This window comes from Chryseobacterium sp. MHB01, assembly GCF_034651565.1.
GTDB lineage: Bacteria > Bacteroidota > Bacteroidia > Flavobacteriales > Weeksellaceae > Chryseobacterium > Chryseobacterium nepalense.
Map to the genome: position 1 here is coordinate 1 of NZ_JAYEDA010000001.1, position 461,373 is coordinate 461,373.

Genomic DNA, 461,373 nt, shown 5'->3' on the forward strand with positions numbered 1-461,373 from the left:
TACAGTGACTGTTACTGATGCTAATGCATGTACATTAACCAGAACATTCACTATTACACAATCAGCTCCGGTAGCGGCTCCGACGGGAACTTCGCCTCAGAATTTTGCTCCTGGAAGTACTCTGAGTGCTTTGGTAGTAACTGGTCAGAATATCAAGTGGTATGCTTCATCTTCAGACGCACAGAACCATGTAAACAGTCTGCCGCTTAGCACAGCTTTGGTGCACAATACTACTTATTATGCTACACAGACTGTAGGATCATGTGAGTCTATAGCTTCTTTAGCAGTAGTGGCAATTAATACTACTCTTGGTGTTGCTGATAATACAAAAACAAAATCTCAGCTTCAGATTTATCCTAATCCGGTAAGAGATATTTTGAATTTCAGCGGACAGGAAGTGATCACCAAAGCAGTAATTTTTGCTGCAGATGGAAGAAGAGTAACTGAAAAGAAACTACAATCAGGGGAAAGAAGCATTGATGTTCACGCTTTACCTCAGGGAGTATATCTGATTCAGGTATTTACAGATAATGGTATGCAAACCTTTAAATTCATTAAGAAATAGTTTCATACATTTAATCAATTATAATAAAGGGACTGTCTAATTTTAGGCAGTCCTTTTTATTAATCTTAGATATTATTATGAAATATTTGGTAAACCTGTATAATGGTTCCGTAAATTCTGGAGTGGCGAGGTAATTTTCACTCATAATTCATAATTTTTTTAATAGTTTTCTAAAATAATATGATTTATTCATAAAGTGAAATAATGTCAGTACTTAAAAGAAGAACTCTTAACTTTAGTAATCTATTCATATGCTATGACTTACAATATACCTGAAAACTTAAAAGGACTTACAGAAGCCGAAGTTGAACTTTCCAGAAAAAAATACGGATACAACACTTTGGGAGAAGTTCAGAAAGAAACATGGATGAATGTTCTTGTCAGCATTCTGAAGGAACCGATGCTTATTTTACTGATTTGTGTTTCATTTATTTATATTCTGATAGGAGATTACGGGGAAGCGCTATTTATGTTTGCTGCCATACTTGCCGTTACGGCAATCTCTTTTTACCAGGATAATCGAAGTAAAAAAGCGCTGAAAGAACTGGAAAAGCTTAATGAACCTTTAAGCAAAGTAATCCGGAATTCAAAAATCATAGAAATTCCAACTTTTGAAATTGTGGTGGGGGATTTATGTATTACTGAAGAAGGGAATCTGATTAATGCAGACGGAAGAATTGTACACAGTAATGATTTCTCAGTCAATGAATCTTCTCTTACCGGAGAAAGTTATTCTGTATTTAAAGACAGCGAATCTGAAGATAATGAGATATTCAGCGGAACAGTAACCGTTTCCGGTCTTGCAGTATATAGGGTAGACCGTATTGGCAGAGAAACGAGAGTAGGAAAAATAGGACAGTTTATTATCAATATCAAAGAAGAAGAATCGCCGCTGCAGATCCAGATCCGGAAGTTTGTAAAAGGAATGGCGATCATCGGAATCATTATTTTTCTGGGAGTCTGTACTTTCAGTTTCATCAAAACGGGAAATTTTCTTGGCAGTCTTTTGAACGGTCTTACGCTGGCTATGTCCGTGCTTCCTGAGGAAATTCCTGTGGCTTTTACAACTTTTATGGCATTGGGAGCCTGGAAGCTGATGCGAAACGGTATTATCATCAAGCGGAGCAGTATTGTGGAAACTTTGGGAAGTGTAACGGTAATCTGCACCGATAAAACAGGAACAATCACTGAAAATGTTATGCAGCTTAAATATCTTTATGATTACCGCTCAGATATGGTGTACGGACAGGAAGAATTTAATTCGGAAAAACTAAATCGGCTGATTGATTATGCTATGTGGAGCAGTGAGCCTGTTCCTTTTGATCCTATGGAAATTACGCTTCACAAAACCTATGAGCAGAACCGTCCTGATGATGAAAGAAAAAGCTATAAACTTTTTCATGAATATCCGTTGGAAGGTAAGCCTCCGATGATGACCCATCTGTTTGAAAATGAACAGAAAGAAAGAATTGTTGCTGCGAAAGGAGCACCGGAAGCTATCATTAATGTTTCCAGGCTTTCAGAAGAAGAAAAAATTAAAATACGTGGAGTAGTAAAAAAATTCGGAGAACAGGGATACCGGGTTTTGGGAGTGGCGATGTCAGGCTTTGAAGGAAATGATTTCCCGGAAAAACAACAGGATTTCAGTTTTGACTTCCTTGGATTAACCGTATTTTATGATCCTCCTAAAAAAGAAATTAAAAAAGTATTGGAACAGATCTATAATGCGGGGATAAAAATAAAAGTAATTACAGGAGATAATAGCGATACAACACAGGCTATCGCCCTGCAGGCGGGAATTAAAAACAGTACGGCCGCGGTGAACGGTAATGATGTTGCATCGGCTTCAGAAGAGGGATTGATGAAAATTGCCGAAGAGAAAACCTTATTTACCAGAATGTTTCCTGAAGCAAAACTTAAAATAATCACGGCCTTAAAAAAGCAGGGTATGGTAGTAGCCATGCTTGGAGACGGTGTAAATGACGGACCGGCCTTAAAAGCAGCACATATTGGTGTGGCAATGGGAAATAAGGGAACTGAAATTGCCAAATCGGCAGCAGCAATGGTGCTTATGAATGATGATCTGGAAAAATTGGTTGTTGGGATTGCTGCGGGGCGGAGAATTTATGCCAATATTAAAAAAGCGGTTCAGTATATTATTTCTATTCACATTCCCATTATACTTACCGTTTCCTTGCCTCTGTTTTTAGGTTGGGTATTTCCCGGTATTTTTACTCCGGTACATGTTATATTTTTAGAGCTGGTTATGGGACCTACCTGCTCTATTGTCTACGAAAATGAACCTATGGAGAAAAATACCATGAATAATCCGCCAAGAAAGCTTACGGATACTTTCCTCAACTGGAAAGAACTTACCATAAGTATTATTCAGGGATTGGTAATAACGGCCGGAATATTAGGTATCTATCAATATTCCGTCTATCTTGGAAATGATGAAATCAAAACCAGGGCGCTCGTTTTCAGTACTCTGATTTTTGCCAATATATTGCTCAGTCTTGTAAACAGGTCTTTTTATTACAGCTTTATAGAAAGTTTTAAAAACCGTAATTCGCTGCTTGCGGGGATTACGGTATTGGTATTGGTACTGCTTTTTGTTATTCTGTATATAGATCCTGTTTCAAGGTTCTTTAATGTAACATCTCTGGATATCAATGAGCTATTGCTGGTAGTGGCTACAGCTGCTGTTTCGGTACTATGGTTTGAACTTTATAAATTTGCTAAAAGAGTTTCAGTTTGATATCGACAATATTATCATTACATTATGGATTATATTAAAACTTCGGGCGAAACCTTTGGTTCCGCCCGAAGTTTATTGTAAATACTTTATTTACCGAAAAATAGTTTGTCTTGTTTTCGTTGCTCATCATAAATTTCCTGGAAGCTTGCCGGCATATATTGATAAAGAAGTTTCCAATGCTGAATTTTAGCATGTTTTTTAAAACTTTCAAAAGATCTTACAAAGAGATTTTCAATAATATCTTTTATATAAGAATTCCCGTTTCGATAGATCAGATGCATCAGTTTCATATGATGGGAAATGATATTTATCTTTGCTTCCAACAGGAGACTTTTCAAATAATTGATAGTGGCCTGAATGATACCTGCAAAATTATTCTGTACGGAAAGTTGGGAGATTTCGGTGCGCAACGGCGGGTAAAAAAACTTTAAATATTCAACAGCTATTTTTTGATCAATAGTTTGCATTGGTGCATTCATCATAATTAATTTCAAGTACTTTATTTAAACGAAAACCGTACCAAAGTTTATAAATTCCGTGGAAACAGTCTGAAAATAAAATATAATCAGATACTGTGGCTGTAAATCTGTCGGGCATACACTTTTTGAAGGTCAGGTGAAAGACGACTGAAAATCAGATCACGGTATTCTTTAGCACAGAAAGCGGTACAGCTGTCCAGTGAATACACAAAAGAATTTTCAATTGCACTTTTTACCATCTTATCTCCTTTGTTGTACAATTCATTCATTTTTCCAAGGCATTTAAATAAACAGCTGGTGTTGTTCTGCCGGATCATGTTTTTTACTTTATCGGTTAAAAAACCAATAATATGATACGAATTCTCTATTTTTTTTTCATTAAGATCATTGCAGATTTCCGGAATTGCAACGGTTATTTCCTGAGTGGCTTGTAAATAGTTCATATATTTTGTGGTTGGTTAAAAAAATATTATCAATAGATTTAATAATAGTTGAAAGGCTATCAGAAGGATATTCACAATCATAATGCCAAATTTCAGGTTGGTGTGGGGTATTCAAATGTATTGTTTTGATAGTCAGGTTATTATTTATAAATAGCTAATCCGGTCACCAGACCGGCCACTCCCAAATTGACAAGGTTTTTTTATCAAAATGAAATGGTGCTGATTCTCTGATATTATTAATATCTTTGCAGTCCAAAAATATTCAGGAGATGTTTTCAAAAATCGTAATGCACAGAGTAGGAAATAAAATCAACGGAGAATCGTTAATGCTTTCTCAGGAAGAACTTCAGCTTGATGAGGGAATGGCAGAGCTGCTGGAGAATTATTTTCTTGGATCTTTCAAATCAGAAGAAACGTTTCATTTTTACAGCGATTCTTATCTGGTGAATAATCCGGTCTACAGTTCCGTATCTGAAATTTTTGATGACAAGGCCAAATTTCTCTGGGAAGCGGAAAATATTGCCAAACATCTTTTTGAAGCAGCCGAAAATCCAAGAGTTCAGGGAGGAGAATTATTTATCATTTATTTTGAAGATGAAAGAGAAGGCACTGAAAAAGTTGACAAAATCGGGATCTTTAAAATGGAAAAAAGAGAATCTTTCCTTAAAATTTCTCCTCAGGAAGACAGTTTCGTGATAGAAAAAGATCAGGGTATCGGTCTTTCCAAAATAGATAAGGCGGCTCTTATTTATAATAATGATAAAGAAACGGGGTACGTACTTTCTGTAGTGGACAACAATAAAAACGGGGATATGTATTACTGGTTTGAAGATTTTCTGAAGGTAAAACAGCGTGATGACGAATATTTCCACACCCAGGAAGCATTGATGGTATATAAAGATTATATCACCAAGCAGCTTCCGCAGGAATTTGAAGTTTCCAGGGCAGATCAGGCAGATTTTCTAAACAAATCCATCAATTTCTTTAAAGAAAAAGAAGAATTTAATCTGGATGATTTTAATAAAGAAGTACTTCAGGATGAGCATGTTATTGAAAGCTTCGTAAATTTTAAAACCGATTACGAGCAGGATATGCAGATCAATATCGCAGAAGAATTCCCGATCAATGAAACGGCCGTAAAGAAAACCCAGAGGCATTTTAAAAGCATCATTAAACTGGATAAGAACTTTCATATTTATATCCATGGCGACCGCCAGAAATTGGCGCAGGGAGAAGATGAAAAAGGGAAATATTATATGCTGTACTTCGAAAAAGAAGTGTAATGTTTAACGGTTGTGTATTTTGCAAAATAGTTAGCGAACAAGCTGCTACGGCAAAAATTGTTGCTATTTAAAATAAACCTAAATTAAAAGGGCTATTGAGCTGTATAAATTATTCCATTAAAATAGAAAGCAGAATAACTTTTTTGAATTTTTTTAATCGATTATCACAGTTTAGGGTAATATTTTTTGTGTGGTATCTCTTTCATTTAAAAAAATACCACAGCTTTAAAATTTTTTTTATATTTGATTGATCAAAGTATTATATGAATTTTGTAGAGTGTCATGAAGAGCCTATCCATATTCCGGGCTACGTACAAAGTTTTGGCTATCTGATTGGCATTGACGCAGAATCTCATTCCATCACTTTTTTCAGCAAGAATATTGAGGATATTTTTAAAATCGAAAGTTCTGAAGAGCTTTTCGGTAAAAAACTTACGGATTTTCCGGAAGCTTTCGGCAGTATTATTAGCTCCGATATATTTAAATCCCTACCTAATTTCACGCGGAGAGATAATGAAACGTTCTTTGATAAAGTATTTATCGGAGACAATCAGTATCACTTATCGGCATTCAGAAGTAAAGGGAATATTTTTCTTGAATTTGAAAAGGTTCTTGTAAATCCCAATAAGCAGATTACCAACAAATATGATAATTTTTATATTGTTGAAAATGAACAGGAAATTTGGGATCAGCTGCTTAATATATTATCTAAAATTGTGAATTATGACCGTATGATGGTCTACAAATTCATGATGGACGGTTCCGGGAAAGTTGTGGCAGAAAAAACAAACGATAACCTCGAAAGCTATCTTGGCCTTCACTATCCGGAATCTGATATTCCCATCCAGGCGAGAGAATTGTATCTTAAAAAAAGAAAAAGAATATTCAGCAATGTGCATGAGGAACCGGTACCGCTGCTAAGCAGAACGAAGGAAAGTATAGACCTTACTTATTCAACTTCACGGGCCATGTCTCCCATCCACGGACAGTATATTAAAAATTCGGGTGCGTCTTCAAGTTTCAGTGTTTCCATTATCATTGATGATTATCTCTGGGGTCTTGTTACCTGCCAGAATTCGGAACCAAAGCATATTGATCTGGAAGACCGTGTGCAGGCCGGGATTTTCACGGCACTGGCATCCAATGCGTTTTCATCTTTCAAATCGAAAAATGAACTGAATTACCGCCTCCAGCTTAATGAGGATGTTTTACGTCTAAAAGCGGAATTTTTAAAACACGATACTTTACTTGAATCCTTAACGGAAAATAAGGCGGAACTAAGAAAACTTCTTGATGCAGACGGTCTTGCAGTGGTTGCTGATGAAAATACCATTACAGAAGGAATCACACCCGAACCATCTGTCATTGAAAAAATCACCAAATGGGCCCATGAAAATATTGAAGACACTATTTACCTGAGCCGAAGTTTCCTTAAAGACTACGGTCAGCAACTTGGGCTTGATGAAAGGGCCGCGGGTGTTATTATTTATTTCATGGAACGGAATAAAAACAATGTCCTGATCTGGTTCCGTAAAGAGTTTGATGAACACATCAACTGGGCTGGGAATCCGGAGAAAAAAGTTGAGGTGGTGAATAACAACGGAGAAGAAAAAATGATGGTTTCCCCGAGGACCTCTTTCAAAATATTTACAGAAGATATTAAAGGAAGTTCTAAAAGATGGAGTTCCAGGAATATTCTGGCGCTTCAGGGAGTGCGGGACCTTATTTTAGAAGCATTACACAAAGACTATAATACCATTAAAAGGCTCAACGACGAGCTTAAAAAAGTAAATGAAGAACTCGACAGTTTTTCATACACTATTTCTCATGACTTGGGAACACCGCTTACGGTGATGAAGCTGAATGCACAGATGCTTCTTAAAACTTTGATAGACGAATCTGAGAAAAGCCGTAATAAAATTAATTCTATCATCGAAGAGATAGACAATATGGCGGAAATGATGCATGATGTTTTACAGCTCAGCCGTGCTAAACATAGTGAAATCCAGCTTGAAAAACTTGAAACGGTGCAAACCATCGAAAAGATTTGTGAAAATGCCAAAATTACTTTCGGAACTCCGAAAAGTGAAGTTATCATTAAGGCATGTCCGGAAGTTCTTGCTGATAAAACAATGCTCCATCAGGTGTTTTTAAATATCATCAACAACGCGATAAAATACTCTTCCCAACAGGAAAAACCGGTGGTGGAGATTAAAGGGACCGAACAGGGCGAGATGGTGATCTACAGAATTTCAGACAACGGAATCGGTATTCCTGAAGAAAATAAACACAAAATGTTTAAAATTTTCAACAGGATGGATAATGCCAAAAAATTCAAAGGAAATGGAGTCGGGCTATCAATTGTCCACAGAATTATGAAACGGATCGGTGGTAATGTAGAATACGAAAGTTCTCCGGAAGGCACTTCATTTATCCTAACATTTAAAAAACCTTAATGATTATTTAGGGAATATCAAAATCCTTATGACTGTATCAGAATATTTAAAACAAAATACGGCATCATACCACGATGCTGCCGAAAAGCTTTTCAACTCAAAAAAAATTTTCAGTAAAACATTTACTGTTGAAGATTATAAAAAAATTATTCACAGCAATTATTTGATGCTTTTGCATTCTGAAGATAAGATCTTTAAGAAACTTGACAAATATTCGGAAAAGCTGCAGCTCAGCGACAGAATGAAGCTGCCTTTAATTGAGAAAGATCTTAAAAGCCTTTTACTGAAAAAAGCTGTTGCCGACAGTGAACTGGAATTGACCAGTCAGCATGAAGCACTTGGAGCCATGTATGTGATAGAAGGTTCAACTTTGGGTGGAAATGTCATTGCTAAGCAACTTTCCAAAACCGACGGCTTTGATGGAATTACCTTCAACTTTTTCGGCTGTTACCACGAAAACACCGGTGCTATGTGGAAAAGCTTCAAAGAAACCCTTGATGCCGAAGTCCATGAAAATAATTATGATGAGGTATTATCCGGTGCCAAAAAGCTTTATTCATTCCTGCTGAACGTCAGCTAAACAGATTTTATATTCTAAATAACGTTTTTAAGATAATTAAATTCCTGAAAGATTGCTCAATTTTTCAGGAATTGTTAAATTTGGGAGCTTTCAATTTTAAGCTAAATAAATAATTCTAATAAATAATTTAAAAGTTATATTATGAAACGGTAAAGTTCATAATACCTTTAAAAACAATAAATAAATATAAATATATTATGAAAGTAACTGTAGTAGGTGCAGGCGCTGTAGGAGCAAGCTGTGCAGAATACATCGCTATGAAAAACTTCTGTTCGGAAGTGGTTTTGGTAGATATTAAAGAAGGATTTGCTGAAGGTAAGGCAATGGATCTGATGCAGACGGCATCTCTTAACGGATTCGATACGAAAATTACCGGTACAACAGGAGATTACAGCAAAACTGCAGGTTCTCATGTAGCTGTTATTACATCTGGTATTCCAAGAAAACCGGGGATGACGAGAGAAGAACTGATCGGTATCAATGCAGGAATTGTAAAAGAAGTTACTGAAAATTTAGTAAAACATTCTCCGGAGGTAATCATCATTGTTGTTTCCAATCCAATGGATACAATGGCTTACCTTGTACACAAAACTTCCGGTCTTCCTAAGCACAAAATCATCGGAATGGGTGGAGCGCTGGATTCTGCAAGATTCAAATACAGATTGGCTGAAGCATTAGAAGCTCCGATTTCGGATGTAGACGGAATGGTAATCGCTGCTCACAGTGATACGGGAATGCTTCCTCTATTGAGCAAAGCTACAAGAAACGGGGTTCCTGTAACTGAATTCCTTGATGCCGAACAACAAAAATATGTAATCGAAGAAACAAAAGTAGGAGGTGCAACGCTTACCAAATTATTGGGAACTTCTGCATGGTATGCTCCCGGAGCTGCTGTTTCCGTAATGGTTCAGGCAATCGCTTGCGATCAGAAAAAAATGATCCCTTGTTCATTAATGCTTGAAGGAGAATACGGACAAAATGATATCTGTCTTGGTGTTCCTGCCATCATCGGAGCAAACGGTGTTGAAAAAATCGTAAACGTAACCCTTACTGCTGAAGAGCAATTGAAATTCGCTGAAGCAGCCAATGCAGTAAGAGAAGTGAACGGAGATCTTAAGTTTTAATAGATAAACTTTTTACCTTATATATGAACTCCGCGCCCGAAGGGCGCGGAGTTTTATTGAATACATTCATAATTCTTATACAATGCTTTCACATAAATCTTTTAATTAAAAATTACAGGGGCGTAAGAGCAGTATTTGCAGAAACTTTAATCATATTCTCCTGAGAAGTATACCAACCTACAAATCTTTCATATTCTTCCTTATGTGAACTTAGCCATGTAGTAAAAGCCTCCTTATCCCCCATTTGAAAAATATAAAAATTGTAAGCATCGAATACTTTATTATCTTCCATTTTTTTGAAATAATCAAATAAAACATTTGGATAATCTTTTTTTAATTTATCATTGTAAAGAATAAGGAATTTATTTCGGATTTCAGCAAAACTATTGAGACTGAATTCTTTTTGATCTATTGCAGCCAAAGCGAGATTAGCTTCAAACAACAAACAAAAAGGCATTTTTAATTTTTTCTCAGGATAAAGCTTAATCGACTTACATATCGATATTTCTAAAGACTTACTATTTTTAAAATTTATCGAAGCTTTATAAGTGTCATAAAGCTTTTTGCTCATTTCCTGTGACCTTTTAGTCGTTCTTTCAAGGTTTAAAAATATTTCGCCATAAATGAGTCCGGATAATTTATTATCAGAATTTAAGAAAATATTTGCAGCCCTATAATAATTTGAAGAATACATTGGTTCGGCTTTCATTCCTTGCTCATACAATTCTATTGCAGTATTATAATCTTGATCCGATTCAAAAATTACTCCCTTTTCAAGATATAATCTTCCTGAATTCGGAAACTTTTTCAGGCCTTCGTCATAAATAGCTATTGCCTTTTTAGGATTGTTATCATAATCATATGTATTTCCTAAAAGTTGATAATAATCTGATTTTATGTCTTGGTAATTCTTAATTTTTTCGAGTTTTGAGATAGCACTTTTATATTCTTTTTTACCTATTAAAGCGTAAGCAATTTCGTAGGGATAGGTATAATCACTGGAATCAACTTTTTCACATTCTTCAAGAATAGCAATGGCTTCATCAAATTCTGACTGATCAATGAGCTTAACTGCATCATATACTTTCTCACATTTGAAAGTTTTTTTCTGGGCATTGCAAAAATGGAAAGAAGTAATTATTATTACAATTAAAGTAGTTTTCATGAAATTAGCTTTGCCCAAAACTACACAAATTTAAATAATCGTAGTGCTTTTGATTGAAAATATTTTCAATCTACTGTTAACCTCAACCCCGCAGCTCCGAGGGCGAAATACCAAATTCTTTTTTAAAGACATAAGAAAAATGGGAAAGATCCTCGAAACCCAGGTCAATATAAATATCCGAAGGTTTCCGATGCTCCTTATCCAGAAGAAAGTATGCTTCCTGAAGGCGTTTTTTAATGAGCCATTTGCCCGGAGCCATATTGAAGGCCGCTTTGAAATCCCTTTTAAAGGTAGATAAACTTCTGCCAGTCATAAATGCAAAGCGCTCTAAACTGATATTGAATTTATAATTCTCATTCATGAAATGCTCCAGGTTTATTTTATGCGGAATACTGAAATTGAAAAAAATATTCTTAAGTTCCGGATTGTTCTTCAGCAGAATCATCATGAGCTCTTCCCGTTTGATGTCTACAAAATAATCATCAAGCTGTTCCGTACCATCATAGTAAGGTTCCAGAGAACGGACAAAATTTTTAACCAAATGATCTTCTTTAATGAAGATAAATGAATCGTCGTTATCTGCTGTTTCAGCAGTGTAGGAATGGCGCTCCAGAAATTTTTTAAGGAAAGCCTCATCGAAAGTTATAATTACTTTTTCAAACTGACCTTCGTCTTTATATTTGGTGTACCGCACCAGATGATTTTTCCGGGCAATACAATAATCACCGGGCTGTATCTGGTAATGTTTGTTTCCGTCATAGGCGATCATCGAACCTTTCAGCAGAAACAAAAAGAAATGCTCCGGAATGAACTGTTCCGGAGAAATTTCAGGTCCTAAATGGCAAGACTGCAGATTGTTGAATTTCATATTGTATTAAAGATACGATAAATCTATCAATGATTCATAAGACTATCAGCGCTTGCCAGTAATGCCTCCTCTCTGCTTCTGGGGTTCCAGTGGAGTATTGTTGTTGCTTTTTTGTTGGATATCTGTTTATAGAATTCATCACCAATCGGTTCCAGTTTTTTAATATGGGAAGTATATTGTGGCCTTTGTTTTTTAAACAGTTCGGCAACATCGTAAAAACTCATTACACCTTCTGCGGTTGCAATAAAACGCTCTCCCGCAGCTTCAGGATTTAGCATAGCTTTTATATGAATATCTGCAACATCTCTCACATCTACAATACCCATGGTAAAAGTAGGAGTATATTCCAGATTACCTTCCAAAATGCCGGAAACGGCAATATCCAGTGAAGCAGAGGTAATTCCGCCAAGTGCAGGACCGAATATTCCTACAGGATTAATAACGGATAATTCCAGTCCATTTCCTTCTTTTTCAATAAATTCCCAGGCTGCTTTTTCTGCCACGGTTTTCGATTTGATGTAAGCCGGAAGCTCTGTATTGATATCCGTCCAGTCATTTTCTGTAAAAACATGATTTTCAGTATTAATGCTGTAACCGACTGCCGCAAAAGATGAGGTTAAAACCACTCTTTTAACACCGGCGTTTCTTGCTGCTTTCAATACACGCAAAGCACCGTCTCTTGCGGGAATGATCAGTTCATTTTCATCTTTCGGGTCCTGAGCCGGGAAAGGGGAGGCCACATGAAGAACATAGTCACAGCCTTTTACAGCTTCATCCCAATTGTTGTCACTGGTGAGATCCGCTTCAAAGAAAGTGAGGTTTGAAAAATCTGAAATTCCGCCTTCTTCCAACGCTTTAATGATGCTGTCCTTTTTTGAAAGTGAACGAAGTGTCGTTCTCACATCATATCCTTGCTGTAATAATTGTAATACAGTATGAACTCCAAGAAATCCTGTTCCTCCCGTCACCAAAACTGTTGTCTTTGTATTTTCCATTATTTTAAATTTTACAATACAAAGTTGGGTAATATCCGGAGTTAAGAATTTGTTGTACGGTTCAAATTTTGTTTGTTGTGGAGTTCAGATTAATACAAAATCTCCTACGGGAAAATCCGCAGGAGAAAAATATATGAAATCTAACTTCGATCAGTTTTGTTTAATTCTTATTAAAAGTGACAAAAGCATCTTCGGCAGCGGCAAAAAAGTTATCGTATAACACTCCTGTATTTCCAACACGAATTTCATAAATATCTTCCTGAAGGGCTTTCACCAGATCGTTCGCAACATCCGAAGCCGGAATTCCGTTTTCCCGACCACCGATTTCTACGGAAAAATCTGTATTTACCAAAGGCGGCATCAGTTCAAAAACTTTTACTTGCGTGTCTTTTGCCAGTTCATGTCTCAACGATTGGGTATGAGAGTGCAGCGCTGCTTTGGAATCTGAATATGTTGGAAGATAAACACCGGGAACAAAAGCCACAATAGATGAAACATTTACAATAGCCGCTTCGCTTTGCTGTTTTAGTAGCGGAAGAAATTTTTCAGATAATCTGATGGGCGCAAAATAATTGGTGGTGAACTCCGTAACCGCTTTACTGTAAGCGTCCCCGTCTTTTGCAACATTGTATACATAGGCGCTGCCGGCGTTGTTAATTAAGATATTCAGCCCGCCAAAATTTATTTTCACTTCTTCCACCAGACGGTCTATATCTTTTTCGTTGGTTATATCAGCCTGGATCGTGTGAACATTGTGCAGGTCTCTCGCTGCGGCTTCTAATTTTTCTTTTGTTCTGCCGACGATAATAATGGTATTGTCCGGACTCAATGCTTTGGCAATTGCTAATCCGATCCCGGAACCTCCTCCGGTAATTAAAATGGTGTTGTTTGTAAGGTTCATAATAATTTGTTTTGTTTAAAGTTATCTGATTTATAAATTGTACTATTCGGTACAAAATTGATTAAAGTTTATTAATATTTAAGAGTTGTAAGTATAGGATGGTATTAAATTATATTTAAAATTAGGGTATCTTTATTCGAGGATTCTCAAATTCATTTCAATCATCGATCTGAGTGTTTCGTGGGAGGCTTCCATGCGTCTTGTTACATGAATTCCGTTCCAGAGATTGGTAAGATGCCATGCCAGAACTTCAGGATCATCACTGTTTTCAAGCGTTCCGTTTTCTTGGGCTTTACGAATGACTGTTGCAAAAATTTTCTGGAGGTTTTTTAATAATCCTGCAGTGATTTTTTTAATATCCTCGTCTTTCTCAGAAAGCTGAACCAGTGCATTTCCAAGATAGCAGCCTCTGTCTATATCACAGTTTTCAGCATCGGCCAGAACCAAAAAAAAACGTCTGATAAACTGGATCTGATCATCCGAATGTTCAATTGCAGAAATAATTTTTTTACTAAATTCTTCAGCGAATTGCTTTAATGAGCGAATATAAAGTTCCTGCTTTCCCCCTTTGAACGCAAGGTAAAAACTGCCTTTACCGATTCCCATGGCATTTAGCAGCTCATCTGCGGAAGCAGTATCGTAGCCTTTATTTCTAAAGACTTCTGTTGCTTTATCTATCGCTTCTTTTTCGTCGAATATTTTCGGTCTTCCTGCCATTTTTGTATTTTGTTGAGACGAAGGTATTAAATTGTACTGTTTAGTACAAAATTAATTTTCAAATATCTTTTATAGTTTTTGTCGATAATTATTGAAGTGAATTTAAAACCCTTTCGAACTCAAGGTCACGGTTATCGAGAATATCCTGATCCGTATATTTGATTAATTCATTGATTCTGATTCCTTTTTGCTGAGTCTGCGAATTATCAGGATAAAAGATTCCATTTCCAGTAAATTCCAGAATGTAATCACCGGGAAGATTGATTTTAACCACATCTCCATCTGCACCTGAAGTTTGCTGCCCGATTGTTATCGATTGTGGGAAAATTTTCTGCAGGCTCATAGAATACCATTCACTTGCACTGCGTGTATCGGGATTTACAAGTATAAAGACTTTTCCGGAATAGGAATGCGTTGTTTTATTTTCAATTTCCGGATAATTATATTTTGGATCCCGGAGATTAAAGGTGCCTAAATTTTTCAAATTAGGTTCATAATATTTATAAAAATAATTTTCGACAGGCGAGAAGTATTTATAAACATAATGAAAAATGAAGCCACCCCAATCCGGATAACCCCTCATATCAAAAACAATGGCCTTTTTACGCGAGGCATTTTCCAGGATGCTGTCCATTTTAGCATCTAATTTATCATCGTCAACATTCTCCATGAAATGCATCGTTGCATCGGTTTTAAAATAGGCAATATCCTTGTTGTCTAAATGGCGGTTTTCTATTGTCCTGTTTTTATGGTTGATATAATTAACAAGAGCAGAAACTTGTGATTTATCAGTTGCATTGATTAATTCAATTTCTGTAGAGAATTTTTTGGAACCGGAGCGTACCGCTAAAGTTTTCTTGGGTAAATTATCGGGCCATATCAAATTGTACTCGTAGGTTGAAAGAACGTATAGTAATTTCTGATGATTGGAAACCGAAAGTAATCTCGCTTTTTCCTTAATAATTTCAGAGACTTTCTTTCCATTGATTTCGGTTATCTTATCACCGGTTTTTATACCGGCTTTATTGCATATTTCATGGAAAATGAGATGTGTAACCAACAGATGATCTCCCACAATCTGAAAATCAAATGGTGAATAATATGAAACATTGAATAATATCCCGTCTTTGTAATTGAGCTGACGGTAAAAAGAAAAAGCGTGACTATCCTGAAATTGTGAAACGGCTTTTGCTAAGACCCTCTCAAAATCTTTCCGTGTTGATGATTGTACAGCTTCATCCAGTAAAATATTAAAGTAAGAATCGAAATTTTTATCCATTAAATATTTGTGTGGAAAAAGATAATCAACAGTACCCTGTATTTTTGCCATGGTCAATAGCCTGTACTTCAGCGGTAGATTTTCTTCTTTGGGGAAGGTGTATTCTTTCTCATCACTTACTGATTTTCCTTTTGGTAAAAGTCCGTAATCAAAGCGGTTTTTGTAGATGTTGTTCAAAAGGTTTTTATTTTCTACCGTAATCTTTTTATTTTTTTGAAACCAGTCGAAATTTTGATTTACAAAAAGGATATCCTTATTGTTATCAATAATAGGTGGCGAAGAAAATTGGGTATTTAAATTCTGTGTTATTAAAGTAATGATTTCGTTGAAATTCTGTTTCGGCCTAACTTTTTCGATATTGACTAAAAACAAACTATCGGCATCGATTTTTCCACTGGCAAGATCGGGATGATAATATTTCACGAAATTCCATGTCTTAATGAAATCTGCATATTGATTTTTCTGGGCGAAAATAAATTGCTGAATTGTAATAATTAGTGTAAAAATGGTGATTTTTTTCATGATAATAAGTAGTTTATAAATATAGTATATATATTTTAATAAAAATTATTTATTACCATAATGGGCTGAGTGTTCTTATGTTAATAGATCAAAACTCATAAAAATTGCCGTTTCAGTAGAATCATTGTATAGTTTTGTGTTGATACCGGTTATTGAAAATCCGGCTTTCTGAAAGAATTTAATCGCATGGTAATTGGTGTTTTGCGTTTCAACTTCTACCATCCGACATTGTAAATACCTTGCTTCACGATTAATTGCTTTAATGAGCAGCTTTCCGATATTCTGTCCTCTGAAGTCTTCACTTACCAAAAGGGTTTCAATAAAAAGACTATTGTTCCATGCTCTGAAATCACAAACCGTCCAGGCTATCAGCTCACCGTTATGAAACGCTCCGAAAGAATGTCCCCGGCTGATAATGGAGTTGAGCCGTTCAAAATTCTCCTCATGATTCCAGATTTTACTGTAATACTGTTTTTTTTCTCTTAAACTGAATTCAAAAGTATTTCCTGCTTCAATAGCAGATACTACATATATTTTATCGGTAGTATAGCCGTCTAAGCTCCAATCCAGTATGGGACTTCCGGGAAAGCTTTCAAGTTTTCGTATTTCCATCGATGAAATGAGGATGTTGATTGATTCTATTTGAAACCATTTCTAGCGCGTAGTTTTGGTACTGAACATATTGCTGCCGGTTACATAAAGCAAAACCTGTAAAATAATAAGAACCGAAATTACAGCTACCCTGATCATCGCGTTTTCGGCAAACCGGTTTCTGATGGTTTCCATATAGTTGATCTTCTCGATCGCAAATTCCTTAAGGCGGGCAATGTCCGTAAATTCATTTACTTTTTTGATCTCCGAATTGATTTCAGCTTCGTTGAGTGTGGTGGCCACATTGATCAGGTTGATATTGCTTATAAAAAGCCATGCAAATAAAATGATGGAAACTGATAAAAGAAAAGGTCGGAGAAGTTTCATTTTTCTGTGTATTAATAAGGATTTGATATTTCTCAAATTTAACTAATTTGAAACAAACTCCATACAAATAATATACCTTAAACTTTTTTAAGACAATTATTTACCATTTTAAAAGGAAAAATTACCGAATAATACATCTTATAAACAGCAGGAAACTGAAATTTAAACAAAATTTCATATACCAAAAATTCAAAACCCGTAAATTTGCTCACAATAAAATGTAATTCAATGCTTAGGAAAATTTCGATTGCAACAGCAGTTATTGTATCTGTAACGGCAATCAACGCGCAGAAGATTAAAAATTCCAGACTGGAAAGGCCGAAGTTGGTGGTAGGACTGGTGGTAGACCAGATGAGATGGGATTATTTATACCGTTATTATAACAAATACGGCAATGATGGTTTTAAAAGATTACTGAATACGGGCTATTCTCTGAATAACGTTCATATCCCTTATATACCCACTGTTACGGCATTGGGACACACCTGCATCTATACGGGATCAGTTCCGGCCATTCACGGTATTGCGGGAAATGACTGGACAGATAAGGAAACCGGCAAAAATGTGTACTGTACCACAGACGAGTCGGTAACACCGGTTGGGACTACCAATACAAAAGTAGGAAGCCACTCTCCGAAGAATTTATGGTCAACCACTATCAGTGACGAACTGAGAATGGCTACTAATTTTCAGGGTAAAGTAATTGGTGTTTCTCTTAAAGACAGGGCTTCTATTTTACCGGCAGGTCATACCCCGAACGGTGCTTTCTGGTTTGATGATTCTACGGGAGATTTTATTACGAGCAGCTGGTATATGAATGATCTTCCGCAGTGGGTAAAAGCTTTCAATGCGCAGAAAATGCCGGAAAAATTGGTTGCTAATGGATGGAGTACCCTTCTTCCTATTGATCAGTATACTGAAAGTTCACCGGATAATTCTACGTGGGAAGGATTATTAGGAAGTGCAAAAACACCTGTTTTTCCTTACAGCAATCTGGCTTCGGATTATAAAGATAAAAAAGATAATATCCGGTATACGCCATTCGGGAATACACTGACCCTGAAACTTGCCGAAGCGGCAGTAGAAGGAGAAAAGCTGGGAAGTGATGATGTGGTGGATATGTTGGCCGTAAACCTTGCTTCCACAGATTACGCAGGACATAAATTCGGACCCAACTCTATTGAGGTTGAAGATGTATATTTAAGGCTGGATCAGGATCTTGCACAGTTTTTTAATTATCTTGACTCTAAAGTAGGAAAAGGGCAGTACACTGTTTTTCTTTCCGCAGATCATGGCGGTGCACATTCTGTAGGCTTTCTGCAGGAACATAAAATTACTACCGGATTTTTTGGCGACGGAATGGAAAAAAATATGAATGATAAGCTGAAAGAAAAATTCGGAGTTGATAAACTTATTAATGCCATTGATAATTATCAGATCTATTTCGACAGGAAACTTCTTAAAGAACATAAACTTGATCTGGATGTGGTAAGAGATTTCACCGTTGAGGAAATTGAAAATGATCCGAATGACCTTTACGCCGTTTCGGTGACAAAGGTACAGCAATCTACGATTCCGGAACCGATTAAACAAAGAATTATCAACGGGATCAACAGACAGCGAAGCGGAGATATTCAGCTGATCTCACACGATTCAATGCTTCCGCCTTATTCTAAAACAGGAACAACGCATAGTGTATGGAATTCTTATGATTCACATATTCCTTTGATTTTTATGGGCTGGGGAATTCAACATGGCGAAAGCAATAAAGCATATTTCATGACGGATATTGCTCCTACGGTTTCTTCTTTACTGAAAATACAGTTTCCAAGCGGGAACATAGGAAATCCCATAACGGAAGTAATCGGGAAATAATTTTTTTGAAAAACTGTCTAAGCTTTTTACCTCAAAAAGTACAAAGAATAATATAGTTTTAAAGCTTATCATTGCGTGATTAAAAGAATCTCAAAGTTTTAAAAATCTTTGATTTTTATTTTTTTGAAAGCTTTATTAACGAAGATTTGCAATAACTTTTGTCTCTTTTGCGGTTAAAAATATATTAGCATAAAAAATCCTTAACAAATTTGTTAAGGATTTTTTTATTCAGACGAATATTTTAGTGCCGTCTATTTTCAGCATATTCTGTTTCTCCATCTTTTTAATGGCCCGGATCACCGTTTCTATCCGCATTCCGGTAAGTGATGCAAGCTGCTGCCTGGTATACGGAATATGAAATGAAAATTTGTCATTAAACCCGAAATGGTTTTTCACATGGTTCAAAATAAGATTGAGCTTCGTTACGGGATCCTGAAAAGAAAACGGTGCAGAGGTAATGTGCTTATAACGCATACGGTCTGCCGTATAAGAGTACATGCTGAAGATCAGCTGAGGCTTTTTCAGAAGGAGTTCAATTAGTCTGTTCTTTTCAAGTTTTATAATTTCGCAGTAAGTAACGGCAATTGCATTAACCGCATATTTTTTATCATGAAAAAGATAGGTTTCGGCCAGACAATGACCATCGAAAGGTATCCCGTGGATAAACTCTTTACCGTCTTCCAGGAAGCTGCTTATTTTTACAGTACCGGTTTTTATTTGCAAATAATACTTCGGAGTGCTCTCTTCTTCAAAGATATATTCACCGGAATTATAATTTTGTTGCTCGGCACCATGTGAAAACAAGAGGTTTTCGCATATGATCATATTCTAACTGTTATTTGTTTGAGATAAAATTAACAAATAAACATGTTGATTAAAAATTTATTAATACCACATACATGCCTTATACAGGGAGATACAGAGAATAACTCTAAAAATTGAAATACCTATTATGAACGGTATGATAACAACCATTTTTTGTATATTATTGATTAGTTCATACCAAACGGATAAAATTAAATGGCAGTACACAATCTGTATACCGCCATTTAGATTTTATAGAATTATAAAAAATTAATCTTCATCATCTTCAGGTTCGTCTTCATCATCGTATTGCTCCAGAAAATACGTAAAAGTAAATTCTTCCATCTGATCTTCCGCATCTTCCAGTACGGTAAGAAGATCTTCAAAAATTTCGAGCTGATCCACCGTCATATTAACGAATTCAATATGAATCGGCATTTCAAGTCCGCCGGTAATAATATCCGATAGCGCATCCAAATTATCTCCGAAATATTCCGGAAGCGGAAGCTTTGTTTTTAATTGTGCATAGAAGTCTTCATAATCTCCTATGTCTGTAAAATCAATATATATTGTTTTCATATTCAACTGAATTTCCAGTTTTTATTCATTAAAATTTGTTTGCATTTTTTACAAAATTCCTTTTCTTCATCAGTAGGGTTTTTACCTTCTGCATTCCTCATAAAACATTTTTTTTCAGGACAATGCTGCAGTCCCTGTGTATGGCCAAGCTCATGTATTGCAACTTTAAAAAACTGCTCGTTCCGGTTCTTTTTATTAAGCCTGAAACTTGATGCAACGCAGGCAGTTCCCGGTCTGAAACCTAATCCCATAATCCCGAAATCTTTTATATTTCCTTTGGCCGCACTAATGTCTTTTGATGTTAAACCAATCGTTACAAAATTGTGGTTTGTATTTTTGCTTAAAAAAGAAATGATTGAATCTGCACGGTAACGATTTCGGGGTTTATAATAGCAATTTTTCGGCAAATCGATCGGATCGAGTATTTTTACTTTTGGATACATTTTTTTAATTTCTTTTACCAAAAATTCTACATCTCCGGAATTCATATCTTTAAAAGGCTGTACTAAAATCGTAACAACTTCAATATCTTTTATTGCTTTTTCCCTTTGTTCTGAACATGAGCATAAAGCATATAAATACAATAGATAAACTAAAATAGTCCTGAATCTTAAAATCTTTTTAGTCTTCATTACTGCTTTTCAAAGCTTTTGTAATGATTTTTTGTGAGATACACATCACCGTTTTTTGTAAAAATAATACGGTCTGCATTTCTGTTTCCGCAATGATAATTAACATCGGCCTCAAAATAGATTTGTCCTTCAGGTAAAGCTTTTTCCCGGTTCCCGAATGGATCTCCGCCAATCGCTTTTCCAGGCAATACTTCGCAAAGATTTCCTTCAGAAGGCTTCCATCCCATTTTTCTGGCTTCACTTTTAGTAATGTAATAGTCCGGAAGCTTATGATTTTGCTTAACAAACCGGATAACCGTATTTTGTTCCGTAAGCTGATCTACAGATTGCTGCTGTTCTGAAGAATTATCTGGTGCTGAAGACCCGGCACTGCTGTATTCTACAACGGGTTTTGCATGATCTTTTTGATCTTCAATGAAATTCCGGTAAATATACATCGCCGACATCCCGAAAAGAAGTCCGAGGCAGATGAAAAACAGAGATCTTGTTTTACTGTTCATAGTTTTTAATTTAAAAAAAATATAACAATCTAAGAATCTAACAATGTAAAAATTAAAAGATGTAATAATATTTAATAAAATAACTAAAGATCCTCAGAGTTTGAAAACTCACTTTATTACATTGTTACACTATCAAATTGTTCCATTAAATTATCCTCTCCATTCTTCCGGAATATCACAGATCGGAATAGGAACCATTTTATGTTTTGCCGCTTTATGCATTCTGTCGAAGATCATGAATACTTCCTTATCGCGGCCTTCATAATCTTCCACCGCTTTTATGCCGTATTCTTTCTGAATTTTTTCAAGCTCGGGATAAGTTGCTCCAATCTGGTCTTCATCAGTTCTGTCTGCATCCCAAAGTCCGTCGGTAGGAATCGCATTCTGAATACTTTCTATAAGGTTGAGAGATCTTGCCAGCTCGTACACCTCGGTTTTATAAAGATCGGCGATAGGCGAAACATCTACACCGCCGTCTCCGTATTTTGTGTAAAATCCTATTCCGAAATCTTCCACTTTATTTCCCGTTCCGCAAACCAGAAGTCCGTGAAGTTGCCCGAAATAATAAAGCGTAAGCATTCTGAAACGCGATCTTGTATTGGCCAGAGCCAGATTATTGCTCCATCTTCCTTCCACATGATCATGAACAATTCCTTCAAAACTTTCGAAAACTGGAGTCAGGTTAATGGTTTTTCCCTGCACATTAGGAAATTTTTTCTTTAGATCTTCAATATGATCCTGTGCGCGGTTTACCTGGTCTTCTTTCTGACGGATAGGCATTTCCAACAGTAAAACCTCAAGTCCTGTCATTGCGCAAAGGGTAGAGACCACTCCGGAATCCACACCTCCCGAAACCCCGATTACATATCCTTTTGCATTAGCTTTTACCGCATAATCTTTCAGCCAGTTGACAATATGGTCTATTACTTTTTGTGTCTGCATTGTTATATTTTTTTAATCTGTTTATAAGAATTTCAAAATTAAATGTTTTGAAAATAGTATTAAAAATAATTTTTATGATTCAGCTCGTACCAGAAACAAATACCGTCCGGTTCTGTAAAATCTCCGGTTTTTATGAAACCCAGTTTTTTCAGAACATGATGGGAAGCATGGTTTTCAGAATGAGCATGGGCGTAAATAACATCAATTTTTAAACCATTAAAGCCAAAATCAAGCGAAGCCCTTGCAGATTCTGAGGCATATCCTTTTCCCCAATATTCAGGCATGAAACGATAGCCGAGATCATAAACATTTTTATAGCCGTTCACTTCCCGGGCCAGAAATTTAAGCCCGCTCCATCCGATCAACAGTCCGCTTTGTTTTTCTATAACGGCAAGTCTTCCCACTCCATAATCATTATATTGCTGCCGGATCATGGTAATAATGTTTTCAGTTTCACGGATATGGGTGAGAGGCGGCATTCCGATGTATTTCATGACTTCAGGACGGGAATCCACCAGAAACATACGCTCTGCGTCTGTTTCTTCAAATTTTCTCATGATCAGTCTTTCGGTTTCCAGTTGCATTTTTATTGTTGGTGAAATCCAAAAATGGTCACATCTTTGGCTCCTTTTTTAATATCATCTTCCCGGATGGGATTTTGTTTTATATTCAGAGTTTCTAAATTCAGATTTTGAGAAATGTCCAGTTTTCGGATAAAATTATGTTCCAGATTTATATTTTTAAGATTTCTAAGGCCGCTGATATCAATGGCTTTAATTTTATTTAAAGATACAGTTAATTGGGTAATTGCAGGAGTTGATTTCAATAAAATATTTTGAATCATATTATCATCAAGATACAGCGAGGTAAGGTTTTTAAGGTTTTCTGCACTGAAGGAAGAAATCTTACACCGGGTACAGGAAAACAGCCTGAGGCTGCCCATGCTTTTTACAGAAATTACGGAAATCTTATTATCGTCCAATACAATCATTTTTGCATTCTTAAAATACGGGAGGTCTTCCGTTGAGGTAATGCCTTTTCCTACCAGAAAAATATTTTCAACGTGATCGGCTTCAGACTGAACAATATTTCCGTCTTTATTAAGATCAAAGTTTTCGATAATGGCTTTTTCAAAGTTTTTATCTTTAAATATAATTTTCTGAGCATTGAAAAAAGGGAATAACGAAATCAAAAGCCAGAAGGATATTATTTTATTTTTCATTATCATTTTATGTTTAAATCACTATTTTTGTAGACTTAATTTCATGTAAAAATATGAAGATTTTCAGAATTGTTGCACTTTCACTAGTATTCGTTTTGGGATTAAATTCCTGTAAAAAAGAACCTGAAAATAAATGGAAAGTTGAAGTAAAAAATCCTGCTGAAAAAGTAGAAATTATCGATATTTCCAAAAACTTTTATGATCAGAATTTTCCTTTAACACAATTTAAATCAGAATTTCCGTGGTTCCAGGGAACAGTAAATGATGCGGATTTTGTTAAACGCAGAGCGGATCAGGAAGAAATAAAAATTTACAAGGAAGCTATTGCTAAAATAGATGAGAAAAAACTTCAGACAGACCTTCAGGATCTCTTTTCCCATATAAAATATTATTTCCCGGCATTCAAAAGTCCGAAAGTATATCTCTTTTCGTCTGCCTTGCAGATGGTTCAGGATCCTATTTTTTACGATCCGAAAGGAAATCTGCTGTTTGTTGATGTCACAGGTTTTATGGGAGAGGGAAATCCTAATTATAAAGGGCTTGAGATGTATTTCCAGAAATCGATGAACCCCAATAATATCGTACCGAAAGTTGCCCAGATTTTTGCAGAAGGTTTTGTGAAAGAATCTCCCGACCATCAGAAATTTATAGACATGATCATTCTTAATGGTAAGATCATGATTCTGAAAGATGCATTTCTGCCGACTTATCCGGATTATCTGAAAATGAACTATACCCAGAAGCAATATGAATGGGCGGTAGCCAATGAAGCCAATATCTGGAATTATTTTGTAGAAAATAATATCATTTTTGGAGATGATCACCGATTGGAAGACCGTTTTATTGCTCCCGGACCGTTCTCAAAATTTTATACGGAAATTGATAATGAATCTTCACCACAGGTGGGAATTTTCACGGGATGGCAGATTTGCAAAGCGTATCTTAATCAAAAACCGGATATTAAACTTCAGGATTTCCTGAATACGGATGCTACGGTTATTTTTAATCAGTCTGGGTACAAACCGAAATTATAAGAAATAAGCTGTAAAATATACGGCTGATAAATATAGAAATTTAGAAAATAGAATGTTATGAGAAAAACTCAGATTACCATAGATGTAGAATTGGATGAAAATCATATCCCCGAAAATATCACCTGGAATGCTCAGGACGGAGGAATTGAAAAAGAACCTACAAAAGCAACCATGATTTCAGTGTGGGACGACAAAGCCATGGAGGCTTTGAGAATTGATCTTTGGACCAAAGAAATGCCGGTAGACCAAATGAAAATGTTTATCCATCAGATTTTGGTTTCTCTCGGAAACACTTATCAGAGAGCAACCGGTGAAGAAGATGTAGCACAGTGGATGGAAGAAATAGCAGAAGAGTTTGCCGTAAAATCGGCGATAAAAATGTAAGAATTAATATAACAATGTATCAGTCTAGCAATGTAACAAATATTGGTAAACTGGTACATTGATACATTGTTAAATTATTAAGATTATGAATTTCAATACAAAAGTAATACACGGTGGCCAACACCACGAATCGGCAACAGGATCTGTAAATGTTCCTGTATTTTTAACATCAACATTCGCCCAGAAAAGTCCGGGTGTACATTCCGGATACGAATATTCAAGAGCGGCAAATCCTACAAGACAGGCTTTGGAAGATTCTCTGGCAAGCATTGAAAACGGCGCGAGAGGTTTGGCCTTCGGGTCTGGCTTAGCGGCTATTGATTGTGTTTTAAAATTATTAAACCCAGGAGATGAGGTTATTGCAGTGGATGATTTGTACGGCGGAACCTACAGAATGTTTACCAGGCTTTTCGAAAAATATCAGCTCAAATTTACCTTTGTGAGTTTTGATGATGCTTCAAAAATTGCCGATGTCATTACCGATAAAACAAAATTAATCTGGGTTGAAACACCAACCAATCCTTTAATGAAGCTGGTTGATATCAAAGCGGTAGTTGAAGTGGCAAAGGGTAAAGATATCCTGGTTGCGGTTGACAATACCTTTGCGACTCCTTATCTCCAGAGACCGATTGACCTGGGCGCTGATATCGTAATGCACTCTGCAACCAAATATCTGGGTGGGCACTCCGATGTTATCGCAGGAGCTTTAGTAGCGAAAGATGCTGAATTAGGTGAAAAACTTCACTTTATCCAGTTTGCGAGCGGTGGTATTTTGGGGCCTCATGATTCATACCTTGTACTAAGAGGAATCAAAACATTGGCATTAAGAGTTCAGAGACATTCAGAAAACGGAATGGCTGTTGCCCAATATCTTGAATCTCATCCTGCTGTGGATAAGGTGATTTATCCCGGTTTGGAATCTCATCCTCAATACGAATTGGCCAAATCCCAAATGAAAGATTTTGGCGGAATGGTTTCTTTTACTTTTAAATCAGGAAAAAAAGAAGATGCGATTAAATTTTTAGAAAAAGTAAAAGTATTCACATTGGCTGAATCATTGGGTGGAGTAGAGTCTCTGGCTAATCATCCTGCTTTAATGACCCACGCTTCCATCCCGGCGGTAAAACGTGCAGAATTGGGAATTACCGATGATCTGGTACGTTTAAGTGTTGGAATCGAAGATGCGGAAGACCTTATCGCAGATCTTGAAAGAGCTTTTTCGTAACATCACTTTTTAAAAGCATTTTGATTTGTATCGAAAAGCAGTATTGATTTTATTTGAAGCTTTTTGACTCCGTCGAATTGTATTTGCAAATTTTTTAAGGAGCAATTTCCCGCTTTCGCTACTCGCTTTTTCTGTTTTTGGCTCGGCGGCTTTGCCGCCGAGCCAAAAACAGAAAAGAGCTCAGACATGCCGCTCAACCGGGGCTAGGGTGGAGGTCTTTGTTTAAACATTTGAAAACCGTACAAAGTTTTTAGATATTGATTTAATAAAAAATAAGCTTTATGGTCTTTGTTAAGTAAAAAGGCTTTGAAACCTTAAAAACATTTAGTAGTCAATAATTTTAGCGGCTTTGCATTTAAAATAAATTATTAATAAAATATTATGAGAAAGATTCAGATTGTATTGTTACTGATTGTAAGTCAGATCATGTTTTCTCAGGTAAAGAATACCGATGAGCTCTATAAAACGGCAAAAAAATTAGACAGTCTGATATTCGATATCGGATTTAATGCATGCGATCTTTCTCATTATGATTCAATCGTCAGCGACGATCTTGAATTTTACCACGATAAAGGCGGGATTACCTCCGGAAAAGCAGCATTCATTGCATCCATTAAAAGCAATATCTGCGGCGGGCCCAACAAAGTAAGGCGTGAACTGGTTCCCGGCAGCATGAAAATCTATCCTTTGTACAATAATAATGTTCTGTATGCTTTCATTCAGGAAGGAGAACATGATTTTGCTGAATTTTATAAAGGAAAATGGAATAAAGGAAGCCGCGCAAAATTTACTATTCTCTGGATCCTGGAAGATAAAAACTGGAAAATGAAAAGGGTTTTAAGTTACGATCACCATCTATAAATTACTTTGTCAAACATATATTTTCATAGCTTTATCTTTGACAATATTTTCAAATTCAATAAAAATGACAAGAAAAGCAACGGCCGCAGATTTGCAGCAATTGGCTGAACTGTTTGATCAATATAGAATATTTTACCATAAAGAATCTGATATTCAGGCAGCAGAAAAATTTTTAGCAGAAAGGATCGGAAATAAAGATTCTGAAATTTTTGTCGCTGAATATAACGGCAGGCTGGTAGGTTTCGTACAGCTTTATCCGCTGTTTTCTTCTACAAGAATGAAGCGTTACTGGCTGCTGAATGATTTGTATGTCAATGAAAATTATCGTGGAAAAGGGTATTCAAAGGCTCTTATCGAAGAAGCTAAGAAAATGGCGAAATCTTCTGATGCATGCGGAATTCTTCTTGAAACCGGGAAATCCAACGATATCGGAAATCAATTATACCCCGCCTGCGGATTTGAAATCTATGATGAAGTGAATTTTTACGAATGGACAAATGAATAAATTAATGCACCAATGAAATAAATGTAACAGTCTGGCAATAATTAAGCTCTATATTATTAAACTGATACATTGTTACACTGTTAAACTGCTACATTATTAAATCATAAACAATGACTGATTTTCAAAAATATATACAAAGATATTTAGACTTAATCCCATCCGAAAACTGGTTGGAAGAATTAAAAAAAACCGGAGAACAAACGATTGAACTCTATGCTCAGCTTTCGGAAGAACAGTCTTCGTTTGCTTATGCAGAAGGAAAATGGACCCTGAAGGAGCTATTGTTGCATTTATCAGATACCGAAAGAGTATTTCAATACAGAATTCTGGCGTTCTTAAGAAGTGATCAAAATGAGTTGCCCGGCTTCGATGAAGAACTATATGCGAACCAGTCTTTTGCCAATGAAAGAACCGTAAGCTCACTGTTGGAAGAATATCAGCTGATCAGAAAATCTTCTCAGGTTTTATTGGAAACCGCTCATTTATCGGCATTAAAAAATGTTGGCACAGCAAATGGAAACCAGATTTCCGCAGAAACAATCGGGAAATTGATTGTGGGACACAATGTGCATCACCTGAATATTATTAAAGAAAGATATTTGGTAGAATTGTGAAGTTTTTTAATTTTATTGTCATTGCGAGAAGCGAAGCGACGAAGCAATCTAATAATTTAAAATTTAACACAAATGAAGCCAGGCTTTGTATACATCATGACAAATAAAAATAATACGGTTTTATATACTGGTGTAACATCTAATTTACCTAAAAGAGTTAATGAACACAAAAAACATTTTTTTGAATTAAGTTTTACTTCAAAATATAATATAGATAAACTTATTTATTGGGAATCTTTTCAGGAAATAGGTGATGCAATTTATAGAGAAAAACAGATTAAAGCAGGTTCAAGACAGAAAAAAATAGATCTGATAAATTCAATCAATTCAGAATGGAGAGATTTGACTGAAGATATTAAGGATATCATGAATCCTTTTTGAGATTGCTTCGTCGCTTCGCTCCTCGCAATAACAAATAATTATGGAAAACATTATACAAATACTAAAATCAGGCGGTACTATTTTATATCCTACCGATACTATTTGGGGAATCGGTTGTGATGCCACCAATATAGAAGCGGTCAATAAAATTTTTGAAATCAAAAAACGGGAAAAGAATAAATCCATGATTATTCTCGTAGAGTCTGAGAAAAGGTTGCAGGATTTGGTGGACGTTCCTGAAATGGCTTGGGAAATCATTGATTTGAGCGAAAAACCCGTTACCATCGTCTATGAAAATCCGAGAGGTCTGCCAAAAGAACTGTTGGCGGAAGACGGAAGCATCGGGATTCGTCTGGTAAAAAATGATTTTTGTAAGAAACTCATTACCAAACTTAATAAACCATTGGTTTCCACCTCTGCAAATTTCAGTGGTGAAAAAAGTCCTTTGAAGTTTTCGGACATTTCACGGGAGATTATTGATCTGGTAGATTATGCAGTGGAAGAAGACAGGGAAAAAGTGTCTCAGTATTCAGGCTCTTCGGTTATCAAAATCTGGAGTGATAACAGAATAAAAGTACTTCGCGAATAAGAAAAAAGATTTAATTATCTTTGCAAAATCATTCAGCCATTAAGAAGTCGGAAACTTAGTTTTTACACTAAAATCTGATTTCTTAGTGGTTTTAAGTTAAATAATAGTTGAGCTTTAATCTATTGTTTATCAGTATCATCTAACATCTAAAAAAATGTTCATCAATCTTAATCAAAATAGAAACCTTAAACTTTTTAAAATAATTTCTGAAGTCGCGGAAAAAAATGGCCAGTCGGTGTACATCGTTGGCGGTTATGTTCGTGATTTGCTGATGAAAAGAAAAGCTTCTACGGATATTGATTTTGTAACTGAACAGAGCGGCATCGAGTTGGCCCAAAATGTGGGAAAAGAAATTGATCCAAAGATGAAAGTTTCCGTCTTTAAAACGTATGGTACGGCAATGATAAGGTACAAAGAGCTTGAGCTTGAATTTGTAGGTGCCAGAAAAGAAAGTTATACGGAAGACAGCCGGAAGCCGGAAGTGGAAGGCGGTACCATAGAAGACGATCAGAAGAGACGGGATTTTACGATCAATGCAATGGCAATTTCTCTGAATAAAGATAATTTCGGTGAATTAATTGATCCGTTTAACGGAGTGGAAGATCTCGAAAAAGGAATTCTCAGAACACCGTTGGAACCTGCCCAAACCTATTCTGATGATCCGTTGCGAATGATGAGAGCCATTCGTTTTGCTTCCACATTACAGTTTCGGATTGAAGAAAAATCGCTGGAAGCCATTAAACAGGAAGCGGAAAGAATAAAAATCGTTTCAATGGAAAGAATTATGGTGGAATTTAACAAAATCATGCTTTCCCCAAAACCTTCTGTCGGACTCAGGCTGATGGAAGAAACCGGTTTGATGAAATTGATTATTCCTGAACTCATTAATCTGAAAGGAATAGAAGAAGTGGAAGGGCAGACCCATAAAGACAATTTTTACCACACCTTGGAAGTCGTAGATAATATTTCACAAAATACCGACAATCTTTGGCTGCGTTGGGCGGCATTGCTTCACGATATCGGAAAAGCACCGACGAAAAAGTTTGTGGAAGGAACGGGCTGGACATTCCACGGACACGAGTTTTTAGGTTCAAAGATGGTGAAAACTTTGTTTCAGCGACTGAAATTACCTTTAGGATCGGATATGAAATATGTTCAGAAAATGGTAAAGCTTTCTTCACGTCCGATTGCTCTTATTACTGATGATGCTTCAGATTCTGCACTGAGGAGGCTTTTATTTGATTCCGGGGAAGATCTGGAAGATCTTTTTACACTTTGTAAAGCAGATATCACTACGAAAAATTCTAAAAAGCAGGAAAAATTTAAAAAGAATTTTGAATATGTAGCGGTAAAAATCAAAGAAGTGGAAGAGAAAGATCAGGTAAGAAATTTTCAGCCGCCGATTTCCGGAGAGGAGATTATGGCACTGTTTAACCTGAAGCCGGGCCGTGAAATCGGAATTTTAAAAGAAAAAGTAAAAGAGGCCATCCTGGAGGGAGAAATTGAAAATGACAGCGAAAAGGCAAAACAATTCGTTATTGCAGAAGGAGAAAAACTGGGGCTAACACTTGTTTAAAATGTTTTTTGGACCATTTGATTATATCATACTGATAATCATTGTAATTTTCAACATTATAGTTTGGAAATATGAAATCATAAAGAAACGCAATTGGGTATTTTACCTGATTGCGTTTTTGCTTTTCAGCTTTATTATTCCTGTTTTTTCTATTTATTTCGAAGTTCAGAGAGCGATAAAAGGCCAGCCGTTTGTAGATAATTTTACATTGTTATATACGTATTTCAGATTTCCCATTTGGTGGATGATAGGTGTGCTTGAGGTAATTTGGTTAAAATATTATCTTAAAATAAAAATCCGGGCGGTTTCGAAGAAACCGCCCGGAAAAAAACACAAATGATGAAAAAATAAATTGTATTTATTGGTAAATACAAATGTTCTTAGTTCCAGTATGCGCCGTTGGTACCTTTACCCGCTGTAAAAGTTTTCAGAAGAGAACCGTTCGTAGAATACACGCTGACTTTACTGTCCTCAGTAAATCCATTGGCATCAGAAACAAAAATTCTGTCGTTTACAACGCTGAATCCATATAGATTAGAGTACGGATCAACACTGTTGTTTACTGTAAACAGTGGAGTAGTAGGCGCCGTAGAAGCAGTTAAATCCATCGCGTATACTTTTAGCCCTGAAGTAAAGTAAAATTTGCCCTTTTCAATTTCAAGATTCGTAGCATCGCTAATTCCTGTTAAAGTAAATGTTTTGGTAATGCTCCCCGTATTTGAAATCTGGTAGATATAAGAATCTGCAGTTCCTGAGGCGATAGCATATACCGTTCCGTTGCTGGCAATCATTTTATTGATGTTTCCGTTCGGTATCGTGATCGTAGACTGTATTTCGTTATTAGATGTCGTAATATAGGTAATCTTATTTCCGAAACCGAAAGAAGCATTCTGCACGAAAATATTATTTCCGGCTTCAACGATTCTTTCAACACTGTCGGTGAAGTTTATTTTCTTAACAAAAGATAAATCGGATGTTTTATAAATGCTTACATATTTGTCACCTCCGTATTTGTCATTGGTTACATAAATATTATTGTTGGCAAAAGCCATGAATCGTGGAGAGTTCAGCTGAGCGGTAATTTCGCCTATTCTCTTAAAGTTCGATCTGTTGACGATCTGAATTTTGTTTGAATTATTCAGCAACAGGTATGCATGGTCTCCATTAAAGCTGATCATCTGCAAAACATCACCAAGGTTAGAGCCTCCGTTATTGGCAGAGAAAATATTATCCTGTTTCATGTTCAGGTCAGAAGTAATATACGTTACATCTGCATTTGGTTTTCCGAAATTTCCCTCGTTGCTTAGTAAAAATCCGTTTCCGTAGTACGTTTCATCGCTTATAGTATCATCACTGCTACACGAAATATTGAACAGTAATGCAAAAGCAAAAACAAGGGTCAGAAGTTTAGTTATTTTCATAATATGTTAAATGTTAAAAATTAATATTGATATAAACACTGTAATTTCTTTTGGGCAAAGGATAATAAGAAACGGTCTGATAAACAACGTCTGTAATATTATTTACCTTAAATCCTAAAGTGTAATGGTTTAAAAATTTTGTGGAAATTCCGATGTTCAAAACGAAATAAGGATCAATGGCGTCCGCTCTTTTTTCGTCGGTAGTGGTATAAGTAAGCCCATTGAAAAGCCCCTGCACATAAACACTCAGGAAGCGGTAGCGGTAATCGATGTTTCCGGTAGCCTTATGAAGCGGAACATACATCATCTGCATTCCTGTAAGCTTATTGGTAGATCTGGAATACGTGTATCCGCCGTTAAACGTAAAATGATGATTTCCAAAATCTTTCTGATAAGTGATCCGCGAGTCAAGCCCGTAAATTTCTACGCTGTAGGTATTGAATGCAGCCCAGTAACCTGCAGCTGTCGGAAGCCAGTTGATATAGTTTTTAATATCCATATAATACGGACTCACCGTCAGTTTCAAATCTCCGAATGTCAATTCATGATCCATATCCAGGTTTGTAGATGTTTCCGGAACCAAATCAGGATTTCCTCCCTGTTGCCAGTACAGATCATTGAAAGTAGGAAACTTAAAATTTCTTGAGAAGCTTGCGCCTGCCTGATACCATTTTACAGGCTGCCATTTTCCTGAAAAAGAATAGAGGACAGGAGAAGATATATTTTCTACAAAATCTTTTTTAATACCTGCTTCAAAACGAAGATCAGAAGTAACGAAATATCGGATAAGACCTGCTGCAGAACCAACATTTCTGCTGATATCTCCAATGCCCGATTGATAACCCGACCCTTTATTTACCTGAAATTCCCCAATGGCATTGACATTGATTTTCGGAGTGATGAAATAATTAAAATCATTTCTGAAAATATAATTTTTACCTTCCGCACCACCTTCCTTCGGTTTGTCAATATCTCCGAAATACTGGAAATTATCCTCCGTGTAAGCCACTTTCAGGCTGTTGGAAAAATTATTTCTTGTAACATCCCAGGAAAGAAGACTGCGCAATGTCTGGGCTTTATATTTTGTTTTGTTACCGTTCTCTGTGAAAATAGGATAATGTTGGGATCCGTCAAATAGCTGGTTTTGCCACGAAATCGTTTGATGCGGTGCAATTTTATACGAAGCTCCGATGTTGATCGACGAATTGTAAAACCTGCCGTTTCTGTTGATGTACTCCTTCTCCGGAACTTCATAATCGTTCTGGCTGATGACATAATTTCCCGAAACCTTCATACTGAACTTTTCATTGCTGAAGGAAGACCTCAGGAAATTATTAAAGGTCCCGAAGGATGCTGCTTCCGAATAAAGAAAAGCATGGGCACCCTTGTTAAACTCCAGGTTATTATTAAGATGAATACTCCCTCCGATGGCAGAACTTCCATATTGTACACTTCCGCCGCCGGCTTTTACTTCAAGCTCATCATACCCGAAAAGCGGCATATTATTCACATCACCTTGTCCGAGAAAGGCTGAGTTGATGTTGATGCCGTTCCACACAAAAGCTGTGTGCCCTGCACTGGTTCCCCTGAAGGATGGCGATGAAACTGCACCCCGTCCGTTTTCTTTAATATAAAGCTGAGACTGGAACCGCAAAAGTTCGGAAAGATTGGTGGTGTTTTTTTCGAAATCTTTCGGACGGATCGTATTGACACTATGAAAAAGCTTTACTTTATTCATTTGGTTATCAAAGATATATACCGTATCAATGGCTTTCTCCTGTGCAGAAAGAAAGCAGCCGTAAGCCGAAAAAATCAGTACTAAAGATTTTTTTATATCCATTCTATTTTACTTTTCCTCCGAAAGCAATGTATTTAGTTACAATTCTGGCAGGTCTCCTGACTTTCGCGTTTCTACACCTTCCCGTTTGCACAGTGGTTTGTCGTAGAAACTTTTCTTGCGATCTACAGTTGCGGGGACAGTCCGGGATTTACACCCGATTCCCTTTTCATTCCAAATGATTGGAAACCAAAATTTTTTGCAAAGATAAACTTATTCGTCAAAAAAGCAAAAACAGAGAAATAATTAAAGTATGATGACGATTTTGTAAAGGTTGTTTTATTTTTCAGGAGCCGGGAACCTGCTTTCCACTGCAATTCCTCATTACGCGGCTCCACCCGGCCTGGCTTGGGCCTACGACAGGCTCGCCGCTCCACTCCGGGATTTTCGTTGCAATCAGGGCTAGGATTTCTGTGACGGCTGAGGTTTTTCGGAGCCACCACAGAAATCTCAGTTTTCTAAATGGTAAGAATTCTCCTCACTTGGTGGGGTGGATTAATTTTCAGAGAAATTAGATGATTTAAAAAGGCTAATCCAAAGTCAATTGTGAACTGTCAATTTGCTACGTTTGTCAATTTGTCAATTTTCTTAAATTCACCATTTACTTGCAAAGCAGAATTCATCATTCACCAAAAATCGCTACAAAAACGTCCCGTCAAAATAAAACGGCAGCAGATCCTTAATCGAATGTACCTTCACCACCTCCTCATTCATGCTTGAGAAATAAAGATCAATGTTTTCATTTTGCTTGGTCTCAAATTCAATCAAACTTTGCCTGCAGGCTCCGCAGGGTGGAATAGGAGGATTTTTCTCAGGAAATTCCCTATGGCCTCCCACAATGAAAATCTTTTTAATTTTCACAGCCGGAAAATTGGCAGCTACCCAGAATAAGGTTGTTCTTTCGGCACAAAGTCCCGATGGAAATGCCGCGTTCTCCTGGTTGTTCCCGGAATACATTTCGCCATTTTCAAGCAGCACAGAACATCCTACCAGAAAGTTGGAGTAAGGAGCGTATGCATTCTCGCGCGCGTCCTTTGCCTTTTGAAATAATTCTTTTTCTATATCGTTCAGCTCGCTGCTATTCTTAAAATATTCGTAACTGATCTGAGTTTCTTTTTTCATATATTGTGGATTAAAAAAAGGGGGATAAAATTACTTCTTTTTCACGAGGTAGGCAATAAAGGCCTGCTCTTTGCAATTCTCAATTTTTAAAAATAAAAATGAACATGTTATATACTCCAGTTACTTTCAGAAATGTTGAATTAAAAAACCGTTGGGTAATGTCGCCAATGTGTATGTATTCCAGTGAAGATGGACTTCCCAATGACTTCCATTTTGTTCACTATGGAAGCCGCGCTCAGGGTGGAGCTGGGCTTCTTATCGTAGAAGCAACCGGTGTGGAGCCCCGCGGAAGAATTACCAATCACTGTATGGGAATATGGAACGATGAGCAGGCAAAGCAGCTTCAGAGAATTGTAGAGTTTGTTCATAAAAATTCAGAAAGCAAAATAGGAATTCAGCTTTCGCATTCCGGAAGAAAAGGATCTACATGGAATACCAAACAAATTTCCGTTGAAGAAGGATGGGAAACCATCGCGCCAAGTCCGATTCCGTATCATCCGACAGAAAGAATTCCGCATGTTTTAACCCAGGAAGAAATTAAGGAACAGGTTCGGAATTTTAGAGAAGCTGCCAGAAGAGCAGTAGAGGCAGGTTTTGATGTCATTGAAATTCATGCGGCTCATGGCTATCTTATTCATCAGTTTTTATCGCCGCTTTCAAACATCAGGACTGATGAATACGGTGGAAGCTTTGAAAACAGAATCCGTTTTTTAGTTGAAATTGTAGATGCTGTAAACGAAGAATTGAATGACAATGTTGCTTTGTTTGTAAGAATTTCAGGAACAGAATATGCAGAAAACGGCTGGGAGATTACCGACAGTGTTGAATTGTCAAAAGTCTTGAAGAATCACTCTGTGGATCTCATTGATGTTTCCAGTGGCGGAAATATTCACGGCGTAAAGATTCCTCTTTTCGATGGCTATCAGGTTCCATTAGCTTCACAGGTAAGAAATGAAGCCGATGTAAAAACAGGAGCTGTAGGACTGATTAAAAAAGTTTCCCATGCGGAAGAGATTCTTCAGAAAGGAGATGCCGATCTCATTTTTATTGCCAGGGAAATGTTGAGAAACCCTTATCTTGCAGTTCAGGGATCATTTGAAATGAATGAAGAATGCTTTTTCCCACATCAATATCTGAGAGCGAAAATATAATCTTAATTTTTATATATTTGATCAACAAAAAATCAGAATATGAAAGCAGAAGATTTTATGCTGCCCTGTCCTATCAAAAAATTCTTTGGGGTAGAATGCTTCGGATGCGGCACTCAGAGAGCGATTGTAATGGTTTTTGAAGGCAGATTTGCTGAAGCTTTTCATATGTTTCCTGCAGTGTATACTGTATTGCTGTTTTTTGTGGCAGTCATCTTAAACTTTGTGGATAGAAAAAGGAATTACAGTAATATCTTAGTTTTTTTAGCAATAACAAACGCTATTATTATGGTAATTTCATACTTTTATAAACATTTATTTCTAAACATAACTTAAACTAAATTATAAACTATGGATCAACAAAAATTACCCAACGCAACCGCAGTATTAATTCTTGGAATTGTATCAATTGTAGGTTGCTGCTGCTATGGCCTTCCGGGGCTTATATCTGGAATTATTGCTCTTGTTCTCGCCAAGAAAGATGGTCAATTGTATAAACAAAATCCAACAATGTACTCAAATTATAGCCAGCTGAATGCCGGTAAAATTATGGCGATTATTGGGATTTCATTAAGTGTATTGTACTTTATTTATGTGATTGTACTGTTATCGACAGTTGGTTGGGAAGCAATGAAAGACCCTCAACTGATGCAGGAGAAAATGAGAGATTTGCTTGGACAATAATCTAAATGATAGTTAATAATAAAAGCCTTCGTCATCTATGATGAAGGCTTTTATTTTAAAGTTAAGATATATTTATTTAACAATAAACTTCATTACCGAACCATCTACTTTCAGAATATAGACTCCTGAAGGAAGATTTTTTATTCTGATAGAATTTCTGTTGTTCCTGAATGGCTGTTCAAAAGACTGCATTATTTTTCCCTGGAGATTATAAATTTCAGCTTTCGTAATGTTCCGTGTTTCACCTTTTACAAAAATTTCATTATTCACAATCGGATTTGGGGAGATCTGCATCTGGTTTTGAGGTAAGATCGTTTCTGCATAAACACTCTGAATGTTTCTTGATGTTCCGGAATAACAGGTCCAGCTTAGGTTGTCTATGGCTACTCTGTTGCTGGTTGAGTTGTTTTCCAGCTCTACAACTACATTTCCTGAAATGTTGATATTATTAATCGTAGTAGTTGTTGAATTAGTGCTGTAAGGTACGGTTCCTACGGCTGTTCCGTTTACTTTTACAGTAAATGTTCCGTTCGATCCTGTAAATTTCAATTGTGTGGTTACCGTTAATGACCCGATGCCGTTACCCGAACTTCCTGATGTTAAAGCACCGTCTCTTATGGTAATGGCTTTTGTAGAAATAGTCTGGTCGGTTCTGGCATCTGTGGCAGTCCATGAAATTCCGCCGTTGCTCCAGGTTCTTGTTAAATAAGAAGCAGAACTTGCTGTTGGAATGGTTTCGAAAGTTTCGTTCGCACAACCGGTCGTTGTGGGAGGAGTTGTAGTTCCGCCGCCTCCTGTAGATCCGGATCCCCAAATTAAATTCACATAATTCGGATTGTCAATAAAAGGATTTCTGTTTCCCTGAAAAGCATAAGAAGCATTATTTCTGTTGATTTCAGCCAGCGATACAGGATCCTGATTGTGCCATGCGAGCAAAACATTCAGTTCCCAGGTCTGTAATCCTGGAAAGGTGGAATTGCCCAGCATATTTCCTGAAGCGAAAGTGGAAAGTTTGCCTTGATAGCGTGTTACAAAATAGAAGATCATTCTCGCGACATCCCCTTTAAATTCATCAATCGGCTCAAAAACGGTTCCCGAATATCCGGAAGAAACCGAGTTTCCAAGTTTGGATCCGTTTTTAGAGGTGAATGTTGCGGTACCAACCTTTCCGAAAGGATAATTGGATCGCATCCCGTTTACTTTTCCATCGGTTGCCCTGATAAAATGTATATCGGAAACCATTGGTGAAGATTCATTAAATAAACTCTGGGGAACAATATGTTCTCTGTTGTAACAATTTCCTTCTACGGAATAGGTCCCGCACTGATTTGTTCCGGGAGTGTATTTATAAGGATCTGTACCTGCCGGCTTTTCTGAATAAATATCCAGAATAGAACCGTCATTTTCGTAATTTTTGTCAATGTCAGTTGTCTTATAGCCGGTCCAAAGTCCATTATAGCCTTTGTCCTGGTGTCCGTTGGTGATAATTGTACTTAAGGCTGTTTTCAGTGAAGCTCCGGACAACCCGTTGGCCGAGTTGTAATATCCTGAAGGAGCCTGCGCATTTGTCAGAAAAGAGACAAACACCAAAATGATTAGTGATTTTTTCATGTCAATATTTTAGGTGGTAAGATTAATATAAAATTACGGATAAGAAATTACGGAATTGTTAATTTTCTAAATAATATTGATATCATGATAAATTATTAATATTAATAATTATTTATTACATGTGTTTTAATTTTTAATTACTTGAGAAAAATCATAAAAATATAAATCAATAATATGAGAGAAAAGAATTACTTTCGTTGTTATTATTTTTATTTAGAATGGTTAAAAATTTATATTTTAAAATGAGTATGCCTGTATTAGGGCTTATAGGCGGAGTTTTCTTTGCCGGTGCACAGTGTAATCCGGTAAGCAGTTTATCTGAAAATTTTGATGCATATTCCTGTTGCAGCATGGGAGTCGTGCCTACATGCTGGGATAGTGTGATTTTGGGCGGGGCAAGCCAGATTATTTCAAGTACACAGCCTGCCTCCGGAACAAGTCAGATTTATCAGACCGGCTATGGCACAGGCAAAATATCCATCGTTATTTTGCCGACAATGACAAATCTTTCAGACGGTACGCATCGGCTTCGTGTGAAGATGAAAGCAAACGGAGCGGGTTATCTGGAATTAGGCTACATAAAAGATGCAATTCCCGAAACTTTTGTAGTTCTTCAGCCTATTACCATCACCAATACTTCCTATGACAGCACATCGGAAAGGATTTTTACGATACCAACTACGATTCCCGCAGGAATGAGGCTGGCCATACGCAATCCCGGAACTTCTTTTGCCGGACATTACTGGGACGATGTAGTCTGGGAACCTATACCGAATCTGGCAACCGGCGAAACGGAAAATCTGCCTAAGATAGGTCTTTATCCGAATCCTGTTCACGATGAACTGCATATTTCTAATGTGAAAAATGTAGAAACACTTATAATAACGGAAACGTCAGGAAGGGTCTTAAAAGTCATTAATAAACCTTCTGATATCATATTATTAACTGATCTTGAAAAAGGAGTGTATTTTATTTTACTGCATTTCAAAAGCGGAGAAGAGACATCATACAAAATAATCAAGGACTAATTGGTCTACCCGATAAGGTTTTATTAAATAAAAAAGCCAATACAAAATGTATTGGCTTTCTATATATCTGATTGTGTTACTCTTATTTTCTTTGTGGAGGGTAATTCTTCATGATTTCACCCACAATTTCAGGAATTTGTTTTTGCTTGGCTTTCGGGCGGTCTACGGAAATTCCGCTTCCGATCCCCTGCCAAACCAGTTTATTTGATCTTGCATCTACCATATCTACAATAATGGCTCCTTCATTATAATTGCTGGTCCATGTTCTGTTCATCCCGATTCCCCATCCGAAAGGTCCGCCCCATCCCCATGCTCCATAAGGAGAACTGGTAGTTATATCCGTAATTTTTTTATGATTGGCTTTCACGTTGATGATCAAATCCGGGCTGTCTCCCGACTGAAGACCTTTCATCTGAAGCTGTTTTGATAATTCGTTCAAAACTCTGTCTTTGTCTATGTCATTCAGTTTCAGATCATCAATTCTTAGCTTATAGGTTCTGTAATTCGTAAAGTTTGCGGTTTCCGCATAATCAGAACGTACATTAAAAGGACTGCAGGATGTTAAACCCAAAGTAGCCGCGGCTAACAAAATAAAAATATATTTCTTCATTTTACTTATTTTTTTTATCGTTTTTAATAAATGTGTCCGTTTTTTTATCGTATCCGTAAGGACAATGTCTACAGCCACTTTTACAGCAATGTCCTCTCTTCAGATGAAATTTTTCTGTAAAAACCTTATACCCCTGCTCATTGTAGTAAAAATCTTCACCTTCTTTGATGTCAAAAAGTGCCATAAGTTAAATCGCTAAGTCAAAAAACTTTATATTTGTTATTATGATAATTGTATGCCAAAAACTTTTGAAATTCCTAAAAATCAGCGGCATCGCTCTTTTTCCTTTTATCTTAATAAGGAATTCCGAAGATAAGAAAAATAAAATATTGATCAACCACGAAAAGATTCATTTAAGACAGCAAATCGAAATGCTGGTCATATTTTTCTATTTATTTTATCTCATTGAATATTATTACTGGCTTTTTAAACTGAAAAATGAATTTCACGCTTACCAGAGAATTTCTTTTGAAAGAGAAGCATATGCCAACGAACATGATCTGAATTACATTAAAAAAAGGAAATTCTGGAGCTTCAGAAAATATCTTTAATAAAATTTTTATCATACATTAAAAATTCCCCTCCTCTGGAGGGGTGGTTTAAATTCACAAAAAATTAAATTTTTATTAAAACGACAACGTTAAATCCATAGAAAAGTTTAAAAAAACAAAAAATACTATTTTTGTACAATACATTCAGGATACAATGATATTACAGCTTCCGGCACAAAAAATTCCGATCCAGGAAATCCCGATTGATAAAAAGGTTAAACTTTTCATCAAAAGAGAAGACCTTATTCATCCTGATATTTCAGGAAACAAATACTGGAAGCTATTTTTTAATATCAATAATTATTTGACCCAAAACCCGGAAAAGCCTTATATCATTACTTTTGGAGGTGCATTTTCCAATCATATTGCGGCAGTTTCTGCAGTAGGAAATCTCACCGGAATTCCTACTTTAGGTATGATCAGGGGAGAAGAACTTAAAGACAAATGGCGTGAAAATCCAACCTTAGTTTTTGCCAGAAAAAACGGAATGAACCTTCAGTTTGTAAGCCGTGAAGAATACAGGCACAAGGAAAAACTTACCGAATTTTTAAAATCCGAATTTCCGGACGCGCTTGTCGTTCCCGAAGGTGGCACCAACGAAGAGGCGGTAAAAGGCATAAAAATGATGCTCAATGACGAAACAAAAGATTTTGATTATCTTTGCACCGCAGTTGGAACGGGAGGAACCATTTCAGGAATCTCAGAATTTTGTGAAGAGAATCAGAAAGTTATGGGATTTCAGGCGGTGATGGATCGTAGTTTGGAAGAAACGATTGCTAAATTAACTTCAAAGCGGAATTTCAGTCTAATAAATTCTTCCTTTGGGGGTTATGGTAAAATAAATGATGAGAATATCCGTTTTATCAATGATTTTAAGAGAGATTACGGAATTCCGCTGGAACCGATCTATACAGGAAAAATGATGCAGAAGGTTTTAGAAATGATTGAAGAAGGATATTTTCCCGAGAATAGTAAAATTTTGTGCTTCCACACCGGTGGATTACAGGGAATTGAAGGCGCAAATTTATTGTTGGAAAAACAGAACAGAAATTTAATTATATAAGTAAAATTGAAAATAGGAAACACTAAGTGTTCCATCTTTCAGTTTAAAACAATAAAAATTATAAGATGAAAAGACTTTTCTTACTCGTAAGCCTTTTAGTTTTATCAAAATTTTCGGCTCAGACCTGGGCAACTGAAGATCAATACATCCAGAAATTTGCCAAATATGCTGTAGAAGAAATGGAAAAGTATAAAATTCCTGCTTCTATTACCCTTGCACAGGGACTTCTGGAGACAGGTGGCGGACAAAGCCGGCTGGCGCTGGAAGGCAAGAACCATTTCGGAATCAAATGCAAAGATGACTGGACCGGAAAAACGATGAAGCACACCGATGACGCTCCCAATGAGTGTTTCCGGGTATATGACGATCCGCGTCAGTCGTATGAAGATCATTCCATATTTTTGTCGACAAGAAAATACTACGCCAATCTTTTCAACCTGGATATGAAGGATTACAGAGCGTGGGCAACTGGACTTAAAAAAGCAGGATACGCAACCAATCCGAGATATGCTTCCATACTAATCGGTAAAATAGAAAAATACAGGTTATACGAATTTGATAATACCAGCTCAAAAGAAGTGCTGTATGCGGTGCTAAAAATGTATCCGAATCTTAAGGATGACAGAACCTTTATGGCACAGCTGGAAACGGAAAAATATACCAAAAAAGCAAAAGACCCCGTAATCGTTGAAGTGCCCTATAAACAGACTTCTTATGCGCAACAGCAGAAAAGGGTGGAAAGAATCAGAACAAAATCGGAAGTTCTTAATTCTATTCTCATTAAAACCCACCCGAACGACGGTCTGAAATACATTGTAATTCCTGAAGATACCAATCTGGAATTTATCGCGAAAAAATTTAAAATAAGCGAAAGCAAACTTATAAAATGGAACGAGCTGGAAGGTGATGTTCTATACAAAAATGATATTGTATTCCTGGAATCTAAAAATTCTGATGGAAATACAGCAACCTATAAAGCCGAAGCAGGGGAAGATATGCATGATATCGCCCAGAAATTCGGGATCAAATTGAATAAACTGTACGCTAAAAACAGGATGGATGCAGGGCAGAAGCCTTCTGCCGGACAATTGATTTATTTAATTGATAAAAAACCAAGAAATTAATTCGTTGATGGTCATTGTTGTTGGTTGATAAACTGACAATAATCAGCCATTAACCAACAACTATATATGAAATACCAAAGAAGTTCAGCTTTATTTGATGAAGCGTACCAATACATTCCGGGAGGAGTAAATTCCCCGGTCCGGGCATTCAAATCCGTAGGAGGAGTTCCGGTTTTTATGAAATCTGCAAAAGGAGCTTATCTTACCGACGCCGATGACAACACGTATATTGATTATATTAATTCCTGGGGACCTGCTATTTTAGGACATACCCATCCCGAAGTTTTAGAAGAATTGAAAATTCAGGCAGAGAAAGGTTTTTCTTTCGGAGCTCCTACAGAACTGGAAACTGAAATTGCAAAATTCATCGTGGAAAATGTCCCGAATATAGACCAGATCAGAATGGTTTCTTCGGGAACGGAAGCATGCATGAGTGCAGTGCGTCTGGCGAGAGGTTTTACAGGAAGAGATAAAATCGTAAAATTCGAAGGCTGTTATCACGGGCATTCAGATTCATTCCTGATAAAGGCGGGGAGTGGTGCTGCTACCTTCGGAAATCCGAATTCTCCGGGAGTAACGGCAGGAACGGCAAAAGATACGTTACTGGCAAGATATAACGATTTTGAGCAGGTAGAAGATCTTTTTAGGCATAATCAGGGTGAAATTGCAGCAGTCATTATTGAACCTGTAGCCGGAAATATGGGCTGTGTTCTTCCTGAAAACGAATTTCTTCAGAAATTGAGAACCATCTGTGATGAAAACGGAGCTTTATTAATCTTCGATGAGGTAATGACTGGTTTCAGGCTTGCTTTCGGAGGTGCTCAGGAGCTTTTTAATGTAAAAGCTGATTTGGTAACCTACGGAAAAGTAATCGGTGGCGGACTTCCGGTAGGAGCTTTTGCAGGAAGAAATGAGATTATGGATCATCTTGCTCCAAAAGGAGGTGTTTATCAGGCAGGAACACTCAGCGGAAATCCTCTGGCCATGAGAGCCGGATTAAAAACGCTTCAGCTCATTAAAAATGATCCTGAATTTTTCAATCGCCTGGCAAAAACAACCGAAACACTGGATTTTGAAATCGGAAAAATTTTAAATGAAAAAGGAATTCCTCATAAAATCAACCGAAAAGGGTCAATGATGTCTGTATTTTTCAATATTAACAGGGTTTCTAATTTTGATGAAGCGCAGGAAGCCAATCATGCGTTGTTTAATAATTTCTTCCATCAGATGCTGACGAACGGAATTTATCTTCCGCCAAGCGGCTATGAAACGTACTTTATCAGTGATGCCATCAGGGATAAAGAAATCGATAGGACCCTGGAAGCCGTACGAAAATTTGAATATTCTTAAATAATAAAAGGACCTCTTTCAAACTTTTGAAAGAGGTTTTATTTAAATTATGCACACTGAATACCGCACTCGAGTGAGCAGAGTAAAACGCCTGTTGAAGTAGGCTTGTCATAACATCCGTTAGTTCGATGACACTTGGTTACACATTGAGTAGGTGTTTCACTAACGGTTTCTAAAGCTTTATCCGGACCGGATAAAAGGCTTTTAAGATTTTTTATTGTTGAATCTGAAATTTTTTTATCTCCATCATTTGCATAATATGTCGCAATTGGTTTTTCATTTTTATCCAACACAACTTTAAAGTAAAAACCTTCGCCGTGAGAATTTTCTTTGTAGATAACATAATAAGAATCACCTAAGGCTTCGGAGTTTTTAGTAAGAACAATGAATTTCTTATTTTCAGGTTGTTCATTTTTCTTAAACGAGCTGAAATACTCTTTGTCGTTTCTAACTATGTCATTAGTATTCGCTTTAATTGTAGTAAGTGTGCATAGTAAAAGTAAGAATGCAATTAAAAAATTATTTTTCATAATAGTTGTTTTTAAAGTTCAATTTTGTTTTCATTTTTATATTCTTTAATCATTTTTCTTTGAGTTTCGCCAAGTACTTTCCTTATATCAATGATGTTACCATTTGCATCTTTTTTTTCATAAATCTGGTTACTATTCATCATCTCAAACATTCTCTTTAACGGAGCTTCAGTATGGTTTTTTCTCATTTCAATAAATTTTTCTTTTGAAGTTTCAATATATTTTCTTTTTATAATATGATCATCAATAGAAATTTTCTTTTCTTTTGAAATACCAATTGCCAAAAAATGATGGTCGTTTTTTTCATCAAATATTTCGAGAATTAAACCAGGTAATCCACAAAACTTATAAGGTCCATCCTGAATAGGTAGTTCTGTTGTAAAATATGCATAATATTTTCTTCCTGCATATTTTGTGGAAGCAGCATATGCTTTAAAACCTAAAATTTCTTTGCTTTCTTTAGCTATTTCCCATTTAAAACTAGGATTTTCCTCATAATTATATTCATGCTCATCAAACTCATCAGAATAGTAAATGATTTTTTTAGATGGTATATCCTTTTTAATATAACACCCAAGCAAATCTCCAGGTAATGCTTTAAAATTTATTTTTCTACCGGCTTTTTGATCTGATGCTATTATTGAATCAGATAAATATGGTGCTTCACTAAAAAAAGTAGAAGTATTTTCTTTAATGTTTAAAAAGGTATTTTGTGAAGTGATTTTAATGCTATCCTTCATTATTCGCTTTGAATAAACATATTGTACCACTAATGATTGTGCATCCACAAAACATGAGGAATAGAGGAAAAAAAGAAATATTATAATGCTACTTTTCATTAGGCACCACTACATTCTAATGCACAATCTAAAGCACATAATGCCGTACCTGTTTCAGTGGGCTTATCATAGCAATGCCATGTAGCTGTGCACCTTGATACACAATTTCCAACAGTAGATACTGGACCAGCAGCAAGTGTTCTCACTGTATTCAAATTTGAAATAATGTTTTTAATATTTTGATTGATTTTTTCTCGGTTAGCTAGTAAAGCTTTTTCCAAAGATTTATCATTTCCCAAAACCTCAATTGATAAAGAAGATAATTTTCCTAAAAAACTTTCTCCTACAGTAACTCTTAAATCATAAACTTTATTATTGTATTCTTTTTGCACAATAACAATGTTAGTTTTAATTTCCTTTAAATCATTTTTGTAAAATAGGTTATTGTCATTGCAGTAATAAAAACTGAAAGCCAGTAAGGCGATAAATAGGAAAAATTGTTTTTTCATCGTAATATAGAATTTTTAATTAATAAATTGTTTGCTTATACTGAATTACGTACTTCAAAAAGCTTTTAATGTTATCAATATTGATTTATCAAATATCTAAAAAAGATTAGTAACACATATGAGATATATTTGCGATTTTTTTGCAATTATTTTGTACAATTTGCGCAAATTTTCAGATATTTGTAAAAAACATTATGATGGTGTATGAAAAACTAAGGAATATTAGAAAACAAAAAGGTATATCCCAGAAGAATATGGCAAAAATATTATCGACAGATACGTCAAATTATTCTCGTAAAGAAAGAGGTGAGACAAAAATTTTCAATGATGAATGGGAGAAAATAGCAGCAGCTCTGGAAGTTCCTGTAGAAGAAATTCAAGAAAATTCAAGAAATTTGATCAGAAACGAAAATTCAACTTTCAATGATAACTCGGGAAATTATAACAAGTATTACTCATTTTCTGAACATGTAAATGATTATATAACTTTGTTGAAAGAACAGAATGAAATGTTAAAAGAGGAAAATTTAAGATTAAAAAAGGAACTTGAAACTTTAAAGAAATAATTAATAATAAAAGGATGAGGTTAAACTTCATCCTTTTTTATTTAATGCTGCATATACCTGATGTTGTTTCAATTGTCATTTTACAAGTATTTTTAGGGGTTACGATAAGTTATTCAACGTGTATTTTGATATTCGAAACCTCGTGGATGACGTTCGTGAAAACCGGCAATGAAGTATTATACATCTCGGCAGGGATACATTATAATTTCGGATCTATTTTTAAAAGGGCTGGCAATGTTTATTACATATCTGTGGCGTTTTTTACAGGTTCTGAAAGATTATTCAAAGCAGCGGCACCGGATCTTCCGGTGCCGCTGCCATTATTATTTAAACAAATTTATTGTAGGGTAGACCATCCAATTGCCCAGGCCGGGCTCGCCAGCTTGTTTCCTGCACCGGTAGCATCAGATTTTTCGGTGTACGTTGATGGCAGAATGGTTACCGTGGAACCATCGGTTGCTTTCGCTGTCATTTTGTTGGTAACATTGGTATCAAAAAATACATTCTGGATTTTGCTCTGCCCATTGATATAGGTTACCGTGGAATTATTTTCAAGGCTGAAACCGTCTGTCCAGTTAGAAAGAACTACATTGTCAAAATTGGCATACGTTCCTGAATACAGTCTTATTGCCTGCGATTCTCCTGATGTCCCGCCAAGAATGGTAACATTTTTAATAATCGGATTAGATCGTGGAGAGGCATCTGCGTTTGTTGCATTATTGAGTCCTTTGATCCCGGTATTTCCTGTACCGCTGGTTCTTCTTTTGGTATAGAGATTGGTTGCAGTTCCTATCCATCCGTCTGTCCAGACAAAGGCATCGTCTGCATTGCTGATGGAAACAATATTGGAAATATTTACTGTTCCGCCATACATTTGGATCCCGTCTTCAGCGCCATTTACAACGGCTATATTTTCTACTTTCGTATCGCTTCCTACACCATACAGTGACAGGCCATTGAAGTTTTTATCGGTAGCATAGCTGATTCCTGCGTTTTCAATTCTCACATACGTTAATGATCCCGAATTGTCTGTAGCAGCTGTTCCGCCATACGAAGCATTTCCAACTTCGGAAGTAGCTGTTGCGCCGGTATTGATGGGTGCTCTGCCACATATCATGACGCCTCCCCATGTTCCTGCAGCCGCTGCCGAGGAATTGAATGTTACGGGAGATGCCGGGGTTCCATTAGCAAAGATCTGTCCGCCCTGTTCTATTACAACATAGGATTCTGCTCCTGCTGTAGCCACGATTCTTGTTCCTGCCGGAATCACAAGTTTACCACCGGATTTCACCCGTACTGCTCCATTGAGTACATACACTTTTGTCGCATCAAGAGTAACAACCTGGCCATCGGTAACCTCACCTTTGAAATTTGCCGGATCCTGTGCAATTCCCACCACTTCAATGGTGGCTGTGTCTTCATCTTCCGAACATGAGTGGATGATGGATGAAAAGCTTATAACGGCAGCTGCAATGAAGAGCTTCAGATAGTTTTTTCTCATAATATTGTAAGGTTATTATGCTTAATGGAGTTTTTAAATGCTGTTTTATTTCAGAAGACCAAATTACCATTTTTCTCTGTATTTCCATAATCCGGATCAGCAGAAATACAGATTTATTCAATAAACACAAAACGGCACCGGAAAAATTCCGATGCCGTTTTTTTTAATTTGATATGATAAAACTAATTACTAATTCATAGCATCTGTTACGTCGAAGCTGGAAAGGCCAGTCCACCCTTTAGCCCAATCTGGTAAAGCTGTTCCGCTACCTGCACCTGTTGCAGATGTATTTTCAGTGTATACAGAACTGATATCTACGGCTGTACCGGCAGTATTTTTAGCTTTAGATTTTGTAGCAACATTTACAAATCTCAGGTTTTTGATGTAAGAACCACCCTGGAACCATGTTAACGTTCTGTCTGTTTCGAAATCAAGACCTGTTGAATAGTTTGCCAAAACGATGTTGTCAAACTGACCGTTAGATCCTGCTCTTACTTTCATGCCCTGAGATTCAGATCCTCCCGTGTTTCCTAAGAATGTTGCATTGTTGATGACAGGATTAGAAGCACCGTTTCCGAAAGTAGTGTTCGGGTTGGTATCCTGAGTATCTGCTTCAATACCTCTGTTTCCTGGTTCTGCAGCGGTTTGATATGCTTTCATTCTGGCAGCGTAAATGTAATTTACAGTACCTCTGTATCCTTCAGTCCAGTCGAAAGAATCATCACCCACACCTGTTACAACAATGTGATCAAGGTTTGCGTTTCCTCCGAAACATTCAATACCATCATCAGCACCTACAGTTACATATACATAAGAAATTGTAGTTCCGCTGCCCACTCCGAAAAGAGAAAGTCCGTTAAATTCTTTTTCAGGATTATATTTGAATCCGCTGTCTTTAATAATAAGATATTTAATAATACCTGAATTATCAGCTGTGTTTGTTCCTCCGTACGTTAAATCACCCAATTCTGAAGTTGATGTTCCGGATGAAGTTCTGTTACTAGGAGCATTTCCTAAGATAACAATACCTCCCCAGTGTCCTTGTTTGTGTGCAGTACCCTCAAAAACAACCGGGTTTGAAGCAGTACCGTTTACAAAGATTTTACCACCTCTGTCCACGATTAAATAATTGGCACCTTCTGCTACAGTAATTCTTGTTCCTGCAGGGATGATAAGGCTTGCACCGTTCTCAACCATTAATTTACCGGTGATGGTATATACTTTTGAAGGGTCTAATGTTACGGTAGTTCCCGCAGCAATATTTCCTTTAAAGTTGCTTGGATCGATGGTAGAAATTGTTTCTGTAGAGTCGTCGTCATCAGAATTGCTACAAGAAACGGCTACTGATGAAAATGCTCCAACTAATGAAAAGAAAAGAGCTGCTTTTAAGATTGTTTTTTTCATAACTTTTATAGATTTTTATTTTTATTAAAATTTATACGACAGGTTTAATCCTAACTGACGACCTTTTGTATAGTCTTTGTGGATGAAGGTCTGGGTGGTATTTTCCTGCTCAATTTTGAAGTGAGGATTCAGTAAATTTTTTGCAGAAATCCCGATACCGATTTTGTTTAATGTGAAACTTAAATTCATATCAAGAATCTCTCTGGGCACTTCATAAAAATTTCCGATAAATCCTGTTCCCACGGAATAAAGACTTCTTCCGATATGTGAATAAGAAACTACAAAATCTAAACTGTTTACATTATTCCATTTGTAGTTGTATCCTAAGTTTACGTTGGCAATAAGATCTGCAACTCCCTGGATTTTATCTTTTTCAGTATTGAATACAATGGTTTTGCCTCCGTTTTCTTTTGCAATTTCGTTCTCAGATTTAAATTCCTGTTCAGAATGCATGTAAGTAGCATTAAGGAATGTATAAATTTTAGAGTTATTCCAGGAATAAAGATCTTTTCTGAATTCGGCTTCCGCTCCTACAATATACCCCCAATCTGAAATGTTGAAATATGTCATGTCACTTGGAGCCGAACTAGCATAGCTTGTTCTTGCAATGGCATTCTGGATGTATTTTCCAAAAGCTGTAACTGAAATAACCTCACCGGATCTTGGGAATAATTCCCACTTAAGGTCTGCATTGTAATTGTCAGACGGATTAAGGAACTGGTTACCGTAGGTATTCGTTGTTACATCATAGTAAGCAATAGGAATAATTTCTTTTGCCTGAGGTAATGTATATGATTTGGAGAAGGCAAATCTCAAATTCTGCTTGTCGTTGATGCTGTATTTCGCGTTCAAGGCAGGTAAGAATTTGTTGTACTGCTTGTTCTTTTTACCATCCTGTGCAATGGGATCCAGCCATTTCATCTGCATGTCGATATAATCAAAACGGCCACCAACCTGGATGATAAATTTATCTGAAAGGGTAATATCCACATTGGCTAAACCGGACTGGATATTCTGCTTTGCAGTATAATAAAAAGGATTGAATAATTTATCAGTTGGCTGGAAAGTGATATAAGAGAATAATGAATTGTTTCCTGCATTGATATATCCGTCGATATTATTAGGATCTACCGGTACTACATTGCTGAAGTTCATTCCAATGGTAGTATTTTCAAATTTTCTGTCCTTATACTGTCCGTCATATCCTACGGTTACTTTGAATTTTTCAAACGTTTTGGTAAGATAAGCGTGTCCTAATACTGTATTGTCTTTCAGTTCATCAAAATACCTGTGGTTGTTGATGGCGCTTCCTGCAATGAGCTGAGAGTTTGTGGCATCAATGGTATTTTGAAGACGGTCCGGCCTTTTACTGTTCAGCATATTGTAACCTAAAGCCCAGTCTGCAGACCATGTGTCTCCCAATTTATGGGTTCCTAATAACTGGTTTACCCATGTGGTTGTGATCTTGTTATCACCACGGTTGATAATCACATTTCTGTCTACATCATAGGAATATCCTTTATAAATTTTCGCTGACTGGTCAGACGAGTGGATATAGTTTGAGGTAAAGCTTATTTTATGGTTGGCATTAATTTTATATCCTAAGTTTACTAGAGCTGTAGTATTGGTTTTATAATTAAAACGCTGTACGTCTGTGTAGTTCTTACTCGGCGTATTGTCAAAGAAGTAGTACCCTTCCTGTCCCTGGCTGTATTCATAAGAGTTTTCAAATCCGGCATAAGCAAATAAGGAAAGCTTTCCGAAAGTAGCACCCCCTTCAATATTCATATCTGTGTTGAAAGGATTTTGTGCATTTTTAAAATTCCATGTCGTCTGGAAAGGATATTTCTGATAAGGATTTCCTTTGGTAAAAGTGGTTTCCTTATATCCGAAGAATCCCGGAGCACCGTCCTGCACTTTGAAATCTTTTTTGTCAAATGTCTGAAGGTTAATACTGCTTCCCAAACCTATTTTGAAATAAGGCTTTCCTGAATGCTCTCTGGAAACGATATTTACATTCGCTCCACCAAAGTCTCCAAGCATTTTCGGGTTGTACACTTTATCTAACGAAATATATTCAATCATTGACGTCTTAAAGATCTCAAGATTGATGTTTTTGTATTCCGGATCGTCGGAAGGAATTGGCAATCCGTTTAATGTAGTACTGTTATATCTGTCACCAAGACCTCTTACGAAAATTTGTCCGCTTCCTTCTTGTTTAGTGGTTCCGGTAGCTTTGGTTACAGCTGTTGCTGCATCACCGACCCCTTGTTTTGCAAGCTGTACAGAACCTACACGTTCAATTACTTCTACAGATTTTTTTTGCAAATTGATAAGATTGGCTTCAGTTCCTTTTTTAGTAGATCCTTTAATGACTACACCTTCGATTTTTTTCTCTTTCTTTAGGGTGTCGTTCGTGGTCTCTTGAGCGTAAAGTACAGTTCCCGATGTTGTTAAAAACAAAACTGCGATACTCAGTTTTCTAAAATTCATTTCTTTTTTACTATATAACTTTCGGTGCAAAGGAAGAAAGAATCTGTGGGGTAAATGGTTTAGGGAAATTTAATTTTTTCTTAACTAAACATTAAGAAAAAGATATTATTGTTAACTTTATGTGAACGATGTTCCTTTTATTAAACTGTGATTAAAATATTATTAACTTTGACGCGTAAAAATTAGAAATGAACCAAAAGAAAATCCTCTTAATAGACGATGAATTGGATATTTTAGAGATTCTGTCTTACAATCTGGAAAAGGAAGGCTATGATATCTATACGGCCACAAATGGTAACGAAGGTATCGATAAAGCCAAAGAAATTGTTCCCGATCTTATACTATTGGATGTCATGATGCCGGAGAAAGACGGTATTGAAACATGTCAGGAACTTCGTAAGATTAAGGAACTTCAGAAAACACTGATCGTTTTTCTTTCAGCAAGAAGCGAAGAATTCTCTCAGCTGGCAGGTTTTCAGGCAGGAGCAAACGATTATATCGTAAAGCTTATCAAACCGAAAATCCTTATTTCTAAAGTAAATGCTTTATTACAGCTTACTTCTCAGGTTTCGGACAATTCCAAGCTTATTGAGATCGGTGATCTGATCATTGATAAAGACAATTTCAGAGTATCGAAAAGCGGGCAGCAGTTTCTGCTTCCGAAAAAGGAGTTTGATCTTCTTTACTTACTTGCTTCCAATACGGAGAAAGTATTCAAAAGAGAAGAAATCCTGGAAAAGGTGTGGGGAAATGACGTGATCGTGGGAGAGAGAACGATTGACGTACATATCAGAAGATTAAGAGAAAAATTAGGAATCAACACGATTCAGACTTTAAAAGGGATTGGGTATAAACTTATTGTTTAATACTCAATTTCATTTTCTTACCTTTACATCAACCCATAAAAATTGTAAAATTGAAATTTTACAGACTTACCCTTGTAGCCTCTTGTCTTCTGACATTGGTGATGTTTCTTTTAGTAATCATTTTCGATTCGCTAAAAGATATGTATTACAGTACACCTTTCTTCAAGATTGGTCTTTTCATTTGCCTTATTTTTATCTTTATCATTAATTATATTGTTTTGGAGCTGCTGTTCAATTACTATGGTAAAAAACAGGTCCGCGGACTTTCGCTGCTGTTACCTCAGGAAATTGTTCACGATGATGCCGAAAACATTACCATCAAAGAACTTGGAGAAAGATTTTCAGATTTAAATCAGAAAAAGGTTACTGAGCTGGACATGATGAAGGAAATGGAAAGCTATCGTAAGGAATATATAGGAAACGTTTCTCATGAGCTTAAAACGCCTTTATTTTCCATCCAGGGGTATGTGGAAACCCTGCGGGATGGCGGAGTAGACAACCTTACCATCCGCGACAAATACCTGGAGAGAATTGATAAGTCGGTAGAAAGGCTTATTGCCATCGTTACCGATCTTGATATGATTAACCGTCTGGAGGCAGGAGAAATAAATCTTAACGTTTCAAAATTTGACGTCAACCTTCTTATCAGGGAAATTTTTGACCTCCTTGATCTTGAAGCTGAAAAGCACAATGCTACCATGCAGATTCAGACCCTCCATCCGCAGATTTTTGTAGAGGCGGATAAACAGAAGATTTCGCAGGTTTTTATCAACCTTATTTCCAATGCCATCCATTATGCCAACAGGCAGGAAGCAAAAGTAGTGGTAAAAACGAACATTCTGAAAAATAAAGTCCTGATTGAAGTTATCGACAATGGAATGGGGATCAAAGCAGAAAGTCTTCCAAGGATTTTTGAAAGATTTTACCGTGTGGAAACCAGCCGCAGCAGGAGAGAAGGTGGTTCAGGATTAGGATTGGCCATCGTAAAGCATATTCTGGAAGCTCATAATGAAAATATCACGGTTGAAAGCGTATACCTTGAAGGAACGAAATTCAGTTTTATGCTTGAAAAAAGTAAATAATTTTTGCAAAATGTAAGGAAAAAAAATATTTTAAAAAATCCTGAAATATTTTTTTGTCACATCTCATTTATTTTATATTTGCAACAGAGATTTATCATAATAACAAAGGCAAAAAAGTAATTTTAAACTGATGGTTTACAAAATCCGCGTAATATTAGATGCGAAAGAAGATATTTTCCGGGATATCGAAGTTAAAGGAAAACAGACGCTATGGAACTTACATTTAGGAATTAAAAGTGCGTTCAGCTTGCAGGGAGACGAGCTTTCAGCTTTTAATTTACTGGAAGAAGACGGAACGATCGTAAAAAGTGTTCCGTTGGAAGATATGAGTGACGATGGCGATGGAGAGATTATGTCGGATGTTTACATCGATGAAGCTTTCGAAAATAAAGGTGATAAAGCTCAGTTTCAGTACGGACTTCTCGATCTTTGGGAATTTTTCTGCGAATTGATCGAAATTATAGATGAAACAAAAGGCGTAAATTACCCGATTACCGTATACCGATTCGGAAACGTGCCTTTAAAAGCACCAAGCAAAAGCGGAACGGGAGGGTCTAAAAAGAAATCTGCCATGCCGTTGCTGGATGATGATTTCAGCTTCGAAGATGATTTTGCCGTTAGTGGTAATTTTGAAGATGAAGACGACGATAATTTCGATGATGAGGAAGAAGAAGATTACAATGACGATGTTTTTGATGATGAAGACAACGATGACGAAAGATAAAAAATAAATATATAGCCCTGAAATTCAGGGCTTTTTTATTGCCAAAATTTTCGGAATCTTATTGATATTTCCAGTCTGGTCTTTACTTTAAGGATAATTTAATATTGAGATCTTTTATTTGAAGCTTTTTGACTTCGTCGAATTGTATTATTGATATTTTTTAAAGGAGCTATTTGATTACATCGAAAAGCAATATATATTTTATTGGAAGCTATTTCCTGCTCTCCGCACTCGCTATTTTTAATTTTTCGGCGGCGCGGCGAAGCCGCGCCGCCGAAAAATTAAAAATGAGCTCAGACAAAGCTGCGATCAGGGCTAGGGCAGTCGACATGAAAAAATTAACACTGTTAAAAAATCAATGAAGCGGGATTTTAATGGTCTGAACTGAAAGTGAAATGTTCTGCATTCTAAAATTAGACATCCACAATTCTCTTATTCCAATCACAATTGTTATTTTTGTTAAAAGAGAAATAATGAAAAAATTAATTCTATTAACGATAATGGGCTTGGGAATCGTTTCCTGTGCCACTCAAAATACAACAAGAAAAATGACGGAACAGCCTAAAGAATGGAAGCACACCACCAATATTTATGAAGTTAATGTAAGACAATATACAAAAGAAGGAACATTCAAAGCCTTTGAAAAGGAAATGCCGAGACTAAAAGCGATGGGTGTGAAAACCTTTTGGTTTATGCCGGTTACTCCCATTGCACAGCAAAACAAAAAAGGAAGCCTGGGAAGTCAGTATGCCGCGGCAGATTACACATCTATCAATCCCGAGTTCGGAACAATGGATGATTTTAAGCATATGGTAAACGAAGCTCATCGTTTGGGATTTAAAGTCATCATCGACTGGGTAGCGAATCATACAGGATGGGATCACGTCTGGACAAAAACACATCCCGAATTTTATCTGAAAGATCCTGATGGAAGTTTTCACCGTGCATCAGGAATGGATGATATCATAGAACTGGATTATAAAAATCAGGAAATGAGGCTCGCAATGATTGATGCCATGAAATTCTGGATCCGTGAAACCGATATTGACGGTTTCCGTTGTGATCTTGCTTCTTGGGTTGAAGTAGATTTCTGGCAGCAGGCACGTCCTGAAGTTGAAAAAATAAAGCCGCTCTTCTGGATTGGGGAATATGATGAACTCGAAAACCCGGAATATGGAAAAGTCTTTGATGCAAGCTATTCATGGAAGTGGATGCACAAATCAGAAGACTATTATAAGAAAAGTCTCCCCATACAGGAACTGAAAGATCTTCTTATGCAATACTCCAATATCGGAGATGGTTCTATGAGAGCCTGGTTTACCTCCAATCACGACGAAAACTCATGGAATGGCACCGAATATGAAAAATATGGTGTGATCACTAAGCCAATGGCAGTCTTTTCTGCAACATGGAACGGAATTCCTTTGCTCTACTCCGGACAGGAACTTCCCAATATGAAAAGACTTGAATTCTTTGAAAAAGATCCTATAGAATGGACTAATAATTACCAGATGGCAGAGTTTTATAAGACTTTATTAAACCTTAAATCATCAAATCCTGCTTTAAGAGGCGGAGACCCTAATGTCGGAACCTATCTTCTGAATACAACTGCTAATGATAAAGTATTTGCATACCTAAGAAAAAACAGTAATCATGAAGTCTTGGTTGTTTTAAATATGTCAAAAGATCCTGTTGACTTCAATATTGAAGACGAGCATCTGTCCGGATCATTGAAAAATGTTTTCACCAAGATGAACAGAGATTTTCAGGAAGGGAAGCACTTTAATTTCCAACCCGGCGATTATGCTGTTTTTGAAAAGTAATTCATATAAAAATCTCCGCCTGGACAGGCGGAGATTTTTTTGTAGAGAATGATTGGTTATCTATAGAGCAACCAGCTGTACATTATCAATAGTCCAAAGTTCAGAAGAAGCATTATTTCTTAAGCCAATTCTTATACGGAGTTGGCTCGAGTTTGGAATTCCCGTCACCGATAGCTTTGTTATTGCCTGGGTTCCGGTAAACGTAATCCCTGAAGAAGTTGAGGTGTTAGAAGAGCTAACATTAAGATTTGATGAAGAGTAACTGTTGGTGCCCGTGCCTGTGCCTGTAAATGCCCATCTTACATTTGAGCCGCTTGAAGAATTTCCTCCAAGTAGCGTAAGTTTGGTTGCATACGTTGCTCCGCCGTCAGTACTTATTTCTACCGACACAAGATCACTGCTTTCCATTCCGTTGGTAGTACTTGCTATGGAAAATGCTGCCACATCAAAACTGAAAGTAATATTATTGGTATAGCTTGACGCATCTACGGTGTTAAATTCAACATAGGTACTTGTCACTGTACCGGTCGTTGGATTAGAGTATCCATAACCTCTTGACCCTGTTGAAAATAAAGGGGACGAAGCCGGTGCATCTCCGCTTGCTGCTGTTGTCCCTGAAGTAAAGTTTAAACCTCCTGTAAAAAATCCTGAGGTTGTATAATTTACTGTATCACCTGTCTCAAATCCTTGTGAAAAAATAGTACCGGTTATCAGATTTATTACAGGCCCTTTAAATGCAGAACCTGCTTCTGCACCCGTTGTTGTACCTGATATTGCAATAGGAGTGACGTAGAATTTAATATATTTTCCAACATCACCGGGTCCTACAGTGTATGTAATTCCATTTGCTCCTGCTATGGTTGTTTCGTTAGCTCCTGATGCATCATCAGAACGTGTCCATCTGAAAGTGGAAGTTCCCTGTGCATTTCCTTCGGCATCATTGTAAGTATAGTTTCCGGTAAGAGTTTGGCCCTGTATTGCATTTCCTGAAATTGTTACACCAGTAGCAACAGGAGCCTGGTTTGCGCCAACAGGCCCGCCCCACGCAGAACATTTTTGTATGCCAGGTGAAGCCCCAACTAATGAACCTGGAGTTACACAGACCTGAATGAATTTATTAAGGTCCGAAGCGCCCGTGGTATAATTTTGAGAGGTAGCAGAACCAATCGTAGCAATATTACTACCTGTTGCATCATCTGCTCTTCTCCATACGAAAGTCGTTGCATTGTCAGGATTACTTTCCGCATCAGAGAATGTATAATTCCCTGTAAGTACAGAACCTATAGTATAATTTCCACCGATGGTTACATTGGTCGCAGAAGGAACGGTATTAATTTCTTCATAACCCAGGTTTTGCCATTTTGTTCCGTCCCATCCAATAAAAGCCTTTTTATCTTTATCAAAAACAACAAGACCCTCACTTGCCGTACTGGAGAGGTTGTTGGCCGCAGCAGTAGTAATTCTTGGTAAAAGAAGTCCTTTTGTATCTGAATTAAGATCCAATAGCGAAGATGGATGTGGTGTTTGTGTATTTATCCCTACCTGAGCTAAAGCCATGCACGAATAAATAGCTGATATTACAATAATTAATTTTTTTTTCATAGTGTTCTTATTAAAATTAACAGGTTTTATAAATGATTGTCTTTTTTTGAATTGATTATTTTATTAAAAATGATAAACATTAGTCAAATTTAGAAAATTTTCAAATAGTAGTGATAAAAATATTTTTATGTTAAATGTCTGTATTTCAAAGACCACAAAATGTACTGTGCTGAATAAGTCTACCGGAAAAAGCGGCATTAAATTTTTAAAATTAATTATTAATACATTTGGGTAATTATGTGAAATGAATTCAGTTATGGATAAATCAAAATTATTAGATATCATAAAAAATAAACTTATAGATAAAATTCAGAAATTTGAACAGCTGATCGAAGATACCCGTGCTTCAAACAATGATACTAAAAGTTCAATGGGCGACAAATATGAAACCGGCAGAGAAATGCTCCAGCAGGAAATTAATAATCTGCAGAGACAGTTGAATGAAACGCTGAATCAGCAGGCCTTGCTACAAAAAATAAGCCCCGAATCTTGCTCAAAAGTACAAAGCGGGGCGTTGGTAGAGACTGAAAAAGGTTTGTTTTATATTGTTGCTTCCATAGGAGAAGTAATTTGTGATAACCGTAAAGTAATGACCGTTTCAGGAGAGTCCCCATTAGCTAAATCAATGGCAGGATTAAGTAACGGACAAAGTTTTTCTCTGAACAGCATTACTCAGACTATTAAGCAGATTTGGTAAACGCCGGATAAGTGTTTTCTTGTTTAAATAATATTTAACCATAATTTAAGAAAATTTTATTGCTTACTTTAGAAGCAATACCGGTATTTTGTCGTAAATTGTGGTATCAATTATCACCAATTAATAAAATCAATATGGGAATTTTAGACAACAAAGTAGCACTTGTTACAGGAGCAGGATCCGGAATCGGATTAGCTGTTGCTCATTCGTATGCGAGAGAAGGAGCCAAAGTTATTGTATCCGATATTAATGAAGATCACGGTAACAAAGCAGTCGGAGACATCAAAGCACAAGGCGGGGAAGCGTCTTTTGTAAAAGCAGATACTTCAAACCCTGAAGAAGTGGAAGCTTTAGTAAAAAGAACAGTAGAAATCTACGGAAGACTTGATATTGCATGTAATAATGCGGGAATCGGTGGCGAACAGGCGCTGGCAGGCGATTACGGTCTCGACAGCTGGCGAAAAGTATTAAGCATAAATCTTGATGGCGTATTCTACGGGTGCAAATATGAGTTAGAACAAATGGAAAAAAATGGGGGCGGAGTTATTGTGAATATGGCCTCTATTCATGGTACTGTTGCTGCACCGCTTTCCTCAGCCTACACTTCTGCAAAGCACGCAGTGGTAGGGCTTACTAAAAATATAGGAGCAGAATACGGACAGAAAAATATCCGTTGCAATGCGGTGGGGCCTGCATATATTGAAACCCCGCTGTTGGAAAGTCTGACAAAGGAAATGAAGGAAGCACTGATCTCAAAACATCCGATGGGAAGACTGGGAAAACCTGAAGAAGTAGCAGAACTGGTGTTATTCCTGAGTTCAGAAAAATCATCTTTTATGACGGGAGGCTATTATCTTGTAGATGGTGGCTATACGGCAGTTTAATACAATTTGATTTTCAGCAATAGAAAGCGTCCATCAAAATGGATGCTTTTTTCATATAATTTCGGAATACTTTCTTTAAATTTGAACCTTAAAATTCTTTTTCAGATGCAGAACTATTTAGATCTTTTACAGTATATTTTAGATAACGGAACTGATAAAACCGACAGGACGGGAACCGGCACAAGAAGCGTCTTCGGATATCAGCTGAGATATGACCTTTCTAAAGGCTTTCCTTTGGTAACGACGAAAAAAGTACATCTGAAATCTATAATTTATGAATTGCTCTGGTTTCTGAAAGGCGATACCAATGTTAAATATCTTAAAAATAACGGAGTATCCATCTGGGATGAATGGGCCGATGAAAACGGAAATCTCGGACCTGTTTACGGAGCACAGTGGAGAAGCTGGAACGGCGCGGACGGTAAAGTGATCGACCAGATTACGGACGTGGTTGATCAGATCAAAAAAAATCCGGATTCCAGAAGATTAATTGTTTCTGCATGGAACGTTGCAGAAATCCCGAATATGGCTCTGGCTCCGTGTCATGCTCTATTCCAGTTTTATGTAGCGGATGGAAAATTATCTTTACAGCTTTATCAGAGAAGCGCTGATGTCTTTTTGGGAGTTCCTTTTAATATTGCAAGCTATGCGTTATTGCTGATGATGGTAGCACAGGTTTGTGATCTCGAAGTAGGAGATTATGTGCATACTTTTGGAGATGTTCATATTTATAACAATCATTTTGAACAGGTTCATAAACAGCTTTCCAGAGAGCCGCGAGCGCTTCCAACAATGAAGCTTAATCCGCAAATTAAAGACTTATTTGATTTTGATTTTGAAGATTTTACGCTGGAAAATTATGATCCGCATCCGGGAATAAAGGCTCCCGTAGCAATTTAATTTAATGAAGATTTTAATCTTAGCAGTCCTTTACTACAAGAATAGAAAAAACCAGGAGCTTACAGATGGGCTCTTATATCAAATTTCAATGCAATAAAAAATAAACCAAGTGAAGTGTAAAACTTCACTTTTTTTGTAACATCTCCTGAAAATTTTCAACTTATCCGGTAAATCTCAAGATATGTTTAAAAAGCTACTTTTTCTTTCAGCAATGGGTATTTCAGGTATGGTTTTCTCCCAGAATACGGTGAAAGATAAAATGTCCAATTATCTGGATTCTCTGTTTGTACACCATAAAATAATGGGAAGTTTTGCACTGGCAGAAGATAATCGGCCTACCTTTATAAAAGTAGTCGGATTTGCAGATGCAGAAAAAAATCAGAAGGCCAACGTAAATACGCAATATCGTATAGGCTCAATCAGTAAAACTTTTACCGCAGTTCTGATCATGAAAGCGGTTGAAGATAAAAAGATCTCTTTAGACAAAAAGCTTTCGGATTTTTATCCGGAAATTGGTAATGCAGATAAAATTACCATCGAACATTTACTGCAGCACAGAACAGGAATTCATAATTTAACGGATGAAGCCGAATTTTTACAATATTATACTCAGCCTCACACAGGAAATGATCTGGTAAATATCATTAAAAAATATAAAAGTGACTTTGAGCCGGGTTCAAAATATGAATACAGCAATTCAAACTTTATTTTACTGGGATTAATTCTTGAAAAAATCTATAAAAAAACGTACGCAGAATTAATTAAAGATAAAATTGCAAAACCATTAAAACTGACTTTAACAAGCGTTGGAGGAAAGATTGATACTTCAAAAAATCAGGCGAAATCCTATCAGTATTCTGGCGGAAGTTATATCGCAGCACCTGAAACGGATATGAGCATTCCGATTGGAGCAGGAAATATCATTTCGACTCCAAGAGAACTTTTAATCTTTATTCTAGGTCTGGAACAGGGAAAACTCATTAAAAAAGAAAACGTTGATAAAATGAAACATTTTATTAATGATTACGGATATGGCCTTGTGAAATTCCCATTTGAAAAGTATACAGGATTTGGACATAACGGCGCCATTGACGGTTTCAGATCAGAGCTGGTATACTTTCCTGAATTGAAAACAGCGGTTAGTTTTACAGTCAATCAACAGGATATGGATTCCGATGAAATTTTTTCAAGAATGATGGCCGTTGCAACCGGAAAAGATTTTGAGATCCCCAATTTTAAGACGATAACCATTCCGGAAAACATACTTCAGAAATACGCCGGAACATACGCTTCTGTTGGAGTACCTGTGAAAATTGCTATCTTTATTCAGGATAAAAAACTGATGGCGCAGGCAACCGGACAAAGCGCATTTCCTCTCGAAGCAACTTCTGTCACAAACTTTAAATGTGATATGTACGGAATAGAAATCAATTTTTATCCCGAAAAAAATCAGTTCATCATCATGCAGGGAGAATCCAAAAACACATTCACAAAAGAATAAAACAATGAAATATTTAAAAATAAATATTGAAAAAAATGCAGACATCGAAGTCCTGAAAACGGTTATCCTTCAATTAAAAGGTGTAGATTCAGCAGAAATTATCGACGACGAAAATCCCGAAAGTGAACTTAAAAAAGCCTTTGCGAAAACAAAAGAACAGTTCAAAAAAGGAGATTACGAAACGTTAGTTAATGATATTTTTGATATTTTAACCAAGAAATAATTTTTAATCATAATGAAAAAAGCCATTTTATCGATCGCTCTTTTAGGAATTTTCTTTTCCACCAATGTAGCGGCACAAACCGAAACTTCAGGAAGAGAAAAAGTCTACCGGGCTACTCATACCAAAGTAACTGAACTTAAACATACCAAACTTAAAGTAAATTTTGATTACCAGAAAGAGCAGATGAACGGTGAAGAATGGCTCACCGCATCACCGTTTTTTTATCCTTCCAACGAACTCACGCTCGATGCCAAAGGAATGCTGATTCATGAAGTAGCATTAGAATCGAATGGTAAAAAATCTCCGTTAAAATATGATTATAAGGACGATATTCTTAAAATCACTTTAGATAAAACCTACCAGAAAAACCAGGATTACACGGTTTATATTAAATATACTTCCCGTCCAAACGAAGTGAAGCAGGAAGGAAGCGCTGCTATCAATGATGCAAAAGGATTGTACTTTATCAATGCACAAGGCAAAGATCCAGATATGCCTACCCAGATATGGACGCAGGGCGAAACAGAATCTTCTTCAGCATGGTTTCCTACCATTGATAAACCCAATCAGAAGACTACTCAGGAAATCTACATGACGGTTCCTGACAAATATGTTACGCTTTCAAACGGTATCCTGAAAGATTCTCAAAAAGAATCAAACGGCCTGAGAACGGATCATTGGGTGATGGATAAAAGACATTCTACCTACCTGTTTTTCATGGGTGTGGGAGAATATGCTGTTGTAAAAGATAAATGGAGAAACATTCCTGTAGATTATTATATTGAAAAAGAATATGAACCGTATGCAAAGCAGATCTACGGAAATACGCCGGAAATGATCGAGTTTTTCTCTAAAAAACTGGGTTACGATTATCCTTGGGCCAAATATGCACAGATTTCCGGGAGAAACTACGTCAGCGGCGCAATGGAAAATACAACGGCCACTCTTCACGGAAGTGATATCCTGCAGAAACCCGGACAATTAATTGATGAAAACACTTGGGAAGATACTATTGCCCATGAATTGTTTCACCATTGGTTTGGTGATCTTGTCACAGCGGAAAGCTGGAGCAATCTTACGGTTAACGAATCTTTTGCCAACTATTCGGAGTATCTGTGGAATGAATTTAAGTATGGAAAAGATCAGGCAGACTATCATCAGATGACAGATGTGAATATGTACATCCACAATCCTACCGATTTTAAAAAGAATCTTGTACGATTTGACTACGCTTCCCGCGAAGATGTTTTCGACCTCGTGACCTATCAAAAAGGAGGAGGAATACTTCACATGCTCAGAAACTATCTTGGCGATGAGGCTTTCTTTGCCGGAATGCAGGATTATCTTAAAACCAACGAATATCAGAATGCCGAAGCTCATCAGCTGAGACTTTCATTCGAAAAAGTTTCCGGAAAAGATCTGAATTGGTTCTTCAATCAATGGTATTTCGGTAGTGGAAACCCGAAAATAAATTATTCCTACACTTTCGAACCTGTTAAAAAGCAAGTTGCAGTGACCATTGAGCAGACGCAGGAACAGCCGTTCCAGTTTCCTCTGGCCATTGATGTTTACGAAAATGGAAAACCTAAAAGATATAACGTTTGGGTAAATGCGGAAGTTAAAAATACATTCAACTTTGATGTTTCTAAAAATGCAGATCTTGTCAACATTAATGCAGACGGCGTTTTACTGGCAGAAATCAACGATACCAAAACACCTGACCAGTATCTGATGCAGTTTACGGGATCTAAAGAATTCAAAAGCAGATACAATGCTTTAAATGGTATTAAAGATCAGGTCGGAAAAAATCCTGCAGCAACTAAATTATTGTCGGCAGCAATCAAAGATCCTTACTTCAGAACAAGGATAAAAGCGTTACAGCTTATGGATCTTTCCAATGCAGAGCAATTGAAGGCTTTAGGCTCAGATGTTGAAAAATTAGCTTCTAACGATCCTAAGACACTGGTTCAGGCGGCAGCTATTTCAGCATTGGCAAAAACAAAGGATAAAAAGTACATGCCGATATTTGAAAAAGGAATTAATGCGGTCTCCAATGCCGTAAAAGGAAGTTCTGTGGGAGCTATTGTTGCTATTGATCCGTCAAAAGCTGCGGCATATGCTGATAAAATTGATTTAGAAGGAGCTTCGGAAACACTGGCTGCACAAATGCTTCCGATTATTGTAAAGAATAAAGTTACTTCCCAAATGGCCAATATTGCGCAGTTTGCAGCGTTTTATCCTTTTATCAAATTCCAGAATCCTGAACTTGGAAAATCTGCAGAAGAAGGATTCAACTGGATTATGACCTCAGACAATGTAAAAGCTACAGAAAGCATCACGAAAATTCTTGGTCAGGCAAAAGGACAGATCGGAGAAAACCCTCAGGTAAAAATGATGATAAGCCAAATGCTGAAAGATGGTCTGAATAAAAAAATGGAGCTTTTAAAACAGAATCCTCAAAATGCCGCAAGCATTAATAAACAGATCGATCTGCTGAATAAAGCAATTGAAGATTTTAAATAATGTTCAGGTAAACTTTAGAATATTATAATGATGATAACCGCTATTTTTATAATAGCGGTTATTTTATTGGTTAAACGATTTTTATTAAATTTTATGTGTTAAATTTTTAATATTGTTGATTTATTTGTTTTTATATTATAATTTTGTTAATGAATTAACATTAAAATAATTGCTAATGAAAACAAATCTACTTTCTGAAAAAATTAAAAACCGATATGTATTTTCGGCTTTAACCATTTTTTCCGCTATTGGGCTTCATGCTCAAATTTCAACATTTCCCTGGACGGAAACTTTTGAAGACAATTCTCCTACCAGATCAGGCTGGACTCAGGTTTATGAAACAAACAACATGTCCTGGACATTCGCATCTTCTGCAACCACAGGAAGTAATGGAATAACAGCGTTTGCCGGAACAAAATTTGCCAACTTTCCGGCGAATTCTTCCGGTGCAGACAAAACAAAGCTTGTAACCCCGCCATTGAACAGTTCGGTGCTCACTTCGCCCAGACTGAGCTTTTATCTTATCAATCCCCAACAGGGATCGAATGCGAACTGGGTAAGAATTTACTATCGGATGTCAGCGTCTGATTCATGGAATATGGTGATGGGATTTCAGCCGCCTTTTAATTCCTGGTATTTCTTTGCCAACGTTAATCTTCCTCCCAATCTTTATCAGGTTGCCATAGAATGTGAAAATGCACAGGGATATTCTACATTGATTGATAATTTTACGATTACCAATGATGTTTTAGGGGTAAATGATGTAAAGGTTTCTCCGAAATCATCGATTAATTATTATCCGAATCCTGTTAATGATGTTTTGCATTATCAGGCAAAAGATAAGGTACGCGAAATGACCATTTATGACGCGAACGGAAGAAGAATTCAGACGCATAAAGTAAATGCTGAACAGGGAGATATAAATATTTCTAATTTGAGTAATGGGATATATATTATTTCAGGAAAAACTGATAAAGGAACAGAATCATTTAAGATAATTAAAAATTAATTTACTTCTCATGGTATAAAAGATAAATAGTTAATAATTTACATCAGGACATCTCATCACGGGATGTCTTTTTTTTATATTAAAATAAAAAGATTGACGAAATTTAGGTAAAATCATATGTGATTAAACGTTTACATTTTTTAAATTCGTATTAAATTAAAAGATATGACTTTCGGAATTGAAGCGGCAAGCTACCATGTGCCCTCATTATATTTGGAAATTAAAGATTTAGCGGAAAAAAGAGGAATTGAACCCGCAAAACTGGAAAAAGGTCTGGGCTTGCATAAAATGGGATTCCCGGATGTCCATGAAGATGCGGCAACATTTGCTGCAGAAGCCTTATTAAAACTGATTAAAGATTACCATATTAATCCAAAAGACATTGCAAGAATTTATCTGGGGACAGAAAGCGCTCTCGATGCGGCAAAGCCAACAGCTTCCTACGCGATGCAAATGGTAGAAAAGGTGCTGGAGGAAGAATTTGGAGAAAGATGTTTCAAAAACTGTGATGTGGTGGATCTCACCTTCGCCTGTATCGGGGCAGTAGACGCATTTCACAATTCTTTAGACTTTGTAAGAGTAAATCCGGATAAAAAAGCAGTTGTTATCGCCAGCGATTATGCAAAATATGAACTGGCTTCTTCCGGTGAATATACGCAGGGTGGTGGAGCAGTCGCTGTTTTGGTTTCTTCAAAACCGGATTTAATTGAATTTGAAAACAACTGGGGAGTGGCGACAGAATCTGTCTTTGACTTCTTCAAGCCGAGACGTCATTTCAAAAAAGAAAATCTGAACAATGCTCCCGAAAGTTTCCCGGAAAAAATTGAAATTTTTACGGATGAACCGGTTTTCGACGGGCAATATTCCAATCAGTGTTATCAGGACAGAATCAGGGAAGCGTACAACCATTATAAAGAAATTACCGGGAAAAATAAACCGTATGAGCACTGGAAATATCTGATTTTCCATCTTCCATATGCATTTCACGGTAAAAGGGTTTTCACGGAGATTTACAGTCTGGAAAACGGACTATCCTACGAAACGTCTGAAGAGCAAAAAGCAGTCGCAAAATCAGAAGCGTATATTCAGTTTATTAATGATAAAATTGAAAAATCACAGCGTGCTTCCTCAGAAATCGGAAATATGTACACGGCATCCATTTTTATGGCTTTGCTTTCTGCATTACAGACTTCTTTTAATGAAAATGATGAATTAACCGGAAAGGAAATTGGCTTTTTAGGATATGGAAGCGGTTCCAAATCGAAAGTTTTTGCCGGGAAAGTTTCAGCAAACTGGAAAAACGTAGTTTCAAAATGGGATGTATTTGAAGAATTAAAAAGCAGAACAGCCATCAATTTTGAAACCTATGAAAAGCTTCACAGAAAGCAGCTGGAAAATTCTGTTAATGAAAATTACAAAGGGTTCGGATTAAAATATGTGGAATTGGAAAACCCGGTCTTAAAAGGAGCAAGATATTATCATTATCAAAAATAGAAGGGCTTCTTAAGTAAGGATAATTTGAAATTTGTCATTCTGAGGGACGAAGAATCTGTTTAAATTAATTATTTGAGATTCTTCATTATATTCAGAATGACTTTTTTTAGATGGGCTTTTTTATAACCAGAAAAATAACAATAATAAAAAGCAGAATACAAAGATTAATAATCAAGTTAGCTTTTCTGCTTACTTTTACGCCAAATAGGGATATCATTCAAAAATATCTAAGGTATTTCTATCCTGATAACTTTTCGGCGTAACCCCTACCAGCTGCTTAAAAACTCTTGTAAAATAATTAGTATCCGAAAAGCCGGTCTGAAAAGCGGTTTCTTTAATGCTGTTCCTGCTTTTCAGTAACTCTTTTGCCCTGCTGATTCTTTCCTGGAGAATAAATTCATTTGGGGAAGTTCCCAGCTCATCCTTAAACATCCTGAAGAAATTCGATTTACTCACATATGCCAGTTTTGCAATGCTTTCAATAGAGAGTTTCTGATGAAGGTTTTTCCGAATATAATCTACCGCAAAACTGATTCTGGATCTGTTTTTTGCAATATTTTTCTCTACCATGCTTCTTGCCTGGGTCTGCATCAAACGGATCAGAAGTTCTTTCAAAGCAAAATCAGCCATAATATCTTTCTGTGAATTATCATCCATGGCAATACGCATAATATTGTTTGTGGCGGAAGCTAAAGACTGATTGTTGAAAAGAAAATATTCATCAAGTTCAATATTCCACTGTGAAGTTTCATCCGTTTTCGGCAGGTGATAATTAAGATGATTAAGAGAGTTTTCTATAAATTCGGGATTCAGGCTCAGGGAAATGCATTGAGATGGCGTTTCGTCTGCTTCCGGAAAATCAATGATCATGGTTTCGCCCGGAGCTACCAGAACACTCTCACCGGGGTAATAATCAAAATAATTCGTCTTATTGTCGAGCTTCATATGCTTTTTTCCGCGAAGCATGGCGGTAAAAGCGATGGTTTCAAAATGCAGTTTTACATCAAAAGCGGCTTTATGTGTTTCATAGATACTGAATTCACAATTGTTCAGATTGAATTTGGTCTGATTTTCAACCATGCTTAAAAGCTGGTTTTCCTTTTTCAATTCAGGAGTTTTCAGTAAAAATTTATGATCATTCATTTCTAAACAATTTATGTTTACACGTATCTCAAATATAAGAAAAATATGGTATCTGCTGAATGTTAATGAATTATAAAATTATTATTCTGTACGATTTTGAAGCTTTTTTGTACGATTATGCTATTCAAATCTCAAATGTAGGTGTAATTTGGCTATTAAGAAAAATTAAAAATTGTACAAATATGAGCACTACAACACAACAACAATCAGACACATTACTTCAATGGCCTGAATTCAAAAAGAGATATGATAATTATATCAATGGTAAGTTCACGGCACCGGTAAACGGAGAGTACTTCGATGTTGTATCGCCGGTGGACGGGAAAAAGTTTACGCAGGCTGCCCATTCCTCAAAAGAAGATCTGGAGATGGCTGTTAATGCTGCGGAAAAAGCATTTCAGACCTGGAAAGATACTTCATCAACAGAAAGAAGTGTTATTTTGAATAAAATTGCCGACAGGATTGAGCAGAACCTGGAATACATCGCAACCGTTGAAACCATTGACAACGGTAAGGCGGTAAGAGAAACGCTCGCGGCAGATATTCCTTTGGCAATTGATCATTTCAGATATTTCGCTTCGGTGATCAGAGCGGAAGAAGGTTCCCATAATGAATTGGACAAAGACACCGTTTCCCTTATCGTTCACGAACCACTGGGCGTTATTGCACAGATTATACCGTGGAATTTCCCGATTCTCATGGCGGTTTGGAAACTGGCTCCGGCATTGGCAGCCGGAAACTGCGTTGTACTGAAGCCCGCGGAAAGCACTCCGGTTTCTATCATGGTTTTGATGGAAATTATAGGAGATCTCCTTCCTCCGGGTGTTGTAAATATTGTCAACGGTTTCGGCGCAGAATTGGGAAGGGCATTGGTGACCAATCCGAAAGTTTCTAAAGCCGCATTTACAGGATCTACTGCAACGGGACGCCTTGTTATGCAGTATGCAACGGAAAACATTATTCCGGTAACTTTGGAATTAGGAGGGAAATCACCAAACGTTTTTTTCAGTTCAGTAATGGATGCGGATGATGAGTTTTTGGATAAAGCCATTGAAGGAGCAGTTCTTTTTGCACTGAACCAGGGAGAAATCTGTACATGTCCGTCAAGATTGCTTGTTCAGGAAGATATTGCGGATGCCTTTATTGCGAAAGTGATTCAAAGAGTAAAAGCGATTAAGGTTGGGAATCCGTTGGATAAAACCGTAATGATGGGCGCACAGGCGTCGCAGATCCAGAAAGATAAGATTCTTTCCTATATCAAACTTGGAAAAGAAGAAGGTGCGGAAGTGCTTGTTGGTGGTGATGTCAACAATGCTGGAGAAGGACTTGAAGATGGCTATTATATTCAGCCCACAATTTTCAAAGGCAATAACAGGATGAGAATTTTCCAGGAAGAAATTTTCGGGCCGGTGCTGGCTTTTACAACCTTCAAAGACGAAGAAGAAGCCGTTAAAATTGCCAATGATACGATTTACGGACTGGGAGCAGGAGTCTGGACGAGAGATGCACATCAGCTGTATACTATTCCGCGTCAGATCCAGGCGGGAAGAGTCTGGGTAAACCAGTATCACTCTTACCCTGCAGGAGCGCCTTTTGGGGGCTACAAACAATCCGGAATCGGAAGGGAAAACCACAAAATGATGCTGGATCATTACCGTCAGACTAAAAATATGCTGATCTCGTACAACAAAAACAAACTAGGATTTTTTTAATTTTAAATAATAGGGCGTGCCCGTTTGCCCCGGCTTCAGCCGGAGCAAAACGGTCGGGCTATCCAGGGCTGCACTTCGTTTCGGTGCTCCGCTTCGCTCCGCACCGGCTCGTTCCTCGCCGCCCTTCCTATCCCTCACGCAATGATTCGTTGTCTTGTACATATTTATACACATAGAGATTATCGAAGTCAGAAAAGTAATATTAACAATTTATACTCTTTGCGTCAAGTAAAATCAACCTTATATGATTCTTTAGAGTCTACAAGTAATTTATTATAGAAATAAAAAGTAAAGAAAACTCTTAGCGATCTTAGTTAAGTGTAACGCCTTTGCGAACTTAAAAAATATATAGTATTAAAAAAGATCTTTGCGGACTTTGCGTTAAATTAAAGATTAATCAAATAAACTTTTTATAAATAATCTGCGAAATCTGCGGGAAATAAACAATATCTGCCAGAAGCGCATGTACAGATCAACTAAAAAAAACTAATTCAAACTCAGAATATGATTCCAAAAACAATGAAAGCGGCCGTGGTACAGGGGTACGGTCAGCCGTTAAAAATTGAAGAAGTTCCGGTACGTGAGCCGGGAAGATATGAAGTACTGGTAAAAGTTATCGCTTGTGGCGTGTGTCATACAGACCTTCACGCTGTTGATGGCGACTGGCCCGCCAAGCCCAAAATGCCTTTAATTCCCGGACATGAAGGGGTAGGAATTGTAGTCGCCTGCGGTCCTGAAGCATATGTAAAAGAAGGAGATGCGGTAGGGGTTCCCTGGCTGTATTCCGCATGCGGATGCTGCGACTATTGTATTACCGGCTGGGAAACTCTTTGTGAAGCGCAGAAGAATGGCGGATACAGTATAGACGGAGGCTTCGCAGAATACGTCATTGCAGATTCAAGATATGTGGGACATTTGAAAAGTACTGTCAACTTTTTGGAGATCGCACCGATTCTTTGCGCCGGAGTTACCGTGTATAAAGGGTTAAAAGAAACGGAAACAAAACCTGGAGAATGGGTAGCCATTTCAGGAATCGGGGGATTGGGTCACGTAGCCGTTCAGTATGCGAAAGCAATGGGAATGCATGTGGCTGCTATTGATGTGGCGGATGATAAATTGGATTTGGCGAAAAAGCTCGGGGCAGATTTGGTAGTCAACGCAAGAAACACAGATCCTGGAGAATACCTGCATAAAGAAGTCGGCGGAATGCACGGCGCGCTCATTACGGCAGTTTCCCCTATTGCCTTCAAACAGGGAATTGATGTATTACGAAGAAAAGGAACCATTGCGCTGAACGGCCTTCCGCCGGGATCCTTTGAGCTTCCGATCTTTGAAACCGTGCTCAAGAGAATTACCGTGAGAGGTTCCATCGTCGGAACACGGAAAGATCTCCAGGAGGCACTTGATTTTGCTAATGAAGGATTGGTAAAAGCAACCGTTACCGCTGCAAAACTGGAAGATATTAACGAGGTCTTTGATAAGATGAAAAAAGGACAGATCGATGGAAGGATCGTTCTTGATATCGCCGGAAGTGCAAATTAATGATGACAATGTCTGGTTCGGCGAAATTTCATTTCGCCGAACTTTTTTTAACTTGTATAAAAGAATTGTAAGCACGTTTTGTATTTTGATATATTTTCGTCACTTTGAGTAGATTTTGAAAAAATCGTATCGAGAAGTTTGTTACTTCTGAAGATAATCTGTTCTCGATACATTTTTCTCCACTTTGTTACGAAAAAATACTCGAACTGACGAATTCAATAACAAAATTTTGCAAAATGCACAACTGCATATTATAAGTATAAAGTAAATTTGCTTGAGACTCAGAAAAAGCCCAGCTGCTTAAAATAATTGAAGTACCCCGAATAGCAAACTATTTAATTTGAGCTATGCCAATCAATAACAAAAGAAGAATTATGAACCCTAAAATATCAAGACTCTCCGCTACAGAAAAAGCCTTGGAAGTCATCTGGGAGCTCGAAAAAAAATACGGTGATCTCATGTTCTACCAGGCAGGAGGCTGTTGCGAAGGCACACAGCCGCAATGTTTTGAAAAAGGTGGGTTTTATCCGCGAATGAACGATGCCATGATCGGGACCATCAACGGACACGAATTCTGGATCGACCGCGACCTCTTCGAGTACTGGCAGTATTCCCATTTTACATTGGACGTTACCGATGGTTTCGGACCGGGAGGGTTTTCTTTGGAAACTCCACTGGGAAAAACATTTAAAGTTATTTATACACTCTTCACACCGGAAGAACTGGAAAATCTGGAGCCAGTAAAGCGCAGTGAATAAATCTGCCTGATCATCAAAAAAAAATTTGTGTAATCTGTGTTTAGCAAAAACAAAAAATCAGACTTTCACAAATCGGCTCACAAACATCGAAGCCACCAATTGCCCGACTGCATTCAGAACAGTAGCCAGCGGATCCACCAGGGTTCCGATAATCATCACTGCCGGAATGGCTTCCTGTGGCAGTTTATAGACTGAGATCATCAGCATCTCACCGATATATCCGCCATTGGGAATTCCGCCCGCTACAATGCTCACGAAAACCGTAATGCCTAATGCCAGAAGTAAATTTATCGGATCGAAAAAATCTCTGCCGATAATCATAAAAGCAACATAGATCTTAATGATGGATGACATGGAAGATCCGTTTTTATGCAGCGTAGTTCCGATAGGGATCACAATATTTGAAATCTGACTGGGAATTCCGATTCTGGATGCAGCTTCTAAGTTAGCAGGCATAGTAGCGAAGCTGCTGCAGGTACTCAGTGCCGTGGCTGTAGGATAAATCGCATTTTTCCAAAAACTTTTAACACCATTCGTCCCGGCGGCCATAAAAGCATAAATGGAAAAAAACAACAGAAAATAAATGACACCTGCAATATAATAAAGTCCGAGTGGCTTAGCATAAAATCCGAAAAGCTGAGGTCCCAGTGTGGCCACCTGATAAGCGAAATAGGCCCCCAAACCAATGGGAGCAGCTTTCATAATTAATAGTAACAGTTCTTTCATGACTTCATATCCGGAAGCAATAAACATCCTGAATGATTGTCCTTTTTCTCCTGCTTTTCTTGCAGAAAATCCCGTCATAAATGCAAAAATAAGCAGGGCCAGCATATTCTGCCGTGAAAAAAGCTGTGTAAATTCGCCCACAGTAAAAAAACTCACAATCCTGTTGCCCCAGCTTTCTTCGGAAGCCACTTCCTCTACCAGTTCCTTACTCCCTGAAACTCCCGAAACCGGAAATAAATACACCGCGAAGATCGTAAAAACGGCCGCTGTTAAAATGAAAAAAAGAAAAGTAAACGCCATGGTTATCATGATTTTTCCAAACTTCGACTCTTGCTCCAGCGATGCAATGGAATTGGAAACTGCAAAGAAAACAAGCGGAACAACACTTACGAACAATAAATTCAGGAAAATATCTCCTAAAGGTTTTATATAACTTACCGTTTGTGGTGCCACAATTCCGATGATACTCCCGATAACGATCCCCAGAAGCAAAAGCAGGATTCCCGAATAGTTTTTCAACACTTCTTTCATAGAGCGCTTTTTAATCAAAGATAGCTTTATTTTTAACACTTCATTATATAAATTTCGTCTCTAAAATCCTTAAATTTGAGTAAAAAGGTTTCTATGGCTTATATAGACTACTATAAAATTTTAGGCGTAGATAAAAACGCAACGCAGGAAGATATTAAAAAAGCGTATCGCAAGCTTGCAAGAAAACTTCATCCCGACCTGAATCCTGACGATAAGGAAGCAGAAAGGAAATTCAAGGAGATCAACGAAGCCAATGAAGTTCTCAGTAATCCTGAAAACCGTGCTAAATACGATAAATATGGAGAACACTGGAAACATGGTGAAGAGTATGAAAAAGCACAACAGCAACAGCAGCAACAAAGGCAAAGTCACGGAAATAATTATAGTAGCGGATTTTCCGGTGCTGATTTTGGTGAAGGAGAAGATTTCTCGGATTTTTTCCAAAGCATGTTCGGTGGAACAGGAGGTTTCGGGAGAAGTTCAAGAGGGAGCGCTTCCGGGAAATTTAAAGGACAGGATGTTCATGCAGAGCTGAATCTAAGCTTAAAGGATGCTGCAACTACGCATCAGCAGACTTTTGATATTAACGGGAAAAAGGTGAGGATTACCATTCCGGCCGGAGTTTATGACGGACAGCAGATTAAATTAAAAGGCCATGGAAATCCCGGCTATAATGGTGGTCCGAACGGTGATTTGTACATTACTTTTACGATTCCGGCTGATCCGGATTTTGAAAGGATAGGAGATGATTTAAAAACTAAAGTCGCGATCGATTTGTATACGGCTGTTTTGGGCGGCGATGTTAATGTAAATACCCTTACCGGAAGCGTTAATCTTAAGGTGAAACCTGAAACCCAGAACGGAATGACCGTAAGGCTAAAAGGAAAAGGCTTCCCTGTCTACAAAAAGGAAGGAGAATTCGGAGATCTTTTTGTGACGTACGATGTGAAACTGCCTACAAACCTTACCAATGAGCAGAAGCAACTTTTCGAACAACTAAAAAACTCTTAAGTCATGAATGAAAGAATATCACGGGAAGAACTCGTAAAAATATACAATATTGAAATCACCTTTTTTGATGAACTGGTAGATTCCGGTTTACTGAATATTCAGACAGAGAATGAAATCCACTATCTGATGTATGAAGATCTGCCGTCTTTTGAAAGGTTTACCAACTGGTATTATGATCTGGAAATCAACCTCCCCGGACTTGAAGTAATCCACGATATGCTCAGGAAAATGGAAGACCTGAAACAGAAAAACCGTGAACTGATGAGTAAGCTTTCAGCCATCAGCGACAAATATGAGGAAGGGAGTTTTTGAGTGAGAGGGTTTTAGAGTATGAGTGTTGTAGAGTTTTAGAGGAAGTGTTTGATGTTGATCTTTAAAATGAGATTGATACAATGAAAAACTTATCTTTGCTGCAGAATTAATAATATGATTGAAGAGAAAGTAATCGTTCTGAAACCGAAAAGAATAGATTTTGAAGAAATATATTTCAACGGGAACCAGGGAAGCCTGTTCTTTTCTCCTACAACGAAGGGAAAAACGGTTACCACCATTATAGTTGCTGTTATCCTGTTGATTTTATTCATTTTCAAAGATGATTTCAGTAAAGAAAAATCAGGGATATTGTATTTTGTAAGCTTTTTGTTCCTGCTTTGCGCTGTTTTTTTATCGGTAAGCATTAATAAAGTTTCAAGATGGAAGAAGCAGGTAGCGCACTATTTAAATAAGATCGAAAATTGTAAAGTTTATGAAATCAGAATGGAGGAGAATTTTTTCACTGTGAATATTAACGGTGATAAAGAGACCAGCGAATGGAAAGATTTTGAGTTTTTCGACAGCAATAATGAATTTATCAGCATCGAAGGAAAGTACAGCTATATGTTTCCCAGAAAATCGATGAGCGAAAAAGACTACAGCTTTTTAAAGCAAGTTTTAAAGAAAAACATCAACGAATAATTATTCAGCAGATTAAAACTTAATCCGTATAAAATAAAAAAACTCAGAACAGATGTTCTGAGTTCTTTATTTTGTAGAGTGGGACTTATTAATCCAGCCAACCCATTTCTTTCATCCATTCGTCGTTATAGATTTTTCCGACGTATCTTGAACCGTGATCATGAAGAAGTACCACAATTACATCATCTTTCGTGAACTGATCCTTCATCTGTACCAGTGAAGCAATGGCACTTCCTGCAGAATATCCGCAGAAAATTCCTTCTTCTTTTGCTAATTTTCTAGCATAAATAGCTCCGTCTTTATCTGTTACCTTCTCAAAATGATCGATAACCGCCATGTCATAATTCTCAGGAAGAATGTCTTCACCGATTCCTTCGGTAATATAAGTATAGGCGTTTCCTAAATTAATTTCCCCTGTCTCATGGATTTCTTTTAAGATCGATCCGTAGGTGTCAACTCCAATTACTTTGATATTCGGGTTTTTCTCTTTGAAGAATGTGCCACAGCCGGTAATAGTGCCTCCCGTTCCTGCTCCCACTACGAAGTGGGTCAGTTTTCCTTCGGTCTGTTCCCATATTTCAGGAGCGGTGGATTCATAATGCGCAGCCCTGTTGGATAAATTATCATATTGATTCACATACCAACCGTTTTCAGTTTCCTTCGCAAGACGCTTTGATACCGAATAATAAGAACGCGGGTCTGTAGGTTTTACGTCGGTAGGGCAAACAATGACTTCAGCACCTACAGCACGGAGAATATCGCATTTTTCTTTAGATTGTTTTGAATTGGTTACAAAAATACATTTGTATCCTTTGATGATTGCTGCAAGAGCCAATCCCATTCCTGTATTTCCTGAAGTTCCTTCGATAATGGTGCCTCCCGGCTTTAGCCTTCCGTCTTTTTCTGCGTCTTCAATCATTTTCAGGGCCATTCTGTCCTTCACGGAATTTCCTGGATTGAATGTCTCAACCTTTGCCAAAACTAGTGCCGGAAAATCTTCACCCAAAACTTTATTCAGTTTTACCAATGGTGTATTTCCTATAGTTTCGAGGATGTTGTTTGCGTATTTCATAAATGTTTTTTAAGCATGGCAAAGATACGGCTTTAAATTTTATCAGGATAAACGATCCTATCGATTCCATGAATAAGTTAATTCACAACTGAGACTTTTCACTTTTTATTTTTCACTTACTTCTAATTATATTTAATCGCCTTCACCGGAGAAATCTTACTGATGAGGTAGCTGGGAATAATTAAGGCCAGCCCTGAAATAATCAGAATGCCCACCGAGATGGAGATAATCATCAATGGATTAAGATCTACCGGAACCGTGCTTACGTAATAGTTTTCAGGATTCAGTTTGATAATGCCAAAAATCTTCTGGATGAAAATCAGGCCTAAACCAATTACATTTCCATACAAAAGCCCGGGAATCATAATGATCAGTGTATAGTTGATAAAGGTTGCACGAATCTGTGAATTGCTGGCTCCGAGTGTTTTAAGAAGGCCTATGGAATTGGTTCTTTCAATAATAAGGATTAATAGAACCATGATAATATTAATAACCACTACAATCAGCATGATGATAATAATCAATGCAATATTGGTGTCAAAAATACTGATCCAGTCGGTAATCTGCGGGAATTTCTCTGTAGCTTTTTCAGCATAGTTTTTATATCCTATCAGCTTTTCGATTTCGGGAAAATCTGCATCTGCATCATTTACATTTTTAAAGAAAATATCAATTCCACCAGCTTCTTCGGGTTTCATATCCTGAATTTTACGCACATGATTAATGTCTCCGATAACAAATTGATCATCAATCATCTTAATATCCGTTCTGTAGATTCCCAGCACTTCAAATTTTCTGTAGATAGGCTGCTGATCGGTTTTTGAAAATACCGTGACAATGCTGTCTTTTACCTTGAGATGAAGATCTTTTGCTGTTTTTTCAGAGATTACTACGCCGTTGTTATACCCTTTCTCAGTAACCTGCGGGGTAGTTCCGGCGATCAGGAATTTTTTAAATCTGACGCTGTCAAAATCTTTTCCGATTCCTTTGAAAATAATCCCTGCAAAATTATGCTCATTCCGCATTATACCCGTTAACATCGCATATTTCTGAACGCTTGCGACATCAGGAATTTCTTTTATTTTTTTAATATCAAGACCCTGGTTATCGAGTACAGAAGTGTTGTATGAAGAGTTTGATCTTGTAGATCTTACTGTAATATGGCCGCTGAAATCTGCCAGTCTTTCTTTAATCGCTTTCTTAGAACCGAACCCAGTGGATACGGTAATTAGAGAAACAATGATTCCCAGCGCTACCGAAAGCCTTCCAATGAAGATAATCACCCTTGACAGGTTATTTTTGTTATCTTTGGAAAACGCTATTTTTCTAGAGAAATATAAAGGAAATTTCAAGCTTATGAATTTAGATCTCAAAATTAAAAATTTACTTCTTATTTGCCTAATTTTTTTAGGAGTATTCCATCAATATAATTCTCAATCCAAAGCTTTGGAAGGTTTTAAAACAGGTGCCGATCAGCCAGAAATATATTTGCCGTTGCTAAAGGGTAAAACAATTGGCGTGGTGACTAATCAGACCGGATTAATGAGCGACAGAACTCATGTTGTTGATTTTTTAGTAAAAAACAGGATTAACATTAAATCTATTTTTGCTCCCGAGCATGGTTTCCGAGGCGATGCCGATGCCGGTGAAAAAGTAAAAAACGGTGTAGATGTAAAAACAGGAATTCCTATTGTTTCTTTGTATGGAAATAATAAGAAACCAAAACCTGAACAATTAAAAGGAATTGATATTGTGGTTTTTGATATACAGGATGTAGGGGTGCGCTTTTATACCTATATTTCTACATTAACATATCTTATGGAAGCCGCAGCGGAAAATAATGTTGAGGTAATGGTGCTGGACCGCCCCAATCCGCATGACGGTTATACAGACGGCCCTGTTCTGAACAAAAAATGGACAAGTTTTGTCGGAATGCATGAAGTGCCTGTAGTTTATGGCCTTACCATCGGGGAATACGGTAAAATGGTGAATGGAGAAAGATGGCTTGAGAAGGGAGTTCAGGCAAAATATACTTTGGTCCAGATGAAAAATTATCATAAAAAATTACGGTATCCAATTTTGGAAAAGCCTTCGCCGAATTTGCCCAACGAGAAATCAATCAATCTGTATCCAAGTTTATGCTTTTTTGAAGGAACTCAGGTTTCCGTAGGAAGAGGTACCGATCTGCCTTTTCAGATTTACGGTTCGCCGTGGACAAAAAGTTTACCGTATCAGTTTACACCGAAACCTAATTTTGGGGCTAAAGATCCTTTCCTCAACGGAAAACTCTGCTATGGAGAAAATCTTTCAGGTTATCCTCACGACTTAACAGAGCTTAACCTCGAATGGTTGCTTAAAGCCTATAGAAATTATAAGAATCCTGAGCTGGACTTTTTCCTTAAGCCTGCACCCGGCAAAAATTTCTGGTTTGATACTTTAGCTGGGGATGATACGCTTAGAAAACAGATCGTTTCCGGAAAGTCCATCAGGGAAATTAAAGATTCCTGGAAACCCGGTTTGGAAAAGTTCGAGAAAATAAGAAAGAAGTATATGATCTATGAAAATTGATCTGTGAATGATCAATCGTATCAGTTTGAAATTCAAAGAATGAATTTACCGTTGCTTTTTGACGTTTAATCAAAATTTTGCGGCGGCGTTTTATCGTCTTTGCCCTTATTCATGATTACTAAACCGATAGACAGACCAATTACTCCCGCAGCACCGATCATTAAAGCTCTTTCCAGTTTATCAGCCTGGTCATTGCCAAGGTAATTCATCATAAAAAGAATGATAAAAGTAACGGCACAAAGAATCAGATGATTTTTTCCGAATAATTTCATAATGATTATTTTAATTGATAAGAAATCATGACGCCTCCTCTGTAAGGAAGAATTTCACCACTTCTGTTGAATTTGTTGTCTTTTCTGTCATAGCGCTCTCCAGTAGTTCTGTCGTAGCCTTTGTAAAAATCCTGTGATGATCCAATAGCTGCATACACGTCAATATTCCATCTGTCGGAAACTTTAAACTGATACCCTCCTGTTATACCAAATATAAGCGAATATCCCTTCTGGTAAAGATTTGAGGTAACGAAAACTTCTCCAAAATCATTATAATAAGGTCCGTCAGACCAATAATTCCACTTTTGCAAAACAAATGAAGAGGCGGCAATGTTGGCTCCCAGATAAAAATGTCTGAACGCTTCATTAAAGTAATATCTTCCTTCAGCTGAGACTGAATAATACTGTAGTTCATGTCCTGCAAAATATTTCCAGGGAGAAATCAAAACATCACCCTGTACGGTAATTTTTTTGCTGAGCTGATGTTCCAGAGCAAGATTAACAATCCCTAAAGGAATAAAGGCTGCATTACCTTTTATATAGACCTTTTTTTCATTGATGTTTTCCTGTTCCTGGGCATTTAAATTTCCTAAAATAAAAAGGGTAAGAAAGCCTGCTAATAATCTGATCTTCATTATTTCTTATTAATTTGTTTTAATAACTCCTCTGCCAGTGTAGAATCTTTCTGTGCCTGAGATGCCATATTTTTTGACATTTCTGCGTAGGTCTTTGCCTGTTCCTTATTTCCGGTAAGAAAATAAAGTTTTGCGAGAATGTAAGTGTTTTCAGAAGTTTCACTACGCATAACAGATTTTTCGGCCCATTCAGCAGCTTTTTTCAGCGATGTAACATTAGTTATATGTTCAGAAAATATCCATGCTGCTTTTAATAATTCATTAGGTTCAAAAGCTTCCGAATTTTTATAGTAGACAAGGGCAGCCTTTTCATATTCCGGGAAATTGGCGTTTTGCTCGTAATAGCTTAATTTGGTCTGATTGAGTTTTACTTCAGCATCATGTTTTCCTACAAGAGGTTCTGCTGCTTTCATGAAGTAATCATCGTTAATTCTTTTATTCTGATTGTCAATTGATTGTTCAACAATTTTCCCCAGCTTAATCTGATTGTCGAATTCATGATATGTTTCTTCAGGTAAAAATTTAATGATGTCAGCTTTCCTTTCAGTAAAGACTTTATAATTTTTGTCTTCAGAAGATTTAAGGAAGTACAGTAAAAGATCCACATCATCTTTTGTAAATTCTGATGTTTTAGCTTTGTTTTCAAAATATCTTTCCGAAGCTCTTTTGGCAAAACCAAAATCTGAAGAAGAATTGAGTTTCATAATATTGATCAGGAATTCAGGATTTTTTTCACCCTTTTCAAAGCGTTCTTTTAAGGAACCTTTTTTGTTGTTGGGAGAATTAACGTCCTGTGCCATTGAGATGAACATACTTTCTTCCATATAACCGTAATTCTGGGAAACGAGCTCGCCATCGCCATTCAGAAATAGATAAGTAGGATAGGAGCGTACACCGTATTTGGCAGCAATTTCTCTTCCTTCGCCCTTTTCCATGTCGAATCTGGCATTGATGAAGTTGGCATTGTAATAATCTCCCACCGATTTTTTCGTGAAAATATTCTTTTCCATCATTTTGCAAGGGCCACACCATGAGGTAAATGCATCAATAAATACGATTTTATTTTCTTTTTTTGCCTTTGAAATAAGATCTTTAAATGGAAGTTCCTGAAAATGAATAGCTTCCTGGGCAAAAGCTGTGATCACAAAAAATAAAAACAAAACGGAAACAATCTTCTTCATTTTTTCAATAAAAATTAGAAAAGCGAATATACTTATTTTCAGCGTAAGAATAGTTGAAAAACAAAAAAGTCATCTCAATTGAGATGACTTTTTTTGTGGTTTCTCCAGGAATCGAACCAGGGACACATGGATTTTCAATCCATTGCTCTACCAACTGAGCTAAGAAACCATTTAATTTTTACTTCTTTTTTGAAGTGGTGCAAAAGTAATAATAAAAATCACATCCTGCAACTTATCTTAAAAACTTAGAAAAGAAAACCACCTTTTTTTGAAGGTGGTTTTTGTGGTTTCTCCAGGAATCGAACCAGGGACACATGGATTTTCAATCCATTGCTCTACCAACTGAGCTAAGAAACCATTCTTTTTACTTCGTTGTTTTAAAGTGATGCAAAAGTACTAAGTTTTCGTATATGAAGCAAGTATTAATAATACTTTTTTTAACAAAAATTAAAAACCTATTGATTTTCAACAGAATTATTTTCCTGTTCCTTCCTTATTTGCTCACTCATCTCTTCTAATACTGGCTTGATCGTATTTTCAGGCAAATCACTTATTCTAATATACATTAATCCGTCAATGGCATCATTGAAGTTTGGATCTACGTTGAAGGCAATTACTTTTGCATTTTGTTTGATGTATTTTTTAATCAAAACAGGCAGTCTCAATTCAGGCTCAAGGTCATCAATAATTTTATCCAGCTTATTCAGGTCAGATTCCATTTCTTCGAAAAAAAGATGTTTATCCCTGTCGCGGAGCTTTACTTTGTATTCATTTCTGGGGGTAATATATTGTGCTACTGCAGAATCATAATAATTGGAACGCATAAACTCAATCATCAGAGATTTCGAAAACTCGGAAAATTTATTGGAAATACTTACGCCACCCATCAGGAATTTATGATCCGGATTTCTCAGGCATACATGCACAATACCTCTCCAAAGCAGAAAAAGCGGTAATGGTTTCTGCTGATAATCCTGACAGATATAAGCGCGTCCCATTTCAATAACTTTTTTAAAGAAAGGATGGATGTCCTGTTCAAATTCAAACAGTGAGCTGGTATAAAATCCTTTGATTCCGGATTTCTTCATCACCTCTCTTCCCAAAGCCATTCTGTATGCTCCTACCAGTCTTTCTTCGGCACTGTCCCATAAAAAAAGGTGATGATAATGTTTATCATATTCATCCAGATCGAATGGCAGGTTGCTGCCTTCTCCCACGGCACGGAAGGTAAGCTCTCTTTGCCTTCCGATTTCCCTCATAATAGAAGGGATTTCTTCATATTTGGTAAAATAGACTTCATAATTCCCGTTGCTGAAGAACATTTTGTCAGTTCCTTTCAGCTTTTGGATGTCTTTAAGAATATCTTCTTTTGGCGTCTCGTCAATAATATTCTGAACAATATTTTCTTCTTTCAGCAAAGGGAATTTCACCGAGAGATTTTTAAGATTAATGCTTTGTGCCAGTGATTTTCGTTTCTCATAGTAAGATTTCATCATGTAAACCTTACGTTTCAGGAAATCGCCGAGTTCTTCAATGCTCTCCATATCGTCCATTGCTTTTACGGCAATAGGTCTTCCGATACGAATCCTGATCGGTTTTTCCCGGTCGTTCATCATTTCTGCCGGAAGCATAAGGGTCTGTAAACTCGGATGTATTTTTGCCATCTGATAAAATAATCTGCTGTTCTTGGCATGGAAATACATAGGAACAATCGGTACTTTGGCCATTTTGATGAGCTTAAGCGCCGGTTTTTCCCATTCTTTATCTAAAATTTCTCCGTACGGATTATTCTTATTGGAGACTTCTCCTGCCGGAAAAATACCTACACAGCCTCCGTTTTGGAGATGCTTCAATGTTTCACGCATTCCTGAAGAGCTGCTGTATGCACCTTTCCTGTTTTCAAAAGGATTCACCGAAATTACATATGGTTCCATTGGTTTTATTTTTTCCAGCAGGAAATTTCCCATAACCTTAAAATCAGGACGGACTTCCGAAAGAATCTTGCACATCAGAATACCATCTATGGCACCAAGCGGATGATTGGAAACGAGAATAAACGGCCCTGTTTTCGGTATTTTTGCCAAATCCTCTTCAAAAGCGATATAGCTTAGGTTTCGCTCTCTCACAAATGAGTCGAAAAAGTCTTTGCCTTCCTTGTCTTTTAATTTATCGTATAATTTATTTACTTCATTTATTTTGGCAACGCTCATCACAGCAGATGCCACAGGATTCTTTAAAAATCCTATTTTATGTAAGCCGGAAGCATTTATCAAATCGTTTTTCGATATTAAACTCATGTGTGTTTAGTCGCAATTAGTTTTATTGTGTTACCATTTGAAGTGTATTCTTCGAAATTTGCTCCAATAATACACTTTTTTCCTGGTAAAATTGATCAATATGATCCATCTTCGCATTCCTTACCGTAAATAAAGATACGTTTTTTATCACTTCCGTGCGGAATACTTTCTGAAGTTCTTCATTCAGTTCATCAATAGTATTGAATTTATCTTCCAGACATAAAGCCAGTGAAATGGCAGAATTCTGCATCAGGGAAACTTTGATCTTATATTTTGATAAATATCCGAAAATTAAGCTCATATGATCTTCCGCAATGAATGAAAAGTCCCTTGTTGAGATTTTTAAAAGAGTCTGGTTTTCTTTTAAAATGTAAGTTTCTTCACTCTGATTTTTCTCTGAAGCACCTACTTTGGTTCCTGCTTTGGAAGGATCAATAAAAGATTTTACATAAAAAGGAATATTCTTTTGCTGAAGCGGCTGAAGCGTTTTCGGGTGAATGACACTTGCTCCGTAATAAGCCATTTCAATAGCTTCTTCATAAGAAATATTGGAAAGCAATGTCACATCTTTGAATTTTCTCGGATCTCCGGTCATTACTCCCGGGACATCTTTCCAGATGGTCATGGCTTCAGCATTTAAGCAATAAGCGAAAATAGCTGCAGAGTAGTCTGAACCTTCTCTTCCCAGTGTTACGGTAAAATTATTATCGTCGGAACCGATAAAACCTTGTGTAACGTAGCAGATTTCCTTATTAAGGTTTGAAATAAATTCTTCGGTTTTAGCCCAGTCTACCACACCTTCACGGTAGGAATTGTCGGTTTTTACATAATCTCTCGCATCCAGCCACTGGTTGGTAAACTGGATTTCGTTCAGGTATTCACTCACGATTTTCGTAGAAATCATTTCCCCACAGCTTACTACCTGATCATACACGAAATTGTAGTTAGGAGATTTGTTTCTTCTTAAAAAAGAATCAATATCATCAAAAAACAAGTTGATTTCCGCAAAAACTGCATGGTTTTCAGGAAAAAGCCCTTCTGCAATTTCAATGTGTTTTCGTTTTATCTTTTCAATCTCCGTTTGATAGTTATCTTTCCTGAAATAAAGCTCCACTACTTTTTCCAGTTCATTCGTCGTTTTTCCCATTGCTGAAATTACCAGCAGACACTTTGCAAATCCCTGACTTTTTAGTACCAGAGATACGTTCTTTACACTTTCGGCATCTTTTACCGATGCGCCACCAAACTTGAAAATTTTCATTAAATTGTTAATAATAAAATTGTTAGATAAAATTTGTGGGAATATTTTACGGGTGACAAAATTATAAATTTACAACGAGATATGAAATAGCGTTGAATCACAGTGACCTTAAGATTTCATTAAAATCATTAATCCAGAGAAATTATCATAAGATCATTGAGCGATTTGGGAACAGTTTTTTATGATAAGGGTTCTTTTGAAAACTGAAAAAGCTTCGTATTACGTTGATAAACAAAGCGTAAGCTCTTTTATTAATAATTCTTTTAAAATGCGATAAATTTTACGAAATTTGAGGAAAACGTAAAAAGGAAAATATGTCAGAAAGACCATTACAGACTTTAGGAGAATTTCTTATTGACAGACAGGATGATTTTCAATATTCCACCGGTGAGTTTTCCCGGCTTCTGAGTGCGATAAGACTTGCTTCGAAAGTAGTAAACAGAGAAGTAAATAAAGCAGGAATTGTAGACATTGCAGGCGCTGCCGGAAACCAGAATGTTCAAGGTGAAGAACAGCAGAAACTTGATGTTATTGCCAATGAAATTTTTATTACCGCTCTGTCTCAAAGAGAAGTGGTCTGCGGAATTGCCTCTGAGGAAAATGACGATTTTATCGATATAAAATGCGGAGAAAACGGCCATTTAAGCAAGTATGTCGTATTGATTGATCCTTTAGATGGCTCTTCAAATATTGATGTAAATGTTTCCGTGGGAACTATTTTTTCTATTTACAGAAGAGTTACAGAACCCGGAACTCCGGTTCAACTTCAAGATTTTTTACAAAAAGGAGTCAATCAGATTGCTGCCGGATACGTGATTTACGGATCTTCTACCATGATTGTATACACTACAGGAAACGGAGTAAACGGATTTACGCTTGATCCTTCGTTAGGTACTTATTATCTTTCTCACCCAAATATGACGTTTCCAAGAACAGGAAAAATTTATTCCATCAATGAAGGAAATTATATCAAATTTCCGCAAGGAGTAAAAAATTACCTTAAATATTGCCAGATGGAAGAAGGGGACAGGCCTTATACTTCCAGGTATATCGGTTCTCTTGTTGCTGATTTCCATAGAAATATGCTGAAAGGCGGTATTTATATTTATCCTTCATATTCACAGGCACCCAACGGGAAATTAAGATTGCTGTATGAATGTAATCCTATGGCATTTCTTGCAGAACAGGCGGGAGGAAAAGCAACGGACGGATTCAGAAGAATTCTTGAAATTGAACCTACAGAACTGCATCAGAGAATTCCTTTCTTCTGCGGAAGTGTTGATATGGTGGAGAAAGCGGAAGAGTTTATGAGAATCGACAGTGTAAAATAATGACAGCAGAATATTTCAGATATTTATTAGAATTCAAGCGCCCGAGTGGAACATCTCGCGGCGTTTTGTATGAAAAGGAAACTTTTATTCTTCATATTGACTCAAATGGAAAAAGAGGAACAGGAGAGTGTGCTATGTTCAGAGGGCTCAGCTTTGACGACAGGCCGGATTATGAAGAGAAGCTTCAGTGGCTTTGTGAAAATATTCAGCAGGAGTATGAATATTTAAAAAAAGAACTGAAAGATTTTCCTTCGATATGGTTCGGTTATGAACAGGCTATTTTAAACCTGAAACATGGAGGTAATATTTATTTTCCTGGTGAATTTACTGAAGGAGATAAACCTATTGTGATCAACGGGTTGATCTGGATGGGAGATATTGGATATATGGAAGAGCAGATTCAGGATAAACTGGATCAGGGATTTCATTGTATCAAGTTAAAAATCGGTGTCGATTGGAAATCCGAATATGAAATTCTTAAAAAACTAAGACAGAAGTTTTCAAAAGATATGCTGGAGCTGCGTGTTGACGCAAACGGAGGCTTTTCAAAAGATGAAGCCAAAATTGTTTTGCAACAATTGGCAGAACTGCAGATTCATTCTATCGAACAGCCTGTAAAAGCCGGCAATTGGGATGATATGGCTGAATTGTGTGCTGAAACTCCTACACCTATTGCTTTAGATGAAGAGTTGATAGGAATTGTTGATTTGGATAAAAAGATCAATCTCCTGGATAGCGTAAAGCCACAGTATATTATTTTAAAACCTTCATTAATTGGCGGGTTTTCAGGTTCGGACGAGTGGATTTCTTTAGCTCAAGAGCGTAATATTGATTGGTGGATTACCTCTGCGCTGGAAAGCAATATCGGGCTGAATGCCATTGCACAGTATACCTTTACCAAGAAAAATCCGATGCCGCAGGGTCTGGGTACCGGATCTTTATTTATTAATAATTTCGAATCCAATCTTGATCTGAAAGGAGAATTATTATATTTTAAAATTTAATCGGAAAGATTGGAGTTTTTCAGATGACTTTTGAATTATCCATTTAAAAATTAGATGAATAAAAAAATTTCATACTGTTAGATTCATTCCTGCTAGATAACATCTTCTACGAAAATTGCCTTTTTGATGTATTCTAAAAATGAAGAAAACGTTCTTTTAACCTTTTTCATAACAATATTATTTAGTTTGTGTGCGCTTATTTGTTTGCAATCTTTGTGCCATAATAGGGTGCCTCTTGCCATCTCTGATATGATAGATTTCATGGGTTGATTTTAAATGGCTGTTTAGCAGGAGATTTGCGTTTTTCCTGCTTTCTTTTTAACTCAAAATTAAATTAAAATTAATCTTGGGACTGAGGACTTATTATTAAAATGGAAATCTTTTGAAATATAGAATGGGGATGGACATAATGTATAATTTTAGCTATGGTTTTAGTTATTGCGAAGATAAGTTAAAATATTGGATAAGTGTCCTTAAAACCGGTAAATTATAATTTCCGTAAAACTTTAAAATTTCCTAAATTTGCAAATTGTCGTAGATGCGGCATCTTTAAAGCGAATTTAATGGAAGAAGAAAAAAAATCACTCAATTTTATTGAGCAAATTATCGAAGATGATTTGGCAAACGGCCTGAAAAAAGATCAGATCCGTTTCCGTTTTCCGCCTGAACCCAACGGTTATCTGCATGTAGGTCATACAAAAGCGATCTGCATCAACTTTGGGCTGGGTGAAAAATACAATGCTCCCGTGAACCTTCGTTTCGACGATACAAATCCTGAAAAAGAAGAACAGGAATTCGTAGATTCTATCATGAAAGACGTTGAATGGCTGGGCTTCAAATGGGATAAAGTTTTGTACGCCTCCGATTACTTCCAGCAGCTTTATGATTGGGCGGTGCAGTTAATCAAAGAAGGTAAGGCTTATGTAGATGAGCAGCCGTCTGAAGTGATTACAGAGCAGCGAAAAAATCCTACCGAGCCAGGTGTTGAATCTCCATACAGAAGCCGTCCGGTAGAAGAATCCTTAGATTTATTCGAAAGAATGAAAAACGGAGAGTTTGAAGAAGGTTCAATGTCGCTCCGTGCAAAAATTGACATGACATCTCCGAATATGAACATGCGTGACCCTGTGATGTACAGGATCTTAAGAAGACCTCACCACAGAACGGGAACTGCATGGAAGATTTACCCGATGTATGATTGGGCACATGGTGAATCTGATTATATTGAACAAATTTCGCATTCTTTATGTTCTTTGGAATTTGAAAACCACAGACCGCTGTATGATTGGTATCTTGATCAGGTATACGATGAAACGAAAGTAAGAAATAAGCAGAGAGAATTCGCACGAATGAATGTCTCTTATATGATTACTTCCAAAAGAAAACTACAAAGACTGATTGCTGAAAAAGTGGTGAACGGATGGGATGATCCGAGAATGCCTACCATTTCAGGAATGAGAAGAAAAGGATATACGGCAACAGCGATCAGGAATTTTATTGAAAAAGTAGGGGTTGCCAAAAGGGAAAACCTTATTGAGCTTCAGTTGTTGGAATTCTGCGTTCGTGAGGACTTAAATAAAGTCGCAAAACGTGTTATGACCGTTGTTGATCCAGTAAAATTAGTTATTGAAAACTATCCGGAAGGAAAAGAAGAATGGCTGGATACAGAAAACAATCCGGAACAGGAAGATGCCGGAACAAGGGAAATACCTTTCTCAAGAGAATTGTATATCGAGCGTGAAGATTTCAAGGAAGAAGCCAATAATAAGTTCTTCAGATTGAAACTGGGTGGAGAAGTCCGCTTAAAATCTGCTTACATCATTAAAGGGGAAAGAGTGGAAAAAGACGAAAACGGAAATATTACAACCATCTACGCAACTTATGACGAAAAGTCCAAGTCAGGCAGCGGAACGGAAGAAAGTTTAAGAAAAGTAAAAGGAACCATTCACTGGGTTTCTGCAAAACACGCGATTCCTGTGGAAGTCAGAAATTACGATAAACTCTTTACGGTGGAGCAGCCTGATGCAGAGAAGGATGTGGATTTCCTTAATTTCATCAATCCCGAGTCCGTAACCGTTGTGAAAGGATTTGCAGAACCAAGCCTTAGAGATGTTGAAGTGGGAGCACCGCTTCAATTCCAAAGAATTGGCTACTTCACAAAAGATCAGGATTCTACCGAAGACAATTTGGTCTTCAACAGAACTGTGACTTTAAAAGACTCTTATAAGCCGGAGTAATAATTTATTTATACCAATATAAATGAAACAGGGCTTAATTTTTTAAGTCCTGTTTTTTTTGTTTAAACAGATGATAATAGTAAAGAAAAGAGTCCCGAAGGGACGATATAAACCAAAATAGGATAAAGTCCTATTAAAATATAAAATCATGAAACTTATATATTTATATACCAACTCATTCAAAGGGCTTTCCAAAGAAAGCTGGATGCTGGCGCTGGTGATGCTCATCAACCGGGCCGGTTCCATGGTACTTCCTTTTTTGGGAGTATACATGACCAATCATTTGCATTTCAGCATAGAAAATACCGGAATTGTGCTGAGCTTTTTCGGGATTGGTTCCGTTATAGGCTCCTGGCTTGGCGGATTTATTACCGATAAGATTGGGGAATATAAAGTACAGTCTTTCAGTTTACTGCTGAGTGTCCCCTTATTCTGCCTGATTCCTGTTTTCAAGACAGAAGTTGGGGTTGCAGCTATTATTTTGATTCAGAGTATTGTAAGCGACGCTTTTCGGCCGGCCAACTCCGTTGCCATCACCAAATATGCAAAACCCGAAAACATAACGCGGGCATTTTCATTAAACCGGATGGCGGTCAATTTAGGGTTTTCCATTGGTCCTGCTTTGGGTGGAATTTTATCGGCTATTTCTTATGAATTCCTGTTCTTTGCCAATGCTTTAACAGCTTTATCGGCAGGTATTGTTTACATTGTATTCTTTAAAAAACGAAATAAACTTGCCAGACTGAAAGCCAAAAAAATAAAAGAAGTGATTGAAATTAAAAAAGACCGCTCGCCGTACCGCGACAGTAAATTTTTACTATACTGTTTCTTCTGCATGCTCTTTTCCATCTGCTTTTTCCAGTTGTTCAGTACTTTGACTATCTTTTATAAAGACACGGCTCATCTCAGTCAGCAGAGTATCGGTTACATTCTTGGCTATAGCGGATTTCTTGTGGTTCTGCTGGAAATGGGACTCGTTCAGGTGGCGGAAAAGTATTTCAGTCTTGCGGTGACCATGTTTCTGGGAACTTTTATCTGTGGACTTTCCTATGCAATGCTGGGTTTTGATCACGGGATGCTTACTCTTGTCCTTTCAATGAGTTTGCTGTGTGTTGGTGAAATCTGGGCGCTGCCTTTTATGGTAACCATTACGGCATTGCGGTCCGGTAAAAACAACAAAGGTGCTTACATGGGACTGAACGGAATATCATTCTCCATCGCATTTATCATAACCCCATATCTTGGAACTTTAATAGCAGAAAAGCTCGGCTTTACAACATTGTGGATGGGGACCGGAATTTTAGCAACAGCGATTGCCATTGCATTTTATTTCATTGTTCCTTGGATGATTGGCGACAGAAAACACGCTGAATAATTTTGGGCGTGTCCCTCATTCCAAAGCTAAACCTCATAGGTTTTTAAACCTATGAGGTTTTCCTCTACAAATTCGGGTCGGGCTGCTTTGGGGTCCGCTTCGCTTCCGTACTCGCTCGTTCCTCACTCGCACCGGCTCCTGCGTCGCCGCCCGCCGCATCCCTCACGCGAGAAGTCATATCAAAAAAGCTTGTCAAAATACAAATTGACAGGCTTTTATAAAAAAAACATGAATATATTTCAATGAATTAATTTCAAATATTAGTACAGCTTCTTATTCTGTAAAAATCTCAACAATATCTAAATTCACAATAATTAACATTAAGAAATCTAGGCTAAGAAGAATTAAGAAAATACATTAATTAAATAATCTGCGTAAATCCGTGAAATCAGCGGGAAATGCTTCGCAACGTAATTAATAAAATTTTAAAAGTATTAGAATAAAAAGAACAATTTTTGCTTACAATTAGACAATGAAAAAAGTCTACATTCTTCTACCCATCATTTCTACAACTTTCCTATCGGCGCAGAAAAGAGACTCTGCACAATTGATCTCAGAAGTACAGATTGATGCGTACAAAAAGCCGACAGCTTTTATTTCTTCCACCAAATCAGTGTCTGTCGTTTCACAAAATCTGCTCAACCAGAATCCCCCAGAAAGAATGCTGGAATCCATCAACCAGATCTCCGGTGCAAGGATGGAAGAACGTTCCCCCGGAAGTTATAGGATTTCACTTCGAGGAAGTACCCTTCGTTCGCCTTTTGGAGTGCGGAATGTAAAGGTATATCTTGACGATTTTATCCTTTCGGATGCTTCGGGCAATACTTATTTTAATATAATTTCTCCCGAACTCATCAACAGAATGGAAATTTATAAAGGTCCGGAAAGCGGCGATTACGGTGCCGTCACAGGCGGAACCGTACTGCTGAAAACATCAGATTCTGAAAAGATGTCAGCTAATCTCGCAACAGGAAGTTACGGAACATTTAACCAGAGCTTTAATCTTTCCAGGCAACTGGGAAAACATTTTGTTGAAATTTTTCAGAATTATTATCAGACAGATTCCTACCGCGAACAGTCTAAAGTTGTACGAAAACAGATATTCCTGAAAGATCATTTTCAATATGCACAGAACGGCTCGCTGAAGGCTATGATTCTGTATGCTGATCTTGATTATCAGACGCCCGGTGGACTTACTCTTGAGCAGATGCAGATGAATCGGAAACAGGCAAGACCGGCAACCAAAACACTTCCCGGTGCGGCAGATCAGGATGCAGGAATTCGTAATAAGATGATTTTGGCAGGACTTTCAAACGAGTATAGTTTTAACAGGAATTTTTCACATTTCATTCTTGTTCAGGGATCTTACGTAGATTTTGAAAATCCATTTATTACCAATTTTGAAAATCGTTTCGAGAAAAATTTTGCTCTGCGTACTCATTTCAATTATGAAAGAAACTGGGAACATATTTCACTGGCATATCGCTTTGGATTTGAAGGAGGAATCAATGATATTATCGTTAAAAACTACGATAACAACAGAGGAATTCAGGGTAATCCGCAGAATTTTGACAAGATTAAAAACACTTCAGGATTTTATTTTATTTCCCAAAAATTAAATATTGATGAAAAACTTTTTACGGATATTTCTTTAAGTCTGAATTCAAACTCTTACGATTGGGAAAGGTCTTTTCCGGATGTCGGGCAGGGAAAAGTAACCTTTAAAAACCAGTGGCTGCCCAATTTTGGACTGAATTATCTTCTGGCTAAAGGTTTTTCGGTACGCGCAAAAGTAGGGAAGGGCAATTCGGCACCGACGAATGAGGAAATACGTGCATCAGATCAGCAGTTTAATGCAGATCTCAAACCGGAATATGGTTGGAATAAAGAATTCGGAATCCGAAAACAGTTCGGAAATGCAGTTTTTGTAGAGGGAAGTTATTTTGATTTCAGAATGAAAGATGCAATTGTTAGACGGCAGAATGATGCTGGACAGGAATTTTTTGTTAATTCCGGGGAAACTGTTCAGAAAGGTTTGGAACTCTTGATAGAATCTAAAAATTTTAACCTTAAAAATAATATTTTCAGCTTTTTGAAATTCAGAATGTCGGGAAGTTTTTACCGGTTCACCTTTGAAAATTACCGCCAGAACGATGCAGATTATTCAGGAAATGATCTGACAGGTGTTCCAAGGACGACTGTAAACAGCCTGCTGAATTTTGTTTTGTTTAAAAAACTTGCTGTAGATTATTCACATTTTTATATCTCAAAAATCCCACTGAACGATGCCAATTCCGTATGGTCAGCACCTAGTCTTGTTGGAAATATCCAGTTCAGATTTCCTTTTGAGCTTGACAGGGCAAAACTAAATTTGTTCTTGCAGATACAGAATCTTTATAATGAAGATTACGTTTCCGGCTTTGATATCAATGCTTTCGGGAATCGCTATTATAATCCCGCTGCTAAAAGGAATTTTGTTCTTGGTGCAAAGATTGATTTTTAAGTAATTGCGAACGAGTACTGGAATTCTTACCGTGAATTGCCTGTTACTTTGAAAGAATATGCTGAACAATCATTTCCGCATGAATTCTGGAATTTTCAATAAACCAGAGATGGGTATCTTTTCCTCCGCATACAACCCCGGCAAGATATAACTTCGGAATGTTGGTTTCCATTGTTTCATTATCGTACAAAGGGTTGAGACATTCTCCCTGTAGTTCAATTCCTGAATTTCTGAGGAAGTCGAAGTCGGGAAGATAGCCTGTCATCGCCAGCACAAAATCATTTTCGATTTCATGAATTTCACCTTTTTCATTTTTAAAAATGACTGTTTTTTCCTTAATTTCAAGAAGTTCTGCATTAAAATGAGCGCTAATACTTCCTTCTGCAATTCTGTTTTCAATATCTGGTTTTACCCAATATTTTACACTCTTGGAAATTTCAGAATGACGGATAATCATTGTCACTTCTGCTCCTTTTCTGTAAGTTTCCAGGGCTGCATCAACCGCAGAATTACTGGAGCCTACAACAACGATTTTCTGTTTCGCGTATGGATAAGGTTCGGTATAATAATGTTTTACTTTAGGAAGATCTTCTCCCGGAATATTCATCAGATTCGGAATATCATAGAAACCGGTTGATATGATTACATTCTTTGCAGAATATTTTCCTTTGGTAGTTTCAATGTCAAAGAGATCATTTTCTCTGGAAACTTTTTCTACCTTTTCATAAAGATTGATATTGACATTCCGTTGTCTTGTAATTCCCTGGTAATATTCCAAAGCTTCCTGCCTTCCGGGTTTCGGAGCGGTAGAAATGAATGGGATTCCATCGATTTCAAGTTTTTCTGCGGTAGAAAAGAAACGCATATACAAAGGATAATTGTATAAAGAATTAACAATCGTTCCTTTTTCGATAATGAGATAGCTTAAATTATTTTTCTGTGCTTCCAGAGCGCAATTCAGTCCGATCGGCCCACCTCCAATGATAAGAATATCCAACGTTTCCATTTCACAAAATTACAAAAAACAAGCCATGTAAGCATTTTAACAGTCTTCAAAAATAATAATCTTGATAATTTAGATCTATCCTGCAAATCTCATAAAATAGACAATAAATGTGGTATCGTTTTTGGTGAATTTAGCCAATACTCTTAAAATCATGAGAAAAATAATGTTTTCGATTATCATTTTTGGTGTCGTTGCTTGTAAAAAAAATCCTGAAAAATTTGTCAATGATCGTCCTGATTCTGTAACTAATATTGATGATAATCAACAAAATAAAAGTGTTGTCAATACATCGTTAAACAAAGAAGAATCTCTTAAAAAACTGAATGAAGGTATTATTCAGGCATTAAAAGATAAAAATTATCAAAGATTAGCAGCATATATTCATCCTCAGAAAGGAGTGCGGTTTTCCATGTATGCATTTGTAAATCCCGAACAGGATAAGAAGTTTTCAAAATCAGATTTTGAAAAATATCTTCCTTCCAAAACAATTTTCACCTGGGGAGCACTGGACGGAAGTGGTGATCTGTATAAAGCTACAATCAGTGATTATTTAAGGAAATGGGTATATTCAGAAGATTTTGCAGCAGGCCAGGTTTCATTAAATGAATTTCAGGGCAGCGGAAACTCACTGAATAATCTAAAAAAGATTTATCCAAAAGCGGATTTCACGGAAAATTTTCTCAAAGGTTCCGATGCCAATAGTGGTATGGACTGGAAATGTCTTCGTCTTGTTTTTGAAGAATTTCAAGGGAAATATTATCTTGTGGCGGTTATTAATGACCAGTGGACGATCTAAATGAATACTTTTAAGCACTGCAGGCTCAGTGTAATAAGGCTAATTCTAAAGTTATGCATTATCACGCTGAGCTTGTCGAAGCCTTATAATTAAATAAAAATCTCTGGCTCAACTTTAATCTTATCCTTAACCTTTAGTAATTTCTTACTCTAAAATTTCGGACAGCCTCTTCGTAAGATTTCTTCTGGAAAACTGCTCAATATTTGTTGTATTTTCAGCAGAATATCCATTTTTCCAAAGGCCAAACTTCTCTAAAATAAACTCTTTGATCGTATCGGAATCCTGGTAGCTGAAATGCTTTCCCGCATGGGTTTCATTTAATATTCTTGAAACATCGGCATCATCCGGTCCAAAAGAAATAATCTGTTTTCCGGTTGCAAGATATTCGAAAATTTTTCCCGGAATAATACCTTTGGAAGATTCGTTCGGGAAATTGGTAATCAATAGAATATAGGAGGTCTGCATTTCTTCAATTGCTTTATCGTGCGACAAATAGCCAAGATTCAGGATGTGATTTTTTAAGGCCGAATTTTCTAAATCTGCTAAAATTTTATCATCAATTCTTCCTGCAAATTTCAAGACAAAACTTTCAGCAAAATCGGCATTCTGACGTATAAGATCATTAAGTGCTTTCCAGAGGTTTTCCGGATTTCTGAGCTGTTCGAGTACACCGATATAACTCAATGTGAAAGTTGAAGTGTTTGAGGGTCGGGACGTTTTAGAGTTTGAGCTTATTATTGTTGGGGAATCGGTTTCATCAAATCCATTCGTAATACAAAAAGAATTGGCCCCATTTTTCCTGAAATTTTCTGCGTCGGTATAACTTGTAGCCAGAGTAATATCAGCATTTCTGAAGACTTCGCTTTCCATTTGGCGATGCTTCCTGTCCGAACTTTTGGTTAATTTCAGATGTTTGTAATAGGAAATTTCTGTCCAGGGATCTCTAAAATCGGCAATCCATTTTAGGTGAGGAAGCTTTTTTTTGAGGTTTAAACCAATCAGGTGTAAAGAATGCGGCGGTCCCGACGTTACAACGACATCTATTTTGTTTTCTTTTAAATAGTTTTCTAAAAATTTTACGGAAGGTTTCACCCAGAAAACTCTCGCATCAGGAATGAAAAAATTACCTCTCACCCAGATCGAAAGCCTGGATTTCCAGCTCTGGTTTTTGCCAACGTCAAATTGCCCGGCTTTGAACTTTTTATTGCTTTTGTTAAGTTTTTCGGCGAGCTGATAAGGCTCCCAGATTTTTGTCTGTACGATTTCCAGATCTTTCGGAACATCTTTTATAAGGCTATCATCCAGCAAAGGATAACTCGGGTTTTCGGGGGTATAGACAATTGGTTTCCAACCGAATTCAGGGAGATATTTTGCAAACTTCAGCCACCTCTGAACACCGGGCCCTCCCGCCGGCGGCCAGTAATAGGTGATGATGAGTATTTTTTTCGGAGAGTTCATTTATAATTATTTTTAACCGCAAAAGATGCAAAAGATGCTTGTTGTTTTAGTGTTCAAAGAGAGCAAAACTCAAAGAATACATTTTGCAAACTTTTGAATAAACTTTTCAATATTATCTTCTTTTGTTTCTTTTGCGGTTAAATGATATATTATTTTTTAGTCATATTGATCAAAGTACTTATTTATAAATGTTTCCTGACCAAAATGATAAATATTTTTAACATTAAAATTTACAAGAATTCCTTTTGGAGCTTTTAATAAATTGATGTAATTTATAACCTGAGCTTTATGGATTTCCAAGATAGATGATACGGATTTTATTTCCAGAACAATTAAATCTTCAATTAAAAAATCGCATTTAAAATCACAATTTAAATTTTCATTTTTGTAAACCACAGGAATTTGAAATTCAGATTTGTATTCAAAATTTCTTAATTTAAATTCCTTTTCCAAAGCTCTATGATACACAATTTCTGCCAGTCCTGCACCCAAGATCTTATGAACCTCAATGCAGGCTCCGTTAATTCTATAGGTAAGATCGGTTATGTACTTTTGGGTAATCATCAATATACAGCTTTTTCAGAATTTAAACCTCTAAAATACTAAATAGCCTCAACTTGTCTTTTGTCTCTTTTGCGGTAAAGAACATAAATTCCGACTCCACTCAAAAGAATAAACAATCCGAAGCAAATTAATGAAATCCACTTACCTTTTTCAATCACTTCCGGTTCGAATACCATTCTTATATCATGTTTTCCTGCAGGAACGTGTACTGCACGAAGAAGGTAATCTGCCTTGATGTACGGAACTTCTTTCTCATCAATAAAGAATTTCCAGCCATGTGGATAATAGATCTCGGAAAATACAGCGAGCTGCGGTGTTTTTGATTGAGATTTGAATTCCAGTTCGTTGGGTTGATAATTTGTTAAGTTGATAAACGCTGTTGGATCTGCCTGAACCGTTTTGCCTTCAAAATATTTTTTGTCTGAAGCGGCAATAACTGCTGTTTTCTTGCTGTCTATTACTCCAATGGATTTAATTTCCTGATTGGGCGACTCTACAAATTGAAGATCACTCACAAACCATGCATTTCCGTTGGCTTTCGGATTGGCAATAGCCTGCGGCTGTTCAGGACCACCTAACACAAGATATTTTGCATTTAAGAGATTAAGGATATTCGGAACTCTTACCGAATCCATGATCTGGAAATATTCGTTGATCACGTCATCATATCTTCTCAGTTTCACTGCGTGATATCCACCGATGGAAGATTTAAAGTAAGAGGTATTCGTTTCACTGAATGTTCCTAAAATATTATTGAAAATCCTGTAATGTGTTTTATCCTTTTCTGCAATGGTTTCCAGCGTTTTGTTCACATTTACATTCGCAAGAATAGGTTCCAGATTCGGATTGCCCTGAACTTTTTCCGCCATTAAGTCTGAACTTTCCGTTTGGAAAGGATTTTCTGCAAAGATCTTATCCACATAATTATCGTCATTCAGATAACGCTTATTTACAGTCCATAGATCGAATAAGCTTACGACACCAATGATTACCAAAGCAATATTATGATTGAGTTTCTGCTTTAAAACCATGAATAAAACACCGGCCGCAATGGCAACATAGATGAATGCTTTAAGGGCATCAATCCTGAATAATTTAAACCGTTCTTCACTCAGATAATCCAAAAGGAAAGGGGGAAGATATGTTTTTTCATTTTCGGTATGGAAACCTAATAAAGATTTTCCGAAAATCAGTAAAATCAATACAAAACCCAGCGTCCCGCCTCCAACATAAAGAAGGATTTTCTGCTTATATTCTTGAGTTAGCTCATTGTCTTTGAAAAATCTGTATAATCCGATAATCGCAATTAAAGGAAATAAAAGCTCTACAACCACCAAAATAGATGACGGAGCCCTGAATTTATTATAGAAAGGAACGAAGTCAATAAAAAAGTCGGAAAGCGCCATAAAATTGCTTCCCCAGGCTAAAAAGATCGTCAGAACCGTTGCTCCAAGAATCCAGTAACGGTATTTTTTCCAGGCAAAGAAAAACCCTAAAAGCGCTAAAAAGCAGACAATTGCTCCCTGATAAGCCGGCCCTGAGGTTCCGGGCTGATCTCCCCAGTATGTAAGACTGCCGAAACCTTTGGAGATCCTGTCCATCTCAGCCTGCGAACCTACATTTTCCTGAACGAGCTCCTGAACTCTGTTCATCATTTCTTTTCCTTCGGGCTCCTGGCTTCCGCCGCCCATCAGTCTTGGGATGAAAAGATTCAGTGTTTCAAGCTTTCCGTAGCTCCACATCAGCATACTTTCTTTATCCATCCCCGAATTTCCTCCGGTGTGGCTGTCGTTTGTTAAGATCTGCTTTCCACGAACCGTTTCTTTCACATATTCGGAGTTGGCCATAATTCTCTGGGAGTTCATCCCGACACCGATAATGCATGCAGCTGCGATAATTCCTGATGAAACAAGAAAATGTTTCATCGGTATTTTTTTCTGAATGGCGCGAATTAATTCAGACAAGAATAAAAATCCTAACGCAAGGAACAGATAATACGTCATCTGCGGGTGGTTCGCTGCAATCTGAAGTCCCATAAAAAGGGCGGTTACAATGAATCCCCAGATATATTGTCTCCTGATGTAGACGAGTAAAATTCCGGCAAGAAGCGGCGCAAAATATTCAATGGTATTGATTTTACCGTTGTGTCCTGCCGCAATGGCGATATAAAAATAGGTGGAAAGTCCGAAGAATGTGGCTCCCAGTAATGCGTATTTCCAGTTTCTGACGGCAACCATTCCTAACAGGAAAAAGCCGGCGAAAAGCATAAAAATATAATTGACCGGCCTAGGGAAAGAGTTAAGGGCAGAATCTATGTTTTTGATAAAGTCTCCTTTAAAACGGCTTCCCATCTGGTAAGTAGGCATGCCACCGAACATAGAGTCGCTCCAGTAGGTTTCCTTTCCGGTGTCGGCTCTGTAATCGATGAGTTCTTTTGCGCCTCCGCGATATTGCACGATATCATGCTGGAAAAGCTGTTTTCCCGTAAAAACAGGAGTGGAATATAAAAATGCTAAAACTATAAATACAATTATTGAAACTGCAATATAAATCAAGTTTTTATTTTTCGCCATGTGATGGTTATTATCTTTTATTTTCGGAATTACCTTTATCAGTACTGTCTTTTACTTCTTCGTAATCTACGGTTTCAGCATCCCAATTGATATTGTTTTTATTTGAGTTTCGTATGTCCTGCTGCTTATCATTTTGGTTATTATTGTTAAATCTGTAACTATAAAATGTTTTGAAAAAAATCCTTTTAAGGATATTCCATACAAAGAAAATAATGATCGCGGCTAATACCAGCTCAAAAATATATTTCATAATATTTTAAATGTTTTGGTTCAGGGTTTAAAGTTTTGCGTTCAGATTTGAAAAACTTTAAACCCGAAACCCTGAATTTTAAACTTTTATTTTGCAGACGGATTTACCATCACAGAAGAATTGGAAACGCTTTTCATAGATTGCGATTCTTTTCCGTTTGAAATGGTTTCGATCTGTGTTGTTTTTACAGAAATATTCTGATTGCTGATCCAACCTGTATTCTGGTCAAACTTTATGGTTCCGTTCTGGCTGAGTTCACTGCTTAAGCTGTGTGTTACTTCACCCTGATTCTGCTTCTCCACTTTTTTAGGAATTCCTCCGGTTACGGCAATTTCAGCAATACCGTTTCCTACGCTTTTTAAAACATAGTTTGACGTTACTTTTATTTTTCCCTGTGCATCGGCATTTTCACTGTTGGTCCATTTTTCTCCTACTTTTACTCCTTTTTTCGGAATAATCGTCAGATTTTTATTAAACTGGTCTTTCAGAACTTTTTCATTGAATGATTCTTTCAGGCTTTCAATAATGCTTTCTTTCTGACTTTTATCTTTTACAATCGTTCCTATAGAATTTCCCACTTTATTGTAAACCGCATCAAAACCTGTGATAGAAATAACGTTTCCTTTGGTATCCATTTTCATATTCAGCTTATTTCCGGTAAGCGCTCTGTTGATATTCCAGATCATTTTCAGGTCGTCTTCCTTAGGAATAGGCAATTTGGTATCAACAACGATTGTCTTTCCCTGTGAGGTCTGAGAGTTTCTTTTTGAAATCAGGTTCAGTGTAATGTCATATACATTTCCTTTGATATCATTTACAGTAAAAGACATTTCATCTGTCGCCTCACTGGTTGCATTCAATGTTTTTCCGGTAGGGTCGGTCATGGTTTTGGTATCTCTTTGATAAGTAGTCAAAGGATAGGTTTTTCCTTTTTCCAGCTTGAAAGTCTGCTTGTAAATTCCCGCAGAATCTTTTATCGCTGGATTTTCTTCCACTTTTGCTACAGAATCGGCAGGTACTTCCACTGTAATTGTTTTTCCGGTTTTAGGATCTACTTTCGTTATTTTTGCCGTTTCTTTTTTATTACATGAAACTAAAGCTATCGTTGAGATCAGCGCTAATGCTGCTATATTTTTCATTGAATTTTTTTTAAATTTTACTATTTCTTTATAAGTACTACAATCCTGCTTTTGCAGTCATTTTCTGTCTTACCGCTTCATACAGGATCGCTCCACAAGCCACGGAAACGTTCAGTGACTGGGTTTTTCCCTCAATCGGTAATTTTATTTTTTCATCCGAATGATGAAGGACTTCTTTTGAAATTCCTGTTTCCTCATTACCCATTACCACGGCACAAGGCTCGTTGAAATTAACATCATAAATGAGCTTTTCAGCTTTTTCGCTCGCTGCAAATACCGATATACCGCTCTGTTGAAGAAAATCTACCACATGAGCAAGATTGGGAGCTTTACATATTTTTACGTTGTAAAGAGCTCCTGCAGATGTTTTTATGGCATCGGAATTAATTGGAGCAGCTCCCTTCTCAGGAATGATTACAGCATCGACCCCTACACATTCTGCCGTTCTGCAGATGGCCCCAAAATTTCGGACGTCTGTTAACCGGTCTAAAATGAGTAAGAAAGGCGTTTTCCCTTCTTCAAATAATTGAGGAACAATATCTTCCACTTTATGAAAAGGAACATCTGAAATAAAAGCCACCACACCTTGATGGTTTTTTCTTGTAAAACGGTTCAGTTTTTCAACCGGAACATAATTGGGACGGATTTTATTTTTGGCTAAAATTGCTTTAAGTTCAGCATAAATAGGCCCCTGAAGTGCATTCTGCACAAAGACCTTGTCAATTGTTTTTCCTGCTTCTATAGCTTCAATTACGGGACGCAGCCCGAAAATAAAATCGTCTTTCATTGAATAATTTTTATGTTTAAGGTTCAAAGTTCAATGTTTAAAGTTTAATGTTTTAAATTTTCTGTTTAAAATAATCCGGTTCACATTAATGACCTTCAACTTTAAATCATAAACCATTATGGTTTATACTTTGTTCCTTTTAAATCTGTAATATTTAAATATTTTATGAATGAGCCTATTTTTCGGCTCAAAACTTCTGTTTGATCTTTTAAGGCCTCAAACTTTTCCTGTGAAATGAAATTTCTGTCAAACACTCGGTATAATTGTGATCTTGTTTCTCCACAAGACGCTTTGGCGATAGACAGAAACTGAATAAATTCTTTATTTCCATTTCTTTCAAATCCTTCTGCAATATTATCCATAACCGAACCTGAAGAGCTGTCAATCTGATTGCAAAGTTTAAAATTATTTTTAAGATTAGTAGATTCAATAATTTCGTAGATGTCTTTACACAATTCACGTGAAAGTTTCCAAATTTCTAAATCTTCAAATCTATTTACTGTTGCCATAAATCTTAAACTTTAAACTCAAAACATTGAACCTAATATTTTTCTCCTAAAATTGCTCTTTTTTGTGCCATTGCATAGCCGTAATGCAGGCTTTCGTGCATATTGTTGAAAATGATGGCGTCCTGAATGCTTTTAAGATCCATTCCGAAACTTGTGGTGTACGGAGTGTAATCTGAAAAGAAATCGCTGTCATAATCCCTCATTAAAATCTTTGAGGTTTCCGTTAGTAAGAACTCAAGATCTTCTACTTCAGATTTCTGAACATTCAGATTGGGCAAAGTACCTTTTTTATAAGTTTCAATCCAGTATTTATCAATTCTGAAAGGATTACCGCTAAGGTAATAATGCAGAAGCTGCTGGGTAGCAACGGTATGCGCAATATTCCAGTAAATGTTGTTATTGAAACCATCCGGAATCAGCAGAAGATCTTCATGAGAAGTATTCTGTAAAATATCCAGAAGGTTCTTCCGTACTTGTCTGTGGGCTTGAAAATGATAATTCACTTTGCAAAATTTTTAATCACCAAAAATAGTTTAATAAACTGGAAATGACAATTTTTGAACAGGTGATTCAGTTAAAATTTATATATTTTTATGAAAATATCTTTATTATAGAAGGCAATCAAGATCATGTTTGTTTTTCAATATCACATTAATGCCGGAATATTTAACAAACTTTAACTCAAAAATAGCATTGTTTGGGTTGATTTATGCAAGTATTTATTAGAAATTTACCAATTATTTTAATTAGACTATGTCAGATACATATCAAGCAGAAGATATTCGTCAGCTAACTGAGCAGGTAAGAGAAGCCAATTTCCATTTTTCCCGTCTCCGCGAAGAAATCAATAAAGTAATCATCGGTCAGGAGTATATGATTGACCGTCTTTTGGTCGGTCTTTTAGGGAATGGACACGTTCTTTTGGAGGGTGTTCCCGGACTGGCAAAAACACTTGCCATAAAAACACTTGCAGATGCTGTTGACGGTGAATTCTCAAGAATTCAGTTTACTCCGGATCTGTTGCCTGCCGATGTGGTGGGAACCATGATTTACAATGTTAAAGAAAATGATTTTTCCATAAAAAGAGGTCCTGTTTTTGCCAATTTCGTACTGGCAGATGAGATCAATCGTGCCCCCGCGAAAGTTCAGTCGGCTCTTTTAGAGGTAATGCAGGAAAAGCAGGTAACCATAGGTGACGAAACGATGAAGCTGCCGAAGCCGTTCCTGGTGTTGGCGACACAAAATCCTATAGATCAGGAAGGTACTTATCTATTGCCGGAAGCACAAAGCGACCGTTTTATGCTGAAATGTACGATTGATTACCCCAAATTTGAAGATGAAAGAACGGTAATGAGAATGGTGTCAACTTCGCATCAGCCTTCGGTAAAACCTGTAATTTCTCTTGAGCATATCGTTGCTGCAAAAGAACTGATTAACCAGATTTACCTTGACGAAAAAATAGAAAAATATATCTTGGATATGGTCTTTGCAACCCGTTTTCCTGAAAATTATGGTCTTTCGGAACTTAAAAATTATATCAGTTTCGGGGCATCGCCGAGAGCATCAATTAATTTGGCTATCGCTTCAAGAGCGTATGCATTCCTTAAAGGAAGAGCTTTTGTCATTCCTGAAGATGTAAAATCCCTGGCAAAAGATGTTTTAAGGCACAGAATCGGTCTTACCTTTGAAGCGGAAGCGGAAGAAATTTCATCAGAAGAAATCGTCAACAGAATCTTAGCGAAAATTCAGGCTCCGTAATGGATGAAGTGATGATTAGAAAGGCAGTTCCGGAAGATTGTCATTCTATGCTGGAACTTATCAAAGAACTTGCGGAATATGAAAAGGCATCGGGCGAAGTTATCCTCACATTAGATCGGTTCATCGAAGACGGATTTGGGGCATCTCCTGTCTGGGGAGCTTTTGTGGCTGAATATAATAGTGAAATTATCGGTATTTCTTTGTTTTACGACCGTTATTCAACCTGGAAAGGACGAAGACTTTATCTTGAAGATTTGGTCGTGACCGAAAGGTGCAGAGGAAAACAGGTGGGGAGAAAATTATTTGAAGCTACGATGGAATATGGAAAATCCGGTCGCTACAGCGGAATGGTCTTTCAGGTTTTAAACTGGAATGAGCCGGCGATTAATTTCTATAAAAAATACAACCCGAAATTCGATGATGAATGGTTTAATGTTTCAATCGAGTTTAATGTTTAATGTTTTAGATTTAAAGTTTATTGATGCCATTAAGCCAATTTAAATTTTTAATAAAATGGAACATTTCAAACCAAAAACATTGAACCAAAAACCTTAAACAATTATATGCAGATAAAAGATATTGTAAAAAAAGTCAAGCAAATAGAAATCCGTACCCGAAAAAAGACGGAAGCTACTTTGATGGGGCAATATCACAGTGCTTTTAAAGGGCAGGGAATGACTTTCTCGGAAGTGCGTCCTTATCAGTTCGGAGACGAGATCCGCAGGATCGACTGGAATAAAACAGCCCGTTTCCGTGAACCTTTCGTGAAAGTAATGGAGGAGGAAAGAGAACTCACCATGATGCTTTTGGTTGATATTTCTGCTTCAATGGATTACGGAACCAAGAATCAGCTGAAACGCGAATATGTTGCGGAAATTGCGGCAAGCCTGGGATTTTCCGCGGCAGGAAATAATGATAAAGTCGGTTTAATTCTTTTTGCTGACAAGGTTTACAGAGTAATCCCTCCTCAGAAAGGCAGAAAGCACATTCTTTCGATCATCAGTACGATTCTTACGGCAGAATATATTCCTACAACGGCCAAAATTGATAAGGCTCTGGAATATATGATGGGTATTTTTAAAAGGAAATCTCTGGTTTTCATGTTCTCGGATTTTGAAGATGAATATGATTCCAAAATGCTGAAAGCAGCCGCTAAAAAACACCAGCTCTTAGGAATGAGGATTTTTGACGAAAAAGATAATGAAATTCCAGACGTAGGATATACCTTATTATATGATGCTGAAACCGGGAAACAGATCTGGGCTAATACATCGAACGCAAGATGGAGGTATAATTTTGCGGAAGCTCAGAAGCAGAAACTGAGAGCGCTGGAAGATGATTTTGCCAACAGCTCAGCCAGTTTTCTTAATGTCGATACCGGTTCGGATTATTCGAAACTGTTGTATAATTATTTTCAGAAAAAATAAATATAAAAGTCAAAACCAGCCATTTTAAAAACTGAGTTTTGAACTTTAAACTTTGAATTAATTAAAATTGAAAAAACTAGTATTTATATTTTGTTTTTTACTCTGTGCAAGCGCTTTTTCACAGATTCTTTCTTCGAGTGTGGAAAGAAAAACCATTGCGCTCGGAGAGGTGGATCATATTATTGTGACCATCAATAACCTTAATAACGAAAAGGTTTCTGCAGCTCCGGAAAATGAATTGCTTCCCTTTCATTTTGAGGAAGTGAAAGACAGCATCTCGCAGACGCAGGATATCTATTACAGGAGAATAGAATTTGCTGTTTTTGAAGAAGGGAAATTCACAATTCCTGAGCTGGAGTTCAAAGTGGGAGGAAAAATCCTGAAAACAATTCCTTATGAAATTGATGTTATCAATACTGCTCAGAAAGATGATCCGATTAATGATATCATGAATAATAAAGAGGTAAAACTTGAAGTTACCGATTACTGGCAGCTGTATAAGTTTTATATTCTGGCTGCTATTGCAGTTATCGCCCTGATTATTGCCATAATTATGTTCGTAAAATATGGAAGGAAACGAAAAGACTCACCGGTTGTAGCAACCAATCAAACCCTCAAGGAACTCGATTCGCTCCAGAAGAAAAAATACGTTGAAACCGGAAATTACCGTTCTTTTTACGTGGAACTGATTGACATTTCAAGAAAATTTATTGCAAAACAATACCGTTTGCCGGCAGATGTTTTACTAACCGATGATCTTGTAGACCTTATGAAGAAAAACAATACCATTTCCCAGGAAAACGAAAGGGTAGTAGAAGATGTATTCGTAAGAGGTGATCTTGTAAAGTTTGCAAAAACATTCCCGGATAAAGAAACAATGGAAAAAGACCTTGCTGATATAAGAGAATTCGTAAAGCGCTCATCAAAAGATTTGGAATTTGAAAATTTGAGAAAAGATGTTTGATTTTGAGTTTTACAGTCCCTGGTTTTTACTGCTTTTCTTGCTGTTGATTCCTGTTCTGATCCGGGACGTCAGCAGTCAGCAGAGAAAAGGAATTAAAGTTCCTACCGTTAGCAATATGGGAGAAAGCGGAGGAATCCGTTTCGTGATGTTTTTGCTGAAATTTTCAAAATATATTATTCTTTCTGCATTAATTATCGCAATGGCAAGGCCGAGAACGTTTACCATCTCTCAGGATCGCGACGATACAAAAGGAATAGACATTATGCTTTCGGTGGATGTTTCATTGAGTATGCTTACAAAAGATCTTACTCCGGACCGTATTACAGCTTTAAAAGATATCGCCGTTAAATTTGTCCAAAAACGTCCGAATGACAGAATCGGGCTCGTAACCTATTCGGGAGAGGCTTTTACAAAAGTTCCGGTAACTTCTGATCATCAGGTTGTTATCGATGAGCTACAGAACCTTAATCTTCAGGAACTTGAGCCGGGAACAGCAATTGGAGAAGGGCTTTCAGTAGCCGTGAATCACCTGAAAAACAGTAAAGCCAAAAGTAAAATTATTATTTTGATGACCGATGGAGTCAACACCATTGAAAATGCAATGCCTCCACCTATTGCCGCTGAACTTGCGAAAAATAACAATATAAAAGTCTATACTATCGGAATCGGAACCAATGGATATGCACTGATGCCTACACAGATTGATATTTTCGGAGATCTTGTTTTTACGGAAACAGAAGTGAAAATTGATGAACCTGTTTTAAAAGAAGTTGCCCAGATGACGGGAGGGAAATACTTCAGGGCAACATCAAATACAAGTCTTGAGGAAGTGTATGACGAAATTAATCAGCTGGAGAAATCTGATGTGAAAGTGGCTAAATTATTCAATTATCAGGAATATTTTAAAATCTTTCTTTGGATAGCGTTGGGAATGCTGTTTCTGGATGCACTGCTGAGATGGGTATTATATAAAATTTTAAGTTAATGGATTGGTACTTAGGTAATTATTGGTATTTGTTATTGCTGTTGCTTCTGCCGCTGTTAGCCATTTTTCTGGTCCGTTATTTAAAATGGAAAAAGAAAAAAAGGGAACTTTTTGCGGACAGTCGATTCCATCAGCATCTTTTTGAAAAACGTTCGGGTTTTACAAAGTTTTTTCCTGCTTTATATTTATTGGGAACACTTTTTCTTATTTTCTCGATCATCGATCTTCTGAGCGGTTCTGAAGAAATCAAGACCAACCAGAAACTGAATAATGTTATTTTTATGCTGGATGTTTCGAATTCCATGAATGCTGAAGATATCGACCCAAGCCGACTTACAGAAGCGAAAAATCTTATTATCCAGACCATGCAGCGGATGAAGAGTGACAAAGTGGGAATTGTAATGTTTGCTGGACAGGCGACTTCTATTATGCCGCTTACAACAGACTACACTTCGGCAGAAACGTATGTTGGTGCTATTGAAACCAATTCCATGCAGATTCAGGGAACCGATTTTCTTAACGGGATGAAAGTCGCAGTTCAGAAATTTAAAAATGTAAATAAAGATGCCCGGAAAGTTGTCTTACTGAGTGATGGGGAAGATAATGAAGGAAATGATGACGCTGCCATAAGGCTTGCTAAAAAGGAAGGAATAATGATTACTTCCGTAGGGATAGGCTCTGATGAAGGTGCGCCGGTTCCCGAATATTCGTTTGGACAGCTGATGGGCTATAAAGCAGATATGTCCGGACAAACGGTAATTTCCAAGAGACAAACGGAAGCTTTGAAAAAAATGGCCGAATCTACGGGAGGAACGTATATTGACGGAAATAATATCAATGAAGCTCCAGAAAGGATTATCGAAGCTTTGAAAAAGAAAACAGGATCTTCTGAAACTATGGTAAAATCACAGAATGCCAATCATTATTATCAATATTTTCTGGCGGTTTCTATATTTTTCTTCTTCCTGATATATATGTTTAATCCGAAAAGAGATTTTAATGTATAACCGAAACTTTCGTTCAATGCCTACTTTAACCCAATTTTAACAATTAAGGCACTGTTTATTAACATATAAAGGAATAATTTTGCATCTGATGAATACTAAAATCATTTTTTTGTCGTTTATTACTGCCTTATTGAGCTCAGGACTACTTTTTGGGCAAAAAAACTATCGTACACTGGTGTATGAAGGCAATGAAAAATTTAACGGTAAAAATTATGATGCAGCTTCCGCAAAATATATGGAAGCCATAAAAACGAATGATAAGGATTTTGCAGCACACTATAATTTAGGCAATGCCCTTTATAAAAGTAAAAAATATGAAGAGGCAAAAGCGGAATTTGAAAAAGCCCAGAGACTTTCTCAGACCGTTCCTGATAAAGCTGCGGCACTACACAATCTCGGAAATGCTTATATGCAGATGAAACAGCCTGAAAAGGCAGCAGAATTTTATAAACAATCTCTGAAACAAAATCCTTACAGCGAGGCTACAAGAAAAAATTACGAGATAGCCAAGCTGAAGGAAAAAGAAAACCAACAGAAAAAACAACAACAAAATAACTCCGGCAAAGGAGGCGGTGGCCAAAACCAGCAGAAAAATGATGATCAAAAAGGTCCCAAAGATCAAAAACAAGATCAGGGACAAGGGCAGCAAAATCAGGGACAGGGACAAGGAAATAATCCCGAGCAAAAACCTGATAATGAAGGAAAAATCCCAAAACAGCTTGAAAATCAGATACTCAATAAAGTAAGCGATAAAGAGAAAGAAACCGCCAGAAGAATTTTAAATAAAAATTCTTATTCGATGCCCGAAAGCAACGAGAAAGATTGGTGATGCAGAGCAGACTTACCTACATAATATTCCTTTTAATATCCGTAATTTCTTATGGACAGGTAAATCTTAGCGTAACTCCCGATAAAACCACCTACACTGCAAGAGATGTCATCAACCTTACGATTGTGCTGGAAATTGAAGGCAGTGAATACAACAGCCAACAAACCAAGCTGAGGCTTCCGGATTTCTCAAAATTCAATCTCATTGGCACAGGTTCCATAACGAATGGTTTTATGGATCCGGAGACCAACACCGTAATTTCTCAATCTGTTACCCGGCTTGCCTTAGAGCCGAAACAAAAAGGAAAATTAAAAATAGGTTCGTTTCTGATTACCATCAATAATAAGATTTATAAAACCGAACCTTTCGATATTCTTATTAAAGATGTTGATAAAAAAGCTTCTGTCGCAGCGAGTTCCTCAAAAGATGTTTATCTGAATATGGAGGTGGAAGATCGCGAGGTATATCAGGATGAGCCTACCATTGCAGTGCTGAAAGTATATTCCAGGAATATGGATAATCTGAGAAAGGTAAAGAATATCCGTCTTCCCAAAGATAATGATCTGGATGTATATCCGGTAAGTTTTGCAAAATCTGAAATTGATCCGTCAGATTACGGAAACATGTCGTCTCAGGTACTGGCCATCTTTCTGATTTTCCCTAATGAATCAGGATATGTTGAGGTGCCCGGAGCTTCTGCTTCAATGAGTACTTTTGCGGGAAAAAATAAAATTATTTCCAATAAAGTTAAAATCAATGTTAAAAAACTTCCTGAAGATTCTCCTGAATCTTTTAAAAATGCAGTAGGAAATTTTAAGGTAAGTATTTCTAATATTTCTAAGGAAAAAGCCGAAGTGAAGAAACCCATCAGCGTCCTGGTAAAAGTAAGCGGTGAAGGTAACCTGAAAAACATGGAACTTCCAAAGCTTGCCGAATCGCCGGATTATGAAGTGTTTGCTCCTAAAATTACGTCCAATGTAAAAACGGAAATGACGGGAATGAAAGGGGAGATCCTCGCTAATTATCTTGTAATCCCTAAAAAAGCAGGAGGAATTTCTATTAAAACAGAAAATTTTTCTTTTTTTGATCCGTCTAAAAAAGAATATGTTGATCTTGGGCAGGAAGTGCTTAATGTTAATGCATTTTCACATGATCAAATCCTGGAATCGCGTACTACGGTTGAAAAAGTAAATGAATATACAAATACTTTCCTGGAGACGGTAAATACGCCTGTTCTTAAGACAACATCTTTTAAAGTTAAGGAAAAAAGCAGACTGCATTGGAATATTCTTTTCATCAATATTGCTATATTAATTGCCCTGTTTATCGCTTATCTTATTTTTAAGAACTGGCAGAAAAAACGCCGGTTGCAGAAAACAGGTGAGCCTGTTGTGAAGCCATTAGGCACAATAGCAGAAGCAGAGAAAGAAATCAGGGAACAGCTGAAAACAGATGTGAATGATTATTTTAGTTATTTGGAAAATCTCAAGGATAAAGAAGATTATGAGAAGTTTTTTCAAACCTTTGAAGAATTGGATTCTGAAGTGAGAAATCAATATTTCCAGAGCTCCGCAGAAGATTTTGCCGGCTTCCTTGAAAACTATAAAGGTGCTGCAATTGCCGAAGAATACAGAAGTCTTACTCAGAAAATACAGATTGAAAAGTTTGCTCCTGTAAAATCTTCGGAAGGAATGGATATTCTCTTAAGTTCCATTGTGAATTTATATTCTCAAATTAGCAAATAGTTAATTTATTTTCATATTTTTGCGAAATTAATAATTCTAAAGGCATGGAGATTTTCAATGATTTTTCTATTAAAGAAATTGTTACCTGTTTTATGGTACTTTTTGCTGTGATTGATATCATAGGATCCGTTCCTATTATCGTAAGTCTTCAGCAGAAATTCGGTAAGATCGAAGCCGAAAGAGCTACTATTACTGCAGGTCTGATTATGCTTGTTTTCCTGTTCGTAGGAAATAAAATCCTCAAATTCATCGGGGTTGATGTTAATTCATTTGCCATCGCCGGTGCTTTCGTGATTTTTATTATCGCCCTGGAAATGATTCTGGGGATTGAAATTAACAAAACTTCCGAAGCAAGGTCTGCATCTATTGTTCCCATTGCTTTTCCTTTGGTAGCAGGAGCCGGAACTTTAACCACCACTTTGTCTCTTAAAGCTGAATTTCACGATATTAATATTATTTTTGGGATCATTCTCAATACAATTTTCGTATATTTGGTGCTGAAATCTGCAAACTGGCTTGAGAAGAAAATAGGTGATGCCACACTGGCAATCCTGCAGAAAGTTTTCGGAATCATTCTGTTGGCAATTTCAATTAAATTATTTACCGCAAATTTTGCCGAATTGGTAAAAACATATATTAATTTTTAAGAATCATGCAGAAGTTTTATAAAGTATTTTTAATTGTATTTCTAGTGTTCATCGCAATTAATCTGTATGCGCTGGACTGGCAGACTGATTTATTATCAGAAGATAACCTGAAGTTTGTATTTTCAGCGGCTTCAGCGCTCATTGGTATTATTTTACTTTTTGTAATGAATACATGGAGTAAAGTAGGCGTTAAAAAATAAGAATTATATTACAAAATCTATATTAACCTCTTTCTTTCCCGAAAGAGGTTTTTTGTAAGCAACTAAAATCCTTTCAGAGTTACGTTCTGAAAGGATTATTATTAATTATTTATTGTCATTAAAGTTTCTTCCGAAACTTTATATTCACCTTTTTGATACACATCTTTGCTCGAAAGCAAAACTTCATAAGTATAAATACCCTTAGGTAAATTGTAAGTACACTCTTTTTCGTCTTTTTGAATGACGAATTCTTTTTTTATTTCTTCGTCTTCTATCTTCCCGTTTAGCTTTACGGTAATTTTCTCATCCATCTTATTTTTGAAACAAAAGCTATCAACAGTTTTGGCATTTGGATCTACGGTTTTTGTTCCGTTTCCTTTGAAAGCCATATAACCTTGCACCAAAATATTACCGATTGCTAAACCTTTGTCTAAACCGGACATTGTTGTTTGAGATTTTAAGTTAAGTGAAAATATTAGAATAAAGAATACAAAATAATATCTTAACCTCACATTTTAACTATTTGATTAAATTTAGTTTTTTAGAAAATTCTTGATAATTTATCCCTCCATCTTCTTTATAAACAACTTTTCCGTTTTTTATTATATAAGTTTTCGGAACAATATCTGTGTACAATAAATTATTTTTATCTTTTCCATCTAAAAAGTTTCTTATAGCCTTTCTGTAATTTCGGTTTTCAAAAGTGACATCATTAAGTCTATGTTTAGAAAGATAAGATTGAAGCTCTGTACTATCCTTATCAATTGATAAAAATACTAACTTTACATCTTTGTTTTCGGCAGCTATTTTTTGAAGAATAGGCATTTCTTCCAGACATGGTTTGCACCAAGTTGCCCAAAGATTTACAATAACCAAACTTTCTTTATTTAAATATTCTTTTTGAAAATTGCTGTTTGAAAGTTCTTCATTATCTTTAATACTTATCTCATCGTTGGCTTTCCCAAATGTTGTATTTCCTATTTTAAAACTACATCGAGAGCCGATTAAGAATAATGCAACAATTACAACGATAACTATACCTATAACTTTTTTCATCATTTAAATTATTTATTGCTAAATATAAAAAATTACGCTTATTCCATCAAAGAATTAATTATGTAAACCTCATCGTTTTCGTTTACAAAATAATCTCCAGCTTTTATAATATAAGTACCATTTTCATTTTTAACTGTAATATCATTTTTAAACGTAATTATATTATTGTTTTTTCTTATCTCCTCTCTTTGATTCTCATTAAGATCTAATTTTATAGAGGTGCTTGCAGATTTCCCCCAAGATGGATAATATGCACAAACAGTTATTGTATAATCAACTTCATGTCCCAAAATTGTTCCAGTAACATGTTCTTGTAGGCAAACTTTTTTTATTCCGATTTTAGAAGATAAAGGATATTCAACTTGGTTGTTTGTAATTTTATATTCACCTTTTTCCATAACAAGAGGATTTCCATTTTCATCCTTAAATTGTGGCATTACTACGTCTTCTGCTAAGTTAACTGAACCATCTCTAATTGGTGTGCTACTTTCAAAATGAGATGAATAAATATTCTGTGTAGACCCATCCTTATTTGTAACTACATAATGGCAATGTGTTGTTGAAATTAAATCAACATCGAAGAAGCCTAAAAAACTACAACACGAAGTTGTATAACATGCAAGTTTGACTTTTCTATCAGTAGTTGATTGAGAATAAGCAAGGTTAATTAATAAAGTGAAACCTAAAATGGCAATTTTAAATAATTTTCTCATAAATTTAATTTTTAATGTTTTTTGATTTTTTTTTCAAACAATTATGTTTTCGCGATAACATATTGCAAACATAATATGATAACTAAAATTTTATACAATCAAAACTGACAAAAGATTTATCAATTTTGAACAATTTTTACCCATTTTTGAAAAGAGGCAATTTTTAAAAAATTTAAGTACATTTGTTTAAAACAAATATTAAGATGAAAATTGGTCAAAAACTAAAAGGAATGAGAATAGAAAAAGGTTTTTCAACGATAGAAGTTGCTGAGAAATTAGATATTTCAGAATCTACTTATAGAAGATTTGAAAGTGATAAAAGTTTTCCTGATATTTTTACATTAGATAAAATAGCTAAAATGTACGATAAAAGCTTTAATGAAATTTTGCCTGAAGCAATGACAATCATCAATAATAATAGTGGTGAACATCACGATAATGTAGGCTATATTTTTAATCAACAATCTGAAAAACTTATAGAACAGTATGAAATAAGATTGAAGGAAAAAGATGAATTGTATGCAATAAGAATTAAAGAGAAAGATGAGCAAATTGCTCTATTGAAAAGTCTTTTAGAAAAGCAGTAATTTAATATACAGATAAATACACTGTCCTCTTTCAGTTTTTGAGAGAGGATTTTTATGTTAAATGATAACTTGTTTGAATGTTTTAAGATCATCCGCATAACTTTGCAAATTCATCCGTATGAGTTTTTCAATTTATCCGCATAATTTAATCAATTCAAGCGTATGAATTGTAAAAATGATACGGCTAGTTTGAAAAAGTGAGATTTTTCAGAATCGCTTCAGATTTAAGTTCTGTTTCACGCCATTCTTTTTCCGGGCTGCTTTGTGCGGTGATTCCGCCTCCTACAAAGATATGTACAGAATCCTGGTAAAGTTTGCAGCAACGAAGGTTGACAAAGTAAAAGATGTTTTCTTCTGTTTCAATTTTAATATATCCTGCATACAATTCGCGGGGAAATTTTTCCAGTTCACGGATCTTCTCTTTACAAAAATCCTTGGGAATGCCGCAGACTGCAGGAGTAGGATGTAATTGTTGAATAATGAGGTCAAGGTTTTCAGGCCGGATCATGGCTTTGAAATCGGTGCGAAGATGTTTGATATTTCCTGAGACATGATCATAGGTTGCAGATTCTTCAATATCATCAGAATAATTTTTCAGAATATTTCTGATGTATTCCGTAACGGGTTTTTGCTCTTTAATTTCCTTTTCAGACCAACTTTCCGAAACAGGAAGCGTTCCTGCAAGGCTCATCGTTTCAAAGGCATGTGTCTTTTTGTTGAATTTGCCTAAAACCTCAGAGAAAGCTCCCATCCAGGCATTTTTTTCATCAGTAAAAATATACCGGAATGCATTCGGATAAGAATCACAAAGATTTTTAAAACTTTTTGAAAGATCAATTTTGTGAAAGTCTGTTATGATCTTTCTTCTGGAATACACCAGTTTCGGAAGCTCATTTTGATTGATCACATCAATCACATTAGCGAGATTTTTAAGATATTCGTCCTTCGTTTCCGGAGTGAAATGATTGCTGTCTTGTGGAAGAGCACTGCTTACAAGTTGAGTAAGATCTGTTTCTTCAGGTTTTATTTTAATTATCTTTCCGGGATGCGCAACCGTTTCAGATCCTTCAAAAGAATGAAAAACAATATGTTGTTCATCAGAATTGTTGTTATCTGCAGAATACAGATTTTCGTCGAATGGAAGTTTAAAATAAATCATTGATAGTGCATTTCGAAGATCAGCGTCCGGATATAGCGTAGGAAATCCCAAAGTTGATTTTTCTTTCTGCAAAGGTATTATTAGTCTTAAAAATGTCAAAATCAAACGTACTGTTTTTTAAAGAAACATTTTTCATTTTATATTGTTGATATTCTAAGGATAAATATACCTTTCTGATAAGCCTGTACTGAACTCCCAAAATGAAACCGAAATTGGTTTGGTCGCTTTTAAAATCGTCCAATTTGCTAAGAATATTGTTTTCCGGAACTAAAAACTGCATTTTGTAGGTATTACGGTTAAATAAAACTCCTGCAAAAGGACGGATGTTTTTCCACTCATAAATAAATTTTAGCTGAGCTGAATATTCAAAATGCCTGTTGTTGAATTTTTGAAATAATAAAGGCTGGCTATCTTTGGTGAAATAATAGCCGTTAAGAATGGTATCATCTCTATTGGCATCGAGGTCAAATGTTGAATTCCAGTGAGAAATACCGGCGGAAATTAGCAAATAGGTCTGTGGTGATAGTATATTCTTTGAAAACCAAATGTTAAAATTCTCTCCCAACTGAGCATTCTGGTTAGAAACAGCTTTCGTCCAATCACTCATTTTTAAACCAAATCCTGTTTCAATTCCAAATGCAGACGTTCCGGATTTCTGTTTTCTGATTCTGTTTTTTGCCCTCTGCTTTTCAATATCTTCTTTATAGATATTTCGTACGAAAAATTTTTCTTCCAATCTGGGTTCCGGAATTAGTAAACCGTTCGGTTTAAAACGGATCGGCTTAAGAAGGTAAACCGTGTCATAAACGACAACTTTTTCATAAACATATACAGTGTCTACTTTTTTTCGCCTTTGAGCATGAAAAAAACTGATCAAAAATACAAGCAAAAGAAAAAAAATCTTTTTGAAAATCATGGCCCGATTAGTTACTTTTCGATAAATATAGTGTCTCTCCTGATTACTTTTTTGACAACAATTACTTTTTGTGGAGCCTCATCAAGAGAATCTCTATGGATTACATTCTTTGTGCTTTTATGGATTCCCACGATTTTTTCATCATTAATATGTTGTTTTTCTGGAGCATGCTCTCTCTGTCCAGATTCTATATCATCAGATGTATTTTGAACTGAAGGTTTTACAGATACTTCATCTGAAAGTCCGGAATTTTCATTTTGTACAGAGATTTCATCCGTCTCTTCAGAAGTATTGACGGAGTCATTCGCTGAAACTGTGTGATCTTTAAATGATAAACTTGTTTTTCGATTTACTAAAAATAAAGAAGTTATGATGATGAGAAGAAACGTAAGCCCAATTACCGTTTTGTTTTGTAAAGATCTGTTTGAAGAAGAGATCATAACGCTGCCGGTTTTTATATCTGAAGGAATCTGAAGTTTCCTTGAAGAAGCTATTTTGAAATCTGCAAATTTACTCTGGAAAGTCTGCGCCCAAAGCAATCCGCCAAGTCCAAAAATAACAAGAACCTGTGCTATTTTGTTTTTCGGCGTATTTTGATTCACACAATTATTCAGCAAATAATTTTGTATTGATTTTTTTGCACGTAAAAGATGAGATTTTGAGGTGTTAACCGTAATTCCCAGCAATCCGGAAATTTCAGCATGTGATTGGTTTTCAATAAAATATAAATTAAAGACGGATTTATGGTGAGGAGGCAGGCTATCAATAGACGAAAGCAGTTCTTCATTGGTAAAATCGTAGATGAAGATATTTTTATCTTCTAAAATTGGGTGTTCCATTTCTGATGAGGTATCTGGAATTTCTGATGGTTCTGTAGAGATAAAGGTATCTTTGCTATGCTTACGGATATGCTGAAGCGCGTTATTAACTACAATTTTTTTGAGCCATGCAAATAAAGCTTTTTCATCATTCAGCTGATCATTTTTTTGAATAGCCGTAATGAAACTATCGTGCACAATATCCTCTGCAGTATAAATATCCTGTATATATCTGCGGCAAATCCCCAAAAGTTTTGGGGATAAACCTGAATAAATTTTGTTCCAATCCGGCTTTATTTTAGACATAGATTCTAGTTTTCCACAACATAAATAGAATTAAATGTTGATGTGTAATTTACAGTTCCGTTTTGTGTACCGTTGATACTCTGGGTTTCCACGCCGTTGATAAACACTTTGCCAAGATACGCATTATTTGCCGTGCTGTATTTTATCATATATACATTATTATTCAACACAAACAAATCCTGAATATACGGCAGAGATGAAAAACCAGGACTTACAATACTGCTGTTTTTAAAGTAATCACTTCCCTGATTATAATACGTTGTATACAGATCATTGGAACCTGCATCAGAAGCAATTTTTCCGTAAAAAGGTAAAGTGATGGCATAATTACCGATCATTGTTTCTGTATTTGAGGTAATATTTTTAGAGTAATATTTGGCATTCTTCTGGAAAAGGATATGCAATCCGTTATTATTTTTAGCAAAATTAAAAACATAATTAGGCTGTCCAAGAGAATTGAATGTTGTATTTTTAAAATACCCTCGGTCAACATTCTGATTATTGTCAACAATAAGTGCTGATACATAAATGTCTGAACCATTGATGAAAAGTCCTTCTGCAGATGGAATATACTGACTCTGGTAGAGTAGTGTTTTTACTCCGTTTTTCCAATAGCAGAGTTCATACCTTTGGTTGGGATTGGCAGGTGAAAGATTTTCAACATAACCGGCAAAATAAAGATCACCGTTGTTTACACCAAATGCGGTTATATCATTCTGTGCACCGGAAGGTATTCCAAGATACTGTTTGATTTCAGTTTTGCTACCGTTTTTCCAGAAATAATGAACCGATTTAAAAGAAGTAGGCGTTACACCAAGACTTGCCGTGACATACACATTGTTGTTTTCCTCTTTGATCTCGAGAGGTACAAGATTGTCGCCGCCGTTAAGATCTGTTTTAATGTTGTTTTTCCAGTAGCATGCTTTGCTGTTTTCTCTTCCTGCAATATAGACATCGTAAGACTGTGGCAAATTACCTGTTGTTTCGTCATTAATACTCGTATTACTACAAGAATTAAAAACGGATAATACAGATACAAAAAAAGGTAAAAGTAGTTTTTTCATAGAGAATTGTTTTTAAGTTTGTACCTATAAGATGCAGAATTTTGAAAAGGTTGCAGTAAAAAAATAAAAAAAGCTCAAAAAAAATTTGAGCTTCTGAAATTTATCTGTTGATAATGGTATTCGTCATGGTGGTGTGGCTGATGAGCTGACCTTTTTCATCCCGTATTTCAATTTCTGAAACATGCATTGATTTTCCTTTCCGGATAAATCTTGCTACCGCGGTTACCAATCCGTCTTTTTTGCTTCGTAGATGATTGGTGTTAATATTGGTGCCCACTCCAAAGTATTTTTCACCATCGATAAAAATGTTAGACAGGCTGGAGCCCATGGTTTCTGCCAGAACGCAGCTTGCGCCTCCATGCATAATTCCAAAAGGCTGATGAATTCTGGGCAGCACGGGCATTGTTGCCGTTAAGGTTTCATTTTCAACGTCGATATCGGTAAATTTAATATCCAGGGTTTTGGCAAAAGTTTCTCCACCCCATCCGTTGATAAACTTCAATAAATCTTCCTTATTTTTATCTTTAATATACATGTCTGCTATAAATGATGATTGATTTATATTGTGAATTGTGAATCTGAATGATACGTTAATAACAATCAATAATTTTGTTAACTTCTAACTTCTAACTTCTAACTTCTAACTTCTTACTTCTTACATCTCACTTCTCACTTCTCACTTCCGAATCATTCCCCATAATATTCGGGTTCCAGTTTTCAGGGACCTTCGGAACAATATCATTTTTGATGTAATATTCCTGAATCTCAGTCATGATATCAGCAAAGGATGCCATTTCAATTCTTTCATAAGGGATCGTATAACCGAGATAAATGATTTTTCTTTTAAAGTCTCCGGCAGCAAGAACAATCGGCACTTTTGCCGCTAATGCCATATGATAGAAACCTTTTCTCCATTTTGGTACCCAACTTCTTGTGCCTTCCGGTGTAATCACGAGGCTGAAGTCATCTTTTGCGAATTGTTTTGCTACAAAATTAACGAGATCATTTTTCTGGCTTCTGTCGATTCCGATGCCTCCCAGGCCTTTTACCAGACCGCCATACCAGGCTTTGGTATGAGCATCTTTAATGATTATTTTCAATGGCTTCTCCAGAGACCAATAGGCGAGATTTCCCAAGATATATTCCATATTGTGGGTGTGTGGCGCCACTACCAGAATACATCTGTTAAGGTTGTTTACGTCGCCCTGCAGGACGACCTTCCAGTCCATTAATTTTAACATTATTTTGCCAAAAAGCTTTCTCATATCATCTCAATTAAAAACAAAAAAGTATAACCAAAGTGGTTATACTTTACAAATATATTGAAATATTATCGCTCTTAAAACAAACCGCTGATTAAATCTACGATTTTCATTACAATTTCTAATGCCAGTTGTATCATGATTAGTTAATATTTTTTGAGTGTTTTTGGTTATAATTTTTATCTACACAAATGTAAAGTATTTTATTTACATAGCGAACTAAATTTGATTTTTTTTTCATTAACAGTGAGAGAAGAAGGGTGTGAATTTCAAACGGTTGTGTTATCCATTCACACCTTCTGCCACTCTCTGCAGTTTAGTTATTTAGTTTGTATGGAAATTTCATTTTTACCTTCGTCTACTTTGAAGTCGATGTTCGCTCCTTTCATTTTTTTGATGCTGTGCTTCATAGAATCAATCACTTTATCTGCCTGATTGCTAGGAACTTTTTTTCCGTTTACAATAATGCTGTCTTCATCATCAGAATTATATTCAATCGTAGAGCCGTTTACCGTGATTTTGTTGTTTTCGATTTTAATTTTTCCGTCTTCATCTCTTTCCTGGTCGTTATCATTGATTCCGTCTGCATTAAGATCGCCATCGAAATTGATTCCGTCTTTTTTGGCAGGGATAACAATGGTTTTTAATGGAAGCACCAGTTCATAATCAATGCTGTAATCTCTGAATCGGTGTTCATAAGGATACTTGATGTAGTTTGGAAGGATAATTTTGTTATCTGCAACTTCCACAGGAACGGTAACACTCAATGGAAGATTATATCCTTTAGCTTCTTTCTTAATGATCAGATAAGGCGTTTTGATATCTGCTTTTCTTGTTACATCAACATGGATCCAGTCTTTTTCGTACACTGAAATTTTGTCGGAATAAATATCATCATCATACCCTTTGAAATTCTGAGGAATGGTAACCTGCTTGTAATCAACATAGAGCGTGTCTGATTTTGTGTTGATAGAAACCTCTTCCGTATCTTCTTTATGACCTTTCAGGAACATTTCTTTTTTAGCCATGCTGAATCCGAAATAAGCACCCAAAGCGATTAATGCAAGGAATAATGCTCCGATTACCCAACCTGTGTTTCTTAATTTTGTCTTAGGTGAAATTAATTTAATACTTAGTAACCCAAATAACATCGCAGGCAGTAAGCTTCCTAAAGTGATCAGCGCCATGATAACGTATTTCATATTGTCGTTATCAAAATAGAAATTCATTTCACTCACAGGAGGGAAGTCGCTGTCTGCTCCCATGAAACCGAACACTACGAATACACCGATCAGGCAGGATAAAGACATGAATGCAAAGATTCCACCTAAGATATATCGTACAACATTCCACAATCCGCTACCTGCATTGTTGATATAAGGTTTGTTTTCGATATAGATTTCTCCGACCCTCTGAGTAGACTCGTTGGCAAACTGTACCAATTTGTTAGACTCATTCTTAAGATTGTCGAAGTTCATAGGCTTTCCCTTCATTTTCAGGAAATCTGCTGCCGTTTCTGCTTTTGGCAATACCGCCCAAAGGATAATATATAATAAGAAAACCAATGTGGAAGATACAGCCGCTGTAAAAATCCCTAAGATGAAGATTCCAAGCCAGATAGCTCTCATTGCAGTAATGTCCATTCCTACATAATGGGCAAGGCCTGCGCAAACCCCAGCTATTTTTTGTCTTTCAGGATCACGGAACAGTTGTTTTTTATCTGAATATTCAGTTCCGGCGCTTCCTGTTTTTTTGGTATTCTTTTCAGAATAATAAGCTTCTTCCTGCTCTTCAATGGTTTCAGGGCTTCCGATCTGGGCGATTACTCTTTCTACATCAGAGTCGTTAATTACTTCACGTTTCGCCATAGAATCTTTGAAGATCTCTACCATTCTGATTTCTATGTCGTGCATTACCTCGTCTGCTTCAGAAGCATCCAGAGAGCTTCTCAGTGCGTTCAGATAATCACTGAGCTTTATATATGCGTGTTCTTCTATTGTAAAAGAAAAACCTGCGAGTCCTATTGAGAGTGTTTTGTTCATAGCTTTGTTTTTTTATTTTTTTTGAGTAATTTGGTTGACTGAATCTGTTAATTCGTTCCAGGTATTCTGAAGCTCGTCTAAGAACAGCTTACCTTTTTCAGTGATCTGGTAGTATTTCCTTGGAGGTCCTCCTGTAGATTCTTCCCATCGGTACGAAAGAAACTCGCCGTTTTTTAATCTTGTTAAAAGAGGGTAGAGTGTTCCTTCAACTACATCCAGTTTTCCTTTTTTCAGCTCATCGATTAAGTCGGAAACATACATTTCGCGATGATTGATGAGACTTAAAATACAGAATTCCAGAATTCCTTTTCGCATTTGCGCTTTGGTATTTTCAGTATTCATCTTTAATAAGTTTTGTTAATTAGTTATATCAATTTCGAAAATCGGAACCTAGCTAGATGATCCTATTTCGATTTTACATTACAAAGATATGTAATTAAAATGGTATTATGCAATACAAAGTAGTGAAAAAATATAAATTAATAACTTAACTATTTGAAAATCAATCTAATTATTTTTAATGCTATATTTATTAGATAAGAAGTTTGAGAAAAATTAGCTCAAATTTTTTGTAATTTTACCTTTTAAGCTTGTTGTTCTTAAAGTAACCAATGCTTTTTTCTCTAAATCTTTCTGATAAGATATAAAACTGTAGTTTTTGTAGAATTTACGGACGATAAGAGCCATTTCCATCATGGCAAAATGCTCACCGATACAAAGCCTTGGACCCGCTCCGAAAGGATAGTATGCAAAATTTTTAGCATTCTCATCATCAAAACGCTCCGGAATAAAGGAGTTGGGATCACTCCAGTACTTTGGATTTCTGTGCAGCCCTGTAATATAAAGGATAATTAAAGTTCCCTTTTTCCATGAATAGTCTTTAAAACTATCGTCCTCCAATGCCTGACGGTCTATAGCCCAGGCCGGAGAATGCAGTCTCATAGCTTCTTTAATGATATTAACGGTAAAAGACTTTTTCATTAAATTTTCTGTAGTGAAAACATTTTCGCCTTCTTTTCTGATTTCCTGCCGTAATTTTTTTTCTGTTTCAGGATTTTGGCTGATCTCAAAGAAGATAAAGCTTAAAGCATTCGCCGTTGTTTCATGGCCGGCAATGAAAAGGATCAGCATTTCATCCACAAGCTGTTCATCAGACATTGGAAGCTGTGTGTCTTCATATCTTGCATGAATGAGCATATCCAAAAGGTCATTCTTTTCTTCATCTGAATTCCTTCTTTTTTCCAGCACACTCTGGATAATATGCTTTGCCTGTTTGCTTTTTCTTATATTTTTATCTGTTATTCCGAGAATATTTAAAACCTGCGTATAAAGAGGTATTCTCACTTCTTTCGCAAAAACTTCCTGAACTTCAGTGATAATTTTGCCCAGCTCTTTCACTTTTTCTTCATCAATATCAGAACTGAAAAGAGTTTTCGCAACAATATTAAAAGCCAGAGTATGAAAAACATCGTACAGATCAATTTCGGGTTCTTTCTCAAAAGACGAAAAAGCCGAATCAATCTCTTCTTCCATAATCGAAACCAGATTTGCAATTTTTGCTTTACTGAAACCGGGTTGAATTAATCTTCGTTGCTTAAGCCAATCTTTTCCATTGTTGGTCAGTAATCCTTTTCCAAGATATTTTCCTAAAGTGACAGATTGTATTTCAGATTTAAAATAATTCTTATGGTTTTGTTTTAAAATATATTCTGTGAACTCTTTATCCTGAGAGAAAATGAAATATTTATTCGTTAAAGTAGCTTTCAGATGATAACTGTCTCCTGAAATGGCATGATTTCCACTGATCACTCCTAAAGGATCTTTTACCCCGTTAAACAGGGAATATAATTTTCTTTTTCCTTTAATTTCAGGCGGATAATTGAATTCTGAAGCCATGATAAATATTTACAATAAAAATAAGACTAATCTGTTAATTAATATAGCTTTATATTTAAAGTATTATTTTTGCACCTCATGAAATTTGTCATTTTTTTTTAAAAATAATTCATACTGAAGGCAATTTCAAATATTTACATATAAACTTAGAGCAATGAAGATTCAAAAGGAAATTGATTTCATCCTGGCTGTCGACGCCCTGAAAAATGTACAGCGAAGAAATTTTAATGCCGATGATTCCAGAAGGGAGAATACCGCAGAGCATTCCTGGCAGATTATCATTCTTGCGCAAATTTTGTTTCCCTACGCCAAAAACAGAGCGGATATTGATTTGTTGAGAGTCATCAGAATGCTTTCTATTCACGATCTGGTTGAAATTGAAGCAGGCGATACTTTCTTGTTTGACGAAGCGGCGATGGTTGGAAAGTTTGAGCGGGAAAAAGTTTCAGCACAAAAGATCTTCGGTATTCTGGATGAGCCGTTAAAAAGTGAATTTTTTAATTTGTGGCTGGAATTTGAAGAAGAACAGACACCGGATGCTATTTTTGCGTGTGCCATAGATCGGATCATGCCGTTCATTCTGAATTCGCACACTTCCGGAAAGAGCTGGACAGAAGCCGGAGTTACCGAAAAACAAATCAGAAATATGCTGGAAAATGCGATTGTAAGAGCGTCTGATGAACTAGGCGAAGCTTTTCAGTTGCTCTTAATTAAAAATCTGGAAACCGAAAAGGTGTTGAAGTAAATTTTTAATTTCAATTGAGAATTCTCTCACAGATTCCACAAATTATGCTGATGATGGTATATATTTTTAGCTGAAGATTTGATATAGACAGAATTTGTGAAGTCTGTACAATCTGTGGGAAATAAAATAAAGCTTCGGCGGCCAAAGGCCGCCGAAGCCCCTTTATAGTATTTGAATTGGTTTTTTAAATTCATCAATTGCTACAAAAGTAAAATCACCCACAATGGCTCTTTCCCTTTCATAAGAATACATTTGCTCGGTATAAATTTCCACATTCACTTTCAGGCTTGTTCTTCCGACATGCACTACTTTTCCAATAAGCTCCACAATGGTTCCGGCAGGAATTGATCTTTTAAAATCAATCTTATCGCTGCTTACCGTTACTACGCGTTTTCGGGCAAATCGTGTTGCTGCGATAAAGGCAACCTCATCCATCAGCTGCATGGCAGTGCCTCCGAAAAGCGTATCGTAATGGTTGGTCGTGTTGGGGAAAACGGCTTTGAAAATTCTGGTCTCCGAGGTTTTAATTCTTTCTTCTGTAGTCATATTTCATTTAAATTAAAGCGAAATGAAAAGTTGAAAACAACAGAAAAAGCAGAGCGTAAAATCCCTGGGTTCTATAGATCAACAAACTTCAAATCGCGAAAGTTTTGTGGTGAAGAAAAAGGCAGGTCTCCTGACTTGTAACATCTTTATTTCCTTCCCGTACGTTTTACAGTGGATTATTAATAAAGACTTCAGTTACTTACAGTTGCGCGACAGTTCGTGATTTTCACACGATTCCCTTTTAATCTGCAGTTAAGCAAAACCAATTTCCTGAAAGCCAAAAGCTGGACTTTCGGCAGCAAAAGTAATGAATATTACTGAATTATTCCGGGTTTTTATAAATGATCTGGCTTTGAACTTTTCCCTGTTTGATCGTCCAGATCGTCGTATATCGGTTCTCTCCGGCGCCATTGGTCATATAAAGAAAAATATGGTCGTTATCAATAGCCGTTACGCCAACGTTATTGAAATCCATTGTCGGTTGAAACATATTTTTGATAGCATCTCTCACAAAGACAGAGCCTCTTCCCGGCTGCTGAACTCTTACTGATTTTATTTCTGTTAGTCCTTCAGGGATCTCTTTGCCAACACCCCAGGATTTTACTTTGTCGATTTTGATGATATTTCCTTCAGCATCTTTTTCCTGCTTTTTAAGCTTTGCATAAGAAGGATAAACGTCGATAATCACTTTTGTCCTTTGGTTACCCGGAATTTTAGGATTGGTATCATCCGTAAAAATAAGCGATTTTCCATTTTTTGATTTTGAAGGGGTAAATGGGGGCAGCTTATCCACGAAAACCACGCGGTTTTTGTTCACCATTCCTTCTTTGGTAATGCTGTCGTATCTTACGAAAGGCTTGTCGGTGTCATCTTTTTCAGGATATTTGATCCAGATCCATTCTGTTTCTCCGGGAGCAGGTTTCACATAAATAAAAACATCGCCGGTTTTCATTCGGATTTTATCAATGATTTTACGGTAATCGTCTTTATGAACACGCACCATGGCGTAACCTTCTTCTGCTTTTACAACACCGAAAGGAACTTTATCCTGCCCCTTGGCGAAAAACACGAAAAGAAAAGTGAAAACGGATATATATAATGTTTTATTTACGGACATCATGATTTTTTTGATTGTCAAATATATAAATTAAATATTTTTCGGCAGATAATAATGCTGTTGCAATTCTTTTAAATCTTTAATTTGTTTCAAATACGTGTTGGAAAGAAGATAAATTTCATCCGAGATTTCAGTGGCTTCCTGTACATTAAAATCTGAAATGATAAAGCCTTTTTCCTGAGATAATTCTTTTATAATCTTCATCACCTTTTCTGTTAAAATTGGTGACAGGCCGCTGTAAGGCTCTTCAAGTAAGATAAAATCAGCGTCGGAATGGATTATTATTAATACTTCTACCATTTTTCTTTCACCTCCGGAAAGATTTCTTGTTGTCCTGTTTAGCAAAGGTTCAAGAAGATCAGAATTAAAAAGTTTTTGAGTGTTCACTTCATTACAGAATAACGAAATAAGGTTTTTAATTTTAATATCTCTTGGAAAAATCGGAGTTTGAGGAAGATAGGCAATCTTGTTTTTTCTATCAGATTGCTTTGTAAGAACCTGGTCATTGAATTTAATAAACTGAGAATCTCCCTTCAGCGTTCCGAAAATAATCTGTAACAATGTAGATTTTCCGGATCCGATTCCTCCCAATAAAGCCACAATTTTTCCTTTTTCACAACTTAAATAAACGTCCTGTAAGACTTTCTTTGAACCATACGATTTTGTGACACTGTCAATATGAAGCTTGCTCATAACAATTTGGAAATAAGGTTGATAATAAATCCGATTGAAACGGTTGTGATCCAGAGAAGCTGCCTTGAAAATCCAAAATTAGCAAAAAACAAATATTCCCTTTTCAGTCTTAATTCATAAATCAAAAAGTGAAATGCAGGTAACATCACCAGAAAACAAAATCCGAAATTTCCTATGCTAAATCCTGTCTGAAAAGCTAATAATACAGAAAACAATAAGGAAGGGATCAATAGTTTCAGATAGAAGATCCAGAGAATTTTTATGGTTTTAATCATATTCAAATATAGTAATAGAACAGAATATCTTATCACTATTTAAAAATGAAAAGAGTGCTTTTCGGCACTCTTTTCATTTTTTATTTCAATCGTTTCTGAGTTTTGCTTTCACATTATTCTTTCTGATAAGATCTCTAAGTTCTGAAATCTGGTCCTTTGTGAAAAACTTTTTAGGAACCATATTCATGGTCTGGGCAGTTTGGTAAATCAGAAACCATTCTTTTTTTTCTTTTACTTTATAAATCGAATCCCATGTAAAATATGCATCAAAGGTTTTGCCTTCCGTACGGATCTTTTCGTCCGTGAAGGTGTAAGAAATCATCTCCTGGATATTTTTGTTGGAATAAAAAATATTTTTTACACTAAAATAAGTGCGGATAATGATGAACACAAAGAAAACCAGCAACCAGACCGATGCTGATTCCATAAATTCCCGATTATCATTATCTGCATTATAATAATTTATTCCAAAAAAAATCAATGCAATTATTGGAAATACAATGATTCGTATTAATGAATTTTTTAAATGAAACATCAAAAAATCCTTAAACGTGATATGGGTTTTTACTATGATCATTAAATTCTTTCCAGCTCATCCGCATCAATGGTCGTTTTGAACGTACCATAATTCACCACCACCTTTTTCTTGGAAATCTTTTCAATGGTTCCCACACTTGTGCTTCCGGCGATACGAACTCTTTGTCCCACTTTCATCCAGAGTGAACGGTCAGTTTGCCTTTTTTCTTCCAATTTTTCATTGGTCTCGGCAATTTTTTCAATCACTTCTTCTTTTTTCAGCTGTTGTGTGATTTTCCGTTTAACAACCTGAAGGCGCTTGCTTTCATCTTTGTCAGCACCCAGCTTACGGAATTTTTCCTGTTCCAGAAGTTTTACAAAATCTTTCACTACATCTTTTCTCGATTTTCCTTTGGTGTAGCTGTCGATAAACGTTTCAATCTTATTCCCGAACTGCAGTTTACGGTGTTCTTCTTCATACAGTTTCTGGAAATTATACAATTTCTGCTGAAGCTGTTCATTCAGCTTTTGAAGGTTATCACGCTTGTCCTCAACGGATTCTTTCCTTTCTGCAAGATCAGATTTCAGCTTTTCAACCTCATACTTTTCCTGCTGAAGCTTTACAATCGTTTTATCAAGATTTACAATGTCATGTTCTACCTTTTTCTTGGCAGAATGAATGATGAACCTTGGGATTTTATTTTTCTCGGCTACTTCAAAAGTAAATGAGCTTCCTGCTTGTCCTACTTCAAGTTTATACATCGGTTCCAGCGTTTCCTCATTGAAGAGCATGGCGGCATTCTGTGCATTCGGAAGCTGTTCTACCACCAATTTGATATTGGTGTAATGCGTGGTGATAATTGCAAAGCTCTTTTTATCATAGAAAAACTCCAGAAAACTTTCTGCTAAAGCACCTCCTAATTCAGGATCGGAGCCGGTACCGAATTCGTCAATCAGTAAAAGCGTATTGGCATCTGCTTCACGGATAATTCCCGACATTTTCCTCAATCTCGAAGAATAAGTCGATAAATGGTTTTCAATAGACTGATTGTCACCAATATCGGTCATGATCTTTTCAAAGAAAAACATTTCGGATTTTGGGTGAACGGGAACAAGAATTCCGCTCTGGATCATCAGTTGAAGCAATCCTACAGTTTTCAGGGTGATTGATTTTCCTCCGGCGTTCGGTCCGGAAATACAGATAATCCTGTTATGTTCCGTGAAGGTAAGCGTCTGAGGGAAAATGGTTTTATTTTCTGCTTTATTTCTTAAAAACAACAAAGGATGAAAAGCATCTCTTAACCTCAATGTTTTGTGACGGTTGATTTTCGGTAGAACACCATTGATCAGCTCTGCAAATTTCGCTTTGGCCCTCGTTAAATCAAGATCGAAGATGTATTTCTGGTATCTCCACAATTGAGGTTGGTATTCGGCCAATTCTGCAGTAAGCTGTCGTAAAATTTTATCAATTTCCTTTTTCTCTTCCTCTTCATTTTCTTTAAGCTTAAAATAATGCTTCACTACAGAGTCCGGCTGGATATAGGTAATAGACCCTGTTTTGGACAATCCCAATACTCTTCCCGGAACCCTTTTCTTAAAGCCTGATTTTACCGCTAAAACCCTCTGGTCATCAATAATCGTTTCACGGATATCATCTAGAAATTCACTCTGGCCATAATTGAATAAAGCACGGTTAAAATTTTCCTGGATTGCTTTTTTGGCATGCTGGATTTCCGTTCTCAAGCCTTTTAAAACCGGCGAGGCTTCACTTTTCACTTCACCGAAACGGTTGAAAACTTTATCAACCTTATCAATAATTTCTTTTTTGAATTCCAGTATAGAAACATCTTCCATTAAAGTAGGAAAAGTCTCCGGCATGGTTGGGAAAAACTTCTGAAGTTTCCCGATCTGTTCCGTGAGGGTTTTTATTTTGATGAAAGCACTGTTTTCCAGTCGGTAATTTTCAATCAGCATTAATTTCAGTTCGCTTTCGATATCTTCATACTCGTCGAAAGGAACGGCATTAGAGCTTTCAAAACTTGATAAATATTCTGAAGTTTTCTTCAGGGAAAGTTCGGCCTCATCAATTTCCATCGGACGAAGCTGAAGAATTTTTTCTCTTGTCTTGGGAGAATATGCAAAAGGAGAAATCTCCGCGAGCAATTGCGGAAATTCTAATTCATTTAAATCTTCTTTATTTATAAACACAGTGCAAATTTAGTGAAAAATGTGCATTTTAATTTGAAAACGAATTATTTGAGATTTATTTTTTTAATATCTGAAATGTACTTATATGAATTTATTTATAAGCTAACTCGAACATATTTTTGAAATAACATCTTTGAAACAATTTTAATTATGAATATTATAGGAATATGTTTAAAAACGAATATTCAAGAATTATTTAAGTGTTATTATATTTGCAATGAAATTAAATTCACAAATGATAAAAAAATTTACATTAGTAAAAAAATTACTCGTAGCAGTAGTTTTTTGTAGTTTTTCAATAACTACCAGTGCTCAAAAAATTGGAATATTTGAAGCAGCTATTCAGTTTAATGCAAGCGGTACTAATAAATGGTACTCTTACGAAGGCACTGCAATTTCTACAACTCAGTTTAATGGAGCTAATTTAGGAAGCTTTGCTGCAAATAGTCAAACCTTAAAAATTATCGGTTTAGAGCTTCAAAACTACGAACAGGCAGGAACTAATTTCTGTGGAGGTACCATTAATTACAGGATTTATAAAACCGGAGATACTCCAGGTGCTTTTTTACAAGAAGCTTTGCCTTTTAAAGAAGCTTGCTCAGGAAGTTCATTTCCCACAGGAGGAGCTTGTTCCGGTCATGACCAAAAATGGAACAAATTAGATTACAACATTGATCTAACCAAACAATGCCCCGGAGATTATACTCTTGAATTATTTCTTGAATACACTGGAAGTGAAACTTCAACAACTGCTTGTGATTTAACCCGGAAACTGGATAATACCGGAAGCAATTTCAAAGCATCTTTTACTATTACAGGAACACCTACACCAACGCCTGCAATTAAATTTCACTCACAATCTACCTGTAGTTCAAAATATGGCATTTATCAAATAAGCAATTACAATTCAAACGCTAGTTATACTTTTACACCTTCGGGACCTCAATTCAGTCCAAATCAAACATCACCTCTTGGACCAGGAATGTTGGTAGTTCCTGAAGGAGCGTATACTGTAACGGCAACGGTAAATGGTTGCACTTCCTCGGCATCAACGTCTTTTACCGTTAATCCACAGCCAACTCCTCCGCCTGCTCCAGTTATGACTTTATTAAAACAGCCAACCTGTGATCCGGCCTCTCAAGGATATGGTGCATATGAAATCAGCAATTTTGACTCAAACGCAAAATATACCATAACTCCTAATCAGCCAATAATAGGATATGCTAATAATAATAAATGGATAGGAGCGCCTACGGGAACCTATACCATAACAGCCACAGTTAATGGGTGTACCTCATCAGCTTCTACATTTACAGTTGATCCTAAGCCTGCTAACTGCCCCTAATTAAAAGACAGTGTAAGTCTAGGTAATAAGAGAAGCTATTTTTATAGAGTGCGCCTAAAAGTTTAGACAAGCTTACCTTTAATTTTGATGGTTATTGAGTCCGATAGATACAAGATCGGACTCATTTTTGTTTAAATTTAATTTCATTCTTCGTTTTTATAATACTCTACCTATGTCTGAATTCTTTTTTTAAACTGACTATAGATTTATATTTTAAGATAAAGATTCTAATTTTAAAATTTTTTTAAAAAATTAGAACATAAATCTATTCAGTGTATTGGTTTCGGTAATTCTTATATATTTGTGATTGAATTAAATCTTTATGAATTAGAAAATTATAAACAGAAAATAATAGCGAATTTCACTTAACGATACTTCAGGTATCGACTGGAAAGTGGATGAAAATTTATTTCTGAAAGAACTTTATGATTTGAAGAGATCATTCTATAGAAGATAAATCATCAAATGACAAATTATAACAAGTATGATTGAAACAGAACGATTATTGTTGAAAGAAATCAACGAAAGCTATGTCAATGATATTCTGAAAATTCGCAGCAACGAAATTATCAATCAATATGTACAGAGAGTCTCTCCGAAAAATAATTACGATGCGCTGCAGTTTATTCTCACGATTAAAGAAAGAACTAAAAGTAATCAGACATTTTACTGGGGGATTTCTTTAAAAGATCAACTAAATCTTATAGGGACAATCTGTCTCTGGAATTTTTCTGAAGACCGGACGGTTGCAGAAGTGGGGTATGAATTATTGCCTGATTTTCACAACAAAGGAATCATGTCGGAGGCATTAAAAGCTGTTATAAATTTCGCTTTTAACAATTTGTTTTTGAAAGAAATTGTGGCAATGACTCACCGTTATAATGATAATTCAAAAAAACTTCTTTTAAAACATAATTTTGTATTGGAAGAGGAAAGAATAGATGAGGGGTTTCCCGATAATCTGGTTTTTAGTCTGAAAAATGATGGTTACAATTCCAAAAGCCTGCAGTAACTGAATACTGCAGACTTTATCAATCTCTAAACATTTCTTGTAATCTAAAATAAATGGTATTGTTTATTGTGTGTTGGCAGCAAGGGCAAAAACAAGATTAAGATCATCTTTTACTACAATCATCCCACCCATTCTTTTTGGAGGTGATATGTCAAAATCGCTGAATTTAACACTTTTTCTGCCGGTAAGTTTTCCGTTTTCGTGGCACAATGTGATATTGTATATTTTACTTCTGTTTATCATCTTTACTTCTATCTGTGCATTGTATACTGCTTTATTCCTGTCTAAAGAAATAAACTTTATATGAAGGTATGGATGATCTTCCGCTAAAAGAGTTTTCTGAAAATCAGAAGTCATAATTTTGTTATGGCAATCGAAATCGTCTACTTTCAGTGCAATGTTTGGAAGATTTTTTTCACTAATCATGAAATTGCCCCCGGGCGTTCTGAATGTAGTGTTGGTGCATTTGAAAGTATTAATATTAGTGCTTCCGTTGATCTGAATGTAGTTTTCCTGGGCATTCATAAATATTCCGACTATAAACGGAATTGCTGCTAAAAAAGGTTTCATAATTCAGGTAGTGTTTTGAAAAAACTTGGGATAGCTTTTTCTGTGATTGGCATTTAGAAAGAAATGGCAGCTTCCAGAACAAATCCGTTGAATTTGCCGTCATACAGGATGCTTGATGTTGGATAGCCGTCGTATTTCTGATTGACATATTCAACTTTGGTAAGGATGTTTTTGGTCATAAACCAGCCTCCGCCGATGTTGTAACGGGTTACATCTATCTTGTTTCCTGTCGCCAGTTCACCTTTTACCAGGTTGTATCTTCCCCCGAAGTACAGGTTATCATTATTTCCGAATCGGTAAATAAGTTCCGCGGCATACTGGTTCCATGTTCTGCGGTCGATTTCTGTTGTATTTCTGCCTGAAGCGTTTTCAAAAGTTCCGAAGAATTCCAGGCCTTTATATCTTACAAACGGGTTGATCATAATGGAAGTCACTTTGTTTTTAAAATCCGGTACTACCTGTCCTGATCTGAAATTGGCAGATGAGGTGGCCGCGGCATTTTCCATCACATAATAGTATCTTGATCCCGCTCTGTCTCCATCATAGAAATCCAGCCTTTGGGTATTGGCGGTGTTGTAAACGGATCCTGTAAGACGTACTCTCAGATCGCTGTTCAGCTGTTTGTCGTAGCCTATTTTAGCATATAAAGAAGGGCTTGTTCCTCCGTTGGCATTCTGGTTGAGTCTTCCGTTGGTAATACCTCCCATTCCGATGAATCCGTCTCTGCGGTAGTAATATTCAGCAAAAACCATTGTTGCATAGGCGTCCATCAGGTAATTTCCCACAAACGGGTTTTGGGTGGTGTAGGCATTATCGCTTCTTCTGAAGTGCACATCCCCGTAATTAATTTCATCATGACCGAATTTTATGGTTGAATATTTCATAAAGTCACTCAAAAAATCTTTTTTGATAAAATCAAGCTTGTCAATCTGAATGTAGCCTCCTTTTACATAGGTTTCGTTGTGGTGGCGGGAACTTAAAAATGTTCTTAAATGTAAATTGATACCGTCATATAAAGCCACATCAATATCAAGGTTGGCTGTAGCAAGGTTAAAATTATTTCCGATGTCGTACAGTTGGGTTGCCGGAACGGATTGATCTGCTCCGCTTTCATGTTTCAGACCTTGGAATTGTAAGGCGAACGCTCCGCCGATTCTTACTTTAAGTTTCTCAAAGGTTGTTACAGAATCTTTAGGATTTTCAAAAATATTGATCCCTCTCTGGTCTCTTGGTTTAAGATTATCTAAAGGAAACTGTTGAGCATGTGCGGCATTAGCAAGTAAAATAGTTCCTAAGAGTGCTGTTTTTATGGTTTTCATAACGTTTTATTTTTTTAATATTGATTAATCATGGTTTTAATGCTGATTTCTTACTGTGCTGTAATGCTCACTTTGATGGTAACTTCATCTCCTGTTTTTATACCCATGAATCCGGGTCTGCTCATTCCGAAATCTGAAAGTTTTACGGTTTCGGTTCCATAAATGGTGTAAGTGTTTTCATTTTTAGCAACGCTTACGGGAAAAGAAACATTTCTGGAAACTCCTGCGATCGTCAGTTTTCCGCTTACATTGCTTTTACCGAAATTGATAGAAGCTGCTGTAAAGCTGATGGTGGGATATTGTGAAGATTTCAATGCTTCATAAGCTTTATTATCCATGGTGCTTCCTTTTTTGCTTTTCAGGTTTTTTACCGGCAAGGTAAAAGTGGCGTTGGATATGCTGTTTCCATTTACGGTTCCTGTAAAGTAAGCTGCTGAAGAATTCATTTCCCAGTCGTGTAAAGGAGAAGTTCCGTTAACGGCAATTACTGTTGTCTTCTGATTTATTTTTTGAGCTTCTGCATTTTGATAAAAAAATAATGTTCCGCATAGCGCTGTAGCATTCAAGAAAATTCTTAAAGTTTTCATATCGACAAATATTTATTAATTATGTTATGTAATATTCTTTTGTTTTGTGATATAAAGGTAGAATTTATGTTAATTTTATGATAATTTTTGAATATGATATAAATCTTTACTGTGATTGTAATTGTTTAATTTCTAACAAAATTAATCTGTAAGTTAAAATTTGTTAAAGACTGAACGGTAATTGTGATTTTTCAGCCGATTATTTGCTTAAACGTATCAAAAAAAATAAATCATATAAATTTTTACAGCATAAATACTGATGAAAGTCACTGGAATTATCTTGTTGATATGACAATGAATGATTACTTTATAAATGCTGCCCAGAGCTCATTTTTGGATATCCTGATATATTTTTATATTTGACAATTATAATCGCTGATCGAGAAAAAGGTTCCATGATACTTTTTATAAATTTAAATTCATGGCAATACTTTTGATCTTACAGAGCAGTTGAGGTTTAAGCCTATCAATAAAAACATCTGATAAATTATTACAATATGACCTGGACAGAAATATTAGCCCCGATAAAAAAAACCGAATATTTTACCAATCTTTGGGAGAAAGTAAAGCAGGAATATGCAACAACAAAAGTTTTCCCACCTAAAAGACAGATTTTCAGGGCGTTGGAAATTACCCCTTTCGATGAAGTTGAGGTTGTAATTATTGGGCAGGATCCATATCATAATGATTATCAGGCGAATGGTCTTTGTTTTTCAGTTTCCGAGCAGGTTGCCGCGCCACCCTCCCTGAAGAATATTTTTATAGAGCTTAAAAATGATATCGGTGTGGAAAGAACTTCAAAAGAATTGGATGACTGGGGAAAACAGGGTGTTTTGCTGTTAAATGCAACGTTAACTGTACGTGCTCATGCTCCGAACTCTCATAAGGATCTCGGCTGGGAAAAGTTTACGGATTTTATTATCAAAGAAATTTCAGATAAGAAACAAAATGTAGTTTTTGTCTTATGGGGTGCTTTTGCACAGAAAAAAGCCGAACTTATTGATCCGGCCAAACATTTTATATTAAAGTCTGCACACCCGTCGCCATTTTCTGTTCACAGAGGATTTTTCGGAAGCAAACCTTTTTCTAAAATTAATGAATATCTGAGTTCTAAGGGAAAGAAGCCTATTTCATGGTAGCGGTGTTATCGGATTTTTTGATCATAATACCGATTTTATATTTTCCTTTAAGGTTTTTTGTGCCTTCTGCTGATCCGGGATACGGATTTACTTCTGTTAGCGTGATGGTATATCCGTTGAAATCTGCGGATTGATGATAATTTCTTCCTTTATTATCCAGGCTTGCAAGGGATAAAGTCATAGGTCTTGTTGCAGTTCCCATTACCTCTACTTCGGCTACGGCAACGCCGGCCCAAATGCAGTTAACATCTTTCGGGCAGCGGCTGTCTTCAGAAATACCTTTGAATGTTACATTCATCTGATATTCATCAAGAAATCTGTTTTCTCCTTCATTGAAGTAGATGACGGATCCTTCATTGCTGTTTTTTGTGAGATTTCCGGAATTTTCCACTTGATCTTTTTGCGGAACCTGTGTTCCTTTTTGTGTTTTGCAGTTAACTAATAATAGTCCTGTGCTTAATATAATGGCTTTATACAACATTTTTCTTATTTTAAATAATGGAAAGCATATTTAATACTACCACCAAAAACATTGCCACACCCACCACGAAGCTGAATCCGGTGCCGTAAATAAACCCTATAAAAGCTCCTTTGGTTGATTTTAAAGCTTTTGTAATATCTTTACTGTCATGAAGAAGTTCTCCTATGAAAACACCTGCAAACATCCCTACTAAAAATCCCAAAGGAATGGGTAAAAATATCCCTACGATGGTGCCGATTACCGAACCAATACTTCCCCAGCGTGTTCCGCCGTATTTCTGATTGGTCTTTGCCGGAATGACATAGTTAAGTACCACTGAAGCAATGGTAAGGATTATAAATGCCCAGATATATATCATGCTGAGATCCGAATCGGTTCCGAATTTATAGATCAGAAGTCCGCAGATGCTCAACAGCAGACCCGGTAAAACTGGTAAAAAAGTTCCTAAAATTCCTAAAAACAGAAGAATAAGGCAGAGAATATCAATTAAGGCTGTATCCATTTTTTTTAATTTAATGAAAAGATATAAAAAAAAGTGGCTTCAAAAAAGCCACTTCCATGTTTAAGGTGAAGTTTTTATTAAAGGTTTAAAATTACATATTGTAGAATAACACCTGCATTACCAATATTTCCGGAAGCATGGTTGTGGAAAGTGGTGTAATAAATATAGCCGCTGTTGGAAGCTCCTGAGCAAGGTCCCACTGTTGCGCCTAATGCAACAAGGAAAGGAACGGCTGCCTGAGGAACAGAAAGACTGATCTGGATATTTCCCGGAAGGGTAACACAAACTGTTACAAAAGTTGTGTTTGCAGCATTTCCTATTGGAGTAACCGGAATACCTGTTGCTGCAAAATGGTTGGTTCTGATCATCAACGCATCATTTGATGAAGTTTCCTTCACCAGTACTTCCCAGTAAGCAGGATCATAGTTGATTATTTTTTGCCATGCTCCTAGATCATAATCTAGATTAAGCGTATTGAAACCTAAAGCAGATGTTAGTCCGGCATTATTTACCGTAGCACCGATATTTCCGGAGCTTCCGATATTCTTGGAGCATAATTTTGAATCAGGTACAAATCCTCCCGGCAATCCACAGTTATTGGTGTTGGTGGTTCCGCCTACTAAATAGGCAACATCCCAGTCTGAGGCATAGATACTTCCTCCGTTGGCCACAAAAATGGCTAAGTTGGCATCAATCGCTGTGTAAAGTGCGGGATTTGTCGTGCTGCTTCTGGAGCCGCAATTGAGGAATATAATATCATACTGCGAAATTGTAGTCATATTCGCCAGGTCATTATTCGTGATTTCGGTTGCAGTATAACCTAGAATCTGGATAATATCCTCTATCTTATCATAAGTTCCTTTTACATAAGCGATTTTTGCAATTTGGTTAAGTTTTGTCTGATTTGCATCAAGAGCAGTTGTTTCATTGTCTTTAACTACTGCGGAAATTTCTGTACGGAAATTGGTCCCGTTACCGGTCTGGATGTAGATTGTGCGGTTTCCGGCCGGAGCATCAAGTAGGAAATTACCTTCTGAATCAGAAGTCGTGTAATAGATTTTATACTTGTCGTCAAAGGTAAAAACAGAAGCTCCTCCAATAGGTTTGGTTCCGTTTTTTGACATTACCTTCCCGGTAAGCTTCCCGGTTTTAACGGCCGTATTCGTATTTTCCGTAATTACCGGTGCATCGTCTCCTCCGGAGCAGTTCGTTAAAAGTGTGAATACACACAATAAAATAAAAAAGTAGTGTTTTCTCATATGTATATGGTTTTTTGATTTTATTTAGTTTATATCAAATTTAAATAATTATAAATATAAATTCATAAAAATGTTGTTTTTTTTTAAATAAATTGTGGTAATATTATTTATTGTTATGAAAGTTTTATTTGTTAATCGTGCTTGTGAATGAATTGAATCGTTTTAAAAATTCTGAAAAATTCTATTAAAAAAATAGCTTAATTAGTTTTGGGATAAAAATTGCTGAAAGATATTCTGTATAAAAATTACTTATTTCCTAAATTTGCTGTAATGAACGACCAATTAGAAGAAACAAAGGATCTCATACAGGGATTAAGTGAGCCTCTTTACCGATACATCAGCCGCATTGCACCGTCCGGTCTGGAATTCGTATTTCATATTATTGTAAAGATTCTTTTATTGATCGCGATTTTTCTGGTTATTGACTTTATTTTTAAGCTTATAATCAACAGCGTTTTCAGTATCTTCAGAAATAAAGAAAAATATCCTGCCGTAAATTCAATTTATGAATCAAGAATTACCAATTCAATTGCTCATTTAATTGCGCTTTTAATTATAGGAAGTATTCATGAATCTATATTTGCAGGTGCTTTAACCAAAACAACCACATTTATTATAAGATGTGTTAATTTAGGACTTGTGATGATCTTTGCCGGAATGCTGTATCGGGGGCTGACTGCTTTCAGAAACTATTTCGTCATTAAACAGGATTTTTACAAAATCATGGCCCTGAATGCTATTTCGGAGACGGTGAAAATTTTGGGAATCTTTCTCTTCTCGGTTGTTGGGATCTGCGTAATTTTCGGGATTAAAGGAACAACTATTGTCGGCAGTCTGGGAGCAATTACGGCTGTTCTTGTTCTTGTATTCCGTGATACGATTCTGGGATTTGTTACCGGACTTCACGTGGCAACTTCTAAAAACCTCAAAGTGGGAGACTGGGTAAGTATTCCGAAGTATAATATTGAAGGAAATATTGCTGAAATCAACCTTCTCACAACAAAAATCAATAATTTCGACAGGACCTTTTCCACAATTCCTACGTATGATCTTCTCACTACAGAAATCAAAAACATGCAGGTGATTTCCGAGACCAATGCCCGAAGAATCAAGAAATCTATTTTTTTCAACATCAATTCATTTAAATTCCTTTCGGAAGAAGATATTGAGCGTCTGAAAAGCATTAATCTTATTTCTGATTATCTCGAGCAGAGATCAATTGAGCTGAAAAAAGAAAAAGAAAACATGGCGCATAAAGAAGAGATCGTGAACGGCAGGCAGCTTACCAATATTGGTGTTTTCAGGTATTATGCCCAAAAATATATAGAACGTATTCCGGAGCTCGATAAAGAGGGTCCTATCATGGTCCGTCAGCTGAACAGCACACCGCAGGGGCTTCCTCTTGAAATTTATGCGTTTACCAACGATACCGAGTGGGTGCGGTTTGAGGAAATACAGTCGGACATCTTCGATCATTTATTGGTTGCTTCAAAAGAATTTGATCTGGAGGTAATGCAGGTAAAAGTTTAATTCTGATAAAGACTGTGTATTCGGCGATCAATAATAGAATAGAATTTTTTAACGTTCTCATGCTGGTATTTTCATTTTTACTGGCATGTATATTACCTTTTGATGTTTTTCTGTTCTCATACGCAGTATTGGGGCCGCTGCATTATCTTACCGAGTTGCACTGGCTGAAAAGAAAAAATTTTTTTGTGAATAAGCTGCATGCAGGAAAGTTTTTATTTTTTGCACTATGTGTTGTAGGCTTGCTTTTTATGATATATTTAAATGTCGCTTTATTTAGGGCAAATATTATATACGGAAGTATTGTCGGTCTGTTTTTTATTTTTTCAGTCTACCTGATTTTGATATCTGAAACAAATTATGCTAAGTTTTTAGCAGTGTTTTTATTATTAATGATGATACTGTTCTCTTTTTTCAGGCCCAGTCTGATTATTATGCTGGGGCTATTTCTACCAACGCTGATCCATGTTTATGTATTTACGGCACTTTTCATGATTTCAGGTTATTTAAGATCATCACATATTACTGCACTTTTTACGATCATATTGCTATTGGCAATACCATTTATGATTGCTTTTTTACCACTGGAAAATTTCGTTTTTTCCAGGGAAAGCTCTGAAAAGGTATTTAATTCTACAGGTTTTAAAATTATTAATCAACAGCTGGCCTTTTTAACAGGGAAAAATATATCGGTTGTTTCCGGAGTTTTAAAAGTGCAGATTTTTATTGCTTTTGCTTACACTTATCATTATCTGAACTGGTTTGTGAAGACTTCAGTAATTGGATGGGCAAGATCTTTAAGACTAAAAAATACACTTTTCGTTTCTGCAATTTGGATTTTATCAATAGCTTTGTATCTGTATAATTATCAAATGGGTCTGACGGTATTATTTGTTCTCAGTATGCTGCATGTACTTGCTGAATTTCCGCTTAATGCCTTATCCATCAGGACAATATTTCAAAAACTTATCAGTAGAAATGACAAAACTTAGTGTAAACATTAATAAGATTGCAACCATAAGAAATGCCAGAGGTGGTGAAACGCCCAGTGTAACAGAAGCTGCAGTAAAGATTCAGGAATATGGAGGGCAGGGAATTACCATTCATCCGAGACCGGACGAAAGACATATTACCAGAAAAGATGTTTATGATCTTAAACCGCTTGTAACAACGGAATTCAATATCGAAGGAAATCCGCACAGACCTTTTATCGATATGGTCTTAGAAGTAAAACCGGAACAGGTAACTCTGGTTCCTGATGCTGATGATGCTATTACGTCAAATGCAGGATGGGATACCAAAAGGCATCTTGATTTTCTTACGGAGATTATTGCGGAGTTCAAGAATGCCGGAATTCGTACTTCAATTTTTTTAGATCCTAATCCGGAGCTGGTAGAATATGCCGCAAAAACCGGAACAGACAGAATCGAGTTGTACACAGAAGCATATGCGAAAAATTATACCGCTAATAAAGAACTGGCTATAAAGCCCTATTACGATACGGCAGTGGTAGCCGCAGATTTCGGACTTGGAGTGAATGCAGGACATGATTTGAGCCTTGATAATCTAAAATATTTTGCAGATAATATTCCTAATTTACTGGAAGTTTCTATCGGTCATGCTTTAATTTCTGAAGCGTTGTACATGGGATTGGAAAATACGGTTCAGGCTTATCTGAAAAGACTTGCAAAATGGTAGAATAACAAAAATATGGAAATTTTAAATTCAAAAATATTCGGTGAAAACCTTTCGAAAACACCGCTTTTAGTATTTCACGGTTTGTTCGGAATGCTTGATAACTGGGGTTCTTTCGGCAAAGATATGGGAGAATTCCTTCCGGTACATCTTATTGATCTTCGTAATCACGGAAGAAGCTTCCATTCGGAAAATATGTCTCATGATGATCTGGCAGAAGATATTCTAAGATATATGGAATATTATGGAATTGCTAAAGCCCATATTCTGGGACATTCGCTGGGTGGAAAAGCAGTAATGCAGTTTGCGATAAAATTCCCGGAAAAAGTGGAAAGCCTCATTGTAGTTGATATCTCACCAAAAGCATATCCGCCACACCATCAGGGAATTATTAAAGCATTGGAAACGGTTGATTTTAATACGGTTTCCTCAAGAAATGACGTAGAAGCAGTGCTCAGTCAATATATTCCTGAAAAATCTACCATTCAGTTCCTGACAAAAAATTTGTACTGGGACGATCATAAAAAGCTGAACTGGAGATTTAACCTCAAAACTTTATCCGAAAAATATAATGAATTTGTATCCAATGCCATTAAATTCGGTGTTTTTGACGGGCCGGCTTTATTCATTGCCGGAGCTAAATCAAATTATATTCTTCCTCAGGACCACTTTGCGATCAGGCAGCAGTTTCCGAAAGCGGATTTTGTAACCATAAAAAATGCAGGACATTGGGTTCAGGCAGAAAATCCTGTTGATTTTGCTAATGTTGTTAAGGAATTTTTACATATTAATTAAAATAATTTCGTTATTAATTATTAATTGTTAAAATTTTCTTAAAAAATATTTTATTCTTCTTTGGGTGATTTTTTTTTAATACTTTTAGCCAATTCTAAATCATTAAATATTAACATCATGGAAGGTAAAAAAACAAAAAAACCGTTCTTTGCTTCATTCTTAGAAAAGCAAATTCAGGACCCTGAAACAGTAAAAGGGGGTTCAGGAACAATTACATCTGCATTGCAGGATAGTACAACCGGAGCACTGAAAGACAGTGTTACATCAGTAACTGTTGATAACGTTACAAAACCGGGAGGCGATCATGTTACCCTGAAATATCCGTCAGACGGTGACGAAGATGCAACCGCACTTTAAGACTAAACAACCATTAAATTAAAACTCTAAATTAATTATTATGAAAAACAAAAATTCAAAAAAGAAGCCTTTCTTTGCATCATTCCTTGAAAAACAACTTCAGGATCCTGAAAAAATCAAAGGAGGAAATGAAATTACGGATATCAGGTTAGATAGTGTTACTACATCGAAACTTGCTGACACTGTAACAAAACCAACACTGGATTTATTGCAGACCATGAAATATCCATCAGACGGTGACGATGATGTTCCGACTGTATAAATGGAATTGTTGATATATAACACATTAACAAAATCATATCAAAAGGAAACTTACACTCTAAGTTTCCTTTTTTAATAAAAAACAGGCAAATGATTCTTTGCATTACACATTCACGGGATTTTTACAATATTGATCTCTTTTTTGAATACCTTACCTCGAAAAATATTCCGTATTTCAGGCTGAATTCTGATAAGCTTAACCATGCTCAGAAAATCAGCATCAGCCAGAATTCTTTTGAACTCACCGATGAATCAGGAAACAGATTAAAATCTGAAGACGTAAAAAGCGTCTGGCACAGGAAATCATGGAGAATTGATACTCCCGAAGAGCTGGATGAAGAATATAAAAAGATCTTTATTCAGGAATATTCCACCCTGCGTTACAATCTTTTCACAGCATTGGAACGTGTTCCGTGGATTAATCCTCTGGATATTGAAAACAAAATAGACGGCAATAAAATGCTACAGCTGAATATTGCTGAAAAGAACGGCCTGATTGTCCCTGAAACCCTTTTTTCAAACGATGCCGAAGCCATTACTGCATTTTTTTATACTTATTGCAGCGGAAAAATGGTGGCCAAGCTTCACGGAGTCATTTCAAAATCAATGGGCGGAGAAAATTTTCTTTCAACCCATATTATTGATGAAGATTCTCTTGAAAATATTGCAGATATCGAATACTGCCCGATGATCTTTCAACCTTACATTGAAAAAGAATATGAGCTGAGGATTGTTTATCTTGACGGAGAATTCTTCACCGGTAAAATCAATAACAGCGAAAATACCGATTGGAGGATTGCAAAAGGAAACTACTTCTGGTCAGATTATGCTCTTCCCGAAAATATAAAGTCAGGTCTCACAGGAATGATGAAAGAAATGGGACTTTACCTCGGCGCCATAGACATGATCCGCGGAAAAGACGGAAAATATTATTTTCTAGAGGTCAATCCGCAGGGAGAGTGGGGAATGCTGCAGAAAGATCTCAATTTTCCTATTGCACAGAGAATTGCCGATAATCTTATAAAAAGAATGAAAACCAATGAATAAAATTTTAATAATTACCCATACCGGAGATAATTTTTCAATTGAAAAAGTAACCGAATATATCGATAAAAACGAATGCGAAGTAATTCGCTTTAATGTAGATGAATATCCATTAACCAACAAATTGTCTTCCATATTCCAGGATGGAAAATGGACAACCATTCTTGAAACCTCTGATAAAAAATACCGTCTGGACGATATTTCAGCAGTTTGGTACAGGCGTGCTTATAACATGGGACGGGGCCTGAGAGAGGAAATCGATGAGAAGTTCTACGGAGCGGCAATGGGAGAGATAAGAAATACCCTGTTCGGGTTTTTAGAATCTGTTGATGTTTATTCGCTGGGAAAACCAAGTGTTTACAGAAGGCTCGACAGTAAAGAAGAACAGCTTAAAATTGCAGATAAAATTGGACTTAAAATTCCCGAGACCTGCGTTACCAATAATCCCGAAGAAGCAAAACAGTTTATCATAAAGCATCAGAATGTGGTGGCAAAAATGCAGACTGGTTTTGCCATCTATGAAGATGGCGTGGAAAGTGTGGTGTTTACCAATGTTGTTAATGAAGACAAGCTGGAGGAGTTGGATACACTTTTATATTGTCCGATGCAGTTTCAGAAAAAAATCGAGAAGAAAAAAGAACTCCGGGTAACGGTTGTCGGAAGAGATATTTTTGCTTTTGAAATAGATTCCCAGCAGTCGGATGCCGCAAAAATCGACTGGAGAAAAGACGGGGTCAATCTTATCGATAAATGGATTCCTACGGAGCTGCCTTCTGATATTGAAGCAAAACTGCTGGAGCTTCTGGACGTATATCATGTAGACTATGGCGCCATTGACATTATTGTTTCTCCGGAAGACGAATACTATTTTATCGAAATCAATGCGGCAGGAGAGTTTTTCTGGTTGGATAACCTCACGGAAGGAAACCTGATCTCAAAAAGCATTGCCGATATTTTGTGCGATAAAGCCCCAAGAAGAAGCAATGAAGTTTTGGCATAGCATAACAACGAAATGATTTTTTTTAATTTTTAATGAAGAGCGGGCACTGCCCGTTTTTTTTATTGACGCTTCAGATAATCTTTTGGTGCACATTTCAATTTATTGTAATTTGTTATTAATTAAAAATTGAATTCTCCTTTAAAAATCGCAAATTTGCAAATACGGAGAATGTGAGCATAAATTAGTCAACCAAGTAAAAATAACGGATGGTTTTTGTAACGGGTGCTACCGGAATTCTCGGCAGGGTAATCGTTTTGGAGCTTCTTAAAAAAGGAAGAAACGTTCGGGCTGCGAAGAGAGCGACAAGCAATTTAGACGAAGTAAAGCATTCCTATTCATTTTATACGGAAAATCCCGACGATTTTTTCAATAAGATAGAATGGGTAAATGTCGATTTTGATGATATTCAGTCGATTCAGGATGCGCTGAAAGGTGTGGATGAAGTCTATCACTGTGCAGCCAAAGTCGGTTTTAATCCGGATGATGCAAAAGAAATGTATCATACCAATGTAAAAGGAACCCAAAACCTTTTATATGCCTGCGAAAATTCGGAGGTAAAGAAATTTCTGCACGTAAGTTCCGTCGCTGTTCTCGATATTGACAATGAAAACGGTGAGCTTGACGAAGATTCTGATTTTAATCCCAAAGACGACCATTCCGCCTACGCCATTTCAAAACATCTTGCCGAAATGGAGGTCTGGAGAGCATCTGCGGAAGGACTCAATGTTGTAATCGTAAATCCGGGAATGATCATCGGAAGCGGAAATTGGGGCAAGAGTAGCGGTGATATATTTCCTACCATGGAAAAAAACAGCTTTACTTTTTCCGGGGGAACCAGCTATGCGGATGTAAGGGATGTTGCTGAAATATCAGTTCAGCTCATGGAAAAGAGTATTTTCGGAGAACGGTTTATCATTATTTCTGAAAATAAAAGATATGCAGAACTGGCAAGACAGATCAGAAAAGAACTGGGTCTGAAAGAGGCAAAAGTACTTTCAAAATTCCAGCTTACTATGGGAATTGTGGCGAATATGCTTTTCGGATGGCTCATTCCGCAACTCAAAATGGTGACGAAATCGAATGTTGAAGCAATTTCCCAAATGAAAACCATATCTCATAAAAAAGTAAAGGAAAGGCTGAATTATACTTTTATACCGTTGGAAGAGACCATAGACTTTCACCTTAAAAATTATATTAACGATAAAAAGGCAAAACAATGAATCTTGCGGAGGCAATCATTCAAAAAAATATAGAAAAGCATCCTTTAAAATCCGCCATCGGGTTTAAAAAAAAGAAAGAAGGATGGAAGGAGCTGAGCTGGAAGAAATTCTCGGAAATTATTTTTAAAACAGCCAATGCTCTGAAAGAAGCGGGAATAAAAGAAAACGATAAAGTTTCCATCTATTCAGATAACTCTTCAGAATGGATGATTTTTGATCTGGCGGCGATGTCTCTGGGTGCAGTTACCGTGCCTATTTACTCAACCAATAATGCAGAGCAGGCAGAATATATCATTAAAGATTCCGGGGCAAAAATCATTTTGGTAGGAGACCAGGCACAGTATGATGCCTGCCTTGAAATTGTGCAAAAAAACGAATGCAGCCTCGAAACGATCATTGTTTCCAAAAAAGCAGTCTGGATCAAAAAAGAATTCAGCAGCTTCTACCTGGAGGATTTTATTGCAAAATCAGCCGCAGAAGCAGAATTCTGTCCAAAGGAAAATGACGATGTAGCAACCCTGATTTATACTTCAGGAACTACCGGTACGCCAAAAGGGGTAATGCTTACCCACGGGAATTTCATCAAAGCTTTTGATGCTCATTTTGAGTTTTTTAAATTTAAAAATTTCGAAGAGGAACTTTCGCTTGCATTTTTACCACTAAGCCACGTTTTCGAACGCAGCTGGAGTCTTCTTTGTCTGTATGGAGGCGCAAGAGTATACTTTCTTGAAGATCCTAAAAATATTGCGAATACGCTTGAAGAGGTGAAGCCTTCTATGATGTGCGCTGTTCCGAGGTTTTTCCAGAAAATTTACGCAGGCGTGCTGGAAAAGGCAGAAGAAGGGTCGTCACTAAAGAAAAAAATCTTCGACTGGGCTGTAAAAACAGGGTGGGAGACTGCCGAATTAAAACGAAATGAAAAACACATTTCTTTAGGTCTACAAATAAAACAAAACATAGCTGAAGCTCTGGTCTTCAGCAAAATTAAAAACAGACTGGGAGGAAGACTCTGGTTTCTGCCTTGTGGTGGAGCTTCCTTATCTCCGGAGGTTACCCGTTTTTTTGAGTCGGTAGGAATTCATGTTACCGTAGGGTACGGGCTCACGGAAACTACGGCTACTCTTACGCTTTTCCCTTTCACTCATTTTGAACACGGAACAAGCGGAAAACCGCTTCCCGGAGTAGAAATCCGTATCGGAGATCAGGATGAAATCCAGGCAAGAGGAAACGGAATTATGAAAGGCTATTACAACAACCCGGAAGATACCCAAAAAGTGTTCACTGAAGACGGATGGTTCAAGACCGGTGATGCTGGAAAGATCGATGAAAAAGGAAATCTTATCATCACCGACCGTCTGAAGGATCTTATGAAAACATCAAACGGCAAATATATTGCTCCGCAGCAGATCGAAAACTTGCTCACCAATAATAATTTCATCCAGCAGATTGTAATGATCGCGGAGGGAAGACAGTTTGCTTCTGCACTTATTGTTCCTAATTTTGAGTTCCTGAAAGAGTACCTTGCCAAAAATAATATTCCTTTTACCAATTGGGAAGAAGTGGTGAAAAATAAAGAGGTAAACGATTTTTATAAAAATAAAATTAAAGAACTTCAGGAGCATTTGTCCGACTTTGAAAAAGTGAAAAAGTTTACTCTAATGCCCGCAGAATTTGAAATCAACACCGGAGAAATCACGCCTACGCTGAAAGTGAAGAGAAATGTGGTTCTTAAAAAATATGCGGAGATTATTGATCAGATGTACTAAAATAGATGGATTACTAAGCTGATTGACAAAAAAAGAATTATGACAACACAGGAATTTTTAGGAAAAAAAGAATTTGCAATACAAGATCAGACGGTTTCAGAAAGCTGTCCGTCAAACATAGCACTGATTAAATATTGGGGCAAATATGATAATCAGATTCCTGCAAATCCGAGTATCAGCTATACATTGAATCATTGTAAAACCAATACCAGTCTGGAATTTATAGCGAATGAAGCATTTTCCGTTCAGACTTTTTTAGCGGGTAATGAAGAACCGAAATTTGCAGCAAAAATTGAAAAATATTTCAGTAATATAGAACAATATCTTCCTTGGATTTTAAAGGGGAAATACATTATCAGAACAGAAAATACATTTCCGCACAGCTCAGGAATTGCAAGTTCGGCTTCCGGTTTTGGTGCGGTTGCAAAATGCCTGATGCATCTGGATGGAATTTTCTCTGGAAAAGCTTCGGAAGAAGAATCATTAAAAAAAGCGTCTTTTCTGGCAAGGCTGGGAAGCGGAAGTGCATGCAGAAGTTTGTATAGCGGATTGGTGGTTTGGGGAGAATGCCAGGTGAAAGAAAGTTCTGACCTTTTTGCGGTTCAATATCCCAACGACGAAGTTCATGAGATTTTTAAAGATTTTAATGATTGGGTCTTACTGATTCATGAAGGTGAGAAAAGTGTTTCTTCAACGGTAGGACACGGCCTGATGAATACCAATCCGTATGCCGACAGAAGATTTCAGGAAGCGAGGGAAAACTTCGGTCCGATGAAGGAAATTCTTGCCAGTGGGGATCTGAATCAATTCATCAAACTCGTGGAACATGAAGCATTAACGCTCCACGCGATGATGATGATGAGCGATCCTGCATTTATCCTCATGAAAACAGGAACGCTGGAAGTCATCAATAAAATATGGGATTTCCGGAAAGAAACCGGGTTGCCTTTATTCTTTACCCTTGACGCCGGCGCCAATGTTCACCTTCTATTTCCGAATAACGGTTCCGAAGAAACAATAAAATTATTCATTGAAACGGAATTGCTGCAGCATACGCAGAAGAACGGAGTGGTAAAAGACATAATGAAATTTTAAATTAATTAGATAATATTTGAACGGACTTTTTGAAGTTCGTTTTTTTATTTATAAACTTTTTTAAATAAACGTTAAAGAAGAAAATATTGACGTTGATAAGCCAATAAGAAGCGTCATATCTTTAAATATCAAAGATATTTCCTACTTGATTTTAAAACCTTAGAAAATCTTAATGTTGAATAATTTTGCGATTTAAATTAAAGTAAACTTTTTAACAGGTACAAAGTATTCAAAAATCAATTGTAAAATCACTCTTACAGATTGAAATGCTGAAATTTGTCTTCCGAAATCTGAAATCTAATTTGTACTTTTGCAAAATGTTTAAAAACGCCATTTTTATTTTTATCGCACTGATATTGGTGTCCTGTTCCAAAGATCCTGTTCCGAAACCTTACGGTGAACTTCGTCTGGAATATCCTGCGCCGAAATATCAGAAGTTTGAAAACAACTGTGCCTATACTTTTGAATATTCCCATTTCGCAACAATTACAGATGCCAAAAGACCTTGCTGGTATTATCTGAATTATCCGAAAATGAAAGCGAAAATTTTCGTGACCTATTATCCGATCAAGAATGATTTTGCCGCCCACATCCAGGAAGCTGAAAAAATGGTGTATGAGCATACGATAAAAGCAAGTGCCATTGATACCAAATCATTCGAATATCCTGATAAAAAAGTGTACGGAAATTTCTATGAGCTTAAGGGACAAAGTGCTTCAAACCTTCAGTTTTACATTACAGACAGTACAAAACATTTTGTAACGGCCTATTTATATTTCAACACAAGACCAAAGCCGGATTCTCTGGCACCGGCGGTAGATTATATCAAAAACGATATGAAGCATCTTCTGGACACATTTGAATGGAAAAATTAATACTCTTTAAATATACTTTGAAAAAAATATGAAACTTTTAGTTGTAGGAAGTGTTGCATTCGATGCAATCGAAACACCATTTGGTAAAACAGACAAAATTTTGGGAGGTGCGGCAACCTATATCGGAATTACTTCATCCGTACTTGGAGTAAAATCAGGAATTGTTTCAGTGGTGGGAGGAGATTTTCCGCAGGAACATCTGGATATGTTCACCAACAGAAACGTAAATATAGAAGGAATTGAAATCGTGAAAGATGGCAAAACATTTTTCTGGTCCGGAAAATATCACAATGACCTTAATACCAGAGATACACTGGCAACAGAAGTGAATGTTCTGGAGAATTTTGATCCTAAAATTCCGGATTCTATGCAGGATGCGGAGATTTTATTATTGGGAAATCTTCATCCGGGGGTACAGCTTTCCGTATTGGAAAAAATGCACAAACGTCCGAAACTGGTAATCCTTGATACCATGAATTTCTGGATGGATACCGCATGGGATATTCTAATGGAAATGATTGCTAAAACGGATGTTATTACTATTAATGACGAAGAAGCAAGACAACTTTCAGGCGAATATTCTCTCGTAAAAGCAGCTAAAAAAATCCACGAAATGGGACCGGAATACGTCATCATTAAAAAAGGAGAACATGGCGCTTTACTTTTCCATGATAATAAAGTATTCGCTATTCCGGCACTACCGTTGGAAGAAGTTTTTGACCCTACCGGAGCGGGAGATACTTTCGCAGGAGGCTTTGCGGCTTATCTGGCTAAAAAAGAAAAAACTGATTTTGAAACTATGAAATCTGCACTTATCGTAGGTTCTGCAATGGCATCTTTCACCGTTGAAAAATTCGGGACGGAAAGAATTGAAGAAGTAAATGAAGCGGATATGTTCGAAAGATTAAGACAGTTTAAAGAATTGACAACTTTTGATATAGAACTACAATAAATACGTCTTTTTTAAGAAATATTTATAATAAAAAATTTAGTGTAATTCATTAAGAATTCTAAATTTGCAACTTGTTTAAAATAGTAAAATGATAAATAAACTTAAGATCACTTTTCTTTTTGGAATTTTCATCATCTTGTTTGGTGCAAATTCGCTGAATGCTCAGCTGAAACAAGGAGATTTAGTGGATGGTATTGCTGCTGTAATCGGTGATGAAATTGTTCTGGAGTCTGACGTAAATGAGCAGATGAACTATGCAAAACAGCAGGGAACTACCAATATTGATAAGTGTGAATTTTTGGAAAACCTTCTCAATAATAAGCTTCTGGTATATGAAGCAAGAAAAGATACACTGATCGAAAACCGTTCTGCAGCAATTAAAGAACAGGCTAACGGAAAATATCAACAGTTGCTGTCACAGTTTCCTGATGAAAAAACAATGCTTGCGGCTTATAAATTCAGAAACGGCTATGAAATGAAAAATGCCATCGAGAAAATCGATACGGATCAATATTATGCACAGGCAAAATACCAGAGAATTACAGAAAAAGCAGACGTTACTCCAAATGAGGTAACCGACTTCTACAACATGTACAAAACCCAGCTTCCGGAAATAAAAGATGAGGTTTCTTTATCACAGATTATGATGTATCCTAAACTTACTGAAGCTCATAAGGAGGATCTCATCAACAGACTGAAAAAGATTAAAAAGGATATTGAAGGAGGAGAAAGCTTTGAAAGCCAGGCAAGAATCTATTCAGAAGACCCGGGATCTGCTTCAAATGGAGGACTTATGAAAAATATTTCTAAAGGGCAGATGGTAAAACCTTTTGAAGCAGCTGCACTGAATCTTCAGGAAGGCGAAATTTCAGATCCGATAGAATCAGAATTCGGTTATCATATCATACAGCTGGTGAGAAAAGCAGGTAAGATCTATGATGCAAGACATATTCTTTTAATGGCAACTCCTACGGATGAAGAAATTAAAACAGCGAAAGTGAAATTAGACAGCATCAGAGGATTGATTTCCAGCGGTAAAATTACCTTCAAAGATGCTGCTTTCAGATTCTCAGACGATAAAAGAACAAAGTTCAATGCCGGAGTAATCCCTGGATCAGATGGTTCCAGCAAAATAGAAAGAGAATCTGTTCCGGGAACCATCAGTTACGAGCTGGCTGGTCTTAATAAAGGAGATATTACCAATGCATTCGATGATAAAGACGAAAGAGACAGAAAAGTTGTAAAGATCATCAAGATTGAAGATGTAATTCCTTCACACCAGATCACCCTGGAAACGGATTATGACAGAATCAAACAAATGGCTCTTAACAAGAGAAGAAGTGAAATGGTGGAAAAGTTTGTTAATTCAAAACTTCCAACAACATTTATTTCCATAGACGGACGTTATAACGACTGCGCCTTCAAAGGAAACTGGAAGAAAGACGCCATCAAAAAATAAAAAAAAACCTTCAGAATTTTCTGAAGGTTTTTTTTATTCGAAATTCCCGATAAATCCTGGTTTTTATTATTTTTACAGCATGAGCAATTTTATAGATTTCAATTCGGCTAAAAAGCTTCATGAAATGCAGCAGGGTCAAAATAGAATCACCCAACTTTTTAATATTCAGTATCCGATCATTCAGGGCGGGATGATCTGGCATTCGGGATGGAGACTTGCTTCGGCAGTATCTAATTGCGGCGGTTTGGGCCTTATTGGGGCAGGAAGCATGTATCCCGATGTATTACGTGAAAATATCAGAAAATGTAAACAGGCAACAGATAAACCTTTCGGGGTGAATGTTCCGATGCTTTATCCAAATATTGATGAGGTAATACAGATTATACTGGAAGAAGGGATAAAGATTGTTTTTACATCAGCCGGAAATCCTAAAACATATACTGAAACGTTACAGAAAGAAGGGTTGAAAGTAGCTCACGTAGTTTCATCCACCAAATTTGCCATCAAATGCGAAGAAGCCGGAGTAGACGCGATAGTGGCAGAAGGCTTTGAAGCCGGAGGTCATAACGGAAGGGACGAAACCACCACTTTCTGCCTGATTCCAAACGTGAAAAAACATATTTCAAAACCTTTGATCGCGGCCGGAGGTATTGCTTTAGGTTCACAGATGAAAGCAGCAATGATTCTGGGAGCAGACGCAGTACAGATCGGCTCCCGTTTTGCCGCAACTGCTGAAGCAAGTGCCCACGATAACTGGAAGAAAAAAATAACTGAGCTTCAGGAAGGAGATACACATCTTACGCTGAAGGAACTGGCTCCTGTAAGAATGGTTAAAAATAAGTTTTTCAACGAACTGGAAGATATTTATATTGCCGGAAGAAATAAAGATCTGCTGATCGCATCCCTGGGGCGTGCAAGAGCAAAAAAAGGAATGTTTGAAGGAGATATGGAGGAAGGCGAACTGGAAATCGGGCAAGTTTCCGCTTTAATTGATGAAGTACTTCCCGTAGATAAAGTATTCAATAATTTATTGGAAGAATTTAGGAACACAGGCAACCCGGTTTTGTAATAGTTTAAATTAATGGAGAAAAGGATTATTGATGTAAACGGTAAAAAATTGTATGCAGAATATAATAATTCATATGAAAATAAACCCACCATTGTTTTTTTGCATGATTCTTTAGGATCAGTGGAGCTTTGGAGGGATTTTCCTGAGAAACTGGCGGCTGAAACGGAATGCAGTATTTTAATATATGATCGTCTTGGATATGGTCAATCTTTCCCGATGCCAACTTATGAAAGGGAAAATAATTACATGGAAACCGAAGCAGATGTCCTGAATGATCTGCTGAAGGTATTAAACATAAGTGAAGCCATTCTTTTCGGTCACAGTGATGGAGGGACTATCGCACTTATAACAGCCGCAAAGTACCCGGAAAAGATAACAGCGGTCATTTGTGAAGCGGGGCATATCTTTGTGGAAGATGTAACGGTAAAAGGTGTTGCTAATGCCTTACATGCTTATAAGACAACCAATCTTTCGGATCGTCTTCGGAAATACCATGGTAATCATGTAGAAATAATGGTTAAAGCCTGGACAGAAATCTGGCTGAGTGACAGATTCCAAGACTGGAATATAGAATATTTACTTAAAGATATATATGCTCCTTTGTTTTTTATTCAGGGTGAAAATGATGAATATGGAACATTAGAGCAGGTGCAGAAAACACTTTCCGGAGTGAGCGGAACTTCTGAGAAACTGATTATTCCGGGTGTTGGCCATACTCCGCACAAAGAAGTTCCTGAGATGGTTTTGAAAAAATCGGCGGAGTTTATAAGTTCAATTATTTAACTCAATTAATATTTTAGCAACATTGCATTCCCCTTCTTTGGAAGGGTGGATCAATTTTCTCAGAAAAGTGAGACGTAGTAGTAAACAAAAGCAAAACTAAAGTCCGTCAATTTCAGACAAAATGTTTTTTCTGGCTTGCCGTTCATATTTCGCTTTAAAATACTCTGTTTTAAAAATACTTTCCGATTCCAGGAAATGCCGCAGCACTTTTTTTCTTCCCGGATTATAAAGAAAATCGGGATAAACAGAATATTCCTTTCTTATTTTTTGAGTATAGTCTTTATAATTTTCAGGCTCTTGCCCAAGAACCGAAAGGTCAGCATCCACTAGATAATCCGTATCATTATCGCCCGATTTCTGATGAAACTTGGTAGCCATAATCTGTTGTGAAATTTTTTCAATAAATCCTGGTTCTGCACCAATTTGCTGGAGGTGCTTTTCTGAAAACCGCGCACTTTTTTCTTCATTTGATTTTGAAGAAGCATCATAAATTACATCATGGTAAAAAACAGAAAATGAGATGATATGATAATTTTCAATGTCATCTTTCACTTTGTCCAATTCAGAGAACATATTTTGCAGATGGTTAAAATTGTGATAATGTCTGCCTTTTTCGGTATATCTTTTTTCAATTTCAGTCCAAAAACCTTCAATAAGATGAAGATCCTGGGTGTATAAAAGACTGTTTTGCAGAAATCTTTCTCTTAGCTGCATTGTAAAACATTTTAAATAAAAAAAGGAACTTTAAAAAGTTCCCTGATTTGCATCGATAGCCTGCTTCAGCTCTGCCCAGCCTCCGCCGTTATAGCCTTCCTTCAGGCCTTGTGTGTTAAGATATTCTAAAGCCTTTCCGCTTCTGTTTCCGCTTCTGCAGAAAATAATTACCGGCTTCTCTATAGACAGGATTTCTTCTTGTCTGTCTTCCACTTCCCCCAAAGGAATATTTTTAGCGCCTTCAATACTTCCGTCCATTTCAAGCTCCATGGGCTCACGAACGTCGATTAATGCATAATTTCCTGATTTTAAAACTTCTGATAGAGACATATATTAATATTTTAGAATTATTTGTTGAAAACGAACTATTGAAAACAGATACAGCAATTCAATCTTCAAATCTTAAACAAATTTATAAAATAATCTTAGTTTTGCAAGGTAAAATTATGAATTCAAACGCTGAAAAATATTCACAGTTGATAAAAGCCAGGGCAAAAAGTTTTGGCTTCCAGAGTTGTGGTATTTCTAAAGCTGATTTTCTGGAAGAAGATGCAAAGCCTCTTGAAGAATGGCTGAAGAGCAATTTTCATGGCGAAATGAAGTACATGGAAAATCATTTCGATAAAAGACTGGATCCGAGGCTATTGGTAGAAGGCTCAAAATCGGTAATTTCTCTTTCTTATAACTACTTTCCCGAAGAGAAAATTCAGACATTGGACAATTTTAAAATCTCAAAATATGCATATGCCGAAGATTATCATGAAGTCATCAAAGATATTCTCAGAGAAATGGTTTCCGGGCTGCAAGAGGAGATCGGGGAATTTGCTTTTCGGGTATTTGTAGATTCGGCGCCGGTTCTGGAAAGAAGCTGGGCCAGAAAGTCAGGAATAGGCTGGGTTGGAAAAAATGCCAACCTGATCACGAAACAGAGCGGTTCATTTTATTTCCTTGCAGAAATTATTTGCGATCTGGAATTAATTCCGGACCATCCCACTACAGATCATTGCGGAACCTGCAGGAAATGTATTGATGCATGTCCTACAAATGCCATCGTTTCCGATAAGCTGATTGATGGGAGCAAATGTATTTCTTACGCAACAATTGAGCTGAAAAATGAAATTCCCGATTATTTTAAAGATAAAATGGATGATTGGATGTTTGGTTGTGATGTATGCCAGGATGTTTGCCCCTGGAACCGATTTTCAGCGCCTACGAAGCAGAAAAAATTTGCCCCGAATGATGCATTGAAAAATTTTAAAAAAGGTGAATGGAAAGAACTTACGCAGGAGCTTTTTTCGGAAATCTTCAGGAAATCTCCCGTTAAGAGAACAAAGTTTGCCGGATTAAAACGGAATATTGAATTTCTGGAAAAGAATAATAAACCTGGAGATTTTTAGAGAGACAATTTCCTGTCTGGAATTTTTTAATTTCCAAAGTAAAATGGATAAATGGCCATTCTTTAAATTCAAAATTTAAAGAGGCGGGATTTACAGACAAATAAGAAAATTTCCGTAAAAAAAATTGACTTCCGGAGATTATTTATCCCAACGAAAATCAACGTTTTTTTTGTACTCTTTTTGGAGCTAGTTTTACTCTTATTTTAAATCTTTTGTTGGATTTAGCGTTTTTCTGCATATTTGTGAAGATTTTGTACTTAAATTTAGAGAAAAATTTATTTATATCCAATACTTTTGTGAAAATTATTATTAAATTTTATTAACTATATTTATTAGCTTGACTGTGAAAAAAATGTTGTTTATCATTCTTAAAACATTAGGAATTATCGTGGGCATTGTTGCTCTTTATGTCGCGCTCGGATATTTCCTGCCATTTATCGAAATTTCGGCTAAGGATGACGGAGAGAAAAAAGAAATTCCCATTTATATTTATACGAACGGTGTACATACAGATATTGTAATGCTCGTAAAAAATGATCTTCACGACTGGAGTGGGGAAATCCCTTTCACCAACACAAAATCAAAAAAATCAGATTTTAAATATGTAGGTATTGGCTGGGGTGATAAAGGTTTTTACCTGGATACACCTACCTGGGCCGACCTTAAGTTTTCCACCGCTTTTAAAGCTGCTTTCTGGCTCAGCGAATCTGCCATGCACTGTACCTATTACCGCGAAATGAAAGAAGGCGACGATTGTAAAATGATTATGATCAGCAAAAATCAGTACAGACAGCTGGTGAAATTTGTTGATGATAAATTTGATAAAGATTCAAATGGAAATAATATCCTTATTCCTACCAATGCAGTGTACGGAAATAACGATGCATTCTATGATGCCAAAGGGAGATACAGCTTTCTGGATACCTGTAATACCTGGGCAAATAATGCACTGAAAGCTGCCGGGCAAAAAGCTGCATTATGGACGCCTACTGATTACGGAATATTTCTGCATTATAAAAAATGAGAAAGCTCATTTATCTTAACATTATATTTTTGTATGCATTCCTTTCCTGTCAGAAAGAACAACAGCAAAACAATTCCGGAACTTTTCTAACGCAAAATAATACCGTTGCGGATAAATCTGATCTCAAAGAGATGAGGCATAAAGCCCGTCAAGCACTACAATTCTGTAAAAAGAAGAAACTGAATACTGATTTCTGTATTTTGATTGATATGAGCATTCATTCCGGGCTAAAGCGGTTTTTCATCTGGGATTTTAAAAAAGATTCTGTTTCTGCAGCATATCTTGTAGGACATGGGTGTGGAAATAATCGCTGGAGCAGTGATGAGTCAAAGGATAAGCCGCAATTCAGTAATGAAGATGGAAGTCATCTTTCTTCTTTAGGTAAATACAAACTTGAGGGAAGAGGGTACAGTAACTGGGGAATTAATGTGAAATATTTGATGCACGGTCTGGAAAATACCAACAACAATGCTCTGAAAAGAGTCATTGTATTTCATTCCTGGGAACTGATGAGTGATAAAGAAACTTTTCCTACAGGTTCTCCCGAAGGATGGGGCTGTCCTACCATATCAAATAATGCCATGAAAAAAATCGATCCGATTTTGCAGCAATCAGAAACTCCTGTTCTGATGTGGATCTATAATTGATAGCTGATTAACTTTTTATTAACCGAAGACACAAAGATTATTATTATAATATTAAAAGTTAGTATTAAGAGTTATCTGTCTCTATTGCTTATTCCTTTACAGATACTTAATTTTACTGGATTTAAAAAAAATATATTAAATTTGTAATATTAGTAATTTATTTTACTTTTTTATTGCAAATTTTAATGTTGTGGTACTTTAATTGTATTTGATTGAGAAAAAGATGAAACATACATTATTCCGCGAGCAGCAGCTGCATTGTGATCTGAAAACAGCTTGGGAGTTTTTTTCTTCACCCGGAAATCTTTCCAAAATTACTCCTGAAGATATGAACTTCATTGTCCGTACAAAGTTTGAGACAAATGAAATATATGAAGGAATGATCATTGATTATTTCGTTTCGCCACTTTTTGGAATTAAAATGAAATGGAAAACAGAAATTACGCAGGTAAATTTCAGGAAAAGTTTTACCGATTTTCAGAAAAAAGGACCTTACAAACTTTGGAATCATCATCATGAATTTATCGAAAATGAGCAGGGTGTTTTAATGAAAGACAGGGTTGATTATGAGCTTCCGTTTGGTTTTCTCGGAGAAATTGCGCATAAACTTTTTGTTAAAAATAAGCTTGAACATATTTTTGATTACCGCTTTAAAGTTCTGGAGAAATATTTCAATCAATAACTGATCTATGTCTGAAAAAAAGAATAAAATAAACGTCTTCTGGTTCCGGAGAGATCTCAGGCTGCAGGATAACTGCGGTCTTTATTATGCTTTACAACAGAAAGAAAAAGTGCTCCCTGTTTTTATTTTCGACAAGGAAATTCTTGATAGGCTTGAAAAAAAGTCGGATAAGAGAGTGGATTATTTTCATCAGGCTCTGAAAGAGATTCATGGTGAACTTAAAAAACACAACAGCGGAATCACAGTATTTTATGAAAAACCTCTGGATGCTTTCAAAAAATTAATCAAAAACTATGATGTTGATACGGTTTTCTGCAATACGGATTATGAGCCTCAGGCTATCAGTCGCGATCAGGAAATCGAATATTTTCTGAAAGATCATCAGATCAATTTTAAAAGCTATAAGGATCAGGTCATTTTCGAAAAAGATGAGGTCATGAAAAATGATGGGACACCATATACGGTTTACACGCCTTATTCAAAAAAATGGAAAGAACTTTTGAAGAAACATAAAATCGAAAATTTCACAATTAATTTTTCTAATTTTCTGTCGTACAAACCTTCCCAATTTCCTGAGCTTAAGGATATCGGTTTCCAGAAGACAGATTTGAAAATGACGGATCCTGCATTAAAAAAATCAATCATTGATGATTATGATAAATACAGGGATTTTCCCGGAATGAATCATACGACACATCTTGGTGTAGCCCTCCGTTTCGGAACAATTTCCGTACGCAAATGTGTTCGGTTCGCATTAGAACATAATGAGACCTGGCTGAATGAGCTGATCTGGAGAGAGTTTTTTATGCAGATTCTTTATCACTTCCCGAAAGTCGTTCACCAACCTTTCAAACAGAAATATGAAAATATACAATGGCGAAACAATGAAAAAGAATTTCATCTCTGGTGCACGGGAAAAACAGGATATCCTATTGTAGATGCAGGAATGCGTCAATTGAATGAAACAGGATTCATGCACAACAGGGTAAGAATGGTGGTTGCAAGTTTCCTTACCAAACACCTGTTGATCGACTGGAGGTGGGGAGAAGCATATTTTGCAGAAAAACTTTTGGATTATGAGCTCTCCTCCAACAATGGAAACTGGCAGTGGGCAGCAGGCTGTGGTTGCGATGCGGCACCTTATTTCAGGGTTTTTAATCCTTCGGAACAGACTAAAAAATTCGACAAAGATCAAAAATATATCAGGACGTGGCTTAATGAAAATGAAATTAATGCTGAAGAAATGGTAGAACATACTTTTGCCAGGAAAAGAGCACTTGAAGTTTATGGAAAAGCAGTGAAAAGCTGATCAGGTTGCCGTAATTGCAACTTTACGAACGAAGCCCCAGTTTCTTTAAAGCATTGGCGTTTAAAAATATTTCATCAAAAGAGGTTAATGATTCTACATCGCTGAAGTTCTGAAAGGTTTTATCGTTTTTATTAAATGAAAGCTCAATCATAGGATTGTAAATCGCGGTGATCCGCACTACGGAATATCCGTTGTAAGCAATGGAGAATCCTTCAAACAAGCATTTTTGTTCTGCATTGCGGTATATTTTATATTCCTCGAAAACAGGGCTGTCTGTTTTGCCTGCTTTTTTGTTATGCTTAAGAGATTTCCAGGAAGAATAATTTTTAGGCTCTTTCAGAATGTTTCCTTTGTTGTCTACCGGCACAAACATACCGAGTGTCAAAGTTTTTTTCAGGAAGTTAGCATAATTATTCATCAGTTTTAAGGTCTGCAGATCTGCATAACCTTCATGGGAGTAATATTCTATAACGAAATCCGTCATAGGAATTAGTTTATGGGAGGAGCTGACTGGTTTATTTACTGGTTCTTGAGACAAAATTAAAATATTAAGGTTGAAGAAACGAAGATAAATAAATTGCTAAAAACAGGAAAACTATTTTATCAATCATTAATGAAAATACATAAAAAAACCTCCCACATTGTGGAAGGTTTATGACATATATAAAATAAGATTAAATCAATTCAATAATGTCTTTTCAGGTGATATATTCAGAATGAGAAAATAGATAAATTGGATATTAACTAGATTTGGCTAACTGAGAAAGCTCCGTGAATATCTTTTGTCTCAACTGTCAATACCTTGACATTCGGCATTACGCCAATTTTACGTTCACTGCGTTTAAGCCTTTTTGGCCTTGCTGAACTTCAAAAACTACTCTGTCATTTTCTTGGATAGATCTTGAGATTAATCCGGAAGAATGTACGAAAACGTCTTTGCTGCCGTCTGCTGGAGTGATAAATCCGAAGCCTTTTGCTTCATTGAAAAATTTTACTGTGCCTTCTTGCATTGTAAATGGTATTAAATTATTGTTAAGCCAAAGCCTTGTGCCGTGACCTTATTAAAAACAAATGGCTGAAAAAGTAAACTGAAAGAAAATATTATCTATGCTCTACAGAATAGCAAAGGCAGAAACCTGTTTTGTTCTGCAAATATACAAAAAATTTCCATAGTATTGCTAATTAAATTGTTGATTATCAAAAATATTTGTACATTATACAATTGAATAGGGTAGATCACTAAAATTTGTAAACCAATGCATTGATATTCATTCCTGCTCCTACGGATGCAAAAAGAATAATATCATCCTTTTGTATGGTATGTGATTCCAGTTCATCTTTAAGGATCATGGTAAGAAGGGAAGGAATTGTCGCTACACTGCTGTTTCCTAGTTTGCTGATTACCATTGGCATAATTCCCGAAGGAACATTCATGCCGTAAAGCTGATAAAATCTCTCCACAATCGCTTCGTCCATTTTTTCATTAGCCTGATGAATGATGATTTTGCTCAGGTCATTGATCGTATATCCGCTGTCATCCAGGCATTTCTGCATGGCTGTGGGAACGTTGGAGAGTGCAAATTCGTAAATTTTCCTTCCATCCATTTTAATATATTTGGTATCCGGACAGCTTTCATTGTTATAAGATTTTCCGAAGTACAGGAAATCTTTTTCATTCAAGGTATAAGAAGCTGAAAGATGCGATTTAATTCCCGAATCATCCGCTTCGTTGGCTTCCAGAATAACAGCTCCGGCTCCGTCTGCATAGATCATACTGTCCCTGTCATGAATGTCTACTACCCTAGAAAGCGTTTCAGCACCTATTACAAGACATCTTTTAGCTATTCCGGAGCGAATAAAAGCATGCGCCTGGATTACTCCTTCAATCCATCCCGGGCAGCCAAAAAGGACATCATAAGCTACGCAGAAATTATTTTTGATTCGTAAAGTGTGCTTTACCCTTGAAGCAAGGCTCGGAACGGTATCAGACTGAATAGTGCCGAAGCGTACATCTCCAAAATTGTGGGCAAAAATAATATAATCCAGAGTCTCCGGATCAATTCCGGAATCTTCAATCGCAGACTGTGCGGCAATAAGACCAAGATCTGAAGCAACCTGCGTACTGCCGGCATATCTTCTTTCTTCGATACCTGTTATTTTCTGTAATTTTTTTGTAATAGATTCATTACTGTCTTTCAGTAAGTTTCCTTCCTCATTCAGGAATACATGTTCGCCGAAAAATAAGTTACTGATGGTTTCTGAGGGGATGTAGTTTCCTACACCTATGATTTTGCTTGTCATATCCAAAAAGATTCTAATCCTTAATACATAAATAGCTGAATTATTATTCAGCCAGTGTCCATAAAACTTCAGAATGGTGAAGCCTTTAGTATACCTGCGAAAATTATTCGCCTGAATAACAAAAATCCTGATTACAAATCTTATGATATATTTGTGGAATCCTGATCATTAAAATAATAGAAATGCAAAAAAGACAATAATAAATTATAAAATTGCATGTTTTCTATATATCACCGATAAAGGTAGCTCATTAAAAATAAATACTGCTATAAATGTCTTTAATTTTGCTAAAATTTAACATTCATAGAATAATAATTGAGTAAAATTATCTGATTAAATCAGGTTGGAATAAAATTAAAAATCTTTTATTTAATTAAATTGGAAATTTTAGCAATATTGATCATAGAGTCTTACTGCCTAAATATTATTTATAATTCTTTTTCCAGAATTTCTACAATTCTGTCAATCACGTCCTGTTTTTTCGATTTTTTATGATAGGGAGGCTTAGGTTCAGAAACAATACTCTGCTGATTTTTATTAAAAAGAGCATAGAGATCCAGATCGGGATGTTCTTCGATATACCAAACAAGAAAATTAAGAGGCATTGCATTTTTTCCCGAAAAATAGAGCTGAATAGATTGAGGGGTTACACCATATGCGTTTGCAATTTCCTTCATGGTTTCGCCTTTGCTCTTGCTATACTCACGGATCTTTTCGTAAATTTTCATATTAAGTGTTTCTTATCAGATTGAAAACAATAAATCATTGTTTAAATTCAATAATTTGTTGTTTTTAATATATAATTGTATATTTGTTCTTCAAATGTCTTATCAGACAGACACAAAATTACAAAAAAAGGTTAAACAAAATTTATCGTTTCTATGAACACATTGATGAAACCCTCTCATCAGGATAAAACCGGCAAAAAGCTCGATTTTATCGAACAATGGCTGCCGCCACGCTATACCACTTCAGTGAACATCATTCTTAAAAAGGAACCGAAAGACCCGGCATACATCCGAAAAGTGAGAAAGAAAAAGCTCAGCGATGAAAAGGTTATTGATGCACTCTACAAAGTATCCCTCATCAATAAATTTCAGAAAGAGAATAATCAACCGAAGTTTAACAGTCAAAAATTATAAATTCATCCGGAATAATCATAAACAAACACAATAATCATGGAAAAAAATGAAACCGTAATCACGGAATGCTTCAAATGCGGAACGCAATACAAAAACCATTTCAATGCATCACCCTGCTGCAAATCGCTTGTAATAAAAGTTGACGAAAGCGGAAACCGAACAACCATTACCTTTCTCAGTACATTTTCAATGCCCTGTTCTCATTCCGAAAAAAAGGAAATATCATGAATGCCGAAAACGCTGAATCCCGCATGTTCAAACGATCTGCGGGATTTTAATCTTTCCGGAAATCTGATATAAGAATAGCCGTCCAAACGTGACTTTAAAAAAATATTAAAATGTTAATTTAAAGTAATTCTAAACGAAACATTTTATAAATTTGAATGGTGAAAAAGTTGATTTCCATATTGTTCCTCTCGTTATATTTGGTTTCTACAACCGAATTGTATCAGCTTTTGAAAATCCCGAATCTCATAGAGCATTACTGTGAGCATAAAAAGCTCAATCCGGAAATGCCGCTCATCGCTTTCCTTAAAACCCATTACAACCATCCTGTTAATGACGGAGATGACGGAAAAGATCAGAAACTTCCCTTTATCATCCATTCCGCACCCTTGGCTTTGGTTTTTACCGTAATGAATCCGGGATTTAGCTTTGAATCCAAAAATTCACATGTACAACAGATAACATCCAATAAAATCTCGTCAAAGGATGAGGACTTTCGTTTTAAAGGATTTGCAGGCTCCATCTGGGAACCTCCGCGCTTTTCCCTGGTAATTTAAAATTGATTTAAAACAAATCAAATTATTATATCGTTAAATTATAAATCATTATAAAATATACATAATGAAAACACTATTGTCAGCCATTGTAATGGTTGTATTCTCCATTGGTTTTCACGCACAGAACAGGCTGGAAACCGCAAAAAAAACGGCAGCAGAAAATAAAGAACTTATTTTACTTAACTTTTCGGGCTCAGACTGGTGCATTCCATGTATCAAACTGCATAAAAATATCATTGAAACCGAAGACTTTAAAAAGCTGCAAGCGGATAACGTTATTCTTTACATTAATGCAGACTTTCCGAGAAACAAAAAAAATCAGCTTTCTGCGGACCTGAAGAAGGAAAATGCAGCACTTGCCGATCAATATAATCCAAAAGGGCTTTTTCCGTATACGCTGCTATTGAACCAGGAAGGAAAGGTACTGAAAACCTGGGAAGGACTTCCTTCTGAAAATGCTTTGGCTTTCAGTAACGAAATCCGCTCAGTCAAAGAAAACCAAAAATAATTAACACGTATGCTAAGAGAATTCAAAAGACCTCAGAAACTCATGGGGAACGCTTTTGAAATTACCGTTGTGGGAAATGATGATAAAAAAGCACAGGAGCATATTGATGCAGCCATTGAAGAAATACGCAGGATCGAAAAACTTCTCACCACTTTCAGTGAAGAAAGCCAGACTAACCTTATCAACAAAAATGCAGGAATACAACCTGTACAGGTTGACCTGGAAATTTTTGATCTGATTGAAAGAAGTATGCGTATCAGTGCCATTACAGACGGATATTTTGATATTTCTTATGGTGGAATTGATAAAAGCTTCTGGAATTTTGACCGCACAATGAATGCACTTCCGGATCCTGAACTTATTAAAGATCATCTGAAGCTCGTGAATTACCGGAATATTATTCTTGATCGAAGTAACCAGACGGTCTTTCTAAAAGAAAAAGGAATGCGCATCGGTTTCGGGGGAATCGGGAAAGGATATGCTGCCGAAATGGCAAAGAGGCTTTTACAAAAAAGAGGGGCAACCTCAGGAATCGTCAATGCTTCCGGGGATCTTACTGCATGGGGAAATCAGGCAGACGGAAAACCCTGGACGATAGGAATTGCAGATCCAGACAATGCCGGACAGCCGTTTTCCTACATGAATATTACCGATATGGCCATAGCAACGTCCGGGAATTACGAAAAATTCGTTATCATCAACGGAAGAAGATACTCGCATACGATCAATCCCAAAACAGGGATGCCTGTTTCAGGAGTAAAAAGTGTAACCGTTTTTTGTCCTAATGCAGAAATTGCAGATGCCATGGCGACGCCCGTAAGTATTATGGGAATTGATGCCGCTCTCAATATGGTCAACCAGATCAATCATCTGGAATGCATCATCATTGACGATCAGGACAAATTTTATTCATCTCAAAACATTAATTTAAAATGAAACCATTATCATTCTGAACAGACGGGGTGAAACAAAAAATTCTCTTCTAATTCAGAATAACTTTCTAAAAACAATTCAGAACAAATGAAAAATTTCATAAAAATAATAGCGGCAATTTGCCTATTGATCACCGTAGCCTCAGTGCAATCCTGTACTACCGTCAAGGAGTACGAAAAAAATAAGCTCAATGATTCTGAAATGATTCTTGGAAACAGGCCGATCGAAAAGACCGAGCTTAGCTTCCAGTCTTACAGAGAAGGCTCTTCCGGAGCCAATGCAGGGAAAGTTGGAGGCGGCTGCGGGTGTAATTAAAAAGAGTACATATAAAATTAAAGTGATCTAAAATGAAAAAATTAATCATAAGTGTTATTGCTCTTTTCGGAATTTTTAATGCAAAAGCACAGGAAAATACAAATAATGAACAGCCAAAAAAGCTGACGTTTGATGAAGCAAATTTAGTTTCAAGCTACTATAAACAGGACGGAAATAATTCTGCCGTTACAGGAGGAATTGGCACTGAAAAGTTAACCGATATTTCCAATACCATAGATGTAACAATGGTAAAATACGATAAGAAAGACCGAAAAAATAAATTCGGTTTTAGTGTGGGGATTGATCATTATACTTCCGCATCTTCGGATATGATTGATCTTAAGGCCAACTCGTCGGCATCCCATGCAGACAACAGAATTTATCCTGCTTTAAGCTGGAGCCGTGAAAATGAATCCAAAGGAACAACCTTAATGGCGGGAGTTTCCACATCTTTTGAGTTTGATTATCAGTCTTACGGTGCAAACATCGGCTTTTCGCAGAAAACGGCAAACCGGATGGGAGAATTTACGGCAAAATTCCAGGCCTTTCTAGATCAGGTTAAGCTTATTGCACCTATCGAATTAAGAACTAGTGAAGGCTACGGTACGAGCGGAAGAAATACCTATGCTTTATCTCTGGCTTATTCCCAAATTATCAATCAGAATTTCCAGATCGAGATTTTGGGAGATGCTGTTCAACAAACAGGATATTTAAGCCTGCCATTTCACAGGGTATATTTTAATGATAACTCTGTACATCAGGAAGCTTTACCGGATAAAAGGTTTAAAATTCCAATAGGATTGAGAGCCAACTATTTTCTGGGAGATAAGGTGATTCTGAGGGCCTATTACCGGTATTATACTGATGACTGGGGACTGAAATCCAATACCTTCAGCCTGGAAACGCCGGTGAAAATTTCACCATTTATTTCGGTAAGTCCTTTCTACAGGTATTATTCGCAGACGGCAACAAAATATTTCGCGCCCTATCAGCAGCATACGGCTTTTGATGATTTTTATACCAGTAATTATGATTTGTCAAAATTCGACAGCCACTTTTACGGGGCCGGAATCCGAATCAGTCCGAAGAATGGGTTATTTGGAGTGGAACGCCTGAATATGCTGGAAATAAGATATGGACATTATACAAAATCTGTAGGGATGAAATCTGATATTATTTCCTTAAATTTAAGGTTCAGATAATAACCTATGAAACCATTTATCACAATTTTCACTGCTTTGATCTTTTCTTTTTCTGTGAATGGACAGATCAAAGCAGATTCTTCCATGTCCGTTGAGTATTTTGAATATCAGGACAAAGTTTATCAGCCCAATTATAAAAAGCTAATCGTTCCGGCTGTTTTTATCGGATACGGAACGATTAGCCTTACTTCGGATGCATTGAAAAACCTCAACCGATCTACGAAATATGAAATCGGAGAACATCAGCCGAAACACATTAAACTGGATAATTATACGCAGTATCTTCCTGCAGTAATGGTATATGGATATAATCTTGCAGGAATTAAAGGAAAGCATAATTTCAAAGAACGGACAATTATCTACGGGACTTCACAGGTTATCTCGGCTGCATTTGTTCTTCCTCTGAAGCATTTGGTAAAAGAAGAACGGCCGGATGGATCCAACCACCTTTCTTTTCCTTCCGGGCATACAACAACTGCTTTTTCATCAGCTCATTTTCTTTTCAGGGAATATAAAGATGAAAATTTCTGGTTGTCTCTTTCGGGGTATCCTATTGCCATTTTTACAGGTGTTTACAGAACGCTTAATGACAAACACTGGGTAGGAGATGTGGTAGCCGGTGCAGGATTTGGGATTTTAAGCACGGAGCTTGCCTATTGGCTTTTTCCGAGAATTAATACGCTATTTAATAAAAAAGATTCTAAAAGTTTTACCGTGATTTATCCGGTTGCGGATGGTAAAAATTTTGGGGCAGGAATGGTTTTAAACTTTTAATTATGCATCATCTTTTAGAAAAACATTATGTAAACAGGGTAGGGTGGCTTCGTGCAGCGGTGTTGGGAGCCAATGACGGATTGCTTTCCACTACGAGTATTGTTATTGGGGTTGCTGCAGCATCACCTGAGAGAAATACCATTATTCTTGCCGCCCTCGCAGGAATGATTGCCGGTGCCATGTCCATGGCTGCCGGAGAATATGTTTCCGTAAGCTCTCAGGAAGATACCGAAAAAGCAGATCTTTTGCGTGAAAAACGCGAGCTTGAAGAAATGCCGGAAATAGAATTGCAGGAACTTGCCAAAATCTATGAAAAACGGGGAGTAAGTAAAGAAACAGCTTTACGTGTGGCTACCGAACTTACGGAGCATGACGCATTGGCAGCCCACGCCCATGATGAGCTGGGCATCAATGAGATTACCCAGGCAAAGCCTTTACAGGCGGCTATTGCTTCGTTTGGTTCCTTTGCTCTTGGAGCACTGCTTCCTTTTATTGTTTCTCTTACAGCACCTATTAAAGAAATGGTATACTTCCAATATGGATTTTCAATTGTTTTTCTGATGATTCTCGGAGCCATTTCCGCGAAAACCGGCGGTTCAAAAACTGGCATCGCTGTCATGAGGATATGTTTCTGGGGTACTGTTGCAATGGGAGTTACAGCACTGATAGGGCATATTTTCGGGGTGAATGTTTCATGAACTCAAAATAATGAGGAGCTGAATATGAACTGCATCTAAAGTTGAAACAATATTAAAAATAGTTGTATATGAAAAGTCCGTTACTGCAACGGACTTTTTCCTTTTTAAGTTAAATATTATTCTGCCGTCACTATAATTCTACACTTTCAGGTAGCGGAGTTTCAGTTCCTGTTCTTTACATTTGTCTAAATCATGATCGTCATGGAAGAAAGATACACCAGAAACAGATTATATATCACTGAAGAAGAACAGCGGTATATAAAAAATTTCCCGATTTTATTAGGGGGAGCCGGAATTGGTAGTATCATTGCAGAATGTCTCCTGAGATTCGGATTTGAAAACCTTACCATTATCGACGGCGACGTTGTTGAATTGTCTAATCTAAACCGCCAGAATTACACCGAAAAAGATATTTCCGTACCGAAGGTGAATGCTCTGAAGGAAAGACTGCTGTCTATCAACAGCAATGCAGCGATTAAAGTCCACCATTGTTTCCTGACGCCTGAAAATGTTCAGGAATTCATTCCGGGACACAAGATTGCCGTTAATGCTTTGGATTTTACTTCAGACGTTCCTCTTATTTTTGATGAAGCCTGCCAAAAGCAGGGCATTCCGGTATTGCATCCTTATAATCTGGGATGGGGTACTCTTGTTTTTGTGATTTCCGGATTACCGGGATTACGTTTTTTATCAAAAGAAGATGAAAGATTTAATGAGCTGAATGTTGTAGAATATGCAACCGGCTATTTAGCTTTCTGGGGAAACCGCCAGGTATGGATTGATGATATTATAAAAAAATACAAAGAAGAAAACGGAAGTTTTCCCCCGCCTCAGCTTGCTGTTGCTTCCTGGCTGGCCGGTGCCGTGAGTACGCATATTGCTTTTGAGATTGCAATCGGAAAGAATGTAAAGACTTTTCCGGAATTTTATCTCACAACAATACAGAATTAATTATACACTAATAACCATTTTATATATCTTCGGCGCGCTGAGAATCAGCGCGCCGAAATTTTTTGATAGCTGTCAAGTAGCAACCCGGCTCCAGCTGGTGATGAAATTTGCAGAAGATCTGTTTTGCAGAGCGCTTCAATCCTTGATCTTTTGTCTTCATCAGTTTTCATTTCTTTAAGCTGATTGCTGAAAACTGAAATATTTTCAATAGCATTTCTGATGATTTTTGTTACCTGTGCAAATTCAGGTTCAGAAAGATTCATTCCGGCAAGATAATTTTCGAGCCGTGCGCCAGATCTGTATTTCGGATATTCTTCCAGCCCCATAAAAGTGAGCATCCAATTTTTCTGATAAGTTCCTGAAGCGGCAACAATTCCTATATAATCTGCAATCAGCTCATCATGAAGATTATTGGAAGCAGAACCAAATTTTTTTAACGTATATAAATGAACGCATTCATGCTCTAACCGTATTTTTAATGAGATCTCCTTCCATTTTTCACTGTTCAGGTCTAGTGTTGCTGCGTTTACATTGCTGTAAGGTTTCATGCTCAGCAGAATAATTCTGTCTTTATATAAATGCGTATTGGGTACAATATTTTTTAAAAATTCCTCATTCCAGGAAAGAGATGAATTGTTTTCACTCCATTTCTGTTTTAAATTATTGATCTTCTTCCAGTTGTTTATTCCGCTGATCAGGCTTGCACCCATTGATTTCGGAATTTTCACGGGATTGTTTTTATGAATTAAGCATTGGATAAGCGTTTCAAAATCAGTTTCGTCAGGAACTGTAAGCACTGGGATATGATAAGCCATACTTTGATGGAGTTTCAGCGTAATCTCACTTTCTTTTTGCAGCTGTAAGGCTTGATCTGAAATGATGAATGATCCTTTCAGAACAGCATCGCGGTACATCTGATTTTTGTCTGTTCCTTCTTCAATAGGAAAATTCAGCTGGGGATAAAACGCACGAAGCACGTGAAACGGAATATTGCCGGTAGAATGGTCAATATATTCTTCCCAAAATGTTTTATCTGATGAATTTTGAATTCCTGCATTATCAGCGGTAAATTTACTTGAAAAATAATCTTGTAGCTGTTTTGGTAAAACCATATTTTCTTTCAGCTCTGTCTTGTTTTCCATGCTATGCGATCTGACGTTTTGCCAATTCTGCAAACAGTCCGTTTTTGTCCATCAATTCGTCATAATTTCCGGATTCAACGATGCTTCCTTTATCCAGCACAAAAATTCTGTCGGCATTTTTAATGGTACTCAGCCGGTGAGCGATCACGATACGGGTAGCCTGCAATTTTTCAAGACTTTCAGACACGATATTCTGGGTTTTGTTGTCCAAGGCGCTGGTTGCCTCATCCATAAAAAGAAGTCGGGGTTTGTGGACAATTGCTCTTGCGATCATCAGTCGTTGTCTTTGCCCGCCGGAAAATGTTCCGGCTCCTTCGCTTACCATAGTGTGCATTTCCATCGGCATATGTTTGATATCTTCTTCCATTCCGGCCATACGTGCCGCTTCCCAGGCATCTTCCAGTGTAAGTTCGGAATTGCCGATAATGTTCTGGAAAATACTTCCCGCCATCAGTGCTCCGTTTTGGAGAACCACACCAATCTGTCTCCTTACCAGCTCTTTATTCATAGACTCGAAGCTTTCGCCGTCGTAATAAATAGATCCCGCTTCAGGATGCTCAAAACCCAGCAGAAGTCTCATAATGGTTGATTTTCCGGAACCAGATGAACCTACAAAAGCCACCATTTCTCCCGGTTTTATTTTGAATGAAATATTATTCAGTACCAAAGGCTGATCTTCATGATACCGGAAGGAAACGGAATTCATTTCAATTTCGCCGCTCAGTTCACCCGGATCTGTACTGTGTTCGGCAGATTCCGGCTCAGCTTCCAGAATCGGCTTTACCCTTTCATATAAAGGAATGACATTCATGGAAGTGATGAAGGCCATACTGATTCTTAAACTGTCATTTAAAAATTTATTAAAAGCCGTAATAAAAGCCATAAAAGCACCTACCGTAAGCATACTTGCGGCGTTATCGGCATGCAGCACGGTGTAATAAATAAATGAGAAAAAGAAAATACTCGTAAAAAGAGGGTAAGAGGCATTAAAAGTTTCTACAAAATTCTGATAACTCCCTGAGCTGAAGCCTAATTTTTTTAGTTTCGAAAATTTTTCAGCCCATAATGTGAAAATTCTTTTTTCTCCGCCTGTCATTCTTATCTTGGTAATGCCGGATAAAAATTCAAATAAAAAACCCTGGATTTCTCCCTGTTGCTGGGAGATCTGACGGTCGTGTTTTAATTTTAACAATCCCATTCCTACCGTAAATAACGCGGCAATTACTCCCAATACAACTCCTATCCAGGCCAGTTTGGAATCGTAATAAAACAGAAGGATCAGATTCACGAAAGAAAAAGCGCCGCTCAGTGCTGCGGTAATCAAAGTATTTGAAACGATCTGTCTGATGGAATTAATGCTTAATACCCTGTTGGTAAGATCTCCCGCAGTATAATTCTTATAGAAAGTTACAGGAAGCCGCAGGATATAATCCATGACTCCAACCTGTAAATTGATGCTTGATTTTGATTCTACTCTTAACTGCAAAACACCCTGCACAAGCTGTAATCCGGCTGTTACAAAGCCTATGATAAGCAATATTCCGAAAATCTCGAAGTGTAAAGAACGGTCTGCGGTTGGAATAACATCGTCAAACATCACTCCCGATAAAATAGGAACCAGAAGACCTATTAAGCTTCCTGCCAATGCAGCAATGATCAGGAACTTGAGGTCTCTTTTTGCACCTTGCATAGCAAACCCCAGAACTCTTTTTATGGAAGTCATTTTTACATCAAAACCCGAAAAGAACATATAAGCGATAGGTTCCAGGGTTTCTGCAACTTCATTGTTTACCGTTGTTTCTGCATTGGTCTGCAGGTTTTTAAGAATATATTGAGAAGAACTTTTCTGAATTAATGCTACCGGGACATTGCCGTCTTTCGTGAAAGCCAGCAGGTTTCCATTTTCTTCTTTCCACCAGACTCCCCGTAAAATTACTTTTCTTACGCGTATTTTAGAGCTTTTTGCAATGGCGATCAGCTGGTTGGTCACACTGTTCTGATAACTTTCGATGTGTTTAGGCTCTTCAAGATTAAACCCGTTATGCTCACCAATTAATTTACAGGTTAAAAAAAGAATATTTTTTGATTTAGACTGATGAACAGCTTCTTCCCTGGTACCCGATTTCGTTTGTCCGGTAACAATGGATCTGATCTTTTCCAGTGTATTGCTGAGGTCCGTATTTTCGTTTTCTACCTTACTTTTAAAATATTCCTGTTCTTCAGTCTGCTGATCATTAATAATGGTAATAAGCCTGCTGAAGAAATATTTTTGAATATAATCAACAGCAATCAAGAAATTAATATCATTTTCAAGTACTTCACGGGTGCTTATTACTTTTACCAGTGTTTTTGCGGATAAAGATTTAATCCATAATTTGCTGCATACCGGAACCGGAAAATCTTCATACTGACCCGCTTCCAAAATCTTATTCCCGGAGAATATTTCCAGCTTCCCTTCCGATACCTGAATCCAGTTTAATCCTGACGAAGGGTAAGCAATGGTATTTTCTGTAATATTGATCACATTAAAATGATCCAGTGCTGTATAAACCCTCGGATTATTGGATGAATCGAGTGCGGCGGATGTTTTCAGGATCCAGTTATTGACCATTTTTTTAAGAAAAAAATGATCGATTTCCAGCAAATTGCTTTTATCTATAGAAACAAGGGTTGCATCATTGGAAAAAGCAATAAGTCTTATATTTTCGGAATTTTCTTTCGTAATTAAACTGAACAGCAATTCTCCTTTTTTGGCGGTGTACAAAAATTTCAAAGCTGATAAATAGGTTCCGTCTTCTGCGATATCGGTATAAAAAACATTGACCTCACCAGACAAAATCATCCAGAATTTTTCTGAACTGTCCAAAGAAAAAGGTGCTTCAACACCGATGCGTATTTTTTCGTTAGTTGCCATTTTTCTGAATTTATTTTGTTTCAATTAATTGGGAGTATACACCGTTCATGCTCATCAATTCCTGATGTGTTCCGCGTTCTACTATTTTTCCGAATTCCATCACAATGATCTCGTCACAATCCATAATGGTACTTAATCGGTGCGCTACAATCAGGCAGGTACATCCTCTTTTTTTGATGTTATCCATCACCATTTTTTCGGTGGCGGGATCCAGTGCGCTGGTTGCTTCATCCATTACGAGAATGGAAGGATTGCTTACTAAAGCTCTTGCAATCTCAAGCCGTTGGCGCTGTCCGCCGCTGAAATTGGCACCGCCTTCCATCACTTTACTGTCGTAGGCATCATTTCTCGCAGCAATCACATCGTGAATAGCCGCATCTCTTGCAGACTGAACGATATTTTTTTCAGGAATCAATGTATCCCAGAAAGCGATGTTTTCATTAATGGTTCCGTTAAAAACCAGTACATCCTGGTCGATCACGGATAAAGATTCGGTAATGATATTTCTTGGGATTTCCTTTCTGGATCTTCCGTCCAGCAGGACTTTTCCATCCCAGGGATCATATAATCCGGATGCAATTTTTGCTACTGTGGATTTTCCACTTCCGGATCCTCCTACCAAAGCAACTCTGCTTCCGGGATTTAATTTTAAACTGAATTTTTCGATGAGTGGCGGAATGGTAGGATTGTACCCGAATGTGACGTTGTCCATTTCAAAATATCCCACTAATTTATTTTGTGTTGAAGATTCCGGTTTTACCGCATTTTCTTCTCTGAACTGATTGTCAACTTCATAATTCATTACATCATCGATACGGCCCATATCACTTTCCGTTTCATGAAGCATTGCACCTACCGAAACCAATTGATTAACAGGATTAATAAAATTATTCATGAGGTAGGTAAAAGCCACTAAAGCTCCCAGAGTCATTTGTCCGTCCATAATTCTCAATGCACCGATTCCTAAAATGGCACTTGTCGTTAAGGAAGTCAGCAATGGAGGGATTGTGTTCAGCCTTGTGGAAAGCCAGCCTAATTCCTGCTGGGCATTGGTTACTTTAGCAAGATACCCGATCCAGTTGGTAAAGAAATCATTTTCACGCCCTGAAGCTTTCAGGGTTTCAATCATGCTGATTCCCGAAGTAGTGGTTCCCAGCAGTTTTCCGGTTTCATTGGTCAGTTGGCGGTTTCCGTCTTTTCTCGCTCTGGAAACATATTGTAGGATAACGATATTGATAACTGCCATAGTAATCCCGACCAGGGTAAGGATGATGTCGTAAGAAAACATCAGCAATGCATAAAATATCACGACGATGACATTCAATGCGGCATTGGCGAGGTCACCGCTCAGAAGTTTGGCGACTTTATCGTTCAGGGAAACCCTGTTTCCGATTTCACCGCTGTATCGTTGGGTAAAAAAAGCAATGGGTAAATGAAAAACATGCCATAGAAATTTACTCGAGGTAGCGAGGGCAAGCTTGGTTTCCAATTTTAATAAAAAATACTGCTGAATATACACCAGAACGGAATTTACAATTAAAATCCCGGCCATAATTAATAATAACGGCATCACGAAGCCCGAGAAATTATTAACTAAATATTTATCAATAAAAACTTTAAGAAAGGAAGGAATGACCAGTCCCGGAATAACCAGAAACAGACTTGCCAGGATGATAAAGAAAATACTTTGCTTTGAATATTTAATTCTTGAAGCCAAAGATGCCATTAAGCCGCGCTTTTCATTTCCTTTTTCAAATTTCTCAGTGGTTTCGAATGTGAGGACAACACCTGTGTAAGAATCATCGAATTCCTGATGGGTTACGGTATATCTTCCCTGGGCAGGATCACTCAGGTACACTTTATTTTTTGTAAAACCTTCCAGCACCAGAAAATGATTGAAATTCCAGAAAATAATTGCTGGTGTTTTAATCTGCATCAGTTTTTCGATGGATTTTGCATAGCCCTTTGATTCCAGTCCGTATTCTTTGGCAGCTTTAATGATATTGGTTGCTTTCAGCCCGTCTCTGGAAACACCGCATGCAATTCTCAGTTTTTCGAGAGGCACAAACTTTCCGAAATGCCCCAAAATAATACTTAAAGCTGCTGCGCCGCATTCAACGCTTTCCATCTGCAGTACAGTAGGGACTTTGGTAGGACGGGCCTGCTTCTCAATGGTTAATGTTGTATTATTTTTCATGGATGTTTTAATTTAATAAAGGTCAAAGAACTTTTTGAATGCGGGAACTACAATGGTTGCAGGTCTTTCTTCTTCGATGGTTACTTTACCCATACAGGATGTCCCCTCTTTGATGGTTACGTCCGGACCTTTTGCAGAAGTCCATTTGAATCCGCTGTAGGAGGCAGGATCTTTTTCGAAATCTACATGCACCTCGAATAATGGTCCTGAAGCCAGAAGTCCTTTTGCCAGCTGATCATTTTTAACGGAAGTCAGCATTCCTTTTTCGGTAATCGGGAAATCTGAAACGTAGGTAACTTTAGATTTAATAAATCCGTATTCCTGCGGCTGAACGGTAGAAGGAGCTACCAAAGCTTCCATTCCTTTTTTTATTTTTTTACCGTCTTTAGATGGTATGTAAAGAACACCTTTCAGTCCGGCAAGTTTTGTATTGGAGCTTCCTTCATTTTTTACTTTGAATAAAGGCGAGCCGAGACCTACAACCACGCCTCTGTCGGTAAGAACCTCAACTACTTCGCCTTCGTACGGGCTCCGGATATTTTTCTGGGTATCGTATTTTTCGGTTAAAAACTGTAAGGTTCTTTCTGCTTCAGCAATTCTCTGATTCTGTAAGGTAACTTTCTGCTGAAGATCATATCCTAATGTATGTTGTTGGCTTGAAGTCTCCACCATCTGGCCCTTCAGCCTTTCGATAGTATTTTTTGATGCTTCAATCTGCTGTTTGGTATTGGCAACCTGAGATTTTACAATTAATCCTTTTGATAATAAACCGTTTTCGGATTCAAGCTGATTATTTAAAAAGGCCAGTTTCTTTTTTTCAGATTCAATTTCTCCCTGAATGCTTACTCTTGTCTGGCTGATATATTCTCCCTGAAGATGGTTTCCCTGGCTTCCATAAGAAAGCAGTTTTCCCATTTCAAATTTTCTGTCGGCAAGCACTGCTTTGGCGTCTTCAATCTGCTGGGAAAGTTCCGGCTGCTGAATCGTTGCAATGATGTCGCCCTTTTTTACTTTGTCCCCAATGGCTACCTTCAGTTCTACCAGCTGTCCCTGGGCTGTGGAAACTACCTCATGAACGTCGCCTCCCAATACAACGCCCACTACATCAAGTTTGGTTTTAACCCTGCCGAAAACAGACCATGTGATTCCTACCCCCAATGCCAAAGCGATGGTGAGAAGGGCAATCCAGGCTTTCGGGCCCGTTACTTTAATGAGCTGATCCAGCTTTTCCGGAGTGGAGAGCTTTTCTAATGCTGATTTTCTAAAAAAACTTGCTGACATCGTGAATATATTTAAAGGTTATTAGTTGTTAGGTATGGTATAATATGATCTGGGATCTACGGTGAAACCGTTTTCTCCCTGTGAAATAAGCGTTCCTGTGTCGTGACGCAGCGTCACAATCTGCGTGGCAAAAATCTGCTGTGCCTGCAGGTAATCCAATTCTGACGAGGTAAGACGTTCCTGAAATAAGATAACATTCAGAAGTGTTGTTAAACCGGTCTGGAATTTTTCCTGTTCGTTTCTGAAAGCTTCTTTGTAGAACATCAGTGCTTCTTCTGCTTTTTTCAAAATGATTACACTGCTGTTAAGATTATTGATATCAGTATTGATATTCAGTAAGATATTTCTTTTAAGGTTTTCATTATTTACAGCCTGATCTTTTGATGCGACTACTGCTTTAGCGTAATTTCCTTTAGCCAAATTATTATTCAGCGGGAAATTGAATGTTAATCTAGCGCCGCCGCCAAAATTTCTTCCGTGATAATTGGAAAATGCATTAAACGTATTGCCAAATCCGTTTCCGACACTTGCGCTTCCGTAGAAGACAAAACCCGAGAGATCAAGCTGTGGCCGCAGATTGTTGTGGGCAATATCCACTTCCATTTTAATGGCTTCGGCAACTCTCGCTACGGCTTTTATGTCTGCTCTCTTTTCAAGGGCAGTATTGATTAAAGCTTCCTTATCGATGGAATTTTCGAATCCTGATTCTGCAATGGAAGGAAAATCATTTACCGGTATATCCAGCATAGCACTTTCTGCTTCCGAAAGGCCGATTACTCTTCCTAAATTAAGCTTTGCATTATAAAGGTTTTGCTCTGCGGCGATGGTCAACCGTTCCTGATTGGCAAGGTCTGCATTCACCTGGGCCAAATCTCCAGCAGGTTTTTTATCTGCTTTTACCAGTTCTTTCGTCATTTCCAGAACATTGCGTACTCTGGCTTCATTTTGCCGGTAAATGTCTACACTTTTATAAGCGGTGTAATAACTCCAGTACGCATTGGCGATCTGAAGAATTTCATAAGAATTTGAATATTCAAAATTATGTTTTGAGTTTTCAATATACAGCGCAGATATTTTCTCATACAGCGTATTCACATTCCCTCTCCCGCGGAGAAGCGGCTGGCTCAGGGTAAAGCTCATGTAACTGGAGTGGTTTCCGATATTAGGTCCCACATACTGGCTGAAATCGTTAAAAGGGTAGTTGTTTCTGTTGTATGAATACTGCAACCCGAATTCTGCAGTCTGGCCAGTCCGGAACTTTTTGGATAAGGTGCTGGTGAGATCTACATTGTCGGTCAATATTCTGTTTAGGTATTGATTTCTGGGATCGTTTTCCAAAAGATTATAACGGCTTTTTTTGTAGGATACATCTGATCCGAGATTGAAATCAAACATGCTTTTTTGTATAAGAAAGTTGGCTTCTGCATCTTTAATGGAAAGAAAACTTCTTTGGATGGAAGGATTTTTGTTAAAAGCCATTCCTGATAATACAAAAAGATCACTTGTAATTTTAGACTGGGCGATGGTCATACTTCCAAAACAGAATACAGAAACAATACCGGCACATTTTGCAATTACCCTTTTAAAATTTTTCATCCTTACTAATTTTAAACTTCTGAAAATCTGTTGAGTATCTGTCCGAATCTTGATCCGGCCTGAGCCACACCATCCAGAACATTAATGTCTATTAAATCTTCTTCTTCAGGTTTTCCGTAGCCCATCTGCTCGGTAGTTTTCCGAAGTCTGTTAGAAAGAAAAAGTGCCAGCGCATAGTAGAAATTTGCCCTGAAATCCGAGTTGGTGGAAAGCCTGGAATCCATTACATTTCTGGAAATTACATAAGCAACAGTGGGCTGCGTGGCAATTACCGAAACAGAGGGCGATCTTGACTCAAGGAAAGACATTTCACCTACGATTTCACCGGCTCCCAGTGTTGCAATAGTCTCATTATCCGCACCGTCTGTACACACTACAAGCTGCCCGGAAAGCACGATGTATAAGTTGTCGATAGGCTGTCCTTTCTGTATGAGTTTACTGCCTGTTTTCAATTCAATTTTACTTCCATTTTTAATCATCCACTCTACATCGATGTCGTTTAATTGTCCTAAGAAAAAAAGTACACGTTTCATTATCTTTAAGTTTAAATGGTTATGCCAAATTATTTAATTATCAGTTTACGGATTTGCCATTTTTTACGCGATAACGGACATGGCATTTTCCGTTTAAGGGTTTTTGGGTATCGTTCAGGTGTTTGCTGTTCCTGGTTTCGGTATATCGGTTCCGCCTGCTATTTTATTCAGATCTTTATCGTCCATTTCAAAATCTGAATAAGGCTTTACAGGAATATTGATGTACAGATAATCCGGGTCAGACTGATCGGTCACCATGATTTTCTTGCCATTAGGAAGGTTTCTGCCAAAGAATGCTTCTAATGTTTTTTCAGGGTCGGAGAGGAGGGATTCTTTAAACGCTTCATTATTCCATGCTTCTTCTATGATTTTAAAAAGCACTTCCTGTCCTTTCCTTTGTTCGTTTGTTAGTTTCATATTAGTTGGATGTTTTTGTAATGCTCTCTTCGCACTACCTGCATTCTTTATTTTAAAGAATGAATAAGCTCTTTCGGGGACATATTGTACTGGGCTACAAATAGTTTAGAGAAGTAATGAACATCATTGTAACCGACTGCATATGCCACCTGGGAAATTGAGTTCTGGATATAATTATCGATCAATTCTTTAGCTTTGTGCAGGCGAAGAATTCTGATATATTTGTTGGGTGAGAGATACAGCAGGCTGTTTATTTTACGATGAAGCTGTCTCTCGCTTACTGCCATTTTATAGGCAAGATCATAGATATTGATATCGTTCTGATTAATGGATCTGTAAATTTCCTTTTCGAGATTTACCAGCCAGTTTTGATCAAGTTTTGTAATTTTTGAGGGATTGATTTTTTTTGCACACATGCACTGAACGTTTTCATTGGCTTCATAAATTCCGAAAATATCTGGGCGCTCATGAAATGTCAGGCTTACCGATTTGGATTTTATTTCGGTTAAAATTTCCTCTATCAGATTATTGATTTGTTTGCTGCTGTTGAAAATAATTTCATGGCCGGGTCTTTCATTTTGTCTGCTGGCTGTAATGATGGTTTCCAGAGGATTTTTAATGTTGTGGACAATCTGGCTCAGTACATCCGGTGAAGTCCAGTCAATAGTGTTAGTCATGGTATTCATAGCTCAGTTTTTATATGGTTTGATTTGGTTAAGGTGTGTTGGTAGTGGATCGGTTTGGTGACGTAGGTGTGAATTTTATGTAGCCGGAGTAAGTTTTCTGCGATGTATTAATTTTTTGTTTTGGTGATAAAATTCTTTTAGTCCTTCATAATCCAGTGAAATAGGAATTGTTTCTGATCCAAGATAATTGATGGATTTTCCTAAAACTTTGGCTTTTATTCCCAGCAGCTTCATGGCTTTCAGAAGTTTGCTGTCGCACTCTGCAAAAGCCAGCCCTCTTTTTTTTCGGCACAAGGGAGCAATGGCGCAGACCATTAATTTTTTAAATAAAAACCGGTCTCCAATGTTTTTTCTGGTTGCAAATCTTCCGATATGCCAGATGGGCGTGCGGCGCTTTTTGTTGCTGAGCTGTAAGGGATCGATCTGGAATAATTTCTGAATTGGCAATTCCTGATGATAATCCCATTTTACAACTCTTATAACACCTTCTATTGCTCCTGAAGAATCCTTTGAAACAAAAAATTCTGAATTGAAGAATAGATTAAGGTCTTCATAATACATTTTTGTGATCATGTCCTGGATATGTTCCGTTTCGTCTGTTTCATTGTCATTGTGATGGCACATGTTTTCATTAACTACGAAATTTGCCAATTCAGACAGCTGATCCATTTCAAGCTTTTCAAAATAGTTTTGTGATTTCATGGTTATTGGTTTGTAACAAAACTATTTCATCAAAAAATGAAAACTCCTACACTAAATGGTAGTATGTACAGGCGGGATAAAAAACTATCTTTTAGTGTAGTTTTTCCTGACAGGGTGAAAAAAGTAACATTTAAAAAAAATAAATATGTATCTAATAATAAAACAGATATAATTTTTCTAGAAAAATGTATAATGTAAAATTCTTTTCACTATTTTTGGAAAAAACTAAGGATATGAGTGGGAATGACATAAACTCTTTTTTTGACTCAAGGAACACGGTTGAAGCTTCATCAGATCTGGGTGATGAGACCCTTCATTATCTTGAACCCATAAAGTCTTTTGCCCGCGCTACCTACACCAGTATTTATGTGATCGACTATGAAAAACAGGGGTTTGAATTTGTTTCTGATAATGCCCTTTTTCTATGCGGAAATACCCCGGAAGAGGTACTGCAGATGGGTTACGCTTTTTATTTCAAACATGTCCCTGAAAGTGATCTGCAGATGCTGCTGAAAATCAACAATGCCGGTTTTGATTTCTATGAAAAAATTCCTGTTTCGGAAAGAAAAGAGTACAGTATTTCTTACGATTTTCATATAAAAAACAAGGAAGGAAGACTCATCCTTATTAATCATAAACTTACTCCCATGTTTTTAACCAAACAGGGGAAAATATGGAAGGCAGTATGCATCGTCTCCCTGTCATCAGGTAAAGAGGCAGGAAATGTAAAAATTTACAAAAAAGGACAAAACAAGGTCTACAACTATGATCTTGAAACAAACACCTGGATAGTGACTGAACAGGTTTCGCTCTCCAAAAGAGAAAAAGAAATTCTTCAGCTTTCTACTAGAGGCCTTACAATCAATGAAATTGCCGATACCATTTTCGTCTCGCCGGATACCGTAAAATTCCACCGAAGAAAGCTTTTTGAAAAGCTTGAAGTTACCAATATTTCAGAAGCGATTATTTTCGCAACCAATAATATGCTTATTTGATAAGATTAATGCTGTAAAAATATACCGATTTTATTCGCTAATGCATTGATGGCGCCGTTGATCAGAAGAATATAAACAGTAATGAGTAATGTTCTGATGATTAATGAAACTTTTTTATATTCATATCCTGAAAAGTACTGATAGTAAAACCAGAATATATAAATGATATTAAGAATCGGCGTAATGGCTTTAAGGTAATACAATGCATTTACATTAGTATAAAATACGGTGATGATGGGAAAAATTAAGCCAAGAATCAGCATGCCGATGGTGAGATACGTATTCAGGACAAGGTTTTCGGTGTAATTCTGTTTTGTTTTTTTAAAGATAAAGTAGCTTCCCAATGCATAAAACGGAATTCCTGATAAAATAATGAGCTTATAATACTCCCTCAATAATTTTGAATATTCGCTTAATTGTTCCTGATTGTAAATTTCACTGGCTTTCACTTTGGTTGCCCCTGTAATAACAAGCGTTATGGTAAGCACAAAAATAATGGCGGTAAACGCATTGAAATGTTTTACCCGTTTCCCCTGAACATATTCCCTGATGCTGTGGCCGGGCCTTGTAAAAAGCTCCTTAACGGTAAACAAAAACCCTTTATCCAGATGAAAAACGCCGTGCACAAGATCATGCGCCAGAAAATGCTGCAAAGAAAAACGGTGTGTAGAAGTTTTTTGTCCGCAGTGAGAACAATAGTTGTTTTCTGTTTCGCTGTTGCAGTTCAGACATTTGTTGTGATTCATGGGATATTAATTTTTATGGCGTTGCTTTAAAACAATTGTTTGCTGCAAAACTATTAAAAATTTTTATTTCGATGTTTAAGAATTGATTAATTAAATACCGTGATTTCTCATTAGGATGTAAAAATCTCGAATCTATATTTTCTGTCAAAATATAATTGTTCTTCTTCTGTTCTTTTGGTAATAATGATGCAGTTTTGTCCGTAGGTGACTGTTGAAATCTTCAATGTATTCTGGATTTTCGAAAATTCATGGTTAATCATATCCGGAAAAGAGCTTATGCTTTTCATTAAATTAAAATCCCCGACAAAACGGCCGTAAAGTCCGGCATTGGGTTTCCAGTAATTGGTTTCAATATCTTCGATAATATAAATACCGCCTTCTTCTAATAGATTTTCAAACAAATACATAAAAGTATCGAACTGATGTCTGGGATTGTGACTGCCATCATCAATGATGAGCTTTGCAGATTCTATTTTCCCTGTTATTTTTTGTAAATCTTCTTTCTTAGATTGGTCTGCTTTTATTATTCTGCATCGGTCATTGTGTACAGCTTCGGTATCGATATCAATACAGAAAAAGTTGGTGTAAGGAAAATATTCGCACCACATCTTCGCAGATTCCCCGGAACCATATCCGATTTCAAGCATGGTGAATTTCTCATTTCTTAGTTTTTCTAAAAAAGAAGGATAAAAAAAATGATAACCATGATGCATTACCTTATCGGTGCCGGCATCTTTGCATAATTCGTAAAATGATTTTTTCATGGTAATAATTTTTGTTTGGGTTTATGCTAATGCGTATTCGATAACTTTTTCTATTTTAAAACCGGACATTGTTTCTTCGATTTCGGTTTTTAGCTGATCCATCATTTCGTAATTGATTAATGTATTTCTTTCAAATTTATCTACCATATCAAGAAAAATATTCCAATAGTCAGAATTATCGTCGGGGTGAGGAATATGCGCGGAAACTCCGAGCTCCTGCAGTCTTAGCGCCACATCTTCGCGGTCGTAGCATTGCGTTCCTACTGTAAGAGAAGGAACCCGGTTCAAGATAGGATAGTGGTACATACCGGAACCGCATTGGTGGATAACCAGATTCGAAATTCCGCAGATGTAATTCAGCGGAAGCAGTTTATTGTAAAAAACTTCCTGCTTATATTTTTCGTTTACAGGATGATCGCAAGTTGTAATCACCGCATAATTTTTTTGAACAAAAAATTCAATATAATTTTCAATTGGTGTTTTGTCTATTGTACCCGTTGTAATAAATACAATGGGCTTTTTTTCATTTATCTTCAAAAATCCAAATAGTCTTTCGGTTAAGTTTTTTGAAGGCTTATCCATTACAATCAAAGGTCCGGAATAGAAATAAGAATCTTTGTCTTTTATATTCTCCGGCAACCGTTCGATGGTAGGTATTCCCGGGACGATTTTGGCTTTCGGCTTTGCATATTGCTGAAGAAAATACAGGTCAGATTCCATATTTGTTGCTGTTTCTGTATTGTGAGAGTCCGAAAAGCCGTCAGATTTGCTGCTGTTGTTTCCTTTTTCCAGAGAATGAACATGATTGGCATTTCTAAATTTTTTATCAATAGATCTAAAAATTCCTGTCCTTTGAATTGAAATTCGAGGTAGGTTATTTTTTTCAGCAATAAGAGGAGTAAAAAAAGAAGTATCTTCAATAATTACTGATGGTTTCACTATTTCATATGCTTTTTTTTCCATTTCCAGCAATTGTTCTTTTATTTTCTCCGAGTTTTCGGGAATCAGCGGATTTTCTTCTAAACTATAATTTAGTGGTACACAAGCAACTCCCTGCATGGTTAGAAAATTTTGGGAACCGCTGTTTACTAAAAAATGATTTTTTATTCCGATGCTGTGTTTCAGGTATTTCTGCTGCAAAACATATAAAGGAATCAGGTGTGAAAGTCCTCCTGCAAAATAAGGTATGGTAAGAATATTCATCAGAATTAATTATAAATGTTAAAAAAGGAATGATGATTTTTGAATTTATTTAAACCTATACAGAGGTATTGATGTTCAGCCAATTATTGATGAATTCTATTTGTTCCTCTTTATGCTTTGTGGAGAATAGGTTTATTCTCTGCTCAATATTTTCAATACAGTTGTGGCTGAAGATCTTGAAAGAGCCATTTCCCCCAAGATGATGATCCTGGCTATCCAGATTGAAGAAAGGAATATCTCCTTTCAGCATTTGCTGCATTTCATGATTAAGAATGAATTTATAATTTTCACAGTCTGCTTTTTGGTAAGCTTTCGACATCAGCTCATATAATTTTGATTCGTAAGCTTCGAAACTTTTCATAAAAACAGAGCTTCTCATGTATTTTAAAATCCTGAAATACACAAATGTCGGTCGCCATACATACCTTATTTTTTGTTTTTTGAAACCCTGAATCGGAGAATCTGAAGACATTAGTTCATCTTTTGATGATACAAACAGATCATAAGCTTTTGTAAAGCCTTCAATGAAAAAAGTTCGATAATCCCCGGCAAATAGATGCTTATCCTCGTAGAAAGGAATGTTTTCCTTGACCAGTTTTCTGAATACAAAACGGGTGTCTCTTTTAGAATCTATCGTATTGGGATGTATAACCTTTTTTTCCAGATCCATTATTTCGATATTGCCTTTAATTCCGTATCCTGCATATTCTGTTGGAACTCCGGTATTCTTATTAATAATAAGCATACTTTCCAATACAGAGAAAGGAGCTATTTTATGATGCTCATCCCAAGTGCGGATGGACTGCTGTGATAAAACCGGCTGAATAATCGTTTCATGATCTATAATTACAGGATTTTTTCCTGATGCTATCACATTTTCATAATGACAATCTTTGCTTCCTAAGAGAAGGGTAACCGCTAAAAGCACTCCGGCTTTTTGATAATACTCCTGAAGATCGGTAACAGAGTCTGCGCAATGATGATCTGCAAATTCCAGCCAGCCATAATGTTCATAATTTAGACATCTTAAAATTTTCAGATTAATATTTAATTTTTGATTTATCCAATCGATAAATACATTGTATGATTTGGCAGTATCAATATTTCTTGGTTTATAAATGAGTTTCGTATCATTGGATAATGTTACGGAAGCTGTACTTTCTCCACCGTGTCCGTCACCAAGACTCAGGTTGATATCTTTAATAGTAATATCACTGTTCAATGCTAAAGAAAATGTCTTAGAAATAAAATGAAGATCTTTGCTGAAATTTGAAAAAATATTTTGAATGTGGATGAGGTAATTGTTGACAACTGTTTTTAAAATTTTATTTAAAACAGGATATTTTATGGCTAATGTTGAATACATTGTTTCTACAAATTCACTGTAAATAGTTAAGCCATTCTTTTTTAGATCATTTAGCTCATCCTGTAACGTTACTTCTGCCACACTGCTCATTTCGTTCAAAAGTCCTATATGAAGTTTGTTTATCAATACAGCCGAAATATTTGTTTTTTTAAGTTCATTTACAAAACCTTGTGTATAGGGTACCAGAACGTCTACAAAAGGTATGTCTGCGTGCTCATCTTTAATCAGATTCATTGTCGGATTATCCATTTTCAATTGTGATTATTAGGCATTAGTAATAGGATCAATAAATAATGTAATCTATTGACAGGTAGAGTAAAAAAGATTTTATTTTAAATCTTATTTTTCAAGTTCTTTTGAGCTTTGCCCTCTGCTTCTGAACAGTAAGAAAAGACAGATGACAAGAGTGATGATGTATAAAGCATCCATCCAAGGATCTTTCAACGTCATTGTGCGAAGGTCGAGGTGCTTATATATTACAAAGCCTAAGATTATTGCAATAAGTCCTAAAACAGGTTTGAAGGCATTTTTATTCATGATTTCGGTATTATTTTTTTTGTAAATATACAGTGAAAAAACTATCAAACAACCACTCAAAAGGGTGGTTGTTTGATGATATAAAATTAAAAAAGGATTGTAGTATCTTACCAGTGAGAAACCACCCAGCTCACACCAATACCTAGAGCAACACCTGCTACATAAGCAGCAGCAATGGGAGTAGCTCCTCCGGCGATCATTTCCAGTTGCTCTTCTGTTAATTCCAATTCATCCAAGCTTACTTTTGTAGGAATGTTTAAATAGATTACAGATTCATCTGTTTGGTCTTCAACGATAATTTTCTTATCTGTTGGTACAGCCTTTCCTGTCAGCTGCTCGATTGTAGAAGCAGGATTTTTAATTAACTGCTCTTTAAAAGAAGCACTTTCCCACGCTTTTTGTGCTAAGGTTTTTAAAAGCTCAGCCCCTTTTTCTTGTTGTTCTATTGTTAAGTTCATTGTTTTGATTTTTTTTAAGTGATTAATTTTTTATTGGGCATTTTTTTATTGGTGCGTTGCAGCCCATACTGCTACACCAGCCATAAATCCGTAACCAATAGCAACGAATGTTGGCGTAAGTCCACCAGCTACCTGCTCAAGTTGCTCTTCAGTAAGCTCCAGCGCATCAAGATTCAGCTTTTTCGGGATGTTGAAATAAACTGTAGAATCATTTGATTGATCAACGACTACCAGCTTTTGTCCTTCCGGCAGGTTGATTTTATGACCTGTAAGTTTTTCCATTGCCTGTACAGGATTTGCAATTAATTCGTTTTTGAATTCAGCATCTTCCCATGCTTTTTGTACTACTTGAGCGTTCAGTTTTTGTTCTAGTGTTAATTCCATGTTTGTAATATTTTGTTGTTAGTTTTAAATTAAATTGTTGTTAAAATTGGGATAGTAGGAATGAAAGGCCCTGTTGTTCCGCCAGGGAAAGGAAACGTAGTGTCTCTTGGCGGCCAGATTGCAGCTCCTCCGGAAACTGCTTCCAGCTGCTCTTCGCTTAGTTCTGCATCAGCCGTGTTTTTCGGAGCGGCCGGGATGTTGATGTAAACCGCAGATTCATCAGACTGATCTCTTACGATTAATTTTTTTCCTTCCGGTAAATTCAGTTTTTTACCCGTTAATTTTTCGATGGCAGCTACAGGATCGTTTACCAGTTCTTTTTTGAACTCTGCATCTTCCCATGCTTTCTGTACGATTTCTGCGTACGTTTTTTGTTCTTGAGTGAATTCCATGTTTTTAATATTTTAAGTTAGTATTAGTTATTCGCTGAAAATTGGCGGAAAAGGATTGTAGGGTCCTGTGGTTCCTCCTGGAAAAGGAAAGTCCGGTATGCGTCCTCCGGCAGCAATTCCACCTGAAACGGCTTCCAGCTGCTCTTCGTTGAGTTCTGCGTCTACAGAATTTTTAGCAGGTGCAGGAATATTAATGTAAACAACCGATTCATCAGACTGATCTCTTACTACCAGTGTTTTTCCTTCCGGCAGGTTCATTTTTTTACCTGTTAATTTTTCGATGGCAGCTACGGGATCGTTTACCAGTTCTTTTTTGAACGCTGCATCTTCCCATGCTTTCTGTACGATTTCTGCATACATTTTTTGTTCTTGAGTAAATTCCATACGTATTAATTTTGTATTTGTTTGATTTTTATTTGGGTGAATAAAGGCTTAGCGAGGATAAGAAATCCACAACATCTTTTATAATTCCTGTTTCCCTGCCTCCGGCCACCATATCCAGCTGGTTCTCATTAAGCTCGATATCGTCAGTATTGGGTTTTGCCGGAATGTTGATGTATACGGACGAGTTGTCCGTCTGGTCACGTACTATGATTCTTTTTCCATCAGGCAGATTCAGTTTCGTACCTGTAAGTTTTTCAATGGCTTCTACGGGATTCTCCAAAAGTTCTTTTTTAAACCCGGCATCATCCCATGCTTTCTGTACGATCTCTGCGTACATTTTTTGTTCTTGAGTGATTTCCATAATATGAGTTCCTTTGTGTTGTTATTATAGTTTTATAAAATCGTGTAATTTCGGAAATAGAGCGTCTACAATACTCCCCATTACGTTTTGTCCTCCTGCAATAGCTTCCAACTGGCCTTCGGAAAGCTCCATGTTTTCCAAATCCGGCTCGGAGGGTATGTTCACGAAAATTTTAGAATTGTCAGACTGGTCTGCTATGATAAGCTCTTTTCCTTCCGGTAAGGTGATCTTCGCGCCGGTAAGGTTTTCAATGGCTGTTACCGGATTCTCAATTAATTCTTTTCTGAAGCTCAGGTCTTCCCAGGCTTTAGAGATCACTAATTGTAATACTTGTTGTGCAGTTTTTACTTCCATTATTTCGTTGTTCTGATATTGTAAAGCTACACTGTTTAAGAATGATAAATTTGCCAAAATCGCCGACAGGATTGTCAATTTATTTTTGTTGTTTTATTGTCCGATGAAGGCTACAGCAGCGTATGATGCCGATGCTTCCTGGTTTCTTTCCACGAAATACATTTTGATTTCTCCTTTTCCCTTTACCTGGATATTTCCTCTGTAGTGAAAAGAAAAGTCTTTTTCATCTTTAATTTGTTCATATAAATATTCGCTGATGTTTACTTTTCCGGTCATCCCGTTGCTCTCCATGCGGCTTGCTGTATTCACGGTGTCACCCCAAACGTCGTACTGGAATTTTTTTACTCCGACAATTCCGGCAACTATCGGCCCGACATGAATTCCCAGGCGCATTTCGAATACCGGCTTGCCCGTTGAATTTTCCAGTTTTCTTTTCAGCATAAATTCCTGCATTTCAATACCTGCGCAGACAATATTCCGTAAAGAATCCTTATGAGGCTGGGGAATACCTCCGGCTGCCATATAAGAATCACCGATGGTTTTTATTTTTTCGATTTTATACTTTTCAGAAATACTGTCAAAAGCTTTAAAACAGATATTGATCTCTTCAACCAATTCCTGAGGCGAGAGTTTTTCAGAAGTTTCCGTGAATGATTTAAAATCGGTGAAAAGAATGGAAACCATACTGAAATTCCGGGCATCCACATAGCCTTTTTCTTTCAGCTCGTCGGCAATTTCCTGCGGAAGAATGTTTAATAATAATCTTTCGGAGTTGTCTTTCTCTACACGGATAGCCTCCCTGGACTTTTTCATGAAAGCCAGCCGGTTCCATAATCCGGCTGCAATAATCAGGATAAAGAGAAGCGTAAGCATGATGTAATTTTTCTGTCTTTCCTTTTTTTCCACCTCCTCCTTATGTCTGGTTTGGATCAGATGTTCTTTTTTAACAAAAGAAAGACTGTCTAGCAACTGTTTCTGCTGAAATTCCATTCCTAAAATTTTATTAGAAGTTTGTTCAGACTGCAGGCTGTCTTTGAACGCCTGATTTTTTTCGTAATAATCCAGCGCTTTTTTATTGTTTCCTAAAAGTTTATATGTTTTATACAGACAATCGCAGGCATCCTTTTTTACACTCACGGCACCCAGTTTTTCAGCCATGGAAAGAGCGGTTTCACATTTTATTCTTGCTTCTTCGGCTTTTCCTTTCTGCAGAAGAATATTTCCGAGGGCAATTTGCGAGACACTTGTATATTGAAGGTTATTGATTTTTACAGCAGTTTTCAGGGACTGATTATAATAATTCCTTGCCTGCTCCACATCATTCTGCATTCTGAACAGTTCCCCGAGATTAAATAAAACTTCCGTTATTTTCTGCTTATCATTTAAAGCTTCTGCAATCTGTAAGGATTTGATGAAATTTTCACGGGCATTTTTGAAATCATGCTGTTTCATATATACTTCTCCGATTCCGTTGAGATTTTGCGCTAAAGATTTCTGATCATTCAGCTTTTGATAAATCGCATTTGCCCTTTTATAATATTTCATGGCATTGCCGAAATCTTTAATATTCAAATAAATTCCGCCAATGTTCTGGGTGGTGGCTGCAATGATTTTCTGATCGCCCAGTTTTTCCTGAATTCCGACGGCTTTTTTGTAATATTCCAGTGCTTTCAGATGGTTTCCTAAATAATAATGAATAGCCCCGATATTATTCATCGCAGAAGAAACCCCTTTGATATTATTGATTTTCTGATAAACCTCAGCACACCGGTTGAAGTAATTCATGGCTTCAAGGTATTTTCCCTGGTAATAATACATGGTTCCTATTTTATTTAAAGCATCTCCGGCTCCTTTGGTGTTTCCTTTTTCTTTATAAATATCAAGGCTGTTTTCAAAAAAATGCAGTGCTTCGGCATACTTTCCTGCATTCTGAAGCGCTTCTCCTTTCTGATAAAAATCGTCCCCGTTTTGGCTGGTTTTCGGAACCGTATTTTTTACCGGATCAGCACTTACCTGACCGAAAAATCCCAGTTTCTGAGTTCCTAAGACCAGAAAAAAGAGGAGTGTTGAAAGTATCTGAAACCTTTTCATAATTCTTTTGTACTTTAAATTGTAAGCAAAAACGTATACATTCAGAGGCTGAATATATACGTTGAATTGTTCTTTAGTAAATGGAATTTAAGATTAATTCCCACCAAATAAATCGCCATTCGAATTACTGATAATAAGAATTACCGGTGGCGGATCAGCCTGTCCCGAACCTCCGGCTACGATATCCAGCTGATCTTCGTTCAGTTCCATATCATCCATATCAGGCTCTGCCGGAATATTGATAAAAATTGTTGCCGGGTTAGATTGATCTACAACAGCAATGTTTTTGCCTTCAGGAATGTTCATGGAACGTCCTAAAAAACTTTCAATAGTCTGTTTCGGATTGGCAATCAGATTTTGTTTAAATACCGGATCCTTCCATGCTTTCTGTACTATGGATTGCAGGGCTTCCTGTTCATTCTTAGTGCTCATTTTGATAGTTTTTGGAATGTTTACTAGTGTAAAATTACTCCGATCAGGGCTGACATACCCGCCAAATAATCTGTTTATCTGGCATAATTACTTTCACAGCTAATGTTAAAGTTGCCGTGTATGTAAAAGAGTATTAAAAGATTTGAAATTAAGATTTAGAAATCTGGAATGAAGATGTGGATTCATCTAAAATAAAAACCTTAACAATTGATGTTAAGGCTTATTGATTAAAATGATGAATGTATGTGGAAGGCTTTAAAGTGACTGAAAATATTATATTTTAAAAAATTAAGGTATAATTTCGGTCCATCCTAACTGTAATATCGTTTTTTAAGCCACAAGCTTATTTTTACAAGCAGAATAAGAACCGGAACTTCCACCAACGGGCCGATGACACCTACAAAAGCCTGTTGGGAACTGATTCCGAAAACAGCAATGGATACAGCGATGGCCAGCTCAAAATTGTTTCCTGTTGCGGTAAATGATACGGATGCATTTTTATCATAAGGGATATTCAGTGATTTGTTGATAAAGAAGCTTACAAAAAACATCAGCATAAAGTAAATGATAAGAGGAATGGCCACTTTTACAACGTCTAAAGGCAACTTGACAATGGTGTCGCCTTTAAGGCTGAACATCAATACAATTGTTAATAACAATGCATATAATGTAAGAGGAGAAACGGCAGGAATAAATTTCCTGTTGTACCATTCTGTTCCTTTCAGTCTGATTAAAAAATAACGGCTTAATAAACCGGCCAGGAAAGGAATTCCCAGATAGATCAAAACACTTTTAGTAACATCTTTCACTGATACGGTGACATTGAAATGTGCAAGCCCTAATTTTTCAGGTAAAACATTAATGAAAAGCCATACCATAAAGCTGTAACTCAATACTTGAAAAATACTGTTCAGCGCTACCAGCAATGCGCCATATTCACGATTCCCTTTTGCCAGGTCGTTCCATACAAGAACCATAGCGATACATCTTGCCAAACCAATAAGAATAAGCCCGATCATATAGTCCGGTTCGTTTCTTAAAAAAACGACAGCCAGTATAAACATTAGAACAGGCCCGATTATCCAGTTTAAAATTAAAGAGATTCCGATTGCTTTTTTATCCTGAAAGATTTTAGGTAATAATGTGTAGTCAACTTTTGCCAGCGGAGGATACATCATGACGATTAGCCCGATTGCTAATGGGATATTTGTGGTTCCTGCGGACATTCTATCGGCCATTTCGGCAATTCCGGGATAGAAATATCCTAAGCTTACTCCCAAAAACATGGCCAGGAATATCCAAAGAGTAAGGAAGTTATCGGGAAATTTTAATTTTGTTTGCATATCTTTTAATCTGTTCCTACTATTTTACTCCTTCTTTCCATCAGTACGCTATCTCTCCAAATTCCTCCCAGTCTGCCTATTTTTTCGCGATAGCCTATGATTCTGAATCCAACAAGCTTATGCAAAGCTATGGTTGCTTCGTTTTCGGGAAACATTCCCGACTGCAAAGTCCAGATTCCGTGGGTTTCACTTTCATTAATGAGATTTTCCATCAGTATTTTTCCCACACCTTTTCCTCTGTGATTTTTGGATACATAAATACTTACTTCAGCAACACCTTCATAAACGCAACGGCTGCTTACTTTAGACAAAGCTACCCATCCCAACGCTTCGTTATTTTCAAAGGCTATCAATCTGCTGTGTTCCAATTTATTTTCATTCCAGGTTTCCCAGGAAGGAACGGAAGTTTCAAATGTTGCCATGCCTGTATCGATACCTTGCCTGTATATTTCAGCGATATCCGGATAATGATTTTTGTTGATTGATATAACTTCCATTTTATTTTTTTATCTGTGAAAAAACATAAAGCATTTCAGCGCCGATTTCCAGGCTTCTTTCATGGTAAATTCTTGTCTGTTCCGGTGTGCCATCGGAAACTTTAGGATCATCAAATGTAATGGGAATACGCTGCTCGGCACCGGCAATAAAAGGGCAGCCGCCATCGGCCTGAGAACACGTCATAACCGCCGCAAATTCCCGGAGCGGATTAAAAGAACTGTCATATTTTTTAGAAAAACCGATAATCGGATGACTGTTTTCACAGTATTTAACAGCATACACCGGATTTTCGGAATCCGAAATTTTTGTAATGAAAAAGCCTTGCCCGATAAGTGTTTCTGCTACTTTAGGAAACAATGCCGTTTCTTCTGTTCCGCCGGAATAACTGCTCAGTCCCGGAATATTATAGTAAGCCGCTGCTGTCTGTGCCCAGATCTGTGCTAAATGGCTTCTCCTTGAATTATGCGTACAGATAAAATTAATTCGGATTTCTGTTTTTTTATCCATCTTTTTCTGGATGAAATCAATTAACGGGGCAAGTGTATTTTTCCTTTCCTGACTGATTTCCTGATGCTTCATCAGGTCAATCGTTTCTGATAGTTTAGGATACATTGATTATTTATTTAGGATATTATTTAACAACACCCTGAGTTTGGCATGCAGCAGGAAGATGAATCAGAAGAAAGTTCAGATAATTTGATTTTTTGTTTTTCTTCAGGAATTCCACAGGCATCTTGTGCTAAGCAGGCAGTGGTGGTATTGGTAAGAATAAAATTCTGCCCGTTAAACTCAAGATTATATTTTCCGATAGTAGTATTCTGGTATTCTACTTCAATTTCGCCGTCTTCAAGACCAAGCTTATCTTCGGAGAGCTTAATGATATTCAGAAGTTTTGAGGGTTTCAGCCTGTGCTCAAAATCGTTCGCATTCCACAATTGGAAACTTACTGTTTTTTCTTTACGAATTGTTCCTCCGCAGTCAATAAAGTGTTTTATAACTGTTCCAACTTCTGTTACGTGAAAATGTTCCGGAACAAAGGTTCCGTCTTCCAGCTGAAATTCAACATTTTCTAATGTAGGTAAAATTGTTTTGATTTCTGATAATTTCATAATGCTAAGTTTATTGGTTAAATGCAATATTGCGATGATTAAAAGTAAAAAAATACTTAACAGCACTTTTGGTTGGCAACCGTAACAATTATTTTTGAAAAATAATCTTTCAGTATGCTAAAGGTATTTTCATCAATGCAATAACAGATAGCTGTTCCTTCGATGTTTCCTTTGATAAGTCCTGCATTTTTCAGTTCTTTCAAATGCTGAGAAACGGTAGCTTGTGCCAAAGGTAATTCATTGACAATGTCGCCGCAGATACAAGTGTCTACCTTCAGCAGATACTCAATAATGGCAACTCTTGCGGGATGCCCCAGTGCTTTGGCAATGATTGCTATTTTATTCTGTTGATCTGTAAAATGATCTGTTTTAGTTGCGCCCATAAATAATTATATATTGCAATATTACGATTAAGTGATTAATTATCCTAATAAAATATATTTTTTTTATATCATATTGCTCTTTTCAGATATTGGCTAAGACCAGTTATTGTTGCGGTCTTCTCTTTTGAGTTCTCTTTGCACTTCGTCGATTTCCTTAAGAGGAATATGAAAACTTTCGTTGATATATTGAAGAATGCCTTCATGGGTTTTATCATTCACTTTTCTGATAAAAAGCTGGTTGCTGTTTTTAAGTGATTCAATAAGGTGGATCTGATATTGATTTTTATTGAAAAAATTTTTTTCGATAAAGACTCTTTTATCATCATTTACAATAATATCCTTGAAAACCGTATTCATAAGAACCGTCTGGAAAAATGATTCTGCAGGTAGAAGGGTATGGAGGTAATAATCTTCAAAGTCCATCACCCGTTTGTTATTAACAAGAAAAGTACAGGTTTCTCTGGTAAATATAAACCATTTGCCTCCGATATAGGGGATCACTCCATCCATAAATTCTCTTTTATAAATTAACGAAGAAATTTTATGGCTTAATTCCGTAAAATGATTCTGGATTCTTCGGAGTGTATCAGGTCTGTAAAATTTCTGGTCGTAGTAAAAAAGGTAATTTCTGCCGTTATGAGCTGTAAGAAACTGGCGGATGATGTTTTGGGACTTCAGGGGATGGTCTTCACCGCTTAAATTGATAAAGTAATCCCATTCCTTACTTACATTCAGCAGATATTCCATTGCGTTAAGCTCTGCCTGGATCATGCTGAAACCTTCCGGCATGATATTCATACTTTCCAAAACAAATGCATTCGGATATTGCATCAGATACACTTGAATTTCTTCTGTTAGCTCCGCTTTGGCCTTTCTGTCGATATGGATAAGGTAAAACTGATCCCGGGTATAGATCTTTTCAAACATGGCCCTGAAAACATCCGCTTTATGATGTACCATAATAAAATAGGCAATTCTGACTTGTCGGGGTGAATGCTGATCCTGGATTTCGGATTGGGTTTGCGGGAGGTTCATGTGGGTTTGCATCGGTACGGAATTTAAATCATCCGCATTTTTGCAAACAATTTGTTTGAGGTGTAAGCTACGAATAAAATTTTGATAATCAATTAATTATATTTGCTATTTTATACTTTGTTTTACCGTATATTTGCAATGTGTTCATAAGACAGGTTCCTGCCTTCGCTAAAACTGGCATCGTTTAAATCATATTTAGATCTCTCAGTCTTGCTTCTACAGCTGCCCAATTATTAATCCGATTTCGAATTAACAACCGGAACTTTAATTCCGAAAATTATAAGAAATGCTATGTTATTGCAGGCTGTCCGATATTTTGAAATAACATGGAAGCTAAGCAAGAAGCTGATAAATGGAAAGAGTATCACTTGATTTATTTATCCTTACAATATTGCCTATTCAGATCCGAGAATGGATTTGCTCACAAGATACCGGAAACTCCCGAACAGTTATGATCAGTTTTAAAAGCTTACATTTAATTAATCCCATCATCCGTGCCGTAACAGAAGCCGGATATTCCAAACCTACAGAGATACAATATTCTGTAATTCCTCATATTCTGGCCGGAAAGGATATCATCGGATGTGGGCAGACCGGTACCGGAAAAACTGCTGCATTTGCAATGCCTATCCTGCAACTGCTGAAAAAGTATACTCCCGATCACAATGAAATAAGAACTTTAATACTTACCCCCACAAGAGAACTGGCCATACAGATTGAAGAAAATTTAGGAATCTACAGTAAGTATCTTCCTCTTTCCCAGCTGTCTGTTTATGGAGGAGTTTCTACAGGCAGCCAGCTTGCTGCTTTAAGGAAGAGAGTGGATATTCTTGTAGCGACGCCGGGAAGACTTCTTGATCTTGCAGGGCAAAGACATATTGACCTTTCCAAAATAGAAGTTCTCGTTCTGGACGAAGCAGACCGTATGCTGGATATGGGTTTTATCAATGATGTAAACAAAATACTGAGGATGATTCCACAGAAAAGACAAACCCTGTTTTTTTCTGCTACAATGCCTGTTGACATTCGGAAATTTGCAAAAACCATGCTGCAGAATCCTGTTGAGGTAACAGTACACCCTTTGTCGGCAAAGAGCGTGGATGCTGTAAATGATGAACTTCCGGATGTTCCGGAAATCTATATTCACCGAAATGGCAGAACGGGAAGGGCAGGGGCCAAAGGAACAGCAATTGCTCTCTGCAATGCAGAAGAACAGGTAGATTTAAAAAATATCCAAAAACTGATTGGCTTTACCATGCCGGTTAGACAATTTCAAAAATGAGTTCTGTAAAATATACAGAACGATATACTATTAATTTTTAATAATAATTACAATGCAAAAAGGCACCGTAAAATTTTTCAATGAAGCAAAAGGCTTCGGTTTTATTTCCCCTTCAGAAGGTGGGACAGATATATTTGTACATTCTTCGGGACTGAACACAAGATCTATCCGTGAAAACGATCAGGTTGTTTTTGATGTACAGAAAGGTGACAGAGGCTTAAATGCGGTTAACGTAAAACTCGCATAATTTAATCGATATATTACTTTTATTTTCGTTATATCATCAGCCTCTTGCTCTATGCAGGAGGCTTTTAACGGTTTAAGTATTATACAGACGGAAATAATACTTATTTTATTCACTTAACAATTAAATAATATAACAATGGTTATCATCAACAATTACGAAGAATATAAATTGCTGGAAGGTACAATGGTGGGCAGTTCTTCCTGGCATATCATAGATCAGGATCAGATCAACCGGTTTGCAGATGCGACACTGGATCATCAGTGGATTCACGTAGATTGTGAAAAAGCGGAGCACGAAGGACCATATCAGTCGACAATTGCGCACGGTTACCTTACTCTTTCACTGATACCTTATCTTTGGAAACAGATCGCAGAGGTACGTAATGTCAATCTTGAAATCAATTACGGAATAGAAAATTTCAGATTCGGGATTCCTGTAAAAGTTGATTGTGAAGTTTCTCTTCAGGCTACTATCCGGTCTGTCAATAACCTTAAAGGAACGGTTAAAGTTATTGTCGGGGCGAAGCTTCTTATTAAAAATGAGCTTAAACCTGCGTATACAGGCGATGTGGTATTTCTTTATCAGTTCAAATAGAAAATTTCATTTGAATAAACATCATTAACTTTTATAAGAAGTACATTTTTTATAGAATATCATAAAACCTTTATGTATAAAAACAAATACTTACGGACATGGACAATCATTGTTCCGCTTTTATCATGGCTCTTATATTTTGCAAGTGCTTTTTTTTCTTCAGGCTATTATTCGATCCTTTTAACTTTTTTACTATTGGGAAGCGTTTTGGCGGCAGTTTATCACTCGGAAGTTATTGCACACCGCATTGGTGAACCTTTCGGTACATTGCTTTTGGCGTTTGCCATTACGGTGATAGAAGTGGGACTTATCATTTCCATTATGCTGGGCGCGAAAGGGCTGGAAACAATTACCCTGGCAAGAGATACTGTTTTTGCGGCCGTAATGATTATTCTTACCGGAATTATCGGGATCTGTATTGTCATAGGTTCATTGAGATACCGGGAGCAGTCTTTTACCCTGAAAGGTGTAAGCACAGCTCTTATTACTCTTACAGCAGTAGTGGTATTTCTGCTTATACTCCCGAATTATACGGTGAGCCACAGCGGCGGAGAATATACATCTTTTCAGCTGCTTTTCATTGCGCTGATCTGCCTGTCACTTTACATCGGCTTTACAATGGTTCAGACAATAAGGCACCGGAGCTTCTTTATTTCACCACAGAACAAACTTTTGGAAGATCATGGTAAAAAAAATAATTATAAAAAAAGTTCTTATAAGACGATCTACATCAGCAGTTTTTTTCTAATGCTTTGTCTTGGGATAGTAGTATTGATGGCAAAGCTGCTTTCTAAAGATGTTGAATTTCTGGTGATTGCTGTTGGTGCACCCAGATCTGCAGTTGGGATTATCATTGCCGGGATCGTGCTTTTGCCCGAAGCGCTGTCGGCGTTCAGGGCTGCAAAAAATGATCAGATCCAGACTTCTTTGAATCTTGCATTTGGCTCTGCACTGGCAAGTATCGGGCTAAGTATTCCGGCTATTGCAATTATATCTGTTATTACCGGTATAAGAATGACGCTGGGTATTGATATCAAATCAACAGTCCTTCTCGGGCTTTCTTTGTTTATTATCACGGTATCACTGGCTACCGGTAAGACCAATATTATGCAGGGGATTGTATTGGTAGGGATTTTTTTAATTTATCTTTTTATAGCCGTAGTGCCTTAAACAGTGCAATGTTTTTATGTAAATCATTTGTTATTGTTGCGTAATTTATAATTTGCGTGAGTGTCCTTTTCCGAATTTACAAGAATAGTTTCGGCTAAGCTTACTCGTGAGCAAAAGTTTGAGCTTATTCGTATTATGGCCAAACTCGATCATTTTCATATAGAAGTTTTTTTCGAAAATAAGGAACCTGCCAATCTTTTAGATAGGGTAGAAAAAAATATTTCAGGTATAATAAATTTCATATAAGTTTCTGAGATTAAATAGAATACTTTGATGAGTTATCAGCAATGTTATTTAGATTTTAATTTAATGATAAAAAATTTATAGCATATACTATTTTTGTAGTTATTTTACTACATCAATGTACTGTTTAGACTACAAAATGGTCTTGCTTGTCGCAGTAGATTTGTAATGTTTAAAGAGAGCAACAAACAACTATACAAATTAAATTGTGCTATAAAAAAATAGTCACTTTTGTCAATATTATAAATAAAATATTTTTATGAGAAAAATTTTACCGTACATCGCTGTACTTACTTTTCTAACAGTTCTATCTTGCCGGAATGATGGCGACGAAATTCAGGATCAGCAGGAAACGGGTCCTATTTTAAGTTCTGATGCCGGTACATTAAGCAAAAGAATCGACTTTGGAAATGCCGGTGTGCTGGATATGAAATCAAGTTCCGGTGGTAAAACAGTTCAGGCAGGTAATTTTCCCCTCGTATTGGTGGCTGAAGTAGCACCGCCGGTTTATAACGGAAAAACATTAAGAGCAACTCATGTTTCAGTGGAAGGAAATTATGCTTATGTTTCCTATAATACGGAAGGCGAGACCTATCTTGGAGCCATCGAGGTTTTAAATATCACAAATCCGAATGCTCCGCAGCTTGTCATGCAGGCAATCCTCCCGGATACAGATGTAAGCTCTGTACGATACGATAACGGTAAATTATATATTGCAGGTGCTAAAGATATTTATGCTTCGGGAGCATCATCACCTGCTTTTGTAGGAAGTATGACACTTAACGGTGGTATGCTTACCAACACACTTCAGCAGACTGTACTTAACGGTAAGGTAGGAACGGATGTTACTTCCAGCAGCTCAAAATACTATGCTGTTTCAGGAGCGACGGGTGTTTTGGCACAGCTTAATAAAAGCAGTCAGCAAATTGAAATGTCGATCCCTCTTACTGATCTCAGAGCATTGGGATATAACAACAATAAAATTGTTGTATTGAGCGGAACGGAAGGTGTAAAAATTTATGATGCAAATGGTCTTAATTTAATCACTTCTTTCTCAACTTCCACAGATGTGGCAGAAGCTAAAAGAACGATTGATTTTATCGACGGGAAATTATTGGTTTCGGAAGGATATAATGGAGTTGGGGTTTATAATTTAACTTCAGGAACAAAACTTCAAACGCTTTCTTTACCTACACAGGTTCCGGGTGTTAATGCTTCGGATATTGTAAGCAATGCAGTATCTGTAAATTCAGGAAGGATATTTGTAGCCAATGGAGGGGCCGGTCTTTATGTTTATACTACGGATAATAATCAGCTTAAACTTATGGGTTCGCTTGATTTAACAGGTTCTTCTAATTTCGTAATGAGTAAAGGGGAGTATATCTTCGTTGCAACAGGAACCGGAGGATTAAAAATTATTAAAACCGTAGCTCCTGAAAGTGGTGCTCCCAACTGTTCTGGTTATGCAGTTTACAACGGAAGTGATTGGCTGAATGTGAACTCCGGACAAACATTAGAATACTCCGGAACAAAGAGCCTTCAGGGAATCAATGTAAACCAGACTCTTACTTGGTGCGGGGCATTAACAGCTTCTCAGGGAGTTAACCTGAACAGCAATTCAACATTCAATATGTACGGGCAGTTCTATCAGGGTACACAAAGCAACCCATGGAACTCACTTAATATCAACAGTGGTGCGCTCCTTAACCTGAAAGGTAACCTTACAACTTATGGGCATATGATCCTTAACAGCAACGCCAACTGGAAAATTGAAGGAAATGTAACGATTTTCGGAAACCTTACCATTAACCAGGGATCAAAAATTGAATTTATCGGAACCAATTCATCCATTACCATTCACGGGACAGTTACCAAAAATGGTACTTCAACAATTACCGGAACATTTACGGATGTTAATAATAAATTGTAATCAAAATTATAACACATTAATAAAGGAGACCTTTTTGGTCTCCTTTTTATATCTATCACCTGAATTTAAGTGAAAAATAATATTTACAGCGGATAAACAGTAATAATGACGCCGCTTCCAATGGTTCCCGACTGATCTTCAAACTCAAAATCCATTCCTTCGTAGAATTTATCGTTTGGCAGGTCATCATTTATCATCGTAATTTCGGCACTGATAATATCTCCGGGAAATACAAGTTCTGTCTCAGAAAAAGTCTGGCTTGCCATATACAGCTTGCTTTCGAAAGCAAATTTCAATGAAGCCCGGAAACCGGATGAAACAGGAGTGACAATGCCACCATCTTCTGTTGTTTTATAAGTCATTAATGCTTTAAAGTGGGGGCGTTTTTTCATGAGGTAAATTTTTAAACCAAGCAACCGAACATCAAAAACAGTTTAATGATCACTTGTTTGTTTTGGTGTTTCTGCAGCCTTCTCTATTTTCTTTCTGAAAGATAGTGAAATATTCGAAAACTGCTGTTATAGAAAACTGTCGTGAGATCATCCTAAACTTTATATATTTTATAAATTTGAATAAAGTTTAATGAATAATAATTATGATTAATGATTACAGAAAATATGAACTATTCGGAAAGACCCTGATGCAGAAAATCGAACTGAAAGGGCCGTTCAGATACGATTTTCCGGTGGCAGAACAAGCGTGTTTTATTTATGTAATGAAGGGAGAACTTCAATACAGATCGGATGATAAATCGGTTAATATTCCTACGGATTATTCGTTATTGCTGAATTGTATAAGTTCTGGAAAGCATATTCAGAATTCCAGTCGTGAGGAAAGCTGTCATATTGTTATCGTTACTTTTTATCCTGATATTTTAAAGAAGATTTATGACCGGGAATTGCCGTTGCTTATGCAAAAACCGGAAAATATGGTTTCAAATAAATCCAATCAGAAGATTAATAACGATTTTCTGGTTAAGAAATATGTGGAAGGCCTGCTTTTCTATTTTGAAAACCCTTCGCTCGTCAACGAAGATATCCTGATTCTTAAGCTAAAGGAAATCATTTTACTGCTGGCTCAGTCTGAAAGTGCAGCATCTGTTCAGTTGATCCTGTCCCGGCTTTTTTCTCCGGCGGCTTATTCTTTTAAGCAGATCATTGAAGCGAATTTGTTTTCACAGTTAACTATTGAGCAGCTGGCCGAACAGAACAACCTCAGTGTTTCTTCCTTCAAAAGAGAATTCGCAAGACTTTATAACGACACACCTGCCCATTATATAAGAAATAAAAAACTTGAGAAAGCAGCAGATCTACTCCTGATTTCAGATGAAAGGATTACCGATATTGCATATGATTGCGGATTTAATGATCTTGCAACATTTACGAAGAGCTTTCAGGATAAATTCCACAGCAGTCCTTCAAATTACCGTCTCAGCCACAAAGAAAGCAGATGAATAAGTATTTCTGAATATTTTCGGAGTTGATTTTTGAACCAAAATCGCAAACATCTGAACCAAATCGCAAAAACATTTTTGTCTATCTGTTGCAACTTTGCCTTGTCAGTTTCAGGGAAAAAATTTTCTCTTACAAGCCTGACAATTTTTAGTTGAAAACAAATTTTAAATAAAACAAAAATGAATTTATCAGGTTTAGGAATTTTTCATACCATCATTGGTATTTCGGCAATTGTAGCAGCAGTAACAGGATTTGTTAAATATGGCAAAATCAATCTTGCTGCGGGTTCTGGGAAAGTATATTTTTATACAACACTTGTGACTTCAGTTACGGCATTGGGTATATCAAAACACGGAGGTTTTAATGCGGGGCATGTTTTTTCATTATTTATTATTCTTCTTATTGCTGTTGCTTATTTTTTATATTCGAAAAGAAAAGAAAGCAGCAAAGCGAGGTATTTTGAAACCTTTTTGCTGTCATTCAGCTTTTTTCTTTCTCTTGTACCCACAGTTAATGAGACATTTACAAGAGTTCCGCTTGGCCATCCGCTTGCTAAAGACATTAAAGATCCGGTAATCGCGCAAACACTTCTTTTTCTTTTCATTCTTTTTATTGCAGGCTCTATTTTCCAGTTTATAAGACAGAGGAAATCAACAGTAAAAAATTGTTGAGTGAAAATTAATTCTAATTTATAAATTATTATCAATCCTAAATTCTCTTATCAATCTTCAGAAATTATATTGTATGCATGACTTACTTGCACGCTGTCCAAAAAGTTTGAGGAGCGTTTTTTTTCGCCACCAAAGATGAAGAGATCATTTTTTATGCTCCTTAGGAACAAATTAAATGATTATTTCAGGCACTACGGTGTAAAATGATGATTAAAACTGAAAAAAAAGTTTAATAAAGAGACCATCCAACTTTATGGACAGCCTCTTTTTTTTCTTATAAAAATTCGGGATATTTTCGCTGATACTCATTAATAATGTATCCATAAAGTATATTCCCAAAATACACTTGTGCAAGAAATAGCAGCCGGATGGTTTTATTAATTTTAAATGTTTGTAAAGTTGAGTTTTTGTTAATAAACCTTAATGAATAAAAATGGGATACCTCTTTTTTTTTAAATAATTTTGATGCGTGAAAAGTGAAATATTCAATTATTTACTTATGTAAATAATTGAATGGGTGATTAATATATAACGCGTGTAATTATTTTTTTTAAAACAATGATAAGGGCAAAAAAGGAAGATATTCCTAAACTGGTAGCACTGCTGACCGCATCTTTTGAAGATAACAAATCTGCAAATTTTGCTGTAAAGAACAAAAAATCACTTCCCGGACTTTTTGAATATTCAATTGCAAAAGGGTTTCTCTTTGGTGATGTCTGGATGAATGATGATAGAACGGTCTGTGCCATTTTACTGGATCCGAAGAAAAAAAAGCCTGGCATACAATCGGTTTTGCTTGATCTTCAATTGATCTTTAAAGTGGTAGGACTATCAAGAATTAAGAAAGTTCTGAAGAAAGAGGACATTACTGAGCAAACCCTTCCTCAAAATGTAGATTATATTCATTTGTGGTTTTTGGGGGTAATCCCGAAATTACAGGGCAACGGAATAGGAACCTCGTTTTTACAGGAGCTGATAGAATATTATAAAGCTTCAAAAGAAGCCATGTGCCTGGAAACTTCTACATTAGTCAATATTCCTTTCTATGAAAAGCAGGGATTTTCCAGATATGCCACGAAATACTTCGGGTTTGAGTTCTTTTTTTATATCAAACAGTTTTAAAATAGGGAAGAATCCAGATCATTAACGGCCCTCATTTCAAGAATCTTTAATCCGTAGACAATAATAAAGGAGACTGTTTTGAAACAGTCTCCTTTGTGTTTTAACCTAAATCTTTTAATTCAGGATATTAATTAATGTAGCAATTAATTTATTTTCAAAATATTAAGACCAGACTGTCCTGTGGCAACAAATGCCAGGTTGTTATTGATATAAATATAATTGGCAGAACCGTTTAGTTTATAATAACCAACTACTTTAAAGTTTGTTTTATTCAAAACAATGACTCCGTCTGTACCGTTTGCCAGGTAAAGGTAGCAGTTGCTTACGGCAACGGCATTGGTAAGTCCGGTCTGGCTGAAGACATTCTGATTATTAACCTTAAAGTTTCTCGGAACAAAAGTACTCATCAGCTGTCCGTCGTTTAGTCTGATTTTAGCAACCCCTTTATCGCTTAAAGCAAGGTATACATATTCATCATCAAGAACAATAACATTTTTACCGTCTGTTACAGATTGAGCAAGTGTGGCATAATTGTAAACCTTCACATTTGAACCGTCATTATTGGCAATTCTTAAAGATGCACCATTGGCCTGGGTTGCTAAAAATACCTGGTATGTATTGTTGTGCGCAACATACTTGGCTCTCTCTCCTGCAAAGTTGAACTGTTCGGCCACGGAATATCCGTTGTTAGGATCCAGCTTGAAGAAACCTCCGCCGGTTGTCCCTGTAGAAGCATAAAGATAATTATTGTAGAAATAAGAATTTTTTGCGGTAGAACTCGGAAGTTTATAATTCACGAATGAAGAAAGATCCTGAGTATTGAACACATTATTGTAAAGTGGCGCCGTAACCAGTCTAGAACCGTTTTTATCTCCACCTACAGCGTATAATTTATTGTTCGCCACATCAACATTGTTAAATTCGATGTTGTTGAATAATGCTTCGCTTACAAGAGACGGAGCGCTGTAATCCGTCACATTAAGAATTCTGATAGCTCCCTGCGTATTGCTTCCGGAAAGCGCATCATTGGTATGATAAGATACGTAAGCAAAACCGTTGTTTACCGTAACGCCTGTTGCACTAAGTGTAGTGTTGTTGATGGAAGGACTTACCACATTGGCTACTACCGTAAACTGAAGCTGACTGTCTGAACAAGGTGCAATACCTTTTTGAGGTGTACATTCTCCTGCTGCAATATACGTGTTTGAATTTAAAGTAACCTGGTTGTTGATTTTGTTATTGTTTTGAAGAACAGAATACGAAGTATTCACAAAGTTCATATCAATAAGTCCTGTGAAAGCAGGAGAAGCGTTAAGATTTCCGAAAGACATATTTGAAAAATCCATTCTTGCAAAGCTGTTTCCGGCATTGCTTACTTTTCCGTCCACAGAAACGCTTCCGCCGGTAACCTCCGTAAAGGACTGCGGCTTAAGATTCAGTATCCCCGAACCGTTTATATGAAATCCTTTTTCAAAAGTTAAATAACCTTCATTGTTAAGATTTGCGTTCAGATAGTTGTTCTGTGCATTAAAGACCATTCTGCAGTAGTTGTTTACCGTGGAACTTCCGTTAAGGCTTTCAGAATTATTGAAGTTTAAATTGTTGTAATTGTTGATGATTCCGTCAACAGATCCTGTAGTATAGGTTACAAATCCATAGTTGTTTAGCATACCCCCGGAATTCAGGTGGAAATTTACGGAACTTGAAATTTTACCGTTATTTCCTACTTCTACTTTACCTCCGTTCGGAACGTTGATCCAGTTGGATCCGCCCAGTTCACCCAAAACGATGATCTTTCCTGCAGAGTTGAAATTGAATCCTCCTGTAAAGGTAGTACCTTCCGGAATATAATAGGTTTCTCCGTTGTTAATGTTATACCAGTTGTTTCCTACAGCAGCAATAGCACCGGAAAGATTAGGGGTGTAGGTTACGGTTTTGTGGGAAACAGAATTTTTCTGTCCGTTTTGGTCGAATCTAATGAAATCAACCGCTGAGTTTTTTAGTTCAATACTTTTGGCAAGATCGCCTCCTCCATATCGAAGGGTAATATCTCCATTGGTAATTGAGTTGGAAGTTTCGTTATTTTCGGGAAGAAGATTATCTTCCGAAGAACATCCGGTTGTAGCAACAAGAAGGGAAAATCCTATTACTACGCTTAGTTTTTTAGTCATTGTAAGGGGAAGTTGTTTTGTTTTATAAGGTTTTTTTGAATCGTTAAGTAATTTACGCACCGAATTCACGTGCTTTTTTTGAAGTTTTCTGGGGGTTCCACGGATCTTTGTAAGAATCGTAGAAGAAAAGTTCGTCGAAATAGGCAATGGTTCTTACGATGCGCATGAAGTATCCCATATATAAAGGATAAAGCGGAACGTAAATGATCTTTGATAAATATTTCTTTTTATTTTTCACTATTACCAGGCAAACGATAAACTGCATAAAATAGAGCAGCAAATATACTAAATATTTAAGAGGCAGCCAAAAAAGTAAGAATTCAGGATTTTCAATTATTATTCTTAGCATATAAATCATCCAGGTGATATCCAGTACTAATCCAAAAAAAACATTTTCAAAAAAAGCGAAAAAGTTAGACCATCTGAAATTCTTGTTAGGAATCCATATATCATAGTGTTTTCGTAACCTGAACCGCACCAGCGAGCGAGACCAGCGCAACCTCTGTCTGGCAAGTTTGCTCCATGCTACCGGAACATGGGTATTGCATATTGCATTCTGCTCAAAATGAATATTATAGCCTATTTTCCTGATCTTCACCGTAAGATCACCATCCAGACCCGGACCTACATCCCAGCCACCAACTCTTTCCAGTACTTTTCTAGGGAAAACACCAAATGCTCCTGAAATAATCTTGTAAATTCCTAAGCTGGAAAGAACAATTCTTGAGATACTGATCGACTGCTGATATTCCAGATATTGCATGGTAGAGGTAAGGGAATCTTCATCGTTTCTCACCATAAGGTTTCCGCCGACACCGCCAACATTTTTGTAAACATAAAAGGGGAGGAGGGATTTTTCGATAGCATCAGTGTCAAGGGAGGAGTCTGCATCAATATGTACGATGAACTTCCCTTTAGAATATTTCAGTCCGAGATTGGCAGCCGAAGCTTTTCCGCCCCGAATTTCGGACCGGAGGAATTTTGTGATGAACCCTTTTTTCTCAAAAGATCTTCCGATAATTCCGGTATTATCCGTAGAGCCATCATCAACAACGATAATTTCAATATTCTTATACGTCTGCTTCTGCATGGAAACCACCATTTTATGAAGATGTCTTCCTTCATTATGGCCGGGAACAAGAACCGTAACCAAAGGATATTCCCTCATCATTCTTGTATGTGCTCGTTCCCATCTGTCTTTACTTAAAAAACGATTTCTGAAGGTAACAAAAAGCACGATGACCTCCAGGATAAGAAACCTTGGAATATCTATGATGAAAACATACCAGCCCCAGTTCAGGATAGTAGACCAGTTTGAATACCTTATATTAGAAAAAATAATTTCCCAGAAACTTTCCACTGATAATTCGTTAATTGAGCATTTCGCTGATGGCTTTTTGAGTAAGCTCGTAATTGTAGATCTTCTCCAGATTCAGTTCAGAAGGGGTCTGTTCTGTTTTGCAATTGATGCAATGTACGCCTATGAGAGGTTTTTGAAATTCGTGTTTACATAGGTCGTTCAGGCAGTAGAATACTTTTCCCGGTTTATCATAATCAACACCGAGATTTTTAAGTTCCATACTGCATTTCGGGCATATCATTTTTTCTCCCTGCCAGAAGCTCTGTTCTGTTGCTACATAAGCGCATCTGAAGTGATGGATCAGCACCCTTACCTGAAGGTTGTGCTGCTTGCATTTAGGACATTCCTCCCTATAATTCAGAAAGCCGGAATAGCATTTTTTACAGATATGCGAAGTATCAACATAATTCCTTCGAAGAAAGTCATTTTTGTAAGCACTGTTCAGAAGAGCCCTGCCGTTTGCATAGGATTCGGTAGTACCATCATAATATGCTTCTATTCTTGGGTAAGAATATCCGCTGAGGGAGCCTGAGCTTTCGTAAAATTCAATGTCTTTATTTCTTGAATAATAATACATCAATGTTCTTTTCAGTAAATCATCTTCAGAAAAAGAAATTGAAGGATTAAGATTTTTAACGAAATTTAAAATAAATCGTATATAGGGTATTTTGTTTTGTATATCCAGTTCTTTGATATAACCGTCACAAAGCTGTTTAAGATTATAATTTTTATATTCTTTGTAAACTTTTTTTAAGTCTTTCTGCAGGAAAACAGGCTTTAGAAAAACTTTCGGATCCGGATGTCTGATCAGTGAAACTAGGAATTTCCTTACATTCCGGGCTTTATCGTTGTTAATAATCCAGATGTCTGCATTGTCTGCATCTGGAATTTCATTTCTGTCAATACAGTCATCCAGCAATTGTGCGCTGATCCCATTTTCGAGGTTCAGTATTTTGTCAGGCATAGATTATGTAAATTTTAGTTTTCTTACTTTTACCGGAATATTACTGACCTTTACTTCTTCCCAGGATTTTCCGTCTATCGGTACAATATCAATTACAACGCCGTATTTATTGTCATTCAAGGTTTTATTAAGAAGAGTATTGTCTTTAATCTCTGAAATAGAGTAAATTTTCTTTACCTGTCCCGTAAGCGTTTTGTTAAATCCGTAAGGCAGTTTTATGGCTACCCGGTCGCCTTCTTTAAATTCATCCAGATCGCTTATATCAATATATGCCTGTACAAACTGTCTTTTGTGGACAATTGATGTAATAATGTCTGATTTATAGGCAACCTGCCCGTCTGAAATTCTGAAACGGTCGGTATTACCATTTACCGGTGAGATATAATAATTGTTAATAGTGGACGTTCTGTTTTCTTCTCTTGCCAGATTGTTTCTCTGGTTATTAATCTGGAACATCTTTGCAATTTCATCATTCAGTGCTACAATATCGGCATTTACCGAAGCGAGCTCATAGGTAAGATCGTCAATAGACCGGTCTACGTTGGCAAGTTCGTTTGGCGTAATCTGGTTAATATATACCAGTTTTTCTTTCCTTTTTTTCTCGCTTTGCCAGAAAGCCACTCTTTTTCTCAGGTCGGCTGCAAGGCTTTTCTTTTTTGAGATCTGGGCGTTGATTGATGCAATATTATTATCAAAAGACGTATTGGCTACGAGATTTTTCAGGGAATCCTGAATGCTGTTTTTACGAAGATTGGTATCATAAAATTCATAGCTGAACAAGGTATCCCCTTTTTTTACCGCAGAGCCTTCCTTTACCGTATAGTTAAGGATTCGTATATCGCTGGTAAATTTCACATCAAATTGCTGCTGCTTGAGAAATCCGTCTGCATAATCAAATATCCATGAAGAAATGATCCATTTGAGTACAGAAAAAACGATTAACAATAAAATGCCAAAGTAAATCCAACGGTCCCATCTTCTTTTTTTTACAGGTTTTTCGTAAGATTCTTCTGTTATTTTATCGTCATTAAAATTGATTTCCATTAATTATGGCTTAAAATTATTCATTTGTGATAGATCGTAATATCCTATTTTTGTAACGCCTGCTGCCTGTACATACGTTTCTGCATCCAGAAGATCACTGAATACCTGGAAATCATTAATCCGGAATACCCAGACATACAGGTCAGGACCCAGAATATTTCTTATTACCGCAGTTTTATTTAATTTTTTATCAAGAGTAAGAACATCATAAGCCATAATATAGGTCATAATGCTGTTGTTATACAAAGCAGTGGCTACTTCTGCCGGGAGCTGCATCGGAACGCTTACTCCCAAATCCATATTGTTCTGTGTACACCAGGTCTTTGAGCTGGTAAAAAGGTTAATAAGCCTTTGTGCATAAAGGTCTACATTGGTTTTATAATCATCAAAAGTGTGAGGTTCAATATCGAGATGTACCCCGGCAAATCCCATGTTTTTCGCATCCTGCAAAGCGATCTGGAGATCATTAAAACCATCATCTGTTTTAGCATAAGAATTTTCACCGATAAGGCGGTAAACCTGGATGTTGTTTTGTGCAGCCAGCGCCATGAAATCTGAAACTTTTACCAGGTCTGTCACTTTGCCAATCGACAGGAAAACCCTGTTGATGTGCCAGTGATTCATCAGGTTGATAATGTAGGCATTGGAATAGTTTGTAAAAAAGCTGCTCCAGATATAGGTTTCATTTCCCGCGTTATCGCTATTGGTAAGTTTCTGCAGGTTTTCGGCTGTATCATCTGTTCCTGATAGCATTCTGTAATCAAGGTATTTTTCATACAGGTCTGATTTTTTATCACAAATCTGTATTTGATTATTTAATAGTTTTTCTGCGGTAGCAAGATATGCTGCAGGACTGAAAGTATTGCTTTTTTCGTTGGTGGAATTCACTTTAAGTTCTGCTTCAAGGTATTGTACCTCACTTTCCAGGACTTCTATTTCAGATTTTGCAAGATAATAATCTCTGTATATTTCACTGAGCCTGTTGCGATACAGCAGCTGCAGATCCTGGATAGAATTTTCTTTCAGCTTCATCTCATTTTCACTTTCAAGATCATTTTTACTTCTGCTTACTGGCAGATTGATAGTAGCACCAACACTGGCAAAATTCCGGTCTCTTGATAATGCAGAATAATAATTGTAGCGCAATTTAAATCTGAGATCAGGCTGCTTGTCTCTTTTGCGTTTCATGTCCAGGATTTCTTTCTCCATTTTTAGAGCGACTTCCTTGTCTTTTACCAGAGCACTGAAATTAATATTTTCAACCGGTATCAGGTCCGGAATTTCTGAATTGATAATTTCGTTGTTAAAATTTTGATTATCAGAAGTTTTTGAAAGGCTTTCAAGTGATTTTCTTTCTATGGAAATTTTATCCAGCCTGTATTTCGACTGTGCAGCTTCTGCATCATTTTTTAATCCGATTTTATTTTGTTTAGCAGTAAAATCGTTTTGAATTTTCAGAAGTTTTTCATAATCAGATAAAAGTTTTATTTTTTTTGCATCGAAGGCAGCTCTTACCTGGTCCAGATTCTCTTTATGATTGAGTTCTTTTTTATATTTCTGTTTTTCTAAAACATTCATATTTCTCATTTTCTCATTGAGAGCGTTCTGCATTTTCTGGTTTTTAAGGCTTCCTTCTCCTAAGGCAAGCCAGTCCAGACCCGAAGATACTCTTGCGCGGTAAAAAATATTATCATCATCACCAAATCCCGGACTGAAGTTATAGCTCATATCCGAAACCCAATTCAGATGTGGCGTATTTTTAAATTTTATGTTTTTGGAATCAATTGCAGGTTCAGTTTTATTCAGAGAAATATCTGATACTGAGAAATCAACATGATTTGTTTCAGCAGTTTTATTTTCTGCCAGAAGATTTGTCATGATTTCTTTGGCAGTGGTGTAAATCTCTTTGTACTCTTCTGCAAGAACGCTTAGGGATTTTGAATTTATACTTAATGTTGATTTGTTTTGAGCATTAAAAAAAATGAAGAAATTCGTTAGTAGTAGAATTTGCAAGAATTTTCGCATATAATGAAATAAATTTTTTGCAAATTTAATTATTTTTATTCAATTTATTTTAATAAAGATGTTTTGTTAAATATTTTTTAATAATCGGCATAATAGATTAAATCTGTGATCAGTTGGTATAAGATCATTTTTTTGTTACAAATTTTTATTATGCGTTCAGAACTTCTTTGGTTTCAAGAATTTTATTGATCATTTGATTTTATGGAAAAATTTATTGATCAGCCTTAAATTATTTATTACAATTTCAGCCTCGCCCTGTAATTCGTTCTTTAGGTTATAATTTTTGTTGTTTAACCCATTCAATTTTTCAGAAAAAACTACCTCAGCATAATAATTTTTATTAGAATCTGAAATTATTTTGTTGACTGTTCCTTCTGTGACTTCATATTTATTGTAATGGTTATTTTTTAACCGGATGATAACTTTTTGACCTTGTTTTATTTTATAAATTTCAGATGATGGAACAGCAATTCTGCCGATTAAATTTTCTCTTTTTTCTGATGAAACGGAAATTTGCTGATTATTTTTAATTAAATCTTTTCCGGTTTTTGCATTGTTGGTGTGTAATATTTCAGTCTGATCTTGTACGGTAATTTTAATAGGGCCCTTTACGGATTCCGGGTATTTGATGAGGTAACAGGTCATTAAAACGAGCAATAAAAGAATGAGAAAAACAGTATTTCCCCAACGGATCGTCCAGTGAGGAGGTGTAGTAAGTATTTTCTGTACACTTTCTGAGCGTAGTCTTAAATTGTTTATTATTTTTTTTCTAGTTTCCAAGTTCCAATTGATTTTTTACAAGTCTAAAATATTCACCTCGTACAGCTACTAATTCAGCATGGCTGCCTTCTTCTACTACTTTGCCTTTATCCAGAACTATAATTTTATCAGCATTCTTTACCGTAGAAAGGCGGTGTGCAATTATGATTGCTGTTTTTCCTTCAAAAAATTGCTCAAGATTTTGCATAATAATCTTTTCATTATTGGCATCTAAAGCGGAAGTGGCTTCATCAAAGAAAATATATTCGGGAGATTTGTAAACGGCTCGTGCAATGAAAAGTCTTTGTCGCTGTCCGCCGCTTATTCCTATTCCTTCATTTCCTATCGGGGTATTGTAGTTGAGGGGTAATTCTTCAATAAAATCTTTTATATTGGCTATGTCTACCGCTTTTTGCAATTTCTGTTGGTCTATTTCATTTTCTCCCACGGCAATGTTTTCTGCAATCGTATCATTAAATACATACCCATCCTGCATAACCACACCGCAGTGATCTCTCCAGAACCTTGGTGAAATATTTTTAAGATTGGTGTCGTTGATTTTAATTTCTCCGGTGTTTGGTTCATAAAATTTCATGATAAGTTTGAGAAGGGTAGTTTTGCCGCTTCCACTGGTTCCAACAATTGCCGTTGTTTTTTGATAGGGAATCACCAGGTTTAAGTTTTCAAACACATATTGCTTCGAGCCCGTATATCGAAAAGAGATGTCTTTAATTTCAATATCCATATTGGGAATCTCGGTTGTATATTGTTGTTTTATATCTTCTTCGTCTTCTTTTTCATGGATTTCGCCCAATCGTTCCAGTGAAATTTTGGCATCCTGACTTTGTTTAATAAAATCAATGAGTTGTAATAGCGGGCTATTCAGCTGCCCGATAATATATTGTACCGAGAGCATCATTCCTAGCGTAAGGCTTCCATCCATTACCAATTTCGCAGATAAGAAAGTCACAAAAATATCTTTCATTTGATTAATGAAATTTCCTCCGACAGATTGCCATTGTTCTACTGATAGCGATTCTATTCTTAGTTCAAAAAGTTGTGCCTGCAAACGCTCCCAATCCCAGCGCTTTTTCTCTTCGGCATTGTGCATTTTTATTTCCTGCATTCCATTAATCAGTTCAATTACTTTGCTCTGTTCGCGCGAACTCTGGGAAAACGTTTTATAATCCAGTATCTTTCTTTTATTAAGGAAAAAGGTAATCCAGATAATATACAAAATTGCTCCTATGAGATATACTATAAAAATCCTGTAATCGTAATAAAGGAGAACGATGCTGAAAATTAAAAGATTAATTAGCGAAAATAGAGTGTTAAGAGAAGAAACGGTTAAAAGCTGTTCAATTCTATGATGGTCACCGATTCTCTGCATAATATCACCCGTCATTCTTGTATCAAAGAAGCTGATGGGTAGTCTCATTAATTTAATAAAGAAGTCGGAAATTATAGAAATATTGATTTTAGTTGAAAGATGAAGCAGTATCCAGCTTCGGACAATCTCTATTCCCATTTTGCCTAAAAAAAGCATGATCTGGGCAAGCAGGACAACATATATGAAGTTTAGATCCCGATTTTGTATTCCTACATCTACGATACTCTGGGTAAGAAACGGAAAAATAAGAGAAAGTAAACTTCCTGCGAGAAGCCCAATAGCTAATTGCCCTACCAGCGACTTGTATTCGTATAAGTAATGGGCTAAAAATCGGAGGCTAGCCATGTTTTCCTTTTTATCAAACTGGCTTTCTGAAAATTCAGGTGTGGTTTCTAAAAATAAAGCGACTCCCTCGGTTGTATTTTCGTTTGCACTTTCACCAATCCATTGTTTAATAAATTCTTCCTGATGGTATTGAATGATACCAAATCCCGGATCAGAGATGTGGAAATAATAAGTTTCATTTTTTTTTTCAATTTTGTATAAAACTACAAAGTGATTTTTGTTCCAGTGAAGAATACAGGGTAGAGGAGGATCATCCACAAGCATATTGCAGTTGATTTTTACCGCCATCGTACTGAACCCAATACTCTTTGCAGCTTCATCCAGACCCTTGAGGCTGCTTCCTTCCCGAGTTGTTTCTGAAAGGTTTCGTATTTGTGCTATAGAAAGAGTTTTTCCAAAGTATTTGGCTATGATCCGCAGGCAGGTGGGGCCACAGTCTTTGGCGTCCGGCTGTCTGTAGAAGGGAAAGGCAGTATTTAGCATTCTTTATAAACTGCTTTTTGAGTTATTTAAATATTTATTAATGAAATTTACCAGAAGGTTGTTATTGCTGATTTTCTTTTCTGTTTTTATTAATTGAAGTAATTCATGGCTTTTTTTCTCTATTTCGCTCTTGCCGTTATTGGTCGTAAAAATTTCTATGAATTTTATATAGTACGATATCATGGGATATGCATAATTATACTCTCCGGTTTTTGACGTAATAAATTTTTTTGCCTGGATTATATTTTCCTTTGATTTTCTATAATCACCCGCTTCAAAAAAATACAAGGCTCTGTTAAAATAAATTTTATAATAATCTTCATGTTCAGGCAAGCACTTTGACAATGCTTCATCTGTGATTAAGAGCGCTTTTTTAATATCACCGCTTTTATAGTACAGGTCCGCTATATAAACATATTCATTAGGAGATACGGTATATACTGAATCTGTTATTTTTTCTAATAGGCGATATTTTAATTGCAGATTTTTTAATATGTCATATTTATTATCTGAGATGAAATTACTTTCCAGATTGCTTATCAGCCACGGATCAAAGGCAAAATTTATTGAGTTGTAAAGTGATAACGGAATGATTGTATTATGATTTGCAGTAGGGAAATAATCATATTTCATTTTAATTGTAGAGCTCTTGAGATCATTTATTTTTTCTTTGTATTTTATAGTTGCGCTTTTGAAAGAATTTTCATATTGCCCCAAACCTCCATGCGATAAATATAAACTTACATCTTGTTGCGGAATATTTATATCATTTATAGTTTCAGAAGGAGAAAATGCAATATAAACCTGGAACAGCTTACTGAAATTCGGATTGTTTAAAATGTTTAAAACAAATGATGCTGAGTTGGAATGTCCAAGTATTATGTGATAATCTGCTGCATTGAATTTATTTAAATGTACAATTGTTTTTTGCAGTATTTCGGCCAAATCATTTGCTCCTGCTCCAAAATAGGAATCGGCTCTTTCATAGATCTCCACTCTTACAAATAGTACTTCCGGGATCTCTTTACCAAAATTCTGCAAATAATTGATGTTTGATTTTACAATATCAACAATATTCTTTTCCTGAGAGTCTAAAATGAAAAAGACCGGATATTTTTTATTTTTATCTGCCGCATTTGTAGTGATCGGGATATCCGCAATTACTTTAACATTTTTGTTATTAACTATTGTATCATGCAATACAGAAGTGTTTTGGGAATATATGGTTTGAGACATTATAATAGTAATAATAAATAGACTTTTAATAAAAAAACTTCTCATTGATACTGTAATATATTAATAATTATGTTTAATTGTGACCTGCTTTCTGATATTTTTTAGAATATAAAATGCCCTACCATATAATTGTTAAATAACATTATAAGAAATTAATGACAGAAATAAATGTAAAAGTCTTAACATGATCGTACTGAAAGACGATGAACAAATAAAATCCAAAGTTTATCTGAAACAGCGCTTTATCATTAATTGCAATCTTAAATATGTTGATCCAGCTCTAAATCATCATTTTTTGGAATAATGAATAGCTTTATTAATTTCAATAGGATTGTTCTCTCTTAATAATGTTTCGCGGATTTGTTTTTCGTATGTCTTTAGCTGGTCTTTGCTTGTAATTTGTGTACCTCTGTAAAAATACTGTGCATTTGGATCTTTATCAAATTGTGTCATAAAATCTTTTAAAGGATCGTTATACTGTTCCAGTTTTTTCTGCTGAATTATTTTATCACTCACTTCTAAAGGTTTACTACCGCCATAGCTTTCTATAAAACCTGTTGTGTCATAAGTTTGTTCCAATATCTTCGACTGTACCATATTATATCTGAACTGTTTTTTTGAATCATAAATTTCAAATATCAGCCCGGGTAATCCACGGAACTTATAAGGACCTTCATTGTAAGGAATATCTTTGCAAAACCAGGCAGTCCAAAATCTTCCTCCAAAATTTGTGGTTGCCTTCTGTAGTAAGTATTTATCAGCCATTTTTGTTTCATTGCTTAATTTCCATTTCATAGAATCATCTGTCTGGTACACAAAAAGATCATCTATATTTTCAAAATTTTTATTTTTAAAAGAATTACGGTCTCTTGTGATGATATTTTGGAAACCCCAGGTACGGTATCGGTAATTATGGTTCGCCTTATTTATAGAATCCATTCTGAGAAATTTATATTCATAAAACTTAACATCAGTAGGATTGATATCTAAGACCATATTTGTTTTTACATACTCTGCAGAAGTAGAGTCCAGCTTGAATTGTAGCTCGTAAATAAAACGGTGTGTTTGTGCGGAAGAGAAAAAACCGCTCATTAATAGAATAAGAAAAATGTGTTTTAGCATAATGTGAGATGGTTTAATTTTGTATTACTTGAGTAAATGAATGTTGCTACCTTCAGATAATCATTAAAAATAGGCAAGAAACCTGTTGATCTCTTTTATATTATCAATATCATGTCCGTTAAAAAATTCCGGATTTTTTTGTGTTAATTTATTTAATTTTCCAAGTTGTTTTTTTGCCTGATCTATTAAATTGGTTTTTATACATATCCTTACATGCATGTACAGCAGCTTCCAGTTGTATAATTCAGATTCAATAAAAAGTAATTTTGATGGAAAAGGGTTTTTACAATGATATAATTTCAGGGATTTTTTAGAATATTGGTAAGCAAGATCAAAATTTTCATTATCAAAATGATGAGAAATGATCTTATATAAAGGCTCCGCCCTTTGCGGATCAATAGAGGAGGCTTTTTTATATTCTTCCAGCACAATATCCGGGGTTTTATTTAATAAATGTGAAATGTGGGCAATAATATATTGGGAATAAAATACTTCCTCACTATACCCTTCATTTGTATAGGCCATTCTTTCTTTATAGATCTGTAAAGCATTATTTAATTTACCCATACGTTCTTCCTGATCATGCGCATAAAGAGCGGCGCTGTAATAGCTCTGAGCCAGATAAAAAAGCCACCTCGGCCTATCTTTTACATCCTCCTTCTGCAAATGGGTCTTTAAAATGTTTGCATGACTTAAATATTTTTCTGTCAAATTACTTTGCCAGGAGTTGCCGTCATTATAGACATGGATTTTAAAATTCTCGCTTATTTCTGAAGTGAAGGCTTTTTCACACTTTAAATATTCATGAACCGGACCGTACCAAAAAAAAGGAGTTTCTAATTTTAGAAACGTTAATCTTGAGAAAACATCACCGTTCAGATAAACTTTGGAAAGGTATGCATCATGACTGAGCTCTTCCTTTTTAAAATTTTTATGTGTGGCAACTTCATCACAGTCAAGCCAATAGCCGTAAGTTTCTTTACTGCTCCAGCCTAAGCTTCGGATAACTTCCCTTAATTTATGTAAAGCAAAATTCCTGCAGCTGTCAAAGCAATCAAAAGCTTTATAGAAGATAAATACCTGTATTTTATTTTTTTTTGCCCAGTTTTCAATCAATTGTACCGTATGGTCCGTAGAACCAGTATCAACACAAACGACAAGATCAGCCAAATGCAAATTACTATCAAGCATTCTCTCTATAACATGTTCTTCATTTTTAAAAATAAAATTAAGTGCCAATTTATTCATTACTCTCTCCATACATTATTATAAGGATCATATGTACATTTCAGAGGCTTATCATTATAAAGTTGGTTTTCGTCTAAAAAACCTCTGCAGTCACTGCAAATATTTCTGTATTCACAGTCTTTACAAACGTTTATCTGATTTTTATTTACATTCCATATTTTTGTAAATGACTCTTTGATGACAATTTCAGATAGCCTGTTTTGCTGTACGTTGCCGAAAGAGGTTGCAAGGGTTGGGCAGTTTTTAATATTGCCGTTTGTATCAACACCAATTTTCTTATATAAACATGAATTGTATTTTATAGACTCATTAAACATTTTAAAATTTGTAGTAAAATATTCCGTTGAGATCTTACCGCAGTGTGTTTCATCTTTAATTTCCTGCATTATAAAAACAACATTACCCATATATGAAAAATATTTGGCATTGATAATCTCTATCTTATTAAAGGGTGTTGAATGAATAAAAATGCTTTTAATTCTTAAGTTTTGTTTTGTTAGTTCCAGTAAAAAATCAATACTATATGATTCGTCATATTTTATAATGAAATCTAAAGAAGTAATTCTTGATTTGCTGAGAAGGGTAATAATTTTAAATATCTCCGATTTTGATGGAGAATGGAAAAACCTGAACTGACAATTTTTACAGCCAAGCAATTCTAAGTCTGAAAAGATTTCTTCTATAAATTGTAAATTCTGAGATCTGCTGTCAAAATCTATAATTGCACTTTCAATAATCGAAGGACTTTCCATAAAATCCTCCAACGGCGGAAAATTATCCGCTGACTCGGAGAAAAATATTAAATCATTTTCATATAAAAAATCCAGGTATTCGATGATAATCTCACCGTCGTCTTTAAAATCATTAAAAAGGTTTTCTAATTTTTGATTATTATAATTTAATAAAATATCATGTAAAGAATTTGGAATATGATACCATTCTTCTCTTTGGGTATCAACTATTACGGATCTGTTTACCCCTTTTGTCATAAGACACAAGGAATATAATTGTAAAAATTTGTCTTTTAAAATTATATAATCCATTATCTGTCTTTAAGGTTTATGTCTTCATTTAATTTTTTTAAATCTATAATTTTACTTATAGGTCGGTTAGCGCCACCTTCGGGTACGCAATAAGTGCTGTTATAATCATCAATTGTAAAAGCTTCTTGTCTTTTCTTGTCTATATTGAGTTTAATCTTCGTTAAATACCGGTAGATATATGGTAGTTTTGTCATTTTGCAATTAGTTAGATAAATATTCTGCTATTTTGGATTCTAAATTATATGAACATGATTGGGATACCCATCCAAATTGACCAACCGGATTTACTTCTAAAAAATAATATTTTCCCATGGTATAGATGAAGTCCAATGAGCCGCAATTCAAGTTGATTTTATTCATGAACGAAATTATTTTTTGCTCAATGTCGGCCGGTAATTTATACCGGACAGTCCTGTTGGGCTTTTCAAAATTATATTTTCTGAAATCAGTCTGGGTTTTAGTATCTTTCTGACTAAAAATTGCCATGCTGTAGCAAACGCCATGTAAATAAAAAATCCTGATTTCATACTGCTTTTCAATTTTATCCTGAAATAAACTGGGGTAAAATTGATTCGTATCATTGATGTCATCTTCAGGAACATCTTCGGTAAAATACATGTATCGGTGTTTTTCATCCTGGGCATGAAGAATGTCCTGAATACTCTTTGTTATGATTTTATTCTTTTTAACATTTTTAAAATTTGTTAAAATTTTAGTTTCAGGAATCAGAAGACCACATTCACTTGCCAAGCTAAGTTGTTTTAATTTATTAATATGCGCAGTAGACTGGCGGCCAATGATCTTTTCACTGTTATTTTCTATAAACCAATGTATATATTCGTGCAATTCACGGGATTCTTCAAATAAATGTTCACGGGATTTAAGAGAGATTTTTTCACTTTTAAAAAGATCATAAATATTTTGCATTTCGGGCAGAGGAAACATGGGAATACCACCTCTACGATACCAACATGAGTAAATGTCATTTAAATCTAATGGCTCTCTGCCTTCAAAATAAAGAATAAATTTTGCCACTTTTCCATTTTCAAAATGCAGGCATACATCAACGAGCTTATCAGAATCTATATTTATTCTGTAAAATTTTTTTTTATAGGATAATAAGTAATCAATCACTCTATTGGTGGAAATGTCAGACTTTTGACTTAGTATTAAAATAGTTTTTTTCAATTTTGAATCAAGTTTATAATTACAAATAAAAAGCCTTAAATATAATTTATTACAATAAACTAAATATTTAAGGCTGAATGATTTAAATGTTATTTTCCTGATTTAACAATACTGAATCCAGGATCAAAGCCAATACTGGTCCCTGGGTTTGGATCTTTTTCACAGTCAGGACAAGCACTATCTGTATCGAATGTACTTTCATTTGTTGTAGAACTTGATGTGCTCGTGTTACCAGCTAAACCACCTTTAATTAATTCAGTTATTTCCAAAGTGTTTTTAGAGTACTTACCGAATTTTTCATTTTTTAAACTTTGAAGTTTCATAGTGTTGAATTTAATATTTTGAATGATTTTTTTAGCTTCCTTTAACTGCTATTTTTAATTTAAACTGCGTGCACTCAATTGTCATTGAAAAATTGTTTAAAGCGAAACTATTTCAAATATATTAAAATTAAATGTAAAAAAAGTCAATTATTAGTGATTTTTTTTATTTAAATCGTCTTTTTAATTAGGATTATCGCAAAGTAATTTCTGCATGTGAATCTTTGAAATTGCTGTAATCATGCATGTTTAAGGTGATTATTACTTTGTTGTTTTTACGGATATTATTATCACGAAATATGGAAATAAATTGAATTAATTCAAAAAATAAAGAAATAATTAAGACTTTTCTCGACTATGAAAAAGAGTGTTTTCAAAAAAATGTTCTGATAAAGGTTGAAAACGGTAAAGAAAACAAATTAAAAAAAATGATAAAATTCGAAATTCATATATATCTTTTGAAAAGCAGAAAATACAGCTTATAAGTTAAAAAGTGAATTTAATAAATTTGATATCGGAACTGTATCGGAAAAAGTTTAATATTTTTTTTTGCTAACTTTTTTTACAGGATTCACACCAATAGTCTCGTCAATAAAGTAAATTATCATTTTATTAAATATAAATAGTTTAATATTCTTTACCTTTAACTATAAATGGTTTGTGTTTACTCTTACAGATACAAACTATAAATAAAACAAAAAACAATGCCGATAAATAAATTACCTCCTGATGGAGGCATAATTTACACAGAAACCAATATGGCTCATCTTTTTCCCGAGCCATTAAATGCCGTTACTTCCGTATTCTTTTTAGCAATAGCTGTTTTTTGGACAATTAAGATCGGTAGGGATTTTAAAACATATCCTTTTTTAGCCTATTGCTTGATTTTATTGTACATTGGAGCTTTAGGCGGAACTATTTACCACTCATTCAGGCAATGGCCGGTATTTATTTTAATGGATTGGATGCCCATTATGTTCCTTTGCACATCTGCCGGATTTTATTTTCTGGCTAAAAGTACCCGATGGTATTATGCGGTTTTAATGGTCATGGGATATTTATTGCTGATGTTTGGCTTAAGAAACTGGTTTTTTACAGATAACCCTTTTCTTTTTATCAATCTAAATTATGCGATGATGGCTTCCCTGGTGCTTTTTTCGGTAGTAAAGTATTTGATGTATACTCATTGGAGAGCCGGTAAATGGGTAGGTTTTGCTCTCTTGTCTTTTGTTTTGGCGCTTATATTTCGTATAGCTGATCAATGGGGGTGGTTTTCATTTGGAACGCATTTTTTATGGCATACTTTCGGAGCGATCGCAACATTCTGCATGCTCAATTATATCTATATTAATCAGGATAAAATCCATAAAACATAATTTGAGATATAGAAAAATAAAAGATTAAAATGAAATAACTGAATGCACAAACAATTTAAAAATTCTGATAAAAGGTTTAATGATATGCTCTTATACTATTGTTGATGGCTAATTAATCTTGCTTTCCGGAAATAAACTATGAATAATATTATAAAACTATTATCTGAAAATAGTTAAAAATAAATGGCGCCAACTTAGTTGGCGCCATTTGGCTTATGTACCCAGGACCGTAGTAACCATTAAATTTATCTTCATTTGAATAAATCTTTAAAAGCCCTTAAAATGGAAGTTTTTACTTGTTTTAATTAAAATAAATATAACTGAATTAAATATAATATAACATAAATTCGGGAGTAAATCGGAAAAATTAATTATCTTTATATATACCTAAAATAGGCATTTTATGGCAAATATAGAATTTGGAGTGTACAGTAAAAAAGTTCCAATAAATTTGAATATACGATTTTATCATAATAAAATTGATATTAACGCAAAAACCAACATCTTTGTTTTTGATACGGATTTTAAATATAAAAAAATCGCAAAAGGCAAAAAGAGCACACGAAGTATTGATGTAGTTAACGATTCAATAAAAGAAAAGACTGAAAAATTAAAAAGATGTGTTTATGACAAATTTATAGAGGATTTTCCAAAAGGTAACATTATTAATTCCATTTGGCTTATCAAAATTATCAATGAGTTTCATGAAAGACCAGAGGGAGATACTGATCCGAAGTATTTTTTTGCTCCTTTTATTGAAAGCCATATTGAAACATTGAAAACTAGAATTAATCCTAAAACAGGCAAATTATTAGATCCTAAAACCATTACAAGATACTATTATACATTAGGTAAAATAAGAGAATTTGAAGAAGTTAAAGAGATGAGATTAAGAACAATCGACATCAATTTACAATTTCACAATGATTTCCTTTTTTATTACAAAGAGGAATGTATTTACAGTAATACTACTATTGATAAATTTTTAAGCCATATTCGTTTTTTTATACGAGAAGCAGAAGAAAAAGGATATAAAATTAATAGAGAAGCACTAAGTGATAAATTCACAATTAAAAAAGATGAAACAATTGATACCTATTTGAATGAAAAGGAAATTGATCTTATCTTTAATTATGATCTTTCAGAAAATGACAGATTAGATAAAGTTAGAGACTTATTTATTGCAGGTTTATGGACAGGTTTAAGAATTTCAGATTTAAAACGGATCAATAGTTTTGATATTTCTAATAATAGAATTAAAATTATTGAAACAGAAAAAACCAATAGCTTCATTGAAATACCTATTCATCCACAACTTAAATCCATTTTGGAAAAGAGGGAAGGGATTCTGCCTGAAATTAGTGATCAAAGATTTAATGAATACGTAAAAGAACTTTGCGAACTTGTTGGCATAAATGAAGTGATTTTAGGAAGTTTAAGAAACCCAGAAACTAATAGAAAAGAAAAAGGCTATTATACAAAATTTAAACTTATAGCTTCTCATACATGCAGAAGGTCATTTGTTTCTAATCATTATGGTAAATTAGATGATAAAACTATAATGGCGATTACTACTCATAAATCACACAGCCAATTTTTAGATTATGTAAAAACATCTAAAAGAGAACATGCAGAAAAATTAGAAAAATATTGGGAAGAAAAAGAAAAATCAAAAAAGAACCCAAAAAAGGAATAATTTTTTGGCATGGTATTTGAAAACACTAAAAGTAGTTATTATTTAATTTTAGTTACAGATGAGTGACTAATCAAATAATATTAGCGTAGTTGTTCTTTAAAAGAAATTATCACAATTTATTTTATTAAAAATAGAAAAGACCATTATCATGAAGATAAATAGAATAATGGCGAAAATCGAAAAAGTACTCAGAGTATGAGAGCGTGGGATGCACACATTATAACGCAATTTTTCGGAAAATGCAGGGATTATTATTTCTTTAATGGAAAAAATTGAAAGGTCTGCAATATGCAGTCGTGGGATACACACTTAAAACGTAATTTCAGAGATAGTAGAGGCAATTATGTATTTTTAGTAAAAATTAATAGAAAATTTGAAAGTACCTAGATAATAGGGACGTGGGATGCACACATTATAACGCAATTTCAGACCGCAAAGGGATAACTATGCAAAAAAATTGAATTACTATCGTTATTGATAGAAAGGAGAGCACACCAGAAAAACGTGTAATTCAGAAATAGCAGTGATAATTATGTCTAATCATAACAATATAAAGACTTAACTTTTTAAAGTTAGGTCTTTTTTTATGTCCAAAAATCAATGGGAAACCTCAAAAAAGGTTTCCTTTTTTTATGCCTGTATATCAGGTGATAAAATGAATTAATAATTAAAAAATATAAATTTATGAACAGTAGTAACAACAGTAATAACACATTGTTATTTCAAATTACAAAAGAAGAACTAATGCAGGATTTTGAACAGGTACTTCGTAAAGTGGTTAATCAAATCCAAGTTGAAATAAAATCACAGAATGAAAAACAAACATACACTCGCAAAGAAACTGCCGAACTATTAGATGTTACTGTAGAAACACTTCATTATTGGAAGAAAAAGGGAATTTTAATGCCTTCTGCAAAAGTAGGTAAAAGAGTGTACTATTCTAAAGACACAGTATTATCAAGGCTGAAAGGGGAATAGGAGTGCGCATAAAAAACATCTTTTATTATTATACCGCATAAAAACTTAACTTTTTTTCATTCCCGATAATTACGAGGCTGATGAAAGCAAAATCTTTTTACTACTACATTGCACAACTCTGCGTACATATACCGTAAAAGCCTCGTAAACGCCCAAAAAATCAACTAAAACAATTCGTATAACAAAAATCCCTGAATGCATTGCAAAAAAGCCATGTACAGCCCTTGCTATGCCTTTTTTTTAAACAATATTATTATGCAAGAATATTATGTACTTGTACCAAAAAGCCTGAATCTGGAACAAAGGCTGTCTAAATTTCCACCTGATTTTGAACTAAGCCGAGATTATTGCCATTATTTTATTTCTGAATTGATTAAAGAATCATGCAATAAAGACACTGAAGAATATGGCAGCTTTGAATCAGTAATAAATCATTTCATCCCACGATGCGCAGGAATTAATCAAACTATTTACAGAAATTCTAAACAGAATATAAATTATCTTTATCAGAATTTCGGGGGTGAGGGGCGGATGCTTTGGAAACGCAATTATAAATCTGGTAGTTGTTATGCTTATCACTTACCAAAATATTATTGGGGGGATGGTAAGTTAGAAATGTATTGCATCAGTGAAAAAACTTTTGCTCGTAAAGTCAAAAAAAATAATGCGCCTACGATTGACAATACCGTACGAAAACGCTTTGATTTTACGCGTGGTTACTTTGATGTGACCCGCTTTGAATTAGACGCAGAATCAGCCTTAAATGAGCTTTATTCGGATTACGTGCAGACAGGAGACTATAATAAGTATCTCTTGAATGCTCAAAGAATTATAGATTTTAAAAATGGATGTTTTAACTTCTATCATAAACCCGAAACGGACGGTAGATTGCATACCGCAATCACTTCATTTTCTAAGTTATGCAGAAAGTATTTAAAATATGATGGTGAAAATCTGGCGGAAGTCGATTTGTCGTCCTCAATTCCATTCTTTCTATCCTATATTCTCTCCATCCCTACTACCTGTGGGGAGACTAAGGCGGGGATACTATGCGCACAGCTGTGCAGTCAGGATATATTATATCATTATATGATAGTAGAATCTTTGGTAAAGCCTTCTGACAGGGAGATAGCAAATTTCAGGGAACTTGTGTTAAATAACCAGCTTTATGAGTACTTTACAGATAGTTTTATGAACCTGCCAAACTTTGAATCAAGTTTTGAAATTATGTTTGAAAGACCATTTGACGGTGATGAAGACGACCTAAGAAAATATACTAAAAAGAAATTCTTAGCTATGCTTTTTGCGCATCCTAAATATTATATGCAGGAACAAGCCGTATTTTACAATCATTTTCCTAAGATATATGAACTTACTAAAAAGTTTAAACGAGTGAAATTTGAGGGGTGTGTGACATTTGAAAGACATAAAAGACTTTCATATTTGCTGTTTCAATTAGAATCTCATTTTATGGTTCACACGATTGCTCGTGAAATAAACAATACATTTAAACGCAAAATCCCTTTTTTTACACTACATGATTGTTTGGTAGTTAAAGAATCTGATTTGGAACAAGTTTACGAACTCATGCATGAAATATTTATACGTGAAATTGGTTATCCTCCGAACATGACTACAAAAATTTGGAAATAGAAAAGAACATTATCCATTTTAAACAATAATAGATAACTTATCAACATAAATGTTAACTTTATATAATATTATAAATTTAATCTTAATGACTCAACAAATAACATACAAAGCATTTATCGGAAAGAAAAAATTATTTTCAAACTTATTGGAAGCGTTAGACTTAATTGAAGTTAAAAGTTGGATAGCAAAAATTGATTTCGCTCCTGACTTTAGGATTTTAGAATATGATAGACATACAGATAAAGAATATTACTTCACAAATAAACTAAAATTTGATAATGATCATAATTTCGTAATTGATTGTAAATTTTCAGACCAATTTGTTTTTTCCTATGATCGTTTTAATGATATAGAGGAAAATGAAGACTTCCTATTCACTGATAAAGATGATATTGAATATTCTGTAAATGAGTTGGATTCACTTCGATCTGATTTACTTGAAGACTATAAATTTGATACAGAATTTGACGGCTTCAAACTTAACAATTTAAAGGACAAATATATAAATAATACCAAGAAAGAAATTCATTATGAAGGAGGGGTATTCGGATCTCCTTACCATATTGTCCCTGATTTTTGGGAATTATTTTCAATGATAAATGTTACCGCTATTAAAAAGAATCATATAGAATTTTATAAAGATCTGTTAGGAGAAAGTTACGTTCTAAAATTGGAAGGCAATTACAAATTGTCATTTTTTTTACTCTATTCTGCATTAGAAAGTTTTGTGAATTTAAAGTTACAAAATGAAAGGGGGAGATTATTTGACAAAATTAATGAGTTATTCAAGATTGAAACTGACACTGAAGATTTAAATAATAATGAAATATATAGTTCAGTATTGTCTAGCTTTAATATTATAACAGATCAGAGAAATACAATAGTGCATGGGAAGAATACAATTACTATTTCTGAAAATAATCTAAACAAATTTTTTATTTCTGTTTTAACATATATGGTTTCAATCCAGTTCAAGTGTAAAACATTTGAAGAAATTTTACAAAAAATATAATCTCTATAACTATTCACAATAATGTTAAGAAGAATATTTGATATTTTCATTCAGGCAAGTGATCAGTTTGTAGAGAATGAACGAGATTTAATTTTGAGTACGGTAAGTGAACGTTGTCTTTGTGGCTCTTTTATGCTAATATTGAGAAGAATTTTAGATAATACAGAGTTTAATAACTATTTTACTGATATCGAATACAATCGAAATGAAGGAAGGGTCAAAACAATAATTAATGATGAATTTGAAACATTAAATATCACTTGTGATTTGATAATACATAGTAGAGGAAATATTATCAATCAGGATAATTTGTTAGCAATTGAAATGAAAAGAGATTATCATCCACTTGATGAAAAAATAAAAGATAAAAAAAGATTGAAGGCTCTTACACAACCAATTTCTGAAGTTACTGAAATGTCAAATGGAGGATTTCCTATCAATGTATGTGGATATATTCTTGGTGTTTACTACGAAATTAGTGTTCCACAAAGAGAAATTTTCATAGAATATTATGTCAATGGAAATGTTTTAAATAATTATAGAAAACGGATTTAAATATACTTGAATGAACAGACTTGAAAGAGAAAAATTCATAGCTTACATAGGTCAAACATATAATAATATTCAAATTTGGGGTCAATATGAAAGAATGGTTGATTTCATTTTTGATGAGTTTCCAAAAACAAATACAAGATTTGAAACAATAGCTCAACCACTCCTTTCAACAATTTCTCATGCATTAGAACTTGCCCTAAAAGAAAACTTGAAATTTCTACATTCGTATATTGACTCTAAACAACTCACAAAATTTGATGAATGGACACATTTGATAAAAAGCCACGATTTAAAATCTCTTGCAGAGGAATACAAAATAGCATTTAATAGGCTGCATAAACAGGTTAATGCTGATAAGGAAGATAAAAATGAATTCAGTAAATATTTCAAGAAATTGGAAGAATTGATTTCCATTTTAGAAAGAAATACTGAAACCTATCGGTATGCCGAAAAAATTGACAATGACGGAAGTATTGTCAAACCCAGTATTAAATCAGGTAAAATAGTAGATTTTCTAAAAATTAAAGAGCTTTTTGATGAACTAAAAAATCTCTTTATAGGTATGCCCAATGTAATGGCAACCTATACTGATTACATTGATTTTAAGATCAATAATCCTGATTATAAAAAAGGTAAGGGCAGACTTTATTTACAAAAATTATTTTATACAGAAGATTTTCTTGAGAATGTGAAAGCAATATTATCAGAAACATTTGCTAAAGTATCAGACAATTTGTGGATTGATTCTAAAACAGGGAATAATTATGAAATACAAATATGGGATAATCACATTTACATAATATTGATATAATTAAATTTTTATTTGAAGATTTTCAAATCACTTTATCTTATAATATTAACCCTAATGATTATATGAATATCCGACAATTAAAAGAAACCATTTATCATGAATTTGGACACGTAATTGTATATATCATTTCAAACAAATTTGAAGATATATTTTTGAGTAAAATTGATAGATTTTTGATAGGATATAAAAATGCAGTCTGTCCAAAAGAGAACCTTTATTATTATATATTAGGTGAAACAAATCAACACATTACCGAAAGTTCAAAGAATATTAAGCGATCAATTTCATGGATAATCCTTCAAATGTCAGGTTGTATTTTTGAAAGTCATTATGAAAAGAGAGATTTCAAAAATTATTTCTGTAACCAAAGATCTTGTTCAGGACAAAAGGATTTTGACAATCTATATTATTTTAGACATAAATCATCTTTCAAAATAGAAGACCATGATATTGTCAGAATTAGAGAAAATTATATTTTTCTTTTAAATAAGCATGACATTTTCAATAAAACCGAAAAATATTTGGATCATTTTTTAGAGATTTTTGATAACAATGCTTATCTTAATTTTGATAAAGATGATATAGAAACGTTAATTGATGAAATGGAATCATTTATAATAAATGAAGAATTGATACATGATTATCATTCCATGATTAGTATGGAAGCAAAAAATTATACGCAAAATATCATCTAAACATTTCAAAATTCTCTTTCAAATATTTATCGAATCGTGGCTTTGGATGTTCGGATTGATTGCGTGTATTTTTACCATTAAACCAAATTGATCTTTTGCCAACATTCTTTCCATTTTTATTCTGTTTTGCCTCTGTAATAAATTCTTCAGATGACAATATCCACATTTTGTCTAAACGATGAGAATAAAATATAAAATAATAATTATCACGATGTTCATGAGTAATTGCTGCAAAAAGAGCGGCATCACCAAATGTAACATCTTTTGAGCGGGCTTTTATTTGAACCTCTACAAATGTTCCATTTTGTTTACGAATTACAGCATCTATAGCATTGTCATCAATTAATGGAATATAAACATCAAGCCCTTGTTCTAACATTCTGCTTATAACAAAATATTCCATCCGTTTTCCGAAACCTGCATTATGACGAAATGTTTTATTCATTTAAATATTTTGAAATAATTATCTACTAAGTCTTTTATCTTCATACTTTAACCGTTCAGTTTTCAAAGATACCAACCAATCCAAATACATTTCCTCTGGCATACTGCGATAGCCAATTTTGTGAATATGGGTATATTCCTTATTCATCTGATCAAACAATTCTTTAGCCTTCGGATTGCTTAATGTAGTCTGAATATCTTTTGTGTTCTGCTCTTTCATCATTTTTTGAAACTGTTTTGTATGGGTTTCTGCTTGTAATAACAAGGCATTGGGCAAATAAGGATAAATTTGGATCGCTCTTTCTGCACATTTTAATGCAAAACTACCATCATTCTCTGGATAACTTCTATTGTATACATTTGCCAAATCTACCAATAGCAACGCAAGACTTTCCTTGTTATTCAGGGCTTTCATAAACACGCCATTTTTAATGGCATCCAAATGAATGAACCCTGAAGCTGACAACCATGCATCAATTGGAAAAATACCACTTGTAAGCTCTGTATTGTACCAACCGATAGATTTAATGTTATGTTTGATATAAATGTGGTTTGGTGCTAATGCAAGGTTTGCATCTACTCCAATTTCTTCTGCTAAAATCTTGTACAGATATGGCATAGAGTTACAGTTGCCTTTTTGGGTGTCTAATAATTTTGATACAAATAGATTTGACAGTTCTTTGTGCCCGAACACATCCTCAAAATCGTAGGTAAAGGGCTTGTATTTTACAGTATCATTTTTTACAATTACAGATGTTGTTTGGCACATTACCGTATAAACAGCAGCATATTTGCTTACTTTTGTCTGATCTTTTTCTGTATAGTTGAGCTTTCTGTTATCAACAAGCTGACTACAGAAATTAGCCAAAAATCTGATCTTACGATTTAATTCTTCTGTATTTAATTTCCCCTGATAATAAGCATTTTCTACACTGAAAACAGCATTTTTAAAGCTATACTGCTCTTTGTCATTGAGCATATTGTCAATGGTTTGGTAGGCATCATCATAAAATTGATTAGATTGTGCTTTTGTGAATAAGCAACAGGCAAACAATATAACCAAATATATTTTTCTCATATTTAAAGATTATGGGAGTATTTCAAAATAGTATAATGCCTTTTGTTTTGGTACTAAAACATAGAGTTGTATAGAAAACATATCGTCTTTTTTCCCTTTGTAACTGTATGTATAATAGTAATCTTTATTTGATACTATTTTTCGTAAATCATTTTTAATAAAATTTGGATAAACAAACTCAATAATACTTTTATCTAAGTTAGAATAATCCCAATTAACCGATGTCCAATTTGATTGATTCTGAAAAGTATTTTTTGCGTTGATATTTTTATATCCTTTTTTAAAAGCCTCAATATCATTAGATGAAATCGAATATTTATCCATACGACACACATCTGCATTATCGTTGTAACTTTCAATTTTTTGTATGTTAGTGCCCTCAAATCCTAAAACTTTTGTCCAGTTCTCATTTTTCTGACATGATATTAGTATAAATAAAAATAGTGTTATTATACTACTACTTTTTAATAGTTTTATTTCCATATCCGTAAATACTATAAGATGTTATTTTATGTAATCCTCCAACTGTTGCCGTATGTTCCCCTAATGCATTGGCTGCTCTTTTCATAAAGCTACCGTTTTTTGTATCAAAATCATATATATCTACTAATCTTGTACTTCTATTTCCTATGGAGAGAGTTGCATTTTTTCTATCTCTGCTTTCCGCTGTGATCTCCAGTCTCAAATTTCCATAGATTAAACCAGTATTGGTATTGTCTGACTCAAGTAAATAATTTCCAAGTGTATTTGTTGTAGCAGAGCCATAGGATAAAAAATTGAAAAAATAATTTCCTTTTTTATTTTCCGATGTTATTGCTTGATAGTCAAATTTAGATGTATCTATTTTAGAAGCATCTACAAAAAGATTTCCATTACCATAATTCTGTTGTGCAGAAGCAGAACCACCCCTTGCCCAGCTATTAGCTTCATTAAAAGTAAGTTGCCCATCATAATCAGGTCTACTAGAGGCACTTTCTACAAAACTGTCAGCACTTTTTCTTGCTACACTGCCTTCAGGTAGGTTTGAAGCAAGTGTACCTTTTTCTAGCGCATCAGAATGTGCCATACCCTGCTGAAAGTCTTTTTTATTCATAACAATAGCACTTCCCTTAACGCCTTGATCGTCTGTTCCTAACAATGTACCTTGTTCATCAAAAATAGGACTTGCAGCCATTCCAGTAGGATCAGTATTAAAAATAGGATTATTTACAGCATAATTATATGGTGTCCAACTACTAAATTCTTCACTCAAAGGATCGGAAGACATCCAACGTCCGTGAGTATCACCAATCGGCTGTGCATCAGGGTCAGATAAATCAATTTCTCTCACTTCAATGATGTTCCCTCTTTTTGTATTGTATCGTACAGAACCAATCACAACAATACTGTCTGTATCGTGAAATTCCAAATACTTTCCTTTGCTGAGTGTTGCAATCTTTGGATAAACTCCATATTTAGCAAAAGGGTTTCCAATAGCAATGTTCTTTCTTCGTCTTTCTGCTTCCTGTGGTGTCAAAGAATCCTTTGTTTTTAATACTTCATCCATATAAGGACGGTTTCGTTCTTCTTTTGTCAGCTTGACAGGATTAACCCATTTCTTTTCAGTTTTGGGTTTCTGTGTGGTTTGAGCCTTTTTCTTGACCTGCGCCTGTGTAAAACCTGTTACTACGGCAAAAGCAATTAATAATATTTTTTTCATAGTCATTTGGTTACTTGTTAAAGTTATTTATTAATTTTTTACATTCAATCATTTGTGTTAAAATATCTATGTTTTTATCGGAAAGTATATAGGTTTCTGTTCCTTCTTTTTCTTTTCCTGTGCTTTTTTTACAGCTTCCTGTTTCTGCTGTTCTTGTTTCTCCTTTTGTTTTTGAAGTTGGTACAATCTCATTTTTTCTGCGAGTGCTTCACTTTCCTGCTTGTTCTTTTCGGTTTTCAGACTTCCAAGCCATGATTCATAAGCAGATGAAGGCATTTCAGCATATCCTAAATTATCAATAGTATTAAATTGCTTATTGATTTTATTTAGTTGTTCAATTGCTTTTGGAAAATAACCAATTCTTTGTAAACCTCTTTTATCTTCGGGATTAATACCTAATTGTTTCATTACATTGGCAAATCTTACCTGACTGACATTTGCCTTTTCCATATTGGGAGCTATTCCGTTAGGATAAAGTTCTAATGCTTTATCAATAACCTTATTTACAAATTCGTCATAACCAAACTTACTTACATATCCTCTTGCCAAATCAAAATATGCCATTCCTAACAGTTCTTTTTTGGAAAGGTTTTCCAAATAGATTTTATTCTGTAATGCTTCTGATTTGATATATCCTGATTCCAAAAACGCATTATCGGTAGGAAACATTCCATTGGTAAGCTCCATATTTCTCATAGTTCCTTCATCATCCACAAAACGGATATAGGAATGATTGGGAGCTAATGATAAATAGGCTTCTGTATTCATTGCTTCTGCCAACATCAGATAGTACAGAGGCATTGAATGGCATTGTCCTGATCCTGTTTTAAGGAGTTTGGAAACAAACATTTTGGAATAGTCTTTTTGTCCCATATAGTCCTTAAAATCATACTCAAAGGCTTTGTGAGTTGTGCCGTTCAATTTCATATCCTTAGAGAAATACTCAAAGATTATAAGGTTTTTGGAAACATTGCTTTCTGTGTCCTGTTTCCGTTCTTTCATTTTCTGCAACAGTTGTTTTGCTGTTTTTTGAATTCCTGATTTAAATTTGTTTACATCCTGCTTGTTATCATAAAAAGCATTCTCAACAGTGAAATTGACATCAGCTAATGAGTAGTTTTCAGCATCCATTGCTGAAAGTTTATTAAAGGCATCATAATACGACCCAGTTCCTGCTTTTCCTGAAAGTGAAGGCAAATCATAAGGCATATTCCTGCCATTGCTTATCCATTCACGGAATTGCATTTCATGAGCTTCTGCCATATCTCTGTCTATCTCACGCAGAAAAGCACCATCCTGTGATCTTCCTTGCGTTTCATAGGTATTATTTTGCCCGATTGAGTTTGAGGATTTTTGATATGCACTCGGCATTGAGGGGGCATAATTTCTTTGGGAACTTCTGCCATTTGTCGGACTGCTATAATTATTACTGGAATAATTACCCAAACCACTTGCTTGTGGAGTAGAAAAGTTCGGGATTTGACCGAAACTTATTATACCTGTAAGTAATAAAGGAAAAATATATATTTTTCTCATCTTGAACATTAATATTTTGTGTGTTTTGTGTTTCCTGCAATTTACAATTTTTCTATAAGCAACGAAAATAACAATCTGTATAGGTTTTTACAAATGTATTTCGGTATAACGCCAAAACTTGACGTATTTTATTTTAAAAGTTGAGTTTTCAACAATTCCTCCAATGGATTTTGCGGTTTGCTCGTAATAACGGTTTTTAAATCTTTTGGGGATAACTCGGCAAACTCGACTGTTTTTAATATCGAGAAAGCAACATCTTTTAATCCTAATTTTCGGAGTGATTCCCTGATTTCTTTATCAGTTGGAAATTGATTGTTATTCTGTTTTAAATAGATTTTGTGATTTTTCATATTATGATTTTGTAATTAAACGTTATCTGTTTCCTGACGGAGTTATATAGTAAGTATAATTTTCTCCGATTGCCAAACTACCCTCAAAAAACTCTACATATTTTAAATCTTCTTGAATGAACACACCACCCATGCTTGATGAGTATTGATAGCCTCTTTTACGTTCATTGTAAACTTTATCTCTTAAATCTCGGTACATTAGTTCACCATCAGCTTTTTTAAACAAAATCCTATCATCATTGATTATTATATAGGAATCACTTTTTATAGTTTCGTCTTTTACTCGTTTATTGTTATGGTCAAAAAGAGCAATATTATAAACAGGCAAGGTCTTTCCATAGTTTGCAATTATCTTTCTGTCACTATCATAATCATTAGATGAACTGTTTTGGGTTGTATTATTGGAATTAGAAGCAGTAACATTTTTAATAATTGCGCCTAGGCTTTCTCTAAGGTAATTCAAAACTCTGTTACACTCATTTATGTTACTATAATTTATTCTTTGAGAGTTTACGCTTTTTATAGGTGAGTTTTTGAATGTTTCTATGATTTGATTTTTTTGATTGTCATAAATATCAAGACTGTAAACGGCATCAAACATTTTGCTTATTTCCTGTTGTACCCATTGTGTATTTTGATTATACCTGTTTTGGAGTGTAGTTGTGGTATTTCCTAAAGGAGCAATGTCCAATGGTGCTGGATCTCTGTACTGGTTTGGGCTTCTTTGTTGTGAAGTTGTAGAATAATATTCCCATTGTCTTGTTAAAGTATTATAAATCTCATAACCTGTCATGTTTCCTCTTGAATCAAAGTATTCATATCTGCGGTTTATGGAACTATACTTTTTTGTTGAGGTTTGGGAAAAACAAGAAATCCCAAATAATAGGAATGCTGAAAAGATAATTTTTTTCATTGTGAATATTTATTTTATTCACTCGCCCTCCTAAAGTGATTGGTTTTTAAATGCAAAAAGCGTAGAGGACTAAACTCAATTTGCAAATAGGAGGTTCTCGCGAAACCGTGTTACACAAACAAGAATAGCCTCCACGCATAGGTAGAGGCATCAACTGTTTATTCTGTGTAACATTAGTTAATTTGCGAGATTTCCTATTTACAGAATAAAAGCTAACGCTTTATATTTTTTCGATAAAATTCAGTTACAAATATAAGAAATTTACATAATCATACCTACTTCAGGTTTTCTAATACCATCATAAAAATATTCTAATATGTAAATGTCGAATTCATCCAAATCTATTTTGTTTTTTATAAAATCAACATTTATATTATTAAAATCCTCAATAGCATTGTGAATATTTGTGTCGTTAATTAAATTGACAATATTATTTTTGTGAATTTTTATAGAGATAGTGCGCGGTAATCCATATTCTTCCAACTGATATATAACAGGAGGTAAGAAAGCATGTGAACACCACCTAATAAAATCGCTTAAATCATAATGTTTATGTGGAATAATCTCTTTTTGCAATACATTGATATCTCTTAATAAAGATGTTAATTTATAAGTGACATTTTTTTCAAGCTGAAAAAAATCATCAATACTAATTTCATATTGATCCAATGTTCTTAATTGCTCTGGAATTGTTTTGTTCCAATTATAGCTTAAAGTTTTAATAAATTGAACAAAGTTTGTATAACCAATATCCCAGTTTCCAGGCTGTAATCTTAAAACTTTATATAAAATACGATCCCACTTTGTTCTATCTTTTCCATTTAAATACCCCAAGCCATTCCAGCCAGAATCAGTTTTGAGACTATGAGCAATAGTTTTTAATAATTCATAATTTGTATTTTGAAAAGCATTTTCATTCTTTAGTTCTTTGTATCGATCATTTCCAAAAATTTCATTCATTTCTTCTTCTTGCAGAATTATTTTTGCAACTTGATCACTTGTTAGGATATTGTTATGTTTATCTTTATCTAATGATGTAGCAACATTTTCGGGAAATGGCAAGTCTAATTGTGTTTCTTGTTTTTTTGGAGGTCTATCTAAGATATATATTTTCCCAATGAAATGTTTAAACATACGACCACCTCGTCCAATAATATTTTTATATGTGAAATCGTTTAAATTAGAACCTCCATTTTTATTTAACCAAATAATGACATTTTCCGCACTTGTATTAACACCTTCAATAATTGATGAAGTTGATACGATTTCTCTAATACCTTTTGGTTCTTCAAAAAGCTTAATTTGAATTTGGCTTAGAGAGCGATGTAGTCTACTATTATGTATTCCCACACCCTTTTTTATAAGTTTAGGAAGAATCCAGTTATAGCTGTAGTTTTTCTCTAACCATCTTGAAAAATGATCTAATAAATTATAATTAATATTAGATTTTTCGGATAGAAGAACGGTTGAAAGTTCATCTATCTGTGTGAAGTTACCTGCATATATTAATGTCTTAGTTTCTTTTCTTTGGAGAATTTCTAATAATGCATTGGTTTTATCTTCTTGTGTTTTTATCTTTTTATATACCTCATTTTTCTCTAAGAATACTGTATTGAAATCCATTTTAATGAATTCCATCCCCTTCGTAAAAGGGTTTTCATTAAGGTAACTGATGTTGGGTGCTAAAAAATATTTTTGTTTTGACTTTTCTCCAAATTGAATAATAGCCTTAATAAGATCTGGAGCTCTATCTTTGTCAAAATTAATACTAGCTTTGTAAAATTCGTCAACAATTAAAATGTCTACCTCGTCAATTTTATCAACATAATAAAAAGCACGTTCTTGAGGGAATATAAAAATATTTTTTTCAGCTAATTCTGATTCTGTAGTAGTAATTATTTTATATTCTACTGCAAATTTTTTATAAAGTCTTCTTCTTGTTTCATCTGTTAACGCAATTGTTGGGACTATAATAACTACATTTTTTGGTTTTTTTATTTTTATAAATGCATCAATTACAAAACTTTTTCCAAAACTTGTAGGTGCACTGACTGCAATACTTTTGTTATTTATCAGTTTCTTCAAAAGAAATGATTGTTCTCTATGTAATGTTTTAAAATCATTATTTCCTACATCTACTTTAAAAGCTTCTTGGATAAATCTTTCCTCCCAACTACTAGTTTTATAATCAAGGTATGGAAAAAGACCAGTCTCTCTAATCATGTGGTTAATAATAGGTGAGTAATCAATTCGATTTTCCTCGTGAAAGTCTAATAACTTTATTAATGTTTCTCTAGCTTTATTGTCTTCTCCATCTATTAGGAAATCATTAATAATATGACATTGATCGAAAATATAATCTGTATTCATTTTATTTTAGTGCATTTGCAATTGCTAAAAACTTTTCTTCAATTTGTTTTTTATATGGTACTGGAAATAAAATTATATGAAATTTAATTTCCGAATATTTATGTACTGTGGAGCATTTTGCAATCTGCTTTTTGAAATATTCTGTTGCCCTATCTTTATGAAAAGTAATTATATCATTCTTATATTTTGGATTATTGTCGGTTTCTTTCTGTGTGATTTTACATTCATGCACCATCAATATTGGAATGTTAAGTATTGGTTTTACTTCATCTATAGATGTGTCCTCGTGTAAAGTTTTAATTATTCTTTCTTTTAGTTCATCATTAATTTCGGTGAAGTCTTTTAAATCTGAAATGTTAGTTATTAAACTATTCTCTTTTTTTAATTTTTCTAATAAGAGAGATTCATTAACTGATTGTACAATTTTATCCAACTTACTATTGATGATACTGTCATAGAATTTTGCTTCACCAAACCATAATGAAAAAGTATTGTTATTTTCAATTACAATATGAACTGAGTCGGCTCCCTTTGCAAAGTCATTTTTATTTTGCTTATAAAAAATTTTAGGTACAACGGGAATAGCTTTAAAATGATGTTTCATTATGCCATATAGTATTATTTCAGCTATTTCTCCTCCTTTACCATTGTCTTTATCATTAGGATCGTCTATTAAACGAAGTTTTTCCACGGCTTTACCAAGCGTACTTCCTTCATCATTTATTAGGGCATTTCGCTCTTTTATACTCAAAGCTGTTTCTTTAACATTATCCCAAATAAATTCTTGAAATTTTTTATATCTCCATTTTCCGTCCTCAAAATCATTAATTATAGATAATATTTTTTTATTGTCAATTCCTGTAAGTTCTCCATCAGTAGAGTAGTTACAGAAATTATCATCTATTAGAATTTGAAATTTCATATTTAATTAGTTTTGCTATTAGTTTATATTTTAAAATAGGTGTTTTAATGCTAAAATACACAATATTATATAATATTAAATGCATTAACGAATATTATTAATATTTATAAAAAACTATTATGGATGAAGTTTAGAATTTTTTGAACAAATTAAAAAAAAGACTAAGATTACAAGCTTTTTGTAAATATATGTATTCCAGATTGCCCCAAAGTCTCAAAATCCTATATGGAAACAGCCTATATCCCAATTCTGAAATTTTATATAGAGGTTTTAAGAGCCAACCTACCAATCATAAAAAGGTATATCTAATCAACAAAAAATTTGCTATACCCCCTATACTCGAATTGTGATTTTTGAAACTGGTTTTGCTTTTTTGCCATCTTTTCAAAACGATTAAAATCTTTTTAAAAACATTACTTTTTAAGTTAAAACTGTCTTGAACACTTGTATCTATGGGGATTTTTATTTATCTTTATTCTGCATTTTAATAGCAATTTTTCTACTGAAATACATCTTAATTATACATAAAAAAGCCTTGAAGTGTTGGAGCACGACAAGGCGCATCAATAAATTTTAACGTAACTAAAATTATCGACTATGACAAATTTACAAAATTGTCTTGGTTCTTGCAGTATTTATGTAGGAACATACACAAAATACAATAATGGTTTATTATTGGGGAAATGGCTTAATTTATCAGACTATTCTGATTATAACGAGCTATTGGAAGCAATGAAAGAATTACACAAAGATGAACATAACGCAGAGTTTATGTTTCAGGATTATGAAAACTGTTCTTTTTTTGAAAAGTTGGGATTGATTAACGAAAACTTTTTATCTGCCGAAATTTACGAAATATCACGGCAAATAGACAATTCTTGCTATGATATCGAAATTTTTGAAGCTTATGTAGATTGCATTGGGAAATTAGATTTTCAGAGTATTTATAACAATGTTATGAATTATTATATTGGTGAATATTCGAGCGATGAAACATTTGCACAATCTATATTAGAGGAAGATATTCTTGATAACTTACCAAACTATATTTATGTTGATTGGGAAGCTACATCGAGAAATTTAATGTATGATTATTTTGAAAGCAACAGACATTATTTCAAATCGTAGATTCATTTAGATTAAAATAGATTCAAAATGATTAAAATAATTCAAGTCGGGAAGAAAGTCGGGAGTGATAAAAATAAAAGCACTGAAAATCAATTGATTAACAGTGCTTTTTGTACCCATAACCGAAGAAATCTCGAAACATTTGGTGGAAGATTTGGAAAGAATTTCTGAAATATTACCTGGAAAATACTCCCAAAAAAAGAAGAATTAGTTAATATATTGAGTATGCTAAAAATGTCTTATTAAAATTTAATTATTTGCAGGGTACTGTCCGTTGAAATATTTTTATTTTTGAATATTTTCAGGTATAGTATTTCAATTATTTAATTTCCTTAAATCTGAAGGTCTCGATCTGGTAAATTCGCGGAAAGTATCACTAAATGAGCTTACAGAATTATAACCCACGTTATATGCAATTTCATTAATGGACTTATTTGTATTAAGAAGAAGTTCAATGGCCTTAATAATTCTTAAAGTTTTTAAGTATTGGAGAAAAGAAATATCCAAATCTGTTTTAAAAAGACGCGATAGAGAGCGTTCACTCAATCCAAATTTTTTACTTATACTAGCAAGACTGTGTTTTTCTTCTATTGTACATTCAAGATAAGAAACAATATTCCTAGTCATCTTGTTTTTGGTGGCAGGAAGAATAATGGGCAAGGGTTGTTGATGGGTTTTGGGTAGAATTTTTTTTAATGCTACTAAAAATTCAAAATTTTCATCAGTAGATATTACATGTCTCTCATCCCATATTTCAGTATACTTGATCATTTGTATTAAAAGTTCTGTGGCAGGATAAATACCAAGACGACTGAAAAAAGGATCAGACAAATCGTCATGAGCAAAGAAATATAATGATCGTAATACTGTTGCAGAATGACCAATTTGTAAAATATGTTCCAAACCCTGCGGAATCCAGAAGAAATGTCTTGCGGGAACAACATATGTCCGATTATTTATAGTAATATAAGCGATACCTCCTTCAACATAACTAAGTTGTCCTTTGGTATGTCTATGAACCGGGATCAATTTTTCAGATTTTTCATGCATTACAAATACACTTTTATCGTTCTTATCAATATCTGGTAGTGAATTAATTAATCCCATACTAATGTTGTATTTATTGATAACAAAGATAATGAATTTGGCCGGAATCATGAAAAGAATGACTATTGTCGATAAATTTTTTTTATGTAAATAATGTAGATTTGCAATACAATGATTCTAAAATTTTCAATGAAAAATTATCTCACTGGATTTCTAATGTTTGGAATAACTTTTTCGACTTGGGCCCAGAGTTCTGTTTGGAATGCAGACACATTAAAACTCTCACTAAAAGACGCTTGGAACAAAGCAGAGGAACACAGTCGCGATATTAAGATAAAACATTTGGAAGTGGGTATTTCTGCTGAAGAAGTAAAAGATCTTAGAGCGGAGCGGCTTCCCGAAGTGCAGATAAAAGGAAGTGCAGAAAAAGCAAGCAATATACCGATTTATGAAAATGGCTTATTTTCAAAACCAAGTCAACATGAAGTAATACATACACTCTACAGAGCAGGTGCTGATTTTTATCTTAATCTCTATAATGGAAATAAACTTAATCTACAAATTAAAGAAGAAAAAATACTTCACGAGATTTCTGAAATTAAGAGAGAGCAAACTGTTTCTGATATTCACTACAAGACGGCTGCTTTGTATTTAGACTTACAAAAAATATTAATTTTCAGAAAACTTATAAAAGAGGATATTGAAGACCAAAAAAAACAGCTGAAAGAAATACGTAGCTTATTAAAAAACGGTGTTGTACTAAAGAGTGACGTTTTGAGAATAGAGCTTGAGCTCTCCAGACGTGAAATGGCATTAATTACGATAGAAAATGATATTCTTATTGCTACTCAAAAACTGAATATTATTATTGGAGTTCCTGACGAACAAATTGTAGTTCCAGACGAACCGACTTACATTTGGAACAATACCACCTCCTACGAAGAATATTTAAAAACGGCCTTAGAACATTCATTTGATTATCACATTTCAGAACACAAAACAGAGCTCAGTAAAATAAAAATAGATCAAATTAAAGCTAATGTAAGACCCAAAATTGGAATGTATGGAGAATTTTATTATGCAAATCCACAAATTTTCTTATTTCCTTACAATCCATATTGGTATTCTTTGGGGGTAATAGGGTTAAGAGCATCTTTCAATTTATCATCTTTTTATCATAATACCCATAAGGTAAGAGCTGCCAAAATAGAGTTTGAAAAAGAAGAAGAAAGTTATAAAAATACCGAAGATAAGGTAAGACAACAAGTAAAAGAAGCTTACCTGAGGTATCAGGAGGCTTTAGAACAGATAAAAGTTGCTGAGGCTAATCAGGCTCATGCGAAAGAAAATGCAAGAATTATTAAAAATACTTACTTTAATCAGACTTCTTTAATTACAGATTTGTTAGATGCAGATGTACAACTTCTGCAGACAAAGTTCGAGCTTGAAGCAGCAAAAATAATGGCACAAAATAAATATTACTTACTACAAAATATAATAGGTATTTTATAAATCATGAAAAAAAAATATACGGTAACTGATAGATTTGTTACTAAAATTACAGGGTGGATTGCAAGTTTAATTCTTTTGGGGCTTATAGTTTGGGGGGGAGGATCCTTAATGGATTATTATAAATATGAGCAAACAAATGATGCACAAATACAAGAGTATGTTAATCCTGTTATTTCTAGGGCTGGAGGCTTTATAGTTGATGTTAAGTTTGAAGAAAATCAAAACGTAAAAAAGGGAGACACAATTTTGGTGATTGATAATAGAGAATATGTTCTTCAACAAGAACAAACACAAGCATCTCTTGCAAAAGCTGAGGCTCAGCTTGTCGTTTTAGGAAGTACAATTAATACATTGGAAAATGAAGCTTCTTCTTCTCAAGCACAGATTGCCGCAAATAAAGCGAAGGTATGGAAACAAGGATTGGATTATGATAGATATCTGAAACTATATAATGAAGAATCTGCTACTAAACAACAAGTCGAAAAAGTTCAGGCACAACTTGATGTAGATAAAAGTGAATATAGATCATCTCAAGAAAACTACGCTGCATCAGTTTCAAAAATAGAAGATATTCGCGCAGAAAGAAATGTTGTAAAGGCTGAAATTCAAAGGTTGAAATCATTGCTAAATAGACATAAATTAGATGTTACTTATACGTACATTACAGCTCCTTATAATGGCAGAATGGGAAGACGTACAGTTGAAGTGGGTCAAATGATTGATGCAGGGGAAACTCTTGCTTTTATTGTAAATGACGATACAGATAAATGGGTCGTTGCAAATTATAAAGAAACTCAAATTAAAGATATGAGAATAGGTGATGAAGTAAAAATTATCGCAGATGCATATCCTGAAAAAGAGTTTAAAGGAACTATTATTTCTCTTTCACCTGCTACGGGTTCTAGTTTCTCGTTACTCCCACCTGATAACTCTACAGGTAATTATGTTAAAATTGTTCAACGTATACCCATAAGAATACGAGTAGATGGTTCGAGGAAAGAAATAGATGTTTTAAAGGTAGGTATGAATGTTAACGTATTTGCGTCTAAAAAGCATAGTTAAATGAAGACAGCAATCCCAATATTTAAATCTTGGATTCCTGACTGGATGGTGAAAATAGTACTTTTCAGTATGACCCTACCTGGAATTGTGATTTTCTTTCTTCCTCTAGCTAACATCAATGCAGCAGCAGGCTATTATGGAAGTGAACCCGCAGATATGCAGTTTGCAGTGGCTCTTTTTTACGCCGGATACGTAGGATTTTATTCTCTGGAAAGAAGGTTCTTTACTTTTCTAGCTGCGAAAGAATATTTTATAATTTTTACTACTCTGCAAATGCTTGCTTGTTTGGTATGTTACATTACAAAAGATGTTTATATATTATTTCCCGTAAGGTTTATACAAGGAATGTTGTTTGCATCCAATGTGAATATCTCTTTATCTTTAATGTTTACAAGGTTGAAAAGTGAACGTGCGAGAGAAATTGGTTTTTCAGTATTTTTTGGAACTTTGCTCTGTGCTTTGCCTTTCAACAATTTGGTTACCGCGGAATTAATAGATTCTTACAACTTTAACATCGTTTATAAGTCTGCAATATTCTCCTTCTTTCCAGGTTTACTGTTTATAATAACAGGAATGAATTCATTTCGGTTACACGTTAAATTTCCTTTATACAAATTGGATTGGCAAAGCTTTGTAATGTACAGTGCTATTCTGTCACTTTTAGGTTATATTACCATATTTGGACAAGAGTACTATTGGCTTGATGATGTCAGGATTTCCGGTAGTGTATTAGCTATAATAATTCTGTTAATTATTTCTATATTTCGTCAGAAATCATTGAAGCGACCCTATATCAATTTACGTATTTTTTCTTATCGAAATTGTAAAGTAGGTTTAGTTGTGCTTTTTGTTATGTATATCTGTCGGTTTGCGTCAGGTATTACCAATAGCTATTTCACGGGAGTATTGAAGTTTGATCCTTTTTACCTCTCTTACATGAATGTTTTTAATATTTTAGGGATAATAGCTGGAGTTATTATTTCTGCTGCGATGATTCTGCAGAAAAAAAGAATCAGAAATATTTGGTTATTAGGATTTTGTTTATTGTTTGTTTTCCACGTAAGGATGTATTATCTTTTTGATATACAAGCTGATGAATTTAATTATTTTCTACCATTATTTCTTCAGGGAATGGGTGTAGGTTTTATTATGGTACCCACAATTGTTTATATTATTGCCTCTGTACCAGTCTCGTTAGGTCCATCTGCTGCTGCTGCTGCATTAGCTATAAGGTATTTTGGTTATGCTGTAAGTATTGCTATTATAAATTATTTCGAGCTTTTCAGAAAAAGTATGCATTATAATGCTTTTCAGGATCATTTAACAAAAATAGATCCTATGGTAAAAAACTTTTTGCATAAGCAAAATACAAAACTTAGTACCAAAGGTATGCTGGAGGGAATATCTTCTAAAGCTTCTGAGAAATTACTTATTAAAAATCTTACTATGCAAACACAGATCCGTTTTGCTATGGATTATTATGAGATGATGGCTATTTTCTTATTAATCATTATGGTACTTATTGCAATATTCCCGTATGTTAATAGGACTCGTGTATATCTTAGATCCCGAAGACTTTCACCGGCTTAAACTTTTTAATCAATACTTATATTATGAAATTAAAACATATATTAATTATTCTTTTGATATTAAATGGTCTTTTTTCCTGTAATAATGATGACAATACTTTTCATCTGAAAACAGTGAAGCTTCTTGAATATTCAAAGAATTTACCCGAACAAAAGCTGTATATAAAAGCTTTTTCTGATGATTTACCAGAGTCGATTGCGCAAACTGAAGAATATCCAAGTACATTACCATTGCCGGCAACTCTAAAAATGTATCCTTCGCCAAGCATGAACCTATACGGGAAAAATTACCACCTGGAGCTTTGGGGCGGGATTTCAGGATATATTGGAAGGTGTGATATTGATATGGATGACTATAAAATTGTTTTCCCTATTGATATGGAAATTGAAAACGATAGTTTAAGTATTTCGATGCAAGGCACCTGGGACTAAGAATAAAACAAGTATGGAGGAAATAAGAATTTTTAGTGAAACTATATCAGAACTCCTAGACAGTGGGTATCTTTTACAAAATGAACTAACGGAATATTTAAATTTAATACAAAATATTAAAACAAAAGGTTCTGAAATTCCAGCTTCTGGGTTCAAAGTTGATAAAATATATAAATGTTATGACGATAATTCTGAAATAATTTATGTTTTTGCAATATCAAATTCAAATAACAATATAAAAGGAATAACTACTTCAATTTGCGTAGATGAAAACATTATTGAGTTCTCGGAATTGTTCAAGAAAATTAGAAAAGGAATAGAGAAATTCGGAAATTATGTTTTTGGAATAAATAATAATAAAATATTTTAACAATTAATTTAGTATCACTTATGATTAATTAAAATTAATCATAAGATTGCGTAATGCAATCTTATGACCGAAAGTGAATAAATTAAGAGTTATTCTATATTTTGAGCCTTTAATAGCTTAAGAAATTTTTAGAATAGCTTTTATTATTTTTTCGGTGGATTACTATGGGCTACTTTTCAAAAAAATCTAAGATAGTAAACAGGCATATAAGAAGACAGGTTATAGTTTTTATATGAATCAATTTTCTTGTGTTTTTGTTCGTAAAAACGGATTTTCATCTTCCATCAAGTCTTTGACCTTTGAAACAATAGTTTGTAGATATTGTAAACAAAATTTTGACTTTTCAATCACGATCTTGCATAAAGATCTAGATTCTGCTATTATATCAAAATTCTATTTGCGTATTAATTCTTTTGACTTTTATTTTTTCATTATCAATCGAAACAATGATCAAAATTTCTTTTTCGTTTATGACAAAACACAAATAAATTTGTACACTGAACAATAGTCTTGATTCTTTAAAACAAATTACTGAACAGGTTGTCTGGTAAAGAATTGTAATTTAACAGTTATAAACAATGCGAATATGTTTTATCTTAAAAAAAGTATCTAATTCTTTGTTGATGAGTATGGAATATTGTGATTAAAACAAGTTTTTTTATGTTGAGAAAATACGATTTGTTCACTCTGACATTACATCAAGTTATTGAAATATTTTAAACTAAATTAACGTAGTTCACTAAAAAAAGAGTACCTATCCAGTTTCATCTTTTTAAATGTATGTGTGAATAGGTGATAAATTAATGACTAAAGCTATAGTTTAAAACACTTTTAATATTGGCTACGTTTGCTATGATGACTTTTAAGGTATTTGTAATTTAAAAGGACCTTCAAAGTAAGTCTGATAAGAATCAATTAACTTCCCATTTAAATCATATACACCTATAGTAATATTCTGTTTGGAAAGATTCATTTGTGATTCTGGAAAGCTGATGTTGATGGTTCCTTTTGATATTTTATCACGATCTACGACTATTTTACTAGAAGCACTATAATTAATTTCAGCATGTGCCGGTTCGATAACTTTTATAGTAACAATTTTTTTATTATTTGTCTTATTAAGAAATGTGTAATTATACGTATTGATAATTTTTCCTTCTCTTACAAAAAATGTACTACCTGCAGGTTTGATAAACTTCGCTTCCATATCACCTCTGCTTGACAGAAGGAATCCAAGGAACCCGATCAGCAATATCAGAATTGCTGCAAAACCTTTCATTCTGCTAGTAAACTTATAAGGAGTCCCGGTCTCAATCTCTTTTTCTGATGCGTATCTGATCAAACCTTTTGGCAAACCTACTTTTTCCATTATTTCGTCACATGCATCTATACATGCAGTACAATTTACGCATTCCAATTGCTGTCCGTCTCTAATATCGATTCCAGTAGGACAAACTGCAACACATTGATAACAATCGATACAATCACCTTTTCCTGTAACTTTTCTGTCTTCCCCTTTTCTCCATTTAGAGCGGTTTTCACCTCTTTTGAAATCATAAAATACATTAATAGTTTCCTTATCAATTAGTACACCTTGTAACCTTCCATATGGACAAACCAATGTGCAAACCTGCTCTCGAAACCATGCAAATACAAAATAAAAAGTGGCTGTAAAAAGAATCATAACAATAAAGTTGGTGATGTTCTCAAAAGGTCCTTCCGAGATAATTTTAAACACTTTTTCGTAACCAACAATATACATAAACATAATGTGGGTTATGATGAGAGAAATGATAATATAAATAGCCCATTTTAGAGTCCTTTTCCAAATTTTTTCAGTATTCCATTCCTGTCGATCAAGTCTCATTTGTTTATTGCGATCACCCTCAATCCAAAACTCTATTTTTCGGAAGACTGATTCCATAAAAATTGTTTGAGGGCATATCCAACCACAAAAAATTCTTCCAAAGGCAATAGTAAAAACAATAATGAAAATAAGAGAAGCGATAGCACCTAGGGTAAGAATAAAAAAATCCTGCGGATAGAAAGGTTGCCCCGCAATAAAATATTCTCCATTAATGACATTTAACAAAAAGAAAGGGTTTCCATTAATTTTAATAAATGGAATGACAAAGTACATAATCAAAAGAGTATAACTTACTAGATCTCTGTAATTAGTGTATTTACCCTTTGGTTTTTTTGGAAAAACCCATTTTCTCTTACCTGATTGTTCCATTGTTCCTATAGAATCTCTATAGGTCTCAGGGTTTAAAACTTGCCCCTGTCCGCCGCGAACGACTTCTTCATTTATTTCTGACATTTCAGTGTTAGTATATAAATTGTAATTCTTATTGATCATCACGGAGGGGAGCACGCTCTGCTTCATGATAAAATTTTTTTGGTCTTGTGAAAACATAAAGTATGAGAATAACAAAAAAAAATAAAAAAATAATCATGGATAACGTTTGATAAAATCCTGCATAATCAGTATTTGCTAAAATGTCTTTAAAGTTTTGAGGAATCATTTCATGTATATTTAATTGTTACCAGCTGTTTTTATATCGCTTGTTTTTATATCTGTACCTAATCTTTGCAGATAGGCTATAAGGGCTATAATTTCTTTCTTTTCTAGTTCACCTTGTGGCCTTTTGGCGTAGGCTTCTTTCAAGTCTGTAGCCTCCGAAAAAATATCTTTCACTATTATAGATGCCTGATTATCGGCCCATTTATCAGCTGAATCAATTTGGGCTTTTGTGTAAGGTACATCAAATGTATTTTTCATAAATTTTAGCTTATCGATCATTTTAGATCGATCTAAATTATTGGCTATTAGCCATGGATATCGAGGCATGATAGAACCGGCGGATGTGGACCTAGGGTTATACATATGTTTATAATGCCAAGAACTTGGGTTTTTACCACCTTCTCTATGTAAATCTGGTCCTGTTCTTTTTGAACCCCAAAGGAATGGTCTGTCATAAACAAATTCCCCAGCCTTAGAATACTGGCCGTTTTTGCCATTAAATCTTACAATCTCATCTCGGAATGGTCTTACAATTTGAGAGTGACAGGCATTACAGCCTTCGCGGATGTATAAATCTCTACCTTCTAATTCTAATGGGGAATATGGTTTTACCGCTGAAATTGTCGGTATATTTTGTTTAAGCATTAAAGTTGGTATAATTTCTACAGCTCCTCCAATTGATACTGCAATAAAAGATAAGACTGTGAATAAGACGGGCAATCTTTCCAACCAAAGATGGATACCTTCTCCCTCTTTCCTTTTATTACTAATATTGGCTAAGGCCGGTGCTTCGGCAGGCACTTCTTTTTGGAAAGAGCCTTTTCTAATAGTAGCTGTAAGATTAATGACCATTAAGATAGCACCTGAAAAGTAAAATAACCCACCTAAAAATCTCATTTTAAAATAAGGGATAATTGCCGTTACTGTATCTAACCAGTTTTTCCATAATAATGTCCCATCCGGGTTAAATTGTTTCCACATTAATCCTTGTGTAAATCCTGAAATATACATTGGTACTGCGTAGAAAATAATTCCTAAAGTTCCTAACCAGAAATGCCAGTTCGCCAGCTTAACAGACCATATTTTTGTTCTCCATAGGATTGGAATAAGGTAGTAGATCATTCCAAAAGCCATAAAACCATTCCATCCTAATGCTCCAAGGTGAACATGACCTATCACCCAATCGGTAAAGTGACCAATTTTGTTGATGTTTTTAGTCGCCAGTAGTGGTCCCTCAAAAGTTGCCATACCATAACAAGTAACTGCAACGACAAAGAATTTTAAAATAGGATTTTCTCGTACTTTATCCCAAGATCCTCTCAGAGTCAATAGTCCATTCAGCATTCCTCCCCATGATGGGGCAATCAGCATAATTGAAAAACCAGTACCTACAGCTTGTGCCCATGCTGGTATTGCTGTATATTGAAGATGATGTGGTCCTGCCCAGATATACACAAAAATTAACGACCAGAAATGAATAATTGAGAGTTTATACGAAAAAACAGGCCGTTCGGCTGCTTTTGGTAAAAAATAATACATTAATCCCAAAATTGGAGTGGTTAAAATAAATGCAACTGCGTTGTGACCATACCACCATTGTACAATAGCATCTTTTACTCCAGCATACGCAGAATATGATTTCCACCCCGTAAATGATAAGGGAACTTCAAGGTTATTGAATATGTAAAGCATTGCTACTGCAATCCAAGTTCCCAAATAAAACCAAATTGCAACATATAGATGTCTAACTCTTCTTTTTGTGATGGTTCCGAACATATTAAGTCCAAAAATTACCCATGAAAAAGTAAGAAGTATGTCGATTGGCCATTCATGTTCCGCATATTCCTTTGATGTATTGATTCCCATGAAGAAAGTAATAAATGTTACTACGACCATTAACTGCCACGTCCAAAAATGAATCCAACTTAATGTTTTGTTAAACATTTCTGTTTTTAAGAGGCGAGGTACAGAGTAGTATACCCCAATAAAAAAGCTGTTACAAACAAATGCAAAGATTACAGTATTTGTATGCAACATTCTTATTCGACCAAATCCGAAGGCTCCATTAGTATCTATCAATGCTTGGATACCTCCGTTTCTCAAGATATGAATAGATTGGTCATCTGTCCCAAAAATGAATTCAGGCAGTTCAGGGTAAAACAAAAGCAGAGCTGCAGTCAGTCCAAAGACGAATCCTATTAACGCAAAAACTATTGTTGCATATAAAAATGCACGTACTATGGTGTTATCATAGTAAAAATTCTGTGTTTCCATTATGTTCAAAGTTAATATACCACTATCATTTATTTATGGTGTTAATCATCGAAAAAATAGCTATTTTTATGATGATTAAAATATTACAGCAATAAAGTATGAAGGAGGTTTATCCAACATTTGAAATTGAAGGTCTGTCGACGTGTAATTCAATTAATGAAGTATTTACCATTGATAGATTTTCAGAATTTTTAGATCAAAATCCTGGAACAACAAAAGTTCATCGCCATTCTTTTTATCATGTTACCTATTTTGTAAAAGGATATGGTGAAAATTTAATCGACTTCAAAACATACGACGTTGCTCCAGAAAAGATTTTTTTTATGCGTCCGGGACAGGTTCATAGTTGGAGATTGGCTGAAAATACAGAAGGTTATGTAATTAATTTTTCCACTACTTTTTTTGATCAGTTGAAGATCAATTCTTCGTTAATTGATCAATTTCCATTTTTTAATTTATTTGAAAGTGACCAGATGGTAAATATTTCAAAGGAAAACCAACGTAAGTTGAAAGTTTGTTTTGAAAATATTATTACAGAAATGACTGACATTCAATCTTGGTCACAAATAATGATTGCATCTTTAATACTTCAGATTTGTGCACTTGCTGGAAAAGATACTATCTCCAAAACTATATTTATTGACACGAATTATAATTCTTTAATATTAAAGCAGTTTATAGAGATTTTAGAAACTAATTTTCATCAATATAAATTACCCAAAGATTATGCAACTTCTCTAAATATAACACCTAACCAATTGAACTTTATATGTAAGCAACAAATTAACCTATCAGCTGGTGAAATTATTAGAAATAGGATTATTCTGGAAGCTAAAAGACTTTTGGTGAATTTTGATTTATCAATTACAAATATTGCTGAAGCATTAAATTATTCAGACCCGTCTTACTTTGTAAAATTTTTTAAAAAATATACATCATTTACCCCCGAGGCCTTCCGAAAGCAATATTATAATAAGTATTAAAAATCATTCAATAGTATTATAAATTTAATAAATTACGATTAATAGAAATGATTTCTGAAAAACATATAAAAGATTATAATTACAATATCACGCAGTATAGTAGTGGAGATTTTATCTATGAGGAAAATTCAACCTGTAAGAGTTATTTTCAAATTATATCAGGAACGGTCAAGCTTAATAATTACAGTGAAGATGGAAAAGAATTCATTCAGAATATTATCAATGCACCACAAGGATTTGGCGAAGCCTTATTATTTATTAATGAAAAGTATCCAACTAATGCCATAGCCTTAACAGATTGTGAGATTATACAGATTTCTTCCAAAGATTTTTTTAAACTGTTGACTGAATATCCTAAATATGCGATAGAAATTAACAAAAGCCTTTCACGCAGGTTATATTATAAAATGATCATGTCTCAACATATATTTTCTAATGACCCTACTACGAGACTTAAAACTTTAATGAATTATTTTAAGAATATCTATTGCATAGAAAATGGTTTAAATTCCGAATATATTGTTCCGTTAACCCGCCAACAGATGGCAAATCTAACCGGATTGCGTGTAGAAACTGTTATACGAACTATTAAATTAATGGAAAAAAATAATCTGCTGAAGATAAAAAAAGGATTAATTTACTATTAAATAAACTAACCAGTTGTGATTTCAATCATAATAGAAAATTAAGCATTCAAAGTAGTTTTAAGTAAATAAAGTTGTTTCTTAAAACTTATACTATGAACGAACTTCTTAATGAGCCTGGTTTACAAATTACAATTGTTCTTTTTTTGATTCCCATCATTTTTGCACTTATTCTTATTTTAATAAGAGTAAATCGGATGATTTCTGATACATTGAAAAAAAAAGAACTTAAAAGGATATATGAGCATCTGAGTCATCTGCAGCCAGGCGAAATTTCTGCGTTGGAGGAACGAAAAAAAGAACTTGAATTCCAACTTTCAGGAAACGAACTTTCCGCAAATAAGCAAGTAAAAGACCCGCGTGGGTTAATAGACCAAGCAAATGAAATTCATGAAATCCGTTTTCTGCAAACCAAAAGAGAGGAGGGAAGGAATATTAAAATTCCGGATGAGGAAAAAAAATTAATCCTTTGGTTTCTTGGCACTAGTGTATTCTGGCTTTTTATGGGAACCACGGTTGGTGAATATCTTGGAATAAAATTTGTCGCTCCGGATGCTGACCATATCAGCTGGTTGAGTTTCGGAAGGCTTAGACCCGTACATACCAATATGGTTTTTTGGGGATGGGCATCTATGGCAATGGTAGGTTTCTCATATTATGTCATTCCAAGGGTGGGAAATACAAAAATTTTCAATCTTAAGATAGGATATGTGACTTTAATATTAATGAATTCTGCTGTATTTCTTGGTAGCGTTTGCTTAATGGCGGGAATCAATAATAGTGGCGGAGAGTACAGGGAATATATCTGGCCAGTTATGTTACTTTTTGCTACAGGAATTATAATTAGTATTTATAATCATATCAATACGATCGCGTTCCGAAAAACAGAAGAAATCTATGTTTCCAATTGGTATGTAGTCTCGGCTATGATGTTTGTTGTAGTCATATTGGTGGTTGCTTATCTTCCATTTTGGCAAGACGGTTTGGGAGAAACCATAACGCAGGGTTATTTTATGCATCAGGGAGTGGGGATGTGGTTTATGTTTTTCAATTTGGGATTAATGTATTATTTTCTTCCACAAGAGTTGAACAGTCCGGTGTATTCTTATAGTTTGAGTATACTTGCGTTTTGGACACAGATTTTATTTTATACTCTCATTGGGACACATCATTTTATTTTTAGTGCTATCCCATGGTGGATGCAGACTATTGCTATTGTTGCTAGTGTGGGCATGGTGATTCCTGTTGCAGCAGGCAGTATTAATTTTATGATGACAATTCGTGGGTCATGGCATCGCTTGAAACTGAGTTATGTACTACCTTTTTATGTAGTTTCTATTATTTTTTACTTTACAGGCTCAATGCAAGGAACGGCAGAAGCTTTCAGATCTACCAATCTATTATGGCATTTTACTGATTTTACGGTAGCCCATTCACACTTAACGATGTACGGGATTATTACATTTATGCTATGGTCTTTCACTTATACCTTAGTACCAAGACTTACTTCATGTGAACCACCAAGTATTACCGTCGGATTACATTTTTGGTTAGCTTTGGTTGGGGTTTTAGTATATACCGTTTCACTAATGATAGGCTCTACAGAAAAAGGAATGATGTGGATGGAGAAACAACCGTTTATTGAAGGAGTTATGCATATGATGCCTTTCTGGCTCTGGAGAGCGATCGGGGGAACAATGATGTGGTTGTCACACATCATCTTTGCTTATAATTTTTACAGAATGATAAAGCCCAAAAAAGAAATTAAACTTCCTCAGACACCAGACGATATTTTAGAAATCATTCACAATAAAAAAACAAAAGCATAATGGATTTTTTTAGTGATCATAAGAAACTTTTTTCTTCAGCATTGGCATTTTTCCTTTTTCTGACCCTGTTTATATGCATATTTCCTGCATTGAACAACCAAAAAGTATATAAACCTTTACAGGGAAGTAAACCTCTTACAGAAGAAGAAAGCCGTGGGAAATCAATTTATATCCGTGAAGGTTGTGTAGCATGTCATACTCAGCAGGTTCGTAATGTAGACATGGACCAAGTATTCGGTAACCGTCCAAGCCTGGCTGCAGATTATGCCAGAAACAAAAGACTCAATCTTTTCCAGAATACTGCTACCCTCATGGGAACAGAAAGAACAGGTCCCGATCTTACCAATATCGGAGCCCGACAATCTAGTAAAGACTGGCAATACTCCCACCTATTCAACCCCAGATCTGTAGTTCCCCAATCGATCATGCCTTCTTATAAATGGTTATTCCTAATTAAAGATCAACTTGATCCTGGAGATAAGGAAATCAGTCTTCCTGACGCATTTAAAAAAGGAATTAAAGGAAAAGTTGTTCCATCAAAAGATGCCAGTGACCTGGTGGCATATCTTCTCAGTCTTAAACAGACCGAACTTCCTAAGAGTATTCCGGCAAGAGAATTTTTGTACAAAAAAGAAGAGAAAAAAACTGAAGGAAGTGTTGGAGGAGATAATCTTCCTGATGGAGAAGCTTTATTTGTAGCCAATTGTGCCACCTGTCACCAGGCAACCGGAGAAGGAGTTCCGGGAGCATTCCCACCATTGAAAGGTGACAAAGTAGTCTTAGGAGATAATTTGGAACTGTATGTTACTATTATTATGAAAGGATATAACGGTCTGGCACCTCAATTTGGAGAAATGCCAGCAGTAGGGACCAATGCTAATTTCAAACCTGAAGATGTGGCTGCTATCATTAATCATGAAAGAACAAGCTGGGGAAATAATGGTAAGAAAGTAACTGCTGAAGAAGTAAAAACAATCATGGATAAAATAAAATAGTATGAAAAAATTAAAGTTTATAATTCCTATTTTTGTTCTTTGGACTGAATATGTTCAGGCTTGTGATGCCTGTAGGCTTCAGCAACCCAAAATAACCCAAAACTTTACACATGGTACGGGTCCTGAATCAAACTGGGATTGGGTTATTGTGACAATTATTACAATAATTACCCTAGGAACATTGTTTTATTCTTTCAAATTCTTAATCAAACCAAACGAGAATAGCAAGAAACATATCAAAAATAATATATTGGATTTTTAAATCTTAGAAAAATGTCAAAACATAATGCCGTAGTCTTTTTATATATAGATGAGGAACCGAATCCTATTGCTGAACTTCAGACTCCTATAGTTTTCAATCTCGATACCACGAAATTGGCAGACGGAGAACACACTTTAAAAATTGTTAGCAAATTTGATAATAAAGAAGGCCTGAAAATTACTCGTTTTAATGTGCGTAATGGACCGATCATTCATATGGAGGGGCTATCTAACAATGAAACCGTCAACGGAATATTACCATTGATGATCAATGCGTATGATACAGGTAGAAATCAGAGTTTTATTATTAAAGGAAGTGAAAACCCGAGAACTATTCCAGTTTGGGTTTGGGTTATCGCTTTGATATTTATAGCTTGGGCAGCTTTTTATATTGTTACGAATTTTAGTCTTTAAATTAAATATTTGTCTATTTTTATTAACCTAGTCACGATAAATTTTGACGATTTTTTTAATTTATTTAACATTAATACTACACTGAATGAAAATAAAACTCAAAAGAATCTATGAAACTTTTTCTCCTACAGATGGATACCGTGTTTTAGTAGATAGATTATGGCCTCGAGGAATCTCTAAAGAAAATGCCCATATTGAAGAATGGAATAAAGAGTTAGCTCCTTCTAATGAACTCCGAAAGTGGTTTCACCATGATCCTAAACTTTGGAAGGGTTTTTCAGAAAAATACGAAACCGAACTCAAAGAAAATGGTTCTGGAAAAGAATTTCTAAATCGAAATAAAAAACAAGATATCATCACTTTGGTCTATGGTGCTAAAGATGAGCAGCATTGCCATCCTTTGATTTTAAAAAAATATTTAGAAAATTTGATTTTAAATGATAAAATATGATAGATTTCTTTTTGAATCCATCTATCCAGCACCTAATTTTGTGAAAAAATTGAATTTATATTGGTAATGAAAAGAAAAAGCATACAAAGACACCATTATTTCAGATTAATTTTAATTTCTATCATAATAAGTATCTGCGCTTCTTTTCTAGGATACTCATTAAAGTTAATTACTGAATATTTTCAAAAGCTCATATTTCATTTTGCAGAAGAAGAAAATACCTTAATTTTTATTTTTCTGCCAACGATTGGGATTACAGCAATCTACTTTTTAAGAAAATACTTTTTTTTGAATAGAAAAAATAAAGGAATCACCGAAATTTACAAAACTCTTGATCAAAGAAAAAATCATCTACCTCTTTTCAAGATTCCATCACATTATTTTAATGGATTTCTTACTGTAATCTTCGGCGGTTCCACAGGAATTGAAGTATCTACGGTCGTTGCAACAGCAACTCTAGGAAATACGATATACGAAAAACATTTTTCTGCAAATATTTATAAATTGGAACTTATTAGTGCTGGGGTTGTTGCTGGGGTAAGTATTTTATTTGGAAGTCCAATTGCTGGGTGGCTTTTTGCTATGGAAGTAATTGCAAGAAAGTTTAATAAAACACTTTTTATAAGCTGTACTGCATCTGCTACCATTTCCGCTATTTTTCTTTGTTTTATAAAAAGTGAACCATTACTCTCTTTTGAAATTACTGGATGGAAATGGACTGCGCTTCCGTTTTTTGTAATCTTAAGTTTATTAGGAGGTGTTTTATCTGTTTATTTTACAGTTTTAGTTATTAAGATTAAAGATTTTTTTTCAGGAATTTCCAATAATTTTTTGAGGGTAAATTTAGGAGCTTTAATTGTAGGGGGGCTAATATTTTGTTTTCCGTTTTTGTATGGCGATAGTTATCATTCATTATCGGAAATTCTCAACCATCCCAAGAGTTACTCCTTTCTTTTTCTTCTTTTTCTAATTTTATTAAAACCATTAGCTTCTGCTCTAACTCTTGGCGCTGGAGGAGATGGTGGTGTTTTTGCGCCTAGTATTGTTGCAGGTGCATTCTTGGGACTTACCTTTGCTCTTTTTTGCAATACTTTTTTTGGAACATCTTTAATTTATGTAAATTTTGTGTTGGTTGGGGCTGCCGCTACTTTATCAGCATCTATTTATGCTCCTTTAACTGCACTTTTCTTGGTATGTAATCTAGCACCTAACGGATATGTGTTATTCTTTCCAGTATTATTAGGATGTTGGGCTTCGCAAAACTTAGCTAGGAGAATTATACCCTATAATGTATATTCATATGATATTAAAAGCTAATAATGTCTGTTTTCTTTTCTTAAAAGTGTGTAAATTAAACAAATAATTTATGCAAACATACGGGTTTTATGACGAATCAGGAGAATTTGCCTTCCGAGTTGGTTTGCCTGGAAAAAGTGGCGTACGGAGCGAAATTGTAGCAACATGCCTAAACATTATATCGTTTCGGTATGGTTTCCAAAATTAAATTTAAAAGGAAACTCGTACAGAGGAATGAAATCCTTGGAAGAATTAACGAGAGTATCCTTCTTTAATAGAGGCTACCGATTGCATAATACCTATAGGAAGAAGGCTTATCGTCACCATAACCAATAATCCGATATTGGTCAGCCAGAAAGCCCAACCAATTAATTTGTCATTCCATTGGCGGTCCGGGTACAGACCTCTGAGGACAAACATCATTAATCCGATTCCTAAAATTCCATATACGCCGAACAGGGCAGCATGGCCATGAACGGCCGTTGTGTTTAATCCTTGGATATAATACAGGGCAATCGGAGGATTGATGGCAAATCCGAAGATTCCTGCTCCTAGGAAATTCCAGAAGCACATGGCGATAAAACAATATATTGGCCATTTGTAAGCCTGAATCCATTTTGTAGATTTGCTGAGCTGATAATTCTGATAGGCTTCATAACCAATCAGGACAAGAGGTACAATTTCCAATGCACTGAAGGTAGCCCCCAAAGCAAGCACAGCAGTAGGCGTAGCGCTGAAATACAGGTGATGGAAAGTACCTAAAATACCTCCGCCAAGGAAAATAATAGTAGAAAATAATACGGCATTGGTAGCTGATTTCAGGCGTAATAATCCCAATCTTGTAAATAAGAATGCCGCCACTACGGTAGCAAAAACTTCAAAGAAACCTTCTACCCAAAGGTGTACAACCCACCATCTCCAATATTCGGCAATAGCCATATGAGTTTGCCTTCCATACATCAGACCGGCGCCATAGAACATGGCAATTGCTACAGAAGAAAGAGTAAACAAAAGGAGTAAGTGGCGGTCTCCGTCTTTACGTCTTAAAGCAGGAAGTAATGCTCTTACCATCAAAATCAGCCAGAGAATCAGCCCGATCAGCAATAAAATCTGCCAGATTCTCCCCAGTTCTACATACTCATATCCCTGATGTCCCCATAAAAAGTTATCTACCAACCCTAATTTTTGCATCACTCCCAGCCATTGCCCGGTTAAAGATCCTAACACAACGATCAGTAACGCTCCAAACAATACATTGACACCCAATTTCTGATATTTGGGCTCATATCCTGAAACCGCTGGTGCTATATACAATCCCGTAGCCAGCCATGAGGTAGCAATCCAGAATATTGCCAGTTGGACATGCCAGCTTCTGGAAACAGATTGAGGAAGAAACTGATCTAAAGGAATGCCGTAGAAACCACTTCCTTCGACTCCATAATGGGCTGTAATGACTCCGGCAAGCATCTGAACCAGGATTAGTAAGGCAACCACCCAGATATATTTTAAAGTAGCTTTCATAGATGGAGTAGGCTTCATATTCCGCAGAGGATCTTCAAGAGGAAGCGCTTCGTTGATTTCTTCCTCTTTATTCCTTGCGTGATAAAATACCAGAAGTCCAACACAAGCCAACAGTAACAATACACTGAATCCTGACCACAGGTGAAGCGATGGAGGTGGAACATTTCCTACAGCCTCATCATGAGGCCAGTTGTTGGTATAGGTGACATCATCTCCGGGTCTTTCTGTGATGCAAACCCAGGTACTCCATGCAAAAAAGGCATTCATTCTGGCCATCCTTCCTCTAAGGCTGTGCTTTTTTAATGTTTTGTTCCTTACAATTAGCTATTCGAGGAGGCTATAAACTCTTTTGGGCAAAAAGTGCAATTCAAAGCGAAAGCCGTCCATTGATGCGCCTTCGAAATTACCCCAACTTTGCAATATCAAAATAAAACAATAGTAATAACAATTAAATAATACAGACATGAACAAGTTTACAGTAAAAGACGGAACAGAAATTTATTTCAAAGATTTAGGCGAAGGACAACCCATATTTTTCCATCATGGATGGCCATTGTCATCCGATGATTGGGATGCGCAGATCATGTACTTTCTGGAAAAGGGATTTAGAGTTATTTCACATGATAGAAGAGGGCATGGTAGATCGACTCAAACCTATAAGGGAAACGATATGGACACGTATGCAGCAGACGTCGCAGAATTGGTAGCGTTTCTGGATCTAAAAGATGTATCCATGTAGGACATTCAACAGGTGGCGGTGAAGCGATTCGATATGCATCTAAATATGGTAAGGACAGGGTTTCCAAAGTAGTATTGATTAGTGCTGTTACTCCCTATATGATAGTGGATGAAAATAACCCGGATGGAGTTCCTTTAGCTGTCTTTGATGATATCCGTCACAATACCCTGCACAACAGACAGCAATTCTATCATGACCTAACCGTGCCTTTCTATGGTTACAATAGGGAAGGTGCTGAAATTAAAAAAGGCATTCAGGACAATTGGTGGAGACAGGGAATGATGGGCGGTATAAAGGCACAATATGATTGTATCAAAGTGTTTTCAGAGACTGATTTTACAGAGGATCTAAAAACTGTAGATGCACCTGTACTTGTCCTGCATGGTGATGATGACCAAATTGTTCCTTACGCTACAACAGCGGTTAAAGCAGCGGAACTTCTTAAAAATGGAAAACTCATCATCTATCCCGGTTTCTCCCATGGAATGCCTACCATTAATGCTGACGTGATCAACCGTGATATTCTAGCATTTATCAACGGGTAATATTTCAAGGGCAAAAAGTACAATGCAAAGGGTAAACTATCCATTGTAGTGCGGTTGGAATTAAACCAGCTTTGTATAATCAAAATAACAAGAAAATAACAACAATAATATCAAAAATCATGAGAAATTTAATCTTAGCATTCACACTGTTTACAACTTTAATCTCAAGCTCATTAATTGCACAAACTAAAAGAACTCCGGCATCACTGGGCCGGGAAGAATATATCGAAGTAGAAAAAAATGTTCGACTGCATGTAACGGATCTTGGCGAGGGAGAACCTATTGTCCTGGTTCACGGCTGGCCTTTAAGCGACGCGATGTATGAATACCAATATGCCGATTTTATACAGAAAGGATACCGCGTGATTGGGATTACATTGAGAGGCTTCGGTCTTTCTGATAAACCAGGAGGAAAATATAATTATGATGTTTTTGCGGATGACATCAAAGTTATACTGGATAAACTAAAAATTGAAAATGCAACAATAGGTGGTTTCTCTATGGGAGGTGCAACAGTAATCCACTATGTGGCTAAATATAATGCCGCCCACGTTTCAAAAATGGCTCTTTTCGGAGCAGCAGCACCGATCTGGACAAAACGAGCTGACTTTAACTATGGTCAATGGACCAAGGAAGATGTTAACGGATTGATCAATCTGAACAACACCAACCGTCCGGAACTATTCGCCACTTTCGGTAAGATATTTCCAGCAAATGAGAACAGTGTTTCGCAAGGTCTGGGCACATGGTTAGGAGGCATCCAGGCACAGGCATCACCTTATGCAATGGCTGAAGGACTAAAAACATTGAGAGACAGTGATCTGCGCGGTGATTTGAAGAAAATAACCATCCCTACTTTGATCCTGCACGGTAAGTTGGATAAAATCTGTTCTTATGACCTTGCAGAACAAATGCATGCCTTACTTAAAAACTCAACTTTAGTTCCTTTGGAAAAAAGTGGTCATGCCCTGTTTATCGAAGAGCTTGATAAATTCAATAGCGAGTTATTAAACTTCATCAAAGAATAAGATAATTCAAGCATGAGGTTAGTATAGAAAGCTAACCTCATTTTTTTATGTAAAATCAATCAGAATGCAAAAATTCCTATTACTTCTAACAACACTCCTATTATTTTCTTGTAGCACAAAATCAAAGATTGTAACCGTAAAACATAGCAGCTTGCCAAAAGAATCAGGCCCTTATAGCCATTCGACCAGTTATGGCAATCTTATTTTTGTATCGGGTCAAATTGGTTTAGACCAAAAAACCAATACACTTAAAAGAAGTGTCGAGGAACAAATGGTTCAGATCATGGAAAATCTGAAAATTATTTTAAAAAATAATCAATCCGATTTTCAGCACATTACCAAAACAACAATTTTTTTGACGGATATAAAACAGTTTGAAACAGTCAACAAAATTTATGGCAGTTATTTTAAAAATAGTTTGCCTGCAAGAAGTACGGTTGAAGTCTCTTCATTAGCTAGAGGTGCGGCAGTTGAGATTGAATGTATTGCTGTTAAAAGATGACTTTCTTAATACAGGATATAGATCTTCATAGGTGTGGAATGGCAGATTTTCTGATCATCAGTCCGTCGTTTCCAATTGCTGATTATCTATAAAAATCCTCGTCCTTCGAAAAGGATACTCACTACAAAAATGATATTATCAATCTTTGTCCGACACAAATACCCACAATATTACCTTGTAATTATGATTGAAATGGTAAATTATTACTAAAATTGCGTTATCAAAGATGATACTTTTTCGTTTCCTATAGATATATTTTTTTGTTATAAAAAAAATGTTTCCCGAGAAATAGATTTCCTGCAACGAAAGGGAGCATTACCCAATGGTAATGTGCTGAGTAGCAAATTATGACAATAATCATTAAAAATAAAATACCTTTTACTCTTTTATTTGAAAAACTTGTTTTACTTTTGTCATATAAAATAATAGAGAATGTTTTCCAAAACCTGTGAATATGCCATCCGTGCACTCATTTATGTCGCGCAGAAGTCTAAAGACGGAAGCAGGATCGGGATTAAAGATATTGCATCGGGGATTGATTCACCGGAATATTTCATTGCAAAAATTCTTCAGGATTTAAGCAGAAAAGACTTTGTGCAATCGGCCAAGGGACCTAATGGCGGTTTTTATATGGATGATAACAATTTAGGATTATCCATTGCCGATATTGTGAGGGAAATTGATGGTAACAAGCTGTTCTCAGGTTGTGGGTTGGGATTAAAGGAATGCTCGGAAAATCATCCTTGTCCTATTCATAATGAATTTAAGCACGTAAGGCAGGCTATACAAGTAATGCTGGAAGGATCAAAGATTCAGCTGTTTGTAGAAAACCTGGATTTAAAGCTTACATTCCTGAAAAAATAAAAAAAATTAATTTAATAAAATACTAAAAGGTGTTTTTATCTTATTAAATATAATTGATACAATAAAAAACCTCGTAAGTTAAAATTACTATAATAATTCCATCATGAAAAAGACACTGTTCATCACCGCTATTTTGTCATCATTTATCAGCCTGATTTCCTGTGGGCAAAATGCTTCCGACAACTCTGAAAATAAAACTGATACTGAAAAAATAAAAACAGACGGGACAACAGAAATTCAACAGTCTGTTGCTCCGCCAAATGTTCCCGCACCGGTTGGAAGCCGTGCTTCGAAAAAAGTGATCGTCAAGCTGGAGACGATTGAAAAGACAGGAGATCTTGCAGACGGAACACAATATCATTTCTGGACCTTCAACGGAACGGTTCCTGGAAGTTTTATCCGCGCCAGAGTGGGAGATGAGATCGAGCTTCACCTAAAGAATAATGAAAACAATACATTCCCACATAATATCGATCTTCATGCGGTAAATGGTCCCGGCGGTGGGGCAGAAGCTACTTTTGTTGCTCCGGGAACAGAAAAAATATTCAATTTTAAAGCGTTGAATCCGGGGCTTTACGTATACCATTGCGCAACGGCACCTGTAGGAATGCACATTGCCAATGGCATGTACGGCCTCATCCTGATTGAGCCTGAAGGCGGGCTTCCAAAAGTAGATAAAGAATTCTATATCATGCAGGGAGATTTCTATACCAAAGGAAAATTCGGGGACAAAGGTTTGCAGGAGTTTGATATGGACAAAGCAATTGCTGAACATCCTGAATATGTCGTTTTTAACGGAAAAACAGGCACCCTGCTGGGAGATGGAGAATTGCAGGCAAAAGTAGGGGAAAACGTTCGTTTCTTCGTTGGGAATGGCGGACCTAATCTTACTTCATCTTTCCACGTCATTGGAGAAATTTTTGATAGAGTATATATGGAAGGAGGTAGCAAAATTAATGAAAATGTACAGACTACAATAATTCCTCCAGGAGGAGCATCTATTGTAGAGTTCAAAGCAACGGTTCCTGGAGAATATGTAATTGTTGATCACGCGATCTTCCGAGCCTTTAATAAAGGTGCATTAGGTAAAATAAAAGTGACCGGACCAGAAAATCCTGCTGTTTACAAAAAAAATCCATAGTTAATATTGTTTACTGAGGTTTTAATTCTGGGAAAAATGAAAATTCTAATCAGCATATTAAGAATATTTACGGTTACCGCATTAATTTCCTGTGGCCAAAACAAAACTATTCCTGATGCGAAACCTCAGATTTTTGTACTGAAGCCTGTTGCAGATGCTAAGAAAATGGTGAAGGTTCAGGGCGGGACATATGAAGCTTTCATTGGTAAAGATACAGGGAGAATTATAAAAGTAGAATCTTTTTATATGGATGACAGTCCAGTAACCAATTCGGAGTATCTCACGTTCCTGAAGAAAAATCCACAATGGGCAAGAAGCAAAGTGCTGCGGTTGTATGCAGACAGTACCTATCTGAAGCATTGGAAAAACGATTATGAAATACCTGAAAACCTTGATCCCGAATCGCCGGTAACCAATATATCCTGGTTTGCAGCGGAAGCTTATGCCCAAAGTGTAGGAAAACGTCTTCCCACCATTGATGAATGGGAATACGTGGCACTGGCCGACCAAAATTCGCGCAATGCGTCAAAAAAACCGCAGTTTACCGACTATGTGCTGAGATCTTATCAGAAAAAGGACAAAACCAGACAGCTGGTAAAACACGAAAAGCCCAATTATTACGGTGTTTACAATATGTACGGTATGGTTTGGGAATGGACCTACGATTTTAATTCGGTAATGATGAGCGGGGAATCGAGAAAAGATAACACCACCAATGAGAATCTTTTTTGTGCAGGAGCAGCAGTTACTTCATCAGACCTCAGGAATTATGCTGCATTCGTGCGCTATGCATTAAGAGGAAGCCTAAAAGCAAATTACTGTCTCAACAATCTAGGTTTCAGATGTGCCAAAGATTATAAAAATTTTAAATAATGAAAAGTATACTATACATTCTGCTTGCGATGACAGTGTTATCCTGCAGTAAAAAAAATGAAGAAATAAGCTCGGATTCCATTTACAACGTCAGTTCAAAATGGCAGAAACAGGATGGTAATGCCATTACTTTTTCCGACTTCAAAGGAAAAGTGATTGTTACCGCAATGATTTTTACTTCCTGTAAAACGGCCTGCCCGAGACTGACAGCCGAAATGAGGGCAATTTCAGAAAAAGTGGGAAAAACAAATCCGGAAGACATCAGTTTCCTGCTGATTTCCATTGACCCGGAAACCGATACGCCGGAAGTGATGAAAGCTTATCTAGCAGTCAACAGATTTGATGACAAAAAGTGGACCTTCATCCGAAGCAATGAAGTCGACACCCGTGAACTTGCCAATATAATGGCAGTGAAATACAAAGAAATTTCTCCCATAGAATTTTCACACTCCAATATCATCAGTGTTTATTCCAAAAAAGGAACACTTGCTTTTCAGCAGGAAGGGCTGGACACGGATAATGATGCCATCGTAAAAGAAATTAGAAAACAAATAGAATTGTAACCCGTTAAAAATTTTAAACAATGAAAAATGTATTTATGACAGCAATGCTGTTATCGCTCACGATCATCTCCTGCTCAGATAAAAAAGATACTGATCCTGTACCCGTTGCCGAATCCAATACCATGCTGGAAGAGCCGAAACCGGTAGACTCGGCAGCCGTTGCCGCAAAAGAAGCACCCGCATCTCCTGAAGCCGAAGGAAAAGCTCTTGTGGAAGGGGCAGACTGCCTGTCTTGTCATAAAGTAGACTCCAAATTAGTAGGTCCGGCTTACCAGGATGTTGCTGGAAAATATACGGATGCTGATATAGATCACCTTGCACAGAAAGTTATTGACGGAGGTAAAGGTGTTTGGGGAGAAATTCCGATGACACCGCATGCAGGACTCAGTAAAGAGAATGCACAAAAAATGGTGAAATATATCCTTTCAATGAAAAAATAATGGTTAAAAGGCTCGTCGCAGTTACGCTGCTTTACAGGCAAAAAAATAAAAAAAATTTACAATAATAAAAGATAAAAAAGTATTTAATTATGAATATCAAAACAGATTTTATAGGAGAGATTGTTGCAGAAGATTTCAGAACGGCAGCAATTTTCAAGAAACATGGTATCGACTTTTGCTGCAAAGGAGACAGAACAATTGAAAATGCCTGTGAAACCAAAAAGCTGGATGCACAAAACATCTATAAAGAGATTGAAAATCTCCCGCAAAATGTTGCATCATCCATTGATTTTAAAAGCTGGCCCCTTGATTTACTGGCAGACTATATAGAGAAAACACACCACCGCTATGTAGCAGAAAAGACACCTGTCCTTCAACAGTTTTTAGATAAGCTCTGCAAAGTACACGGAGGGCATCACCCCGAATTGTTTCAGATCAGGGAACTTTTTGATACTTCTGCTCAAGATTTAGGAGCACATATGAAGAAAGAAGAGCTAATGCTTTTCCCATTCATCAAAAATATGGTGAAGTCTGAGATAGATGGAGGCGCCATTCCGCAGCCCCATTTCGGTACCGTGGAAAATCCTGTCAATATGATGAAGCACGAGCATACGGTAGAAGGTGAACGCCTGAGAAAAATTGCAGAGCTTACTGATGAATATACGCCGCCTGCAGATGCCTGCAATACCTATAAAGTAGCCTTTGCAATGCTTCAGGATTTCGAAAACGATCTTCACCGGCATATTCATCTTGAGAATAACATCCTCTTTCCGAAAGCCATCGAATTGGAAAAAGAATTTTCAGCAACATATTAACACGCGGTTTGTTTAACATTGGTCATTAAGGTGTAAAAATGAGGAATTCTTAACACAGAATCATCACCTTGACCATTTAAACAAATTCTAAGAATTAAAATATAAAAATATATGACACCTAAAAAATTATGGACCTGGCTTGCCGCTGTAATCATAGGTTCCTTTATAGTCCTGATTTTCTATGGAGTGGAAATCTACCGGAAAATTCCGCCCATACCCGATAAGGTAATAACTACCGATGGGAGGACAGTTGCTACTGGACAGGACATTAAAGACGGACAAAATGTATGGCAATCAATTGGGGGACAGACGGTCGGCAGTATTTGGGGCCACGGAGCCTATATTGCACCGGACTGGAGTGCTGATTACCTCCATCGGGAATCGCTGCTTTTGCTGGAAGAACTTGCTAAAAAGGACGGTAAAGTATATAAAGATTTACCGGACGATGAGCAGGCAAAATACAGAGTACTTCTGAAAAAGGAACTTCGGAAAAATACACTGGATCAGACGACAAACACGATTGTCATTTCTCCGGAGCGGGCAAAAGTACAGGCAGAATTAGCCGAATATTATACTAAAATTTTCATGAATGCTCCTGAAATGGCGAAGCTGCGCGATCAGTATGCTATACCGAAAAATACCGTGAAAACAGCGGAGAGAATGGCTAAAATGAATGCTTTTTTCTCCTGGGCGGCATGGGTCTGCATCACAGACCGTCCGGGTGATGATGTCAGTTATACCAATAACTGGCCGCACGATGAAACCATAGGAAATGTTCCGCCGCCATCGCTGCACCTCTGGTCCGGATTCAGTGTATTGCTGCTTCTTGGCTGCGTCGGTCTGCTGGTATTATATCACGCCAGAAACAAAGAAGAAGAAATCAATGAGAGGGAAATGCTGCCTCTGGAAGATCCGCTCAGGAATATGAAACCTACGGCTTCGATGAGAGCTACATTAAAATATATCTGGGTTGTGGCGCTGCTTATTCTGGTTCAGATGCTTGCCGGAGTAGTCACGGCACATTATGGAGTGGAAGGAAATGCCTTTTACGGAATTCCGCTTGATGAAATTCTTCCCCAGTCCATTTCCAGAAGCTGGCACGTTCAGCTGGCTATTTTCTGGATTGCCACTTCCTGGCTGGCTACCGGATTGTATATTGCCCCCGCTGTTTCCGGATACGAGCCCAAATATCAGGTATTGGGTGTCAATATATTGTTCGGGGCACTGCTGATCGTTGTTTTCGGCTCGTTGGCAGGACAATGGATGGGAGTAATGCAGAAATTGGGCTATGTCGATAATTTCCTTTGGGGCCACTCCGGTTATGAATATGTGGAGTTGGGCAGAATCTGGCAGATTTTATTGCTGGTTGGCCTTATTCTCTGGCTGATTTTAATGATCCGGGCATTGCTTCCGGCACTTAAGAAGAGAGACGGTGACAGACATTTATTATTGCTGTTCACACTCTCAGCGGTAGCTATTGCCATGTTTTACGGAGCGGGGCTCATGTACGGAAGACAAACTCATATGGCTATAGCAGAATATTGGAGATGGTGGGTAGTTCATCTTTGGGTGGAAGGCTTTTTTGAAGTTTTTGCCACTGTCGTAGCTGCTTTCCTTTTTACAAGGTTGGGATTATTAAGGCTGAAATCAGCAACTCACGCTGTATTGTTTTCTACGATTATTTTTCTTGCCGGTGGTATTCTGGGAACATTTCACCATCTGTATTTCAGTGCAACTCCAACGGCTGTTTTAGCATTGGGAGCAACATTCAGTGCATTGGAGATCGTTCCGCTGGTACTGATTGGCTTTGAAGCCTGGCAGAATTATCAGCTCAGCAAATCTACCAAGTGGATTAAAGCATACAAATGGCCGATCTACTGCTTTATCGCCATGTGTTTTTGGAACTTTCTGGGTGCCGGAATCTTCGGATTTGCCATTAATCCTCCTATTGCACTTTACTATATTCAGGGACTTAATACCACGGCGGTTCACGGCCACGCCGCACTGTTCGGGGTATACGGAATTTTGGGAATAGGCCTGATGATGTTTATGCTGAGAGGCTTATATCCTGACAGGGAATGGAACGATAAGCTAATTGGCTGGGCATTTTGGCTTACCAATATTGGGCTCTTGGTGATGGTGACCATCAGTCTGTTGCCGATAGGAATTATGCAATCTGTCGCTTCCATTAAAGAAGGATACTGGTATGCGCGTTCTGCAGAATTTATGCATACTGATCTTATGAAAACCTTACGTTGGTTACGCGTGCCTGGTGATATTCTGCTTGCAGTCGGAGAATTACTGCTGGTAATATTTATCATCGGACTGAAAACAGGTTGGTCTTTAAAAGAAAAGCGATAATAGATTATCTGATTATAGAACTGCTGCTGCAAAGCAGTGGCGGTTCTTTTCATATTTTAACAATAGAGCAGGAGCTACCGTAAAAATATCTTTATGAAAAGAAACGAAAATTTAGTGCCTCTATCCCGAGACCATCACTTTGGATTGCTGTGCTGCTGGAAAATCAGACAAGGAATTAAAAAAAATATTCCTTATGAAAGAATTAAAAATTATGTCGCTGATTATTGGGGAAAAAATCTAAGCCGGCATTTTGACATCGAAGACCTTGTGCTTCCTGAAGTTAATAATGAGCCTTTGCAGATCCAGATGCAGGATGAACACAGGCAAATCAGGAAGCTTATTAAAAGTATTAGTCAGGCCGGCAGCAGGGAATTACTGTCTGATTTTGCCGATGCCTTACATAAACATATCCGTTTTGAAGAACGAATGATTTTCCCTTATCTGGAAGAGCAGCTTTCCGGAGAGGAGCTGGATACCATTGGAGAACATCTCCTGCATTTTCATCGAAAAGAGGAAGATAGCTATCCGGATGAATTTTGGAAGTAAATTAAAACAATCATAAGATGAAAGTTGTACTGATATAAGTGTATAAAAATCAGCTGTCGAAGACCTGAAATTAAATATATGTAAACTTAATATTGAATAAAAATGAATACGATAATCAAGACCGAATTGGGAGAATATCTTTATCTGGCTATGGGACAATGCAATGGTCACAAAGTTATAATGGGAATCGGATATACCTACGAATACGCTGACAAAAAAGCAAAAGAGTTTGAAGCTGCCAGCTGCGGAGCTGTACAATACCTTGATGTTTCGGTTGTAAAAACAGGCGATAAAGTGAAATGCGGCACAATAAGCAAAAATCCGGATTAATGAAAAATTCCGGATTTTGGATAAAGCTTTGCGTGTTTAATTTCTTTATCGTATCGGTTATCGGTGTGATGATGAGGTACGGAATGGCATTTTCTCTTCGGGGAATTTGCCATACATTTATGCAGGAGTCGCATTCCCATTTTGCTTTTTACGGATGGGTAAGTGCTGCTATTTATATTTTTGTAACCCGGTATCTCAGCGAGCATATCAATAAAATTAAAATCAGGAAATACGAAATTTTGATGATCTTCAACCAGCTGGGATCTTACGGAATGCTGTTTTCTTTTCTTTACGGAGGCTATTTCTGGCTTTCCATTGTTTTTTCATCGGTGGTCTTGTTTACTGGTTTTGCCTATTTTATATTTCTGATGATGGACACCAAAATAAGCAGTGAGCCTGAAGTCATTTGGCTGAAAGTGGGTGCTTTTTTCGCAGTCTTTTCTTCAATAGGAATTTTTGGATTGGCGTATTTTTCAGGAAAAAAAGATGAATATGATGTCTTGTTTAAGGCATCAACCTATTTTTATCTGCATTATCAGTACAATGGCTTCTTTATGTTTTCGTGTATCGGATTGTTTCTGACCGTACTAAAGAAGTATAAAATCTGCATCCCGGGAAAACTCAACAGAAACATCTTTTACCTTTTATTCACCGCTTGTTTATTCGGCTATGGCCTTTCTGTCCTGTGGATCCCAATGGAAGACATCTGTCGGGCATTCTTCTGCTTTATATCCATTCTTCAGGTATTGGGAATAATGAAGTTGCTAATATGGAGTAAAAAAACAAATGTATTCAGGAATCAGGATTTTATAAAGAAAATTCTTTTGTCAGTTTCCGGACTCGCATTTTTTTCGAAATGTATCCTCCAGACTTTGTCGGCAGTTCCCGCATTGGGTACTATAGTATTCAGCAATGTTAATATAGTTATTGCCTATCTTCACCTGGTGCTGTTGATGGGTGTAAGTCTCTTTTTGATTTGGATTATTGTAGAGCTGTACACTGTAAAAATCAGCAAAATGCTTCAAAAAAGCATTATACTGATGATTTCCGGTATTGTACTAAACGAAATTATTTTAGTATTGGCGGGTGCTCTTTCCGCTTTTTATATCCCTTTTCCGTATGCATCCTTTGTGCTTCTTTTTGCTTCTGTGCTGATCATGCTTTCTATCGCCTCTTTTCTGAAAGAGCTCACTCCTGCATCATAACACTTCCGAAATCTTTAAGATCTTTTATTTTATATTGAAACATAAGAACGACTTTCTGCTTTATTTCAGCGGCCTGATGATGAATAGGGCAGGGATTGTTTCCATCGCATTTTTTCAGTCCCAGCAGACATGATTCCAAGACTTCTTTACCTTCGAAATGCTCATAAATATCCCTGATGCTGAGCTTTTCATACTGTTCTTCGTTCATATAAAAACCTCCGCCTTTTCCTTTTCCGGAAGAGATCAGACCTTTTTTTACCAGATGCTGCAGAATTTTAGAAGTAAAAGCAGTAGGTGTTCCGATTTTCTCAGAAACATCCCGGATGCCTGTCTTTTCTCTTTCCTCTGCGAGAACGATACAGGCTTTAATAGCATATTGGCAGGTATTTGAAAATATCAGCATTTATATGGTTTGTGAATGTAAAGATAATGAATTTAAGAACGAGTGCGGATTACTCAAACCTTAGGAATTATTATTTTAAACTGAAATTCGGGTTGATTTTAAATGCAAGCCAGGTCCAGGTCTGTAGTTTTTTAGGATCAGGATTGTTTTTCAGTACTTCCATTGTACTTCCTGCCAACATAAAGGAATGGCCAAGATTAGCGGTAATGATTTTTCCTAATTTCTTCGTGAAAATCAAATCCAGCTCAGTTCCCAGATAGGATGATAAATCGTTTCCGGATTTGTCATATCCTACTTTTCCATTTGTCGTAAAGGAGTGAAGCGCGGCTTTTAAATCTGTATTTGAATTGAAAGTCAGTGTAGAATTAAGATAGTAATCATTCAGACCATATGTATTGAAATGACTGGTACCGGAGTAGAAATAGTCCATAAGACCATTGTACAGGTGATTGGTTCCATACAACGGACTGAAAGACTGATTTTTTCCGGGTTCCGTATTATAATTATTCCCTGAAAGCCATTCGGCGCCCGCTGTCAGATGAAGTGCCGGTAAAACTGTAAAATCTGCATTTAAAGAAAGCTCGTAGGCATTCTTTGTTTGTCCGTCTGTATTTTTACCGGTCTGGTAATACGCAGATCCGAAAAATTCTATACCGTCAACATATTTTTTAGAATTAACGCCAACCGTTATCATATCGTAATGCGTTCCGGAAGGATTCTGTAAAACAGTATTCATGGCAATAGCAGAAAACAGGAATTTATGGTGTCCGGAAAACTGGTAATGGATAACCTGTAGCGATTTTGTTATTTCTCCACCGTCTACAATGCTGTAAATTTCCTTATCAGGAAGGTCATTTGCGTCATTGTCATCGTTATTGTACGTTAATACAGCCTCAATCTTTGAGTTCTGATTAATTGTATATATTCCTTTTAAAGCGTCAAAGCTTCTTCCCTGCATGGCCCAGTCTAAAGCACCGATTAGTCTCTCATTATCGTAAGCCAGGATTTGTCTTCCAAGCTTGACCGCAAATTTTTCAGAAAACGGATATTTTGCCCAAGCTTCATGTAAGGTAAAATTCTGATTCTTTGCAGCAACCGAGTTGGTTTCACCCCAGGTTCTTACGTCCTGCGCGGAGACATAAACCTCCAGCTTTTGATAATAGTAATCAATTCCGAAACGGGCCCGTGAAGCAACCGTCGTTTCAGGAGATTTTCCTTTTGCAATAAGGGTTTTGACACCGTTATCAAGCTCTCCTCTGGTTCTCAGGTCTATATTCATTTTCAGACTGTCGATTTGTGCGTGAGCCATTCCTGATGTAAGTAAAAGACCTATAATAATGGTATGAGTATACATTGTAAAGATTATTCAGCAGTTATTTTGTATGTTTTATGACATGCGACACAGTTGTTAAGCAGTTGATTGAGTTTTTCTTGTGTCTGCTGGCGGTTGTAGTTTTCTTTTGCCATTTTTGCCATTTCATCGAAAAGCTCGTGGGTTCCGAATCCCATTTGTTTGAATCCAAACGGTAAAGACCTTATCATTCCCTGGGGAACCTGATTCACTTTACATGTTCCGGATTGATTACCGACTTTGGCAATAATTTCCGGATCGTTTTTAGCAATTCCTTCATTTATTTGTTGGACACTTTCCAGGAAACCGCGCATTTCTTTCATGATAAAAGCCCGGTTTTCTTCCGGCATTTTTATTTCCGTTCTTCCGTCCGGACTTACAACGGCTTTATCGCCCCTGTAAAAGAACACATACAGCAGTCCTGCATTAAGAAGCAGCGATAACAGGGATAGGATAAGTAAGTATTTTCTTTTTATTGTTGACATGTCTGAGGTCTTTTTGCAAAGATATTATTAAATCGGATAAAAACATCTTATTTAATTTTTTTTTTTACTTTTAGTGTTAAAATCATGTGAAACCAATAATGAATTTAAAATGATACAAAATATAATAAAAAACTGGAACTTTGTAAGACTGCTTCGCCTCGTAATGGGAATTGTTCTTGTAGTGGAAGCGGTAAAATCAGGAATGTGGTTTTTAGTTGCTGTTGGAGCAGTTTTTGTTGCAATGCCATTATTGAATATCGGATGTTGTGCAACAGGTAATTGTTCCGTACCCACCCGTCATTCAAACAATACAAATGATGACACTGAATATGAAGAAATTAAATAAAAGGATAGCAAAATGAATAAATTTCAAGAACTTATTAATCAGGATAAACCTGTTTTGGTTGACTTCTTTGCAGAATGGTGTGGCCCGTGCAAAATGCAGGCTCCTATTCTTCAGGATTTAAAAAAGAATATTGGCGATGCAGCCAGTATCGTTAAGATTGATGTTGATAAAAATCAGGCTGTTGCCGCACAGTTTGGAATCCGGAGTGTTCCTACTTTGATGATTTTCAAAAATGGCGAAGTGAAATGGAAACAGTCCGGTGTTTTTCAGGCGGATGAATTGGAGAGATTAATCAAGCAAAACAGTTAAAATGTATAAAAACTTAATCGCTGTATTTTTTCTTATCGTACTTACAGGATGCGGAAAAGCCCAGAATACCAAAAGCGAGAGCAGTCTTCCTGCCACAGAATTTTCTAAAAGACTGGACCAGACCAAAGAGGCACAGCTTGTGGATGTAAGAACCCCCGTAGAATTCCGTAACGGACATCTGAAAAATGCGATGAATATCGACTGGAGTGCGGGTGATTTTAATGAAAAAGCAAAAGCCCTGGACAAATCCAAACCTGTTTTTGTATATTGTATGAGCGGACCGAGAAGTATGGCCGCAGCTGCGAGACTCAAGGAAATGGGTTTTAAAAATGTCTATGAAATGCAGGGCGGAATGATGAAGTGGAGAGATGCCAGTCTTCCGGAAGTTAAAGTGTCACATTCTGCAGGAATGAGTCTTGCCCAATACAACGAAATGCTAAAAAGTAGTACACCTGTTTTGGTAGATTTTTATGCAGAATGGTGTGCTCCCTGCAAAAAAATGGAGCCTTACCTAAAAAAAATGGCTGCTGAAATGCCGGAAAAAGTAAAAATTATAAGAATTAATGCTGATGAGAACACAGAACTTTGCAAAGAACTGAATGTTTCAGCACTTCCGGTTTTAAAGCTGTATAAAAATGACAGAGTAGTGTGGGATAATCTCGGATTTGTGATTGAAGAAGAAGTGAAGAAACAGATTCTGAAATAGTCTTAAATGAATAAACTTAAAATATGGTTCCTGAAAAGCTGGAGCACTGTACTTCTATTTTCAATATTCATAGTATTGCTTGTAAGTCCTGATACAAAAGCGTGGTTGATGCGCCAGATTATCTCTACCGGTCTTCTGAATTCAAAGATTGAAAAAAAGAAAACAGAACCCGGAATTACAGAGAGTTTGAGTATAAGAAATGATAACGGAAAGCTTACCAATACTTCTGAACTCAAAGGAAAAGTGGTTTTCATTAGCTTCTGGGCGTCGTGGTGTCTTCCTTGTCGTGCAGAATTTCCGTCGATTCAAAAGTTTTACGAGAAGTACAGAGAAAATAAAGATTTGGTTTTTCTGACCATTAACCTTGAAGATGACGCTGCTGCAGGAAAAGCATATCTTAATAAAGAACAATTTAATGTGCCGTTTCTGGTTTCGGAAGGATTTGTTCCAAAGGTTTTTTTTAACGGTTCACTTCCGACAACAGTAGTTCTGGACAAATCAGGGAATATAAGAATGCATCATACCGGAATGGCAGATTACAGCAAAGATTCATTCTATGACGAAATCAATCAGCTTTTAAATGAATAGTAATGAAAAAATTCACTTAAAATATTGACTTGTCATTTTTTATGACAGACTTTGTAATTTTATATACGAAAGGAATTAGAAGTTGACGACATGTAAAATATGAGAATTTATTTTTAAATCTTCATGAATAATATAAGCCGAAATAATTTCTCATTCTTTTATTTAAAATCATTCTTAATGAAATATTTCATAATTTTGATAGAGTGAAAAAGCTGATCTCCATATTGTTGTTAACATTGTATTTGGTTTCTACAACCGAACTATATCAGCTTTTGAAAATGCCGCTTCTCATTGAGCATTATTTTCAGCATAAAAACCTGAATCCTGAAATGTCACTTACTGCATTTCTGAAAACTCATTATGATCATCCTGTGAAAGATAGTGACCACGATCAGGACCAGAAATTACCTTTTATTTCACATGCAAACCTGTTATCTGTCGTTTTCACTATTAATCCTTCCTTAGATTTTCATTATATAGGGAAAGTATTTAGCCCTATCGAGATCAAAAAGATCTTTTATAAGAGTGCTCTTTACAATAAAGAAATTCTCAATTCTATCTGGCAGCCGCCAAGATTCTGTCAATCTTAATCTGTTTTTCTCAGTCATTTTTTGATTGGGAAGGTATTCTGTTCCTTATAGGTGTTTACATGAAATGTAGATGCTTGTGGCTACGTTTCAGGATACCAGAATTTCATTACAATAATTAAGATAATTAATCATTTTATGCTTACAAAAATCATTGAGTTTTCTGTAAAGAATAAACTCATTATTGCATTGTTGATACTGGGGCTTATCGGAGTTGGTTCTTATCAGGTCACCAAGTTGCCGATAGATGCTGTTCCGGATATCACTAATAATCAGGTACAGGTTATTACGATGGCCCCGTCTTTTGGTGCAACAGATATAGAACGGCTTGTTACTTTTCCTATAGAACAGGCCAACAATAATATTTCAGGATTAAAGGAAATCAGGAGTTTTTCCAGGTTTGGACTATCGCTGGTTACCATTGTCTTTGAAGATGATGTTGACATCTACTGGGCCAGACAGCAGGTTGCTGAAAGGCTCCAGCAGGTACAGGCTGTTATCCCGCAGGGAATAGGAAATCCCCAGCTTGGCCCCATTTCTACAGGACTTGGCGAAATTTTCCAATATGTCGTAAGACCTGAAAAGGGATATGAAAAAAAATACAATATCACAGAGCTTCGTACTATCCAGGATTGGGTTGTAAGAAGACAGCTGCTGGGAGTAAAGGGAGTAGCGGAAGTCAGCAGTTTTGGCGGTAAGCTGAAACAGTATGAGATTGCCGTAAATCCAGACAAGCTTAATGCCTATGGAATAACGATCAATGATATATTTGATGCGTTACAGGCCAATAATCAGAATACCGGAGGTGCCTATATTGAAAAAGGGCCTACCGTTTTATACATCAGAAGTGAAGGCTTGGTAGGAAATATTGAAGAAATTAACAATATTTCTATTGCAACAAAAACAAATACTGTTCCTCTGTTCATAAGAGATATTGCTGAAGTGAAACCAGGCTTTGCAACCCGCTATGGAGCCATGACCTTTAATGACCAGGGAGAAGTTTCAGGAGCTGTGGTGATGATGCTTAAAGGTGAAAACAGTAATCAGGTTATAAAAAATGTAAAAGAAAAAATTACCCAGATTCAGAAAACACTTCCTAAAGGAGTTGTCATAGAACCCTTTCTGGACCGCACCAAAATGGTAAATAATGCTATTGGAACGGTAGAAAAGAACCTTACTGAAGGAGCCCTGATCGTAGTCTTTGTGTTGGTCCTGTTTTTAGGAAATGTCCGCGCCGGGCTTTTGGTAGCCTCAGTAATTCCACTGGCTATGCTGTTTGCGATCTGCATGATGAACCTTTTTGGAGTCAGCGGGAACCTTATGAGCCTTGGGGCTTTGGATTTCGGGCTTATTATTGATGGGGCAGTTATTATTGTGGAATCTGTTCTGCATCAGTTTACCCATAATTCAAAATTCAAAAGAGTATTTTCTGTGGGCAAAACAGAAATGGATGCTTTAGTTACTGATTCTGCCGGAAAGATGATGAACAGTGCTGTTTTTGGACAGATTATCATTCTGATTGTTTATCTGCCGATTCTTACCCTGCAGGGAATTGAAGGGAAAATGTTCAAACCCATGGCACAGACCGTAGCTTTTGCACTGCTTGGAGCATTTTTACTTTCACTGACCTATATTCCGATGATGAGCGCGGTATTGCTGAGAAAAAGAAGCAATAAACCTACTTTATCAGACAGAATGATGAAAAAGGTAGAGAAGATCTATCTTGCAGTTTTGCTCAAACTTCTCAGAGTACCCAAAATAGTTTTTGGGGTAGTGGCAATCTTATTTATAACAGCTGTTTTCATTTTATCCAAAATGGGAGGCGAATTTATTCCTTCCCTTGAAGAAGGAGATTTTGCCGTAGACACAAGAGTGCTTCCGGGAAGTAATTTGACCACAACAATTGAGAGTACCCAAAAAGCGGCACATATTCTCAAATCAAGATTTCCTGAGGTACAGAAGGTAGTTACAAAGATAGGAAGCGGGGAAGTGCCTACAGACCCAATGCCGATGGATGCTTCGGATATGATGGTTATTCTGAAAGATAAAAAAGAATGGACCTCTGCCTCTACTTTTCCCGAATTAGCAGATAAAATGGGGAAACAGCTTCAGGAAGTACCCGGAATTACAGCCAGCTTTCAGTATCCTGTGCAGATGCGTTTTAATGAATTGATGACCGGAGCAAGACAGGATGTAGTAGTGAAAATTTTTGGTGATGATCTGGATGTTCTTTCCCAGAATGCTCAAAAACTTGGTAAAATTATAGAAACAGTTGAAGGAACACAGAATCTTTACATCGAACCTATTTCCGGGATGCCTCAGGTAATTATAGAATACAACCGTCCTTTAATTGCCCAGTACCACCTATCTGTTGCAGATATTAACAGAATTGTCAATACGGCATTTGCCGGACAAAGTACAGGGCTGGTGTTTGAAGGTGAAAAACGCTTCGATATGGTTGTACGCCTGGATACCAAAGACCGGAAAAATGTTACCGATATTAAGAATCTTTTGGTTCCCACACCTTTTGGAAATCAGATTCCGCTGTCTCAGCTTGCCAAAGTGGAAGTGAAGAATGGTCCCAACCAGATTCAGAGAGAAAATGCCCAAAGAAGAATTGTCGTAGGTTTTAATATAAAAGACAGGGATGTACAAAGCATTGTTGAAGAGCTGCAGGGAAAAGTAGATCAGAAAATGAAGCTCCCTACGGGATACTATATGACCTATGGAGGATCTTTTGAGAACCTCAACAATGCCAAACAGCGCCTCATGATCGCAGTTCCTATTGCACTTGCACTTATTTTTGTGATGTTGTTTTTTGCATTTAAATCTGTAAAAGAAAGCTTACTTATTTATACTGCAATTCCTCTTTCCATCATTGGAGGAGTCTTTTTTCTGGCTCTGAGAGGAATGCCTTTCAGTATCAGTGCCGGAGTAGGATTTATTGCGCTTTTCGGAGTGGCTGTGCTGAACGGAATTGTTTTAATATCTGAGTTTAACCGTCTTTACAATAGCGGAATGAGAAATATTGTAAGAATTGTTATTGACGGAGGAGAATCACGTCTCCGCCCGGTCCTTATGACCGCTTTTGTTGCCTCGCTGGGCTTTATCCCGATGGCATTGAGTAACGGGGCCGGAGCCGAAGTACAGCGGCCACTGGCTACAGTTGTTATCGGAGGATTAATAGTGGCAACTTTCCTTACTCTGTTTGTTTTACCATTGCTTTATGTAAATATTGAAAAAGGAATCAAAATGAAAAAAATGAAAAACAGAAATATAGCTTCCGTATTGGTATTTTTATTCTGTTTTATTGGACTTGAAGTAAAATCCCAAACTCCTGTTACCTTGGAAGAAGCCGTTGATGTCGCTTTGAAAAATAACCGGATTATTAAAAATGAAAAATTAAAATCTGAGTATTCAAAGGAACTTATCAGATCATCATCAGATATTCCTCAGACAGGAGTTACGATGGATTATGGCCAAATCAACAGTGCCCTGACAGATATGAAATTCGGTATTTCTCAGAATATAGCATTTCCTACTGTATATAAAAAACAAAAGAATCTTTATACGGAAGAATGGAAAAAGTCTCTGCTGAATGTTTCCCTTAAAGAATATGAGCTAAAGAAAGCCGTAAGCCTTACTTTTTATAATATTCTCTACTGGAAAGAAAAAGAAAAGCTTCTGCAGGAAACATTAAAGCTGTATACCGACTTTCTGGATAAAGCAAGCATTCGTCTGAAAGCAGGAGAAAGTAATATTTTAGAAAAAACAACTGCTTCCAACCAGAAATCTGCTATTGAAATCCAGCTGACGCAATTGAATCAGGAGCTTTCAGTTTTGAAATATCAGCTGCAATGGCTTTTGAATACTGAAACAGATTTTGTTCCTGAAGATAAAAAGTTATTTAGCGGAGGACTTAAAGAAGAGCTTAATTCACATCCTGTAATCCAGGTATTGCAGCAGCAGAAAAAAGTTTCCGAACAGCAGACAGCTCTTGAAAAAGCTAAGCTGCTTCCGGGGTTGCAGCTTGCTTACAATCTTAACAGTTTTAAAGGAACGGGGGCGGATGACAAAGTGTACGGCTCTGCACCACAATTTCATTCCGTACAGCTGGGTGTTTCGGTTCCTGTTTTTTCAGGCGGACAGAAAGCCAGAATTCAGGCTGCTAAAATTGCAGAATCTGTTGCTGAAAATGATATTTCCAATATGGAATTCAACCTGCAGAATCAGCGTAAAAAAGCATCCGGTATCTATCATGCTAATCTTGACATTGTTTCCCGCTATGAAAGCGCAGAACTTAAAAACGCCGCTGTTATCACTGAAATAGCTAAAAAACAGTTTCTTGCCGGAGAGATCAATTACCTCGAATTTGTAATATTGGTCAATCAGGCAGTCACCTTAAAAAACAGTTATACCGATGCAGTCTGGAAATTGAATCAGAGTGCTATAGAATTGGAATATCTTACTTTAAACCCATAATAATGAAACGTAAATTTAAAATCATATCATATTCTCTGCCAATAATAGGATTGCTCATGTTTTATGAGTGTAAAGACCATGGTAAAACGGAACCGGTACCAGCAGCGGTCTCTTCCAAAGATGAAAACGTAGTAACGCTTACTGAAGCCCAATTAAAAAATGCTCCTATAGCAACTACAACCCTTTCTTTACAGAAGATATCTTCGCTTTTAAAGCTTAATGGAATGATTGATGTTCCTCCGCAAAACCTGGTTTCGGTAAGTATTCCACTGGGCGGATATCTCAAATCCAGCAGTCTGTTGCCAGGAAAGCCGGTTTCAAAAGGACAGGTGATTGCCGTTATTGAAAACCCGCAGTTTATCCAGCTTCAGCAGGATTATTTAATGGCAAGGTCTAAAATGCATTTTGCCGAACTTGACTACAACCGTCAGAAAACTCTTAATCAAAGCCAGGCTACCAGTGATAAAGTCATGCAGCAGGCCCAGTCTGAAATGAACAGCCAGAAAATCCTGATGAATTCTCTGGCACAGCAGCTCCGTCTTATCAATATTAACCCAGCATCGCTGAATTCCGGAAATATTAAAAAAAGCGTTCCGGTTTACAGCAGCATCAATGGGTTTGTGAGTAAGGTAAATGTGAACATCGGAAAATATGTAAATCCTTCGGATGTCCTTTTTGAACTTATCAATCCGGATGATATACATCTTAACCTTAAAGTATATGAAAAAGATCTTGGAAACCTTAAAATGGGACAACGGTTTACAGCCTACACGAATTCGGCTCCTGATAAAAAATATTACGGAGAGATTATTCTGATCAGTAAGGATGTTAACCCGGGAGGTATGGCTGAAGTGCACTGTCATTTTGAAAAATATGACCAGAGCCTTGTACCGGGAATGTATATGAATGCAGAAATAGAAACAAGCACTTCTTTTTCCAATGCTGTTCCTGAAGAAAGCATTGTCAATTTTGAAGGAAAAAGCTTTGTTTTTGTGGAAGAGAAAACACGTACCTATCGGTTGACATCTGTAACACTGGGTGAAACAGAGAACGGGTTCATACAGATACTTAATACTGATGATTTTAAAAATAAGAAAATTGTCACCAAGAATGCCTATACCCTTCTTATGAAACTTAAGAACACAGCAGATGAATAAAAATTATAGTAAAAAAATAAAAGAACTTATAAATAAATACAAATTATGAAAACATCATCTTTAATAAAAACAGGAGCAGGATTTATAGCCCTGTTTCTAATTGTGATTCAGTTTTTTGATACTGATAAAAATATAGCGACGGTTCCTTCGGAAAATGCTATTGAAAAACATTATGTGGTGCCCGGACACGTACAGGGCTTATTAAAAGCAAGCTGTTACGATTGTCATTCTAATAATACAGCTTATCCCTGGTACAATAATATACAGCCGGTAAAATGGTGGTTGGCAGATCACGTTAATTCAGGAAAGAGACATTTGAATTTTGATGAATTTAATACCTATACTAAAGAAAAGAAATTGAAGAAATTAGATGAAATTGCCGAAACCGTTAAAGAGGGAGAAATGCCGCTTAGCTCGTATACAATAATCCATCATAATGCAAAATTATCTTCTACGGATAAATCGGAAATAGAAAAATGGGTGGTTCAGGTTAAAAAGGAGATCAATTAAGGATTAAAATCATCAATATTATTCTGTTATGACAAAAACATTCAGTAATTTTAATACTACATCCATTTCACATGAATTACAATATCCCTGAAAATCTCAAAGGTCTTACAGAAGCGGAAGTGGAAGCTTCCCGAAAAAAATACGGATATAACCGGCTGGAAGCGGTTAAAAAAGAAACATGGGCAGATATGCTTATTGGTATTCTGAAAGAACCTATGCTTATTTTATTGATATGTGTTTCTCTTATCTATGTAATCATAGGTGACTATGGTGAGGCATTATTTATGTTGGTCGCGATAATAGGAGTTACGGCTATCTCTTTCTATCAGGATAACCGAAGTAAAAAGGCCCTGGAAGAACTTGAAAAATTGAACGAGCCTTTAAGTACGGTCATAAGAAATTCAAAGATTATTAAAATACCCACTTTTGAAATTGCTGTGGGAGATCTCTGTATTACCGAAGAAGGAAATCTGATCAATGCAGACGGTACCATTGTACATAGCAATGATTTTTCCGTTAATCAGTCTTCACTTACAGGGGAGAGTTTCTCTGTTTTTAAAGACAGCAAATCAGAAGATAATAAAGTATACAGCGGAACAATTACTGTTTCCGGACTTGCCGTTTTTGAGGTAGAACAAATAGGAAAAGAAACCAAAGTAGGAAAAATAGGGCAATCTTTACTGGGAATAAAAGAAGAAGTGTCTCCTTTACAGCTCCAGATCCGGAATTTTGTAAAAGGCATGGCTATTATTGGGTTAATAATTTTTTTGGCGGTATGTATTTTCAGCTATATTAAAACAGAAGACTTTGTGACCAGCCTATTAAGCGGTTTGACTTTGGCGATGTCTGTACTTCCTGAGGAAATTCCTGTGGCTTTTACCACTTTTATGGCTTTGGGGGCCTGGAAGCTGATGAGGGAAGGAATTATTATCAAACGAAGCAGTATTGTCGAAACGTTGGGAAGTGTTACAGTGATATGTACAGATAAAACGGGAACAATTACCGAAAACTCAATGCAGCTAAAACATCTTTATGATTATAAGTCTGATACGATTTATGAACAGGAGAATTTCAAGACAAAAGAGCTGGATGAACTTATTGATTATGCGATGTGGAGCAGTGAGCCAGTTCCGTTTGATCCGATGGAAATAACCTTACATAAGGTGTATGAGCAGACTGAGGATTCTGACGACAGAAAAGATTATCAGTTATTTCATGAATATCCGTTGGAAGGAAAACCTCCTATGATGACCCATCTTTTTGAAAATGAACAAAAAGAGAGAATTATTGCGGCAAAAGGTGCGCCTGAAGCCATCCTTACTGTTTCTGAACTTTCAGAAGAGGAAAAAAATAAAATCAGAAATATCGTAAAAGAATTTGGTGAAAAGGGATATCGGGTTCTTGGAGTTGCCAAATCTCATTTCGAAGGAAATAATTTCCCTAAAAACCAGCAGGATTTTAGTTTTGAATTTTTAGGACTGACCGCATTTTATGACCCTCCTAAAAAAGAAATAAAAGAAGTGCTTCAGCATATTTATAATGCGGGGATTAAGGTAAAGGTAATTACGGGGGATAATGCGGATACCACAAAGGCCATTGCATTGCAGGCCGGGATTATCAATAACGCTCCTGCGGTTAATGGGAGTGAGGTCACCGCGAGTTCAGAAGATGATTTAATGAAGCTTTCTGAAAAAACGACTCTGTTTACCAGAATGTTTCCTGAAGCAAAGCTTGAAGTGGTGAATGCGCTGAAAGCACAGGGTAACGTAGTGGCCATGTTGGGAGATGGAGTGAATGACGGACCTGCATTAAAAGCGGCCCATATAGGAGTTGCAATGGGAAATAAAGGAACCGAAATTGCCAAATCAGCAGCAGCACTCGTCATTACGAATGATGATCTTGAAAAGCTGGTAGTAGGAATTGCTGCGGGTAGGAGAATTTATGCCAATATCAAAAAAGCTGTTCAGTATATTATTTCTATTCATATTCCCATTATCCTTACAGTTTCTTTGCCTTTATTCCTTGGATGGGTGTTCCCTCACATATTTACTCCGGTTCACGTTATTTTTCTTGAACTGGTAATGGGACCTACCTGTTCTATTGTATATGAAAATGAGCCTATTGAAAAAGATGCAATGCAAAGACCTCCAAGAGTGCTTACAGATACATTTCTGAACTGGAGGGAGCTTATGGTAAGTATTATTCAGGGACTGGTTATCACAGCAGGAATACTATGGATATATCAACATTCTGTCCACCTGGGGAATGATGAGCCTACAACAAGAGCTTGGGTGTTCAGTACTTTGATATTTGCGAATATTTTACTGAGTTTGGTAAATCGATCTTTCCATTACAGTATTTTTGAAAGTTTTAAAAATCGCAATTATTTATTAGTAGGGATTTCCGCGTTGGTTCTTGTATTATTGTTTGTTATTCTATACGTAAAGCCGGTATCAGGATTCTTTAGTGTAGCGCCTCTTACAGTAAAAGAATTAGGATTAACATTCCTTACTGCTGCAGTTTCTGTGCTTTGGTTTGAGATTTATAAGCTTCTAAAAAGGCTTTTGGAAAGGAAATAAAAAATAATCATTCTTAATAAAATATTTTATAATTTTGATTTGTGAAAAAATTGATTTCCATACTGTTATTGTCACTGTATTTAATTTCAACAACTGAAGTATATCAGCTGTTGAAAATTCCGACTTTGATAGAACATTATTGGGAACACAAAAAGTTGAATCCGGAAATGTCTCTTACAGCGTTTCTGAAAACCCATTATGAAAATCCCGTTAAAGACGGAGATTATGGTAAAGATCAGAAACTGCCGTTTGTAATTCATTCTGCACCATTAACTTTGATATTCACGATTCACCCAGGCTTTTGTTTTGAAGCAAAGGCTGAAAGTTTCAGACCGTTACAATCTCATAAAATTCCTTCAAAAGATGAAGATTTTTGTTACAAAGGATTTACAGGATCGGTCTGGGAACCACCGAAATCTTTGTCCATATAATCTATTTAATTTGATTGATCTACAATCAAACAACATCATTATTCTCTAAAATCATTATAAAAATTAAATAATGAAAACACTATTTTCAGCCATATTAATGGTTGTATTCGCTGTTGGCATTCAAGCGCAGAGTCGTTTGGAAAGTGCCAAAAAACTGGCGTCTCAAAATAAAGAACTTATTTTACTGAACTTTTCAGGTTCAGATTGGTGTATTCCATGCATCAAACTTCATAAAAATATCATTGAAACCGATGAATTTAAAAAGCTGGCAACAGAAAATATCGCTGTTTACATCAATGCAGACTTTCCAAGAAACAAAAAGAATCAGCTTTCTCCGGAATTGAAAAAAGAAAATGCAGTGCTTGCTGATCAATATAATCCGAAAGGACTTTTTCCTTACACCCTTTTGTTGAATTCGGAGGGAAAGATTTTGAAAAGCTGGGAGGGGCTTCCATCTGAAAATGCTTTAGCTTTCACCAAAGAAGTACGGGACATTAAAGAAAACCAAAATAAATAAGATCATATGTTGAGAGAGTTCAAAAGACCTCAGAAATTAATGGGGAACGCTTTTGAAATTACCGTTGTAAGTGATAATGAAAATTTGGCTAATCAGCATATTGATGCAGCTATTGACGAAATTCGGAGGATTGAAAGACTTTTAACTACTTTCAACGACGAAAGCCAAACCCATTTTATCAATAAAAATGCAGGCATAAAGCCTGTGAAAGTAGATGGGGAAATCTTTGGTTTAATTGAAAGAAGTTTGAGAATCAGTAAAATTACAGACGGATATTTTGATATTTCTTACGGTGGAATCGACAAAAGCTTCTGGAATTTTGACCGGCAGATGCAACAGCTTCCTGATCCTGAACTGATCAAAAAACATCTGAAACTGGTTAATTATCATAACATCATTCTTGACCATCACAATCAAACAGTTTTCCTGAAAGAAAAAGGAATGAGAATAGGTTTTGGGGGAATTGGGAAAGGTTATGCAGCGGAGATGGCAAAAAGACTTCTTCAGAATAGAGGTGTAGAATCAGGAATTGTAAATGCATCAGGTGATTTAACAGCTTGGGGAAATCAGGCAGACGGAAAACCTTGGACGGTTGGAATTGCTGATCCTGATAACGCCGGAAAACCATTTTCTTACATGAATATTACTGATATGGCGGTAGCAACATCTGGGAATTACGAAAAATTTGTGGTCATCAACGGTAAAAAATATTCTCATACCATTAATCCAAAAACAGGAATGCCTGTTTCGGGGGTGAAAAGTGTTACCATCTTTTGTCCTAATGCAGAAATTGCTGATGCAATGGCAACCCCTGTAAGCATTATGGGAATTGATGCGTCACTCAATATGGTAAACCAGATCAATCATCTGGAATGTATCATTATTGATGATCAGGACAATATATATTCCTCTCAAAATATTAATTTAAAATGAAGTTTTAGATTTCATTTTATAACTAAAACAAATTCAATTCAAATGAAAAATTTTATAAAAATAATAATAACAGGCTTTTTTATTTTCCTGGTTGGTTCGATACATTCTTGCACAACCGTAAAAGAATATGAAAAAAATAAACTTAATGATGCTGAAATGGTGTTGGGAAACAGAACCATTGAAAAAACAGAACTCAGCTTTCAATCTTACAGAGAAGGTTCTTCGGGAGCCAATGCAGGGAAAGTAGGAGGCGGATGCGGTTGTAATTAAAGTAAAATTTAAGTGTGATTTAAAATGAAAAAAATTATAATAAGCATTTTCGCTCTTTTCGGAATTTTCAACGCAAAAGCACAGGAAAACTCAAATAATGAACAGCCTAAAAAGCTTAGTTTTGATGAAGCTAATTTGGTGTCCAGTTATTATAAGCAGGATGGAAATAACTCGGCGGTTACGGGCGGAATAGGAACAGAAAAATTAACTGACATTTCTAATACCATTGATGTAACAATGGTAAAATATGATAAAAAAGCCAGAAAAAATAAATTTAATTTCAGCGTGGGGATAGATCATTATACTTCCGCCTCTTCCGATATGATAGATTTAAAGGCCAATTCATCCGCTTCCCATGCAGACAATAGAATTTATCCTGCTCTTAGCTGGAGTCGGGAAAATGATACGAAGGGAACCACTTTAATGGCTGGAGTTTCGTTTTCGACTGAATTTGATTATCAGTCTTATGGCGCTAATATCGGTTTTTCGCAAAAAACAAAAAATAGAATGGGGGAGTTTACAGCGAAATTTCAGGCTTATCTCGACCAGGTAAAACTGATTGCCCCGATTGAGCTTAGAACAAATGGAAGCACAGGAGGGGAACACGAAAACTACGGAACCAGCGGAAGAAATACTTTTGCACTGTCCCTATCTTATTCACAGATCATCAACCAGAATTTTCAGGTTGAATTTTTGGCGGATGGAGTTCAGCAGATAGGATATTTAAGTTTGCCTTTCCATCGTGTTTACTTTACGGACAATTCAGTTCATCAGGAAGCTTTGCCTGATAAACGATTTAAAATTCCTTTGGGGATAAGAGCGAATTATTTCCTGGGGGATAAAGTTATTTTGAGAGCGTATTATCGTTATTATACCGACGATTGGGGGTTGAAGTCCAATACATTCAGTCTGGAAACACCGGTGAAAATTTCGCCTTTTGTTTCGGTAAGTCCGTTTTACAGATATTATTCTCAGACAGCAGCTAAATATTTTGCGCCTTATCAGCAGCATACTGCTTTTGATGACTTTTATACGAGTAATTATGACCTTTCGAAATTTAACAGTAACTTTTATGGAGCAGGAATCAGAATCAGTCCGAAAAATGGTTTATTTGGAGTGGAAAGGCTGAATATGCTGGAAATCAGATATGGGCATTATACAAAATCTGTTGGAATGAAATCAGATATTATTTCATTAAACCTGAGATTCAAATAAAATCTTTTCTGGTTATAATAATCAAGATTAAACTCCTATTAAGATGTGTATTGAAAAAGGCGCTACTTAAAACAAGTGGCGCCTTTTGGCTATTTGTTACCTTGACTAGGCGATTGGGTAAAAAAATGTAAAGTAAAATCTATATAGTTACCAAATTTTATTTCAAAAATAGGGTAAATCTCTTTTCGTTGATGGCTTAAATAATACTAAAAGCAGATAGTCTTTTAAAAATTGGCAATACGGACTAATTGTTCAATATTGATTAAACGAATTTTACGTCCTTCAATTTTGATTAGTTTTTCCTGCTTGAAATCATTGAGAATACGGGCTAATGTTTCTCTTGCAGTTCCCACCATATTGGCTAGATCAATTCGGGATAGCGTGATAAAAACATTTTCCTTGGACTCGTTAGATGTATATTTATCATGAAGGATCAATAAGCTGAGAGCGGCCCGTTCTCTAACGGTTCGATGTGATAATACAGCCATGAGGTTGGCCATGACACTAAACTCGTGACTAAGGGACTTTAGTAATAGTCTTGAAAAAACTGATGACTGATCAAGGATGTGTAAGAAATCCTCTTTTGAAATAAATGAGATTACAGAATTTTCAAGGGTTAATGTGGTATCTCCATAAGTCTCATTACTTAAAATAGCAGAATATCCGAAAAATTCCCCCGAACTGTAAATGTAAATAATTTGCTATCTGCCATCATTATCTACCTTGTACTTCTTTATTTTACCTTCATTTAAATAGTAAATACCGGTGGGTTTTGTACCGTCTGTAAATATAGCTTCATGATTACGGTGGTTTTGTGAGATTTTATAAGTGGTCAGAATTGATCACTTTATTTTTTAAGAATATTTTCTCAAAATGTCGTATCAATAAACAAAGTTTCATAAATTTACAATGCATGAGTTTAATGTAACAAATTATGAAAATAGGATATGCCCGGGTTTCAACCAAAGATCAAAATTTGGATTTTCAAATTGAAGCTTTAGAAAAAGCAGGTTGTGAGAAAATTTATCAAGAGAAAATTTCGGGTGCAACAAAAAATCGTCCTGAGCTTGATAGAATGATTGAACAGTTTAGGGAAGGTGATGAACTGTATGTTTGGAGACTAGACCGGTTAGGAAGAAGTTTGAAAAACATTATTGATCTTGTCTTAAGTTTGAGTGGTAAAGGAATTATAATAAAAGGTCTTGTGGATGGTGTAGATACTTCAACTATTAATGGGCGGCTATTTTTAAATTTAATGGCTTCCCTAGCTGAATATGAAAGAGAGTTGATAAGAGAGAGAACTAATGCTGGTTTGCAATCTGCAAGAGCAAGAGGTAGATTAGGCGGAAGACCGAAGGGGTACACTGCAGAAACAATTTCGAAGCTATTACTTTTACGTAATATATATAAGGATGTCACGAAACGTCCGGAAGATATTTATAAGCCTATGGGATTGACTCGAGCAACATTTTATCGGTATGCTAAAATTTTGGATAATCATACGGACGAAGAGATAAAAAATATGGGCCTTAAAAAGTAAAAAGTTCGCCAATCCTAAAATAAATCGAACCATATGACAACTGTTTTTAACTAATTTTCAATTAATTAAAACAATATTTTATATTTGTACCATAATGGCTTTGCGAATATTATATAATTATGGATTGACACAATGCGTAAAGCCAAACGTTAGCAGAAATCGCATGAAATCTCGAAGCATAACAATAGTATTAATATTTTTATTATGTTTTTTCAGCTGCAAAAAAGCTGAGAAACTAAATTCTAAGGATAAAGATGAATATCAATTTGTTATTAATTCAAAAAGAATTTTAAACAATGAGAATCTTCCCAAATTGATTTCAAAACTCGAAAGCACTGAATTACAAACCGAAAATGAGACGAAAAAAATTGATGGAGTTATCTTCGATTTTTTACAATCTTATGATCCTTCTTTTTCGATTGCAAATCCAAATGAAAAATGGAATGCAACAGATGTAATTGCAGATAAAACATTACCGAGAAGAAAGTTACTATATTTTGGAAATGGAAAAAATATTGCGATATTAAATTATAATTTGGGAGGAATTGGAATGTCTACTAAAATTCTAATATTTGAGTTTGACAGCGAAAAAGTAACTGATTTTTGGTGTGGAAGTGTTTTGGTTAATTTAAAAACAAAAGAACAAACGATTGAATATTTAAAAGAAAATATTGACAAAGAATGGGGATTAAATACAAATATTCTTGCATTCTAAAAGGAAATTGCGACTTCTGCTAACATTGGTAACCGTTGCACAACTCCTATTTTAAAAATCATTAATAAATATGACCTCTTTAGAAGCGATTTTAGAGAGGTTTTTGCTTTTTTGGCGGGTAAGTTTTTTTAGGATTTTGAGGGTCTTAATTCAGGGATATGAAGGTCGTATTTTGTAGTTTTGGAAAAAGCCAAGACTTTACTTTTGGAAGGTCTTGAATTTGAGCTTTGCTTTTTACTTTTCGGGCAGAAAATTTGAGTAGTTTCTTTAAATTATAAGATAATGCCGCCATCAAAACATGCTTGTTGGCAGATTTTATGCCGCGAGCATTGATGCGTTTCATCGAATGATGATTGATAGCGTGCCCAAAACAGGCTCCACCGTAGAACTCCGGCGTTTGGTGAGGTATCTTGTGTAGTTTTTATCTCTGTTCAGCTTTTCGTGCATGGCATCGTAAAGTGGTTTGTGAATGCTGTCGTCAAGCTTTTTAAATTTCGTAACTTTCCCACAACAACCCTCTCTAAGTGGGCATTTCCCACAATCTTTTTCACTGCTTCGGTAGACTTTTTTTGTGTAGCCTTTAGAATCGATCGCTTCTTTTTTGAATGGTAAAAAAGCTTTGTTGCCTCCTTCTTTTGTGCATTCATAGCGGTTTTCTGCTTGGTTGAAAACAAAACCCTCACGATGAGATTTGTACTGTCCAAAATTGGGGATATAAGCATTAATACCGCGCTTTTGACAATAGCTTAAACTTTCTCCACTGCTGTAACCCGCATCGGCTAAAATTTCATCGGGTTGTAAATGGTTTTCTTTAAAATTGGCTAAAGTCTGATCCATAATTTTATTAAAAATTGCTGAATCTTTACTCCCAGAAGTACTTCCGCAAGCTCCTGTAATTACGTGATGAGCATCGTCTACTGAAACTTGTCCCGAATAATTCAAATGTCTGGCTTTCCCAGGTTTTACAGAGATTTTTGCATCGGGATCTGTGGGAGAATAATGCATATGGTTTGATAAATAATATCAACCTGGAAAATTTTAATTAATTAAATCCCTCAAAATTCGTTTTAAATCTTTAGAGCAATTAAAAATAATGCTGGTTTAGGATGCATTTTAATATTAACTTTACAGACATATTAAGATGGATAAAAGTTTTATAAAATAATACAATACTTTCCTATCAGGTAGAATTAAACCCATTCAATTAGGTATGAATATTAAAAAAAGGAAATTTGTATTATGAGATTAAAATGCAATAGTAACAGTTTAATTTATATCAGCCAAAAAGTAATTTTAGGTATTAAAAGACCTAATTCTCTTGAAGGAGCAAAAGTCTTAGGTAAGCCCGTTTTAATCAATGGATGCAATATTGCTTTTTTAAGTCACAATAATGATGGGCAGGTGACTTTTTTCATGCAAAATGGGTTTGAAATATCGATTAATACATTTTACGCAGAAGCTGAGCAGATTCTAAATAGTGCTATGCAAGGCAAGGAAGACGAAATCAATTAGAATTTAATATTGTACCAATTAAGCTAATTATAATATATAATAAATCTCAAAAAACGATTATTAAAATAACTTAACAAAGACCATAAAATGGCGCCAACTGTCTTCAGTAGGCGCCATTTGGCTGTTTGTGCCTCGACGAGCGTATCTTCAAACACTTTTATTGATGATTTGGTTCGATTAAGCCAAATTAAACAAGAATTACAAAGTTCATTTTTCATAAGTAACCACAATTTTCTTACAATGTAATGATACAAATTTCATAATTTTAAATTCAAAATTTATTCAGAATTCAATAGTAATTTTGCAAAATGAAAATCCTAATAATAGAAGACGAGATTGATTTGTCAAAAAGTATTGCTGAATATCTTTCGGAAGAAAACTATTTATGTGAATTTGCAACGACATATGTTCAGGCATTAGAAAAAATCAATACGTATCAGTATGATTGCATCATTTTGGATATCATGCTTCCTGACGGAAATGGCCTTCATATTCTGGAAGAACTGAAAAGGCAGGATAAACAAGAGGGGGTGATAATCGTATCGGCAAAAAATGCCGTTGATGACCGTGTGAATGGTCTGCAATTAGGTGCTGATGATTATCTAACGAAACCATTCCATCTTTCTGAATTGATGGCAAGAGTTTTTTCAATTATTCGAAGGAAGCAATTTGATAATTCCAATACCATAAATAATAACGAATTACAAATTGATTTGCTGTCAAAGACTGTTACTATAAATGATCAGCCAATTATGTTAACTAAAAAAGAATTTGATCTCTTGATTTATTTTATCGGGAATAAAAATAAGGTAATCTCTAAAAGTACATTAGCAGAACATTTGTCCGGTGATTTTGCTGATATGCTGGATAATCACGATTTTGTTTATGCCCACGTGAAAAATCTTAAAAAGAAACTTTACGATGCTGGTTGTGACCATTATTTGAAAACGGTCTATGGAACAGGCTATAAATGGGAAAGCTAAAAAAACATTTACAATGAAACCTCTTTTAAGTAAAACGACCAAACCATTCGTTCTATTTTTATTGATTGTTCTTACGATCAGTATTCCTGTTTATTATTATGTAATTGATGTAATATGGCAGGATGAGTTGGATGAGCATAATGAAATCGTTGCTGAAAAAACAGCACATGAACTTAATCGATTAAATATTTCTGCTGAAGATTTACAAAATAATATTGCACTGTGGAACCAGATTCAGCCAGGTACCAATATTGAAAAAATTACTTCTCAAAAACTTCCAAAAGATTCAATTTTCACAGAAGAAAAATATAAACCGTTTTCTGCGGACCCTACGATAGAACGCTACAGGTCTTTGAGAAAAGTTGTTTTCATAAGAAATTCACCTTATCTTTTTACCATTGAGACGAATATTGAAGAAACGGAAAGCACCATAATGATCATAAGCTTTATTACATTCTTTTTCTTTACTCTAATTGTTATTGGTCTTGTTATTCTGAACAGAAGGCTTTCCAAAGTTATTTGGGCACCTTTTAATGATACTCTTAATCAGTTAAAAAAATTCAATCTTAATAATCAAAACAAGATCAATTTTATAAAAACAGATACAAAAGAGTTTGAAGAGCTCAATGAGTCATTAGGCAGGTTGATTGATCATAGTGTTTCTGTATTTAAAGGCCAGAAAGAATTTACAGAGAATGCATCTCACGAGTTACAGACGCCATTAGCCATCATAAAAAACAAGTTAGATGTATTATTGCAAAGCAAAGATTTAACGGATCAACATTATGAGATTGTTGAGGAAATAAATATGGCCTTAACCAGAAGCTCAAGAATAAATAAAAATCTTTTATTGTTGGCTAAAATCGAAAATAGTCAGTTTGATATTGTCGAAATTAATATTGATGAACAAGTAAATCAGAGTATCAATAATCTTGAAGAACACATTTATCAAAAAAATATAAACCTTTCTACTAATATTCAGGAAAATGTAAAATCTCGTGGTAATATATCTTTAACCGATGTATTGATTAATAATCTTGTGATTAATGCGATCAGACATACTGATATCGGAGGAAATATTAAAATAGATCTATCAAAAGAATATTTCAGCATATCGAATTCCGGATCCGAAGGATTAAACCCTGATTTAATATTTAAACGCTTTTCAAGATTTTCTAATGATAGTAACGGCAGTGGACTTGGACTTGCAATTATCCGTGAGATATGTCGATTTCAGAATTGGGAAATCTCCTATACTTTTGAAAATAATCATCATACTTTTTCTGTCAAATTATAAAGTTCTAAATTTCTTCTAAATTCTAAAGTTTCTTTGTAATCATAATACGATGCCTAATCAAAGTATATCGTTGGTGTCTTGATTTTTACAATTTTAAACTTTATAATATGAGAAAATTTATTTCAATTGCGGCAACTTTTGTCACCTCGGTTGCGGCCGAAGCGCAGGAAGTTTCGTCGACGAAGAACGATACGATGTCTTATGTGAAGTCAAAACGTATGAGCGACGCAGATTTGGCGAAGAAAAAAGAAGGAACTTTTGTAACGGGGATTCCGGATATTTCTTCAGATCCGGTCACAGGGTTTGGTTTTGGAGTACGAAGCAATTTTATTTGGAATGGTAAGAGAGATAATGAATTATTTGCCTACACTCCTTATCTGATGAAGCTTAAAGCCAATGCTGCCTATTACACCTCGAATGCGAGAGAATTGGCATTATCACTTGATGTACCTTATTATCAAGGGACACGTTGGCGTTTTAAAGTAGATTTTAAAGCTCAGCAAAATCCTGCAAATCTTTACTTCGGTCTTAAAGAGAAAACGTTGGGCAACATCAGCCTTCCATCCAATGAAAATGTAACTTTTTCAACGTACAAGGATTTCGACAAAGCCAGAAAAACGTTACGTCCCGGAACTGCAGGGGAAGCACAGTATGCCACAGACGCTCTTTCAAACCGTTTTCGTGAAACTGAATTTATGCTTAATCTAAAGGCTGATTATGCTTTAGGAAACGGAAAATGGAGATTAATGGGAGGCTATGAAATTCAGCATTTAAATTATGCCACTTTTGAAGGAACAGAAGCAGAGGCAATCGACCCAGTAACTGGTGGAGAAATAAAAGCTCCTAACGGAACATCACTTTTAAGGCGTGATTTTGAACAGGGAAATATTTCAGGAGTTGATGGTGGATGGGTTTCAATTATCCAAAGTGCTCTAATTTATGATACAAGAGATTTTGAGCCGGATCCTTCAAGAGGTGCTTATTTTGAAATAGCTAATGAATATTCAGGTAAGGCGATAGGTTCACAATTTAATTTTGATAAATTATTGATTCAAGGACGTTATTATCAAAAATTACCATTTGGTCCCCGAACTGTTTTGGCAGGTCGTGTGGGAGTTGGAAATGTTTTTGGTAAAAACGCACCATTTTTCGAATATCAGGATCAATGGAGTCCAGAAGGTAGTATCAACGCAATGGGAGGAAAAGCTTCTCTAAGAGGATACAGAGCAAACCGTTTTCTTGCAAGATCAATGTGGTTCGCCAATTTCGAATTAAGAGCAAGAGTTGCTGAAACCAATTTATGGAAACAGCATTTATCATTTACAGTCGCACCTTTCTTTGATATGGGAACAGTACGTGACCGTTGGCAAGACCTTAATTTTCAAAAAATTAAATACTCGTATGGAGCGGGACTTCGAATTGGTTGGAATCAATCAACCATTTTGTATTTTGATTACGGTAAATCGAAGGAAGACGGATTATTTTTCTTCGGAATCGGTCAGAATTTCTAGTATAAAATACGTTCTTAATTTTCAAAAAGTTAGAGTTCAATTTAGAAAATTCAAAATTTCTTCAAAATTGGACTCTAATATTGCTGTCTATAATTTAACTTATGGCAGCTCTAAAAATATCTAATTTAGTAAAAAAGCTATTCTCAGGACGGTTTTCAGTACTTTTCAGTACATTAAGTTTATATCTTTTACTATCATTTCTGATCAGAATAATTCTTCTAATTTGGTCTGCAAAGGATATAGATTTTAATTTTTTATATCTTTTAAGGGCATTTTTCACAGGATTTCTTTTTGATATTACGATTGGGACTTTATTCCTCGTTTTGTATTCAGTTTATCTTTTTATTTTTCCAAAGCGATGGATAGGATCTGTTTTCGATAAATCTTTTACTTATTTTTATCTGACTTTAATTTTTATCATTATTTATTTTAGTCTTTTGGCAGAAATTCCTTTTTGGGATGAGTTTGGTGTAAGATTCAATTTCATTGCAGTTGATTACCTGATTTACACGTATGAAGTGGTGGAGAACATTAATCAGTCTTATCCATTGCCGGTTATTGCATTGGTATTAGTAGGATTAATTGTCTCAACGATTTTTATTTTTAAAAAATTAAACGTTTTCAAAAATACTTTTTCAGATAAAATTTCTGTTTCAAGTCGTAGTAAGTACATACTTCCTTTTGTCATCATTTCAACTGGATTAGGATTTATAATGAAAAATAAACAGGCAGATTTCAGCAATAATTTAGTTGTGAATGAACTTGGAAAAAATGGAGCATTTTCATTCGTTTCAGCATATCAATCAAATGAATTGGATTATGAAATTTTTTACCCGAAACTTTCGGACAAAGAATCGTACTCTGTTGTGAAGAAAAGTCTTTTGCAGGAAAATCAAAGTTATACTTCAACAAAATTTGATGATATTTCCCGAGCAACAAAAGGTAGTAAGGAACAAAGTCCGAATATTATTTTAATTGCAATCGAAAGCTTTAGTGCCGATTTTTTGAGCGAATTCGGAAATAAAGATAATCTGACGCCGAATTATGAAAAACTGGCGAACGAAAGTATCTTTTTTACGAATCTTTACGCAACTGGAACAAGAACCGTACGTGGAATGGAAGCATTAACATTATCAGTGCCGCCAACTCCTGGAAACAGTATTGTGAGAAGACCTAATAATGACAATTTATTTTCAGTTGCTTCCATTGTAAAATCTAAAAATTATCAGTCTTACTTTATTTATGGCGGAGACGGATATTTTGATAATATGAATAATTTCTTTGGCGGACAAGGCTTCGATATTGTTGATAGAGACAGAGGAAATCCATTGTCTGATAACATTAAAACCCAAAGATTCAAGATAGAAGATAAAGAAGTGAGTTTTGAAAATGCTTGGGGAATTTGCGATGAAGATTTGTACCGACAATCGATAAAATATGCTGATAAAAGTACAGCAGAACACAAACCGTTTTTCCAATTTGTCATGACGACTTCCAATCATAAACCATACACTTTTCCTGCAGGAAAAATTGACCTTCCGCAAGGAGAAAGAAACGGTGCCGTGAAATATACAGATTATGCTTTAGGAAAATTTATCAATGACGCAAAATCAAAGCCTTGGTTTAAAAATACAGTCTTCGTAATTGTTGCAGACCATTGTGCAAGCAGTGCAGGGAAATGGGAAATTAATATTGCAAAACACCACATTCCGGCAATTATTTACAACTTAAATCAGCCTAGTCAAAAGATTGAAAGACTGACATCTCAGATTGATATTATGCCAACATTATTTGGTTATTTAGGTTGGAATTACAACACAAGCTTGTACGGAAAAGACATTAATCAAACTAAAGCTGGAGACGAAAGAGCTTTTATCGGAAATTACAGAACTTTAGGAATGCTGAAAGGCAATGTTTTTACTCAGATCGATGACCGCAAAAGAGTAAAACAGTTTACAGTTTCAGGAGAAGATAAATCTTTGTCTGAAGTCAAATCAAAGAATAATTCTCAGGTTTCCGAAACAATATCCTATTATCAAACGGCAAGCGAAAGATTTAAGAATGGAAACATGAAAGTAGATAAGAATTAAAACCAATTAATTATTTGTAATCTATAATACAGTTATTTAATAAGATGAATACAATTTTGGGATCTATCAAACAATTTGATCTGGAACTTTTTTTTGCCATAAATAATGTACATAATGCCTTTTTTGATGTCATCATGTTTTGGGCGAGTGACAAATTATTTTGGATTCCTTTTTATGCCGTCTTATTATTTTTTGTAATAAAGGTGTACAGAAAATTCAGTATTTACATTCTATTAGCTATTGCGCTTACAATAACGATGTCTGATCAAATTGCATCGGGAATTATCAAGAAAACCTTTAAAAGACTAAGACCTTCTCACGAACCAGATTTGATTTCGCTAATTCATTTAAGTAAAGCAGGTCCTGGCGGAATGTATGGTTTTGTTTCTTCACACAGTGCGAATGCCTTTGCATTGATCACATTTTTGTATTTTTTACTTCCCAAAAAATACAGTTGGCTTAAAGCAGTTCTTTTATTATGGGCATTATTGGTTTCTTACAGCCGAATATACAATGGGGTACATTATCCTTCGGATGTTGTCGGGGGAGCTGGTGTGGGAATTTTTTCAGGATGCATCGTTTGGATTTTATTTAAAACGATACTTACAAAAACGAAGTCTGCCCCTATAAATAGTTAAATGATCAAATCATAAAAAGTATGAGGAAAGAAAGATTGATTTTTTATCAATCTTTTTTTATTCAGAATTTCTACAGAATCAGGTTTCATCTTTACCAAATAATTGGTAGAATATGAATACTTTACAAAGATATTTCGCTCGGACTTTTTTGATTTTGATGATTTTAATGAGCTGTTTAAAACTTGATGCACAGTCAAAAAATACTCTACCATATTTTCTTGCAACAGCAGAGACAAATAGTCCGGTTTTGAATGATTATAACAATCAAATTTTTTCAAACCGAATTGACAGTTTAAAATTAAAAGCAACGTACGGTTTTATTCTTACAGGAGAAGGAACAGCAGGATATTCACCAAATATAAAAGGTTGGGGATATGACAGCTCATTAACAAACGGACAATCTCTTTTTGCAGGCGTTCGTGTTGCGAAAGAATTTATCAGTCGAAATAATCTGAACACCCGATTGGCAGGAATTAATGCAAGTATTTCTCAGGTTTTAGCACAAAAAAATATAAGCCTTCAGACACTTAGAAAACAAATTACCGACCAGTATATTGCAACATATGCAAGTCAGCAACAATATGATTTAAGCAAAGAAATTATTCATTTGCTGAATCAGGAAGATATTGTATTAAAAAAGCTGACACAAGCTTCGGTTTTTAAGCAAACTGATTATCTGACCTTTAAGGTAACACTTCAACAAAACGAGTTGACCTTAGAACAACAAAAAGCTGATTGGCAGAACAATTACTCTTTATTAAAATACTTATCGGGAATTGTTGATGACACTTTCGAACCTGTTGAAGCTCCTGAATTTAAAGAAGCGCTTACTCCAGCTTCTTTTGACGAAAGTATTTATGAAAATGTTTTTAAAGCTGATAGTTTGAAACTTTCCAATGATGCTAAAATCATCCAGTACAATTACAAACCTAAGATTACAGCTTTTTCAGATGGTGGCTATCAGTCTTCATTTACAAGTACTCCATATAAAAACTTCGGAATGAGTTTCGGAGTTGGTGTTACCATTCCTATTTATGATGGTCATCAGAAAAAAATGCTATTGCAACAAAATCAGTTATCGTTACAAACCCGAAAAAAATATTTTGAACAAACCCAAAGACAATACCAACAGCAGATTATTCAGATTAATAATCAGATGGAACAATATGATAAATTAATAAACACTGCTAATCAGCAAATTATTTATTCTAAAACATTAGTAGAAGCCAATGCCAAACAGCTTCCGACAGGCGATGTGAGAATGGTTGATTTTATCTTATCAATCAATAACTTATTAAGTCTCAAAGGAAACATCATCCAGTATAACACGACACTATTCAATCTGAAAAACCAGTTACAATATCTAATTATTCAATAATTATGAAAAATATAATTACTCTCATCATAGTATCTATCCTTGTTTTCAGTTGTAATAAAACAAGCGAAACTGTTCCTACTGATACAACTGCAGCAGCTGCAAAACCTAAAACGTTGGTTAGCGTTACATATCCATCTGATACAGCTCAACTGAATAATACAATTACGCTGAATGCAACGGCAACTTATTTACTTAAATCAGATGTGAAAGCCAATTCCACAGGTTATATTACAAAAATGACCGTCAAGTTGGCAGATCACGTTGGCAAGGGTTCGGTACTTTTCCGATTGCAGACCAAAGAAGCAAGAGCATTGGGAAATACCATTAATAAACTGGACAAATCTTTTCGTTTCAACGGAACAACAACAGTTACCAGTCCGGCAAACGGATATGTTGCTGCGCTCAATCATCAAATCGGAGATTATGTACAGGACGGAGAAGTTTTAGCAACCATTACCGATGCAAGTAGTTTTGGTTTTGTAGTCGATGTCCCTTATGAATATCTTCAAATCATTAAAAGCAAAGGTTCTTTACCGATAACTTTGCCCGACAATACAATTTTGCAGGGAAGAATCGCAAAGGTAATGCCTTCTGTTGATGCGATTTCTCAAACCGTAAAAGTGTTATTACAAGTTTCCAGTAACAATATTCCTGAGAATTTAATTGGTACCGTTAGCTTTTCCAAAACTTCCGCTTACGGACTCTCAGTTCCTAAAATGGCAGTAGTTAGTGACGAAACGCAATCTTCTTTTTGGGTAATGAAATTAATTAATGATACGACAGCCGTAAAAACAGACATTACAAAAGGAGTCGAAACCGATAAATATATTCAAATTAAATCGGGAAATCTAACAACGAAAGACAGAGTAATTGTATCAGGAAACTTTGGATTGAGTGATACTGCAACTGTGAAAATACAAAAACCTTAATCCGATGAAATGAGCCAATGGAATCTCGTCGAATGATAACAGAATTTACTTTGGCGAATTCCATCTGATAATTTTAAAAAAATATATAACTACAGATGAAAAAGTCTTTTTTTGTAACCTACAGAAGTCCTTTGCTGGTATTGATTTTCCTGATTTTAGCAGGAGGAATTTATTCTTACACTAAAATTCAGTCGGCTTTATTTCCGCAAATTACTTTTCCGAAAATAAAAATTATTTCAGATGCAGGTCAACAACCTGTGAATCAAATGACGATTGGAGTGACCAAAGTTTTGGAAGATGCGGTGAAAAGAGTACCGGATTTGCAGGTTTTGAAAAGTACAACGAGCCGTGGAAGCTGCGAAATTTCCGCTTTTATGGATTGGAATGTAGATGTTGATTTATCCAAACAGCAGATAGAAAGCAGTATTAATCAGGTTAGAAATCAATTACCGCCTGACGTTAATATCTCTGTTGAGAAAATGAATCCGTCGATTCTACCGGTAATGGGATACTCGTTGAATTCCAGTTCAAAAGATCCTATTGAATTAAAACAATTGGCACTTTATACCATCAAGCCTTTTCTTTCGCAAGTTCCAGGAGTAAGTGAAGTCAGAATTATTGGCGGACAGGACAAGGAATTTCGTGTTGTGATGAATCAGGCAATGATGGCGAGATTGGGAATTGCCCCCTCTTCTGTGGAACAGGCGATTAAAAATACCAACTTCATTAAATCGAATGGATATTCTTCTGATTTCCGATATTTATATTTAACACTTACTGATGCTCAAATTCGCAATGAAAGTCAGTTGAAAAATCTGGTTGTAAGCAACAACGCAAACCGAATTGTTTTGTTGGGTGATATTGCTCAAATCAATGTTCATAATGCCAAACAATATATTAAAGTTAATGCCAACGGACAGGAAAGTATTCTGATTGCTATCATACAACAACCAAATGCCAATGTTGTGGATTTAAGTATAGCAATGGAAGCTAAAATTGCTGAATTGCAGAAAACTTTACCGAAAGATTTGGTTTTAAAACCGTATTACGTTCAGGCGGATTTTGTAAATGATTCCATCAAAAGTGTTACCGATGCTTTATGGATCGGATTGGTTTTGGCGATTATCGTTGCCATTATTTTTCTCCGTTCCTGGAAAGCGAGTGCGGTTATTTTGATCACGATCCCGATCACCTTAAGTCTTACAATGTTGGTTCTTTATACGATGGGACAGACCTTCAATATTATGACTTTGGGAGCAATTGCAGCTGCGATAGGATTAATCATTGATGACGCAATTGTTGTCGTGGAACAAATCCATAGAACTCACGAAGAACATCCTGAAAAATCTTCCAAAACTTTAGTGCAAAAAGCAATTAATTATTTATTAAAAGCAATGGTTGGTTCGTCGCTTAGTACAATTGTGATTTTCTTGCCATTTATGTTGATGAGTGGAGTTGCAGGAGCTTATTTTAAGGTAATGACAGATACAATGATTATAACGTTGATCTGTTCATTCTTTGCAACCTGGATCTTATTACCCATCGTTTATTTACTTTTATCGTCAGGCAAGAAAAAAGAAAATAATCTTCAGCATCACGATGTGAAAGAAAGAAAATGGGTGGGGTTTTTCATTAGGAAACCATTATTCAGTTATGCATTTATTTTAATATTAATTGTTTTAACAGCGGTTATTCTTCCTAATATCAGTACAGGATTTTTACCGGATATGGATGAAGGAAGTATTGTTTTGGATTACAATTCACCCCCGGGAACTTCACTGGAAGAAACCGACAGAGAATTAAAAGAAGTTGAAAAAATTATCACTTCAACACCGGAAGTTCAGGCTTACAGCAGAAGAACGGGAACGCAAATGGGATTTTTTATTACAGAACCCAATCGGGGAGATTATTTAATTCAATTAAAGAAAAACAGAAGTAAAACCACGAATGAAGTGACCGATGAAATACGTGCAAAAATTGATGCTTCAGGTTTACCGTTGACTGTAGATTTCGGACAGGTAATTACAGATATGTTAGGTGATTTGATGAGCAGTGTTCAGCCGATTGAAATCAAAGTTTTTGGGACAGACCAAAAGGTGATTGAAGATTATTCTCAAAAGATTGCAGGAATTGTAGAAAAAGTAAACGGTACAGCCGATGTTTTCGACGGAATTGTAATTGCAGGTCCATCAATGGTTGTCACTCCGAAACTGCCTGTTTTAGCACAGTATAATATTTCATTACCAGATTTTCAGAATCAGCTGCAGGCCAATCTGGATGGAAATGTTGCAGGAAATATTTTTGATCAGGTTCAGTATACACCGATAAGATTATTATACAATGAAAAAAGCAACCAGTCTTTAAGTGATATCAACAACAGTATGATTGCTCTGCCCAATGGAACTTTAAAACCGCTGAGCGAATTTGCGACAGTAAGCGTTGTTACCGGTACAGCTGAGGTAAACAGGGAAGATCTACAGACTTTAGGAATTGTAACGGCAAGATTGGATAACGGAAATCTAGGCGGAACGATTCAGGAAATTCAGAAACAGATTGATCAGAAAATAAAACTACCAAGCGGATATTCTGTGGTTTATGGCGGTGCTTATGCGGAACAACAGCAGTCTTTTAAAGAATTGCTCATCATTTTGGTGGTTTCCAGCTTATTGGTGTTTTCTGTGATGTTGTTTTTATTCCGGAATGTTTTGGTGGCTTTAATCATTTTATTTGTATCTATTTTAGGACTTTCGGGAGGAATTTTATTATTGTTTCTAACGAATACACCCCTGAATGTCGGAAGCTACACAGGACTCATTATGATGGTCGGAATCATCGGCGAAAATGCCATTTTCACTTATCTGCAATTTCATGAAAGTTTAGCAACGAAAACAAAAGAACAGGCGGTAATTTATGCTATCAGTACAAGACTTCGACCCAAATTAATGACCGCTTTAGGAGCTATCATTGCGTTAATGCCTTTAGCATTGGGAATCGGAACAGGAGCGCAAATGCATCAACCTTTAGCGATTGCGGTTATTGGTGGATTCATTGTGGCTTTACCACTTTTATTGATCGTATTGCCAACACTATTAAGTAAAATCAAATTTAATCAAGATGAAATAAACAATTAATGATTTGTTAAAATTGGCAATGAAATAATTCAGAATTTCTACAAAGTCGGATTTCATTTTTACAGAAATTTTTTTACAAGCTAAAAAGTATTTAAAATCTGTAATCAAAAATAATTATGAATACGATTGTCATCAAAAATTATTCACGACTGAAACTTTCTATATTCCTTGTGCCACTAGCTCTTTTGATTTTAATTGTTGGATTTCTATATAGCAAAAATGCATTATCTGTTAAAGGATACATTCAGGCTCAGAAGGAATGTTTTTATAATTTGAATTCAAGATTAGGTCAGTTTCCGAATCTGGAATATAATCTTACTCAGTTTGGAGATGCGCTTATTTTCTCATCATTTTTAGCTTTGATATTTATTTCAGCACCAAAAATGTGGGAAGCATTGCTATCTGCTTCACTTTTATCTTGTTTATTTTCAAGTTCATTGAAGAAAATATTTGCAGTTCCAAGACCGGCGGGAGCTTTTGATAACAACAGTTTTGTGATTGTAGGAAAAACATTGGCAGGTCATAACAGTATTCCTTCGGGACATTCGATTACGATTTTTACATCGCTTACGATTGTATTATTTGCATTTTTTCCCAAGAAAATAATGTATAAAATTTTATGGATTTTTGCCATACTGTTTGTCGGTTTCATTCTTATTTTGACGAGGGTTGGAGTAGGAGCACATTATCCGCTGGATACTATTATTGGCGGAATTATTGGATTTGTTTCCGGACTTGTCGGAATTTTTATATGCCGAAAATATAAAATCTGGAGTTGGATTGGGAATAAAAAATATTATCCAATTTTTATTCTGTTATTTTCTGGTTGCTGCATTTCATTAATCAACAGAATAATTAATGAAAATTTGATTATTTTTTATTTAGCATTCGTTAGCTTAGTGGTTTCATTATATAAAATTGTTACGGTATATGTTAAAAAATAATATAAAACTGATTCATTTTGTTTTATTGATAAGTTTACTAAATTTTCTGTTTTTTCATTTTCCATTTTTCAGTTTTGTTTTTGAAAACGTTGATTATAAAAGTATTAGCGGTATTTTTCTTATCATTAGTTTAATAATTTTAATGTTAGTTGCCAATGCTTTTGCTTTCTATCTGTTTTATTTTTTGTCACGTTATGTAGGAAAATTTTTATTGGTTATTACTTTTATCATTAGTTCAATCGCAGTATATTTTATCAATACATATAGCGTTATTATTGATGAAAGTATGATTGGAAATGTTCTGAATACAAATTATTCTGAATCAAGCACTTTTTTTTCCTTTAAACTAGTATTATATGTTCTTTTATTGGGAATTCTTCCAAGCATCTATATCATTAAAGCTAAAGTTACCACTGTTCCACTGAAGAAATTTTTCATTACAATTTCTCTTACACTTTTATTTATGCTGACGATGGTTTTCGTAAATGCAAGCAATTGGCTTTGGATTGATAAAAACTCAAAAACACTAGGCGGATTGGCAATGCCTTGGTCTTATTCGGTGAATATTTCACTGTTTTACATTCATAAAAGTCAGAAAAATCAAAAGGAAATTTTACTGCCAAATGCAACTATAAAAGACAATAAAAAATCGGTTGTTGTTTTGGTAATTGGAGAGTCTGTTAGAAGGGCGAACTTTTCTCTTTATGGATATAAAAAAGATACCAATCCATTGCTTTCGAAAATTCCGAATGTCCATCATTTCAATGCGAATTCTAATGCAACTTATACAACTGCAGGTGTGAAAAGTATCTTGGAATATAAAGATACAGGCGACTTGTATGAGATTTTACCTAATTATTTAGACCGAAATAATGTTGAAGTTATCTGGAGAACCACAAACTGGGGAGAACCTCCTGTTCACATAAAAAATTATCAGGACAGAGCTTTTTTAGTACCAAAATGTAAAGGCGAAGGCTGTAGTTATGATGAAGTTCTTCTGACTGATTTGAACGGGCAGATTTTAGCAAGCAAAAAGAATAAAATACTGATTGTCCTTCACACAAGCACCAGCCACGGACCAACTTACAGTAAGAAATATCCTTTACAATTTGAAAAATTCAAACCGGTTTGTAATAGCGTGGAATTGGGAAAATGTTCTCAAACCGAATTGATGAACGCTTATGACAACACGATTGTTTACACTGATTATATTTTATCCAAAGTCATTGAGGATTTGAAACAACTGAAAGATTATAACAGTGCAATGATTTTCGTTTCCGACCACGGTGAATCTTTGGGCGAAAAAAATCTTTATATGCACGGATTGCCGCTGAGTATGGCGCCAAAAGAACAGTACGAAATTCCATTTATCGTTTGGTCTTCCGATGATTCAAAACAATTGAAACCGAATAAAACATTGTCTCAGCATAATGTTTTCCACAGCGTTTTGAATTTTCTAAATGTACAAAGTCCGATTTATGATGAGAATATGAATATTTTTAAGTAGCAGATAATTAGATAATAATCACTTCCACAATTAAAAACCATCAATTTTATACAAATTGATGGTTTAATTTTTCATTTCTTTATAGAATTCAGATTCTATACAGTTTTTCCATAAATATTTGTGGGTGATAATTAATTTTTAAAAAAATAATAGATCCCTACTTCAAAATGGAAAAATCTTTTTTATTGCTCTCTTTCTTATTCTTCCTAAATATTTCCGGTCAAACATCGAAGGACGACATTTTAGGAAAATGGATGGCGACAGACAAAAGTGTAGCCGTTCATATTTATCGTGAAGGGATTTCTTTTAAAGCAAAAGTGATTTGGTTTGATGAAAGATTGGGAAGTGGAACTCCGATGAACACACGTGTTGATTCTCACAATCCAAATCCAAAATTACGGGGTACTAAAGTTATCGGAATGGATATTTTGGAAGGATTGAATTATAATTCCCAAAAGCAACAATGGGAAAATGGAAAGATTTACGATGCTTCAAGCGGAAAAACCTGGGACGCTTTTGCCGAAATTAATGATGAAGGACAAATGTATGTTCGAGGCTATTGGAAATGGAAATATCTGGGTAGATCTCTTTACTTCACAAGAATTAAAGAGAAATAACACTGAAATCCAAATTCAGAATTAATTCAAAATTAGGTTTTTATTTTGTCGCTATAAATTAAAATTTATGAAACCATTTTTTTTCAATGATACCAATCTAAAACCTTTATTAGCGGGTATTTTTACTGTATGCCTGATTACTTTCGTTTTACTCAGCTTATATGTCATGGTAGAACCTCCCCAATATCTGGATATTCACATTTCAAAGGAGATACAAGAAAACCAAAATATATATATCAATAATGTTATGATAGGGATCAGTTCTTTAGGAAGAACAACAGTTTCTGTTATTATAGTAATATTTTTCTCATCTTTTTTGGCTTTGAAGAAACATAAAAAGGAAGCTCTTCTAATGATATCGACTTTGTTCTCAGGAGTTTTAGGTTTGGGTCTTAAGATATTAATTAACAGGCCACGACCTACACAAGACCTTGTACTACTGCTGGAAGATACCAAATATCAAAGCTTTCCAAGTGGACACGTTTTGTTCTACACCGTATTTTTTGGATCTATAATTATGATTATAATGACTTTAAAAATTTTCAGTAACAAAATGAAAATATTTCTTGCAGCTGCTTGTCTCGGAATGATCTTTATGGGTGCTGTTTCCAGGGTTTATTTAGGAGCACATTGGTTTACGGATGTGCTTGGTGGATTTATTTTAGGAATCTTGTTTTTATTTATCACGGGCCACTACTATCTCAAAGATTCTTGGATTGGTAGTAAACTTTAACTAAAAAAAATCTTTATGAAGATATTAATTGTAGAAGACGAAGTGGCTTTAAGTAAAAGCATAGTCAGTTATTTAAAATCGGAAAATTATCTATGTGAGGTCGCAGGTAATTTCACCGACGGTATCGAAAAAGTGGATTCCTACGATTACGATTGTATATTATTAGATATTTCATTGCCCGATGGAAACGGTCTTAATGTCCTTAAGTTTTTAAAGGAAAATAATAAGACCGAAGGTGTTATTATTATTTCTGCCAAAAACTCAATAGAAGATAAAATTGAAGGATTAAAATTAGGAGCAGATGATTATATTCCCAAGCCATTTCACTTATCGGAATTGAGCGCGAGAATCGCTGCAGTTATTAGGCGTAGAAAATTTAATGGAGATAATATTTTGATCCTGAATGAAATTACGATTGATATATTGGCCAAAACAGTTGCGGTAAACAATCATATCGTTGATCTTACAAGAACAGAGTATGACTTGTTGCTTTATTTTGCAGTCAATAAAAACAGAGTGCTTTCAAAAGCCGCTATTGCAGAACACCTTTCAGGAGAAGATTTATATCTGTATGATAATTACGACTTTATCTATGCTCATATTAAAAATTTAAAAAAGAAACTTGCTAAGGCCGGAAGTGACGACTACCTAAAATCTGTCTATGGTATGGGATATAAATATGAAATCTGATATGAAACTTATACATTACATATCACGTAGATATATTATTTATTCAACGATAATATCTCTTATTGCTATTCCTCTTTTCTACGTTTCGTTGCAGCATTTATTACTTAAAGGTCTTGATGAAGGCATGAAGCAGCAAAAAAGCTGGATTGAAAATAAATTGAAGACTGAAAAGCCCAATGCTATTTCAACATTTGAAAATAATATAACAATAACGCCTATAAAGGAGAAGTTTCGGAAATCTGAACAATCTTTCAATGAACCTGTATTTGTAGAAGCTGATCATGAAACCGTTATGCACCGTGTTCTGCTTTCTAATGTCAGTGTAAATGGAAAAAACTATGTGATCCGCATTCAAAAATCAATGATCGAAGATGAGGATCTTTTACAGAACATCCTATTGCTTCAGTTTGTATTTATTTTGATTCTTATTGTTGGTCTTGGCTTAATTAATTTTTCAATTTCAAAGAAACTTTGGTTACCGTTTAATGATATTGTCAATAAAATGAAGGGATATCGAGTGGATATAAGTGACAAACTTAATTTTATGCCAACCAGAATTTTTGAATTTAAGGATCTTGAAAGTTCAATCAGCGATCTGGTGAATCGCAATGGCAAATTGTATAAGGCCCAAAAAGAATTTACCGAGAATGCTTCTCACGAATTGCAGACTCCGATTGCTGTTTTTACCAGCAAACTGGAACTCTTGATGCAGACCAGTCCTATCACCGAAGAGCAGGCAGAACTCATCAGCGAAATTTTTTCTGCCGGAGAAAAGATGCAGCGAATTAACAGAACATTACTGCTGCTTACCAAAATCGAAAATAACCAGTTTCCAAATGTTGAAAGGATCGTACTCAAAGATGTATTGGATGGCATTATCAGTCAGTACAAAGATACTTTGCAGTTAAAGGATATAAATTTAGATATCCAATTCAACAATAGTTCTGTAATTACGGCAAATCCTATTTTGATCGACATCCTGTTCGGAAATCTTTTTTCAAATGCTCTAAGATATACGGATGAAAATAAAACGATAAAAATTGAAATTAATAGAGAAACGCTCACTTTCAGTAATGATTCAAAGAATGGTGTAGGAAAACTAAATGAATCTGAATTATTTCAACGTTTCAAGAAACAGTCAAATGACAATAGAAGCTTAGGTCTTGGTCTTGAAATTTGTAAAAAAATATGCAATCTTTATAATTACGATATTCGGTATGATTTTGTAGAAAACAGGCATTCTTTTACAGTTTGTTTTAAATAAGCTGATTTCTAAAAATTCAGCATGTCTACAGAATTGAATTGCAGCTTTGCCATGTTTACAAATTTCAATTACTTCTATGAAGAAAATTATTACCCTTATTACATTAATCTGTGTAGTTCATTTATCCAATGCTCAGATTAAAATTTTATTTGATGCAACGAAAGCTGAAATGGCTGGTAATGCAGATTGGGTGATCGATGCAGATCTGCATAATCTTAAAGCAAATTCCAATGGAACTGTCACCACAGGTGGAAGTCAAAGCAATCCTCAGAGAATTCCATCACCCGCACAAAGCGGTATCACAAGTTCTACCTCTGAAGCGTATTGGAATGGCGCATTAAGCGGTTGGGCAGTTGATCTGGTCAAATTGGGTTATGCCGTTGAAACTTTACCGTACAATGGAAGAATCAGCTATGGTGATTTAACTAATACACAGGATCTTTCTCTTTATAAAGTTTTTATTATTGATGAACCTAATCTGAAATTTACAACAGCAGAGGCTAATGCGCTAGTAAACTTTGTTCAAAATGGAGGCGGTTTGTTTATGATCAGCGACCATAACATCAGCGACAGAAACAATGATGGATGGGATTCACCAGCGATCTGGAATGATATCCTGCAAAATAATACCGTACAGACAAATCCGTTCGGGATTACTTTTGATCTTGGTAATTTTAGTCAAACTACTAGTAATTTTGCCTCACTTCCAGCAAATACAATTTTACACGGAATTGTTGGAAATCCTACACAAATGCAATATTCAAACGGGACTTCTATGACACTTAATAAAGTGAATAATTCCGCAGTTCAGGGTTTGATTTTTAAAACAGGTTCTTCTACAACAGGGCTTACAGGAGCTATGGTTGCAACAGCAAGTTATGGTACCGGAAAAGTGGTGGCTTTGGGCGATAGTTCGGTTCCTGATGACGGAACTGGAGATTCAGGTGACAGTCTTTACAATGGATATACAGGAGATGGCAACGGAAATCACAAACCATTGCTTTTAAATGCTGTTATCTGGCTTGCAACTGCTACAACCAACCTTCAAACCTCAGATTTAAGTTCAAATAATTTGATGGAAATATATCCGAATCCTACTTCTGATTCTATTTTTTTTTAAGGATTTAAAAGCTGATTTTTCAGGATGTCAATATGTTATTTCTAATGTTTTAGGTGAGAATCTGGAAGTTTCTAATCTTGCTTCAAACAAGATAGATTTCCAGAAATATCCAAATGGAGTCTATTTCATTTCTTTAAATTCTAAGAATGGAGTTAAGACATATAAAGTCATTAAAAAATAATATTTATTCTTCAAATAAATTTTCAATTTACTTTCAAAATTCAGTATCTCTACAGAATTGAATTTCAACTTTACAGTATTAATTTAAAATATTATAAAATGAAAAATTTAATGTTAGCAATGTCTCTATTATGCGTAAGTACATTGGCATATTCTCAGAAGAAAAAAGAGAAAGATGAAAAAAAAGAGAATGTAGAAGTTCCGGCTGTTGTGGAAAAGGCATTTCAAAAGGCTTATCCTAATACAAAAGCAGAATGGGAAGATGAAGGCGGAAAACTTGAAGGCTCTTTTAAATACAAAGGTCAGGAAATGAGTGTTGTTTATAACGCACAGGGAACTTTAGAAGAAAAGGAAGTTGAAATTAAAGCTAATCAGTTACCAGCAACAGTTTCAGCTTATATTACAAAAAACAAATTAGGTAAGATCAAAGAAGCTGCAAAAATTACAAAAGCAAATGGTACTGTAAATTATGAAGCCGAAGTGTATGGTGGTGATGCTTTGTTTGATGCAAAAGGTAATTTTATAAAACTTCAGAAAGATTAGATGTGTTAGTAATTTAGTGTTTATTGAATGGAAGCTGTCTGACCGAAACTGCTTCCATTTTTATGTAAACATGTAAGATTTATATTATCAAATTCTAAATTTCTTCTAAATCTCATCTCATTTTTGTCTCATAAAATTAAAATGATATAAAATGCTGAAGAATTTGTTTTTCCTTGTTTTACTAATGACGATGAGTTTTTTTAAATCGCAGTTTTCAAATGTAACTATTTCCGGAATGGTTAAAAATCAATCGGATCAAAAAAATCTGCCATATGTAAATATTATCTTAAAAAAATCAAATGATGAGGCTTTTGTCGCTGGAACCATTACCAATGAAGAAGGGAGATTTTCGCTTGAAGGAGTGAAACCCGATAATTATTATTTGGAAATATCTATTTCTGGATTTACTGCCAAAAAACAAAATCTCTTTGTAGGAAGTCTTTCTGAGTTTATTGAAATTCCAATTATTGAACTGGAGAATTCTTCTTCGACGAAAGAAACTAAAATTGAGGAAGTTGTTATAACATCTACCAAGAAAAACGAAATCAGCAATCAGATGGATAAAAAAACATTTTCATTAGCCGATAATATCAGTCAAAGTGGAGGTTCTTTATTACAATCGATGCAGAATTTACCGGGTGTAACGGTTCAGGACGGGAAAGTTCAGTTGCGTGGGAATGATAAAATCACGGTTCTGATTGATGGAAAACAAACTGCGTTGACAGGATTCGGAAGCCAGACCGGATTGGATAACATTCCTGCTTCATCCATTGATAGAATCGAAATCATCAACAATCCTTCGTCAAAATATGATGCCAATGGAAACGCTGGAATCATCAATATTATTATGAAGAAAAATTCAAAAAACGGTTTGAACGGGAAAGTGGGTTTCACTTACGGAACGGGTTCGCTTTGGGTACGAAAAGAAAATCTTCCGACAATAAGACCTCAATATACTTTTGCCCCGAAAATCAATCCTTCTTTGTCGCTTAATTATAGAAAAGATAAGGTTAATGTATTTCTTCAGGCAGACAATCTTTACACCCAGACTTTGAATAAAAATGAATTCGTCACAAGAACTTACGACGACGGAACAATCATTAAATCTCAGTTAAAAAGAAACAGAAATACCAATTTCTTAACAACAAAAGCAGGTTTGGATTGGAATATCGATTCTCAAAATTCATTAACGGTTTCTGGGATGTACGGAAGTGAAAAAATAATTGACCGTGGCGACCAGCCTTTTTTCAACGGAGATTTTTCACAAAGACTTCGTTTGTGGCAGTTTTTGGAAGATGAATTGAAAACGACAATCATGGGAACTGCCAATTATCAGCATAAATTTAAGGAAGCAGGGCATTTATTGAATGTAGGTTTTAATTATACTTTTCACAGAGAAGATGAGAAGTATTTTTACGATAATTATTTGCCAACTTCCAAAGGAACAGATGCTTTTAAATTATTGTCTGACGAACAGGTTTATGATTTCAATGTAGATTATATCAAACCTCTGAAATACGGAAGATTAGAAACTGGAATCAAATTAAGAAACAGAAGCATCCCGACAAATATGAATTTTCTTCCCGGAGCAAACTCTGTTTTGGATGTCAATGCAGGAGGTTGGGCGACTTATAAAGAATTAATTCCCGCTGTTTACGCGAATTATATTTTTGAAACTCCAAAATGGGAAGCTGAATTGGGAGTGAGGTTGGAGTATGTGAAAATTCAGTATGATGTCAATCCGAATCATCCGACGTATAAAAGCGATGGTTACAATTACACACAGCCGTTTCCAAATCTGAGATTGGCTTATAAGCTCAATGACAGAAACAAATTTTCTATTTTTTATAATAGAAGGGTAGACCGTCCGAATGAAGTAGATATCAGGATTTTTCCAAAATATGATGATGCAGAAATCATTAAAGTCGGAAATCCTCAATTAAGACCTCAATTTACCAATTCTATTGAATTGGGACACAAATACAATTGGGATAATGGTTATTTGTATTCTGCGTTGTATCATCGTTTTTCAAATGGAACGATTACCAGAATTTCAAGCATTGTTCCAGGAAGCACTTTGGTTTACGCTGTTTTTCAGAATGCCGGTAAAAGTTATAACTCCGGACTTGAAATGATTTTAAATCAGAAGATTTCAAAAGTATATTCCTTTAATATTAATGGAAATCTTTACAGAAATCGGATTGATGCTTTTACGGTAACCAATCTTTATCCAACTCCAAATGTTTTTTCGGCAGAAATGCAAAATGCAATATCAGGAAATGTGAAATTTAACAATACTCTCAAATTTGCTGGCGGATTGGATGTTCAATTGACGGCTGTTTATCTGGCTCCTGATATTATTCGGCAAGGGAAAATCGGTTCTAGATTCTCAGTTGATGCCGGTATTAAAAAATCGATTCAAAATGGAAAAGGAGAATTGTTCTTCAATGCTACGGATTTGCTTAATACAATGGTAATAAAGAAACAGATTCAAGGAAGTGGTTTCTACTATACCAGCGATGATTACTATGAAACACAGGTCATTAGGGTTGGTTATAGTTATAAGTTCTAAATATAAAAAAAATGAATAATTTATTACAAGCTGTAAGAGATTATGCGATTCTTTTTCTTACAGAGAATATTTCCAGTGAACTGACATTTCACAATATAGGGCACACTTATGAAGTAGTGGCAGCAGTTCGGGAAATTTCTCAGGAAAGTGTCCTTTCCGAAGAGGATATTTGTGCCTTACAGGTTTCTGCTTGGTTTCACGATTGCGGATATGCTTTTTGTTATAAAGGTCACGAACAAGAAAGTAAGAGAATTGCCTGCAATTTTCTTGAAAACTTCGGTTGTGAAAAAGATTTTATTCAAAAGGTTTTAGAATGTATCGATTCAACAAAATATCCTCAAAATCCTGTATCAGAGATTGAAAAAATCATTTGTGATGCAGATTTATTTCATTTAACAAGAACTAATTATCCCAAATATGAGAAAGCTTTAAGACTGGAGTTTGAAAAATATCTCGGACTCATTTTTACCGATGAAGAATGGCAGATGCAGAACAATGATTTTCTAAAAAATCACCAATATTTTACAGATTACGGACAAAATATACTTGCAAAATTTAAGGAAGCGAATGTCCAGCTCGCCAATGATTTTATTAAAAATTAATACACAAAAAAAATGTCAAATTACAGTCAAAAAATAGCAATCGGTCTTTTCATATTAACCTCAGTTTTTGGAAATATTAAGGCTCAAAACAATGATTCAATTCAGGGTCAGAAAACAATAAAAGATAGTACAATCATTAATGAAAAAATATATAATCCTAGTTATAAAAAATTGATTATTCCAACTGCGTTGATTGGATACGGAGTGGCGAGTTTGAGTGTTAATGGCCTAAAACAATTAAACTTCTCAACCAGAGACGAAATCAACGAACACAAGCCAGACCACATCAGAATTGATAATTATACACAATTTGCTCCTGCAGCTTTGGTATACGGATTAAATGCATTTGGTGTTGAAGGTAAACATAACTTCAAGGATAGAACTATCATTTATGGAACATCTATGCTCATTACTTCGGCATTTGTACTTCCTTTAAAACATATAACAAAGGAAGAAAGACCGGACCAATCCAATAATTTGTCATTTCCTTCAGGACATACTGCGATTGCTTTTGCCTCTGCGCAATTTATGTTCAGAGAATATAAGGATACTAACTTTTTATTAAGTATTTCAGGTTATTCATTTGCTGTATTCACAGGCGTTTACAGAATGCTGAATGACAAACATTGGTTTGGAGATGTTGTTGGTGGTGCTGGTTTTGGAATTCTTTCAACAGAACTGGCATATTGGCTTTATCCTAAAATCAATAATCTTTTGGGAGGAAAGAGTAAAAATTCGGCAACAATGGTTATGCCTTTCTACCAAAATAAAAGTGTAGGAATTGGCTTTGTTAAAAATTTTTAAAACTTGAATAATGTGGTTTTATTATACACTACTGTCAGCGCTTTTTGCTGCATTCACGGCTATTTTTGCTAAAATAGGAGTTTCTAATATTAATTCTAATCTAGCCACCGGAATTCGAACAATTATTATTCTGGTACTGGTTTGGAGTGTTGTTTTCATTAAAGGAGAAGCGAAAGATATTGGTTCGCTATCAAAATTTAATATCATTTTCTTGGTATTGTCAGGAGTTTCTACAGGTTTGTCTTGGTTGTTTTATTTCAAAGCACTTCAAATCGGAAAAGTTTCACAGGTTGCAGCGGTTGACAAATTGAGTGTGGCAATAGCCATCATTTTTGCAGTTTTGTTCTTTAAAGAAACACTGACTTTGAAAACAGCAATCGGAGCAGTATTAATAATAGGTGGAACTATATTATTTGCCTTAAAATAATTGAATTAATTTTTAAAAATAAAAAGATACGGATGCAAATTCGTATCTTTTTTATCATTTTATTTTGTAATCAAACTATAATCGCATCGATGTCTTTCTGCAAAATATTTTTTGCCATCAACAACTCCTTCAGTGTTTATGGTTTTATCTAACCTTACTAAATATTGACCTTTCAGTAGAAGTGGAATAGTAGCGGTTCCTTTATCATCTGTACTCAATTTTAAATCCTGATTATTTGGCAAGAAAACACGTAACAGAGTTCCTTTTTCTACTGGTTTTCCATCGATAGATGCGGAAATTTTTGCTGTTTTATCACTTACGTGAATATCCAGATTTAAATAAGGCATTGGCGTTTTCTGTTCCTTTTTTTTACCAATTACATAAACGGTTTGCAAATATTGAGTAGGTCTAATATTCTGTTTCTGATCTTCTCTTTCTACGACAGGAAGTCTGTCGTTAATGGCAAAAATATAATATGTTCCATCATTTTTAGGAATATAGTATCCAATCCAGAAATCGTTTTTCTGCTGAATTGAAATTTGAGATTTTTCTCCATTGGGGTTGATGACAGTGAGTTCAAAATCTTTCATTTTATCAAGATCACTTCCGCTTTTGATGTATCTTGTTTTGTCTTCGTTCACGCCTCCGTAACGGATTTTTATCATTAAGGGATCTCCCTTTTTACCTGAGCCTTCCAGTTCCAGCCAATATCCGTCTGCATAGGCAAGATTGCTTAACAAAAGAAAAAATAATAAATAAAAAACTTTTTTCACAATAAAAGAATTCATTAAAACTTATTTAAAATTTTAAAGCAATACTTGCCAAAAATCTGATCGGAGCTTGAGGTGTAAGTCTTACAGACCAAGCTTTTTCGCTGGTAATATTATCTATTTTTAAGCCTAATCTGTATTTCGGACGGTCATAGAAAATACTTGCATCGAACATTTTGTAAGAAGGGATTATCACTTTTGCGGTCTGTGTATTGGTTTGATAAGACATGCTTCCGATATTTCCTCCAAAACCGGCTCCCAAACCACTGAATTTCCCTTTCGTAAAAGCATAGCTCATCCAGAAATTATACATATTCTGCGGACCGGATGCAGCAGGGCGTAAGTTCAGTACGGAAGCATCTGATTTTGTGAATTTGCTGTCATTATAAGCATATCCAACGATGATATTAAGACCTGCAACAGGATTTGCCGTAATGTCTACTTCGATGCCTTTGCTGTATTGCGAACCGTCCTGAATAGAGAAATTCGCATCATCCGGATCTGTTCTTAACACATGATCTACTTTAATATCATAATAACTTATCGTCCCGACAAGTCTGTGATTAAACAAATCTGCCTTAGCCCCGAATTCTAATTGATTTCCCTTCTGTGGGACGAAATTGTTTCCGTTTTTATCAACTCCGCTGATATTATAGAATCCATTTAAATAGTTTCCAAATAGAGATACTTTATCTTTTAAAACTTCATAAATTAAACCCGACTTGTGAGATAAAGCTGTTTGCGTGTAAGGTCCTGCCTGTAGTCCGCTCACGCTAAGTCCTCCTGCTGTTTCACCTGTAAGAATATTGTACACCCCATTGTAATGGAAATTATCAACTCTTAAGCTTCCCATTACTTTCAAACGGTCTGTAATATCAAAAACATCTGAAACATAAACAGCATAAGTATCATCGCTGCTTTTTTCTTTTCTTGGTGTTCCTGTATTGGTAAGGGTATCGAGCATATCCCTCGTTACTCTGTAAGTACTTGGGGTATTAATAAAATCGACCACTGGTGCATTCACGTTGGTTCTGTCAAAACTATTGAAATTGTTATAATAATCAAGCCCTACCACCATTCTGTTTCTGAATTTACCGATGTAGAAATCACCGATGAAGTTTTGCTGTAAATTAGTAGCAATAAAGTTTGTGTTGCCTACAATTACACTTGCCTGTAATGTAGTGTCTGATCTTCCGTTTAATGCTGTGATATAGCCATTGATGGTTGATCTTGCACGGGAAAATATGGTTTGTGAAGTCCATGAAGATGAAATCTTGTAATTTAATTGCCCGAAAATATTCATCATTTGAGTAGAGTAGGTGATGTCATCGCCTAAAAATGTCTTTTTGTAAGGGAAATTAATGTCCTCGATGGATTGGATTTTATTACTTTTCGTGTAAGGATTAAAACGAACTACGGAAGTTCCTTTTGCAATTCCAAATTCAACATCCAGTAACAAAGATAATCGGTCATTAATCTGGTATGAAAAGCTTGGGGCAATGGCTAAACTGTTCGTAAAACCACTATCCTGAAAGCTTTTCTCGAAAGTTGTTGCCCCATTTAATCTAAACAGTGCCGTTTTATCACTATTGATTGGTGTATTGACATCAAAAGCCAGTCTGTTAAAATTCCAGCTTCCTCCGGTATAACCTACTTCACCACCAAATCCGTTGTAGGGCTTTTTGGTGACTCTGTTGTATAAACCTCCGTAGCTGCTTGATACCTGAGTTCCAAAAAGGGTGGTGGAAGGACCTTTAATAGCTTCAATTCTTTCTAAATTGGCATTATCCAAAAATGAGAAAGCCGCTCCTGCAACACCGTTTCTTGCATTAGGCTCAGTTTCAAATCCACGCGAACGGAAAGTCACTCTTCCCTGATTGGCAATCATCGGAATACCAGCCCCGGGAACATTCTTGGAAACGCTTCCCAGGTCTACTGCCATTTGCTGAGTGATTAATTCCTTTGGAACGGTATTGTAAACCTGCGGATTTTCTAAATATTTGATGGGTAATTTTGCCACATAGGGACTCTCTTTTCGGGTAACAGTTGAATTATTTTTAACAATCCGCACTTCCTGTAATACCTGAATGTTTTCCTTGGTAAGTCGATAATTTACGGGTGTATCTTCATCTTCTTTTACTTCAACCGGGATTTGCTGCTCTTTAAGCCCCAGTATCTGAATTTTTACAGTATAATTTCCCGGTGCAAGTTCAGGGAAACTAAAATGCCCTTTGATATCGGTAATTGTACTTTTGTTCTGATCTAAAAGTGATACCGAAACAAGTTCTAAAGGTTCATCTTCAATGGAAGTAATTGTTCCTGAGATTGCTCCGGTCTTGGTTTGCGCAAAGGAAAATAAGGCCGTAAGCATTGAAAATAGAAAAATTAATCGTTTATGCATTGTAAAATTGTTTATCTCTTACCCATACAAAAATGACAGTTGAGTAGGAAATTATTAAAAAATAAAAAAGTAATTAAATAGGATTGTTTTTAAAATAAAAAGGAGATTGCCCCATTATCTTTTTTGGACTAGTTCTGTTTAAACTAAAAATCTGCTTCATTATATTTATTTAGACCAAATATTAATAAAGTGCAAAGATACATATAATATGAACTCAAAAAAGCATCTCTGTTTAGAATAAAGAAATACTGTTTTAGAAATCAGAAAATTTTTATTTGCAATCTAATGATGGAGTAATACCAAAGTGTTTTTTATAGGTCTGGCTGAAGCTGCTTAATGAAGAATAACCCACTTTGTAGGCGATAATTGTAATAGTAAGATCTGTCTTTTAAGGAGTTCTTTTGCGGTCTGCATTCTGGTACTTTGGATAAATTCAAAAATGGTTTGACCATACATTTTCTTAAAGCCGATTTTCAGATAAGATTGATTCGTTCCCACTTCCAATGCTATAATAGGGATTGTCAGATGCTCAGACAGATGCTCAACGATAAGCTTTCTTGCAAGATTGATCTTCTCGACATTGGCAAGGCCCGAAAATTTGACTTTTTGATTATCTTCCTGAAGTTGTAACTCGTTTGTCCCAAGCTTACAAATACTATCAAGAATAAGACTTTCAATGCCTATTTTCCTAAAAATGTCATTAAAATTATTCTTAATGATTTGTAGCAGGTTATGTTGTATATCGATTGGGATCTTTTGCTTTTCTTTTTGAAAAATAGTTAGAGATTCATTGTATTTTGTAAAATATTTTGTGTCAATTGTAATGATAATGCTTTGGCTTTCAATAATACTGTAAACGAAGTCTTTTTCCGATAAAGTAAATATCAATTGAATCTTTTCTTCAGTGGTTTTACTCTCAAAAAAAGAATTATTACTCTGAATTTTACTTATTTCTAAATTAATATGATCGTTGATTACCTCCACTTTAAATTTAACTAATTTCACAAAAATATTTTGCGATTTTGAATAAAATTTGAATTTTATATCTTTTACATTATCGTTCCATAATTCAGAATGTTTACAAAATTAGGTTTCACCTTTGTGCCATAAATACAGCACTGTGAAACAATTATCAATTCCAATTACTTTACTATTTGCGATTGTCGCAAAGGCTCAAAATACAAATCCTGTAAAACCAACCGATACTCTAAAGGGCAATCAAATCAAAACCATTCAGGAAGTTGTCATTAGCGGTAAAAAGCCAATCGTTGAAAATAAAATTGACAAAATCGTTTATAATGTGGCTAATGACTTGACGTCACAGACCGGTGCCGCAATAGATGTTTTGAGAAAAGTTCCTCAGGTAACCGTAGATGCAGATGGGAATGTGGAGCTTCAGGGAAATCCCAATGTAAGATTTTTAATTAACGGAAAACCTTCCGGCATCTTTGGAAACAGTCTTGCTGATGCACTCGCTTCGATTCCGGCAAGTCAGATTAAAAGTATAGAAGCGGTTACAAGTCCAGGAGCAAAGTATGATGCTCAAGGAACGGGTGGAATTATCAATATTGTTCTGAACGAAAGCAAAGTAAAAGGCATTAACGGAATTATCAACGGTTCTGTAGGAACAAGGTTTGAAACAGGTTCTGTCAATTTAAATTTCAGAAATAATAATTTCAGCCTGAATGCTTTTTTCAGCGGCAATGCACAGTTGAAATCCCGAACGCCTTCTTCACAAAACAGAGTTTCTCATACAGCTACCAGTGAAACTCAATTATTGCAAAATGGTTACAACGATTTTCAAAGACACGGTTATCGTACGGGATTGGGTTTTGACTGGGCCATTAACAAAACCAATACGTTGAGCGGTTCGGTTTCTTATAATGATTTTGCCAACAAAAACATCGGTCTCATCAATCAGGAACAGTATATAAGAGATTTTTCCACGCCGAATGAACAGTCTATTATCGGTTACAGAAATTCAGATACTCGTTCATCTGTGAATTCTATTGATGCTAATGTTAGCTACCGAAAAACATTTCAGAAAGAAGGACAGGAATTAACAGCTGATTATGTGGGAAGTTTTGGCTCACCCAAAAGTAACTACTTGCAAACACAGAGTTTGGCAGGATCAATGATCCCTTATGACGGAATCTCCGGAAGCAATCCTGGAACAGATTCTGAGCATAATTTATCGGTAGACTATGTTCAGCCAATCAATGATAAAATTACATTGGAAATGGGTACGAAAGCCATTCTTCAACATATTAATAATACAACAGATGTTAATGTTTTGAATGCTTTATCAGGACAGTATGAATCTGACCCTTTTCAGTCTTTTCGCTTGAAATACGATATGGGAGTATATGCGGCGTATCTTTCCTCATCTTTAAAATTATTTAATGATTGGCTGGATGTAAGGGCAGGAGCACGTTACGAATACACAACCGTTAAAATTGATTACCAAAATACCAATATTCCATCTTACAGTCTGCTTGTTCCTTCCTTTATTTTATCGCACAAATTTGACAGCGGAGAAACTATAAAACTGGCTTACACAAGACGAGTTGAAAGACCAGAATATTCTGAACTAAATCCGTTTCTGAATTTCAGCGACCCTCACAATATTACCACCGGAAATCCTTCATTAAAACCAGAAATTGGTGATAATATGGAATTAGGGTACAACAGAAATTTTGAAAATGGAGCCAATCTTTCATTCACGCTTACAGAAAGAATTAACAGTCAGGATTTAAAACAAATCACAACTTTTTATCCGATTTATAACGTCAACGGAACTGATTATACCAATGTTTCTGTGACTTCAAGAGACAATATCGGAAAAGAATATAATTCGGGAGGTATTTTATCCGGCTCCCTTCCTTTGCTGAATAACAAATTAAATATTCGGGGAAATATGATGCTTTTCCACCGATATATCGTCAGCGATTATTTTGGAAACATTGATATGGGAATGCGCTACCGTTTAAACTTAAATATGAATTATGCATTTCCAAAAGATTTTATTGTAGAGATATTTGGGAATTATAATTCTTCCGCAAAGAATATTCAGGGTAAAAATCCTCAATCCATTACTTACAGCATTGCGGCGAGAAAACAATTCTGGAACAAAAAGGCAAGTATAGGGTTTACAGCAACAAACCCTTTCAACAAATATATCAATCAGGTGACAACGGTTAATACCACTGATTATACTTCATATTCCATGCGCCAATTACCACTTCGGTCGTTCGGTATAAGTTTTAGCTATAAATTCGGGAAAATGGATTTTAAAAAGGATAAAGATATCAGTGAGGATTACCTGAATGGAGCTTCGCAGGGAAGTTGATGATTTTAGATCTCTTATAAGGGGGCAATTTTAATTAAATAGTAAGAAAAAAGGTTCAGGATTGAGTTTTTCTGAACCTTTTTTAAGCAGTAATGTAAATATAAGGGTCGACTAATAATGGACTAATTCAGATGCATAAATAATTCTAATTGATTGTTTATTTATACGGGACTAAATATTTATTCTACCCCAATGAAAAAACTCAATATAGTTCCAGGTGTGCCAAGAATTTATCGTTTCAGAAGCAATGGTATTCTATTAATTTAGATTCCTAAATTCCTGAGGTGTTGCACCCACTTTCTGTTTAAAAAGCCGAGTGAAATGCTGTTGGTATTTAAATCCAAGTTCATCGGCGATTTCGTTTATTGATTTATTAGGCTCAAATATTTTTTCCTTGGCCTCTTCAATCAATTTTGTCTGTATATAGTCAAGTGCCGTATTTCCCGTTTCTTTTTTGATGAGGTCACCAAAATAGTTTGCCGATAGATTTAATTCTTCAGCACAATATGTGACGGTGGGTAGTCCAAGAGCCTGCGATTTTCCCGACCTGAAGTAATCGTGCAGAAGATTTTCGAACTTCACCAAAATACCTGTATTTATATTATTTCTGGTAATGAATTGGCGGTCATAGAATCGCATACAGTAATTTAACAAAAGTTCTATATTAGACGCAATCAGTGTTTTACTGTGTTTGTCAATATTTAGATCGATTTCATTATCTATTTTATCAAAGCAATCGTTGATTGTAGCTCGTTCTTTTTTTGATAAATGTAGTGCCTCATTAACATCATAAGAAAAGAAAGTGTAGTCTTTAATAATTTTCCCCAAATGGGTTCCAAGAATCATATCTGGATGAAATACCAATGCTTTTCCTGACGGTTTAATAACCTTCCCGCTACTGTCAATACCGTAAACCTGGCCGGGTGCAATGAAAACAAGTGTTCCGTCCTCATAATCATATGGCTGACAGCCGTAGCGCATATCGCCACACTTTACATTTTTTAAGAAAACACAGTATAGCCCCATATACCTCCTGAATTGTACATAGGTAGGAATTTCATCGAAATTAACGACACTTACCAAAGGATGTTTTGTCTCAGCACCCATCTCGTCATTATACTGTCGTACAGTATCTATTTTTATGACCTCTTCCATATCGTTTTTATCACTTACATACACAAATTTATAAAACCTTTTAACACGAATTACATCCTTATACCCCAAATCAGTAAAAGTGGTAAATACTTCCGTATTCTGTATAAACAAGTTAATCCATACAATGAAGAACTTTGTTCTTGTAATGATCTAGATCACAGAAGATCTATAAAAATTGAATCATTATGGAAAACTGGAAGTATAAAAACAAACAAGATCGTTCCAAGATCGAAGAGATTTAATACAGGTATTGACAAAGATTAGACCCTTAGGAAGGCATTATGCAGTTCCATGCAAAAAGGAAAACTAAAAGTTACATTTGAACCAGAATAAAATAATCTTATGAGATTAAAAATAACAAAATTTTTATGGGTGTTTTTTTTCACAATAAATATGAATAGTATAATGAATGCACAAGTAACGACGAGTAATGGATTTACCCACTTAAATGACCATCAGCAAAATTTGTCTGCGATATCAGCCCTTACCGCCTCAGGGAATACTGAAAATCTTAAAAAGGTTTTGAATTCAGGTCTGGATTCAGGACTTGCAATTAACGAAATAAAAGAAGCTTTAGTACAATTATATGCGTATTGCGGATTTCCTCGCAGTTTGAATGCTTTAGGTGTTTTTAAAACGGTAGTGGAAGAAAGAGCGGGTAAAGGTATCAAAGACAAGGAAGGCAAAAAGATTATCGTAGAAAATACTACATTGGATAAATATGAGCAGGGTCGTAAAGTATTGGAAGAACTTACCAAAACACCGCAACAAAAGCCTGCCCCTGGTTTTGGCGAATTTGCACCACGAGCTGATGCTTTTTTAAAAGAGCATCTTTTTGCAGATATTTTTAACAGTGACGTTTTGAATTTTCGTCAGCGAGAATTTGTAACGATTTCTGCATTGGCAGCTATGCCCGGAGTAGAGCCTCAGTTGAAAGCCCATATCGGTATGGGAAGAAACACTGGTATTACAGATGGACAATTGAAAGAATTGGTTTTGATTATCGATCAGTACATCAGTCGTCAACAAGGCAATGTATTAAGAAATGCCATTGGTGAAAAAGAAACTCCTTTGATTGCAAATGATATGATGGTTCGCATTTCGGAAATTGAAATTGTACCTGAATTCTTAGATCAGTACAAATCGATACTGGTAGAGGAATCGGCAGCTTCTGTAAAAATTGAACATGGAGTAGTCGCTATTTTCCCGATGTTCCAGAAAGAAAATCCCAATCAGGTGAGAATCCTAGAAATTTACGCAGATAGAAAAGCCTATGAAAGCCATCTGCAAACCCCTCACTTTAAAGAATATAAAGACTCTACACTTCCTATGGTTAAATCTCTGAAATTAGTTGATATGAATGTTTTGGACACAAAAACAATGGTGGAGATCTTCAGCAAATTTAATAGTAAAAAAGAGGATCACAATAGCCAATCAATAGTAAGTGCATTCCCTGTTGGAAAAGAGAATACAGATTTATCAAAGTATTTTATTGGTAAATCATATGTAGCGTCTCTTACATCTAATAAAGAATTAAATCTACCAATTGCTAATGTGACTTTTGAACCGGGTTGCCGAAACAATTGGCATAAGCATACAAACGGACAGATTCTGATTGCTGTAGTTGGGGAAGGGCTCTTTCAGGAACGTGGAAAAGATATTAGAAGGATAAAAGAGGGGGACATTATAGAAATCGAACCTAATGTAGACCATTGGCATGGTGCCACAAAAGATAGCTGGTTTGCACATCTATCCATAATTCCTAATCAGGAATCTAATAAAAACACCTGGTTGGAAGCGGTAAATGATGAGGCTTATGAAGCCGCCAATAAAAAATAAAGAGATGCCAATAGAAAAAGACATTTTTGAGAGACTGAAAAGTGGCAAAACTATTCCGCAAGGTGATTCTCAAAGGAACAGAATGCGGGATGTCTCTTATGAAAGCAAAAAGTATTGATGAAATTAAACAGCACAACAGATGCTGCGGAAATAAGGAATTATTTGGGGGAAATCGTTGGGTCCGAAATTGATGAGACGACAGATGTATTTACGCCGCTTTACATCAATTATGGCAAGGATATTAAGATCGGCAAAAATGTATTCATCAATTTTGATTGTGTATATCAAAAAGATATAACTGATGAATTAGTAACCTCTAAGAATAACCATTCTTAGAGGATTTAGAGAAGGTTATGAAATTTGCGATTTATAATTTATAACAGATATTAAGAACACGGAAAATTACGGATTGATATGGAAGAGGATAAAAGCTGAATTTTAATATTAAAATTAAATTATTATCATTTACCTACCATATATTGTCTCGGGAATATTATAGTAAATCTGCAAATGCTTTAGATATCCTTCCTTCTTCGAATGTAAAACTGAAAAATCCTTTAATTTTTCCCTCAGGAAAGCTCCCGGTAAACTCAACTTCCAAATTTGCTTTGTTATCACTCGTGATGTCAAGTTTTATAAGTTTGGTCTGTGTTCTGTAGCCTATAAAATAGCTTTCAAAGTAATTTTTGATTTCCGAATGTCCGACATAGACATTTCCTACCGATGGATCGTCAAGGATGACATCTGTCTGCCATTTGCTAACATAGTCTACAGTATCATAAGCATTGCTTGACGCAATAAATTCTTCTACAAAATTTGTTATTTTCATACTCGTTTTTTGATTTTTATATTTCAGATGGTAAGAATAATGAATGTTTGAATTCCATATAAATTTGCGCAGATATAAGATGCTTTCATGGTATATTTACCTATCGAGAAAAATATTTGGCAAGGAAATAATTTCGAAGAGGAAGTGATGGATCAGGAACAAAATATGAAACGGACCATTATCAATTTAACAGAGATTTCCGGTATTCAGAAGGTGATATGGACGTTTTGGTTCTGAATAGTTTATTGAAAGATTGAGGATGCTCGAATCCTAGCAGATAGGCAATTTCAGCGATGCTCTTGTGACCTTTTGCAAGATTTTCTTTTGCCTTTTCGATGACTTTTTCATGAATGAATTGCTGTGTATTTAATCCAATCAGGTTCCGTAAAAGATCGCTAAGATATCGCGGTGTTAGGTTGAGCTGTTCTGCTAATAAATTGACGGTGGGAAGTCCGTTGACTAATGGTGTTTCGTTACTAAAGTAGTTTTCCAGCTGTTGTTCGAGCTTGGCAAGAATATCATTATTGACCGCCTTTCTGGTCAGAAACTGCCGGTCATAAAAACGGTTAGCATAATTGAGCAGTAACTCGATCTGGGAAATGATCACATCCTGACTAAACTTATCGATGCGCTCGCTTAGCTCGTCCTGGATAAACCGGTAGATACTGAGTATCGTTGTTTTTTCTTTATCCGAAAGGTACAGCGCTTCTGCTGCAGAATAACTGAAAAAGCCATAATGCCTTATATTGGAGCTAAGCGGATATGCGTTTAACAGGTCAGGATGTATGTGTAGAGTCATCCCATCATAATCAGCCTCTTCTTCCTGCATTTTCAGCAGCTGGCCCGGAGCAATGAACGACATCCCGCCCTCTTCGAAGTCGTAGTGGCCCTGACCATATTTCAATTTTCCGGAAAAGCTTGTCTTAAGGGAAATTTTGTAGAAATTAAGGATGATACCCTGCTCGAAATCCGTGGGGTCGAACTGTGCCTCACCATAATTGATAATACTGATGAGGGGGTGGGAGGGTGCCGGCTGTCCCATTGCTTTATGAAGTTGGGACAAGGAATTAAAGATAACCGGTTGCTTTTTCATAATACAAATTTAAATAATTAGTACGGAGTTATTTTATGAACTGCTAAAAATTAACAGCCCAGAACTAACTATTAGGCTAGAATAGAAACTGTTCGCGGATCTTTTTAAACTGTCCTTCAGGTGTTAATTTCAGTCGTTCCTGGTAAAGGGCAACAGCATCGTTGCCTGCAACATACCTGAATTGGGATTTTTCGTCGGTCGCAGCTTCGTAAATGATCTCAGCCACTTCTTCTGCTTTCGTGTAATCGGCGACCTGCTCCTCACTGTAGCCTTCGCTGACCTTTGCTACCAGCTGACTGTATGCTCCATGCATTCCTTCCTGAAGGGATCTTCCTGTAAAGTTGGTTTGCATCCCTCCCGGAGCGATGACTTTTACATTGATTCCAAATTGTGCGAGCTCGTAGGCCAGACCTTCTGAAAATCCATCGACGGCAAATTTGCTGGCATTGTAAATGGAGCAGGTAGGATATCCCAGAAGGCCGAATGTACTGGTGATATTGATGAACGTTCCGCTTTTTCTTTTCCGGAAATAAGGAAGAAAGGCTTTAGTGATATGAATCACACCCAGTAAATTGGTCCGGATCTGCATTTGGATCTGTTCATCGGTTAATGATTCCAGGGGACCGATAAGGCCGTAACCCGCGTTATTCAGTACGACATCGATGGTTTGGGATTTTAAGATTTCAGATATAGTTGCCTGGCTTTTTACGGTATCGGTAACATCAAGTTCCAGTAGGATTACATTGGGAAGTTGATTGAGCTCTTTTTCCTCCTCGGGTCTTCGCATAGTTGCGATTACTTTCCATCCTTTTTTCTGAAATAATTTGGCGGTTGCTTTCCCTAATCCGGATGAAGCTCCGGTTATAAAAATTGTCTTTTGCATAATTTTGATTTATTTATTGATGCAAAATTGGGCATTAGCTAAAATTTAAAATAAGTCAAAACGGTAATGATCTTAGTTGAAATGACGTAAGTTTCTTAAGAATTGCATATATTATATTTTTCAAAAGGAGTATTTATTCTGTACATTTTTAATCTTTTTTGCCATACGGAGAGTTGATCTCTATTGCTCTATCACAGAACAGATAAGTAAAATATGATTTATTCCCTGTTTTTTCGTCGGTGTAAATTTCACTATCCCATTTGATCACCATTTCCCAACTGTCCCATTTACGCATTTTGTGTACAAAAGGATTAAAAGAGCACTTAACCTCGAAATGCTTTTTGTTTTTGTCTCCTTCAAAACACACAATAACGGAGTCGTCATTGGGACTTGTCTCTTCAACGATGGTTGCTTTAAGTTTCAATTTATTGATTTTTTGTTATTGTTGAGGACTACTGCATTTTCTGTCTCGGCAATCCAATCTCATGTTCTTGCGGATAAGGCTTTCTTTGAGTCATGCTAATATCTTCATGTAGGGTTCTTGCAGCTTCGAGTGACTTATCTTTATCCATAGAATATCTGGGATCAGGGATAAAGGGCATCTTTGCCATTTTATGGATGGTGATTGTAGGAAAATGAAAATCCACCTCTACAGTTCCTAACAGAAGATAACATCCTCCACCTTGGAAAGGATATTCCTCCAGACAATCCGGAAAATGAGCCGTGTCAAAATAGGCTCCTTCGGCATCGATCCAAGTTCCGAAAAACATGGCTCCTCTTTTAGTGGGAACGTGTTTTCTGGAGATTAAATACGCAAGCATTTTAATCTGTTTTTTATGGTATTTGACCAAATCTTTCGCCATAACCGTTCCACGGTACTTTGTCTGTAAAATATCAAATGGACTGAATGATACTGGAAATCCTAAAATCTCTATTTCATCAAAAGCATCCTCAAAAGGATTTTTAAGAATCGCAGGAAGTTTGTATTCTTTTTGAGGTTCATCAAGTAAGGTTGGCTGCCTAAATGTTGAATGGTCATTACCAAAGAGGAATCTTGCCTGAATGAGCAGTTCATGTTTTTGCTTCCCTGTGAACCTAAATGCACTAATAAAGATTAGCGTCTGCAAAGTTTCTATTCCAACAGGTATTCTCTTGATAAAATTTTCCAAAGAAGTGTAATCTCCGTTTTTCAATCTCTCTTCAGGAATCATCATGGCGATTTTTCTTTCCATCTTTTCGATATGCATTAATCCCAAATAAACATCTTGACCGTAGACTGTCGTCTGATATTCGCTGAGGTTGACACATGGATTGTTAATGGTTGCACCTGACATTTTTGCTTCGTGGACATAAACTTCTGTTCTGTAAAATCCACCACCATTATTGATGGCACAAACCATAAATTCGATAGGATAGTAGACTTTAAGATATAAACTCTGGTAGCTTTCAACAGCGTAAGAAGCTGAATGCGCTTTACAGAATGAATATCCAGCAAAAGATTCAATTTGTCGGTATACTTCTCTAGAAAGCTGTTCAGGATGTCCCAATTCTTTGCACGATTCAAAAAAATGATCCTTTACTTTTTGCAATGCAGATAATGATCTTCCTTTTCCACTCATTGCCCGTCGTAAGACATCACCATCGGCTGCTGACAGTCCTCCAAAATGCAATGCAATTTTAATGACATCTTCCTGATAGACCATGATGCCATAAGTTTCACCCAATTCTTTTTTGAAAACTTCATGAAAGTATTCAAATTTTGTCGGATTGTTATGCCTGAAAATATATTCCTTCATCATTCCGCTTTGGGCTACTCCCGGTCGGATGATGGATGAAGCGGCAACCAAAGTTTTATAATCTTCGCATTTAAGTCTTCTCAATAGCCCACGCATTGCGGGACTTTCGATATAAAAACAGCCTATTGTTTTCCCTATGCTTAGGAATTCATTGCACTTTGCTTCATTTTTAGATAGGGCAGTGTCTTTGATATCAACGGCAATACCTTTTTTTTCTTTTATTAGGTCAACAGTGTCTTTGATTGTTCCAAGCCCTCTTTGGGATAAAATATCAAACTTTTCAAAACCAATGTCTTCAGCCGTATGCATATCAAATTGCACAATCGGAAATCCTTTCGGTGGCATTTCTAATGCTGTATAATTGGTAATTGGTTCTTCAGAAATAAGAATTCCACAGGAGTGCATGCTTCTCTGATTCGGAAACTTTTCCAGAAGTTTTCCGTATTTATGAACCTGCTTAAAAACAGAATTGTCATCATGTTCACTCATCGGTCTTGTAGCCAATACGTCCAACTCTTCTTTTGGCAAGCCAAAGGCTTTTCCAATTTCCCTAAAGATAGACCGATATTTAAATTCCACATTGGTTCCGCAAAACGCTACGTGATGTTTGCCGTATTTATTAAAAACATATTCCAGAATAGTGTCTCTTGTATTCCAGCTCCAGTCGATGTCAAAGTCGGGAGGTGTTTTACGGTTTAGGTTTAAGAATCTTTCAAAATACAGGTCAAGCTCTAAAGGACAGATATCGGTTATTCCCAAGCAATAGCTGACAATGGAGTTGGCACCGCTTCCTCTTCCCACATGCATGAATCCCATTTTGTTGCTGTACTGGATAATATCCCAGGTAATTAGAAAGTAACCGCTGAATTTTAGATGGTCAATAACAGCGAGTTCTTTTTCAACTCTGGTTTTAGCTTCAGGATGATTATTTCCATATCTAACTGCCAGTCCGTCGTGTGCCAGCTGAGTCAGCAGTTTAAAATCACTTTCCCTGCTGTCTGTGAAATGCTGCTTATTTTTAGGGGTTGAAAAATCATAATCGAAACTGCATTGATTAATTACGGCAGCAGTATTTTGGATGATTTGCGGATAGTTTCGATACTGATTTAACAGTTCTTTTTTATTGACAAATGTTTCTGTCTCCTTGCAGTGATCATCATTTTCTAATTTACTGATGAGGGTATTGTTGTCAATGGCTCTCAGTATTTTGTGAAGATTGTACTCCTGCTTGGTTGTAACGGTCACGGGTTGCAGTATGACCATTTTCCTGATCCACTTTTTAAGTTGAGGTTTCAAAAGCTGGTTGAGCTCTTCAGGTCTGATTCCTATATATTCAAAATCTTGTAAAACTTGAGGAATGTTGTGCAATGGATATATGACAATAGTGTTTTGAAGCATCGGATTATGCTTTGGAATTTCTACTCCGTCACAATTGTAATGGGTGAGCAGCCTGTTAATCTCTCCAACGCTCTTTTGATTTTTAGCCAGACAGATATAATACAGTTTGCTATCAACTCTGATTTCCACTCCCACGATAGGCTTAATATCGTTTTCAGTGCACAAATTCAAGAAATCATAAATACCTGTCACGGTATTAATATCGGTTAATGCTAAAGTTTGCAGTTGATGATTTACAGCCTGACGAACCAGATCCTGAATAGAAATGGTGCCGTATCTGAGACTGTGGTAAGAATGACAGTTAAGAAACATGATCTTTTGATTTATTGTATTAATCCGGATGCTCTTCCAACACTGGTGCTTCCAAACCTATTTTTAATTTTATCCATGGTCTGATATAAAGAAATCAGTTCTTCGGTGTCTTCGAAAAGATTCATCTGGTGACAGCCATGAACAAGCCCAGTAAATTTTATCCCAATCAGCCGAATACGCATCCTTCGGGTATATACTTTTTTGAAAAGTTCTAAAATGTATTTGAGCAGCGTGTGATCTGCAGATGTATACGGTATCCGGCATTGTTTGGTTTCTGTATCAAAATTGGAATACCTGATTTTAACAGATACTGTTGAGGTCAGCCACTTTTCCTGACGCAGCTGGAATGCCAGTTGCTCGACCATACCGGATAGAATACTTCTTAAATTGTGAACATCAATGGTATCCTGTGAAAAAGTATTTTCTGTAGAAATAGATTTTCTTTCCGAGTAAGGAACGATGGGTGTATCGTCAATCCCATTGGCTTTTTTCCAGAGTTCAGTTCCATTCTTGCCAATGAGTTGATGCAAAACTTCAACCGGTGTTTCAGATAAAGTCTCAATGGTTCGGACACCTAATCTTGAGAGCAACTGAAAAGTGACATTTCCGACCATTGGAATCTTTTTTATGGAAAGAGGGTTGAGGAATGGTTTGATGTTTTGTTCCCTGATCTCAAATCTTCCCGTAGGCTTAGATTCTCCAGTTCCTATTTTTGACACGGTTTTATTGGTGGATAAGGCAAAGCTGATGGGCAAACCTGTATTTTTAGTAACAGCGTTTGCAATTTCATTGGTCCATTGGTAGCATCCAAAAAACTTATCCATTCCTGAAAGATCAAGGTAAAACTCGTCAATACTCGCTTTTTCCAATACCGGAACTCTTTCCTGAATAACCTCTGTAACCACATGAGACATTTTAGAATACATTTCCATATCCCCTTTAATAACCCTTGCTTCAGGGCATAGCTTTAATGCCATTTTAATGGGCATTGCACTTCGCACGCCAAAAAAGCGGGTTTCATAAGAGCAGGATGCCACGACACCACGGTCTCCGCCTCCAATGATGATCGGCTTTTTCACCAGTTCGGAGTTTTTTAGCCGCTCACAGGAAACAAAAAACGTATCCAAATCCATATGCACTATTGCTCTTTCCATGCTGTAAAATTATTACGATTTGTAGCAAAAAATTGTATATTTGTTGCTATAATTTATAGCAATGTCAATTTTATCAGAAAACATGCGGTATTTGAGGGGGAAGCAAAATCTTTCACAACAAAAGGTTGCTGATGATCTCTTGATCACGAGAGGCAGATACGGTAAATATGAAGATGATGCCGCAGCGCCGCCCTTAAATATTTTAGTGAAAATCTCAAGATATTATAATATCAGCATCGATTTACTACTGACTGTTAATGTAAGTAAATATTCAATCGATGAGATTATGGAACTCCCTGACAACAGGATCGTTCTTCCAATCAGGGTGGATCAGGACGGAAACGATCAGATCGAGATCATTCCACAAAAAGCTTCGATGGGTTACCTGAACGGCTATGGTGATCCAGAGTACATCGAAGGTCTTGATACGATCTCCTTACCCTTCTTGAAAGGCGGGAAGTTCAGGGCGTTTCCTGCTGACGGAGATTCAATGCCGCCCTATAAGAACGGAACTTACATCGTTGGAAAATATGTAGAAAATCTTTCTGATCTGAAAACGGACAGGACTTATATTTTCATTACCACCAATGACGGAATCAGTTACAAAAGGTTTCAGTTTCATGAAGCAGACGGAATTTGGGTTAAGGCTGACAACAGTTTCTATGAACCTTATAAAATTCCATTACCTGATATTAAAGAAATTTGGGAGTTTGCCTGTAGTATCAACACCATAGAATATGGAGCTGATGAATTTGCAGAACGCAATATTCAAAACTTCATTACAGAGATCAAGACCGATATTAGACAGATCAAGGAAAAAATGAGATAAGAAACTGATTTCATTTGAACTAGGAGAAATAAGTTATATAAATATGATATTAACGGAAAACTACGATGACTCAGTTAAGTTTATTTGGCGCAGAAGAGTTTTATGAGTTTCCCAAAGACCTTTTGGAATACCAGGAAAATTTCCTGAGCAGGAAGGAAGCCGATGAACTTAAATACCAACTTTTAAAGACGGCACCTTGGGAACAGAGAACTCAAAAGATGTATGATAAGACTGTAGTAACACCACGGCTTACAGCTTGGTATGGTGATATGACATCTGATGAACCAGCTGATGGGAATATAAAAAATAAAAATCCATGGACACCCGAACTTTATGCTCTTAAAGAAAGAATAGAAAAGGAATTTGGTTCCCATTTCAATGGGGTTCTTTTAAACTTATACCGTGATCATAATGATTCGGTTGCCTGGCATAGGGACAAAGAAAGCCGTTACGGAAAACGTCCTGTCATTGCTTCGATCAGCCTTGGGCAAACCCGCAATTTTGAATTCAGAAAGAAAGACCATCATCAAAGCAAATACAGTTTGCCGCTTCCTCATGGATCTCTGCTAATCATGAAAGGTGATCTTCAGGAGCATTGGGAACACCGTATTGCTAAATCTGTCATTCCAATGAAAGAAAGGATCAATCTGACATTTCGGCTAATTCATAATTTATGATTGGTGAAAAAACAGGGGGTATATATTTAATAATATTTGAATGCTCGGAAAATAGTTAAAAGATTATCCATATTTATGCTTCCAGCTATTTTTTAATGCAGCATATTTCTGGTTTGACTCAGCTTCTTTCCATTTTTTGTAAAAGATAGCTGCTGCTTTGGCTTTTTCGGAATCACCCGTGCCTCTTTCTAACTTTTGGTATCCTTTCTCAGCATCGTATTTCTTATCACCCTTGTAATTAAAGTATCTTCTGGCTCTTGTAAATCCCATTTGAAGATATTTTCTTGCCATATCTGCTCCGACAAAATCTTCTTTCTCAAGATAATCCAAAAACATTGAAAATATTATTTCTGAACTTCTTTTTGCGATTTCTTCATTTTTAAATCTCCAGTGTTGTCCTATTTCAGATTTATAAGGCTCACAGATCAAAACACCTTGTTCACCTTTACCCACTCTGTACATATGAGGATCTACCCGGTAATCAATGCCGGGCTTCCAAAAATAATTCTCTTTTTTAAAATCAAGGTAAGACGGTTTTTTTGTACTCATGATATAAGGTAAACAAACACAATGCCTTCGACTTCTGATTGACAAATTCTAATCAGGATTATTGGCCAGCAATGGCACTATCGTTGTATCAATAGAATCGTATTATAGAATCTTACACTAGATCTTTAAATAATCTTTAATAACTAACTTATGAATAAAAATATATTGATTTTCAGTATTTGTGCTATGATTCTTCTGAGCTGCAACAATGATGACGATATCCCTGAAACGCAAATCAAAAAATATCCGGAATCAATTGTCCTGACAAAAGACGGTGAGTCGATCACTACGAAAATAAGCTATAATGACAAGATGCAGATCATCGGATATTCCGAACCGAATTCTGATATTACTTTCACTTATCAAAATGACAAGGTTGCAGAGGTAAAGGAGAACAATAATTCTGTTCCTTATACTTTACAATATACAAACGAGATATTGTCAGGCCTGACCCATTATTCCAATCCTTACCCTGTGACCTATAACAGTCAGCAGATGAGCTATTCGATAGGAAATCTCCTGAGTTTCGGACTTCAAGGGAAAGACATCGTTTATGTTACAAACAGCTCCGAGAATGAAAAGTTTGCTTATGACAACAATAAAAAAGGGGCTTTGTTCAATCTTCCCGATAAAGATCTTTTTCCTGTGACTTTATTTTCTACCTTTCAATATTATTATTTAAGTACCCGCCCCATTCAGTCGATTACATTATCCAATAATGGCAGCCAGAATATTTTAAATTCTGAAAATACGTATGATAATGAGGGTTATATTACTACAATGACATTACGATCATCCACAGAAGAGGTATTTAGGGTAGAATATAAGTATTTTCAAAAATAAGGTCTTGAAGACTATTGTTCACGTGAATAGTCGTTAGGCAGGTTGTAAAAAATTCTAAAGTTTCCAATGTATAATAACGGATCATTACCAAACAGTTCTTACCTCAAATGAGCATCAAGATAAAATTTAAAAGATCTGAGATTCTGGCAGTGACAATCATATGTCTGATAGGAGCAGGGTGGTGTAGCTTTCTCGCATTTTACGATCTCACTATTAATTCATTTAAAGGTTTAATTGTTAAAGTACTAACGTTGGGAGTAGGGTCACTATTCGTCTTTAAGCTTTGGGTATATTTTCAGCGTCTTATTAAAAGTTTTAATAATGTCACTGCATTGGAGATTAACGATCGAGGCATTTCAAGCAACATCTCAGGACACAAATTCCTGAAATGGGAGCAAATTTCGCATTTTACCTTAAAAACAGTTCAGATGTCAAGTGGCCGTCATTCCAAGATCTATGTTCACACTTATGATCCTGCACAATCAATAAAGATCAATACCGATCAGTTGCAGATTGATAAAGATGAACTGCTCACTATTTTAAGTCGAAAAATCAGTCGTATTTAAAACATTTAAAATGCTTAAAGTCGTAACTTCAATTTTGAAAATAATAAAGAATAATTCTTATAATCTCCATCAAATGAAGCAGCGTACATTACTTACAAAATTGTTTCGTCTACAGATATACATCTTTACTGTTCTATCCGTCGCTGTTGTCCATGCACAGGATGGAACCTATGAGTTAAAAAATAAGAACGGTTCTTACAGTCTTATTTCGCTGATCAAGAACCAAAATAAAATTACTGCTGAAATATTTACATGGTGGAATACCCTCAGTGCGCAAACCGGATCTTATTATGGTGAGGGTATTGTGACCAATAATCGGGTGGTTTTAAAAAGCAATGAGAGTGATCAGGATTGTATTGTTACAATGGCACTGACCGACCGTACTATTACTGCGACGTTTCAAAAATGTACTACTGACCACCTCACAGAATATTTTAATGGAAGGTACCAAAAAATTTCAGATGCTGTTGCCGGAGATTACATGGTAAATGTTGACAAATCATTTTTCTATTCTAAGCCTGATGAGTATTCCAAACAAAGGTCATATCTAATCAAAGGAAATATAGTTAGTTTTAACCTGGACGGCGTAGCTGTAGGAAACTGGGTTTTTGTTCAATACCGTAATAAAAGCGGTAATGATACTGCAGGATATATTAAGTTAAGCAATCTTAAAAAGCTGTAGGAGCAACTTTACTTAATCATTACATCCGCCAAAGACTCCATTTTGATTTTATAGCTTCCGGCCGGATTTGTTTTACCCTGTAATAAAAGTTCAGGAAGTTCTTATTCCAAATAGAAAAGTTGTGTGCAAAACGGTACTCTACGGTCTCTGAATCCTGGATAATTTTAAGTTGCCAGATCCTACTGTTGTTGATCTGGGTTGCAGTACCGCTTAGTTCAGAAATATCGGTAAGATTATAGGTAGATACAGCTCCCGCCTCATCGACTGCATAAAAGAAATCCTGATCGTAATAAAAATCCTTGTTACTGATTAGTCCTTTCTCAAGACCAAATAAGAACGGTTGTTGGGATATCTTAAATACTGACTTACTATCAAAATTATTGTTTACATGAGAAATTGGATTTCGCGGCAATTGATCTTTATTCGGGAAGGTATTTTGTTTTGAAAATCTAAAATATGTATAGATCAAGAGCGTAAGAAGTACGGCGAATACGATGTTGATAGCTATTAAAATGGGGATAAATGATTTTTCCTGTGAGCGAGTCAACGTCATAACCACTGTTACAGCAGCATAGAGCAAAGTCAGGAATAAAATTCGTTTAATTATAATGTTCATAAATGAATATTGAAAGGTAGATTAAATTATATTTAGAAACAGAAAAAAAATCTGTCTAGTGGCTGCTATCTCCAATGAGAATATTGGGATTATACTCAATTGCCTTGTCAAATAGGTGTTTTTGTTGTATCTGGTTATTATCGATTGCAAAAAAGAACGAACCGCCTTTCAGTTTTTTGAAGATCACCAGTTTATTTTGACTTCCCCTTGTAAACATTGTTTTAATTTTGATCTCTTTGAGTTCAGAAAAGTAAAATTCAGGTTGGCTGAACCATTTAAAGACCTTGATTTTTCCTGAATATATAATAAATGAAGGGAGGTACCTGTTCAGCCAAAAACGTGATTCACTTATTTTTCTCAGTGTTTCCAAATCTTCATCATTAATCGTTGTCAGTACGTTTTTATAACTTCTGAAGAAAGAAATGCTGAAAATCAGTGTTGCCAAGAGTATAACAAACTGGGTGAGAGCTAACAATAATGTCAAATCATAGCTAGGCAGCTGTAATCGCTTGCTGAAAAAAATATAAAATATCATCACTGTAGCCACTATACAAACAAATAGTCCTAAAAAAATACTGGCTATTATTTTCATTATTCTGATCCTTCTTAGAAACAGTTCGCGATAGTTATTATTATGCATCAGTGTATATTTTACTGACCAATATATGGCAATATAAAAGCCATAAATATGAGAATATTGATCTTAATAATTAGTAGCCGGATTGTGAGCGATATAACTGACTTGCAATAGGCAAAGTCATTAATCTTGTTAAAAATCTTTAGGGTAATCAATGATGCAAGAACAGTAAATCTCTATACCGGTATAATTGCAAAGCGATTACCGATATTGATCGATCTTTCAGCACTTAAAGAACTATTCATCTGATTGATTTGAACGACGCTACGTTTATACTAAAGAAAAAATTACAATAATTCTTTCATAGATTTTAATTATTAGCCTTACAAAAATTTGTAGAAATCACTGATCAAGTTTTAAGTAACTGATCTCAATCATGAACTCAGATCCTTCTTAAAAAAGAGTCTTTTTTAACATTAATGAGACCTTAATAAATATTATCCTGCTTTGGCAGTACACGATGCCAACGTATTCAACACATCATCAAGATCAAATGGTTTTGTGATGAACGCTTCCGGTTTGCACGATTGGTCTAGTTCTATAGCATTTGCGTGCGCACTCATCATAATTACCGGTATCTTTGCCATATTATTCGTCTTTTTGATGTAATTGCACACATCCACCCCTGAACCATCAGGAAGCATAACATCCAAGAGATAGACATCAGGTATAAGAATCTTTGATTGAGCGTAGAAATCCTTAACATTGGGACAGCAAATGACTTGATAGTTATCATAAGCCAATAATATTTCTAATGCCTCCATTATATTTTTTTCATCCTCAAGGATCATTACTGTTTTCATATTGTAAATATTGCTGAAGCATTAAAAAAAAGCTTACCCTACCGATTATACAAATACTATGCAATAAATACTGGCATACAGTAAATTATCTTCTGTTATGTTTAAAACAGACGAAAAAAGTGGTTCCTGATCCTAGTTTACTTTCAACAGATATTTGGGCATCCAATTTATCTGCAATTCTTTTCACAATGGACAGACCGATACCTGACCCTTCAAATTCTCCTGTATTAGGCATTCTTTTGAAAATTTCAAAAATATTATGATTCGCGGATAGGTCCATTCCAATGCCATTGTCCCTGATTATGTAGCAAATCATGTCATCCTCAAGCTTGCTTGAGATCTCAATTTCAGGCTGAGATTCTTTGCTGCTATACTTTATGGCGTTGCCCACAAGATTTAGAAACAGCTGGTAAACCAAGGTTCTTTCACCCCAAATAGGCAGGCAATCCTTTACCTTGTACCTGAGGTTCGGAACCTTGTATCGCTGCATAGAATCTTCAATAATTCCCAGTATTTTAGGTTCCGGATCAATGGTCTCAAATTCAAATTTCACATGCGTTCCACTGGAGATCTTGTAGACCTTATCCATCATTTCGGTAATCAGTTTGGAACCTTCAATAATATTCTCTGCCATTTTCAATCTTCTTTCTTCTGAAAGATCCTTTTTAGAGGCGATCAACTGCGCGGAAAGCTGAATGGAGGTCAACGGATTTTTCAGATCGTGCATCAGGGTATAGCTGAAAGTCTCAAGGGCATTGTTAGAGCGGATCAGCTCTTTATTGAGTTCTTCAATTTCACCTCCTCTCTGCGCAATGGCCCGCTGGACAAGAAGTCCTATATCTTTGAGGAAATTCACTTCAGAGTCTTTCCATTCTTCCGACTTGCCTGCTGTGGTCCTGATCCAAGCATCAAAAGAGGTCCTTGGAGAAAAAGATGTAATGCCTTTGCTATCATCGGTATGATGAATTTTTTCAGGTTTTCCGGCCCATACCTCGTTAACAATCCTTTCTTTTCTGAACGCGTAAATATACCAGTTGCTTTGAGGAAGGACATCCAGTCGGATCACACCCGGAAATTTGGCAGCTTGTTCTTTTTCATTATCCACAAATTGATGTGTTACATACATCGAATTATAGTTGGTAGCATTGATCTGCCGGTCAATTTGAACGATCTGTTCCAGTGAGGGGACATCCCCATATTGTTTCAGTCCCTGGTCATGACGGATAATCACGCCGTCAGCGGACATAAAATTCATAATTTGTGAGCCGTACTGTTCAAGAATATTGAATTGCCCCCTATTAACCAGCAACTGGGTTTTAAGTTCGCCTTCCATAGTTGCGATTGCCTCCCGGAATATTGACATTTCTTTTTGTTTCCCCGCCAGGTAATTGTTGACTGCGTATTGAGTTAGAAATACACATAGATGACGTTGTGAAAGATCCACATGCCTTGCCTCATAATGCTGGCAGGTGACCAGTCCCCAAAGTTCTCCATCGATGATGATCGAAAAACTTGCGCTGGCTTTAGCCCCTGAATTCCGGATGTACTGGAGATGGATGGGCGACATGGCTCTTATGCTCGTACGGCTTAGATCGACATCTTCCTTTTTTAGCCCGACGATGCCGTGGACAGGGGCATCAACATCGGCCGTATGTCTTGCGTGAAATACCTTATACAGTTCTCTCGCTTGTTTTGGAATGTCAAATTCCGGATATCGGTATCCTAAAAATGATTCTTTATCCTGAAGTTTCGATTCGGCGATCACCTGACCACCCTCATCTTCGAGGAACTGATAGACCATCACACGGTCGTATCCGATGATGTCCCGGATAAGTTCCGTCAATGACTGCCAGTTATTCTGGTGGCCACGGTCGCTGATATATTTGGCGTAGTAATAAAGACGCGTAGTCTGTACTCGCTCCTGAAGTGCTAATTCTGTTTCAACATAGATTTTACCGTCGTATCGGTAAATACTCAGAAAGTACTCCTGTTCAAAAAGACGGATTCGCTCCACGTATCGGTAAAAGATCTGGTCGTCGATTTTTGATTCTATTTGTTCTACGCCAACGGAGGGCAGAAGCACAGCCATTATATCCGCAAAGGAAGCTCCTATAATAGTGCTGAAACTTAATCCAGGTAAAAGTGTTTTTTCACTTGCCGCAACGCATTGGTGCATGTCGAAGACCAACAAAAAACCCAGATCCTGAATCTGGCCGGAAAGGTGGATTTTTTCCTCGTGACATTCTATGATTCTCATCAATTTCAATTTGTATTAAGTCATAACTATATAAACTATCAAATGAAACTTGATTTAATCAAATAATCTGTAAAGCCATAGACTATGCAAAGGTGCTTTAATTTTTTGAATTTAAAACATCCTGACAATCCAATTTTTCTATCAGTACATATTGTGAAAGATTTTCGAACTGACATAGGACGAGGGTGCTTCGATTTCAGTCTACAAAGTTTAAATAGGGAAAGGTATGGTATGACTTTCTGAACTTTGTAAAATTTTGGATAGCTCAACGCATTATGATAAACTCATAACCATATGATCAAAGGCCATAGATTATTGGCCATATGCAGAGTGATACTCCATTGAAGGCCATTTTTTGCAACGACGTATGCCAATAGCAGTCCGTTGATCATGAATGGAAGCAGGGTCACGATAACCGTTACAATATCAGTATTGTTAAAATCAAAATTATAATAATGCCAAACTCCAAAAGCGATAGCACCACCCCAAATCAAGAAAAAGCGATAAGTTCTCTTTTGTAGTATGATGATAAATCTATTAATATTGTTAGTTGGTACAAATAGGGTGAACAGGCTTACTAAGAGTGCCAAGGAAGTTGAAATACTCAATTCGTAAAAGTTAATTCCAAACATCCGGCAAATGAAGAGATAAAAAATAGAAACCAATGAAATTCTGAACCAATTGCAATTTTTTTGAAGTAGTCCACGAAATGCAGTTTCCTCCAAGATGGGAGCAAGAATTGCGATCTCTGTAATCACTTGGAATGTGGACATTGATTTCATATAATCAGGAATCATACCTGCTGATTTAACAGGTTGGATGATTCCAAATTTTGTAAGTAGAATGTGAAGTAATAAAGTGAATATGATCACCAACAACATGGCCGGCAAGATCAAAGCAATGAGCTTTAATTTTGACCTGATTTCTGTCATTGGTTTAATATTTTGATGGCCTAATAGGAATTGGATGAAATCTTTCATAAAAATTAATCTATCAGAAACAATTATTTACAAATCTATGCTAATTTTTTTTCATAAGAATCTCAATGTATATGGGAGATTGAGACTGGATTTTAGATAAGGATATAATTTAACATCTTTATTTCTCTAAAGGTTGTGGATATAGCTATTAATAAGTTGTAATTATTTGATGAATCTCTTAACTTTCAAAGAAAAATATGAAAGTGGTCTTATGTTACAATAATTCATCGGTCAAGATCAAATGGAATCTTCCCTTCCTCCCACGCATTGGAGAAACTTTATCCGTATCGGAATTACTTTCTGAAAAACAGAATGCTGAGCTATTTGAGGATAAAGATTATTTTACAATCATTCATATTGCATGGTTTCCATCGAAGCGTGATGATCGGTCCATTGTTGAAATTATTTTAGAATAAATAATATAACTTAACAAAATTTAGATTTTGTTCAAATGTGGTATCTCCATACTTATATACCTTTTGCGTTGCACCATAAATCGAATTTTAATAAATATGTAAAAGTTATCTCATAAATATGATCAGAGATGAAGTACTCATATAATATTACATCATCATTAAATACAAAACCCTTCAAAAACTTTGAAGGGTTTTATATTTAATGAGATCGCCTAGACAATCGTTTCAAAAATTAAGCTTAATCTTATTATTTTAAATAGTCGCAAGCTCATTAAAATCTCTTAATAATAATGATTTTATTTTTTAAATTTTGAATGTCAACGTAATGTTATTGAAAAGCTGCTTTCAATTGTTCTGCTGCATAGGCCTGAGCTTCCTTCGCCTGTGGTACAATAATGGACATTCCGAAGAATTCATGAGTTACACCTTCGTAGTTTTTGCTATTCACCTTCAATCCCGCAGCAGAGAGCTTGTCTGCCAACATTGTTCCGTCGTCATGAAGAGGATCGATTTCTGCAGTAATTATCGATGTTGGAGGTAGGTCTTTTAGATTCGCATTTACCAATGAAATTCTAGGGTCTTTTGCTTCACTCATATTATTCAAATAATGCTTTGTAAACCATTCCATCATGGGTTTGTTCAGTGGTTTTGCTCCCGCATACTTGGTATATGATGCTGTACTCATATTAGATTGTGCAATCGGATATACAAGAACCTGGTGTAACGGAATCATTATTTTTTTGTCCCTGGCCATAATTGAAACATTGGCCGCAAGATTTCCTCCGGCACTTTCACCGACCACTGCAATCTTTTTAGCGTCACCTTTAATTGCTGATGTATTTTTGAGAACCCATTCATAGGCTGCAAAAGCATCATTGTGTGCAGTTGGAAATTTATTTTCAGGAGCCAAGCGGTATGCAACAGATACCACTACTGATTCCGTTTGTTCTGCCAATCCCTGAGCCGATGCATTGTAGACATCAAGGTCCGCAATAACAAATCCTCCGCCATGATAGTAAACGATAATAGGATATGAATTTTTGCCGGTTTTTGGTGTATAAACCCTTGCGTGAATTTTGCCACCTGCAACATTTATACTTACTCCTGTTGTATCAACTTTTGGTGCAGGAACCTGAATGTTATTTTCCTTCACAAGATCCATTACTGCATCGGTAGGTGTATGGTTTTTTCTGGCTTCGGTAGGTGTAAGGGTTTCAATAGGTTTGTCGCCATAACTTCCAAGCTTCTCAATGACTGCCAGCATTTCTGGTTTGATCGTTTTTCCCCATTCCGGAGCAGAACCTGTTGGTTTAATTTCAGAAACACTTGAGGAATCCACAGAATTGGAATCAACTGATTTAGTCGATTCATTTTTCTTCGAGCAGCTGCCTGCAATGGTCAAAACACATATGGCAATGGACCATTTTGTAAAATTATTTATCATATTATAAATTGTTGAATAACAGCTCAACTGCTAATTATATGCCATTACAATTCTTGATATGATAGTCGAAGAACTATCAGTATAAATTGCAGGCTTTTGAATACCATATGTTTATCGGATATTCTTCCTGATTCTGCTAAAAGATGATTGCTTGATTCCAAGCTACAATGCCAATAGGAAAGTAGGATACGATTAACCAGAAGTAGATATTTCTCCAAATGAGAGATCATCAACAACTTAAAAAATTAGTATGTCCTATTTTGTAATTTTTAGATTGATTTTCACGTGATGCCTTGCTTACATCTTTCCGAAGACTACGTTCTAATGAAAAATAAATAATAAACAATCCAGGTTTTTCATATTTCCTTGGATTGCTCATATAAATTTAAGGAATTATCTTCTCATCTCTCAATTTTTGAAATAGGTTTATAAATGAATCTTCTGTACTTTCAAAAATTGTAAAACCTAATTTTCGGCTTTTAGACATATCAGTCATTACCTCAATAGGTCTTCCCAGATCAAGATCTGTATGCCATGCCGAACTGAGCTGATCCAACTCGGTTATTCTCAGTTGGTGTTTTTGTGTTATTTTTTTCCAAACCTCCTGCTTACCTTTCATTTCGTTTTCAAGCGGTCTTACGGAATCATTATATCCATCTGCTTCAATTCCGAAATAATGTGCAATTCTTTGCCATAACCATTTCCAACGGAAAACATCTCCGTTTGTCACATTAAAAGCCTGATTTTTTGCTGCATCTGTTGTAGAAGCCCATATCAATTGCTTCGCCAGGACTTTTGCATCAGTAATATCTGAAAGTCCATTCCATTGAGCTTCTGAGCCAGGCCAGACGAATTTTATATTCATCTCTTTACAAATGCTGGCATAAACTGCTAAAGTAATTCCCATATTCATCAAATTTCCGATTGCATATCCGATCACTGTATGCGGTCTATGAATGCTCCACGAAAAACCAGCTCTCTCTGCGGTTTCGTAAATGACATCCTCCTGTGCATAATAGAAATTGGGATGTGATAATCTCGGATGTTCTTCTCTGACGGGTGTCTCGGGCAGAATTCCCTCTTTAACATAGGCATCGAAGGGACCTAGATAATGTTTCAGGCCGGTTACTAATGCAACGTGCTGAATCGACTTTTTTACCGATAGAACATTGAGCAGATTTCTTACCAGACTACTGTTGATCCGAATGTTTTCCTCCTCGGTATCGTTCCGCATCCAAGTCGTGAAAAATACGTGAGTAGGAGCGACGTCACGAAGAGCATCAGAAAGACTTTCTTCATTTAAAAGGTCAGCCTTTACAGGATGTAATCCTGAAATATGGGTGTTTGGATTTCTTGCCAGACCATATGTGGTCCAGCCTTGAGAAATTAATTCTTCGGCAAGATTACTTCCGGTGATACCCGTTGAACCAACTACTAGTGCAATATTCTTCATTGTATATATTTTTTAATCTTTGTAATTATGATCATAAATGTACATACACAACAGCCTTCAAAAACTTGACGCAGATCAAGAGTTTGAAACACTAAAATTAAATTATCGCAACAGAATTCTTTTTCGAATCCGGCTCACGGTTTCAGGGCTTAACCCTAAATAAGAAGCGATCAAGGTATGGGATATTCTTTGAAACATTTCAGGATTGCTTCTGACCAAAGACCGATATTTTTCTTCTGCGGAGGACTTGTTTGAAACAATCAGCCTGCGATCTTTTGTAACCAGACTGTTTTGATAAAGAATCCTGAAATAACGGTCCATGATTGGAATCTCTAAAGTGAGCCTCTCATAGTCATTATGACTTATCAGAAGTACTTCGGAATACTCAATGGCATTAATATTTAAAGTAGCTTTTTCCTGATTGATAAAACTGTTGAAATCTGAGATCCACCAGCCTTCAAAAGCAAAAAGATTGATTCGCTCCTGACCCTTCTCATCGCTGATGTACGATTTAAGAATACCGGTGCTTACGAATGCGAGATTTCTGCAAATCTCTCCCTCTTTCAGCAAAAACTCTTTTTTACCGAGTTTTTTCTCAATAAAAAAATGTTTTAATGACTCAATTTCGTTTGCATTAAGATTTACTTTTTGTTGAAGATGTGCTATTAAAATATCAAACATACAGACTTAACCTTATTATACTTTAGAGGTTTTTCTCTTAAGATTCTGTTTTATAAAGGTAGCAAATCAAAAAATGATAAACTAACTCAGTAGACCTCAAATGCATTATCTGTAAGTGAAATTTTATCTCAAAAATTGTTTTGATTGATAATTAAGGAATGTTATATAAAAAAATAATATCAAAAATTCTTTTCGGTACTACGAAAAAGTAGTGATTTTATCCCAACTCCAATATTCAACTTTACACCAACAGAGCTGATCAGCTGTTCACCTCATTTTAACATCAAAAAATTTAGGTTATGAATATTGAAAGAACAGAATTTACTGCGTGGATGGAAAGAATCATGGAACGATTCGACATCCTCAAGGAACACATCGTAACAAAACAATCCAAATACATCGAGATCGACGGCGAGCAGCTGCTCGACAACCAGGACGTATTGCAGCTCCTGAAAATCAGTTCGAGGTCATTACAGCGCTACCGCACTGATAAAAAGCTTCCGTATTATACCATCAGCGGTAAGCTTTATTATAAGCTTTCCGATGTGCATCAGCTTATAAGGAGCAGTCTGAATAAATAAAAGTAAAGACAAGGACGGCCAAATCAACCGATATTGCACTTAGTTCTATTGCTTAAAAACGAGCGCGTCTATATTCGCCCTGTTAAAATGATCAGCAATGGAAGATAGCAAACCCACTAATACCAATGAAATCAAACCAACAGCGGATACCCTTTTGGTTTTGAATATTCATAACAACAGGATAGAGATGGTGAAGGGAATTGATAAAGAAGGAAACCTGCAAAAAGTTGCTCCGGAAAACAAAAAAGAAAATGAACAGCTCATCAGGGTCGATAAGCACGGCGATATTTTCTCCAACTTCTTTTCCAACTTTTACCGGCAGCTTAAAAACCCTACGCATTTCAATTTCTTTAAAGTTTCGGAGTATGATGCTGTCGATACCGCAAAGGACCTTCAGAACTATGTCGATCAGGCATCACCTGAAGAAAAAGAAAAGCTCAAGGAATATGAAATTTTACCCAAAGATAACAATCCATTAAAAAATCAGAAAACAATGGAAAACAACACAGAAAATCAGGAATACCGTTTCCAGCCGGAGCAGATCGACTGGAAAACGATGGAAAAATTCGGGCTTACCCAGGAGAAGCTTGAAAAGATGAATGCTATGGATCCTCTATTGAGAGGCTACAAGACCAATACTTTGATCCCTATTACCATTAATCTCGGCGCTGCTGTGAGCAAAATGGACGTCAGGCTATCTTTACAGGAAGGCGATACAGGGGATATCGGCATTAAGCTTCACAGCATCCGCAGAGAACCCAATCTTAACCTCAAGTTCTTGGGACACGAGTTTAGCGAAGAAGACAAAAAGAACCTGATGGAGAGTGGCAATATGGGAAGAGTAGTGGATCTGGTCAACCCTAAGACCGATGAGATCATTCCCTCCATCATCAGCCGTGACCGCCTGACCAATGAACTGGTGGCTTACAGAGCTGAGTATATGAAGATCCCTGACGAAATCAAAGGAATCAAATTAGACGAGCATCAAAAACAAACCCTGCTAGAAGGCAAGCCTCTTTATCTCGAAGGGATGACCTCTACTAAGGGAACCAGCTTCGATGCTACCGTGCAGTTCAATGCAGATAAGCGCTATGTCGAATTCATATTTGACAACAACCAAAAGCAGCAGCAAAGCCAGTCTCAAAAAGAAAGCAATCAACCAAGCCAAAATCAAAATAAAAACAGCGAACCGCCAAGAATTTTCAGGGATAAGGAACTGGATGACAAGCAATATGAGAAATTCAAGGCAGGAGAGACAGTCTATGTCAACGGTCTTGTGGACAGTAAAGGCAAAGAATACCAAGGCTATATTACCTTCAACAAAGAGACCGCCAAAACCGACTTCTCATTTACCAATCCTAACAAGCTCAGGGAAAAAGCCCAGCCATCAGAATCCCACAAAACCCAAACGGCAGTTAACACCGATGGCAAAACCAATGAAGCGACGAAGAACATCAAAGAACCGCTTCAGTCCAAACAGCAGGAACCTGTCAACAAGCAGCAACAGGAGCAGCAGAAAAAGCCAGCCAGATCAAGAGGAAGGAAAATGTAATGGAAACTCCATTCAATTCAGAATCTTCAATCTCTCAAGTATAAATCAACCGTAACCATCATCAAATTAAAATCTATGAAAGCCATTATTGCAGAAAAACCAAGTGTTGCCAGAGAAATTGCCCAAATACTCGATGCCAACAACAGAAAAGACGGCTACTTTGAAGGAAACGGCTATTGTGTGACCTGGGCATTAGGACATTTAGTATCATTGGGAATGCCGGAAGATTATGGCATAAGAGGCTTTGACAAAGCCTCTCTGCCTATTTTTCCTAACCCTTTCATTCTCACTCCAAGAATGACAAAACAGGCCAAATCAAAAAAACATCAGCCAGACCCTTCTGCCTTAAAGCAGCTTAAGATCATTAAAAATGTCTTCAGTCAATGCACGAGCATTATCGCTGCGACCGATGCAGGAAGGGAAGGCGAACTGATCTTCCGGTACATCTATGATTACCTCCAATGCAGCAAACCATTTGAAAGGCTCTGGATCAGTTCACTCACTGAAAAAGCGATACAGGAAGGATTTAAAAACCTGAAACCCGGTTCAGATTTCGATGGCCTTTATGATGCTGCAAAAGCCAGAAGCGAAGCTGACTGGCTTGTCGGCATCAATGCTACCCAGGCATTAAGTATCGCAGCGAACAATGATGTCTATTCCTTAGGCAGGGTTCAGACCCCAACCTTAGCATTGATCTGCAAAAGATTTCAGGAGAACAGGGATTTCAAACAGAAGACGTACTGGCAGATCCAGTTACAACACAGAAAGGACTATTTAAATTTCACCAGTCTTTCCAATCAGCAGTGGGAAGACAAAAAACAGGCAGAGCAGGTTTTAAAAGCCATAGAGCGGGAGGGGAGAACCACTGTAGAAGATGTGTCCATCAACACTGTAAAAGAACAGTCACCCTTACTGTTTGATTTGACAGAACTTCAAAAAGAAGCCAACCGAAAGTTGGGATTATCAGCAGATGAAGTGTTACAAACTGCACAAAGTCTCTATGAAAAAAAGTTCATCACCTATCCAAGAACCGGAAGTAAATATATTCCCCAAGACCTCTGGTCAGAAATCCCTGAACTCCTAAGAATACTCAATCAAACTGACACATTCAAGCCAGCCATATCAACTCTAAAATTCGGCAACTTCAATAAACGTATCGTGAATGATCTCAAGGTCACAGACCATCACGGATTATTGCCCACCACCAAAATCCCGTCCGCTTTAACCGCCAGTGAAAAAGCTATCTATGATATGATTGCCTTCCGACTATTAGAATCTTTATCAGAGCATTGCTCCAAAGAAGTCAGCCACATCACTATCAAAGTACACCATTACGAATTCATCATCAGAGGTTCTAAAATACTTCACAAAGGCTGGCGCGCAATCAAAGGCCTATTGTCTGATGAAGCCAGTACAAACCAAGATAGCAACAGCAATGACAAAAGCAGTCATAACAAAAGCTACAATAACAATTCAGAAGAACCCAATCTCATTGAACTGCCAGAATTCAAAAAAGGTGATGAACTTAAAATCTCATCAGCCGAACTCCAAGAAAAACTGACCAGCCCTCCCAAACTTTACACTGAAGCTGACCTTTTATCAGCCATGGAGAATGCAGGCAGGCAGATCGAAGACAAGGATCAGAAGAAAGCTTTGGCAAACATCGGTATCGGTACACCAGCTACCAGAGCATCCATTATTGAAACCTTAATCACAAGAAATTATATCACCAGAAAAAGCAAAACATTGATCCCAACTGAGAAAGGTGAAAAGGTCTACAACCTACTCAAAGACCAAAAGATTGCCAATGTCCAGATGACCGCAGAGTGGGAGATGGCACTCAATCAAATTGAAACAAAAGAAATCAATTCAAAACAATTCATCACAGACATCAAAAACTACACTAATGAAATCACTCAAGAACTGCTATCAATCCATATTCCGCAAGAAAACATTCTAGAGATCAAATGTCCAAAGTGTAATAAGCATAATCTCATTATCAAAGACAAAATAGTCAAATGCCCGAATGAGCAATGCCAATGGATTTTATTCCGAATAATATGCGGAGTGCAGCTCAGCATTGATCATATCACTTCCCTCATAAAAACAGGAAAAACACCACTCATCAAAAACATGAAGGCCAAAAGTGGGAAGAAGTTTGATGCCTTTTTGGTTCTCTTAGATCAGTGCGAAACAATCTTTGAATTTCCTCAAAATAGATAAAATTAAATACTATAAAAACCCAGTATAAGCTCTATCATTAAAAAAGTCCGAAGAATAAATGATTTCTTCGGACTTTTTTTAATCAGTTTTTAACAAGCCTTCGGTTGGTGAACTTCCAAATTTTTTCTTAAAAGAATAAGAAAAGTGAGACAGGCTTTCAAATCCAAGGTCGAGGTAGAAAGAAGAAGGTTTTCTATTTTTACTTTCTATAAGATGCTTTGCCTCAATCAGCCTTTTATCTTGCAGCCATTTTCGTGGCGGCATTCCGAATGTCTTCTGAAAATCCCTTTTAAATCCTGATAGGCTTCTTCCGGTCAATTGAGCAAGCTTCTCCACCGGTACATTAAAATGAAAGTTACTTAACATAAATTTCTCAAGATCTATCTTATGATGTTCTGAAAAGTCGAATAGAAAATTTCGCAGCTCAGGAACGGCAAGTAACATTAACTTGATGCCTTCCTTTACTTTCAACAGTCCCAATTCATCGGTCATTTCAGCACCGGAGCTTCTGGCATACGGAACAATCGACTGAAAATAACCTTGAAGAAAATCATTGTTCGGAAGGCAAAGATTCGGCATTCCGGTATATTTGCCATTAGCTTCCAGTTTTTCTTCCAATGCGATCTGGCGCATTAGATCCTCTTGCAGGGAGATGACGATGGTTTCATAATGACCATTTGATCCCGGTGTTTTAGTTAATGTTCCCAGCTGGTTCTTATGAATCAATAATACATTGCCCGCAGAGATACTAATATTCTGCTCCGAAGTCTCCAGAATCATCTGACCTGAGACCTGCAATACCAGCGTATGATGATTCCAGACACAGGCCTTTTCCTTCCGTTCCGAAGAAAGGTAGGAATAAAATATAACACCCGGAAGAATTTCTGCTGGACTTTCCATTTATCTTTGTAGGTAAGTACCGCCTTTCAAGGCACCTATTGCAAATGTACTGTTTAATAAGTTCATTTCTTCAGGCGAAAATACAATTTCCATCGCAGCAATGTTTTCAGGCAGTCTTGATCTACGGCTCATACTTACCAACGGCATAATATGGTCGCCTTGCTCGTTGACCCAGGCAATGGCAAGCTGTGTCGGGGTAACATTTTTAATTCGAGCCATTTCTTTTAGTATCTCAACTTTTTCAAGATTGTGGACGAGATTTTCCCCTTGAAAGCGGGAAAAATGATTTCGGTGGTCATCAACAGCAATAGGTGTTTTTAGATCACCCGTCAAAAGACCTTCCGCCGTATTGGCAAATGCTACGACACCAATCCCCAATTCTTTGGCAGTGGGCAACAGATCAGCTTCGATCTGACGGTCTGCAAGAGAGTAACCGATCTCCAGTGCGCTGATTGGATAAACGCTATTGGCTTTCCGAAGCTGATCAGCATTAATTTCCGATACACCAATATGACGCACTTTTCCTTCCTCGACCAAACCTGCGATCGTTCCGATAATGTCTTCTATCGGCACACTGTCGTCCATTCTACAGGGCTGGTAAAGATCAATGGTCTCAATTCCCAGGCGGGTCAGCGAGTAATTGACAAAGTTTTTGATTGCTACAGGACGGAGATCCAGTCCGATCCATTGACCATTGTAGAAGATTGCTCCGAACTTCACACTGATAAAGGCATCATCCCGTCTTCCTTGGATCGCTTTTCCAATTAGCATTTCGTTATGACCTGCACCATAAAAATCGCCTGTATTAAGGAAGTTGATTCCATTATCCAAAGCCTGATGAATGGTTGCAATGCTTTCTGTTTCATCCGGTGTCGGTCCGCCCCAGATCGAAGACATCCGCATACATCCAAGACCGAGCTTAGACACGATAGGTCCATTTTGACCCAATTGAATTTTTGTAATTTCTGACATGTGATTGATTTAATGTAATAGGACAAAGGTCTTCATTTATCATCCAATCAACTTTCCTGTACGGTTCAATTTATTTACCTGTACGGTTCAGAGTAAAAATAGCAAAAAGAGTTTATATGATAATTATTCTTAAACCATCATTCAGTCTGCGGCTTTAGTTTCTTTTCACGATTATATTGTCGTGGGCTATCTTAATTTTAAATAAAGATAATTTATCTTATAGGACAAACTACTTGGGTAAATGTGCAACCAATTCCACTTCCAATTTAGAATTCGGCATGTATAATCTCTGCACCTGTACCCAGGTTGCCGCAGGAAAATCATTGCTGTAAAATTTCTTACGGACATTATCATACTTCTTAATCGTCTCAATATCAGCAGTGTATAAGTTTTCTTTGACCACGTTGTCAAACGTGGCTCCATAATTTGCCAACACCGCTTTTAAATTATTGTTTACAGAGGTAATACCCTCTGATGTAACATTACTGGTTACCACACCAGATATATAGATCACATTGTCAACCTTCACGGCCTGCGCGTATCCCGCAATGCTATCCTGTGTTTTATTATTCCAATGCCATTTCTCTTTCTGGACTTTTGCTTTTTGTGAAAATGTATTGTTGAATACTAAAATACAAGTGATTAAAAGGAAGTATTTCATTAATAAATATTTATAGCAATATAAAACTTCTTAAAAGTCACATTAAAATTATTTTTTTTGATAATCAGAAAATAAAATAAGTGTTATTTCATTTTCTTACGATTTCCACATCACTAATTACTATGAGCTCCCAGTTTATGGGAAAATTCATATTTTTCCAATCCTCTTTAATTTCCTTTTTCGTTTTATTCACAGCTGTTGATAAACAAAATACAGCAATACAAAATTTATTATTGTGGTTACCAGTATAACGTTTAGCATCGATTAAAAGCTCATCAAGTTTTATAGCAATTTCCTTATTTTCTCTTATTAATTTATATTCAATCGCAGTATTTAATTCTTTAATGATTATATCAGGCTTATAACCCTTGAACTGATGAACGAAATAACCTTCTGAATACGAAATAATACCATTAAAATAGAATTTTGCAGTTTCTCTTATGATATTATTTATGCTGTCTTCTTTATAGACTTTTGTTTTAGTGATTTTCAAAATTTCATTAGTACTCTCTAAAAATTCTGTGAGCTTTCTTTTTTCTTTATCATCTTTATCTGTCCAGAAGAAGTTGAAAGGAGCTAATAATCTTTTCCACTCATTTAGAATAAAAAGATCATCTTGTGAATCGCCATATTTTAGAGGAATAGTGATCATTTTAGTTGATTCATTTTCATCTTCAACTATCGATTTATATTTTGTTTTAAAGTCGAAAAGATAATCTTTCAAATCTAAAGATTCAAAATATACACAAAGTATATTGTACATTCTCTGCACATATTGATGTGTCCAAAACTTTGCGAACATAAGTGTTTCCTTATCTATCTCATTTGAAAATCCATAAAACTGTTCGTAAATAGGTGAAGAAACATCACGTATGTTATCGTAATAATATTTAAATTGCTTCTCAATAAATTGCTGTCTATTATCCATATATTTCAGATAAGCTTGTCTATTAAGGTTATATTAAATGTAAGATATTAAATTAAACAATTATTTGTTCAAGATCGTACAGCTTTGCAGTCTGAATGTCATAAAAGATATGTGTTCTTGGTCTAACCATTTTAAGTGCGATAGGAGGATTCGAGTGCCTAACCCATTCGTTAAACAAGAGTGTTGCTGTACTATTCGATGGACTAAGATAGCTTAAGTGTCTCCTTAATCCTAATAGTTCCCTTAGTTGCCCCTTATTGTATTGACCAAATTTGCACTCGTAAGCGCTATCGATATGTTGTGGTGCTGGAAATCCTCGAAAGTTACGCAATATATCCTGAATATGTTCTTCACTAAGAACTACTACATCTGCCTCAAACAATATTCCTAAGGGCTTATCTTCACGCAGTGCTCCCAATCCAAATACTTCAATATCAGCCGCAAAGTAAAAAACAAGTCCAGATGAGAATTCAATTTTAAAAGATCGTTCAACTCTAAATCGTCCTGGACTTTGATTTAAGAATTTGTTGCTGGATGGAGTTGTAACATGTAAAATCTTACCATATACTTTTTTATATTCATTCATCACCTCGGCTAGTGTGAGAGCTTCATAACCTGCTTCAACTGTTGAGGCAAAATTTAATGTACCGCTAGCATTAAGATTTGACAGTAATGTGTCAAATTGCGTTTTAAGATTTTGTAGAGACATTATATTTCTAGAATGATTTTAAAAACGTTTTATCATCCATATCAAGCCCAATTCTTATCTTTTCCAAAAAGTTGATGACTAGCTGAATTTTCTTACTTCTTAACTTTTCGTCAATGTTGATGGTTTCTTCATTTATACCTTGCATGTTAATTTTATATTTTATTCTTTGTTGAGAGGTCAAATTATTCATTCTAAAAGCATAGCGTTCTGGGATTTTGGACGCTAAATTAAAGTACTCCAAACCTGCTTCTACAAGTCGGCTCAATGCATAAAATGTGTAATTTGGATTGGAGGACAGTTTTTCCAAGTTAAGGATTGCTCTTTCTGTATTTACGTATTCGTAATTACTGTGAAATTCTTCAAATTCTTGATCTTTTGCAGTTCTATCAATTACGAAGGTTCCAATATCAGTGAATCCATTCATACGAATAGATGAGAGCAAAATATCAAATACCTTTTTAGCTGTTTCTTGCGTCATTATTTTTATCTTATTAATGGATCAGTGTGTAATTCTGATAATTTGTTTGTCTTGAAAGGGGTGAAAATTAAGATACATCCCTCTTAGAATTAGTAATAAATTTTTTACCGGAAATAAGACCAAAGTAATACTGTTCATTTAAGAAGCTTAAAATATTTTTACAGACTTTTTTATCATTAGGTAATTTTAGTTTGCCGTTTTCCATTTCAATATCAAGATTAAATTTTTTGGCTGAGGCCTTAATTTTTCTAGGAGATGCAGAGGCTATAACCTGACTTTTTTGAATCAATGTAATTTGCTTTCTGATCATGGTATCACTATTCTCTTTAAGCCAATCTAAATCTAACTCAAAAATCGCATTGTCTGCGAACTCTTCAATTGTTTCGTTTGAAGCTTCTTCAAAGAAATCGCTCAAGGAAATAATTTTGTTAGCGTTGGCGTACGATTTAAAATAAAATTTACCGTCCTTGTAAATGGCATTAACCATATTTTCTACAATGAGCGCATCTTCCTTTAATTTGTGATAAGTTGTTCCACTATAAAAAATAACATTTTTGTTCTGAAGTAATTTTCTTTTATCAAAATTTTGAAAGTAATAAATGTCATCTTCAATCCAAAAAAGAGTTTTAATATCATCTGTGGTAATATCCAAAACTTGCAAACCAATTGCATTAGTATTAGCTTCAAGTACATTTTCGGGCAAATCCATTTCTACATATAATACTTCATCCCCATCTATCTTGAAGTTTCCGTCAAAAAGAATCTCCTCAGTATCAGAGGTCATTATTGAAGTCGCATTGTTAAGAAAAACATTTTTAATATTTTCGGTAATAGATTGCAACAAATCAATCTTTCTGACGGAATCATCTTTAAGAATTGCAAAAAAATTGCAGGGTGTAGAGTTTCTAGCCATAATTTTAGTTTTTAATAATCACGTAATCCGTCAATTGAGAATAAGTACTAACTTGATTGGCATTGATCAATTTATTTTTAGATATCATGGTATAGGTTACATCCTTCCTGGTCGAAATCTCATAATATCGGTATCCAAAAATTTTCAGACAAGGATTGTAGAAATAAGTTTTTAAATTAATTAAAATAATTATTGTCAATATGATGCACCATACTGTTAAATATGTTGAGTCCTTCTTGACCAGCTCAATACAGGGTAAAAAATAACTTAATATAAAAGTGGGCAAATTAAAATCGGCGCTTTTGATTGCCTTAATATCAATCTTATTTTTAGTCAGATTATTTTCTGCCCATTTTATAATTAAAACACTGAATGGCAATAAAATCAAAAAGCAGAAAATAAAGTTGATACGATTGAAAACTTCTTTCCAGGAATCTACGAACGTAATTGAATATCCTTCTTTATTAAGGTTAAGTATTTCAACCACTCCAACAATTAGAAGGACTGGCGAATAAGCAGAAATTACAAATAAGATTTTAACAAAATTTGAAAACATTAAGTTGTTGGTTATCAGTTTTAATTACAAATATAAAATTTAATTTTATAAAATTTCGTTAATGAGATTTCCAAATTAATTATACTTAGTATTTACGAAGGAGTAAATTTATTTTAAATAGAACTTCATTAATTACGGATATCCGTAAAGCTTTTTTTAATATTTTTTTTTTTTCGAAATAAAACTATAGAAACCTGACTTTAATGATTCTCTTTCTGATATCAGTATTTTTGCATACATATTAAAGAAATATGGTTCTGCGTTAAAATAGTAAATATATTATCTTTGGTAGGTAAAAACAATTAAATATCAGAGAAATGATAGTAATATTTAACCGTAAATAAAAAACTTATATGACCTTTCTAGAACTTGCTCAATCCATATTAAAAGAAGAAAAGAAACCATTGACAGCCACTGAGATTTGGAACCTTGCTGTCGAAAAAGGATATAATAAAAAATTAAATTCACAGGGAAAGACACCATGGTCAACATTAGGGGCTCAAATCTATGTGAATAGCAAAGACAATCCGAAATCAGTTTTTGCTAAAACAGATTCAAGACCTAAAAGATTTTATCTGAAATCAATGGAAGGCGTATTGGAAGATTATGAAAATACAATTCCTGAAGATCTTCCGCCATTGAAAAAAAGGAAGTTTGATTTTTTAGAAAAAGATCTTCATAAGTACATAAGCTACTTTGTTTATTATCATTTGAATTGTTATACCAAAACAATAAGGCATCATATTTCTAGTAAGAAGGAGTTTGGAGAATGGGTGCATCCTGATATGGTAGGGTGTTACTACCGTATGGAAGACTGGAAACAAGAGATCAATGAATTTAGCAGGGCTGTTGGTGTAAATTCAGTTGTTTTATATTCATTTGAAATTAAGAGAGAGTTGAGTTTTGCTAACTTAAGAGAAAGTTTCTTTCAATGTGTTTCTAACTCTTCTTGGGCAAATGAGTCTTATTTGGTGGCTGCCAGAATATCAGAAGATGAAGATTTTATGAATGAATTGTCTAGGTTAGCAGCTTCTTTTGGTATAGGTGTGATAGAGCTTGATCTTGAAGATCCACATTCTTCAGACGTGATTCTTCCAGCAAAATATAAGAAAGATTTGGACTTTGAAACAATGAATAAACTTGCTATGAATAATGATTTTAAAGACTTTATTGAAACTGTTAAGATCGATTTAACAAGTAAGAAGATTCATAAGAAGGAATATGATGTTGTTGAGAAGATTGAGAATTTAAAATGAACTATACCAACGCTTAAAAGTAGAAAACAAGGCTAGATTAAATAATATCAGCCTTGTTTTTTACTATCTTAAAGTTGCCCACCAATACCCTTAAATTTTTCAACAAAATCAATAATCTTTTTAAAAACGCTTTGTTTCTTTGTTAAATACTGTGGATTCAGAGGGCTCATTTTAGGCAAAATTGCATTTAGTTCTGTTCCATTTTCAGTGGCGAATTCCTTTTTTAATGATGTTGCCAAATATCTTTTGGCAGCTTCTTCATTCAGATTTTCATCTGTAATTAATTCTGAAGCTTCTTCTTTTTGTTTGTTTTGTGCATATGCGAAGAACCTATCAATTATATTCGCTTTATCTAGTATACTGTTTAAATCAGTTTCATTGATGAAATCAACAACCAAACCTTCTTTTGCCCTATTTCCAATGCTGGCTCTAATAATACGACGCGCTTCTTCAACTAAAGCTCCTTTATCTTTGGTTTTCTTGTTGTGTTCAAAAATCAATTCTAGAATATAATCAAGATTTATTTCCTGTGATTTTAATAAGTCGATTTCAAAAACAACATCATCCCAATCTATCTTAGATTCCTCAGCTTCTTTGCCTTGCTTTTCTCTTCTGAACCAATCACGGATATCATTATATGTTGAGCGGTAGTCCTGAACGGTTCTGTCTGGCAATAATGTAATATCCTGCATCACAGCAATATCTTCATCTGTCACGAAGTGGGTTTCCTTAAAAATTTCGACAGCTTGTGAATCGTTTAAATCAATTTGCTGTAATGCTTTTAGATGTGTAAATTCATCATAGTTTTGTAAGATGTTTTCTACACGAAGATATTCCCCGAATAGTTTGGTAAATTCTTTCTTATCTTTCTCGGTAACAATTTCATCCGGATTAGCAAATCTGGCATTCAAATCATTTACAATGTCTACAAAACCTCTGCGAGCATCTCCAGTAGCCACATCTGTAAAACCTTCCAGATATTCTTTATAGCTTTTTTCAAGTACTACATTTTTTGTATTTTTATCACCAAATAGCGTAATGGCATCAATGGTTGCTTGTTCTAAATCTCTGAATGTAACAATGTTCCCAAAGGTTTTGGTAGCATCATAAATACGGTTTGTACGGGAAAAAGCCTGCATTAAACCATGGTATCGCAAATTTTTATCTACAAAAAGCGTGTTAAGGGTAGGGGCATCAAATCCGGTAAGAAACATACCTACAACAATAATTAAATCAATTTCTTTACTTTTAACTCTTTTAGCAAGATCACGATAATAGTCCTGAAAACCTTTACTCTCAACGCTAAAATTCATTTTGAACATAGCATTATAATCATCGATGGCTTTAGCCAAAAATTCTTTGGCACTTTGATCCATAGCTGTTGGCTCAAAATTTTCATCAGGAATTTCTCCCACTGCATTTTGCTCTTCATTGACCGCGAAAGAAAAAATAGTTGCTATTTTTAAAGGCTTGTCACTGTCTTTTTGCAATTTGTTCAACTCTTCATAATAACATTTTGCCGCATCTACGCTACTCACAGCAAACATAGCATTAAAACCTTTATTACCACCTTGTGTCCTATGGGTTTTAATTCTGAAATTCTGTAAAATATACTGAGAGATTTCTTTGATTCTAACTGGATGCAATAAGGCTTTGGTATTTTCTGCAGCACTTAATTTTTTCTCATCTTGTTCAGTTTCTATTCCTTTAAATTTGGGGCGTACATTGTTATAGTCAACCTTAAATTTCAGCACCTTCTCGTCTCTGATAGCATCTGTAATTATGTATGAATGCAACTCTCGACCGAACACACTGGCTGTAGTTTCTGCTCCCAAAGCATTTTGTGGAAAAATGGGCGTTCCAGTGAAACCAAACTGATAGAACTTTTTAAACTTTTTATTAAGATTTTTTTGGGCTTCGCCAAATTGCGAACGGTGGGCTTCATCAAAAATAAAAACAACCTGCTTTTGGTATATAGCCAGATCTCCCTCGGTTTTCATTAAATTGTTGAGCTTTTGAATCGTGGTAACAATAATTTTGTTATCCTCTTTTTCTATATTTCTTTTTAAACCAGCAGTACTATCGGAGCCATTTACGCTGTCGGGGGAAAAGCGTTGGTATTCTTTCATGGTTTGAAAGTCGAGATCTTTACGGTCTACTACAAAAAACACCTTATCAATAAAATTAAGATCTTTAGCCAAACGAGCTGCTTTAAAACTGGTTAAGGTCTTCCCTGAACCCGTAGTATGCCAGATGTATCCACCACTTTCGGTATTAGACCAGTTTTTTGCATTAAAAGAACTTTCTATCTTCCACAACATACGCTCGGTAGCTGCTATTTGATATGGTCTCATAATGAGCAATGTGTCACTAATATCAAAAACAGAATAGGTTAATAATACATTTAACAGCGTATTTTTTTGAAAGAAAGTAGCCGTAAAATCTTTAAGATCTTTAATTAAAGAATTATCTGCCTTTGCCCAGTTCATCGTAAAGTCGAAACTGTTTTTATTACGTTGTACGGTATTAGCAAAATATCGGGTGTCAGTACCGTTGGAAATAACAAATACCTGTAAATATTTAAAAAGAGAACTTTCGCTGTTGAAACTTTCTTTGCTGTAACGGTGTACTTGATTAAAAGCCTCGCGAATGGCAACCCCACGCTTTTTAAGTTCAACTTGTACCAAAGGTAGTCCATTGACTAAAATGGTAACATCGTAACGGTTGGCATAGGTTCCTTTTTGCTCGAACTGTTTAATAACTTGCACCTTGTTACGGATGATATTTGTTTTGTCAACCAAATAAATATTTTGGATATGCCCATCATCAAATACAAAATCATAGATGTAATTATCGTGTATTTTGCGGGTTTTATCAACCAATGTATCGCTTGGATTGTCTAGGTATTCTTCTACAAAACGTTTCCATTCAATATCTGTAAATTGCATGTCGTTGAGTGCTTGAAGTTGCACTCTAACATTTGCTAACATTGCTTCTGAAGATTTAATTTCAGTAGGATTATCATAACCTTGGTTGATAAGATCCTGTATAAATTCACTTTCTAAAGCCGATTCGGTTTGATAGCCTGCAGGAGTATCATTAATTGACGAATGCTTTGTGTATTTATCTAAAACAATAAAATTGTTTGATTCTGCGATGGTGCTATATTGTGACATTTTGTTCTTGTTCTGTAATTATCTTATTATTAGAATTAAACCGATAATTTGTTTTTATTAGGTTTACCAAATATTCTAAAACTCTTTTATCACTATCAAGGATTATAGAGGTTTCTTCGCCCGAAAATTTACTATGACTTGATAAATTTATTATACGATTGTAATATGCTTCACGTGATTCTTCAGGTAAAAGATCTCTCCATTTATTATACCCTAAAAAAGTGGACATTTTCTCTAAAATATTACGAAGAAAATTAAAATGATATTTTTGAATATTACCCGATGGCGATATAGCTTTATCTAATTCAGACAAAAGAAATAAATGATAGGAAAAAGGTGAATCATTTGATTGTTCGTTCAGTAAGTAAGTCCCATCTGCTAGTTTTTCAAAACGATATTTTGTGCAATGTTTTACTTTATAACCGGAACTCGAATCTGCGTTATTGAATTCATTGAATAGTACGTTATAAAAAAGTGGATTATGTGTTGTAATGATAAATTTTAATTGAGAGTTACTGGATTTGATCAGAGAAGCTATATCCACAGCTAATTCAATTAAATGATTATCATCTAAAGAGCTTACAGGATCATCAATAAAAACATAATCTAAATTATTAAATAGCCCACTTAAGGTTTTTAGTTTTTCCTGTGCACTATTCATTTCAATATTAGCTACCTCTGCTTCATTTCTTAATATTTCCGCTTTTTTGATATCCTCTTCCTTTCCTGTTTTTTTAGCTAGGTCTTCAGCCTTTTTTGTTTCTCTATTTTTGGATTCGGTTAATAATGCTAATGATTTTATTTCTTCTTGTGCTTCTCCTAATGGAATCAATTCATCGATAGCTTCTTTAAGTAAGCTATAAAACACACTCCACACAAAACAACTCTCTTCGCCTTTAGAAATCTTAATAAAATCCGAAACTGAATCATCTCCTCTCTCAAAAGAGAAACGAACTTCAGTAAAATCTTCGTTAAAATGAGGTGTTAATTTATCATTAGTGTAACGTTGAAAGTGCGTTGTTATATTGGGTTCTTGTCCTTGTTCCACAAGTATCCAATTGGTGTATGTATTTGGTTGTATTTTCAATTTCCTGTCTACATCATTATGCAAATCATTATCCCAATAGAAAAGATCTTCAGTAAATGCATTATAATACATTACTTTGATTTCTTTACCTTCTTCATCAGTTTCTGGATTTTTGGGTGCTATCAATTCTTTGAACGCACGTGATAAACGAGTTTTACCAGTACCATTAAACGCATAAATCAGTTGCACTTTCTTATTGGCATCTTTTAAAGATTGAGCTATCTCGGTTATTTTCTGTCCCATATTGTTCGCTTAGTTCACTTTTTTAGGAAAGGTTAGCAATAAATCTCTATAATATTCATATTGCTGTTTTCTCAATTCAATTTCCTTCGGTAGACCTTCGCTAATTGAATTAGTTAAAATATCAAATTGATCTAGAATTGAAACGATACGTTCTTGTTCCTCAGGAGAAGGAATAGGAATAATCGTTTTACCCAATCCTTTTGCATTAATTGCAGAAATTTTACCAGAGGATATATGTTTTTTAATTTGGTCGTGGTACTGTTTAGTTCGTGTAAAATAAGCAACGAATTTTGGATTTAAACTAGTTTTATACGAAAAACAAGCATCATGAACAACCACTCCTTGGTTACCCAACCACGCAGTTCCTTTTCCAATGTCTTCGACTGTTTCTCCAGCTGCAACTATGACTACATCTCCTTTTTGTGCTAAACGTAGATTTTTATTTTTAACTAGGTCTTTACTTACGAAAGATTTTGTTTCATTTGCCCAAGTACCATAATGAGTATACATTTCCCCATAGTGTATGGTTGGAATTCCTTTTGAGAGTAAATCAGTTTTTACAAAACGTTTTCCTCTTTGAAATTCTCCAACTCTTTGATCATCCATAGGTAAATGCTTTACTTCTCTCTCATCAAAATTTAACAAATTCTCTCGATAATAACTATATTGTTGCTTGCGAGCCGTAAGCTCTGCCGTAAGCTCTGCTGTAAGCTCTGCTGTAAGCTCTGTAAAAGTATCAAGAATTGCAACTATTTTTTGTTGAATTTCAGACGATTTTTTAGGATGTTCAGGGCAGGGAATTGGGATTGGGATTTCAAGCAACTTTGCTTTTGTTAACTTCGCTCTCCCACCACCAGATAAGAATGGGACAAAATTTACTATTTGCAAATAATGATATAAAAACCTTGTATTCAATAATGATTTACCACTTAAAACATGAACATGATTGTTAGCCCAAAATTTTCCAACAGCGTATTGAATTGAATATTTTTCTATACTAGCTGTCCCATCTTCTGCAATCAAAAGATATTCTCCATCGTGGGTAAATCCGTCAACGTAATCTTGTATGTTATTTGCTCCATAATAGGGAATTTTACCAGGTATTCTTAGTTCAGATTTTACAGGTTTTCTACCACTATTAGCAATTTGAACAAAATTATCATCACCAAGGGTTTTCCATTCCAGCTTCACGCCATCTAATAATTTTTCTAAAAAACTCATGCTTCAATCTCTTTAATAATATTAGTAATATTGGCACGTAGTATATTTATATTTTTCACAGTTTCATCAACTTTAGCATTAAGTGTGGCAATGTCAATTTTTTGACGGTTGTCTTTAGCTTCTACATAACTGCTTACGGAAAGATTATAATCGTTTTCAGCGATTTTAGTATTGTCAATATTTACAGCTATATGTGGATCATCGTTTTTTGTGTCGAAGAGTTCCATAATTTTATCAATGTGAATATCATTTAATACATTGTTGTTGGTTACTTTTGTGAAAAAGTCTTCACCAGTAGCATCGATAAATTGGGTTTTATTTTCTGTTTTATTTTTGGCAAGAACCAAAATATTTACAGCTATGGAAGTGCCATAGAACAAATTAGGTGCTAATGCAATTACAGTTTCTACAAAGTTATTATCTACAAGATATTTTCTGATTTTCTGTTCGGCACCGCCACGGTAAAAAATACCCGGAAAACAAACAATAGCGGCTCTGCCTTTACTGGAAAGATAACTTAAAGCATGCAGTACAAATGCAAAATCAGCTTTTGATTTAGGGGCTAACACGCCTGCCGGAGCAAAACGGTCATCGTTTATTAAAGTTGGGTCGTCCGAACCAATCCAATTAACTGAATATGGAGGATTGGAAACAATAGCATCAAATGGTTTGTCATCGCCGAAATGAGGGTCTAAGAGAGTATTTCCTAGTGCAATATTAAACTTGTCGTAATTAATATTGTGCAAAAACATATTCATTCTTGCTAAATTGTATGTGGTATGGTTTATTTCTTGCCCAAAAAATCCTTCTTCAATAATATGGCTATCAAAGTGTTTTTTTGCCTGCAACAATAAAGAACCTGAGCCTGCTGCCGGATCATAAATTTTATTTACTGATGTTTGCTTATGCATTGCTAATTGTGCAATTAATTTTGAAACGGTCTGCGGGGTAAAGAATTCTCCACCCGATTTTCCTGCATTAGCAGCGTAATTAGAAATTAGAATTTCATAAGCATCACCAAAAAGATCAATTTGGTTGTCTTCAAAGTTTCCGAAATTAAGTTCTTCAACCCCCTTTAAGACAGCTGCTAAACGGCTGTTTTTATTGGCAACGGTATTTCCTAAACGTGAACTGGTTGTATCAAAATCGCCAAACAGACCCTTAATATCTTGTTCTGAAGGGTAGCCATTTGCGGAACTTTCGATTGAATTGAAGATATCTTTTAATTCTGTATTTAAATTTGGATTTGTATTGGCATTTTTAGCCATATTCTCAAAAAGCTGACTTGGATAAATAAAATAGCCTTTGGTTTTAATTGCATCGTCTTTAATCTCTGGCGTAATTACGCTGTCGGGTAAAGCTGCATAGTTTATACTGTCATCACCTGCTTCAACGTAACTGCTGAAATTTTCACTTATATAACGATAAAAAAGTGTCCCGAGAACAAATTGTTTAAAATCCCATCCATCTACCGCGCCTCTTACTTCGTTGGCGATTTTCCATATTTTATTGAGTAGTTCTTGCTTTTGAATTGTGCTAGTCATTTATATAAATGTAAATTTATTATATTTTTAAGTTATAAAACTAGTCAAATATACGCATAGAATTAAAGATATGGAGTGTAGTTAATAAGAACAGTTTTAATTCTGCGTTCAATGGAGTCATTTTCAAATTATTAATTTTAAGGATTGTTTTATCTTTACAAAAACCACAAATATGAAAACACTAAAAATCTACAGCACAATTACAACAATTGCAATCATCGCAAAATTATTGTCTCTTTACCAAAGCGAAACAAAGCTTAATGCTTCTGAGAAAAAACTAAAACAAAAGGAAATAGAATTGCAACGAAAAGCGAAAGAATTAAAAGAAACAGAAGAAGTTCTTGATCAATGTTCTGATCAGTACTATCAGGAAATTAATAAGTAAAAAAAATCCTAACCATTAGCTAGGATTTATCACTTATTTTAAAAATAAATAATTCTTGGGGAGGTACATCTAATCCTTTAGATAGCTCTAATATTGTAGACATTTGAATATTTCTTAAACCTTTTTCAATTTTACTAATATCGCTATAGTCGATCTCACAATTTTGCGCCAATTGCCTAAGGCTAAGTTGTTTTTCTTCTCTTAAAGCCTGAACTCTTTTTCCGAAACCTGTTAGAAATGCAATTTTTTCAGAGTTTGTTGCCATATCAATATCAAATTGATAGCAATTTCCATAGAAAGATAAAATATTTAGTGGGTATTATTTCCCACATTGTATTTTTTTATTATATTTGGAAAAGATTACTTATTAAAGTAATTTTGCGATACTTCAAAGAATATTAGAAGCTATTGCTTAGAATCTCGTACTAGAAAATCGCCAATTTTCAAACAAACGCAACGAGACCATAAGTAAAGTAGCTCACGACCTAGGCGTGGGCTTACTTACGGAGTTTGTTGCAAGGTGTTTGGCGATGCCTCTAGTACAAGCGATGATGTAGTGAGTTCCACGCTTTATTTTTCTAATGTTGTCCGCAGTCGCTAAAAATCTAAGCCCGCTTCCTAAAAATAGTATCAGATTACACGATACAATAGGAGGGTACAACCTATTGCGGCTTTAAAAAGCTCACACGGGACACAGATTCATTCATATTAAATTCTTTCCGGTGCCTTGCGGTCACTGCTTGCAGAACCTCACCAGTCCTTTTTCATACCAAAGGGCATCAGGAAAGTTTTACTAAAAAAAAGAATCAAAAAAACTACTCAACTTAAAAACAGAAGAATGTAAAAAGCCCCTTCCTGTCAGTCGACTAAAACATCAGGAAAGAGCGTAGTTCAGTAATTAATCTTTAGAAAATTAAAAACCTTTACAAATCTATGAAAAATTCCTATTACCATATAGGAGGTATTTTCTTTGGCCTTATGCTGACCGCTGTCAGCACTCAATCAAAAGCCCAAACACGCACAATTTCCGGTACCGTCACCTCATCCAATATACCATTGTCGGGAGTCATTATCTCCCAGGAGGGCAGTGATGAGGTAACCATGACCGCTAATAACGGAACCTACACGATAAAGGTTTCAGCAGAAAATCCCATCCTATTGTTCAGACATCCTGATTATGCAGAAGAAAAAGTCACACTAACTAATCAGACCGTCGTTAATATCAGCTTAGAACAGAAAGTAAAGGGAATCGAAGAAGTTATTCTCAACGCAGGCTACTACAAGGTGAAAGACAAAGAAAGAACCGGTAGTATCGCTAAAGTTTCAGCAAAAGACATAGAAAACCAACCTGTCAACAATGTCCTCTCTGCATTACAGGGAAGAATGGCAGGCGTCAACATTACAAGCTCAAGCGGTAATAATTCAGGAGGCTTTGATGTTCAGATCAGGGGACGAAACAGTTTAAGAACGGTTACCAACAGCTTGATCAACGGTAATGAACCACTATATGTGATTGACGGTGTTGCTGTTGGTGGCGATCTCACGACCACCTACACAACAGGTATTGAACCGATGCGGAACGTCAATCCTCTTAATGCAATCAACCCTAATGACATCGAAAGCATAGAAGTTCTTAAGGATGCAGATGCTACGGCAATCTATGGTTCACGAGGCGGTAATGGTGTTATTCTCATTACAACCAAAAAGGGAAATGGCAAAGATTTAAAGTTAAGTCTTAACACCAGCTACAGTTTAAGCAAAGTCGCCAACAGACTGGGAATGATGAGTACCGAGCAGTACCTTAAGATGAGAGAGCAGGCATTTGCCAACGATGGTATTACAACACTTCCTGCTTCAGCTTACGACCTTAACGGAAAATGGGACAAATCAAGATATACCGACTGGCAGAAAGTGCTGATAGGAAATACCGCAGAAAATTTTCAGACCCAAATGTCCATCAGCGGAGGAGGAGATCGCTCTTCTTTTCTGATCAGCGCTTCCCATGAGGAACAAGGAACGGTTTATCCCGGCAGTTCAGGATATAAAACGAATGTACTGAACAGCAATTACAGCTACAACAGCAGTGACCGACGCTTTTCACTAACCGCTTCCAACTATCTGACGTTCCAGTCCAACAATGTAATGAACGGTGATTTCACAAGGCAGTCATTATCGCTTGCACCCAATGCCCCTGCTTTGTATACTACCAATGGCAATATCAATTGGCAGGAAAACACATTCAGCAATCCATTGGCAGCACTTAACGGAACGTATGAAGCCAAGACTTTACGACTGAACCAAGATATTAGTGTAGCCTACGCTTTGTCAGAAGATTTTAGACTAAAGCTTAACGGTGGAATTAATTATTGGAATTTACAGGAAAACACATTGTCACCAAATACGATGTACAATCCTGCATTTCCTGCCGGAGCAAGTTCAGCTAACTCCACCTCAGCAGTTAATAATGCGCATTTCTTTTCATATCTCTTGGAGCCCCAGCTATCATGGACTAAAAATATTAGAAAGTCAAAAGTTGAAGTTTTAGCAGGAGCTTCATATCAGGAAACCATTTCAAAATCATTAGCAGTCAGGGGAACAGGATATTCAAGTAACGCCTTGCTTTACAATGTTGCTGCGGCTTCTGTGGTTAACATCGAAGGTCTCAATGAAACTGAATACCGTTATGCTGCTGTGTTCGGAAGAGTAAACTGGAATTATGACAAAAAATACATATTAAATATTACGGGTCGTCGGGACGGTTCGAGTAGGTTCGGTCCCAATAAACGATTTGCCAACTTTGGTGCAGTAGGAGCCGCCTGGATTATGTCCGAAGAATCTTTTCTTAAAAATGTGAGTTGGCTGAGCTTTGCCAAACTGCGCGGAAGCTATGGGATTACCGGAAGTGATAGAATAGGGGATTACCAATATTTGAACACCTATTCAGTAACGACTTCACCATACAATTCCATTCCCGGTTTTGCTCCCTCACGACTTTTTAACCCGGATTTTTCATGGGAGAAGACTAAGAAGCTGGAAACAGCAATGGAGGCTTCATTCCTTAAGAACCGTATCAACCTTACGGCATCCTGGTACAGGAACCGATCTTCCAATCAGCTGGTTGGGTTTCAATTGCCTTTGGTTACAGGATTCTCATCTGTGCAGGCTAACCTCAATGCGACTATTGAAAACAGCGGTTGGGAGTTTGAACTTAGTTCTCATATTATAAAATGCTCAGACTGGAATTGGAATACAGGATTTAACATCTCCTTTCCAAAAAATAAGCTGATCTCGTTTCCGGGTTTGGAAGGTTCACCGTATGCCACGATGTATAGTGTAGGACAACCGACAACTGTACTCAAACTTTTGGAATATCAGGGCATAGATCCTGTAACAGGACAGTATCGATTTAAAGATGCCAATAATGACGGTAAAATATCGATTCTTGATGATGCACAGACTGTGGAAAACATAGGAGTGAAATTTTTCGGAGGCTGGCAGCACGAAGTCAAATATAAAAACCTTTCATTTTCATTCCTATTGCAATTTGTCAAGCAGAGACAAACCAATTACTACCGAGATATGAATATTCCGGGAACACTGTCCAATCAGCCTGCAATATTCTCGAATGTATGGTCACCAGCAAATCCCGACGGTATTATTATGCCCTACTCATCGGGAAGTAATGCTACAGTATCTACAATGACCACGTATCTAAAATTCAGTACAGCCGCAGTCAGCGATGCATCCTATATAAGGCTGAAGAATATCCAGCTGAATTACAGAATTCCATTACAGGGCAAACTTTTGTCAGAAGCTAAGATTTTTCTGCAAGGACAGAATCTCCTGACGTGGACTAATTATTTCGGAATCGATCCTGAATTTCTGCTGACGGGCTACACACCGCCATTTAAAACCTACTCGATGGGTGTTCAAATTACCTTTTAAAACAAAGATTATGAAGAATATAACAATAAAGAATACAATTTTAATATTAGTATTATTTCTGTCGATTACTTCTTGTGAAAAGATGGTGGAAGTAGACCTGCCAATCAACCAGCTTACAGCTGATCAGGTCTTTGAATCCACCAGTACGGCAGAAGGTGCACTTTCAGCATTATATGCAGAAATGCAATCCTTTTCAATCATTGCAGGCGGAGCCACTGGCTCCGGTGGATTATTGGGAAGTTACACGGATGATCTTGATGGATACGATATCTATTCAAACAATGCCTCAATGGATTTGTTTAACAATATTCAAAATCCCTCGAATACGACGGTTAAATTAGTGTGGGGCAATTCCTACAGGCAAATTTATATGGCGAACGCCATCATTGAAGGACTTGATAAATCAACTGCTATCAGTGAGAAAGATAAAAACAGGATTAAAGGAGAAGCTATTTTTATCCGTTCGCTGATCTATTACTATCTCACGGAAATTTTCGGTGACATCCCTTACATTACTTCTACAGATTATAATGTTAACCAATCCATCTCGAAAGTAAACCAGAATGAGATTTTGCAGAGAGTGTCACAAGACCTTTCAACAGCTACACCTCTCGTAGATATTGATTACCGCAATGCCGAAAGAATTTATGTCAACAGGAAAACTTTGGATTTGTTATCATCTCTTGTTTATATGCGGTTAAAACAGTGGAATCAGGCAGAAGGATTATTGAATGGGATTATTAATTCACCATTATACAGTTTCCCACAAGATCTTTCCGAAACATTTAAAAAAGAGGGTAAACACATTTTGTGGCAGTTAAAGCCAATTTTTGCCAATGCTGCAACACCTGAAGCATCCCTATATAATTTTTCTTCTGGCGTACCCCGTTACTACTCAGCTTCTGATAACCTGATGTCCAGTTTTTCAGCGAGTGACCTGAGAAAAACAAACTGGCTTTCTCCAATAACAACTGGTCAGAAAACCTATTATAAAATCAATAAGTACAAAACCATTACCAGCAATACGGATGAATACTCCATTGTTTTCAGGTTGCAGGAAGCTTACTTATTAATGGCGGAAGTAATGGCTCAACAAAACAGAATCGCAGAAGGTGTCAACTATCTCAATGCAGTCCGTCATTTAGCCGGATTGGTCGATGTTTCCAGTACCATTACAAAAGACGTTTTACTGGCAGAAATCCTATCGGAAAGCAGAAGGGAATTCTTTTCTGAAAGAGGCATTCGCTTTCTCAATCTAAAAAGAAATGAAAAACTTGACATTTTAAGTACAGTCAAACCGAACTGGAAGAGCTTTTATGTCCTATGGCCCATTCCGCTTTCAGAATTGGCACTTAACCCATCATTAAATCCTCAGAACAATGGTTATTAATATACTGATCAAAATACTTCTATTTCTGCTGCTGTCACCTGTCACTTTTATGGCGCAGGGAAACCCTGAAAATTATACCATTCCTGAAAATTTAAGAAACCATTATTTTGGCATTTTGTCACCGCAATTATCGCCGGACGGAAGATTTGTGATTTTCAAAAAATCCTACGAGCAGAATAAGGATACACTTTCGGTAGTTGATACCAGAAATCAGGATGCGATAATGCTTCAGATTCCAAACAGCCATTCTGAACGTTTTACAAAATCCGGTCAGCTATTCTTCTGTACTGGTTCAGATGCAGAAGTTATCGACTTGCGATCTAAAAAAAAGAAAAAGTGGAAAGGTGTAACTTCTGCACAGTATATAAGAAGCCAAAATCAGGTAGTCATCGCAAGAAATGATTCATTACTAATAAATGATGAGTACGGAAAAATACTCCGTGTCGTCCCAGACATTGTAAATACGTCATTGAGAAATGAAGACTTTTTTTATGTATCGAAAGAAAAGAATCAATATCAGCTCTGGTTATTGAAGAAAGAACATTCAGTATTATTGCATAGTTCGAACGAGCCTGGTCTGATTGCGAGGAGGATCTCTGAAAACTCATTTATTGTTTATGAGAAACATGATAAAGAATTTAAGATTTTTTATCATAATTCGACTAATAACTTTACGAAAGAGTTTAAGTACGATGGAGCAAAACCCATAAAATCGGCTGTTATGACACCAATTGAAATTGATCAGGATAATATATTCCTTAATCTCAATTTCTTTTCAGATTCTAAAGATAAAAATGAAGTGGAATTATGGTATGGAAATGATAATAAAATTGATCAGCGGTTTTTTGATAATAGCGAAAACAAAATATTGATTTGGAATCTCAAATCCGGTGATGTTACATCGTTGCAGGATAAAGATCACAGTCACGCTTTTTATGTAGGTAACCCCAATTTTTTGCTATCCTATGATCTCTACCAGCATAAGGACTTTACAAAGAAATCCTTTCCTTACAGCATCTATAGGTACAATATTGCTTCAAAGAAACATGAGTTTTTAATTGAGTCCGGTGATGTTATTTACACTGATACACAAGGGAAGTATATGATAACGCTTAAAGACGGACAGTGGGTTTTGGTTGATATTAATAATGGAGAAAGGAAAATAATTCCTGTAAATTCTTCAAGAAAAGTTTATTTTTCTCAAGATTCACAAACCTTGTTGTTTGAAAACGAAGAAAGGCTTGATGTTTACAATATAACATCACAAAGACATCAGGTTTTAAAACTTCCAAGTGGCTTTAGAAGTAAACTGGTAAATGGAGAGCAGACGCCTATTAGTTTCGGTTCACCGATTTACAAAACATCGTATCCTGCCGATAAAAATGTCTTAATACATCTTTGGAAAAAAGAAGATAATACCAATGCGATTGCTTCTTTTAATGGTCAATCACTCACAATGCTTATTCCGCCAACCCAGGACTACATTTCAGAAATGTTCGACTATTCCTCAAGACTGCAGCTTTTATTTGTACGAAGCAATATGAATAAGCCGCCGCAAATCTGGCTAAAGGGGAAAATTGAAAAAGATCTTTATGATAGTGCGTTGCAGGATAAAGGAGCAACGAAGATTAAATCCGAATGGATATCAGCCAGGAATTCAAAAGGAGCTGAACTAAAAGGTACGCTTATTTATCCATTGAATTTTGATAAAAATAAAAAATATCCAATGGTTGTATCCATTTATGAAAGCCAGAGATTTGAAAGCAATCAATATCTTATCGATGGAATGTTCGGAAGTACAGAAGGAATCAACAGCAGAAGGTTTATCGAAAACGGTTATTTTGTTTTTCTGCCCGAAATTGTATTTGATGAGAGGGGGACTGGACGTTCTGCATTAGATTGTGTAGAAAGTTCAATGAACGCTTTAAGCAATAATCCATCAATTGATTTTTCAAGAGTAGGACTGATAGGACATTCTCATGGAGGTTATGAAACTAACTTTATTGCTACACAATCTGGTAAGTTTGCTGCCTATGTGGCAGGTGCTGGCAACAGTGATCTCGTTAGATCATACCATTCATACAATTACTTGTGGAATGGACCTTTTTATTGGCAGTTTGAAAACGGACAGTACAGAATGCCGGGTGATTTTACACGCTATAAAGAGCTATACATAGACAACAGCCCTGTTTATCACGCTGAAAATGTTAAGGCTCCTATACTTTTATGGACAGGTAAAAAAGACGAAAATATCGATTGGCAGCAATCCATGGAATTTTACTTAGCCCTTAAAAGAAATCATAAGCCCGTCATTGCACTTTTTTATCCTGATGATGACCACAGCTTGCAGAAAATTGAAAATAGAGTAGATCTGTATAGCAGAATATCTCAATGGTTTGATTTTCATCTTAAGGACGTTAAAAGTCCAGAATGGATTTTAAAAATGAACTAAAAAAGGATGCCTCTCGGCATCCTTCTTCTTTAATTAGCAACACTGTGCTTAAGAATGTTTGGGCAACTTGTGCCGTTAAAAATTCTCAAAGCTTCTGTGCCAGGTCCTGAAACAGTACAATCGAATGCTCCATTGTTGTCACAGAACTTTGACATCGGCTGACATTGTTCCACTTCATTTGGTCGGAACAGATAACCTTGAATATCAACAGAGTTGGTATTCTTTTTTGTTGTAGTTGCAAATGCACTTCCTACACCTACTGTTGCAATTACCAATGGTAAAATTGCTGATCTTAGCTTTTTCATAATAATTGATGTTTAAAAATTTTACCTACTCTTTTTTATGGTTTTTCGGCATAACCCCATTCATCCCATCTGTGATTGGCTGTCTAAGTTTGTAACGGATGAGATCATTTCCGACCAGAGCAAACAAGTAATGGTCGGTGACAAGCATATGAGACAATGATTTACCGCCGCGGTGCTGTACATAAAAACTGCCCCAATATTGAGAAGAATTGACTTTATAAATGTCAATAATTGACGATGATTTCCAGCTTTCTTTGGGTTCATATTTCCCCATTAAACCTGATTTATTGAATATGAGCCCCCGATGTAAATTCGTTGACAGATTATTAACTTGAGGTGGTCTGCTCATTTTAATAGTTCCATCTTTAAGCTTTATTGTTTCTATTTTGGATACTGACGTGATGTCAATCGTTTTCATAGTACCAATCAAATTGAGACTGTTACTTATTTTCAAAATTTGATTTCGATAAAAAAATATGTAATACAATTCCTTGTTACTTTTATCAAAGAGAAGCTTGCCGTCAGTATCAAAAATATTCTGATCTTTCGCTGAAAGAATACTTTTGTTAAGCCTTACTTCTGGCTTATGACTAAGATTCAGTAACCCCAAAACATTATCAGTATTGTATTCTGTCTTTGTTCTCAGGGCGAAATTGCATGAATCTAAAGCGACTATTTGGCTAAAGAAGGCATCATTTAGGCTAATTGTCTTAAGTTTGATTTCAGAATCTGTAATAGGAGCTTTATAAATAATTGGAATACTACCGTCGAAAGCAAATAACTCTTGCCCTAATACTTCGTATGATAATGATTTAAATCTGTAATTACCTTCCGGAACGAGGTTTATTAGCTTGGAAGATGTGAGTTGTAGGTCTATTTTCAGAATTTGAAAGGGTGAAGTTTTATTAGCTAAATAAATGAAATTGCCGCTGACGCCTGCAAAGTAATAGGAGTCAATTCCTAATTCCATAAAATTCTCCTGAAGAATAGGATGATTTAGAAATCTTCTTGTAAAATTGTTTTCCTTTTTAATGATATATTCAGATGAATAGAAAAGAAAAATTACGATGGCAGCGCCAAAAAGAGAAGTAACTACCATAGATAATATACGTGAAGATAAAGTTCTAATTATTTGAGATTTATTTTCAGAACTGGTGCTCAAGATTATTGCCAATGCTGCTAAAATAACTGTTATGATATTAAAAATTAAATGTGTTGCCCAACCCATATTTTCTAATATGCCGCCACAAGAACAGGGAACGAATTCGCTATGATACAAAATAAGATAAATATATACCGTGAAAGCGATCATAAGTCCGAAAGATGCCAATAAACCTAAAAGTCTGGTTTTGCTTAAACTCAGTAACAAAGCAATAAGTAACTCAATAATAATTACGGAATATGATATACTTCCAGCATAAGCACTCAATAATGGTGACTGCGCTAACTGTACCTGGAAATTCTCAAAGTCCAACAGTTTACTCACACTCGCATAAATAAACAAGAGGATAAAAAAGTAGGAAACACCTTTGACAAAAATCGTCTTAAAAGATTTCATGGCTTTGTTTTTAATATGTTTAACAGACCTGAATCAGTCTCCATTTGATCTTCATTCCGCAATAGTCAGGCATCGGTTCACCTTTAAATAATGTTACAGTTGTTCTGAAATTCCCCATACTCTCCCAGATGCCACTTTCCGGACATGGTAAGCCTGTGGCAGCTGATATGGAGGTATGAGGAATCATAGTTCATGAATTGATTAATCTTTATGCTCTGTCCTCCAGTTATCACCATCTCTTACCGGCGGGTCGGGATCTATAATTTCTTCTGAGGATTTTGCAGAATCTTTTTTCATGATGGACATTTTAACTTCATCAAATGAGTTGTCGTCTTGTATTAAATCTTCATCTCGGTTCGAACAGTTTTGTAAACTCATTGCAGCTATTGCTATACTAAAAATTGGGATTAACTTTTTCATTGTAATTTCTTTTGATTTGGTTATCCCGACGTCGGATTGAATTAGAATTCTGAAGCCAAAGTTATTAGCGCTGAGGCCGGAAAAAAACTGTCCTGTGGGGCAATTTTAAAATAGATACGTCTCAATTTTAAAATTGTACCATCACAAAAATGTCCGTAAAGGCTTATTTATCGGTGGTGACAGAATATCATACATTGAATGGTCTTCGCTGGCTGCTAAAGGCATTATTTAAAATCAAAATCCGTATTTTTGAGATGGTGAGGTTCTAATAATCAGTATATGAAAAAGTTAAATTACTTTCTCGTCCTGCTTTCTGCCTATTCACAATTATTATTTTCACAGCAAAAAGAGCTCAGGACTTTCAGAGAAATCAGAGACCATTACGAAAAAATGACCATCGATGATGTTCGTGCCATGCCTTTCGTGAAAGCATACATTCAAAAAGCAAAATCGGAAAACAATATCCCGAAATTAATTCAGGGGTACAGGGATGGTAGGCAGTTCGATTACCATAACAAGATGAGTTATGCAGACAGTGCTTTGACGGTCAGTATAAAACAGGGGACTAAAGACGATATCAGCAAAGACTATTTAAGCAAAGGCATTATATATTATTTCTACCAGAAGAAATACAAACTTGCTTTAAACCAATATATGAAAGCTTATGACTATTCAAAAGGCTCAAAGGATAAATACCAGCATTACAAAGTAATTTACCATTTAGGTATCGTCAAGGAACATCTGGGATATTATGATGAAGCCCTTGAGCATTTTCAGGAATGTTCTCAATTTTATGAAAGGGCCATGAATCAAAAAGGTCTGCATGAAAACCTACAATTCAACAACAAGAAAGCCTATCTCAATTCACTTCATCAAATGACCGTTGTCAATCGGTACTTAAAAAATGTCTCCACAAGTGACAGTCTGAGCAAATTGGGATATAAACTGACTGAGGGTGACCGTGACTTTCTATTGGAGAACAGCTATTTTCTAAAATGTATAGGGATCTCCAAATTTTTGAAGAAAGATTATGATGGTGCGGCGTCGGATCTCAACAGGGCATTACCTGCAATCTTGAAAAGAAATGACTTTGCATGGGTATCCGTCATTTACTATTACCTTGGAAAGATCTCAGAGGCTAAGAATTTGGATGATTTTGTGATCGGCTATTACAGTAAAATCGATTCCATCTTTGTCAAAGAAGGATTTATCCTACCGGAGGTTTATAAAAGTTACAATTATCTCATCAGCTATTATAAAAACAAAGACCTCGACAAACAATTGTATTATACTGATCAGCTTCTGAAGGCGGACAGTATGATCAGCAAGGATTATCCATACTTATCAGGAAAACTTCATAAGGAGTACGACCGCAGGTCACTCATTGAGCAAAGAGAAGACATTGAGAAGGCAGGCAGGAAAAAAATGCGGATCGCCCAATTCCTGATCTTGTCGAGTACGATTACTATTATATTTTTTGTCATCCGATACCGGAAGGACCGCAGAATAAAAAAACAATATGACCTACTGCAAAAGAGAATTGAAGAAGGCTCTTATGGCATTGCCAATACTGTTGAAGAGCAATCTCAGGAATACTCCTTAAGAAAAACTTTCCTGACGCCTGAAGTAACATCTGACATTGGTGAAAGGCTGGAAAAATTCGAGAGAGAACTGCAATTTACAAAGAAAGGCATTACTCAAAATAGTATTGCTGCCAAACTTAATACCAATGCAAATTATCTATCCATCTATATCAATGAGAATAAAGGGATGAATTTCACAAGGTATATTGCAGAACTCAGGATCAATTATATAACAAACCTCTTAAACACCAATACTAAATACCTCAACTACACCATAGAAGCCTTGGCAGAAGAGTGTGGGATTGCAGCCCGTCAGAATTTTTCAAATCTTTTCTACGATATCAATGGCATCCGACCAACAGATTACATCAAAAAGCGGAAAAAAGAATTGAGAATCAGCTGAATGAGCCGTCGCTAAACGTTTTTTTGTAAATTTCTAAAAAAAGGACATGGTAACAAAAACTATTTTTAGAAAAATTGCAAAACTGCATGAAGATTTAGAGCTTAAGATCAATGAAATGTATGATGAAAATGATATGTTGAAAGTTGCAGAAAAATCTTTAATCTTAATCGATAATTCTATCAGACAATTAAAGTCTTTAGTGTCTGCTCATCATTTTGAGAATTTGGGCGAAGAAATTCATTTCTTCAAAAAGCTGAAACCAAAATTCATTTCCAAGTTCATTTATTATTCAACGGTTTTAGATGTAGAATCTCATAAGCCCAATGTCGGAAATAAAGCCTTGAAGAAATACTATGAGGCAGAGCAGAGAAAGCTCGAAAAATTTTATGCAGAACAATCTGATTTTTACAGTTATTATAGGAGGGAAGCGACTTATCTGGATCATAAAGTATTTGTCAGGGATTCCTATGATCTTAAAATGAAACTCTCATTGGGGTTCTACAATTTCGATACCAGCTTCACGACCTCTCATGATCAGCTTATTGCCAAATTTATGGCGAACGAAAAATTTGACCAGTATTTAAAAAAGCAGATTGACGGTTTATCAGATAGAGATAGCAGCAAATCTACATCGCCATTAGTCTGGTCAGCATCCAAGGTTGGACTTATTGAGCTGGTCTATGCCTTATACCATATGCGGTGCTTTAACGGCGGAAATGTTGAACTTAGCGAAGTGATCAAGTCTGTTGAAAAATCATTGGATACAGACCTTGGAAACTTCCATAAGACCATCTTTGAGATCCGAAACAGGAAGCAGGGACCGACTAAGTTTTTAAATATCGTCAGCGATAATCTTTCTCAGCATTTTCAAAATATTGAGGGGGAGTGACCTATGCTTGATAAACCAGAATTGCTTTTAAGTTTCTGGTTTATCAAGCATTATTAAATTAGGTGATTGCAAATCAGGTTACCACTCATTATTTTTTATCTATGGCATCTACTTTAATTAGTCTCATTTTAAAAATCTAATCATAAAAAAGTTTTAATAAGGAATATTACCTTTCCCTAATCGTAAAACAACTTGTCGAATCTGTGGTAAAAAGAACAAAATAACAATTACGAAAATCACACCTGTCAGCATCCAATCATAATAATCTCTTGTAGCACGAGCCAATATCTGATGACCTATCATTTGATTAATATAGGCTGAGGATAATGTTTTTGAAGTATAAATATCGCTGCCTGCGTTCATATATTGATTTTGAATATCCAGTAAGGTAGCTGGTAATTCAGGGTTGGTTTCCGTAACTGCTTCCCGAATCTTTTCACGAACTCCTGATTTTGCAAATAATTGAAGCTCGTTATTCAGTGCCAGACTAGCTGTAAACCCTGTAAACCTAGCCAATATACCAACAAGCGATGCATTGATAGCAATTGCTGGCGGTGCTGATGAAGCGGTAAACGAAACAATAGGAACAAATAAGACTCCTGTTGCCACACCATAAATAAACATCGGTAAAATGAAATCAATTGTTTCGCCTTGTACAGAAACAAATAGTATCATATAAGCGTAATAAATCGCCATGAGTCCAAAGCCAGCAATAATCATTCTTATCAGATTGTAGCCCATCAAGACAAATCTGGAGGTAATGAACATACTCACTGTAGTTCCAAAAATTACAGACGTCCATATCGGAATGGTGCTCAGTGGGTCATTTCCTAAAATTACCTCAAGATAGCCGTAAGCAAGTCCTGTACTTCCCTTAAAAATATAAAATGCAAAAAGTAATAATAGCCCAATGACAAAATTCTTTGTCTTGAAAATCTGCAAGTTGATTAATGGTCTTTTAAGTTTCAATTCTCTACTGATGAAAAGTGAAAGAATAATTAGATTAACGACACTAAGCGAAGTTATTAATGGACTACCGAACCATCCCAATTGTCGTCCGTAAACTAGAATATATCCTAAGATTAATATAAAAGACACGTAAAAAAGATAACCTATCCAATCCACCTGATAAAGTGGAATCTTTTTGGTAAATCGAGCTTTACTGTTCATTGTTAGCAATAAAATAATTGTCAAAATGATGAGTATGATAATAAATCCGTAGAATAGCCAGTTAAAATCAAAGAAATGAATAACCACGCTGGTAAAAATAGAATAAAAAGGAACGGCAATCTGTATGCTGCCATATAGTATGCTAAAAGCAATCACACGTGCACGTACGGACTGTAATCTTGGGAAAATAAGTTGTAAGACGATGCTTGACATCAATGCACAGGTAATTCCTTGAAAAAACTGGCAAATAACAAATAATGTCCAATCTTTGAAATGAAAACAGATCACAGAACATATTGCATTTACAGCAATAGCAATCAGTAAATATTTCCTTGGTGCAAAATATTTTACGATCCGAAAATCAAGTGCCAGGAAAGCTACGGTAGAGCCATAGATAACGACCATACCATATTGTACATCTGTAGGCTTTATCCCATAGAAACCCATTGCTGCAACCGGACTACCATAAAAAGCGAAACTAAACAGACAGGTCATCAGGATAGCAAATATGACGGATCTCGCCACCCATTCAGATACCCAGGATTTGAAAATAGGAATTTTATGTGCTTGCATCATTAATCTTTTAAAACATAAACGTTAGCATTCATCCCGGCAGAGAGTTTCCCTAATTTTTCAGGCGTATCGGTCAGTTTAATTCTTACAGGAATCCGTTGGATGATTTTGACAAAATTACCTGTTGCATTATCCGGTGGAAGTAGCGAATAACGTGAACCTGTGGTGGGCGAAAGTGATTCGATAGTACCTTTGAATTTTTCATTCGGGAAAGCATCAACTTCTATAAACACTGCTTGTCCAATCTTAAAGTTGCCAATCTGTGTTTCTTTAAAATTTGCAATCACCCATTTTTCCTCGGCTTTGTTCAACAAAAAAGCCAAAGTTTGCCCAGCTTGTATCAATTGACCTTCCTGAATGGTCTTTTTACCAATTTGCCCATCAAAAGGTGCAGTGATAACCGTATATCGAATGTCCAATTCCTGTCTTTGAACAAGTGTTTCTTTAATTTTTATCTCTGCCTGTATAGCATTATGTTGAGCTCTGAAATCATTAAGTTTAGATTCTGCTACTTCTAAAGAAGCTTTAGCCTGATCATAATCTGACTGTGCAATGGATAAAGAAGCACTGATGTTGTCGAATTTTTGTTGTGTGGTAGATTCATCCGCCAGTAGATTTTTATAACGGTCAAATTCTTTTTGCTGTTGGTTCAATCTCGCTTTTGCTCCTGCTAATTGTGCTTTTATAACCTCAATACTTTTAAGTTGCGTTTCTTCGCTCGCCGTCAAAATCGGTAATTTAGCGTGTGAACTCATGAGTTCTGCTGATGCAGCATCTTTTTTCAGTCCATACTCGTCCAACTCAATGACAACAAGTGTATCACCTTTTTTAACAAGCTGATTGTCCTTGTAATATATTTTACTGATATAGCCACCCACTTTTGCGTTTATGGGCGACAAGTAAGCATCTACCTGAGCGTCGTTGGTCTGTTCATAGCGATATCCTTTAAAGAAATAGATAGCTCCCCAAATAATGATCCCTATGAATAATGCAATACCAAACCATTTGGTCAGGCCTACAACAATTTTATCTGTTTTATTTTTGTTCATAATAGTTGTATTAAAGAATTCCTACAATTGTCAATAGTCTGATATGGCTTACTTTTACGTTTGTCTGTGCTGTTATCAGATTGAATTTTGCTTCCAGTAAAGCATTTTCTGCCTCCAAAAGATCGGTCAGTAGCGATTCCTGGTTTAAGTAGCTACTTCTGATGACACGAACGGTCTCGGTGCTTTTGATGATATTTTGTTCAGCCGTTTCCACGCTCTCCAAAGCCTGTTGCTGCTGTAAATAAGCTTCTTTTACTTGAAGAGAGATTTCGTCCTTCTTCATCTCTGCTTTTTCTATAGCTTGATTGTTAACAACTTGGGCACGAGCAATGGTGTGTTTACTTTTGTACAAATTATCAATAGAATATTGTACTTTAATTCCTGTCTGACCAAATCCCCACAAGTCGTTGGAATACGGATAAAAGGAAATCTGTGGATAGTTGTAATTATAGTTAGCGTACAAAGAAACTTTGGGTAATTGCATAGCCTTTACCTGTTTAATGTTCAATTCACTCACCTTAATATCGCTTGTCACCATTTTGAACTCGGGTGATTCATTAAAAGCAATGTTTACATAATCATTGTAGTCACCGTCTGTGATAGCGTTTAATTCAATTGTATCTTCGTATTTGATTGCTAACCCCATATCATTTTCACGTCCCATCAGAATATTGAGCCGTTGTTTGGTGATTTCAATCTTTTTTGTAACATCAGAAAGATTAAGTTCCAGTTGAGACAATTTCACGGAGGTTCTCAGTACATCACTCTTTAGTACGGTACCGTTTTTATGCAAACTTTCTATCAATCTCAATTGTTTTTTTTCTGCTTCAATCTCTGCATGAAGAAAATCATAGAAATGCAAAAACTTATACAAATCAAAATAAGCAACTGCGACATTATATTTTACACTATGCTTTTGCAGATCCACTTCATATTGTTTTCGTGTATCCTCTTCCTTTTTCATGGCAATGTTTCTTTTGTCTTTACCACCATTGTACAGATTAAAGTTCAAGTTGTAGCCTACTCCGTATCCATAGCCTTTTACAGGCACATCCTGTGGAGAAGAGAATAATCCATTGTTATAAATCAGAAATTTGGAGTTGAGTTTTACGTCTCCACCTACCGAAAGTTCCGGTAATAAACGATCTTTGGCTTCCAATATTTCTATTTTACTCTGCTGAAGATTTAGGTCGGATAGTTTTAGTTGTCGATTATTCGTTTCAGCAACTTTCCATATTTCTTCCAAACTTAATAATTGTTCATTTTCTGTATGCTGAGCGTAAATATTGGGTGCAAATAACAGTAACAGTATGCCCAAAATCGGAACTGTATTATATTTTTCATTAGTTTTGTTTTCATAAATGATTGGCTTCTTTCTCTTTTCTAACCATTGTTTTAACATCCTTTTCAATTCATAAAAAGCAAAGCTTAAATCGACCATTGGCATCAAAGGACTCGAATAAGCACAAGCCAACCAGTAGATATAAGCTTTATCAATAATTTCTTCATCTGCACTAGATAATTTATATTCAGATTTTTCGGCTTGTTTTTCAAGTTCAAAATCCTTGTCAGGTTTTATAATTTTATGTTTCATAATGATTCTGCTATTATTAACAAAGCAAAATTATTCAACACACCTAACCTTTATTTTATATAATTAGCCTAAAGTTTGCTATATTTGGCCATATGGAGATTCTTAGCCAATTAATAACTATTGTGGATCAAAATCCTGACTCCATCCTCGTGATGCGACAGCAAACTGAACAGCGTTTGCCTGCTCATCAGCACGATAAGGCTCAGTTATTATTGGTTTATGGAGGAATTGCTTATTTACAAACAGACGCAAAAGATTTCTATATTCCGTCTAATCATTATATATGGATACCTAAAAACTACCCTCACAATTTGATGTTTAATACACAGGATTTATACATTATCAACATCTATTTTCCAGATGAAAAAGCAGATAGTTTTTATGATGAACTGGGTATTTATCCTGTTAGTAAGCTTCTGGCAGAAATGCTCTCATTTAGCGAGAAATGGCAAGGTGATTATTACAAAGGATCATGGGAATTTGAATTTCTATCCACGCTTAAGAATGTATTATCAAAGGAAAATCTCAAAAAATTCTCCATTCAACTTCCCACAACGGACGATCAGCGGCTCAATGCCATAATCGACAGTTTTAGAAACCGATTAAATGAAAATCTAAGCTTAAATAGTTTTGCTCAGCAATCGGGAATGAGTGTGAGAAGTCTGACCAGATTATTCCAAACGAAATTGCATATCACTTTTGTTCAATACTTAAAGATGCTGCGTATTATCAGAGCGATGGAATTAATAAAAGATACAGATCTGAACATGACGGAGATAGCCTATGAAGTCGGTTATTCGAACATATCTGCTTTTAGTAATAATTTTCAGCAACTGACCAACATGAGACCTACTGAATTTAAGACCAAATAAGAAGTACGGCTATAGATTTATTAGCTATAATTTTCCCCTAAAAAGTTAATAGATCACTTAATTTAAATGATCTATTGGTGGTTGGCAAGCTATGCAATATTATCCTTAAATGGACTAACACTTATTTCTATCAACAACTTTTCAAAAAAGAAATAGAAACCAAACGTATTCCTAATTTTCTTAGGTTCATTTTCAAATTGTAAGTCAGCTTCAGGTTTTAACTTTTCATAAATATCCCAAACTTCTTGTTCATCCTTTTGATAAAATCCGATGTGGAAATTTTCCGGATATTCAGGCGTATTTTCTTTGTGGTTCAGTTCCTGTCCCCAAATAACTAAGGCGAAATTATTGCCGTTTTCCAGAACTGCCATTTTGCTGTTTCTATTCACAATTAAACTAAAACCCAGGTGTTTTGTAAATAAATTTACAGCTTTATCTACGTCTTGCACAACGATGTTAATGTGATTTAAATTCATTTTATTCTTATTTTGATTACAGAACAAAATTACTTTTCCGGCATCAGGCTAAATTGGATAAATCGGTCGTTTTCATTTTTATTTAAAATAATTGGTTTTACTCCTGCAAATTTTTTCACTTCCCTTATAAAATGTGATTGGTCTGCATAATCGAGTTGGGGGTAGAAATCTCCATTTTTTAGTTGTTTTAATGAGTTGGAGAAACGGATTATATTTAGATAGGATTTAAGCGTTACGCCCAACCATTTGTGGAAATAACGATTCATTTGTCTGCTACTCCAAAAAATATTTTCTTCGAGTTCTTTTACCGTAATTTCTCCTTTAGAAGCATGAATGCGTTTAAATAACTTCTTTTTTCGGTCGTCTATTTCTTTGGATAATAACGAAGAAATAACCTTTGTAGTTTTATGGTAAAATTGATTAAAATCATTCAGATCATCTCTTGAAAATCCCCAGTACCCTGTCTGAAGTGTTTTCTTGATGTTATTTAAATCTGCAAAAGATTGGTTGAAAATATATTCGGCAGCAATGGGATAAAAGCTTATTGCAAACATTGTAGATTTGGGAAATGGAGGTTTGGTGATTGGAGCAGAACATATTCCGGAAATGAAAATTTCAAAATTTCCATTTTCATCAGCTAGCAGAAATAAATCTATTTTTCCATCCGGAACTATAATGCCTTCTTTTTCTTCATCAGAGTTGTTTTTTACCATCCAAATGCTTTCCACTATATCTATTAGTGGTTCATCGGGTTTGAGACAGATATATTCTAATTTATTTCTTCGCAAATTCATCTATAATTGTTTGAGTACAAAACTATGAATTTATAGACCTACCTTATATCAGTTAAGATGAAATGCCAATAAGGCGAAGAATATCAAAAAACTATCATTATAACCTGATATTTATTACGTAGTATCTAAATGTTATCAATATTATTTTTTAAGAGAACCTTTTTTAAACAAATTTCTTAATACTCATTATGTATCCCAAATGCAGATCCTAGTGATAATTTTTGTACGCAAAAGCATCTTGTATAGAAATTTGATGAAAGCCAATACCAGTGATGCTTTTGTTGTAGCGGATAAAGATGCCGTTTTCGAAATCATTAATTGTGCGCTCAATTTTTGAAGTCAAAAATGATTTAAGTTCATCTGCTTCTTGTCGAGAAACTGATTCTGTTGGTTTTGTTCTCGATTGGTATTTTTTAAACAACTCATCTGAAATATATCCTTGTAGGGGAGAACCTATGTAAATAAGTTTTTGTTGTGTTACAATGATGTGTCCGATGTTCCAAATAATGTTGTTGTTAAAACCGACTGGAATCCTATTGAGTTGGTATAATGAATATTTGTAAAAAAAATCTAGATATAACTTTCGGCTTGTTTTTCACGTTTAAAACAGGGTTTTCATTTTTCTTTTTTGAATTTGCAAATATTCTCTTTAGCATCAAGAATAGATATGCTTGTAAAAGTCCTAACAAAAGTAAAAATTATGATTAAAGCTATAGTTTTGACAATTGGACTGTAAACAATAATTATCATTATGACACAGAAACGATGAATCTATCTTTCATGATGTGAGACCAACTTAATTTAGATAAATGTCAGGGCTTCGCTATTGAGTTAATTTACAAATTACTGCACCAAATGCTGCAAATCGGAGTCATTAGAAATTCTTTCTATTTCACTTTTTATGATCTGAAGAATATCAGTTTTAATACTTCTGTAATTTTTTTCAATTTCATGTCTCATACCGTCATTGCCGTCCTCGTCTGCAAAAGAACGAATTTCCGGTATCTTTTGATAATGCTTTTCCTCCGCTGAAAGTTTTGCAGTATCAACGACAATTTCCGAATGAAAAATCTTTTGTTCTATTCTTTCATCAAAATTATCCGAAACAGCACCTACAAAAAATCCCTGAGTCAAGGTTGAAATCTTAGATGCAGGAATCAGACTGTCTAGTTGCGTGGAGATAGATGTCGAGGTATCATTCCTGTTAATGGATATACTTTGTCTCTTCTGTAGAACCTTACCAAATCTTTCGGATAAAGCCTTTGCTGTTTCACCAACCACCTGTCCGCTGAAAATGTTTCCGACTGTGTTCTGAATGACCTTACTTTCTTTATCACCATAGTCCCGGGTAAGCTGGGAAAAATCCTGAAATCCCAAGCAAACAGAAACCTTATTGCTTCGTGCTGTTGCAATAAGGTTATCAAGACCTCTAAAATAAATGGTAGGTAACTCATCAATAATGACTGAGCTTTTCAGTTGCCCTTTTTTATTGATCAGTTTTACAATTCTTGAGTTGTAAAGCCCCAGTGCCGCAGAATAGATATTCTGACGGTCAGGGTTATTACCGACACACAATATTTTTGGTTCTTTCGGATTATTAATATCCAAAGAAAAATCGTCTCCCGTCATTACCCAATACAGTTGCGGCGATATCATCCTTGATAAGGGAATCTTTGCTGAGGCGATCTGTCCCTGCAATTGATCCTGTGCACCTCCCTGCCAGGCATCCATAAAAGGGGAGAGGTAGTTTTCCAATTCAGAATAGGATGTCAGAATGGTAAATACATCTTCATATTTTTTGTTCAGCAGCTCAATAGCGTGTGGAAAAGTACAGTACTTACCATCATCATAGATTTTCAAAAACCAGATAATAGCGGCCAGAAGAATAATTGGGGATTCCACAAAAAAGTCACCCTGCTTCTGTATCCAGCTTCTGTTAAGATTTAACATTATCGTGTATGCTGCTTCATAGGCATCCGAAATATCCGTCATAAAATCAGGATTTAATGGATTACAGCGGTGGCTTTTTCGAGGATTATCAAAGTTGATGATATAAAATTTTGGCTTTATGGTATAAGAATCGGAATGATGTAGAAGATGATTATAAGCGATTGTTGAAAGGTCATCAAATTTAAAATCATAGATATACATTGAAAAGCCCTTTTCGATATGTTGCCTAATGTAATTGTTGACTACAGCATAAGATTTTCCTGAACCGGGTGTCCCTAAAACAATGGTTGCACGAAATGGATTGACGACATTGATCCATCCTTGATGCCAGTGTCCTCGATAGTAGAATTTAGTAGGTAGATTGACTGAGTAGTCATTGTAAAGCAATCTAGTCTCCTGCTGAAAACTTTCATTTTCACTGTTGAAGACATCATCCATCAAATTGTTTTTCAATATACGGCTCATCCATATACCAGCCTGCATTAACAAAATATATCCTAGTCCGGTAGAAAGCAAATAGAGATATACAATAATGTCGTCGTGAAATTTTAGCAACCAGCCGTTCAAGAAAAATAATAGAAACCCAATTATGAGAGTTCGTATGATTTTGTTCCAGGTTATCTGCTCACTTTTTACGCCCTTTGTTCCAAGGCAGCTCAGACCTAAAAGTATGACTGCAAATAATTTGGTATATAAGGGATGTGAGAATAGACCTGAAGTCCGGTTAAAATTATGCAGCATCTTTGCAATGATGCCGATTGTCCACTGATGCTTATCAAAAAATCCATAGCAAAACCAGTAAAGATGCATCATCACAACGATAATGCTTACCGCTCTCATGAATCCCATAATTTTAGCTAATCCCCTTACGTCATCTTCTCCTTGCATTTTCTTTACATTAAATGTTAGGACTGGAAATTATTTACTAAGTAGATACTATGGTATATCTGGGAATATTTGTAAATAAATGGCGCTATTTGGCAGTCCAAACTCAAACAAAGTTGGTAGGAAGCGGTAGAAATTTATAAAGATGAAACTGATCTATATTGAACTTGGCTATGAGACTTGTATCGTTCCAAAAATACTATTGAAAAACGTTGTCAGTTTATATTAGACCTTATCTAGTTATTTCTTTTTTCTCATTTTTCTTTTCTTCATTCTGCTGGCAAATTCAATTTCTTCATAATCATTTTCATTACTTACAGGCGGAAGAATTCCACCAAAGGATTCGAAAAAAGAATCTCCGCTACTTTCAACTGCATTGAAAAGATGATGACTGTCTTGAGTAGGTTTTAGATGAAAAATATGTTGATCATTCATTTCCTTATCTCCCGTCTCACTTGGCTTATTCCATTGATCATTAAAAACATTCGCTGAACATTCCTTTCCCAAACGTGATCCATTCCAAACTGTTTTAGATGGATGGTCAATAAATGTCATTCCATAAATTCTTCCTTCATTATTTTTACGGATCACTGTATCAACTCCTTCTTTCTGTAATTTTTTTGTGAATGATTTTTCATCGTTTGAAGATTGTACTGTCAATACGATTTTTTCTTTTAGCTTTTCCCTCACAGGAAGACTTTTCATTCTTTTTATGGAAGACTCAAAGTGCCTTTCCAAAGAATCAAGACCAGCCTTTTTTCCAAACAGCGATGCTTTAAAAGGATGGCCTGTCTTTTTGCCATTCCGGTCTGTTGGAAAGTACAGTAAACCTTTTTGCAAATGACCGTGCAGTTCTCCTTCCACTTTTTCCGCAGTAATATTGAAAAGAGTGAGCAGGGCATTGTATTCCCCCAACGACTGAAATTGATATTGAGAACTAATATGTCTTACCACTGAGGCAATCTGACTTTTAATATCGCCTCTGTTATAATCGACCGCCTTAAAAATCGGGCTGTTCAACTTATTTTCTTTTTCCAGGGCAGATATTAATCCGAATTTCTCTTCCAGTTCACGGCATACTTTCATTGACCGAACCTTTTCGAATTTATCAGAGATTTTTTTACCATCCTCATCGACGTAAACAGAAACGATGTGGATATGACTTCTGTCTATATCCGTATGTTTAAATACTACGAAAGGCTGTTCGCCATAGCCCATTTCCTGCATATATTTCTGGGCGATTTCCGTATACTGCTGATCAGATACGTGATCTTTAGGATCAGGATTTAAAGAAATATGCAGCGTATGTTTTTCTGTATTTCGATTGGCTAATAAATAAGGCTCAAAAGATTTTGCGAGCTGACTTACCGTGTACTTTCCATCTGCCGTTTCAATAATTTTGTTAGTCAGCAGAATTTTTCCTTTCTCCTTCTCTATTTTCAAATTATTGTAGGACAATGTACCGAACAAATTGCTGCTTCTACCAATTTTCGCAATCATATTATTCGTCTTTCTTAAGATGTTTTTGATTAAATTCTTCAGTCAGTTGAACTACTTTTTTGAATATTTGCACCATTTCTATAGTCTGCTTTTCCAATTTAAAAAGTAAAGCCGCCGCTTTTTTCTCAGAAAAATGAGTGTATAGCAGTTTAACAATCTGATTGTAATTAATACCGACCGCACGGAACTGGCTGTGAAATGAGGTAAGCCTCATATAAAAATCAATCGTTCCTTTATCCAATTTCACAGTTTTTATCGTCTTTTCAAAGATGCAGGATGTTATAAAATGAGCTTTGACGGTCATTCCTGATCGGTCAAAAAGTTCAAGAAACCGGGAGTGTTCGACCTCATTAAAAGAGATCGTATATCTAATTTTAGCAGGATCAGCTTTTGGGCGACGACCTGTCTTTTTTGGGGCTTTTCCATTTTCATTCATAATGATCTAATTTAATTTTATAAAACAACGACTTCGGAGATTGTTTCTAGGCTCCCTGCAAGGGCAAGTTGTTTTCAGCAGCCGAAAAGGTTTCGAGATGCTGAAAACACAACTTGCCCCTTTCAGGTGAAAGGAAATCTCTTCAGTGAAATAGATTATTGCCATCTCTCAATTAAACGCTACAATTTCCTAAGACTCCTCAGTCTCTTGCAAACAAAGTAAGCCACTACAGCTCACATTTGCTGTACAGAGAATTTGGCCAAAGGCGGACAAGTAAAGACAAAAAATACCAATTGAAAAGCATTGAAATATAAACAGTATTTATTTGTACCTGATGGAAGGCAGTAGCGCCTAATTGCAGATTTGACAGAAATCTTGAACTTTTGAAATCCAGCATTCTTGCATTCCGGCATTCCAGCCGTCTGGATATCATTGGTGAGAGATAGCAGCAAGACAGTCAATCTATCAGGATAGCAATGCAGTATTCATTCAGTACTGATGTAAGCCAGTACATCGATCAGGAATCTCGTACAGTATTAGCGATAGCCAAATAGCCTGCTAGAAGTCATTACTGCTTAAAAGACTGCACCGTTCATCCCATCAAATATGTTTAACTAAAAATCAATAAAATGAAAACAAAAAAACAACCCACAGTTGTTGCATTTTCAACTCAAAAAGGAGGAGTAGGAAAAAGCACCTTTACAACACTCATTGCGAGTCTTCTTCATTATCAAAAGGGATATCAAGTTGCTGTTTTTGACTGCGATTTTCCGCAATACAGTTTACTACAAATGCGAGAACGAGACCTAAAAATGGTGATGCAGAATGAGACTTTAAAAAAGATGGCTCACAAACAGTTTACGAGTATCAATAAAAAAGCGTATCCCATTTTTCAGAGTAAAACCGATAAGGTTTTAGAAGAAATGGAAGCTTATGTTAACGGCTCAGAGATTATACCTGATGTCATCTTTTTAGATTTACCGGGAACCGTTAATACGGCAGGTATTTTAAGGACCCTGGTGAATGTCAATTATATTTTTTCTCCTATTACTGCGGATCGTGTAGTATTGGAGAGTACGTTAAGTTTAACTGATGTTCTTACCAATGTTTTGATGAAAGAAAATCAAACAGGGATTAAGAGTATTCATTTGTTTTGGAATCAGGTAGATGGAAGAGAAAAATCGATTCTTTACAAAAATTACAGTAAGGTAATTATAGATTTAGGGTTACATCTTATGGAAACAACAATTGCAGACAGTAAAAGATTTCGGAAAGAAGGAGAGTCATTGGCAAAGACTGTTTTCCGTTCGACATTGCTGCCTGCAGATTCTAAGCTGCTAGCTCAATGCAGGCTGGACAAGTTTATAGAGGAATTTTTAAGAATTGTAAAATTATAAGCGTATGGAATATGAAAAAAATAATAGGGAAGATAATGGCATTGATGAACAATATCTGATGTCCATTATGGCAGGAAGTCCAGACAAAAAAGTTCTTGCGCAGACTGATGATCCTCCAACGGAAAAAGGTACAACAAAAAATAGACTGAAGAATAAGAGGCCCTCAGATGTTAGCTATGTCGAGCAGTTTCTAACCCATCATACGATGACTAAGCGGGGTGATAAAAGTATTTATATCCGTCCTGAATATCACGAACGTCTCTCCCGGATTATCCAGATTATCGCCGATGATCAGATTTCTTTGTATGCTTATCTGGATAATATCCTGGCGTATCATTTTGAAATGTTTGAAAAGGAAATCACTGACGATTTCAATAGCAAATACCGACCAATTTTTTAATTATCAAGTATGGAACAGATTATAATAATAGGATTATTAATCGCGATCATTCTGCTGCTGATTGAAAAAAGGTCAAAGAAGCGAAATGACTTTGAGCAGGTCGTCAAAAAAAATAAGAAGTTTGACATTTTAATGGGTGAGATAAAAGATGACCAAAGACTTTCATTGCCAATTGATAGCCTTAAAAGCCAGAATCAACATCTTAATGAGAGCGCCGGTATTTTTGATTCAGAAACCAGAGGTGATGAAGTAGCAGTCTCTGCTGTAAGTAAAAACTTGGAGGAGCTTTTTGCAGGCAGTTTTGACTTGGGAGATGAAGAAGAAGAGTGGCGCCATGATGGTGATTTAAAAATTGAGAGCGGTTTTGCTTCAGGGGTTACCTTTCAGGAATTAAGTACTGTGGGGCGGTTGCTTCAGGACGAAGTTTCGGAGCCCGCTTTGGATGAAGAAGCAGTCAACATTATTCGCAAAATAGAGGGAACGGAGCTTTTCAATCTTTTAGAGAACTCATTGGAAGGTGCTTCATTGAAGGTTGCCAGACTCTTACAACGAAGTAATTCGGAAAATCAGAGCGTTGATACTTCCAGACATAATGATGATGTAAAAGGTTTCGATATTGGGGAATTTGTTTAGGCAGATTCCCTTTTTTTTGATGAATGGCAGGAGTCTATCTGGTATTTTCTATCATTTATTACAAGAAATGGTGTCTTCTGAAGCCAAAGAGGTACGCTCAAAGACAAGAAAAAAATACCTCGTTTTTCCAGAACAAATTTGTTTCCGAGACCTGCAGAGCGCAGTGTTCCAACAAATTAAAATTCAAGAAATGGAAAAACAAAGAAGAAAATTGCTGTATGCAATTTTAACATTGGTAACATTTAATTCAGTTTTTGCCCAAGGTAATGGTTCAGCGGGAATCAATGAGGCGACACAGATGGTTACCTCTTATTTTGAACCCGCTACCCAATTAATTTATGCTATTGGTGCGGTAGTAGGGTTAATCGGCGGTGTAAAGGTTTACAACAAGTTCAGCAGTGGTGATCCAGACACCAGTAAGACCGCTGCAAGCTGGTTTGGAGCATGTATCTTTTTAATTGTTGCGGCGACAATTCTGCGCTCATTCTTCCTTTAAATCATGATTATGAATACCTATCATATCAATAAAGGAATAGGGAAGACGGTAGAATTTAAAGGTCTTAAAGCACAGTACCTTTTTATTTTCGTCGGTGGTTTGCTTGGGGTATTGATCTCTGTCATGATTATGTATATGATTGGTGTCAATACTTATCTCTGTCTCATTCTGGGGGGATTCATTAGTGGACTTCTCATCTGGCAGACTTTTACGCTGAACGGAAAATACGGAGAACATGGCTTAATGAAATTAGGTGCCTGCAGAAAGCATCCTAAGTACATCATTAGCCGTAAGAGTATTTACCGGTATCTGAAAGCTAACTCTAAAAAAGCAGGCGTATGAGAAATTCTTCCAAGGTAGCAACGTTGGAAAGTAAATTTCCATTGCTGGCGATTGAAAATGGCTGTATTATATCAAAGGACGCCGATGTTACGGTTTGCTTTAAAGTAAAACTTCCCGAACTGTTTACCGTTGCTTCCGCTGAGTATGAAGCGATGCACTCTGCATGGTTCAAAGCTATTAAAACGCTTCCTGACTATACGGTAATACATAAACAGGATTGGTTTATCAAAGAGAACTACAATCCTGACCTATCGAAAGAAGACCAGAGTTTTCTGTCAAAATCATTTGAAAGGCATTTCAATGAGAGACCGTTTTTAAATCATTACTGCTACCTGTTCATCACGAAAACCAGTAAGGAGAGAATGCGTATGCAGAGTAACTTTTCATCTCTGTGCAGAGGTAAGCTGATTCCAAAAGAGATTAAGGATAAAGAAGTCATCCATCGATTTCTAGAAGCTGTGGACCAGCTGGAGCGGATAATGAATGACAGCGGCTATATTCATCTCGAAAGGATGAATGAAGATGAGATATCAGGAACGTCAGAAAGCTCAGGTTTACTAGGACAGTATCTGACGTTATCCCGTGAAGCCAATCCGTCATTGCAGGACATTAAGTTGGGATCTGAAGAAATGCGGATTGGTAACAACCGTATCAGTATGCATACGTTGTCTGACACCGAGGATTTGCCTGGAACCGTATCCTCGCACAGCCGTTATGAAAAGTTAAGCACAGACCGCAGTGATTGCCTGCTGTCGTTTGCTTCCCCCGTGGGACTTTTGCTTAGCTGCAATCACATGTATAACCAGTATTTGTTTATTGACAACAGTGATGAAAATCTTCGACAATTTGAAAAATCAGCGAGGAATATGCATTCACTCGCAAGATACAGCAGAGCCAATCAGATCAATAAAGAGTGGATCGAAAAGTATTTGAATGAAGCACATTCTTTTGGGTTACAATCTATCCGGGCTCATTTCAATGTGATGTCATGGTCTGATAATCCCGCTGAACTAAAACAATTAAAGAATGATACAGGAAGTGCATTAGCACTGATGGAATGCAAACCCCGCCACAACACAACGGATACAGCGACCTTATATTGGGCGGGAATTCCTGGCAATGCGGGGGACTTTCCAAGCGAAGAAAGCTTCTATACTTTCATAGAACCGGCATTATGTTTTTTCGCCGAAGAAACAAATTATCAGGATTCTCCATCCCCTTTTGGGATCAAAATGGCTGACCGTTTGACCGGAAAGCCGATTCATTTGGATATTTCGGATCTGCCGATGAAGCAGGGGATTATTACCAATAGAAACAAATTCATCCTCGGACCTTCAGGCAGCGGTAAGTCTTTCTTTACGAACCACATGGTGCGTCAATATTATGAACAGGGTGCTCATGTTCTTTTGGTTGATACCGGAAATTCCTACCAGGGATTATGTGAATTGATTAAAGGAAAAACCAAAGGTGAGGATGGGGTTTATTTTACCTATACAGAGGACAATCCTATTGCTTTCAATCCATTCTATACCGATGACGGCGTCTTTGATATCGAAAAAAGAGAGAGTATCAAAACCTTGATTTTAACGCTTTGGAAAAGAGATGATGAACCACCGACCCGCTCGGAAGAGGTAGCATTGTCCAATGCAGTAAGTGGATATATTGAAAAGATAAAATCCAATGATCAGCATCCGTCTTTCAATGGATTTTATGACTTTGTCAAAGAGGATTATCAGAAAGTATTGGAGCGAAAGAAAGTCAGAGAAAAGGATTTTGACATAGCCAACTTTCTTAATGTGTTGGAGCCTTACTACAGAGGAGGCGAATATGACTATCTGCTCAATTCAGAAAAGCAGCTGGACTTGTTATCCAAGCGTTTCATTGTCTTTGAAATCGATGCTATTAAAGATCATAAAATTCTATTTCCTATTGTAACCATTATCATTATGGAAGTTTTCATCAATAAGATGCGAAGACTTAAAGGAATCAGAAAACTGATCCTCATCGAAGAAGCCTGGAAAGCCATTGCGAAAGAGGGGATGGCTGAGTATATCAAATATCTTTTTAAGACGGTAAGAAAATTCTTTGGGGAAGCCATTGTAGTAACTCAGGAGGTTGATGATATTATACAATCACCGATTGTTAAGGAAAGTATAATCAACAATTCTGACTGTAAAATCCTTCTCGATCAGCGTAAGTATATGAACAAGTTCGATGACATTCAGGCTATGCTGGGATTGACTGATAAAGAAAAAGCTCAGGTACTTTCTATCAATATGAACAATGATCCACGAAGATTGTATAAGGAAGTATGGATTGGGTTAGGTGGAACGCACTCCGCAGTCTATGCCACCGAAGTATCCACTGAGGAATACCTGGCCTATACCACGGAAGAAACAGAAAAGATGGAAGTGATGAATCTTGCATCGGAACTTGACGGTAATGTAGAACATGCCATCAAGAGGATTTCTCTCAAGAGAATCAAATCGAATACGAAAGACAACTAAATCAATTAAAATTTTACAACAATGAAACATTTAATCATTAAAACAGTAATGGTAGCATTCTTTGCTACCTTCACCTATGCAAAAGCACAATTTGTAGTAACTGACCCTGCTAATCTGGCATCAGGTATTTTGAACTCTGCCAACGAAATTGTACAGACTTCATCGACGGTATCCAACGTTGTTAAGAACTTCAACGAAGTCAAAAAGGTGTACGAGCAGGGTAAAGAGTATTACGATAAACTCAAAGCCGTCAACAATCTTGTAAAAGATGCCAGAAAGGTCCAGCAGACGGTTCTTTTAGTGGGTGACGTTTCTGAAATGTATGTCAATAATTTCGGAAAAATGCTGAATGACCCCAACTTTAACGCGCAGGAATTGGCATCTATTGCCAATGGTTATTCTGCTCTTCTTACGGAAAGTACGGAACTACTAAAAGAACTGAAAGAAATTATTACTTCAAATGGCCTATCGCTTAACGATAAGGAAAGAATGGATGTTATCGACCGGGTTTACAAAGAGGTGAAAGCTTATCATAATCTGGTACGCTACTACACTAATAAGAATATTTCGGTAAGCTATCTGAGAGCAAAAAAACAGAACAATACCCAAAGGGTGTTAGATCTCTACGGAACCTCCAATCAAAAATACTGGTAAAATGGAACCGAGCAACTTACACGAAGTATTGCGTTCCGTTTACGAAGAAATGATGCCTATGTGTGCGGATATGGCTGCTGTGGCAAAAGGAGTCGCAGGATTGGGTGCTTTATTCTATGTGGCATTGAAAGTTTGGCAGTCGTTGAGCCGTGCGGAACCTATTGATTTGTTTCCTATGCTGAGACCTTTTGCCATTGGCATCTGCATTATGTTTTTCTCAACATTGGTTTTAGGAGGATTAAATGGTGTTATGAGTCCCATTGTTCAGGGAAGTCATTCCATGTTGGAAAACCAGGTATTGGATATGAATGAACTACAGCAGAAAAAAGATCTTTTAGAGCGGGAAGCCATGCTCAGAAATCCAGAGATGGCTTATCTGATTTCTAATGAAGAATTTGACAAAAAGCTGGAAGAACTTGGCTGGTCGCCATCTGATTTGGTCACGATGTCGGGAATGTATATTGAGAGGGAGATGTTTGCGATCAAGAAAGATATCAGAGATGGTTTCCGTGAATTTCTTGAAATCCTTTTTCAGTCAGCAGCATTGGTCATTGATACCATCAGGACCTTCTTTCTGATCGTTCTTTCAATCCTCGGACCAATCGCATTTGCGATTTCCGTCTGGGATGGTTTTCAGACCACATTAACCCAGTGGCTGACAAGGTATGTCAGTGTTTATTTATGGCTTCCGGTTGCTGACATATTCAGTGCTATTCTGGCCAAGATACAGGCTTTGATTTTAGAACGGGATATTGAGATGCTCGCAGACCCCACTTTTATTCCTGATACTTCCAATACCGTGTACATTATCTATATGGTAATCGGTATCATAGGCTATTTTACAGTACCAACTGTTACGGGCTGGATAATTCAGGCAGGAGGAGCAGGCAATTTCATGCGTAATGTGAACCAGACCGCTACAAAGTCTGGTAATGTTGCGGGCGCTGCAGCAGGTTCTGCAACAGGTAATATTTCGGGAAGATTATTAAAATAAAAAATACAGTTCTATGGAATTTAAAACTTTAAGAAATATTGAGAGCAGTTTCAAGCAGATCCGATTATTTACGTTTGTTTTTGTGGTGTTATGTTTTGGTGTTGTGGGCGTAGTGGTATTTAAATCTTACCAGTTTGCCGAAGAGCAGCGGCAGAAGATTTATGTGCTGGATAACGGTAAATCCCTGATGGTAGCGCTTTCACAGGATATGTCGATCAATAGGCCGGTTGAAGCTAGGGAGCATGTGAGAAGATTTCACGAATTGTTTTTCACGATAGCGCCTGACAAGAATGCCATTGAAAGTAATGTCAAGAGGGCCTTCAATCTGGCTGACCAATCCGCATTTAACTACTATAAGGACCTCCAGGAAAAAGGATATTACAACAGAATCATTTCCGGTAATATCCAGCAAAGAATTGAAGTGGACAGTGTTGTTGCGAACTTCGACAGCTATCCTTATGATGTAAGAACTTATGGCAGGCAGTTTATTATCAGATCCAGTAATCTTACGATCAGAAATTTGGTCACGAACTGTTCTTTGGTTAATTCTGTAAGGTCTGACAGCAATCCACAGGGGTTTACGATAGAAAAATTCAACGTGATTGAAAACAAAGATGTAGAAACTGTCGAACGCTAACATGACCGCAATGAAAAAATTAAGAGATACAATCGAACATTATGTTTTAAAGACGGAGAATCATTGGAAGGTTCTCCCTATAAGCGAAGCAAAGATTGCTAACCAAAGTTTTCTTTGGCGGTTATGTACTGCTAACAATCATTGTTATTGTCAACGTCTTTATTTCAACAGGTCAAAGAAGAAATACCATGTCGATCCATCACATTGACGGAATTTCTAAGAAGACTATAGAAAGAAGTTCAGGACATAATGATACAGTAAACTCACCAGCAAAAGAATAGAGCATGAAAGATCCAAAGAAAATTAAAATCACAGAAAATGATCTTCCTCAAAATTCCAATGACTTGGGTAATCATCCGAAAGCCCAATGGGAGAGAGTGAAGAAGCCGGTTATTTATTTCCTGATTGCTGTCGTTTGTGCAACTTGCTTTTACCTTATTTTTAAACCAAAATCCAATACTACTTTAGTTGAAGAAGCAGGTTTTAATGCTGCTATTCCACAGGCAAAGGATGGACAGTTGCAGTCGGATAAGCAAAAGGCTTATGAGCAACAGCTGCTGGAGCAAAAAAATGAAGAGAAAAGAAATACGATAACCACTTTATCGGACTATTGGAATAACCAGGGTACTTTAAATTCGAATATTAATACTTCTGCTTTACCATCTAATACGAGTACTCTTCAGCAATCCGATCAGAATGCTATAAACAGTTATCGTAATGCACAGCAGACTTTGAGTTCGTTCTATGGCCGGGATGATCAGGAAGTCAATAATCTGAGGAAAGAAATTTCAAGGTTAAAGAATGAAGCGATGCAGAACAATGCTGTTCCAGCAGGTCTTGGAATGAACGATCAGTTAGAACTGATGGAAAAATCGTATCAGATGGCAGCCAAATACTTTCCGACAACTCCAAGACAGGAAGAGTCTGCACCAAAAGAAGAGCCTAACAAATCTACTGAAAAGAAAGTTAAACTGACTTCAGTAAGACCTGCACATTCCAATATTGTTTCCTCATTATACAGAGAGCCGTCAGACAGTGCTTTTGTGGCAGGTTTGAATCAAAATAGGTTTTATAATGTTCAAAATGAAACGGTAATTTCAGGTCAGTCTAAAAATGCGATAAAAGGTATTATCTATGAGACTAAGACTGTAGTCAATGAAAGTACACTATCCATAAGACTGATCGAGGCGTTGCAGGTAGGGCGTACAGAACTTCCTCCGGGCAGTTTGCTTATCGCTTCAGGTAAATTTCAGGGTGGGCGACTTCAGTTAACAATATCCTCCATTCAATATAAGGGCAGCGTCTATCCTGTAGAAATCAATATCTATGATAATGATGGGCAATTGGGGTTATATATTCCGTATTCACCGGAGCAAAATGCGGTCAGCGATGTTGTTGCCAATATGAGCCAGACTTCCGGTACCAACATTATGATGACTCAATCAGCTAGCCAGCAGGTTGCTTCCGATTTAAGCAGGAGTGTTGTACAAGGGTTGTCCGGTTATTTTCAAAAAAGGGTGCGGCAGCTAAAAGTAACTGTAAAAGCAGGCCATCAGGTCTTGCTGGTACCGAAAAATAATTAATCAAAAAATTAAAAAATGAATACACAAAAGAGCCATTATATTTTCATTATTCTGTTTCTGCTGTTTATGAGCAGAGCATTTGGTCAGGATTCCGTGATGACCTATGTTTCATTGGAAGGGGCAAAGCTGGAACCTTTCAGGATGGAGGTGACTTACAGTAAAACCACGCATGTGATTTTTCCTTCCGCAATAAGATACGTCGATCTGGGAAGTGATCTTTTGGTTGCTAATAAAGCTGAACCCATCGGAAATGTTCTTCGGGTTAAGTCTGCTGCCAGGGATTTTGAAGAGGAAACCAATTTTTCTGTCATTACAGAAGATGGAAAATTTTACAGTTTCGATGTCTTTTATAGCGCATATCCTGATGTCCTCAGTTACGATCTTGTAAAGATGCAGAGAAGCATTGAAAGGGAATATTCAACTGATGTACTTTTTGAAGATCTCAAGGGAAGCTCTTCATCACTTACAGAATTGATTATGGAAAGTCTGTTTCGAAAGAGTGGAAAAACTATTAAACATATTGCGTCAAAGAGTTTCGGTATTCAGTTTTCTGTCCGTGCATTACACGTGAATGACAATAAATTCTACTTTACCTTACAGATTGATAACAGCAGCAACGTCGCTTACGAAAGTGAAATCGTCAACTTTAAGATCGTTGATAAGAAGAACTTAAAGAGAACTGTTATTCAAGATAAGTTATTGGAACCAATCAGAGTTTACTCTCCTTCTTTGACTGCAACTCGGCATTCCAATGTTATAGGAGTTTATTTACTGGAGCAATTTACTTTGTTAGAAGATCAGGTTTTAGAGATTGAAGTTCTTGAAAGAAACGGAGGACGACATCAAAAAATTCAGCTTGAGAATAGGGAACTGATCAACGCGAAACTGATCAATAGTTTAAATTTTAAAACCAACTAAGATGAACAGATTATTGATAACAGTGGTTTTCATTTTAACAATGAGTTCAAAGTCATTTGCACAGCAGATGATTCCGAAGCAAAAAGGATTTGAAATATCCTATTCTGTATTTCCTAGTTCTCCCGAAAAACAAAATTATGTTTTAACAGCAGGGCTTATTTCTTATGGAAAGAACGGGAATTATTTGTTTGGGCTGGCAGAATATAGCAGAAAATATTATGAGTATACCAACTACAATATCCCGATAGAAATGTTTCTGTTTAACGGAGGCTACAGTTTTTACGTATGGGGCGACTTCATGCGAAATGTTAATCTTAATATGGGAATTGGTGTTCTGGCAGGATATGAACAGGTTAATAAAGGCAATGAATTGCTATATGACGGTTCAATGCTTACCGAAACAGATCACTTTATTTATGGGGTAAATGGTAAGTTGTCCATCGAAAGCTATCTGACACCATATTTGGTTTTCCTGGTCAACGGGCAACTTAGCTATTTGAAAAATAGTCAGACGGAGCAGTTACAAGCCCTATTTGGTGTTGGAATAAGATGTAATTTTTAAAATAATATAAAATGCAAAATATACTTAATCATAAATTTAAATTATTGTTCAAGTATTTCATCATTCCAGTGATGATCTTATTACTTATACAATCATGTGAGAAAGATACTTTGGAAATTCAGCAGAATTTTCCTTTTGAGGTAGATGTGATGCCTGTTCAGAAATACATTTCTAAGGGTGAAACTGTAGAGATCAGATGTCGTATTATACCGAGTGGAAATTATGCAGGTACTACTTACTTGCTACGGTATTTTCAGTCTGAAGGAGTCGGAAGTTTGCGGTTATTTGACAATCCATCCTTTGTTCCTAATGATTTCTATCCGCTAAGTAAAAAGGAGTTCAGGTTATACTATACTTCCGAATCTTCAGTCTCTCAAAGTTTTGATATTTGGATTTCGGATAATATGGGTAATAAGCAGGAAGTAAATTTCCAGTTTAATCCTCAAAGTGTAGGAACTTTATAAGAAATCATCGTTTAAAATTTCAGGCTATTTCATCAGAAATAGCCTTTTGTTTTAGATCTATGGTTATCTGATATAACCTTACTATGTCTGTGTAACCTTTTTGAGAAAATTGATGTAAGCTAATTTTTTCAATAGGGTTACTCCCTATGATGTGCGAAAAGACTTTGCCGACCAAAGGAAGGGATTGTCTTTTCGCCAAATTTTAAATAAGCGACAATGAAGGATTGTCGCTTACTCTAGTAATTGTAAAACTTATTCAAAGATGTCCTTCATCGGCAAACGACATATAATCTGTTGAAGTTAGAATACAATGATCTAATAATTTAATATTTAAAAACTCTGATGCACTTTTTATGCTCAGAGTAATTTTTAAGTCTTCCGGTGAGGGTTTTAAATTTCCTGATGGGTGATTATGTGCAACTATAATGGCAGTTGCATTGCACAATAGGGCTGCTTGCATAATAATTCTTACATCAACTATCGTTGAGGTAATTCCTGATTCGGATATTTTCTTTATCCCTAAAACTTTGTTTGCCTGATTTAGATATAATGCAAAGAACGATTCTCTATAATCTATTTCATCAGGGTCAAAGTAGTGACGAAATACATCAACGGCATCACGTGAACAGCTTATTAATTTCTCAGAATTTCCTTTTCGTGAGTAGATTAATTTTATTTCATTGACAATATTAAAATCCATGTGATTGCTCTTGTACGGCAGAGACTTGGGTTTCCCGTACCTATTATATTTTAGATTTGTTTCCCATCCCTTCTCCAGCTTATCCTAAAGCCTTTCAGGCGTCACAGAATATTTTTCAAAAGAAAAACCGGAAAAAAGAAAGCAGATATGAAGTGTTGACAATGAATAATAACCAAAAGGAAACGGAATAATTGGAGGGTACCTTTAGGGAGGAAACCGTTTATGCCGTAGTCTTTTGGCGGGAAAAGCGTTGGCTGACAACAATACCTTAGCTGCCTTTTTACCGGTTTATTATGGAAAATAGTTTACAGATTTAATAAATATAAATTTAGTTTCAGATAGTGAAAATCTTAATTATTAATGAAGTTGTAGGTAGTTTTTTTACTTTGTGTTTTTTTATCTTACAAAGCCAAGTACTGCCACATACTGCCAAATGCAGCAATTTTATTTTGATATCCTTAAAATGGCATATTTACCACCATATAATATCGATATTTAGTAAAGAAATAATTTTAAATTTGTAAGTATGAGTCAATTGTCATCACATCTTTTCATTTCAATAAAGCAGTTAATCGAAAATGCTAAAAGCAGTATTGTTCGAAATATCAATACGGCTATGTTATTGACTTATTTTGAAATAGGTAAGGTAATCATTGAGAATGAGCAGGATGGAAAGGACAGAGCAGAGTATGCAAAAGAAACCTTGAAAAATCTAAGTAAACAATTGACAAAAGAATTCGGCAGAGGCTATTCAGTGGATAATTTGCAGTGGATGAGAAAGTTTTATTTAATGTATCAAAATAGAATTTCTGAAAAATACGAAACAGCGTCTCGTAATTCTGCTGAGGCTGTAATTTATGAATCAGTGTCTCGTAATTCTTTTTTCTCATTATCGTGGTCTCACTACATTCAATTAATGAAGATCGAAAACTCAGATGAGAGAAATTTCTATGAAATAGAGGCGAGCCAGAATAACTGGAGTGTTAGAGAGCTTACAAGACAATTTAATTCAGCTATATATGAAAGGTTGGCATTAAGCAGGAACGAGAAAGATTTGAAGAAGTTAGCCCAGAAAGGACAGATCATAGAAAAGCCGACCGATGTTTTAAAAAGTCACTATGTTTTGGAATTCTTAGATCTAAAAGAAGATAATCGCTATTCCGAAAGTGATTTGGAAACTGGGATCATCAATAAATTAGAGCATTTTATGCTAGAATTAGGAAAGGGCTTTCTCTTTGAAGGGCGGCAACGAAGATTTACATTCGAAGGCGATAGTTTCTTTGTGGACTTAGTGTTTTACAATCGTTTATTGAAGTGCTTCGTGCTTTTTGATCTAAAAATTGGAAAGCTGACCCATCAGGATATTGGGCAAATGCAGATGTATGTCAATTATTATGACAGAAAAGTGAAGTTGGAAGAAGAGAACCCTACCATTGGAATTATTCTTTGCAAAGAAGAGAACAAAACAGTGATCGAGTTTACACTTCCAGAAAACAACAATACTATTTTTGCAAAAGAGTATAAGGCGATCCTTCCAAGTAAGGACGAACTTAAAAAGCAAATTGGATAATTGAGTTCATAAGCCCTTGAATTCAAATTAAGGCAAAAAAGTGTCAATTTCATGCTCCGTCCCTACAAAATTTTACAAAGTATAATTAGATTTATACTGTATAATTTTAACATTCAACTGATTATTTGTATTTTAGTTGGATCTAAGAATGATGAATTTCTTCACAACAAATCTTGTTGCCGCTTTAAAAATAATAAACAAAATTATAAATTCTGTTGCTAATGCAGATTTACGGGAGGTAGTCTGTGCTAATGCATTTGTGTAGAATACTGCTTCCGAAAGCAGTATCTTTTGAGTAAATGTTAAAAGTCTGATAAACTATAGTTTTTATGTTAAGATTAATTTGCACTTCTAAGCCAAGTGTTGCAGGTAAGTACCTCAATTAATTGCGATTAATTATGCCGGATATTTTTATTTAAAAGATATCGGTCGTGGAAAGGAAACTTGAAATTAATATTAGCATTGATGAGATTATCAAAATTTTTAAAGAAGAGGAAAAAATTGAGCTAACTATAGCGGAAGCGGAACTGATTGTAGAATTTTTAAAAATGCTATCAACAATTACTATAAAGCGTTTTTTAGAACAATAATATTTTCTAAGATTTAAATATGAAAAAAGCCGATTTATATATCCGTGTGTCAACTGATGAGCAAGCAGATAAGGGATACTCACAAAGAGATCAGGAAGAGCGATTAAAACGGTACTGTGAAAACAATAACATTCAGGTAGGTCAAATCATTTATGAAGATTACTCAGCCAAGACTTTTAACAGGCCGGAGTGGATTAAATTATTGGATACGCTAAAGAAAAAAAGCTCGAAAACAAATCTGCTGCTTTTTACAAAATGGGATCGCTTCAGCAGGAACGCTGGTGATGCCTATCAAATGATTAATATACTTAGGAAAATTAACGTAGAGCCGCAGGCCATTGAGCAACCTTTAGATCTTTCAATTCCAGAAAATAAAATGATGTTGGCTATATATCTTGCTGCGCCAGAAGTCGAAAACGACAGGCGCGCTTTGAATACTTATTATGGAATGCGCCGTGCTAAAAAAGAAGGCAGATTAATGGGAAGGGCGCCTTACGGCTATGCTAACAAAATAACGGAGAACGGAAAGAAGTATATAACTCTGAAGGAACCAGAAGCTTCTAACATGAGATGGGCATTTAACGAAATGTCAAAAGGCGTATATTCAGCGAGTCAGATAATGGATATGATGAACAGAAAGGAAGGAAAATCAGTTAAGATAAGTGCTTTTCTAGCAAGTTTACGCAATACGGCATATTGTGGGAAAATTTATGTGGAGCAATTCAATGAAGAGGAGGCTCATTTTGTTAAAAGTATTCATGAACCTCTGATCAGTGAAGAACTATTCGAAAAAGTTCAATGTATAATGGATGGAAATGTGAATCCAGCCAGACCCAATGTAAAAGTATTATCTGACGATAATTTACCATTAAGAGGTTTCCTAGTTTGTCCGGATTGCGGTCATTTGATCACAGGTAGTGCATCTACGGGACGTTCCGGAAATAAGTATTATTACTACCATTGCCAGTCTCCCTGTTCATACCGGTACAAATCTGAGATTATTAATTCAAAATTTTTAGAGCTATTGCAGTCATTGGAAATGCGCGCATCTATAAAAAACTATTTAAAAAAGGTATTGAAACAAAATTTTGAAAAATTAATTAATAATCCCCAAAAGGAAAGGAAAGCAATTCTATTAGAGATAGATCGTTTAAACAGCAGATTAAAACAGGCAAGAAATAAACTGATGGAAGGGGTAATTGATGACGATGATTATTTTGAAATTAAAACCGAATGTAAAGGGCAAATTGAAAAGCTCGAAGCTAAATTAACTAAAGGAAAAGATAATAAAAAAATTGATTTTTTAAAACTACTAGACCAAGCATTATCGAACCTGGTAGATCTTGCGAAAGTCTATACTGACGGGGATATTGACGTGAAACGCAAAATAATTGGTTCGATATTTCCTCAAAAATTGCAATTTTCAAAAAATCATTATCGAACCACCCGACCTAATGTTTTACTCTCTTATATATACCAGATAAACAATGACTTAGGGACTAAAAAAAACCGGAAAGAAAGTGAATTATCACCTCTTTCCGGTCTTGTACCCAGGACCGGGATCGAACCGGTACTCCTAAGAACTGGTGTTTGAGACCAGCGCGTCTACCAATTCCGCCACCTGGGCTACTGTTTTTCCGTGTTTGAATCGGTGTGCAAATATAGAAACTTTTTATGAATACCGAAAAAAAATTAAGCAAAAAAATTAAAAATTTATCTCAAGACCATCGTAGGCAAGATGTATTCCGGATGGAAGTTGTTTGTCTTCAACATCATGCAGACCCAAATGATGACTGATGTGTGTTAAAAATAATTGCTTAGGTTTCAGTTCTTCAAATAGTTTAAGGATGTCCGGAAGGATAAAGTGTGCCGGATGCGGATCAAACTTCCTGATGCAATTTAAAATCAATACATCCAGATTCTTTAATTTTTCTTTTTCCGTTTCGGAAATAAAACCTGCGTCCGTAATATACGCGAGATTTTTAAACTTATAGCCAAAAACGGTAATTTTATAATGAATTACTTCAACCGGAGTAATTTCTGTATCTAAAACGGTAAAGGGACTGTTCTCAATTTCATGAAGCTCAAAAGCAGGAGCTCCGGGATATCTTTCATCAGCAAATGCGTAAGGAAAACGTTTTTTTACTTCATTTCCCACTCTGGAATAGCAATAGAGAGGCATGTCATTTCCTGTTTTGAAAATCAGAGGGCGCATGTCATCAAGACCGATTACATGGTCATTATGTTCATGCGTAAGCAAAGCTATATCAACCGTATTTTCTTTATTAGCAAGCATTTGCTGTCTGAAATCGGGACCGCAATCAATCAGTATTTTTTTACTTTCATCGGTGGTCACCATGACAGAAGATCTGAGACGGCTGTCTTTGGGATTTTCTGAAGTGCATACCTCGCAGGTGCAGCCAATCACGGGTACACCCTGGGAAGTTCCCGTTCCTAAAAATTTCAACTTCATTTCTTTTGAGGTTGTTTTAATTTTGGTAAATTTACGAAAAATTTAATGTCCTAATGTATCAGAAACTAACTCCTAAACAAAAAGCATTAACAATTAATCTAGATCCTACTATTTATGGTACTTTCGCGGAAATTGGAGCAGGGCAGGAGACTGTTCGGCATTTTTTTAGAGCAGGGGGAGCTTCAGGTACAATCGCTAAGGCAATGTCGGCTTACGACAAAGATTTCAGTGATGCAATCTACGGAAAAGAAGTAAAAAACCGATACGTTACCCAAAACAGGCTTCGAAAAATGCTTCGCTATGAAGTCGCTTTGATTGAAGAACGGATTTCAAGGGAAAACCACCCGAACAGAAAGTACTTTTCTTACGCCAATACTGTTACCACCATTAATTTTGATAAAACAGTAAAAGGTCACGGCTGGGTAGGAATACGTTTTCAGGCGAATGAAAATGAAGATTACAACGAAATTGTAATTCACGTAAAATTTAAGGAAAATGATGCCACGTTACAACAGGAAACCCTTGGTAATCTTGGAGTAAACCTTATTTTCGGGGCGTTTCATTATTATGACAATCCAAGGAATTTAATAGAATCTCTATACGACGATGTAGCTAAAGATAACCTTGAAATTGATATGATCGATTTCAGCGGACCGGCTTTTACTTATGTTGATAACAGGCTGATGTCTTTACAATTGGTTAAAAACGGAATGACCGATGCGGTGATTTTCAATTCAGAGGGCAACAATATGCTTCCTGCAGATGTTTTGTACAAAAAAAATATTTTTGCCGTAAGAGGAAGCTTCAGGCCCGTAACAAAGGTAAATATCGATATGCTGAAAAACGGACTCGATATGTTTCTTAAAGATGCGATATGTACAACCGACGAAACTGAAGTTCTCATTGAAATAACCATTTCAAATCTTCGTGCAGACGGCGATATTGATGAAAGAGATTTCCTGGACAGGGTAGATATTCTCGGCAAGCTCGGCTATACCGTTATCGTTTCCAATTATTCGGAATATTATCGTCTTATTGATTATTTTGCTTCCTATACAAGCGGAAATATTGGTGTTGCGATGGGGGTAAATAATCTTCTGATGGTTTTTGATGAAAGATATTATAAAGACCTCTCAGGAGGAATTCTTGAGGCTTTCGGAAAGTTCTTCAGAAATGGAATGAGAGTATATCTTTATCCTTACAAAGACCCTGAAACACATGAACTTTTAGACTCTTCTACATTAAAAGTGGAAGAAAATCTGAAGGAACTGTATAAATATTTCAAACATAACGAGCGTATTGTGGATATTACCAATTACAATCCGGAATATCTGGAAATTTACTCAAGGGATATTCTTAAAAAAATTGCATGTAATATCAAAGGCTGGGAAACACAGGTTCCTGAAGGCGTTGCAGAAATGATCAAAGAACGCGGAATGTTCGGGTATAAAGAAGAATTTTCACTAAAACAATTCTCTTAAACAATATAAAAATGTCAGAATTAAAAAAAAGACTTTTATCCATCCTGGAAAGTCCAAAACATAATACGGAAGAAAAACTTGAAAAAGTTTGCCATCTTTTAGATCAGGAAATTTCTTATTTCAACTGGACGGGTTTTTACTTTAAAAACGGAGATAAAGATGAGTTAAAACTTGGTCCTTACGTAGGAGCTCCTACCGATCATACCATCATTCCTTATGGTAAAGGGATTTGCGGACAGGTAGCCGTTTCCAATGAAACATTTGTAGTTCCGGATGTGAATGAGGAAAGCAATTACTTAAGCTGCTCCATTGATACAAAAGCGGAAATTGTTGTTCCTATTTTTAAAGACGGGAAAAACATCGGGCAGATTGATATCGATTCCCATACCGTTGATCCATTCACGGATGAAGATAAAGAATTGCTGGAATGGCTTTGCAACGAGGTTTCCAAGATTTTATAGTTAAAATTTTTGCCTAAAATAGAGACTCCGGCCCGAAGGGCCGGAGTCTCTTAGTTTTCGTTCTTTTTCTTTCGAATTTTTACCTGACTAATTTCTATTAATTATTATCTGCGTAATCAGTGAAATCCGCGTGAGCTAAAAAGATTAACAAAAATCGTACGCTTAAGACCATCCGTGTAATCAGTAACATCCGTGGTAAATACTATTTATAAAGCATTAATCAATTATAAAATAAGTTAAGCTACCCTCATATTTGTGTAATTCATGAAATCTGTGGGAAATAAAAAAACAGCTGCAATCTTACCGATCACATTTTAATTGCTTCCACTTCAGCAATCAGTTTTTTAAAATAGCTTTCGCATTTGGCAATATGAGTTCCGTACCATGAAAAAGCTTCCCCATCCACGATCATGATTTTCTTATCAGGATAAAATACTTTCAGTTCCTCTATATGTTTTTCTTTAAAAGGAAAAGGTTCGGAAGAAAGCATGATAATTTCAGCTTCTTTTAAATCTTCGGTTTCAATAACAGGATAGCGATTCCGATCCTTAAAAATATTTTCAAAACCAATTTCACCAAGAATTTTATGAATAAACGTATCCGAACCTATTGTCATATAAGGGTTTTTCCAAATAAGATATGCAACCTTAACCTTGGAGCTAACTTTGGCTTCATTCAGAATATCATAAATTTTGAGATTAAAACATTGCGCTTTTTCTTCTTTGTTGAATAACCTGCCTAAAGTTTTAAGTAAATAATAATTGTCCTCTATATTTTCAACATTTGTAACAATTACCTTACAATCGCTCATTAAAGATTCAACCTGTTCCTTTACGTTTTCTTCTTTGTTGGCTAAAATCAGATCAGGCTGTAAAGCTTTTATTTTATCGATATTAATGTTTTTCGTACCTCCGATTACCGTTACATTTTTTACCTTTTCAGAAGGATGGATGCAGAATTTTGTTCTGCCAATGACTTCATTTTCAGTTAAGCCCAGATCAAATAAAGCCTCGGTGATAGAGGGGACAAGAGAAACAACTTTCATAATGATATTTTAGACGTTGCCTAAAATTACAAAAGTTTACCCGTTAAGAAAAGTCCGGCAACAGAAAAATAGATAATAAGTCCCGTTACATCTACCAAAGTTGCAACGAATGGAGCCGAAGAAGTAGCGGGGTCAAGTTTTAGTTTTTTAAGAATAAACGGAACCATAGAGCCGGAAAGAGTTCCCCAAAGTACGATCATTACCAAAGAAACGCCCACACTTAGTCCAACGAAAGGCCAATACATGCCATAATTAAAAAAGCCTGCTTTATGCCAGATCATAATCCTCAAAAAGCCGATAATTCCTAAAATGCCACCAAGGAAAAGCCCGGTGAATATTTCTTTTCGCATTACATACCACCAGTCTTTCAGACCGATTTCCTGAAGGGCCATCGCTCTGATGATCAATGTTGCAGCCTGGGAACCTGAATTCCCGCCACTGGATATAATTAAAGGAACAAATAATGCCAAAACAACTGCCTTTTGGATTTCATCTTCAAAATATCCCATTGCCGAAGCCGTAAGCATTTCCGAAAAGAAAAGAATAATCAGCCACATTCCTCTCTTTTTTACCATTTCTATAAGAGAAGTCTGGGTGTACGGAACATCCAACGCTTCGAGTCCTCCGAACTTCTGGATATCTTCCGTATTCTGCTGCTCAATCTGGTCAAGGATATCGTCAATTGTTACAATGCCTACCAGAACTCCGGATTCGGTAACAATAGGAAGCGCAGCCCTGTCATATTTCTCAAAATACTGAACGGCATCTTCTTTTGAAGTGGTAGTTGTAATAGCTACGAAATGATTATCGGTGATCTCGGAAACCATGGTGTCTTCTTCGGCAAGCAATAAACTTCCTAAAGCAATATCATCGATCAGCCGGTTTCTTTCGTCCACTACATAAAGATAATTCATTGTTTCTACCTTACTTCCGACTTTTTTGATCTGCTGAAGGCATCTCTTAATGGTCCATTCTTTACGGATCTGGATATAATAAGGCGTCATCAATCGCGCAATGGAATCAGAATCATACCCTAATAATTTAAGGGCAATTCTTCTTTCCTGCGGATTCAGATGATTGATGGAATATTTAATAAGCTCATCCGGAAAATCTTCAAACAATGCTGTTCTGTCGTCAGGGGTCATCGCATTGAGGATTTCGGACACTTCATCACTTCCGATACTGCGGATTGTTTCTTCCTGAAAATCAGGATCCAGGTGAGAAAAAACTTCTGCTTTGTATTCTTTCGGAACTTTCAGGAATGCCAAAAGCCTCTCGTCAGCGTGAAGTTCGCTAAGAGTTTCGGCAATGTCGGCGGGGTTAAAGATAAGTTCGTCCTTAGAATTCAAAACCTTATTTTTTGGCTATGCAAAAATAACTCAAATTTTTAAAACAAGAGAATACTGCTTTAAATTTAAGGATTAATTAAACTCGTGCATCTATTATCTAAATTAAGTATGAAAATTTTATACATAAAAAAACACCCACAAAAACTGCGAGTGTAAGAAGAATTTTGAATTGAGATAGTTTGAATGAATTGTTTATTTAAAAATACTAAAATAAATTAAATTATTCACCATGTAATGAATATAATTTCATGAAATTCAATGATATGCATAATATCAATTTAAAAAAGATTGGTGAGAAAATTTTTGATTGAATGGCTAAAAACCGTTTTCTGCGGAAGGTTTTATTTTTCGAAGCTGTTTCAGGATGTCTTTAATAGCCCCGTTAGTACCGATCTTTACGGAATTTACCGTAGATCCTAAAAGCCGCATATTTTTTCTGTAGGTGTCATAATCTGTTTCCGTGATAAGGTTACCCTCCGCATCGAAAAGTTTCATGCTCACGATCACCTGGTTGGAAAAAACATATTTCCCGATTCCTACTTTAAAATATTTTACTTTGGGTATGACAGCGAAATCTGCATCATTATTCAGGCAGTAATCTGAAATGGTTTTTTTATCGATGCTGTCAAACGAAATCTGAGTTTCTGTTTTGAGCATTTTGTTTTTCCTTTCGCTCAGATTATCGGAAACAGCACTGAAAAAGGCTGTGTTGGTGGGTTCTTTAATTTCTTCAATATCGGGTTCTACCTGGGGATTGAAGTAAAGTATTCGCTTTACCTTTGCCTCATGGTTATTTTGCGCTTTCAGCAAAGAAGAGCCTGAAAAGATAATAATGGCGAATAGTATGAAAACAGTAGAATTTCTCATCATGAATACCATGCAAAAGTACTGCCTTTTAATACGATATCATAATTTTTTTAAGAAATATTTAACATATTTTTCTATCAAAATCAATTTATGAAATCAATAATGTTTGTAAAATCAAAAAAATGTCGTACTTTTGCAGCCGTTACATAATAATCATTTAAATAATATTGGAATGTACTTAAATACAGAAAAAAAGCAGGAAATTTTCGCAAAACACGGAAAATCTGCACAAGACACAGGAAGTGCTGAAGGACAAGTTGCACTTTTCACTTTCAGAATCAACCACCTTTCTGCTCACTTGAAGAGCAATCACAAAGATTACAACACAGAAAGATCTTTGGTGAAACTGGTAGGTAAAAGAAAAAGATTATTAGATTATCTTAAAAAGAAAGATATCGAAAGATACAGAGCAATTATTGCTGAATTAGGTTTAAGAAAGTAATCTACAAAGATTTTCAAGAGGCAGCTTCGGAAGAAGCTGCTTTTTTTGTGCATTTAATTGGTAAAGAATGCACCTATTCATTTTTTTTGGATCTCTTCAATAATCATTATTTACCCGGAAAAATGAGCGCTAGTTACTGAAAACATAAATTAGTAACCATTTTGGTATGGATTTTATCCGGAAGCGGTGCTAGATCCAAATAATTACATTAAATTTGCATCGAAAATTTAAAAAGTTTAAATATTAATCGTACTCAATACGGGGTACAAGAAGACAATTTTTTATGAGTATACCTCAAGCGTTTACAGAAACGATTACTCTTGCAGACGGCAGAGAAATTACTATTGAAACGGGGAAGCTGGCAAAACAGGCAGACGGATCCGTAGTCGTAAAATGTGGCGGAACAATGCTTTTAGCGACTGTTGTTGCCAATAAAGAAGCCAATCCCGGTGTGGATTTTTTACCGTTAACGGTAGATTACAGAGAAAAATTTTATGCAGGAGGAAGAATTCCGGGAAACTTTTTCCGAAGAGAAGCAAGACCTTCTGATCAGGAGATTTTAACGATGCGTCTGGTAGACAGGGTGCTGCGTCCGCTTTTCCCTGAAGATTTCCACGCGGAAGTTCAGGTAATGATTTCACTTATTTCTTACGACGGGAAAACCATTCCTGATGATCTGGCAGGTTTGGCGGCTTCTGCAGCCATTGCCATTACCGATATTCCTTTCAACGGACCGATGTCTGAAGTAAGAGTGGTAAGATTTGACGGCCAGCTGGCTATTAACCCAAGTTATGAGCAGCTGAAAGATTCTGAGCTGGATATCATGGTGGGAGCTACTAAAGATTCTATCGTAATGGTAGAAGGAGAGATGAAAGAAATTTCCGAGCAGGAAATGCTGGAAGCCATTATCTTCGCACACGCTGAAATCAAAAAACAAATTGAAGCTCAGGAAAGATTAGCTGAAAAAGTAGGTAAGGCTTTCCCTAAAAGAGAATATTCCCACGAAGTTCATGAGGAGGCTATCCGTGAAAAAGTGTGGAAAGAGTGCTACGACAAAGTATATGAAGTAGCAAAAACACCTTCTGCAAAAGAAGAAAGACACGAAAAATTCAAGGCTGTTCTTGATGAATTCCTGGCTCAGTACGTGGATAATCCTGAAGAGCTGGAAAGAGTAACACCTTTCGCCAAAATATATTACCACGATGTAGAAAAAGAGGCTATGCGCCAGATGATCCTTGAAGACAATATCCGTCTTGACGGCCGTGATCCGCAAACGATCCGTCCGATCTGGTCTGAAATTGACTATCTTCCGGGAGCACACGGTTCTGCGATCTTTACAAGAGGAGAAACCCAGTCTTTAACAGCGGTAACCTTAGGTTCTGTAAAAGATGCCAACATGGTAGACAGTGTAATTTCTCAGCACGATGAGAAATTCTTCCTTCATTATAACTTCCCTCCATTCTCAACAGGAGAAGCAAGACCTTTAAGAGGAACTTCAAGAAGAGAGGTAGGACACGGAAACTTAGCTCAGAGAGCACTGCAGGCTGTAATTCCTGAAGAAAACCCATATACCATCAGAATTGTTTCCGATATTCTTGAATCCAACGGTTCGTCTTCCATGGCAACGGTTTGTGCAGGAACATTGGCATTGATGGATGCAGGGGTGCAGATTACAAAACCTGTTTCCGGGATTGCAATGGGATTGATCACGGATACGAAATCCGGTAAATTTACCGTACTTTCTGATATCTTAGGAGATGAGGATCACCTGGGAGATATGGACTTTAAAGTAACCGGAACTGCAGACGGTATCACGGCCTGCCAGATGGATATCAAAATCCAGGGACTTTCTATGGACATCATGGAAAAAGCGTTGATGCAGGCAAGAGACGGAAGATTACACATCTTAAATAAAATAACGGAAACAATTGCTGAACCGAGAGCCGACGTAAAACCTCACGCTCCGAAAATGGTGGTAATGGAAATTCCGAAAGACTTCATCGGTGCGGTAATCGGGCCTGGTGGAAAAATCATTCAGCAGATGCAGAAAGATACGGATACGGTGATCGCGATTGAAGAGATCGGAGAAATCGGACGTATTGAAATTGCGGGTACTGACAGAGAGAAGATCAATGCTGCTGTGGCGAAAATCAATGAGATCACTTTTGTACCGGTTGTAGGACAGGTATATAACGGAAAAGTTGTTAAGATCATGGATTTTGGTGCCTTCGTAGCGATCGCAAAAGGAACGGAAGGACTTCTTCACATCTCGGAAATCGAGTGGGCTCGTCTTGATAAAGTACCTTACAAAGAAGGAGATGAAGTGGAAGTAAAGTTTATGGGTTATGACGACCGTAAGAAAATGAAGCTTTCCAGAAAAGTTCTTTTGCCAAGACCACCAAGACCTGAGAAAAAGGAAGGTGAGCAAAGAGGTCCTAGACCGGAAGGTCAGAACAGACCTGACAGACCGGCGAGACCAGAAGGCAACAGAAGACCAGAGGGCGAAGGCGAGAAACCTGCCGGAGATCAGAATCCTTCTAACGAAGCTTAAGATTATCATCATCGATTATATGAAACCACCGAATTCCGGTGGTTTTTTGTTTGGGTAAGGTTGGGAACACGCATTGCAAATCCGCGCGATCTGCGTCTATGTATTGTATCGTTGAGATTTACAGAGATTGGACCCCTTCGGAGTCCCGCTGTTTCGTACTGTTATTTTTCTACACAGCTGCTGTTCCTACGGAAGTTGTATACTACTTTTATTGATGCCGGATTAATGGATCATACAGGCATGAAAATATAATTTACAGTTGCAAAAATATTGTTTACAGGAGCAGGAATATAAGTTGCAGGCTGAAGAATATTATTTACAGGCAGAAGAATATACATTGCAGGTGTGATATTATGGTTTGCAGGCAAAAGAATATGGTTTGCAGGCGCAAAAATATAATTTGCAGGCGGCAGAATATAAAAATATCCTGACCGAATATTCGATCAGGATGATTTAAATCAAATTATAGATTGTTGTAGAATGAATTTTTGGTTTACTGGCTTTTACTGATTCGAAACGACAGTAAATTTAATACCTGAAACCGTCAGATATTCCGGGGAAGTGGCACCGTAAAGGCTCTTCATATATTTTTTAACGTTCAGGGCAATGGAGTAGAGGCCGGTTCCTTCCGTATACAATATTTTATCTCTTTCTATCAGTTTAAGATTCAGCTCCGCCTCGGTTTGGTCTACTGCCTGTGTTGCGCTTACCAGCTCGCTTTTATAAGTGTTGAGGCTGGTTAATTTTAATTCATCTTCCTGGGGGGCATACGCCGAAATGGTTGTTAAGAGCTGCAATAGGACCCCGAAATTATCGGCCTTTTGGGTGAAAGACTGCCTGGAGGAAGAAATAGTTTTTGGGGCTTCCTTTCCTGTTTCGGTTGTTTTGACAGATTTCTTTGTGGTTCCCTGGATAGAACGGTTCAATGATTTTGCCTGGTCTATGGTCCCTTGTGGTAATCCGAGGATTTCCAGTCGGTTCACAATGCGGGTACAGGTTGCTTTCAGGTTCTCAAAAGCTTCCTGACGTAAGGCGATGGCATTTTTGTTGGCATTCCGCTTATCTTCCACTTCGCTTATTTTGGCTGTTGCCGTATTGTACAGTGCCTGAAGGCTGGCTACGGTAAGCTCCGGAACCGGCGGATTGTACAAACCGTACACGCAAACCTGCTGGATGAGCTTTTGGAGGTTGGCGACATTTCGGGCATGGCCGACTTCGCTCGCGGTTTTTGGATTGTTTTTCTCGGGTTCAGGATTGCCCTGCAATTCGGGATTTGTTTCCATATGCATTTGTGTTTTAAGTTAGTGGAACAAATATAAAATTTATTTTAAAGGGAAGAAATTTTGGAGGAAAGTATTTGGGTGTTATTATTTTATGTTAAGTTATATAAACGGCGTGCTTATGCCAACTGTTAATTAGCTTCATTGTCCTCCCATTCATATTTTTGCTCCACCGTGAATCTTTGATTGTTTTTCACATGAGCTCCCATGCCGGAAGGAATGCTGTTGGTGGCTTTTGCGAAAATTTTATTCATCCTTTCTTCCTTAGCTGCCACATAATCCTTTAAGCTGATTTTATCTTTATTCAGGAACTGCGGTTTATAAACAATTTTATTCTGATCGTCTGTATCAACTGATTCTGCTTTCCAGATTTCGTGATCCATATTGTCGGGTCTTATTTCTAATATTAACCCCGGCAATCCATAAAATTTAAAAGGGCCTGCGGAATAAGGAAGTTTTTTGGTAAAATATGCCGTAACATTTGTTCCTCTGAATACTCCTGTCGCCTTATAACAGGTGTAACTGGCTATTTTCTTCGTTTGCTTTTCATCAACAGCCCAGTTTATTTTAGGAACCTTATCATAAATAAAAAAACCTCTCCCATCAATGGAAGAAGTAAAAAAGAAGTGTTTTTCGGTATCATTATTTAAGTCGGAAACGAAATATTCTTTTGACGGTTTTCTTCCATTATCCAGATTGACTGCCATTGTCCAGTCTCCGGTCAGCTTATTTTGAACAATAACAGAATCCTGGATTGATAATACCTGATTGTCCTTTATATACAAATCCTCATGCGTTGTTGTGAATGAAGATAATACTTTAAGATAGCGTACATGAATTTGCTGAGAAAAGACAAATGAAGAAGCGAGGAGTACTATTAGTAGAATTGTGTTTTTCATAAAGATGGATTCAGATTTTATAGGATTATTAATATAAGATATAATTTAAATGATACAAAGATTCCTTGGACTAATTTATTAGCTATTTGTCTCCAAAAATAAGCACCTGCAAAAGCAGGTGCTATAAACTAATTATAACCATTGTGAATTATAATTATTTGACTGCTTCTTCCCATTCAAAGCTTTTCTCAACATCAAACCTTATATTCATAACTTTGCCGGTACTTCCAGCTACCTGAGCATTATTCATAAAACTGGTAGCCTTTTCATCCTTTATTTGAATGTAATCTTTTACTTGTATTTTAGTAAAATCATCAAATTTTGGATTAAAGTCTATTGGAGTACTGTCATTTATGTCAATTTTAATAGCCTTCCATAAATCATAATTTTTTCCATCTACTCTAATATCAAGAATTGCTCCCGGAAGACCATAAAATTTAAACGGACCTATTGAAAATGGAATTTCTTTTGTAAAATAGGCTGTCATTGGTGAACCTCTGAAAGTGGTAGTGGCCTTAATGCATTCATATCCAAGAATCTTTTTAGTACTCTTTTTATCTATTGACCATGCTATTACAGGAACTTTATCATGAATGAAAAAGTCTCCAACATTTTCCAGGTATTGCGTATAGAAAAAATCCCTATTTTGTTCAAGAGAATTTAATTTGGAAATAAAATAAAAGTCTTTTTTAATTTTGCTTTTTTCACCATCGTTGAACATAATATTTCCGTCTTGCTTTGATATGACATTCAATCCGTCAGTATAAAGATCTTCATACACATTTGCAATAGGTGAACGAACGTTTAAATATTTTATATGAACTCTATTAATTTGAGAATATAATATTCCGCAAATTGAGATAAAAAAAATAGAAAGAGACTTAATCATTTTATTAATTTGCACTATTATTCATCTGTTGTACTCTGTAACCCTGTGCTCTTAAATTAGCTATTACACCAGACTGATAAGCCATACAGGAAGTTAAGTTTGGCTGATCGGATGTGTACATCTGCTGTCCAGTAATTTGACCCATGCTGTTGTAAAAAGTAACAGTAACGCCACATAATTGAAAAGCTACTGTTGCTCTTTTACCCTTGACTGTTTTTGATTCAACTACTCCTTTTGCGCTTACTAAGCCTGCAACTCCTAAAGCTGCAATTAAAATAATTTTTTTCATTGTGAATGTTTTTTAAATTCATCGCTAAAATAAAAAATAATTCATATCATGGATGAATTATTTTTTTATGTTAAGTCGCAGTTTTGCTGTGTTTTTGATATAGAAGTAAACCATAGCATTGTAAAAATTCTTTGTTCCTCGGAATGGCAAAGTGCAAGATGTTTACGGCTGAATTTTCATTGTTTCAATATACTTAATGTTGAAATAAAGTTTAACAACACATATATGTCCCCCAACTCTGTTTTCAAATCTTATTTGAAGAATCAATACTTGTTTATACACACTGTAAACAAGGTTTTAGGCCAAAAACAAATTGAGATCCAATTCATTAATAGGAAGTTTGGATGTTTTTTCGTATCTTTGTATGATAATAAAAGGAAACAACCTTTCTCTGTAACAGTTTAGATTTCTATTTTCAATCGGTTTTTTTTGCTTTTACAGCTGACAGATTTTAATACTATTTCATTTTAAGCGCTTATTTAAGGCATAATCAGAGATCTTATTCAAACTTTTTATTTCTTTTCCTGCAACGGAAAAATGTATTCATGTAACAACTAAATTTTATAATAATATATGGCGGATTCTTTTTCTAAAAAAGAAAATTTCAAAAAGAAAGTTCAAAAACAAAAGGAAAAAGCTCTTAAACGTGAAGAGCGTAAATCGAGCAACAACAAAGGTAAAAGTCTTGACGAGATGTTTATGTATGTAGACGCAAACGGTCAATTGACTTCAACTCCACCGGATCAGGGGGAAAAAGCTGAGATCAACATTGATGACATCCAGTTGGGTGCAGCTCCTATTGAGGCGGAGGAACTCAGAAAAACAGGAATCGTTACTTTTTTAAGCGAAAAAGGATATGGTTTTATCACGGAAGACAAAACGAAGGAAAATATTTTCTTCCACAGTAACAACTGTGCAGAACCTGTGAAAAAAGGAAACAAAGTTTCTTACGAGAAAGAAAAATCACCGAAAGGATTTTCCGCAGCGGAAATTCAGCTGGTGAAATAAAATTACCCGGAAGCTTTTTCCGGTGTACCGAATAAATTTTTAAATTTGTCGAAATTCAACCTATGAATTTCGACTTTTTTGATTTTTTAGACCTGTGTGGTAATGCGCTTAACCTGTTTAATGGTGGTTCTTCAGACCCAATTCATTATGATCTGCCTGATAAGAAGAAAAGAAAATATGTCTTTGAAAAGATAAGCGCAGTATTGTATCTTATTTCAGCTGTTCTTTTCTTTTTTGTTTTTAGAAATCCTACTGTTTCAGGAAATTATATCCAGTCCGTTGCTATAGCTTCGGTTTTAGGCTTTGCTGTTTCGGTGGTTATTTTCTTTGTGCTGTATCTTTTTGGGAAGTATTATTTTAAAAGTGTTTTTCAGTGGCTGTTTTTCAGTCTTTCGGTAGCTATACTGTGTGTATCTGTATTTCTGTGGATTTATTTTAAATCAGGAATATTCTGATTGTTTAATTGGGAATCTTAATTATTGGCTTAGAGATTCTTCGCTGCTCTCAGAATGACAAAAATAAATAGTTGACTTTTGAGACGGTACTATTAATATTATCTTACCAGTGACGGAGCAAAACCGTATTGTTTTTTAAAGGCATAAGAGAAATGCGAAAGATCTTCAAAGCCAACTTCCATAAAAACATCCGACGGTTTTTTACTTTTTTCAGAAAGATGATAAAATGCAAGTTCCAGCCGTTTCTGGGTAAGCCACCGTTGCGGTGTTACCTGAAAAACCTTTCTGAAATCCCTGTTAAAGGTAGACAGGCTTCTTCCTGTTAAATACCCGAATCTCTCCAGCGGCATATTGAACATGTAATTTTTTTCCATAAAGTCCACCAGATCGATTTTTCCGGGTTCTTCAAAATTACCGAGAATGGAATCAATAGTTTTATCGATTGCCCTTAAAATACTTATGGCTTCCGTAATTTTTAATGCTGCAATATTTTCGGGAAAAGATTCCGTAAGGTCGAAATAGGGAATGAGTGATGCGAGACAGCTTTCCAATAAAGGATGTTTTTCAAAACTACGAATGGTCGTTTTTTCAGATGAATCTTTTTTCGGCGTTTCAATATTAGAATAGAAATCCTTCAGCCGTTCTGTGGTGAGGTGCATGACTACCGCTTTGTGCGGAAGTCCGTTTTTTGGATAATTGATGATGGTGGCCAGATGATTTCTGGGAATCAGGAAAATGTCACCGGCTTTGAAAAGATACGATTTGTCTGCCTGAATGATTTTTGTTTCCCCTGAGATAAACCAGACCAGCATGTGAAATTCAAAAACCGTTTCTGTTTTGAAGAGTTTGTCGTCATACGTTGAAAGCTTGATATCCGGAGTGATGTATTTAATTTGAAAATCCATAGGTAAACATTTTCCTGGGTAAATTTAATTAAAAGAATTATTCCGCTTCGAATTTTATACCGGTCATCTCTTCGCTGAGGATCCAGAGCTTTTCTGCCAAATTCAAATCTATGGAGTAGGGTTGAACTCCCCTGATTGTTGATGGGTCGCCATATCTGTGTTCAATTTGTCCGCGATCAATTTCAGCGATGTCACAGTTTTCACAATACACGCCACCGATATCTTTAAGTTCCGGACTTGTAGCACACCAAATTGTTGTGGCAGCTCCTTGCGGAATGGTTTTTAATTGAGCCTGAACTTCAGGTTTTATTTTCCCGTCTGCATCATGAGTTCCCATCTGGATATACAGATCGATGGGCTCTTCTCTTCCCAGATCTGTGCCGTATACTGAACCGGGATGTACAGCATAGGCACGGACATTGAATTTTTTTGCTCTTTCATCAAGAGCCACTGCAAAAAGATTGCTGGCTGTTTTCGATTGCCCGTAACCCAGCAGTGTTTCATAGGTCCTGTGCTCGAAATTGGGATCATTAAAGTCAAATGGCGACATCTGGTGCCCGTAAGATGAAACATTGATTACTCTTGCTCCGTCTGTATTTTTCAGGCTTTCCCATAATGCTGCAGTAAGATGGAACTGCCCCAGGTAATTTGTTGCCAGTTGCGATTCGATTCCTCGGCTGTCCCTTCTCAAAGGAACCCACATAATGCCGGCGTTATTGATCAGCAGATCCAGTTTTCTGCCGGAACTTAAAAACCGGTCTGCAAAATTACTGATAGACTGCGGATCCATTAAGTCCAGTTTTTCAATTTCGATATTGTTTAAGCCTGAAAGATTTTTTCCTGCTTTTTCAAGATCTCTCGCGGGTACAATGACGTAGGCTCCGGCTTCTGTGAGTGTTTTTACTGTTTCAAGTCCGATTCCGGCATAACCTCCCGTTACAATTGCCGTTTTTCCGGATAAATTAATTCCGCTGATTACTTCTTCTGCTGTTGATTGTGCATTAAATCCCGAATTGATAGGACGTTGTGATTTACTAAGTCTCATTTTTAAATATTTTTATTAATTGAGGCAAAGGTAGATTAGACAGTTTTTTTTCGTTTTGTTTAAAATGCCAATTTATTTTGTTTAAAATTTCACAGTATCAGAAAAGTGTCTTCTAATATCCTGATCTAATTCTGTTAAATCCTGTTTTCGAGTTATAAATTATCATAAATGCGTTGCGCATTCCTTCATGAATAAGTAATTTTGAAAAATTTTCAGATTTGAGTCCTACCATTTCCATAGTTGTTGCTATTTTTAACCGTAAAGATGAGCTTTTTGAGCTCCTCACTTCCCTCACTTCCCAAACCGATAAAGACTTTGAAATAATCATTGTGGATGATGGCTCATTGGTGGATCTCCGTCCTGTGATTCAAAATTTTGAAAGCTTTTTGGCAATAAAATACTTCAGGAAAGATAATTCCGGCCCGGGACTTTCGAGAAATTACGGGGCGAGGAGAGCTGCCAATGAATGGCTGGTTTTTGTAGACAGTGACGTTATTGTAGAAAAAGATTATATTGAAAATATCAAAAAGGATATTGTTGAAATTCCGTGTGATGCTTTCGGCGGGGCAGATAAGGCGCATAAAGGTTTTAACCTGATGCAGAAAGCGATTTCCTATTCCATGACTTCCGTTTTTACCACCGGCGGAATCAGAGGAAATAAAAAAGCGGTATCGAAGTTCCAGCCGAGAAGCTTTAATATGGGAGTAAAAAAAGAAGTTTTTGAAAAAGTAGGCGGTTTCTCTGAAATGCGGATAGGAGAGGATCCGGATCTTTCCATGACACTTTGGGAAATCGGATATACCACTGCTTTTTTCGATAATATTGCTGTTTATCACAAGAGAAGGGTAGACTTCGGGAAATTCTCAAAGCAGGTGTATCAGTTCGGTTGCGCAAGGCCCATCCTGAATCAGCGGCACCCGAATTATGTGAAAATATCATTTGCTTTTCCTACTTTGTTTCTATTGGGTTACATTATGGGCTTCCTGGAATATTTTATTATGGGAAAAGGAATTATCCTTGCCTTTTACGGTCTGTATACTTTTATGGTTCTCTTTCATGCATTATTTGTCACCAAAAATATCAGTATTGCCGGAATGGCGGTAATATCCACTTATATTCAGATGTTTTCTTATGGTTACGGATTTTTAAAATCATGGATATTGTTAAATGTTTTCAGGATGAAGCCGGAGGAAGCGTTCCCGAAACATTTTCATAAAAATTAATTTAAATTATTTTATAAACGTACACATTGTCATTCGGGAGAATCTCAGCAACAATTTTTATATTAAAATGCTTTACTTTAAAATATGTAAATTTTAAAATTTTGTAGGCTTTGTCTTTCAACCTTAATCATCCGTCTTTTGTTGTTTAATATTTTCAAACTCTTGATTTTTCTCCCGCAGATTCCACAGATTTTGCAGATATATGGTCTAATTTTCATTTAATGCATTAAGTTTCTCATCTTAGAAGGTATCTCAGCAATGCATTTCAAAAACTATGTCTGGGTGCTTTTAAGATAACAGTAAAGCATTAAACTTTATTAAAAAATAAAAGCTGTTGAGTGAACAACAGCTTTTTGAAAGGAAATTAAGATGTAAATATGGTTTCATGGTTGAGAACGCCTGTTTTGAGCATGCATTCCCGCATCTTTTCGTAAGTTCTTTCGATATCATGATCGAGACCGATGGAAAAACGGATCAGGCCATCTGAGATTCCCATTTCGGCACGTTCTTCCTCCGGAATTTCAGAAGAAGTTGAGCTTCCCGAACATGAGAATAAAGTTTTATAAAATCCAAGGCTTACCGCAAGATATCCCAGGTTTTCATGCTGCATCATTTCCATCAGTTCGTTGGCTTTTTCGGTAGTTCCTGCATCTACTGTCAGCAGCCCTCCAAAACCATATTCTTCATGCATCATGCTTTTCATTAATTCATGGTTTTTGTGGGATTTCAATCCGGGATATGAAACTTTCAATCCGTCATTTTCAAATCTTTTAGCAAGATACTTGGCATTGTGGCTGTGCTGTTTCATCCTGATGTGAAGGGTTCTGAGGTTTTTCAGAATACTTGCAGAACGCAGGCTGTCCATGGTAGGTCCCAACAACATGCATGCTCCGGCATTCACATTTTTGGTGTCGTTAATGAATTCCTGGGTTCCACAGTATACACCGCCCACCGTATCGCTGCTTCCGTTAATGAATTTCGTAAGAGAATGAATCACAATATCCGCTCCCAGTAATGAAGGGGAGATGGAAAGTGGTGAGAAGGTGTTATCAACAATAAGTTTCAGGCTGTGCTTTTTACAGATTTCCGATAATTTTCTCAGGTCAGCAACCTCAAGGAGGGGATTGCTTACACTTTCACAGTATATAATCTTTGTGTTCGGCTTTATAGCTTTTTCAATAGAATCAAAATTATTGATGTCTAAGAATGTGGTTTCAATATTAAATGGCGGAAGAAAATTTTTCATGAAAGCATAGGTTCCTCCGTAAATTGTTCTGCTGGAAATAATATGGTCTCCGCTTTTACATACCTGTAATAAAACCGAAGTAATGGCGCCCATACCTGAAGCGGTAACATTGGCTGCTTCCGTATTTTCCATTTTGGCAAGGGCCTGGGAAAGATACAGATTCATAGGAGAAGAATGCCTTGAATACAGATAACAGCCTTCCGCATTTCCCTCAAATGTATCAAACATTGTTTTTGCGGAGAGGAAGGTATAGGTAGAACTGTCTGAAATGGATGGGTTTACCCCGCCAAATTCACCGAAATACTGTAAATCCTGAATTTCATTTGCCGCGTTAAAATCTTTCATAACTATTTAATTTTTTTCCGATGCTAAAATGAAAGTATTCCTTCTTTTTTACAAGGTAAAATTGATTTTACAGTATATAAATCTATTAAATATCAATCTGATAGAAATAAAGTTTATTATATTTGATAAATGTAAATTTTTAACAAAAAAATATCTATGGCACTGGATAATACGGATAAAAAATTGCTCCTTTATTTACAGGAAGATTCAAAGCAGACCACCAAAGAGCTGTCCTACAAGCTGGGGTTGTCTGTAACCGCTGTTTATGAACGCATCAGGAAACTGGAAAATACAGGAGTTATTTCCAAATATGTCGCTATTCTCAACCGCCATAAAATCGACCGCGATTTTATTGTTTTGTGCCATGTAAAATTAACCCAGCATAAAAAGGAATATGTATTGCAGTTTGAAAGGGAAATCATGAACCTGGATGAAGTTACAGAATGTTTCCACGTAAGCGGAGACTATGATTATATTCTGAAAATCGCAGTAAAGGATATGGAAGATTACCGGAATTTCATGCTTTCCAAACTTACCACATTACAGCATATTGCAAGCACCCACAGCTCTTTTATGATCTCTGAAGTGAAAAATACAACGGCGATTGTTCTGTGAATATAATATTTGAAGCTATTCCCGCTTTCCGCACTCGCTATTTTTTTGGTATTGGCGCGGCGGCGAAGCCGCCGCGCCAATACCAAAAAAATGAGCTCAGACAAAGCTGCAATCGGGGCTAGGCCGCAGTTTGTTACTTCAATAATAGTTTTAGATTATACCAGAACACCATTTTTAGAAGCAATCGGATCAGGAAGTTCGGTATCACCTGTCATTTGCAGCAGGTCGATTTCTATCGTCCTGCAGATGGACAGCATCGGAATGTCAAACATCAATCCTTCAAAAGGATTTTCAGAATAATCACCTACCAGTTCCATAATGATGTAAATCCATCCAATTGTAATGCAAAAAGGAATTGAGGCCCAGACGCCCCAGTCTCCCAGTTTGGCAAATTCGCTTACCAGACCTAGCGGAAGCAGCATGATGAAAATAACGTTAAATACAAAAGCGGTGCTGGCAAACTGTCTTGGCAACGGGAATTTCTTGATTCTCTCAGCCTGTCCCTGTAACGTATAAAATTCGTTCAGGCAGTCCTGAAGCTGCATGTGATTAAATCCTGAAATGGCACCCATATTCTTTAATTCGTTAATATCTTTCGATTGTTGTGCGATAAGATGGGTTGCAAAATTCTTGTAGTCAGACTGAATTGCTGCCTCATCTTCGGATAGATATTTATTAAGGAATATCGGAGTTCTTCCATAATCTGGAAAACCTGCTTTAATTAAACGATTACGTTTCTGATCTACACTTTTTAGCTGGTCTTCTTCCACTTTAATATGTTCCCATTCTGTAGGAATCAAAAGCTGTTCGCGCAATTGATAGAGCCACGCAATGTGTCGGTACACTATTTTTTTCCGTCGGTCTTTAAGATCGAACTTTCCGATTTCATCGTTTCCCGTGTCAAATGCAGAGACCATGGAGCCAAGCATACGGCTCGAATTTACAATTCCGCCCCATATTTTCCTGGCTTCCCACAATCTGTCGTAGGCCTGATTGTTTTTAAAACCAACCAGAAAAGCTTCTGCCGTACCGATCAATGCTACCGGAACCCAGGGAATGATCATCCAATGCCAATTGAAAAAATGAAAAAGAATGGCAATCAAAGTACACCAAATGGAAATCATAATAAGATGAAATCCCGATAAATTGAGAACCTGCCTGTAATTGACATATTTTGTAGTGATCATAAACGATATGCTTTTTTTAAAGATTATTAAAAGTAACAAAAAGCATACAAAAAAGCCCCTAAAAATTTTTAGAGGCTCAATTTTATTTTTATTGTAAATTAATATTTCAGCATTTCTTCAATTTTGGCGCTCAGCTTTTCAGCGTTTGGCAACATTTCTTTTTCCAGCACAAGGTTAATAGGAACTGCCGGAACGTCAAGCGATCCCATCGTTTCTACCGGAGCATCAAGATACCTGAAACAGTTTTTGGAAATTCTGTGTGCAAAAGCTTCCGCAAAAGAGTTGTTAAGCTGCTCTTCCGTTAAAACGATACATTTTCCGTGCACTTTTACTCTTTCAAAAATCAATTCTTCATCAAGAGGAATCAATGTTCTTAAATCGATAACTTCCACTTTTCCGCCGAAATTTTTCGCTGCTTCTTTAGCCCAGTAAACCCCCATTCCGTAAGTAACAACCAGTAAAGTTCTGCCTTTTTCCGTTTCATCTTTAGCGGCTTCAATAATTACTTTTCCTTTACCAAAAGGTAAAATATAATCTTCCGCCGGCTCTATTGTTTTTGCATCTTCCGTTCCAGGAACTTTACTCCAGTAAAGACCTTTATGTTCCAACATAATTACCGGATTCGGATCGTAATAGGCCGCTTTCAGTAAACCTTTAAAATCTGCCGCATTGCTTGGATAAGCGATTTTTATTCCTTTAATGTTGGCAAGAATACTTTCTACGCTTCCGCTGTGGTATGGTCCGCCGCCGCCATAAGCGCCGATCGGTACACGGATGATATTGCTGACCGGGAATTTTCCCTGGCTCAGATAGTTCGATTTTGAGATTTCCGTGATCAATTGGTTGATTCCCGGATAGATATAATCGGCAAACTGAACTTCAACGATCGGTTTCAGGCCAACCGCACTCATTCCGGTAGTGGAACCAATGATATAAGCTTCCTGGATAGCAGTATTAAAAACCCTTTTACTGCCGAATTTTTTTCCTAATGTTACCGTCTCACGGAAGACACCACCGATTCTTTCTCCAACATCTTGTCCGTATAGCAAAGCTTCCGGATGTTTCCACATCAATTCCTGAATAGCATGTATGGCAGCATCTACCATTACAATCTTTTCACCACCTGCAGGCTCACGTGTTCCTGTTTCTTCCGTAATCGGAGTCGGTGCGAACACATGCTGCATTACCGTTTCAGGTTTCGGATCCTCGGCATTTTTTGCTCTGTCGAAGGCTTCTTCGGCTTCAAGACGGGCTTTTTTGGTAATTTGTTTTAATAATTCTTCATCAACACCCGAATCCAGCAACTGGTTTCTAAGGATTTCTCCCGGATCTTTAGCTCTGTGTTTTGCCAGATCTTCTTCATCTCTGTAAAATTCTCTTCGTACTCCGGAAGTATGATGGCCGATAAGGACAGTTTTTGCACAGACAACCAAAGGTTTTCTCTCATTACGCACAAAATCAACCGCTTTTTTCATGACTTCAAAACTTTCAATGAAATCGGTACCATCCACTCTCATTCTGCTAAGGCCTGTGAAACCTGCTACAAAATCGTAAGCGTCACAGGTTCTTGCTTCATCTTTGGTTACAGAAATTCCCCATTCGTTATCCTGTACCAGGAAAATAATCGGAAGCTGATGTAATGCTGAAAATTGAAGCGCTTCACTCACTTCGCCTTCCGTAACGGAGTTGTCTCCGAGGCTGCATACAACAACAGGGTTGTTTTCAAACTGCTGCAGATTAAAGTCCTGAATATATTTTATACCTTGTGCCACTCCTGCTGTAGGAATGGTCTGCATTCCGGTTGCGGAGCTCTGATGAATGATTTTAGGCTTGTTTTCGTCCCTGCTAGAAGGATGGGAATAATAAGATCTTCCTCCTGAAAAAGGATCTTCGGCTTTAGCCAGCAATTGCAGCATCAGCTGATAGGGTTCGAAACCTATTCCTAAAAGAATACTTTCATCTCTGTAATAAGGGGATACCCAGTCTTCTTTTTTTAATTGATAAGCAGTAGCCAGCTGAATCGCTTCGTGACCTCTTGAAGTGCTATGAACATATTTGGTAACATTTCTGTTTTCTTCGTAAATGTCTGCCATTGCCTTGGCAAGCATCATATGATTATATGCTTTTAGCAGAATCTCCTGTGAAACTTTCTCGTGAAGTGTATTTTCCATAGAAAGCAAAGATAAACAAAAAAACAAAACACTAACAAGTGTTAGTGTTTTGAGCGTTTTAAATAAAAATAATGATAATGTTATTCTTTAATTACTTTTTTAGAAACAGTATCCTTCTCTGTTTTAACTTCTATAATATATACTCCTTTGATATAAGGTGTCAGGTCAATGGTTTCTTCCTCATTTTTGAAAATTCCGGTCTGAAGTTTTTTTCCGGAAAGATCATAAACATTATAAACGGATTTCTTAGGGGCTTTTAAAACTTTTACGAAATCTTTTGTAAGCGTTGGCGCTATTACCATTCCGTTGTTTTTTATAAGGTCATTGGTTGACAATGAAGATTGTGTTTGCCCGGTTACCATAATGGAATAGTTCTGTGAAGACGTACTTCCGGAATCGTTGACTAATGTACCTTTGTTTGTGATTTCAATTCTGTAGCTTCTGCCCGCAACGGGATTGTCAATGACTACCTGCTCCACATTATCCACCGTGTTGTCTGCTTTTGACGCAGGTGTTAAAGGACTGTTGGCGTTAAGCTTCCAGGGATAATAAACGGTATTCGTAGTAAGATCTATAATTCTCAAATCCAGATCATTAATTAATTTTGATGATCTGTTGTTGTAAACATCAGATACAAACTGATAATTGGGTTCATACTGAGGATCTATCCAGCTAATGGTGGCTTTTAATGGTTCACCTCCGCTCGCTATTATGGTTTTGCTGTTTTTAACACCGCTATTTAAAGTTTCATTATTAAAAATTACGGTATTATTGGCTTTTCCTAACAGTAATTCTGCTCCTTTTTTAGCATCAATAAAGCCCCATCCGAACCATGGGTCCGGTCCTATATTTCCAGCTTCTGAAGCGGAGTGAACGGTAAGTACTTTCGCTGAAGCAGCATCAAGTAATGCATTATTGAACAGCTGCTTGTAAATTTGGGTCCATAATCCTATAATTCCTGTAACAACGGGTGCTGAAAAAGAAGTTCCGCTTCCTTCTGCCCAAAGAGAGCTCCCCGAAGCTGAGCTAGCGGCATACAAAACGTCCGTTCCTACAGTAGAGATATCCGGTTTTATTCCACCATCATCTCTGGGACCGGCGCTGCTATAGTCAGAGTATATAACATCAGCTGGACTGGTATATCGGAAATTATTGGATGTAATAATGTCTGTAGCTCCCACAACAATAATATTTTTTGCCAATGATCCGGGGCCTATACAGTCGTAGCCCTGTGAACAATTATTCGGTGGGGGAGTATCGTTGCTTCCAAATGCGGCCTGGCCGTTCGAAGTGCTGTAATATTTAGGAATTGTTGCTGAACCTCCATTCGGACCCATACCGAATGAATTTCCTGCAGATTTTACAATAATGAAAGAAGGGTTATTGTAGACCAGAGCGTCATAATTGTAATCATTGTCATCATAAGTTCCCTGAAAATCGTAAAATGTATTACCGCTTTTAGAACCGTTGTAAACATAATATAAATTTCCGTTGCTGTCATAATCTTCATCCCAACCGGCATTAATACCATAAGAATGATTGGAAATATTGGGAGATGCAATAATAATTTTTTCAAAAACATTACTGCTGGAACTGTTGCCTGGCAAAGTGGTTGTTGCGAACATATAGCTGTCCATCGTAGAATTAATGGCAACTCCTTTTGTGTTTCCTACAACACCGCTACTATTGGATAAAGTAACACTTTTTCCTCCTATAAAGCTTCCTACACCTGTAGAGTGATCAGAATAAATCTGGGAACTTGCCTCCTTATTGCTTATTCTTCCGGGCGCATTATTGAAAGCTGTATGTGCTCCGTAAATTCTTCCGCCGTCGAAGATGGTATATTTGATGTTTTCACCATTGAAAGCTCCTGTCAGTCCTGTTACGTTGCCGGCTGTATTCAGTAAATCAGAATTTGAATTGGATAGCTGCCTGGTGTCCTGTTCCTGTAAAAAGTAAGGAATATCAAAATGAAAACCTCCAAGCCGTGATTTCAGAGAATCTATTTTTTTCTTAGTGACTGCGTCCGGACTTTTCCCGTAGACTTTTTCAGCATACCGATCAAACTTTTTCTCATTCTGAATCTTTTGCTGTTCAAATTCTCTTCTTAAAACTTCATTGTTTTTCTGTGAGTATACCAATACACCCAATAATGTACTTAATACAATTAGATTTTTCCTCATGCCGCTAGTGATTATATAAATATCGATAACAAATGTAAATAAGATTCATGATTTTTCATTAAATGTTGTTTATGCTATAATGAATATTAATTGAATTTTAATGATTCTTAAATTTTTAATAATGTGTATTTAATGCTATTTAATTTAGTATGAACTGATGATTATTTAATAGGCTTAAAGTTTACAGGAAATCAAAAAATGAAGTAACTTTACATTCTCTTTTTAAATAAAAGCTAGAAGATTACATGTATTTAGTTTTTGACACAGAAACCACAGGTTTACCAAAGAATTTCAATGCTCCGCTTTCAGACTCAGACAACTGGCCAAGAATGGTTCAGATTGCATGGCAGCTGCATGATGATGATGGGACACTTATTGAAAATCAGGATTATATCATAAAACCGGAAGGGTACGATATTCCCTTCAACGCCGCGAGAATTCACGGTATTACTACGAAGATTGCCAATGAAGAAGGTCGTGATCTTACTGAAATTTTAAATGAATTCTCTAAAGTTTTAGAAAAAGTAAGAGTCGTTTCCGGACACAACGTAGAGTTTGATTATAACATTGTAGGAGCAGAATTTTACCGTAAAAATATTAAAGACAACCTTCAGGAAAAACCTAGAGCCGATACCATGGTTCTGGGTACAGATTTCTGTCAGCTCGGCGGCGGCCGCGGTGGCAGATTTAAGCCTCCAAAACTGGAAGAGTTGTACGAAAAGCTGTACGGGCACAAGTTTGATGAAGCTCACAATGCTGCTGCAGACGTAAATGCAACCGCTCAGGTTTTCTTCGAAATGATGAGAATCGGGGTTATTCCTGCGGAAGTTTTAAAGATTTCTGAAGATCAGCTTACATATTTTAAAACGCTTTATCCCGACCCGATCAAACCTTTCAATATTGTTATCAGAAGGCAGGTTGCGGATTTCCATAATAAAAAGAAACAGCAGGATTTTGGAAGTATTGATGAAATTGATCTGGGAAAATATTTCAATTTTGATAATCACAGTGTTTTTTCAACATTATCGGCGACTTCCAGCATTAATGATCTGATCAAAAAGGCAACTGATGATAATTTCCCGGCCGTCGGAATGGTAGATCTGGGAAATATGATGGGTGCTTTCAAATTTGTTTCCGCGGTGGAAGGAGCAAATTCAGATCGTGCTAAAAAGCATAAGGAATATTTAGCAAAAAAACAGGAAGCGGAAGAGAAAGGCGAAGCTTTTAATGAAGCTGAACCTGTGTCAGAGCCGTTAATTCCTGTTGTAGGCTGTGAGTTTTATATCTCTGAACGTTATGAACAGAAGCAGTTTACCAAAGATGATCCCGACCGAAGAACACAGGTTGTCCTTTTGGCAAAAGATTTTAACGGATATAAAAACCTGGCAAAACTTTCCAGTATCGGTTTCCTGAAAGGATTTTATTTTGGAGTTCCAAGAGTAAGCCGCGAGCTGATTGCACAATATAAAGAAGGAGTTATCGCTTTAACTTCAGGTATTCATGGAGATATTCCTGATGCTATATTAAATACCGGGGAACAAAAAGGAGAAGAACTTTTCAAATGGTGGAAAGATACCTTTGAAGATGATTTTTATGTTCAGATTCAGAATCATAAGCTGCCAGAAGAAGAGCATTTAAATGATGTTCTCCTTCATTTTGCCGATAAATATAATGTTAAAATTTTAGCACAGAACGAAACGTTTTACACGAATAGAGACGATTCCAATATTCAGGATATTGTCAGCTGCATCAAGGATGGTGAAAAGTTGTCAACGCCCGTTGGTAAAGGTTTTGGTAAAAGAAGAGGTCTTGCTACCGGAGAATATTACATTAAAAATTCAGATGAGATCAAGGAAGCATTTCTTGCTTATCCTGATGCTTTTGATGCGTATGAAGAATTTACTGCGAAGTTCAAACCTTATACCCTTAAAAGAGATGTTTTGCTTCCGAAATTTGATATCCCTCAGGAATTTGTTCATGCGGAAGATGAGGTTGACGGAGGAAAACGTGGAGAGATGGCTTATCTTACCTATTTAACGTATGAAGGCGCTAAAAATAGATATAAAGACACGGGAATCACAGACGAAATTAAAGAGCGTCTTGATTTCGAGCTTGAAGTAATCGCTAATACGGGTTATCCGGGTTATTTCCTCATCGTACAGGATTTTTGTAATGAAGCCCGGAAAATGGGAGTTTGGGTAGGGCCGGGCAGGGGTTCTGCTGCAGGATCTGCTGTAGCATACTGCATCGGAATTACCAATGTGGATCCTATTAAATATGATCTCCTTTTTGAGAGATTCCTTAACCCTGAAAGGGTTTCCATGCCGGATATTGATATTGACTTTGATGATGAAGGCCGTGACCGGATTATTAAATGGGTAATCGATAAGTACGGACAGAGCCAGGTAGCGCAGATTATTACGTACTCTGTTCTGGGTGGTAAATCTGCTATTAAAGATGCAGGAAGAGTACTGGATGTTCCGATTCCTGATACGAATAATATTGCCAAACTGATTCCTTCCACGCCAGGGATGAATATAGCAAAAGCCTTGGCGAAATATGATAAGCTAAAACCGGAAGAACAGATGCTTGTTGATGAGATGAGGCTGGTTTTAGACAGTCCTTCTGATCCTCGTCATGACGTGCTTGCAAGTGCGAAAAAAATGGAAGGATGTATCCGGAATACAGGAATCCATGCCTGTGGGGTGATCATTACGCCGGAGGATGTCAGTAATCTTGTTCCGGTGACCATTGCAGCGAAGGATGCGGATATTCTGGTTTCTCAGTTTGATAACTCGGTGGCGGAAAGTGCAGGCCTGCTTAAAATGGACTTCCTGGGTCTGAGAACGCTGACGATCATTAAAGATGCTCTTAAACTCGTTAAAGAGAGACACGGAGTTGATATTGATCCCGACGAAATTCCGTTGGATGATAATAAAACTTATCAATTGTTTAAAGAAGGACGAACTATCGGTATTTTTCAGTATGAAAGCCCCGGGATGCAAAAGTACATGAGAGAGCTTAAACCAACGGTTTTTGCTGACCTCATTGCGATGAATGCTTTGTACCGTCCGGGTCCGATAAAATATATTCCGAACTTTATCAACAGGAAACATGGCATTGAAGAAATTGTTTACGATTTACCCGAAACTGAAGAATATTTAAAGGAAACTTACGGAATTACCGTTTATCAGGAGCAGGTAATGCTTTTATCACAAAAATTGGCCAACTTTACGAAAGGTGAAGCTGATACCCTGAGAAAAGCAATGGGTAAAAAGCAGATAGACGTTCTTAATAAGATGTATCCGAAATTCATCGAAGGCGGAAGAAAAAACAATCTTGATGAAGAAAGATTAGAAAAAATCTGGAACGACTGGAAAGCTTTTGCTGAATATGCCTTTAATAAATCACACTCTACCTGTTATGCGTTTATTGCTTATCAGACAGCGTTTTTGAAAGCCAATTATCCGGCGGAATATATGGCAAGTGTAATGAGCAACAACATTAATAATACCGACTCGATTACCATGTTCATGGAAGATTGTAAAAGTATGGGTGTTGATGTATTGGGTCCGGATGTTAATGAATCTCAGTATAAATTTTCGGTAAACGAAAAAGGACAGATCCGTTTCGGATTAGGTGCGATTAAAGGTATTGGTGAAGGGCCGAGTGAAGCTATTACAAGGGAAAGAGCAAATGGAAGATTCAAAAATATTTATGATTTCTTTGAAAGAATTCTTCCTTCGCAGATGAATAAAAGAGTGGCGGAAAGTTTGGTGTTGGCGGGAGCTTTTGATGAGCTGGATTCTTTCCACCGGGGCCAGTATTTCGATATAGATATGGCCGGGAGAACCAATCTGGAAAGACTGATCAGATACGGACAAAGTTTTCAGGAGAGTAAAAATGAGATGGAAAATTCTCTTTTTGCAGATTTTGCGGAAGAAGTTCAGATCGAACAGCCCAAACTGCCGCCCTGCCCGGAATGGCCGAATATGCATAAGCTGAACAAAGAAAAGGAAATTATAGGATTCTATCTTTCCGCACATCCTCTGGATGAGTTCAGGTATCAATACCAGTTTATGCAGGGACAGCTTTCTAAAAAGGCTGTTTTGGAAAAAGAGGAAGAAGTAAAACTGGTAGTTGATGAAGCTCCTATCCTTGAGCAGGATGCTCCTGAAGATGTGGCTGAGCTTATAGAAATTGTTTCCGATGATATTGTTGCAGGCGAGGAGGAAGAGATTATTGAAGAAGTTACGAAAAAGGCAGAGCCAAAAGGAGTTTTTCATTTTCTTAATCTGGATGAGGTAGATGCTTATAAAGAACAAGCCTTTGCCGGCAAGCAGGAAGAATTGTTTGAAGAGAAGAAGAAAGACTGGAAAACGATCCAGAAAGAAAGAGAAAATGGCGGAGGTGGTAAAGAATATACGGTCGCGGGACTGATTACTGAATATCGTGTGCAGGATGGTTTCAGAAGCGGTGAAAAGGTTGCTTTTGTTACCCTTGAAGATTATTCTGGGTCCTATTCTTTCCGGCTCGGAGACAGGGATTATATGCGTTTGAAAGAAAAGCTGGAAGTTCAGCGTTTTGTGATCTTTAAGATTAAATTTGCACAGGTAAAAGACGGAAGGGTTTTTGTGAATGTAAACGAGGTGATTGAACTTCAGGAAGCATTTGAACGGTTTGCCAAAAGCATTTCTCTGGTCATGGATGTGATGGATTTCAGGCCTGAAGATCTTACTTTTTTCAGAAGTGTTCTGGAACGTAACCAGGGAGATCAGAAACTGAAATTCTATATCAAAAATACCGAAGATGATCGGGAAGAGCATATTGAAGTTCAGTCGATGAAGCATTCGGTACATCTCAGTGGAGAACTGATTAAGGAAATTCAGCTGCTTAGCAAATATGAATTTTATCTGAATTAAATATTTAAAATATTATAAAAAGCGCGGCCTTCAGGCCGCGCTGTTGTTTTGTAAATACTTGGCTGATTCTTAAAAAAATGATACCACATTTAAATTATGTTTTATTCACTATATTTTGAATTTATTTACGTTTTCTGTAATTTAAATCATTTATTTTTATTTAAATTTAAAATAAATTAGCAAAAATTTACATTAAATATTTTTTATTTGCTATTTTTAAAATCTAATTTAAAAGAATCTTTATGAGAAAACTTTACACGAGTCCGTGGCAATGGTGTCTTGGCTTAAAAAAAACGGGAATTATTGCCCTTGCATTCTTTGGAGCTGTACAGACGATGAATGCGCAGGTGAATAACTATGTATTTGCTCAGACTACAGGCACATTCAATAGTATTGCTTCTTCAGGTACGGTTGTTTCCGGGAGTGAGGCTACAACATCAACTACTAATGATACAGCAGGCTGGCCGGTTACTATTCCTTTTAATTTTAATTTTAACGGGGTAGATTATACCTCAATATTTGTCAATTCAAATGGAGGGGCAACATTTGGTGCTACTACCAGTACTGCCAGTTCTTTAATATCTTCAACTACCGGATTTTCTGGAGCTGTAAGTGTTATGAACAGAGATTTGTGGGGTGTATTTATTACTTCCGGAGTTACCACAAGCGGATCTGATATCATTACCAATGTGGCTTCTTTTAAAGGTATTGAAATAGGAAAACAGCTCAATAATGTCAATGGAATTCCTTCGGGAGCCACTGTAACGGCTTTTGATGAAACTGCCGGAACCATTACCATGTCTGCTCCTGCAACATCCAGCTCTTCGTCTGCTGTAGTACGTTATGGATCAGGTAAGATTTTTACCGCTGTTGAAGGAGTTGCTCCAAACAGAGTTTTTGTTATTGAATGGATCGGATATAATGATTACAGTACAGCGGTAACCGGAAGTAATCATCTTAATTTTCAGTTAAGGCTTGCTGAAACTTCTAACCGTATTTCGATAGTTTACGGGCCGGGTTATAATATCAACACGACATCAAGAACCAATCAGGTTGGTTTGAGAGGGGCTTCAAATGCTGATTTTAATAACAGGTCCGGTGCGGCAGGCAGTCCGTGGGATTCTACAACAGCAGGAACTACCAACAGCGCAAGTGTTGCTAGAGATAATACGAGTTTTCCTGTTCCGGGATTAACATTTAACTGGGCGCCGCCAACATGCATAGTTCCTACAGGTTTAACGGTTCCTTTAGCAACGGTAACCACTAATGGAGCTGTAGTATCATGGACTCCGCCTTCAGCACTTCCGGGTAGTGGTTACGAAGTATATTACAGTACGTCAAATACTGCGCCTACATCAAGTACGGTTTTGGATGCATCAAATTCTGTCACTTCAACAACGGCTTCGGCATCAATTGGTGGCTTGCTTCCTGCTACAACCTATTACGTATGGGTAAGATCGGTGTGCTCAGGATCGGATAAGAGTGTTTGGTCTACAGTATCTTCATTTGCAACGTCATGTCAGCCTCCTGCTATCATAAACGTAAATGGGGCAACTGTTTGTGGGGCTTCAGGTTCGGCTACCATATCGGCTACGGCAGATTCAGGTGCTATTGTTACATGGTATGATGCTGCTACTGGAGGAAATGTCTTAAGTACCGGGAATTCTTACACAACACCTGTGATTTCAGCAAATACTACATATTATGTATCGGCAAAAACCGGGACTAATCCCCCAAGTGCAGGATTGGCAAATGCGATATCTACGAGTGGGTATACTTTAGAGGCGGGATTGTTTTTTGATGCTACTTCCAGTTTTACAATCAATGGGGTATATGTTTATCCTATAGGCACAGGCGCGGGAACGGTTGTCATCGCTTTACAGGATGGAAATGTTAGTCCGGCAGTTACCTTGCAGACTGTTACGGTAAATCTTACAGGTACAACAGCTCCTTATGTAAAAACGTTTGTTCCTCTGAATTTTTCCGTAACACCGGGAAGCAATTATAAATTAATGATGATGAGCAGAACGGGAGGGGTTAGCAGTTTGGTAAGAGAATCGGGAGCATCTTGGGGAGCATATCCGCTTTCCGTTCCGGGTGTAATGACGATCACCAATGGTAATTGTTGTTCAGGTAATACCACTTCTACTTCATATTATTATTTTTATGATTGGCAATTAACTGCTGGTTGTGAGAGTGCAAGACAGCCGGTTAATGTAATCGTAAACTCTTCTTGCCTTGGAACTTCAGAAACTTCAGCCTTAAAAGATGGTATTAAGGTGTTTCCGAATCCTTTCTCTGATGTGCTGAATATTTCAGAGGTCGATAATGTAAAATCGGTTTCTGTTACGGATCTTTCCGGAAGATTGATAAAGACAATTGAAAAGCCCGGATCTGAGCTTAATTTAGCCGATTTAAAATCAGGAATGTACATGATTACGCTGTACTTAAAAGATGGAACTCAAAAAACAGTAAAATCAATTAAAAAATAATAGCATCATCATAAATTAAATAGCGGCCATTTTTGGCCGTTATTTTTTTTGATAAATGCAGAGGTTGGGATTGATTTAATATGTATTTGAATTTTATATTATTAATAATCAATTATATAAATATATCAACAACTAGGGATAAATTGTCAAAAATCAAATATTTGTTTAGTTTTATTGAATTATCTTAGTTGATATATAAATTTTATTAAAAATTTCATTATAATATTTGATAATATATAATTAAATTAATATTTTTACCACCTAATTTTAATTAACTAAGTATGAAAAAACATTTACTTACGTACCTCTTATTTTTGGGTACATTAATGTCGGCTCAGATTACCTTAGGGTCTGGAACGACATCGGGTGGTGCCTCCACAACCGTGGCCACCGTCCCATGGAGTACTTACTACGGGTACAGCTATGCCCAGCAGATTTTGCTTAAAAGCGATATCAATGCTGCCGGAGCAGGGAATATTACAGGATTACGATTTTATTTAAGTGCTTCTGCCAGTCTTACCAACTCAAATGATGTGGTTGTTTATTTGGGACAGACTACAAAAACTTCTTTTTCCTCAACTACCGACTGGATTCCTACCAGTGCAATGACACAGGTTTACAGCGGAACAGTAACCAATAATGCGGGTATTGTGGAAATCACACTTTCATCGCCTTTTGCTTACGATAACGTAAACAACCTTGTGATTGCGGTTGATGAAAATAAAGCCGGTGATAACGGAGGTGAAGTTTTCTATACCTATAGCAGCGGGACAAACAAAACGTTGTATTACAGAAATGACACTACCAACCCGAATCCTGCCTCTATTACTCAGACCGGGACAAGATCTGCAACGCAGTCTGTAGTTACTTTGTTAGGTCTTGCTCCTAACCCTGTACCTGCATGTCCTTCGGTTACAGCTCCGACAGCTGCGGCTACAGGTGTTTCCGTGCTTCCTGCTATCAACTGGAATGCAGTGAGTGGAGCTACAGGATACAGACTTTCTGTAGGAACTACTTCAGGAGGAAGTGATGTAGTCAACAATGTTGATCTGGGGAATGTTACTACGTACACTTTTGCATCTGCTTTGCAGTTTAATACACAATATTATTATACGGTAAGCTCTTACAACGGTGCCATTCCTTCTGCTGCCTGTTCGGAAAGAACTTTTACAACTGCTAATATTTCCTGTCCGGCTGTTACAGCTCCTGCAGCTGCTGCAGTAGGTCTTTCTGTAACGCCAACCATTACTTGGACAGCTTCAACGGGAGCTACAGGATATAAAATATCTGTAGGAACAACTGCCGGCGGAACGGATGTTTTAAATAATGTTGATCTGGGGAATGTAACATCATATACCTTCGGTTCAGCTTTAATGAATAGTACGAAGTATTATTATACGGTAAATGCTTATTCTGCACTTGCCACTTCATCCGGATGTACGGAAAGAAACTTTACAACTGTATGTACTCCGGTAACAGCTTTTTCTGAAAACTTTGATACTGTTACAGCGGGTTCATGGCCGAATTGCTGGGCTAAAGTAGGCGCAAACGGTAGTGCTTATACTCAGGCAAGCACCGCGATGAGTGCTCCGAATAATATGTATATTTATACCAGTTCAGTTTCTTCTCCTGCGGTAGTTTCTATGCCGCCGGTAAGTACACTTCAGTTGGGGACTTATCGTTTGAGATTTAAAATGAGAGGAAACTTTACAGCCGGAGATAAAATAGATGTAGGATATCTTACCAATCCTTCCGACGCCTCTACATTCGTGTCTTTAGGTACTACCTATACTGCGAATAGTGCAACGGTTGTAGATAATTATACAATTAATAATATTACTGCTCCTGCGGGTGTTACCACAATGGCATTTAAGCATATCGGACCATCAGGGTACAGTATTCTGATTGATGATGTTGTGTATGAATTAATGCCTTCATGTGTAGAGCCTTCAGCGGTTACGGTTTCAGCTATTGGTGCAAATAATGCAACTGTTGCATGGACAGCTCCTTTATCAGCTCCGGGCAATGGCTATGAGTTTTATTACAGTACGACAAACACGGCGCCAACAGCTTCAACTACAGCATCTGGTACAAGCGCTACTACTTCTGCGCCTTTATCAGGCTTAACAAGTTCTACAACTTATTATGTTTGGGTTCGTTCTGTGTGCAGTACTGCTGATAAGAGTGTTTGGGCTACTGCTGCTACATTTACTACTGCATGTACTTCTGTTAATGTACCTTATACATTAAATTTTGACAGTGTTACCACACCTGCTTTACCGGTTTGTACATCAGCTGTAAATTCAGGATCAGGGAATGTGTGGAATACGTCCACGGCTACAGGATTTACCGGGAATGTTTTAAACTATACTTATAACACTTCTAATGCTGCAAATACCTGGTTCTTTACTCAGGGAATTAATCTTACAGCGGGCGTGAGCTATAGAATTAAATATAAATATTCTAATGCTACAGGAACAACACAGTATCCTGAAAAAATGAAAATTTCTTATGGTACTTCAGCTACCGCTGTAGGGATGACAAATCTTTTAAAAGATTATCCGGTTATTACGGGAGGTGTAATTACAAGTGATTTTGTTGATTTTACTCCTGCTTCAACAGGCACATATTACTTTGGATTCAATGCGTATTCTGCAGCTAATATGAATAGAATTTATGTAGATGATATCAATATTGATGTTACTCCTACTTGTTTTGAGCCTACTGCTTTAGTATCTTCTAATATCACGGCTACATCTGCTGATGTTGCATGGACTGCCCCTGCTCCTGCGCCGGCAAATGGTTATGAAATCTATTACAGCACAACAAATACTGCTCCTTTGTCTACAACAGTTCCTACTGTTTCAGGAATCACAGGAACTTCTCAGTCTTTGAATACGCTTTCACCTGCAACAACCTATTATGTTTGGGTAAGATCGAAATGTTCTTCAGCGGATATGAGCAGCTGGTCTAATGTTCTGACCTTTAGTACACCATGTGCTTCAGTAGTGCCAACTTATACAAATGATTTTGCTTCAACAGCTGGAGCTTGTACTTCAAATGTTTCAGGAGGTTCTCCTACAGGTAGTGCACCAACAGGAACAACGGCTTATTGGATACAGAACAACTGGTTAAATTCTCCTGTTACTAATTCAGGTACCGGATCAATGAGAATGAATTTGTATTCTGTGAACAGAGCCGGATGGTTAAAAATGGCTCCTTTAAATTTATCAGCGGGAGGATATAGAGTGAAATTTGATTATGCTGTAACAACATATTCAGGTACTGCGGCTTCTGCAATGGGTTCTGATGATGTCGTTCAGTTTGTGGTATCACAGGACGGAGGAAATACCTGGACAGTTCTTCAGACCTGGAATGCAGCTAATGCTCCTTCCAATACATCGAATACATTTTCTTTGGATTTAACTGGTTATACAGGTGCCAATACAATATTCGCATTCTATGGAAATGATGGTACGGTAGATGATACTGAAGACTATAACTTCTATATTGATAATTTTGTAGTAGAGGTAAATAATGTACTTGCTGCAAACGATGTTAAGGCTAATGCTAATACTGGAATTAAATTATATCCAAACCCTTTCACTGAAGTGTTGAATATATCTGATGCTTCAAATGTGAAAAATGTTCTGGTAACGGATATTGCCGGAAGATTGATAAAAACAATCGCAAATCCTGGTAAAGAACTTCATTTGGGAGAACTAAAACAAGGAATGTATTTGGTGACTCTGGAAATGAAAGATGGTTCCAGACAAACAATCAAAGCGATTAAAAAATAGTATTTTTAATTACTTATATTATGTAGCGGTCAAAACGGCCGCTACTTTTTTTTTATGTTAAGTGAAAAGGTTGGGATTTGATTATGTTAAATTGTTTTTCATAATTAATTGTAAATCAGTGAGTTTAAATAATTAAATTTTTATATATTTTTGATAAAATTTAAATAAATGTTTGTTTTTTTTAAATATTGTATGATTTTTTAGTTGATTTTGTTGATAATTTGATTATATTTTTGTTTGATATTGTATAAATTGATATTTTTACCACCTAATTTTAATTCAAACAAGTATGAAAAAAATTCTATTAGTATGTATGATGGCTTTTGGGATAGGAGCTTCAGCACAAATTACAGTATCGGAAAGTTTTGAAGGTAGTACATTGCCTACTGGGTGGACAAGTACAATAACAGGTTCAGGATTTTCATCTGCTCCTTCTGGCTACGGGACTTTAGCAGGAACAGCTTGTGCTGGAACTAATGCTGTTTATAAAAACATTTACGGCACAACTTACACAAGTTGGTATATGACCTATTCTTCTACAGCTTCGAATGCAACTGCTCTGAACTATTCTTTCAAATACCTGGCGAAAGGTTATTCTACCACAGGTGATATTAATGGGAGTGTAGCGGCTGATTATTCAGTAGACGGTGGAACAACATGGAATGATTTGTTAACACCTGTTACTCTAAATAGTCCTAATGCTACTCCAATACCATGTACAACGGTTTCCGGAACTATACCCGCAGGTACCATACCGGCAGGTGCGAATTTTAAATTCAGGCTTAAAAGTACCAGCGCTACGAATGGAGATTTTTACATGGGATTTGATAATGTAGTGCTTTCGCAAGCTGCTACTACAGCTCCCAATTGTGTTGCAATCTCAAGCCCTGCAAATGCTGCTACCGGTATTTCTTTAACTCCAACAATCACTTGGCCTGCTGCGGCAGGTGCTTCCAGCTATGTTATTAATATGGGTACAACTCCAGGTGGTACTCAGGTGATGGCAGGAATGGATGTGGGTAATACTACATCGTACACGGTTCCTGCTGCTACATTGGCTTATTCAACAATGTATTATATTACCATAATACCTAAGAATAGCTTTGGGTTGGCAACAGGATGCACGGAGACAAGTTTCACAACCTTAGTTATACCTTGTCCAACTGTAACGGCTCCTGCAGCAGGCGCAACAGGTATTAGTGTAACACCTACCATTACTTGGACGGCTTTGTCCGGCGCTGCTGGGTATAAATTATCGGTAGGAACTACGTCTGGAGGTACTGATATACTGAATAATCTTGATGTAGGAAATGTAACTTCTTATACATTTGCTTCTGCATTAATGTCAGGTACAAAATACTATTATAAACTAAATTCTTACTCTTCAACCTCTAATTCTTTAAGTTGTACAGAAAGAAACTTTACAACATTATGTTCAGCTGTTGCTTCTGTTCCGTATACTCTAGACTTCGAAGGTTTAACTACACCGTCTCTACCTAACTGTAGTTTAGCTATAAATGCGGGCACGGGTAATAACTGGGTTACTGCATCCGCACCAACTGATTGTCCGGGCTTCACGACAAAAGTATTACAATATGGATACGATAGTTTTTCAGCAGCTAACGCATGGTTCTTTACCCAAGGTATTAATCTTACAGGAGGTACTCAGTATACAATTACTTATAAATATGGTAATAATAGCACAACCTACACGGAAAAATTAAAAGTAGCATACGGAAATTCTGCAGCGGTTGCGGCTATGACTAATGTTTTAGCAGATTATCCATCAATTAATGATAAAGTTTCTCATTCAGCATCTGTTAATTTCACGCCAACAACTTCCGGAACTTATTATTTTGGATTTAATGCATATTCGGCAGCAGATCAGTTTAACTTATATCTTGATGATATTAATATCACCGCTACGGCAGTATTAGCTACATCTGAAATAAATGATATTGCTAAAAATAACATTAAGGTATATCCAAACCCATTCTCCGAAGTGTTAAATATCTCTGATGCTTCTGATGTGAAAAATGTTTTGATAACAGATGTTTCAGGAAGGGTGTTGAAAACTATTGCAAATCCTGGTAAAGAACTTCATTTAGGAGACTTAAAACAAGGAATGTATCTAGTTACATTAGAAATGAAAGATGGTTCTAAGCAAACTATTAAGGCAATAAAAAAATAATTTTTTAATCTATTAAGATAAAGTAGCGGCTGATATCAGCCGCTATTTTTTTAAGATTGATATTAATTCTAAATGATGTGAATTAATAGCGTGAAACCTTTCTTTTTGTATTGTAAAAAAGGTACTAAATTTTGATTTTAAAATTAGATTTTAATAGAATACGTGCTATTTTATGCGGATAATTAAAATGTAAAATTTTATTTATATATATTCTTATTTTTAAATTTATTAAAATTATTAAAAAAAAGTGGTATTTATTATGATGAAATCACAGTATTATTCCTAAATTAGTGTATTAATCAGCAAAAATAAATTTATGACAAAATTTCTACTTTCATGCTTATTGTTTTTAAGTATGATGCTTAATGCACAAATAACTTTGGGTGCAGGAAGTACGAATGTCGGGACAGCCCCGATAAGTACATATTATGGTTATTCTTACACACAGCAGATTTTTACAAAACAGGAAATCAATGCTAATGCTGCAGGAAACATTACGGGATTAAAATTTTATCTGGATCCTTCCATGTCTATTGCAAGCTCATCAGAATGGGTAGTCTATCTGGGTCAGACTTCAAAAACGACATTTGCATCGGATTCTGACTGGATTCCTCTTTCCCAGCTGACACAGGTTTTTTCAGGAACTGTTACCAACAATAATGGTGTTGTTGAAATTACTTTCTCTGCACCCTTCGCTTACGACAATATTGCTAATCTTGTTGTAGCAGCTGAAGAGAATTCTTCAGGCTATGATAGTAATGATTATGATGAAGTAATGTATGTTTATCCGGCAGCAGCAAATTCCACACTTAATTATAAAAATGATTATAACGACCCGGATCCTGCTTCGCCGCCTTCTTCAGGTGATCTGAAAAATTATAAATCCGTTACTACTTTTGAAGGCCTTACCGCTAATCCGATCCCTCTTTGCCCGGTAGTCTCTTATCCGTCAAATAATTCAACTTTTGTTCCTCTAGGTTCAACAATTACTTGGGTTAACTCTTCAGGAGCGACAGGATATAAAGTTTCTATCGGAACAACTTCCGGAGGAACTGACATAGCCAACCAGGTGGCTGTAACTACAAACAGCTTTACACCGGCAGCACCATTCGCACCCAATACAACACTTTATTTGAAGGTTGTGGCTGTAGGGTCTGGAGGAGAATCTTCCGGCTGCTCGGAAATAATGTTTACAACAGCACCGCCGCCGCCTACCAATGATGAATGTGCTACTGCGGTTACATTAACGGTGAATCCGGATCTCAACTGTGGTACTGTAACTCCGGGTTATACCATTGGTGCTACCGATTCTGGAATGATACCTGATCCATGCTATGGGAACCCTGATGATGATGTATGGTTTAAATTCGTGGCAACAGCTACCTCTCATAAAATCTCTCTTTTAAATATTCAGTCGGTAGGAACCGAACCGAATGATACCGATACTTATTTCCAGGTATTCAGTGGCGGATGTGGAGCATTGTCCAGTATCTATTGCTCAGATCCAGCTTCGGGAACTGTCACAGGTCTTACTGTGGGTGAAACATATCTGGTAAGAGTATACAGCTATTATGGTACGGGAAGCAATCAGAGTTTTGATGTTTGTGTAGGAACGTTCCCGCCGCCACCTGCAAATGATGAATGCAGCGGAGCTCTTGTAGCTACTACATTCCCATATACTTTCGTACAGAACGATGGAGAAGCGGCTACAAATAACGGCGGTATGGTTACTGCCTGTACTAATAACGGAATGAATGACGGTACATGGTTTACTTTCGTAGGAGACGGAGATACATTTAATATTACAGTTACGATGCCTGCAGGAAGTGATTTTGATCCTAAAATCGGAGTTTACAGCGGAACCTGCTCTGCTTTGTCATGTGAAGATTCTGAAGATTCAGGAGGAACGGGAGTTAGCGAAACACTTTCAATCCCAACACTTTCAGGAAATACGTATTATGTAAATGTTGGATACTATAGTGGATGGTCTGATGAACCGGAAGGTGCTTTTACTATTAATATTACCAAGGGTGTACTGGGAACTTCTGATGTGAAGCCGGAAAAGAAAAATATCAAAGTATATCCTAATCCGTTTACAGATCTGATAAATATTTCCGATGCTGCCAATGTAAAATCAATTTCAGTTTCCGATCTTTCCGGAAGATTGATAAAAGTGATTGATAACCCTGGAACTTCAATTCATTTGGGTGAATTAAGACAGGGGATGTATTTATTGACACTTATTATGAAAGATGGTTCTAAGCAAACAATTAAAACCATAAAAAAATAACAATACAATCATAATACAAGAAAGGCGATCTCACACAGATCGCCTTTTTTATTTTGCGCTAAATTTTAATAATTTATCTGTTTTCAGGAACAGGCTGTAGATCACCGGTATTAAGGCTCTCAAAAATCGCCGGAAAGAAGGTGACGAGAATGAAATAAATAATGACCATTAATACAATCAAAGAAAACAGTATAACTACTAAAGTATTTGGCTTATTTTTCTTTTTTGGCTCCATGATGTTGGTATTTAGTTAATAGATATTATAATATTTTACACTAAGCTAATTTCTTGCCACATTGTTTGCAGTACCTTGCATCATCATCAATATCCTCATTTCCGCACCGGTCGCATACTTTTTCAAGATTTTGCCTCTTGTTCCGCATTTCCGCCGTTACAATTCCTGTAGGGACAGCAATGATGGAATAACCGGCAAGCATAAGAATAACTGCAAAAAACTTTCCCATAGGAGTAATCGGAGAAACATCACCATAGCCAACGGTAGTTACCGTAACCACCGCCCAGTAAATCGATTGCGGAATTGTTTCGAACCCCGGCCTTCCGCCTTCCACCATAAACATCATAGAACCGACAATTACTGAAAAGATAATCAGGAATAGCAGGAAAATATAGATTTTTCTTGAGCTGTTCTTTAATGCTCTTACAATAACAAATCCGTCATTCATAAAATCCAGGAGGTTGAATACTCTGAAAACCCTCAGCATTCTGAGCATTCTGAAAATGAGGAAGTATTTTGTAACCGGAAAGAAAAAGCTCAGATAAAAAGGAATCAATGCTAAAAAATCAATAATTCCGAAAAAGCTGAAAATATAACGACGTTTGTTTTTTACAACCGTAATTCTTGAAACGTATTCTATTGAAAAAAAGATGGAAATAATCCATTCCAGAACAAGAAAGGTATAATGGTAACGCTTATCAAGTTTAGGGATGCTTTCCATCATAATGATAGCGGTACTGATCAGAATGAGCAACAACAGGATAATATCAAACAGCTTCCCGAGCTTTGTATCAGAACGGTAAATAATTCTGTAAAGATATCGTTTCCACCACGCATCTTCCGGAACAAGATTATGTTCTCTTTCCATTTTTAACCTTTTTTTAAATATAACAAATTATCCTTACTTTCGTAACAAACATACAGAATAAAATGAAAATTAGAGAGGTCGTTTCAAAGATAGAAAAGCGTATTCCCCTCCAGCAGGCGGAAGATTTTGATAATGTCGGGTTACTCTGTGGTTCATGGGATCGTGATGTTAGCGGGATATTGATCTGTCATGATGCCCTTGAAAATGTTGTAGATGAAGCAATCTTTAAAAACTGCAATCTTATTGTATGCTTTCATCCGATTATTTTTTCAGGCTTAAAATCATTAACGGGAAAAAATTACGTTGAAAAAGCGGTGATCAAGGCAATTGAAAATAAAATAGCAATTTACGCCATTCACACCGCCTTCGATAATGATTTTTTTGGGGTCAATGCAGGAATCTGTCAGCAGCTCGGACTTAAAAACCTTAAAATTCTTCAGCCTAAAAAAAATGATCTGAAGCAACTCACCGTTTTTGTTCCGAAAGAATACTCTGAAAAGGTAAGAGAAGCACTTTTCGAAGCGGGAGCGGGCAGTATCGGTTTTTATGATGAGTGCAGTTTCAGCATAAACGGAAACGGAACTTTTCGCCCTAAAGAAGGCTCAGATCCATTTTCAGGACAGTTGGGAATTCGGGAGAATGCAAATGAAGAGATGATTTCCGTTATTTTTGAAGAGTACAAACAGGGGCAGGTAGTCGCAGCAATGAAATCGGCACATCCTTATGAAGAAGTAGCACATCAGATTTACAGCCTTGATAATACAAATCATTACACTGGTCTTGGTATGTACGGAGATTTTGAAGAGCCGATGGAAGAGCAGGATTTTCTGAAATTTGTTAAAGAAAAATTTAATCTTGAAGTGATCAGACATTCCGATTTTACCAGGAAAAAGATTAAAAGAGTAGGTGTTCTGGGAGGTTCCGGAGCAAGCGGTATCAAGTCTGCAATCTCCAAAAAATGTGATGCTTATCTCACGGGAGATGTAAAATACCATGATTTTTTCCTTGCCGAATCTAAAATGATGATTTGTGATATTGGTCATTTCGAATCAGAACAATTTGTTACTCAACAATTATTTGAAATTTTGTCACAAAAATTTAGTACATTTGCAATCTCAAAATCTATTGAGAAAACGAACCCGGTAAATTATTTCATTTAAAATATGGCAAAAACCAACGATATTTCAGTTGAAGAGAAGTTAAGAGCTTTATACGATTTGCAGATCATTGATTCCAGATTGGACGAAATCCGAAATACAAGAGGAGAATTGCCAATCGAAGTAGAGGATCTTGAGATTGAAATCGAAGGTCTTGAAAAAAGAGCTGAAAAATTTCATGCGGATATCAAAGATCAGGACGATCAGATCAAAACCAAGCATGAAGTAATTAACCATGCAAAAACTTTAATTGAAAAATACAAATCTCAGCAGGATAATGTAAGGAACAATAAAGAGTTTGAAGCATTAAGTAAAGAGGTTGAATATCAGGAGCTTGAAATTCAGCTTGCTGAAAAAAGAATCAAAGAATTCGGTGCTAAAATCAGCCACAAAAACGAAACGCTGGATGAGCTTAACGCAAAAATCGATGATCTTAAAAACCACCTGAAGTTCAAAAAAGAAGAATTGGAAGGTTTGATCTCTGAAACCCAGAAAGAAGAAGAATATCTGATTGAGCAGTCTAAAGAATTTGCTGCAAAAATCGATGAAAGATTGCTGGCTTCTTACAACAGAATCAGAACCAATTCTCCGAACGGACTTGCAGTAGTAGGTTTGGAAAGAGGGGCACCAAAAGGTTCATTCTTTACTATTCCGCCTCAAAAGCAGATGGAAATCGCTCAGAGAAAGAAAATCATTATTGATGAGCATTCAGGAAAAATCCTTGTGGATGACGAATTGGTAATGGAAGAAAACGAAAAAATGAAATCGGTGATTAAGTTTTAATTAGTCACCATTTTAAAAAATATAAAAGCTGTCTCATATGAGGCAGCTTTTTTGTGTTATTGCGAGAAGCATCGCGACGAAGCAATCTTTGGTCAAGAAGTCATAGAACACGTTGAAAAACTGAAATTCCACACTATACTACGTTCTGCTCTGAATGACAATTTACATTCATAATGAATTCTAAATGAATAAATAAAGTTAAAAAATTATAAAGTCACGAATATAATTCTCATCACAAAGAATTATTGTTTTTAGCATTTGATTTCTTTTTATATTTACTCCTGAAAAACACAATCGCTTATCTTCTCAAGTTGTTAAATAAATGAAAGGTATTGGATTAATATTCATTGTTGATTCATTATTAAAATATGTTGCAACGGAAGGGCAGGACTAAACCGAAAACCTGTCTCCGAAAGGAAAGCCGAAGTTTCACTGTAGAAATTTTAGCAAAATAAGTAGGTGAAAAAAATTATTTAAGAAATGAAAAAATTTAAAAAATTAACCCGTGAAGACCTTAAGACAGTAAGGGCAGGACAGGTTTGGATTGCAGTTACCAAATGTGGCTTTACAGCAACGACTACCCAAGATTGGACCGCTGAACAAGCAAATGCTTGGGTTGATGAAATTGAAAAAATTACTGTAAGACTCCTACTTATTCCGGGTCTGATGCTCAACATTTAGCATCTAATCTTAATTAAAACAAATTAAGCACTTATAGTGGGAATTATTCTACTATAAGTGTATTTATAGATTAATCATACCTCTCATGAATTACCATAGAAAAATATTTCAATTTTTAATATTATTATACAGTGTACTATATTATACCCAATCATACAAAAATGACAGTTTAAGAGGTGAATTTACTTATCGATTAAGAGCTAAGTTCGATAAACGAACAGACAATAGATATAAAGAATTATTCACCTTACAGGTAGGAAACAGATGTGCATTTTTTGCAAGTGCTGTATCATTGAAAGGAGATTCGGTAATGGAAAATTCAAGAGTTACTACAAAAAATTATGATGGCAGCATAACTCTTAGCTACAAGGATGAGGCGGTTATTCCAAAAACAAATTTCAACTTTACTATCATCCAAACCAATGAAAATGTACAGTTTTTTGATTCCGCAGGTATGTCATTATTTACCTATAAACAACCTGTAATATCAAGCTGGGAACTTGCAGATGAAACTAAAATAATTAATACCATTACCTGTAAAAAAGCAGAGGTCAGATTTAAAGGAAGAAACTGGATCGCATGGTATGCTCCGGAAATTCCGCTTCCGTATGGTCCTATGAAATTTAGCGGTTTACCGGGATTAATCATCAAAATAACTGACGAGAAAGAGGATTATGATTTTGAACTGGTAAAATCCTTGTCTGTCTCTCAATTGAAAGGCAAGTTCATCAACATAAAAGAAAGCAGATATACCGGAGCTATAGAAACAACGCAGGCTAAATTAAAACAGGCACAAAGAAATGCAGATGCTAATGCTGCCGCTGTACTGGCAAGCTACGGAACAACGATTATACAAGGGCAGGAAATGATAAAGCAAAGAGAAAAAGCAAGGGAGGAAAATGAAAAATACAAAAATCCGCTTGAACTAAGCGAGTAAAAAAACCGCCTCAAAGAAGCGGTTGCAATTTATTCATGATGTTCATACATTTTATTGTACAGATCAATAAACTTTTCTTTAATCGCCTTTCTTTTCAGCTTTAAAGTAGGTGTTAAAAGGCCGGTATCAATACTCCAGACTTCCGGTGTCAATTCAATTTTCTTGATTTTTTCCCAGTTTCCGAGGTGTTCGTTCGTACTTTCGATTTCTTTTTCTATTCTTTCTTTGAGTTCCTTGCTGTTGGCAATTTCTTTTGGTGTAGAACCGATACTCAGATTGTTTCTCTGAGCCCAGCTTTTGGCAAATTCAAAATCCGGTTGTATAAGTGCAGTCGGCATCTTTTCACCATCGCCAACAACCATAATCTGCTCGATAAACTTAGAGGCTTTGGCAAGATTTTCAATGGTTTGGGGAGCAATATACTTTCCGCCGGAAGTTTTAAACATTTCTTTTTTACGGTCTGTAATCTGAAGAAAGCCATCGCTGTCAACGTGCCCGATATCTCCTGTTTTAAAAAATCCGTCTTCGGTAAAAACTTCTTTTGTCATTTCTTCATTTTTAAAATAACCTTTAAAAATAGATGGCCCTTTTACGGTAATTTCTCCATCTTCCTGAATTTTTACCTGAACATTATCCAAAGGAAGTCCCACAGTTCCTATTTTCATTTTCCCAAAAGCATTCACGGAAATAACCGGTGAGGTTTCCGTAAGACCATAGCCTTCAAGAATAGGAATTCCGGCATTCTGAAACATCAGGTTCAGTCTTGTGGAAAGGGCTGCAGAGCCAGAAACCAGGGTGATAATTTCGCCGCCCAATCCTTCGCGCCATTTTTTGAAAACCAGTTTATCTGCAATTATTTCCCGTAATCCGGAAGGTTTGGAGACTGTTTTCTTTTTAGAAATCAGATTCAGTGCCCAGAAAAATATCTTCTGCTTAAGACCTCCTGCTGAAGATCCGGTAGCATAAATTTTATCATAAACCTTTTCCACAAGCCTTGGAACAACGCTCATGTAATGAGGTTTCACTTCTTTTACATTTTCTCCCATCTTCTCAATGCTTTCCGCAAAATAAATGGAAAAACCATTATACTGGAACAGGTAAAAAAGCATCCTCTCGAAAATATGGCAGATAGGCAGAAAGCTTAATACTCTCGTATCTTTATAATCCAGGTTTTTCTTTTTAGGGATTCTCGGAATTGATCCTAATACGTTGGACACAATGTTATGGTGAGTTAGCATAACTCCTTTGGGTTTTCCCGTAGTTCCGGAAGTATAAATAATGGTGGCCAGATCTTCCGGATTGATCGTATTGGAAAGATCTTCTACTTCAATCTGTGTAGAATCGTCTTCTCCAAGATCCAGCACTTCTTTCCAGTTGGCAGCTCCGCTGATATTCTCGAAGGTGAAAATTCCCTGCAGTGAAGGGATATTGTGCTTTACCTTCATTACTTTATTTAAAAGATCTTTATCAGATAAAAAGCAATATTTGATCTCGGCATTGTTGAAGATAAACTCGTAATCTTCCGGCGAAATACTCGGATATACCGGTACGGAAACCACCCCGATCTGAGAGAGCCCAAGATCCATTATGGCCCACTCTGTGCGGGAATTGGTGGTAATCAGCGCGATTTTGTCCCCAGGTTTTATCCCGAGTTTTAAAAGTCCGCGTGAGATTTTATTGCCTTCATTGATAAATTCCTGAGTAGACGTTTTCTTCCATTCCCCCTGATATTTTGTTACAAACATATCCGTTTTCGGGTAGGTCTCTAAAGCATAATGGGGAATATCGAATAATCTTTTTATAGTCATGATGGTAAAAGTAATTAGTTAAAGGATTTTAAATATAAGCATTTTTTTTAATTGGCAATACCACATTCGGAAATTTACAATTACTGAAGAATATGGCGTATTATGTATTAATTGTTATACTTTTTAATTAAAAAAATTAATAATGTTTTAATCAATTTATTTGTTTTTTAATATTTGTTTAATTCCTGATTTTTCAGAATGTAAGACTTAAGTTTTAATTCTATTTTCAGATTTGATCAAAAAGTGTAAATTAGCGTCCATCTAATTATTCAATTTTTATGGACTTTAATTTATCGGAAGAACAGCTGATGATTCAGCAGGCAGCAAGGGATTTTGCACAAAACGAACTATTACCTGAGGTAATCGAAAGAGACCGCGATCAGAAGTTTCCTGCAGAACAGGTAAAAAAAATGGGTGAAATGGGACTTTTGGGAATGATGGTAGATCCTAAATACGGCGGTGCAGGGATGGACAGTGTTTCTTACGTTTTGGCCATGGAAGAGATTGCAAAAATAGATGCTTCTGCAGCTGTGGTAATGTCTGTAAACAATTCTTTGGTATGTGCCGGACTTGAAAAATTTGCTTCTGAAGAACAGAAAGTAAAATACTTAACACCTCTTGCAAGCGGACAGGTAATCGGAGCATTTGCATTGTCTGAGCCGGAAGCAGGTTCTGATGCAACTTCACAAAAAACCACTGCAGAAGATAAAGGAGATTATTATTTGCTGAACGGAATTAAAAACTGGATCACAAATGGTGGTACAGCAAGCTATTATATTGTAATTGCACAAACGGATCCTGAGAAAAAACATAAAGGAATCAATGCTTTCATCGTTGAAAGAGGATGGGAAGGATTTGAAATCGGGCCTAAAGAAGACAAACTGGGAATCAGAGGAAGCGATACGCATTCTTTGATTTTCAACAATGTAAAGGTGCCGAAAGAAAACAGAATCGGAGAAGACGGTTTCGGATTCAACTTTGCGATGGCTGTTCTGAACGGAGGCAGAATCGGGATTGCTTCTCAGGCATTAGGTATTGCTTCAGGAGCTTACGAACTGGCATTAAAATATGCTAAAACAAGAAAAGCTTTTAAAACCGAAATCATCAACCACCAGGCGATTGCATTTAAACTGGCAGATATGGCCACCCAAATCACGGCGGCAAGAATGCTTTGTTTCAAAGCTGCAGTAGAAAAAGACGCTGGAAAGGATATTTCAGAAAGCGGTGCGATGGCAAAATTATATGCCTCTCAGGTAGCAATGGATACAACAATTGAAGCAGTACAAATTCACGGTGGATACGGATATGTAAAAGAATACCACGTGGAAAGAATGATGAGAGATGCAAAGATCACACAGATCTATGAAGGAACTTCTGAAATCCAGAAAATCGTTATCTCAAGAAGCATTGCAAAGTAATTGCTTACTATAAAAATGAAATAGTAAAAGGCTCTCAGAAATTGGAGCCTTTTTACTTTCACACGAACCACAAAATATTAATAATATATTGTTCTAACTATTGTTTTGATTGATTTTTTTAGCTTAAGTTAAATGATAAATGTAAATTAACAATCAGTGAAGTAAAATTAGGAATATCGTTTTCCGGAATAACGTGATTCTGATTAAAATATTATTAAAATGTATCGGAATATTCTTTCTTAAGGATTTTTATCCGTAATCTCTCTTTTTTTATAAAAATAATATCCGATTCCTGCAATCACAAATAACGGCCAAAGCGGAAGAATAAACAGAAAAATAGAAGTGATGACATTCCAGCCCGAAGATATAGCAGCAAAGGACTGTGCTCCCAATGTTTCAGGGTTTTTATCATCCGCGATATTTCCCTGCTGTCCGTAAAGGGTAATGTCGATTTCACACATTGTGTTTTCAATAATATCATGACCGGAAGTTTCAATGTTCATGTTTTCCACTGTTCCCAAATTGTAGTTGAGGTCAGACATAAGATAATCAAATTTCTGAACAGGAACTTTCACTTTCAGATAGGCGGTTTTTTTATCACTATTTTGAAGGGAAACACTTTCACTTCTTATAAAACCGTTGTATTTGGCAACTTCATCCTTTACAATTTCTTTTGCAGTTTCAGCATCATTTACGCTAAGTTCCACTATTCCTTTTTTGATGAATCTATTCTGCTTAATCAATTCAGGATTTTCTTTCTTCGGAGAATTTTTATATACGATTTTTGTTTCCTTAATAATTTTCGGGGCAGGAACATTTACTACAATTTTATTTTCTTTCTTTGCCGAATCTTTCTTTTCCTTCTTAGATTCCAGTTTTACGGATGATATTTTTTCGGAAAGAGAATCTACTATTTTGGAAGTACTTTCTATTTTATCTTTTACCGCATTTTTAGTGTCTTCAAATTCTTTGATTTTAACATTCGCAGAGTCTAAAGCAGCATTTGCCTGATCATTGATTGTAATGATTTTTTCCGAAGCATCAGCAATGGTACTGTCGGCCGAACTGATGGTATTTTCCAGCTGCGATGTTGCAGCTTCTCCCTTTTTACACATGATGAATGTTCCCGATACGGCAACAAGTAAAATGAATTTTTTCATACGATTAATTTTTTCGATGAAGTAAAATTAGGAGTGGAATTGTTGTAAAGATTGTAAAAGGTTTGTTTTGAAGATGTAAATTGATAAAGGTTTGATTTTTAGATTTTTGTAAAATAAAATTAACGATTATACAATCTGTTTTTCAAATGAGTATTGAATATAGTTCAATAAAAAACAAAAAAATCCGCAGAAAATTCCGCGGATTAAATATCTGAATTAATTATTTCTCATTAAGCATTCTTAAATTCACTGATGAAATGCAGCTTCACATTCGGGAATTTTTCCTGCGTCATATGAATGGTAAAAGAAGAATCAGCAAGGAAAACCAGTTGGTTGTATTTGTCTCTCGCTAAAAATCGCTGCTTTAATCTCGCAAATTCTTTAAATTCTTCAGACTTCTCATCGGCTTCCACCCAACACGCTTTGTGCATCGAAAGCGGTTCATAAGTACATTTTGCACCATATTCGTGCTCCAGACGATATTGGATTACCTCATACTGAAGAGCACCTACCGTTCCGATGATTTTTCTGCCGTTCATTTCCAGCGTAAACAGCTGTGCAACTCCTTCGTCCATTAGCTGATCGATACCTTTTGCCAATTGTTTTGCCTTCAACGGATCGTTATTATTGATATATCTGAAATGTTCAGGCGAGAAGTTCGGAATTCCTTTGAAATTCAGCTTTTCACCTCCGGTTAACGTATCACCGATCCTGAAACTTCCTGTGTCATGAAGCCCTACGATATCTCCCGGGAAACTCTCTTCCACGACTTCTTTTTTATCTGCAAAGAATGCATTGGGTGAAGAGAACTTCATTTTTTTACCCTCTCTTACCAATAGATAATTTTCGTTTCTTTTAAACGTTCCGGAAACAATTTTTACGAAAGCCAAGCGGTCCCTGTGTTTCGGATCCATATTCGCATGGATTTTGAAAACAAAGCCGGTAAACTGATTTTCTTCAGGTTTTACCAGACGCGTATCACTTTCCTTTGGCTGGGGCATCGGTGCAATATCGATAAAGGCATCCAGCAATTCGCGCACTCCGAAATTATTCAAAGCCGATCCGAAGAAAACAGGCTGAAGATCACCTTTCATATAATCTTCACGGCTGAATTCAGGATATACCGACTGTACGAGATCAAGCTCTTCACGAAGCGTAGCTGCCGCTTTTTCACCGATTAATTCATCAATGGCAGAATCATTAATGTCATCAAACTTAATGGCTTCTCCAACCTTCTGCTTTTTCTCCTCCAAAAACAGTTGGATGTTGTTTTCCCAGATGTTGTAGATCCCTTGGAAATCACTTCCCATGCCAATCGGTAATGAAAGCGGAACAACCGTTAAACCTAATTTCTGTTCAACCTCATCCAGGAGATCAAAAGCATCCTTACCCTCACGGTCAAGTTTATTGATAAATACAAGCATCGGGATATTTCGCATTCTGCATACCTGTACAAGCTTTTCAGTTTGTTCCTCAACTCCTTTTGCCACGTCTATGACAACGATTACAGAATCTACGGCAGTCAGTGTTCTGTAGGTATCTTCCGCAAAATCCTTGTGTCCCGGAGTATCCAGGATATTGATTTTATGATCTCTGTATTCAAAAGCAAGTACGGAAGTTGCTACGGAAATCCCTCTCTGTCTTTCAATTTCCATAAAGTCGGAAGTGGCTCCTTTTTTTATTTTATTGGATTTTACCGCTCCCGCTTCCTGGATGGCCCCTCCGAAAAGAAGCAGCTTTTCCGTGAGCGTCGTCTTTCCGGCATCGGGGTGAGAAATAATCCCGAAAGTTTTTCTTTTCTCTATTTCTTTGATTAAGTCTGACATATCGTATTTTGAAGTTGCAAAAATCGTAATTTTTAATGGAATCTGAAAATGATTTCCTTCAGGAAGAGATCTGTACCTCAAAAAAATGCAGATGTTTTTATTACTTCATTATTCAAACAATAAAGAAACTTCTCAAAAACTTTTATCTTTGCCCGATAAATCTGAGCATACAATATGGAAAACAGCAGGTATCCGAAATTTACATTTACATGGTTGGGCGGGCTTGTCCTCGTAGCCGGGATGATGGTTGGTATGATGGTGATTTCGTTTTTTAGTACTTTCTGGAAATTTATTTTTAGGGAAAATCTTCAGCATAAAGACTGGTTTCTTTTATTTTCAAACGCAGTAATATTTCTTACGGCGATCGCTTTCTTTGATCTTCTTATCGTAAGACCCAATACAGGGAAAAAACTGAATTTCAATTTTTCGCCCACTAATTTTTACACCTATTTATTGATTTTTCCTATGATGTTCGGGATGATGCTCATCGCGGAATTTATCACCTCACAAATACCTACAACAGGGCCTTTTTTCGGGAAATATTATGAATTTTTTACTAGACTAATGGAGCAGCTTACCGATGATCCGGTAGTGATGATCATCACTGCAGTAATATGTGCGCCTATTTTTGAAGAGATTGTTTTCCGGGGAATTATCCAGAAAGGATTGATCAATAAAGGAGTACAACCGCTGAATGCGATTCTCGCGGCATCCGTGATTTTCGGTTTGGTTCATGGAAATCCGTGGCAGTTTGTGGGAGCCGTTTTATTGGGATGCGTTTTGGGTCTGGTGTATTACAAAACAAAATCTTTATTGTTGCCAATGTTGCTGCATGGCTTCAATAATTTATGTTCCACTATATTGATTGCATATACGAAAAACGAAAGCTTCGCCGATGCTTTCAAGATCCCGGAATGGGTAATGCTTGCCGTTGGAATTATGCTTTTTTCTGTCTTTTATTATCTTTTTACAAGAAAATATAAAATACATTATTCTGAAATTTAATTAAAAACTGATGGAGCAGGAATCACAAATAGATACATGTTCCGCAAATATTGCGATTTAAAAATAAAAATAAAAGGAAATGGAATTACTGGTTGCTACCCACAATGTACATAAAAAAGAAGAAATCCAGCAGATTTTAGGGGATGGTTTTTTTGTAAAAAGCTTAACGGATTACAATATTCATGAAGAAATTGTGGAAGATGGTGATTCTTTTAACGCCAATGCTTTGATTAAAGCTAAATATTGCTTTGAAAAAACAGGAATTCCAAGCCTTGGAGACGACAGCGGCCTTGTAGTTGAAGCGCTGGACGGCAGACCGGGAATATTTTCCGCACGGTACGCAGGAGATCATGATTTTGCCAAGAATATTGAAAAAGTGTTGAGAGAAATGCAAGGCATTGAAAACAGGAAAGCTTATTTCATCACCGTTTTATGCTATTATGATGAAAACGGAGCAAGATATTTTGACGGAAGGGTTCACGGAAATCTCCTGAATGAAAATAAAGGTTTCAAAGGGTTCGGCTATGATCCGATCTTTGTTCCTGAAGGATACGATAAAACCTTTGCAGAAATGGAACCTCAGGATAAAAACAAAATCAGTCACAGAAAACAGGCCCTGGATCTTTTTCTGGATTTTCTGAAAGAATAGTAAGGTTAAGATTAAGGTTGAAGTTGTTGAAATTTCAATTGTGTTTAAAAACAGAAAGTTTAGGTAAGATTGATTAAAAAGATAATATCTCTTTAAGCCAATTTTTAATACATCTGCTTTATTCTCAACCTTAGCCTCAACATCAATCTTAATCTCAATCTCAGCCTTTTCTTAACCTAAATTCCGTACATTTGTCTATATAATAAACGATAGATTTGAGTACTTATTTAACGATATTAGGCTTTAATTCGGCAATTCCTACCATCAATTCTTCTCCTACCGCACAATTCCTGGAAATGGAGGAAAGGTCTTTTCTGATTGATTGTGGAGAAGGAACACAGGTTCAGCTGAGAAAAGCAAAAGCGAAATTTTCGAGAATTAATCATATTTTCATTTCCCATCTTCACGGAGACCACTGTTTTGGTCTTCCCGGCCTTATTGCATCTTTCCGTCTTTTAGGAAGAGAAACACCGCTGCATGTGTACGGACCGAAGGGAATAAAAAAAATGCTGGAAACTATTTTTACCATTACCGAAACCCATCGCGGTTTTGAAGTGGTTTATCACGAACTGGATAAGGATTATTCCGAAAAAATTTATGAAGACAACCGGGTAGAGGTATACACTATTCCTCTTGATCACAGGATTTATTGCAACGGATATCTCTTTAAGGAAAAACCGAAAGAAAGACACCTGAATATGCAGGAAATTTCAAAATACAAAGAGATTGAAACCTGCGATTATCACAATATTAAGGCAGGAAAAGATTTTGTGCTGAGCGATGGGTATGTTCTCAAAAATGAAATTCTTACAACAGATCCGGTTCCTCCGGTTTCTTATGCGTTTTGCAGCGATACACGTTATCTTGAAAATGTGATTCCCGTCATTAAAAACGTTAATGTCCTTTATCATGAATCCACTTTTTTACATGATTTAAAGGATATGGCAGATTATACCGGACATACGACCGCACTGGAAGCAGCAATGATTGCCAGAAAAGCTGAGGTAGGAAAACTTATTTTAGGACACTTCTCAAACAGGTATGCAGATCTTACAGTATTCACTGATGAAGCGAGAACCATCTTTCCGAATACTTTCTTACCGAAGGCACTGGAGCCTGTGAAAATTTAAAATAAATGATGTTGAATTTTGAAGAACTGAAAATCTTCCTGGATGAAAAAGCAGACCAGTATAATCATCCGGATTTTATCGGGAACGATCCTATACAGATTCCGCATCGGTTCACCCTGAAACAGGATATTGAAATAGCAGGTTTTCTGGCAGCAACGATTTCCTGGGGAAACCGGAAAGCGATTATAAAATCTGCTGAAAAAATGTTGGATATTATGGGGAATACCCCTCATGATTTCGTATTGAATCATTCGGAAAAAGATTTGAGATCTATTGAAGGTAAGAGCATTCACCGCACTTTCAATGGAGAAGATTTTGTGTATTTTATGAAACAGTTTAACAGGATTTACCGTGAAAATCAAAGTCTTGAAAGCTTATTCAGACTCCATGAATCTGAAACCAGTTTTCTGCATTCTGTTGAACGGTTCAGAAGCAGTTTTTTGGGTGCTGAAAAACACAGAAGCCACAAACATGTAAGTTCACCGTATAAAAATTCTTCCACCAAAAGGATCATCATGTTCCTGCGTTGGATGGTGCGAAAGGATAAGCGTGGCGTAGATTTTGGTATCTGGGAAAATACAGGACAGCAATATCTTTCCATTCCGCTGGATGTGCATACGGGAAATATTTCAAGGAAGTTAGGGCTTATTTCAAGAACGCAGAACGACTGGAAAACGGTAGAAGAGCTGGACGCCGTAATCAGAAAGTTTGATGAGAAAGATCCCGCAAAATATGATTTTGCATTGTTCGGATTAGGAGTTACCAAAGAATTATTATAAA

438 protein-coding genes, 3 tRNA genes, 5 pseudogenes and 2 riboswitches are annotated in these 461,373 nt (G+C 36.1%); of the genes and pseudogenes, 238 read left to right on the forward strand and 208 right to left on the reverse strand.

What is annotated here, in order from left to right; genetic code table 11:
• On the forward strand, window positions 1-565 hold a 565-nt coding region (locus U9K52_RS00005; RefSeq protein ID WP_322924256.1), incomplete at its 5' end, for a T9SS type A sorting domain-containing protein.
• A gap of 256 nt (window positions 566-821) precedes the next feature.
• Window positions 822-3,323 (forward strand): cation-translocating P-type ATPase, encoded by a 2,502-nt coding sequence (locus U9K52_RS00010; protein ID WP_322924258.1) that lies wholly within the window; start codon window positions 822-824, stop codon window positions 3,321-3,323.
• 86 nt (window positions 3,324-3,409) lie between these two features.
• Here U9K52_RS00010 and U9K52_RS00015 read toward each other — a convergent pair whose 3' ends face one another.
• Both U9K52_RS00015 and U9K52_RS00020 read right to left on the reverse strand, forming a co-directional pair.
• The gene (locus U9K52_RS00015) at window positions 3,410-3,805 is read right to left on the reverse strand and encodes a hypothetical protein (protein ID WP_322924260.1); all 396 of its coding nucleotides are present in this window, start codon (window positions 3,803-3,805) and stop codon (window positions 3,410-3,412) included.
• An 83-nt stretch (window positions 3,806-3,888) separates the two neighbouring features.
• Window positions 3,889-4,245 (reverse strand): hypothetical protein, encoded by a 357-nt coding sequence (locus tag U9K52_RS00020; protein WP_263601341.1) that lies wholly within the window; start codon window positions 4,243-4,245, stop codon window positions 3,889-3,891.
• A 269-nt stretch (window positions 4,246-4,514) separates the two neighbouring features.
• Here U9K52_RS00020 and U9K52_RS00025 point away from each other — a divergent pair, with 269 nt between their 5' ends.
• The 4 genes from U9K52_RS00025 to U9K52_RS00040 all read left to right on the forward strand — a co-directional run bounded on the left by U9K52_RS00025 (window position 4,515) and on the right by U9K52_RS00040 (window position 9,688).
• Window positions 4,515-5,528 (forward strand): nucleoid-associated protein, encoded by a 1,014-nt coding sequence (locus U9K52_RS00025; RefSeq protein ID WP_248391488.1) that lies wholly within the window; start codon window positions 4,515-4,517, stop codon window positions 5,526-5,528.
• Between the two features lie 263 nt (window positions 5,529-5,791).
• Entirely contained in the window at window positions 5,792-7,984 is a 2,193-nt protein-coding gene (locus tag U9K52_RS00030) for an ATP-binding protein (RefSeq protein ID WP_322924265.1), read from the forward strand.
• Window positions 7,985-8,012: 28 nt separating this feature from the next.
• On the forward strand, window positions 8,013-8,564 hold the full coding sequence (locus U9K52_RS00035) for a biliverdin-producing heme oxygenase (RefSeq protein ID WP_322924267.1): 552 nt from the start codon (window positions 8,013-8,015) through the stop codon (window positions 8,562-8,564).
• Window positions 8,565-8,761: 197 nt separating this feature from the next.
• Window positions 8,762-9,688: a malate dehydrogenase gene (locus U9K52_RS00040; protein WP_029294870.1), complete on the forward strand. Its 927-nt coding sequence runs from the start codon at window positions 8,762-8,764 to the stop codon at window positions 9,686-9,688.
• Between the two features lie 112 nt (window positions 9,689-9,800).
• Here U9K52_RS00040 and U9K52_RS00045 read toward each other — a convergent pair whose 3' ends face one another.
• The 8 genes from U9K52_RS00045 to U9K52_RS00080 form a co-directional block, all read right to left on the reverse strand.
• Complete coding sequence (locus U9K52_RS00045) at window positions 9,801-10,853, reverse strand: tetratricopeptide repeat protein (RefSeq protein WP_322924276.1); 1,053 nt, start codon at window positions 10,851-10,853, stop codon at window positions 9,801-9,803.
• A gap of 82 nt (window positions 10,854-10,935) precedes the next feature.
• Window positions 10,936-11,721 carry a helix-turn-helix domain-containing protein gene (locus U9K52_RS00050; protein ID WP_248391492.1) on the reverse strand — a complete coding sequence of 262 codons (786 nt, stop codon included), beginning with the start codon at window positions 11,719-11,721 and terminating at the stop codon, window positions 10,936-10,938.
• 26 nt (window positions 11,722-11,747) lie between these two features.
• Entirely contained in the window at window positions 11,748-12,716 is a 969-nt protein-coding gene (locus U9K52_RS00055) for an aldehyde reductase (RefSeq protein ID WP_322924281.1), read from the reverse strand.
• 160 nt (window positions 12,717-12,876) lie between these two features.
• Complete coding sequence (locus tag U9K52_RS00060; protein ID WP_322924282.1) at window positions 12,877-13,617, reverse strand: SDR family oxidoreductase; 741 nt, start codon at window positions 13,615-13,617, stop codon at window positions 12,877-12,879.
• Window positions 13,618-13,749: 132 nt separating this feature from the next.
• The gene (locus tag U9K52_RS00065; RefSeq protein WP_263601333.1) at window positions 13,750-14,334 is read right to left on the reverse strand and encodes a TetR/AcrR family transcriptional regulator; all 585 of its coding nucleotides are present in this window, start codon (window positions 14,332-14,334) and stop codon (window positions 13,750-13,752) included.
• 88 nt (window positions 14,335-14,422) lie between these two features.
• Window positions 14,423-16,135, reverse strand: a complete 1,713-nt coding sequence (locus U9K52_RS00070; RefSeq protein WP_322924285.1) for a S41 family peptidase — start codon at window positions 16,133-16,135, stop codon at window positions 14,423-14,425.
• 75 nt (window positions 16,136-16,210) lie between these two features.
• Complete coding sequence (locus U9K52_RS00075) at window positions 16,211-16,747, reverse strand: GNAT family N-acetyltransferase (protein ID WP_322924287.1); 537 nt, start codon at window positions 16,745-16,747, stop codon at window positions 16,211-16,213.
• 42 nt (window positions 16,748-16,789) lie between these two features.
• On the reverse strand, window positions 16,790-17,113 hold the full coding sequence (locus U9K52_RS00080; RefSeq protein ID WP_248391506.1) for a hypothetical protein: 324 nt from the start codon (window positions 17,111-17,113) through the stop codon (window positions 16,790-16,792).
• 228 nt (window positions 17,114-17,341) lie between these two features.
• Here U9K52_RS00080 and pafA point away from each other — a divergent pair, with 228 nt between their 5' ends.
• Window positions 17,342-18,988: an alkaline phosphatase PafA gene (pafA, locus tag U9K52_RS00085; protein WP_322924288.1), complete on the forward strand. Its 1,647-nt coding sequence runs from the start codon at window positions 17,342-17,344 to the stop codon at window positions 18,986-18,988.
• A gap of 228 nt (window positions 18,989-19,216) precedes the next feature.
• On the opposite strand, the gene U9K52_RS00090 is transcribed toward pafA, so the two are convergent.
• The 7 genes from U9K52_RS00090 to U9K52_RS00120 form a co-directional block, all read right to left on the reverse strand.
• Window positions 19,217-19,813 (reverse strand): Crp/Fnr family transcriptional regulator, encoded by a 597-nt coding sequence (locus U9K52_RS00090; protein ID WP_248391509.1) that lies wholly within the window; start codon window positions 19,811-19,813, stop codon window positions 19,217-19,219.
• A gap of 249 nt (window positions 19,814-20,062) precedes the next feature.
• Entirely contained in the window at window positions 20,063-20,371 is a 309-nt protein-coding gene (locus U9K52_RS00095) for a barstar family protein (protein ID WP_263601328.1), read from the reverse strand.
• 2 nt (window positions 20,372-20,373) lie between these two features.
• Window positions 20,374-21,003 carry a M12 family metallo-peptidase gene (locus U9K52_RS00100; RefSeq protein WP_322924293.1) on the reverse strand — a complete coding sequence of 210 codons (630 nt, stop codon included), beginning with the start codon at window positions 21,001-21,003 and terminating at the stop codon, window positions 20,374-20,376.
• Window positions 21,003-21,503 (reverse strand): ribonuclease domain-containing protein, encoded by a 501-nt coding sequence (locus U9K52_RS00105; RefSeq protein ID WP_322924295.1) that lies wholly within the window; start codon window positions 21,501-21,503, stop codon window positions 21,003-21,005. Before U9K52_RS00105 ends, U9K52_RS00100 begins: the two co-directional genes overlap by 1 nt.
• 150 nt (window positions 21,504-21,653) lie before the next feature.
• Window positions 21,654-22,445, reverse strand: a complete 792-nt coding sequence (gene nadE, locus U9K52_RS00110; protein ID WP_312173138.1) for an NAD(+) synthase — start codon at window positions 22,443-22,445, stop codon at window positions 21,654-21,656.
• A 59-nt stretch (window positions 22,446-22,504) separates the two neighbouring features.
• Window positions 22,505-23,029: a GNAT family N-acetyltransferase gene (locus U9K52_RS00115; protein WP_322924298.1), complete on the reverse strand. Its 525-nt coding sequence runs from the start codon at window positions 23,027-23,029 to the stop codon at window positions 22,505-22,507.
• 2 nt (window positions 23,030-23,031) lie between these two features.
• Window positions 23,032-23,667: a hypothetical protein gene (locus U9K52_RS00120; protein WP_322924300.1), complete on the reverse strand. Its 636-nt coding sequence runs from the start codon at window positions 23,665-23,667 to the stop codon at window positions 23,032-23,034.
• Between the two features lie 53 nt (window positions 23,668-23,720).
• Between U9K52_RS00120 and U9K52_RS00125 the strand changes: the two genes are divergently transcribed.
• From U9K52_RS00125 to U9K52_RS00165, 9 genes are all read left to right on the forward strand, one after another.
• The gene (locus tag U9K52_RS00125) at window positions 23,721-24,701 is read left to right on the forward strand and encodes a gliding motility protein GldB (protein WP_263601322.1); all 981 of its coding nucleotides are present in this window, start codon (window positions 23,721-23,723) and stop codon (window positions 24,699-24,701) included.
• A 57-nt stretch (window positions 24,702-24,758) separates the two neighbouring features.
• Window positions 24,759-25,085, forward strand: a complete 327-nt coding sequence (gldC, locus tag U9K52_RS00130) for a gliding motility protein GldC (RefSeq protein ID WP_263601321.1) — start codon at window positions 24,759-24,761, stop codon at window positions 25,083-25,085.
• 85 nt (window positions 25,086-25,170) lie between these two features.
• Window positions 25,171-26,310 carry a cystathionine gamma-synthase gene (locus tag U9K52_RS00135; RefSeq protein WP_263601320.1) on the forward strand — a complete coding sequence of 380 codons (1,140 nt, stop codon included), beginning with the start codon at window positions 25,171-25,173 and terminating at the stop codon, window positions 26,308-26,310.
• Between the two features lie 381 nt (window positions 26,311-26,691).
• Entirely contained in the window at window positions 26,692-27,171 is a 480-nt protein-coding gene (locus U9K52_RS00140) for a nuclear transport factor 2 family protein (protein WP_322924303.1), read from the forward strand.
• Window positions 27,172-27,235: 64 nt separating this feature from the next.
• The gene (locus tag U9K52_RS00145) at window positions 27,236-27,676 is read left to right on the forward strand and encodes a GNAT family N-acetyltransferase (protein WP_263601319.1); all 441 of its coding nucleotides are present in this window, start codon (window positions 27,236-27,238) and stop codon (window positions 27,674-27,676) included.
• Window positions 27,677-27,786: 110 nt separating this feature from the next.
• A complete protein-coding gene (locus U9K52_RS00150) occupies window positions 27,787-28,290 on the forward strand; it encodes a DinB family protein (RefSeq protein WP_322924307.1) in 504 nt (167 codons plus the stop codon).
• A gap of 72 nt (window positions 28,291-28,362) precedes the next feature.
• Complete coding sequence (locus U9K52_RS00155) at window positions 28,363-28,671, forward strand: GIY-YIG nuclease family protein (RefSeq protein ID WP_283422488.1); 309 nt, start codon at window positions 28,363-28,365, stop codon at window positions 28,669-28,671.
• A 40-nt stretch (window positions 28,672-28,711) separates the two neighbouring features.
• A complete protein-coding gene (locus tag U9K52_RS00160; protein ID WP_248391534.1) occupies window positions 28,712-29,260 on the forward strand; it encodes an L-threonylcarbamoyladenylate synthase in 549 nt (182 codons plus the stop codon).
• A 154-nt stretch (window positions 29,261-29,414) separates the two neighbouring features.
• A complete protein-coding gene (locus U9K52_RS00165) occupies window positions 29,415-30,836 on the forward strand; it encodes a CCA tRNA nucleotidyltransferase (RefSeq protein WP_322924311.1) in 1,422 nt (473 codons plus the stop codon).
• A gap of 380 nt (window positions 30,837-31,216) precedes the next feature.
• Here the strand turns inward: U9K52_RS00165 and U9K52_RS00170 are convergent, their stop codons facing one another.
• The 3 genes from U9K52_RS00170 to U9K52_RS00180 form a co-directional block, all read right to left on the reverse strand.
• Window positions 31,217-32,257: a hypothetical protein gene (locus tag U9K52_RS00170; protein ID WP_322924313.1), complete on the reverse strand. Its 1,041-nt coding sequence runs from the start codon at window positions 32,255-32,257 to the stop codon at window positions 31,217-31,219.
• 13 nt (window positions 32,258-32,270) lie between these two features.
• Window positions 32,271-34,097, reverse strand: coding sequence for a TonB-dependent receptor plug domain-containing protein (locus U9K52_RS00175; protein ID WP_322924315.1), 1,827 nt, complete (start codon window positions 34,095-34,097; stop codon window positions 32,271-32,273).
• A gap of 28 nt (window positions 34,098-34,125) precedes the next feature.
• Window positions 34,126-34,303, reverse strand: a riboswitch (cobalamin riboswitch).
• Window positions 34,304-34,733: 430 nt separating this feature from the next.
• Window positions 34,734-35,216, reverse strand: coding sequence for a cytidine deaminase (locus U9K52_RS00180; RefSeq protein ID WP_248391543.1), 483 nt, complete (start codon window positions 35,214-35,216; stop codon window positions 34,734-34,736).
• A 104-nt stretch (window positions 35,217-35,320) separates the two neighbouring features.
• Between U9K52_RS00180 and namA the strand changes: the two genes are divergently transcribed.
• The 3 genes from namA to U9K52_RS00195 are packed head-to-tail and all read left to right on the forward strand — an operon-like array spanning window position 35,321 to window position 37,048.
• Window positions 35,321-36,367 carry an NADPH dehydrogenase NamA gene (gene namA / locus U9K52_RS00185; protein ID WP_323673771.1) on the forward strand — a complete coding sequence of 349 codons (1,047 nt, stop codon included), beginning with the start codon at window positions 35,321-35,323 and terminating at the stop codon, window positions 36,365-36,367.
• A 39-nt stretch (window positions 36,368-36,406) separates the two neighbouring features.
• Window positions 36,407-36,700, forward strand: a complete 294-nt coding sequence (locus tag U9K52_RS00190) for a DUF2752 domain-containing protein (RefSeq protein ID WP_248391545.1) — start codon at window positions 36,407-36,409, stop codon at window positions 36,698-36,700.
• A gap of 15 nt (window positions 36,701-36,715) precedes the next feature.
• Entirely contained in the window at window positions 36,716-37,048 is a 333-nt protein-coding gene (locus U9K52_RS00195; protein WP_248391547.1) for a CCC motif membrane protein, read from the forward strand.
• Between the two features lie 72 nt (window positions 37,049-37,120).
• Here the strand turns inward: U9K52_RS00195 and U9K52_RS00200 are convergent, their stop codons facing one another.
• Entirely contained in the window at window positions 37,121-38,659 is a 1,539-nt protein-coding gene (locus U9K52_RS00200; protein WP_322924322.1) for an endonuclease, read from the reverse strand.
• A gap of 248 nt (window positions 38,660-38,907) precedes the next feature.
• Here U9K52_RS00200 and U9K52_RS00205 point away from each other — a divergent pair, with 248 nt between their 5' ends.
• On the forward strand, window positions 38,908-39,687 hold the full coding sequence (locus U9K52_RS00205; RefSeq protein ID WP_263601312.1) for a T9SS type A sorting domain-containing protein: 780 nt from the start codon (window positions 38,908-38,910) through the stop codon (window positions 39,685-39,687).
• Between the two features lie 82 nt (window positions 39,688-39,769).
• Here U9K52_RS00205 and U9K52_RS00210 read toward each other — a convergent pair whose 3' ends face one another.
• Together U9K52_RS00210 and U9K52_RS00215 are read right to left on the reverse strand one after the other, a co-directional pair.
• Entirely contained in the window at window positions 39,770-40,297 is a 528-nt protein-coding gene (locus U9K52_RS00210) for a DUF4136 domain-containing protein (RefSeq protein WP_248391553.1), read from the reverse strand.
• A gap of 1 nt (window position 40,298) precedes the next feature.
• Complete coding sequence (locus tag U9K52_RS00215; protein WP_029294953.1) at window positions 40,299-40,481, reverse strand: DUF5522 domain-containing protein; 183 nt, start codon at window positions 40,479-40,481, stop codon at window positions 40,299-40,301.
• 40 nt (window positions 40,482-40,521) lie between these two features.
• Here U9K52_RS00215 and U9K52_RS00220 point away from each other — a divergent pair, with 40 nt between their 5' ends.
• From U9K52_RS00220 to hemL, 4 genes are all read left to right on the forward strand, one after another.
• The gene (locus tag U9K52_RS00220; RefSeq protein ID WP_322924335.1) at window positions 40,522-40,848 is read left to right on the forward strand and encodes a hypothetical protein; all 327 of its coding nucleotides are present in this window, start codon (window positions 40,522-40,524) and stop codon (window positions 40,846-40,848) included.
• 154 nt (window positions 40,849-41,002) lie between these two features.
• Window positions 41,003-41,911, forward strand: coding sequence for a 1-aminocyclopropane-1-carboxylate deaminase/D-cysteine desulfhydrase (locus U9K52_RS00225; RefSeq protein ID WP_263601310.1), 909 nt, complete (start codon window positions 41,003-41,005; stop codon window positions 41,909-41,911).
• Window positions 41,912-41,976: 65 nt separating this feature from the next.
• Entirely contained in the window at window positions 41,977-43,035 is a 1,059-nt protein-coding gene (locus tag U9K52_RS00230; protein WP_322924338.1) for a glucosaminidase domain-containing protein, read from the forward strand.
• A 66-nt stretch (window positions 43,036-43,101) separates the two neighbouring features.
• On the forward strand, window positions 43,102-44,385 hold the full coding sequence (gene hemL, locus U9K52_RS00235; protein WP_322924340.1) for a glutamate-1-semialdehyde 2,1-aminomutase: 1,284 nt from the start codon (window positions 43,102-43,104) through the stop codon (window positions 44,383-44,385).
• A 47-nt stretch (window positions 44,386-44,432) separates the two neighbouring features.
• On the opposite strand, the gene U9K52_RS00240 is transcribed toward hemL, so the two are convergent.
• Genes U9K52_RS00240 through U9K52_RS00250 form a run of 3 tightly spaced genes read right to left on the reverse strand, consistent with a single transcriptional unit; the run spans window position 44,433 to window position 46,203 of the window.
• Window positions 44,433-44,915: a hypothetical protein gene (locus U9K52_RS00240; RefSeq protein ID WP_322924342.1), complete on the reverse strand. Its 483-nt coding sequence runs from the start codon at window positions 44,913-44,915 to the stop codon at window positions 44,433-44,435.
• An 11-nt stretch (window positions 44,916-44,926) separates the two neighbouring features.
• On the reverse strand, window positions 44,927-45,754 hold the full coding sequence (locus tag U9K52_RS00245) for a GLPGLI family protein (protein WP_322924344.1): 828 nt from the start codon (window positions 45,752-45,754) through the stop codon (window positions 44,927-44,929).
• A complete protein-coding gene (locus U9K52_RS00250; RefSeq protein WP_263601305.1) occupies window positions 45,754-46,203 on the reverse strand; it encodes a hypothetical protein in 450 nt (149 codons plus the stop codon). Before U9K52_RS00250 ends, U9K52_RS00245 begins: the two co-directional genes overlap by 1 nt.
• A gap of 194 nt (window positions 46,204-46,397) precedes the next feature.
• Here U9K52_RS00250 and U9K52_RS00255 point away from each other — a divergent pair, with 194 nt between their 5' ends.
• The gene (locus U9K52_RS00255) at window positions 46,398-46,769 is read left to right on the forward strand and encodes a helix-turn-helix domain-containing protein (RefSeq protein WP_318173648.1); all 372 of its coding nucleotides are present in this window, start codon (window positions 46,398-46,400) and stop codon (window positions 46,767-46,769) included.
• Between the two features lie 337 nt (window positions 46,770-47,106).
• On the opposite strand, the gene U9K52_RS00260 is transcribed toward U9K52_RS00255, so the two are convergent.
• The 3 genes from U9K52_RS00260 to U9K52_RS00270 form a co-directional block, all read right to left on the reverse strand.
• Window positions 47,107-48,270, reverse strand: coding sequence for a hypothetical protein (locus U9K52_RS00260; protein ID WP_322924350.1), 1,164 nt, complete (start codon window positions 48,268-48,270; stop codon window positions 47,107-47,109).
• A gap of 189 nt (window positions 48,271-48,459) precedes the next feature.
• Complete coding sequence (locus tag U9K52_RS00265; RefSeq protein WP_263601303.1) at window positions 48,460-49,674, reverse strand: hypothetical protein; 1,215 nt, start codon at window positions 49,672-49,674, stop codon at window positions 48,460-48,462.
• Window positions 49,675-49,698: 24 nt separating this feature from the next.
• Complete coding sequence (locus tag U9K52_RS00270; RefSeq protein ID WP_322924352.1) at window positions 49,699-52,167, reverse strand: TonB-dependent receptor domain-containing protein; 2,469 nt, start codon at window positions 52,165-52,167, stop codon at window positions 49,699-49,701.
• Between the two features lie 188 nt (window positions 52,168-52,355).
• Here U9K52_RS00270 and U9K52_RS00275 point away from each other — a divergent pair, with 188 nt between their 5' ends.
• The 4 genes from U9K52_RS00275 to U9K52_RS00290 all read left to right on the forward strand — a co-directional run bounded on the left by U9K52_RS00275 (window position 52,356) and on the right by U9K52_RS00290 (window position 56,662).
• Complete coding sequence (locus U9K52_RS00275; RefSeq protein ID WP_072885369.1) at window positions 52,356-53,033, forward strand: response regulator; 678 nt, start codon at window positions 52,356-52,358, stop codon at window positions 53,031-53,033.
• A 50-nt stretch (window positions 53,034-53,083) separates the two neighbouring features.
• Window positions 53,084-54,115, forward strand: a complete 1,032-nt coding sequence (locus tag U9K52_RS00280; RefSeq protein ID WP_248391569.1) for a sensor histidine kinase — start codon at window positions 53,084-53,086, stop codon at window positions 54,113-54,115.
• A gap of 130 nt (window positions 54,116-54,245) precedes the next feature.
• On the forward strand, window positions 54,246-54,839 hold the full coding sequence (locus U9K52_RS00285; protein WP_248391571.1) for a plasmid pRiA4b ORF-3 family protein: 594 nt from the start codon (window positions 54,246-54,248) through the stop codon (window positions 54,837-54,839).
• A 473-nt stretch (window positions 54,840-55,312) separates the two neighbouring features.
• The gene (locus tag U9K52_RS00290; RefSeq protein WP_322924358.1) at window positions 55,313-56,662 is read left to right on the forward strand and encodes an alpha-amylase family glycosyl hydrolase; all 1,350 of its coding nucleotides are present in this window, start codon (window positions 55,313-55,315) and stop codon (window positions 56,660-56,662) included.
• Between the two features lie 60 nt (window positions 56,663-56,722).
• Here the strand turns inward: U9K52_RS00290 and U9K52_RS00295 are convergent, their stop codons facing one another.
• Window positions 56,723-58,264, reverse strand: coding sequence for a hypothetical protein (locus tag U9K52_RS00295; RefSeq protein WP_322924360.1), 1,542 nt, complete (start codon window positions 58,262-58,264; stop codon window positions 56,723-56,725).
• A gap of 256 nt (window positions 58,265-58,520) precedes the next feature.
• On the opposite strand from U9K52_RS00295, the gene U9K52_RS00300 reads away from it, so the two are divergent.
• The 8 genes from U9K52_RS00300 (at window position 58,521) to U9K52_RS00335 (ending at window position 67,495) form a co-directional block, all read left to right on the forward strand.
• The gene (locus tag U9K52_RS00300) at window positions 58,521-58,961 is read left to right on the forward strand and encodes a hypothetical protein (protein ID WP_263601299.1); all 441 of its coding nucleotides are present in this window, start codon (window positions 58,521-58,523) and stop codon (window positions 58,959-58,961) included.
• A 134-nt stretch (window positions 58,962-59,095) separates the two neighbouring features.
• The gene (locus U9K52_RS00305) at window positions 59,096-59,845 is read left to right on the forward strand and encodes an SDR family NAD(P)-dependent oxidoreductase (protein WP_263601298.1); all 750 of its coding nucleotides are present in this window, start codon (window positions 59,096-59,098) and stop codon (window positions 59,843-59,845) included.
• A 105-nt stretch (window positions 59,846-59,950) separates the two neighbouring features.
• Window positions 59,951-60,745 carry a thymidylate synthase gene (locus tag U9K52_RS00310; protein WP_263601297.1) on the forward strand — a complete coding sequence of 265 codons (795 nt, stop codon included), beginning with the start codon at window positions 59,951-59,953 and terminating at the stop codon, window positions 60,743-60,745.
• 181 nt (window positions 60,746-60,926) lie between these two features.
• The gene (locus tag U9K52_RS00315) at window positions 60,927-62,246 is read left to right on the forward strand and encodes a serine hydrolase domain-containing protein (RefSeq protein WP_322924362.1); all 1,320 of its coding nucleotides are present in this window, start codon (window positions 60,927-60,929) and stop codon (window positions 62,244-62,246) included.
• Window positions 62,247-62,250: 4 nt separating this feature from the next.
• Window positions 62,251-62,469 carry a hypothetical protein gene (locus U9K52_RS00320; protein ID WP_248391585.1) on the forward strand — a complete coding sequence of 73 codons (219 nt, stop codon included), beginning with the start codon at window positions 62,251-62,253 and terminating at the stop codon, window positions 62,467-62,469.
• Between the two features lie 12 nt (window positions 62,470-62,481).
• On the forward strand, window positions 62,482-64,992 hold the full coding sequence (locus U9K52_RS00325) for a M1 family metallopeptidase (RefSeq protein ID WP_322924365.1): 2,511 nt from the start codon (window positions 62,482-62,484) through the stop codon (window positions 64,990-64,992).
• Between the two features lie 175 nt (window positions 64,993-65,167).
• A complete protein-coding gene (locus U9K52_RS00330; RefSeq protein ID WP_322924367.1) occupies window positions 65,168-66,001 on the forward strand; it encodes a T9SS type A sorting domain-containing protein in 834 nt (277 codons plus the stop codon).
• Between the two features lie 165 nt (window positions 66,002-66,166).
• A complete protein-coding gene (locus tag U9K52_RS00335) occupies window positions 66,167-67,495 on the forward strand; it encodes a hydroxymethylglutaryl-CoA synthase family protein (protein WP_322924369.1) in 1,329 nt (442 codons plus the stop codon).
• A gap of 213 nt (window positions 67,496-67,708) precedes the next feature.
• Here U9K52_RS00335 and U9K52_RS00340 read toward each other — a convergent pair whose 3' ends face one another.
• Window positions 67,709-68,638, reverse strand: coding sequence for a helix-turn-helix transcriptional regulator (locus U9K52_RS00340; protein WP_322924371.1), 930 nt, complete (start codon window positions 68,636-68,638; stop codon window positions 67,709-67,711).
• Window positions 68,639-68,820: 182 nt separating this feature from the next.
• Here U9K52_RS00340 and U9K52_RS00345 point away from each other — a divergent pair, with 182 nt between their 5' ends.
• From U9K52_RS00345 to U9K52_RS00355, 3 genes are all read left to right on the forward strand, one after another.
• Complete coding sequence (locus U9K52_RS00345; protein ID WP_322924373.1) at window positions 68,821-70,350, forward strand: aldehyde dehydrogenase family protein; 1,530 nt, start codon at window positions 68,821-68,823, stop codon at window positions 70,348-70,350.
• 504 nt (window positions 70,351-70,854) lie between these two features.
• Entirely contained in the window at window positions 70,855-71,892 is a 1,038-nt protein-coding gene (gene adhP / locus U9K52_RS00350) for an alcohol dehydrogenase AdhP (RefSeq protein WP_322924375.1), read from the forward strand.
• A gap of 374 nt (window positions 71,893-72,266) precedes the next feature.
• Window positions 72,267-72,650, forward strand: coding sequence for a DUF779 domain-containing protein (locus U9K52_RS00355; RefSeq protein ID WP_263601289.1), 384 nt, complete (start codon window positions 72,267-72,269; stop codon window positions 72,648-72,650).
• Window positions 72,651-72,707: 57 nt separating this feature from the next.
• Here the strand turns inward: U9K52_RS00355 and U9K52_RS00360 are convergent, their stop codons facing one another.
• Window positions 72,708-73,907, reverse strand: coding sequence for a dicarboxylate/amino acid:cation symporter (locus U9K52_RS00360; protein WP_322924377.1), 1,200 nt, complete (start codon window positions 73,905-73,907; stop codon window positions 72,708-72,710).
• Window positions 73,908-74,000: 93 nt separating this feature from the next.
• On the opposite strand from U9K52_RS00360, the gene U9K52_RS00365 reads away from it, so the two are divergent.
• The 3 genes from U9K52_RS00365 (at window position 74,001) to U9K52_RS00375 (ending at window position 75,872) form a co-directional block, all read left to right on the forward strand.
• Window positions 74,001-74,918, forward strand: coding sequence for a J domain-containing protein (locus U9K52_RS00365; protein WP_322924379.1), 918 nt, complete (start codon window positions 74,001-74,003; stop codon window positions 74,916-74,918).
• Between the two features lie 3 nt (window positions 74,919-74,921).
• On the forward strand, window positions 74,922-75,230 hold the full coding sequence (locus U9K52_RS00370; protein WP_263601286.1) for a chaperone modulator CbpM: 309 nt from the start codon (window positions 74,922-74,924) through the stop codon (window positions 75,228-75,230).
• A gap of 114 nt (window positions 75,231-75,344) precedes the next feature.
• Window positions 75,345-75,872 carry a hypothetical protein gene (locus tag U9K52_RS00375; protein WP_322924382.1) on the forward strand — a complete coding sequence of 176 codons (528 nt, stop codon included), beginning with the start codon at window positions 75,345-75,347 and terminating at the stop codon, window positions 75,870-75,872.
• 88 nt (window positions 75,873-75,960) lie between these two features.
• Here the strand turns inward: U9K52_RS00375 and U9K52_RS00380 are convergent, their stop codons facing one another.
• Both U9K52_RS00380 and U9K52_RS00385 read right to left on the reverse strand, forming a co-directional pair.
• The gene (locus tag U9K52_RS00380) at window positions 75,961-76,944 is read right to left on the reverse strand and encodes a PLP-dependent cysteine synthase family protein (protein ID WP_248391616.1); all 984 of its coding nucleotides are present in this window, start codon (window positions 76,942-76,944) and stop codon (window positions 75,961-75,963) included.
• Window positions 76,945-77,066: 122 nt separating this feature from the next.
• Window positions 77,067-78,296 carry an ABC transporter permease gene (locus U9K52_RS00385; RefSeq protein ID WP_248391617.1) on the reverse strand — a complete coding sequence of 410 codons (1,230 nt, stop codon included), beginning with the start codon at window positions 78,294-78,296 and terminating at the stop codon, window positions 77,067-77,069.
• Window positions 78,297-78,300: 4 nt separating this feature from the next.
• On the opposite strand from U9K52_RS00385, the gene U9K52_RS00390 reads away from it, so the two are divergent.
• On the forward strand, window positions 78,301-79,512 hold the full coding sequence (locus U9K52_RS00390; protein WP_322924388.1) for a DUF1343 domain-containing protein: 1,212 nt from the start codon (window positions 78,301-78,303) through the stop codon (window positions 79,510-79,512).
• Window positions 79,513-79,577: 65 nt separating this feature from the next.
• On the opposite strand, the gene U9K52_RS00395 is transcribed toward U9K52_RS00390, so the two are convergent.
• The 7 genes from U9K52_RS00395 to U9K52_RS00425 form a co-directional block, all read right to left on the reverse strand.
• Entirely contained in the window at window positions 79,578-79,784 is a 207-nt protein-coding gene (locus tag U9K52_RS00395; protein WP_248391619.1) for a hypothetical protein, read from the reverse strand.
• 5 nt (window positions 79,785-79,789) lie between these two features.
• Entirely contained in the window at window positions 79,790-80,419 is a 630-nt protein-coding gene (locus U9K52_RS00400) for a DUF3575 domain-containing protein (protein ID WP_322924390.1), read from the reverse strand.
• Window positions 80,419-81,600: a thioredoxin family protein gene (locus U9K52_RS00405; protein WP_322924392.1), complete on the reverse strand. Its 1,182-nt coding sequence runs from the start codon at window positions 81,598-81,600 to the stop codon at window positions 80,419-80,421. Before U9K52_RS00405 ends, U9K52_RS00400 begins: the two co-directional genes overlap by 1 nt.
• Window positions 81,601-81,696: 96 nt before the next feature.
• A tRNA-Phe gene (locus U9K52_RS00410) sits at window positions 81,697-81,769 on the reverse strand.
• 115 nt (window positions 81,770-81,884) lie between these two features.
• A tRNA-Phe gene (locus tag U9K52_RS00415) sits at window positions 81,885-81,957 on the reverse strand.
• Between the two features lie 98 nt (window positions 81,958-82,055).
• A complete protein-coding gene (locus U9K52_RS00420; RefSeq protein WP_248391622.1) occupies window positions 82,056-83,897 on the reverse strand; it encodes a lysophospholipid acyltransferase family protein in 1,842 nt (613 codons plus the stop codon).
• A gap of 22 nt (window positions 83,898-83,919) precedes the next feature.
• Window positions 83,920-85,158: an aspartate kinase gene (locus U9K52_RS00425; protein ID WP_312175005.1), complete on the reverse strand. Its 1,239-nt coding sequence runs from the start codon at window positions 85,156-85,158 to the stop codon at window positions 83,920-83,922.
• Window positions 85,159-85,472: 314 nt separating this feature from the next.
• On the opposite strand from U9K52_RS00425, the gene fbp reads away from it, so the two are divergent.
• From fbp to U9K52_RS00450, 5 genes are all read left to right on the forward strand, one after another.
• Entirely contained in the window at window positions 85,473-86,489 is a 1,017-nt protein-coding gene (gene fbp, locus U9K52_RS00430; RefSeq protein WP_248391626.1) for a class 1 fructose-bisphosphatase, read from the forward strand.
• The gene (menC, locus tag U9K52_RS00435) at window positions 86,489-87,493 is read left to right on the forward strand and encodes an o-succinylbenzoate synthase (RefSeq protein WP_322924394.1); all 1,005 of its coding nucleotides are present in this window, start codon (window positions 86,489-86,491) and stop codon (window positions 87,491-87,493) included. The genes fbp and menC overlap by 1 nt, the downstream gene beginning before the upstream one ends.
• Window positions 87,494-88,056: 563 nt before the next feature.
• Window positions 88,057-89,730: a glutamine--tRNA ligase/YqeY domain fusion protein gene (locus U9K52_RS00440; protein WP_322924396.1), complete on the forward strand. Its 1,674-nt coding sequence runs from the start codon at window positions 88,057-88,059 to the stop codon at window positions 89,728-89,730.
• A 148-nt stretch (window positions 89,731-89,878) separates the two neighbouring features.
• Window positions 89,879-91,105, forward strand: coding sequence for an MFS transporter (locus tag U9K52_RS00445; protein ID WP_322924398.1), 1,227 nt, complete (start codon window positions 89,879-89,881; stop codon window positions 91,103-91,105).
• 472 nt (window positions 91,106-91,577) lie between these two features.
• Window positions 91,578-93,608, forward strand: coding sequence for a TonB-dependent receptor (locus U9K52_RS00450; protein ID WP_322924401.1), 2,031 nt, complete (start codon window positions 91,578-91,580; stop codon window positions 93,606-93,608).
• Window positions 93,609-93,651: 43 nt separating this feature from the next.
• On the opposite strand, the gene U9K52_RS00455 is transcribed toward U9K52_RS00450, so the two are convergent.
• On the reverse strand, window positions 93,652-94,614 hold the full coding sequence (locus U9K52_RS00455) for a YpdA family putative bacillithiol disulfide reductase (RefSeq protein WP_263601275.1): 963 nt from the start codon (window positions 94,612-94,614) through the stop codon (window positions 93,652-93,654).
• Window positions 94,615-94,765: 151 nt separating this feature from the next.
• Here U9K52_RS00455 and U9K52_RS00460 point away from each other — a divergent pair, with 151 nt between their 5' ends.
• A complete protein-coding gene (locus tag U9K52_RS00460; protein WP_263601274.1) occupies window positions 94,766-95,410 on the forward strand; it encodes a hypothetical protein in 645 nt (214 codons plus the stop codon).
• A gap of 144 nt (window positions 95,411-95,554) precedes the next feature.
• Here U9K52_RS00460 and U9K52_RS00465 read toward each other — a convergent pair whose 3' ends face one another.
• The 8 genes from U9K52_RS00465 to U9K52_RS00500 form a co-directional block, all read right to left on the reverse strand.
• Window positions 95,555-96,868 (reverse strand): hypothetical protein, encoded by a 1,314-nt coding sequence (locus U9K52_RS00465; protein WP_322924405.1) that lies wholly within the window; start codon window positions 96,866-96,868, stop codon window positions 95,555-95,557.
• A 156-nt stretch (window positions 96,869-97,024) separates the two neighbouring features.
• The gene (locus U9K52_RS00470; RefSeq protein WP_263601272.1) at window positions 97,025-97,432 is read right to left on the reverse strand and encodes a GxxExxY protein; all 408 of its coding nucleotides are present in this window, start codon (window positions 97,430-97,432) and stop codon (window positions 97,025-97,027) included.
• Window positions 97,433-97,470: 38 nt separating this feature from the next.
• On the reverse strand, window positions 97,471-100,005 hold the full coding sequence (locus U9K52_RS00475; protein ID WP_322924408.1) for a hypothetical protein: 2,535 nt from the start codon (window positions 100,003-100,005) through the stop codon (window positions 97,471-97,473).
• Between the two features lie 10 nt (window positions 100,006-100,015).
• Window positions 100,016-100,255, reverse strand: a complete 240-nt coding sequence (locus U9K52_RS00480; RefSeq protein ID WP_072885326.1) for a hypothetical protein — start codon at window positions 100,253-100,255, stop codon at window positions 100,016-100,018.
• Window positions 100,256-100,341: 86 nt separating this feature from the next.
• Entirely contained in the window at window positions 100,342-101,394 is a 1,053-nt protein-coding gene (locus tag U9K52_RS00485) for a DUF6263 family protein (RefSeq protein ID WP_322924411.1), read from the reverse strand.
• Window positions 101,395-101,431: 37 nt separating this feature from the next.
• Window positions 101,432-102,181: a 23S rRNA (guanosine(2251)-2'-O)-methyltransferase RlmB gene (rlmB, locus tag U9K52_RS00490; RefSeq protein WP_248391640.1), complete on the reverse strand. Its 750-nt coding sequence runs from the start codon at window positions 102,179-102,181 to the stop codon at window positions 101,432-101,434.
• Between the two features lie 116 nt (window positions 102,182-102,297).
• Window positions 102,298-102,690, reverse strand: coding sequence for a four helix bundle protein (locus tag U9K52_RS00495; RefSeq protein WP_322924413.1), 393 nt, complete (start codon window positions 102,688-102,690; stop codon window positions 102,298-102,300).
• 32 nt (window positions 102,691-102,722) lie between these two features.
• Entirely contained in the window at window positions 102,723-103,193 is a 471-nt protein-coding gene (locus U9K52_RS00500; protein WP_263601268.1) for a DinB family protein, read from the reverse strand.
• A gap of 250 nt (window positions 103,194-103,443) precedes the next feature.
• On the opposite strand from U9K52_RS00500, the gene U9K52_RS00505 reads away from it, so the two are divergent.
• From U9K52_RS00505 to U9K52_RS00550, 10 genes are all read left to right on the forward strand, one after another.
• On the forward strand, window positions 103,444-104,448 hold the full coding sequence (locus tag U9K52_RS00505) for an AAA family ATPase (protein ID WP_248391643.1): 1,005 nt from the start codon (window positions 103,444-103,446) through the stop codon (window positions 104,446-104,448).
• Window positions 104,448-104,906: a GNAT family N-acetyltransferase gene (locus tag U9K52_RS00510; RefSeq protein ID WP_322924417.1), complete on the forward strand. Its 459-nt coding sequence runs from the start codon at window positions 104,448-104,450 to the stop codon at window positions 104,904-104,906. The genes U9K52_RS00505 and U9K52_RS00510 overlap by 1 nt, the downstream gene beginning before the upstream one ends.
• A 105-nt stretch (window positions 104,907-105,011) precedes the next feature.
• Window positions 105,012-105,875, forward strand: coding sequence for a DUF58 domain-containing protein (locus U9K52_RS00515; RefSeq protein ID WP_322924419.1), 864 nt, complete (start codon window positions 105,012-105,014; stop codon window positions 105,873-105,875).
• A 67-nt stretch (window positions 105,876-105,942) separates the two neighbouring features.
• Window positions 105,943-106,839 (forward strand): BatD family protein, encoded by an 897-nt coding sequence (locus U9K52_RS00520; protein ID WP_322924421.1) that lies wholly within the window; start codon window positions 105,943-105,945, stop codon window positions 106,837-106,839.
• Window positions 106,832-107,824: a VWA domain-containing protein gene (locus U9K52_RS00525; protein ID WP_248391651.1), complete on the forward strand. Its 993-nt coding sequence runs from the start codon at window positions 106,832-106,834 to the stop codon at window positions 107,822-107,824. The genes U9K52_RS00520 and U9K52_RS00525 overlap by 8 nt, the downstream gene beginning before the upstream one ends.
• Window positions 107,824-108,831 (forward strand): vWA domain-containing protein, encoded by a 1,008-nt coding sequence (locus tag U9K52_RS00530; protein WP_312174256.1) that lies wholly within the window; start codon window positions 107,824-107,826, stop codon window positions 108,829-108,831. Before U9K52_RS00525 ends, U9K52_RS00530 begins: the two co-directional genes overlap by 1 nt.
• 88 nt (window positions 108,832-108,919) lie before the next feature.
• A complete protein-coding gene (locus U9K52_RS00535) occupies window positions 108,920-109,660 on the forward strand; it encodes a tetratricopeptide repeat protein (RefSeq protein ID WP_248391654.1) in 741 nt (246 codons plus the stop codon).
• A complete protein-coding gene (locus U9K52_RS00540) occupies window positions 109,660-111,405 on the forward strand; it encodes a BatD family protein (protein WP_322924428.1) in 1,746 nt (581 codons plus the stop codon). The genes U9K52_RS00535 and U9K52_RS00540 overlap by 1 nt, the downstream gene beginning before the upstream one ends.
• A gap of 44 nt (window positions 111,406-111,449) precedes the next feature.
• Window positions 111,450-112,052, forward strand: coding sequence for a MarC family protein (locus U9K52_RS00545; protein WP_072885314.1), 603 nt, complete (start codon window positions 111,450-111,452; stop codon window positions 112,050-112,052).
• Window positions 112,053-112,057: 5 nt separating this feature from the next.
• Complete coding sequence (locus U9K52_RS00550; RefSeq protein ID WP_263601259.1) at window positions 112,058-112,252, forward strand: hypothetical protein; 195 nt, start codon at window positions 112,058-112,060, stop codon at window positions 112,250-112,252.
• Window positions 112,253-112,353: 101 nt separating this feature from the next.
• On the opposite strand, the gene U9K52_RS00555 is transcribed toward U9K52_RS00550, so the two are convergent.
• Genes U9K52_RS00555 through U9K52_RS00565 form a run of 3 tightly spaced genes read right to left on the reverse strand, consistent with a single transcriptional unit; the run spans window position 112,354 to window position 114,021 of the window.
• On the reverse strand, window positions 112,354-112,764 hold the full coding sequence (locus tag U9K52_RS00555; RefSeq protein WP_263601258.1) for a hypothetical protein: 411 nt from the start codon (window positions 112,762-112,764) through the stop codon (window positions 112,354-112,356).
• A 7-nt stretch (window positions 112,765-112,771) separates the two neighbouring features.
• Window positions 112,772-113,311 carry a TlpA disulfide reductase family protein gene (locus U9K52_RS00560; protein ID WP_322924433.1) on the reverse strand — a complete coding sequence of 180 codons (540 nt, stop codon included), beginning with the start codon at window positions 113,309-113,311 and terminating at the stop codon, window positions 112,772-112,774.
• A gap of 35 nt (window positions 113,312-113,346) precedes the next feature.
• Window positions 113,347-114,021: a hypothetical protein gene (locus U9K52_RS00565; RefSeq protein WP_322924434.1), complete on the reverse strand. Its 675-nt coding sequence runs from the start codon at window positions 114,019-114,021 to the stop codon at window positions 113,347-113,349.
• 203 nt (window positions 114,022-114,224) lie between these two features.
• On the opposite strand from U9K52_RS00565, the gene U9K52_RS00570 reads away from it, so the two are divergent.
• Complete coding sequence (locus U9K52_RS00570; protein ID WP_263601255.1) at window positions 114,225-114,608, forward strand: helix-turn-helix domain-containing protein; 384 nt, start codon at window positions 114,225-114,227, stop codon at window positions 114,606-114,608.
• Between the two features lie 184 nt (window positions 114,609-114,792).
• Here U9K52_RS00570 and U9K52_RS00575 read toward each other — a convergent pair whose 3' ends face one another.
• The 9 genes from U9K52_RS00575 to U9K52_RS00615 form a co-directional block, all read right to left on the reverse strand.
• Window positions 114,793-115,767, reverse strand: coding sequence for a chorismate-binding protein (locus tag U9K52_RS00575; RefSeq protein WP_322924437.1), 975 nt, complete (start codon window positions 115,765-115,767; stop codon window positions 114,793-114,795).
• 19 nt (window positions 115,768-115,786) lie between these two features.
• Window positions 115,787-116,683 carry a hypothetical protein gene (locus tag U9K52_RS00580; protein ID WP_322924439.1) on the reverse strand — a complete coding sequence of 299 codons (897 nt, stop codon included), beginning with the start codon at window positions 116,681-116,683 and terminating at the stop codon, window positions 115,787-115,789.
• Window positions 116,684-116,694: 11 nt separating this feature from the next.
• The gene (locus U9K52_RS00585; RefSeq protein ID WP_322924441.1) at window positions 116,695-117,807 is read right to left on the reverse strand and encodes a sigma-70 family RNA polymerase sigma factor; all 1,113 of its coding nucleotides are present in this window, start codon (window positions 117,805-117,807) and stop codon (window positions 116,695-116,697) included.
• Window positions 117,808-117,812: 5 nt separating this feature from the next.
• On the reverse strand, window positions 117,813-118,871 hold the full coding sequence (locus tag U9K52_RS00590) for a hypothetical protein (protein ID WP_322924443.1): 1,059 nt from the start codon (window positions 118,869-118,871) through the stop codon (window positions 117,813-117,815).
• Window positions 118,872-118,971: 100 nt separating this feature from the next.
• Window positions 118,972-119,400: a PaaI family thioesterase gene (locus tag U9K52_RS00595; protein WP_248394992.1), complete on the reverse strand. Its 429-nt coding sequence runs from the start codon at window positions 119,398-119,400 to the stop codon at window positions 118,972-118,974.
• A 133-nt stretch (window positions 119,401-119,533) separates the two neighbouring features.
• On the reverse strand, window positions 119,534-120,136 hold the full coding sequence (locus U9K52_RS00600; protein WP_323673767.1) for a 1-acyl-sn-glycerol-3-phosphate acyltransferase: 603 nt from the start codon (window positions 120,134-120,136) through the stop codon (window positions 119,534-119,536).
• Window positions 120,137-120,453: 317 nt separating this feature from the next.
• On the reverse strand, window positions 120,454-122,175 hold the full coding sequence (locus U9K52_RS00605) for a PspC domain-containing protein (protein WP_248391678.1): 1,722 nt from the start codon (window positions 122,173-122,175) through the stop codon (window positions 120,454-120,456).
• A gap of 12 nt (window positions 122,176-122,187) precedes the next feature.
• Entirely contained in the window at window positions 122,188-122,517 is a 330-nt protein-coding gene (locus U9K52_RS00610; RefSeq protein ID WP_248391680.1) for a PadR family transcriptional regulator, read from the reverse strand.
• A 213-nt stretch (window positions 122,518-122,730) separates the two neighbouring features.
• Window positions 122,731-124,071 (reverse strand): cytochrome P450, encoded by a 1,341-nt coding sequence (locus U9K52_RS00615; RefSeq protein ID WP_322924452.1) that lies wholly within the window; start codon window positions 124,069-124,071, stop codon window positions 122,731-122,733.
• A 154-nt stretch (window positions 124,072-124,225) separates the two neighbouring features.
• Between U9K52_RS00615 and U9K52_RS00620 the strand changes: the two genes are divergently transcribed.
• On the forward strand, window positions 124,226-124,816 hold the full coding sequence (locus tag U9K52_RS00620; RefSeq protein ID WP_248391684.1) for an HD domain-containing protein: 591 nt from the start codon (window positions 124,226-124,228) through the stop codon (window positions 124,814-124,816).
• A gap of 162 nt (window positions 124,817-124,978) precedes the next feature.
• Here the strand turns inward: U9K52_RS00620 and U9K52_RS00625 are convergent, their stop codons facing one another.
• From U9K52_RS00625 to U9K52_RS00645, 5 genes are all read right to left on the reverse strand, one after another.
• Window positions 124,979-125,362 carry an acyl-CoA thioesterase gene (locus U9K52_RS00625; protein WP_248391686.1) on the reverse strand — a complete coding sequence of 128 codons (384 nt, stop codon included), beginning with the start codon at window positions 125,360-125,362 and terminating at the stop codon, window positions 124,979-124,981.
• A gap of 102 nt (window positions 125,363-125,464) precedes the next feature.
• A riboswitch (cobalamin riboswitch) is annotated at window positions 125,465-125,644 on the reverse strand.
• A gap of 40 nt (window positions 125,645-125,684) precedes the next feature.
• On the reverse strand, window positions 125,685-126,500 hold the full coding sequence (locus U9K52_RS00630; protein ID WP_263601248.1) for a hypothetical protein: 816 nt from the start codon (window positions 126,498-126,500) through the stop codon (window positions 125,685-125,687).
• Between the two features lie 9 nt (window positions 126,501-126,509).
• The gene (locus U9K52_RS00635) at window positions 126,510-127,172 is read right to left on the reverse strand and encodes an ATP-binding cassette domain-containing protein (protein ID WP_322924457.1); all 663 of its coding nucleotides are present in this window, start codon (window positions 127,170-127,172) and stop codon (window positions 126,510-126,512) included.
• Window positions 127,173-127,532: 360 nt separating this feature from the next.
• Window positions 127,533-127,874 carry a YcxB family protein gene (locus tag U9K52_RS00640; RefSeq protein ID WP_263601246.1) on the reverse strand — a complete coding sequence of 114 codons (342 nt, stop codon included), beginning with the start codon at window positions 127,872-127,874 and terminating at the stop codon, window positions 127,533-127,535.
• A 149-nt stretch (window positions 127,875-128,023) separates the two neighbouring features.
• Window positions 128,024-130,171 carry an endonuclease MutS2 gene (locus U9K52_RS00645; RefSeq protein WP_322924460.1) on the reverse strand — a complete coding sequence of 716 codons (2,148 nt, stop codon included), beginning with the start codon at window positions 130,169-130,171 and terminating at the stop codon, window positions 128,024-128,026.
• 235 nt (window positions 130,172-130,406) lie between these two features.
• Between U9K52_RS00645 and U9K52_RS00650 the strand changes: the two genes are divergently transcribed.
• Entirely contained in the window at window positions 130,407-131,516 is a 1,110-nt protein-coding gene (locus tag U9K52_RS00650; RefSeq protein WP_322924462.1) for a hypothetical protein, read from the forward strand.
• Window positions 131,517-132,000: 484 nt separating this feature from the next.
• Complete coding sequence (locus U9K52_RS00655; protein ID WP_248391708.1) at window positions 132,001-132,528, forward strand: GNAT family N-acetyltransferase; 528 nt, start codon at window positions 132,001-132,003, stop codon at window positions 132,526-132,528.
• 63 nt (window positions 132,529-132,591) lie between these two features.
• Here the strand turns inward: U9K52_RS00655 and U9K52_RS00660 are convergent, their stop codons facing one another.
• Genes U9K52_RS00660 through U9K52_RS00670 form a run of 3 tightly spaced genes read right to left on the reverse strand, consistent with a single transcriptional unit; the run spans window position 132,592 to window position 135,004 of the window.
• The gene (locus tag U9K52_RS00660) at window positions 132,592-133,098 is read right to left on the reverse strand and encodes a hypothetical protein (protein WP_322924464.1); all 507 of its coding nucleotides are present in this window, start codon (window positions 133,096-133,098) and stop codon (window positions 132,592-132,594) included.
• Window positions 133,099-133,151: 53 nt separating this feature from the next.
• Window positions 133,152-134,417 carry a hypothetical protein gene (locus U9K52_RS00665; protein ID WP_322924465.1) on the reverse strand — a complete coding sequence of 422 codons (1,266 nt, stop codon included), beginning with the start codon at window positions 134,415-134,417 and terminating at the stop codon, window positions 133,152-133,154.
• Window positions 134,418-134,467: 50 nt separating this feature from the next.
• The gene (locus U9K52_RS00670) at window positions 134,468-135,004 is read right to left on the reverse strand and encodes a YceI family protein (RefSeq protein WP_322924466.1); all 537 of its coding nucleotides are present in this window, start codon (window positions 135,002-135,004) and stop codon (window positions 134,468-134,470) included.
• A gap of 497 nt (window positions 135,005-135,501) precedes the next feature.
• Between U9K52_RS00670 and U9K52_RS00675 the strand changes: the two genes are divergently transcribed.
• Complete coding sequence (locus U9K52_RS00675) at window positions 135,502-136,143, forward strand: uracil-DNA glycosylase (protein WP_322924469.1); 642 nt, start codon at window positions 135,502-135,504, stop codon at window positions 136,141-136,143.
• Here the strand turns inward: U9K52_RS00675 and U9K52_RS00680 are convergent.
• From U9K52_RS00680 to U9K52_RS00690, 3 genes are all read right to left on the reverse strand, one after another.
• Entirely contained in the window at window positions 136,130-136,624 is a 495-nt protein-coding gene (locus U9K52_RS00680) for a hypothetical protein (RefSeq protein WP_322924470.1), read from the reverse strand. The genes U9K52_RS00675 and U9K52_RS00680 overlap by 14 nt on opposite strands.
• Before the next feature lie 10 nt (window positions 136,625-136,634).
• The gene (locus U9K52_RS00685) at window positions 136,635-137,126 is read right to left on the reverse strand and encodes a DUF456 domain-containing protein (RefSeq protein WP_322924473.1); all 492 of its coding nucleotides are present in this window, start codon (window positions 137,124-137,126) and stop codon (window positions 136,635-136,637) included.
• A gap of 77 nt (window positions 137,127-137,203) precedes the next feature.
• Window positions 137,204-138,385: a hypothetical protein gene (locus tag U9K52_RS00690; protein WP_263601237.1), complete on the reverse strand. Its 1,182-nt coding sequence runs from the start codon at window positions 138,383-138,385 to the stop codon at window positions 137,204-137,206.
• Window positions 138,386-138,655: 270 nt separating this feature from the next.
• On the opposite strand from U9K52_RS00690, the gene U9K52_RS00695 reads away from it, so the two are divergent.
• From U9K52_RS00695 to U9K52_RS00770, 16 genes are all read left to right on the forward strand, one after another.
• Complete coding sequence (locus U9K52_RS00695) at window positions 138,656-139,915, forward strand: mechanosensitive ion channel family protein (RefSeq protein ID WP_322924476.1); 1,260 nt, start codon at window positions 138,656-138,658, stop codon at window positions 139,913-139,915.
• A gap of 389 nt (window positions 139,916-140,304) precedes the next feature.
• The gene (locus U9K52_RS00700; RefSeq protein ID WP_263601236.1) at window positions 140,305-140,904 is read left to right on the forward strand and encodes a hypothetical protein; all 600 of its coding nucleotides are present in this window, start codon (window positions 140,305-140,307) and stop codon (window positions 140,902-140,904) included.
• Window positions 140,891-141,610, forward strand: coding sequence for a pyridoxine 5'-phosphate synthase (locus tag U9K52_RS00705; protein WP_263601235.1), 720 nt, complete (start codon window positions 140,891-140,893; stop codon window positions 141,608-141,610). The genes U9K52_RS00700 and U9K52_RS00705 overlap by 14 nt, the downstream gene beginning before the upstream one ends.
• Window positions 141,611-141,622: 12 nt before the next feature.
• Complete coding sequence (locus U9K52_RS00710) at window positions 141,623-142,402, forward strand: alpha/beta fold hydrolase (RefSeq protein ID WP_322924479.1); 780 nt, start codon at window positions 141,623-141,625, stop codon at window positions 142,400-142,402.
• 117 nt (window positions 142,403-142,519) lie between these two features.
• Complete coding sequence (locus U9K52_RS00715; protein ID WP_263601233.1) at window positions 142,520-142,759, forward strand: microviridin/marinostatin family tricyclic proteinase inhibitor; 240 nt, start codon at window positions 142,520-142,522, stop codon at window positions 142,757-142,759.
• 40 nt (window positions 142,760-142,799) lie between these two features.
• A complete protein-coding gene (locus U9K52_RS00720) occupies window positions 142,800-143,021 on the forward strand; it encodes a microviridin/marinostatin family tricyclic proteinase inhibitor (RefSeq protein ID WP_263601232.1) in 222 nt (73 codons plus the stop codon).
• 89 nt (window positions 143,022-143,110) lie between these two features.
• On the forward strand, window positions 143,111-144,067 hold the full coding sequence (locus tag U9K52_RS00725) for an MvdC/MvdD family ATP grasp protein (RefSeq protein ID WP_322924482.1): 957 nt from the start codon (window positions 143,111-143,113) through the stop codon (window positions 144,065-144,067).
• Entirely contained in the window at window positions 144,060-145,064 is a 1,005-nt protein-coding gene (locus tag U9K52_RS00730; protein ID WP_248391736.1) for an MvdD family ATP-grasp ribosomal peptide maturase, read from the forward strand. The genes U9K52_RS00725 and U9K52_RS00730 overlap by 8 nt, the downstream gene beginning before the upstream one ends.
• 206 nt (window positions 145,065-145,270) lie before the next feature.
• Complete coding sequence (locus U9K52_RS00735) at window positions 145,271-146,284, forward strand: NAD-dependent epimerase/dehydratase family protein (RefSeq protein ID WP_322924484.1); 1,014 nt, start codon at window positions 145,271-145,273, stop codon at window positions 146,282-146,284.
• Window positions 146,281-148,050 (forward strand): long-chain fatty acid--CoA ligase, encoded by a 1,770-nt coding sequence (locus tag U9K52_RS00740; protein ID WP_322924486.1) that lies wholly within the window; start codon window positions 146,281-146,283, stop codon window positions 148,048-148,050. The genes U9K52_RS00735 and U9K52_RS00740 overlap by 4 nt, the downstream gene beginning before the upstream one ends.
• A gap of 39 nt (window positions 148,051-148,089) precedes the next feature.
• A complete protein-coding gene (locus U9K52_RS00745) occupies window positions 148,090-149,145 on the forward strand; it encodes a hypothetical protein (protein ID WP_322924487.1) in 1,056 nt (351 codons plus the stop codon).
• Between the two features lie 317 nt (window positions 149,146-149,462).
• Complete coding sequence (gldD, locus tag U9K52_RS00750) at window positions 149,463-150,020, forward strand: gliding motility lipoprotein GldD (protein WP_263601226.1); 558 nt, start codon at window positions 149,463-149,465, stop codon at window positions 150,018-150,020.
• A gap of 28 nt (window positions 150,021-150,048) precedes the next feature.
• The gene (locus U9K52_RS00755; RefSeq protein WP_248391741.1) at window positions 150,049-150,972 is read left to right on the forward strand and encodes a PfkB family carbohydrate kinase; all 924 of its coding nucleotides are present in this window, start codon (window positions 150,049-150,051) and stop codon (window positions 150,970-150,972) included.
• Between the two features lie 88 nt (window positions 150,973-151,060).
• Entirely contained in the window at window positions 151,061-152,431 is a 1,371-nt protein-coding gene (locus U9K52_RS00760) for a peptidylprolyl isomerase (RefSeq protein ID WP_263601225.1), read from the forward strand.
• A gap of 79 nt (window positions 152,432-152,510) precedes the next feature.
• A complete protein-coding gene (locus U9K52_RS00765) occupies window positions 152,511-153,500 on the forward strand; it encodes a nitronate monooxygenase (RefSeq protein ID WP_322924492.1) in 990 nt (329 codons plus the stop codon).
• Window positions 153,501-153,512: 12 nt separating this feature from the next.
• Window positions 153,513-154,283 (forward strand): alpha/beta hydrolase, encoded by a 771-nt coding sequence (locus U9K52_RS00770; protein WP_322924494.1) that lies wholly within the window; start codon window positions 153,513-153,515, stop codon window positions 154,281-154,283.
• A 96-nt stretch (window positions 154,284-154,379) separates the two neighbouring features.
• On the opposite strand, the gene U9K52_RS00775 is transcribed toward U9K52_RS00770, so the two are convergent.
• Both U9K52_RS00775 and U9K52_RS00780 read right to left on the reverse strand, forming a co-directional pair.
• The gene (locus U9K52_RS00775) at window positions 154,380-154,997 is read right to left on the reverse strand and encodes a hypothetical protein (protein ID WP_322924497.1); all 618 of its coding nucleotides are present in this window, start codon (window positions 154,995-154,997) and stop codon (window positions 154,380-154,382) included.
• A 30-nt stretch (window positions 154,998-155,027) separates the two neighbouring features.
• Window positions 155,028-155,327 (reverse strand): rhodanese-like domain-containing protein, encoded by a 300-nt coding sequence (locus tag U9K52_RS00780; RefSeq protein ID WP_248391756.1) that lies wholly within the window; start codon window positions 155,325-155,327, stop codon window positions 155,028-155,030.
• Between the two features lie 116 nt (window positions 155,328-155,443).
• Between U9K52_RS00780 and queG the strand changes: the two genes are divergently transcribed.
• The 5 genes from queG (at window position 155,444) to U9K52_RS00805 (ending at window position 160,056) form a co-directional block, all read left to right on the forward strand.
• A complete protein-coding gene (queG, locus tag U9K52_RS00785) occupies window positions 155,444-156,394 on the forward strand; it encodes a tRNA epoxyqueuosine(34) reductase QueG (protein ID WP_322924500.1) in 951 nt (316 codons plus the stop codon).
• Between the two features lie 343 nt (window positions 156,395-156,737).
• On the forward strand, window positions 156,738-157,418 hold the full coding sequence (locus U9K52_RS00790; protein ID WP_323673768.1) for a TIGR02117 family protein: 681 nt from the start codon (window positions 156,738-156,740) through the stop codon (window positions 157,416-157,418).
• Window positions 157,415-158,065 carry a murein L,D-transpeptidase catalytic domain-containing protein gene (locus tag U9K52_RS00795; protein WP_322924505.1) on the forward strand — a complete coding sequence of 217 codons (651 nt, stop codon included), beginning with the start codon at window positions 157,415-157,417 and terminating at the stop codon, window positions 158,063-158,065. The genes U9K52_RS00790 and U9K52_RS00795 overlap by 4 nt, the downstream gene beginning before the upstream one ends.
• Window positions 158,066-158,288: 223 nt before the next feature.
• Window positions 158,289-158,747: an SRPBCC family protein gene (locus U9K52_RS00800; RefSeq protein ID WP_263601217.1), complete on the forward strand. Its 459-nt coding sequence runs from the start codon at window positions 158,289-158,291 to the stop codon at window positions 158,745-158,747.
• A 7-nt stretch (window positions 158,748-158,754) separates the two neighbouring features.
• Complete coding sequence (locus U9K52_RS00805) at window positions 158,755-160,056, forward strand: deoxyribodipyrimidine photo-lyase (protein ID WP_322924508.1); 1,302 nt, start codon at window positions 158,755-158,757, stop codon at window positions 160,054-160,056.
• 22 nt (window positions 160,057-160,078) lie between these two features.
• Here U9K52_RS00805 and U9K52_RS00810 read toward each other — a convergent pair whose 3' ends face one another.
• From U9K52_RS00810 to U9K52_RS00825, 4 genes are all read right to left on the reverse strand, one after another.
• A complete protein-coding gene (locus tag U9K52_RS00810; protein ID WP_322924510.1) occupies window positions 160,079-160,540 on the reverse strand; it encodes a hypothetical protein in 462 nt (153 codons plus the stop codon).
• 331 nt (window positions 160,541-160,871) lie between these two features.
• Window positions 160,872-161,066 (reverse strand): cold-shock protein, encoded by a 195-nt coding sequence (locus tag U9K52_RS00815; protein WP_066440788.1) that lies wholly within the window; start codon window positions 161,064-161,066, stop codon window positions 160,872-160,874.
• Between the two features lie 229 nt (window positions 161,067-161,295).
• A complete protein-coding gene (locus tag U9K52_RS00820) occupies window positions 161,296-162,357 on the reverse strand; it encodes a 3-oxoacyl-ACP synthase III family protein (RefSeq protein ID WP_263601213.1) in 1,062 nt (353 codons plus the stop codon).
• Between the two features lie 428 nt (window positions 162,358-162,785).
• A complete protein-coding gene (locus U9K52_RS00825; RefSeq protein ID WP_248391772.1) occupies window positions 162,786-163,085 on the reverse strand; it encodes a helix-turn-helix transcriptional regulator in 300 nt (99 codons plus the stop codon).
• 153 nt (window positions 163,086-163,238) lie between these two features.
• Between U9K52_RS00825 and U9K52_RS00830 the strand changes: the two genes are divergently transcribed.
• From U9K52_RS00830 to U9K52_RS00875, 10 genes are all read left to right on the forward strand, one after another.
• Window positions 163,239-163,499 (forward strand): hypothetical protein, encoded by a 261-nt coding sequence (locus U9K52_RS00830; RefSeq protein WP_248391774.1) that lies wholly within the window; start codon window positions 163,239-163,241, stop codon window positions 163,497-163,499.
• Between the two features lie 36 nt (window positions 163,500-163,535).
• A complete protein-coding gene (locus U9K52_RS00835; RefSeq protein ID WP_322924519.1) occupies window positions 163,536-163,727 on the forward strand; it encodes a hypothetical protein in 192 nt (63 codons plus the stop codon).
• A gap of 155 nt (window positions 163,728-163,882) precedes the next feature.
• A complete protein-coding gene (locus U9K52_RS00840; RefSeq protein ID WP_248391778.1) occupies window positions 163,883-164,281 on the forward strand; it encodes a hypothetical protein in 399 nt (132 codons plus the stop codon).
• A 64-nt stretch (window positions 164,282-164,345) separates the two neighbouring features.
• Window positions 164,346-164,789: a thioredoxin family protein gene (locus tag U9K52_RS00845; protein ID WP_322924521.1), complete on the forward strand. Its 444-nt coding sequence runs from the start codon at window positions 164,346-164,348 to the stop codon at window positions 164,787-164,789.
• A 9-nt stretch (window positions 164,790-164,798) separates the two neighbouring features.
• Entirely contained in the window at window positions 164,799-165,725 is a 927-nt protein-coding gene (locus U9K52_RS00850; protein ID WP_322924523.1) for an FAD:protein FMN transferase, read from the forward strand.
• Window positions 165,726-165,809: 84 nt separating this feature from the next.
• Window positions 165,810-166,037, forward strand: coding sequence for a DUF4266 domain-containing protein (locus U9K52_RS00855; protein WP_248391784.1), 228 nt, complete (start codon window positions 165,810-165,812; stop codon window positions 166,035-166,037).
• A gap of 32 nt (window positions 166,038-166,069) precedes the next feature.
• Entirely contained in the window at window positions 166,070-167,239 is a 1,170-nt protein-coding gene (locus U9K52_RS00860) for a DUF3570 domain-containing protein (RefSeq protein WP_322924526.1), read from the forward strand.
• Between the two features lie 6 nt (window positions 167,240-167,245).
• Window positions 167,246-168,013 carry a phosphatase PAP2 family protein gene (locus tag U9K52_RS00865; protein ID WP_263601207.1) on the forward strand — a complete coding sequence of 256 codons (768 nt, stop codon included), beginning with the start codon at window positions 167,246-167,248 and terminating at the stop codon, window positions 168,011-168,013.
• A gap of 2 nt (window positions 168,014-168,015) precedes the next feature.
• Window positions 168,016-168,711, forward strand: a complete 696-nt coding sequence (locus U9K52_RS00870; RefSeq protein ID WP_263601206.1) for a VIT1/CCC1 transporter family protein — start codon at window positions 168,016-168,018, stop codon at window positions 168,709-168,711.
• A 201-nt stretch (window positions 168,712-168,912) separates the two neighbouring features.
• A complete protein-coding gene (locus tag U9K52_RS00875; protein ID WP_322924530.1) occupies window positions 168,913-169,662 on the forward strand; it encodes a ThiF family adenylyltransferase in 750 nt (249 codons plus the stop codon).
• A 44-nt stretch (window positions 169,663-169,706) separates the two neighbouring features.
• On the opposite strand, the gene U9K52_RS00880 is transcribed toward U9K52_RS00875, so the two are convergent.
• The 9 genes from U9K52_RS00880 to U9K52_RS00920 all read right to left on the reverse strand — a co-directional run bounded on the left by U9K52_RS00880 (window position 169,707) and on the right by U9K52_RS00920 (window position 181,130).
• Window positions 169,707-170,804 carry a DUF7005 family protein gene (locus U9K52_RS00880; RefSeq protein ID WP_322924531.1) on the reverse strand — a complete coding sequence of 366 codons (1,098 nt, stop codon included), beginning with the start codon at window positions 170,802-170,804 and terminating at the stop codon, window positions 169,707-169,709.
• Window position 170,805: 1 nt separating this feature from the next.
• Entirely contained in the window at window positions 170,806-173,718 is a 2,913-nt protein-coding gene (locus U9K52_RS00885; RefSeq protein ID WP_322924533.1) for an NHLP bacteriocin export ABC transporter permease/ATPase subunit, read from the reverse strand.
• 10 nt (window positions 173,719-173,728) lie between these two features.
• Complete coding sequence (locus U9K52_RS00890) at window positions 173,729-175,915, reverse strand: NHLP family bacteriocin export ABC transporter peptidase/permease/ATPase subunit (RefSeq protein WP_322924535.1); 2,187 nt, start codon at window positions 175,913-175,915, stop codon at window positions 173,729-173,731.
• 12 nt (window positions 175,916-175,927) lie between these two features.
• A complete protein-coding gene (locus tag U9K52_RS00895) occupies window positions 175,928-177,196 on the reverse strand; it encodes an NHLP bacteriocin system secretion protein (RefSeq protein ID WP_263601202.1) in 1,269 nt (422 codons plus the stop codon).
• A 21-nt stretch (window positions 177,197-177,217) separates the two neighbouring features.
• Window positions 177,218-178,792, reverse strand: a complete 1,575-nt coding sequence (locus U9K52_RS00900; RefSeq protein WP_263601201.1) for a TolC family protein — start codon at window positions 178,790-178,792, stop codon at window positions 177,218-177,220.
• Window positions 178,793-178,803: 11 nt separating this feature from the next.
• Window positions 178,804-179,325, reverse strand: coding sequence for a cyclic nucleotide-binding domain-containing protein (locus U9K52_RS00905; protein WP_263601200.1), 522 nt, complete (start codon window positions 179,323-179,325; stop codon window positions 178,804-178,806).
• A 114-nt stretch (window positions 179,326-179,439) separates the two neighbouring features.
• Window positions 179,440-179,742, reverse strand: coding sequence for an NHLP leader peptide family RiPP precursor (locus tag U9K52_RS00910; protein WP_263601199.1), 303 nt, complete (start codon window positions 179,740-179,742; stop codon window positions 179,440-179,442).
• Window positions 179,743-179,789: 47 nt separating this feature from the next.
• Window positions 179,790-180,428, reverse strand: coding sequence for a helix-turn-helix transcriptional regulator (locus U9K52_RS00915; protein ID WP_322924540.1), 639 nt, complete (start codon window positions 180,426-180,428; stop codon window positions 179,790-179,792).
• 75 nt (window positions 180,429-180,503) lie between these two features.
• On the reverse strand, window positions 180,504-181,130 hold the full coding sequence (locus U9K52_RS00920) for a hypothetical protein (RefSeq protein WP_263603812.1): 627 nt from the start codon (window positions 181,128-181,130) through the stop codon (window positions 180,504-180,506).
• 233 nt (window positions 181,131-181,363) lie between these two features.
• On the opposite strand from U9K52_RS00920, the gene U9K52_RS00925 reads away from it, so the two are divergent.
• Window positions 181,364-182,125: a response regulator transcription factor gene (locus U9K52_RS00925; RefSeq protein WP_248391823.1), complete on the forward strand. Its 762-nt coding sequence runs from the start codon at window positions 181,364-181,366 to the stop codon at window positions 182,123-182,125.
• A gap of 5 nt (window positions 182,126-182,130) precedes the next feature.
• Here U9K52_RS00925 and U9K52_RS00930 read toward each other — a convergent pair whose 3' ends face one another.
• The 19 genes from U9K52_RS00930 to U9K52_RS01020 form a co-directional block, all read right to left on the reverse strand.
• A complete protein-coding gene (locus U9K52_RS00930) occupies window positions 182,131-182,871 on the reverse strand; it encodes a DUF3667 domain-containing protein (RefSeq protein ID WP_248391824.1) in 741 nt (246 codons plus the stop codon).
• 110 nt (window positions 182,872-182,981) lie between these two features.
• Window positions 182,982-183,635, reverse strand: a complete 654-nt coding sequence (locus tag U9K52_RS00935; protein WP_322924545.1) for a hypothetical protein — start codon at window positions 183,633-183,635, stop codon at window positions 182,982-182,984.
• Window positions 183,636-183,656: 21 nt separating this feature from the next.
• A complete protein-coding gene (locus U9K52_RS00940; RefSeq protein ID WP_322924547.1) occupies window positions 183,657-184,838 on the reverse strand; it encodes a hypothetical protein in 1,182 nt (393 codons plus the stop codon).
• 55 nt (window positions 184,839-184,893) lie between these two features.
• Window positions 184,894-186,453 carry a type 2 lanthipeptide synthetase LanM gene (locus tag U9K52_RS00945; protein WP_322924549.1) on the reverse strand — a complete coding sequence of 520 codons (1,560 nt, stop codon included), beginning with the start codon at window positions 186,451-186,453 and terminating at the stop codon, window positions 184,894-184,896.
• Window positions 186,454-186,543: 90 nt separating this feature from the next.
• Window positions 186,544-186,741 (reverse strand): hypothetical protein, encoded by a 198-nt coding sequence (locus tag U9K52_RS00950; RefSeq protein WP_263603808.1) that lies wholly within the window; start codon window positions 186,739-186,741, stop codon window positions 186,544-186,546.
• 107 nt (window positions 186,742-186,848) lie between these two features.
• A complete protein-coding gene (locus tag U9K52_RS00955; RefSeq protein ID WP_066440811.1) occupies window positions 186,849-187,199 on the reverse strand; it encodes a class IIb bacteriocin, lactobin A/cerein 7B family in 351 nt (116 codons plus the stop codon).
• Window positions 187,200-187,244: 45 nt separating this feature from the next.
• A complete protein-coding gene (locus U9K52_RS00960) occupies window positions 187,245-187,592 on the reverse strand; it encodes a class IIb bacteriocin, lactobin A/cerein 7B family (protein ID WP_409515161.1) in 348 nt (115 codons plus the stop codon).
• 20 nt (window positions 187,593-187,612) lie between these two features.
• Window positions 187,613-187,975 carry an NHLP leader peptide family RiPP precursor gene (locus U9K52_RS00965; protein WP_263603806.1) on the reverse strand — a complete coding sequence of 121 codons (363 nt, stop codon included), beginning with the start codon at window positions 187,973-187,975 and terminating at the stop codon, window positions 187,613-187,615.
• Between the two features lie 27 nt (window positions 187,976-188,002).
• The gene (locus tag U9K52_RS00970; protein WP_263603805.1) at window positions 188,003-188,359 is read right to left on the reverse strand and encodes an NHLP leader peptide family RiPP precursor; all 357 of its coding nucleotides are present in this window, start codon (window positions 188,357-188,359) and stop codon (window positions 188,003-188,005) included.
• Window positions 188,360-188,387: 28 nt separating this feature from the next.
• Window positions 188,388-188,720, reverse strand: a complete 333-nt coding sequence (locus tag U9K52_RS00975) for an NHLP leader peptide family RiPP precursor (protein WP_263603804.1) — start codon at window positions 188,718-188,720, stop codon at window positions 188,388-188,390.
• A gap of 24 nt (window positions 188,721-188,744) precedes the next feature.
• Window positions 188,745-189,074, reverse strand: a complete 330-nt coding sequence (locus U9K52_RS00980; RefSeq protein ID WP_263603803.1) for an NHLP leader peptide family RiPP precursor — start codon at window positions 189,072-189,074, stop codon at window positions 188,745-188,747.
• 93 nt (window positions 189,075-189,167) lie between these two features.
• Window positions 189,168-191,165 carry an adenylate/guanylate cyclase domain-containing protein gene (locus U9K52_RS00985; protein ID WP_322924556.1) on the reverse strand — a complete coding sequence of 666 codons (1,998 nt, stop codon included), beginning with the start codon at window positions 191,163-191,165 and terminating at the stop codon, window positions 189,168-189,170.
• A 93-nt stretch (window positions 191,166-191,258) separates the two neighbouring features.
• The gene (locus U9K52_RS00990; protein WP_248391841.1) at window positions 191,259-191,597 is read right to left on the reverse strand and encodes an NHLP leader peptide family RiPP precursor; all 339 of its coding nucleotides are present in this window, start codon (window positions 191,595-191,597) and stop codon (window positions 191,259-191,261) included.
• Between the two features lie 311 nt (window positions 191,598-191,908).
• On the reverse strand, window positions 191,909-192,940 hold the full coding sequence (gene arsB, locus U9K52_RS00995; RefSeq protein ID WP_322924559.1) for an ACR3 family arsenite efflux transporter: 1,032 nt from the start codon (window positions 192,938-192,940) through the stop codon (window positions 191,909-191,911).
• A gap of 5 nt (window positions 192,941-192,945) precedes the next feature.
• Window positions 192,946-193,437 (reverse strand): GNAT family N-acetyltransferase, encoded by a 492-nt coding sequence (locus tag U9K52_RS01000; RefSeq protein WP_322924561.1) that lies wholly within the window; start codon window positions 193,435-193,437, stop codon window positions 192,946-192,948.
• A 1-nt stretch (window position 193,438) separates the two neighbouring features.
• Window positions 193,439-194,050, reverse strand: coding sequence for a hypothetical protein (locus tag U9K52_RS01005; RefSeq protein ID WP_322924563.1), 612 nt, complete (start codon window positions 194,048-194,050; stop codon window positions 193,439-193,441).
• A 23-nt stretch (window positions 194,051-194,073) separates the two neighbouring features.
• Window positions 194,074-194,547: a DUF6428 family protein gene (locus tag U9K52_RS01010; protein ID WP_322924565.1), complete on the reverse strand. Its 474-nt coding sequence runs from the start codon at window positions 194,545-194,547 to the stop codon at window positions 194,074-194,076.
• Between the two features lie 56 nt (window positions 194,548-194,603).
• Window positions 194,604-194,930 (reverse strand): ArsR/SmtB family transcription factor, encoded by a 327-nt coding sequence (locus U9K52_RS01015; RefSeq protein WP_263603797.1) that lies wholly within the window; start codon window positions 194,928-194,930, stop codon window positions 194,604-194,606.
• A 93-nt stretch (window positions 194,931-195,023) separates the two neighbouring features.
• Window positions 195,024-195,977 carry a beta-1,6-N-acetylglucosaminyltransferase gene (locus U9K52_RS01020; RefSeq protein WP_322924568.1) on the reverse strand — a complete coding sequence of 318 codons (954 nt, stop codon included), beginning with the start codon at window positions 195,975-195,977 and terminating at the stop codon, window positions 195,024-195,026.
• Between the two features lie 442 nt (window positions 195,978-196,419).
• Between U9K52_RS01020 and U9K52_RS01025 the strand changes: the two genes are divergently transcribed.
• The 5 genes from U9K52_RS01025 (at window position 196,420) to U9K52_RS01045 (ending at window position 201,431) form a co-directional block, all read left to right on the forward strand.
• Window positions 196,420-197,247, forward strand: coding sequence for a DEAD/DEAH box helicase (locus U9K52_RS01025; protein ID WP_323673772.1), 828 nt, complete (start codon window positions 196,420-196,422; stop codon window positions 197,245-197,247).
• 52 nt (window positions 197,248-197,299) lie between these two features.
• Window positions 197,300-197,494, forward strand: coding sequence for a cold-shock protein (locus U9K52_RS01030; RefSeq protein WP_248391857.1), 195 nt, complete (start codon window positions 197,300-197,302; stop codon window positions 197,492-197,494).
• Window positions 197,495-197,629: 135 nt separating this feature from the next.
• On the forward strand, window positions 197,630-198,088 hold the full coding sequence (locus U9K52_RS01035) for a MaoC family dehydratase (protein WP_248391862.1): 459 nt from the start codon (window positions 197,630-197,632) through the stop codon (window positions 198,086-198,088).
• 72 nt (window positions 198,089-198,160) lie between these two features.
• The gene (locus U9K52_RS01040; RefSeq protein WP_248391863.1) at window positions 198,161-199,258 is read left to right on the forward strand and encodes a calcium:proton antiporter; all 1,098 of its coding nucleotides are present in this window, start codon (window positions 198,161-198,163) and stop codon (window positions 199,256-199,258) included.
• A gap of 502 nt (window positions 199,259-199,760) precedes the next feature.
• Window positions 199,761-201,431: a hypothetical protein gene (locus U9K52_RS01045; protein ID WP_322924575.1), complete on the forward strand. Its 1,671-nt coding sequence runs from the start codon at window positions 199,761-199,763 to the stop codon at window positions 201,429-201,431.
• A gap of 83 nt (window positions 201,432-201,514) precedes the next feature.
• On the opposite strand, the gene U9K52_RS01050 is transcribed toward U9K52_RS01045, so the two are convergent.
• The gene (locus U9K52_RS01050) at window positions 201,515-201,823 is read right to left on the reverse strand and encodes a hypothetical protein (RefSeq protein WP_248391866.1); all 309 of its coding nucleotides are present in this window, start codon (window positions 201,821-201,823) and stop codon (window positions 201,515-201,517) included.
• A gap of 203 nt (window positions 201,824-202,026) precedes the next feature.
• Between U9K52_RS01050 and U9K52_RS01055 the strand changes: the two genes are divergently transcribed.
• From U9K52_RS01055 to U9K52_RS01065, 3 genes are all read left to right on the forward strand, one after another.
• Window positions 202,027-202,884, forward strand: coding sequence for a helix-turn-helix domain-containing protein (locus U9K52_RS01055; protein WP_263603794.1), 858 nt, complete (start codon window positions 202,027-202,029; stop codon window positions 202,882-202,884).
• 180 nt (window positions 202,885-203,064) lie between these two features.
• Window positions 203,065-203,556 carry a hypothetical protein gene (locus tag U9K52_RS01060; protein ID WP_322924579.1) on the forward strand — a complete coding sequence of 164 codons (492 nt, stop codon included), beginning with the start codon at window positions 203,065-203,067 and terminating at the stop codon, window positions 203,554-203,556.
• A 558-nt stretch (window positions 203,557-204,114) separates the two neighbouring features.
• The gene (locus U9K52_RS01065) at window positions 204,115-204,678 is read left to right on the forward strand and encodes a GNAT family N-acetyltransferase (RefSeq protein ID WP_263603791.1); all 564 of its coding nucleotides are present in this window, start codon (window positions 204,115-204,117) and stop codon (window positions 204,676-204,678) included.
• Window positions 204,679-204,821: 143 nt separating this feature from the next.
• Here U9K52_RS01065 and U9K52_RS01070 read toward each other — a convergent pair whose 3' ends face one another.
• The 14 genes from U9K52_RS01070 to U9K52_RS01135 all read right to left on the reverse strand — a co-directional run bounded on the left by U9K52_RS01070 (window position 204,822) and on the right by U9K52_RS01135 (window position 221,379).
• Complete coding sequence (locus U9K52_RS01070; protein WP_322924582.1) at window positions 204,822-206,849, reverse strand: hypothetical protein; 2,028 nt, start codon at window positions 206,847-206,849, stop codon at window positions 204,822-204,824.
• Window positions 206,850-206,901: 52 nt separating this feature from the next.
• The gene (locus U9K52_RS01075; RefSeq protein ID WP_263603789.1) at window positions 206,902-208,209 is read right to left on the reverse strand and encodes a glycosyltransferase family 2 protein; all 1,308 of its coding nucleotides are present in this window, start codon (window positions 208,207-208,209) and stop codon (window positions 206,902-206,904) included.
• Between the two features lie 10 nt (window positions 208,210-208,219).
• The gene (locus U9K52_RS01080) at window positions 208,220-209,173 is read right to left on the reverse strand and encodes a hypothetical protein (RefSeq protein WP_248391879.1); all 954 of its coding nucleotides are present in this window, start codon (window positions 209,171-209,173) and stop codon (window positions 208,220-208,222) included.
• Between the two features lie 3 nt (window positions 209,174-209,176).
• Complete coding sequence (locus U9K52_RS01085; protein ID WP_248391886.1) at window positions 209,177-210,217, reverse strand: HlyD family secretion protein; 1,041 nt, start codon at window positions 210,215-210,217, stop codon at window positions 209,177-209,179.
• A gap of 3 nt (window positions 210,218-210,220) precedes the next feature.
• Window positions 210,221-212,230: a TolC family protein gene (locus U9K52_RS01090; RefSeq protein ID WP_322924588.1), complete on the reverse strand. Its 2,010-nt coding sequence runs from the start codon at window positions 212,228-212,230 to the stop codon at window positions 210,221-210,223.
• A gap of 201 nt (window positions 212,231-212,431) precedes the next feature.
• On the reverse strand, window positions 212,432-213,022 hold the full coding sequence (locus tag U9K52_RS01095) for an HlyD family efflux transporter periplasmic adaptor subunit (RefSeq protein WP_322924590.1): 591 nt from the start codon (window positions 213,020-213,022) through the stop codon (window positions 212,432-212,434).
• Window positions 213,012-215,219 (reverse strand): peptidase domain-containing ABC transporter, encoded by a 2,208-nt coding sequence (locus U9K52_RS01100; RefSeq protein WP_263603786.1) that lies wholly within the window; start codon window positions 215,217-215,219, stop codon window positions 213,012-213,014. The genes U9K52_RS01095 and U9K52_RS01100 overlap by 11 nt, the downstream gene beginning before the upstream one ends.
• A gap of 3 nt (window positions 215,220-215,222) precedes the next feature.
• Window positions 215,223-216,455, reverse strand: coding sequence for a hypothetical protein (locus tag U9K52_RS01105; protein ID WP_322924594.1), 1,233 nt, complete (start codon window positions 216,453-216,455; stop codon window positions 215,223-215,225).
• Between the two features lie 288 nt (window positions 216,456-216,743).
• Entirely contained in the window at window positions 216,744-217,577 is an 834-nt protein-coding gene (locus tag U9K52_RS01110; RefSeq protein ID WP_322924596.1) for a GLPGLI family protein, read from the reverse strand.
• Window positions 217,578-217,640: 63 nt separating this feature from the next.
• Entirely contained in the window at window positions 217,641-218,837 is a 1,197-nt protein-coding gene (locus tag U9K52_RS01115; protein ID WP_322924599.1) for a glycosyltransferase, read from the reverse strand.
• Window positions 218,825-219,814 carry a grasp-with-spasm system SPASM domain peptide maturase gene (gene gwsS / locus U9K52_RS01120; protein WP_322924601.1) on the reverse strand — a complete coding sequence of 330 codons (990 nt, stop codon included), beginning with the start codon at window positions 219,812-219,814 and terminating at the stop codon, window positions 218,825-218,827. The genes U9K52_RS01115 and gwsS overlap by 13 nt, the downstream gene beginning before the upstream one ends.
• A 53-nt stretch (window positions 219,815-219,867) precedes the next feature.
• A complete protein-coding gene (locus U9K52_RS01125; protein ID WP_322924603.1) occupies window positions 219,868-220,062 on the reverse strand; it encodes a hypothetical protein in 195 nt (64 codons plus the stop codon).
• Between the two features lie 7 nt (window positions 220,063-220,069).
• Window positions 220,070-221,056, reverse strand: a complete 987-nt coding sequence (gene gwsG / locus U9K52_RS01130) for a grasp-with-spasm system ATP-grasp peptide maturase (protein WP_263603781.1) — start codon at window positions 221,054-221,056, stop codon at window positions 220,070-220,072.
• Window positions 221,057-221,145: 89 nt separating this feature from the next.
• Window positions 221,146-221,379, reverse strand: coding sequence for a hypothetical protein (locus tag U9K52_RS01135; protein WP_263603780.1), 234 nt, complete (start codon window positions 221,377-221,379; stop codon window positions 221,146-221,148).
• Between the two features lie 701 nt (window positions 221,380-222,080).
• Between U9K52_RS01135 and U9K52_RS01140 the strand changes: the two genes are divergently transcribed.
• The 8 genes from U9K52_RS01140 to U9K52_RS01175 all read left to right on the forward strand — a co-directional run bounded on the left by U9K52_RS01140 (window position 222,081) and on the right by U9K52_RS01175 (window position 230,152).
• The gene (locus U9K52_RS01140; RefSeq protein WP_322924606.1) at window positions 222,081-222,752 is read left to right on the forward strand and encodes a hypothetical protein; all 672 of its coding nucleotides are present in this window, start codon (window positions 222,081-222,083) and stop codon (window positions 222,750-222,752) included.
• Between the two features lie 403 nt (window positions 222,753-223,155).
• Window positions 223,156-224,448, forward strand: a complete 1,293-nt coding sequence (locus U9K52_RS01145) for a phage integrase SAM-like domain-containing protein (RefSeq protein WP_322924607.1) — start codon at window positions 223,156-223,158, stop codon at window positions 224,446-224,448.
• A gap of 684 nt (window positions 224,449-225,132) precedes the next feature.
• A complete protein-coding gene (locus tag U9K52_RS01150; protein WP_322924609.1) occupies window positions 225,133-225,426 on the forward strand; it encodes a MerR family transcriptional regulator in 294 nt (97 codons plus the stop codon).
• Window positions 225,427-225,621: 195 nt separating this feature from the next.
• A complete protein-coding gene (locus tag U9K52_RS01155) occupies window positions 225,622-227,079 on the forward strand; it encodes a hypothetical protein (protein WP_322924611.1) in 1,458 nt (485 codons plus the stop codon).
• A gap of 85 nt (window positions 227,080-227,164) precedes the next feature.
• Window positions 227,165-228,091: a hypothetical protein gene (locus U9K52_RS01160; protein WP_322924613.1), complete on the forward strand. Its 927-nt coding sequence runs from the start codon at window positions 227,165-227,167 to the stop codon at window positions 228,089-228,091.
• Between the two features lie 21 nt (window positions 228,092-228,112).
• Window positions 228,113-228,646 carry a hypothetical protein gene (locus tag U9K52_RS01165; protein WP_322924614.1) on the forward strand — a complete coding sequence of 178 codons (534 nt, stop codon included), beginning with the start codon at window positions 228,113-228,115 and terminating at the stop codon, window positions 228,644-228,646.
• A gap of 10 nt (window positions 228,647-228,656) precedes the next feature.
• The gene (locus tag U9K52_RS01170) at window positions 228,657-229,457 is read left to right on the forward strand and encodes a hypothetical protein (RefSeq protein WP_322924616.1); all 801 of its coding nucleotides are present in this window, start codon (window positions 228,657-228,659) and stop codon (window positions 229,455-229,457) included.
• Between the two features lie 62 nt (window positions 229,458-229,519).
• A complete protein-coding gene (locus U9K52_RS01175; RefSeq protein ID WP_322924617.1) occupies window positions 229,520-230,152 on the forward strand; it encodes a hypothetical protein in 633 nt (210 codons plus the stop codon).
• Here the strand turns inward: U9K52_RS01175 and U9K52_RS01180 are convergent.
• From U9K52_RS01180 to U9K52_RS01220, 9 genes are all read right to left on the reverse strand, one after another.
• Window positions 230,145-230,597 (reverse strand): group I intron-associated PD-(D/E)XK endonuclease, encoded by a 453-nt coding sequence (locus tag U9K52_RS01180; protein WP_322924619.1) that lies wholly within the window; start codon window positions 230,595-230,597, stop codon window positions 230,145-230,147. The two genes, U9K52_RS01175 and U9K52_RS01180, sit on opposite strands and share 8 nt — an antisense overlap.
• 18 nt (window positions 230,598-230,615) lie before the next feature.
• Window positions 230,616-231,674, reverse strand: coding sequence for a hypothetical protein (locus U9K52_RS01185; protein WP_322924621.1), 1,059 nt, complete (start codon window positions 231,672-231,674; stop codon window positions 230,616-230,618).
• A 9-nt stretch (window positions 231,675-231,683) separates the two neighbouring features.
• Window positions 231,684-232,157, reverse strand: a complete 474-nt coding sequence (locus tag U9K52_RS01190; protein WP_322924623.1) for a hypothetical protein — start codon at window positions 232,155-232,157, stop codon at window positions 231,684-231,686.
• Window positions 232,132-233,373 carry a hypothetical protein gene (locus U9K52_RS01195; protein WP_322924625.1) on the reverse strand — a complete coding sequence of 414 codons (1,242 nt, stop codon included), beginning with the start codon at window positions 233,371-233,373 and terminating at the stop codon, window positions 232,132-232,134. Before U9K52_RS01195 ends, U9K52_RS01190 begins: the two co-directional genes overlap by 26 nt.
• A gap of 66 nt (window positions 233,374-233,439) precedes the next feature.
• Entirely contained in the window at window positions 233,440-234,909 is a 1,470-nt protein-coding gene (locus U9K52_RS01200) for a hypothetical protein (protein ID WP_322924627.1), read from the reverse strand.
• Window positions 234,910-235,037: 128 nt separating this feature from the next.
• Window positions 235,038-235,259, reverse strand: coding sequence for a hypothetical protein (locus tag U9K52_RS01205; protein WP_322924629.1), 222 nt, complete (start codon window positions 235,257-235,259; stop codon window positions 235,038-235,040).
• A 22-nt stretch (window positions 235,260-235,281) separates the two neighbouring features.
• Window positions 235,282-236,172, reverse strand: a complete 891-nt coding sequence (locus tag U9K52_RS01210) for a hypothetical protein (protein ID WP_322924632.1) — start codon at window positions 236,170-236,172, stop codon at window positions 235,282-235,284.
• Between the two features lie 261 nt (window positions 236,173-236,433).
• Window positions 236,434-238,542 carry a DEAD/DEAH box helicase gene (locus U9K52_RS01215; RefSeq protein ID WP_322924634.1) on the reverse strand — a complete coding sequence of 703 codons (2,109 nt, stop codon included), beginning with the start codon at window positions 238,540-238,542 and terminating at the stop codon, window positions 236,434-236,436.
• A gap of 1 nt (window position 238,543) precedes the next feature.
• On the reverse strand, window positions 238,544-239,464 hold the full coding sequence (locus U9K52_RS01220; RefSeq protein ID WP_322924636.1) for a DUF1837 domain-containing protein: 921 nt from the start codon (window positions 239,462-239,464) through the stop codon (window positions 238,544-238,546).
• Between the two features lie 597 nt (window positions 239,465-240,061).
• Between U9K52_RS01220 and U9K52_RS01225 the strand changes: the two genes are divergently transcribed.
• Window positions 240,062-240,592, forward strand: a complete 531-nt coding sequence (locus U9K52_RS01225) for an antirestriction protein ArdA (protein ID WP_322924638.1) — start codon at window positions 240,062-240,064, stop codon at window positions 240,590-240,592.
• A 315-nt stretch (window positions 240,593-240,907) separates the two neighbouring features.
• Here U9K52_RS01225 and U9K52_RS01230 read toward each other — a convergent pair whose 3' ends face one another.
• The gene (locus U9K52_RS01230) at window positions 240,908-241,699 is read right to left on the reverse strand and encodes an AraC family transcriptional regulator (RefSeq protein WP_062676471.1); all 792 of its coding nucleotides are present in this window, start codon (window positions 241,697-241,699) and stop codon (window positions 240,908-240,910) included.
• A gap of 129 nt (window positions 241,700-241,828) precedes the next feature.
• Here U9K52_RS01230 and U9K52_RS01235 point away from each other — a divergent pair, with 129 nt between their 5' ends.
• Genes U9K52_RS01235 through U9K52_RS01255 form a run of 5 tightly spaced genes read left to right on the forward strand, consistent with a single transcriptional unit; the run spans window position 241,829 to window position 246,604 of the window.
• The gene (locus tag U9K52_RS01235; RefSeq protein ID WP_322924642.1) at window positions 241,829-243,151 is read left to right on the forward strand and encodes a TolC family protein; all 1,323 of its coding nucleotides are present in this window, start codon (window positions 241,829-241,831) and stop codon (window positions 243,149-243,151) included.
• Window positions 243,152-243,154: 3 nt separating this feature from the next.
• Window positions 243,155-244,213: an HlyD family secretion protein gene (locus U9K52_RS01240; RefSeq protein WP_322924644.1), complete on the forward strand. Its 1,059-nt coding sequence runs from the start codon at window positions 243,155-243,157 to the stop codon at window positions 244,211-244,213.
• A complete protein-coding gene (locus tag U9K52_RS01245) occupies window positions 244,214-245,803 on the forward strand; it encodes a hypothetical protein (protein ID WP_322924646.1) in 1,590 nt (529 codons plus the stop codon). It abuts the gene before it with no gap.
• 23 nt (window positions 245,804-245,826) lie between these two features.
• Window positions 245,827-246,234, forward strand: a complete 408-nt coding sequence (locus U9K52_RS01250) for a hypothetical protein (RefSeq protein WP_062676339.1) — start codon at window positions 245,827-245,829, stop codon at window positions 246,232-246,234.
• Window positions 246,235-246,247: 13 nt separating this feature from the next.
• Window positions 246,248-246,604, forward strand: a complete 357-nt coding sequence (locus U9K52_RS01255) for a hypothetical protein (protein WP_322924648.1) — start codon at window positions 246,248-246,250, stop codon at window positions 246,602-246,604.
• Window positions 246,605-247,466: 862 nt separating this feature from the next.
• Here U9K52_RS01255 and ccoG read toward each other — a convergent pair.
• The 3 genes from ccoG to ccoN are packed head-to-tail and all read right to left on the reverse strand — an operon-like array spanning window position 247,467 to window position 251,402.
• Entirely contained in the window at window positions 247,467-248,924 is a 1,458-nt protein-coding gene (ccoG, locus tag U9K52_RS01260; protein WP_322924650.1) for a cytochrome c oxidase accessory protein CcoG, read from the reverse strand.
• Window positions 248,925-248,952: 28 nt separating this feature from the next.
• Complete coding sequence (locus U9K52_RS01265; RefSeq protein WP_322924652.1) at window positions 248,953-249,129, reverse strand: cbb3-type cytochrome c oxidase subunit 3; 177 nt, start codon at window positions 249,127-249,129, stop codon at window positions 248,953-248,955.
• An 11-nt stretch (window positions 249,130-249,140) separates the two neighbouring features.
• On the reverse strand, window positions 249,141-251,402 hold the full coding sequence (ccoN, locus tag U9K52_RS01270) for a cytochrome-c oxidase, cbb3-type subunit I (RefSeq protein WP_322924653.1): 2,262 nt from the start codon (window positions 251,400-251,402) through the stop codon (window positions 249,141-249,143).
• Window positions 251,403-251,500: 98 nt separating this feature from the next.
• Here ccoN and U9K52_RS01275 point away from each other — a divergent pair, with 98 nt between their 5' ends.
• From U9K52_RS01275 to U9K52_RS21245, 9 genes and pseudogenes are all read left to right on the forward strand, one after another.
• Window positions 251,501-252,385 carry an AraC family transcriptional regulator gene (locus U9K52_RS01275; RefSeq protein WP_322924655.1) on the forward strand — a complete coding sequence of 295 codons (885 nt, stop codon included), beginning with the start codon at window positions 251,501-251,503 and terminating at the stop codon, window positions 252,383-252,385.
• Window positions 252,386-252,432: 47 nt separating this feature from the next.
• Window positions 252,433-253,032: a Crp/Fnr family transcriptional regulator gene (locus U9K52_RS01280; protein ID WP_322924657.1), complete on the forward strand. Its 600-nt coding sequence runs from the start codon at window positions 252,433-252,435 to the stop codon at window positions 253,030-253,032.
• Window positions 253,033-253,124: 92 nt separating this feature from the next.
• Window positions 253,125-254,858, forward strand: a complete 1,734-nt coding sequence (locus U9K52_RS01285) for a cbb3-type cytochrome c oxidase subunit I (protein WP_322924659.1) — start codon at window positions 253,125-253,127, stop codon at window positions 254,856-254,858.
• The gene (locus U9K52_RS01290; protein ID WP_322924661.1) at window positions 254,858-255,853 is read left to right on the forward strand and encodes a cytochrome c; all 996 of its coding nucleotides are present in this window, start codon (window positions 254,858-254,860) and stop codon (window positions 255,851-255,853) included. Before U9K52_RS01285 ends, U9K52_RS01290 begins: the two co-directional genes overlap by 1 nt.
• A gap of 1 nt (window position 255,854) precedes the next feature.
• Window positions 255,855-256,115 (forward strand): hypothetical protein, encoded by a 261-nt coding sequence (locus U9K52_RS01295; protein WP_322924663.1) that lies wholly within the window; start codon window positions 255,855-255,857, stop codon window positions 256,113-256,115.
• 11 nt (window positions 256,116-256,126) lie between these two features.
• Entirely contained in the window at window positions 256,127-256,528 is a 402-nt protein-coding gene (locus tag U9K52_RS01300) for a hypothetical protein (RefSeq protein WP_322924665.1), read from the forward strand.
• Window positions 256,529-256,613: 85 nt separating this feature from the next.
• Window positions 256,614-256,979, forward strand: a complete 366-nt coding sequence (locus U9K52_RS01305) for a DUF488 domain-containing protein (RefSeq protein ID WP_322924666.1) — start codon at window positions 256,614-256,616, stop codon at window positions 256,977-256,979.
• A 66-nt stretch (window positions 256,980-257,045) separates the two neighbouring features.
• Complete coding sequence (locus tag U9K52_RS01310; protein WP_322924668.1) at window positions 257,046-258,296, forward strand: chloride channel protein; 1,251 nt, start codon at window positions 257,046-257,048, stop codon at window positions 258,294-258,296.
• A gap of 49 nt (window positions 258,297-258,345) precedes the next feature.
• Window positions 258,346-258,611 (forward strand): annotated as a pseudogene (locus tag U9K52_RS21245) (glutaminase); the annotation flags it as partial.
• Here the strand turns inward: U9K52_RS21245 and U9K52_RS01315 are convergent.
• Window positions 258,537-260,075 (reverse strand): annotated as a pseudogene (locus U9K52_RS01315) (cbb3-type cytochrome c oxidase subunit I); the annotation flags it as partial. The pseudogenes U9K52_RS21245 and U9K52_RS01315 overlap by 75 nt on opposite strands.
• Window positions 260,076-260,259: 184 nt before the next feature.
• Between U9K52_RS01315 and U9K52_RS01320 the strand changes: the two are divergent.
• The 13 genes and pseudogenes from U9K52_RS01320 to U9K52_RS01380 all read left to right on the forward strand — a co-directional run bounded on the left by U9K52_RS01320 (window position 260,260) and on the right by U9K52_RS01380 (window position 271,748).
• Window positions 260,260-261,080: pseudogene (locus tag U9K52_RS01320) on the forward strand (alpha/beta fold hydrolase).
• Window positions 261,081-261,199: 119 nt separating this feature from the next.
• Entirely contained in the window at window positions 261,200-262,108 is a 909-nt protein-coding gene (locus U9K52_RS01325) for an alpha/beta hydrolase (protein WP_322924672.1), read from the forward strand.
• A gap of 64 nt (window positions 262,109-262,172) precedes the next feature.
• Window positions 262,173-262,610 carry a Rid family detoxifying hydrolase gene (locus U9K52_RS01330; RefSeq protein ID WP_322924674.1) on the forward strand — a complete coding sequence of 146 codons (438 nt, stop codon included), beginning with the start codon at window positions 262,173-262,175 and terminating at the stop codon, window positions 262,608-262,610.
• A gap of 432 nt (window positions 262,611-263,042) precedes the next feature.
• On the forward strand, window positions 263,043-263,474 hold the full coding sequence (locus U9K52_RS01335; protein ID WP_322924676.1) for an Rrf2 family transcriptional regulator: 432 nt from the start codon (window positions 263,043-263,045) through the stop codon (window positions 263,472-263,474).
• Between the two features lie 103 nt (window positions 263,475-263,577).
• The gene (gene nirK / locus U9K52_RS01340; protein WP_322924679.1) at window positions 263,578-264,615 is read left to right on the forward strand and encodes a copper-containing nitrite reductase; all 1,038 of its coding nucleotides are present in this window, start codon (window positions 263,578-263,580) and stop codon (window positions 264,613-264,615) included.
• 36 nt (window positions 264,616-264,651) lie between these two features.
• Complete coding sequence (locus tag U9K52_RS01345; RefSeq protein ID WP_322924680.1) at window positions 264,652-265,488, forward strand: formylglycine-generating enzyme family protein; 837 nt, start codon at window positions 264,652-264,654, stop codon at window positions 265,486-265,488.
• Complete coding sequence (locus U9K52_RS01350; protein WP_322924682.1) at window positions 265,488-266,051, forward strand: SCO family protein; 564 nt, start codon at window positions 265,488-265,490, stop codon at window positions 266,049-266,051. The genes U9K52_RS01345 and U9K52_RS01350 overlap by 1 nt, the downstream gene beginning before the upstream one ends.
• A 20-nt stretch (window positions 266,052-266,071) precedes the next feature.
• The gene (locus U9K52_RS01355; RefSeq protein ID WP_322924684.1) at window positions 266,072-266,491 is read left to right on the forward strand and encodes a c-type cytochrome; all 420 of its coding nucleotides are present in this window, start codon (window positions 266,072-266,074) and stop codon (window positions 266,489-266,491) included.
• Window positions 266,492-266,580: 89 nt separating this feature from the next.
• Window positions 266,581-267,306, forward strand: a complete 726-nt coding sequence (ric, locus tag U9K52_RS01360) for an iron-sulfur cluster repair di-iron protein (RefSeq protein WP_322924686.1) — start codon at window positions 266,581-266,583, stop codon at window positions 267,304-267,306.
• A gap of 111 nt (window positions 267,307-267,417) precedes the next feature.
• Window positions 267,418-269,667, forward strand: a complete 2,250-nt coding sequence (locus U9K52_RS01365) for a nitric-oxide reductase large subunit (protein ID WP_322924688.1) — start codon at window positions 267,418-267,420, stop codon at window positions 269,665-269,667.
• Between the two features lie 93 nt (window positions 269,668-269,760).
• Entirely contained in the window at window positions 269,761-270,213 is a 453-nt protein-coding gene (locus tag U9K52_RS01370; RefSeq protein WP_322924690.1) for a hemerythrin domain-containing protein, read from the forward strand.
• Window positions 270,214-270,315: 102 nt separating this feature from the next.
• Window positions 270,316-270,543, forward strand: coding sequence for a hypothetical protein (locus tag U9K52_RS01375; RefSeq protein ID WP_322924692.1), 228 nt, complete (start codon window positions 270,316-270,318; stop codon window positions 270,541-270,543).
• Window positions 270,543-271,748, forward strand: coding sequence for a hypothetical protein (locus U9K52_RS01380; protein ID WP_322924694.1), 1,206 nt, complete (start codon window positions 270,543-270,545; stop codon window positions 271,746-271,748). The genes U9K52_RS01375 and U9K52_RS01380 overlap by 1 nt, the downstream gene beginning before the upstream one ends.
• On the opposite strand, the gene U9K52_RS01385 is transcribed toward U9K52_RS01380, so the two are convergent.
• The 3 genes from U9K52_RS01385 to U9K52_RS01395 all read right to left on the reverse strand — a co-directional run bounded on the left by U9K52_RS01385 (window position 271,732) and on the right by U9K52_RS01395 (window position 273,987).
• Entirely contained in the window at window positions 271,732-272,151 is a 420-nt protein-coding gene (locus U9K52_RS01385; RefSeq protein WP_322924696.1) for an Rrf2 family transcriptional regulator, read from the reverse strand. The two genes, U9K52_RS01380 and U9K52_RS01385, sit on opposite strands and share 17 nt — an antisense overlap.
• A gap of 70 nt (window positions 272,152-272,221) precedes the next feature.
• Window positions 272,222-273,505 (reverse strand): alginate export family protein, encoded by a 1,284-nt coding sequence (locus U9K52_RS01390; RefSeq protein ID WP_322924698.1) that lies wholly within the window; start codon window positions 273,503-273,505, stop codon window positions 272,222-272,224.
• A gap of 8 nt (window positions 273,506-273,513) precedes the next feature.
• Window positions 273,514-273,987, reverse strand: a complete 474-nt coding sequence (locus U9K52_RS01395) for a hypothetical protein (RefSeq protein ID WP_322924699.1) — start codon at window positions 273,985-273,987, stop codon at window positions 273,514-273,516.
• A gap of 109 nt (window positions 273,988-274,096) precedes the next feature.
• Here U9K52_RS01395 and U9K52_RS01400 point away from each other — a divergent pair, with 109 nt between their 5' ends.
• The 14 genes from U9K52_RS01400 to U9K52_RS01465 all read left to right on the forward strand — a co-directional run bounded on the left by U9K52_RS01400 (window position 274,097) and on the right by U9K52_RS01465 (window position 288,617).
• Window positions 274,097-274,333, forward strand: coding sequence for a hypothetical protein (locus U9K52_RS01400; protein ID WP_322924702.1), 237 nt, complete (start codon window positions 274,097-274,099; stop codon window positions 274,331-274,333).
• A gap of 12 nt (window positions 274,334-274,345) precedes the next feature.
• Complete coding sequence (trxA, locus tag U9K52_RS01405; protein ID WP_322924704.1) at window positions 274,346-274,642, forward strand: thioredoxin; 297 nt, start codon at window positions 274,346-274,348, stop codon at window positions 274,640-274,642.
• A 1-nt stretch (window position 274,643) separates the two neighbouring features.
• Complete coding sequence (locus U9K52_RS01410; RefSeq protein ID WP_322924706.1) at window positions 274,644-275,348, forward strand: thioredoxin domain-containing protein; 705 nt, start codon at window positions 274,644-274,646, stop codon at window positions 275,346-275,348.
• Between the two features lie 6 nt (window positions 275,349-275,354).
• On the forward strand, window positions 275,355-275,936 hold the full coding sequence (locus tag U9K52_RS01415) for a TlpA disulfide reductase family protein (protein ID WP_322924708.1): 582 nt from the start codon (window positions 275,355-275,357) through the stop codon (window positions 275,934-275,936).
• A 203-nt stretch (window positions 275,937-276,139) separates the two neighbouring features.
• Window positions 276,140-276,526 carry a hypothetical protein gene (locus U9K52_RS01420; RefSeq protein WP_322924710.1) on the forward strand — a complete coding sequence of 129 codons (387 nt, stop codon included), beginning with the start codon at window positions 276,140-276,142 and terminating at the stop codon, window positions 276,524-276,526.
• Between the two features lie 135 nt (window positions 276,527-276,661).
• Window positions 276,662-281,005 carry a CusA/CzcA family heavy metal efflux RND transporter gene (locus tag U9K52_RS01425; RefSeq protein WP_322924712.1) on the forward strand — a complete coding sequence of 1,448 codons (4,344 nt, stop codon included), beginning with the start codon at window positions 276,662-276,664 and terminating at the stop codon, window positions 281,003-281,005.
• Between the two features lie 2 nt (window positions 281,006-281,007).
• Window positions 281,008-282,162, forward strand: coding sequence for an efflux RND transporter periplasmic adaptor subunit (locus tag U9K52_RS01430; protein WP_322924714.1), 1,155 nt, complete (start codon window positions 281,008-281,010; stop codon window positions 282,160-282,162).
• Between the two features lie 45 nt (window positions 282,163-282,207).
• A complete protein-coding gene (locus U9K52_RS01435; RefSeq protein WP_322924716.1) occupies window positions 282,208-282,672 on the forward strand; it encodes a heme-binding domain-containing protein in 465 nt (154 codons plus the stop codon).
• Window positions 282,673-282,743: 71 nt separating this feature from the next.
• On the forward strand, window positions 282,744-285,251 hold the full coding sequence (locus U9K52_RS01440) for a cation-translocating P-type ATPase (RefSeq protein WP_322924718.1): 2,508 nt from the start codon (window positions 282,744-282,746) through the stop codon (window positions 285,249-285,251).
• Between the two features lie 41 nt (window positions 285,252-285,292).
• On the forward strand, window positions 285,293-285,682 hold the full coding sequence (locus tag U9K52_RS01445; protein ID WP_240581666.1) for a hypothetical protein: 390 nt from the start codon (window positions 285,293-285,295) through the stop codon (window positions 285,680-285,682).
• A 70-nt stretch (window positions 285,683-285,752) separates the two neighbouring features.
• Window positions 285,753-286,199 (forward strand): thioredoxin family protein, encoded by a 447-nt coding sequence (locus tag U9K52_RS01450; RefSeq protein ID WP_322924723.1) that lies wholly within the window; start codon window positions 285,753-285,755, stop codon window positions 286,197-286,199.
• A gap of 6 nt (window positions 286,200-286,205) precedes the next feature.
• Window positions 286,206-287,132: an FAD:protein FMN transferase gene (locus U9K52_RS01455; protein ID WP_322924725.1), complete on the forward strand. Its 927-nt coding sequence runs from the start codon at window positions 286,206-286,208 to the stop codon at window positions 287,130-287,132.
• A 42-nt stretch (window positions 287,133-287,174) separates the two neighbouring features.
• On the forward strand, window positions 287,175-287,402 hold the full coding sequence (locus tag U9K52_RS01460; protein WP_322924727.1) for a DUF4266 domain-containing protein: 228 nt from the start codon (window positions 287,175-287,177) through the stop codon (window positions 287,400-287,402).
• Window positions 287,403-287,426: 24 nt separating this feature from the next.
• A complete protein-coding gene (locus U9K52_RS01465; RefSeq protein WP_322924729.1) occupies window positions 287,427-288,617 on the forward strand; it encodes a DUF3570 domain-containing protein in 1,191 nt (396 codons plus the stop codon).
• Window positions 288,618-288,841: 224 nt separating this feature from the next.
• Here the strand turns inward: U9K52_RS01465 and U9K52_RS01470 are convergent, their stop codons facing one another.
• Window positions 288,842-289,105 (reverse strand): Crp/Fnr family transcriptional regulator, encoded by a 264-nt coding sequence (locus U9K52_RS01470; RefSeq protein ID WP_322924732.1) that lies wholly within the window; start codon window positions 289,103-289,105, stop codon window positions 288,842-288,844.
• Between the two features lie 446 nt (window positions 289,106-289,551).
• Here U9K52_RS01470 and U9K52_RS01475 point away from each other — a divergent pair, with 446 nt between their 5' ends.
• A complete protein-coding gene (locus tag U9K52_RS01475) occupies window positions 289,552-290,157 on the forward strand; it encodes a recombinase family protein (protein WP_322924734.1) in 606 nt (201 codons plus the stop codon).
• Between the two features lie 163 nt (window positions 290,158-290,320).
• On the forward strand, window positions 290,321-290,872 hold the full coding sequence (locus tag U9K52_RS01480) for a hypothetical protein (RefSeq protein WP_322924736.1): 552 nt from the start codon (window positions 290,321-290,323) through the stop codon (window positions 290,870-290,872).
• A gap of 145 nt (window positions 290,873-291,017) precedes the next feature.
• Here the strand turns inward: U9K52_RS01480 and U9K52_RS01490 are convergent.
• Window positions 291,018-291,877: pseudogene (locus U9K52_RS01490) on the reverse strand (transposase).
• 234 nt (window positions 291,878-292,111) lie between these two features.
• On the opposite strand from U9K52_RS01490, the gene U9K52_RS01495 reads away from it, so the two are divergent.
• The 22 genes from U9K52_RS01495 (at window position 292,112) to U9K52_RS01595 (ending at window position 316,344) form a co-directional block, all read left to right on the forward strand.
• On the forward strand, window positions 292,112-292,384 hold the full coding sequence (locus tag U9K52_RS01495) for a hypothetical protein (RefSeq protein WP_322924742.1): 273 nt from the start codon (window positions 292,112-292,114) through the stop codon (window positions 292,382-292,384).
• Between the two features lie 308 nt (window positions 292,385-292,692).
• Entirely contained in the window at window positions 292,693-293,367 is a 675-nt protein-coding gene (locus tag U9K52_RS01500; RefSeq protein ID WP_322924744.1) for a response regulator transcription factor, read from the forward strand.
• 13 nt (window positions 293,368-293,380) lie between these two features.
• Window positions 293,381-294,664 (forward strand): HAMP domain-containing sensor histidine kinase, encoded by a 1,284-nt coding sequence (locus tag U9K52_RS01505; RefSeq protein ID WP_322924746.1) that lies wholly within the window; start codon window positions 293,381-293,383, stop codon window positions 294,662-294,664.
• A 107-nt stretch (window positions 294,665-294,771) separates the two neighbouring features.
• Entirely contained in the window at window positions 294,772-296,175 is a 1,404-nt protein-coding gene (gene omp85 / locus U9K52_RS01510; protein WP_322924748.1) for an Omp85 family outer membrane protein, read from the forward strand.
• Window positions 296,176-296,612: 437 nt separating this feature from the next.
• Window positions 296,613-298,265 carry an LTA synthase family protein gene (locus U9K52_RS01515; protein WP_322924750.1) on the forward strand — a complete coding sequence of 551 codons (1,653 nt, stop codon included), beginning with the start codon at window positions 296,613-296,615 and terminating at the stop codon, window positions 298,263-298,265.
• A gap of 44 nt (window positions 298,266-298,309) precedes the next feature.
• A complete protein-coding gene (locus U9K52_RS01520; RefSeq protein WP_322924752.1) occupies window positions 298,310-298,903 on the forward strand; it encodes a phosphatase PAP2 family protein in 594 nt (197 codons plus the stop codon).
• Between the two features lie 166 nt (window positions 298,904-299,069).
• Complete coding sequence (locus tag U9K52_RS01525) at window positions 299,070-300,281, forward strand: TolC family protein (protein ID WP_322924755.1); 1,212 nt, start codon at window positions 299,070-299,072, stop codon at window positions 300,279-300,281.
• A gap of 2 nt (window positions 300,282-300,283) precedes the next feature.
• Window positions 300,284-301,210, forward strand: a complete 927-nt coding sequence (locus tag U9K52_RS01530) for an efflux RND transporter periplasmic adaptor subunit (protein ID WP_322924757.1) — start codon at window positions 300,284-300,286, stop codon at window positions 301,208-301,210.
• A gap of 95 nt (window positions 301,211-301,305) precedes the next feature.
• The gene (locus U9K52_RS01535; protein ID WP_322924760.1) at window positions 301,306-304,341 is read left to right on the forward strand and encodes an efflux RND transporter permease subunit; all 3,036 of its coding nucleotides are present in this window, start codon (window positions 301,306-301,308) and stop codon (window positions 304,339-304,341) included.
• A gap of 116 nt (window positions 304,342-304,457) precedes the next feature.
• Window positions 304,458-305,285, forward strand: coding sequence for a phosphatase PAP2 family protein (locus tag U9K52_RS01540; RefSeq protein ID WP_322924762.1), 828 nt, complete (start codon window positions 304,458-304,460; stop codon window positions 305,283-305,285).
• Window positions 305,272-306,792, forward strand: coding sequence for a phosphoethanolamine--lipid A transferase EptA (gene eptA / locus U9K52_RS01545; protein WP_322924765.1), 1,521 nt, complete (start codon window positions 305,272-305,274; stop codon window positions 306,790-306,792). The genes U9K52_RS01540 and eptA overlap by 14 nt, the downstream gene beginning before the upstream one ends.
• A gap of 167 nt (window positions 306,793-306,959) precedes the next feature.
• A complete protein-coding gene (locus tag U9K52_RS01550; RefSeq protein WP_322924767.1) occupies window positions 306,960-307,409 on the forward strand; it encodes a DUF2147 domain-containing protein in 450 nt (149 codons plus the stop codon).
• A 67-nt stretch (window positions 307,410-307,476) separates the two neighbouring features.
• Window positions 307,477-308,142: a phosphatase PAP2 family protein gene (locus U9K52_RS01555; RefSeq protein WP_322924769.1), complete on the forward strand. Its 666-nt coding sequence runs from the start codon at window positions 307,477-307,479 to the stop codon at window positions 308,140-308,142.
• 15 nt (window positions 308,143-308,157) lie between these two features.
• Window positions 308,158-308,832, forward strand: coding sequence for a response regulator transcription factor (locus U9K52_RS01560; RefSeq protein ID WP_322924771.1), 675 nt, complete (start codon window positions 308,158-308,160; stop codon window positions 308,830-308,832).
• Between the two features lies 1 nt (window position 308,833).
• On the forward strand, window positions 308,834-310,096 hold the full coding sequence (locus U9K52_RS01565) for a HAMP domain-containing sensor histidine kinase (RefSeq protein WP_322924773.1): 1,263 nt from the start codon (window positions 308,834-308,836) through the stop codon (window positions 310,094-310,096).
• Between the two features lie 76 nt (window positions 310,097-310,172).
• Window positions 310,173-311,216, forward strand: coding sequence for a hypothetical protein (locus U9K52_RS01570; protein WP_322924774.1), 1,044 nt, complete (start codon window positions 310,173-310,175; stop codon window positions 311,214-311,216).
• A 37-nt stretch (window positions 311,217-311,253) separates the two neighbouring features.
• On the forward strand, window positions 311,254-311,397 hold the full coding sequence (locus U9K52_RS21365) for a T9SS type A sorting domain-containing protein (protein ID WP_416232845.1): 144 nt from the start codon (window positions 311,254-311,256) through the stop codon (window positions 311,395-311,397).
• A 98-nt stretch (window positions 311,398-311,495) separates the two neighbouring features.
• The gene (locus tag U9K52_RS01575; protein WP_322924776.1) at window positions 311,496-311,939 is read left to right on the forward strand and encodes a hypothetical protein; all 444 of its coding nucleotides are present in this window, start codon (window positions 311,496-311,498) and stop codon (window positions 311,937-311,939) included.
• A 151-nt stretch (window positions 311,940-312,090) separates the two neighbouring features.
• The gene (locus U9K52_RS01580; RefSeq protein WP_322924778.1) at window positions 312,091-314,511 is read left to right on the forward strand and encodes a TonB-dependent receptor domain-containing protein; all 2,421 of its coding nucleotides are present in this window, start codon (window positions 312,091-312,093) and stop codon (window positions 314,509-314,511) included.
• Window positions 314,512-314,522: 11 nt separating this feature from the next.
• On the forward strand, window positions 314,523-315,113 hold the full coding sequence (locus tag U9K52_RS01585) for an HD domain-containing protein (protein ID WP_322924780.1): 591 nt from the start codon (window positions 314,523-314,525) through the stop codon (window positions 315,111-315,113).
• Window positions 315,114-315,125: 12 nt separating this feature from the next.
• Window positions 315,126-315,917 carry a phosphatase PAP2 family protein gene (locus U9K52_RS01590; RefSeq protein WP_322924782.1) on the forward strand — a complete coding sequence of 264 codons (792 nt, stop codon included), beginning with the start codon at window positions 315,126-315,128 and terminating at the stop codon, window positions 315,915-315,917.
• A gap of 10 nt (window positions 315,918-315,927) precedes the next feature.
• Window positions 315,928-316,344 carry an EamA family transporter gene (locus tag U9K52_RS01595; protein ID WP_322924784.1) on the forward strand — a complete coding sequence of 139 codons (417 nt, stop codon included), beginning with the start codon at window positions 315,928-315,930 and terminating at the stop codon, window positions 316,342-316,344.
• Between the two features lie 59 nt (window positions 316,345-316,403).
• On the opposite strand, the gene U9K52_RS01600 is transcribed toward U9K52_RS01595, so the two are convergent.
• The 4 genes from U9K52_RS01600 to U9K52_RS01610 form a co-directional block, all read right to left on the reverse strand.
• Window positions 316,404-317,132, reverse strand: a complete 729-nt coding sequence (locus U9K52_RS01600) for a hypothetical protein (RefSeq protein ID WP_322924786.1) — start codon at window positions 317,130-317,132, stop codon at window positions 316,404-316,406.
• 10 nt (window positions 317,133-317,142) lie between these two features.
• Window positions 317,143-319,515 carry a TonB-dependent receptor gene (locus U9K52_RS01605; RefSeq protein WP_322924787.1) on the reverse strand — a complete coding sequence of 791 codons (2,373 nt, stop codon included), beginning with the start codon at window positions 319,513-319,515 and terminating at the stop codon, window positions 317,143-317,145.
• Between the two features lie 271 nt (window positions 319,516-319,786).
• A complete protein-coding gene (locus tag U9K52_RS21370; protein ID WP_416232846.1) occupies window positions 319,787-319,867 on the reverse strand; it encodes a hypothetical protein in 81 nt (26 codons plus the stop codon).
• Window positions 319,849-320,520, reverse strand: a complete 672-nt coding sequence (locus tag U9K52_RS01610; RefSeq protein WP_322924789.1) for an AraC family transcriptional regulator — start codon at window positions 320,518-320,520, stop codon at window positions 319,849-319,851. The genes U9K52_RS21370 and U9K52_RS01610 overlap by 19 nt, the downstream gene beginning before the upstream one ends.
• A gap of 115 nt (window positions 320,521-320,635) precedes the next feature.
• Between U9K52_RS01610 and U9K52_RS01615 the strand changes: the two genes are divergently transcribed.
• Window positions 320,636-322,864: an outer membrane beta-barrel family protein gene (locus U9K52_RS01615; RefSeq protein WP_322924791.1), complete on the forward strand. Its 2,229-nt coding sequence runs from the start codon at window positions 320,636-320,638 to the stop codon at window positions 322,862-322,864.
• Between the two features lie 258 nt (window positions 322,865-323,122).
• Here U9K52_RS01615 and U9K52_RS01620 read toward each other — a convergent pair whose 3' ends face one another.
• The gene (locus U9K52_RS01620; protein WP_322924793.1) at window positions 323,123-324,019 is read right to left on the reverse strand and encodes a helix-turn-helix transcriptional regulator; all 897 of its coding nucleotides are present in this window, start codon (window positions 324,017-324,019) and stop codon (window positions 323,123-323,125) included.
• A gap of 342 nt (window positions 324,020-324,361) precedes the next feature.
• Here U9K52_RS01620 and U9K52_RS01625 point away from each other — a divergent pair, with 342 nt between their 5' ends.
• Both U9K52_RS01625 and U9K52_RS01630 read left to right on the forward strand, forming a co-directional pair.
• Window positions 324,362-325,858, forward strand: a complete 1,497-nt coding sequence (locus U9K52_RS01625) for a carboxymuconolactone decarboxylase family protein (protein ID WP_322924795.1) — start codon at window positions 324,362-324,364, stop codon at window positions 325,856-325,858.
• Between the two features lie 117 nt (window positions 325,859-325,975).
• A complete protein-coding gene (locus U9K52_RS01630; protein ID WP_322924797.1) occupies window positions 325,976-326,194 on the forward strand; it encodes a hypothetical protein in 219 nt (72 codons plus the stop codon).
• Between the two features lie 157 nt (window positions 326,195-326,351).
• Here the strand turns inward: U9K52_RS01630 and U9K52_RS01635 are convergent, their stop codons facing one another.
• The 6 genes from U9K52_RS01635 to dinB all read right to left on the reverse strand — a co-directional run bounded on the left by U9K52_RS01635 (window position 326,352) and on the right by dinB (window position 333,323).
• Window positions 326,352-326,687 (reverse strand): nuclear transport factor 2 family protein, encoded by a 336-nt coding sequence (locus U9K52_RS01635; protein WP_322924799.1) that lies wholly within the window; start codon window positions 326,685-326,687, stop codon window positions 326,352-326,354.
• A gap of 181 nt (window positions 326,688-326,868) precedes the next feature.
• Entirely contained in the window at window positions 326,869-327,780 is a 912-nt protein-coding gene (locus U9K52_RS01640; protein WP_322924801.1) for a helix-turn-helix domain-containing protein, read from the reverse strand.
• Window positions 327,781-327,856: 76 nt separating this feature from the next.
• On the reverse strand, window positions 327,857-328,663 hold the full coding sequence (locus U9K52_RS01645; protein WP_322924803.1) for an SDR family oxidoreductase: 807 nt from the start codon (window positions 328,661-328,663) through the stop codon (window positions 327,857-327,859).
• Window positions 328,664-328,811: 148 nt separating this feature from the next.
• On the reverse strand, window positions 328,812-329,087 hold the full coding sequence (locus U9K52_RS01650; RefSeq protein WP_322924805.1) for a hypothetical protein: 276 nt from the start codon (window positions 329,085-329,087) through the stop codon (window positions 328,812-328,814).
• 28 nt (window positions 329,088-329,115) lie between these two features.
• Window positions 329,116-332,169, reverse strand: coding sequence for a DNA polymerase III subunit alpha (locus U9K52_RS01655; RefSeq protein ID WP_322924808.1), 3,054 nt, complete (start codon window positions 332,167-332,169; stop codon window positions 329,116-329,118).
• An 11-nt stretch (window positions 332,170-332,180) separates the two neighbouring features.
• The gene (gene dinB / locus U9K52_RS01660; RefSeq protein WP_322924810.1) at window positions 332,181-333,323 is read right to left on the reverse strand and encodes a DNA polymerase IV; all 1,143 of its coding nucleotides are present in this window, start codon (window positions 333,321-333,323) and stop codon (window positions 332,181-332,183) included.
• Between the two features lie 61 nt (window positions 333,324-333,384).
• On the opposite strand from dinB, the gene U9K52_RS01665 reads away from it, so the two are divergent.
• Window positions 333,385-334,152, forward strand: coding sequence for an XRE family transcriptional regulator (locus U9K52_RS01665; RefSeq protein ID WP_322924812.1), 768 nt, complete (start codon window positions 333,385-333,387; stop codon window positions 334,150-334,152).
• A gap of 65 nt (window positions 334,153-334,217) precedes the next feature.
• Entirely contained in the window at window positions 334,218-334,829 is a 612-nt protein-coding gene (locus U9K52_RS01670; RefSeq protein WP_322924814.1) for an alpha-ketoglutarate-dependent dioxygenase AlkB family protein, read from the forward strand.
• Window positions 334,830-334,892: 63 nt separating this feature from the next.
• Here U9K52_RS01670 and U9K52_RS01675 read toward each other — a convergent pair whose 3' ends face one another.
• Window positions 334,893-335,378: a DUF4385 domain-containing protein gene (locus U9K52_RS01675; RefSeq protein WP_322924816.1), complete on the reverse strand. Its 486-nt coding sequence runs from the start codon at window positions 335,376-335,378 to the stop codon at window positions 334,893-334,895.
• 150 nt (window positions 335,379-335,528) lie between these two features.
• Between U9K52_RS01675 and U9K52_RS01680 the strand changes: the two genes are divergently transcribed.
• From U9K52_RS01680 to U9K52_RS01690, 3 genes are all read left to right on the forward strand, one after another.
• Window positions 335,529-336,221 carry a hypothetical protein gene (locus U9K52_RS01680; RefSeq protein WP_322924818.1) on the forward strand — a complete coding sequence of 231 codons (693 nt, stop codon included), beginning with the start codon at window positions 335,529-335,531 and terminating at the stop codon, window positions 336,219-336,221.
• Window positions 336,222-336,328: 107 nt separating this feature from the next.
• The gene (locus tag U9K52_RS01685; protein WP_322924820.1) at window positions 336,329-336,787 is read left to right on the forward strand and encodes a hypothetical protein; all 459 of its coding nucleotides are present in this window, start codon (window positions 336,329-336,331) and stop codon (window positions 336,785-336,787) included.
• Between the two features lie 10 nt (window positions 336,788-336,797).
• On the forward strand, window positions 336,798-337,469 hold the full coding sequence (locus tag U9K52_RS01690; protein WP_322924822.1) for a hypothetical protein: 672 nt from the start codon (window positions 336,798-336,800) through the stop codon (window positions 337,467-337,469).
• A gap of 19 nt (window positions 337,470-337,488) precedes the next feature.
• Here the strand turns inward: U9K52_RS01690 and U9K52_RS01695 are convergent, their stop codons facing one another.
• The 5 genes from U9K52_RS01695 to U9K52_RS01715 form a co-directional block, all read right to left on the reverse strand.
• A complete protein-coding gene (locus tag U9K52_RS01695) occupies window positions 337,489-338,085 on the reverse strand; it encodes a hypothetical protein (RefSeq protein WP_322924824.1) in 597 nt (198 codons plus the stop codon).
• Window positions 338,086-338,140: 55 nt separating this feature from the next.
• Complete coding sequence (locus tag U9K52_RS01700; RefSeq protein ID WP_322924826.1) at window positions 338,141-338,677, reverse strand: hypothetical protein; 537 nt, start codon at window positions 338,675-338,677, stop codon at window positions 338,141-338,143.
• A 482-nt stretch (window positions 338,678-339,159) separates the two neighbouring features.
• Entirely contained in the window at window positions 339,160-339,525 is a 366-nt protein-coding gene (locus U9K52_RS01705) for a response regulator (protein ID WP_322924828.1), read from the reverse strand.
• An 85-nt stretch (window positions 339,526-339,610) separates the two neighbouring features.
• Window positions 339,611-341,782 carry an ATP-binding protein gene (locus U9K52_RS01710; RefSeq protein ID WP_322924829.1) on the reverse strand — a complete coding sequence of 724 codons (2,172 nt, stop codon included), beginning with the start codon at window positions 341,780-341,782 and terminating at the stop codon, window positions 339,611-339,613.
• A 284-nt stretch (window positions 341,783-342,066) separates the two neighbouring features.
• Complete coding sequence (locus tag U9K52_RS01715) at window positions 342,067-342,762, reverse strand: type II CAAX prenyl endopeptidase Rce1 family protein (protein WP_322924832.1); 696 nt, start codon at window positions 342,760-342,762, stop codon at window positions 342,067-342,069.
• 197 nt (window positions 342,763-342,959) lie between these two features.
• Between U9K52_RS01715 and U9K52_RS01720 the strand changes: the two genes are divergently transcribed.
• Window positions 342,960-343,178, forward strand: a complete 219-nt coding sequence (locus tag U9K52_RS01720; RefSeq protein ID WP_322924834.1) for a hypothetical protein — start codon at window positions 342,960-342,962, stop codon at window positions 343,176-343,178.
• 328 nt (window positions 343,179-343,506) lie between these two features.
• Here U9K52_RS01720 and U9K52_RS01725 read toward each other — a convergent pair whose 3' ends face one another.
• The 3 genes from U9K52_RS01725 to U9K52_RS01735 form a co-directional block, all read right to left on the reverse strand.
• Window positions 343,507-344,622, reverse strand: a complete 1,116-nt coding sequence (locus U9K52_RS01725) for an alpha/beta hydrolase (protein ID WP_322924836.1) — start codon at window positions 344,620-344,622, stop codon at window positions 343,507-343,509.
• A gap of 385 nt (window positions 344,623-345,007) precedes the next feature.
• Window positions 345,008-346,075, reverse strand: coding sequence for an SDR family oxidoreductase (locus U9K52_RS01730; protein ID WP_322924838.1), 1,068 nt, complete (start codon window positions 346,073-346,075; stop codon window positions 345,008-345,010).
• A 102-nt stretch (window positions 346,076-346,177) separates the two neighbouring features.
• Window positions 346,178-346,756, reverse strand: coding sequence for a Crp/Fnr family transcriptional regulator (locus U9K52_RS01735; protein WP_322924840.1), 579 nt, complete (start codon window positions 346,754-346,756; stop codon window positions 346,178-346,180).
• Between the two features lie 299 nt (window positions 346,757-347,055).
• Between U9K52_RS01735 and U9K52_RS01740 the strand changes: the two genes are divergently transcribed.
• The 3 genes from U9K52_RS01740 (at window position 347,056) to U9K52_RS01750 (ending at window position 351,112) form a co-directional block, all read left to right on the forward strand.
• Complete coding sequence (locus U9K52_RS01740; RefSeq protein ID WP_322924842.1) at window positions 347,056-347,337, forward strand: helix-turn-helix domain-containing protein; 282 nt, start codon at window positions 347,056-347,058, stop codon at window positions 347,335-347,337.
• Between the two features lie 97 nt (window positions 347,338-347,434).
• A complete protein-coding gene (locus U9K52_RS01745) occupies window positions 347,435-348,889 on the forward strand; it encodes a DUF3945 domain-containing protein (RefSeq protein WP_322924844.1) in 1,455 nt (484 codons plus the stop codon).
• Window positions 348,890-348,964: 75 nt separating this feature from the next.
• Window positions 348,965-351,112 (forward strand): DNA topoisomerase 3, encoded by a 2,148-nt coding sequence (locus U9K52_RS01750; RefSeq protein WP_322924846.1) that lies wholly within the window; start codon window positions 348,965-348,967, stop codon window positions 351,110-351,112.
• Window positions 351,113-351,190: 78 nt separating this feature from the next.
• On the opposite strand, the gene U9K52_RS01755 is transcribed toward U9K52_RS01750, so the two are convergent.
• The 7 genes from U9K52_RS01755 to U9K52_RS01785 all read right to left on the reverse strand — a co-directional run bounded on the left by U9K52_RS01755 (window position 351,191) and on the right by U9K52_RS01785 (window position 356,673).
• On the reverse strand, window positions 351,191-352,012 hold the full coding sequence (locus U9K52_RS01755; RefSeq protein WP_322924848.1) for an AraC family transcriptional regulator: 822 nt from the start codon (window positions 352,010-352,012) through the stop codon (window positions 351,191-351,193).
• Complete coding sequence (locus U9K52_RS01760; protein ID WP_322924850.1) at window positions 352,013-352,939, reverse strand: aldo/keto reductase; 927 nt, start codon at window positions 352,937-352,939, stop codon at window positions 352,013-352,015.
• Window positions 352,940-353,213: 274 nt separating this feature from the next.
• Window positions 353,214-353,645, reverse strand: a complete 432-nt coding sequence (locus U9K52_RS01765; protein WP_322924852.1) for a RidA family protein — start codon at window positions 353,643-353,645, stop codon at window positions 353,214-353,216.
• Window positions 353,646-353,733: 88 nt separating this feature from the next.
• The gene (locus tag U9K52_RS01770; protein ID WP_322924854.1) at window positions 353,734-354,573 is read right to left on the reverse strand and encodes a hypothetical protein; all 840 of its coding nucleotides are present in this window, start codon (window positions 354,571-354,573) and stop codon (window positions 353,734-353,736) included.
• A 52-nt stretch (window positions 354,574-354,625) separates the two neighbouring features.
• A complete protein-coding gene (locus tag U9K52_RS01775) occupies window positions 354,626-355,282 on the reverse strand; it encodes a hypothetical protein (protein WP_322924856.1) in 657 nt (218 codons plus the stop codon).
• Window positions 355,283-355,289: 7 nt separating this feature from the next.
• Window positions 355,290-355,760, reverse strand: coding sequence for a hypothetical protein (locus tag U9K52_RS01780; protein ID WP_322924858.1), 471 nt, complete (start codon window positions 355,758-355,760; stop codon window positions 355,290-355,292).
• 67 nt (window positions 355,761-355,827) lie between these two features.
• Complete coding sequence (locus U9K52_RS01785; RefSeq protein WP_322924860.1) at window positions 355,828-356,673, reverse strand: hypothetical protein; 846 nt, start codon at window positions 356,671-356,673, stop codon at window positions 355,828-355,830.
• Window positions 356,674-357,582: 909 nt separating this feature from the next.
• Here U9K52_RS01785 and U9K52_RS01790 point away from each other — a divergent pair.
• Window positions 357,583-358,485 (forward strand): COG2958 family protein, encoded by a 903-nt coding sequence (locus tag U9K52_RS01790; protein ID WP_322924862.1) that lies wholly within the window; start codon window positions 357,583-357,585, stop codon window positions 358,483-358,485.
• Between the two features lie 68 nt (window positions 358,486-358,553).
• Here U9K52_RS01790 and U9K52_RS01795 read toward each other — a convergent pair whose 3' ends face one another.
• From U9K52_RS01795 to U9K52_RS01810, 4 genes are read right to left on the reverse strand one after another with little or no spacing between them, the layout of a single operon-like run.
• Window positions 358,554-361,661 (reverse strand): type I restriction endonuclease subunit R, encoded by a 3,108-nt coding sequence (locus tag U9K52_RS01795; protein WP_322924864.1) that lies wholly within the window; start codon window positions 361,659-361,661, stop codon window positions 358,554-358,556.
• Window positions 361,648-362,991 (reverse strand): AAA family ATPase, encoded by a 1,344-nt coding sequence (locus U9K52_RS01800; RefSeq protein WP_322924866.1) that lies wholly within the window; start codon window positions 362,989-362,991, stop codon window positions 361,648-361,650. Before U9K52_RS01800 ends, U9K52_RS01795 begins: the two co-directional genes overlap by 14 nt.
• Before the next feature lie 9 nt (window positions 362,992-363,000).
• A complete protein-coding gene (locus U9K52_RS01805) occupies window positions 363,001-364,212 on the reverse strand; it encodes a restriction endonuclease subunit S (RefSeq protein ID WP_322924868.1) in 1,212 nt (403 codons plus the stop codon).
• The gene (locus U9K52_RS01810; RefSeq protein WP_322924870.1) at window positions 364,209-365,756 is read right to left on the reverse strand and encodes a type I restriction-modification system subunit M; all 1,548 of its coding nucleotides are present in this window, start codon (window positions 365,754-365,756) and stop codon (window positions 364,209-364,211) included. Before U9K52_RS01810 ends, U9K52_RS01805 begins: the two co-directional genes overlap by 4 nt.
• 172 nt (window positions 365,757-365,928) lie before the next feature.
• On the opposite strand from U9K52_RS01810, the gene U9K52_RS01815 reads away from it, so the two are divergent.
• Window positions 365,929-366,141 (forward strand): hypothetical protein, encoded by a 213-nt coding sequence (locus U9K52_RS01815; RefSeq protein WP_322924872.1) that lies wholly within the window; start codon window positions 365,929-365,931, stop codon window positions 366,139-366,141.
• Window positions 366,142-366,160: 19 nt separating this feature from the next.
• Here the strand turns inward: U9K52_RS01815 and U9K52_RS01820 are convergent, their stop codons facing one another.
• A complete protein-coding gene (locus U9K52_RS01820) occupies window positions 366,161-366,406 on the reverse strand; it encodes a helix-turn-helix transcriptional regulator (RefSeq protein WP_322924874.1) in 246 nt (81 codons plus the stop codon).
• 668 nt (window positions 366,407-367,074) lie between these two features.
• Here U9K52_RS01820 and U9K52_RS01825 point away from each other — a divergent pair.
• Genes U9K52_RS01825 through U9K52_RS01835 form a run of 3 tightly spaced genes read left to right on the forward strand, consistent with a single transcriptional unit; the run spans window position 367,075 to window position 373,928 of the window.
• Complete coding sequence (locus U9K52_RS01825; protein ID WP_322924876.1) at window positions 367,075-370,086, forward strand: SusC/RagA family TonB-linked outer membrane protein; 3,012 nt, start codon at window positions 367,075-367,077, stop codon at window positions 370,084-370,086.
• A 10-nt stretch (window positions 370,087-370,096) separates the two neighbouring features.
• The gene (locus U9K52_RS01830) at window positions 370,097-371,476 is read left to right on the forward strand and encodes a RagB/SusD family nutrient uptake outer membrane protein (RefSeq protein ID WP_322924878.1); all 1,380 of its coding nucleotides are present in this window, start codon (window positions 370,097-370,099) and stop codon (window positions 371,474-371,476) included.
• Window positions 371,466-373,928: an alpha/beta hydrolase family protein gene (locus U9K52_RS01835; RefSeq protein ID WP_322924880.1), complete on the forward strand. Its 2,463-nt coding sequence runs from the start codon at window positions 371,466-371,468 to the stop codon at window positions 373,926-373,928. Before U9K52_RS01830 ends, U9K52_RS01835 begins: the two co-directional genes overlap by 11 nt.
• Window positions 373,929-373,957: 29 nt before the next feature.
• On the opposite strand, the gene U9K52_RS01840 is transcribed toward U9K52_RS01835, so the two are convergent.
• From U9K52_RS01840 to U9K52_RS01855, 4 genes are read right to left on the reverse strand one after another with little or no spacing between them, the layout of a single operon-like run.
• On the reverse strand, window positions 373,958-374,233 hold the full coding sequence (locus tag U9K52_RS01840) for a DUF6520 family protein (RefSeq protein WP_322924882.1): 276 nt from the start codon (window positions 374,231-374,233) through the stop codon (window positions 373,958-373,960).
• 25 nt (window positions 374,234-374,258) lie between these two features.
• Window positions 374,259-375,791 carry a MauE/DoxX family redox-associated membrane protein gene (locus U9K52_RS01845; protein WP_322924884.1) on the reverse strand — a complete coding sequence of 511 codons (1,533 nt, stop codon included), beginning with the start codon at window positions 375,789-375,791 and terminating at the stop codon, window positions 374,259-374,261.
• Window positions 375,792-375,810: 19 nt separating this feature from the next.
• Window positions 375,811-375,978: a hypothetical protein gene (locus U9K52_RS01850; protein WP_322924886.1), complete on the reverse strand. Its 168-nt coding sequence runs from the start codon at window positions 375,976-375,978 to the stop codon at window positions 375,811-375,813.
• A 14-nt stretch (window positions 375,979-375,992) separates the two neighbouring features.
• Complete coding sequence (locus U9K52_RS01855) at window positions 375,993-376,211, reverse strand: hypothetical protein (protein WP_322924887.1); 219 nt, start codon at window positions 376,209-376,211, stop codon at window positions 375,993-375,995.
• A 279-nt stretch (window positions 376,212-376,490) separates the two neighbouring features.
• Here U9K52_RS01855 and U9K52_RS01860 point away from each other — a divergent pair, with 279 nt between their 5' ends.
• Together U9K52_RS01860 and U9K52_RS01865 are read left to right on the forward strand one after the other, a co-directional pair.
• Complete coding sequence (locus tag U9K52_RS01860) at window positions 376,491-378,197, forward strand: helix-turn-helix domain-containing protein (RefSeq protein WP_322924889.1); 1,707 nt, start codon at window positions 376,491-376,493, stop codon at window positions 378,195-378,197.
• Window positions 378,198-378,243: 46 nt separating this feature from the next.
• On the forward strand, window positions 378,244-379,086 hold the full coding sequence (locus U9K52_RS01865) for an RteC domain-containing protein (protein ID WP_232706084.1): 843 nt from the start codon (window positions 378,244-378,246) through the stop codon (window positions 379,084-379,086).
• A 153-nt stretch (window positions 379,087-379,239) separates the two neighbouring features.
• Here the strand turns inward: U9K52_RS01865 and U9K52_RS01870 are convergent, their stop codons facing one another.
• Genes U9K52_RS01870 through U9K52_RS01880 form a run of 3 tightly spaced genes read right to left on the reverse strand, consistent with a single transcriptional unit; the run spans window position 379,240 to window position 383,472 of the window.
• The gene (locus tag U9K52_RS01870) at window positions 379,240-380,832 is read right to left on the reverse strand and encodes an MFS transporter (RefSeq protein ID WP_322924892.1); all 1,593 of its coding nucleotides are present in this window, start codon (window positions 380,830-380,832) and stop codon (window positions 379,240-379,242) included.
• Window positions 380,832-381,878: an HlyD family secretion protein gene (locus tag U9K52_RS01875; protein WP_232706086.1), complete on the reverse strand. Its 1,047-nt coding sequence runs from the start codon at window positions 381,876-381,878 to the stop codon at window positions 380,832-380,834. The genes U9K52_RS01870 and U9K52_RS01875 overlap by 1 nt, the downstream gene beginning before the upstream one ends.
• A gap of 10 nt (window positions 381,879-381,888) precedes the next feature.
• Window positions 381,889-383,472: a TolC family protein gene (locus U9K52_RS01880; protein WP_322924895.1), complete on the reverse strand. Its 1,584-nt coding sequence runs from the start codon at window positions 383,470-383,472 to the stop codon at window positions 381,889-381,891.
• A gap of 92 nt (window positions 383,473-383,564) precedes the next feature.
• Between U9K52_RS01880 and U9K52_RS01885 the strand changes: the two genes are divergently transcribed.
• The gene (locus tag U9K52_RS01885; RefSeq protein WP_322924898.1) at window positions 383,565-384,344 is read left to right on the forward strand and encodes an AraC family transcriptional regulator; all 780 of its coding nucleotides are present in this window, start codon (window positions 383,565-383,567) and stop codon (window positions 384,342-384,344) included.
• 89 nt (window positions 384,345-384,433) lie between these two features.
• Here U9K52_RS01885 and U9K52_RS01890 read toward each other — a convergent pair whose 3' ends face one another.
• The 6 genes and pseudogenes from U9K52_RS01890 to mobA form a co-directional block, all read right to left on the reverse strand.
• Window positions 384,434-384,820 carry a VOC family protein gene (locus tag U9K52_RS01890; protein WP_322924900.1) on the reverse strand — a complete coding sequence of 129 codons (387 nt, stop codon included), beginning with the start codon at window positions 384,818-384,820 and terminating at the stop codon, window positions 384,434-384,436.
• A gap of 29 nt (window positions 384,821-384,849) precedes the next feature.
• On the reverse strand, window positions 384,850-385,614 hold the full coding sequence (locus U9K52_RS01895) for a helix-turn-helix domain-containing protein (RefSeq protein ID WP_232706093.1): 765 nt from the start codon (window positions 385,612-385,614) through the stop codon (window positions 384,850-384,852).
• A 208-nt stretch (window positions 385,615-385,822) separates the two neighbouring features.
• Window positions 385,823-386,191 (reverse strand): annotated as a pseudogene (locus tag U9K52_RS21375) (DinB family protein); the annotation flags it as partial.
• A gap of 266 nt (window positions 386,192-386,457) precedes the next feature.
• On the reverse strand, window positions 386,458-388,452 hold the full coding sequence (gene mobC / locus U9K52_RS01900; RefSeq protein ID WP_232706094.1) for a conjugal transfer protein MobC: 1,995 nt from the start codon (window positions 388,450-388,452) through the stop codon (window positions 386,458-386,460).
• A 237-nt stretch (window positions 388,453-388,689) separates the two neighbouring features.
• Window positions 388,690-389,949: a conjugal transfer protein MobB gene (mobB, locus tag U9K52_RS01905; protein ID WP_322924905.1), complete on the reverse strand. Its 1,260-nt coding sequence runs from the start codon at window positions 389,947-389,949 to the stop codon at window positions 388,690-388,692.
• 1 nt (window position 389,950) lies between these two features.
• Complete coding sequence (gene mobA / locus U9K52_RS01910) at window positions 389,951-390,385, reverse strand: conjugal transfer protein MobA (protein ID WP_232706098.1); 435 nt, start codon at window positions 390,383-390,385, stop codon at window positions 389,951-389,953.
• 629 nt (window positions 390,386-391,014) lie between these two features.
• Here mobA and U9K52_RS01915 point away from each other — a divergent pair.
• From U9K52_RS01915 to U9K52_RS01980, 14 genes are all read left to right on the forward strand, one after another.
• The gene (locus U9K52_RS01915; RefSeq protein WP_322924908.1) at window positions 391,015-391,782 is read left to right on the forward strand and encodes a ParA family protein; all 768 of its coding nucleotides are present in this window, start codon (window positions 391,015-391,017) and stop codon (window positions 391,780-391,782) included.
• A 4-nt stretch (window positions 391,783-391,786) separates the two neighbouring features.
• The gene (locus U9K52_RS01920; protein WP_322924910.1) at window positions 391,787-392,182 is read left to right on the forward strand and encodes a DUF3408 domain-containing protein; all 396 of its coding nucleotides are present in this window, start codon (window positions 391,787-391,789) and stop codon (window positions 392,180-392,182) included.
• Between the two features lie 9 nt (window positions 392,183-392,191).
• A complete protein-coding gene (locus U9K52_RS01925; RefSeq protein WP_322924912.1) occupies window positions 392,192-392,815 on the forward strand; it encodes a hypothetical protein in 624 nt (207 codons plus the stop codon).
• Between the two features lie 190 nt (window positions 392,816-393,005).
• Window positions 393,006-393,311: a DUF4134 domain-containing protein gene (locus tag U9K52_RS01930; protein ID WP_322924914.1), complete on the forward strand. Its 306-nt coding sequence runs from the start codon at window positions 393,006-393,008 to the stop codon at window positions 393,309-393,311.
• A 9-nt stretch (window positions 393,312-393,320) separates the two neighbouring features.
• On the forward strand, window positions 393,321-393,653 hold the full coding sequence (locus U9K52_RS01935) for a DUF4133 domain-containing protein (RefSeq protein WP_322924916.1): 333 nt from the start codon (window positions 393,321-393,323) through the stop codon (window positions 393,651-393,653).
• Window positions 393,650-396,160, forward strand: a complete 2,511-nt coding sequence (locus U9K52_RS01940; RefSeq protein WP_322924918.1) for a TraG family conjugative transposon ATPase — start codon at window positions 393,650-393,652, stop codon at window positions 396,158-396,160. The genes U9K52_RS01935 and U9K52_RS01940 overlap by 4 nt, the downstream gene beginning before the upstream one ends.
• Before the next feature lie 48 nt (window positions 396,161-396,208).
• Window positions 396,209-396,814, forward strand: a complete 606-nt coding sequence (locus U9K52_RS01945; RefSeq protein ID WP_416232847.1) for a DUF4141 domain-containing protein — start codon at window positions 396,209-396,211, stop codon at window positions 396,812-396,814.
• Between the two features lies 1 nt (window position 396,815).
• Entirely contained in the window at window positions 396,816-397,808 is a 993-nt protein-coding gene (gene traJ, locus U9K52_RS01950) for a conjugative transposon protein TraJ (RefSeq protein ID WP_322924922.1), read from the forward strand.
• A 13-nt stretch (window positions 397,809-397,821) separates the two neighbouring features.
• Complete coding sequence (gene traK, locus U9K52_RS01955) at window positions 397,822-398,445, forward strand: conjugative transposon protein TraK (protein ID WP_322924924.1); 624 nt, start codon at window positions 397,822-397,824, stop codon at window positions 398,443-398,445.
• A gap of 95 nt (window positions 398,446-398,540) precedes the next feature.
• Entirely contained in the window at window positions 398,541-398,726 is a 186-nt protein-coding gene (locus U9K52_RS01960) for a hypothetical protein (RefSeq protein WP_322924925.1), read from the forward strand.
• A 3-nt stretch (window positions 398,727-398,729) separates the two neighbouring features.
• On the forward strand, window positions 398,730-400,028 hold the full coding sequence (gene traM, locus U9K52_RS01965) for a conjugative transposon protein TraM (RefSeq protein ID WP_322924927.1): 1,299 nt from the start codon (window positions 398,730-398,732) through the stop codon (window positions 400,026-400,028).
• Window positions 400,029-400,043: 15 nt separating this feature from the next.
• On the forward strand, window positions 400,044-400,946 hold the full coding sequence (traN, locus tag U9K52_RS01970) for a conjugative transposon protein TraN (RefSeq protein WP_322924929.1): 903 nt from the start codon (window positions 400,044-400,046) through the stop codon (window positions 400,944-400,946).
• A 1-nt stretch (window position 400,947) separates the two neighbouring features.
• Entirely contained in the window at window positions 400,948-401,508 is a 561-nt protein-coding gene (locus U9K52_RS01975) for a conjugal transfer protein TraO (RefSeq protein ID WP_322924931.1), read from the forward strand.
• A gap of 11 nt (window positions 401,509-401,519) precedes the next feature.
• The gene (locus U9K52_RS01980; RefSeq protein WP_322924933.1) at window positions 401,520-401,972 is read left to right on the forward strand and encodes a DUF3872 domain-containing protein; all 453 of its coding nucleotides are present in this window, start codon (window positions 401,520-401,522) and stop codon (window positions 401,970-401,972) included.
• A 256-nt stretch (window positions 401,973-402,228) separates the two neighbouring features.
• Here U9K52_RS01980 and U9K52_RS01985 read toward each other — a convergent pair whose 3' ends face one another.
• On the reverse strand, window positions 402,229-402,672 hold the full coding sequence (locus U9K52_RS01985; RefSeq protein ID WP_322924934.1) for a JAB domain-containing protein: 444 nt from the start codon (window positions 402,670-402,672) through the stop codon (window positions 402,229-402,231).
• Window positions 402,673-403,198: 526 nt separating this feature from the next.
• On the opposite strand from U9K52_RS01985, the gene U9K52_RS01990 reads away from it, so the two are divergent.
• The 3 genes from U9K52_RS01990 (at window position 403,199) to U9K52_RS21250 (ending at window position 406,426) form a co-directional block, all read left to right on the forward strand.
• A complete protein-coding gene (locus U9K52_RS01990; protein ID WP_322924936.1) occupies window positions 403,199-404,242 on the forward strand; it encodes a PDDEXK nuclease domain-containing protein in 1,044 nt (347 codons plus the stop codon).
• A gap of 431 nt (window positions 404,243-404,673) precedes the next feature.
• A complete protein-coding gene (locus U9K52_RS01995; protein ID WP_322924938.1) occupies window positions 404,674-404,832 on the forward strand; it encodes a hypothetical protein in 159 nt (52 codons plus the stop codon).
• 19 nt (window positions 404,833-404,851) lie between these two features.
• Complete coding sequence (locus U9K52_RS21250; protein ID WP_323673773.1) at window positions 404,852-406,426, forward strand: recombinase family protein; 1,575 nt, start codon at window positions 404,852-404,854, stop codon at window positions 406,424-406,426.
• Here the strand turns inward: U9K52_RS21250 and U9K52_RS02000 are convergent.
• Window positions 406,380-406,459, reverse strand: a tRNA-Leu gene (locus U9K52_RS02000). The genes U9K52_RS21250 and U9K52_RS02000 overlap by 47 nt on opposite strands.
• A 78-nt stretch (window positions 406,460-406,537) precedes the next feature.
• Window positions 406,538-407,305 carry an MBL fold metallo-hydrolase gene (locus U9K52_RS02005; protein WP_322924940.1) on the reverse strand — a complete coding sequence of 256 codons (768 nt, stop codon included), beginning with the start codon at window positions 407,303-407,305 and terminating at the stop codon, window positions 406,538-406,540.
• Window positions 407,306-407,358: 53 nt separating this feature from the next.
• Here U9K52_RS02005 and U9K52_RS02010 point away from each other — a divergent pair, with 53 nt between their 5' ends.
• Window positions 407,359-408,786 (forward strand): TonB-dependent receptor, encoded by a 1,428-nt coding sequence (locus U9K52_RS02010; RefSeq protein WP_248391910.1) that lies wholly within the window; start codon window positions 407,359-407,361, stop codon window positions 408,784-408,786.
• A gap of 11 nt (window positions 408,787-408,797) precedes the next feature.
• Window positions 408,798-409,247, forward strand: a complete 450-nt coding sequence (locus U9K52_RS02015; RefSeq protein WP_248391911.1) for a GAF domain-containing protein — start codon at window positions 408,798-408,800, stop codon at window positions 409,245-409,247.
• Between the two features lie 307 nt (window positions 409,248-409,554).
• Here the strand turns inward: U9K52_RS02015 and U9K52_RS02020 are convergent, their stop codons facing one another.
• From U9K52_RS02020 to U9K52_RS02030, 3 genes are all read right to left on the reverse strand, one after another.
• The gene (locus U9K52_RS02020; RefSeq protein WP_322924944.1) at window positions 409,555-410,292 is read right to left on the reverse strand and encodes a helical backbone metal receptor; all 738 of its coding nucleotides are present in this window, start codon (window positions 410,290-410,292) and stop codon (window positions 409,555-409,557) included.
• 26 nt (window positions 410,293-410,318) lie between these two features.
• Window positions 410,319-411,641 carry a magnesium transporter gene (gene mgtE, locus U9K52_RS02025; protein WP_263603776.1) on the reverse strand — a complete coding sequence of 441 codons (1,323 nt, stop codon included), beginning with the start codon at window positions 411,639-411,641 and terminating at the stop codon, window positions 410,319-410,321.
• A 315-nt stretch (window positions 411,642-411,956) separates the two neighbouring features.
• Window positions 411,957-412,511 carry a pyruvate decarboxylase gene (locus U9K52_RS02030; protein WP_263603775.1) on the reverse strand — a complete coding sequence of 185 codons (555 nt, stop codon included), beginning with the start codon at window positions 412,509-412,511 and terminating at the stop codon, window positions 411,957-411,959.
• 169 nt (window positions 412,512-412,680) lie between these two features.
• Here U9K52_RS02030 and rpsO point away from each other — a divergent pair, with 169 nt between their 5' ends.
• Both rpsO and U9K52_RS02040 read left to right on the forward strand, forming a co-directional pair.
• On the forward strand, window positions 412,681-412,950 hold the full coding sequence (rpsO, locus tag U9K52_RS02035; RefSeq protein WP_066440668.1) for a 30S ribosomal protein S15: 270 nt from the start codon (window positions 412,681-412,683) through the stop codon (window positions 412,948-412,950).
• A gap of 283 nt (window positions 412,951-413,233) precedes the next feature.
• Entirely contained in the window at window positions 413,234-415,501 is a 2,268-nt protein-coding gene (locus tag U9K52_RS02040) for a polyribonucleotide nucleotidyltransferase (RefSeq protein WP_263603774.1), read from the forward strand.
• 230 nt (window positions 415,502-415,731) lie between these two features.
• Here the strand turns inward: U9K52_RS02040 and U9K52_RS02045 are convergent, their stop codons facing one another.
• From U9K52_RS02045 to U9K52_RS02065, 5 genes are all read right to left on the reverse strand, one after another.
• Complete coding sequence (locus U9K52_RS02045) at window positions 415,732-415,869, reverse strand: hypothetical protein (RefSeq protein ID WP_263603773.1); 138 nt, start codon at window positions 415,867-415,869, stop codon at window positions 415,732-415,734.
• Window positions 415,870-416,004: 135 nt separating this feature from the next.
• Complete coding sequence (locus tag U9K52_RS02050) at window positions 416,005-416,784, reverse strand: hypothetical protein (RefSeq protein WP_322924953.1); 780 nt, start codon at window positions 416,782-416,784, stop codon at window positions 416,005-416,007.
• Between the two features lie 128 nt (window positions 416,785-416,912).
• Window positions 416,913-417,680, reverse strand: a complete 768-nt coding sequence (locus tag U9K52_RS02055) for a GLPGLI family protein (protein WP_322924955.1) — start codon at window positions 417,678-417,680, stop codon at window positions 416,913-416,915.
• 154 nt (window positions 417,681-417,834) lie between these two features.
• Complete coding sequence (locus U9K52_RS02060) at window positions 417,835-418,569, reverse strand: GLPGLI family protein (RefSeq protein ID WP_322924957.1); 735 nt, start codon at window positions 418,567-418,569, stop codon at window positions 417,835-417,837.
• Window positions 418,570-418,573: 4 nt separating this feature from the next.
• The gene (locus tag U9K52_RS02065; RefSeq protein WP_322924959.1) at window positions 418,574-418,858 is read right to left on the reverse strand and encodes a hypothetical protein; all 285 of its coding nucleotides are present in this window, start codon (window positions 418,856-418,858) and stop codon (window positions 418,574-418,576) included.
• A gap of 573 nt (window positions 418,859-419,431) precedes the next feature.
• Between U9K52_RS02065 and U9K52_RS02070 the strand changes: the two genes are divergently transcribed.
• Together U9K52_RS02070 and U9K52_RS02075 are read left to right on the forward strand one after the other, a co-directional pair.
• A complete protein-coding gene (locus U9K52_RS02070) occupies window positions 419,432-419,866 on the forward strand; it encodes a cold shock domain-containing protein (protein ID WP_072886276.1) in 435 nt (144 codons plus the stop codon).
• A gap of 62 nt (window positions 419,867-419,928) precedes the next feature.
• Entirely contained in the window at window positions 419,929-420,321 is a 393-nt protein-coding gene (locus tag U9K52_RS02075; RefSeq protein ID WP_322924962.1) for a hypothetical protein, read from the forward strand.
• A 98-nt stretch (window positions 420,322-420,419) separates the two neighbouring features.
• Here the strand turns inward: U9K52_RS02075 and U9K52_RS02080 are convergent, their stop codons facing one another.
• Complete coding sequence (locus U9K52_RS02080; protein WP_248391923.1) at window positions 420,420-421,226, reverse strand: helix-turn-helix domain-containing protein; 807 nt, start codon at window positions 421,224-421,226, stop codon at window positions 420,420-420,422.
• A 37-nt stretch (window positions 421,227-421,263) separates the two neighbouring features.
• Window positions 421,264-422,271 carry an SDR family NAD(P)-dependent oxidoreductase gene (locus tag U9K52_RS02085; protein WP_263603767.1) on the reverse strand — a complete coding sequence of 336 codons (1,008 nt, stop codon included), beginning with the start codon at window positions 422,269-422,271 and terminating at the stop codon, window positions 421,264-421,266.
• Between the two features lie 218 nt (window positions 422,272-422,489).
• Between U9K52_RS02085 and U9K52_RS02090 the strand changes: the two genes are divergently transcribed.
• Window positions 422,490-423,494 (forward strand): glycosyltransferase, encoded by a 1,005-nt coding sequence (locus U9K52_RS02090; protein ID WP_322924966.1) that lies wholly within the window; start codon window positions 422,490-422,492, stop codon window positions 423,492-423,494.
• A 364-nt stretch (window positions 423,495-423,858) separates the two neighbouring features.
• On the opposite strand, the gene U9K52_RS02095 is transcribed toward U9K52_RS02090, so the two are convergent.
• On the reverse strand, window positions 423,859-425,085 hold the full coding sequence (locus U9K52_RS02095; protein WP_322924968.1) for an aminotransferase class I/II-fold pyridoxal phosphate-dependent enzyme: 1,227 nt from the start codon (window positions 425,083-425,085) through the stop codon (window positions 423,859-423,861).
• A 156-nt stretch (window positions 425,086-425,241) separates the two neighbouring features.
• Between U9K52_RS02095 and U9K52_RS02100 the strand changes: the two genes are divergently transcribed.
• Window positions 425,242-425,700 (forward strand): Lrp/AsnC family transcriptional regulator, encoded by a 459-nt coding sequence (locus tag U9K52_RS02100; protein WP_312173963.1) that lies wholly within the window; start codon window positions 425,242-425,244, stop codon window positions 425,698-425,700.
• A 155-nt stretch (window positions 425,701-425,855) separates the two neighbouring features.
• Here U9K52_RS02100 and U9K52_RS02105 read toward each other — a convergent pair whose 3' ends face one another.
• The 3 genes from U9K52_RS02105 to U9K52_RS02115 all read right to left on the reverse strand — a co-directional run bounded on the left by U9K52_RS02105 (window position 425,856) and on the right by U9K52_RS02115 (window position 431,241).
• Window positions 425,856-426,887: a bestrophin family protein gene (locus U9K52_RS02105; protein ID WP_322924971.1), complete on the reverse strand. Its 1,032-nt coding sequence runs from the start codon at window positions 426,885-426,887 to the stop codon at window positions 425,856-425,858.
• A gap of 98 nt (window positions 426,888-426,985) precedes the next feature.
• The gene (locus U9K52_RS02110) at window positions 426,986-429,058 is read right to left on the reverse strand and encodes an alpha-ketoacid dehydrogenase subunit alpha/beta (protein WP_322924973.1); all 2,073 of its coding nucleotides are present in this window, start codon (window positions 429,056-429,058) and stop codon (window positions 426,986-426,988) included.
• Between the two features lie 80 nt (window positions 429,059-429,138).
• On the reverse strand, window positions 429,139-431,241 hold the full coding sequence (locus U9K52_RS02115) for a S8 family peptidase (RefSeq protein ID WP_322924975.1): 2,103 nt from the start codon (window positions 431,239-431,241) through the stop codon (window positions 429,139-429,141).
• 245 nt (window positions 431,242-431,486) lie between these two features.
• On the opposite strand from U9K52_RS02115, the gene dnaE reads away from it, so the two are divergent.
• The 5 genes from dnaE to U9K52_RS02140 all read left to right on the forward strand — a co-directional run bounded on the left by dnaE (window position 431,487) and on the right by U9K52_RS02140 (window position 446,936).
• Window positions 431,487-436,163, forward strand: coding sequence for a DNA polymerase III subunit alpha (gene dnaE / locus U9K52_RS02120; protein ID WP_322924977.1), 4,677 nt, complete (start codon window positions 431,487-431,489; stop codon window positions 436,161-436,163).
• Between the two features lie 242 nt (window positions 436,164-436,405).
• A complete protein-coding gene (locus U9K52_RS02125) occupies window positions 436,406-438,655 on the forward strand; it encodes a T9SS type A sorting domain-containing protein (protein WP_322924979.1) in 2,250 nt (749 codons plus the stop codon).
• A gap of 281 nt (window positions 438,656-438,936) precedes the next feature.
• Complete coding sequence (locus U9K52_RS02130; RefSeq protein ID WP_322924981.1) at window positions 438,937-442,455, forward strand: fibronectin type III domain-containing protein; 3,519 nt, start codon at window positions 438,937-438,939, stop codon at window positions 442,453-442,455.
• 313 nt (window positions 442,456-442,768) lie between these two features.
• Complete coding sequence (locus U9K52_RS02135; RefSeq protein ID WP_322924983.1) at window positions 442,769-444,646, forward strand: T9SS-dependent choice-of-anchor J family protein; 1,878 nt, start codon at window positions 442,769-442,771, stop codon at window positions 444,644-444,646.
• Between the two features lie 316 nt (window positions 444,647-444,962).
• Window positions 444,963-446,936: a T9SS type A sorting domain-containing protein gene (locus U9K52_RS02140; protein ID WP_263603756.1), complete on the forward strand. Its 1,974-nt coding sequence runs from the start codon at window positions 444,963-444,965 to the stop codon at window positions 446,934-446,936.
• Window positions 446,937-447,009: 73 nt separating this feature from the next.
• Here U9K52_RS02140 and U9K52_RS02145 read toward each other — a convergent pair whose 3' ends face one another.
• Window positions 447,010-447,171, reverse strand: coding sequence for a hypothetical protein (locus U9K52_RS02145; protein ID WP_322924986.1), 162 nt, complete (start codon window positions 447,169-447,171; stop codon window positions 447,010-447,012).
• 40 nt (window positions 447,172-447,211) lie between these two features.
• Window positions 447,212-448,039: an ion transporter gene (locus U9K52_RS02150; protein WP_322924988.1), complete on the reverse strand. Its 828-nt coding sequence runs from the start codon at window positions 448,037-448,039 to the stop codon at window positions 447,212-447,214.
• A gap of 62 nt (window positions 448,040-448,101) precedes the next feature.
• Here U9K52_RS02150 and U9K52_RS02155 point away from each other — a divergent pair, with 62 nt between their 5' ends.
• From U9K52_RS02155 to U9K52_RS02170, 4 genes are all read left to right on the forward strand, one after another.
• Window positions 448,102-449,199 (forward strand): Nif3-like dinuclear metal center hexameric protein, encoded by a 1,098-nt coding sequence (locus U9K52_RS02155; protein WP_322924990.1) that lies wholly within the window; start codon window positions 448,102-448,104, stop codon window positions 449,197-449,199.
• 3 nt (window positions 449,200-449,202) lie between these two features.
• Window positions 449,203-449,979 (forward strand): zinc ribbon domain-containing protein, encoded by a 777-nt coding sequence (locus tag U9K52_RS02160; protein WP_263603753.1) that lies wholly within the window; start codon window positions 449,203-449,205, stop codon window positions 449,977-449,979.
• 480 nt (window positions 449,980-450,459) lie between these two features.
• A complete protein-coding gene (locus tag U9K52_RS02165; RefSeq protein WP_322924993.1) occupies window positions 450,460-450,660 on the forward strand; it encodes a bacteriocin-like protein in 201 nt (66 codons plus the stop codon).
• Window positions 450,661-450,745: 85 nt separating this feature from the next.
• A complete protein-coding gene (locus U9K52_RS02170; protein WP_322924995.1) occupies window positions 450,746-451,597 on the forward strand; it encodes a GLPGLI family protein in 852 nt (283 codons plus the stop codon).
• A 29-nt stretch (window positions 451,598-451,626) separates the two neighbouring features.
• Here the strand turns inward: U9K52_RS02170 and U9K52_RS02175 are convergent, their stop codons facing one another.
• The gene (locus U9K52_RS02175; protein ID WP_322924996.1) at window positions 451,627-453,405 is read right to left on the reverse strand and encodes a long-chain fatty acid--CoA ligase; all 1,779 of its coding nucleotides are present in this window, start codon (window positions 453,403-453,405) and stop codon (window positions 451,627-451,629) included.
• A gap of 278 nt (window positions 453,406-453,683) precedes the next feature.
• Between U9K52_RS02175 and U9K52_RS02180 the strand changes: the two genes are divergently transcribed.
• Window positions 453,684-454,823 (forward strand): acyl-CoA dehydrogenase, encoded by a 1,140-nt coding sequence (locus U9K52_RS02180; protein WP_072885762.1) that lies wholly within the window; start codon window positions 453,684-453,686, stop codon window positions 454,821-454,823.
• Between the two features lie 239 nt (window positions 454,824-455,062).
• Here U9K52_RS02180 and U9K52_RS02185 read toward each other — a convergent pair whose 3' ends face one another.
• Both U9K52_RS02185 and U9K52_RS02190 read right to left on the reverse strand, forming a co-directional pair.
• The gene (locus tag U9K52_RS02185; protein WP_322924999.1) at window positions 455,063-455,983 is read right to left on the reverse strand and encodes a DUF4349 domain-containing protein; all 921 of its coding nucleotides are present in this window, start codon (window positions 455,981-455,983) and stop codon (window positions 455,063-455,065) included.
• A gap of 230 nt (window positions 455,984-456,213) precedes the next feature.
• On the reverse strand, window positions 456,214-457,809 hold the full coding sequence (locus tag U9K52_RS02190; RefSeq protein ID WP_263603749.1) for a peptide chain release factor 3: 1,596 nt from the start codon (window positions 457,807-457,809) through the stop codon (window positions 456,214-456,216).
• A 174-nt stretch (window positions 457,810-457,983) separates the two neighbouring features.
• Here U9K52_RS02190 and U9K52_RS02195 point away from each other — a divergent pair, with 174 nt between their 5' ends.
• The 4 genes from U9K52_RS02195 to U9K52_RS02210 all read left to right on the forward strand — a co-directional run bounded on the left by U9K52_RS02195 (window position 457,984) and on the right by U9K52_RS02210 (window position 461,372).
• A complete protein-coding gene (locus U9K52_RS02195; protein ID WP_322925002.1) occupies window positions 457,984-458,814 on the forward strand; it encodes a type II CAAX endopeptidase family protein in 831 nt (276 codons plus the stop codon).
• Between the two features lie 79 nt (window positions 458,815-458,893).
• Window positions 458,894-459,463 carry an RdgB/HAM1 family non-canonical purine NTP pyrophosphatase gene (gene rdgB / locus U9K52_RS02200; protein ID WP_322925004.1) on the forward strand — a complete coding sequence of 190 codons (570 nt, stop codon included), beginning with the start codon at window positions 458,894-458,896 and terminating at the stop codon, window positions 459,461-459,463.
• A gap of 215 nt (window positions 459,464-459,678) precedes the next feature.
• Window positions 459,679-460,593 carry a ribonuclease Z gene (locus U9K52_RS02205; RefSeq protein WP_322925006.1) on the forward strand — a complete coding sequence of 305 codons (915 nt, stop codon included), beginning with the start codon at window positions 459,679-459,681 and terminating at the stop codon, window positions 460,591-460,593.
• Window positions 460,594-460,601: 8 nt separating this feature from the next.
• Window positions 460,602-461,372 carry a TIGR02757 family protein gene (locus U9K52_RS02210; protein ID WP_416232848.1) on the forward strand — a complete coding sequence of 257 codons (771 nt, stop codon included), beginning with the start codon at window positions 460,602-460,604 and terminating at the stop codon, window positions 461,370-461,372.
• Window position 461,373: the final 1 nt, after the last annotated feature.

Excerpts from the sequence above, each read along its gene's own strand:
- U9K52_RS00980 (WP_263603803.1), bottom strand. The coding sequence starts at position 189,074 with ATGGAAGTAAAAACTGCACAACAAGTATTACAATTAGTGATCTCTAAA.
- U9K52_RS00715 (WP_263601233.1), top strand. The coding sequence starts at position 142,520 with ATGGAAGGTAAAAAAACAAAAAAACCGTTCTTTGCTTCATTCTTAGAA.
- U9K52_RS00605 (WP_248391678.1), bottom strand. The coding sequence starts at position 122,175 with ATGAACAAAACACTCTCAATAGGACTCGCAGGTTTTTCTTTTACAATA.
- U9K52_RS00375 (WP_322924382.1), top strand. The coding sequence starts at position 75,345 with ATGATTGAAGAGAAAGTAATCGTTCTGAAACCGAAAAGAATAGATTTT.
- U9K52_RS00915 (WP_322924540.1), bottom strand. The coding sequence starts at position 180,428 with ATGAATACCATGACTAACACTATTGACTGGACTTCACCGGATGTACTG.
- U9K52_RS01235 (WP_322924642.1), top strand. The coding sequence starts at position 241,829 with ATGAAAAATTATCTCACTGGATTTCTAATGTTTGGAATAACTTTTTCG.
- U9K52_RS01765 (WP_322924852.1), bottom strand. The coding sequence starts at position 353,645 with ATGAAATACTTCCTTTTAATCACTTGTATTTTAGTATTCAACAATACA.
- U9K52_RS00380 (WP_248391616.1), bottom strand. The coding sequence starts at position 76,944 with ATGAAATACGCAAACAACATCCTCGAAACTATAGGAAATACACCATTG.
- U9K52_RS00650 (WP_322924462.1), top strand. The coding sequence starts at position 130,407 with ATGATAAAAAAATTTACATTAGTAAAAAAATTACTCGTAGCAGTAGTT.
- U9K52_RS00675 (WP_322924469.1), top strand. The coding sequence starts at position 135,502 with ATGACCTGGACAGAAATATTAGCCCCGATAAAAAAAACCGAATATTTT.
- U9K52_RS00195 (WP_248391547.1), top strand. The coding sequence starts at position 36,716 with ATGGATCAACAAAAATTACCCAACGCAACCGCAGTATTAATTCTTGGA.
- U9K52_RS00450 (WP_322924401.1), top strand. The coding sequence starts at position 91,578 with ATGAAAAAAGTCTACATTCTTCTACCCATCATTTCTACAACTTTCCTA.
- U9K52_RS01175 (WP_322924617.1), top strand. The coding sequence starts at position 229,520 with ATGAATATCCGACAATTAAAAGAAACCATTTATCATGAATTTGGACAC.
- U9K52_RS00920 (WP_263603812.1), bottom strand. The coding sequence starts at position 181,130 with ATGAAATCACAAAACTATTTTGAAAAGCTTGAAATGGATCAGCTGTCT.
- U9K52_RS01240 (WP_322924644.1), top strand. The coding sequence starts at position 243,155 with ATGAAAAAAAAATATACGGTAACTGATAGATTTGTTACTAAAATTACA.
- U9K52_RS01710 (WP_322924829.1), bottom strand. The coding sequence starts at position 341,782 with ATGAGAATCATAGAATGTCACGAGGAAAAAATCCACCTTTCCGGCCAG.
- U9K52_RS02210 (WP_416232848.1), top strand. The coding sequence starts at position 460,602 with ATGTTGAATTTTGAAGAACTGAAAATCTTCCTGGATGAAAAAGCAGAC.
- U9K52_RS01655 (WP_322924808.1), bottom strand. The coding sequence starts at position 332,169 with ATGTTTCTTAACTGTCATTCTTACCACAGTCTCAGATACGGCACCATT.
- U9K52_RS02155 (WP_322924990.1), top strand. The coding sequence starts at position 448,102 with ATGAAAATTAGAGAGGTCGTTTCAAAGATAGAAAAGCGTATTCCCCTC.
- U9K52_RS01330 (WP_322924674.1), top strand. The coding sequence starts at position 262,173 with ATGCAAAAATTCCTATTACTTCTAACAACACTCCTATTATTTTCTTGT.
- mobC (WP_232706094.1), bottom strand. The coding sequence starts at position 388,452 with ATGCAAGGAGAAGATGACGTAAGGGGATTAGCTAAAATTATGGGATTC.
- U9K52_RS01305 (WP_322924666.1), top strand. The coding sequence starts at position 256,614 with ATGAAAATAAAACTCAAAAGAATCTATGAAACTTTTTCTCCTACAGAT.
- U9K52_RS01045 (WP_322924575.1), top strand. The coding sequence starts at position 199,761 with ATGAGAAAAATTTTACCGTACATCGCTGTACTTACTTTTCTAACAGTT.
- U9K52_RS00165 (WP_322924311.1), top strand. The coding sequence starts at position 29,415 with ATGTTCATCAATCTTAATCAAAATAGAAACCTTAAACTTTTTAAAATA.
- U9K52_RS00105 (WP_322924295.1), bottom strand. The coding sequence starts at position 21,503 with ATGAACAGTAAAACAAGATCTCTGTTTTTCATCTGCCTCGGACTTCTT.
- U9K52_RS00955 (WP_066440811.1), bottom strand. The coding sequence starts at position 187,199 with ATGAACTTAACAATAGAACAACAAGAAAAAGGGGCTGAGCTTTTAAAA.
- U9K52_RS01830 (WP_322924878.1), top strand. The coding sequence starts at position 370,097 with ATGAAGAATATAACAATAAAGAATACAATTTTAATATTAGTATTATTT.
- U9K52_RS01680 (WP_322924818.1), top strand. The coding sequence starts at position 335,529 with ATGAATAAAAATATATTGATTTTCAGTATTTGTGCTATGATTCTTCTG.
- U9K52_RS00475 (WP_322924408.1), bottom strand. The coding sequence starts at position 100,005 with ATGGCGAAAAATAAAAACTTGATTTATATTGCAGTTTCAATAATTGTA.
- U9K52_RS01115 (WP_322924599.1), bottom strand. The coding sequence starts at position 218,837 with ATGGAGAGAGTAATGAATAAATTGGCACTTAATTTTATTTTTAAAAAT.
- U9K52_RS01415 (WP_322924708.1), top strand. The coding sequence starts at position 275,355 with ATGAATAAACTTAAAATATGGTTCCTGAAAAGCTGGAGCACTGTACTT.
- U9K52_RS02010 (WP_248391910.1), top strand. The coding sequence starts at position 407,359 with ATGTATCAGAAACTAACTCCTAAACAAAAAGCATTAACAATTAATCTA.
- U9K52_RS01250 (WP_062676339.1), top strand. The coding sequence starts at position 245,827 with ATGAAATTAAAACATATATTAATTATTCTTTTGATATTAAATGGTCTT.
- U9K52_RS01730 (WP_322924838.1), bottom strand. The coding sequence starts at position 346,075 with ATGAAGAATATTGCACTAGTAGTTGGTTCAACGGGTATCACCGGAAGT.
- U9K52_RS02145 (WP_322924986.1), bottom strand. The coding sequence starts at position 447,171 with ATGGAGCCAAAAAAGAAAAATAAGCCAAATACTTTAGTAGTTATACTG.
- U9K52_RS00840 (WP_248391778.1), top strand. The coding sequence starts at position 163,883 with ATGGTGAAAAAGTTGATTTCCATATTGTTCCTCTCGTTATATTTGGTT.
- U9K52_RS01230 (WP_062676471.1), bottom strand. The coding sequence starts at position 241,699 with ATGGGATTAATTAATTCACTACCAGATATTGATAAGAACGATAAAAGT.
- U9K52_RS00755 (WP_248391741.1), top strand. The coding sequence starts at position 150,049 with ATGAAACTTTTAGTTGTAGGAAGTGTTGCATTCGATGCAATCGAAACA.
- U9K52_RS01020 (WP_322924568.1), bottom strand. The coding sequence starts at position 195,977 with ATGCAAACCCACATGAACCTCCCGCAAACCCAATCCGAAATCCAGGAT.
- U9K52_RS02130 (WP_322924981.1), top strand. The coding sequence starts at position 438,937 with ATGAAAAAACATTTACTTACGTACCTCTTATTTTTGGGTACATTAATG.
- U9K52_RS00550 (WP_263601259.1), top strand. The coding sequence starts at position 112,058 with ATGCAGAAGTTTTATAAAGTATTTTTAATTGTATTTCTAGTGTTCATC.
- U9K52_RS01380 (WP_322924694.1), top strand. The coding sequence starts at position 270,543 with ATGAAAAATTCCGGATTTTGGATAAAGCTTTGCGTGTTTAATTTCTTT.
- U9K52_RS00975 (WP_263603804.1), bottom strand. The coding sequence starts at position 188,720 with ATGGAAATCACTCAAGAACAAAAAATGTACGCAGAGATCGTACAGAAA.
- U9K52_RS00720 (WP_263601232.1), top strand. The coding sequence starts at position 142,800 with ATGAAAAACAAAAATTCAAAAAAGAAGCCTTTCTTTGCATCATTCCTT.
- U9K52_RS21250 (WP_323673773.1), top strand. The coding sequence starts at position 404,852 with ATGAAAAAAGCCGATTTATATATCCGTGTGTCAACTGATGAGCAAGCA.
- U9K52_RS00310 (WP_263601297.1), top strand. The coding sequence starts at position 59,951 with ATGCAGAACTATTTAGATCTTTTACAGTATATTTTAGATAACGGAACT.
- U9K52_RS00050 (WP_248391492.1), bottom strand. The coding sequence starts at position 11,721 with ATGAAATTCAACAATCTGCAGTCTTGCCATTTAGGACCTGAAATTTCT.
- U9K52_RS01685 (WP_322924820.1), top strand. The coding sequence starts at position 336,329 with ATGAGCATCAAGATAAAATTTAAAAGATCTGAGATTCTGGCAGTGACA.
- U9K52_RS02175 (WP_322924996.1), bottom strand. The coding sequence starts at position 453,405 with ATGACTATAAAAAGATTATTCGATATTCCCCATTATGCTTTAGAGACC.
- U9K52_RS01085 (WP_248391886.1), bottom strand. The coding sequence starts at position 210,217 with ATGGAAATCAATTTTAATGACGATAAAATAACAGAAGAATCTTACGAA.
- U9K52_RS00845 (WP_322924521.1), top strand. The coding sequence starts at position 164,346 with ATGAAAACACTATTGTCAGCCATTGTAATGGTTGTATTCTCCATTGGT.
- U9K52_RS01145 (WP_322924607.1), top strand. The coding sequence starts at position 223,156 with ATGGCAAATATAGAATTTGGAGTGTACAGTAAAAAAGTTCCAATAAAT.
- U9K52_RS01060 (WP_322924579.1), top strand. The coding sequence starts at position 203,065 with ATGAATTTATCAGGTTTAGGAATTTTTCATACCATCATTGGTATTTCG.
- U9K52_RS00810 (WP_322924510.1), bottom strand. The coding sequence starts at position 160,540 with ATGACGGATTTCGTTATAGAATATTACTCCCATGAAGGTTATGCAGAT.
- U9K52_RS00100 (WP_322924293.1), bottom strand. The coding sequence starts at position 21,003 with ATGAAGACTAAAAAGATTTTAAGATTCAGGACTATTTTAGTTTATCTA.
- U9K52_RS00695 (WP_322924476.1), top strand. The coding sequence starts at position 138,656 with ATGAACGACCAATTAGAAGAAACAAAGGATCTCATACAGGGATTAAGT.
- U9K52_RS01935 (WP_322924916.1), top strand. The coding sequence starts at position 393,321 with ATGAATACCTATCATATCAATAAAGGAATAGGGAAGACGGTAGAATTT.
- U9K52_RS00860 (WP_322924526.1), top strand. The coding sequence starts at position 166,070 with ATGAAAAAATTAATCATAAGTGTTATTGCTCTTTTCGGAATTTTTAAT.
- U9K52_RS01350 (WP_322924682.1), top strand. The coding sequence starts at position 265,488 with ATGAAAAGTATACTATACATTCTGCTTGCGATGACAGTGTTATCCTGC.
- U9K52_RS00970 (WP_263603805.1), bottom strand. The coding sequence starts at position 188,359 with ATGGAATTTACTCAAGAACAAAAAATGTATGCAGAAATCGTACAGAAA.
- U9K52_RS00205 (WP_263601312.1), top strand. The coding sequence starts at position 38,908 with ATGCCTGTATTAGGGCTTATAGGCGGAGTTTTCTTTGCCGGTGCACAG.
- dnaE (WP_322924977.1), top strand. The coding sequence starts at position 431,487 with ATGTATTTAGTTTTTGACACAGAAACCACAGGTTTACCAAAGAATTTC.
- U9K52_RS01165 (WP_322924614.1), top strand. The coding sequence starts at position 228,113 with ATGTTAAGAAGAATATTTGATATTTTCATTCAGGCAAGTGATCAGTTT.
- U9K52_RS00160 (WP_248391534.1), top strand. The coding sequence starts at position 28,712 with ATGGAAAACATTATACAAATACTAAAATCAGGCGGTACTATTTTATAT.
- U9K52_RS02050 (WP_322924953.1), bottom strand. The coding sequence starts at position 416,784 with ATGGAAACAAATCCCGAATTGCAGGGCAATCCTGAACCCGAGAAAAAC.
- U9K52_RS01430 (WP_322924714.1), top strand. The coding sequence starts at position 281,008 with ATGAAACGTAAATTTAAAATCATATCATATTCTCTGCCAATAATAGGA.
- U9K52_RS00815 (WP_066440788.1), bottom strand. The coding sequence starts at position 161,066 with ATGCAAGAAGGCACAGTAAAATTTTTCAATGAAGCAAAAGGCTTCGGA.
- U9K52_RS00510 (WP_322924417.1), top strand. The coding sequence starts at position 104,448 with ATGGATGAAGTGATGATTAGAAAGGCAGTTCCGGAAGATTGTCATTCT.
- U9K52_RS01780 (WP_322924858.1), bottom strand. The coding sequence starts at position 355,760 with ATGACGCAAGAAACAGCTAAAAAGGTATTTGATATTTTGCTCTCATCT.
- U9K52_RS01200 (WP_322924627.1), bottom strand. The coding sequence starts at position 234,909 with ATGAGAAAAATATATATTTTTCCTTTATTACTTACAGGTATAATAAGT.
- U9K52_RS01195 (WP_322924625.1), bottom strand. The coding sequence starts at position 233,373 with ATGAAAAAAATATTATTAATTGCTTTTGCCGTAGTAACAGGTTTTACA.
- U9K52_RS00395 (WP_248391619.1), bottom strand. The coding sequence starts at position 79,784 with ATGAAATTATTCGGAAAAAATCATCTGATTCTTTGTGCCGTTACTTTT.
- U9K52_RS01700 (WP_322924826.1), bottom strand. The coding sequence starts at position 338,677 with ATGAAAATAATAGCCAGTATTTTTTTAGGACTATTTGTTTGTATAGTG.
- U9K52_RS00795 (WP_322924505.1), top strand. The coding sequence starts at position 157,415 with ATGAGAAAGCTCATTTATCTTAACATTATATTTTTGTATGCATTCCTT.
- U9K52_RS02075 (WP_322924962.1), top strand. The coding sequence starts at position 419,929 with ATGAATTTCGACTTTTTTGATTTTTTAGACCTGTGTGGTAATGCGCTT.
- U9K52_RS00495 (WP_322924413.1), bottom strand. The coding sequence starts at position 102,690 with ATGGCAACAGTAAATAGATTTGAAGATTTAGAAATTTGGAAACTTTCA.
- U9K52_RS00120 (WP_322924300.1), bottom strand. The coding sequence starts at position 23,667 with ATGAAAAATAAAATAATATCCTTCTGGCTTTTGATTTCGTTATTCCCT.
- U9K52_RS01245 (WP_322924646.1), top strand. The coding sequence starts at position 244,214 with ATGAAGACAGCAATCCCAATATTTAAATCTTGGATTCCTGACTGGATG.
- U9K52_RS00035 (WP_322924267.1), top strand. The coding sequence starts at position 8,013 with ATGACTGTATCAGAATATTTAAAACAAAATACGGCATCATACCACGAT.
- U9K52_RS00095 (WP_263601328.1), bottom strand. The coding sequence starts at position 20,371 with ATGAAAACAATATATATTGATTTTACAGACATAGGAGATTATGAAGAC.
- U9K52_RS01560 (WP_322924771.1), top strand. The coding sequence starts at position 308,158 with ATGAAGATATTAATTGTAGAAGACGAAGTGGCTTTAAGTAAAAGCATA.
- U9K52_RS02115 (WP_322924975.1), bottom strand. The coding sequence starts at position 431,241 with ATGAGGAAAAATCTAATTGTATTAAGTACATTATTGGGTGTATTGGTA.
- U9K52_RS00070 (WP_322924285.1), bottom strand. The coding sequence starts at position 16,135 with ATGAAAAAAATCACCATTTTTACACTAATTATTACAATTCAGCAATTT.
- U9K52_RS00610 (WP_248391680.1), bottom strand. The coding sequence starts at position 122,517 with ATGAATACTGAAAATACCAAAGCGCAAATGCGAAAAGGAATTCTGGAA.
- U9K52_RS01125 (WP_322924603.1), bottom strand. The coding sequence starts at position 220,062 with ATGACAAAACTACCATATATCTACCGGTATTTAACGAAGATTAAACTC.
- U9K52_RS00270 (WP_322924352.1), bottom strand. The coding sequence starts at position 52,167 with ATGAATTTTAGAAAACTGAGTATCGCAGTTTTGTTTTTAACAACATCG.
- U9K52_RS01210 (WP_322924632.1), bottom strand. The coding sequence starts at position 236,172 with ATGAAAAAAATTATCTTTTCAGCATTCCTATTATTTGGGATTTCTTGT.
- U9K52_RS01400 (WP_322924702.1), top strand. The coding sequence starts at position 274,097 with ATGATACAAAATATAATAAAAAACTGGAACTTTGTAAGACTGCTTCGC.
- U9K52_RS00945 (WP_322924549.1), bottom strand. The coding sequence starts at position 186,453 with ATGGATAATCCGACAATGAATCTGATTAAAGATGAGCACGCAGACATA.
- U9K52_RS00515 (WP_322924419.1), top strand. The coding sequence starts at position 105,012 with ATGCAGATAAAAGATATTGTAAAAAAAGTCAAGCAAATAGAAATCCGT.
- U9K52_RS00725 (WP_322924482.1), top strand. The coding sequence starts at position 143,111 with ATGATTCTTTGCATTACACATTCACGGGATTTTTACAATATTGATCTC.
- U9K52_RS00065 (WP_263601333.1), bottom strand. The coding sequence starts at position 14,334 with ATGGCAGGAAGACCGAAAATATTCGACGAAAAAGAAGCGATAGATAAA.
- U9K52_RS01040 (WP_248391863.1), top strand. The coding sequence starts at position 198,161 with ATGTATAAAAACAAATACTTACGGACATGGACAATCATTGTTCCGCTT.
- U9K52_RS00745 (WP_322924487.1), top strand. The coding sequence starts at position 148,090 with ATGACAACACAGGAATTTTTAGGAAAAAAAGAATTTGCAATACAAGAT.
- U9K52_RS00930 (WP_248391824.1), bottom strand. The coding sequence starts at position 182,871 with ATGAATCACAACAAATGTCTGAACTGCAACAGCGAAACAGAAAACAAC.
- U9K52_RS01100 (WP_263603786.1), bottom strand. The coding sequence starts at position 215,219 with ATGCTAAATACTGCCTTTCCCTTCTACAGACAGCCGGACGCCAAAGAC.
- U9K52_RS00055 (WP_322924281.1), bottom strand. The coding sequence starts at position 12,716 with ATGGAAAATACAAAGACAACAGTTTTGGTGACGGGAGGAACAGGATTT.
- U9K52_RS01915 (WP_322924908.1), top strand. The coding sequence starts at position 391,015 with ATGAAAACAAAAAAACAACCCACAGTTGTTGCATTTTCAACTCAAAAA.
- U9K52_RS00180 (WP_248391543.1), bottom strand. The coding sequence starts at position 35,216 with ATGAAAAAAGAAACTCAGATCAGTTACGAATATTTTAAGAATAGCAGC.
- U9K52_RS00655 (WP_248391708.1), top strand. The coding sequence starts at position 132,001 with ATGATTGAAACAGAACGATTATTGTTGAAAGAAATCAACGAAAGCTAT.
- U9K52_RS00400 (WP_322924390.1), bottom strand. The coding sequence starts at position 80,419 with ATGAAGATCAGATTATTAGCAGGCTTTCTTACCCTTTTTATTTTAGGA.
- U9K52_RS01755 (WP_322924848.1), bottom strand. The coding sequence starts at position 352,012 with ATGGAAAGTCCAGCAGAAATTCTTCCGGGTGTTATATTTTATTCCTAC.
- U9K52_RS00465 (WP_322924405.1), bottom strand. The coding sequence starts at position 96,868 with ATGAACTCTCCGAAAAAAATACTCATCATCACCTATTACTGGCCGCCG.
- fbp (WP_248391626.1), top strand. The coding sequence starts at position 85,473 with ATGTCAGAAAGACCATTACAGACTTTAGGAGAATTTCTTATTGACAGA.
- U9K52_RS00015 (WP_322924260.1), bottom strand. The coding sequence starts at position 3,805 with ATGATGAATGCACCAATGCAAACTATTGATCAAAAAATAGCTGTTGAA.
- queG (WP_322924500.1), top strand. The coding sequence starts at position 155,444 with ATGAATTCAAACGCTGAAAAATATTCACAGTTGATAAAAGCCAGGGCA.
- U9K52_RS00620 (WP_248391684.1), top strand. The coding sequence starts at position 124,226 with ATGAAGATTCAAAAGGAAATTGATTTCATCCTGGCTGTCGACGCCCTG.
- rdgB (WP_322925004.1), top strand. The coding sequence starts at position 458,894 with ATGGAATTACTGGTTGCTACCCACAATGTACATAAAAAAGAAGAAATC.
- U9K52_RS01805 (WP_322924868.1), bottom strand. The coding sequence starts at position 364,212 with ATGAGTTTTTTAGAAAAATTATTAGATGGCGTGAAGCTGGAATGGAAA.
- U9K52_RS00175 (WP_322924315.1), bottom strand. The coding sequence starts at position 34,097 with ATGGATATAAAAAAATCTTTAGTACTGATTTTTTCGGCTTACGGCTGC.
- U9K52_RS00240 (WP_322924342.1), bottom strand. The coding sequence starts at position 44,915 with ATGAAAAATAATTTTTTAATTGCATTCTTACTTTTACTATGCACACTT.
- U9K52_RS00260 (WP_322924350.1), bottom strand. The coding sequence starts at position 48,270 with ATGAGAAAAAACTATCTGAAGCTCTTCATTGCAGCTGCCGTTATAAGC.
- U9K52_RS01810 (WP_322924870.1), bottom strand. The coding sequence starts at position 365,756 with ATGACTAGCACAATTCAAAAGCAAGAACTACTCAATAAAATATGGAAA.
- mobB (WP_322924905.1), bottom strand. The coding sequence starts at position 389,949 with ATGATTGCGAAAATTGGTAGAAGCAGCAATTTGTTCGGTACATTGTCC.
- U9K52_RS02140 (WP_263603756.1), top strand. The coding sequence starts at position 444,963 with ATGACAAAATTTCTACTTTCATGCTTATTGTTTTTAAGTATGATGCTT.
- U9K52_RS00335 (WP_322924369.1), top strand. The coding sequence starts at position 66,167 with ATGACTTTCGGAATTGAAGCGGCAAGCTACCATGTGCCCTCATTATAT.
- U9K52_RS01425 (WP_322924712.1), top strand. The coding sequence starts at position 276,662 with ATGCTTACAAAAATCATTGAGTTTTCTGTAAAGAATAAACTCATTATT.
- U9K52_RS01035 (WP_248391862.1), top strand. The coding sequence starts at position 197,630 with ATGGTTATCATCAACAATTACGAAGAATATAAATTGCTGGAAGGTACA.
- U9K52_RS00800 (WP_263601217.1), top strand. The coding sequence starts at position 158,289 with ATGAAACATACATTATTCCGCGAGCAGCAGCTGCATTGTGATCTGAAA.
- U9K52_RS00020 (WP_263601341.1), bottom strand. The coding sequence starts at position 4,245 with ATGAACTATTTACAAGCCACTCAGGAAATAACCGTTGCAATTCCGGAA.
- U9K52_RS01860 (WP_322924889.1), top strand. The coding sequence starts at position 376,491 with ATGAAAAAGTTAAATTACTTTCTCGTCCTGCTTTCTGCCTATTCACAA.
- U9K52_RS00820 (WP_263601213.1), bottom strand. The coding sequence starts at position 162,357 with ATGACAAGCAAAATCATAGGTGTAGGAAACTACATCCCCTCAGAAACC.
- U9K52_RS01435 (WP_322924716.1), top strand. The coding sequence starts at position 282,208 with ATGAAAACATCATCTTTAATAAAAACAGGAGCAGGATTTATAGCCCTG.
- U9K52_RS01455 (WP_322924725.1), top strand. The coding sequence starts at position 286,206 with ATGTTGAGAGAGTTCAAAAGACCTCAGAAATTAATGGGGAACGCTTTT.
- U9K52_RS00670 (WP_322924466.1), bottom strand. The coding sequence starts at position 135,004 with ATGAAAACTTTAAGAATTTTCTTGAATGCTACAGCGCTATGCGGAACA.
- traJ (WP_322924922.1), top strand. The coding sequence starts at position 396,816 with ATGGAACCGAGCAACTTACACGAAGTATTGCGTTCCGTTTACGAAGAA.
- U9K52_RS02085 (WP_263603767.1), bottom strand. The coding sequence starts at position 422,271 with ATGAGACTTAGTAAATCACAACGTCCTATCAATTCGGGATTTAATGCA.
- U9K52_RS02125 (WP_322924979.1), top strand. The coding sequence starts at position 436,406 with ATGAGAAAACTTTACACGAGTCCGTGGCAATGGTGTCTTGGCTTAAAA.
- U9K52_RS00145 (WP_263601319.1), top strand. The coding sequence starts at position 27,236 with ATGACAAGAAAAGCAACGGCCGCAGATTTGCAGCAATTGGCTGAACTG.
- U9K52_RS00190 (WP_248391545.1), top strand. The coding sequence starts at position 36,407 with ATGAAAGCAGAAGATTTTATGCTGCCCTGTCCTATCAAAAAATTCTTT.
- U9K52_RS00700 (WP_263601236.1), top strand. The coding sequence starts at position 140,305 with ATGATGATACTGTTCTCTTTTTTCAGGCCCAGTCTGATTATTATGCTG.
- U9K52_RS00590 (WP_322924443.1), bottom strand. The coding sequence starts at position 118,871 with ATGAAAAAACTACTTTTACCTTTTTTTGTATCTGTATTATCCGTTTTT.
- U9K52_RS00405 (WP_322924392.1), bottom strand. The coding sequence starts at position 81,600 with ATGAAGAAGATTGTTTCCGTTTTGTTTTTATTTTTTGTGATCACAGCT.
- U9K52_RS00600 (WP_323673767.1), bottom strand. The coding sequence starts at position 120,136 with ATGAGAAAGCTTTTTGGCAAAATAATGTTAAAATTAATGGACTGGAAG.
- U9K52_RS00285 (WP_248391571.1), top strand. The coding sequence starts at position 54,246 with ATGGTTTACAAAATCCGCGTAATATTAGATGCGAAAGAAGATATTTTC.
- U9K52_RS01290 (WP_322924661.1), top strand. The coding sequence starts at position 254,858 with ATGGATTTTTTTAGTGATCATAAGAAACTTTTTTCTTCAGCATTGGCA.
- U9K52_RS01205 (WP_322924629.1), bottom strand. The coding sequence starts at position 235,259 with ATGAAAAATCACAAAATCTATTTAAAACAGAATAACAATCAATTTCCA.
- U9K52_RS00115 (WP_322924298.1), bottom strand. The coding sequence starts at position 23,029 with ATGCAACTGGAAACCGAAAGACTGATCATGAGAAAATTTGAAGAAACA.
- U9K52_RS00360 (WP_322924377.1), bottom strand. The coding sequence starts at position 73,907 with ATGAAAGAAGTGTTGAAAAACTATTCGGGAATCCTGCTTTTGCTTCTG.
- U9K52_RS01645 (WP_322924803.1), bottom strand. The coding sequence starts at position 328,663 with ATGCAAAAGACAATTTTTATAACCGGAGCTTCATCCGGATTAGGGAAA.
- U9K52_RS00710 (WP_322924479.1), top strand. The coding sequence starts at position 141,623 with ATGGAAATTTTAAATTCAAAAATATTCGGTGAAAACCTTTCGAAAACA.
- U9K52_RS00060 (WP_322924282.1), bottom strand. The coding sequence starts at position 13,617 with ATGAACCTTACAAACAACACCATTTTAATTACCGGAGGAGGTTCCGGG.
- U9K52_RS01850 (WP_322924886.1), bottom strand. The coding sequence starts at position 375,978 with ATGATTCCTCATACCTCCATATCAGCTGCCACAGGCTTACCATGTCCG.
- U9K52_RS01150 (WP_322924609.1), top strand. The coding sequence starts at position 225,133 with ATGAACAGTAGTAACAACAGTAATAACACATTGTTATTTCAAATTACA.
- U9K52_RS00740 (WP_322924486.1), top strand. The coding sequence starts at position 146,281 with ATGAATCTTGCGGAGGCAATCATTCAAAAAAATATAGAAAAGCATCCT.
- U9K52_RS01630 (WP_322924797.1), top strand. The coding sequence starts at position 325,976 with ATGAAATTAAACAGCACAACAGATGCTGCGGAAATAAGGAATTATTTG.
- U9K52_RS00925 (WP_248391823.1), top strand. The coding sequence starts at position 181,364 with ATGAGTGGGAATGACATAAACTCTTTTTTTGACTCAAGGAACACGGTT.
- U9K52_RS00455 (WP_263601275.1), bottom strand. The coding sequence starts at position 94,614 with ATGGAAACGTTGGATATTCTTATCATTGGAGGTGGGCCGATCGGACTG.
- U9K52_RS01620 (WP_322924793.1), bottom strand. The coding sequence starts at position 324,019 with ATGGAAGAGGTCATAAAAATAGATACTGTACGACAGTATAATGACGAG.
- U9K52_RS01690 (WP_322924822.1), top strand. The coding sequence starts at position 336,798 with ATGCTTAAAGTCGTAACTTCAATTTTGAAAATAATAAAGAATAATTCT.
- U9K52_RS01335 (WP_322924676.1), top strand. The coding sequence starts at position 263,043 with ATGTTTTCCAAAACCTGTGAATATGCCATCCGTGCACTCATTTATGTC.
- U9K52_RS01170 (WP_322924616.1), top strand. The coding sequence starts at position 228,657 with ATGAACAGACTTGAAAGAGAAAAATTCATAGCTTACATAGGTCAAACA.
- arsB (WP_322924559.1), bottom strand. The coding sequence starts at position 192,940 with ATGCAAACAAAATTAAAATTTCCCGATAACTTCCTTACTCTTTGGATA.
- U9K52_RS02020 (WP_322924944.1), bottom strand. The coding sequence starts at position 410,292 with ATGAAAGTTGTTTCTCTTGTCCCCTCTATCACCGAGGCTTTATTTGAT.
- U9K52_RS01460 (WP_322924727.1), top strand. The coding sequence starts at position 287,175 with ATGAAAAATTTTATAAAAATAATAATAACAGGCTTTTTTATTTTCCTG.
- U9K52_RS00540 (WP_322924428.1), top strand. The coding sequence starts at position 109,660 with ATGCAGAGCAGACTTACCTACATAATATTCCTTTTAATATCCGTAATT.
- menC (WP_322924394.1), top strand. The coding sequence starts at position 86,489 with ATGACAGCAGAATATTTCAGATATTTATTAGAATTCAAGCGCCCGAGT.
- U9K52_RS01845 (WP_322924884.1), bottom strand. The coding sequence starts at position 375,791 with ATGAAATCTTTTAAGACGATTTTTGTCAAAGGTGTTTCCTACTTTTTT.
- U9K52_RS01715 (WP_322924832.1), bottom strand. The coding sequence starts at position 342,762 with ATGAAAGATTTCATCCAATTCCTATTAGGCCATCAAAATATTAAACCA.
- U9K52_RS01875 (WP_232706086.1), bottom strand. The coding sequence starts at position 381,878 with ATGAACAAAAATAAAACAGATAAAATTGTTGTAGGCCTGACCAAATGG.
- U9K52_RS01000 (WP_322924561.1), bottom strand. The coding sequence starts at position 193,437 with ATGGAAGTTATATCAATCAACAAAAATCATTATCCGGATATCGCTGAA.
- U9K52_RS02005 (WP_322924940.1), bottom strand. The coding sequence starts at position 407,305 with ATGAAGTTGAAATTTTTAGGAACGGGAACTTCCCAGGGTGTACCCGTG.
- U9K52_RS01595 (WP_322924784.1), top strand. The coding sequence starts at position 315,928 with ATGTGGTTTTATTATACACTACTGTCAGCGCTTTTTGCTGCATTCACG.
- U9K52_RS01590 (WP_322924782.1), top strand. The coding sequence starts at position 315,126 with ATGTCAAATTACAGTCAAAAAATAGCAATCGGTCTTTTCATATTAACC.
- U9K52_RS00835 (WP_322924519.1), top strand. The coding sequence starts at position 163,536 with ATGGAAAAAAATGAAACCGTAATCACGGAATGCTTCAAATGCGGAACG.
- U9K52_RS00140 (WP_322924303.1), top strand. The coding sequence starts at position 26,692 with ATGAGAAAGATTCAGATTGTATTGTTACTGATTGTAAGTCAGATCATG.
- namA (WP_323673771.1), top strand. The coding sequence starts at position 35,321 with ATGTTATATACTCCAGTTACTTTCAGAAATGTTGAATTAAAAAACCGT.
- U9K52_RS00570 (WP_263601255.1), top strand. The coding sequence starts at position 114,225 with ATGAAAATTGGTCAAAAACTAAAAGGAATGAGAATAGAAAAAGGTTTT.
- U9K52_RS00705 (WP_263601235.1), top strand. The coding sequence starts at position 140,891 with ATGACAAAACTTAGTGTAAACATTAATAAGATTGCAACCATAAGAAAT.
- U9K52_RS02100 (WP_312173963.1), top strand. The coding sequence starts at position 425,242 with ATGGCACTGGATAATACGGATAAAAAATTGCTCCTTTATTTACAGGAA.
- U9K52_RS00525 (WP_248391651.1), top strand. The coding sequence starts at position 106,832 with ATGTTTGATTTTGAGTTTTACAGTCCCTGGTTTTTACTGCTTTTCTTG.
- U9K52_RS00855 (WP_248391784.1), top strand. The coding sequence starts at position 165,810 with ATGAAAAATTTCATAAAAATAATAGCGGCAATTTGCCTATTGATCACC.
- U9K52_RS00080 (WP_248391506.1), bottom strand. The coding sequence starts at position 17,113 with ATGAAACTTCTCCGACCTTTTCTTTTATCAGTTTCCATCATTTTATTT.
- U9K52_RS01110 (WP_322924596.1), bottom strand. The coding sequence starts at position 217,577 with ATGCTAAAACACATTTTTCTTATTCTATTAATGAGCGGTTTTTTCTCT.
- U9K52_RS01065 (WP_263603791.1), top strand. The coding sequence starts at position 204,115 with ATGATAAGGGCAAAAAAGGAAGATATTCCTAAACTGGTAGCACTGCTG.
- U9K52_RS01635 (WP_322924799.1), bottom strand. The coding sequence starts at position 326,687 with ATGAAAATAACAAATTTTGTAGAAGAATTTATTGCGTCAAGCAATGCT.
- U9K52_RS01825 (WP_322924876.1), top strand. The coding sequence starts at position 367,075 with ATGAAAAATTCCTATTACCATATAGGAGGTATTTTCTTTGGCCTTATG.
- U9K52_RS00215 (WP_029294953.1), bottom strand. The coding sequence starts at position 40,481 with ATGGCACTTTTTGACATCAAAGAAGGTGAAGATTTTTACTACAATGAG.
- U9K52_RS01840 (WP_322924882.1), bottom strand. The coding sequence starts at position 374,233 with ATGAAAAAGCTAAGATCAGCAATTTTACCATTGGTAATTGCAACAGTA.
- U9K52_RS01535 (WP_322924760.1), top strand. The coding sequence starts at position 301,306 with ATGAAAAAGTCTTTTTTTGTAACCTACAGAAGTCCTTTGCTGGTATTG.
- U9K52_RS01785 (WP_322924860.1), bottom strand. The coding sequence starts at position 356,673 with ATGGCTAGAAACTCTACACCCTGCAATTTTTTTGCAATTCTTAAAGAT.
- U9K52_RS01565 (WP_322924773.1), top strand. The coding sequence starts at position 308,834 with ATGAAACTTATACATTACATATCACGTAGATATATTATTTATTCAACG.
- U9K52_RS01775 (WP_322924856.1), bottom strand. The coding sequence starts at position 355,282 with ATGTCTCTACAAAATCTTAAAACGCAATTTGACACATTACTGTCAAAT.
- U9K52_RS00505 (WP_248391643.1), top strand. The coding sequence starts at position 103,444 with ATGTCAGATACATATCAAGCAGAAGATATTCGTCAGCTAACTGAGCAG.
- U9K52_RS01890 (WP_322924900.1), bottom strand. The coding sequence starts at position 384,820 with ATGAATTTAAATCACATTAACATCGTTGTGCAAGACGTAGATAAAGCT.
- U9K52_RS00155 (WP_283422488.1), top strand. The coding sequence starts at position 28,363 with ATGAAGCCAGGCTTTGTATACATCATGACAAATAAAAATAATACGGTT.
- U9K52_RS00330 (WP_322924367.1), top strand. The coding sequence starts at position 65,168 with ATGAAAACAAATCTACTTTCTGAAAAAATTAAAAACCGATATGTATTT.
- U9K52_RS01985 (WP_322924934.1), bottom strand. The coding sequence starts at position 402,672 with ATGGATTTTAATATTGTCAATGAAATAAAATTAATCTACTCACGAAAA.
- U9K52_RS01070 (WP_322924582.1), bottom strand. The coding sequence starts at position 206,849 with ATGACTAAAAAACTAAGCGTAGTAATAGGATTTTCCCTTCTTGTTGCT.
- U9K52_RS00255 (WP_318173648.1), top strand. The coding sequence starts at position 46,398 with ATGATGGTGTATGAAAAACTAAGGAATATTAGAAAACAAAAAGGTATA.
- ccoG (WP_322924650.1), bottom strand. The coding sequence starts at position 248,924 with ATGTCAGAAATAAATGAAGAAGTCGTTCGCGGCGGACAGGGGCAAGTT.
- U9K52_RS01870 (WP_322924892.1), bottom strand. The coding sequence starts at position 380,832 with ATGATGCAAGCACATAAAATTCCTATTTTCAAATCCTGGGTATCTGAA.
- U9K52_RS00895 (WP_263601202.1), bottom strand. The coding sequence starts at position 177,196 with ATGTCAGCAAGTTTTTTTAGAAAATCAGCATTAGAAAAGCTCTCCACT.
- U9K52_RS01160 (WP_322924613.1), top strand. The coding sequence starts at position 227,165 with ATGACTCAACAAATAACATACAAAGCATTTATCGGAAAGAAAAAATTA.
- U9K52_RS01640 (WP_322924801.1), bottom strand. The coding sequence starts at position 327,780 with ATGAAAAAGCAACCGGTTATCTTTAATTCCTTGTCCCAACTTCATAAA.
- U9K52_RS00425 (WP_312175005.1), bottom strand. The coding sequence starts at position 85,158 with ATGAAAATTTTCAAGTTTGGTGGCGCATCGGTAAAAGATGCCGAAAGT.
- U9K52_RS01855 (WP_322924887.1), bottom strand. The coding sequence starts at position 376,211 with ATGAAAAAGTTAATCCCAATTTTTAGTATAGCAATAGCTGCAATGAGT.
- U9K52_RS02135 (WP_322924983.1), top strand. The coding sequence starts at position 442,769 with ATGATGGCTTTTGGGATAGGAGCTTCAGCACAAATTACAGTATCGGAA.
- U9K52_RS01895 (WP_232706093.1), bottom strand. The coding sequence starts at position 385,614 with ATGAATTTGCGAAGAAATAAATTAGAATATATCTGTCTCAAACCCGAT.
- omp85 (WP_322924748.1), top strand. The coding sequence starts at position 294,772 with ATGAGAAAATTTATTTCAATTGCGGCAACTTTTGTCACCTCGGTTGCG.
- U9K52_RS01410 (WP_322924706.1), top strand. The coding sequence starts at position 274,644 with ATGTATAAAAACTTAATCGCTGTATTTTTTCTTATCGTACTTACAGGA.
- U9K52_RS01735 (WP_322924840.1), bottom strand. The coding sequence starts at position 346,756 with ATGTTTGATATTTTAATAGCACATCTTCAACAAAAAGTAAATCTTAAT.
- U9K52_RS01670 (WP_322924814.1), top strand. The coding sequence starts at position 334,218 with ATGACTCAGTTAAGTTTATTTGGCGCAGAAGAGTTTTATGAGTTTCCC.
- U9K52_RS00850 (WP_322924523.1), top strand. The coding sequence starts at position 164,799 with ATGCTAAGAGAATTCAAAAGACCTCAGAAACTCATGGGGAACGCTTTT.
- U9K52_RS01310 (WP_322924668.1), top strand. The coding sequence starts at position 257,046 with ATGAAAAGAAAAAGCATACAAAGACACCATTATTTCAGATTAATTTTA.
- trxA (WP_322924704.1), top strand. The coding sequence starts at position 274,346 with ATGAATAAATTTCAAGAACTTATTAATCAGGATAAACCTGTTTTGGTT.
- gldC (WP_263601321.1), top strand. The coding sequence starts at position 24,759 with ATGAGAAAAACTCAGATTACCATAGATGTAGAATTGGATGAAAATCAT.
- U9K52_RS00735 (WP_322924484.1), top strand. The coding sequence starts at position 145,271 with ATGGTTTTTGTAACGGGTGCTACCGGAATTCTCGGCAGGGTAATCGTT.
- U9K52_RS00150 (WP_322924307.1), top strand. The coding sequence starts at position 27,787 with ATGACTGATTTTCAAAAATATATACAAAGATATTTAGACTTAATCCCA.
- U9K52_RS01255 (WP_322924648.1), top strand. The coding sequence starts at position 246,248 with ATGGAGGAAATAAGAATTTTTAGTGAAACTATATCAGAACTCCTAGAC.
- U9K52_RS01795 (WP_322924864.1), bottom strand. The coding sequence starts at position 361,661 with ATGTCACAATATAGCACCATCGCAGAATCAAACAATTTTATTGTTTTA.
- U9K52_RS02195 (WP_322925002.1), top strand. The coding sequence starts at position 457,984 with ATGGAAAACAGCAGGTATCCGAAATTTACATTTACATGGTTGGGCGGG.
- U9K52_RS01495 (WP_322924742.1), top strand. The coding sequence starts at position 292,112 with ATGAGATTAAAATGCAATAGTAACAGTTTAATTTATATCAGCCAAAAA.
- U9K52_RS01925 (WP_322924912.1), top strand. The coding sequence starts at position 392,192 with ATGGAACAGATTATAATAATAGGATTATTAATCGCGATCATTCTGCTG.
- U9K52_RS00575 (WP_322924437.1), bottom strand. The coding sequence starts at position 115,767 with ATGATTTATTTTAAACTTCCATTCGACGAAAATCTGTATTCTGCAGAT.
- U9K52_RS01540 (WP_322924762.1), top strand. The coding sequence starts at position 304,458 with ATGAATACGATTGTCATCAAAAATTATTCACGACTGAAACTTTCTATA.
- traN (WP_322924929.1), top strand. The coding sequence starts at position 400,044 with ATGAATACACAAAAGAGCCATTATATTTTCATTATTCTGTTTCTGCTG.
- U9K52_RS00340 (WP_322924371.1), bottom strand. The coding sequence starts at position 68,638 with ATGAATGATCATAAATTTTTACTGAAAACTCCTGAATTGAAAAAGGAA.
- U9K52_RS01105 (WP_322924594.1), bottom strand. The coding sequence starts at position 216,455 with ATGTCTCAAACCATATATTCCCAAAACACTTCTGTATTGCATGATACA.
- U9K52_RS00900 (WP_263601201.1), bottom strand. The coding sequence starts at position 178,792 with ATGAAAAATTTTAAAAGGGTAATTGCAAAATGTGCCGGTATTGTTTCT.
- U9K52_RS01370 (WP_322924690.1), top strand. The coding sequence starts at position 269,761 with ATGAAAAGAAACGAAAATTTAGTGCCTCTATCCCGAGACCATCACTTT.
- dinB (WP_322924810.1), bottom strand. The coding sequence starts at position 333,323 with ATGGAAAGAGCAATAGTGCATATGGATTTGGATACGTTTTTTGTTTCC.
- U9K52_RS00075 (WP_322924287.1), bottom strand. The coding sequence starts at position 16,747 with ATGGAAATACGAAAACTTGAAAGCTTTCCCGGAAGTCCCATACTGGAT.
- U9K52_RS00660 (WP_322924464.1), bottom strand. The coding sequence starts at position 133,098 with ATGAAACCTTTTTTAGCAGCAATTCCGTTTATAGTCGGAATATTTATG.
- traM (WP_322924927.1), top strand. The coding sequence starts at position 398,730 with ATGAAAGATCCAAAGAAAATTAAAATCACAGAAAATGATCTTCCTCAA.
- U9K52_RS01555 (WP_322924769.1), top strand. The coding sequence starts at position 307,477 with ATGAAACCATTTTTTTTCAATGATACCAATCTAAAACCTTTATTAGCG.
- U9K52_RS01940 (WP_322924918.1), top strand. The coding sequence starts at position 393,650 with ATGAGAAATTCTTCCAAGGTAGCAACGTTGGAAAGTAAATTTCCATTG.
- U9K52_RS00245 (WP_322924344.1), bottom strand. The coding sequence starts at position 45,754 with ATGAAAAGTAGCATTATAATATTTCTTTTTTTCCTCTATTCCTCATGT.
- U9K52_RS01385 (WP_322924696.1), bottom strand. The coding sequence starts at position 272,151 with ATGCTGATATTTTCAAATACCTGCCAATATGCTATTAAAGCCTGTATC.
- U9K52_RS00040 (WP_029294870.1), top strand. The coding sequence starts at position 8,762 with ATGAAAGTAACTGTAGTAGGTGCAGGCGCTGTAGGAGCAAGCTGTGCA.
- U9K52_RS01600 (WP_322924786.1), bottom strand. The coding sequence starts at position 317,132 with ATGAATTCTTTTATTGTGAAAAAAGTTTTTTATTTATTATTTTTTCTT.
- U9K52_RS01465 (WP_322924729.1), top strand. The coding sequence starts at position 287,427 with ATGAAAAAAATTATAATAAGCATTTTCGCTCTTTTCGGAATTTTCAAC.
- U9K52_RS01790 (WP_322924862.1), top strand. The coding sequence starts at position 357,583 with ATGACCTTTCTAGAACTTGCTCAATCCATATTAAAAGAAGAAAAGAAA.
- U9K52_RS00985 (WP_322924556.1), bottom strand. The coding sequence starts at position 191,165 with ATGAAAAGGTTTCAGATACTTTCAACACTCCTCTTTTTTCTGGTCTTA.
- U9K52_RS00365 (WP_322924379.1), top strand. The coding sequence starts at position 74,001 with ATGGCTTATATAGACTACTATAAAATTTTAGGCGTAGATAAAAACGCA.
- U9K52_RS00690 (WP_263601237.1), bottom strand. The coding sequence starts at position 138,385 with ATGAGAAAACACTACTTTTTTATTTTATTGTGTGTATTCACACTTTTA.
- U9K52_RS01725 (WP_322924836.1), bottom strand. The coding sequence starts at position 344,622 with ATGATAAATAATTTTACAAAATGGTCCATTGCCATATGTGTTTTGACC.
- U9K52_RS00295 (WP_322924360.1), bottom strand. The coding sequence starts at position 58,264 with ATGAAAAAAAAATTAATTATTGTAATATCAGCTATTTATTCGTGCATG.
- U9K52_RS01575 (WP_322924776.1), top strand. The coding sequence starts at position 311,496 with ATGAAAAATTTAATGTTAGCAATGTCTCTATTATGCGTAAGTACATTG.
- U9K52_RS01580 (WP_322924778.1), top strand. The coding sequence starts at position 312,091 with ATGCTGAAGAATTTGTTTTTCCTTGTTTTACTAATGACGATGAGTTTT.
- U9K52_RS00685 (WP_322924473.1), bottom strand. The coding sequence starts at position 137,126 with ATGGATACAGCCTTAATTGATATTCTCTGCCTTATTCTTCTGTTTTTA.
- U9K52_RS00730 (WP_248391736.1), top strand. The coding sequence starts at position 144,060 with ATGAATAAAATTTTAATAATTACCCATACCGGAGATAATTTTTCAATT.
- U9K52_RS01030 (WP_248391857.1), top strand. The coding sequence starts at position 197,300 with ATGCAAAAAGGCACCGTAAAATTTTTCAATGAAGCAAAAGGCTTCGGT.
- U9K52_RS00830 (WP_248391774.1), top strand. The coding sequence starts at position 163,239 with ATGAACACATTGATGAAACCCTCTCATCAGGATAAAACCGGCAAAAAG.
- U9K52_RS00565 (WP_322924434.1), bottom strand. The coding sequence starts at position 114,021 with ATGAGAAAATTATTTAAAATTGCCATTTTAGGTTTCACTTTATTAATT.
- rpsO (WP_066440668.1), top strand. The coding sequence starts at position 412,681 with ATGTACTTAAATACAGAAAAAAAGCAGGAAATTTTCGCAAAACACGGA.
- U9K52_RS01185 (WP_322924621.1), bottom strand. The coding sequence starts at position 231,674 with ATGAGAAAAATATATTTGGTTATATTGTTTGCCTGTTGCTTATTCACA.
- U9K52_RS01720 (WP_322924834.1), top strand. The coding sequence starts at position 342,960 with ATGAAAGTGGTCTTATGTTACAATAATTCATCGGTCAAGATCAAATGG.
- U9K52_RS00290 (WP_322924358.1), top strand. The coding sequence starts at position 55,313 with ATGAAAAAATTAATTCTATTAACGATAATGGGCTTGGGAATCGTTTCC.
- U9K52_RS02180 (WP_072885762.1), top strand. The coding sequence starts at position 453,684 with ATGGACTTTAATTTATCGGAAGAACAGCTGATGATTCAGCAGGCAGCA.
- U9K52_RS00230 (WP_322924338.1), top strand. The coding sequence starts at position 41,977 with ATGAAAAGACTTTTCTTACTCGTAAGCCTTTTAGTTTTATCAAAATTT.
- U9K52_RS00825 (WP_248391772.1), bottom strand. The coding sequence starts at position 163,085 with ATGAAAATTTACGAAAAGATCCGTGAGTATAGCAAGAGCAAAGGCGAA.
- U9K52_RS00940 (WP_322924547.1), bottom strand. The coding sequence starts at position 184,838 with ATGAATATTCTTACCATACCTTATTTTGCAGGAGGACTTTCACACCTG.
- U9K52_RS01375 (WP_322924692.1), top strand. The coding sequence starts at position 270,316 with ATGAATACGATAATCAAGACCGAATTGGGAGAATATCTTTATCTGGCT.
- U9K52_RS00485 (WP_322924411.1), bottom strand. The coding sequence starts at position 101,394 with ATGAAAAATATAGCAGCATTAGCGCTGATCTCAACGATAGCTTTAGTT.
- U9K52_RS00765 (WP_322924492.1), top strand. The coding sequence starts at position 152,511 with ATGAGCAATTTTATAGATTTCAATTCGGCTAAAAAGCTTCATGAAATG.
- U9K52_RS00990 (WP_248391841.1), bottom strand. The coding sequence starts at position 191,597 with ATGAGCACTAAGAATGAACAGGAAGCCCTGCAATCCATAGTACAGAAA.
- U9K52_RS00680 (WP_322924470.1), bottom strand. The coding sequence starts at position 136,624 with ATGTTGTATAAAGCCATTATATTAAGCACAGGACTATTATTAGTTAAC.
- gwsS (WP_322924601.1), bottom strand. The coding sequence starts at position 219,814 with ATGACAAAAGGGGTAAACAGATCCGTAATAGTTGATACCCAAAGAGAA.
- U9K52_RS01665 (WP_322924812.1), top strand. The coding sequence starts at position 333,385 with ATGTCAATTTTATCAGAAAACATGCGGTATTTGAGGGGGAAGCAAAAT.
- U9K52_RS01885 (WP_322924898.1), top strand. The coding sequence starts at position 383,565 with ATGGAGATTCTTAGCCAATTAATAACTATTGTGGATCAAAATCCTGAC.
- U9K52_RS00250 (WP_263601305.1), bottom strand. The coding sequence starts at position 46,203 with ATGAAAAAACAATTTTTCCTATTTATCGCCTTACTGGCTTTCAGTTTT.
- U9K52_RS01190 (WP_322924623.1), bottom strand. The coding sequence starts at position 232,157 with ATGGAAATAAAACTATTAAAAAGTAGTAGTATAATAACACTATTTTTA.
- U9K52_RS00305 (WP_263601298.1), top strand. The coding sequence starts at position 59,096 with ATGGGAATTTTAGACAACAAAGTAGCACTTGTTACAGGAGCAGGATCC.
- U9K52_RS02170 (WP_322924995.1), top strand. The coding sequence starts at position 450,746 with ATGAATTACCATAGAAAAATATTTCAATTTTTAATATTATTATACAGT.
- U9K52_RS00880 (WP_322924531.1), bottom strand. The coding sequence starts at position 170,804 with ATGGAAAACAAGACAGAGCTGAAAGAAAATATGGTTTTACCAAAACAG.
- U9K52_RS00615 (WP_322924452.1), bottom strand. The coding sequence starts at position 124,071 with ATGGCTTCAGAATTCAATTATCCGCCTGAAATTAAAGGAAAAAGAAAA.
- U9K52_RS01865 (WP_232706084.1), top strand. The coding sequence starts at position 378,244 with ATGGTAACAAAAACTATTTTTAGAAAAATTGCAAAACTGCATGAAGAT.
- U9K52_RS00545 (WP_072885314.1), top strand. The coding sequence starts at position 111,450 with ATGGAGATTTTCAATGATTTTTCTATTAAAGAAATTGTTACCTGTTTT.
- U9K52_RS00135 (WP_263601320.1), top strand. The coding sequence starts at position 25,171 with ATGAATTTCAATACAAAAGTAATACACGGTGGCCAACACCACGAATCG.
- U9K52_RS02055 (WP_322924955.1), bottom strand. The coding sequence starts at position 417,680 with ATGAAAAACACAATTCTACTAATAGTACTCCTCGCTTCTTCATTTGTC.
- U9K52_RS00030 (WP_322924265.1), top strand. The coding sequence starts at position 5,792 with ATGAATTTTGTAGAGTGTCATGAAGAGCCTATCCATATTCCGGGCTAC.
- U9K52_RS01355 (WP_322924684.1), top strand. The coding sequence starts at position 266,072 with ATGAAAAATGTATTTATGACAGCAATGCTGTTATCGCTCACGATCATC.
- U9K52_RS00965 (WP_263603806.1), bottom strand. The coding sequence starts at position 187,975 with ATGGAATTCACTCAAGAACAAAAAACGTACGCAGAAATCGTACAGAAA.
- U9K52_RS00460 (WP_263601274.1), top strand. The coding sequence starts at position 94,766 with ATGAGAAAAATAATGTTTTCGATTATCATTTTTGGTGTCGTTGCTTGT.
- U9K52_RS01520 (WP_322924752.1), top strand. The coding sequence starts at position 298,310 with ATGAATACAATTTTGGGATCTATCAAACAATTTGATCTGGAACTTTTT.
- U9K52_RS00665 (WP_322924465.1), bottom strand. The coding sequence starts at position 134,417 with ATGAAAACCATAAAAACAGCACTCTTAGGAACTATTTTACTTGCTAAT.
- U9K52_RS00390 (WP_322924388.1), top strand. The coding sequence starts at position 78,301 with ATGAATTTAGATCTCAAAATTAAAAATTTACTTCTTATTTGCCTAATT.
- U9K52_RS01180 (WP_322924619.1), bottom strand. The coding sequence starts at position 230,597 with ATGAATAAAACATTTCGTCATAATGCAGGTTTCGGAAAACGGATGGAA.
- U9K52_RS01990 (WP_322924936.1), top strand. The coding sequence starts at position 403,199 with ATGAGTCAATTGTCATCACATCTTTTCATTTCAATAAAGCAGTTAATC.
- U9K52_RS00780 (WP_248391756.1), bottom strand. The coding sequence starts at position 155,327 with ATGTCTCTATCAGAAGTTTTAAAATCAGGAAATTATGCATTAATCGAC.
- U9K52_RS00170 (WP_322924313.1), bottom strand. The coding sequence starts at position 32,257 with ATGAAAATAACTAAACTTCTGACCCTTGTTTTTGCTTTTGCATTACTG.
- U9K52_RS01920 (WP_322924910.1), top strand. The coding sequence starts at position 391,787 with ATGGAATATGAAAAAAATAATAGGGAAGATAATGGCATTGATGAACAA.
- U9K52_RS00865 (WP_263601207.1), top strand. The coding sequence starts at position 167,246 with ATGAAACCATTTATCACAATTTTCACTGCTTTGATCTTTTCTTTTTCT.
- U9K52_RS01225 (WP_322924638.1), top strand. The coding sequence starts at position 240,062 with ATGACAAATTTACAAAATTGTCTTGGTTCTTGCAGTATTTATGTAGGA.
- U9K52_RS01010 (WP_322924565.1), bottom strand. The coding sequence starts at position 194,547 with ATGAAATTATCAGAAATCAAAACAATTTTACCTACATTAGAAAATGTT.
- U9K52_RS00905 (WP_263601200.1), bottom strand. The coding sequence starts at position 179,325 with ATGAAACGTGTACTTTTTTTCTTAGGACAATTAAACGACATCGATGTA.
- U9K52_RS00440 (WP_322924396.1), top strand. The coding sequence starts at position 88,057 with ATGGAAGAAGAAAAAAAATCACTCAATTTTATTGAGCAAATTATCGAA.
- U9K52_RS00225 (WP_263601310.1), top strand. The coding sequence starts at position 41,003 with ATGATATTACAGCTTCCGGCACAAAAAATTCCGATCCAGGAAATCCCG.
- U9K52_RS01525 (WP_322924755.1), top strand. The coding sequence starts at position 299,070 with ATGAGCTGTTTAAAACTTGATGCACAGTCAAAAAATACTCTACCATAT.
- U9K52_RS00300 (WP_263601299.1), top strand. The coding sequence starts at position 58,521 with ATGGATAAATCAAAATTATTAGATATCATAAAAAATAAACTTATAGAT.
- U9K52_RS00480 (WP_072885326.1), bottom strand. The coding sequence starts at position 100,255 with ATGAAATATATTTTTGAGCTGGTATTAGCCGCGATCATTATTTTCTTT.
- U9K52_RS01345 (WP_322924680.1), top strand. The coding sequence starts at position 264,652 with ATGAAAATTCTAATCAGCATATTAAGAATATTTACGGTTACCGCATTA.
- U9K52_RS00265 (WP_263601303.1), bottom strand. The coding sequence starts at position 49,674 with ATGAAAAAAACAATCTTAAAAGCAGCTCTTTTCTTTTCATTAGTTGGA.
- U9K52_RS02080 (WP_248391923.1), bottom strand. The coding sequence starts at position 421,226 with ATGGATTTTCAAATTAAATACATCACTCCGGATATCAAGCTTTCAACG.
- U9K52_RS00640 (WP_263601246.1), bottom strand. The coding sequence starts at position 127,874 with ATGGAATCAGCATCGGTCTGGTTGCTGGTTTTCTTTGTGTTCATCATT.
- U9K52_RS00635 (WP_322924457.1), bottom strand. The coding sequence starts at position 127,172 with ATGAGCAAGCTTCATATTGACAGTGTCACAAAATCGTATGGTTCAAAG.
- U9K52_RS02105 (WP_322924971.1), bottom strand. The coding sequence starts at position 426,887 with ATGATCACTACAAAATATGTCAATTACAGGCAGGTTCTCAATTTATCG.
- U9K52_RS02190 (WP_263603749.1), bottom strand. The coding sequence starts at position 457,809 with ATGTCAGACTTAATCAAAGAAATAGAGAAAAGAAAAACTTTCGGGATT.
- U9K52_RS00760 (WP_263601225.1), top strand. The coding sequence starts at position 151,061 with ATGATAAATAAACTTAAGATCACTTTTCTTTTTGGAATTTTCATCATC.
- U9K52_RS01570 (WP_322924774.1), top strand. The coding sequence starts at position 310,173 with ATGAAGAAAATTATTACCCTTATTACATTAATCTGTGTAGTTCATTTA.
- U9K52_RS00445 (WP_322924398.1), top strand. The coding sequence starts at position 89,879 with ATGAAACTTATATATTTATATACCAACTCATTCAAAGGGCTTTCCAAA.
- nirK (WP_322924679.1), top strand. The coding sequence starts at position 263,578 with ATGAAAAAGACACTGTTCATCACCGCTATTTTGTCATCATTTATCAGC.
- U9K52_RS00625 (WP_248391686.1), bottom strand. The coding sequence starts at position 125,362 with ATGACTACAGAAGAAAGAATTAAAACCTCGGAGACCAGAATTTTCAAA.
- rlmB (WP_248391640.1), bottom strand. The coding sequence starts at position 102,181 with ATGAAAGACGATTTTATTTTCGGGCTGCGTCCCGTAATTGAAGCTATA.
- U9K52_RS01675 (WP_322924816.1), bottom strand. The coding sequence starts at position 335,378 with ATGAGTACAAAAAAACCGTCTTACCTTGATTTTAAAAAAGAGAATTAT.
- U9K52_RS00045 (WP_322924276.1), bottom strand. The coding sequence starts at position 10,853 with ATGAAAACTACTTTAATTGTAATAATAATTACTTCTTTCCATTTTTGC.
- U9K52_RS01820 (WP_322924874.1), bottom strand. The coding sequence starts at position 366,406 with ATGGCAACAAACTCTGAAAAAATTGCATTTCTAACAGGTTTCGGAAAA.
- U9K52_RS01550 (WP_322924767.1), top strand. The coding sequence starts at position 306,960 with ATGGAAAAATCTTTTTTATTGCTCTCTTTCTTATTCTTCCTAAATATT.
- U9K52_RS01480 (WP_322924736.1), top strand. The coding sequence starts at position 290,321 with ATGAAATCTCGAAGCATAACAATAGTATTAATATTTTTATTATGTTTT.
- U9K52_RS01695 (WP_322924824.1), bottom strand. The coding sequence starts at position 338,085 with ATGAACATTATAATTAAACGAATTTTATTCCTGACTTTGCTCTATGCT.
- U9K52_RS01530 (WP_322924757.1), top strand. The coding sequence starts at position 300,284 with ATGAAAAATATAATTACTCTCATCATAGTATCTATCCTTGTTTTCAGT.
- U9K52_RS00530 (WP_312174256.1), top strand. The coding sequence starts at position 107,824 with ATGGATTGGTACTTAGGTAATTATTGGTATTTGTTATTGCTGTTGCTT.
- U9K52_RS02160 (WP_263603753.1), top strand. The coding sequence starts at position 449,203 with ATGGCAAAAACCAACGATATTTCAGTTGAAGAGAAGTTAAGAGCTTTA.
- U9K52_RS01135 (WP_263603780.1), bottom strand. The coding sequence starts at position 221,379 with ATGAAACTTCAAAGTTTAAAAAATGAAAAATTCGGTAAGTACTCTAAA.
- U9K52_RS02110 (WP_322924973.1), bottom strand. The coding sequence starts at position 429,058 with ATGGAAAATACACTTCACGAGAAAGTTTCACAGGAGATTCTGCTAAAA.
- U9K52_RS01975 (WP_322924931.1), top strand. The coding sequence starts at position 400,948 with ATGAACAGATTATTGATAACAGTGGTTTTCATTTTAACAATGAGTTCA.
- U9K52_RS00875 (WP_322924530.1), top strand. The coding sequence starts at position 168,913 with ATGGAAGAAAGATACACCAGAAACAGATTATATATCACTGAAGAAGAA.
- U9K52_RS00560 (WP_322924433.1), bottom strand. The coding sequence starts at position 113,311 with ATGATGAAAAAAGTTATAGGTATAGTTATCGTTGTAATTGTTGCATTA.
- U9K52_RS01980 (WP_322924933.1), top strand. The coding sequence starts at position 401,520 with ATGCAAAATATACTTAATCATAAATTTAAATTATTGTTCAAGTATTTC.
- U9K52_RS00470 (WP_263601272.1), bottom strand. The coding sequence starts at position 97,432 with ATGATTACCCAAAAGTACATAACCGATCTTACCTATAGAATTAACGGA.
- U9K52_RS01440 (WP_322924718.1), top strand. The coding sequence starts at position 282,744 with ATGAATTACAATATCCCTGAAAATCTCAAAGGTCTTACAGAAGCGGAA.
- U9K52_RS00010 (WP_322924258.1), top strand. The coding sequence starts at position 822 with ATGACTTACAATATACCTGAAAACTTAAAAGGACTTACAGAAGCCGAA.
- U9K52_RS02095 (WP_322924968.1), bottom strand. The coding sequence starts at position 425,085 with ATGAAAGATTTTAACGCGGCAAATGAAATTCAGGATTTACAGTATTTC.
- U9K52_RS00275 (WP_072885369.1), top strand. The coding sequence starts at position 52,356 with ATGAACCAAAAGAAAATCCTCTTAATAGACGATGAATTGGATATTTTA.
- U9K52_RS02165 (WP_322924993.1), top strand. The coding sequence starts at position 450,460 with ATGAAAAAATTTAAAAAATTAACCCGTGAAGACCTTAAGACAGTAAGG.
- U9K52_RS01080 (WP_248391879.1), bottom strand. The coding sequence starts at position 209,173 with ATGCCTGACAAAATACTGAACCTCGAAAATGGGATCAGCGCACAATTG.
- U9K52_RS01395 (WP_322924699.1), bottom strand. The coding sequence starts at position 273,987 with ATGTCAACAATAAAAAGAAAATACTTACTTATCCTATCCCTGTTATCG.
- eptA (WP_322924765.1), top strand. The coding sequence starts at position 305,272 with ATGTTAAAAAATAATATAAAACTGATTCATTTTGTTTTATTGATAAGT.
- U9K52_RS01450 (WP_322924723.1), top strand. The coding sequence starts at position 285,753 with ATGAAAACACTATTTTCAGCCATATTAATGGTTGTATTCGCTGTTGGC.
- U9K52_RS01835 (WP_322924880.1), top strand. The coding sequence starts at position 371,466 with ATGGTTATTAATATACTGATCAAAATACTTCTATTTCTGCTGCTGTCA.
- U9K52_RS02185 (WP_322924999.1), bottom strand. The coding sequence starts at position 455,983 with ATGAAAAAATTCATTTTACTTGTTGCCGTATCGGGAACATTCATCATG.
- U9K52_RS00320 (WP_248391585.1), top strand. The coding sequence starts at position 62,251 with ATGAAATATTTAAAAATAAATATTGAAAAAAATGCAGACATCGAAGTC.
- U9K52_RS00315 (WP_322924362.1), top strand. The coding sequence starts at position 60,927 with ATGTTTAAAAAGCTACTTTTTCTTTCAGCAATGGGTATTTCAGGTATG.
- hemL (WP_322924340.1), top strand. The coding sequence starts at position 43,102 with ATGAAATACCAAAGAAGTTCAGCTTTATTTGATGAAGCGTACCAATAC.
- U9K52_RS01815 (WP_322924872.1), top strand. The coding sequence starts at position 365,929 with ATGAAAACACTAAAAATCTACAGCACAATTACAACAATTGCAATCATC.
- U9K52_RS00355 (WP_263601289.1), top strand. The coding sequence starts at position 72,267 with ATGAACCCTAAAATATCAAGACTCTCCGCTACAGAAAAAGCCTTGGAA.
- U9K52_RS00770 (WP_322924494.1), top strand. The coding sequence starts at position 153,513 with ATGGAGAAAAGGATTATTGATGTAAACGGTAAAAAATTGTATGCAGAA.
- U9K52_RS02015 (WP_248391911.1), top strand. The coding sequence starts at position 408,798 with ATGTCAGAATTAAAAAAAAGACTTTTATCCATCCTGGAAAGTCCAAAA.
- U9K52_RS02040 (WP_263603774.1), top strand. The coding sequence starts at position 413,234 with ATGAGTATACCTCAAGCGTTTACAGAAACGATTACTCTTGCAGACGGC.
- U9K52_RS02065 (WP_322924959.1), bottom strand. The coding sequence starts at position 418,858 with ATGAAAAAAATTATTTTAATTGCAGCTTTAGGAGTTGCAGGCTTAGTA.
- U9K52_RS01705 (WP_322924828.1), bottom strand. The coding sequence starts at position 339,525 with ATGAAAACAGTAATGATCCTTGAGGATGAAAAAAATATAATGGAGGCA.
- U9K52_RS01300 (WP_322924665.1), top strand. The coding sequence starts at position 256,127 with ATGTCAAAACATAATGCCGTAGTCTTTTTATATATAGATGAGGAACCG.
- nadE (WP_312173138.1), bottom strand. The coding sequence starts at position 22,445 with ATGCAGACACAAAAAGTAATAGACCATATTGTCAACTGGCTGAAAGAT.
- mobA (WP_232706098.1), bottom strand. The coding sequence starts at position 390,385 with ATGAATGAAAATGGAAAAGCCCCAAAAAAGACAGGTCGTCGCCCAAAA.
- ric (WP_322924686.1), top strand. The coding sequence starts at position 266,581 with ATGAATATCAAAACAGATTTTATAGGAGAGATTGTTGCAGAAGATTTC.
- gldD (WP_263601226.1), top strand. The coding sequence starts at position 149,463 with ATGTTTAAAAACGCCATTTTTATTTTTATCGCACTGATATTGGTGTCC.
- U9K52_RS01050 (WP_248391866.1), bottom strand. The coding sequence starts at position 201,823 with ATGAAAAAACGCCCCCACTTTAAAGCATTAATGACTTATAAAACAACA.
- U9K52_RS00935 (WP_322924545.1), bottom strand. The coding sequence starts at position 183,635 with ATGAAAAAATCATTTTACGAATTATGCAAAGATGCCGGCACCGATAAG.
- U9K52_RS01745 (WP_322924844.1), top strand. The coding sequence starts at position 347,435 with ATGGAAGATAGCAAACCCACTAATACCAATGAAATCAAACCAACAGCG.
- U9K52_RS01275 (WP_322924655.1), top strand. The coding sequence starts at position 251,501 with ATGAAGGAGGTTTATCCAACATTTGAAATTGAAGGTCTGTCGACGTGT.
- U9K52_RS02030 (WP_263603775.1), bottom strand. The coding sequence starts at position 412,511 with ATGATGAGAAATTCTACTGTTTTCATACTATTCGCCATTATTATCTTT.
- U9K52_RS01295 (WP_322924663.1), top strand. The coding sequence starts at position 255,855 with ATGAAAAAATTAAAGTTTATAATTCCTATTTTTGTTCTTTGGACTGAA.
- pafA (WP_322924288.1), top strand. The coding sequence starts at position 17,342 with ATGCTTAGGAAAATTTCGATTGCAACAGCAGTTATTGTATCTGTAACG.
- U9K52_RS02150 (WP_322924988.1), bottom strand. The coding sequence starts at position 448,039 with ATGGAAAGAGAACATAATCTTGTTCCGGAAGATGCGTGGTGGAAACGA.
- U9K52_RS00585 (WP_322924441.1), bottom strand. The coding sequence starts at position 117,807 with ATGTCTAAAATAAAGCCGGATTGGAACAAAATTTATTCAGGTTTATCC.
- U9K52_RS01155 (WP_322924611.1), top strand. The coding sequence starts at position 225,622 with ATGCATTGCAAAAAAGCCATGTACAGCCCTTGCTATGCCTTTTTTTTA.
- U9K52_RS01470 (WP_322924732.1), bottom strand. The coding sequence starts at position 289,105 with ATGGCTGTATTATCACATCGAACCGTTAGAGAACGGGCCGCTCTCAGC.
- U9K52_RS00210 (WP_248391553.1), bottom strand. The coding sequence starts at position 40,297 with ATGAAGAAATATATTTTTATTTTGTTAGCCGCGGCTACTTTGGGTTTA.
- U9K52_RS01740 (WP_322924842.1), top strand. The coding sequence starts at position 347,056 with ATGAATATTGAAAGAACAGAATTTACTGCGTGGATGGAAAGAATCATG.
- U9K52_RS00910 (WP_263601199.1), bottom strand. The coding sequence starts at position 179,742 with ATGAAACTAACAAACGAACAAAGGAAAGGACAGGAAGTGCTTTTTAAA.
- U9K52_RS01880 (WP_322924895.1), bottom strand. The coding sequence starts at position 383,472 with ATGAAACATAAAATTATAAAACCTGACAAGGATTTTGAACTTGAAAAA.
- U9K52_RS01215 (WP_322924634.1), bottom strand. The coding sequence starts at position 238,542 with ATGAATACAGATTATATTTTCGATCAATGTCATATTATTAATGATTTC.
- U9K52_RS00580 (WP_322924439.1), bottom strand. The coding sequence starts at position 116,683 with ATGATTTTCAAAAAGATTTTTTTTCTTTTGCTTGTATTTTTGATCAGT.
- U9K52_RS01005 (WP_322924563.1), bottom strand. The coding sequence starts at position 194,050 with ATGTATCCTAAACTATCAGAAACGATTGACCTGATGAAGCATCAGGAA.
- U9K52_RS01265 (WP_322924652.1), bottom strand. The coding sequence starts at position 249,129 with ATGATTCCTCAAAACTTTAAAGACATTTTAGCAAATACTGATTATGCA.
- U9K52_RS00885 (WP_322924533.1), bottom strand. The coding sequence starts at position 173,718 with ATGGCAACTAACGAAAAAATACGCATCGGTGTTGAAGCACCTTTTTCT.
- U9K52_RS01365 (WP_322924688.1), top strand. The coding sequence starts at position 267,418 with ATGACACCTAAAAAATTATGGACCTGGCTTGCCGCTGTAATCATAGGT.
- U9K52_RS00125 (WP_263601322.1), top strand. The coding sequence starts at position 23,721 with ATGAAGATTTTCAGAATTGTTGCACTTTCACTAGTATTCGTTTTGGGA.
- U9K52_RS01390 (WP_322924698.1), bottom strand. The coding sequence starts at position 273,505 with ATGTATACTCATACCATTATTATAGGTCTTTTACTTACATCAGGAATG.
- U9K52_RS01055 (WP_263603794.1), top strand. The coding sequence starts at position 202,027 with ATGATTAATGATTACAGAAAATATGAACTATTCGGAAAGACCCTGATG.
- U9K52_RS00890 (WP_322924535.1), bottom strand. The coding sequence starts at position 175,915 with ATGAAAAATAATACAACATTAACCATTGAGAAGCAGGCCCGTCCTACC.
- traK (WP_322924924.1), top strand. The coding sequence starts at position 397,822 with ATGGAATTTAAAACTTTAAGAAATATTGAGAGCAGTTTCAAGCAGATC.
- ccoN (WP_322924653.1), bottom strand. The coding sequence starts at position 251,402 with ATGGAAACACAGAATTTTTACTATGATAACACCATAGTACGTGCATTT.
- U9K52_RS01770 (WP_322924854.1), bottom strand. The coding sequence starts at position 354,573 with ATGGATAATAGACAGCAATTTATTGAGAAGCAATTTAAATATTATTAC.
- U9K52_RS01140 (WP_322924606.1), top strand. The coding sequence starts at position 222,081 with ATGCCGATAAATAAATTACCTCCTGATGGAGGCATAATTTACACAGAA.
- U9K52_RS01625 (WP_322924795.1), top strand. The coding sequence starts at position 324,362 with ATGAGATTAAAAATAACAAAATTTTTATGGGTGTTTTTTTTCACAATA.
- U9K52_RS02070 (WP_072886276.1), top strand. The coding sequence starts at position 419,432 with ATGGCGGATTCTTTTTCTAAAAAAGAAAATTTCAAAAAGAAAGTTCAA.
- U9K52_RS00200 (WP_322924322.1), bottom strand. The coding sequence starts at position 38,659 with ATGAAAAAATCACTAATCATTTTGGTGTTTGTCTCTTTTCTGACAAAT.
- U9K52_RS01220 (WP_322924636.1), bottom strand. The coding sequence starts at position 239,464 with ATGAAATTTCAAATTCTAATAGATGATAATTTCTGTAACTACTCTACT.
- U9K52_RS01505 (WP_322924746.1), top strand. The coding sequence starts at position 293,381 with ATGAAACCTCTTTTAAGTAAAACGACCAAACCATTCGTTCTATTTTTA.
- U9K52_RS01945 (WP_416232847.1), top strand. The coding sequence starts at position 396,209 with ATGGTAGCATTCTTTGCTACCTTCACCTATGCAAAAGCACAATTTGTA.
- U9K52_RS00535 (WP_248391654.1), top strand. The coding sequence starts at position 108,920 with ATGAATACTAAAATCATTTTTTTGTCGTTTATTACTGCCTTATTGAGC.
- U9K52_RS01015 (WP_263603797.1), bottom strand. The coding sequence starts at position 194,930 with ATGGGCGCAACTAAAACAGATCATTTTACAGATCAACAGAATAAAATA.
- U9K52_RS00090 (WP_248391509.1), bottom strand. The coding sequence starts at position 19,813 with ATGATCATATGCGAAAACCTCTTGTTTTCACATGGTGCCGAGCAACAA.
- U9K52_RS01325 (WP_322924672.1), top strand. The coding sequence starts at position 261,200 with ATGAGAAATTTAATCTTAGCATTCACACTGTTTACAACTTTAATCTCA.
- U9K52_RS01475 (WP_322924734.1), top strand. The coding sequence starts at position 289,552 with ATGAAAATAGGATATGCCCGGGTTTCAACCAAAGATCAAAATTTGGAT.
- U9K52_RS00805 (WP_322924508.1), top strand. The coding sequence starts at position 158,755 with ATGTCTGAAAAAAAGAATAAAATAAACGTCTTCTGGTTCCGGAGAGAT.
- U9K52_RS01750 (WP_322924846.1), top strand. The coding sequence starts at position 348,965 with ATGAAAGCCATTATTGCAGAAAAACCAAGTGTTGCCAGAGAAATTGCC.
- U9K52_RS01280 (WP_322924657.1), top strand. The coding sequence starts at position 252,433 with ATGATTTCTGAAAAACATATAAAAGATTATAATTACAATATCACGCAG.
- adhP (WP_322924375.1), top strand. The coding sequence starts at position 70,855 with ATGATTCCAAAAACAATGAAAGCGGCCGTGGTACAGGGGTACGGTCAG.
- U9K52_RS00775 (WP_322924497.1), bottom strand. The coding sequence starts at position 154,997 with ATGCAGCTAAGAGAAAGATTTCTGCAAAACAGTCTTTTATACACCCAG.
- U9K52_RS00345 (WP_322924373.1), top strand. The coding sequence starts at position 68,821 with ATGAGCACTACAACACAACAACAATCAGACACATTACTTCAATGGCCT.
- U9K52_RS00370 (WP_263601286.1), top strand. The coding sequence starts at position 74,922 with ATGAATGAAAGAATATCACGGGAAGAACTCGTAAAAATATACAATATT.
- U9K52_RS01585 (WP_322924780.1), top strand. The coding sequence starts at position 314,523 with ATGAATAATTTATTACAAGCTGTAAGAGATTATGCGATTCTTTTTCTT.
- U9K52_RS01930 (WP_322924914.1), top strand. The coding sequence starts at position 393,006 with ATGGAAAAACAAAGAAGAAAATTGCTGTATGCAATTTTAACATTGGTA.
- U9K52_RS01605 (WP_322924787.1), bottom strand. The coding sequence starts at position 319,515 with ATGCATAAACGATTAATTTTTCTATTTTCAATGCTTACGGCCTTATTT.
- U9K52_RS00870 (WP_263601206.1), top strand. The coding sequence starts at position 168,016 with ATGCATCATCTTTTAGAAAAACATTATGTAAACAGGGTAGGGTGGCTT.
- U9K52_RS02060 (WP_322924957.1), bottom strand. The coding sequence starts at position 418,569 with ATGATTAAGTCTCTTTCTATTTTTTTTATCTCAATTTGCGGAATATTA.
- U9K52_RS01285 (WP_322924659.1), top strand. The coding sequence starts at position 253,125 with ATGAACGAACTTCTTAATGAGCCTGGTTTACAAATTACAATTGTTCTT.
- U9K52_RS01500 (WP_322924744.1), top strand. The coding sequence starts at position 292,693 with ATGAAAATCCTAATAATAGAAGACGAGATTGATTTGTCAAAAAGTATT.
- U9K52_RS00325 (WP_322924365.1), top strand. The coding sequence starts at position 62,482 with ATGAAAAAAGCCATTTTATCGATCGCTCTTTTAGGAATTTTCTTTTCC.
- U9K52_RS01800 (WP_322924866.1), bottom strand. The coding sequence starts at position 362,991 with ATGGGACAGAAAATAACCGAGATAGCTCAATCTTTAAAAGATGCCAAT.
- U9K52_RS00025 (WP_248391488.1), top strand. The coding sequence starts at position 4,515 with ATGTTTTCAAAAATCGTAATGCACAGAGTAGGAAATAAAATCAACGGA.
- U9K52_RS00420 (WP_248391622.1), bottom strand. The coding sequence starts at position 83,897 with ATGAGTTTAATATCGAAAAACGATTTGATAAATGCTTCCGGCTTACAT.
- U9K52_RS00950 (WP_263603808.1), bottom strand. The coding sequence starts at position 186,741 with ATGAATAAAAATGCCTTCAAACCTGTTTTAGGACTTATTGCAATAATC.
- U9K52_RS00220 (WP_322924335.1), top strand. The coding sequence starts at position 40,522 with ATGATAATTGTATGCCAAAAACTTTTGAAATTCCTAAAAATCAGCGGC.